Source organism: Desnuesiella massiliensis, assembly GCF_001403615.1.
Taxonomy (GTDB): domain Bacteria; phylum Bacillota; class Clostridia; order Clostridiales; family Clostridiaceae; genus Desnuesiella; species Desnuesiella massiliensis.
Window position 1 is genome coordinate 803,227 of the sequence record NZ_LN879457.1, and the last position, 461,373, is coordinate 1,264,599.

Consider the following 461,373-nt stretch of genomic DNA (forward strand, 5'->3'; position numbering starts at 1 on the left):
GGATACAGAAGCTGCAAGGTTAAGAAAATATAATATATTGTGGAAAAAGCATAAAAAAGTGCAATGATATCGTTTTTAATATTATACTTTTAATACATTGTTAATAAGTACAATGGATAATATAATTAAGTTGACTCGAAGCGTATTCAAAATAACTTATTTTATCTTATTTGTAGTAGATATGAAAACAATAAATGCAGGGCGGTGAAATAATGAAAATAGTAATAGCACCAGATTCCTTCAAGGGTTCTTTAACAGCAAAACAGGTAGCTGAATCCATTGAAAGAGGTATTAGAAAAGTAGAAAAAAATATTCATATAGAAAAGGTGCCTATGGCTGACGGGGGTGAGGGTACAGTTCAGTCTTTAGTGGATGCCACTAATGGAAGGGTGGTATATACCAAGGTTTTTGATCCTCTAATGCGAGAAATAGAAGCCTTTTATGGCATATTAGGGGACGGTTCTACTGCTATCATAGAAATGTCGGCAGCTTCAGGATTACCTCTTATAAGTAAGGAGGAAAAGAATCCTCTTATTACTACAACTTATGGGACAGGTCAATTGTTTATGCATGCTTTAAATCAAGGCTGCAGAAGTTTTATTATAGGTATTGGTGGAAGTGCTACCAATGATGGTGGCGTAGGTATGATGAAAGTCCTAGGAATTAGATTTATAGATAGTGAAGGACAGGATATAGGCTTTGGTGGAGGAGAACTAGACAAAATTCACACTATAGATATAAGCGGACTAGATAACAGAATTTTAGATTGCAGCATAACCGTAGCTTGCGATGTGGATAATCCACTTTGTGGGCCGAGAGGAGCTTCTAGAGTCTTTGGGTCACAAAAGGGTGCTACAGAGGAAATGGTAGAAGTTTTAGATAGTAATATGGCTCATTATGCTAAAGTCATTAAAAGCCAATTGGGGATTTCAATTATAGATGTACCTGGAGCAGGTGCAGCAGGTGGATTAGGTGGAGGATTGATGGCATTTTTAAAGGCCAAATTGAGAAGAGGCATTGATATTGTAATAGATGCTACAGGACTAGAAGAGAGCATAAAAGAAGCAGCCTTAGTAGTAACAGGAGAGGGAAGCATAGACTATCAAACCCAATTTGGAAAAACTCCTTATGGAGTAGCTATGGTGGCTAAAAAGTATGGTATTCCTGTAATAGCTATAGCTGGAAGTATAGGAAAGGATGCTTATGCACTTTATGAAAAAGGCTTTAACAGTATTTTTTCTATAGTAGATAAACCTATGACTCTAGAAGAGGCCATAGAAAATAGTGAAATATTGCTAGAGAATACCGCCGAGAGAATAATGAGAGGAATTTTTTGCATGAATGCACGAAAAGTATGATATTCCTGAATAGCAAAAGTATTAGTGGTAATGGCCATTGGAGCAGGGGCCATGACAGTGTCTCATGCTAATGACAGCTACTTCTGGGTAGTAACTCAGTTTGGTAAAATAGATCTTAAGACTGCCTATAAAACTCAAACAGTGGCTACCTTGTTACAGGGACTAGCTATCATGGTCACGGTATTTATACTTAGCTTAATATTGATATAATTTACCATGCTTAAAGCTTCAGCTATGATATCTTAGCTGAAGCTTTTCCTTTCTCAAAAAGATATAAGGTATACATAGTCATAGATGCTATGGAGATTAGAACCATTATTAAGAGCCAAGCTGCTTTTATCTCAGTTAAGGCGATGAATTTACCCATTATAGCTGGACCAAAAGCTCTTCCGATTCCAGTGATTAGAGGCATTACAGAATTAAACCTTCCTCTGTGAGTTATAGGGGTTTTACTTACTATATACACAGATTGATTGGTAAAAACTAATATTTCGCCACTAGTCCATAGTATAGAAGAGAGTATAAATAATAAAGGTGTTTTTATATAGTAAAGCATGCCAAAGCCTAGGAAGTAAAATACTCCACCTAGAGCTACATTGATAATAGGATTAAGATTCTTAGTTCTGTTAGTTAAAAAAGAGGTTAAAGTTACCACTACTATGGCATTAGTAGCAATGACATACCCAAATAACTTTGAACCTTCTACACCAAAGGTATCCGTTACTTGTAAAGGTAGTGCAAAAAGGCTTTGAGCATGAGTAAAAGAAAATATTATGGATACTATTGCAAAAATGATAAGAGTCGGTCTATTAAAAAAGGCTTTCAGAAAGCCTTTTTCTTCTGCCTTTTCTTCAGTATTAATATTATTGTCATCTAACTCTAAATTACTGATATTACCTATGGTTTCGGGAACAAACCTATATATTAAATATATGGATAAAAGAATAGATATTATATTTCCTATAAAAAGCCATCGTACATATTTATTAAACAAGTATCCGGCAAGAAGTGGTCCTATAGCCGTTCCTATATTTGAACCTATATATAGCAAAGAAAATACTTCATTTCTATTATTCTTATGGCTTAAATCCGTAGTCATGGAAACATAAGCAGGATCAGCCATAGCGGTAAAAAAGACATTTCCATATATGAAGTAAGCAGAGCTTGGGGAGTAAGGATATATAACGCAAGGAATGAAGAATAAGGCTGATAAGCTTTGACTTATAAGCAATATACTTTTTCTTCCGTATTTATCAACTAGTTTTCCACCTAATAAAGAACCAGGTAAATAGAAACCTGAAGCAATCATAATGAGAAATCCAACTTTATCTGCAGAAAATTTTAGATTATGGGTTAAATATAAGGTTAAAAAAGGTACTACAAAATTACCCATCTTATTTATTATATTTGAAAGGAATAATACATAAATACTTTTAGGAAGATTTGAGTATTGTCTTAGAGAGCCTGGAATAAATTTAAACATAATATCACACCTTAAAACTAATGCTATATAACTTATATATTTGACATCTTTATAAAGAAATATAACTATATAAGTAATTTATTTTAATATTTAAAGTCTTTTAAAATCCCTATCTACAAAGGTCTGTGATATAATTTATAGGAGGCTGTGAAAAAGGTGTTCTATAGGTTTCGCTACACTGTGCGTGGAGCCCCACGAGCAGCCCGCGAAAAAGAATACCTATGTTTTTCACATCCTCCTATAGAGAGTAAGTTAAAGGTTTGGAGGAGCATAGATGAAAAAAGTTGATAAGGTTTATAAGGTTTTATCTGATTTACAATCTGAAGGTAAAAAAAGTATTTCAGCGGAAGAGCTCATGCATCACTTAAACCTTGACAGAACTAGTGTAAGTCGATACCTCAATCAATTGTTTAGAGAGGGAAGAGTTATTAAAATAAATAGTAGGCCGGTTTTATATGCCTTGGCAAAAGAACAAGAGCCTTCTGTAAAAACGGATATAAAAGTAGGGAGTCTAGATAAAATAATTGGTGCAGATTTTAGTCTTAAAGTATCTGTTCAACAAGCTAAGGCTGCTATGCTTTATCCTCCTAGGGGACTCCATACACTGATTTTAGGAGAAACCGGGGTTGGTAAATCCATGTTTGCGGAACTTATGTATGAGTTTTCTAAAGAATCTAAGATAGTTGAAGAAAATGCTCCTTTTATAAGGTTTAATTGTGCTGACTATGCAGATAATCCTCAGCTGCTTATAAGTCAGATATTTGGAGTTAAAAAGGGAGCCTATACTGGAGCTGATTATGATAGAGAAGGATTATTGAAAAAAGCCCATGGAGGAATTCTTTTTTTAGACGAGGTTCATCGTTTGCCTCCCCAAGGACAAGAGATGTTATTTACTTTTATAGATAAAGGTTCCTTTAGGCCCTTAGGGGAGACTGAAAAGATGGTAGAGGTTGAAGTTCAAATAATTGCTGCCACTACTGAATATTCACAATCTGCCTTATTAAAAACCTTTGTTAGAAGAATTCCTATGGTTATAGAATTACCTCCTCTTAGAGAAAGAAGCTTGATAGAAAGATATTACCTATTGGTGGATTTTATAAAAGCGGAATCTAAGAGGTTAAATAAGAGTATATATGTAGATAAAAGTGCCTTGACTTCTTATTTATTATACGACTGCCCTAATAATATAGGCCAGCTCAAAAGCGATTTTCAGCTAGCTTGTGCCAAGGCCTTTTTAAAGTATAAAACTAAAAACATTGGTCATATACTTATTGAGCAGGAAGATTTACAGCAACAAGTAAAAAAAGGATTAATGCGAATTCAAGATTATAGAAAAGAGATCAATGAAATACTCAAAAATAAGGGTGATATTTTAAGATTTAATTATAATGAGCAAGGTAATATAAACAATGAAGTAATAACCTTAGAGAATAGTGAGAACAATGAGATTTTCTATGATATTATAGAAAAAAAACTCTCTCTACTAAAAGCTCAAGGATTATTGGAGAAGGAGATAAATCAAATACTAAATATAGATATTGAAAGCTATTTCAGCAAATATATGAGTAGGCTTCCTGAAAAGTTTCCTAAGGATCAGCTTTATAAATTTGTAAACATGGAAATAGGTGATGTTGTAGAAAAGATATTAAGTATTGCAGAAGGAAGGCTAAATAAAACCTTTGGTGAAAAAGTTTATATTGGTTTAGCTATTCATCTTCAGGGAAGTTTAGATAGAATAAAAAATGGAAATAAAATTTATAATCCTAAACTTAATTTTATAAGAATAAACTATTCTGACGAATTCTTGACGGCTATGGAACTAGCAAAGATAATAGAGAACAAATTTAGTATAGAAATTCCTTTAGATGAGATTGGATATTTAGCTATGTTTTTAGCCTCAGATTTGTATGAAGCAGAAATAAAAAAGGAGTCAAAGGTAGGTATACTCGTAATAATGCACGGGGACTCTACTGCAAGCAGTATGGTTAGAGTTGCCAATGGCTTAATAGGGGAGGAGTATACAGAATATCTGGATATGCCTTTAACCATGAAAGCTGAAAAGATGTATGATATAGCAAAAAATAAGGTAATAGAAATTGATAAGGGAAAGGGAGTTCTCCTATTAGTAGATATGGGTTCTCTTACAAACTTTGGAGAAATGATATCTGAGGAAACGGGAATAAATATAAAAACTATCGATATGGTCAGCACCCCTATGGTAATCGAGGCTTGTAGCAAGGCACTTTTGGGAAGAGAGCTGCAATCAATTTATAAATCTTGTTTAGAATTAAGCAGATATAGGATTGAAACTAGAACCAACAATTATAGTAAAAAGAAGTTTTTAATTATTACGGCTTGTTTTACTGGAGAGGGGTCTGCTGAGACCTTAAAACAAATCATAAGTCAAAATTTCACTAAAGCTTACAATATAGAGATTATAGCCTTGAACATATTGGATCGTAATGATTTTTTAACTCATGTGGAGAGCTTAAGTGAAGAGTATAAGATCATTGCCCTGGTTGGTACTGTTAATATGTTTATTGAAAATATACCCTTTATTCCTGCACCAGATATTTTATCCGGTGAGGGAGTTAATAAAATAAGTAAATTGATAGAAGCAGAAGAGGATTACATAAAAATTGAAAAATCATTAAAAAACCATTTAAAGCTTGATAAAGTAGAAGACCTAGTTGGGGATTGCAGAGCTATTATTAGAAGTATTGAGAAAATACTTAGTATGGTCATAAATGAAGAAGCAAAGACAGGAATTATTCTTCATTTAGCCTTTATGGTAGATAGAATAAAAAATGAGAATGAGACTATAATACATGAAGATGTTGATGCCATGAGGAATATTTATACTAAGGAATTTATACTCATAAAGCAAACTCTTAAGCCTTTAGAGCAAAAATATCATATAGAAATAAATGATGATGAGCTGGCTCATATAGTAAAAATCCTAATAAACAATAATGAAAATTAATATATTGTGCGATACTGTGCAATGCAATAATACTGTGCAAGAATAGTGGGATAGTGTGCAATAAAATAAAGCACTATTTCGCTATTTTTTTCCCTTAAAGGCTTGTAATAGTGAAACATTGCACAGTTATAATTGGCATGCAATTTGCTAAATATATAAGTGTAAGTTATATAAGGTTTAAATAAAAGTTAATCAGGAGGAATAGTATATGATAAGAGTATTATTAATTTGTTCAGCAGGTATGTCAACAAGTATGCTAGTAGCTAAAATGAGACAGGCAGCAGAAAAGCAAGGTATAGAGGCAGAGATAAATGCAGTAGGGGAATCCCAACTTTCTAACTATGTAGATAAAATAGATGCATTATTGCTTGGACCACAGGTTAGATTTTTACACAATAAGATAAAAACAAGCTTAGAGCCTAAAGGAATACCAGTAGAAGTTATAAACAATATGGACTATGGTACTATGAATGGGGAAAAAGTATTAAAGCAAGCTATAGATATGGTAAATAATAAGTAATAAAGATAGTAAAAATCACGTCACATATATTGCAAAAGTTATAATAGAAAGAGGTAAATTTAATGGAGCAAATAGTTTTAAATCTTATAATGAACAGCGGAGATGCTAGAAGCTATGCAATGGAAGCTATACAAGCTGCCAAGGATGGAGATTTTAATAATGCAGAGGATTTGATGAAGAAATGCAATGAGCAGTTAGATCATGCTCATGCTGCTCAAACCAATCTTATTCATTCTGAGGCCAGTGGAAATAAAACTGAGTTTTCATTACTTCTTGTACATGCTCAAGATCACCTTATGACAACCATAACTTTAAAGGATCTTGCTTTAGAAATCATAGATATACACAAAAAAATAGATGCTAATTAAAAAAGCAAAGAGTCAGTGTTAAAGCTGACTCTTTGCCTTCTTATGAAAACTTATCTAAAAATATCAGTTTTGTCCTTTTGCATTAATCTATAGATAGATTTCTTACTAACTACAGGGCTATCTCCATAGGTGGTATGAGCAAGAACAGCACTGCAGGCAGCAAACTCTAAAGCCTCGGATGTATCTAAATTCTCCAGAAGAGAGTAGATTATACCCGCAGCAAATCCATCGCCAGCACCGATTCTATCTAAGATTTTAAGCTCGTATTCACTGCTTTCATGATAGCCATTAGCATCTATTAAATATCCCTTTATATACTGATGATCGCTGGACTCTATGCTTCTATAGGTTCCACAGATAGTATGGATATTATATTTACTTCTCATTTTTAATAGCACATTATGAGCAATATTATCTTCTTTTTCATCTTTATCTGGTTCAATGTCTAATATTAGGTTAGCATCCTTATAACCAGCAAAGACTACGCTGCAATATTTTAAAATTTCTTCATATTGTGTTTTTGCAAAGCTGTAGTCCTTATCTCCCCATAAGGAAGGTCTATAGTTAAAATCAAAGAATATCCTTATGTTCTTTTCATAAGCTTTTTTTGCTAGTTCCAAGGATAATTTTCTAGTATTATCATTAAGAGCTAGGGATATTCCGCAGATATGAACAGCATCAATATCTTGTAATATTTTATCAAAATCATAGTCCTCCATAGTGCTTTGACAAAAGGCGCTATTTTGCCTGTTCATATAAGTTACTTCTGTGGCTCTAGAGCCGAAGCCTGTTTCTAAAAAGTATATACCTATATAATTTCCGCCGAAATTTATATAATCATCCTTTACACCTAATTTACGAAGGTAAGCACCAGCGGCATAACCTACATTATTATGGGGAAGTTTGCTGGCTAAATAAGTTTCATAGCCCATTTGATATAAGCCGGAAAGAATGTTTACACCTGTTCCAGAGAAAATATATTTTAGATCCTCAGACTGAGAAAGCAGCTTATGGTCAGGAACCATAAGCCTCATCATAACTTCACCAAAAGCTAATACTTTCATATCAAATTACTCCACAACTCTTTTTATGATTTCATAGATTTTCATTATGTCTTCTACCTTAGTCTTACCAGTAGCTTTATCTACTATAGAGGTATAAACATGAGGAACAACTTTTTTAACTCCTGCTTTAAGAGCTATAGTAAGTATTTCTTCAAAATTATCTAAATCTATTCCGCCGGTTGGCTCCAATATAAAGTCTTGTTTTGCGCAAGCTTCTGCTAGAACTTTATATTCCTCTATGGTGTTTAATCCGTTCATTGGGAAGAATTTAACGGAGCTTGCCCCCATATCCTTTAACATTTCAATAGCAGTCTCTACAGATACAATACCATCCTCAGCTTTTGAACTTAAAGGTCCAGTGGATACTTTAACATAACCAACTTTTCCGCAAGGAGATATCAAAGCATTTACTAAGGTTTCCTTTTGACCTAACAATGCGCGGGTATAACCTACCCCAGTAAATACTTGATTCACGTGTTGAGGTTGTAACTCTTTAGATATTTCCGCTGCCATTTTCCACTGATTTGGATCTCCAGCACCTAATCCTACAGATACCGCATTATTTATTTCTTTAGCATACAATTTCATATCTTCCACTGCAGCTTCTACAGTAGGGTAGTTTTTAGATAGTAATCCTACTAATATGTGACCATCTATAGCTTCATATATTTCTTTAGCGTTTTCTATAGAATTTGCAAGCACATTAATGCACACTCTATCTTTATAAAATTTAGCTTCTTTCATCATAATTACTTACCTCCGATTATTTCTATAATTCTATTTTCAATTATTTTTAGTTCTTCATGGCTAACACTTCTTATATCAATTTCTATTTTGCCCTCATTAGCTCTATAATCTCTAGTATATATAGCTATAGGGCCATCCTTTAATTTCTTAACTATATCTTTAGCCTCTAAACCTAAAATATCACTATTAAAGCTCAATTGACCTCTTACTATATCTCTTCCGGCTGCATCTTTTATGGAGCTAGCTTCAATGCCCTTTATATTGTTAAGGGTATTTATGAAGCTCTCTAATCTTTTATTAAGTTCTTCACCAGTAATTTTTATGCTGTTTTCATATAGCTCAATAGCTTTAGCAAGACCTAATATATTTTCTTTTCCAACCTTCATAGCTCTTCCTATACCTTGGCTTTGAAGCTTAATAAGATCGATATATTTCTTTTTGCCTATAACTAAACCAGAAGTAGGTCCTTCTATGGCTTTTGCTCCACTATATATTACCACATCAACACCAAGGTTATAATATTTCCTTAAATCTTCTTCCGCAGCAGCATCAATAATAACAGGGAGATTATATTTTCTGCCTAATTCAACTAATTCTTCAATTGAAACTATGCCTTTTTGTACGCAATGGTGGGATTTTACATACATTAAAGCTATGGTGTTTTCATTTATTAATGTCTCTACATGCTCTTTTTTACATTGGTTAGAGTAGCCAGCTTCCTTAAGCAAGCCTCCGCCTAATTCTATCATGGTTTGAACAGGGCAACCATAGTCTACATTGTGTCCCTTAGGTAGTATAACCTCTCTAGGAACATTATATTTTCTGCTATGCAGGTTAAGAATCATATCTAAATTATCCTTTGAAATCAAGGAAGCAATGGTCATAGCAATACCTGCTGAGGCGCTGGACACTATATAAGCAGATTCTATATTAAGGGTTTTAGCTATATAAGCTCCAGTTTTGTCTAATAAATCCTTTATTTCAAAGAATTTTGTAGCGCCTTCCTTCATGCTAAGTAAAACTTCCTCCTGTAAAGTAGAAACACCTAGGATGGTCATTTTACCAGAGGCATTTATTACTTGTTTTAATCCATACTTTTCGTAAAGGGATAAATCACTCATTAAAGACGAACCTCCTCTAAATCTATATATTCACCCTTTAAAACCACAGCTAAAGGTATTACTTTTTTATCTCCTTTTATTACAGTGCCAAGAGAGTCAATAAGTTCTACTTCTTCATCCGTTATGGTGAAAATAGTGATATCTGCATCCATATCTTTTTCTAAACGACCTTTCTTGGCCAGGTTAATAGCCTTTGCAGGGTTTATTGTCACTAAAGGTATTAGTTCCGCTAAAGAATAGCCTAAGTATAAAAATTTTGATAGAGTAGTAGCCATATTAAATACTGGTCCATTAATTCTGTTTCTAAAATATATATCTGTGCTTATACTATGAGGCTTAATTTGAGCTTTTTTTCCCTGCTCTGCTACTCTAAAGCTAAAGCTTTCTTTTCCATGGCCTACATCTAGATGTAACCCTCTGTCTAAAGCTGACAAAAGTTCTTTTTTAGGAGCACCTTCTTTATCAAATAAACCATTCTCTTTTCCATGATAGCAATGAGTTAGTATATCATTTTTGCCTAATAAAGAAAGGATTTCTTCAATTTCTGGGGGCTTGGTTCCTATGTGTACCATAAGAGGTATATGATTATTTTCAGCTTTTGCTTTTAAAGCAAGCTTTAGAGGTAGTATACCATTATCGCCAACTACGCTTTTACTCATTCTAGCCTTTAATCCAATTATAAAGTCTGGATATTTTTCTATACTGCTTTTTATTAACTCTAAATCTATATTATTTAAGTCAGACAGCTCATTTTGCTGAACTATACCAGTCTTAGATATATTTAAAAAGGCATAAACATTTGTTTTATATTGTCCTGATAGATTATAAAAATCTTCTATATTTAAAGCTCCAGCGGTACCAGTATCTACTACGGTAGTTACCCCTGATTTTAAACCTATTTCATCAGGATTGTCACTATATAGCTCTAGACCTGTATAGGAATGGGTATGCAAATCTATCCATCCTGCACTTACATATTTGTTACCCTTAAGCTCTATTATCTCTTTAAAGTTATCTCTGTTTATATTTTTATTTATTTCTAGTATTTTGCTGTTATGAATTGCTATATCGCAAATTTCTCCTGAAACTAACTTTGCGCTTTTTAATAATAAATCGTACATTTTTATTGCTCTCTTTCCGGTACTAATTTAAATTTACTCCAAGGTTCAATAAAATCTAAGAGTATTAGCTCATCTTTAGCTATTCTGCCAACTAAATTTTTTCTTTCATCATAACAGCTCTCTAAAACCAATTGTAATTCACCTTTATATTTTCCAAATTGGTCATTACCTATTACTACATCTCCAGGCTTGAACTCAATTTTATTGTCATGCTCTGGAATGCTTTCTTTAGCATATTTTTTTCTTACCTCTGTAGATCTAACCACTTGAGAAGATATGTCTCCTCTTCTAAAATGCTGTTCCTTAAACATGATTGTTTTTTCTATATCTGAAGTGCCTTCTAAAGTTTCTATAGATAGCTCTACCTGATATTTATTTACTTTTGATAGTGCCTTAAGCTCTTCTTCAGAAGCATAGGCATTTCCTATAATTACATCATCTATTAGCCCTGTAGCATATAAATGCTTTGCTTGAACCTCAATAGGTAGATTTCTATGAATTTCTAAAGTGCATAATCCATCATTTATATTCCAGGGTCCGATATTGGCATCTTTGGCACTAATAAAAGCAGCAGTTCTAACACCATATTTTTTAAAGCGCTGGCTGCATTTTAGGAAAAAGTCATAAGGAAGTCCTGTACCCTTTTGAGGGTAAAAATTATGACAACCATATATAAATGGAGTATTGGGTTTATAAGTGATGATATTGTCTAAATAAGCTACATCATTGCTCATATTAAGCTCGATTTTTAAATTATATTCATTAAAGGAAAGGAGAGCTTCCTTATTTCCATCAAAGCCTAAATCAAGTCTTATGCCATCAGCACCTAACTCATGGAAAAAGCTTAGATTGTCGTAAGAAATACCTAAGGCGTCAAAAATGTTTGGAGCTATGTCCAATATTACCTCAAAATTAAAAGTTTTTGCATAGGAAATAATGCTAGAAAAATGCTCTTTAATCATCTCTTTAGAATGAGAAACAGATAACATACACATAAAAATCCTAGAAAAGCCGTATCTAGAGGCTAATTCTATATATTTTTTATCTTCTGCTATGACAGAGTGTTCTGGATAAATTGATATACCTAGTCTACGTTCCATATTACATACCTCCGTTAAGTTTACTTAATTTATGTCTATAAAAAACATTGATGAAGCTAGCGTTTATTATAGTGACTAAAACTAAAAGTGTTGTAAAACCCTTGATATAAGCTGCTAGAGTTAAAAAAATAAACTCTGTGAATAAAGCGGTGAGCATTACAGGAAAAGTTTTTATATTTTTTTGTATTTTAACTATCAAGTATTTTTCAAAGACAAAATGTGACGCAAAAAAAGTTGATAACATAAATATAATATATATTTTCATAACTTTAATGGAGCAAAGGTATAATACTAAAACAAGCAGTACTATACCTTACTCTAACCTCCTATTGGATTTCGTTTTTTTCTTTTTCTAATTGTTGTTTTTCAAATACCTTAAAGAAAGGATAATATATAACAAAAGATATTATGAAGTTAACTACAACCAATACTCCGGCCATTATATTCCAGTTAGTGCTCATAACAGCAGCTAATGGAGAAGGCATTGTAAAAGGCAATCTTGCCATCATCATAGGTATAACTCCAGAGATGGTTAAGAAATAAGATAAAACAGTCATAACCATAGGAGCCACTATAAAGGGAATAGCCAATACTGGATTCATTACTATAGGAGCACCAAAGATTATAGGTTCATTTATGTTAAATAATCCTGGCAATAAGGATAAGCGTCCTAAGCTTTTTAGGTATTTTGATTTTGACATTAAGAACATAATCACTAATGCTAGAGTAGCTCCAGATCCACCAATCCATAAAAACCATTGTAAAAACTGTTCTGTAAAAAGGTTTGGCAGATGATTAGCAGAAGCACCAGCAGAGAAAGCTTGCATGTTTTCAGCAATAGCCATATCCCATATTGGTCTTATGATTGGGCCTAAAATTGCAGGACCATGAATTCCTAAGGTCCAGAACATGGTTATTAAAAATACTGTTAGTAATCCGCCGAATAAACTATTTCCAGCTAACACACCTTTTAATGGTGAAAGCAAAGTGCTTAGGGTAGCACTTATGTCAAAGTTTAAGAAATGTCTGATTACCCAGAACAATAAAATTACAACAATAGTGGGTAGTAGCGCTGAGAAAGAATTTGATACTTCTGGAGGAACTCCTTCCGGCATCTTGATGGTGATATTTTTTTGTTTCATCCATCTATAGATCTCTACTGCTAGCATAGAGGTTACAATAGCTCCGAATAAAGAGCTGGAACTTAAGCTTGCAATATTGATATATCTTCCAGCAGCTATAACGCCATCTACAGACTTTCCTACTTGTACAGGTACTACAGTGGATAGCAAGAAGGCTAATACCGCTAGAAAACCAGAGCCTACCTTATCTAAATCATAGCTACTAGCTAAGGCGGCGCCCATTCCATAGGCTGCGTATAAGGAAAGAATGCCCACAGTAAATCTAAAAGGAACATCTATTATTGCTTTGTAGGGGGCTATAAATTCTGCGTAGCCTGTAATAGGAACATTTAGGAATATTACAAAGAATGATCCCACTATAGTTAGTGGAAGAGTAGCTATTATACCAGTTCTTATGGCTCTCATATGTCTCTGCTGACTTATTTTTAAGGCAACTGGCATAATTTTTTCTTCAATGAATTTAATAAACTTGTCCAATGATTGCACCTTCTTTCTTAAGATTACAAAAACATTATAACATTATAATGTTATAATGTAAACATTTAATTTAAAAATATATGATGTATTATTTTGTTAAATATTTCTAGGAATTATACTTAGTTTTGTATCCATAAAATTAAAGGTTACTCTAATTGATTACCATAAAAAGGGATTTTCTAAATTAGAAAACTATTAGATGAAAATATTTTTTATAATATAGTTAAGAGTCAGTGAGAAGGAGTGAGTATTATGGATAAAAAGCAAATAAAGATTGTAACTATTGGAGGAGGCTCTAGCTATACACCTGAGCTAATTGAAGGATTTATTAAACGTAAGGATGAGCTGCCTATTAAAGAAATATGGCTTGTGGATATAGAAGAAGGAAAAGAAAAGCTAGAGATAGTGGGTAATTTAGCTAAACGTATGGTTAAGGAAGCGGGGCTACCTTGGGAAATACATTTAACCTTGAATAGGCGTGAGGCATTAAAAGATGCAGATTTTGTATCTACGCAGCTTAGGGTAGGATTATTAGATGCTAGAGTAAAAGATGAGAGAATCCCTTTAAGTCATGGACTTTTAGGACAAGAAACTAATGGAGCAGGGGGGATGTTTAAGGCTTTCAGAACTATTCCTGTTATATTAGGTATTGTGGAGGATATGAAAGAGCTATGTCCTAATGCTTGGCTTATTAACTTTACAAATCCAGCGGGTATGGTAACAGAGGCAGTGTCAAGGTATGGAAATTATGAGAGGGTTGTAGGTTTATGCAATGTGCCAATAATGCATACTATTAAAGAGTCAGAAATGCTTAATAAAAAACCTGAAGAGCTATTCTTTCACTTCGCAGGGTTGAATCATTTCCACTGGCATAGAGTTTATGATAAAGCAGGTCATGAGGTTACAAAGGATATTATGAACTTATTATTCTCAGAGGATAACAATGTAGTAGCTAATATTAAAGATATACCATTCATTGAAGAGCAGATAAGGGAATTAGGAATGTTACCTTGTGCCTACCATAAATATTACTATCTACAAGATGATATGTTAAAGAAGGAACTAGAAGAATTTAAGACCAATACTACTAGAGCAGAAGTAGTGAAAAAGGTTGAAGAAGAGCTATTTGAACTCTATAAGAATCCTGAATTAAAGGAAAAGCCAGAACAATTGTCAAGAAGAGGGGGAGCACACTACTCAGATGCAGCTTGCGAAATTATAAGCTCTATTTATAATGACAAGAGAAGTGTAATGGTGGTAAGTACAAAAAATAATGGGGCTTTACTAGATCTTCCTCATGATTGCATAGTAGAGGTAAGCAGTTATATTACAGCTAGTGGTCCTAAACCTATAAGCTTTGGAAAGTTTAATGCAGCTGCAAGAGGGTATATACAATTAATGAAAGCCATGGAAGAGGTAGCTATAGAAGCAGCAGTAACTGGAGATTATGGTACGGCTCTCCAAGCATTTACTACCAATCCATTAGTACCTGGTGGAGCTATTGCTAAGAAGGTTCTTAATGAAATGCTGGTAGCTCATAAGGAGTATTTACCTCTGTTTAAAGAAGCTATAGATAAGGTTGAAAGAGGAGAACTATAGTAAAGAAAAGAGAAGTTAGTGTTTTTGGTTGTTGACATGGAGACTGTGTCAGCAACCTTTTTTATTGATCTTACCTATAAATTTTTTTAGAAGAGTTCATCTATTTATATTTATAAATTTTTAAACTATAATATAGTTATTAAGTTAGTAGCATAAAGGAGAGAGTATCTTGGGAGATGTTATATATCGATTATTATCCTACGTTAATTCTGTTAAAGAAAAAGACATTTATTATAATATAGCGTGGAAAATTATTCATGATATAAAAAAGATTCCTGATATTACTATTAATCAATTAGCAGATTCCTGCTTTGTATCCCCACCTACCATAAGTCGCTTCTGCCGTAAAATGGGATATAAAAGCTTTGGGGAACTTAAAGATAGCGCTAAACAGATGTTAAGCTACTATGCAAATAGTATAAATTTTTCTTCAGAAGAAAAAGAAGATATAGGGAAAGAACCAAGAGAGATTATTAAGAAGGTATATCCTCTTATGATAAGTACCTTGGAAGCTACTGAAAAATCTATAGATATGGACACTATTGATAAAGTGGTTGAAGCCATTCATAATTCAAATAAAGTGGCCTTTTTTGGATTACATTTCTCTCAATTAGTGGCCTTAGATGCTCAAACTAAATTTATATCTTTGGGTAAATTCTGTACGGCTTTTTTAGATGTACCGGATCAATTAGAATATGCTACCGAACTAGATGAGGGATCTTTAGCTATATTTTTTTCCGTATCTGCAAAGATTCAATACTTCGGTAATATTATAAATAAACTAAAAGAAAGAAGAGTTAAAATAGTTGTTGTAACTCAAAATTCTCAAGGCATATTAGCTCAAAAAGCAGATTACGTGATTTGTGCTAATGGCAGTGAAAGTGATTTTTCATCTCTGTCTATTTCAGGCAGAATAGCTTTATTAAGCATAGTGGATGTGCTATATGTAAGATATGCCTATTTATATGCTAAAAAGAATAAGTGAGGCTATGACCTCACTTGTAAGAAAAAAAATGCATTATATCTCATATTTTATTATATAGTTATGAACTTTGGTATTATATTTTGCATAAGATAATTCAAGTACATTGTCTTCATTATCCATAGATTTTCTCTTTCTTCCTAGGAGAGGCTCAGAGTTTAATTGTAATTTTGATAAAATACCTTCTTCAGGATAATCTATAAAAAATTCATCTTGAAATTTAGATATATAAAGTTGGTTATTATGAAGGAGCATGTATAAGGAAGTATAGTTATCTATGGTATCCTTATCTAATTTAAATTTATGCGGAATATAATGCTCAAAATAAATATAAGGCATATCATCTAAATAATATATTCTAATTATTTTATAGCACTTTTCACCAAAGTATTGGTATAGCTCAGAGATTTCTTCATTAAAAACTGTTGTAACTTCTGCAATTTCCTTTCTTAGTGTATATCCCTCCATTTTTAATATGCTTGAAAAAGAATCTGCTTTAGAAAGCTTATTGAATATACTATTACTTAAAACCGTAGTACCTTTTCCACTCTTTTTCATCACATATCCTTCAGCTTCTAAAAGCTCAATTGCTTTTCTTATGGTAATTTTACTAACTTGAAACTTTTCTTCTAATTCAGTTTCTGTGGGAATAAAATCTCCAATCTTATATTCTCCAGTTAAAATCTTATCTTTAATTATTTCCATTACTTGGATATATAAAGGTGAGTTTTTCTGCATTACAACCATCCTTTTCTTAACACATATATTTATAAAAGATTAACTTATATAGCTAAATAAAATTATATAATATTATATCCTATTTTTATAACCATAGACAATAGTTGCTATTTACCTACGGATGATATATTGCTTAAGTTCTTACTGAAAATTAGTCATAGGCATAATTGGTGTTTATAAATATGCATAACTTTTAAATATTTATATAGATTAATTATTTTAATTATAGTAAGTATTGACAATTGGTATGAATAATTATACAATAAACTTGCATAAAAATTCAAAGGGGGATACATATGATTAAAAAAGTTTTAAATTCATTCTTATTAATGACCTTTCTTTTATTTTCCTTTTCAGTTAAAGCATCAGCTGAAAATAATTATGGGGATAAGGCATATAAACATGTGCAACAACTAAATTCTATAGGAAATAGAGTTACTGGCACAGAAGCAAATAAAAAATCTCAAGAATATTTAATAGAGGTCTTTAAATCTTTCGGGTATAATACAGAAGCTCAAAAATTTTCTTTTAATAGAAAAGGGACAGACTATGAAGCTTGTAATTTAATTGCCACTAAACCTGGGATATTAAATAAGCAGATAATAATAGGTGCTCATTACGATACTGTGGCTAAAGGTCATGGTGTGGATGATAATGGATCAGGAGTAGGGGTTATGCTAGAAGTGGCAGAAAAAATAAAAAATATGGATACTCCTTATACCATAAAGTTCATAGCATTTGGGGCTGAAGAGCTTGGATTACAAGGATCTAAGCACTATGCTTCAAAAATGAGTAAAGAAGAAATAGATAATACTGTGGTGATGATAAATTTAGATTCTTTGGCTGTAGGAGATAACATGTATGTTTATGGAACAGAAGGAGAAAATGGGTATTATAGAGATAAAGCCTTAAGCATTGCAAAAGCTTTAAATCTTAAACTAGGTACTAATGAAGGAATAAATCCAGAATATCCAAAAGGAACCACCGGAGATTGGAGCGACCATGCACCTTTTAAAGCCTTAGGCATTGAGCATGCTTATTTTGAAGCTACTAACTGGCTTCTTGGAGATAAAGATGGTTATGTTCAAACAGAAAAGGATGGAGCAGTTTGGCATACAGATAAAGACGATTTACAATACATAGAACAAAACTATGAAAATAGAATAAAAGATCATTTAAATACTTTTACCTTAGTATTAGAAAAGCTAGCTCTTTCTTATAAAGGAAAGGCCATAAAAATTGACTTGGATTTAAGTAAATATGATGGCGACTTATCTAATGACAAAATTGAGCTTATAAAAGAAGGAAAGATTATTAATAGTTCAAGTATTAATGAAAAAGGTCAAATTCTATTTCAAGGATTAGATGAGGGAATTTACACTATAAACTTAACTGGTATTGAAAAATTCACTTTAAAAAATATTCCTCAAAATATAGCTATATCTGAGGATGAAATAAAGACTTGTAAAATTTCCATTGAAAATAATGTGATTAATACATCAACGGAGAATAAAGGTATTGAAGAAAATTCAAAAACAACATTACCAGAAACCGGTTCTTTGCTAGATAATAACTCCTTATTAGCAATAGGAGTATTATTGTTGCTGGTAGGTATGAAATCATTAAAAAAATAATATATCAAGGTTTATAAAAAATAATCCACAAGCTAAAATTAAAATTGCTGTGGATTATTTTTTGTATTTATTTTTTCTTGCCCTTATTGTTTTTAGAATCTTTAGGACTCTTTTTAGCATCTTTGCTTGCAGGCTTTTTTGTTTCCTTACCTTTAGCCATTGTACCCCTCCTTTTATAATATAAAACAGCATTTATCAATATATATTATGTGGACAAGTACCTTTATATTCCTATATATATTAAAATTTAAAAAGTATATAAATAAACTTTAGGATTAAACTATAGATATGAAAATTATTAATATATATTTCATTGAAAGGAGAGTATTGCTATGGAGGATAGAAGAGTTATAGGTATAGGCGATCTAAAGGAAAGAATAGAAGGAATAATCTCTAAGTTTGATTGTGTATATAATTATGAAGCTTTTTTAGAGGACACACCATTGAGAGTTATAGCATACATAAATCCTAGACTAAGTCCTTATGGTGAGGTAGTAAGATTTCTAAATTTTATTGGAGATGATGAAAATAGGGTCAATTGCACTTTAGTTGGAACTGGAGAGATAAAGCCTTTTAGTGAGGGGTTTAGTTCAGGTAAAGAATTTCAATATTTAATAGGGCTTGAGGAGCTAAAAAGAATACTTGCTCTATCCTATGATCTGCCTGAAGACAGCTATATAGATCATATATCAAAAATTCATGATGAAATTCATATTATTATCAAAGATAAATATAAAGAGCAAATATATACTTAAATTTTAAAAATAAATAATCTTAAGTTAGAAAGGTGGATAAAGAATGACAACGAAGTCTGAAAGGAAAAGCAGAAACGATAACAAAACTACCAATAAGAAAACATCAAACCCTATAACTATGGATGTAAAATCTGATATGAAAGAGCCAGTTAAAGGCTTGCCTAGGGTATGAATTATCACTATTATATTATCAGCCGCCATTAGAAAAAGTCGCTTAGCGGCTTTTTTTAATGCTTAAGGTACAGCAGACTAAAAAGTTGACTATGAATGAATTAAGTGATAAAATTGAAATATATAAAATATTCAAACTATTTAGAATTGATACCTTACGTTTAAACCTTTACATAATCTAAATCTAGGGAGATGGGAATATGAATAATTCTTACGCAAATGTTTTAAAGGAAGCAAATAATCTTATTGGTACTTATACTATTAGGTATGATGTGGGAAAGTATAGCGAGGATTTATATAGTTCAACCTACGATGATATAAGTAAATGGGTAAGAAATGCATTAGTAATTATAGAAGCCAATGAGCTAAATGGAAGAGAAAGCGAATTGTACAAGAATATAAGAAGATTTAGGGGACGAGCTGGAGATTTGACTTTAAAGGAATTAAAGAATATTATAAGCCTTTTAGAGGCGTTAAATTAAAATTGCGAAATGATTTTTATTAAAAGGCTATTCTTTAGCCTTTTTTAATGCACAATTCACAATGAAAGAAATTTTTTTTTCCACTAACATTACGAAAAAATTGAGAACTTATAAAGCGTGGCTAATGTTTAGCCACGACTTTTTTATGTAGCTATTTAAAAAATATAATCAAAAATTTTTCGCAGAGTAGCGTAGAAAATTCAACCATAATTGTGAATTATGAACTGTGAATTGAAAAAAAGCGACCAACGTCGCTTTTTATTATATGCTATTTCTATTTTTAATCAATAAATATTCCATCTCTTCAGCATTAACGGGTTTGCTAAAATAGTAACCCTGGGCTATATCACAGCCCATGTCTTTTAATAGTATTAGCTGTTCTTTGGTTTCTACACCCTCAGCTACAACTTTACAACCAAGCCTATGAGAAAGATTTATTATCACATCAATTATTAATCTTTGTTCAGCTTTATCACATATCTCTTGCACAAAGGACTTATCAATTTTTAATACATTTATAGGCAGTTGTCTTAGGTAATTTAAAGAAGAATAACCAGTACCAAAGTCATCTAAAGCAATTTTTATGCCCATAGACTTTAAGTCTTTTAGCTTATTGATATTATCTTCTGTGGAGTCCATCAGTAAACTCTCTGTTATTTCAATGTCTAAATGATTACTTGGAAGATTTTCTTTAGTTAATATACCTTTTACATTGTCTATGAAATCATGTCTTATAAATTGAATACAGGATACATTGATGGCCATAGAGTTATAGCTAAGACCTTTATCAAGCCAAATTTTACTTTGTTTACAGGCAGTTTCTAATACCCAATTACCTATAGGAACTATAAGACCTGTTTTTTCAGCTATGGGTATAAAGTCATTAGGTGGTACAAATCCTAGTTCTTTATTATTCCACCTGATTAAGGCTTCCATGCCTTCAATTTTGCCATTGCATAAGTTTACTTGAGGCTGATAGTATAATTCAAATTCTCTATTTTCTAGAGCGTGCCTAAGATTGTTCTCTATAGTTATCTTTTTTACCAGCTCTTTTCCCATGGAATAGCTAAAGAAACAATATTGATTTTTACCCTGTTCCTTTGCTCTATACATAGCTGTGTCGGCATTTTTAAGAAGAACCTCTGATTTTTCTCCATCCATGGGAGCAACGGAAATCCCCATACTTGTAGTAACATAAGTAAATACACCATCTAATATAAAAGGTTCTTTAAACATAATTAATAAGTTATTGCAGATAGCCTCTAAATCTTTTATATTATCAAATTCAGGAACTAAAACTAGAAATTCATCTCCTCCAAACCTACCAGCAATTGAATTCAACGGTATAGAGGTTTTTAGTCTTATGGCTATTTCTTTTAAAAGATAATCTCCCTTATCATGGCCTAGGGTATCATTAATTTTTTTAAATTCATCTAAATCTAAAAATATTAACGCAGAACTTTTATTAGATAAGGAATTAGACTTTAACACTTCTTTATATTTTTGAATAAAGTAATGTCTATTTGGCAAGTTTGTGACTACATCAAAATACGCCATTTGTCTTATTTGCTTCTCATTCATCTTTCTTTCGGAAATATCTGTAATGGAACCAGCCATCTTTATAGCCTTACTTTCGGAATTAAGCAGTAATTTACCTCTATTTAGTAACCATTTAATAGAGCCGTCTTTTGCTATAATTCTAAATTCGCTTTTATATATTTTGTTATTATTTATAGCATCTTCTAAATCTTTTTTTGCAAAGCTTTTGTCTGACTGGTATATGTATTTGTTATAGATATCTTTAAAGCTTAAGACTATATCATGGCCACTTATGTGGGTCCATTTTTCAGAGATAAAGAAAGAGTTATTCTCCATGTCCCATTCCCAAATGGCATCATTGGCACCTTCAATGGCAAGTCTATATCGCTCTTCACTATTTCTCATCATTTCTTCATTTTCTTGCAGTTCCTCATACTGAGCTCTAAGCTCCTCTTCCGTAGCGGTTAGCTCTTCATAAACTGCAGTTAGTTCTTCATAGCTATTATTTAGTTTGATTTCATTCTTTCTTTTTTGATTAATAATTATAGATAAAAGAGAAATTATAGTAATTAGGAACAAAAAAACTATCAGGATTCCAATAACTAAGCTCCTATATTTTTCAAAAAAAGAAAAGGATTCATTAACAATGATGCTGTCTTTGGGAAGTATATTTAGATTTATTTTATGATTTTTTAATTGAGTATAATCAAACATATATTTATTTGGACTCTGAGTTATTTGTGGTATAGAGGTTAGAGAAGAGTCATTTAATATCTTTAGAGCAATTTTTCCGGCCTCTTCACCTTGATAAAATCCACTGGTAACCTTTCCTCCTAAGGTTCCATAACCTAGATCAAAATCCCAAAAAGAGAAAAGAGGAGCTGGAGAATTTTTGAAAATATCATCCTTTAAATTACTTATATATCTGTAATGTCCTGACTCATCTAAAAATGGATCTGTAACAAATATAAAAGCAGTATTTCTATTTGAATTTTTTATTTCCTCCTTTACCTTTTCAATAGGAGTATTTTCATAGAAATTGAATTTATAATCGTTAATAAATTTATTAGAAATTTCTTTTATATTATTGAAGTCGTTTTTCCCAGAGGTGCTACTGCTTCCAAAAACATTGAAGGTATTGGTATGAGGAAAAATTGATAGAATGTTTTCTATCATCTCTTTTACTTCAATATTTTCTGATACAATTTTGTATTGAGGTTTGTTTAATAAAACAGAAGGGTTCATTTCATTTATGCCACAAAATACTATAGGGGTATTGGGGAATAGCTTATCTCCATATTCTAAGAGGTAATCCATAGCACCATTATCGGATGCTATAATAGTATCAAACTTAATATGAGAATATTTGATCTTTTGAAGATTAAAAAAGTTGTCTAAATAATCAACATCAGATTTCTCTTTTAAGTCCATATAGTCATATTTTATATTCACATTAGTAGTGCTCGCATTAAAAACAGAATTAATCCCCTTGGAGATTGCGCCTGTCCAAGCAAAACCCTCGTTATAGGAATGTAATACTAATACATTTTTAACTTCTGCTGCTGCCACTGAACTACTTTTAAATGCTATTAAAGCTACAAGGAAGAAAATACAGATAAAGAGCTTAATCTTTTTCATATTTATGCATTCACCTCCTGCTATTTATTCCAATTATAACATAATAATCAATTTTTTTTAATCTTTAAATAAAAAATATAACTATTATTTAATAATTGTTGTACTTTATGTATAATTTCCTAAAAATTAAAAGAGAGGGCGTTTAAGCTCTCTCTTTTATATTTTGCCGCAGCACTTTTTGAATTTTTTACCGCTCCCACAGGGACAAGAAGAATTTCTTCCAACCTTATTCGAGGTAGCTGTATTTGTATTAGAGGTTTTATTATAAGAATTTCCTTTTAGAATCCACAGGTTAGAGTTATTATAAATATCATTTATATAGGGAACTAGACTAAGTAATTGCTTTTCATTTTGAAAAATAATCTTTATCATTAAAAAGTTTAGAATTTCATTTAGTTTTAAATCATTTTTTATAGCGTATATACAACTTGTAGCTATATCATATAAAACTTCCTCAGAAGTATTTAATAATTCCCTAAGATAGCTAAAAAGTTTATTTTCCCACTGATTAAAACTATAAGTAAAGCAATCTGTTTCAATCGCAGAACATATATCTATAGTAAAATAATTTAACTGATCTTTTGAATTTTGTTCCTTAATAACATGATGAATATTAGATAATTTACCATTTAATATAAAACTATCTTTTATGTTAATATCATTATATCTTTTCGCATAGCTTTCAAGATCCTGCTTTAAAGACTCTTCAGTTATATTAAAAGCTTCTTGAAGTTTAGAGGAGATTGTATCATAGTTAGCAGCACCATAATATTCTAAAAGCAATTTAATTGATTGTATTTTTTGAGTTCTATTTTTGATGCAATCTATTACTTCAGAATTACTTACAATATCTTTTAGAAGTTCAATAAGATTTTTAGGAATAACCAAAATATCGGTGTTGTCATAAAATACAGGATATAACAAGCCAATAGATTTTAATGCTTTAATTGCTCTAGCAAAATTTTCATCATCAGGAGCTGCCATAACTCCATTATTAAGAATCACATCTTCTAATAATGAAAGCTCTTCTATTAATAGATAATTTTTTATTATGTACAAAAGATTATCACATATATATTCATCTATGCATTTTGCTAAATCAGCTTTTTTTAAATTGCTTGTACCTTGTAATTTGAAAATTTTTCTTAAGTTATCTAGTTCTTGTTTCGTTAAAGATGATAATAGGTTAATGCTTAAAAATTCACCTTTAAAAGATTTAAAAAAGCTATTGAAGTATTTAATTTTCTGATTATCTAGATTTTCTAAAAACTGAAATAGCGACTCTTCAATAAGCTTACTTTCATTTATCATAATCATCACCTACTATTTATTAATATCTAATCATCTATTTATTATATCAATGCACCTGTTCATTATATCAGAAAAAATATAATAAAATAAACAGGATTTATTTTCTATAAGGTCTTTGAGAAAAAAGAACTAGTCAAACACACCATAAGGGTAACTAGCTATTTTTAAGGATGCCTAAGTTAAAGCTTAAGTTTAAAGGACAAACAATAGCATTATACTATATTTTTCAAAAAGAGTACAGAATAACATTAATAATTTATTTATGTATGTTTATATATATATAAACAAATAATATAGCTGTAAAAATAGAGCAGCGTACATTGATTTTAGAAGGATGTGAAAAAATTTGAAAGGTAAACTTTTTTTATTTAGAATAACTTTTTTTATAACTGCAATAATTTTAGTATTTTCTTTTATAGGTTATAGGGCCTTAGCTTGCCCCAATTGCTCAGATGAGGTGAGAGATAATGAAGTAAACTGTGCTAGTGATAGTTTAAAGGAACAAGAAGGACTAAGTTGTAAATTGTCTCTTTACGAGGAAACCTTAAATCATTTAGCACCTTGTACTCCAGAAGCAGCAGCTGATCTTTGGGCAAAAGGAATAAAAAGCCGAAATGGAATATTACAATATTCTATGATGGATAGCCAGTTAAAACAAAAGTTTAAAGAGGAGATGGTAAAGAATAAAAATCTATGTTGGATTACAGGAACCTCTAGTCCTTGGGTAGAAAATTATAAAATTATAAGTAGTAAGAAAATCGACAACACTAATTATCAATATATAATTAAGTTTCAATGGGGTACTTCCGCTGGTCCAGCAGAACCAAGCGAAAATAAATTGATAATAGGCCAAGAAGATGGTAAATGGAGAGTTAAAGAAATAAAATAATTGTTCTATAGTGTATATAGGAGGATGTGAAAAACATAGGTGTTCTTTTTCACGGACCGCTCGTGGGGCTCCACGTGCGGTGTAGGGAAACCTATAGAATACCTTTTTTCACATCCTCCTATAAAGGAATGAAAGCGTCGATTTTGTTCCTTTATTTTTACTGAGAAACAAAAAGTATTTTAATAGCATAGTCAAGATAAAAACTTATCAAAATATATTGAAAAAAGCAATTTTTTTTATTATAATCTTATATGTAATAGATAAAAGTAATAAGTGTTATAGAAAAACATAATATTGGGGTGTAGCCAAGTGGTTAAGGCGGTGGACTCTGACTCCATTATTCGTGGGTTCAAATCCTACCACCACAGCCATAAAAAAGACTTTCAAGATTTCTTGAGAGTCTTTTTTGTGTAAAATAACTCAAAGAGAAAATTATTATACTTAGTAAACCGCAAGTAAAATTTGAGTAAAAAATAGTAAAAAATAAATCAAGCAATAAAGCTCACATCACTGATAAGCAAGGAATAAATTTTTTATTTTAGATAAATTTACTAAAATATATTGAAATTTATAATAAAATTTAGTAAAATATGATTAAGAAAAATATTCTAAAATATCTGATAAATATTATATGGCTGAAATTAAGCTGAATTACTAGTTTTCGCATGATTGTTATTAGTTTTTAGTACTTAGTATAATATTATTTATCATATTTTAAAAAAGTAAAAACATTAACTAAAAAAACATTAATCTGAAATTTTAATATAATAATTTCAGAGATTAGGCTTCAATTTTTAAAGAAAAATGCAAGGGGTGGGTTAAATGAGGGAAATGAAGCTTTGGGAAAATATAAATATAGATCATATTAATAGAATGAAAAGTCGTATATATTTTAATTCGTATTTAGATAGAAACAAAGCCATTCTAAATGAAAAAAAATATAGTATAGCTTATAAAAATTTAAATGGAGTTTGGAAGTTTTTATTTTTAGATGCTCCTGAATACTCTCCAAAAGAATTTTATAAATGGGACTACGATTGTGCAAGTTGGAAGGATATAGTTGTGCCTGGTAATTGGCAGGTACAAGGTTATGGTAAAATGCATTATTCAGATTTGTGGTATAGCTTTCCTATAAGACCACCTTATGTTCCCACTGACAATCCAACGGCCATATATAAAAGAAATTTTTATATAGATGAAAATTGGGCAAATAACAGGGTGATACTGAGATTTAATGGAGTGGATTCTGCTTTTCATCTTTGGATAAACGGTAAAGAGGTTGGTTACAGTAAGGGAGCAAGGCTTTTATCAGAATTTGATGTAACCGATTACGTAACTGTTGGAGAAAATCAATGTACAGTAAGAGTTTATCAATGGTCTGATGGAACCTATCTTGAAGATCAGGATATGTGGTGGCTTAGTGGCATATTTAGGGATGTAGAGCTTTATGCTGAGCCCTTAAATGGAATAGAGGATATTTATGCAGTAGCAGACCTAGATGAGGAATATAAAAATGGAGTGCTTAGCATAGAAACAAGTCTAAGAAATATTAAAGATAAAGAACATGGATACTCTATATCTTATGAATTGCTGGATTCCAAAAAACAAACAGTATTCTTAGAGGAGCATGACATTACAAAAGGAATTGATAAATTTCAAAAGGAGGTCTCCTCACCATTAAAGTGGTCTGCAGAGGAGCCTAACCTTTATACACTGCTTATAACCTTAAAAAAGCATGGAGAAATAAAGCAGATAGTACCTCAAAGCATTGGCTTTAGGAAGATAGAATTAAAAGAAGAGAATTTTTTAGTTAATGGAGTCGCTATTAAGTTAAAGGGTGTTAATAGACATGATTTTAATCCTATTAACGGCAGGGTTGTATCAGAAGAGGAGATAGAAGCAGATATTTTACTAATGAAGCAGCATAATATCAATGCTATAAGAACGGCTCATTATCCTAATTCTACTTATCTATATGATCTATGCGATAAGTATGGAATGTACGTTATGGACGAAACAGATTTAGAATGTCATGGTTTTGAGCTTACTAATGATTATAGTTGGATAAGTGATAATCCAGACTGGGAACTAGCATATGTAAGCAGAATTGAAAGAATGATTAATAGAGATAAAAACCATCCATGTATTATTATGTGGTCCTTGGGTAATGAGTCATCCTTTGGATGCAATTTTAAAACTATGGCTAAAAGAGCAAGAGAAATTGATGCTACAAGATTGATTCACTATGAAGGAGATAGAAAGGCCGAAATTTCAGATGTCTACTCCACTATGTATACATGGCTTGAGCATGAAAATCCTGATAGACTTACCATGGAGAAGATTGTTAATGAAGCAAAGAAGCCTCATATAATCTGTGAGTACTGTCATGCTATGGGTAATGGACCAGGTAATCTCAAAGAATATCAAGAGCTTTTTTATGCTCATGATAAGCTTCAAGGGGGATTTGTATGGGAATGGTTTGATCACGGTATTGAATCCTTTAATGAGCAAGGTGAAAAATATTATAGATATGGTGGAGATTTTGGCGATGACCCTAACAACGGAAATTTTTGTATAGATGGACTTATAATGCCTGATAGAACTCCTTCACCAGGACTTTTGGAATATAAGAAAGTAATAGAGCCTGTAGAAACCAGTGCAGTGGATTTAAATAATGGAGTAATGAAAATAAGAAATAGATATGATTTTATAACATTAAATCATCTCCAATTAATATATTCCATAGTTAAAGAGAATGAAATAATAGCCACAGGAATAGGGAATATAGAAAATATACAGGCTAGAAGCGAAAAAGAAATAAGGCTAAACTATGATAGCTTGTTACCAGAAGAACGTTATGGAGATTATTATTTAAACATTTCTTATAAACTTAATAAAGATACAAGTTGGGCGAAAAGTGGACATGTGGTTGCTACAGCTCAATTTAAATTACATTCAAAGGAAGAATATATAGTGGTAAAGCCGCAAGGAAAACTTGAGCTTATAGATGAGGACTTCAAGCTCATTATAAAAGGTGAATACTTCGAAACAGCCTTTGATAAAGTAAAAGGCATAATGCTATATGCGATAAAGGATGGGAATAAGGTCATAGATATGGGACCGCAGCTTAATTTTTGGAGAGCGCCCATTGATAATGATATGTACATTGTAGAAGATTATCATAAAAAATACTTTATGCACTTGATGAAGGAAAGCCTAGAAGATTTTTATTACGAACAAAGAGAAAATTATGCTTTAGTTAAGATATCTACTGTAAACGGCAGTCCTAATAGTGCATGGTATTACTCCTGTGTATATGAATATAAGATTTATCCAAGTGGAGATATATTGATGAATATAGAAGGCTTGCCTCAAGGTAAGCTTGAGAATGCTCCTAATATGCTTCCGAGGATAGGAATGAAAATGAACCTGGATAAAAAATACTCTAAGGTCAGATGGTATGGCAGAGGACCAGGGGAATCCTATGCAGATTCAAAACAATGCAATTTATTCGGAGTATATGAGAAAAACGTGGATGAACTTTTTACGAATTATGTGAAGCCACAGGAAAACGGAAATAGAACAGATTGTAAATGGGTTAGATTACTAGATCATAGAGGTGTGGGGCTAATGGTGGTGGCAAAGGATAAACTAGACTTTAGTGCTATGTACTATGAAACAGAGGATTTAGAGAAAGCAAAGCATACTATAGATTTAGTAAAAAGAGATTATATTACATTAAATATTGATTATAAACAGAATGCTTTAGGAAGCAATTCTTGTGGTCAAAACCAACTTGATAAATATAAATGTAAGTTTGAAGCCTTTAAACTTAATTTGAAGCTTTCACTATATAATAACAAGGAAATTTCAGATTTTGCATTATCAAAAGAACTAATTGAAGAGTAATTTCTGAGAGGATTAAAAATTGTTTATTTGCATCATTAAAAATAAACGATGCATTAAAATATCAAATTAAAAAAGGGGGATTATTTAATGAAACGTAAAGGGCTATTAACACTTGTTCTAGCTGCACTGATAACAGTGACCGCAGTGGGGTGTAACAAAACAAAAAGTACCCAAGGCTCCAAGGATGGCGACAAAAATGGAAATGAAAAGATTACCATAAAATACTGGACTTCTTTTACGCCAAACCAGTATATAAAAAGCTTAAATGAAAGCTTAATGTATCAAGAGCTTGAAAAAAGGACAAATGTTCATGTGGAGTTTGAGCATCCTGTTGAAGGTCAAGAAACAGAGCAGTTTAATCTGCTTGTAAATTCTAATACTTTACCAGATGTTATACAAACTTACGCAACACAATATAAAGGTGGAATGGATAAGGCTATAAAGGATGGAGTGTATATAAGATTAAATGAATTGATTGATAAGTATGCACCAAACTTTAAAAAGCTATTACAAGAGGACCCAGAGCTTGCAAGGCAAGTAACCACTGACCAAGGAAATATTTATGCATTCCCTGCAGTGGGTATAGATAAAAATGAGCCTGCTTGGTGGGGGCCAGTCATTCGTAAGGATTGGCTTAATGAACTTGGATTAAAAGAGCCTACTACTATTGATGAGTGGTACAGTGTATTAAAACAGTTTAAGGAAAAGAAAAATACTGCGCCGCTTATACTTAATAAAAGAGGGTTAGATCCCTACGGAACTATAGTGAGTGCTTTTGATGTAGGAAATGGTTTTTATAAAAAAGGCAATACCATAAAATATGGACCAATGGATCCAGGCTTTAAGGAATACCTTGCAACCATGAATAAGTGGTTCAATGAAGGATTAATTGACAAGGATTTTGCTACTCGTGATACAAAGAGCAGAGAAGCTCTAATTACTTCAGGAAAAGCTGGTATTTATATGACAGAATATGCATTGGTGGATCAATATGTTGCTGCCATAAGGGTTACAGATCCTAAAGCAGAGTTTTCTCCAATTGTGCAGCCTTCATTAAAAGCAGGAGAAAAGGTAAAGATGAGAGTGGTTAACGAACGTAATGGAGGATATGAAGCCGTTATAACCTCTGCTTGTAAAAACCCAGAACAGGTTGTAAAGTGGTTTGATTATGCCTATAGCAAAGAGGGACAGATGCTTTTTAACTATGGAATTGAAGGCACAAGCTACACTATGGTAGATGGAAAACCTAAATTTACAGACCTTATGACAAAAAATCCTGATGGCCTTGATTTCTGGACAGTTTGCAACAAATATAAGCTTGAAATAGGACCTTATTTAAGAGATTACAAGGCTTTACCTGAGTTTTCAAAATTCTCCTTAGAAGCTATGGATAAGTGGACAAAGGCAGATACTGATTACGTGGTGCCTCCAATAAATCTTACCGCTGAAGAAAATGAAAAGTATTCGGCTATTATGAGTGATGTTAATACTTATAGGGATGAAATGATATTAAAATTCATAACTGGTAAGGAACCATTAAGTAAGTTTGATAGCTATGTAGAGCAGCTTAAGAAGATGGGCATTGAAGATGCTATAAAGATATATCAAGCTGCCCTAGAAAGATATAATAACAGAAAGATTAAATAGTTCTTATAAATTCTGAAGAATGAACATACATTCTTCAGAATTTATACTAAAATCCTAAAAAGCAAGGAGGAGCTAATTTATGGCAGAACTGCAGGTTAATAGTAAGGCTCACTATAATCAAAAGATCAGTGTATGGAAAAGAATACGTAAGGATTTTAAGATAAATAGATATGTTTACATCATGGCAATACCCATGATTATATATTTTATACTCTTTAGCTATATTCCCATGTATGGAGTTACCATAGCCTTTAAAGATTTCAGTCCAAGGCTGGGAATTCTAGGAAGTGAGTGAGTAGGGCTAAAACATTTTAAAGCGTTTTTTGATAGTATATATTTTGCTAGAACATTAAAAAACACAGTACTTATCAGTATGCATTCTCTGTTGTGGGGATTTCCATCGGCGGTAATACTGGCACTGCTTTTAAATGAGATAAGAAGAAAGAAATTTAAAAGTATAGTTCAGACTGTTACTTATCTTCCACACTTTATATCCTTGGTTGTAATATGCGGTATGATTATAGATTTTACCTCTACTGATGGTTTAATTAATTCAATTTTAGTTAACTTTGGTGTAGAACCTGTAAACTGGCTTACAAAGCCTGAGTGGTTTAGACCTATTTATATAGGTTCAGGACTTTGGCAGAGCATAGGGTGGGACAGCATAATCTATCTTGCAGCACTTTCGGGCATAGACCCATCTTTATACGAAGCGGCTACAGTAGATGGGGCTGGGCGTTGGAAGCAGCTCATTCATATAACCTTGCCTGGTATAGCACCTACTCTTGTAATTATGCTCATATTAAATATAGGCGGATTAATGAGCGTAGGATATGAGAAAATTATTCTTCTATATAATCCTATGACCTGGGAAACTTCAGATGTTATATCAAGCTATGTATATAGAAAAGGACTTGTTGGTGCTCAATACGATTTCAGTACAGCGGTAGGTCTATTAGAGTCTGCTGTTGGATTTGTATTATTAGTGCTTGCTAATAAATTTAGCAAAAAGATATCAGAAACAAGCTTATGGTAAGGTGAGGTGAGATTATGCGAGTTAAAAGAAGCTTAGGAGAAAAAGTCTTTGACACAGCTAACATAATATTTATGATATTACTTATGATTATATGTATATATCCATTGTTGTATGTTTTATTTGCTTCCTTAAGTGATCCTTATGAATTGATGAAGCATAGAGGTCTTTTACTAAAACCACTAGGATTTACTTTGAATGGTTATGCTCTGGTATTTAAAAACCCAAGCATTATGACAGGCTTTTTAAATACTCTTTTCTATGTGGTAGTAGGAACCAGCTTAAATTTATTGTTGACAAGTATGTCAGCTTACGTACTTTCAAGAAAAAACTTGTTTTTTGGAAAGCCGTTAATGTGGATGGTTACTATACCCATGTTTTTTAGTGGAGGATTGATTCCCTTTTATCTCCAGGTACAAAGACTAGGGCTCATTGATTCGAGATGGGCAATTATACTGCCATCGGCTATATCCGTATGGAACCTTATTGTACTTAGAACTGCTTTTAGAAATATACCAGAAAGTCTTATAGAATCTGCTAAGATAGATGGAGCAAATGATTTCACCATATTGTTTAAAATAGTTATTCCAGTTTCTAAAGCTACTTTAGCTGTAATAGCTCTATTTTATGCTGTAGGGCAGTGGAATTCATGGTTTAATGCTATGCTTTTCTTAAAAGACAGAAGTAAATATCCTCTTCAGCTTATATTAAGAGAAATTTTGATATCAAATGATACCAGAGAGATGATGAATTTACCAAAGGGTGCAGCTCAGTTTATAAAAGCGGATGCTTATAAAACCTTAATTAAATATAGCACTGTAATTGTTTCAACTCTTCCAATATTATGTTTATATCCATTTTTACAAAAATATTTTGTGAAGGGTGTTATGATAGGTTCAGTAAAAGAGTAGAGAAGAGAGGATATACTATGAAATTATCAAAAACAGCTATCATGTCATTGGCTTCTTGTTTTATGATAACGGGTACTATGGCTGGTTGCAGCAATAATAGACTTAAAAGTAATGAGGAAATAAGATATAAGTTTAAAAATATTATTGATGTAACAGGAATTCCTAAAAAAGCTAAACCTGATGATAATTATGAGATAAATCCTTTTTCTGATATGGGAGCATGGCATGCTTATCATTTGCCTTCCTTAAAGGATAAGGAATATTATGGAGGTTTTACAGGCCCCTTATATATTGCAGAAGAGTATGGAATATGGCTTAGTAAGTGCTTTAACCGTATTAGGATATATGATGCTAAAGGTGGACAGGAAATAAAGTTATCACAATGTAAGAATCCAGATTTATCCTATTATCCAGGACTCTTGGTTCAAGACTATGACATGGAGGACTTTGAGCTAAAGCTAGAATTAAGATTTGTTACCAATAGAACAGCTCTTGTTACTACAACAATTAAAAATAAAACTAATAAGGAATTAAACCTAAAGCTTCAGTGGGAAGGCGATCTTTTATATTATATTAAAACAGAGTTTACTGCTTCGTCCAAAGGAGTAAAGGTGAACTTCCCTGATGCAAGATTAAATTGGAAAGCTCTAGTCTCTGATGAGATGGAGTACGAAGTCAGATATCCTTTTGAGGTGAACACGGATATAAAAGGAATGAGCTATGTTACCTCTATGAAGGATAATATAATAATAAAGCCTAAAAAGGAGTATATTTTAAACACCACTAACTCCTATACCTTTACTAAGAAGGAAAAAGATGAGGAACATAAGAAGATAGAAACTATTCTAGAAAAACCTTTAGAGTATATTAAGGAAAATGCAGTGAGATGGAATAAGTATCTTTCCTCTGCTTTAAAGAAAGGCAAAGAAGATTATAATGAGGTTGCGGTAAAAGCTGTTGAAACATTGATAACTAATTGGAGAAGTCCAGCAGGAGCAATAAAGAAAAATGGAATTACCCCCTCTATGTCTTATGCTTGGTTTAATGGCATGTGGGCGTGGGATTCATGGAAGCAGGCTGTGGCCACGGCGAGTTTTTCACCAGAGCTTGCCAAAGACAATATTAGAGCCATGTTTGATTACCAGAGAGAAGATGGTATGGTTATAGATGCCATATTCTATAATAAAAACGGTGATAATTGGAATGAAAGAAATTCAAAACCTCCTCTAGCTGCTTGGGCAGTTTGGAAGGTTTATGAAGAAAGCAAGGATAAAGCCTTTTTAGAAGAGATGTATCCAAAGCTTGTAAAGTATCATAATTGGTGGTATAGCTATAGAGATAACGATAAGAATGGTATTGCTGAATATGGAGGTACTTTAGATGAGCTAAATAGCAGTTCTAAAGAAATTTTACGAGCTGCAGCTTGGGAAAGCGGCATGGATAATGCTGTAAGATTTGATGAGAATTATGGAATAGAGATTCTTGAAAATCGAAATGGAAAGAAGGAGATTATCGGTTATTCCATAAACCAAGAGTCTGTGGATTTGAACTCCTACTTATTTGCAGAAAAGAAATTTTTAGCTAGCATAGCTAAAGTATTAAATAAACCTGAGGATAGTAAAACCTATGAAAAAGAAGGAAAGTATATAAAGGATTTTATACAAAAACACATGTTTAGTGAAGAGGAAGGCTTCTTTTTTGATATAGATATTAAGGATAAAAAGCCTTTAATAAATAGAAGAAAGGGACCGGAAGGTATAATACCTCTTTGGGCTGGTGTGGCCAGCGAGGAGCAAGCTAGGGCAGTTAAAGATGCTGTAATGAAGGAAGATAAGTTTAATACTAAGGTACCAATTCCTAGCGCATCAAAAGACAACGAAAGATATAATCCCACCAAGTATTGGAGAGGACCAGTATGGCTTGATCAGGCGTATTTCGCCATTGAAGGGTTAGCTTTTTATGGATATAAGGAAGAGGCTTCAAAGCTTGCTAAGAAAGTGTTAGATAATGCGGAAGGAATTAAGGATAAAGGAAAAACCTTTAGGGAAAATTATAATCCTGAGAATGGAGAAGGACTTCATTGTACCAATTTTAGCTGGTCAGCAGGAATGGCGTACTTGCTTTATAGAAATTACTTAGAAATTAGTGAATAGTGAGTTTAAATTTAAAAATAGTCTAAGGTATCCTTTAAAATAAAATTGAGGAGAACCTTAGACTATAATAAAAATATATAAAGCATGGGAATCAATATTAAGACATCTCCAAAAAAATAACTAGTCAGTCTACTCGTCTATTTGACTAGTTATTTTTTTACGATGCCTAAAAAGTTTTTAATATAGTATAACTTAAAGTCAAATTATTTTTTCTATAGTTGACAACTTAATAGATTTCTTATATAATCGTCTTTGTGTTAAATAAATAATAAATATTGGGATGTCGCCAAGCGGTAAGGCAACGGACTTTGACTCCGTCATGCGTAGGTTCAAATCCTGCCATCCCAGCCACAAAAGGTTCTACTTAATGTTAGTGGAACCTTTAATTTTGTATTACTTTTTAAATTCTGTAACAAATATTCATAATAAAGTTGTAATGAATTATTAAAATTTAAAAATTATAAATATTTAAAAAATCATATTGACAATTTTAAAATAGGGTTTTATTATATTTATAATATCTATGAAGAGAAGAGTAGGAGTGTTATTTCCTCAAAGAGAGCTAGGAAGGGTGGAAGCCTGGTAGGAAAATATTTTGAAGGACATCTCTGAGATGCTTATTTGAACCTATAGGGAAACATTACAAAAACTCAATTTATTATGTTTCAAAATCACAGCTTTAAGTGATTATGGAACATGTATAAGTTGACAGTTGAGGTTGTTTCCATATGATGTAGTATTAGAATAAGCCGGATTTCACCGTTAAAGGAACTAAAGTGAACTTTAATTATATGACTTTTAATGAAAATTAAGGTTAAAAAGGATGGTACCGTGAGTAGAGCTCACTCCTTTATTGGAGTGGGCTTTGTTTTATTTAAATATAGTTAATTTCTTCCCATAACCAGGGCCCGGTGAAGGATAAAATTACTAGTACCATCTTATGATGATTAAAGTTAATTAGGGTGGTACCACGGAATTTTCGTCCCTTGATTTATTTCAAGGGATTTTTTATTTTATTAGGAAAATATAATAATTTTTAAAAAGCATTAAAAGAAAACTTTAAATAGGATTAAGCCTAAATATATAAGGAATATTTTAAGAGAGGAGATTTATTTATGTGCAATTTGAATAGAACATTAATATCAGATTTAGAAAATAAAATAAATGAGGAGGTTTGTCTCAAGGGATGGATTTATAAAATAAGGAGATTGAGTAAGATATCTTTTATTATCTTAAGAGATAGAAGCGGTAAGGTGCAGTGCGTAGTAGAAAACAGTATTATTGATTTTGCTAAGATAAAAAATGAAAGTATTGTTTGTATAACAGGTAAAGTAGTGAATAGTAATAATTCTATAAATAGCTATGAAATTCAAGGAAACAACGTAGAACTAATTTCAGCTGTGGAAAATGAGATACCTCTGGAAATTAATTCATCAAATTTTAACGTGAATTTAGACACTATTTTAAATAATAGATCTGTAAGTCTGAGGCAAGAAAAAATTAATTCAGTTTTTAAGTTTCAGGCAATTATAGCTCAAGGTTTTAGAGAGTTTTTAGTATCTCAGGGTTTTACAGAAGTGTTTACTCCTAAAATTGTGGCCGAGGGGGCTGAGGGGGGCACAGCTATTTTTGAAGTTAAATATTTTGAAAATAAAGCTTATTTGGCACAAAGTCCTCAATTTTATAAGCAAATGCTAGTGGGTGCTGGTTATGAAAGAGTATTCGAAATAGGTCATGCCTATAGAGCAGAAGAGCATAACACTAATAGACACCTAAATGAATATATAAGCATGGATTTTGAGATGGGCTTTATAGATAGTGAAAAAGATGTAATGAAAATGGAGGAACAGTTATTAAAATATATATTAAATAAATTATCAAAGGAGGCTAAAGCCATTTTGGAGGATTTTGAAATAGAACTTCCAAAGATAGGAGACAGCATACCTGCCATAAAGTTTAAGGACGCCTTAGAGCTTTTGAGCAAAGTTTATCATAAAGATGACTTGGAAGGGGATTTAGATCCTGAGTCAGAAAAGCTTCTATGCAAATATGCTAAAGAACATTTAAATAGTGAGTTCCTATTTGTAACTCATTACCCAAGAAAAAAGCGACCTATGTATACCATGCCAGAGGAGGAGCAGTGGACCCGCAGCTTTGACTTGCTTTTTAGAGGATTAGAAATAACTACTGGTGGTCAAAGAATTAATGATTATAATATGTTAGTTAGCAATATGAAGATTAAAGGGCTAAATCCTGATAAATTTCAATCCTATTTAGAAGCTTTTAAATATGCAATTCCACCGCACGGTGGATTAGCAATAGGGTTAGAGAGACTAACAGCTCAACTGCTTAAGCTTAATAATGTAAGAGAAGCGTCCCTGTTTCCTAGAGATAGAACAAGAATAATACCTTAAATAAAAATTGCGAAGGTAATTTTTATTAAAATGCTATTCTTTAGCATTTTTTAATACACAATGCACAGTTCACAATACACAATGAAGGAAATTTTTTTCTCTGCTGACACTGCGTAGAGTAACGGAGAAAAATCTTCCCTAATTGTGTACTGTGCATTGTGAACTGTAAATTGAAAAAAGTTATAATAAATAATAATTTTAAATTATCGTGGGTTTTTCGCTATTAACATAGTCTAAATATATGAAAGAACCATAAGGGAGGTTTGAAGATGAGAAGAAGGATTGGTACATTAACCACTGCAGCAGCCCTGATATTTTTAGGAGTAGTATTATTGGTAAGGCAGATAGACCCTAACTTAGCTTCTACTATTTTTCACTTTTGGCCGATGTTATTTATATTATTAGGATTAGAGGTTATAATTCTAAATAGTATAAATAAAGAAGATAATGTGAAATTAGGATTTAATGGAGCTATAATATTTTTGGTTATTATTTTCTTATTGGTAGAAGGATTTTTTGGTATTAAAAATTCTATAATCAAGCGATTTCCAGACATAAATTTAGGCATAGATATTGGTAACGCTATAATTAATGGTAAACCTGTGGAGGCTTTTGGAAGTGCTAAGTTAAAGGGGAATAAAGTTTCCTTTTTAGGTTATAACGGAGACATTAAAATAAGAAGAAGTGACAATGGTGAAGTGAGATTTGAAGGTAAGGTATATGTTCCAGATCATAGTAATATTCCCAATTATGAAATAACTCCTACTTCTAATGATAATGGCATAGTGTTTGATTTAAAGGATAACTCCATAAAGAAAATAGAAGGGATACTATATATACCTGATAATATAGATTTAAAAATAGATATAAATAATTTAAATATATCAAATTCAGAAGAGTTTTTAGGGACAGCTCTTAGAATAGACTCAAACAATGGTTACTTCGATGTTTCTGGATTTAAGTCTGTAGTGATAGATAATAACAATGGTAAAATTTCTGTAAAAGATGCTTTAGATGTGAATATAAAGTCTAATAATGCAAAGATTGACTTAAATGGTAATATAGAAAATATTGATGTTCAAGCTAATATAAGTGCGGTAGATGTAAGTAATAAATTGTGTAAGAATGTTAAGATATCCACAGATAGTGGTAAGGTTACATTAAGAACAGAGGATAAGAATTTGGATATTCAGGCAAGGACTTCTACAGGGTCTCTATATATAAATGGTAATAAAAAAGGTTCAAAGGATTATAGTGGTTCTATAGGGAATGGAGAAGGAAAGATAAATATAAGAACTAGTGTGGGTTCTATTAGAGTAGAACATGGGGAGTGATAATTTACATGGAGGAAGAGCTCTTAGAAAAATTAAAATCTGGAGATAAAGAAGCTTTTATTATGCTTGTAGACAAGTATAGAAAAAAAGTGATATCCCTATGTTATTCCTATACTGGTGATTATGGAGAAGCAGAGGATCTGTCTCAGGAAGCTTTTTTATCTTTATACAAGAGCATTGAAAGTTTTAGGGGGGACAGTTCTCTCTCAACGTATCTATATAGAATAACCATTAATAAATGCTTAAGTTATAAAAAAAGAATAAACTTAAAAGAATTTGTAGGAGGATTATTTGGATATTACAAGGAAGAGGTAGATTACGAAGAAAAAGCTTATGTAAGGCAGTGTATTGACGCTTTGTCTAAAGACCTAAAAACTCCTGTATTACTTTATTATTATTTAGGCCTGAGTTATAAAGAAATCTCAGAAATATTAAATATTTCTGAGCGAGCTGTAGAGGGTAGGCTTTACAGAGCAAAGGGTAAAATTAAATCAAAAATTGAGAAGGAGGAAGGTCTAATATGGAACAAAAATGGGATTCTATAGACAGGTTAATAAAAGATAGTATGGAGTACCCCATAAAATTAAATGAAGATTATGATAAAAAGTTATTAAATAGAATTAGTAATTTAAATAATGACGTCAGCATCAATAATTCTAAGGTAGTTACTCTAAAAAATATATTTTTGAATTTCATTAATAAGAACTCCTTAGGACTTAGCTTTGCTTTAAGTGGCATCTTTATCTTTATATTAAATTTTACTGGATTTCAAGACAAACTATTGGATGCATTTATCTTGATGAAAAGTTTGAGTGCATTTTTTATAAGTAATATATAATTTTGAGGTGATATAAGGTATGAATAGAAATGATAGATTTGTAAATTTTATATTAGCTTGTATACCAGGAGTAGGCTATATGTATAATGGTCTTTTATTAAAAGGACTAGAATTATTAGGTATATTTATCATGGCTCCTGTAATTTTAGATTTTGCGGCATTAGATGAGCTTACACCAGTGATTATGGTGCCTTTATGGTTTTATGGTTTTTTTGACACTTTTAATGTAGCAAGACGCAGAGAGGCTGGAGAAGTAATACAAGATAGAGGCTTTATACTTGGAAACAATAGAGCTTTTAATGGTCAGCTTCAAGATAACTCTATGAAATTTATAGGGATACTTTTGATAATACTAGGCATATTATCTCTTACCAATAGAATATTGAGGACTATGAATTTAATGTTTATAGTGAAAAGCTATTTGATACCCATATTTTTTATTTTGTTAGGTATCTATATTATTTTTAAAGATAAGATAAATGGATCTATAAATAAATAAGAGTTTATTATTATCTCATAAGGAATTTTATATGAATCACTTAAAAGTTCATAATATTTAAGGAATATTTAAGATATAATTGAAATGTTTTTCCTGTCAATTATGATATAATATGTTAATACTAAAAATTAATTAGTGAATTTATATATTAGAACGGAGGACATGATTTGCAGTTTCTTAAAGATAAAAAATTTAAGTACTTTGATTTAGTGTTAGCTATAGTCGTTGCTTTTATATTAATCAGAACTATAGATAATTACACCTTTTTGATGTCTGGATTAAATAAATTTTTGGCGATAATATCACCTTTTACCTTTGCGTTTATAATTGCTTATATGCTAAATCCAATTATGAACTTATTGGAGAGGAAATGTAAATTGAAGAGGGCCATGAGTCTTTTAATAACTTATATTTTTATAATCGGAGTTATAACTTTATTTTTTGTAGACTTGATGCCTAAGATATATAATAGTTTATTAGATATTATTAAGAATGCTCCACAGTTTGCTAATGAAGCTCAAGAGTGGCTGAATAGATTTTTACTAGATGAAAAAATTCAGTCTTTTATAACTTCCACTGGGATGACTAATATTAAACCAGATTTTTTAGTTAGTAAATTTAGTTCAAACATAATCCTCATAATAAATACTATTTTTTCGAAAACGCTTGTGTTTACTAATTATTTTATAAAATGGATTTTTGGCTTTATAATTTCAATATATGTGTTATACGACAAGGAAAGATTCTTAAATATTGCTAAGAAATTTATTTATATAGTATTCAAAGATAAGAATGCTAAAAGATTGTTAAATTTTACTGGTAACATTCATAGAATGATAGGTATATATATAGGTATAAAAGCGGTAGACTCGTTAATTATTGCTATTTTAGCCTTTATAGGCTTAAGCATTATAAAATCGCCATATATATTGATTATTACGGTAGTGGTAGGGGTAACTAATATGATACCTTACTTTGGCCCTTTGGTGGGAATGGTAGTGGGCTTTATCATTAACCTCTTCTTTAATCCATTAAAAGCCTTTATTGTATTACTATTTATTTTCTTGCTCCAACAATTCGATGGCTGGTATTTAGATCCTAAGCTAGTTGGTGGAAAGGTTGGTCTAAGTCCTTTTCTTGTAATTTTGGCAGTCACCGTAGGGGGAGGGCTTTATGGGCCTATTGGAATGCTTTTAGCAACTCCTACTATGGCAGTAATTAAAATTTATGCAGATAAGCTTTTCTCAAAATACGATAATATAAAAGAAATGAAATCTAAAAATGATTCTGTAAATGAGAAAGATTTAGCTAATGAGTAATATTTTTAATAAGGGTAATTGAGAGGTATATTAAAATGTACATTGCTAATAAACCAATAAAGCGATCAAAATTAAGATTACTCTTAGGAAAAAAATATTATATGTACAAAAGGTATATACGATGGATTTTTCATAGAAAAGATTATTCTAGGGAGATATTTAATACTCAGTTAACCTACGAAGTATATAGGCATAAAACACCATTGCTTAGAGAGCTTAAAGGAGTAGACATGTATCTACAATATAATAAAATTACTAATCTAAGATTAGCAATAAAAAAAGTAAATGGTATCATAATTAAACCTAAAGAAACCTTTTCCTATTGGAGATTGATAGGAAAACCAAGTTATAAAAAAGGTTATAAAGATGGATTAGTATTAAGAGGTGATGGAACTTTCGAGGCAGGGGTTGGCGGAGGGCTTTGTCAGTTATCAAATTTAATTTACTGGATAGCTTTGCATACACCTCTTCATGTAACTGAAAGATATAGACATAGCCATGACATATTTCCAGACTCAAATAGAACTCAACCCTTTGGAAGCGGAGCAACCTGTGTATATAATTATTTTGATCTTCAAATATATAATCCTACAGATAAAAACTTTCAGTTAATTCTATATATTGATGATGGTATGCTCAATGGACAGTGGAGATGTAATGAAGAGATCTACTTTAATTATGAGATTTATGAAAAAGAACACCGTATCACACCTACATTTTGGGGAAAGTATATGAGAAGTAACTCAATTTTTAGAAGAATATATGATGGACAAAAAAATTTTATTAAAGAAGAATTTATTGCTGAAAACCATGCTATAATGATGTACGAGCCGCTAATTGAATAAAAGCCCTTGACAACTTGATCATAAGGCTATATAATCAAGTTGTAAACGTGTTACTGAAGTTTATTCAGGCATGAGTTTTCTTTTATTAGAAAATTCATGCCTTTTTTGATTCTCAATGCAAATTAATCTTGTATTATGGTTATCATTGCAAATATTTGAAGAAAGCAATGGTAATGGACAAGTTTACTTGTAAATTTTCTTGGTTAGATTTCAAAGTTTAAAGTTAAGTTTATTCATTGTCTAGATATAAAAGTTGAATTGTAAATAAAATTAACTTGCATAATAACCACCATTATTGAAAAAATAAAGTTAAAAACTCTATTCGTTTATGATATAATACAATTAGTAATTATTATTTTATAGTAGATTTAAATATATTGCTTAAAGGAGTAATAAGCATGTTGTTCAAAAGTTCTTATAAGGCAGTTAGGCCTTTTAACCATAACGTGGTTTTATGCGTACATGACAATAAAGAGTGCATCATAATTGGAAAAGGAGTGGGCTTTGGAGTTAAGCCAGGAGATACTATAAAGAATATTGAAAATATAGAAAAAGAATTCTACCTTGTAGATAGCAATAATAAAGAAAATTTCAAAAATCTTACAACTGCAATAGATAAAAACATCATAGGAGTTACAGAAGAAGCAATTGCTATTATTGCAAAGAAGTTTAACAAGGAGCTGAATGAAAAAATTCATATAACTCTTCCAGACCATATAGCTTTTGCTGTTAAGAGAATGGAAAGTGGAATTCAGATTAAAAATGTTTTACTTCATGAAATAAGATTTTTATATAAGGAAGAATTTAAAGCAGCGGAAGAAATGCTTGAAATCATAAACAAGAAGCTTAATATAGAGCTGCCAAAGGATGAGATTGGTTTTATTGCAATGCATATACATGCAGCGGTAAACAATGAAGATGTATCAAAATCATCTTTAGATACTGCTATTATCAGTGATATGATTAGCTTTATAGAAGAGAAAATTGGTAAAGAGTTAGACAAATATAGCATTGAATATTGTAGAATGGTAACTCACTTGAGGTTTGCCATAGATAGAGTTAGAAATAATGCAAATATTGATAATATATTAATTCATAGTATTAAAGAGAATTACAGAAATACCTATGAAATTGCTAAAGAGCTTGCAGATGTAATTAATAAGGACTATGGTATTGATTTTCCGGAAGGTGAAATTGGATATATAACAATACATCTTCAAAATATATTAGCAAAATAGTAGATATAAACTAAGCGTGTTACTGGTAATGCAGGCATGAGCTTAATAAGTCTACAGTTTTTACTGTGGGTTTGTTAAGCTCTTTTAATTTTAAATATATACATTAATTATTTAATATCATGTATATAAATTAAAATTTTTAGTATGCTAATAAAATATTATAAATATTTTATTATAGATTAAAACTATTTTTAAGGAGGTATTATTTATGGCTAATTCAGTGTCACCAAAGGAACTAGCTCAAAAGATCAACGATGTCATTGGCGGAAGATCTAATGTAACAGGCGTAGCTTATTGCATGACTCGTCTAAGATTAAACATCGTGGATAAGAAAAATATTAACATGGACACACTCAAGAAGATTGAAGGAGTAATGGGCGTGGTTGAGCAAGGAGACCAAGTTCAAATCATTCTAGGACCAGGAAGAGTTACTAAGGTTGCTAATGAATTTGGAGAAATCATCGGCCTAAAGGTTGGAGAAGTTGATGAGGCTCAAGTAAGAAGAGAAGAAATAAAAGCAAAAAATGCCACTCCATTCAAATTATTTTTAAAGAAATTATCTAATATTTTTATTCCATTAATACCAGCTTTTATTGCTTGCGGACTTGTTAAAGGTATCTTAAATATGATTGTAAAATTCAATCCTGCTTTTGCTGCTGGCCCAATAGCAGGTATACTAATTGTTGCTGGAGACGCAGTTTTCTATGGTTTAAACCTATTTGTTGGTGTTAACGCTGCTAAGGAGTTTGGTGGATCACCAATGCTTGGTGGTGTTATGGCCGCTATAGTTACTCATCCGTCTTTAGCTAACGTAACACTTATGAGCAGAAAATTAGTTCCAGGTAGAGGTGGAATTATTGCGGTATTATTAGTTGTTGCTTTCTCAAGCTGGCTTGAAAAGAAAATTAGAAAGATTATGCCAGATGTTATTGAATTGTTCATGACTCCACTTATAGTTGTTCTAGTATCAGCTTTTGTTGCTGTAATTGTGCTTCAACCTGCAGGAGGAGTTATATCTGATGCTATAGGTAATGCTACAAAAGCAGCCATATCTGGAGGAGGAGCATTTACAGGATTTATACTTGGAGGAACCTTCCTACCATTAGTTATGACAGGCTTACATCAAGGCTTAACTCCTATACATGCTGAATTATTAAAATCTGCAACCGGAAACTTATTGCTTCCAATACTAGCTATGGCAGGAGCAGGACAAATTGGAGCTTCTATTGCAGTATATGCTAAAACTAAGAATAAGAGATTAAAAAGAACTATTGCATCCGGATTACCTGTTGGATTAATGGGAATTGGAGAACCTTTAATATATGGTGTTACTTTACCATTAGGAAAACCGTTCATAGGCGCTTGCATAGGCGGAGCCTTTGGTGGTGCAGTTCAAGCATTCTTAAAAGTTGCTGCAACAAGTATGGGACTTTCTGGTTTACCATTAGCGCTAACAACAAATAAACCAGCTATGTTCCTAATAGGACTAGTAGTTGCCTATATAGCAGGATTTATCGCTACTTACTTACTAGGATTTGAAGATCCTCAAGAATAGGGGACGGTTCTTCAATAGTATTTGGGGACAGTTCTTAAATAAAAATGATTTAAAATAAAAATATTTGGGGACAGTTCTGAAATAGAACAGTCCCCTGTATTTTAGTTAGATTTAGGCATCGTAAAAAAATAGCTAGTCAAATATACGAGTAGACTGACTAGTTATTTTTTTGGAGATGTCTTATTTATAGAATTTTGATAAAGAGGTGTTAAAATGGGAAAAGGCATATCAGTTTTTCTTGGAATGGATCAAACTTTAGAAGAAAATTTATCTTATATAAATTATGCTAAAGAAAAAGGCTTTGATAGAATTTTTACTTCTTTGCATATTCCAGAAGCTAATTTTAAAGTGATCATTAAAGAATTTAATATATTAATAAGCGAAGCAAAAAAATTAAATATGGAGATCATAGCAGATATATCACCTTTAGGCTTTAAATTACTAAATCTTTCTTTAGAGGATTTAAAAGGAGTTAAAGAACTAGGTGTAAGTGTATTAAGAATAGATTTTGGATTTTCAGCAGAACAGATAGCGTCGTTTACAAGAAATCCTTATGGAATTAAAATTGAAATAAATGCAAGCACTGTAACAGAAAAATTTTTAATTGAATTTGAAGAAGCGAACCCAAATTTAAATAATTTTCAGGCTTGCCATAATTATTATCCTAGACTAAACACAGGTATATCCTTAGCTACCTTTAATAAGAAAAATGAAATGCTTAAAAAATATAATATTGAAATCTCTGCTTTTGTACCTTCCTTAGTGAATAAAAGAGGACCAGTATACGAAGGGCTCCCAACTATGGAAATACATAGATTTATGAAGCCTCACATTAGTGCAAAGCATTTATTTGCTTTAGGTATTCATAATGTATTCTTTGGAGATAGCATACCTTCAAAGGAAGAAATAGATCTTGTTGGAGGAATTCCGGAACAGGTTATAGAGTTAACCATAGAGAACTTCTCAAATTGCCCTATAGAAAATAGATTAATGTTTAATGATTTTCACAGCAATAGAAGCGATAGTGCAGAAGATGTAGTAAGATCCGCTGAATCAAGATTGCTCATGAAAAAAGGGGATGAGATAAAGCCCTTTAATACCGTAGAAAGAAAAGTGGGATATATAACTATTGATAATAAAGAATATTTGAGATACAGTGGAGAATTGCAAATCTGTAAAAAGAATTTGCCAGCAGATAAAAGGGTAAATGTGGTTGGTAAGGTTATTGAAGAAGAGAGATTCTTATTGGACTACATAGAGGATGAAACAAAATTTAGATTTAAAAAGTAATAGGAAATTCATGTTTTTCCCTCTCAACATTAGTTGAGCGGGATTTTTTTTATCTAAAAAATTGAAGGAGTAAAAAAATATCATAAATAATTTAATGGTTTTTTATATAACTTAAGAAAAGGTTGGTATTGGACGATACATAAAGATGGAAGACATTTGTAAGAAACTAAGAATATACTTTCTTAAAAGGAGGAAGGAATGATTGTCTAGTGTAATTATAATAGCGCTTATATATCTATTATTAATGACAATATTCAGGAGTGTAAATATATGTTTTAACTCCTATAAATTATATAAAGCTTATGGTTATAAAGAAATATCTTGTATTAAGTTGTTGCCAATATTTAAAAATGAATATTTAAAAAAGTATGATAAAGCTATTAGTAAATTATATAAGATTATTGAAAATACTAACAAAGAATTAGAGTTGTGCTATATACATATGGGAAGCTTATTTGAGAATATGGGAAATTTATATGGAGCTTCAGAAAATTTTGAAAAAGCTTTAGAGATAAATAATTATAATAAAGAGCTTATATATAAAATAGATAGGGTAAATTACAACATTGCAAGTACACTAATTTATGAAGGTAAGGCACAAGAAGCATTGGACTTTTTATTAAAAGTCTCACATCATGAAGAAGGAAGAAGTACAAGCAGCACATTAAACAATATAAGCTGGGCCTACAATGAAATAAAGGATTATGAACATTCACTGGAATATAGCAACTATGGTTTAGAAAAAGAAGAAGATGACTACTACCTTCTAACAAATAAGGGAAATGCTCTATTTGGCTTAGAAAGAAATGAAGAAGCATTAGAAGCTTACAACAAAGCCATAGAGCTAGCACCAGAGGATTATCCCTTTGGATGGTATGGTAGGGGGATTACTAATTATTGCTTAGGTAATTATGAAGAGGGAGAAAAAGCTTTCAAAAAATATTTAGAGATAAAAGAGGAGAAAGATGGATATTATTATCTGTTAAAATGCTTGCACGAACAAAGTAAATTTGATGAAAAGATAGAAGTAATCGATCGCTTTATAGAAAGTCGTTGCGACCTGCCTTGGTCTTATAATATAAAAGGTGATACTTTATGTTTTTTAAACAAATTTCATAAAGCTATAGAATGCTTTGACAAGGCTATAGAATTGGAGCCAGAATATGCAGATGCTTATTATAATAAATGCAGAATTTTTTGTGATTTTAATGTGATAGATGGAGCACTGAGCATGCTAAAAAAAGCAGTGGAGTTTGACAGAAGGTATATAGAAGTAGCAAGTGAAGATGAGCTTTTAAATAAGATAAGAGTATACAGAGAATACTATGACATTGTTAATTTAAAATAAGTTTTATTTTTGAGGTGAGAAAATTTGGAGAATTTATATGATATATTGGAAATTGACCTTTCTTCAGATGAAAAAGAGATAAAAAAAGCTTATGTAAAAATGGTAAGAAAATATCCTCCAGAAAAGGCTCCAGAGGAATTTAAAAAGATAAGAAAGGCTTTTGAAATACTGATAGATCCTACCTCTAGAGCTGAATATTTAGCAAGACTGAAGTATGGGGATGAAATTGATGATTTAGAGAAAAATGCAGATGAAGCAATGGAGTATGGTGAGTATGACAAAGCCATTACAGCATATAAAAAAATATTAATCATAGAGCCTAATATGAATCTTATAAAAAACAAATTAGCTTTAGCTATGATTTATAATGAACAAATAGATGAGGGAATAGAGCAATTAAAAAAGCTAGTAGAAAGTAATCCCAATGATTCTATGTATATAGGAAATTTAGCTTATGGTTATAAGCAAAAAAATGACTTAAATAGAGCAGAAGAGCATTATATCAGAGCATTATCAATAGATGGCCATGATGAAATTAATCTCTCAACATTGATAAATATATATATGGATAAAAAAGAATATCATAAGGCAATAAGTTACCTAGATAATAATATCAATTCTAATAAAACTGAAGATTTTAGAGAATTTATATATTATTACGAGAAGATCAGGGTTTATACCTATGAAAATAAACCAGAAGAAATTAAACAAGTTATTTTTCAGATGAAAAATTTAATGCCTAAAGATGAAGAAATCAATAGCTATGTGATGTGGAGGTTCTATACCTTGGCAAATAGTCTATATAAAAATGGAATGTTTAATTTAGGGGAAATTATAACTGCAAGCACACTGGAACTTTATGGAGAGAATCCAAGCATTATTAATTTATATGATGAATGTAAAGAATTGAGTATGTTAAATGAAGAGTTTCAGCGTTTATGCAGTGATAGCAGGATAATTGAAGTTCTAAAATCCCCTATATACTATTATTTATACAGATTTACCATGTCCTATGAGGAATATGAAAAAGGGTTTGAACAAATGTTAAAGGAAGTTAAAGAAAATATAAAATCTAACAGAAAATCAATGATCAAATCTGTGAAAATATTAAAAGAGGAGTATTATCAATTATATACTCTGAAAAAAGATTTATATGATGATATATGTGAGAGCAGCTAATAGATAGGCATAATTGAAGAAGCTTAGAAAGGAGAGAATTTATGAGTTTAAATGAGGATAAAGTAATAAAAGAATTAATATTAATTTTAGATGAAATTGATAATATATATAGATTTGCAATTAGTAGTAAAAATGATTTATTGCTAAATAATTTTGATAGCGCATTAAAAAATATAAAAAAACATCTAGATGAACTGGGCATAGAAAGCATATATCCCATTGGTGAAATTTTTGATAATAGACTTCATGAATGTGTACAAACCGTGGAAGATTGTTCTAAAAAACAGTATGAAATTGTGGATATTATTAAACGAGGATATAAGCATAATGGTAAAGTAATTAGACCAGCCTATGTGGTAGCTGTGAAATAGGAGGTTAAAATGAAAATAATAGGAATTGATTTAGGTACTACTACAAGTGAAATAGCCTATATAAAGGATGGAAAGCCAGAGATAATATGTAATTTGGAAGATAAAAGAATCACTCCATCAGTGATAGGGGTAACAGATGATGGCGAGTACATAGTAGGAGAATTTGCTAAAAGACAAATTGCCTTAAAACCAGATAAGACTGTTAGTGAAGTTAAAGCGTTGATTGGCACCAATGAAAAAGTGCTTTTGGGCGGAAAAAATTATTTTCCTCAAGAATTATCAGCTATATTACTTAAGCATTTAAAGTCAGCTGCAGAAAAACATTTAAATGAAGAGGTTGAAGGAGCTGTAATAACAGTACCAGCTAATTTTAACTCTTTGCAGAGACAAGCTACTAAAATAGCTGGAGAATTAGCAGGTTTTAAAGTAGAAAGAATTATAAATGAGCCTACGGCAGCAGCTATGGCTTATGGTTTGAATAATTTAGAAAATGATGAAAAGGTATTAGTATACGATTTGGGCGGCGGAACCTTTGATGTATCCGTTTTAGAGCTATTTTCAGGTATATTAGATGTAAAGGCAAGCAGGGGTAATAATAAGCTGGGTGGAAAAGATTTTGACCAAAGAATAATTGATTACATAGTAGAGGATTTTGAAAAGAATTATCATATAGATCTATCTGCTAATGTAGGTGCCATGGCTAGAATAAAAGAAGCTTCTGAGAAGGCAAAAATTGAGCTTTCAAATTCAGAAATAACAGAAATTAATCTTCCTTTTATAGCTATCGATGAAAACCAAAATCCTATAGGGATAAATTTAGTTTTAACAAGAAACAAGATGGAAGAATTAATAGAAGACTTAGTTAATTCTACAGAAATAACTATCAATGAAGCATTAGAGGCTTCTGGATATGCAGATGAAGATATTAACGTAGTATTAGCTGTTGGCGGTTCCAGTAAAATGTTTTGTGTAAGAAATTTATTGCAAAAAAGATTTGGAAATAAAGTTAGATTTGATATAAATCCAGATGAAGCAGTAGCTTTGGGAGCAGCGGTCCAAGCTGGTATTATAAAAGATGAAATAAATTCAGAAGATAGTTTAATAGTTACAGATAATTGCCAATATACTTTGGGAATAAGCGTTATAGAGCATGGAAACTATGGAAGAGTGTATGATGGTGTTTTTGATCCCTTGATTAAAAGAGATACAAAAATACCCTGCACAGTTAAGAAAACTTATTATACAAGCTATGATTATCAAACTCAAATAAGTATAGAAGTATATGAAGGCATATCTAGATTAGTTAAAGAAAATACTCTTATAGGCAGTGTCATTTTAGATGGCATACCTAGCGCTCTTAGTGGACAAGAACCTGTTGATATAACTTTTTCTTATAATTTAAACGGTATATTAGAAGTTCGGGGACAGGTCATTAGTACTGGAAAATATGCTTCTGCTACTTTTGACTTAAAGGGATTAAAAGATAGCCATTTAGCTATACCAGATTTTAATATTAATAGTAGCAATAATACTGGAAAAGATGCTTGGAAGAACTATAAGCTAGCCAAAGAGGTTCAATTATCAATTGAGCTTGCTGAAAAGAAATTAGAAGTTTTAAGTGTAGATGAAAAAATTGATATAGGACTTGTGTTAAACAAGTTAAAGCAAGCAGTAATTGATAATGATATAGAATTAGTTAAGGAATATGATAAGAAGTTAACTGATATGATATTTAATTTAGGATAAAAGGGACAGGGCATTAAAAAAAATAAATGATGGTGTAAATTGTATAATAAAAACTATGAAAATATAATAAATATAGGAGTGATTTTATGAATAAATTTAAAAAATTAACTTTGATAGTAGCAGTTTGTATATTAAGTTTAGCATTTTTTGTAGCATGCGATACCAACAAGAACAAGGAAGATAAAGAAAAACAAAACCAAAAGCAAAACTCTTTAGCTTATGGCAGTATCCTATCTACACGAAACAATATATCTTTTACAACTCTAAAAACACAAACTTCAGGTCTTAAAGAGATGTTAAAAGATTTTTGGGATATAGATGATAAGAGCACTGCAATAGATACCTTAAATTGGCTTGTGGAGGAAGGACATAGAACTGATGCTGATGAAGTGCTTGCCGTAATTAAAAGTGGTGATGCAGTTTCTAATAAACAATTAAAGAGCGCTGTTGACTTGTGTAACAAAGCAACTTCAACTATGAAGCTTAAATTGAATTTTACAGATGAAATGTTTAAAAATGTTAAGACAACAACAGCATGGGATTCAGATAGATTAGTTAATGTTGCTAGGTGGTGCTATTCAGCTGACTACATAACTGAAGAAGAAGCTTGGGATTATATAGAAAAGGCTGTAGCTATGACTAAATCATCCTTGAATTCTTGGGAGGAATATTATATATCTTTTGCATATGGTCGTGCTATAGCTTATGAAGGCGATATAGACGAGATTATAGAAGCAGGAGAAACACTATTTAAAAAGAAAGATAGTATTCTAAAAAAGGTTGCATTTAAGTAGAAGTAGCCATGATGATCTATGTAAAGTTAAGTAAGAGCTATTAAAAAAGAGTATATTTAAATGGTGAAGCGCAAACTTGCAAAGTATATCTATTTAAAATTAAAAATGAATATAAGGTAATTATTAGTATGTATTCATAACAAGGACTCTACACAAAATAATAATGATATTTATTTGTGAGGAGGTTTTGTAATGAATAAAAGTAGCAAGAGAGAAAATGAAAGCAGAATTGAACAGTTAATAGATGTAGTAGAAAAGCATGCAAGAACAGAAAGACACTTAGAGCAATACTCTGATATATCATCACCAGAGAATATAGCTAACGCTGAAAAAGTTCAAAAGCAAAGAGAAGAAGAAATAAATACGCTAAAAAATCTAGTAGCCTACGGAGATGATTATTATAACGATGATGTAGAAAATTTAAAAGGAAACTATGAAAAAACTAAAGAGTATATGCACTACAATGCCAGCCATATGAGCAATAAAGATTTAAATAATTTAGAAGAAAAACAGAAAAATAGAAAAGAGCAGTTAGATATATTAGATTAAGATGGGGACGGTTCATAAAACTGTATGTTTTATGAACCGTCCCTTTATTAAAAGTTATTAATTACACTTTTTACTTTTTCTAAGGCTGCATTTTTTGAGGCTTCGGCTTGTTCTTTTGAAATATTTGTACCTTCAATGAATATAGAATTAATCTTTTCAATTCCTAGGAATTGAGCAACGGTTTTAATATATCTGTGGCCCATTTCCATTTCAGCAGCAGGACCTGAAGAATAAAACCCTCCACTAGATTGAATATGGAGAAGAGACTTATTTTTTAATAAACCTACAGGACCGTTTTCAGTATATTTAAAGGTTTTTCCAGCTATACATATGCTATCAATATAAGCCTTCATTTTGGGAGGTACAGTAAAATTCCATAAAGGTGATACAAAAATATATTTATCAGCATTAATAAATTGCTCAAGTAATTGGTTTAATTGGCTAACCTTACTTTTTTCATTTTCCTTTAGTTCAGAGAAATTAAGGCCAATCCCTAATTTGACCCATGCATTAAATACATCTTCGTCTATTAATGGAATTTCCATATTGTATAAATCTAATGTTACAACTTCATCTTCTGGATGAGCTTTTTTATATTCTTCTAAAAATGATGTGCCAATTGATAGTGAATATGAGTTTTCTTCAGACTTTGGGTTTGCGAAAATATATAGTACTTTATTCATAAAAAATTCCTTTCTTAATCATACATTATTACTTTAAATTATTAACTAACTTTATACAAGTATAATATATTACTATTATAAGTTTGTCAATAGATGATAAAGAAAATTAATATCAATAAATAAATCTGAATATTTTTAAAAATAAAAATATATATATTTACAGATGAAGAAATATACGTTAAAATAAATTTAACGAGAAATAATTTTTATAAAAGGGAGGAAGTAAATGTGTTTAGTTTTCCTAAAAATTTATACACTGATGTGAGAATAGAGGAAGTATTTGAAGGCAAAATTTCTTATTTAAATGGCAGCATTGAAGAAAATAAGGTAAGGAACTATACAGGGGCATTCATAAGAATTTATGATGGAGAAAAGTGGTATTATTGTTCTACTTCAGATGTAGATAATATACAAAAGGAAATAGAGCAATTATCTTTAATGGCCAAGCCTTCAGAAAAGATTTATGATAATGAAATAGTGAAAAAACTTCAAGTGAATGAAGGAGAATATTTAGTATTTCAAAAGGATTCTATTAGGAATATAAACAAAGAGGAAAAAGAAAATATTCTTAAAGATTTATTCCCAGTAGTTACTTCAAAAAAAGAAGTTAAAATGTGGAAGGCTCAGTACCTAGAGACCTTAAAAATAAAAAGCTTTTACTCAAGTAAAGGAAGTAATGTAAAACATGATTATCAATCAGTAGCTGTTGCATTAAGCTTTTCCTTAGCAGATGGAGAGAAGACGTTTGATGGGAATTTTCAAAAGGCTTCTAACTTTTTTAAAGACATAGTTAACGAGAAAGAAAACCTAGAAAAAAGGCTTGATGAAAGTATATATTTTATGAAAAGTGCTACAGAGATCAGCCCAGGTGAATATACAGTTGTTTTATCGCCTTTAGCAGCGGGAGTATTTGCTCATGAAAGCTTTGGACATAAGAGTGAAGCTGATTTCATGGTAGGAGATGAGACTATGAAAAGAGAATGGGCAATAGGAACTAAAGTAGGATCAGAAATATTATCCATAATAGATTCAGGAAATATAATGGGGTCAGGCTATGTACCTTATGATGATGAAGGTACAAAAGCCAGTAAGACTTATCTAATAGAAAAAGGAATATTAAAGGGGAGACTTCACAGCGGTTATACTGCAGCCTCTTTAGAAGAAGCAGTAACTGGAAATGCTAGAGCTATGAACTTTGAATATGAACCTATTGTTAGAATGACTACAACTTATATAGAACCTGGAAAGTACAGCAAAGAGGAGTTAATTTCCGAGGTACAAGAGGGATTGCTTATAGAAACTATAAATCATGGTTCTGGTATGTCCACGTTTACTCTTGCTCCAAGCCTAGCTTATAAAATAAAGGATGGAAAAATAAGTGATCCTGTAAAAATTTCAGTTATTACAGGAACGGTTTTTGATACTTTAAATAATATAGACGGATTATCTAATGAGTTAGAAATACTTGCATTCGCTACTGGCGGCTGTGGAAAAATGGAGCAATGGCCTCTAAACGTTGGTTTTGGTGGGCCTTATGTTAGAGTTAAAAATATGAATGTACAATAATAATTTTAGTTTTTATGGAGGTTAATATGATTAAAGAAGTTTTTCAAAACAGAGTAAAAGAAACATCCATTAATATATCCCAAACCTGTATAGAGTCGGTAAGGAAAAAGGATATCACAAAATCATCAATGAGAATATATGATAATGGGTGTATTGGTGTAGCTAGTGCTATTGGAAACTATGATGAAAATCAACTGGAACAAGAAGCAAAAGAAGCCTTATCTATGAGCATACCATATGAATATGAAATATCAAGCAATAAAAATCAATGTGTTGACAATAGAAAAGATATATTAAAAGAAGAGGAAGTTATAAGTGAGTTAGAAGAAGTACTATCAGTTTTAAGGATAGAGTATAAAGATTTTATATTTTCCAATAAGTTCAATTTAGTTGAGGTATATAATAAGCTTTCTAATACAAACGCTTTAAATTTAGAACACAGAGATAAATATATTTCCTGTGAAATAATATTAAAAGACAAAAACTCATCTAATTTATTTGATGCTTTTGCAGGATATAGCGGGAGAAATTACAGTAAAAAAGAATTACTTGCTTTAATTAATAAAGTATGTACAGCTTATAGAAATAAAGTTGAGCTGCCAAAGAGCAATAGGATACCTGTTATTTTTTCTGATAAAGATTTTTTGCCTTTTAGTAAGATAATTACTGAGCTTAATGGTTTAAAGTTTGGAAGCGGCACGTCTATTCTTTCATCTATGCTTAATAATAGAAAGTTTAATGAAGGGTTTTCATTTTATCAATCCTTAAATCCTGAGGACACCTTTTCTCCATTCTTTGATATGGAAGGATGCATAAATGAAGATTATAGATATGCACTTATTGAAAAGGGCTTTATAAAATCTCCGTACACTGATAAAAAAGTTTCTAGTATGTACAAGTTACCTTATACAGGAAGCGCTTTTGGAGAATACGACGGTGTACCTAAATTAGGATTTAATAGTTTTTCAGTAAAACCTAGCAATAAGACTGTGAAAGAATTGTTAGGAGGTCAGATGGGGATATTCGTTATGATAGCTTCTGGTGGAGATTTTACACCTGATGGTAAATTTGCTACACCTGTACAATTAGCATATTTATTTGACGGAGAGAAATTTATAGGTAAGCTTCCGGAACTGCAAATATCCTCAGATGTGTACAATATGTTTGGAGAAGGCTATCGAGGAGTATCACTAGATAAAATAACTAGCTTATCTAACGAAAGATATTTAGTTATGGACATGAATATTAATTAATAATTGGGGACAGTTCATATTTTAACAAATATAAACTGTCCCCAAATCTGTTTTGCTTTTAATTAAATCTGATATGATGGATTATAAATATAAAATAATATAGTAGTATAATTTTATTGAAGTTTTAAAATCAATAAAATATTACCAATCTGAATTGTAATCATAACAGCATAAGTAATTATTAAAACTGTATTAGTATAATTGATAGTAGGATATGGGTTTGATTTATATTAAAATAGGGGTGGAATTATGAGATTAAAAAAAAGACTCAGAAATAAGATAGACTTTTCTAGAAATGCATTGCTGTACCTGTGTGGCATTTGTTTTTTCTATATTTCCATGGGAGCCTTTAATATGCTACAAGGTATATACATAAAGGAGCTTAAGATAGATGAAGGTTTTTTAGGTTTAATTTTAAGTTTGAAAACCTTTGCTTTAGCATTCTTTTCAATACCTTGTGCTATCATTGTAAATAAAATTGGAAAGAAAAATGGAGTATTGCTCACGGTATTTTTAGTACCTCTTTTAGTAATTTTTCAGGCATTAAGCACAAATAAGTGGATAATACTTATGTTATCTGTACTTCAAGGAGGAGCTAATTCCTTTATGATGGTTTCAGAAGGACCATTTTTTATGGAAAATAGCAATTCTAAAAATAGATTAAAGCTTTTTAGCTATTCTTTTGCAGACAATGTATTTTCAACTATGATGGGATATTTTATTTTTGGACAGGTATCTGGGGGATTAAATAGCATTTTTGGAGATATATCTGGGTTAAGATATACTATGATTATATCAGGTTTAGTGGGATTGATCTCTTGCTTTTTTATATTTTTTATAAAGGATAAGAAGGCCTGTACTATTGAAGATAGGAGTACCTTTTTAAAAAATCTTGTTAAAATATCTAAGAAGAAATATCCTTTGAAATTTTTAATTTACAATTTAATTATTGGTTTTGGAGCGGGCCTGGTAGTACCTTATTTTAATGTTTATCTAAAGTACAAAGTAAACGCTAGTACAGAACAAGTAGGCTTTATAATGTCTTTAGCCCAAGGCGCAATGGGACTTGGAGGGTTAATTACTCCTTTTATGGCTGCTAAGTATGGAAGAATTAAGACTATAATTATGTGTCAGGTAGCTTCAATTCCATTTCTAATGCTTATTGCTTTACCTCCTAATATTATAGTTGTTACTATAGCATTATTCATGAGGAACGGATTAATGAATATGGCTGGCCCAGTTGTAGGAAATCTATCTATGGAACTGATTGATGAAGATGAGAGATCCATTTTTGCCAGTGTTAATAGCATTTCTAATAATTTGAGTAGGGCATTAAGTGCAATGGTAGGTGGATTTATAATGAATCATTTCGCTTATGGATATGAAGTTCCGTATTTTATAACAGCAATAATGTATGTTATTGCCACAGGGTTTTTCTATAATTCTTTTAAAGGATTTGATGCTAAAACTCAAGCAGCACATAATAATAAATTAGGATTAGTTTAAGGGACGGTTCATAATAAATTTATTATTGTATAAACTAATAGAAAATATAATATAAGGGATGAGTTTTATGCATAAACTAAAAAAATTAGATAGAGGCTTTTATAATAAAGATTCCATACAACTTTCAAAGGATTTGCTTGGGAAAATATTGGTGAGAGAGTTAGAAGGAGAAAAGCTTTATTTTAAAATTGTAGAAACGGAAGCTTACATGGGTATTACTGATAAAGCAGCCCATTCTTATGGAGGAAAATTTACTGAAAGGACCAAAGTGATGTTTGGTAAATGTGGAGTTGCTTATGTTTATATTATATATGGAATGTATAATTGCTTAAATGTTGTAGCTGCCGATGAAGGCAATCCACAGGCAGTTCTAATTAGAGCAGCGGAGCCAATTGAAGGCTTTGAGGTAATTAGCAGGCTTAGATATAATAAGGAATTTAGTGAGTTAACAAAAAAAGAAATTAGAAATATAGCAAATGGGCCAGGAAAGTTATGTAAGGCAGCTGATATAACTAAAAAAGATAACGGGACAGATCTATGTAATGATTTAATATATTTTTGTGATTTTAATGAAGAAGCTATATTTGATATTGTTTGTAGTAAAAGAATTAATATTGATTATGCAGAGGAAGCTAAAGATTACCTATGGAGATTCTATATAAAAGACAATAAATTTGTTTCAAAAATTGATAAGAACGAAGTAATATTATAATATATAAGTAGAGGATTGTCATAAAATGATAATCCTTTTTGTTGTTTTACGAATACCACCGGTTATACCGGTGGTTCTAAAATGCTTATAGCTATGAGTAGAAAAAATAAACCTCCTTTGATAATCTAAAGTTAGGTTCGCCAACCAAACAAAGAACAAAGGAGGTTATCCAAATGGATACAGAAAGTTTATCACATAGTAAGTGGAATTGCAAATATCATATAGTATTTGCTCCAAAGTATAGAAGGCAAGTTATATATGGAAAGGTAAAGAAGGATACAGGAAATATATTAAGGAAATTGTGTGAACATAAAGGTGTGGAGATAATAGAAGCAAATGCATGTGTAGATCACATTCATATGTTAGTTAGTATACCACCTAAGTTAAGTGTGTCGCAGTTTATGGGATATTTGAAAGGTAAAAGTTCACTTATGATATTTGATAGACATGCAAATCTGAAATATAAGTACGGAAACAGGCAGTTTTGGTGCCGTGGGTATTATGTAGATACAGTAGGAAGAAATAAAAAGGCAATACAAGAGTATATAAAAAACCAACTACAAGAAGATATAGCAGCTGACCAAATAAGTTTAAAGGAATTTATTGACCCGTTTACGGGTGAGTCAGAAGATAAAGGCAAAAAATAAACAGCCCCTTTAGGGGCAGCCTGAGAAAATATGCGGTTGGCGGACTATTCAGCGTGTCTTGAGACACGGCCAGTATCATGCCCTTATAGGGCTAGAGCATGCCACCCGTTTTACGGGTGGTCATGACTTATGCAATCATAGCTTTCATTTTATAGACTAATTATAATTGCGAACTGTCCCAAGGTGAATAGTATAAAGCATAATAGGCAATAACTCTAGATAAATATAAGCAAATATAAGTATAAATAAGTAGAGGTAGGAGGATTGTTTAAAGTGCCAAGAACAGCTAGAGTTAAATCCGCAAGCTTTATATATCATATAATTGTTAGAAGTATTAGTGAAATTGAACTATTTAAAGATGAGAATGATAAAATAAAATTTATATATTATTTAAAGCGATATAAAATAGAATTTAATTTTAAAATTTACGCTTATTGCCTAATGAATAATCATGTGCATTTAATTGTTGATGCCAATGGAGCTGATATATCAAAAATTATGCATGGGGTAAATCAAAGCTATGCCCAGTATTTTAATAGGAAATACAAAAGACATGGACATTTGTTTCAGGATCGCTTTAAAAGTAAAGTTGTAAATGATGAGCGATATCTTAAAGCATTAAGTATTTATATACATAATAACCCAACAGATATTGCTCAATATAAAGATACTCCAGAAAAATATAAATACTCAAGTTTAGGAATTTATCTTGGGCTAAGGGAAGATGATTTTAATATAGTAGAATATAGTTTTATTCTTGAGCTATTTGGTAATACAAAAAAAACAGCTAGAAAAAACTATGTTAAATTTATTTACAGAAATAAATCTATTAATTTAGATATCTATGAGAATAGCCGGGATGAAAATACTGAATTTCTAAACAAAGAGTTTCGAAAAATAATTTATAGAGATATTGAGATAAATAAAATACTTGATTTATTTTTATGTAAGATAAACATAAGTAAAAATGATTTCTTCAACTTTTCAAATAAAAATTACATTAATTATAGAGCAGTTTATATTTTAATGGCAAGAAATTTATGTCATGTTACTTTTGGTCGATTAAGTAGCCATTTAAATGATGTATCTCAATCTTATCTATCATATTTAAAATCTAAGGCTATAGATTTTATAAATAATAATAGATATAAGGATATCTATGATTACATGATTGGTTCATTTCAATGATCTTAAATTACTCTGATATAATTCTATAAGGTTTCAATCTATACTCTGAAGGGAGCGTAAGGATGAATAGAAGATACAAATTAAGTACTTTTTTAATTTTTTCTATAATTGTTGGTGTGTTTTATAGTGCTGATAAGATTAAATATTTTAATATTAGTATGGAGAATAATATAGTTAAAGAATTTATCATACTATTAGTGCTTATTGATATAATATTCTTATGGATGTTTGTGAAAAAGCATAATAAGAATACAATAAACTCAATAGGTAAAGTGTGTGAAGAGTTTAAAGAGATAGTAGAAACATTAGATTTTTCTAGAAGAATTGAATGCGAAGATAAAAAATTAGACGGAGTAGTGGTGAGTTTAAATCAGCAGCTAGATTTAATTGAAGGCTATTTGCATAAATGGGAAGAAAGGGAGAAGAATTATATAGAAATAAATAACAAGTTAAAAGAACTAGATAAGGTAAAAACAGATTTTCTATCTACAGTATCTCATGAATTGAGAACTCCTTTAACATCAATTTTAGGGTTTGCAAAAATAAGTAAAAAGAAAATAATTAAATTTAAAAGTAGTTTTACAAATGAAGGCAATAGTGAATTAGAGGAAAGTTTTGCGAAATTAGTGGATAAGGTTTTAGATAATAATGAAATAATTATTTTTGAGGGCGAAAGACTAACAAATATAATTAATAATTTACTTGATATAACTAAAATGGAGGCTGGTGCTGTAGATTGGAAAAAAGAAAATATAGAGATATCAGAAGTTATAAATAAAGCTATTTTATCATGTTATTCTTTAATTGAAAATAAACCTATAGAAATTCATGATAACATAGAGGAAAATTTGCCCTTGGTAGAGGGAGATAAGGATAAAATAATACAGGTCATAGTAAACTTAATTTCTAATGCTATAAAGTTTACTAATGAAGGTACTATATTATGTGAAGCTAGGCGAAATGGTAATGAATTACATATTAGTGTTACTGATACGGGAATAGGAATAGAGGAAGCTAATTATGGAGTGATCTTTGAAAGATTTAAACAAGTGGGAGATACTTTAATAAATAAGCCAAATGGGACAGGCTTAGGTTTATCTATATGCAAGACTATACTAGAACAGCATAAAGGGAGAATTTGGGTAGAAAGCAAGGTAGAAGTAGGCAGCAAATTTACTTTTAGTTTGCCGATTAATGAATTAAATAAAAATATTATTTAATAAACATAATTATTCTGAGGTGATAATTTGTATAAAATTCTTATTGTTGATGATGAAATAAATATAAGAGAGTTATTATATCAAAGTTTAGAAGAACTTGAGGAGGCTAATGTTCAAATTAAAATGGCTTCAAATGGTAAAGAAGCTCTTGATATAATTTATAAAGAACCACCAGATCTAATATACCTAGATATAATGTTGCCTGAAATAAATGGATATGATATATGCAAGCAATTAAAAAGTGATGAAAAATATAATGACATATACATTATTATGCTTACAGCTAAAGGCCAAGAATTTGATAAAAGAAAAGGAATCGAAGTAGGTGCTGATTTATACATAACAAAACCCTTTGACCCGGATTTTATTTTAAATAAAACTTATAAAATATTAAATATATAAAGGGACGGTTCTTAAATTTCATTTAAGAACCGTCCCTTTATTATTTATTAAGCAGATGGCTTGGCTTGAAATACCTTCACCTGAGCCTGTAAAGCCTAATCCTTCTTCAGTGGTAGCTTTAATATTGATTTTATCAGAATCAATTTCTAATACTTTTGAAATATTAGATATCATTTTTTCAATGAAAGGAGCCATTTTAGGCTTTTGAGCTATTATTGTAGCATCTATATTTTCAATGTAATATCCTTTGCTTGATAATAATGTATTTACTTGAGCTAATAAATCTAAACTAGAAATTCCTTTATATTTAGCTTGGTTATCAGGAAAGTGCCTGCCTATATCACCTAAAGCTGCAGCACCTAAGATTGAATCCATAATTGCATGAGTTAACACATCAGCATCAGAGTGACCGAGAAGACCTTTTTCATAAGGTATATCTACTCCGCCAATAATAAGCTTTCTTCCTTCTATCAATTTATGAACGTCATAACCTAATCCAATTCTCATGATTCTATAAATCACTCCTTAAATTTATAATTATTAATATATATTTCAAATTAAAGCTTTTTAATAAATCTAAATTTATAATAAAATATAGTAGTTAGCTATTTAGTACTATTTTCTTATATTAAGTATAAATAATCAATAGAAAAATAAATTTTCATTAAAAGCACTGTTTCTACATTACTTTAATATTTTAGTAGAAAATGGATGATATTTGGTATAATATTATATTTGAGAATCATTTATAAATTCATTAATTGCATTTAGTTTTTTATTAATGATTGCTCTAAAATATATATTAATTATATTAAGTATAACTTTATTAAGAGGGAGGAGAACGCTGATGATTGAGGTTATAAATCTAAAGAAAGAATTTAAAAAAGTAAACGCCGTAAATGATATAAGCTTTAAAGTATGTGAAGGCGAAATAGTAGGGTTATTAGGAGAGAACGGAGCAGGAAAAACTACAACTTTGCGTATGTTAGCAACCATGCTAAAACCTACTGGTGGTACTGCTAAAATTAATGGCTTTGATATCATGTCAGAGTCAGATAAGGTGAGAGGGCAAATTGGCATACTTTTTGGTGGAGAGGTTGGATTATACGATAGATTAACTGCAAGAGAGAATATAAGATATTTTGCAGAATTAAATGGGATGTCTAAGGATGAAACTAATAAGAGTATAGAAAATTTAACAAAAGCCCTTGGTATGGAAGAGTATATTGATAGGCGAGTAGGTAAATTTTCTAGAGGTATGAAACAAAAGGTAGCTATAGCTAGATCTATTGTTCATGAGCCTAAAGTTATGCTATTTGATGAGCCTACTGCAGGCTTAGATGTTACTTCGGCAAAAATTGTACAAGATTTTATAAAAAGATGTAAAGAAGAAAATAGAGCAATTATATTCTCTAGCCACAGCATGGCTGAAGTAGAAAAATTATGTGATCGAATTGTAATTATAAATAAAGGTAGAATTGTTGAAGAAGGGACAGTTCAGCAATTAAAAGAAAAGTACAAAAATAATGATATGGAAGAAATCTTTATGAGCCTGGTTGGAGGTGAAAAAAATGAAAAATAATATAACTCTTTTAGTGTTTAAAAAAGAATTACTTGACATATTTAGAGATAAAAAAACAGTGATTATGAGTATATTAATACCGCTTATAATTTTTCCAATAATGTTTGGAGTTATAGGTAAAAGCATGAATAATACTACTAAATCTGTAGAAGAAAATTTAATAATTTATGTTAAAGATGCGGGGAATAGTTCATTGGGACAGTTCATTAAAGCTCAAAAAGGAATCAAATTCGAAGAGAGTTCTAATGTGGAGGAGGATGTTAAAAACGGTAAAATTCTTTTGGCATTAGAAATTCCTAATGATTTTGATAAGGATGTAGCGGAAGAGAAAACTTCAAATATTAACATCATATATGATAATTCAAGTCAAAAATCTCAAATGGCTATATCAAAAATCGAAGCTTTTATAGATGCTTATTCTAAAAATGTAGTTTCTCAAAGGTTAAGTAAGAGAAATATAGAACAAAAATTATTAACCCCTATTAACATTGAAAGAAAAACTACTGAAAAAGAAAGTGAAGGCTTTAGCAAATTTATGCTTTCTTTATTACTTCCCCTTTTATTGGTTATATATAGTGTTTCTGGACCTATAGCTCCAGCTACTGATTTAGGAGCAGGGGAGAAGGAAAGGGGTACCTTAGAACCCTTATTAACTACTAAAGCTAGTAGAATGTCTTTATTATGGGGTAAATTCTTTGCTATAACCACCATGGGATTATTAACTACCTTAGCTTCTATTTCTGGAGTTTTAATATCCATGAGGCAGAGCAATAGCTTTTTTTCACAAGGTTCAAGTAGTGGAACTGTCCCCACATTGAGTATAGAAGTAAAAGCATTAGTGCTTATTGGAATTATAGCTATTTTGACCACCATGGTGTTTGGAGCATTAGAATTGGCTATAAGCATATATGCTCGTTCTTTTAAAGAGGCACAAACCTATTTAACTCCTCTTACCATAATTGCTATAGTACCGGTATATTCTACTTATATGTTGGATGCTAAAAACATAGAAAGCATTTATTTTCATATACCATTAGCTAATGCTGTTTGCGTTTTAAAAGAGCTTATAGCTGGTATATACAATACGCAGCATATATTAACTACAATAGGTTGGACAGTAGCTTATATTGTTGCTTCAATTTTGTTTGCAAGATTTATGTTTAGTAGAGAAGAGGTAATATTTAGAACCTAAAAGTCAGAGAGCTATTAAGGCTCTCTGACTTTATTTTAATTTTATATAAAATTACATAATGTGTTTAAATGTATATACCTGACAGTTAGTTTTATTCTTGTCTTTAGAAAAAAATAATTTTTTTATCTCAGTAAGAAATAGAGAAAAATAGTTTTTGGAGCGGCATTTTACTTTAAATTTTAGTTTTACTTTCCTTGAAGTAAAATCTACAAAAATAACATTATTTTTCATAACAGCCCCACCTTTCATTTAAAGCATTTATTAATTAATTATACTACATTACAGGAATAAAAGTAAGAATATTTAGAAAATAGAATGCTGTTTTTATAAAGCTTTTAATAGTTTAGCAGTTTTTTTTATGCTATAATAATAATGAAATATAAAAATAGTTAAGTATAAAAACTAAGTAATATTGATAGCTAGCTTTAGGAGGAATAGGAGATATTATGAAGAAGAATGCTATAGGAATAGTTCTAATAATTGTAGGACTTGCTATTATAGGAGCTGCAGTGTTTATGAGATATTCGGCTGATAAAAAACAAAACGAAATTAAAGCTAAATTCGAAAAGACTCTAAAAGAATTAGGGGAAAATGAGAAAGCTCCGAGTTCAGAAAATAATGATTCCAAGGCTTCGAATTCTCCAGGGGACAGACCCAACAAGCAGGATATTGATGCTATAGCTTTAATGATAATACCTAAAATAGATTTAAACGTTGCAGTGTCAGAAGGTACTGATATGGAGACTTTAAAATATGCTGTGGGTCACTTTGAAGGAACAGCGCTACCAGGGGAAAAAGGAAATTTTTCCGTAGCTGGTCATAGAAATTATACCTATAGCCAATATTTTAACAGAGCAGATGAGCTTGTAAATGGGGATGAAATTCTTATTAAAACAAAAAAGGGAGAATTTAAGTATAGTGTAAGTGGTAAAAAAATAGTTAATCCAGAAGAAATATCAGTTTTAGATCCTACAGAAGATGCAACTCTTACTATTGTTACTTGTACCCCAGGGGCTACTCAAAGATTAATAATCAATGCTAAATTAATCAAATAGAGACATTCTAAATAATTTTGTGTTATGCTGGAGGATATGACTGTGATTTATTTTTTAATAGTATTATTTTTAATAGTTATAGCCCTGTATATTATTGTAAATCATTATTTTTCAAAGGTTGTAACTAGGAAGGTTAAAGATGAGGATTATTTATATAACAATCAAATAGAACAAGGGCTTATTGATAAAAATTTTTATGAAACTTTAGTTAAAGAAGAAGCTACCATTAGGACTAAAGATGGACTACAATTAAAGGGGTACTATATAAAAAGTAACGAAGAAAAGCATAGGACTATGGTGTTTGTACATGGAATAACTGTAAGTCATATTTGCTCAATTAAATATATTGATATATTCTTGAAGAATAATTGGAATGTTCTCATATATGATCAAAGGAGACATGGGAAAAGTGAAGGTAGTTATTCTACCTATGGCTACTATGAAAAAGAAGATCTTGATTTATGGGTAAATTGGATAATTGATAAAAAAGGTAAGGATGAGATAATAGGTATACATGGAGAGTCTATGGGGGCGGCCACTGTTATACAATATGCAACTATAAACAAATACGCTAAGTTTATTATAGCTGATTGTGGTTTTTCAGATTTATATGAGCTCCTAATAAGAAAGGTAAAAGAAGATTTTAATGGTTTACTAAATCCCATATTATTTTTAAGTAATCTTAAATCGAGAATAAGGGCAAAGTTTGACTTTAGATGGGCTAGTCCTATAAATGTGATAAAGAGCTCTGAGTTGCCTATGATGTTTATACATGGAAATAAGGATACTTTTGTTCCTTGGGATATGAGTGTAGACATGTATAATGCTAAAACAAGAGGGATAAAAAGATTATATATAGCAGAGGGTGCTGCCCATGCTGAAGCAATAAAGGTAGACAAAATGAAGTACCACACTGAGGTTATGGCTTTTGTAAATGAAGTATTAAATAAGAATAATTTTATAGAATAATTTATTTTAAAAAGTTGATAGATTTAGATGCATAAATTCAATTGGAGAGTGGTATATCTATAGGTAATTAATATATTGAGGTGATAATGTGAAGAAGAGGGGCGTATTATTTATAATATTTTCAGCTATATTAATTGTAGGTATTGTAGCTTCTGTAGTAATTGGTGAGAAGAAGCAAAGAGAAATGCAAGAAAAAGCTATATTATCTCAAGTAGAACAAGAGAAAATTAAAGAAGCAAATAAAGAGAATATTGAAAATAAGCAGCAGGAAAAGCAACCAGTAATAGAAACCAAGCAAGAAAAGAAAAATAAATTTGAAGGTTTGACTTTAAAAGGCAATGACATAGGGGTTCCAGTGCTATACTATCATTCGGTGGATGATGTAAAAGATAACGAATTAATAATTTCTAAGCAAAAGTTTAGAGAGCAAATGAAATTTCTTAAGGACAATGGATATACTACCATTACCATGGAAGAGTTATATAAGTATGTAAAAAACAATGAAAAGGTACCAGAAAAATCTGTAGTAATTACTTTTGATGATGGTTATGCAGATAATTATACAAATGCTTATCCAATTTTAAAAGAATTTGGATTTAATGCAACTATTTACATGGTTACAGACTGGATAGACAAAGATTCTTACTATTTAAATAGCTCACAATTAAAGGAGCTTGAAGCAAATGGTATAGAGATACAAAGTCATACTGGCGCCCATGATCATCTTGCTTCTCTTACAAAGGAAAAGCAGCTAGATACACTGAAAAGATCCAAAGAAAAATTAGAAAAGCTATTAAATAAAGAAATTCACTATATAGCTTACCCCTTTGGCGAATACAATGAAACTACAAAAAAACTAACTGAGGAATTAGGTTATAAAATGGCCTTTGCTACAAGCAAAGGCTGGACGGATAAAACAGATAATTTATTTGCAGTTAATAGGGTGTATGTAAGTGCATTTATTACTATGGACAGTTTTAAACAGCGGGTTACTACTGCTAAATATCAGTAAGTAGCAGCTAGAGTATCTCTATAAGATGATTATAAATAAAAATTGCACATAATTTTTATTTAATGCACAGTGTACAATAAAGGTAATTTTTTCTCCGCTAACACTGGGAAAAAATTAGGAATTTGTAAAGCATGGCTAATGCATAGCCACGACTTTTTTAGTGGTAAAGCCACTTTAAAATATAATTATAGATTTTTCATAGTGTAACGTAGAAAAATCCTCTATAATTGTGCATTGAAAAAGCGACCTAAGTCGCTTTTTCACTTATAAGGAAGCTTCTTCAGTCTTAACTGAAAAGGATATAAGCCTATTGATTTCTAATAATTCCTTATCGGATAAGTACCTCCATTTGCCTATAGGGAGTTCTCCTAACCTTACATTCATAATACGAATTCTTTCTAACTTATTCACTTCATAGCCTAAGGTCTGGCACATTCTTCTAATCTGTCTATTCATACCTTGAGTAAGAATTATTCTAAAGATATACTTACCCTCTTTTTTTACAAAGCATTTTTTTGTTACGGTGCCTAGTATAGGAACTCCTTTTGACATATTAAGAATGAATTCCTCGGTTATGGGCTTATCTACTGTAACTATATATTCTTTTTCATGATTATTTCCAGCTCGTAATATTTTATTTACTATGTCGCCATCATTAGTAAGAAATATTAATCCTTGTGAGTCTTTATCTAATCTTCCTATAGGAAATATACGTTTTGGATGATTGATAAAATCAACAATATTTCCAGCAACGGATTTTTCTGTAGTACAGGTAATTCCCACAGGTTTATTTAAGGCTACATAAATAGGCTTCTCCTTTACACCTACTTTTTTGCCGTTTACTCTTATATCTTGATTTTTCTTTACTTTTGATCCCATTAAAGCTACTACACCATCAATGGTAACCTTGCCCTGAGAAATAAGTTTATCAGCTTCTCTTCTAGAACATAATCCTGTATCGCTAATGTACTTATTCAATCTAATTTCTTCTTTATTTTCTTGGTGAATAACTAATTTAGTACGTTTATCTATATGATTCTTCATAAGAAATATAATTTAAACTCCTTTCAATCGTATACTTGAATTAGGAATAATAAAGTAAAACTCACTTCCATAGCCTTCCTTGCTAACTACTCCGTATTCAAAACCATGTTTGTTGAGTATTTCAGCACATATAGCAAGACCTAAACCTACTCCACCACTCTGAGCATGCTTATAATATCTATTCCATATATCCTCTGCCATGGAAGTTTCTATACCACTACCATAATCTTTAATAGATATTTTAATGCTATCTGAAGTGCTTACCATAATCTCTATTCTATTGTTATTTTCGCTAAATTTCAATGCATTATCTATAAAATTATACATAACCCTATGTAGATAGTTAAAGTCTGCTAGTATATCAATATCATCAATAGATCTATGTTCCTTACTTAATAGGGATATTTCTATATTCCTGCCACTACATAGAGTGGAATATTTATTTACTATATTTAGTAAAAATTCATTAAGGTTAAAAAAAGTTTTTTCTAGGTTCACACTATTGCCTTGAAGCTTTGAAAGTTGCATTAAATCTGATACTAAATTATTCAATCTATCTACTTCTTGAATAATATCATAACTGTATTTTTGAGAGGTAGATAGATCTAATAGTTTATCATGATTAGCTTCACTATAATTTCTTATTATACTTAAAGGTGTTTTAAAATCATGACTGATATTTGCTATAAATTCTCTTTGTAGAGTATACTTCTTTTCTAACTGAGCTGCCATGGTTTTTAAGCTATGGGCTAAATCCTGAATTTCATCACTAGTTTCAACAGTTAAATCTACATTAAAGTTTTCCTTTGACAACTCATAAGAAGCTTTTTGTAGCTTTAGTATGGGGTTCGTAAATTTTTTTCCTAAATATATTATAAGCGGAATTGAAAAAATTATTGAGATAAAAAATACTACTAACAAGGTAGCATATACAATTTTTAAATAGTCACTAGAATCTTGACCACTTCTGTAGATAATAATATCTCCAATGTCTGTGCTATATTTATAACTTAGGAACTTTTGTCCCATGGGAGTGGAGAAGGAATCTTTAGTCTTTAATAATTTAAAATCTACATTCCTATACAAAGACATCATCTTACCATGTCCTAAAGCAGTAATTGAGTTATCATTAGATATTAAAACCCCATTTACACCTGTAAGAGCTGGATTTTCTCCCGTTCTAAGGTTTTGATAAACTTCTTCAGCAACTCGCTTAAGAGATTCATATTCTTGATTTATATAGCTTTTAGATAGAAAAATGCTGGAAGCAAGAAAACAGATTATAATTACCAAGGAGATGATAATTAAAAAGTATTTTAATAGTTTTTTTGTAATCTTATCCAATAATTAAGGCACCTCTATTCTATAATTCTAATTTATAGCCTACACCCCATACGGTTTTAAGATTAGAATTAAAATAATATATTTTTTCTCTTAAATTTTTAACATGAGTATCTACAGTTCTTGTATCACCGGCAAAGTCATAACCCCAAACCTTATCTAATAATTGCTCTCGCTTAAAAACTATATTTGAATTTTTAATAAAGAATAGCATTAAGTCAAACTCTTTTGGAGTTAATGAAATGATAACATCTTTTTCAATAACTCGTCTATTATCCTCTTCAATAGCTAAGCTGCCTATCTCTATCATTGAAGATTTTGTATGTATTGAAGAACTAGATTTGCTTTTAAGTCTTAGATTCACTCTTAATACTAATTCTCTCATGCTTAAAGGCTTAACCATATAATCATCTGCACCCAATTCTAATCCAAAAATTCTATCTTCTTCCTCTCCGCGTGCTGTAGTTAAAATTACTAAGGTCTCCGGACTATGAGATTTAATCTTTCTTAAAAGTGACCAGCCATCTTTTTGGGGCATCATAACATCAAGAATTATAAGATTAAAGGAACTATTTTCAATAAAACTTTCTCCGGTTTCGCCATCGTAAGCGTAGTTAACTTCATAACCTTCTTTAGATAAATATAGACCAATAATGTCACAGAGTTTTTTTTCATCTTCTATTATTAATATCTTACCTTTCATAAAAAATCTCCTTAAATAACTTAAAAATATTATTTATATAAATAATATTTTATCAATATAAGTTACAGTTTTAAACTGTTTTCATAAATTAGTATAGGAGACTACTAATTTAACTAATAATTACTATGAATAAAAAATAGGTATTGTAATATTATAATAGAAGTAGTATAATAAAAACATAGATACCATACCAGGGTATATGTCAAGGAGGAATTAATATGAAAAATGTAGTAATATATACATCTGATACATGCACTTTCTGTGTGAACGCAAAGGAATACTTTAAAGAAAACAATATTTCTTATGAAGAAAAAAATGTGAAGGATCCAACTTTCAGAAAAGAATTAATGGCTATGGGAATTATGAGTGTTCCAGTAATAAAAATAGACGGAGAAACAGTAGTGGGATTCGATGAAGAAGCTATAGAAGAGTTGCTTAATAAATAAGTAAACAGGTGCATGTAAGCACCTGTTTTTTTATGAAAATTATAAGGATATTCACTTATTCTTATTAATTCTATATTCCTTTCCATTATTGTTAATTCTTACATCTAATTTATTTTCTATAATGTAATCTTCTGTGGTTTTAAAATTATCCTCTTTTATGGTTATGCCGTTAACATACAAATATATAGTAGAACCTTTTTTAATTATTTCATTATCCTTAGCGTACTTTAGTATAGAAAATATACTCTCATCCATATTTTTATTGTCCACTATCACAGAGTTAGTAATTTTTTTTAGAGTAGACGTAGTGGAGGAATAGGAAACAACCTTATTAAATCTATTTAAGTGAAGTTTAATACTGCCATTCATTTCTACAACTATGCTTGAATGAGGTTGATTGTAAATTGAAAAAGATAAAAATACTATTAGTATTAATGAAAAAACACACATCAATATAGGAAATTTATAAAATTTTATATTTTTATGAGTTTTTCCAGAAATTAAGTCTCCTATTTCTACCTCAGGAAATTCTTCAGGACTAATCTTTATTTTTAAGAAGTCTCCGTAAGATGTAATTATGTAAGCTAATTTTTTATCTACCCTTAACACCATGCCAGAGGGTTCCTTTAAATTTCGATTTTCATTATTAGAATCTAAATTATTACTATAGTGATTTTCTTCATTATACTCAATATTTAAATAGGATTGTATATTTAGATAAGCAGTATTACATAATAAGAGTATATAAGCTAATAAATAATTTTCCCACTTTTCAATAAATATGGAGGATTCATGAGTGAATTTTGAAACTTCTTTTATAGGAAGAGACCTTGAAGTTCTAATCTTACTAATAATAGAATCTTCTTTAATAATAGCGTAGGCTATATTAAGTAATAAGTTTTTAACTTCATTATTAGGCTTTCTTTCTACTAAATTTTTTAATGAAATTTTATAAAGAGATAGTTCCTTAAGAAAAAAAGAAATCTCTTTTTTTCTGTTTATTATATTTTCATCACTAATCAACAACATTTTCCTATTATAAGAAAACCTATACTTATTCTTTTGAAGCATAAATTTGTAATTCATATAAGCACACCTCATGAAATCATATTATATATTAATGTTAAGTTGTAAAAAGAATTAAATCAAGAGGAATAAGCAGAAATTTATATATAATTTATTATTTATTTAATTTATTTTTTAATCAATTTAAAACGTGCATATATAAAAGCAAAATTACATATCAAGTTATATATCAAGGAGGGAAGATAAAATGAATAAATTTATAACTGAGCGAAGGATCTTTTATATTTTAAAATCTATAACTGCAATTATTCTAATAGTTAATTTAAGCTGCATTAATGTAAGAGCTCTTAATGAAGGTTATATTAATAATACTATAAATATTAAAAGTAAGTCTATAAAAGAGTCTACCGTGCATTTAAATGTGGATATAAATATACCTGTTATAGAAGGGATAAAAAACAAGGATGTAGAAAAGCAAATTAATTTTAAGTTAGAAAACAGATCTATAGAGTTTTTAAAGGATGTAAAACTATTGCAAAAAGAATATAAGGAACAGTCAGAAAAATACGGAGAGGTGCCCCAAGCTTTTGAAGCAAGAAGTGAGTTTAAAATACGCTATAATAAAAATAATATACTGAGCATGCCCATAATATATTATCAATACACAGGGGGAGCACATGGTATTTATTTTCAAAAAACCTTTAATTTTGATACGAATCTAGAAAAAGAAATAAAAATAGGAGATTTATTTAAGGAAGATTTTAATTATAAAAAAATAATAAATGATAAAATAGCAGAGACTATAGATAAGAACGAAAACTCCTTTTTCAAAGATAGATTTAAAGGTATAGACGACAGCACAGACTTCTATTTATCCCAGGGTGAATTGGTTATATATTTTCAGCTATACGACATAGCACCTTACGCTTCTGGAATACCCGAATTTAAAATCCCCTATAGCCTAATAGAAAAAGGTCTTAAATATAAATTGTGAATATAAGTCTTCCATAATAAAAATTATTGAAGTGAAAGTACAAATAATAAAGTACAAAGATAGAAATCCTCCTCCTTTGTACTTTGTTATTTAAAGAAATTGCTTTACAATTTTCTTACTAAATCTTCCACAGTCTCTCCCGTAATAAACTCATGATCTATTTTTACAAAAGGCATTTTCATACACAGATCGCATCTTCCTAAACATTCCTCATTACTAAACTCTTGTCCTTTTTCTAATAATGCTTTAGACAATTCTTCAGAATACCTACTAAAAGTACAGATTTTTATCATATCATCACTCCTTTATGAATGTATTAAAAAAATAGTGTTTTACGATTATTGGAACTTAATCTTTATAGTTTAAAAAATTTAAGGCACAAAGTGATAGTAGGGCAGAAGTATTATGAATGATATCTTCATCAACCTTAAAAGTTGGATTATGCAAATCTATATGTGTTCCTTTTTCTTTATTGGAATTTCCAATAGCTAAGAATACGCCAGGAACTTCCCTTTGAAAATAAGAAAAATCTTCTCCTATCATCTCTGGTTTTTTCATTACTTGTACCTTTTCAGAACCAAAAAGAGTTTCAACTGCATCTTTAGCTAAATCCACCATAGAGCTATGATTGATTACTGAAGGATAACGAAAATCATATAGAAACTCGTAAGTGGCTCCGTAAGCTTCTGTAATGCCCTTAATAGTAGTTTCCATTAGTTGGGGAAGCTTATTTCTTAAATCCTCACTGAAGGTACGGGTGGTGCCTTCCATTAAAACTTCTTCTGGAATAATATTTGGAGCAGAGCCAGATACAAATTTCCCCACAGTAATAACTAAAGGGTCCACAGGATCATTGCGCCTGCTTACTATATTTTGCAATGCAGTGTAGACTTGGCAGCCAATAGCTATAGGATCTATGCAATTGTGAGGAGCGGCTCCGTGACCACCTTTACCCTTTATTTTTATAATGAAAGTATCAGGAGCTGCCATCATTTCGCCATACCTTAAACCAAAGCTTCCAGAAGGTAAAGAGGGCCAAACGTGAGCACCTATAGCCGCATCCACTTTAGGATTTTCTAGTGCCCCGTCCCTAATCATTCTTTCTGCTCCACCTACTATTTCCTCAGCAGGTTGAAATAAAAATTTAATGTTACCTTGAATTTGTTCTTTAAAATCTTTAAGAATCATGGCAGCTCCAATGACCCATGCTATGTGAGCATCATGACCACAGGCATGCATAAATCCAGGGTTTTTAGACTTAAATTCTAAATCAGTCTGCTCCTCAATTTTTAAACAATCCATATCAGCTCTTATCATAATAGTTTTACCAGGTTTATACCCTTTTAGAGTGCCTATTACACCAGTGATACCTACATTAGTTTGTACATCTAAACCTAATTCCCTTAATTTACTAGCAATATAAGCAGAAGTTTTGTATTCTTGTAGAGCAAACTCAGGGTAGGCATGAATATCCCTTCGTATAGATATAAGCTCTTTGCTTATGGCCTGAGCTTTTTTAAAAATCTTATCCGTAATCATGGGTACCTCCTAAGCACTTATTATTTTAAGTATATATCAGAAAACTCAATATTTATTCTATCTACGTATTTAGAATCAGAGGAATATTCTTCGGTCTTCAATCCACAATCCTTTTTTAGTTTAGCTGGGAGTTCAATAACAAATTCACTGCCGAAGCCGTATTCACTTTTTACATAGATATTTCCTTTGTGCAATGCAACTAAAGATTTAACTAGAGATAAACCAATACCACTTCCTTCATTTTGCCTAGATAGAGATTTGTCAACCTGTGTAAATCTTTCAAAGATATTAGAGAGTTCCTCTTTGGGAATTCCAACACCAGTATCCTTAACAGAAATTCTAATGTAGTCACCTAGATCATTAATAGTTATATCAATTTCTCCACCCTTTGGAGTAAATTTTATAGCATTTGAAAGTAAGTTTAGTATAATTCTTTCCATCTTATCACTATCAAAAGCCATTATTTTTTCTTCTACATCAGTATCAAAAACTAGAGTGATTTCATGAGACTCTGCATAGTTAACCACAGACATAACTATATCCTCTATCACTGAAACTATATTTTGGTTATATAGCTCTAAGGTTAAATAATTACCATCTATCTTAGTTATATCAATAAGATTGTTAATTAGTCTTATAAGTCTAAGACAATTTTGCTTCATGACACCATGATAATCTTTTTTCATACACATTTCTAACTGATTATTATTTTTTAGTACTTCTATTAATTGTAGTGTACTCCATATAACATTTAGTGGTGTTCTAAGTTCATGAGAGATGTTAGCGAAAAACTCAGTTTTTAGTTTATCATATTCTAAAATTTCACTTAACTTATTTTCACTTTTTATAACATTGTCTTCTAATAGTTCTACCTTCTTATTTGCATCAATTACCTTTTCCTTAAGCAATAAGGCTTCTTTCACTGACTCTTTCAAGGTTATAAGAGTTTTTACTCTAGAAATTAATTCTAATTTATCAACGGGTTTAGTAAGATAATCATTAGCTCCGCATTCAAAGGATACTACTAAACTTTCAGGTCTATTATCAGCAGTAAGCATCAAAATAGGAAGCTGGAACATGGAATATTCCTCTCTTAATAGACTGCATATCTCATATCCTAACATATCTGGAAGCATAAGATCTAATATTAAAAGATCAATATCTGCAAAGTTTTTCAATAGCTCCAAAGCTTCAGCCCCATTGTGAGCAGTTATTATATTATATCCATCCGGAGATAAAAACCTTTCTAAAACCTTTATGTTTATTTCTTCATCATCAACTATTAATATACTATGCTTTTTTGAATCAGATAAATTATTTAATGAGAAATCGTTAATTAAACTATCTTCTTTAAACAAGTTATTCAATAGATTTGGAATCGTGGAGGGGGATGTGGCTTTATTATTGTAAACAGGCAGTATAAAAGAAAATTTAGAGCCTTCTCCTACTGCAGATTCTACATATATTGATCCATTATGCAATTCAATAAGTTTTTTCGTGATGTTTAATCCTAAACCGGTACCTCCGTATTTTTTAGCTATTGAAAAATCTACCTGTTCGTAAGGTTCGAAGATGGCATTAAGTTTATCTTTAGGTATACCTATACCAGTATCTTTAATTGATATTTCTACATAATTGCTGACAACCTTAGCATCAATTGCTATTGAACCATATTGAGTAAATTTTATAGCGTTACCGATTAAATTATATAATATTTGTTGAAGTCTATTTTCATCAGCGATTGTAAAAGGTAACTCGCTTGAAATGTTATTGTTAATGGTTATCTTTTTTCCCTTAATTGCATGGGAACAAGTTAAGATAACTAGATCTACAGCTTGTCTTACATTAACAGGTTTTTTATCTAATTTTATGTCATTATTATTTAACTTAGAAAAATCTAAAATATCATTTACTAAATAAGACAATCTACTGGCGCTTGAATTAATTAGTTTTAGATTTAAAATCTGTTCCGAATTTAAATTATCAGCATTTTCCGTAAGTAGTGCTTGAGTAATTCCAATAACGCCATTTAATGGAGTTCTCAACTCGTGAGAAGTATTAGCTAAAAACTGATCCTTTATTTTATCTATGGATTTGAGGCGCTCTGACAAAGCCTCTACTTCGTTAAAAGCTTTTGAAAATTTATCTGCCATAACATAGCTCTGAACTAGAATAAAAATAAAAAGTCCTAATGCAGCATAAGAGCCTGTCTGAATGATTGAATATTCGTAGAGTATATCATTAATATTTGTAACTAATACAGCAAAAGAACCTAGGGTGATGAGACTGCTTTTATATCCATTACTTAGCCACTGCAAAGAAAGCTTAGATAAGATATATACAAGGACTAATATTGAAATTATTTCATAAGGTAAAATTAAATGTTCATAAAAATCAATAGGACTCACTAAAATAGATATACAGTAGGTTATAGTTAAAATCTTATAAGTCTTTAAAATATTCTTAGAAATAATGCCTGGGAAAAATTCATTTAAATATATGGCAAATATATAAATATAAGTTAAAAAGGTTAAATAGCAAATTTTCATATGTATCTGCCAAGGGAAATTTGGAAAAAGGCTAATGAAAAATCGCTCTCCTACAAAAAGTGTTCTTATTGATAGTATAAGACAGAAAATAGAGAAAAATAATGTGTAACGATCTTTTTTTCTTTTGTTATATAAAGCAAGGTTATATATACCAATTATTAAGCTGCTGCCGAAGATGAACAAATCAAAAGCTAATCTTTTAGACTTTAAAGCTATTATCTGTTCTTCGCTTCCCAATAAAATTGTATCAATTTGAGGGGTATTTGCATCATAATTAGCGGTTTGCAAAATGATATCAAATTCCTTAGTTCTATTGTTAAAAGATCCAACCTTAGGAAGTAATTGAGGGTTGTAATCAGATTTTGATTCTCCTACTTTTCCAGTATAGGTAACTAGACGGTCTTCTACCCAGAGTCTATGAGAAGAATGAATAAAATCTGTTTTTAATGCATAATAAACATTTTCCGAATTCGTTTTAACTCTTAGTTTATAAGTACCGAAGCCTTTATTAGGTAATATCATATTGGATGTATTATTTTTGATAAAGCTTCCTGGTAAATTTACTAGAGTAGTATATTTTAAGCTTTCGCCTTTTTTAAAGTCTTCTGGAGATAATAATTTATTATAGTAAAACTCCCATTGTCCTACAAGAGGGATTATTCCATCCTCTTGAAAGTTCCATTGCGTCAGATCTAGTTCACCCTGTTCAGCTTTGGGGTAACTTTTCGCATCGTTTTTATAATTATAATAAAAGAAAACAAAGATAGTTAAGCATAGCACTAACCAAAAAGTATTAATTAAGTATGATAAAGATTTATAGTTCTTCATAATTACCTCTCATTACGATATATATTAATTAATATTAAAATATAAATAGCTTTTTCGTAAACTCATAGTTCTAGTTAATATACGTAAAAAAAATATCATTAAGTAATATTTTAACATATTATAGATAACATTTTAAATACATAAAAGATTAAAAAATATGTAGCTTCGATTAAATATGACAAAGTATTGTAAATTAAAAATCCAGTATTCATACATAAAAAATGCATACTGGATTTTTATAATATTTAAGATATTCTTTTATAGAGTCTTTAAACTAAGTTCAAGAATTCCTCAACCTCATTAAGAGAATTAAAAGCATTTTTTATATGAGGGAAGTGACCTTCACTATAAAGGGTATACATATCCGTTGAAAGAACTACTGCTACAGCTTTGATACCTTTTTCTATGCCTTTTTCTCTTATACTATTAAATTTGCTTCCAGATTTTATTTCTTCTAAAGAAGCATTAGATAAATCTGTACATACGGTAAAGCCAGGCTTTACATAATTAAGTATAGTAATCATATCTTCAATATATTTTTTTATTTCACTTTCGGATAGTGTATCTGTTATGCTAATATATATTCTATTTAAACCTTTATCATAATTTACTGAAAACATATAGTCATCCTCTTTACTTAGTGTCATGCCATTTTAAAACTGCTACAGAATTGTTTTTACCTGCACCAGGAGAAGCAATTAATACATTATATCCATCTCTCAAAAGGCCTTTTCTTTTAGCTTCATACATATTAATAGGAATTACAGAAGAAGCCATATTACCATATTTGCTAAAGGTTTCATAGGATTTCTCTTTAGGAATACCAACAAACTCTCTCCAGGCGTCATGAGCCCAATGGCAAGGTTGGTGAGATAAAAACAAATCTATATCTTCAGATTTTATATCAGCCTTTTCCAATACCTTTGAAAGTAAGTGACACATGTCATCTACAGAATTTTGTCCCATTTCTCTAGTCTTAGCTGCGTTTGTAGTTAAGTATGGTCTCATAGGAACAGGCTCGCAGTGTTTTCTCTTAGTAACATCATAGGGCAATCTTTCTGTAAGAGTAAAAGCGTCATGGTAATAACCATCTGAATTAAAGGTAGATGCTATATAACCCTTACCATCTGGAACCCTACTCATAAGGACAGCACCAGCACCATCACCAATAGGTGCTGCTAGATAGTCAGACCTATCTAAAATCCAAGAGTGAAAAACTGAAGTTACTATAAGTATATTTTTAAACTCTCCTGTAGCTATAAGGTTAGCTGCATTAACCACCATAGTAACAAAACTGGAACAGCAAGTGTCTACATTCCAAGCGGCAGCATTTTTTAAACCTAATTTGTATTGCACAAGGCTTGCGTTTCCAGGAATTAATTCATCCTGAATCATAGAGTGAACCATTACAAGATCTATGTCTTCTGGCTTTAATCCAGAGTCTTCTATGGCAACCATACCTGCTCTAGCTTCAGCATCAGAAGGTAATACACCCTCTGGAAATACTCTTCTTTCTTCAATACCTTGGAATACATTCTTATTTTTTTTAGTAAGATTTACAAAGTCTACCCCATCCCAATAGTCATTCTTTCTTATAATTTCTGGAATATAGGCACCAACTCCAATTATCCCTGCTGAATACATTTCTTTTAACATATTTTGTCCTCCTATGCGTTGAGTATTATGCAATTTTTATATAAACATATCCTAAAGATTATAAATTTAATCTATCAAGGAAAATATTTATATATTATTACATTAATACTGATATTTCGATAAAACATGGAAAAATCCTTCATGAAATTTAATATTTAATAAAAAATATAATTTAATTCTATTTGCTCAATAACTGGAAAAAATACACTGTAACCTATAAGCAATAATAGAAGTGTATGTAATATTATGTATATATAATGATTAATTTGAAAAATAATACATGAAATTTGTTGAAAAAAATAATATTTAATGGTAAAATTAACTTGGTTGAAAACAATATTAAAACAATCTATATATTTAATTAAGTGAAAGGATGGGATTTTGTATGTATAATGTTAAATACGATGCTGGTAAGAATAGAATTTATGCTGTTTTAGAAGGTACAAGCAATTTAGATGAAATAAAAAAATATAATGCTGATTTTATCAAAGCTATAGACCAAGCAAAGCCAGGATTTACTTATCTTTGTGATATATCAAAAAGAGGCGTAGAATTGCCTGAATGCGTTAAAGAATTAGAAGTTGGAAAAAACTATTCTATAAAAAAAGGAATATCAAAGTTTGCTTTCATTATTGATGGAGCAATACTTAAAATGCAATTAAAAAGAGCTTATGGAGAGAATCAAACTACCATGTTTGCTACTAAGGAAGAAGCAGAAAAGTATTTAGATGCTAAATAATATTAAATTAAGAATGAACACTATTAAATTCTACTGTAGTAGCATTTGATGGTGTTTTTTTATTACTTAAAAAAGAGTTTTTGTATATTAATAGGATGTTATAGAATATAATGTAACATTATGTATTTATAATGGATAAATAGAAAAATAATACATGAAAAATGTTGAAATAAATAGTATATAATGGTAGTATGGAATTGTTGGATTTAAATTTTATATAATGTTTAAAAAAATATGGATTAAGGGAGTGGATTGGGTTGTACAGTATTAAATTTGATTCAGTTAAGAATAGGATTTATACAGTCCTAGAAGGTTCCAGCAATCTTGAAGAAGTAAAAAAGTGCAATATGGAATTTATGAAGGCTGTAGATAATGCAAAATCTGGATTTACTTATCTTTGTGATATATCCAAAAGAGGAGTAGAATTACCAGAATGTATAGAAGAATTAGAAAATGCAAAAAATTATGCTATACAAAAGGGTTTATCAAGGGTAGCCTTCATTGTTGATGGAGCTATACTTAAAATGCAACTGAAAAGGGCTTATGGAGAAAATCAAACCACCATGTTTGTATCTAAAGAGGAAGCAGAAAGATATTTAGATGGTAAATAATTTTTTTAAAGTACTATGCTTATAGCCTAGTACTTTTTTATTGGTCCAAAATTATTAATATTTTATAAAAAATAATTAAAGCTACTTGTAGTATTATTAAAATAATTTATAATATAAATAGTTTGTGTACGAAATATTTATATTATAAATTATTTTGAGAGGAGATATTATATGTCAACCTTATCTAAAAAAGATAATGGTAAGAAAGTATTAACTTTGTTAAATGAGATTAATCTAACAATAAATAAGAATTTAAAGAGTAAGTTTTGTTCTTACGGTTTTACTGTTCCTCAGATTACTGTTTTGGCTGTATTATCACAAAATAAAAAAATGAAAATTTCAGATATAAGCAAGCTTATACATTCAACTAACAGTACTGTGTCTGGAATTGTGGATAGACTAGAAAAACAGGGATTTATAAAAAGGGTAAAAAGTCAGGAAGATAGGAGAGTAGTATTTGTAGAACTAGATCATAAATTTTTAGACATGAAAGAAGAAATAGATAAAGAAATGGCTAGCTATCTAGATGGTATTTTTAAAAATATAGATGAGGAAAAGACATTATCCATTATAAGTGGGCTAGAAAACTTGAAGGCCATATTATTAAGTAATGACTAATTTATTAGAAAAGAGGAGAAAAAATATGAAAAAAAGAATAATATCTATTATACTTGGCATAACAATTTTGGTAGGCATAGGTTTTTTTACTATGAGAGTTAAAAAGAGCTCAGTAAAGGAAGTAAGGGTATCTGATGTATCAAAAGGAGAAGTAAGATCTTACTTATCTACCACCGCTATTGTTAAATCTAAACAAAGCAAAGATTATTTTGGTCCTCAGTTAAAAATTAGTAAGGTAAATGTTAAGCTAGGTGATGTGGTAAAGAAGGGACAGGCACTTATAAGCTACGATATTACAGATTTAGACTTGCAGTTAAAGCAGGCACAGATACAGTATGATAATGCTATCCTTCAAAGAAACGAGTTAAATAATCAGAAACAAGATTTAAATAATAAAATTAAAAATCTAGATGATCAAATTGCTACTCTAGAAAACAGTAAAAATCCTTCAGAGCAAGCTATGTTATCAAATTTAAAACAGCAAAGAGCAGCTTTACAGCCGATTTCTAGCGAAAAAGTAAAACAAGTTGATAATTCTGTAGAGTTAGCAAAGGCTAGTTTAGAAAATATAAAATCAAAATATAATTCTGTTAAAGATGGCGTTGTAGCAGATTTTGATGGAGCGGTAACCTTACTTAATGCCGTGGAAGGGGCTATAGGAAATCCTGCACAGCCTTTGATAACAATACAAGATACCAATAATCTAAAAGCTGTGGTAGCTCTAGGAAAGTATGATGCAGAGAAGGTAAAAATAGATCAGGATGTAGTAGTGAAAAGTTCTGGAAAAGAATATAAAGGCAAGGTAACTTTTGTAAATCCAGCAGCCACAAAAACTCAAAGCATATCAGGCGCTGATATCAGCTTAAGCGCAGAAATTGACATACTGGACAGTGCAGAAAACTTAAAAATTGATTTCGACGTAGATGTGGATATTTTGCTTGGAAATGTAGATAATACTTTGAAAATTCCAATAGAAAGTGTTAAAAACGATAAGAGCGGTAAGAATTTAGTGTATACTAATGAAAATGGAGTTGTAAAAGAAAAAGAAGTAAAGCTAGGCCTAAAGTCAGATACACAAGTTCAGATTGTTGAAGGCTTAACTGAAGGCGATAAAGTTGTATTAAATCCCTCTGCTACATTAAAGAATGGAGATAAGGTTAAAGAGTTATCTAAGGAGGGAAAATAATGATTGAGGTTAGTAATATAGTCAAGACTTATTCTACTGGTGAAATAAATTTTACGGCTTTAAAAGATATAAGTTTAAAGATAGAAAAAGGAGAGTTTACATCTATAATGGGGCCTTCAGGTTCAGGAAAGTCAACTTTAATGAATATATTGGGCTGTTTAGATAAAATGGATAAAGGAAAATATATATTAAACAATAAGGATGTATCTAATCTTAGAGATGATGAATTAGCCTATGTGAGAAATAAAGAAATAGGCTTTGTATTTCAAGCCTTTAATTTATTACCGAGGATGACTATACTTGAAAATGTTGAACTACCAATGGTTTACGCAGGGATTCCTCCTAAGGAGAGAAGAGAAAAGGCTTTAATTGCTTTAGATAGAGTAGGGTTAAGTGATAGAGTTAAGCATAGGCCTAACGAAGTATCTGGAGGTCAAAAGCAAAGAGTTGCTATTGCAAGGGCCATAGTGAATAATCCATCTGTGCTCATGGCAGATGAGCCAACAGGAAACTTAGATACTAAATCAACTAATGAAATAATGAAAATATTCCAAGACCTGAATAGAGAAGGTTCTACTATAATTATGGTTACTCATGAACCGGAAGTAGCAAAATATACAAAAAGAATTGTAAAGTTTAGAGACGGAGAAATAATTTCAGATGAGCTGGTTAAAGATAGGTTAATTTTATAAGAAAAAAGGGAGATAAAGATGAATATAAGAGAGAATTTTAAAATGGCAGTAGATAGCATAGTAGCAAATAAAATGAGATCTTTTTTGACCATGCTCGGTATTATAATTGGAATTAGCTCTGTAATAACCATAGTATCACTAGGTCAGGGAGGTCAAAGCACTATTACTAGTGAATTTGAGAAAATAGGTGCTACCTCTGTAAGTATAAAAGTAAATTCACAAAAGGCAGAAAAAAGTGATTATATAAATTTAGAAGATGTTAAGCAAATAAAAGAAAAAATAGATACGGTTAAATATATTACCCCTACATTGCAAAAGCAAGGAGTGGCTAATTCACCAGTAAAAACAAAAAGGGCCTTTATAACTGGAGCAAATGAAGATTTACAATATATACAAAATATAGAGATAGATGATGGTAGATTTTTTAATTCTAATGAAGCACTAGAAGGAAAACCTGTGATTTTATTAGATGAAATCACAGCAAAATCTCTTTTTGGAAGTACTGATGTAGTAGGAAAAACTATAACTTTAGGAGCAAAAACGTCACCTAAAAAAGCCACCATAATAGGAGTGACAAAAAGTCAGATGGGTATGTTTGGTGGAGACGATGAAAACATTCCAGCCATGATTATGGCACCTATAAAATTTGTCCAAGAGCTTTATCCTAACGATAACTTAATTGATTCCATTACCATAAGCTCTACTTCGAAAGAGACCACTGAGTCAGCAGGAAAGAGCTCTATAAATATTCTTGAGAATAGACATAATAATAGAGAAAGAGAAGTTTATAAAGCTGATAATATATTAAAGCAACTGGATCAGGTTAATAAAGTATTGGGTATATTCACTGCTTTTATAGGAGCAGTAGCTGCTATTTCATTAATAGTAGGCGGTATAGGTGTAATGAACATAATGCTAGTTTCGGTGACAGAAAGAACTAGAGAGATCGGTATAAGAAAAGCAATTGGAGCTACTACTAAAACCATTTTACTTCAATTTTTAACTGAGTCTGTAATAATTTCTCTTATTGGAGGGATTATAGGTATGATAGTAGGAATTTTAGGAGCCTTCGCTATAGGAAGCTTTGCAAACATAATCCCTAAGCTTTCTCTAACTGTGATACTTGGAGTAATCTTCTTTTCCTCCGCAGTGGGTATCTTTTTTGGAATATATCCAGCTAAGAAGGCTGCTAACTTAGATCCTATAGATGCATTAAGATATGAATAGGCTGTAAAAGTTCATAGTTAAAAGCACAAAGTATAAATTAGGAAGATTTTTTCCTCTTTGACCTTTGTAATCTAGCAAAAATTACTTCATATTTTTGTTTATTCAGGATTATTTCTCAAAAAATCAGCATACTAAAACTATAGTAAGCGAGGTGAGAAAGATGAATGAAAAAGATAGATTTATACAAGAGATATTAATGCCGCATTTAGAAATGTTTAAAAGTGTAGATAGCAGCGATAAAAATCATGATTGGATTGTAGATAATATAATTGAAGATATCCGAAGATTGATTAGAATAGCTCCAGATAATGAAGACATCAGAGTAGCAGAAAGAATAATAAAAACTTACGATAATAATAAAAATGAAGTGATTGATTGCTTAGAAGATCTGACACATCCTTATGAAGATTATAAAAATAAAACAATTAAATTTTAAGTAAGATATAAACCTTTCATGTCATAAATATTATAAAGGAGCGTAATTATGGGGGAAAGAATACTATTAGTGAATGAATATGATAAAGAAGTTGGTTATGAGGAAAAGCTCACAGTTCATAAAAAGGGCCTCCTGCATAGGGCTTTTTCCATATTTATATTTGATAAGAATGGAAGACTGTTGTTACAAAAAAGAGATAGCTTAAAATACCATTCTCCAAGTCTGTGGACAAATACCTGCTGTAGCCATCAAAGGGAAGGAGAGTTATTAGAAGAAGCTATACACAGAAGGCTCAAAGAGGAAATGGGCTTTGATTGTGATTTAAAAGAGATATTTCAGTTTACTTATAAAACAGAATTTAAAAATGAGCTTATAGAAAATGAATATGATCATGTATTTATTGGAAGATATGATGGAACCATAGTACCAAATAAAGAAGAGGTAGAGGATTTTAAATGGGCTCATTTAAATGAAATAAAGGAAGATATAAAAAATAATCCCGAAGGGTACACATATTGGTTTAAGCTAATAATTAATAAAGTAGAGCAATATATTCAAAATAACGAAGTATAAAAATAAGCTAGGGTGTAATAATAAGTGTGTTACAGGGAAACATTACGAAAACTTAACTTATACATGTTCCAAAATGGTAGCTTCAAGCCATTATGATGCATGTATAAGTTTTTAGTTGAAGGTGTTTCCCTATAAATTATAATTTAAGAGGTGATAATAATGGCACACACTTTACCGCAATTACCCTATGAATATAATGCATTAGAACCTTATTATGATGAAGCTACTGTAAAAATTCATCATGATCTTCATCATAAGGCTTATGTAGATGGTCTCAACAATGCAGAGCTAAAGATTGAAGAAGCTAGAAAATCAGGAGATTATACATTAATTAAGCATTATGAGAGAGAGCTCGCCTTCCATGGAGCAGGTCATATACTGCACTCATTATTTTGGGAAAATATGATGGCTAATGGTGGGGAAGCTAAGGACGAAGTACTAAATCAAATAAACAAAGATTTTGGAAGCTATGATAGCTTTAAAAAAGAATTCTCAGCTGCTGCTGTAGCGGTGGAAGGTTCAGGATGGAGCATATTGTGCTGGAATTGCATGTTTAGCAAACTTGTTATATTAACTGCAGAGAAGCATCAGGATTTAACTCAATGGGCAGTTAAGCCTTTGCTCATCTTGGATGTATGGGAGCATGCCTACTATTTAAAATATCAAAATAAGAGAGCTGCTTTTGTGGAAGCTTGGTGGAATATAGTAAATTGGAATGTGGTAAATGAAAGATTTAAATGTGCTTCTAAAAAGTAAATAACATAAAAAGTAAAATTCAGCCTGAAGGTGTACACTGCTTTCAGGTTTTTATTTTTTTGTAGCTGCTGAAGGTTTTTATTACGATTTTTATTGAATAAGTCTAATAAATTTGATAGTGTATTAAGTATATAGTGAAATGCTTAATTGGGGGGATAATTATCTATTATGAAAAAAAGCTTTAAAATCATTGCTTTGATATTAGTTATTGGAACAAACATTTTTACCTTTTGTTTTGAAGATAACAGATACAAGAATATAATTTATGATACTAATGATAATATAGTACTAACTTCTTCTAATTTTGATAAGGACGTGAGAGAAAGAGGTAGAAAAGAAAAAAGATTAAATTACAAACCCTATAATCCCTCAATGCAATATGAAAAGCCTTCAGTTTCTTTTTATTATAGAGGGCAGGCTATAAATTTTGAAGTGCCAGTATTGATGCAATATAATAGATATTACTTACCAATTGAGGAAACGATTTCAAAACTCGGCGCATCATTAGAATATAAAGAAGAAGGTATAATTATTAATTTTAAAGAGGTTAAAACCGTTATTGATACCCCAAATAATTTAATGAAACAAGGGCAAAAGATAAAGAAACTAAGGGTTTCGCCTGTTTGTCAAAATGGTATATGGTATATGTCATTAATTGATTTTACAGAAGCGCTAAATTTAAAAACAAAATGGGATCATACTAAAAAGTCAGTAATTCTTTACGAAGATGATGCTGTAAATACAACTGTAGTAAAGAAGGGTAGAAGACTAAAGCCAGCTTTAATTAGGCTAGAAGATGTAGCGGCGGGTATTTTATATACTAAGGAAGAAAACTTAGAGAAGTTTAGAATAGTTGCAGATTATTTAAATAGTCAAGGTATGTATTACCACATTGCTTGGATACCAAGATATGTGAATCCAGAAAAGAAAATAGATAATGATTTGACTAAAGAAAATAACATTGAAAATACAGATTTTTTATTTACTCTAGATTACATAATAAACAGAAATGGAATTATTGGCATTCATGGCTATACTCATCAATTTGGTGATGAAGAAAGCATAATAGGTACTGAATTTAGTGAAAAATATAATACTACTGAAACAGAAACTAGGAGTAGAGTAGAGGCGGCTATTGAATGTGCTGAAAAACTAAATATACCCTATAAATTTTTTGAAAGTCCTCATTATAACTCTACTAAATTTCATCAAAGCATCATAGAACAATATTTTGATTATGTCTATGAACCTTGTGTAGGAGTGTGGAATAAAAAGCCTCTTTTAAGCCAAAGGAATAAAAGTACTTTTTATATTCCTACACCTTTAAGCTATGTAAAAGGAAAAGATGTAGAGGATATGATTAAAAGAATTGATGAAGCCTCGGCTAAGCAAGAATTTATAAGCTTCTTCTATCATCCTAGCAAAGAGTTAGATTATATAAACCTATGGACAGATGAAAACAATAAACCTAGATTTAACTACTCAGAGGATTCAATTCTTCATAAGATAGTAAAAGATTTAAAGAGTAAAGATTATACTTTAATAAGAGTAAGCGATATAAGATAATAATTTTATAAATATTTTACCTGCGTCTAAAAGAAATTTTAGGCGTTTTTTTATATTGAACGCTAAATAAATATATGCTAGTATTAAAGAAACTGACTAGTCGTTTTTTTATTAAGGAGGATGCTAATGCCTAAAATAAGTGAGGAAGCGAAAAATGAAAGAGTTCAAATTATATTAGACCATGCCTTCAAGCTTTTTTCTAGGAAAGGATACTCTAATACCACCATGGATGATATTGTTAAGGCTTCAGGCATAAGCAAGGGAGGAATTTATACATATTTTAGAGGTAAACAAGAGATATTCATTGCTATAGCAGAAAATCGTTTTAGTCTAAGAAGAAAAATGGTAGAAGAACTGCAGGAAGATTTAAGCAGTATAGAAAAAATAAAAAATTATTTAAATTGGATATTGTCTTGGGTATCAGATGAAAAAAACTCTCTTCAGATAAAGTTTACTACTGAATTCTGGTCTGTTAGTTCTAGAGATAAAGATCTTATGAAGGTATCCGAGGCAAGATATGAGAGATTTTCAAAGGGTTTGAAGGGAATATTGATAGAAGGAGTAGAAAGGGGTGAATTTAAAGAGGACTTAGATATTGATGCTATGGTGTATTTAATCTTAGCCTCTACTGATAGTATAGGATTTATGACAGGAGTAATGGGGATAAAAGCTGATAAAAAGGTTTGTGAGAATTTAATCAGCATGATTTGCAATCATTTAATAAAGTAAAAGGGGAGAGAATTTATGATTAATTATAATAGATGCTCAGAGGTTAAAATAGAACAGGTTTATGAAGCCTTTAATATTGGATTTTCTGATTATATAGTAAAATTTAATATGGGCTTAGAGGATTTTATAAAGAGATTTTTTGGGCCAGAGGGTAATTCTTTAGAAAATTCTTTTATAGCGATGGATGGAGATAAGCCTATAGGATTAGTACTTGGAGGAATTAAAGAGTATCAGGGAATAAAGACTATAAGGTGTGGTACCTTGACTGTGGCTCCAGATTACAGAGGACAAGGCATTAGCTATAAGTTATTTGATCTTTACAAGGAAGAGGGTATTAAGAATAATTGCAAGCAGCTGTTTTTAGAGGTTATAGTGGGGAACGATCGGGCCATAAAATTTTATGAAAAGAATGGTTTTTATAAGGTCTATAATATGTGGTATTATGGGCTATCGGATATAGAAGATATAAAATCTTATGATTTGGGCAATATAGTATTAAAAGAAAGCAATATGGATACTCTAAATAGAATTTTTAAAGAAAAAGTAGACTACCACATTAACTGGCAAAATGATATTGATTTTATAAGAGGGTTAGAAAATAATATAATCTATGGTGCTTATGAAGAGGATAAGGTAGTAAGCTTGATTTGCATAACACCTATGGGAAGAGTAAATTTTCTTTGGACAGACAAAGAATTTAGAAATAAGGGTTTAGCTATGTCTCTTATAAAAGAAGTCTATCTAAAAAATCAGATCAAAAAAGTGTCTTTGTGTTTTCCTAATAATTCATTAGCCTATGGCTTTTCTTTAAGAAATGGATTTAAAAAGGAAGACTTAAGCCAATATGAAATGTATTATATATTATAAAAAGGAGTCCTAATTATGTGCGGAAGATTTCAGTTGAATTATAGTATAGATAAAATAATAGATAATTATAGCTATATTAGAGAGTTAGAATTAATCTCCAGCATGGAAAAGGGGGAGAAATTCCCTAGTGATGAAATATTGATAATAAACCAAGAATTTAAAGCCACAGGAGCTAAATGGGGATTCCCTCTTTATGGTAAGTTGCTGATTAATGCTAGAGCTGAAACTCTTCTAAATAAGGATATGTTTAAAGATTTAGTAAAAAATCAAAGATGTATAATACCAGCTAATTATTTTTATGAGTGGAAAAATGAAAAAGGTAAAAAAATTAAACATAAAATATTTTTAAAGGGTAAAGAAGTCTTTTCTATGGCTGGTTTGTATAAAAAGATTAAGCTTGTGGATGGCAGTGAAAAGCTTTCTGTAGTAATCATAACTACGGAACCCAATAGAGAGATTCGAGAGCTTCACCATAGAATGCCAGCTATCCTTGATAAGGATAAAGAATTATTGTGGCTTTCTAAAGAATGCAGTGAAGAAGAAGCTTTATCTATTTTAACCCCATATAGGGATAATGGATTAAGCATATCACAGGATATAGATTTTGAGCAGCTGAGCCTTATTTAAATTAGCTATCTCAATACAATATTAATTAACTTTTTCTATTTCAAAAAATTATTTAGTTATTACGCAAAAAATACCGTAAAATCCATTCATACAAACTATGTTTATAAGATATAGTTTAGTGAATAATACGGTATTTTTTTATTATTGATTTTTCCAAGCTGGCAGTTTAGCCATCATCGCTTTAGCGGCAGAGTTTGCAGCCTTTTCATTTAAACCTTGAGTTTTAACGATGAAATTAGTTAAAGAATTTAATTTCTCATGGTAGGACTGCATGGTTCCATCCGAGTGACAACAATATTTGCAGTAATCTTTTTCACAATCTCCCATAGCAAAGTCTTCCGGATTTTTCATAGGCATTCCACAGGCAATACATTGTTTCATTTTATATTCCTCCTTATATTTTTATAGGGTAATTAAACTAATATAATGATGTAATAATTCATCGCCATATTGTTTTAGAATAGAACCATTAGAAGAAAATAAGTCTCCATTAGTTAGGTAATAATGAACTAGACTTATCCAAGTATTGAAAATTAAATGTATAGGAATTTTACGAATGACGCTTTTATCTATTTCTTTCTCTGCTGCCTTGCCAATGTGAAAGGAAATATTAGATTGAATTATAATATAAGTATTGCTAGCGCTTGCAGGAAGTAGGCGTCTTTCTATAATCAATCTTGTATAAAAAGGTTCAAATTCAATTAGGCCTTTTATATGAGCTTCTAAAACTTCATATAAACTGCTATTGGTGTCTACTAATTCATGAAGTCTCTGTGTAATCCTAGTTCCAAATTCCTCTATTACAGCTATTAATAACTCTTCCTGCGTGGAAAAGTGAGCGAAGAGGGTTCCGTGTGATACATTTGCAGCTTTTGATATATCTGAAGTTCGAGTAGCTATTATACCATTTTCACCAAATTGCTTAATTGCTATTTCTGTTAAATGTTTTCTAGTTAAAGCTTTCTGCTTTTGTCTCTTAGTTTCTGACATTACGTTAACTCCTTTTCAATGAGTGTTTACTCAATGATTATATACTCATTATATATATGAAAAATTTTCCTGTCAACAGTTATTTTTTAAATAATATTTATTATTATTTTGTCATTATCTTATAATAGAGATTTATTTAATTTAAAACATATTTACTTTTAATAAGTTTTGCCTTATGTTTTATATATGATTATTAAAAATAATTAGTTCGAGGTTAGGAGGAAAAAACATGAGAGTTAATATAGCCATCAGCGGCTTTGGAAATGTAGCAAAGAAATTAATAAAATTAATAAACACAAAAGGACCTCAACTTATTGAAAAGTATAATTTGGATTTGAGTATGTGCTGCGTATTAACTAGAAAAGGATCAATTTATCATAAGAATGGATTAATACTAAATGAAATAATTAATAAAATGAATAATAAGGATGAGCTAAATAATTATATTGAAAAAAATAATTTACATTATGTAAATTATTTTCCTTCAGGCATGGATCTGCTTGTAGAATGTACACCTACAGATATAGAAACTGGAGAACCGGGGTTAAGCTATGCTCTTAAAGCCATAGAACAAGGAATGAATATAGTGTTCGCTTCTAAGGGAGCCTTAGTGACCCATTTCACTGATATATTTGATAAAGCTATAGAAAAAGGGATAGAAATTAGATATAGTGGAGCTACTGCAGCGGCATTACCTACTTTAGATATATACAACTATAGTCTTTTAGGTACAGAGATTAATTACATAGAAGGAATTTTAAATGGTACAACTAATTATATACTTACAACGATGCATGAGAAGGAAGTAAGCTATTTGGAAGCTTTAAAAGAAGCTCAGGAAAAGGGAATTGCTGAGAAAAACAGTGATTTAGATATTAAAGGTATTGATAGTGCTTGCAAAATACTATTAATTGCTAATAGCATCTACGGAAAAAATTTATCTCTTAAGGATGTAAACATTACTGGGATTGAACATATAACTAAAGAACAAATAAGAAAAGCTTCAGAAGAAAATAAAGTTATAAAACTAATTGCAGGCGCTTATAGGAACGGGGATAATATAAGTATTGAAGTTAAACCAAAACTTATTGATAAAAATCATTACTTTGCCAATGCTAATGGAAGGAACAAAGCTATCTTGTATAGTACGCAAGAAATGGGAGATATAATTGCGGTAGGAGGAGCCTCAGACCCCATGGGAACCGCAGCCGCCTTATTAAAAGATATTATTTCTATATATTCGTAAAAAGAGGTGAAAAGCATGGAATTAGAGTTTAAAAAATTAGAACATGAGGATTATAATCAAGTATATGATATATGTAAAGATATTTGGGAGGGGACAGATTATCTTCCACAAGTTTTTCACAAGTGGGTAGATGATAAAGGACTATTTCTAGCTGCTATAGATAAGGATAAAAACAAGATAGTAGGTGTAGATAAGTATTCCATACTTTATGATGGTTCAGGCTGGTTAGAAGGATTAAGAGTTCATAAAGATTATAGAGGATTGAAAATAGGAAAGAAGCTAGCATATAATTTATTTGATTACGCTTTAGGGGACTATGATAAAGGGCTTATTAATAAAATTGCATTTTGTACTCATGCTACTAATACAGAGAGCATAGCAATAATGAGGGAATTAAAATTCACCTTACACACGAAGTATTTGCTTCTGCTCAAAGAATATGATAGCCTTTCTAAAGGACTACGTGAGCAGGATTTTGATGTAGCAAATTGGGAAATTACTTTAGAAGAATTTTTCAATTTAGAGTATTTTAAAAGAAGAAATAATTTGGTATCTTTGAACTTTATATTTCAAGAGCCAACAAAAGACTTATATGAAGAATTAAAGAAGGGTAATTGCTTTGTTACAATAAATGGTTATAAAGGTATAATTAAAGTTAAGGGAGAAGCTCATTTCATAGCCATAGATGATAGTTTTGAAGCTATAGATACTTTTATGAATTATTGTTTAGTAAAATATTATAGTCTATCAACTCTAGAGCCTTTAACATCGGTTTTAGCAGAAGAGAAGAAGCTTATTAAGAAGGCTATGGACAATAATTATATATCTATGAATCAGTGGGAAGCAGATTACTTATATTATGTTTACAAATAGAATAGAAGCTAAGGTTAAATTGAGGTTTGTGAAAACAAGCCTCAATTTGTTTTTTTATGAAATCATTTTACATTGTGGAAATTAACCATAAATACAAATATAAAAAGCAAAGAATGTTTAGAGCTTTAAAGCTATTATATACATATATACATTAGAAAAGTTCTAAAGCATTAAGGAGGGCTGATGGTATGTTGTTAAATAAAAGTACTTATAAGGAATACCAAAATCATTTAGAGAAGATAGTGCAGTTTGGCGAAGGTAACTTTTTAAGAGCCTTTGTAGACTGGATTGTAGATACTATGAACAAAAAAGGTGTTTTTAATGGAAGCGCAGTTGTAATTCAACCATTGGAAAGAGGAATGATTAACAAGTTAAATGAGCAAGATGGCTTGTACACCCTATATTTAAATGGAATAAAAGAAGGAAAAGTAGTAAGTGAACATGAGGTAATAAGTTCAATAAAAAGAGCACTTAATCCTTATTCTCAATATGAAGAATATTTACAACTAGCAGAACAAGAAGAGATAAGGTTTGTATTTTCCAATACTACTGAAGCTGGTATTGCATTTAACCAGGAGGATACCCTAGAGCACAGACCACAAAACAGCTATCCTGGGAAACTTACTGCTTTTTTATATCATAGATTTAAATTTTTTAATAGAGCTAAGGACAAAGGTCTTATAGTAATACCTTGCGAGTTAATAGATAAAAACGGAGAGATTTTAAAATCTATAGTATTACAATATGCGAAACTATGGAATTTAGGAGAAGAATTTATTCAATGGATTGAAAAGTATAATGTGTTTTGTAATAGTTTAGTAGACAGAATTGTACCAGGATACCCAAAAGAAAAAATGAAAGAGATAACAGCAGAGTTAGGCTATGAAGATGGATTAGTTGTAGAAGGCGAACAATTTCACTTGTGGGTTATAGAAGGACCAGGTTGGATTAAAGAAGAATTTCCAGCAGATAAAGCAGGACTAAACGTGTTGTTTGTGGAGGATTTAACTCCTTACAGAACAAGAAAAGTTAGAATTTTAAATGGAGCGCATACCTCCATGGTACCAGTAGCCTATTTATATGGATTGGATACTGTTAAAGAGGCTGTGGAGCACGAGAATTTGGGTAAATTTATAAGACAACTGATATATGAAGAAATAATTCCAACCTTAGATTTACCTCTAGAAGAATTAGAATCCTTTGCTGAGGCAGTGTTAGATAGATTTAAAAATCCTTTTATAAAGCATTATTTAATGAGTATAGCTCTAAATTCTATGTCAAAATTTGAAACTAGAGTGCTTCCTTCTCTTATAGAGTATAAAAGCTCTAAGGAAGCTTTACCTGATAGAATATGCTTTTCTTTGGCAGCTTTAATGCATTTTTACAAAGGTTATAGGAAAGGAGAAAAAATAGCTCTAGCTGATGAAGGAGATATTTTAGATTTATATGAGAAGCTTTGGAATAGTAAAGAGGAGGATCTATATGAGAGAGTGGTAAGAGGAATTTTATCTTACGAAAAGCTTTGGAAGATGGACTTAACTAGCATCGATGGATTAGAGGAAAAGATTATTTATTTCTTAAGAAAAATAGATGAAGAAGGTATAGAAAAAGCTATAAATGAGGTGATAGCTTGAAGGATTTTATAGTTATAAATAAAGAAGATAATGTAGCCGTTGCCTTAAAGGATTTAGAAGCTGGAAGAAGTTTTATTATAAATGACAGAGAGATCACCCTTATAGAAGTTATAAAAAAGGGTCATAAGTTTTCAATAAAGTCTATTGATGAAGGAGAGAACATCCTTAAATATGGGCTGCCTATAGGTCATGCAAGCTGCTCCATAAATGGTGGACAATGGGTTCATGTCCATAATATAAAAACAAACTTAGCAGGTTTTGAGGAATACAAATATAATAAAAACTCAAAAGCCTTTAGCAATAAAAAGAGCAACTTCTTTAAATTTATGGGTTATAAAAGAGAAAATGGTGAAGTGGGCATAAGGAATGAGCTTTGGATAGTTCCCACAGTGGGCTGTGTAAATGGTATAGGTGAGAATATAATAAAGGAATTCAAGAAAAGAGTAGATGCATCTTCTCTAGATGCAGTGAATATCTTTAAGCATAATTATGGCTGCTCACAGCTAGGAGAAGATCATGAAAATACTAAAATAATTCTAGGGGATATAGTGAAGCACCCTAATGCTGGAGGAGTGCTTGTGCTAGGATTAGGCTGCGAAAATAATCATATGAGTGCTTTTAAAGAGAGTTTAGGGGAATACTGCCATAGTAGAGTTAGATTTTTAGTATCTCAAGAGGTGGAAGATGAGATAGAAGAAGGGGCTAAGCTTCTTATTGAATTGTTTGAGAATATGAAAAAGGATAAACGAGAACCTCAGCCTATAAGTGAGTTAAAGATAGGATTAAAATGCGGTGGGTCTGATGGATTTTCAGGTATAACCGCTAATCCACTGCTGGGGGCCTTCTCAGATTTCTTAATCAATGAAGGAGGTACCACAGTGCTTACTGAAGTGCCAGAAATGTTTGGAGCTGAAACTCTTCTAATGGAGAGAGCAAAGGATGAGCAGGTATTTAATAATATAGTGACCATGATCAATAATTTTAAACAATATTTTATGAGTTATAACCAACCTGTCTATGAAAATCCTTCTCCAGGGAATAAAGAAGGGGGCATATCTACCTTAGAGGAGAAATCTTTAGGATGTACACAAAAATCTGGAAATTATCCTGTGGTAGACGTGCTTAATTATGGAGAGAGAATCAGGCAAAAGGGTTTAAATCTCTTAACAGGACCAGGTAATGATTTAGTAGCTTCTACTGCTCTTGGTGCAGCAGGCTGCCATATGGTTTTATTTACCACAGGTAGAGGTACTCCCTTCGGAAGCTTTGTACCTACTATGAAAATATCCACAAATAATGAGCTATTTAAGCTTAAACCAAGATGGATAGATTTTAATGCAGGTGAGTTATTGCTAGATAAATCTATGGAAGAGCTCCTAGAGGAATTTGTAACCTATATATTAAAGGTAGCTAATGGAGAACTTGTGAATAATGAGAAGAATGATTTTAGAGATATTTCAATATTTAAGCAAGGAGTAACCTTGTAGAGCTAGGAGGAGTTTTAGTGAAAAAGGACATTTATAAGATATTTGAAGAAAACAGTTTTAACATGAAAGAAAATCACCTAGAGGTTTACACAGAGTCTATATATTATATAGAGGAAACCTTAGTGAGTATGGTTAAACTTAATGGAAAAAAATATTTGATGGTTAATGGAGACCATAATATATATGGAGAACTTGATGGGAAATTTTATAATAATTTAAAGCTATGTCCTTTAACCCATGAAAATAGATTAGTTCTAAATAAATATTTTGATTTTACAATACCAAAAGCCTTTGGCAAAAATATAGCTACTATGGGCTTAGGGGATAGATTGGGAATGGCTTCTGTAGGACATATCAAAACTATTAAAAATAGGGACGTTAGGCCTATACTGGCTCAACAGAGTATTAGGGAACTTAATCTTACTGGACGAACCTATGAGGAAGTTTTAGATTGTGCTTGTTTTGCAGCCTTTCAAGAAGGATATAAACAAGGCTTTGGAGCAGATGGGGATCATTTGAAAGAGGAGCAGCATATAAAGCTAGCCTTAGACCTTGGATTTTCCATGATTACTTTAGATTGCTCCGAGAAGATAAATAACCATGTGGAGAAATATTCTCCTCTAGTTATTAAAGAGAAATATGAGAATTTGCCTAATTTAGTGAAAAATTATTATGAAGATAAGTATTTAAAGAAAAGTTTTAAATTAATGAACAATTCTTTAACTTATAGCAAAGAAGAACTCATGAAGTATGTATTAGTCTATAGGGAGTCCATAGATTTTATAGTATATATATATGATAAATATATTAGTAATCATTCATTAGCTGTAGATTTTGAAGTATCTATTGACGAAACTACTACTCCAACCACTCCATTAGCACACTATTTCGTTGGTAAAGAGCTTGTAGATAGAGGTGTGGATGTAAATAGTATGGCCCCAAGATTCTGTGGAGAATTTCAAAAGGGAATAGATTATATAGGAGATAAAGAGCAATTTGAGAGAGAGTTTAGACTTCATGCTGAAATCAGTGATTATTTTGGATATAAAATCAGTATTCACTCCGGCAGCGATAAGTTTAGTGTGTTCCCTATAATTGCAAAATACACTGCAGGAAGATTTCATGTAAAAACCGCAGGAACCAATTGGTTAGAGGCTATGAGGGTAATTGCTGAGGAAAGGCCAGAACTTTATAGGAGAATGCATAGCTATGCCCTAGAGCATTTTGAAGAAGCAAAGGCCTACTATCATGTGACTACGGATTTAAATAAAATTAAAGCTCTAGATAAGGTACAGGATAGTAATTTAAAGGATTATTTAGAGGAAGATAATGCAAGACAATTAATCCACATAACCTATGGCATATTGCTTCAAGCAAAGGATGAAAAAGGAGAGAGTTTATTTAAAAAAGAGTTTTATAATGCCTTAGAACAATTAGAAAAAGAATATGATAATGTATTGATAAAACACATAGGTAAACATTTATCTTTGTTAGGAAAGTAAAATGTATAGATGCCCAAATTATGATGTAGAAGAGGTGTTCATATGGAAGGTCCAAGAAGCTGCAAAAAAGAGGAGTTGAAGGAAGTCATAGCACTAATTGATGGAACTTTTAGAATTCCAAGGGGCTATGCCCCTACTATGGGTAAGGAATTTCCATTGCTATTGGGAGAAAAGAATTTGGATAATATTAGAATAATACTAGAACATGGAAAGCCTGTAGCAGATGTTAATTATTACAAAACAAAAGTATTCATAGAAGGAGTCCCTATTAATGTAGCTTCCATTGGAGCGGTGTGCAGCCATGAAAAAGTTCGTGGTAAAGGATATGCTTCATTGATATTGGATGATGTAGAAAGCAGGCTAGTAAAGGATAATGTTCATCTAATGCTTGTTTCTGGAAGCAGGAATCTTTACTTAAGAAGGCATTGCTGTGTCACAGGACAGTGCTGTGAATATACTATAGGTTTCTTAGGTAAAAGCTTTGAAGAAATTAAGCTAATAGATATCAATAATGATAATCTATACAAAATGGTTAAATTGTATAATGCTCAAAGTACTAGGTTCAGTAGAAGCTATCAGGAGTTTGAGCATTTATTTAAAGGAGCTACTACTCCTTGGGCAAACCTGTCCTATAACAATTATTTAATTGAGTATGACCATCAGGTTCGAGGATATATAGTTCTAAGAACCTACTCCGATGCAAAAGGGGATAATTTCGGATATGTGGTAGAATGCTCAGGGGATGAAAATGCACTATGGAAAGCTATGCAAAATATTATTGAAAAGTTAAAGTTAAAGCTTATCAATATGCCATTAAACTTTAGTGATTCCATGGTTAAAAGTACCATATTTAATAATGTACCTAAGAAAAATATGAATATGCTAGGAACTGTAAAGGTTATGAATTTTACATCATTGATGAAGGCTTTAGAACCTTATTTTAATCAATATGTAGAGGATAAATTACTAGGAGCTTTACAATGCAGTGAAGATAAAGCTAAATTCATATTTAAACTAGATGAAGAAGTCTTAGAAATAAATTCTCAACAGGAATTAGTAGATTTGATCTTTGGAAATTGGGAAAAGGCAGACTTACTAGAGAACTGTCCCCCTAAATTGAAGGCCTTCTTTAATAAAGTATTTCCTATACCCTTCCCTTGGCCGGGAAATATGAATTTTCAGTAAAGGAGAGTAATTATGATTCCAACATTGCAACATTACTATTATCATGGGAGAAATATAATATTTAAAGAACTTACTTTTAATATAAAAGGAGATGACTATAATATATTTCCTTTTAATACAGCTAGTAACGGATTCATCATAAACTTAATAAGTAAAGCTTTAAAGCCTGAGGAATATATTATTGACATAAAGGAAGAAGGTATAACTATAGAATATGGTTCAGAAAGAGCCTTATTCTACGCTTTTAGCACATTACAATCCTTAATCAAGTATAAAAAGCAGTATTATGAAATGCCTAAGTGTTATATAAGGGATTATCCTTCTTTTAATGTAAGAGGAATAATTGAGGGATTCTATGGAGAGCCTTGGAGTCACCAAAAGAGAATGGATTTAATCAGTTTTATTTCAAAATACAAAATGAATGCTTTCTTTTATGCGCCTAAGGACGATCCTTATCATAGAAGCAAGTGGAATATTGCCTATCCTGAAGATAAGTTTTGTGAAATAAAGGAACTTGTAAAGCAATGTAATGAAAACTATGTGGATTTTATATTTTCTGTAAGTCCTGGCTTGGATATTATATATTCTTCTGAAGAACACATAAAGGTTTTATGTGAGAAATTTTATTCTTTAATAGATATAGGAGTTAAAAAAGTAGCCTTATTATTAGATGATATAAATCCAGAGTTAAAGTACGAAGAGGATAGAAACATATTTAAGAACTCCTTTGCTAAGGCTCATACCTACCTAAGCAACAGAGTATTCCAGAACCTTAGAAATTACAATGCTTCTTTAGAGTTTATTGTTTGTCCTACTGAATACTGGGATGTAAAGGATTCAGAATATAAAGGCATATTTAGAGAAGAGTTAAACAAGGATATAAAGTTAATATGGACAGGTCCCGAAGTGATTTCTAATGTTATTACTAATGAGCAGAGCGTCAGAGAGCATGAACAATATGGGCATGATTTGTTTTTGTGGGATAACTTTCCTGTAAACGACGGAGCTAAGCAGCTAAAACTAGGGCCCATATATAATAGAGACAAAAATCTACATAAGAATCACTGGGGAATAGTATCTAATCCTATGAACCAGGCTGAGATAAGCAAGATAAGTCTTATTACTTATAGTGATTATGCATGGAATTCAGAAGCTTATATGCCAGAGGTATCCTATAAAAATGCCTTAGAAGAAAAGCCAAAAGAATTTTCAAAGATTTATGATTTATTGTATGAAAATTGTCAGTGCAGTGATATGAATGAAGAAACAGCTCCCATATTAAAGTCCTTAATAAGTGAAGCTTTAGAGAATAATGATTATGAAAAGCTTGAATATTATCTTCAGAGGGTTTATAGATTACCAGAGAAGATAGAGCACTTAATGGACAGTGCATTTCTTGAAGAGATAAAGCCTTGGTTTAATAAAATAAAACTAACTGCAGAGTTAGGATTATGTGCTATAGACTTGCTTCAGCATAGAAAAAGAGGAGATTTACATGAACTTTTAACTCAATATAAACAGGATGAATATAGCTTTGGGGAAAAAGCTGTATTGGATTTAGTAGCTTATGCTAAAGTTAAGGAATTAGATTTTAAGGAAAAATTAGGGCAAATATTTATCTTAAGAGATACCAGAAATAATGATGAAGTGCTAGAGGCAATAAAAAAAGGTTCTATGTACAATGTTTTAATAGATAGAAAATTTAATAGCTTAGCAGAGCTAAAAGATACTCTAGATAGATATAAGGATAGTAGCCCTGGAGAACTGTTTATTATGGCAAATCACCAAGGGGGAGAGCAGGTAATAGTTGAAGAGAGATTTTCAGGGCTATGCTCCCAAGAAATAATTGGAAAAATAAAAGATAAAGGGATAGCCTATAACAATACCTATTTACAGGCTATAGAGCTAAAAAGCTTAGGAGTAGATATGATGCTATCACCAAATCTTAATCTAAGGGATGAATATAATTCATCTCCTTCAGAGAAATCCTATGGTAAGGTGATAGTAAAGGATATTATAGAAAGTACTCTTAGAGCTTATAGAAGCACTAAAATGTTTTGCTGTGGAAATTACTTTCCTTGTGGTAGTGAAGAAAATAACATTATAAAAAGAAATTATACAAATCTAATAAATCAATTAGAGAGTTTTAAAATAGCAGTCAATAAAAATATTCCAGCCCTTTTAGTGTCTAATGCTCTAATTGAAGATTTAGACAGCTTACACTTAGCTAGCAATTCTTCAATTATAATAAGAGACTTATTAAAAGACAAATATGGATTCCAAGGATTGATTTTAGTCGTTCATGATAAAAACTTAGGATTAAAAGAATTTACTATGAATGCTATTAAGGCTGGAGCCCATATGATAATTGTTGAAAGTTTAAGGGATTTAGAAAAGCTAGCTCATGAGATGGAAGAAGAGAAGTCAGAAGAATTTTTTAAGCTTATAGATAGTTCTGTAGCCAAGATAATAAAATATAAACTCCTTAAAGAAAACAATAGTATTGATAAGGATAAAATAGAATTTTATAAAGAATTAAAGGATTATATATTTAAAAAGGCTTCAGAAATCAATGGAGGTAAAAAGGTAAAATGAATTTAGATAGCATAGATAATAAGGTTTTTTGTGATTTTAAGCCTAAGTCAAAATTTATTTTTGATGAAAATATAAAGGAAGAGACCTTAAAGCTCATAAAAAAATTAAACCTAGAAAAACAGATAATAAAAGATGGGGATAAGATTTGCGCTCATATTTTTAACTTGCTTGGTTCTGGAGATAAGTATCTTGGTAGGAGCATAAATTGGAGTGAAGACTTTAAAGCCTGCTTTGTATGGGAAAATGATTATTATAAAAATATTAAGATTGTAGATCTTTCTAATAAATCCGATGTAAAGATGCCTTGGGAGCTTTCAAGATTTCAACATATATTTACCCTTGGAAAGGCTTATTGGTTAACTAAGGATGAAAAGTATGCCTTAGAATTTAAAGAGGAAATAGAGGATTGGATAAATAAAAACCCTTATGAGCATTCTGTGAACTGGTTTTGCGCTATGGATGTAGCTATAAGAGCAGTGAATTGGATTATAGGATATTATTTCTTTAGAGAAGCTTTAACTATAGACAAGGAATTTTGGACAAAGTTTAATAAAGTATTATATCTTCATGGTTCTTTTATAATGAATAATCTAGAGAATAAAGGGTTAACCAGTAATCACTATCTTTCAGATTTAGCAGGACTGATATTTTTAGGATTATATTTTAAAGACTTTGAATTTGAAATAGACAAGGATTCCAATAATAAAATATGGTTAGAGTATGGACTTAAAGAGCTAGAAAGTGAAATGTTTATACAGGTCAATGAGGATGGAGTATGTTATGAGGATTCTACTTCTTACCATAGATTAGACTCTGAATTATTCTTAATTCCAGCTATATTATGCAAATTAAATCACATAGAATTCTCCAAAGAATTTAATGAAAGATTAGAGAAGATGTTTGAGTTTATGCTAGATATGACAAAGCCTAATGGAGAGGTGCCTTTTTTTGGAGATGCAGACGATGGAAGACTTGTTATTTTTTCTAACTACTCAAATTGGAATAAAAAAGACTTTAGGCATATATTAGCGGTGGCAGGAGAATATTTTAATAGAGATGATTTTAGATATGTGGGAAGGGACTATTTAGAGGATGCCCTTTGGGCTACGGGCACATATAAATATATTGAACACTATAATGTTACATTAGGTTCTAAAGCCTATAGTCAAGGAGGCTTTTATATTCTAAGGAATTCAAGGGCCTTTTGTATGATAGGGACGGGAGAACTCTCATTTAGAGGAATAGGCTGTCACAGTCATAATGATCAATTCAGCTTTGAGCTTAATATAGACGGAGAGGATTTCATTATAGATCCTGGTGTATATGTATATACTGCAGATGGAGAAATGAGGAATTATTACAGAAAAACTGAAGTGCATAACACCTTATATATAGAGGGTTATGAACAGAACGATTTCACTCCTGAGCTTTTTGAACTAAAGGAAGAGAGTTTTGGTAAATGCGAAGAATTTGAAGGAAACAGCTTTAAAGGTAGTCATGTAGGATATAAAGAAAAGTGTGGAGTAATTCATCAGAGAATAATGACATTAAAAGAAAATGAAATCTTGATTGAAGATATTCTTAAGGGAGAACTAAAAAAAGCATTAAAAGCTTCAGTAAACTTTACGTTATCGGAAGACGCCGAGGCAAAAATACAAGATGAAAAAATAATTATTTCAAAAAATAGTGTGCTAACCATGATACCAGAGCAGTATGATAATATAGAGATAATTAATGGATATGTATCCAATGCTTATGGTGTTATTAAAAATACCAAAAGAGTTGTAGTGCATTTTAAAGAAAATAGTACTAAGAATGTGATAAGATTGATATTCTAATAAGCTAACAAAAATCTTTTTTAAATTAAGCTCCCTGTGTTACATTGGGAGTTTTCTTTTGCTTACATATGAAACCTTTACATTACATATATTAAGTTTTTGTGTATAATATAACATGATGAAAGATTTTTTCATTCAGTCATTCAATAATTGTGTGAAAAGTCTATAATTTTGAAAAAAATACAAAGGATTTATTAGTGAAATCTTTTACAATAAAACTGTGGAAAGAATTTATTATACATAGAATTCAAAGGGGGAATTTTTTAATGAAGACTGTTAAAAAGCTAGTTTCTCTAGCCCTAGCTACAGTGGTAGCCGCCAGCTTATTTGTTGGCTGTAACAAAAAAACAGATCCAGTATCTACTGCTCCAAAAGGCCCTAAAGAATTAAAATTATACCTATATAATGCGGGTAATCTAGACCCTTATTTCTATAACTGGGGTGGATTGACTCTAAGAATGGGCGCTTTTGAAACTTTAACAAAATTAGATGCTAACAATAAAGCCGTTCCGGGTCAAGCAGAAAAATGGGAACATAATGCTGACTACACTGTATGGAAGTTCACCTTGAAAAAAGGATTAAAGTGGTCCGATGGAACTCCTTTAACAGCTAAGGATTTTGAGTATTCTATAAAGAGAACTGTAGATACTAAAGTTTTTCCAGGAAAGCCATCTTCCTATAATGTTACTGTTCCAATAAAGAACGCTCCAGCAGCTAAAGCAGGAAAAGCTGAGGCGGATAGCATAGGAGTTAAGGCCTTAGATGATACTACTTTAGAATTTACACTAGAACAACCAAGTACTATCTTTGATGTATCGCTTTCAGAATTATGGGCATGCCCAGTTCCTAAGCATGTAATCGATAAGGTTGGACAAACTGATTGGACTAAAGTTGAAAATATAGTAACTAATGGACCATTCAAGGTATCGGCTTGGGAACTAAATACAAAGGTTGAAATGATTCCAAATCCAAATTACTATGGAAAAGCTAATTGGGATAAGATTGTAGTAATGAGTGGAGATACTAACCAATTATTAGCATATAAAAATGGAGACATAAATATAGCTAACTTAACTAATACAGATATGGAAGCAGTATTAAAGGATCCAGAATTAAAGAAAGAAATGCAAATATTTAAGGGATCCACAGTTTATCATATGAAACTCTTAAGAGGTAAAAACGACATATTACAAACAAATCAGAAAGTAAGACAAGCTATTGCTATGTCCTTAGATAAAAAGACCATAGCCAATGACATCATGAAGGGTTCTGTTCGTGAAAGTAATTCTATGGTTCCAGAAATTTTTGCACCATGGGGAAATGAAATAGGATTAAAATATGATGTGGCTAAGGCTAAACAGCTTATGGCTGAAGCAGGGTTCCCAGAAGGAAAGGGCTTCCCAGAAATGACAATCTTAATCGCAGGAACGCCAACAGGAAGAGAGCTTGCGATTAAAGACATGATTGAAAAGGGAACAGGAATTAAGTGTAAAATCTTAAATGAAGAATACGCTCAATTCTCTAAAGATGAAGGTAAGTTCTGGGAAGATGGAACAATAGGATTCTCAATAAATGGTAGATCAACACAATATCCTTCATATATTGGATACATGGAAATGCCTAATTTTGTTGATGATGGTTTATTGAATGTAGCTTTGGCTACAATGCCACAGTCTAAATATGCTGCCTTTAAGGCAATACAAGATGATACTAAATTAGAGCCGAATGAAAAGGCTAAGAAGAAAGAAGAGTATATAAGACAAAATGCTACTGATGACGGTAAAAAATACTTAGATATGTTAGATAAAGCCAAAGCTGAAAATGACCCAGCTAAGAAGGAAGCTTTATACAAAGAAGCAGCAAAATTCAGAGAAGATCAAGCCATTGCTATAAATATAGACTGGGAAAACGGTGTTAAGCTAGTTAAGCCTAATATAAAGGGCTATGTAGCAAACCCATTATTATTAGGAACACCACCATATTACTTTAACGATATGAAGATGGAATAGACAGATAGTTGTTGCTCAAATTAAAAATTTGAGCAACAACTGTTTAAGGTATCTTCAAAAAATAACTAGTCAGTGTACTGTTATCTTTGACTAGTTATTTTTCTCAGATACCTGATATGTTATGAGATGCTTATAAGGATTTAAAATTTAGTAAGGATGGGGGAGTAAAATGAAGAAGTATATACTAAAAAGATTAACATATATGTTTTTTGCAGTTTTTGTCATCTCTATAATTACTTTTGTGCTTGTAAAATTAACTCCTGGTAATTATATAGAGAGTGAAAGGCTTATAAATCAAAATATGGAAAACACATCCTATTCACCAGAGATCATTGAAGCTTGGAAAAAGAGCTATGATTTAGACAAACCTTGGTGGTATCAGTATGGTAAATTTACCTTAAATTCTTTTAGGTTTAAATTTGGACCATCATACAAATATCCTAGTGAGATGATAGAGGATCAGATCGCAAAAGCTTTGCCAATATCTATGCAGCTTGCCTTTATATCTATCGGACTATCCTTAATCATAGGAATTCCTTTGGGAATAATAGCTGCTCTCAGGAAAAACACCATAATAGATCGTATTGCTGTATTCATATCTATGTTGGGTAATAGTATTCCAAACTATATAATTGCAGTATTTTTGATGTACTTGTTAGGTAATATGTTACACTTAGTGCCTATTATAGGTTGGGGTAAACCTATAAATTATATTTTGCCAGTGCTATCCTTAGCTATTGCTCCTATAGGAAGCATAACTAGATATATGAGGGCTAATTTGGTGGAGACCTTGAACACAGAATATATAAGAGTAGCTGTGGCTAAAGGGGGAGGCTTTAAAGCAGTGGTTATAAAGCATGCTTTAAGAAATTCTCTTATTCCCTTGGTAACGGTGGTAGGACCACAAATAGCTATGCTTACTGTAGGTACTGTTTTTATTGAAAACATGTTTAATATTCCAGGATTAGGTAAGCTATTTGCCTCCGCAGCTATTAATAGAGATTATCCTATGATTATGGCTTCTACAATATTTTTTGCATTCTTAATTATGGGAACTAATCTAATAGTAGATTTAATTTACGGTGTTTTAGATCCTAGAATTAGAAAAAATAGCATGATGGAGGGAAGATAGAGTTATGGCTGAACAAAGAGAAGTAGCTATAGATGGTGCAATAAAAACTAAAAAGATTAAAAAAAGAAGCTATATTAGTGTTATATGGTCAAGGTTTAGAAAAAATACTACAGCAGTGATTTCTTTAGGAATAATTGTTGTTCTAGTTTTAATTGCTATTTTTGGACCTATGCTGAGCAAGTATCACTATGAGAGTGTAGACTATACTGCTCTATACCAAGGACCTAGTTCAAAGCACTGGTTTGGTACAGATGAAGGCGGCAGGGATATGCTTACTCTTTTGATGTATAGCTTAAGAAACGCATTATTCGTAGGGCTAGGCGCAGGTGTGATACAGGTGTTTATAGGACTTACCATAGGTGCTATCGCTGGTTATTTTGGTGGAAAGATAGACAATATACTTATGAGGTTTGTTGATATAATGTATGGTTTCCCAAGCCTTCTATTTATGATTATCTTGGTTATGGTTATGGGAAGAAGCCTGTTTACCATATTCCTTGCTATAGGCTTAACTTCTTGGGTAGGAATGGCTCGATTGGTGAGGGGGCAGGTGTTAACCATAAAGCAGAGCGAGTTTATTGAAGCTGCTAAGGCTATGGGAGCCAGCAATTTTGAAATAATATTTAAGTATATTATGCCAAATTCTGTTGGACCGCTTATAATTGCTTTATCCTTTAGTATACCTTCTGCTATGCTAGCAGAAGCAGGTATGAGTATGATAGGCTTAGGAGTTATGCCTCCAATGCCAAGCTGGGGGATTTTATTATCTAGGGGACAGTCCTTTATGCTATCCTATCCATACATGATGCTATTCCCAGCCGTAAGCTTTGCAATAGTTATGCTTTCCTTCACTTATTTTAGTGATGGATTAAGAGATGCGTTTGACCCAAGAAGTGATAAGTAGTAGGAGGGATTACCATGGAAAACTTATTAGAAGTTAAAGGACTAAAAACATATTTTTATAGGAAAGATGGAGTAGTTAAGGCTGTAGATGGTATATCCTACGATCTAAAAAGAGGAGAAACTTTAGCTATTGTAGGAGAATCTGGTAGTGGAAAAAGTGTAGGAGTATCTTCAGTTATGGGGCTAATAAAGCCACCTGGAAGGATTGTAGAAGGTAGTGTGCTATTTCAGGGTAAGGATATATTAAAATCAAATAAAAAAGATATGAGGGACATCAGAGGAAATAAAATAGCTATGGTTTTCCAAGATCCAATGAGCTCTCTAAATCCTACCTTGAAGATAGGAGAACAGATAATGGAGCCTTTGCTATGGCATAATAAATGCTCAAAGGAAGAAGCTAAAAAGAGAGTTATAAAGCTTCTTGGAGAAGTTGGCATACCCTCTCCAGAGGAAAGATTTAATCAATATCCCTTTGAGTTTAGCGGCGGTATGAGACAAAGGGTTATGATTGCTATGGCTATGATTTGTGAACCGGAGCTATTAATAGCAGATGAACCTACCACAGCATTGGATGTAACGGTTCAAGCTCAGATACTTAAGATTATTAAGGAAATGCAAAGGAAAAACAATACTTCAGTTATAATGATAACCCATGATTTAGCAGTAGCTTCCATGTTTAGCGATAGGGTAATTGTTATGTATGCTGGAAATATTGTAGAAAGAGGAATGATGTCTGAATTTATAAAAAATCCAAGCCATCCTTACTCTAAGGGATTGTTAAATTCAACACCAATACTAGGAAGTAAGAAAAAGTTAGAAGCTATACCAGGACAACCACCAAACTTAAAAAATCCTATAGCAGGATGTCCTTTTGCCCTTAGATGCTCTCAAGCAAAAGATATTTGCTTTAAAGAAAAACCACCAATAACTGAATTATCGTCTACTCATAATTTATATTGCTGGTTATTTGTTAAAGAAGGAGTGAAGAAGGATGCATAAGAACATACTAGAAGTTCAGGATTTAAAAAAATATTTTCCTCTTAGTGGTAAACAAGTAAAGGCTGTGGATGGAGTATCCTTTTCATTAGAAGAAGGCACTACCTTAGGTATAGTTGGAGAGAGCGGAAGCGGAAAGTCCACCATTGCTAGGCTTATTTTGAAATTGATAGAACCTACCTCAGGTAAGGTAGATTTTTTAGGAGAATCCCTATATGACTTGCCACAGAAGGAATTGAGAACCTTAAGAAGCAATATGCAAATGATATTCCAAAACCCATATCTTTCTTTATTTCCTCATTTATCCATAGGTGATAATATAGAGCAGCCATTTATAATAAATAGACTAGGTAATGATTCAGTAAGAAGAGAAAAAGTTTTAGAACTCATGGATCTTGTAGGGGTTTCAAAGGATTACTATCATGCTTTTCCTCATGAGTTAAGTGGAGGTCAGCAGCAAAGGGTAGGTATTGCAAGAGCATTAGCTCTAAATCCTAAGTTAATCATCTGTGATGAGCCTGTATCTAGTCTTGATGTATCTATTCAAGCTCAAATCTTAAATCTTTTAGAAAAGTTACAAAAGGATAGAAACCTAAGCTATATTTTTATAGCTCACAACTTAGCGGTAGTAGAGCATATAAGTAAAAAAGTAGCGGTAATGTATCTAGGAAAATTTGTAGAATGTGCAGACACTGCGGAGCTTTATAATAATCCTTTACATCCTTATACAAAAGCCTTATTAGAAGCGGTGCCATCTTTGGAAGCAGATGGAGGTAAAGCTTTTGAAGCTATATATGGAGAAATACCTTCTCCGCTAAATCCACCTAAGGGGTGTAGGTTTTGTACAAGATGTAAATATGCTAAGCCAGAGTGCTTAAGTGTGGAACCAGAATATAGAGAAGTTAATCCAGGGCATTTTGTGGCTTGTCATTTAGTTTAATTTGTAATGATGTATGAAGAAAATTTGCTGAATAAGCATTTTTTCTTTGTACATAAGTTGCAAAAATTTAAGAAATATACTTAGATTTTTATTGAAAGTTATATATATTAATAAAATACAGAATATTCTTTAAAATTTTTACTAAAAGGAGAGAAATTATGAAATTTAATAAAAAGAAAATATCTGTTTTTTTAAGTACTGTTTTTATATTATCTTTACTTCTGTCAAATGCCACAAGGATTAATGCAGCTACCTTAGAAAATTTAGCTCTGGGAAAATCTGTTGCCATAAATGATGATAATTTGATTTATGACAATTTAGTACCTATTGCTAATGCTGGTACTGCTAAGGATAAGGCTTCCATGCTTACAGATGGAGTGTTTGGTGATATATATGATTGGACTAATGCAAATGCATGGTTTAAATTCCATAGGGGCATGAGCAGAGACGTAGTGGTTGACTTAGGAGAAGTAAATACTGTAAATAGTATCTCTATGGGAATGGGGCAATCTTCTTCCGTAGGAATATATCCTTCTAGATGGATGAAAGTATACGTTTCCAATGATGGGGTAGATTACAAATATTTAGGAAAGGCTGTTCCAGATTACCCAACCTATGCGGAGAATATTCCAGTTACTAAGGCAGATGGAACTGCTACAGCTAACGGCATTCAAAGAAAAGTTTTAAAGATGGATAAACTGTCAGATGGAAAGGCTATGAACATACAAGCTAGATATGTTAAGGTAACATTCTTAGTTTGGCCTTGGGTATTTGCTGATGAAATAGAGGTATTAGGACAAAAGGGAATTGCTAATGGGGCCGTTATTCCACAAGGAATAAAAGATGATAATAATTGGGATATAAATGAGTTTCCAGCTGCAGATAGCAAGGAAGCTGCACAATTAAAAGATCAGTTTTTATTTTACACAGGAAAGTACAGCAACCCTGATTTAACAAATTGGACTAAAGATAGAGTAGAAACTGTACTAGGCTATAAAGATATTAATGGAGATATTAAGGATTGGCAATTTACAGAATTATTAGTTCTGCCTACTACGGCAGCAGTTACACCATCCAATCAAGCAAATTCTGCTAAACGCTGGGTAACAAAAGGTGATTTAAATTCCTTTTTAGACTTTATATTTACTGAAGATGAAACTCAATTATCCGCTATAAATAAAGTGGCTGGGGAATTAAATAAAAAGTTTAAAACTGATAAAAAGATAGATATAACCATAGCTATTCCATTTATTGAAAAAAGTTCAAACTTTGGAGATATAAAAGGAGATGGCAGTGTATTAAGCTTAGATCCTAAGGATTTTGCTTCCTTTGTGAAGGATCCGGATTCCATGGAAGGCAAGGTAAAAATGTCTGAAATGGCTATAGAAAATAGGATAGCGGCTACAAAATGGTATATCAATGAAGTTGAAAAAAGATTTAAAGAAGCAGGTTATAAGAACTTGAATCTTCATGGTTATTACTGGTTTGCAGAATTGGTAGAAGGTGGTCAAGGCTATGAAGAGACTATAATGGCTACTTCACAATATTTAAAAGATGCAGGAAGATATTTCACATGGATTCCATATCAAGGACCTCATTCTGCTCTTATTTGGAAGGAACTAGGCTTCTCTACTATGTCTCTTCAATATGGCTATGCCTTTACACAACAAGATAAAAAGAGAATTGATGAAGTAGTTGAGCTAGCTAAAAAGGTTGGAGCTTCTGTGGAGATAGAATATGATAATTATGCTACTCTAGCTAAGTATTTAAATGCAGGAGTAAGATTAGGCTATATGAAGGATACCTACCACACTTATTACTATGGTGGATCCCTAGGTATAATAGGAGCTGCTAATCAATATAATACAGAAAACAATAAGACTCCAGATCCTTGGTCTCCGCTTATAAGAAATGTTTATGACAGGACTTATGAGTTTATGAAGGGAACCTATAAATTAAGATATGTTTCAAGAGCCTTTAACAATATTGCGGATAAGAATAAAATGACTTCTACAGTATCACTATTGTTAGCAGATAATTTTGTAGAAGGTAATATGACCTTATTATATGATCCACAAAAGGAAGTTTTAAAGGATATGACCTTAGGTGCTTCCATGGCTAATATAGGCACTGTTACAGTAACTACTTCCGATAAGATAGTAACTATAAATGCAGATGGAACTAAAAAAGAAGTAATTCCTGAGGATAAGAGTCAGCTTTCAAAGCCTGGCACTATAAATATAAAATTTAATATTTTAGATGCTAAGAATGCTTTAAATGGAGAAGCAAAAAAAGTTGGACAATATATAGACCCTAACGCTAATAAATCTGATATAGTTAATTTTGTATTCTCTAAAGCTGAGGGTGTTAAGGATTTAGACATACCTGCATACCCCTTTGTAATAGATAGGGAAGGAAAAGTAATAGACAAAGATGGATTAGAGTATTTAAACTGGAGTGAAAGTTCAATAATACCAGGCTCTTTAGAAGAGAAGATAGTTGAAGCAGTTATGGCTGTAAGGCAAGCAGGAGCTACTGAATCAAAGGTGGATATAGATAAAGCCTTAGAACTTATTAATAAGTTACCAGAAAGTCAAAACAAGAAAGATTTCTCAGAGAGAATTAAAGCTATAACACATAAAAAGAAAAACAAATAAAAATAAGGATTTATCACAAGCATAATAGTTTGTGATAAATCCTTATTTATTTTTGAAATATATACACTTTCTGATATAAATAGTATTGGATAACCTAAGGAAAAAGCACTAAACGCAGCATAAGAAGCACCATATCATCCCAAACTAGATATGAGTCTATAGAATAGAGGTATTAAGAAATAAAATACAAAAATGAAAAAATAATCTTTATTTTATCAATTTTTTATGGTAGTATATTGAATGTAAACCAATATATTTACAAAATGTTCATTAATTTTACATAAAGTCCATAGATAATAGCAAATTTATCGAAAGATAAAGACGCAAAGCTGCGGGTCTAAGGAAATATTCTATGACAGCCGGGTCGCCTAAATGTGATTTTTTTCATTTCGCGCCTTGACATATCTATGTTCATTTATGGTATCTACTGCCTTAATCAGGCACAAACACAAAAAACTATTAAATACAAAAATAAAATTAAGTATATTTGAACCGTTGTCAACATTATGGCAAGCTTTTTTAAAGTTAACCGTTTTTAGTACATACATTGCAAAAGTTATAATACATTTTGAACTCATAAATATTCTAGAGTCAAACCCATTAAGCATGGAGGTGTAGGTGTACAAAGATATAATGTAAGAACTTTAATGCAAGGTATATATATATCAAATATTTTTTAAAAGGGGAGATTTAGGGAATGGGTCTGAAATTTAAACAAGAAAATGACACTGAAAATTTATCAGGAAGCTCAGAAATGGAAGAGGATATTTTGCATGAAAATGATGAACCAATAAACGACACCTTTTGGGGTTGTAAAGGTTGTGGAAGTTTATGCGTGGAGGAAGGGTACAAGTTAAAATTATGTAAGGAATGTAGGGACAATCTTTCTAAAAGACCAATTCCTATACATATTAAGGTAATTTCACTGATTCTTATTGCAATTATTATTTTTTCTTTATCAAAATTTCCTCGTAGTATTAGCATTGGCGTAGAATATGAAAGGGGAGTACAGGCTGAAGAAGCTTCAAAGTATCTTACTGCCATGAAACATTATGAAAATGTTGCGAAAGAATACCCACAATCCGATAAAGCACTAGTAAGGCTATATGTATCCTATTACTATTGTGGGAGAATTGATGAAGCCTATGAAGTTTATGACAAGATTGCGGGCGATTCTCCTTCTACTAAAAAAATGGACAAAGGGCTAGTTCAAGAGGTTAATGAAATAACCAGTAAACTAGATAGATATTATAGTCCAAGCAAGGAAGTATATGATAAATTAAAGGACCAGAAGAATGCTAAGATAGAGGATATTATAAATATCTTAAAGCCTATCGTAGACAAAAATCCTAATGAGGTTTATGCTGCCTATTACCTTGCAAATTTATATTTTGATATGAAAGATTATACTAAAGCAAGTCAAGTTTTATCTAGAGTTATCTCTAAATATCCTGATTTTAATGCTGCTTCTTTGTTTCAAGCAGCTACATATAGAGAGTTAGGAAAATATGATGAGGCAGTAGAGTATTGTAATGATGCTCTTAACAATAACGTTGAAGATATAGGTGCTTATATAACCTTGTCTAAAATTGAGCTTAAAAGAAGGAATAATGCTAAAGGGCTTGAATATGCTAAGGTTGCTTATGAAATGGATAAAGAGGATCCTATTGTGGTAGCAAATCTTGCTTTGGCATATCATTTTAATAATCTACTTAGCGAAAGAGACAAGTACTATAAAATTTATCAAGACTCAGGGATAAATGATAAATATACGGATAATTTCTTAAAATCAATTTTTGATGGTTCTTTGCAATGGCAAAAGTAAATATAGGACTGGAAGGAGAATAAATCAATGCTTATACCTGGTTTTATTATATCAATAATAACTTTTCCTGGGGTAATAGTCCATGAAATTGCACACCAATTATTTTGTAGAATATGTAGGGTTGCAGTTCTGGATGTATGCTACTTTAGGTTTGGTAATCCTGCGGGTTATGTAGTACATGAACATCCTAAAAGCTCATATCAGCATATCTTAATAGGAATAGGACCCTTTTTTATAAATACTATTGTGGGTGCCTTAATAGCTCTTCCGGCAGCAGTACCAATATTGAGCTTTGGTCATAAGCTTGGGGGCAGTAATATTATAGATTATGTACTCATTTGGTTAGGAGTTTCAGTGGCAATGCACTCATTTCCAAGCACTGGAGATGCAAAGAGTCTTTGGAAAACAGTGAAGGATAAAGAGACTCCCATAATAGCAAAGTTATTTATTGCACCTATTGTGCTTTTAATATATATTGGTGCTCTGGGCTCTGTAGTATGGCTAGACTTAATCTATGGAGTGGCAGTTGCAACTTTTATACCTAATTTAATTATTAATATATTGGCATAATTATATGAAATGGTAGTAATGGTGAAAGCTGTTACTACCATTACTTTTTAGCTATAATTTTATACTCTAATAGATTATGAAAGATAATAAGAATATAATCATATAATCCCTTTGTATAAAAAGTATAATTATTTGTAATATAGTCAAATGAAAGAGCGATAAATTATTATAAAATATAATTGAGGAAAAAAGATTAACAATATAATTTGAAGAGGTGTGAGGTATAAGTGAAAGTATCAGTATTAAGTTTAATATTTAGTGAAAGATCCTTAGAAGAAGCAATGAAATTAGCAAAGGAAATAGGCTTTGATGGCATAGAGCTTATGGGAAGAGAGCCCCATATTTCAGCGGACACTACCTTAGAAAGAGCTAAAGAAATAAGAAGTATGCTAGATAGCTATGGATTAGAAATACCAGCTATAGCTTCTTATGTAGGAGAATTTTCTACAGCTTCAGATAGTGAATGTGTTAAATCTTTAGAGTCTCTAGAAAAATATTTAGACATAATGGATGTTTTAAAATGTGATTTAATCAGAGTTGGCTGCGGTGGACCTAATTCATTTTTATCTCAAAACTTTCATTATGAAAAAGCACTATATTGGATGGAAAAATGCGCTGTATTAGCTGGACAATACAATAAAAAAATCGCTATGGAAATACATAATGGCAGCTTAATAGAAACCGTAGAATCTGCAAACAAGTTTGTAAAGGATTTAAACAAGGATAATGTAGGATTAATACATGATGCTGGCAATATGTATATAACTGATACAGACTATGGTATAAAATCTGTGCAGATATTAGGAAATAAGATATTCCATGTGCATGTGAAGGATGAAATGAGAGTCAACGATGATACATTACCAGGAAGTTTTCATGCAAGAACTATTTATGGAGATGAGATTTTTCAACATAAACTTTTAGGACAAGGTGCTGTAGATCATGTTCCTCTATTTAAGGCATTGATAAAATCAGGCTATAATGGGTTCTTATCTTGTGAATGCCATGCTAGCTTAGAGGATGTTGAAAGAGCCAAGTATGATTTGCAGGAGATTAAAAAGCAAATTGAAATAGCAAAAGAAGCTTTAAAATAAGCTATGGAGAACGGTGATGAATATGAAAGGTGATGCTTTTGAAATAAAAAATATTATTTTATTCGACTCTGAAAGTAATTTCTCTAAGTCCATACCTTTTAAAATTTATGAGTCAGAGGGGAATGTATCTGGTGAGATAGACCATACCCATGATTATATGCAAATTTGGTATATATGTAGAGGAGTTTGTAATCACTGGATAAATAATGTGGAGTACAAAATGGTAAGAGGAGATCTATTTATTCTTCCTCCCTATGTAGTTCATAAGGTAAAGCCTATTGAAGGAGAAGATATTCACATTATAGGCTGTGAATTTTCTGCTAGGTTCTTTGATGAAAGATTTAATGACTTTAACAAGAGTAAAGAGCTCTTTGACTTTGCTTATCTAGAACCTTTCCTAGTATCTGAAGATATGGTAAAGCCTAAACTCAATCTTTCTGCGGAGGCTCAATTAAAGGTAGAAGAGATAATGAAGGAAATGCTTCAAGAATATAATGGGCAAAATAAATATTATGATATGATCATAAAGGCAGATGTGTTGAAGCTTCTGGCCATATTGTCCAGAGAATATAGTAATAATACTCCCAGGGAATCGCAAGAGATTTTTGATAAATATAGAAGTGCCATTTTAGATTCTATTAACTACATTCATGATAACTATAACGAAGAATTACATTTAGAAGATATATGCAGATATTCCATGATGTCAAAAACTTATTTCTGTTCCATATTCAAAAGCTTAACTGGAAAAACCTTTACTGAATATTTGATACATCTAAGAATTCAAAAGGCGTTGGACATGCTTGTTAAGAGCAATGTACCTATAACAAAAATATGTTACGATGTAGGTTTTAACGATGTTACTCACTTTTGTAGAACTTTTAAGAAGATAGTAGGGGTATCACCAAAATATTATAGAAAGGCATCCCTATAAATTATTAAAAGGCATCGTAAAAAAAATAAATAGTCAAAGATGCGAAGTATATTTTGCGTAAGACAAGGACACAGGTTCCATTAATAGTGGGGCTATTAGTGGGTTCTGTGGACGCAGTATTACGCAAAATAGACGAGTAGACTGACTAGTTATTTTTTTGGAGATGCCTAAAACAAAAATCAGGAGGCATAAAAATTAATAATCTTTATGTGACTCCAGAAAATTACAGGAGGGCTAAAAATGAATAAAACATTAAATTTTGCAATAATAGGATGTGGGGTTATAGCTCCTTGCCATGCAGATGCTATCACTAATTTAATAGGAGCAAGATTATATGCAGTATGCGATATAATTCCAGAAAAGGCGCAAAGTTTTGCAGAAAAGTATGGGGTTAAGCATGTGTATGTTGATTATAAAGAAATGTTAAAGAATCCAGAAGTGGATATAGTTTGCGTATGTACGCCTAGTGGATTACATGGAGAGATGAGTATAGCAGCAGCAGAGGCTGGTAAACACATAGTGTGTGAAAAACCTATGGAAATCACTAATGAGAAGAATCAAGCTATCATAGACGCAGTGAGAAGATGCGGAGTTAAAATGCAATCCATATTCCAAAGGAGAACTATGTCAGCAGCCATAGCTACAAAAAAGGCTATTGAAGAAGGGAAACTTGGAAAAATAGTATTAGCTAGCGCTTACTTAAAGTATTATAGAGACCAAGCCTATTATAACAGTGCAGGTTGGAGAGGAACTTGGGAATTAGATGGTGGCGGAGCTTTAATGAATCAAGGAGTTCATGGAATAGACTTATTAACTTGGATGGTAGGAGAAAAAGTAACTTCCTTAGTATCTAAAGCAGGTACCCTAGCAAGAGACATTGAAGTTGAAGATACTGCTGTAGCCTTACTTCAATTTGAAGGTGGCGGTTATGGAGTAATAGAAGGAGCAACTACTGCTTATCCAGGACTTGAAACTAAATTCGAAATCCATGGAGAATATGGAACTATAATATTTACAGATTCGGGAATAGAAAAATGGGAATTCTTAAAAGAGCAGGTTCCTATGCCAGAGGCTAGTGAAAAATTAGGAGGAGCTTCAGACCCTTCAAAGATATCCTCCGCAGGACACTTCATATTATTAAAGGATTTAGTAGATGCCATCAATGAAGATAGAGAAACTATGATACCACCAGAAGAAGGAAAGAATGCCGTAGCTATAATAAGAGCTATATACAAATCCTCTAAAGAAAAGAGAGAAGTAGAGGTATAAGCCTAAAAATGAAGATATATATAAGTGCTGATTTAGAGGGTATAGGTGGTATACTTACAAAAGAACAGGTGACCAAAGGTAAGGAAGAATACAGGGAAGCTTGCAAGCTTTTAGGTAAAGAGGTCTATAGCCTTACAGAGGGATTAATACAAAATGGTGCTGAGGAGATTTATGTTTATGATGCTCATGGTACTGGTATTAATATTCCCTATGATGAAATGCACCCTAAAGCTAAATATATCATGGGATATTCTCACCCTAGGGTGAGATTCCCATTTTTAGATAGTAGTTTTGACTTTATAATTTTTCAAGGCTATCATGCTATGGCTGGAACAGGAGAGGCTATTTTAGATCACAGTTATAGCTCATCAAATATATACAATATATATTTAAATGAGGTCAAGGCTGGGGAATTGTATATAGATGCGTTAATAGCTAGTGAGTTAGGGGTTCCAGTGGCTTTAGTCACTGGAGATGATAAGACTATAAGAGAAGCACTTAGTATAATGCCTTGGATTAAAACCTATGAAACCAAAAAAGCCATAGCTAGGCACTGTGCATTGATAAAACCGCCAGTTTTAGTTAGAGAGGAAATGAAGGCTCTAGCTCAGGAGGTTGTGCAAAGCAGAAATAGTTATAGGCTATTAGATATTCCAGAAGAAGTGGTTTTTAAAATAGAAGGACTTTATTCTAGCGATACGGATGCTGCTAATAGCGGTGATTGTCATAGAATGGATGGAAGAACTATTTTGAAAAAAGGAAAAGGTATATGGGACACCTTTAATAAATAGGAGGCGCATATGAAACTAGGAATTATAACTGATGAAATAACACAGGATATAAAGACAGCTGTGGATTTTGCAACAAAGCATGGACTTCACGGCGTGGAGCTAAGATCCATAGAAGACTTAAATGTGGATGAAATATCAATAAATAGAATAAAAGAAATAGATAAAATAATAAAAGCTGAAGGACTAGAAGTCTGCAATATAAGCAGCTCTTTTTTTAAATGCTCTATTGATAACAGAAAAGAATATGTGGAAAATATGGATAAATTAAAGAGACTTATAGAGAGAGCAAATATTTTTGGATGTAATACACTAAGAGGCTTTGCCTTTTTCCAAAGTGGCTCCTATGAAGAGAGATTTGAAGAGATTATTGAAAATTTCCTAGAGCCCATTGAGTTATTAGAAAAAGAAAATATTACATTATTAATAGAAGCAGATCCCAGTGTTTTTACTACAAACTGCTGTAAGGTAAAGGCACTTTTAGATAGAATTAACAGTAAATACGTACAGGCTATTTATGATCCCGGTAATGATATTTATGATGCGGATATGGAGAATCCTTATCCAGAAGGTTTCGAATATTTAAAAGATTATATTAGACATGTTCATATAAAGGACGCGATGCTTATTGAGGGCAAACCTCAATCTGTAAAGGTGGGTACTGGAGCTGTACCTTTTAGCGATATCTTTAGAAGCCTTAAAGACATAGGTTATAAGGATTACGTAGTATTGGAAACCCATTATAGGCCACAGGCAGAAATACCTGAAGAATTACTTAAAAGGCCTAAGGGAACCTTATTTTCCTTGAATGGGGACATAGCTTCAGAAGAAAGTATTATTGAGCTTAAAAAGCTTATTAAACTCTATATATAATAATTATTGGTAAAGGTGAATAGATATGAAAAAGTTAAGAGTTGCCATTATTGGTTGTGGAAGAATATCAGAAGTATATAGATATGTTTTTAAACAATTATCAGATAGAGTAGAAGTTGCTTATGCCGTGGATAAGGTAATTGAAAAGGCAGAAGATTTTGCTAAGGATTTTGAAGGCTGTGAGGCTCTTAGAGATTATAAGCAATGCCTTGATAAGAATATTGATGTTATTCATATTGCTACTCCCCACCATTTACATGCTTCTATGGCTATAGATGCTATGAGAAGCAAAATAAATGTTTTAACTGAAAAGCCTATAGCTATTAGCCTTGAAGAGGCAGATGAAATGATCAGGGTAGCAAAAGAGGAGAATGTGAAGTTTGGAGTTATTTTTCAAACCAGATATGTGAAGGGCTGCATGGATATTAAAGAGCTTATAGAGCAGGGAAAACTAGGAAAGATAGTTGCTGCTAGATCTTATCTATCTTGGCATAGACCGGATAGCTATTATTTAGAGTCAGATTGGAAAGGTACATGGGATAAAGAAGGTGGCGGGGTTCTTATAGATCAAGCTATCCATAGTCTTGATAGAGTGCTTTGGCTAGTAGGCTCTGATATTGATTGGGTTGAAGGTCATGTGGATAATAGACTTCATAAAATAGTAGAAGTAGAGGATGTGGCAGATGCTCTGGTAAGGTTTAAAAATGGCTGTGACTATCATTTATATGCTACCAACTGCTATAGCTACGATTCGCCAATTCAAATCGAAATAGTAGGTGAAAAGGGTAAAGTTGGACTAAAGCAAGATTTAGCTTGGGTTGAAATAAAAGGGGAAGAGCCCTATGAAATAAGAGATGGTTATGATGGATTAACTGTAGGGCCTAATTATTGGGGCTGCAGTCACATAACCCAGATGAAGGATTTTTACGATTCCGTGGAAAAGAATACTCCAATTTTTATCGATGGTAAGGAAGGAAGAAAAGCCTTAGAGCTAATAAGAGCCATATATAAATCTTCAAAGGAAAAAACTAGAGTTCATTTTCCATTCCAAGATTAGAAAGTTGATTTTAAGAGGTGTTTTTTATGAAAAAATCTATAGGTCATTGGTGTTTCCCGCAAGGCACTACCATAAGACAATGTATTGATGGATGCAAGGGGTTATTCTATAGTTTCGAGGCTGCTTTTACCGAAGGAGGAGAACTGTCCCTAAATACTAGTGATGAGGAAATCCTAGATATAAGAAAATATGCAGAAAGCAACGGAATATTTATAAAATCCTTAGCTACTTCTGAATTATGGAAGTATCCGTTATCTACTAAGGATGAGGAAAAGAGAAAAAGAGGAATAGAGATAGTTAAGGGAATGCTTCATGCAGCAAAATTACTAGGAGCTGAAGCGGTATTAGTTGTACCAGGCTTAGTAGATGAAGAAAATGACTATGAGAGCGTATATAGAACTTCTCAAGCATCCATAAAGGAATTGGAAGCTTATGCAAGAGCGCAAGGAGTAATCATAGCCATTGAAAATGTGTGGAATAAATTCCTTTTAAGTCCTTTAGAGTATAGAGATTATATAGATAGCTTTAATAGTGAATTTATAAAAGCCTATTTTGATGTAGGCAATGTGTTGAATTTTGGTTATCCAGAACAATGGATAAGGATATTAGGACATAGAATAGTAAAGGTTCATGTTAAGGATTTTAGAACAGCGGCAGGTAATGGCTGGGGCTTTGTAACTCTTCTTGAGGGCAGCGTTAATTGGAAAAAGGTAAGAGAGGCTTTGATAGAAGTAGGCTATGAAGGAACCCTTACAGCGGAGATACCTCCTATGTACGATGCTAAAATAGGAATAAAGTATCTCTCTGAGGCTATGGACATAATAGTTTAGGGGTGAAGATATGAAGGAAGAAATATTGAATTATAATTTTTTAATAAAGGTTTTTGAAGACAGGGATGCTATGGGTAAAGCTGCAGCTCAAGAGGCAGCTAAGGCCATAAAAAATTTATTAAAAGAAAAAGAGGAGATAAACTGCATTTTTGCTGCTGCTCCTTCCCAAAATGAATTTCTTAAATATTTGATAGAAGAAGAGATTGATTGGGCAAGAGTCAATGCCTTCCATATGGATGAATATATAGGATTACCTAAAGGAGATAAAAGACTCTTTGCAAACTTTTTAAAGGAGCATATTTTTGATAAAGTTCCTTTTAAAAAGCTTTATTTGATAAATGATTGTGGAAATTCTCAAGAGGAAATCATAAGTAATTATGTAAAGCTCTTAGAAGAGCGTGTGGTAGATTTTACTTTTATGGGTATAGGAGAGAATGGACATATTGCATTTAATGACCCCCATGTGGCTTTTTTCAATGATGAGAAAGTCATAAAGGTTGTAGATTTAGATAACAAATGCAGGATGCAGCAAGTAAATGACGGCTGTTTTGCAACCCTAGAGGAAGTACCTAAATATGCCTTAACCTTAACTATTCCAGCCCTTATGAAGGCTAAAGAGGTATTTTGCATGGTTCCAGGACCTACAAAAGCTGAGGCTGTTAAAAACACTGTGCTAGGCCCTCTAGGAGAAGCTTGCCCAGCTACCATCATGAGAAAGCATAATAAAGCAAATTTATATCTAGATAAAGAATCAGCCAGAGATATCCTTTAAACATGGCAGGGGGACGTTTCCTCTGCCACAGTGTATAATTAGGTAGGTGATAGTATGTTTATCATTAAGAATGGAAAAATTATTTTACCAGATGAGATTTTAGAAGGTTTTGATTTAGTAGTAGAAAACGGAAAGATAATAGATATTTGTGAAGAGCGGCAAGGGAAACATCCCGCTGCCACAATCATCGATGCTAAAGGAAATTATGTATCTCCAGGCTTTATAGACCTTCATGTGCATGGAGGCGGAGAGGGAGACTTTCTAGATGGAACTATGGAGGATATAGAGGCTATACTAAGAATGCATACCTTCCATGGCACTACTGGAATCTATCCAACTACCTTAGCTTGCGAAGATGAAGAGGTATTTAATTCTATAGACTTGCTTGAGGGTATAAATAAAGAGGATAATAACTACGCAGAAATATTAGGAATTCATCTAGAAGGACCTTATTTGTGCATGGCGCAAAGAGGGGCACAAGATCCTAAATATATTAAAACTCCTAAAAAAGAGGAGTATACAAAAACCCTAGATTATTGCAGTTCTATTAAAAGAGTTACCTTTGCTCCTGAGTTAGAGGGAGGAATAGAGCTGGCAGATGAATTAAAAAGAAGAGAAGTACTAGGTTCTATAGGACACTCTGACGCAGAATATGAGCAAGTGCTAGAGGCCTTTGAGCATGGAGTATCCCATGTAACTCACTTATATTCAGGTATGCAGGGCGTTCATAGGGTTAAGGGTTTCAGAAAGCTTGGAGTGGTAGAGAGCTCTTATTTAATAGATGATATGACGGTGGAAGTAATAGCGGATGGATGCCATCTGCCTATAGAATTATTGAAGCTGATCTATAAAATTAAAGGTCCTGATAAGATAGCTTTAGTCACAGATGCTATGAGAGCCGCAGGAAGAGAAGAAGGAGAATCAATATTAGGAAGCAAGGAAAATGGGCAGAAGGTAATATTAAAGGATGGAGTAGCCTTTATGCCAGACTTTGAAGCCTTTGCAGGAAGCATTGCTACCATGGATAGATTGGTTAGAAACATGTATAAGGGAGTACAGGTTCCTCTGTTCAATGCTGTGAAGATGGCCGCTTTAACTCCTGCAAGAATAATGGGCTGTGAAGATAGAAAAGGTAGTCTAGAAAAGGGAAAAGACGCAGATATTCTTATATTTGATGAAAATATAAATATTAAATATGTAATGGTAAGAGGAAAAGAATTTTCAAAAGAAGTTTAGAAAGTAATATTCTATTTATTTGGAGGTTTAATCATGAATAAAGTTAAAGTTGGAATTATTGGAGCTGGTAGTATCAGTACTCTTCATACCTCTTCTTATAAAAAATTAGATAATGTAGAGGTTCTAGCGGTATGTGATATAAACAAGGAAAGAGCAGAGGAATATGCGAAAAAATATGATATACCTCATGTATTTACTGACTACAATGAAATGTTAAAAATGGAAGAATTAGATGCAGTAAGTGTTACCACTTGGAATAACGGTCATGCACCTATAAGCATAGCAGCTTTAAAGGCTGGAAAGCATGTATTATGTGAAAAGCCTCTAGCTCTAAATGCAAAAGAAGCTGAAGAGATGGTTAGCACTGCTAAGGAATATGGAAAAACATTAATGGTAGGTTTTGTAAGAAGATTTGGACAAAATACAAAGATGCTTAAGGAGTCCATAGACAATGGAGAATTAGGCAAGGTGTATTATGCAAAAACTGGCTGCCTAAGAAGATGGGGAAATCCAGGAGGTTGGTTCTCTGATAAAAAGAGATCTGGAGGAGGACCAGTTATAGACCTTGGAGTGCACATGATTGATTTAATAAGATATTTAAACGGAAAGCCAAAAGCTATATCTGTTACAGCTTCCACCTTTAATTTATTAGGTATGAAACCAGACGTAAAGGGAGTTAATAAGTATTATTCTGCAGATTATGATAGCTTTAATGATGTAGAGGATTGCGCTACTGCATTAATAAAGTTTGATAATGGAATAACTTTATTCTTTGAAACAAGCTGGGTGCTCAATACTAAGCAAGATGAGCTTTATTTAAAGTTATATGGTGACAAGGCAGGAGCTCAAATGGAGCCAACCTTAGAGTTCTATGAGGAAAAGAATAACTACTTTACCAATGTAGAGCCTGTACTAAATGCAGGAGGTTCCTTTGATTATATATTCAATGAAGAAATAAAGCACTTCATAGATTGTATACAAAATGGAGCAGAGTGCTTAAACCCAGGAGAAGATGGAGTAGAGCTTATGAAAATATTAGATGCCATATATGAATCTGCTAAAACAGGTCATGAAGTTATTATAAAGTAGGAGGAGCTGTTTATGAAGCTTTCAGTAAGTATTTGGAGTGTGCACTATAAGGTACGCGGTGGGGAAATGAATAATCTAGAATTCATAAAATTCTGCCACCAAAATGGAGTTAAAGCTGTAGAATTATTGGATGTTTTTCTTAAGGAAGAAAGCGAAATAGAAAGCATTAAAAATTTACTTGAAGAATTAAATATGGAAATATCCTCCTATTCCATAAGCAACGATTTTGTTCAAGCTGCTGAGGAAGATAGAAATTTACAGCTTCAAAAGGTTAAGGATGGAATAGATAGAGCAGTAAAGCTAGGCGCTAAGTATATGAGAGTATTTAGCGGTGATGGAAAGCAAGGTATTGCCTATGAGGATGCAAAGACTTGGATTATAGATAATTTTAAAAAGGCAGCTTCCTATGCAGAAAAACAAGGAGTTACCATGGTGGTAGAGAACCATGGACTATTTGTAGGAAAGAGTAAGCAGGTTAAGGAATTAATAGAGACTGTAGGGTCAAAATATTTAAGAGCTAATACTGATGTAGGAAACTTCTTATTAGCTAATGAGAACCCTCTAGAGGCTGTGGTAGCTTTAAAAGATTATGTGTCCTTTGTTCATTTCAAGGACTTTAAGGAAACTGAGAAAGACCAGCCAGGTTACTTAGCTATGGATGGAAGAAAATATATGGGGACAGTTCTCGGAGAAGGAGAGGTTCCAATGAAAGAAGTAGTAGACTTCTTGTATAATGAAGGTTACAAGGGTTATCTATCCATAGAATTTGAGGGACCTGGAGATCAAATATCAGGAACGCTAGAATCCATAAAGTATGCTAATTCTATAATAAAATAGTTTTAAGGAGTTTTTCATATGTCTTTGTTATATAAATATGATAGCAGGAATTTACCTGTAAGCTATGATATGGATGTAATTGTGGCTGGAGGCGGAACTGCAGGAGCCATAGCTGCTATAGCTGCAGCTAGAAACGGCATGAAGGTATTGCTTATAGAGCAGTTTGGAGGCCTTGGAGGAACTGCTACTCAAGCTTTAGTTACACCATTAATGCATAGTCATATAAATGGCAATCCTCTATGTTCTTCTATAAGTGAAGAAGTAAATAATAAGCTCATAGATTTAGGATATTCCTTCAGAGATGTAGGAAATAATACAGGCCATTTTGATCCTATTATTTTAAAGATGGTTTTAGAAGAAATGGCAGAAGAGGCTGGAGTTACCTTACTCTACTACACTCATATCATAGATGTAATTGTTGAAAACAATACTATAAAAGGGTTAATTGTAGATAATAAAAGTGGTACTAGTGCTGTATTAGGAAAAAGAATAATCGATTGCACTGGAGATGGAGATGTAGCCTATAAAGCCGGGGTAGAGTTTGAAAAGGGCAATCCTAAGACAGGAAAGAATCAGCCTATATCTGTTAGGTACATGATGAGCGGAGTGGATGTAAAGAAGTTTGCAGATTTTCTTAATGAAAACTATGGCTCTTGTAACTACAATCCGCCAATTTTCCACACCGCTATGGTTTGGGGAGGTTCTTGGGGACTAAAACCCTTATTTCAAAAGGCTTTAGATGCAGGAGATATTACCTATGATGATGGAGCTTACTGGCAGGTCTTTGGAGTTCCTGGCAGAAAGGATGGTCTGGCTTTTAATTGTCCAGAGATCTTTGATAATATAGATGGCACTAATGCAGAGCATTTAACACAGGCTCAAATAAAGGGCAAAAAGGCTATTTTAAGACATCTGAAATTCTATAAGAAATACTTCCCAGGCTTTGAAGATGCCTATATAACTGAAATTGCCACTCAAGTAGGGGTAAGAGAAACCAGGAGATTTAAAGGACTTTATACCTTAACCGATGAAGATCTAATATTAAATAGAAAATTTAAAGACTATATTTCAAGATGCAATTACCCAATAGATATACATGGTTATGAATTAACCAATGGAAGAGTAGACGCAAAGGACAAGGACCCTATACCTTATTATGAAGTGCCTTTTAGGTGCTTAGTACCACAAGGTATAGAAAATTTAATTCTTGCAGGAAGATGTATATCTGCATCCTTTTTAGCTAACTCTTCTTTAAGAATACAAGTGGTGGCAAGAGCTACCGGGGAAGCTGCTGGAATAGCTTCAGCTTTATCCATAACTAGGGACATAGGTTTTGCCCAGTTGTCAGGAGAAGAAGTGGGAAAAGAAATGGAAAGAAAAGGAGCTAAATTTGAATAATCCCTTCTATTTAGATTTACTGCTTCAAAATTAAATAGGAAGTATTAAAAAATTAGCTAGAAGCAGTAAATCTTATTTGATATAGCTTTAAAATCAATTGACTTATCCTCCAAAAAAGTTTTTAACATCTAGATTTTTATCCTATGGATGTTAAAATTTAAATAAGGGGTGAGTTCAATGGACAAAATTAATTTTGGCATAATAGGCATGGGTAATAGAGGAAGTTATATTGGTAAATATGTATTTCCTAACAATTCCCATATTAATTTAGCAGCTGTTTGTGATGGAAAGGATTCCACCTTAGAAGAGTGGAAGGAAAAGAAAGTTAGAACCTATAAATATTATGAAGAATTGCTCAGCGATGAGAAAATAGATGCAGTATTTATAACTACACCGGATGGAACCCATGCAGAAATAGCTATAAAAACTTTAAAGGCAGGTAAACATGTTATATGTGAAAAGCCTTTAGAAATAACAGAAGAGAAGATTTTATCCATAGTAAAGTCAGCAAAGGAACATAATAAAATATTTATGCTTGGCTTTGTATTAAGGTATGCACCTTTATTTATAAAGATTAAAGAGCTTATTGCCAGTGGCATCATAGGCAATTTAATAATGTGTGAAGCAAGAGATAATATAAACTATGGAGGATTTTCCTATTTTCATGATTGGCACAGAGAAAGAAGACATTCCGAAAGTTTGCTTCTCCAAAAGGCTACTCACAGCTTGGATATACTAAATTGGATGATAGATTCCTATCCTAAAAAAGTAGCAGGCTTCGGTTCCTTAGATGTATTTGGAGAAAAAGGAGCTATGAAAATTTTTGGACATCCTGTGGATAAAGCCCTTAAGTGCAGTGAATGTTCTAAGCAAAAGGAATGTGAAGAGAATATAGAAAATGTGTACAGATTAGGTAAGGCTGCAAGGCGAGAGCAATGGCCAGATGACTGTTTGTATGCCAGTGAAATAGATGTTCAGGATAATCAAAGTTTAATAATAAAATATGACAATGGTGTAAAAGCTAATTACAATTTATGTCTTTTTACTCCCGAATATAAAAGAGAATTTATATTTATAGGAGATAAAGGGAAGCTAGTAGCTGATGATAAATCTAAAACCATCACCATAGCTTTTAGAAATACAAAGGATGTAATAAGCTATGAAGTACCTAATGAGGGGGTTCATGGTGGAGGAGATGAAAGGCTAATGGAGGATTTTATAAATTGTTATTATCATAATAAAAAACCTATTGCTTCTTTGAAGGATGGAGCTATAAGTGCATTGCTGGCTTTAGCGGCACAAAAGGCCATAGATCAGGAGCAAATAGTAGAAGTTAAAACTATAGATTAGAGGAGGATAACTATGTTAAGAGTTGGTATTATAGGATGCGGTGGAATCGCTGGAATGCATGCTTTCTGCTATCAACATATGCCAGAGGCTAAGGTGGTAGCAGTAGCAGATATAATCCCTGAAAGAGCAGATAATATGGCTAAGATTTTTGGAGCAGAGGCTCTATATCATGGGGATGAGCTATTAAAAAGAGAGGATATAGATGTAGTAGATATTTGCTTACCTACTTATCTACATTGCGAGTATGTTTTAAAGGTTGCCGCAGCAAAGAAGCATGTGCTTTGTGAAAAGCCTATGGCTTTAAACCTTGAAGAAGGTAGAAAGATGATTGAGGCTACTAAAGAAGCAGGGGTTAAATTCATGGTAGCTCATGTGTTAAGATTTTTCCCAGAGAATGAAAATGCAAAGCTTGTAATGGAAAGCGGCGCTATAGGAAACCCAAGAATGGTAAGAACCTATAGAGGAGGAGTTCATCCAGGCAGAGTAAGAGCTTGGTATGCTGATGTTGAAAAGAGTGGTGGAGCTATACAAGATATGGTTATCCATGATATAGATTATTTAAAATCTTGCTTTGGACCAGCAAAGCAGGTATATGCTAAAGGAAATGTATTTGAGAAAACACCAAATTTAGAATATGATTTGGTTATGATAGAGTTCTATAACGGTGTAATAGCTCATCTAGTAGCGGATTGGTCCAGACCAGAAGGTGGACAATTCAACACTAAGATGGAAATAGTGGGAACTAAGGGTATTGTAGAATATGATTTATCAAAATCAATGCCTTTAAGCGTATTAGCAGCTCCTGAGGCTCAAGTAGGAGATAAGGGTGTAGCGGTACCAGAAAGTCCATTAGATCCAAGGTCTAACCCTTATGCAAAAGAAATAATTAAATTCTTAGCAGCTATAGAAAATGATACAGAGGTTCCAGTTCCAGGAGAAGAGGCTTTAGAGTCCTTAAGTATTGCATTAGCTGCATTAGAATCCATAAAGACAGGAAAGCCTGTTAGACTATAGGAGCCATAAATAATGATTTGTATGTGCTCATAAGAAATACAAGGGGGTCGTTGATATGAAACTAGCTATATTAGGTTGCGAACATATGCATGCAGCTAGCTACGTAGTAGAAGGTAAGAAATTGCCTGGTGTTGAAATAGTAGGAATAGCTGAACCAGATAGATTAAGAGGAATTAACTTTGCACAGAATTTTGGAGTAAAATATTATGAAACTTATGAAGAGCTAATAAACAGAGCTGACGTAGATGCAGTAGTAATTTGTTCTTCAAACATAAAACATGCTAATCTTACTGTAGCAGCAGCTAGAGCTAAGAAGCATGTGATAGTAGAAAAACCTATAGCTACTACTATAGAAGATGCTGAAATGATGATAGAAGAATGTAAGAAAAATAATGTAAAATTAATGGTGGCTCTTCCAGTAAGATATGCTCCGCCTATAGCAAGAGCGAAACAAGTAGTTGAAAGCGGAAGAATAGGTGATATTGTGGCTATCAATGGAACAAATCATGGTTCCATGCCAGGAGGATGGTTCACTAAAAAGGAACTATCTGGAGGAGGAGCTATAATAGACCACACTATCCACGTGGCTGATTTAATGCATTGGATGTTAAAATGCGACATTAAAGAAGTTTTTGCAAAAAGCGGAAATTTAATTCATGATTTAGAGGTAGAAGATACAGGCTTACTTTTCATGGAATTTGAAAATGGAACTTATGCCACTTTAGATACTTCTTGGAACAGACCAGAGTCCTTCCCAACTTGGGGAGATGTAACTATGGAAATCATAGGTACGAAAGGAACCTTAAATGTAGATGCCTTTGCTCAACATGGAAATTTATATAGCAATAATAATAATAGCAGCAAGCATGTGGGCTGGGGAGATGACATGAATTATCTCATGATAAGGGATTTTGTAAATTGTATAAGAGAGGATAAACCATCACCAGTTCCAGGAGAAGACGGATTATTTGCTTTAAAAGTTGCTTTAATGGCTTATGATTCTGTGGATAAGAACGAAGCTGTAAGATGGTGATAATATGAAAAAAAGCATAAATGCCTGGTGTTATCCAGGCAGCTTCTCTATAAAGCAATGCATGCATCATTCAAAAGAAGCAGGATTTCATGGCTTAGAGCTTAATATGACAGAAGATATGCATAATAAAAGTATTGTTACCAGTTTGAACTTTCAAGAAAACTTAGGTTTAAATACTGAATCTAAGGAAGAAGAGATATTGAAGATCTATGAGGATTCTAAGGACATTGGAATAAATATATCCAGCATATCCTCTTCCCTTCACTGGACTTACTCCTTAACCAGCGAAGATGAAAGCATTAGAAAAAAAGCTATGGACATAGTAAAGAAGATGATAGATGCAGCAATACTTTTAAACACAGATGCTATTTTAGTAGTGCCTGGTGTAGTAAATGAGAATGTGTCCTACATGGAAGCCTATAAAAGATCTCTTAAAGCTTTTAAAGAACTTAGAACCTATGCCGAAGCTAATAAGGTTTATATAGGTATTGAAAATGTATGGAACAAATTTCTTTTAAGTCCTTTAGAAATGAAAGCCTTTATAGAGGAAATAGGAAGCAGTTACATAGGTGCTTATTTTGATGTAGGAAATGTATTAGCTTATTCTTATCCAGAATACTGGATAGAGATATTAGAAAAATACATAATAAGAGTTCACATAAAGGATTTTGATACCTCTATAGGTAATATTACTGGGTTTAAAAATCTTCTTCAAGGTGATGTTAACTGGGTAAAGGTTATGGAAGCCTTAAGGAGAATTAAATATAAGGGCTATGTTACGGCAGAACTCACACCTTATAAAACTTGTCCGGAAGCCATAGCTCATGATACATCTTTACACATGGATAGGATATTAGCGCTTTAATATCCTATCCTTTTTATAAGGCCTAATAAAGAAAAAGATTTATAAAGAAAAGAATTGATATTGGTAAGGAGAGTAGAAGCTATGAGTTTAAATATTTATAGTAGCACCAAAAATGCTACCATACAATACGCTATAGAAGAATTGATAAAATACATAAAACTGATGCAAAAGCATATAGTAATAGAAAGCAGTCAGTATAAAGAGCATAGCCTTTGCATTGGCACCTTAGAGGAATTAGGATTGTCGCTAAATGTAGAGGTAGAGGATAATAGCTTAGATGACTATATTTATATAGATGTGTGTGAAGGAAAAGGTATTATCAGTGGAAATAATCCAAGGAGTGTATTATTAGCTGTTTACAGATTTCTAAGAGGGCTAGGCTTCAGTTGGGTTAGACCAGGAGCACAGGGAGAATATATACCTGAAGGAGATATATTTAGAGGTAAGGTTAAGGTAGAAGAAAAACCTTATTACAGACATAGAGGCTTGTGCATTGAAGGAGCCGTGAGCTATGACAATGTTAAGGATATAATTGAGTGGAGTCCTAAGGTAGGATTGAACAGTTATTTTATACAGTTTAGAGAGGCCTATACCTTCTTTGAAAGATGGTACTCCCATAAGAATAATTCTTACAAGGAACCAGGGGAATTTAACATAGATAAGGCAAGAGTCTTCACAAAAGAATTAGAAAAAGAAATAAAGAAAAGAGATCTAATATATCATGGGGTAGGGCATGGATGGACTTGCGAGCCCTTAGGAATCTCAGGTTTAGGCTGGGACGAAGAGAAACATGAGTTAAGTGATGAAGTAAAGCAATATCTAGCAGAAATCAATGGACAAAGAGATATCTGGAAGGGCATACCTCTAAATACTAATCTATGCTATTCTAATCCAGAGGTAAGAGAGCTAATTATTGAGGATATTGTAAAGTATATTAAGGAAAATAATGCTGTGGATTTGCTTCATATATGGTTAGCGGATGGAAGCAATAATCAATGTGAATGTTCTGAATGTATCAAAATGAGACCTTCAGATTATTATATAAAGTTGCTTAATGAGTTAGATAGCAGACTTTCTAAGGAAAATTTAGACACAAGAATAGTATTTTTAATATATGTGGATCTTTTCTGGCCTCCAGAGAAAGAAAGCATAAAGAATAAAGATAGGTTTATAATGATGTTTGCCCCTATAGCCAGGGTATATATAGATTACTTTAAGGCAAATAAGGATAAGGTAGAAATAAAGCCCTATGTAAGAAATAAGGTTTCCTTCCCTACAGCTATAGAGGATAATGTTGCTTATTTAGAAGCTTGGCAAAATATGTTCAAGGGAGATAGCTTTGACTTTGACTACCACTTCATGTGGGATCATCTCTTTGACCCAGGTTATTTTGAAATAGCAGAACTGATTTATAAAGATGTTAAAAATCTAAAAGCCATAGGACTTAATGGACTTATAAGCTGCCAGCTGCAGAGAACTTTTCTTCCTACTGGTTTAGGCGTATATGCTATGGCTGAAAGCCTATGGAATCCTCATATTGATTTTGAAGATATAGTAGAGTACTACTTCTTAAAAGCCTTTGGAAAAGAAGGCATTAAAGCTTCTGAGTATCTCAAAGAATTAACCATGCTTTTTGATCCTTCCTATATGAGAGGAGTAAGAGAGAAGGTAAACAAGGAAACCTCAGAGAGATTCCTATCCATTATAGACTTTATAGAGGAATTTGAACAGACCATAGATAAAAATTTACAATTAGAAAATAGTTGCCATAGAGCTTCCTGGAATTATTTAAAGCTCCATGCGCATATGTGTAAACTATATGCAAAAATTCTCTCTCTAAAAGCTAAGGATGAAAAGGAAGCTTGGTGGAAGACTTGGGAAGAGCTAAAGGACTTTATAACTAAGGAAGAGGACAAAATTCAGCCTGTTTTTGATGTGTTCCAGTTTATAACAACTATGGATAAGATGCTAAAAGTAGATTAAAAACTAGGTCTCTTCGAAAAATAATCAGTTATTTTATTGGAGAGACTTATTCTAGGGAAACAACTTCAACTACAAACTTATACATGTACCATAATGGCTTGAAGATGTCATTTTAGTACATGTATAAGTGAAGTTTTCGCAGTGTTTCCCTATAATTGTTAAAGAAGGGGGAAAGTTTATGAGAATTCAATTTTTAGGTACAGCGGCTTCGGAGGGGTGGCCAGCAGTATTTTGCCAATGCGAAGCTTGTAAAAAGGCAAAGGAATTAGGGGGGAAGAATATTAGGAGCAGGTCTTCTTGTATTATAGAAGATAAATATATGATTGATTTTCCTCCGGATACCTTCATGCATATGATAAAGAACAAATTAGATTTAGCTAAAATACAGCATTTATTTATAACTCATTCTCACGAAGATCACTTTTATCCTGAAGATCTATTCACTAGGCAAGAGCCCTATGCTCATATAGATAAGCAATACCTAGCTCCTATGAATATTTATGGCAATAGCACTGTAAAAAAAGAATTTAATAAATTAGGCGGGGAAAAAAACTCCAATGGTTCTCTAAAATTTCAAGAGCTTAAGCCCTTTCAGCATATTAAGATAGAAGATGTTGAGGTGTACACCCTATTGGCGGATCATAAGCCTGATGAGCAATGTCTTCTATATATAATTAAAATAGGGAATAAGACCTTGCTCTATGGCCATGACTCAGGATACTTTCCAGAAAGAAGCTGGAAGGAAATTGCAAAGCATAAGATAGATGGGGTTATATTTGACTGTACCTTTGGATTTATGGAGATGAAAAAAGGTCATATGGGTTTTTCAGCAGCTTTAGAGATAAAAGATAGAATGCTTAGAGAAAGCATAGCCTCTGAAAACACAAAATATATAATCACTCATTTTTCACATAATGTGGGGTTAATGCATGAAGAAATAGAGAAAAAAGCTGGGGAATATGGCTTTATAACTGCTTATGATGGAATGTTTTTAGAAATATAAAAAGAGAGAGGATGTCACAAAATGGAGACATCCTCCCTCTTTTAAAAGGGGTATAATTTATAAAAAGGCAATGATTAATGCTTCTTATAAGCTTAAAGAATTTATAACACTTATGGCATAGGTCATGATTCCTGTACTGCTAGGATGCACGCCATCATAAGTATATTTTATATTACTAGCCTTATTCATGTTGTCACTAAATATTTTATGTAATGGACAAATATATAGATTAAACTCTGCTGCAATTTTATGAACTCTTTTATTATATTCAGCAATCATTAAATTGCCTTCATTCTCTAGTGCTAAAGAACAATCGTAGGTAGAAGTAAACCCTTTTTCTACTGGAGGTATTTCACCTATTAATATTTTTTCTATACCAACATTTTTAGCGCTAGTTACCATATATCTTAGATTTTCTTCAAACATATCTGCATCTACCACGTCAAGTACAAGATTATCAAATTGTCGCCAAACATCATTGGTTCCGATTAATATGCTCAAGAAATCTGGCTTTATATCTAATACATCCTTTTCCCATCTATTAATCAAATCGCTAGATCTATGACCGCTGATACCTTTGTTTATAAAGTCTAGCTCTAGCTCAGGATATTTACTATACATATAATCCCTTATATATCTTACATATCCAGCACCTATATCATCAGGGCTGCCGTAGGAAGCACCTGCATCTGTTAAACTATCTCCTATAAAGAGTATTTTCATGCCTTTAGTAAATAACATTTTATCGCCTTCCTCATTTAAGATTGAAAAGTTTATAAATTAATCATAACATCATTAATTTATTATATCTATGCATATTGTTTAATAAATTATAAAAAAAGTACGTTTTCAATTAATCTAATGCTCTAATTTATAGGAGGTTGTGAAAAAAGGTGTTCTATAGGTTTCCCTACACCGCGCGTGGAACTCCACGAGCGGCCCGTGAAAAAGAACACCTATGTTTTTCATAGCCTCCTATAAAACATATAATATATGAACATAAAAGTAGAAGAAACGCAAAGAAAGCTAATATATTTTATGCTAGTATAAAATTAAAATTATTATATAATTAATATTAGGGGGTCAATTTCATGAGAAATGTAATAGAGTTAATAGAGAAAGGGTTAATTGTATCTTGCCAAGCTTTAGAAGATGAACCTCTGCATTCTTCTTTTATCATGAGCAAAATGGCTTTTGCCGCAAAGCAGGGAGGAGCAACAGGTATAAGAGCTAATAGTTATGAGGATATAGTTGAAATAAAAAAGGCAGTGGATTTACCTGTTATAGGAATAGTTAAAAAAGTATACGAAGATAGTGATATCTATATAACACCTACTATACAAGAAATTGATGAACTAGTTAGGGCTGGTTCAGATATAATAGCACTAGATGCAACTGATAGGACAAGACCTAATGGAAAAAGCTTAGAGGCTTTTATGAAAGAAATAAGAGAAAAGTATCATGGTCTAATCCTAATGGCAGATGTATCAACTTATGAAGAAGGAATAAGAGCTTTTAAACTTGGCTTTGATATAGTATCTACAACCTTATCAGGATATACCCCTTATAGTAAGAAATTAGATAATCCTGATTTTGAATTATTAGAAAGGTTAGTAAAGGAAGTAACTGTTCCTGTTATTGCGGAAGGTAGAATATGGACACCAGAAGAGGCGAAAAAGGCACTTGAAATAGGTGCTCATGCAGTAGTGGTGGGAACTGCTATCACTAGACCAAGAGAAATTACAAGAAGATTTAAGGATGTAATAGAGGCATCCTAAGATTAAAGAAGGGAGTTATTTTATGAAAAATATTGCTTGTTTTGACGTAGGAGGAACTTTTATAAAATATGCAGTCATTAATTCAGAAGGGGAAATATTATTTAAAAATAAATTTGTTTCTCCAAAGGAAAATTGTAAGGATGCAATTCCTCAGATAATTATTGAAAAGACAAAAGAGCTTCAAAATAATTTTAAAATAGATGCTATGGGCATAAGTACTGCTGGACAAGTGGATAGCGTCAAGGGTGAAATAGTCTTTGCTTCAGGAAATTTACCAGGATATACAGGAGCAAAGCTAAGTGAAGTAATAGGCAAAGAATTGAATATCAATGTATATGTTGAAAACGATGTAAATGCAGCTGCTTTAGGTGAGCTTTGGAAGGGCGCTGCAGAAGGAAAGGATAATTTCGTGTGTATTACTCTAGGCACAGGGGTTGGTGGAGCTATAGTAATAAATAGAAAATTATATAAAGGCATCGGTGGTGGTGCTGGGGAATTAGGTCATATGATTACTGTAGAAGATGGAGATAAGTGCAATTGTGGCTGCGTAGGCTGCTATGAGAGATATGCATCTACTTCAGCCTTTGTAAGGGCCTATATAAAAGAAGCTCATTTAAAGGAGGAAGAGGCAAAGGAAGTAAGTGGTGAAACCATAATGCAAAAGGTTCATGCTGGAGAGGAACTTGCATGTAAGGTTTATGATAAGTTTTTAAACCATGTGGCTACTGGTTTAGTAAGCATAACTCATATATTAGATCCAGGAGTCATTGTAGTGGGCGGCGGTATATCTGCTCAGGGAGAAGAATTCTTTAAAGAGTTAAATCTTAGATTTAAAAATACAGCTATGAAATCTTATGCAGAGCATACAAATATAGTACAAGCTAAATTACAAAATGATGCCGGAATATATGGTGCCTGCTATATAGCATTAAATCCATAATAGCAGCATTAAATATATAATATGGGAAGGTGAGAGGTTATATGAAAAAAATATCAGGGAGCTGGATTGAATTTCAGCACCATAATAAAAAAGAAGGGGTATACTGGAACCCCCAATGTAAAGATTTCACTGAAGAGCAATGGGAGGAAAAAGTAAAAGAAATAAAAGGACTAGGTATGGAGTATTTAGTGCTTCTTGCTATTGCTCTAGATAATGAAACTTATTATACTAGTTCTTTATTACCAAAGGCAAAGCTTAACTGTAAAGAGCCTTTAGAAACTTTACTAAAGGCATGTGATAAGCATGATCTGAAGGTTTTTGTAAGCGGAGGCTTCTTCGGTGATTGGACTAAGACTATGGAAGCTTTTACAAGCAATGAAATTAAAAAAATTAGATTAAGTGCTATAAATGAAGTAGCTGAAAAGTTTGGGCATCATAAGAGTTTTTATGGATGGTATTGGCCAGATGAAGCTTATGTTTATCAATACTTTGGTGATGTGTTTATTGATTATGTAAATTCCAGTGCTAAAGAAGTAAGAAGATTGATGCCTCATGCTAAAACTCTTATTGCACCCTATGGTACAAAAGTAGTCATACCTGATGAAAAATACATAGGACAATTAGAGCAAATAGATGTAGACTTCATTGCTTATCAAGATGAAGTAGGAGTTATGAAAAGTACTACAGATGAAACTAGAAGATATTTTGAAGGCTTGAAAAAAGCTCATGATAAAGCAGGTAGAGCTAAGCTATGGGCTGATGTGGAAGTTTTTGAATTTGAAGGTGGGGCTTATCAAAGACCACTTATCCCAGCAGACTTTGCAAGGGTAGAAAAGCAATTAGCCTCCGTATGTGATTATGTAGATAATATACTGATTTATCAATATCTTGGATTAATGAATAAGCCTGGAACTAAAGCTTTTGCAGGCCACGAAAACTCAGTTGAGTTATATGAAAAATATAATGAATGGCTTACTAAGAATAAATTGAAATAATAAGAAAAAGACGACGAAAGTCGTCAGGATGTTGAAAAACCCCATCGGATTTTATGAAAATCCTGATGAGGTTTTTTAACATCAAAAAAATCCATACTGTGGGCGTGGGTAGGTGAAAAACTCACGTAAAAATTGGTATTTTCTCTCCTAAGAGTACGAGCATTGGCGTGATAACACCAATGCAATCTTCTTTATATTCTGTGCTACTGATGTTAGTAGGCACTGTTCACTAACTTTGGGTAATCCGCGGAAGCGAGCGTAGCGAAGCCCATGCAGTTCGTTTGACTCTGCAGCGCTTCGCTAAATAGTTTCCTTTCTACGTTTATAGATACCGTTACCTTTATCAGATCTAAGAAAGTCAAAAACCTTTTCCTTTAACTCCTCCCATACATGCCGTCTAATTGTCCTGACATCAGCTTTATCTGATGTCAAGCACTTTTCTCGTAACGAACAATTATCACAGTAGAACTTATCACTTACATATTCTTTATATCCTTGTCTTGTTGTTGTCTTATAACGCAATGGTGCTGCACCTGGACAAACATATAGATCATGTTCAGGTACATACTGAAATCTTAGTTTAGTAAATTTGCCTTTTACATGTGGTCCCATTCTAAAACCTAACACTGCCTGATAACTTTTTTCTGAGAGTTTCTTTATAGTTGGAGCTGTTGAATATCCTGCATCAGCTACTGCATACTTAGTATCAAACTTAAATTTGTCTATTATTGTGTCAACTCTATCCACATAAGGTTCGTCATCATTGATATTTCCAGGGGTTACGTAGCTATCAAGGATAATGTTATACCTACCATCAACAGTTCTATGCTCAAGGTAAAAGAACCCTTTTGGCTTTCCATCTCTTGTCATAAATCCGCTATCTGGATCAGTTGTACTTACTTTTCTATTCTTCTCTATTTTATCTGGAAGCTTTTTTTTTAGAGGTGTCTGACCATGGTCTTCTCTTGACTTATTTACTGCATCATCAAGATCATTTAGATAATCTTTGGTTGATGCAGTTATTTCTTCATTGGTGAATTTATTCTTATTGGCATTTGCCTTTATATGTGTAGAATCTGTATAAAGTATCTTGCCACTTACCAGTTTTTTCTCAATAGCAATGTCCACTATTTTATCAAATATCTTCTGGTATACATCTGATTCGCTAAAGCGCTTAGTTCTATTTTTGCTAATGGTTGAATGATCTGGAATCTTTTCTGATAACGAGAAACCCAAAAACCATCTATACGCTATATTAACTTCAATTTCTTCTACAAGTCTTCTTTCTGATCTTATTCCAAATATGTAACCTATCAGTAGCATCTTAAAAAGAACTATCGGGTCAATAGCTGGTCTGCCATTATCAAGACAGTAATACTCCTTTGTTAATTCTCTAATAAACGAGAAATCAATGCATTTATCAATCTTTCGTAACAAATGATTTTGTGGAACCAAGTTTTCAATATATACTAATTCTAGTTTCTGCTGTGCAGAATTATTTTCTTTAATCATGCTTTATCACCTCATACTATCCTATTAGTATAATATTCTACACCGAAGTTAAAAATCCTTTTTGCAAAGAAAAAATACCCGCCACAGCGGGTATTCCCATAAAATGTTTATCAACAGTCTGACGACGAAAGTCGTCTTTTTGAATGCACAATGAAGGAAATTTTTTCTCCTCTGATGATGCGAAAAAGTTAGGGATTTATAAAGTGTGGCTAATGCTTAGCCACGGCTTTGGCTTAATAGCCATTCATAAATTTCTGGATTTTCATAAGTTTCACTCCAAGAATCATGTCCTGCCTCAGGATAAATTGTGAATCTAGCTTCATTACCTAATTCCTTTAAGGAATTCACTATAAATTCTGTGCCCTGAATTGGAACAGTTTCGTCTTTTGCTCCGTGAAAGGTCCAAATAGGAAGTTCTTTTAATTTAGGGAGCTTTTCTTTAAAGCATACGTTCCAAGGACCACCGCATATGGGCAAAATGGCAGCAAATTTCTCTGGATGTTCAGAAGCTAATTTCCAAGTACCATAGCCGCCCATGCTTATACCAGTTAGGTACACTCTATTCTTATCTATGGCATAATTTGATAAGATTTCATCTATAAGCAGGTTTAAATCTTGTGTACGTTCAGTCCACCAAGAATCCGTAGGACATTGTGGAGAAATAGCTATAAATGGGAAATTCTTGCCCCCGGCAATTAATTTAGGTATGCCATGGATTTTTACTAGTTTTAAATCTTCTCCTCTTTCTCCAGCCCCATGAAGAAATATTACTAATGGAAATTTATCATCTTCATTATAATTTTTAGGAAGATAAAGCAGGTAATTTAAACTTATATCTTTTATTATAGTTTTTTTAAAGGTATTTATTTTTTGACACATAATGCATCTCCCCCTTTATAAGAATTATCGGTGATATTTATAATTTTTTCTATGTTTTTTCTTATTATTTTTTAGTAGAAAGATACAAAAACTTATTAAGCTATATATTCATAATAACAATGTTTTCATGTATAATTGGAGAGAAGCCTTGATTTTAGTTTAGGTAAGAATAATAAATTTTAATTGAATAAAGATTCAAAGTTATGGAGGGATTATAATGAAAAATAGCAATGAGCCAATTTATAAAAATATTGCTTTGGACATTGCAAATAAAATAGTAAGAGGGGAGTTAAAGCCTGGGGAGAGGATCAGTGGAAGGTCCACCTTAGCAGGAATATATAAGGTTTCTCCAGAAACCATAAGAAGAGCTATAGCGTTATTAGAAGAGATGAAGGTTGTATCTGCTAATTTGGGTAGCGGAATAAACATCCTATCCATATCTTCAGCGGAGAGATTTATAGAAAAGAATAAAAATAATGAATATGTAAATACGGTGAAAGAAAATATATTCGAAATATTAGAACAGAAAAAGAAATTAGATAAAGAATTAGAAGAAAATTTCAATAAAATTTCTGATTTTATTGAAAGGTTCAATAGTATATCGCCCTTCACACTTATAGAAATAGATATTAAGGAAAACAGCAAGGTTGCTAACAAAAAGGTAAATGAGGTTAAGTTTTGGCAGTATACTGGTGCTACTATAATAGCTTATAGAAGAGAAAAAGATATAGTGGTATCTCCAGGACCAGATTACATATTCCAACCTGGGGATATAATTGTAGTTATAGGTAGTAGTGATGTATATGATAAAGTATATAGTTTTTTAAATTATTAAAAGAATATTTACAATTTTAAACTCGATAAAGCCGCTTTAAAGCGGCTTTATCATTTTAAGCTAACATTATATTTACATAATATTTAAAATATAAAACCTTTTCATAAAAAACAAAAGTAACAACTTTATGATATAATTAAGTTGTTACTTTTGTTTAAGGAGGTTTATTATGATAGAATTTATTAACATACAAAAAAAGTTTCAAAATAAAACTATCTTAAAAAATATAAATTTTAAAATTGCAAAAGGAGAATTAGTAGTTTTAATAGGACCTAGCGGCTGTGGAAAGACCACTTCCTTAAAAATGATTAATAAGCTAATTGAACCTAGTGAAGGAAGTATTTTAATAGATGGCAAAGATATATCAAGCCTGAACACCATAGAACTTAGAAGAAATATAGGTTATGTTATACAGCAAACAGGATTATTTCCTCATATGACTGTAAGAGAAAATATAGGATTAGTACCTAGTTTGAAAAAGTGGAGCAAGGAGAAAATAGAGGAAAGAGTAATAGAGCTGCTTGCTATGGTAGGTATGAATCCAGAAGAATATATAGATAGATATCCTAGTGAACTGAGTGGAGGACAGCAGCAAAGAATTGGTGTGGCTAGAGCCTTTGCTACTAATCCAGAAATTATTTTGATGGATGAGCCTTTTAGTGCATTAGATCCTATTACTAGGAATCAGCTTCAGGATGAGTTATATAGCTTACAGCAAGAATTTAAGAAAACTATAGTATTTGTCACCCATGATATGGACGAGGCTCTTAAATTAGGGGATAGAATTTGTATTATGCAGCAGGGAGATATATTGCAATATGATGCTCCAGAAAATCTATTAAGAAATCCTAATGGGGAGTTTGTTGAAGAATTTATAGGAAAAAATAGAATATGGAGCAATCCGGAATATATAAAGGCTAGAGATATCATGATAAAGGATCCTGTTACCACTAATGGAATTAGAAGCTCTCTTCAAGGAATAGAAATTATGAGACAGAAAAAAGTAGATAGTCTGCTTATAGTAGATAAAAGAAATACCTTAGAAGGGATTATAACCTTAAAAGATATAAGAAAAGATTCTAATTATAATATAAAGCTAAAGGATATAATGGAAAGGCAGCTTATCACTGTAAATGAAGAAGATTCAATCTTAGAGGTTTTAAATAGAATGAACAAGGAGAGCATAGGTTATATACCTGTAGTAGATGATAACTCTACTCTAAAAGGCTTGATTACTAAAAGCAGTCTTCTTTCAGTATTAAGCAATCAATATTTACAGGAGGTGTAATTTATGAAGGCATTAACAGATTTTTTTAATTTTGTAATAGAGAGAAAAACTCAAATAATTGAATTAATATTAGAACATATTCAATTGACATTTTTAGCAGTGGTTTTAGCTATTGTCATAGGAGTGCCTCTTGGCATAGTAATAACTAGAAAAAAGAAATTGGCATCACCTATAATAGGTTTTGCCAATGTTGTCCAAGCAATTCCAAGCTTAGCTCTATTAGGATTTTTAATTCCTTTATTAGGTATTGGAAGCAAGCCAGCCATTGCCATGGTTTTATTATATTCCCTGCTGCCTATACTTAAGAATACTTATACAGGTATAAGCAATATAAATGGGGATATGATAGAAGCTGCCAAGGCTATGGGAATGACTAAAGGAGAAATGCTCCTTAGGGTTGAAATCCCCTTGGCCTTGCCTATAATAATGACAGGTATAAGAATTTCAGCAGTTACAGCGGTAGGATTAATGACCATCGCAGCTTTTATTGGAGCTGGAGGCCTAGGCTATATGGTATTTTCAGGGGTTCAAACAGTAAATAATTATATGATATTAGCAGGAGCCATACCTGCTTGCTTACTAGCACTACTGATGGACTGGATAATAAGTAAAATAGAAGAAATGGTAACACCTAAAGGTATTAAGGCTTCAAAGAATTCAGGAGAAAAGAAAAATAGTAAATTTAGAAGCATATTTATAAAATATTCTTTAGCCACCTTAACTATTATAGTGTTAGCTACTAGTATTGGATCCTTTATTAATAAGAAAGATAAAATCGTTGTGGGTTCCAAGAATTTTAATGAACAGTTGATTTTAGGGCATATGATATCTACATTGATAGAAAAGAATACAGATTTAAAAGTAGATAGAAAATTAAATTTAGGAGGAACTCTAGTAACTTTTAATGCTATAAAATCTGGAGAATTAGATGTTTATGTGGAATATACAGGGACAGGTCTAGTGAATATATTAAACGAAGAAGCAATAAAAGATTCGGATAAAGCTTATGATAAGGTAAAGGAGGAGTTTAAAGATAAATTTAATATTGAGGTACTAAATCCTCTGGGCTTCAATAATACTTATACCTTAGCTATGAAAAAAGATGTGGCAGAGAAAAATAATATAAATAGTTTTTCTGATTTAGCTAACTTTAGCCCTGACCTTGTGCTAGGTTCTACTATTGAATTTACTAATAGAGAAGATGGATACAAGGGTTTAAAGAGTTCTTATAATATGAATTTTAAGGAAGTCAAAACTGTGGATGGAGGATTAAGGTATACTTCCATTAATAATAATAGCAGCGATGTGATTGACGCTTTTTCTACAGATGGATTATTAAAAGCTTTTGACTTAAAAGTCCTAAAAGACGATAAAAACTTTTTTCCTCCTTATCATGCAGTGCCAATGATCAAGGGAGAGATCTTGAAAAAGTATCCTGAGTTAGGAGAGGTTATAAATAAATTATCAGGAAAGTTAGATGATAATACCATGAGGGAATTAAACTATAGGGTGGATAAGCTAAATGAAGATCCAAGAAAAGTAGCTGAAGAATTTTTAAAAGAAAATGCATTAATAAGCTAGATTAAAATCAAGGCCAATCTAAAGTAAGATTAGTTTAAAATTTACTTTAGATTGGCTATTTTTTTAATAAGATTAAAACTACTTTTTGTATTAATAGTAGCTTTTAAACCAAACATTGACAATGGATTTATAATATAGTACACTTAAATCATGAATTTATGAACATAAAAAATATTTATTCATAGGTTCGTAAAATTGTAAATTTTAAACCTATAAAGTGTAAGGAGGAATAATGTGACAAGGGCTTTTAATGATAGAGAAAAAGAAATTATAAGACAAGCTTTAATTGAAAAAGGAAGGGAACTATTTTTAAGCTATGGGTTAAAGAAAACCAGTATAGCTGATATTACCAGAGCTGTAGGCATTGCTCAGGGTTCCTTTTATATATTTTTTGATTCTAAAGAGGATTTGTATTTTGAAATATTACAGATAGAAGAAGAAAAAATAAGAGGAAGCCTTATAGATGAACAGCTATTAAATAAGAAGCTAACAAAGGAAGTATTTAAGCTATTTTTAAAGGAGGCTTTTAAAGCCATAGAGAGTCCATTGATTAAAACCTTATTGATAAAAGAAGAATATGAAAATCTCGTAAGAAAACTATCTGAAGAAAAAGTAAAGCAGCACTTACAGAATGATTCCAAGGAGATGCTGCCCTTAATTGAATATTGGCAGAGTCAAGGTATAATGAAAAAAATACCAGCAGAGATAATAATAAGCTCCATAAGAACCCTTTTTATAATGTCCTTACATAAGAAAGAAATAGGAGAGGAGATATATGAAGAGACTATTAGTTTTTATATAGAGGCTTTGTGCGAGCAGCTTATTTTAGAGTAAGTAATGGGGGGAGAATAATGATAGAGGTTAATAAATTGAGATTTTCTTATAATGGAAAGGAAGAAACTATAAAAAATATAAGCTTTTCGGCAGAACCTGGTGAAATATTTGGATTTTTAGGACCTTCAGGAGCTGGAAAGAGTACTACTCAGAAGATTTTAATCGGAATATTAAAGCGCTATGAAGGCAGTGTAAAGGTGATGAATAGGGAACTAAGAGATATAAAAAAAGATTATTATGAGCATATAGGAGTAGGCTTTGAGCTTCCTAATCTCTATACAAAGTTCACAGCCTTAGAAAATATGATGTTTTTTAAATCCCTTTATTCTACGCCCACTCTTAATCCAATAGAATTGCTAAAGTCTGTAGGATTGGAGGAGAATGCAGCAACAAAGGTTTCCGACTTTTCTAAAGGCATGAAAATGAGATTAAATTTTTGTAGAGCCTTTTTAAATAATCCTAAGGTAGTATTCTTAGACGAGCCTACCTCTGGACTGGATCCAGTAAATTCTAAAAGGGTTAAGGATTATATTTTAAAGATGAAGGAGCAGGGAAAAACCATATTTTTAACCACTCACAACATGAATATAGCTGAAGAGCTTTGTGATAAAGTAGCCTTTATAGTCAAAGGAGAGATTCCCATAATAGACTCCCCAAGAGAACTAAAAATTAGATATGGTAATAAGAGATTGATAGCAGAATATAAAGAGGAAGATGTACTGATCAGCAGAGAATTTTCCTTAGAGGGCATAGGAGAAAATAAAGAATTTTTAGATATATTGAGAAATAAACCTCTGCAAACCCTTCATACTCAAGAAGCTACCTTAGAAGATATATTTATTAAAGTAACGGGGAGGAGCTTATCATGAGATTACTCTCCCTAATAAAAAATGACATCAAATTTCAAGTGAAGCATGGATTTTATCAAATCTATATAGTAGTAACTTTGCTCTATATTATATTATTAAGAATTGTAGAACCCTCCTTTAGGAGCTTTATAGCCACTACCATAATCTTTTCTGATCCTTCAGTGTTAGGTTTCTTTTTTATTGGAGGGGTAGTGCTGCTTGAAAAAAATCAGAATATATATCAAAGCATCTTCGTATCGCCTTTAAGGGAAGAGGAGTATTTGATTTCTAAGGTAGTATCCTTTGCTCTAATATCTGTTATAAGCAGCTTTGCTATAGCTTTTTCTATAAATGGCTTTAGCTTTAATATAGTGTTATTTATGTTAGGAGTATTATTAACTTCTGCATTCTTTACGTTGATGGGCTTCATTTTGGTATCAAGAACTAATACTATAAATGAGTACCTTATAAGCTCACCCCTAATATCAATCTTAATATTACCTATGTTAGAGTTTTTGAAAATATACAATTCACCTATTTTTAATTTTTTTCCTGCTAAAGCATCCTTAAATTTGATATATGGTTCTTTTTTAGGTACTAATAATATTCAAGTAATTTTATCTATTGTAAATTTAGGAGCCTGGATTATTTTTGCATTCTTATGGGCAAGGGCTTGGTTTAATAGATTTATTGTTACAAGAATAGGAGGGGGAAAATGAAAAAAATAATGGTTTTAGCTTTAAATGATATGAAAAATATAAGAAGAGATTCAATGCTATTACCAATTATAATAGCTCCAATAATGTTGACTCTATTAGCTAGGTTTGGGATACCTGCTATTAGGAATATGGTGCTTGAAAAACTTAGCTTTGACATATATCCTTATTATGACTTCATAGCATTGTTATTTTTAATGGTGATTCCTATGATGGTGAGTATTATAGAAGGATTTATATTACTTGATGATAAAGATGAGGAAATGTTAAGCTACTTTGCTATAACCCCTTTAACAAAATCAGGCTATTTAAAATATAGATTAATATCTTCTTTAATAGTGTGCTTTATACTAATAAATTTATTTCTGATTTTTTCTAATCTTGTTAAGTATAGTTTTTTAAAATTCATGTTAATTTCCTTGCTGGCATCTTTAGAAGGTGCCATAGGAGCTATAATTTTAGCTACCTTTGCATCTAATAAAGTTGAGGGATTAGCACTTTCTAAAGCCCTATCTTTATTTATATTACCATCAGCCATAGCCTATTTTGTAAAGTCTAAACTTCATTGGTTTGGCGCTTTTGTTCCTCATTTTTGGATGGAAAAAAGCTTTATGGCTGCTTTATATGGCAATAATTTTATTCTATTTCTTACTATAGGTCTAATATGTCATATGGCACTTTTATACTATTTAGTTAGAAGTTTGGTATATAAGTATTAATAAAGCATAAGCATGAAAAAGCTTGATTCTGTAAAGTGGAATCAAGCTTTTTGCAATTAAATTATAAATAGTACTATCAATGTAGAGATTAAATTACTGGAAAAATTTACCATATCATTGTTTATAAAAGAGAAGCCTTTAATAAGCTTGTTAGAAATATTATTATACATTCTTTTTTCTGTAGTAGTCTTTAAGGCTTCACAATAATATTGAGCTTGAATTGAAGCACCTAATATACTATCTATGATAGAGCCTGCAAAACCTATAAGTAAACATAATATAGAATAAATAAACCCTTGTTTTATATCCTTATATGTAATAATGTGAGCTATAAAGTATACTGAAGCAATGAAAGAGGCGCCTAAGAAGGCAAAGGTTGTACCTAATATGCTTATACCACCGGACATTCCTTTTTCTAGAGGCTTAAAATTTAATATGCATAGAGGTTTACTCTTACTTAATACACCTATCTCAGAGGCCCAAGTATCTGCAGTAGCTTCAGCAAAGGATACTGCATAGGCCAATAAAAATGCTGGGCTAGGATGAATGTAATATAAAAATGTAAATATCAATCCTACTCCTCCATTAGCAAATACCTGAATATAGTCGCGATTTCCGTCTTTCTCATTTAACTTATCAAAGCTCTGTTTATTATAGTTTTTAAATTTAGTTAGGATACTAGAAGATACAAAAAAAGCCACCATTATAACAGAAAACCATAATCCGCCAAAATAGTAAATCCCAGTACCCAGCACTATTGCAGCCAGGAAACCACTTCTATTTAATGAGGATTTTTTATAAGCGGCAAAGGCTATTAAAAAAGAAGAGGTTAGTCCAATTATAAAGTCTAACATATAATCACATCCTAATTTTATAGTAATATATTAAGCAAGTAATACAGTAAGGAAGTACCTAAGGGTACTGTTAGATTGTCCAATCCATAGGGAGAAAAGGCCTCCAAAATTGTACTTATTAAAGCTAATATTAAGCTAAATAAAATAATATTTATTGGATTAAATATATAAAGTACGGATAAGGAAACCATAAAGGAAAATAAAAACATAGTTACGCTTCCTTCAAGGCTTTTACTATTCCCTAATACTTTAAATTTATGTTTTCCATATTTAATACCAACTATAGCAGCAAAACCATCGCCATATCCCATAGTCAATATGCCTAAAGCCCCAATATATGAGAACTCACTGTTTTTAAAGGTAATAAGAGCTAAAATCAATAAGGATAGGGCAAAGTACACAGTACCTAGATCATTTTTAGAACCGTCCCTCTCCATGGCTTTAAATACCTGTTTTTTGTAGGAGATATAGTTTATAATAACGAAAAGTGCAGGTACAATAGCAGCATATATATTGCTATTAAAAAAAATCATAGCAATAATCCACCAGTTAGAAACTCCTACATGAATAAATTTTCTGCTGCCCTCATTGGATAGCATATTAAATTTAGTCAGTAAGGAGGATAGTCCAATAATAAAAAATACAAATAATATAGATATCAATATGCCAATTATATTATTCAATATTAACACTCCTGTTCCTTAAATAGCAAAATATAATAAATAGCCTTCACCATATTATAGCAGAAGTTGGCTATCTTTATCAAAAGGATTAAAGCTTTAGGAGAATTAAAATGACATGGTTAAAATACGCTTCAACCTAGAAGAAAATTTTAGATATTCTAGGCTGAAGCGCATTTTTACTTATTTTTAATTTTTATTTTTTTCTATGGAGATGATAATATTCTTCAGTATCAGGTGTAATTGCTTTAAATTCATAGCCTAAATCCCTATAGTATTTTATAATACTTGGGAGGGCTTTTACAGTATTTCTGTTGTTAGAGTTACAATGCATCAATATGATTATTCCATTATAGTTACCTTTAATTTTTTTAGAGTTATTTAAAAATTGCTGAGGGGAAAGATCAGGACTTAGGCCGTCTTTTATATCCACATTCCAATCATATATTTTAAAGTTGTTAGAATGGAGCTCCATTAAAAATTCTGGTGTTAATTTTCTATAAGGATTATTAGTCCCCCAGGGAAATCTAATTATATAGGAACTATGGTTTGTAATGGCTTTAATTTTTTCTTGAGTCAAAAACATTTCATTTACAAAATTTTCGATGTTACTATATATTTTTTTACTATTATGACTATAGGTATGAAGACCAATACTATGACCTTCATCATATATTCTCATAACTATGTCTTCCCTGCTAGGAATTTCTTTACCTACTATAAAAAAGGTTGCTTTTACATTATGCTCTTTTAATACATCCAAAATTTTATTGGTAATTAGTCTAGGGGGACCATCGTCAAAGGTTAAGTAAACCACCTTATCATTTTCTTGGGCTTTAGGACTTTTAATATCTGTAAAGAAACTTATCAAGCATAAGATTAATATTAGCTTAATAAAAAATTTGTGTTTACAAAGTTTCATTATATCACCAGCTCTATCTCATTTTTATTATATGAAAGTATATGTTTTTGTCACCCCAACCTAAATCCCAAGGCACATGATACCTGTCTGTAGTATGAGAATTAATTAAAGGATAACCTTTAGAATCAAAGCCAGTAATAATAGCAAAGTGATCTATATCCCTTCCCTTAGCATAGCATATTAAATCTCCTAGCTCTAATTGAGAAATAATCGTACAATTTGTATTTACTATATCTTTGAAGGTTCCTCTTTTAAGCACTCTTCCTCTACCGCTATAAATTAAATAGTTTTTAAAGCCATCCGCATTAACCCAGGCCTTGCTTCCAGCTCCACCACTGTAAGGAGAATGAACATAGAACCAAGTAGAGTCAGCTTTTAATCCTCCGCCCTCTTTATCTCCAAGACATTGAGAAACATAATTTGTGCAGTTTCCTCCAACTCCAGTAAAGTTTTTATATTTTTTAGGATACTTCTCAGTATTACCGCTAGCCCAGGGGATACCACAATATTTATCTGCATATTCCACAGCCTTTAAGCGATTAAATTTTGAAGAAAAAGCCTTTTTCTGATCTTCTGGTGACTTATAGCAATTAGGAATATTAAATATGGGGGGAGAATTATCATCTATAGCTATATTTTCTTTTATGTCACCAGTATAAGCTTTTAATGCATCTTCAAAACAATCTGTATACCAATCACTATAAATTAGCCATTTACTACTCTTTTTTGCAAGTTCAACACTATGAATGATACCAACACCAAAAACATTAGGTGTTTTAGCTTCATCATCCTTGTAATGATATTGAAATTTATAATATTCATCTAATAAAAATTTTATTCTACCTTTTGTATTTATAGTTTTTCTTACTTTTATAGTAGAGCTTACTTCATCAAATTTCATGCCTCTTTCTTTTGCCCATGTGTTTAAATATTTTATCCTTCTTACCTCATGTTCTAGAGACCATTTTCCTAAATTTTGAGAAGTATCATAATAGGACTCTAACGTCTTTATATTTCCATCTATGAAAGCAGAAGACCTTACAAAATATATGTTTTCTACTGCATTTTTAGCTTCTTCTGTGGTGCTTAAATTTTTATTTCCTTCATTTTCAGCCTTAGCTATAATATTTTGATATGGACAGGTTAGAAAATACATTATTAGAAGTAGTTTTAAAAGCAGCTTATATTTTTTCATTTAGCCAACCTCCTAATTAAAAAAACATTCTTATTTTAGTATCTCATTTTTATCATATATCTTTCATAAATATATAAAGAATGAATTTCAAAGTATGGTGTATTTTTCACAGAAAGGTACTATATATGATAAAAGATCAAAGATTTAATGAGACTTTTAATTTAAGCTGGCCTATAGTGGCAGAGATGGTGGTATATACATTAATTACCAACATAGATATGATTCTAATGGGCAAATTCGGAGGAAATATAGGAATAAGCTCTTTAGCCTTATGCAATAATATAATGAATATAATGGTGTCTGTGCTATTATCCATGGGAATTTCTATAGCTACTATAGCTTTAATCTCCAATAAGCTTGGAAAAGGAAAGATAATTGAAGCAAAAAAATACTCAAGAAATGCTATTATAATAACTTTTGTAATAAGTCTGATATTATTTATGTTTATTAGAATTTTTTCAGGAAAGATTTTATATTTAAGTGGAGCAAGAGAAGAAATCTACGATACTGGTAAGAAGATATTGCAAATAAACAGCATATTAATAATTATACAAATGCTTACTATGATAACTAATTCAGTGTTAGTAGCTTATGGAGAAAGTAAAAAATCCTTTTTTAGTGTGGGAATAATTGGAATCTGCAAGTTATTTTTGAATGTAATTTTTATTTTTAGTTTTAATATGCAAAAGTTAGGCTTTATTATTTTTAGTATTACATCTATAGTAGCTAATTTTGTTGCATTTATCTATTCAACTTTGTCCTTAAGTAATTTAGAAGATTATAAAAGAATCAAAACTCATAGCTTGTTTAATATTAGTTATATGAAAAAAATCATAATTTTATCCTTTCCCTCTTCTATGGAAGAGATAGCCTTTAGCCTAAGCAGATTTATAGGCAGTTCTATAATTTTGCATTGTGGAACCTTAGGCTATGCTGCTAATGAAATAGCTAATAATATTGAGGCTTTCTCAGTAATGCCTGGTATAGGTATTGGGATAATAACTACATCTTTAGTGGCTTATCATAGTGGAAAAACAGATTATAGAAAAATAAAAAAGCAAGTAGTTATCAATGCACTAGCCGCTACAGGTATTATGTGTACCTTAGCATTATTGTTTTTATTATTTCCAAAGTTTTTAGTAGGTATATATATAGGAAGAGAAGAAAAAGAACTGATAAATTTAACAAGTGCCTGCCTAATAATTGGTGCTTTAGAGCAACCTTTCATTGCTATATCCTCCGTTTTTGCTTGTGCTTTAAAAGGACTAAGAAATACTAAAACCCCATTTTATATATCTGCCTTTACAGCTTGGATCATTAGATTACCATTAATATATTACACCATATACAAGCTAAAATTCAACGTAACGGCAGTATGGTGGATTACAGCTTTACAATGGGGAATAGATGCACTGCTCATGTATATATTTTTTATAAAAGAGATTGAAAAAAATAAAAAATCATAATAAGTTTTTTGAGGAAAACTTATTATGATTTTTGCATAAACGACTAAAATTTATGTTTTTACATAACGTAATTATATACTAATAGGAAGTGGCTTAAGCTACCAAAGAGCACAAATATGTGAAATAGCTCATGAAATCCAAATTTAACACTGAAGTTTGGCAGTTTTAATGCGTAAATAATACCACCTATGGTATAAAAGATACCACCTAATACTAACCAAGTAATACCCATGGTTGGAAGCACCTTAGATAAAGGAGAAAAAGCGATGACCACCAACCATCCCATTAAGAGGTAAAAGGCAGTAGAGAGCCAACGTGGTGCATTAAACCATATCATTTTAAATAGAATGCCTAAAAGAGCTAAGCTCCATATGGATATGAATATACTCCAACGCCAATAACCATTAAGAGATATAAGACAAATAGGAGTATAAGTTCCAGCGATTAAGACATAAATCATTGAATGGTCTAATTTTCTTAAAAACTTTATTACTCCATCTGAGGATTTAACCAAATGATAAACAGAGCTAGCGGTGTATAAAAAAATTAAACTTAAGCCAAAAATAATGGCAGAAGTAAGAGAAAGATATTTATATTCTTTAAAAGTCAAAGCCTTTAAAATTAGAGCTACTAACCCTACTAAGGATACTAAGGCACCTAAAAGATGGGAGAAGCCGCTTACAGGTTCTCTGAAATACTTATTCATAAAATCACCTCTTTAATAATTTTAATATAATGATATGTAGTTTTTAAAACTATGTTATGTTATATGAAAATTATATTACTATATCTGAAATATTTAAAGTTCCAAAAAAATTGATTTTTAAAGAAAAATACGGGTAATATTCTGTTTTTCTTGATTTTTGTGCCTATAGCTATTAATATTAAAATATAGAATATAAATATAACATTATATAGTTTTTCTAACTAAGTATAAAATATACAAGAATTTAAGGAGATTTTTATGGAGTTTAGTTCTGATTTGCTAATAGATTTGTTAAATAGTTTAAATTTAGATGAGGAAATAGAGTATGAAGAGATACCTAGTATAGATTTGTACATGGATCAGGTAATTACCTTATTTGAGAATAATTTAAGCGGCAATAAACGAAGTGCAGAGGATAAAATATTGACCAAAACTATGATCAATAATTATGCTAAGGATAAGCTTTTAATGAGCATAAAGAATAAAAAATATTCAAAAGAACATATTATACTTATGATTTTAATATACAATCTTAAACAGAGCTTATCTATTGCTGATATAAAGTACCTTGTAAGTCCATTAGTAAAGGATATTGAAGGTAATAAGGATATAGATGTTTCAAAGTTATACAAAAACTATTTAAACATAAAAGCCTTAGATATTGAAAAAAATGAAAAGCTTGTTAAAGATAAATATGAGGCTATAGATTCCATGGCAAAAAATGAAGATGAAAAAAGCAAGGAATACGAGGTGATTTTACTCACAGCGTTGTCCCTTATAAATACTGCTAATATACAAAAGAGGTTAGCGGAAAAAATAATTGATGAGTATTTTAAAAAATAATATTAAATAATAAATATTATTGACTAGTATTTTAATATAGTGTATTTTCTATATATATTACTAGTTTAAACTAGGAGGGAAGACCTTGAAAAAATATGTTTGCGTAGAGTGCGGCTATATATATGATCCAGAGATAGGAGATGTTCAAAACGGAATAGAGGCTGGAACTTCCTTTGAAGATTTACCTGAAGATTGGTTATGTCCTATCTGTGGTGAAACTAAAGATGTCTTTGAAGTGTTGGAATAAGGGGTTTAACCCCTTATTTTTTCTTTTCAAAGCTTATCCAGCCTTTTTTATTTAAATATCTTAAATATAATATAAGTCTATCATAAATAGGTTCGCATTTCTTTCCAAATTTTTCGAATAATTTTTGCCCTATTTCATATACAGAATTATTTCCATCTATGAGCTTCCATATCTCACTGCCCATTTCATCTAACTCTACATCGCTTATATAAGGCTTTTTAACTAACCACCTTAATAATTTTTCTACGGGCTTTATATGATGGAATATAAGAAAAACTCTATGGTTTCGAACCTCGTATTCTATATGCTTTTTCTTAGGCACATATAATAAAAAATTATCTCCTTTTGCCTGTGCTCTACTTTTTTCTTTTAGGTTTTCTTCTGACATATATGCCTCCTAAATTTAAGGAAGAGCCTAAAGCTCTTCCTCTTATTTTACTTTATCAGCTTTTATTGTGTATCTATAGAATAAGAATACTAATATAGCTAAGAATACAGAAGATAGCCAAGGACTGCTGGCTAAAGTATCACCTAGGAGCTTTGGACCAAAACCAATATTTACTTCCAAGAATGCAAAAACAGCTATAACTATACCCATTAATGCATCACCAGCTACCAACCCAGAAGCAGTAAGTACTCCTTTTTCAGTTTGAACTTTAAGCTGTTCTTCATTTTTCTTAAATTTCTTATCAACTAGTACTCTTATTATACCACCTATAAGAACTCCAGAGCTTAGATTAATTGGAAGATATAATCCAAGGGCAAAAGGAAGCACTGGAATCTTCATAAGCTCGCACATTACACCTAATACTATGCCTATGATTACAAGGGTCCAAGGAAGTTGTCCCTCCATAACTCCTTTAACTATCATAGCCATTAAGTTAGCTTGTGGGGCAGGTACTTGGTCTGAACCAATGCCATATTGCTTTGCAAGCATTAATATTATCATTCCGATAAAAGCAGTTGAAGCTGCCACAGCAATAAACATACCAACTTGAACCTTCTTAGGAGTTCCTCCTACTATAAAATTTACTTTTAACCCTTGAGCAACTCCTCCAGCTACAGCGGTAGCAACACAAACTATAGCACCAGAAATAATAGCAGCTAACATACCTTCATTACCAATTATATTGGAAGCCCTTAAAACTCCAGCAATAACTAATAAGGATGCTATGGTCATACCAGAAATAGGATTGTTGGAAGTTCCGATAAGTCCAACTATTCTAGCAGAAACTACTGCGAAGAAGAATGCACATATTATACCAAGAATTGCGCCAAGTGGTCCTGTAGCTACTATGCTTGGCATTATCCAACAAAGAACAAATACCAGAACAGCTCCGCCTACAACCCAAGTTATTGGAAGATCTGTATCTCTGGAATGTGAAGCATTAGCCTTAGCTTTTGCACCAATTCCACCTAAAGCTGCTTTAAAGGACTTAACTATAGTAGGCATAGATTTTATAATGCTTATGGCTCCACCAGCAGCCACAGCTCCAGCACCTATATATTTAATATAGAACTTTGATATTTCGCCTGGTGACATTTCAGCAATAAGCTTCGTAGCAGGGAATAGTGCTACACTGGAATTAGCTCCAATATATTTGATTAGCGGAGCTAGACCAAAGCTTGCAACTAAAGCACCAGCAAACATATAAGATGCAATTTCAATACCAACTATATAGCCAACACCCACTAGGGATGCTACAGCGTCAATACCAAAAACAGAACCAGGAAGACCTTTGATGGCCCAAGTTGGTGATTCACCCCATAGCATAAAGCCGCCGGATAATAATTTATAAAAGCCTCCTCCAGCAACACCCATCATCATGTTTTTAAATCCACTTCCGCCAGCACTGCTATTTACAAGCACTTCCGCAGTAGCCATAGATTCAGGATAGATCAATTTTCCATGTTCTTCTACAGTTAAATATCTTCTTATAGGGATAACAAATAAAATACCTAGAAGTCCACCTAAAACTCCTACTGCAATAATTGTAGTAAGCTTTAAGTCCATTCCTAAGACTATAACTGCAGGAATAATAAATATAAGTCCGCCAGCTAGAGATTCACCCATGGATGACATGGATTGTATCATATTAGCTTCTAAAATATTATTGCGTTTAAAAATACCTTTTAAAAAGGTAGTGGATAGTATGGCGGCTGGAATACCAGCAGCAATTGTCATACCTACCTTTAATCCTAAATAGGTGTTGGCAGCTCCAAAAACTATGGCAAAGAAGCATCCTATTAGGATAGAAACTAAGGTAAGCTCAGGCATTGCTTTTTCTACAGGCACGTAAGGGATGTAGTCATCACCATTAACGCCGCCGTAGGCAGTGGTTGATAAACCTTTTTTCTCTTCCATTTTTTTATTTCCCCCTTTATTCTTTGAAAATATACATTGCACAAGTTATAAGTAACAATCTTGATGCAATGCATGTACTAAAATATATGTGAAATATTTTAGACTAAGTGAATAAGATAGAATATATCTTTTAGATGTAATCGTTTAGATTGCATCTAAAATAATTAATATTGAATAATATTCAATATTAGAAATATTAATTATGTTGCGATTTTTCATGTAATTAATTATATCATGTTATTTTTCAAATTTATAGATATTTTTCTTTCAAATTCGAAAAAAAGTTTAATTTATATGAAATTAATCTCATATTATTTAACAAAAAATGAAAGGTTGCTTTCTTTTTTATAAACCATTTAAGTTAATATATAATAGTTTATATTTATTTTAAAATATGATATAATATTGCGGAGTTTCGACAAAGGATATGGAGGAAATAAGAAAAATGATAACAGTTCAAAATGTAGGGTTAAGATACGGAGGAAGAAAGCTTTTTGAGGACGTAAATATAAAATTTACACCTGGTAACTGCTATGGAGTGATAGGTGCAAATGGTGCTGGTAAGTCCACTTTTCTAAAGATATTATCAGGGGAAATAGAGGCAAACACTGGAGAAGTGATATTAACTCCAGGAGAGAGAATAGCAGTTTTAAAACAAGATCATTTCCAGTTTGATGATTTTAGAGTATTAGATACAGTAATTATGGGACATGAGAGATTGTATTCTATCATGAAGGAAAAGGATGCTCTATATGCTAAAGCTGACTTTTCTGATGAAGATGGAATAAAGGCAGCAGAGTTAGAAGGAGAATTTGCTGACTTAAATGGATGGGAAGCAGAAACAGAGGCTGAAATGCTGCTAACAGGATTAGGTATTTTAAAAGAGTTGCATGATAAAACCATGAGAGAACTCTCTGGAGCTGAAAAGGTTAGAGTACTTTTAGCGCAGGCTCTATTTGGAAGACCGCACATACTTTTACTAGACGAGCCTACTAACCACTTAGATATAAGATCCAAGAGATGGCTAGAGGAATTTTTAATAGATTTTCCTAACACAGTTATTGTAGTTTCTCATGATAGACACTTTTTAAATAAAGTTTGTACTCAAATTGTGGATATTGATTTTGAAAAAATACAATTATATGTAGGAAATTACGATTTCTGGTATGAATCCAGCCAATTAGCTCTTCAAATGTCAAAGGATCAAAATAAAAAGAAGGAAGAAAAAATTAAGGAGCTTCAGGACTTTATCGCAAGATTTAGCTCTAATGCTTCTAAGGCAAAGCAGGCCACTTCTCGTAAAAAGCAATTAGATAAAATCACTCTAGATGATATAAAGCCTTCTTCAAGAAGATATCCTTTCGTAGGCTTTAAGCCAGAGAGAGAAGCAGGTAATGATATATTAAGAGTAGAAGGTTTGACAAAAACTATAGATGGAGTAAAAGTGTTAGACAATGTTAGCTTTACTGTAAATAAAGGTGATAAAATTGCTTTCGTAGGAAGAAATGAGATTTCCTATACTACGCTTTTCAAGATTATCACTGGGGAGCTAGAACCCGATAGCGGAGAATTTAAGTGGGGAATAACCATAACTAATTCCTACTTCCCTAAGGACAATTCTCAGTACTTTGAGGGCTCTGATTTAACTCTAGTAGATTGGCTACGTCAGTTCTCAGAAGAAAAATCTGAGAGCTTTATAAGAGGGTTCTTAGGAAGAATGTTATTCTCAGGAGAAGAGGCTTTAAAAACGGTCAATGTACTTTCAGGAGGAGAGAAGGTTAGATGTATGCTTTCAAAAATGATGCTAAGCTCTGCTAACTTTTTAATATTTGACGATCCTACTAACCACTTAGATTTGGAATCCATCACCGCTTTAAACAATGGGTTAATTAAATTTAGTGGTACTATGCTGTTCACTTCTCACGATCATCAATTTATTGAAACCATAGCTAATAGAATAATAGAAATTACGCCTAAGGCATTGGTTGATAAGCAAATGACCTATGATGAATACATTGAAAATGATGAGTTGCAAAAAAATATAGAAGAAATGTATCTATAAAATTAAGCATGAAGTTATAATGCTAAAGTATTATAACTTCATGCTTTTATTTGTGGTCACATTAAAACATAGCAGGTTTTACTTTTTGATAATATGCATTTACAATTTTACATGTATAATCAATATTTATGATATATCGCCTAGGAAATATATCGTGAAGTAGAAAGGGGATTAAAGCAGCATATACCACTGTAGATGCTTTAAAATCTAAGCCAATATATGAAGTTTTATTAGAGAGAATGAAAAGCAAAGGTGCATGTAAAAATGATGAGGAAGAACAGTGTAAAACTTTAATAGAATTAGCCGTTAATTTAGAATCTATACTTGATGGTAAAAGAGTAAAAGAAATTCAATGGCCTAAAGAATGTCTGATTGTAAGTATCAAAAGAGGGGAGAAGGAGATAATACCAAAAGGAGAGGTAAGAATAAAGGCTGGAGATTACATTGTGGTTTTATGCGAAGCTTCATATGAACGGGAAATTAAATATGCCTTAGGGGAACTGTGCTATAAAAACATTGAGTTTTAAGAGGTGAGGTTGTGATAATAGGTACTGCAAAAATTTATCTAAATGCAGGTTGGTGTCATTCTTTAAAGGAGAAAAGAATGGTGGTAAAAAGCATAGTAGATAGGACTAGTCATAAATTTAATATATCCATAGCGGAAGTAGAGGATCAAGATCTTCATCAAAGCATAGTCATAGGAATAGCATGCGTAAGTAATAGTACTAAGCACGCTAATAGCGTAATACAAAATGTATTAGATTATATTGAAGCAAATACTGAGGCGGTATTTTTAGATGCACATATAGAAATATTATAAAAGTGTCTATATACATAAAAAAGCTCGTAGAGAACACGAGCTTTTTTTATGCAATTATATAATAATTATTATTAAATGATAATGATAATTGACATCAATAACAAAATGGAATACAATAATATTGTAAAAAATATTTTTTTATATTTTTTATTTTTAAACATTACAAAGTGAGGTGTTTTTAATTGAATTTTAATATATTGATTGGTGGAACAGCAGGTCAAGGTATGGACACTATAAGTGATTTCCTTGAAAAGTTTTTAAAGAAAAAAGGTTTTTATGTTTTTTCTAATAAGGACTACATGTCAAGAGTAAGAGGAGGACATAACTTTACTCAAGTAAGGTTTGGAGAGGAACCTATATATGCTCACCATCCTGATTTGGATTTAATAGTTGCTTTAGATAAAGCTACAGTGGAGCTTCATAAGGAAAGATTAAAGCCAGAAGGAATTATTATTGTGGATGAAAGTATAGAAGCAGAAGATGAAAGAATCAATAAACTGCCTCTTATGAAAACAGCTAAAGAAGTTGGCTTAAGCAGAGCCTTTGGTACTGTAGCTGCCGGCGCTGTGATTAAACATTTTGGAGTAGCAAAAGAAGGCGTAGAAGAGGTAATACCAAAAAAATTCACTGAAGAAATTAGAAAAATTAATCTTGATGCTTTTAATAAAGGCTATGAATTAATAGAAGGTAAATTTAATCTTATAGAAGGTAAGGCAAAAAATTTAGTTATGATAAATGGTAATAACGCTATAGCTTTAGGAGCTATAACAGGAGGATTATCCTTCTACTCAGCATATCCTATGACTCCAGCTACCAGTGTAATGACTTATCTTGCTAAAAAGCAGGTAGAGGTAGGTATGGTAGTAGACCAAGCTGAAGATGAGGTAGCTGCTATTAATGCAGCTATAGGTGCATCCTATGCTGGGGCAAGAGCTATGACTGGTTCTTCCGGTGGAGGATTCTCATTAATGGTGGAAGCTCTTGGTCTAGCAGGAATAACTGAAACTCCTCTAGTAGTTATAGATTCTCAAAGACCAGGTCCAGCCACAGGACTACCTACAAGAACTGAGCAAAGTGATTTAAGCTTTATTTTAACAGCCTCTCACGGTGAGTTCCCAAGAATGGTTATTGGGGTAAGAAATGCAGAGGATGCTTTCTATCAAACTTTTAGAGCTTTAAATATAGCCGATAAATATCAAATGGTGGTAATTATATTAACTGATCAGTACTTGGCAGATTCTAATTTAACACTACCTAAATTTAAGCTAGAGGATCTAAAAATTGAAAGATATATATCAGGTGCAGAGACTATAGAAGACGGAGAAGAGTATAAGAGATACAAGCTAACCCCTAATGGAATTTCACCAAGATTAATACCAGGAAAAGTAGAGGGACAGGTTGTTCTTGTAGATAGCGATGAACACACTGAATATGCTCACATAACTGAATCAGGTGAAGTGAGAAATCAAATGATGGAAAAGAGAATGGGCAAGCTTGAATTATTAAAAGAGGAGCTTTTAGAACCAGAGTATTTTGGAGTGGAAAAGCCAGAGATACTTCTACTAGGATGGGGTTCAACCTATGGAGCCTTGAAGGAAGCGGTAGATATGCTTAATAAGGAAGATGTAAGTGTAGGAGCGCTAAGCTTTGGGGACATATATCCTCTACCTAAGCAGTTATTAAATAAATACTCAAAAGAAGCTAAATATGTAGTTAATATAGAGCAAAATTATACAGGACAATTAGGCAAGTTAATAACACAGGAAACTGGAATTCTCATGGATAAGATCATATTAAAATATGACGGAAAACAGATAACTCCTGTAGAAATATATGAAAGAGTAAAAAGTGAGGTGCTATAAATGTTAGATCTAAAATTATATAATACCAATGATGAAAATGCATGGTGCCCAGGATGCGGTAATTTCTCCATCTTAGATGCTATAAAGAAAGCAGCAGCAGAATTAGAAATAAAGCCAGAACAGTTAATGATGGTTTCAGGTATTGGTCAAGCGGCTAAAACTCCTCATTATATAAGAGCTAATGGATTTAATGGACTACATGGAAGAGCATTACCTCCAGCTCAAGCTATTAAAATGGTAAATAAGGATTTAAAGGTAATAGTAACAGGAGGAGATGGAGACGCTTATGGTGAGGGTGGAAATCATTTTCTTCATAATATAAGAAGAAATGTGGATATAGTACAGCTTGTTCATGATAATCAGATTTATGGATTAACTAAAGGGCAGGGCTCTCCTACTACAGCGCTTGGTCAAAAAACAAGTATGCAATTTGAAGGAGTTCATGTGTATCCTTTAAACCCCATAGCACTAGCTATAAGCCTAGGTGCATCCTTTGTAGCCAGAGCTTTTTCGGGAGATAAGGATAGATTAGTAGAAATATTAAAAGAGGCTATAAATCACAGAGGATATGCTTTAATAGATATATTACAGCCTTGTGTTACTTTTAATAAGGTGAATACCTTCAAATGGTATAAAGATAGAGTATATTATCTTGATGAGTCCTATGATCCAACAGATAAAGCTGCGGCATTTATAAAAGCACAGGAGTTTGGCGATGAAGGTATACCAGCAGGTGTAATATATAAGGAGCTAGGGAAACCAACCTATCATGATATGCATCCAGTGTTAAAGGACGGAGGAGCTCTAGTGGATAGAGTTTGGGAGCCTAAAGATGCAGAAAAGCTGATAGAGGAGTTTATGTAAAAGACTACGAAAGTCGGTTTTTTGAATTCACAATGCACAATTAATGAGGATTTTTCTCTGCTGCTCTACGAAAAATCTTTAATTATATTTTATAATAAAAGCAAAGCGAGGCTAAGTATTAGCCCCGCTTTGCTTTTACTATTTTACAATTTTTTCGTAACGCCAGTGTAGAAAAAAATTCCTTCATTGTGAATTGTGCACTGTGCATTGTGAATTAAATATTAAACGCCTTCTTTAAATTAGCCAATTCTTCTAACAAATAATCTCTGCTATATTTATTTTTTATTTTAAGTATATAGGTTTCAGCTTTTTTTGCGGAATTAAGATTCTTGCTATTATAGAATTCCATAAAGTACTGCATAGCAATCTTGAAATCATCTGTCCAGACCAAATCTTTTCCCCAGGCCGTTAATTCACCTAAAAGATAGGCTTTATCTACCTCAGCAATGCTAGAATTATTAATTTGAATTTGGATCTCATTATATATTTTAGCACTACCTGTGGAGGCTAATTCAGTCAATTTGCTATTTATGCTTTTTATTTCATCACTCCATACTATGTTTCCTATAGTTAATAGCTTTGATAATAGCATGGACTTATCAACACCGTCAGAAAGCTTATTTACTTCGTATACGGCCATATTATAATCGTAAAAAGTCTTAGTCAGTAGAGCTTTTTCAACCATCACTGTGGCAGAGCTTATTATTTCCACTTCAATATTGGTTGAAATTGAACCATAGCTTATTTTTATATTGCCAATTCCCTTAATATTACCAGCAGTAAAAACTCCAGCTGAAGATATACTTCCTAAATTAGGACTTACTTCATATTTAAGATTAGAAGGAAGCGGTACTGGATAATAGCTGGCGTCTGTTCCGTTAACCTTTAGTGAAAAGGAAGAACCTTCTACTACTCTAATTTTATTTGGATAAGCATAAAGTTTTGCTAGTTCATTATTTCTCTTAGATTTTGCTAAAAGCATTAATCCATTGCCAACGGCACGTTCTCTACCATCAGAGGGTTTATTTATAATCCTTGCACTTTCCTCTATTGGCAATTTTGCTGCCATAGTTGAAGAACCGCCACCATCTAATAAAAGCGCATCTGTACATCCTATGCTTTTAAAATAATTTGCTGTATCCCTATGAGGAATGCCATTACTCCATCCAGGTTGGCGACCATCTACCTGAAGAAATACTACTTCTCCATTTTTTTTAACTCCTACAGCAGTAGTAGGATAACGATCAGTGATATCAAGGGATGCTTGTACCTCTCCATCTTTTAAAAGAGACTTATATCCGCCAATGGCTTGTACAACATCATTCCACTGACCGCTCTTATCACTCATTAAAATATCTACTTCATCACCTAGTTTAAGTTCTTTTAATTGCCAAAAGCCTGGAGTATAAACCTCTGCAGAAAGCAAAAGCTTACCTTCTTCAATAGGCGTATAAGTAACTTCTTCTGTAATTTTCTCAACCTTGCATTTTATAGTTTGTCCTAGTTTTACTTCTCCCTCTTTAATTTCTAATACTACGTCTAAACTATTCATATTGGTTTGAGTGTTAGAGGAATAGTCAGAAGTATACAAAAACACTCCTAACTCATTTCTTTTTTTGTTAAATTGTAAAATATTTTGAGGCTTAATATCATTATTGACAGTGTATTCTAAGGAGATATCAGGATTTCCTATCACCACGCTACCATCTTTTTTTAATCCAAAGGCATTCCAATGCTCTTTCTTAGTTCCCTCGGCATTCCAGCCCTTACCGTTAGCGCTAATAAGTTTTCCGTTTTGTACTGTAAGTCCCACAGGTACTCCAGAATCCATCTGAAAGAAATCACCGTTTATTCCTCCAATAACTGTATAACCTTTGTCGTTGGCGGTTTTAATCATAGAGGAAAGGGTTTTTCTGCTATATAAGGTGTTTCCGTAAGTCATTAATATATCCACATCGGACTCCTTAGGATTAAAAGTTATAGTGTGGCCCTTTTGTTCCTTAGTAGTGGGCGATATAGAATTAAAGGCATTTAAAAACACACCATCAGCTATTTCCTTCTGTTCTTCAAAACTAATAGCTCCTACCCCGTTTTCAGGAGTAAGACTCTCTGCTAAAACCTTAGTATAGTCACTACTATAAGAAAGGGTTAACCCTAAACACATAGTAGTGAGACAAAGGCTGCTTATTAATTTTTTTATTTTTTTATTCATTGAACCATTCCTTTTTATACTGTATTTTTGGATTAATTGTAACATTTGGTAGAATAAATGTAAACCTTTGGAGTGGAATTGTGGAATATTTCCCTGTATAGTGGAACATAACAGATATAGAGTTTTTGAGGAATATAGCAAAGCCTAAAAAAGAAAAATATATAGAAGAGTTTAATAAAGATAAAAATTTTATTTGGACAATGAAAAAAGATTGGTATGATATTGATCATATATATTTAAAGCAACATCCAGATTTTTATGCCTTTAAAGTGTTTTCTAGTATAGCTAGAAGAATTTTGTGATTATAATTATGTGGTTAAAAGAAATATTTAACAAGAAAAAACAATAACTAATGTTATTTGCTTATTTAATATAGTATAATATTAATAGGCTATGCTATATAATAAAGCATAGTTGTAAAAATGATTTATAAAAAAACTTGGAGGCGATGCATTATTAATAATAATTATAATTTAAACGAAGGAATTCGAGAGAAACAGATTAGGTTAGTGGGAGAATCAGAAAGCACTATCATGAATACGAGAGATGCTTTGAACATGGCAAGAGAACAGGATTTAGATCTTGTTATGATTTCCCCTGCAGCTAATCCACCTGTATGTAAGATAATGGATTATAGTAAGTTCTTATATGAGCAATCAAAGAAGTTAAAGGAAAACAAAAAAAATCAAAAGGTTGTGGATATTAAAGAGATAAAATTAAGCGCAACTATTGAAGATCACGATTTAGAAGTAAAGGCCACTAATGCTAAAAAATTCTTGGCAAATGGAAATAAGGTTAAAGTATCACTTAGGTTTAGAGGAAGGCAGAATAATTACACCAGCGTAGGAAATGAAGTGTTTGAAAGTTTCACTTCTAAGCTTGGAGATACGGCTGCAATTGAAAAACCTGCAAAGTTAGAAGGAAATACTATGATTATGATTTTAGCTCCGAAGAAATCATAAACTAGTTTATATATTTTGTATTAGTTTATGACAGCTAATAGGGAGTTTATATAAATTTTAATAAAGCTATAAAAAGCTATTCGCAAAAGTGAATGGCTTTTTTGCGTGTAAAAGTTCGAAGCTTACGGCGTTTTTCTATAGGCACAATAAAAAATGGAGATTTTACAAAAGAAATATCCTATGAAGTCTGTTAGGATGCTTGTGACCCAAAAGAAGGAAAGAGTATAAGTTTGTAGAATAATAAGAATGAACAAATTTTAAAAAGTATATTAGATTATAGTAAAATAGTTTTAAGAGATTAAGGTGTGAGGGAGATAAAAATGGAAAAAGATAAGAAAATTGCAGTTTTGATTGATGCTGACAATGTATCTGATAAATATATAAAGTATATAATTGACGAAATTTCAAATCATGGAACACCTACTTATAAAAGAATTTATGGGGATTGGACCAAGCCTCAACTAGCTTCATGGAAGAGTGTATTGCTTAATTATTCTATTAGTCCAATACAACAATATAATTATACTACAGGTAAGAATTCAACGGATTCAGCCTTGATAATTGATGCCATGGATATACTCTATTCAAATAATGTTGATGGATTTTGCATTGTGTCTAGTGATAGTGATTTTACTAAATTAGCAGCTCGTCTAAGAGAAGCTGGTATGTATGTTATTGGAATGGGAGAAAAGAAAACTCCTACACCTTTCATCTCAGCCTGTGAGAAGTTTAAATATCTTGAAGTATTAGCTTCAATGGCAACAAAACATACTGAACCCACTAATGTTAAAGGAGTACGAATACAAGAAGAATCAAAGGTTGGCATGACAAGTTCCGACAAATTAATAGAGGCTATTAAAACTATTATAACTGAGATTTCAGATGAAGACGGTTGGGCTTTTTTAGGTGAATTAGGTAGCACTCTTAATAAACGATATCCGGATTTTGATACCAGAAACTATGGTTATACAAAGCTTACACCTTTTGTAGCCTCTTTAAATCATTTTGAGATTAGATCAATAAAAACTAGCAATCCAAGTATAAGCCTTAAATATATTAGAAATAAAGAGTAATATTTTTGAAAAATTTATAATAAAAATGGTGGCTAAAAGCCAAGCTAATACAGGAGAAGATACTTCTAATATGAAGAACGATATATCAATGCTATCAGAAAAGAGTATTAATAAATTTGCTCAAATAATAAGCAACGGTTAAGATGATTTATAATTACAGGAGCTGATTAAATGACTAAAATGAAAATAAAAAATATTACAACTTTAGCAGATACAAAATATTTAAAGCTTTATAATGCAGAGTATACCAATAAAAATGGAGAAATTAGAAATTGGTCCATAGCTTCTAGAAAGGACGTAATTACTTTTAAGAATAAAGTTTTTAATGGCGAAGAAGATACTATAGATGCTGTAGTAATAATAGCGACCCATATAGAAGAAAATAAATTAGTTATTATAAAACAATTTAGAGTTCCTCTTAATGACTATGTCTACGAGCTTCCAGCAGGACTAATAGATAGTGGAGAAGATTTTAAAAGTACTGTAAGCCGCGAACTAAGGGAAGAAACGGGTCTTCATTTAATTGATATTGATTATGATAAGACTAAAACTAAGACCTATATTTCCACAGGTATGACCGATGAATCAGTAGCGTTAGTTTATTGCAGATGTTTAGGAGAAGTATCAAAGGATTACTTAGAGCCAGATGAAGATATTGAAGTTATGCTTTTATCTAAGGAAGAAGCTAGAGAGCTAATTCAATCTGATGAAAAAATAGATATAAAGGCTCTCATGGCTATACAAAAATTTATAGGTTAAAAACATATGGTTATAAATGAAAGAGATTGGGTAAAAATCTAAATAAGAATTACACTTATAAACGTGGAGAGGATTTAGATACTTATGAAAAAAATATTTATAGGCATTAGTTTAACAGTAATTTTTATATTGTGTATAGGAGCCTTTATTTATAATAAAAATTCAGAAAAGGTATTTCAAGAAAGTGGCAAAGACAATAGGGAAGACGGCAAATTAAACTTTTCTGTTTTAGGAGATATTCATGAGAATATTTCTCACTTTGATGAAGCAATTAAGGATTTATATGAAATTAATCCTAAAATGGATGCAATGATATTTAATGGAGATGTGGTGGATCAAGGGCTGAAAAAGCAGTATGATTCCATGAAAAAAGCTATTAACGATAATAATAAGATATTGCCTCCTACTATAATTAAAAATATAGGTAATCATGAGTTTTTTGATTATGAAAAAGGAGAGAATACATCTGAAGAATCTCAAGAATTTATCAATAGATATCTAGAGTTTAGTGGTGAAAAATCTGTGTATCATGAACGGTGGATTGAGGGGTATCATTTTATTTCACTTGGCTCTGAGGAGGGATATACAAAAAAATTAGGCTCCACTAAAGCTTTTATATCAGATAATCAGTTAAATTGGTTAAAGGAAAAATTAGCTGAAAAATATGAAAAAGATAAGCCTATATTTGTATTCTTACATCAAAATATATCTAGTATATTTGGGTGGAATGGAACTGACCAAGGAAGTAAGATAAAAGATATATTGTCAAAATATCCTGAGGCAATAATATTCACCTCCCATACTCACGCTACCTTAGAAAAGGAAAAAGTAAGAGTTAATCAGCCTTTTACTATTGTGCATACCGGAGCTGTGAATTATACCTTTGTAGTAGATGAAAAGGGTAATAGGCAAAGAACAGAAGATGCTCAAGGGATATATGTAGAAGTAGATGGAAATAAGGTTAAAATAAAAGGAAGAGATTTTAAAAGACGGTCATGGATTTTCACTGAGGAGATATTTAAGGTACCCGAGAAAAAATAACTAGCATTGGCTAGTTATTTTTTTTATATTCATTTAAAGAAGCCGTCAATTTGAAATACTTATATGTGCTTAAATTAATTGTGCGAAGCATATAAATTCTTGAATAATATTGTAACAAAATACATATTGAGAGAATAAAATGAACTAAAGGTAAAACGAAAGAAAAAAGATTTATACATAGGTGAATAGCTAAAGTCTATTTATCTATATAACACTTAAATAGAGGAGGAAGAAAAAGTGGATAACAAAAAAGAAATGAACAAATGTGGGAAAGTCGAAGCAGAAACTCTGGTTCAAGCTGGTGGAAATAATATAGTCTCTATGGGTGAAAATGGTCCATTAATAGCTAAAATTCCAGTAGTATTAGCTGAAAAGGATATTCAGATAGATGTAGAAGCCATGATAGAGCTAAAAGAACCCTTCTTTGAAATAAAGAGAATAAAAAAGAACGTATTTTTAACAGAATGCAAATTAATTCCCACAGTTGGCGGAAGAGATTGTAATGGAAGAATGGTTTCAGGAAAACTATTTTTGGAAGGATTTGTAGAGAAAAATTTTGAATACGCCACAGTAGATTGTACTAAGCATGGTGTAGTAAGTGGAGACATCAAGCATACTACAGTAAAAGTTCCTTTCCGATGTGTAACTGAAGTTTTCTATGAAAGACAACCAATAATAACCTATAGAGCTAATCCTAAGGAGCTTGACCTATTCCATCACAGAGAGCATAAAGATTGTGGCCCTGAATTGCTAGGAAAAAATCCTTGTGAAACAGGTTTTGAAGAATTTATAACTTATGTTGAAAAACCTTTCTGCGAATTAGAAGCAGCTAGGATATTTGAGGCTGATATTCTTATGTGCAAGGAGCCTTTAAAAGATAAGTGGGATTGGGAAGATAAGGATGAATGCGAAGATCACGACTTCTTTGAAGATAAGGAATGCCATAAAGGGAAAAAGCATGAGGAAGTAGAAGTTTTCAAGAAAGTTTTAGAAAAAATGGTAGTTTTCTTGAGAATAAAGGTTTTACAATTACAACAAGTAAGAATTCCTTAAATTTTTTTTAATAGTTAATATATTTTAATAGGCATAAGCTAGCTTATGCCTATTGTACATAGCAATAGTAAGGGGTTTTATATGAGATTATGTTGTAGGAGAAGATTTATTAGGTCACTACTGATGGCGTATATAATTTTATATATTTATATTTACAATTATATAATTTTATATAAAAAGATCTTATTACTGATTATTATATTAGCTGCCATTAAGAGCAAAGAAGAGAATATCAAGGAAAAGCATGACATTAATGAAACGCATGATGCTAGTGAGGAAAAACATAATATTAATGAAATATATAATACTAATAAGGAAAAGCATAGTATTAATGAACCTCATAATATTAATAAAGTGCAAAATTATAGTATAAAGCCTTATAAGGACAGCATTTACGTAAAAGCTGAAGTGCCTGTAATATTAAGGAAGGATACGGTTTCCCTATTAGTTACTTCGCCAGTGCACATAGAACATAAAATAGAAAAAGTACTTTCAATAAGAAGCAGACCTAAAGTTGATAATTATACTATAATAAAAGGGGACAATGGAGAGTTATATTTATTTGCTTCAGGAACTGTATATACTACTATTGACTATGCTACAGATAAGGAGCAGTCATATAAAGTAAAATATGCAACACAAAGGAATATGTTTAAATTTAGCAAGACGATTTCTACAGATAGACTTCTAAACAATAACCCTCTAAATATGGAATTAGAGAAAGTAGACCTATATAGTAATTTGAAGAATTATAACGAAGAGCCCTTATTGTGCATAGATATGAAGTTATATTTTAATATTAATCAAAAGCAAGCAGTAAATTTATATAGCGTACCCTATTAAAAGCATTTTATATATTATATAATTAATCTGTCTTAAAAATTTCTATGCAAGAAGAGGGGTATAAATGAATAAAGTTATTTTACTTGTAATAGCAGTTTTCTTTTTACTTGGGGGATTGGATTATGTTTTTGGAAATAGATTTAGAATAGGAGAGAAGTTTGAAGAGGGAATTAAGACCATGGGAACTCTGGCTATAGCTATGACGGGAATTTATTCTCTTTCACCTTTGCTTTCAAAGGCTATGGAGCTTATATTTGTTCCCTTTTCAAAACTCTTATTTGTGGATGCCTCCTTGTTTCCAGCAATGTTTTTGGCTACAGATATGGGAGCCTACCAATTATGTACCTCTATAGCAAAGAATGAGGTTTTAGGATTATTTTCTGCCATTATTCTATCTTCCATGTTAGGATGTACTATAAGCTTTACCATACCTATGGCTATAGGGCTTATAGACAAAGAAGATTATGATTATTTTTCTAAAGGGATTATGTCAGGAATTATTACAATACCTGTAGGATGTTTAGTGGCAGGGATAATACAAGGTATTAATATAGGCATATTATTATGGAATTTGATGCCAATAATATTGGTTTCATTATTATTAGCATTAGGTATACTAAAAATTCCTCAGAAGCTTATAAAAGTATTTACTTTGTTAGGAAAAGCTATTATAAGTTTAAGTATTGTTGGCCTTATTTTACAAGGTATTGATGCAATTATAGGAGTAAAGCTTATTAGTGGATTAATACCTGTGGATGAAGCCTTAGCTGTAGTAGGAAGGATAGCTTTTGTACTGGCAGGAGCCTATACCATGATTTCTATACTAAGTAGAGTTTTTAGAGAGCCTTTTAGGAGACTTGGGAGGCGATATGGATTAAACACACCCTCTGTAGTAGGGTTGTTAGGATGTTTAGCTAGTAATTTATTGGTATTTGCCACCTTTAAGGATATGAACACCAAGGGGAAAATTTTATGTACTGCTTTTAGTGTAAGCGGAGCCTTTGTGTTTGGAGGACAAATGGGCTTTGTTTCGGCAAAAGAGCCTCAAGTATTATCAATCTTTATTTTGGCTAAACTTATATCTGGAGTAAGTGCAGTGATATTAGCAAACTACATTTTTACTAAGGATTTTACTGTTGTACATAATGAAAGTTGCGACACAACCTTTATTTAATGCACAATGCACAGAGCACAATTCACAATGAAGGAAATTTTTTCTTCGCTAGCGCTGCGAAAAAATTGGTAATTTATAAAGCGTGGCTAATACTTAACCATGGCTTTTGGAGTGGCTAAGCCACTAAAAATTATAATTAAAGATTTTTCGTAGGGAAGCGGAGAAAAATCTTCCTCAATTGTGCATTGTGAACTGTGAATTCAAAAAAAGCGACCCACGTCGCTTTTTTCTTATGTGAAGTATTAACTTAAGATTAAAAATCAATAGAGCTCAGTACTTCATCAAGACTAGTGATTAAAGTATTAATATTTTCTTCATCGATAATTAACGGAGGCTGAAAGGCTAGAACATTTCTATTTTCACCATTCTTGCCAATAAAGATTCCTTTTTCTTTCATGGCTTCAAGGATCATATCTGTTTCTTTCATAGCAGGTTCTTTATTTTCTTTTACTAATTCTGCACCTAGCATTAATCCTATGCCGCGCACATCACCGATTAAGGAATGTTTTTCCTTAAGCTGAAGAAGGCCTTGCTTTAACACATTACCTAACTTTTCGGCTTTAATCATTAAATCATGATTTTCAATATATTCTAACACCGCAAGAGCTGTAGCAGCGGATACTGGATTTCCACCTAGGGTAGAGGCGGAGGGCCTTGTAAAGCTTTGAGCAATTTTATCTGTGGTAATATAGGCAGCAATAGGTACTCCATTACCTAGAGCTTTAGCCATGGTCATTATATCAGGAGTTATGCCATAGTGCTCTATAGCAAACATTTTTCCTGTTCTACCGAAACCTGTTTGAACTTCATCTATAATTAAAGGAATATTATATTTAGATAAAATAGAGTTTAGGTTTTTAAAGTAATCTTTAGGTGGAGTAATTATACCACCATTGCCTTGAATAGCTTCTGCAATAAATCCAGCTACTCTACCAGAGGTTTGATTTTTAATTACGCTCTCTACAGCTTCAACGCACTCATAGCCGCAACTCCCTTTGCTTTGCTTAAAAGGACATCTGTAGCAATAGGGATTTGGAGCAAAATGTATACCGGAAGCTGGATTGGAATCAGTTCTCCACATGCCTATACCTGTGACGCTCATAGTAAGATGAGTCCTACCATGAAGACCATGATTTAAAGCTATAAATTCACTATGACCTGTAAATAGCTTGGCTAAAAGCAAGGCTCCCTCATTAGCCTCAGAGCCTGTGCCACAGAAAAAGCTTCTTTTAAGGTCTCCTGGAGTCATATGATATAGCTTTTCAGCTAAATTTACAATGGGCTCTGTAAGATAAATAGTAGTAGTATGTTGAAGGGCTTTCATTTGATCTATAGTCTTTTCTAATATTTCTTCGTTACAATGACCACAGTTCATTACTGAAACTCCTGAGAAAAAATCTAGATATTCCTTGCCTTCACTATCATATAAGTACTGCATTTTTCCCTTAACAATTTGAGGAGCGTTGCTATAGAAATGATAAGAGCAGGGTACCAAGTATTGTTTTTTCTTTTCAATAATTTTTTCTGCACCTATAAAGGACATTTTATTCACCTCTAATCATAATTTAGTGCTTGAAGACTTTGACCTCTTCTAGTAATTTCTTTTAAATCATTTATAGCATAAAGGCTTTCTGGATTTTCGTTATATAAGCTGTTTATGTATACATTAACTATTTTTCCTAAAGTAGCAGAATCATAATGACAACCTTCAATTCTAAAACTACTAATGCCTAAGCTTTTAAGAGAGCTAATAATAGGAAGAAGGGATATATCCTTTGAAGGTAATATATGATTTTTGCAGTATTGATCAGCAAAAACAGGGTGAATATTTCCCTTTTCATCTATTAAGTCCATATTTTCCTTAAGGCAATAGTCAAGGCACCAATCTTGAGAAGAAGTATTATGCTTTGCAGCTGCAAGACAGTGCTCTAAATACATCACTGTAGGAGCGCCCTGAACTACTATTTCCATAGGTACCTTAGAGTTTTTCATTAAGTCTATTATATTATCTGCAGTAGCTTCTAGAGATAAGGTTATTCTTTTTACTCCTTCATTATGATAGAACTCTGAAGAGGCGCTATTTAAAATATTAACTCCAAAATCTCCAATTAGCTCTAAACCATAGATAGAGAATTTCTTCACTTGACCTAAGTTTGAAATTACTAGACCTTTAACACCCATAGATTTCAACTCTGGTATGAGGTAGTGAAGCTCTAATATTTGCCTCTCATCAGCCATTCTAGGCAATGCATAATATATATTAGCTTTTGAAGCATATTTTACTGCTTCACCTATCATTGATTTACTGAAGGGTTTAAGAGGTTTAAATACTTCAGAAGATATATAAATCTCTCTAGCACCATTATCATAAGCAGCTTTTAAAGCCTCTAAATTATTTACTTTTACAGATAGGATTATTTCTGATTTAGTATTGGTTATATTTTTAAACTTTTCTTCTAGCTGAGCTACTCTCTGCTCATTGCAATCAAATTCCTCTACTGCTCTGCTAAAGATTCTTGGTTCTCTTTTCCCATCCATATCAATGTTTATGCTTCCAGGCTTTTTAAAAGCATAGGCTGTGGAAATATTTCTTACTCTATTATCATATAGATAATTGCTAGTAACCTCATCTATAGAATAGGCCGTAGGCTCCTCTATATATTTATCTATGGCTTCGCCGTAGGAATCTATTATGTGAAGGAGATGTTCGCTATCTCTCATTCTTCCTTCTATCTTAAAAGAACAAACACCAGAATTTATTAGTTCAGGCAATTGCCTAAATAGACTCATATCCTTTACTGCTAGGGGATATGAATATTCCTCGGAGTTGTCTTGTTTATAACACCATCTGCAGGGCTTCATGCATAGACCACGGTTACTGCTTTTGCCAAAAAGCATACCGCTATAGAGGCACTGAGCGCCATGTACAGAACACATATCCCCATGAATAAAATACTCAAATTCTACATTTAAATCCTTTGATAGGATTTTTATAGTATCTAAGGATATTTCTCTAGAAGTCACCACTCTGGTTACTCCGAGTTCTATAGCTCTTTCTATCATGGGTTTATTATGTACATTAGCCATAACACTGAGATGCATATTTAAATTAAGATTTAAGTCCTTTATTTTCTTTATTACACCAAAATCTTGGATTATTAGTGCATCGGGCTGTACCTTATCTAAAAAAATTAAAAATTCTTCGCAAGCCTTAATTTCCTTTTCATTCATCATATTATTAAAGGTTATATAGACTTTTTTATTTAGGCTATGAGCTAAAGCTATAGCCTCTTCAATCTCTTCATTAGTTAAGTTATGATCTTTTCTATGCATTCTCATATTAAAGTTTTTTCCGCCAAAATAAACCGCATCGGCTTTACTTTGAATTATAGTTAAAAAATCCTTAAAGGTACCTGCGGGAGCTAGAAGTTCTATTTCTCTTCCATTAAATATTCTCATGATTACCTCCATCTGCAAAAATATTGCTCTAACAAATCTACTAAAGTGAAAAGAAAAAATCCAAGTATACTAATAAGCACAATGCCAGTATACATTGATATATAGTCAATTTTCATCCAAGAATCCATAATAAAATATCCCATGCCATATCTAGTGCCGTAGGTTTCTGTAAAAAATAACACTGAAATTGCAGTGCCTAAAGCTAATCTAATAGAAGTAAAGATTTCTGATAGTATAGAAGGAAATAATACTTCTTTAAGAATTTGAAATCTAGAAGCACCTAAGCATTTAAGAGGATAAAAAATCTCTTTTGGTATATTTTTTATACTATCCCTTGTGGTTATGATAACTTGAAAAATTACGATGAGAACAATCATCACTATTTTAGATTTTTCCTTAATGCCAAGAGTCAGCATTAAAATTGGCAGCAAAGAAATTTTAGGTATGGGATAAGTGAAATATACTAAGGGAGCTATTATGTTGTCAAAAGTTTTAGAATAGTAACTTATTATTCCAATAAATACTCCTAATATTAAGGAGATAGCTATTCCTAAAAATATCCTCATGAAGCTGTAGGTAAAATGAATATATAAATCTGAAAAATTCATGGTAAAAAGATTTTTATATACCTCAAAAGGGAGAGGGAGAATATTCATATTTACCGCTTTAGATAAGATAATCCATATAAGATTTATTATTATAAAGCCTTTGAAAAAATATTGAAATCTATTTTGTATATTCATTAAATCCATTCCTTTTTGATGAATTGTCGTATTTTATGACTAATGTCATTATAAGAGGAGGAGCATCTACCTTCCTCTAAATAAAAGCTTGTATTATTAATAATCTTCATAACCCTTGTAGGCAGGGGAGACAAGAGAACTATATTTTCTCCTAAATAGACCGCTTCCTCTATACTATGGGTAATGAACAAAGTGGTTATACTGAATTCTCTCCATAGTGATAGAAATAGCTCTTGGGTACTTTCTCTAGTTAATTCATCTAGGGAAGAAAAGGGTTCGTCCATTAGCAATATATCTGGCTTAAGGGCAAAGGCCCTTGCTATGGCTACCCTTTGTTTTTGGCCGCCGCTTAATTCCTTAGGGAATCTATGAAGTAATGCCGTTAATTGCAGTTTTTCTATTAATGAATTAATATACTCTTTTTCAATAGCTAATCCTTTGATTTTTAAACCAAGAATAATATTTTCTTCTACAGTTTTCCAAGGAAGCAAACCAAAGTTTTGAGGTATCATGCCAATTAAATTATTATTAGGATTAAGGGCTTTTTCATCCATAGAAATAGAGCCCTCATAATTATTTATAAGCCCCGCAATAAGGTTTAGTAAGGTAGACTTGCCGCAACCAGATGGGCCAATGAAGGTATAAATTCTTCCTTTTTCAATATTCAAATTAAAATCCTTTATAATGGCATTACCATTATAGGAAAAGTTCAATTTTTCTACGGAAAGCATTATGTCTACCTCACTGCAAAATCATCTACTAAATCAGAGGGTTTTAAATCCTTAGAAGCTAAGTTTTTATCTATTAGCCATTCTATTGCAAATTTTAAATCCTCCTCTTTAGGAAGAGTGTTTTTTCTAAATTTAGGTAAAGAAATGGAGCCTTTCATTTCTTTTGGAAAACCTATTTCTTTTATAAGGATATCCTCATAGCTAGCTAAAGATTCCTTCTCTATATAGTCAATGGCTTCATTATAGGATTTATATAATTTTTTTATTTCTTCATTTTTTTCTTTGATAGCCTTTGAGGTAAAAGCTGTTACACCAGGGGCGATACCTAGCTTTTCGCTATCACTTATGAGCAAACCTCCATCCTTCATTGCTAGTGATGAAAAAGGTTCTGGTAAAAGAGCGCCTTGAGCTTTATTATTTCTTAGCATTTCTAACCTAACCGGTATTTGAGGAACTTCTTCTTTCACTACCTCTGTTTCTTTAATATTTGATTTTTTAAGTATGCTATCCAAAATAAATTCTATAACGGTATTTTTAGATATTATTATATTTCTATTTTTTAAGTCTTCCACTGATTTAATACCTGATTCACTGCTAGAAACTAATTGAAATTTACCATCAGTACTACCTGTAATCCTTAGGTCAAGACCGCTCTTTTTCAACAAGCCTACCCCCACCAAGTCAGTACAAACTCCGTCTAAAGATCCACTTTGAAGAGCTGCATCTCTATCCTTAGCGCTTTTAAAGGATTCAATATTAACTTTTATACCATTTTTTTCAAAGATGCCTTTTTCCTTTGCAACTATATAGGGAAAGGCATCTACTGAAGGCATTACTCCAATATTTATTTCCTTTAGCGGTTTAGAGTTATTTTCTTTTTTATTATTACTGCTGCTACAAGCAGTTATATTTGCTGCCAATAAAGAAGCTAAAAATATGCTACATATTTTTTTCATGTATTAGTTACCCCATTTCTTAAATAAATTATTTTCTATACTTAATGTATCTAATATTTTTCCTACTACAAAGTTTATTACATCCTCTAAGTTCTCTGGCTTATGATAAAAACCAGGCATGGCAGGCAAAATTGTAACACCACTTTCACTAAGAATAAGCATATTCTTAAGGTGGATAGAGCTTAAAGGTGTTTCTCTAGGAACTATAACTAAAGGTCTTTTCTCTTTTATGCATACATCCGCTGCTCTACCTATTAGATTTTTTGATACCCCATGAGCTATTTCACCAAGAGAAGACATGGAGCAGGGAAGTATTATCATACCATCCGTTTTAAAAGATCCACTAGCCACAGAAGAAAATAGATTATCAACATCTTCTAGGGTTATATTGCCGTATTTTTCCTTCATATCTTCTATAAAATTTAAAAGTTTTATACCTGTTTCATATTCTAAAACTTTTGCCCCATTATCACTTACAACGAGATGAATTGAATAACCATTTTTTAATAGTTCTTCAATTAATTTTACAGCATAAATGCTACCGCTAGCACCAGTAATGGCTATTATGTATTTTTTCAAAATATCACCTCAATAAAAAAATATCCAATGTGCTAAATACAAGAAACACCACACTAACTAATTCATTGATATTATAAGAAGCAATTTTTGCATGGGTTAAGTCTTCTGGGGACACCATCTTATGTTCAATAAATAGTAGTATAGCCATGATTATAATACCTATTAAATAAATCCATCCCATGGAAGCTATAAAATAGATGGAGAATAAAATAAGTATAGCTACAAAGTGAAAAAAAGAGGATATGTATAGTGCATTTTTTATTCCAAATATGGAAGGAATAGAAAATAATCCTTCTCTTCTATCGAAATCTACGTCTTGAGAGCCATAAATTATATCAAATCCTGCCACCCATAAAGCATTAGCTGCACCTAGGAAAAGACAAGTCCAAGATATATTACCAGCTACTGCTATCCAAGCACCTACAGGAGCGCCGGCACAGGTCACTCCTAAGGCTATATGGCAAGCCCATGTGAATCTTTTAGTATAAGAATAAGATATTAAAAGAATCAAAGCTACAGGCAGCAGCATCACACATAATGGGTTTAGCATGAAGGCTCCAATTACTAATAGAGCAAAGCATCCTGTGGTAAATAGTATTACTTCAGATTTTTTCATTAGACCTTGAGGTAATTGGCGGTGAGAAGTTCTAGGATTCTTAGCATCAAATTTCATATCTATGACTCTATTAATAGCGTTAGCTCCAGTTCTAGCACCTATAAAAGCTACTAATATCCAAAATAAGGTTCTAAAAGAAGGTAGTCCATTAGCAGCTAAAAGCATGGAAAGCAGTGCAAAGGAAAAAGAGAATATGGTGTGAGAAAACATAACTAATACACCATAATCCTGAATTTTCTTTATTATCTTTTTGCTATATTCCATACTCCTTCCACCTCTTTTCCACCAAATCCTTTATTTCCTGACACATTTCAATATCATTAGGCCATTCTCTGGTATGACCTTCGCTAGACCACTTTTTAGTAGCATCTATACCCATTTTATGGCCATAATGCGGTAGGTTAGAAGCGTGGTCTAAGGCATCTAAAGGTCCTTCTACAATTACTACATCTCGTTTTGCATCAATATTATTAAATACTTTCCAAGCTACGGTGGAAAGATCGTGAGGATCCACATTCTCATCTACTACTATTATCATTTTAGTATACATCATTTGGCCTATACCCCATAAGGAGTGCATGATTTTTTTTGCGTGACCTGGATATCTCTTTTTTATGGAGACTATAACGCAATTATGAAATACTCCCTCTAAAGGGAAATTAAACTCAATAATTTCAGGATACTGCATTTTTAATAAAGGTAAAAATATTCTCTCTGTAGCTTTTCCTATATAACAATCTTCCATAGGGGGCTTGCCTACGATGGTAGTAGGGTATACTGCATCTTTTTTATGGGTGACACAAGTTACATGGAAAACAGGGTAATAATCAGCTAAGGAATAGTAACCTGTATGATCACCAAAAGGACCTTCCAATTTTAAAGGTTCATTTACATCTACATAACCTTCTAGTATAAACTCTGCATCTGCAGGCACATATATATCGTTGGTTATGGATTTTACTAATTTTACAGGAGATTTTCTCAAAAAGCCTGCAAACATCATCTCATCTATCATTTTAGGCAGAGGTGCAGTGGCAGCATAAGTGATAGCAGGATCGCAGCCTAGAGCTACGGATACTGGCATTTTTCCAACTAACTTTTTATATTTTTCGTAAATCTCTCTTCCGTCTTTATGTAAATGCCAGTGCATTCCAGTAGAATTTTTATCAAAAACCTGTAATCTATACATTCCCATGTTCTGTATGCCCGTTTCAGGATCCTTAGTTATTACTAAAGGCAAAGTTATAAATTTTCCACCATCCTCTGGCCAACATTTTAAAACTGGCAAGGAATCTAAATCTGGATCTTCTTCAATAACCTCTTGGCAAGAGCCCTTAGTAGGAAGTTTTAAAGGAAACACCGCAGCTAACCTAGCGAATTTAGGAAGGGATTTAAACTTGTTCATTAAGCCTAGATAATTGGACATATCAATAAAATCTCCAATGGTAGAGCCGATTTCATCAAGGCTATCTACTCCTAAAGCTAAATTCATTCTTTCATAGGTTCCCATAGCGTTTATAAGCAGGGGATATTTTGACCCCTTAACATTTTCAAAAAGAAGAGCTGGACCATATTGCTTTGATATCCTATCTGCTATTTCAGTAATTTCAAGCTCAGCACTTACTTCAGCCTTTACTCTCCTTAATAGATTCTTTTCTTCTAGCACTTTAACAAAATGCTGCAAATCTTTATAAGCCATGAAATCTCTCCTCAAATATTATAATTGGGCTTCTTTCTTAATTAGATAATATAAATTCAGTGTTTGTAATTTTAAAATTATCTTTTAATCCGGAGGTTATATATACCTTTTTATCCATTGTAACAAATATAGCCTCTATACCTTGTAGCTTTTCAACGAACTTCATGCCTTGCTCTAGTCCTTTTGAAAATACTGTAGTAGATAGTGCATCCCCATCTACGGATTTGTCACTTACTATAGTGATACCAGCAATTTCATTATCATAAGGATAGCCTGTAAATGGACTTAATATATGATGGTATCTCTTTCCATCCTTTTCAATGTACCTTTCATATATTCCAGAAGTAACAACGGATTTATCCTTAACGTTTATGGAACCTACTAATCCACCTCTAGTTTCAAAAGGGTTTTGAATTCCAATTCTCCAAGGGTTACCATTGGGGTTTTGTCCCATGGCAAAAATATTTCCACCTAGATCTATAATAGCATCTTTAACACCATTGTCTTTTAATACCTTTGATATCTCATCAGCAGTATAGCCTTTTGCAATACCACCTAAATCTATGATCATGTCCTTTTGCTTTAAAAATATTGATTTATCTTGCTCATTAATTTGTAAGTTATTGTATCCAACTAAAGGTATTGCTTTTACTATTTCCTCTTTTGTTGGAACTTTAGCTTCAGGTAATCCTATACTCCATAGTTTAACTAAAGGTCCAATAGTGATATCAAAGGAGCCTTCAGAGAGCTTTGAATATTCAAGGCCCTTTTTTACTATAGTAAAGGTATCATTTTTAACTTTTACAGGTTCTTTACCAGAGAGCTCATTTACCTTGTCAAGTTCAGTACCGCTTTTATTAATACTTACTTCATCTTCTATTTCTTTAACTCTATCAAAGGCCTTTTGAATTATAGCCTCATCCTTGTGATCATATAAACTAACTGAAACTACCGTACCCATGAAAAAATTAGTTTTAGAGAGAGGATCTTTTGATTCTTTATTGTTTATTTCCTTTGGTTTACTACAGCCAGTTAAGAAAAATAAAAGCATCAACAATGCAGTTAGAAATTTAAAAAGCTTTTTATGTGAAGTTTTCATAGAATTCCTCCTAAGTTAAAGTTATTTTACTAATATTATACACAAAAACCCCTTCATTAATAAAGACTTTAGGAAAATCCTAAAGCCTCTACTTTAATTTTATATATTATTATATTATTTTTTTACATCTGGTTGTGGAAGAACTAATGTAGTAGCATCTCCCTTAGCTGCTTTGTCTGTAAGTAATTTGCTAGCTAATGTCTTGAAGTTGTTTGAAGAACTAGTAGCTCCAGTTACAACGTCTACATTAGAATTTTGTTTCTCAACTAAAGCTTTAGCAAGTTTTACAGTGTAATCAGCAGGATTTGTAGGAGATGATTTTTTCATGCTATCATTATAAGCTTTATCTTGAGATTTAAAGCTTCCATCGGCCTTAACATCATCAAATTTAGCTGCTGTAATTTTTCCGCCTTTAACTTCGATTTCAACGAAGGATTTCCAACCTCTTGTATCTTCTTTATCAAATTCAGCTTTATATTTTCCATCTTTTAAAGTAAGAACGTCTGGTTGAGGAAGAACTAATTTAGCAGTATCTCCTTTAGCAGCTTTTTCTTTTATTAATTTATCAGCCATTTCTTTGAAATATTCCCAAGAATGAGTAGCTCCAGTAACTTTATCAACTTTAGTTGCATCTTGTTTTTCAACTAATGTATTAGCAAGTTTTACTGTATATTCTGCAGGGTTTGTACCTGACTTTGCCTTCATAGCATCGTTATAAGCTTTATCTTGGCTCTTTAAAGAACCATCTGGTTTAACATAATCATATTTAGCTGAAGCTATTTTTCCGTCTTTTACTTCAATTTCTGTGAAGGCTTTCCAACCCTTTGTATCTTCTTTGTCATACTCTGCTCTATATTTTCCATCTTTTAATGCAGATGTACCAGCAGCAGGTTTAGTATCAGCAGGTTTTGGTTCCTCTTTTTTACCACAAGCTGTTAGTATTGTTAAAGATAATACAGAAGCAACGATTAAACTTAATATTTTTTTTCTTCTCATCAAAGAATCCCCCTTAAAAATGTATGTAGTTTAAATTTGTGTAAAACAAATATTACAATAGAAATTATAGCAGTAATATGAATAAATAAAAACAAATTTGGTTATATATTTTATTAATACAATATTAAAAATACTTATAGCAAAAGCAATTTTTTTGTTTAGTTTTTAACTTAACAACTATAGAAGAATCAATTAACTAACAATTTTTTAACATAGCTAGAATATTTAAAAGAACTGATTAATTATGTAGAAAAATTCCTGAAATATAATATGGACATGCTTCGTATTTATATATACAATAAACTTGAAGCACTGTGTAATTATATTATTATTTATTTTTAATGAAGAGGTGATTAAATGTCAAATCAGAAAAAAATAGTGGTTTTAGGTGGAGGCTATGGTGGCGTGCATGTAGCCAAAAAGTTAGCTAAAAAGTTTAAAAAGAATGATGATGTTCAAATTACTTTGATTGATAAAAATCCTTACCACACACTTATGACTGAATTACATGAAGTAGCAGGGGGAAGGGTTCATCCAGAATCTGTACAACTAGATTTAAGAAGAATATTCCATAGAACAAAAGTGAATGTAGTTACAGAGTTTGTTCATAAGATTGATACAGAAAATCAAATAGTATGTTCTGAACAAAATTGCTATCCTTATGACTATTTAGTTATCGGAACTGGTAGTGTACCAACATATTTCGGAGTTCCAGGGGTAAAAGAAAATGGCTTCTCTTTATGGTCCTTTGAAGACGCGATAAAAATAAGAGAGCATATGACAAGTATTTTTGAAAAGGCAAGCTTAGAAAGAGATGCAGCAAAAAGAAAGGAAATGCTTACTTTTGTTGTAGCTGGTTCAGGATTTACAGGCATTGAAATGATAGGAGAGCTTTTAGAGTGGAAGAAGAGACTATCAAAAGAACATAATGTGGATCCATCAGAAATAAGTTTAATGGTAGTAGAAGCTATGCCAACTATTTTAAATATGCTAGATAGAAATCAGGCTGCAAAGGCTGAAAACTATATGAATAAGCATAAAGTAGAAATAAAGAAAAATGCTCCAATAGTTGAAGTAACATCAAATAAGATTGTGTTAAAAACTGGAGAAGAAATCCCAACACAAACACTTATCTGGACATGCGGAATTCAAGGTAATTCTGACTCCTGTGCTTATGGTCTGTGCCTAGGTAGAGCAGGAAGAATAGTAACTAATGAATTTATGCAGTCTACAGATAAGCAAAATGTATATATAGTTGGAGATATAGCATACTATGAAGAGGAAAAAGGAAAAGGAACACCTCAAATAGTTGAAGCAGCAATTCAAACAGGAGATACTGTTGCTAGTAATATAGTGGCAGATATGGAAAAAAGAGAAAAGACTAAATTCAAATCAAATTACCATGGCTTTATGGTATCTGTAGGTGGAAGATATTGCGTGGCTAATCTATCAGGAATGAAGCTGTCTGGATTCTTCGCTATGGTAATGAAGCACTTAGTTAATTTACACTATTTATGGGGTGTAGGCGGAATATATTTAATTTGGAGATATTTAACTCATGAGTTCTTTAATATGGAAGATAGACGTTCTATCATGGGAGGACATTTATCTTCAAAGGCTAATAGATTGTGGTTAGTGCCTTTAAGGCTATATATAGGAATTCTTTGGTTCTTAGAAGCTGTGAAGAAGCTAGCAGGAGATAAAACCTGGGAAAGTTTAAAAGGCTTTGATAAGATAACTAAGTTTACCATTGGTGAAGATAGTTGGATAAAAGCAGGTAATGTAAAAATGCCATTTGAATGGTTAAAAGTTAATGGTGCATCCGGAGCATCTCAAGCAGCTGATGCTACTACAAGTGCCTCACAAGCAGCTGAAGGAGCAGCATCTTCTTGGCCAACACCAATCATTAAAGAAATGCCAGGTTTCTTTCAGTCTATAATGAAGGTAATGATACCAAATGCAGAAGTGGCAGTATGGTTCCAAAGAATCGTTGTGTTAACAGAATTAGCTATAGGATTATGTTTATTAGCAGGTTTATTTACTTGGTTAGCTAGTGCGGCCTCTGCATTTATGGTAGTTAACTTTGTTCTTTCAGCTATGGCTGGTTGGGAAATACTATGGTATTTCTTTGGAGCAATAGCTTTAATGGGTGGAGCAGGTAGAACCTTTGGACTAGATTACTATGTAATGCCTTGGATAACTGAAAAGGTAAGTAATTGGTGGCTAGGTAAACAAAAGCCTATATATAAATAGAGATTCTTGAAATGGGGCAGATAAATTCATGATTAAGAAATGGGATATAATAATAGTAGTTGCTTTACTAGTACTATCCTTTATACCAGAAGTTGTATTTGGAATAGTTTCAAAAAAAAATTATGATGCCGTTTATGCTGAAGTTAGCGTAAATGGTAAGCTTCATAAAAAAATAAGAATAGATAATCATAAAGGTACAGACAATTATACTGTTAAAAATGAATATGGTATAAATGTGATACAAGTAAAAGATAATAAAGTTGCTATAATTGAAGCGGACTGCCCTGATAAAGTATGTGAGAAGCCAGGTTTTATTCAAAAACCTGGCGAAACTCTTGTATGTTTGCCTCACAGGTTAGTGGTAGAAATAAAGGGTAACTCTATTGATCAGGATGAAACCATAATTTCCTATTGAGGTGATAATATTGAAAAAAACTAGTAAAATGATTTTTATGGCATTACTCGTAGCCCAAGCACTAGTTTTGCATATTATAGAAGGAATGATTCCTGTACCTTTTATAACTCCAGGAGCAAAATTAGGATTAGCAAACATAATAACAGTTATATGCCTATATACTTTAAACTATAAAGAAACAATTTTAGTAATGATATTAAGAATTTTAATGTCTTCCATGTTTGGAGGAAGCGTATCTGCATTATTATATAGTATTGGAGGAAGCTTCTTTAGTTTTATAGCCATGGTGCTTATAAAAAAACTTGGAGGAGATAAGGTCAGCATAATAGGTGTAAGCTCCGGTGGAGCAGTTTTTCATAATGTAGGACAGCTTTTAGTAGCAGCGGCTATAGTGAAAAATATAGGTGTAACCTTATATTTGCCTATTCTAACTATAGCAGGCATAGGTACTGGGATCTTTGTAGGACTAACATCAAATTATGTTACTAATCATATGAGTAAGATTCCTTTTCTGAATAAAATTAGACAATAGAGGTTGATTGAATGGATAAATTTTGGAATGAATATCCTGTAATAAAAAATGATTTAAATTCTATAGTGGATATAATGAAAAAAAATACTAAATGTAAAGACAAAGTGATGCAGAAATCTATTCATGAATTAATAGATTCTGGTGGTAAATTATTGAGGCCGGCCTTTGTTCTAATGTCTTCAAGATTTGGGAATTATAATGAAGAAAAGTCTCATGCTTTGGCAGCTGTAGTAGAGATGATTCATATGGCTACCTTAGTACATGATGATATTATAGATGACTCTAAGTTAAGAAGAGGTCAAGAGACTATACAATCTAAATATGGTAAGGATTATGCTGTTTATATAGGCGATTTTCTTTTTTGTGTTTGTTTTAAAATACTAGCTAGTAATTCTTCTTTAACCAGCATAAAAATTGATAGCAAGTCCATGTCTAGAATTTGTTTAGGAGAGGTAGAACAACTTAACTCAAGATTTGTTCAAAATATATCTTTAAAAAGGTATTTAAACAGAATATCTGCTAAAACCGCAGAATTATTTTCTTTAAGTCTTTACAGTGGAGCAGCAGAAAGTGAATGTAGCGAAAAGTTATGTAGAATATTTTGGAACATAGGTCACAACATAGGAATGGCTTTTCAAATAATTGATGATATATTAGATTATACAGGAGATGACTTTAGCATAGGAAAATCAGCCACCAATGATATAAAACAGGGGATATACACTTTACCTGTAATATATGCCTTAGAAGAAAATAGAAACATACTATCCCCCATACTCTCCAAAAATGAATATAAGGATGAAGACGTACATAATATTATAAAGTTAGTAAATCAGTATGGAGGAGTTGAGAAATCTAAAAGATTAGCTCAGAGATATACTGATAAGGCTTTTGGTCTAATAGATAAGTTGCCAGAAAATGATTACAAGGATATACTTAAGCAGATAACTCAAAAGCTTTTACATAGGAATTATTAATACTTTACTCAATAAAAGAGAGGAAGACTCCTCTCTTTTATTGAGTAATTCTTTTTATTTGCTTTTTAAAGTACTCTATGAAATCTCTGAAATTTTTTGAAGTGTCTGGGGTATATACCATGTATATATTATATTTAAAATCTAATCCTTGCAGATTTACTTCTTTTAATGAATTTTTTTCAAGTTCATTTTTTACGGCTAAATAAGGCAGGATAGAAACACCATAGCCTCTTTCCACAGAAGCCTTGGCAGTTTCTATGGAATCTACACTAAATATGATATCTAAATCATTCAGATTCTTTCCTACTTTAGACAAAGCTGTATAAAGCGAATGCTTTATGTTAAGCTTATCATTTAAAATTATCATGGGATAGTTAGCTAGTTCTTCAAGGCACAGACTTGAGCCTATTTTAAACTCAGGAGAAGCTACTAAAATTAATTTGTCGCTAGTTACTTTTGAAGAAATAAGAGACTCATTGCTTGAAGCATCATAACATATTCCAATATCACTTATACCGTTCATTATATTTAATTGAATGTTTTCATTATCATTTGAAGTTAGCTTTATATCATAATTTTCAAATCTTTTTTTTAAGTTAAACATAACTAAGGGCATTAGATAAGAGGAAGCTGTCCAATAGGCATCAATCCTAATATTATGATTATAAAGTCTTAGACTTGAAACATCTTCTAGCATTCTTTCATAAGAATTTATTATGGTCTCACAATGACGAAGTACTATTTTACCTTCAGTAGTTAACTCAACACCCTTATTGCTTCTCTCCAAAAGTTTAACACCTATTCTATCCTCTAACTTTTGAATCTGTTGACTTAGAGCGGACTGAGAAATATGTGAATTAGCTGCAGCTTTAGAGATGCTCTTTAAAATTGCAACTTCATAAAAATATTTAAAACATTCAATATGCATAGATTCCTCCACAAATATATGTAAAACAAATAATTTTTAGATCATAAATTTTCTTAATTCTAAAGCTTATGCTAAGAGCAGCATAAGCTTTTCATTATAAATATAAATTTTATGTTAATAATTATACTTTAATTAATGTTATAATGCAAATATACAAAATTTATTTTATTATATTATTAGAGTTATCATTTCATTAATAAAATAATAAGGCAAGGAGAGTAAATATGAGAATTCTTTATTATGACTGTTTTTCTGGTATTAGCGGGGATATGAATATAGGAGCTTTATTGGATTTAGGGGTAGACCAAAAATATTTTGTAGAAGAGTTAAATAAACTAGGTCTAGAGGATGAATTTGATATTACTGTAGAAAAGAATAATAAAAAAGGTATAAGCGGCACTAAATTTAATGTAATACTAAAACAGCAGCGCCACCATCAGCATGAAGAAGATCATCATCACCATAGAAATCTTAGAGATATTGAGGATATAATAAATAAATCCTCTTTAAAAGATTCAGTAAAAAAATTAAGTTTAGAAATATTTTATCAGGTAGCTAAGGCTGAGGCAAAAGTTCATGGAGAGGATATTTATAAAATACATTTTCATGAAGTTGGCGCCATAGACTCAATAGTTGACATTGTGGGAGCAGCCATAGGTTTTGATTATCTAAAAATTGATAAAGTAATATGCTCTCCAGTAGAGGTGGGATATGGCTTTGTAAAATGTGCTCATGGAATATTGCCAGTGCCAGCACCTGCTACAGCAGAAATTTTAAAGGACATACCTATATTAGCTAAAAATGTTCCTTTTGAAGCTACTACTCCTACGGGAGCTGCTATTATAAAGACTTTATGCTCTAATTTTACTTATGGGAAAAATTTTAAAGTTAATAAAGTTGGTTATGGTTTAGGAACCAAAGAAGGTGAAAAGGTTCCTAATGTACTTAGAGTGTTTTTAGGGGAAGCCTGTGTGGAGCATAATGAGGAGGAGTATGTTATTGAGTGTAATATTGATGATATGTCCGGGGAAATATATGAAATCCTAATGGACAAACTATTAGCCAATGGAGCTTTAGATGTTTATTTTACTCCTATTATCATGAAAAAAAGCAGACCGGCTACTAAAGTTACTTTAATTTGTAACGAAGCAAACTGCAATGAACTAGAAGAAGTGTTATTCAAAAATACCACTACCTTAGGTATTAGAAAAATTAAAATTGAAAGAAAAAAGTTAGAAAGACATAGTAAGGTGTTAAATACAGAGTATGGTGAGATAAGGATTAAAGTAGGCACTTATAATGGAGAGGAAATAAAGATAAAGCCTGAGTATGAAGATTGTAAAAATATTTGTGAAACTTATGGAATAACTTATATGAATTTATATGAAAAAATTATTCTTCAATATAGTAAAGAGAAGAATAGTTAGCATAAAAAGGTGGGGTAAAATGGATATTAAAAGCTTAGAAATGCTCTTAGAAGATGTTAAGGGTGATAAAGTAACAGTGGAAGAAGCTATAGAGAAGCTTAAGGACCTCCCATTTAAAGATTTAGGATTTGCTAAAATAGATAATCATAGAGAGTTAAGAGTAGGATATCCAGAAGTAATTTATTGCGAAGGAAAAACTACAGAACAAGTAAAGGCTATAATAGAATTTATGGATAGTAAAAAAGTAAATATATTAGCTACAAGAGCTAATAAGGAAATGTACGAAAAGGTAAAAGAAATCTGCAGCAAGGCTGAGTATAATGAATTGGGCAGAACGATAATTGTAAAGAACAAAGATATAACTGCCACAGAATCTTATATAGCTATAGTAACAGCAGGCACTTCAGATATAAAGGTGGCAGAAGAGGCCGCTGTTACAGCAGAGATATTAGGAAATAGGGTTAAGCGTATTTTTGATGTGGGCGTTGCAGGTATACATAGATTATTTAATAGATTGGAGGACATAAGAGGAGCTAAGGTAATTATAGTCATTGCTGGAATGGAGGGAGCTCTTGCCAGTGTAGTAGGTGGATTAGTAGATAAACCAGTCATCGCAGTTCCAACTAGCATAGGATATGGAGCTAACTTTAATGGATTAGCAGCTTTACTATCTATGCTAAACAGCTGTGCTAGTGGTGTAAGCGTGGTAAATATAGATAATGGTTTTGGAGCTGCTTACTTAGCTAGTATGATAAATAAAATATAAAACAGCCTTAGGCTGTTTTATATTTTGTCTATCTTCAGTTTTTATATATTTTCATATGTACGTTATTTAGAAAGTGCTGAGCTTCTTAAGAATATAACTAATAAGTTTAAATTATAGAAAATGCAGGTAAAAACTCTAAAAATAGTTTTAACTGCATTTTTAAATTTAAAAAAGTTGGTGTATAATGAAAAAGGAATAGAGATATTCAAGGTTTATTTAGAGGAGGCAATATATTATTATGCTTTTTAATATAGTTATTGCATTTATACTTATATTAATAATGGTACCAACTTTATATATAGTATACATGACCATTACAACTTATAAACCAAAAGAAAAGGAACTTTTAAATATACAAGGAGAAGTAAAGGAAAATATAAAAATAAATAAAAATTTTAAAATAACTACTTTTAATATAGGCTATTGTGGATTAGATAAAAGACAAGACTTTTTTTGGGATGGAGGGAAGATGACGCGATCCAGCAGTAAGGAACAGACTATAGTGAATTTACATAATGTATGTTCCTATTTGAGAGAGGAGGCCTCAGACTTTATACTTTTGCAAGAGGTAGACGTGAGATCAACAAGAAGCTTTAATATAAACGAAGCAGAAATTTTAAGAAGAACCTTTAATGATTATCAATCGGCCTTTGCTATTAATCATAAGGTTAATTGGGTGCCATTCCCATTTCTCAAGCCTGTAGGCACTACTAATTCAGGCATAATGACGCTATCAAAATATAAAATATCTAAAAGTATAAGGGTTCAGTTCCCAGGTAAAGGAAAATGGCCTAAAAAGATTTTTGATTTAGATAAATGTTTTTTAGAGACAAGAATTTCTGTAGAAAATGGCAAAGAATTAGTTATTATAAACACTCATCTCACTGCTTTTGATAAAGGTGCCGCCATAAGAAAAAAACAATTGTTTATGTTAAAGATGCATCTGATTAAAGAGCAATTATTAGGTAATTATATTATAGTAGCTGGAGATTGGAATTATGTTTTGCCTAGCACTGATCCAAAGAGATTTTCTACTAAGGAAGCCTGGCCTCAGTGGCTTCATGTAATGCCTGAAAACTTTACTCCTAAAAATTATAGGTGGATAGTAAATCCAGATTGTTATACTGTTAGGACAAATACTAGACCTTATGTAAAGGGCGAAAATTTTACCGCAGTTATTGATGGTTTTTTAGTTAGCGAAAATATTGACATTATTAATGTGAGCACATCAAATTTAGAGTTTGAAAGTAGTGACCATAACCCTGTAAATTGCGTATTTAAGCTAAAGGTCTCAAATAAGAATAGTAAGGAATGATGTTATTGAAAAATAGACTGTTAATATTTCCTTTGATTTTTTTTATCATATTTTTCACCTCCTGTAATACAAAAAATACTAGCAGCAGTGAACGGAAATTAGATGAGATCTCTGGAAAAATTACTATTGCGGTATATAAAAACTATGAAGATTATATAAAGTACGCTGCAGAAAAGTATAGAAAACTTCATCCTAATGTTACTATAGCTATGGAGGTATTAGATGAAGCTAAAATTGAAAATGCACTAAAAGAGAAAAATACTAATAACCTTTCAGATATATTAATGGCTCAGAGTAAAAAAATTGCCTACTACTATAATCTTAATAATGAAGCATTTAAAGAGCTTAATAGTAATTTTTCTTATAAAGATGGTTTTAATAAAAATAGATTAGAGCAGATAACCATTAATAACAAGATCTATGCTGTTCCCCTAGATTATAGACCGCTTATTTTATTCTATAGAAAAGACTTATTAGAGAACAAGGGTATAAAAATAGAGGATATTAGAACCTGGTCTCAGTTTTATAATATTGGGAAAAACATATATTCAGGAAGTAATAAAGAAGTAAAGCTATTGACTTTAGACCAAAATAAAAATATATATAGGATATTTTTAAACCAATTGAATAAGGGGTATATAGATAAAGAAAATAATTTTAATGTAGATGATATAGCTGCATCTAGAGCCTTTGATACTCTCAATCAATTATATACTGATAATGTTTTAGATCTAGCTCATAATGAACAAGAGGTTCTAAATAAGCTTAAAGCTGGTAAAAGTATTTTTACCTTAGCTTCTACGGATTTTATAAAAACCTTAGAAACTCTTCCTAAGGAGGAAAGTTGGAAGGTTGGAGTAGCAAAACTCCCAGCCTTTGAAGCTGGAGGCAATAGAGATGTTCAGGAGGAGCCCGTAAATTTTTTGATTAATAATAAATTACAAAACACCAAAATAGCAGAAGACTTTATTAAGTATGTTACCACAGAAAAGGAACTTCTTACGGAAGCTATGAACAAATATTATATGCTTCCTGCCTATAATTCTATTTATTCAGAAAACATATTTGATAATGGAATAAATGCATTGGGAGGAGAAAAGGCTTGGAGAGATTTTGAGGGAGTAATGAAAGCTTCTTTTAATGATAAGTATAACTCAGAATACGAGTATATAGATGCCTTAATATGGTCTACTGTGAAGGAAAATCTAGGTAAGAACATAGAAGGCGAAAAGCTCTGGCTTGATATAATGATTAAATATAATAAGATGCAAATGGAATAGTAATTTAATGAATAATTTAAGGGCAAAGCTTACCGCTAATTATTTAGTGTAAGCTTTGCTTTTTATATAGATTTATCTGCAAATTTAGAATAGACATTTAAGGTTTCCAAGGAGGTTTTTCTCCAAGAAAAATTTTGAGCTCTTATTATACCTTTATTTATTAGATCCACTTTAATATGATCATTATTTATTAGATTAAGCATTGCTTCAGAAAGAGAATTTTTATCTAGAGGATTGATGAGTATACCAGCATCCTTAACCACTTCTGGAATTGATGAAGTGTCTGAGGTTATCACTGGGGCGCCGCAACTCATGGCTTCTAGAGGAGGGAGACCAAAACCTTCGTATAGAGAAGGATAAATAAAACACTCACAGGCATTATATAATATTGGCAATAAGTCTTCTTCAACAAATCCAGCAAAAATAATTTTGTCCTCCATATTAAGTTCATTAACATACTCTTTAAGCATAGAACCCTGATCTTTTAAGGAACCTACTATTAGAAGGCAAAGGTCTTTGCTGAAGTCTCCATATACCTTTCTAAAAGCATCAATTAATCCTTTTACGTTTTTTCTGGGACTAAAACCCCCGATATAAAGGATAAAATCCTTATTAATAATAAGCTTCCTTTGTAATACTTTTTTACAAAATTCTTTATTCATGGGAATATATTTCATATCAGCTGCTAAAGGCGTAACAAAAATTTTATTTTGATCTATTTGAAAGAATTTTATGATATCTCTCTTAGACCATTCTGATACTGTTATTAGACAATCAGCTTGTTCCATAATATAAGGCATGTCTTTTAGAAATTTATTAAGATAACCTTTTCCAACAGTCTCTGGCAGAATATAAGGAATTAAATCATGAATTGTAACTATCTTTTTGCATTTTATATTTTCATTAATTCCTATACCATTCTGAGGAACATGATATATATCTATGTTCTCTTTATTTAAGTTATAAGGAAAATAATTTTGTTCAAAAAATCTTTGATGCTTTTTGGAGGCCATGATTATTTTAGAATTAGTTCTTAAAAATTCATCATAGTTGTCACCAGACCAGTAAAGGTGATAAAAATTTTCTTTGTCTATGTCTAAAAGGTTTTTTAGTATGTTTTCAGTATAAGTTCCAATGCCAGTTCCTTTATACCAATTGATTCCTCTAGCATCCATAGCTATTTTCATGGAATTCACCTCTAAAGTAATTAAGTATATATATTATTAATATTAAAAATCCATAGAAAAGGTTCTTATTATATTTATCACACTGTCATAAAAAGCCTCATATACTAAATAAGAAGCATTGCTTGGAGGGCAAGTCTTGGAAGCGCAAGAGGTTATTCAGCATATTAAAAATCATTATACTATTGAAGTACAAAAAATAGAAAAGATAAAAAATGTTTATAAAATCTATGGAAAAGATGATGTATATTGTTTAAAGGTAATAAAATATAACTTTCCTCATTTTTTATTCATAATATCTGCTATTAGACATTTGCAGAATAATGGATTTGAAAAAGTTCCAACCTTTATAAATACTAAGGATGGAGAATCATATATTAAGCTAGAAAATAATTATGCTTATCTGACTCCTTGGATTCACGCTAGGGAATGTAACTACGATAATCCTCTAGATGTAAAAGTTGCTGCTAAAAAACTCTCAGAGCTCCATAAATGTAGTGAGAATTTTAATGTTACTATGGAGATGAAGCCTAGAATAGGTTGGCTTAAGTGGTTTAAGGTATTTTCTACTAGAATAGATGAAATATATGATTTTAGAAGGAGAATAAGTAAAAAAGAGAAATTAACTGAATTTGATGAACTATATATAGATATGATGGAAGAGGAAATAGAAAGAGGAAAATATACTTTAAAAAATTTAAGTGAAAGCAACTATATATTTAAAATGAAGGAAGAAATTAAAAATAGAGGCTTCTGTCACCATGATTATGCTCATCATAATGTGTTGATATCTGCGAATAAAGATGTAAACATAATAGATTTTGATTACTGTATGTTAGATACCCATCTCCATGATCTTTCTAGCTTATTGATAAGAGTAATGAAGAATGGGAGATGGGATATAATGAAGGGTGAATTTATAATAAATAGCTATAATGAGATAAATAGAGTATTTCAAGATGATATTCCAGTGATGGCTGCCTTTATGGAGTTCCCTCAAGAATATTGGCAAGTAGGTATTCAATATTATTGGGAAAAACAGCCTTGGGAAGAGGAACTTTTTTTAAAAAAGCTAAAAAAAATACAAGAAGATAAGTATGACAGGGAAGAGTTTATAGAAGTGTTTAGAACGATGAAATATAACGGAGGATAGTCTATGCAATTGGAGGATAACAATTATTTCATTCAATATTTGAAAGATAAAGATATAAAAGTAATAGATGGTTTTAATGGTAAATTATCTGATGACAAAGATGTTACAGAAGCTGAAGCGTTAAATCAAATATATATTATATCTGAATTTCATAAAAAAGCTATGGGCTATATAGGGAGTATAGGTAGTACTTTAGAAAATAATACTGGGCGACTTGTGGAGAATTGCAAGGTTGAGGTGAAAAGATTAAAGAGAGATATAAGCAATATAAAAATAAAAGGCCCTAAAAATGACTTTGAAAAATTGCTAATAACAGAAGGTGAAAGCTACGTAAATAGAGCAGAGCAATGCATAGAACATGTTTATAGCTGGAATTATATCGATTTGATATATAGAAGTATGAGGCGAGATGAAATATGCCTGGGAGATGTAGGCCCAATAAATTTAAGAAAAAAAACATATATTGAGATAAATACCTTAGAAAAGTGTTGTAATAATATGGTGGAGTGTGATGCTATAGAGTTTTTTAATAAATTAAAACGGAAGGATTCAAAAATTAATTTTGAAAAATTAATCAACGCCTTTTGCGAAAGAGAAGAACTTGATAATAGTAGTAAAGAATTTATTAAGGCCATGATTTCATATCCCTATGATTTTATTAAATGTTGCATTAGATATAGAGAAAATAAAAAAAATTGGACTTTAGAGGAGTATGAGTCAAGGCTTATAAAATCCATGAAAAAAGATGGATATAGCATGTTATAAAGGATGTGTAGTCTATGGATATAAGATATGCAGACAAGAGATATTTATCAAAATATAATCTTTGCATTGATTTATTCAATAGCTTCAATTTAAGAGTATATGATGTAATTCCAGTAAGAAGTGTTTATTTAATTCAAACAGATAAAGGAAAAAAGATATTAAAGAAAGTTGATTACACCATGGAAAGATTAAATTTTATATATACATGTCTAGAGTATATAAGTAAATCTTTTAATGGAGTAATGGGGTTTATGAAAGCTTCCAATGAAAACATAGGCATAAAGTATGATGAAGATATTTATGTAGTATTGGATCTTGTAGAAGGAAGAGAGTGTGAGTATTCCAACCCTATAGACATGTCTATTGCAGCGGAAAGCTTGGGAAAGCTCCATTTAGCAGGTATGGGTTTATACGAAAGAATACTTGAAGAGAAAAATATCATACTTAATGATGGAGATATTTTACTAGGAAAAAGGAAGATATTTTTGAAAAATAGTAAAGAGAGCTTAGAGAGCTATAAGAATAAAGTACAAAAATATATATATAAAAATAGCTTTGATAAAATATTTTTGGATAATGTAGATTACTTTATTAAACAAGTACAGCGTTCCATAGATATTTTAGAGAAGTCAGATTATGAAGCTTTAGTTAATGAAAAGGACAAAATATGTCTCTGCCACAAGGATCTGGCTCATCATAATATAATAATTAAAGAAGAACAAGGATATTTCATAGACTTTGATTATTGTTCTATTGACTTAAAGGTTGTGGATTTAGCCCAGTTCATAAATAAATCCATCAAAAACTTAGCTTTTGATTGGCATAGGGCACAAAATATAATTTATGACTATCAAAAATCCAATATATTAGATAAGAGAGAAATAAAAGTACTTTATAGTTTTTTAGCCTTTCCTGAAGATTTTAATTCGATTTCTAGGGATTATTATGAAAAAAGAAAAGACTGGGAAGAAGGTGTCTTTGTAGATAGGCTTATAAAAAAGACTGAGGGAAAATTAGAAAAAGAGGAATTTTTAAATTATTTTGAGCAATGTTACTTATAGTAATATACGACATCTCCAAAAAATAACTAGTCAGTCTATTAGTATATTTGACTAGTTATTTTTTACTATGCCTAAAAAGTACAATTCACATGATGTATAAGATGTGAATTGTACTTTTTATTAAATATTTGTTTTTGTTTCTATGAGGTGTTTCCAGTATCTTTTTGGCATATGATGCTTTTGTAGCCTATAATTAGTTCTTTCCTTGATGGTGGTACTTACAAAGTATTGCTTCCACAATTTTTCGTAGATATCTTCATCCTTAGAATTATCTACAGGTTCTTCAGTGCCATACAAATTGCATAGAACCCACTCGCCATCCTTATGTATAATGGCAATGTTTCTTTTTAAATCATGAATTATCCACCTGTCTTTAGGTAATCTTTCAGAAAAGTGATTACCTAAAAGAGAAAGTATATTGTGATCTGGCTCTATAGAAGCATAAAATAAATCTCTTTTAACATCTTTAAATCGTACAAAACCTAGCATTCTATGTTTTTCTCTTTGTACCTTTTGGACGCAGTTTATTACGGAAAGTACTATAGGATTATGAAGATGTAGATCGATATCCTTTCCTATTTTAAAACCTAGCTTAATATATTTATAAGCAGCACTATGGCTATATTTATCACCGCAGAGAAAGCAATAGTAGATATTATACATAGCCTGAGTACCTATTTTTTCTTTAATAGCTTTATATACTTTTTCATGCTTTTCTTCATTGGTAACTATATTAATAGCTTCATAAAATAGCTCTCCTTCATAGGAGAATTCACTAAAAATTTCATCAGGTTTTTTATGGCTATAATAAGCCTCATAAATAGAGGTAAGAAAACCCTCAAAACTTCCATCATGTATGAATGCTATCATAAAAATACACCTCTACAATTCACCATTAATTTTTGAAAATATGTCGTTAGGTTTATACAAATCTGGCAAGCCAGAAAAAAATGATAATTGTTCGTGCTGATTTTCATTGAATTTCATCAATTCTCTAATACTAGGGGATAATCTTTGCTTTATATTTACAAGGTCAAAGGTAGTATCCCCTGAATACTTACCTTTACAAGTAATAAAATATTGAGCTCGTTTCATCACTATCCCTAGTTTCTTTAAATTATCATAGGTTAAATAGGCTACTTTCCTTGCTGCAACTATCCTAAGTGCAGATCTTACTCCAATACCAGGAACCCTCAATAGCATTTCATAGGGAGCTTTATTTACTTCTATAGGGAATAAGTGTATATTATTTAAAGCCCAGCTTGTTTTCGGATCATAATTTGTATCAAAATTGGGACTATCATCCTTTAAAAGCTCTGAGGCCGTGAAGCCATAAAATCTTAGAAGCCAATCTGCTTGATATAATCTATGCTCTCTTAACAGTGGAGGATGATTAATTAGAGGTAATTTAGGATTATTTTGTACCACAGGCACATAGGCAGAAAAGTATACTCTTTTTAAACTATATTTTTTATAAAGCCCTTCAGCCAGTTTAATAATCTTAAGATCGTTTTCTGGAGTGGCACCTACAATTAGTTGGGTACTTTGCCCTCCTGGTACAAATTGAGGTGTAGACTTTATAATCTTTAAAGAGTCCTTAGTTTCTATAATACTGTTTTTAATGAGCCCCATGGGCTTTAATATATTTTCTTTCTTTTTTTGTGGAGCCAATAATTTCAAGCTCTGAGAAGAAGGTAGCTCTATATTAACACTCATTCTATCAGCGTAAAGGCCAGCTTCTTTTATAAGATGCTCATCAGCTCCGGGGATAGCCTTTAAATGTATGTAGCCGTTAAATCTGTATACTTTTCTAAGCAATTTTACGCACTTTATTAGCAGCTCCATGGTGTAGTTAGAATTATTTATTACTGCAGAGCTTAAAAAGAGACCCTCAATATAATTTCTTTTATAAAAATTTATGGTAAGTTCAGCTAATTCCTCGGGAGTAAACACAGTTCTAGGAATATCATTGCTAATCCTATTTATACAGTAGCTACAATCATAGACACAATAATTGGTAAATAGAACTTTAAGCAAAGATATGCATCGTCCATCGGGGGTAAAACTATGACATATTCCGCTAGCGGCAGCATTACCTATGCCATTATTAGTATTTTTTCTATTACTTCCGCTAGAAGAGCATGACACATCATATTTAGCAGCATCAGACAATATTTTTAATTTTTCCATCATATCCATAATATATCACCCTTGTATAAAATATATAATAAAAGTATAACAAACATAAGTTCGCATGTAAAGAAAAAGAACACCAAAAGGTGTTCAAAAATTATTTATAATTTTATTATAGGACAATAAGGTTTCTTTAGCGGTTTTATTCCAATTAAATTCACTACTACGCACCAGTCCTTTAAGGATTAAATCATTCTTAAAATTTTTATCTTCTAGAACCTTTATAATAGCATCATAAAGCTCCTCAGAATTTGAAGGATTTATTAAAATAGCACCATTATCTAATATTTCAGGAATAGAAGTGATATTAGATGCAATTACAGGGGTACCACAAGACATAGCCTCTAAAGGAGGTAACCCAAACCCCTCGTAGAAGGAGGGATATACAAATAATTCTGCTGCATTATAGAATAAAGGTAGATGGTTTAAGGGAATAAAACCAGGAAATAATACATCCTCCTCAACCTTTAAATTTATAGTCCTATTTTTATACATTTCATAGGATATACCCTTGCTCCCAGCAATAACTAATTTAATATTTTTCTTATTTTTATTAACTATATTACTAAAGGCTTCTATCAGGCCAAGAATGTTCTTTCTTGGGCTAAAGCCTCCTATATATAAAATGAAATCCTCATTAATTCCATAGTTTTCTTTTATAAAATTTTTACAAAAATCTATATTTAAAGGCTTATATATTTCTTCACTAGCCAAGTGGGTAACGTAAATTTTTTCTTTAGGAAAATTAAAGGCTTTAGCTATATCCTCTTTTGAATAATTTGATACAGTAATAATTCCATCGCATCTTGATACAATGGAGGGCATTTCATTTAAAAAAATATTTAAATACCTCTCACCTACGGTTTCAGGCATTTTGTAAGGTATTACATCATGAAGGGTAATAACAAAATGGCAATTTTTCTTAGGTGGAAGCCCTACCCCATTCTGAGGAATATGGTATAATTCAACCTCCTTATTTTCCAATATATTAGGTATATTTACCTCATCCCAAAAATTATTTACCATATTTTTAGTTATAGCTTTTACATTAAAATTTTCCTTTAAGCTTAATTCTTTATGATAGTCTTCAGGCATAAATATAAGATAATCATTTAAAAGATCTATATTATTTAGAGACTTTATTAGTTGATAAGTATAAGTTCCTATGCCAGTGCCTCTATACCACTTAGCTGCCCTTCCATCGATTCCTATTTTCATAAGAGCTATCCTTTCGTAATAATTATATTCTATTATATTAATTTAGTATAAAAAATGTTAATAAATCCATGAATATGCACATATAAATTATAAGGGAGGTGATTATTATGATGAGGGAGTTTGAAATTGAGAGACAGTTTAATATAAAAATTGAGTCCATAAAGCCTAATAAAGGTGTTTATCACTTAAAAACTGACAAAGGTGAAAAATGCTTAAAGAAAATAAATTATGGCGCTCAAAAGCTTTTATTTGTCTATGGAGCAAAAGAACATCTAATAAAAAATAATTTCAATAGGGTTGATAGGTATTGTTTGAATGCTGAAGGAGAACCTTATGCACTAGTTAATGAGGACCTATATACTCTTTCAGAGTGGATTGAAGGTAGAGAGTGCGATTTTCATAATTTAGAGGATGTGAATATAGCTGCTAAGAATTTAGCGTATATGCATATTTCTTCTAAGGGATATGAACCACCAGAAAATAGTAAATTAAAAAGTGATTTAGAAAGATGGCCGCATCTTATGGACAAAAGGGTTAAGTCCTTTGATAAAATGAGAGATATGGCAAGAAAAAAGAATAATAAAAGTAGTTTTGACCTAAGTTATATTAAAGCTATGCAATTTTATAAAGATCTTGGCAAAAGGGCTATGGAGGTATTAAATTCTTCTGAGTATATCAATATTTGTAAGTTAACAGAGGTAGAAAGGAGCTTTTGCCACCACGATTATACCTACCATAATATAATAATAGACAAAAACAATGATGTTAATATTATCGATTTTGACTACTGTAAAAGAGAAGTTAGAGCTTATGATATTTCAAATTTTATGATAAAAGTCTTAAAGAGAGTGGATTGGAATATGGAATTTGCAAATACCATATTAAATTCTTATAATGAAATAAATCCACTAATGGAAGAAGAATATAGACTTATATTTTCATTTTTACTATTTCCTCAAAGGTTTTGGAGATTAGCCAATAGATACTATTATAACGAAGTAAATTGGGCCCAAAATACTTTTGCAAATAAGCTGGAAGACCTTGTGAAAGAACAGCAAATCTATTTGAAATTTATTGAGGATTTTAAGCAAGTCTATAATCAAAAGGAATAATATGATTAAATTTATATATAGGGTACTAGTTCCATTTATGTAAATGCGTGAATTTTCATAGCAGTTAGGAGAGTCTTTTTACGCATGCATAAAAATAGAGCTTGGTACCCTATAAATATTGAATTTTATAGTATTTCTTGATATCATAAGACTTAAGATATCATTATATATGAATGGGGCTTTTAATTTGAAAAAAAATAATAAATGGATTTTATTGATTATAATATTTTTTATATTTAAAATCTACATAGAGCCCATAAATTTTAAAAAGCATAATTCATCTGCTAAAAGTTATGGGGCCTTTATAAAAAAGGATTTAGGTGATAGAGCTCTTTTTTTGTTATTAAATAAAAACAAGCCAGACTTGGGCTATACGCATAGATTTAGCCCCTTTGTAATTTCCTTATTATCAGTATTTTCATTAGTAATTTTCGCATCTTTTCACATAATGTATTATAAAAGTTTTCAAATAGATTTAAGGGATAAAATCAGAAAGATTTATATTTGGATATATAATGGCGGAAAGTATAAAGGAGAGAACCTCTTTTCCTAGTTTAGGGAAAGGAGGTGAAAGGCGTGAATATACAAGATATAATTGTATTTATATTTATGGCTGGATTTATATTATTAAGCGTTGGCTATTCTATATATAGTAAAAAATTTGAAAAAAAAGATAAACAATAGTTTTCATGAGAGTCCTGCATTTGTATGTAGGACTCTTATTTGTGTCAAAAGATAAAGTTTTTCATATTATGTATTGTAAACTAGAAAAAGGTGAGGTAATTATGGGCATAGGGGATATTGTTGTAAGGAAATCTTATGGTAAGGATATTACTTTTAAGATTATTGATATTAAAGAGGTTGAAAATGAAGTGATATATGTATTAAAGGGTATTAATATAAGAATTATCGCAGATTCTCCTTCTGGAGATTTAGAGGTGGTAAGAGCAGATTTCAGTGGCGAAAAGGACCAAATATTTAACAGACAGGTAAATAATAGGATAAAGAAAATAATAAGCGATAGAAATGAATTTACTAGAATACAAAAGGCACCCAAAATAACCCCTACAAAAGAGCTTATGTTTGGAAGGCCTGGTAAGATTCTTCATGTAGATGGAGATGCAACATATATGGAAAATTGTTTAAAGGTATATAAGCAATTAGGGCTAGATGCCGTAGGGCAGGTGATTCCTGAAAGAGAACAGCCATTAAAGGTCATAGAACTTGTTAAACAGATTAAACCAGATATTGTAGTATTGACGGGCCATGATGGTATAGCTAAAGATGCTAGTAATTACATGGATTTGGAAAACTATAGAAATTCCAAATATTTTGTTGAATCAGTAGCTAGTCTTAGAGATTATAATTCTAGCTATGATGAATTAGTAATTTTTGCAGGAGCTTGCCAATCTTGTTATGAAAAAATTTTGGATGCAGGAGCAAACTTTGCAAGTTCTCCTAATAGAGTGTTAATCCATTGTCTTGATCCTGTATTTGTTTGTGAAAAAATAGCTTATACAAATATAGATAAGGTTGTTCCTATTCACGAAGTCCTAGAAAATACTATCACAGGAATAAAGGGCATAGGAGGGCTACAGACTAGAGGAAAATATAGAGAAGGCTTTCCAAAATCTCCTTTTGTGTCCTAGGGGGAGCGGGGCAGAATAAGGGTGTAGGAGCTTTAAGAGAGTTAATTTAGTAATTTTCTTATGATTTTAGAATTAGATAGGATTTAAATGCAAATAATAGTTTATGCATGACAAGAAAGTGCTAAAGATTCACTATTTTGTCATGCATAAGTTAGGCTTTGCCTTTGTTTTTTCATAATATAACCTTGTTGCATAAAATTGTTTATGTAAAAAGTGAATATATGGACATTATTAAGATAATAATACAAAAGAATAAATAAGCATTATACTATTTATAAAAAAAATATGTTGTTAATAGATTTTTAACATTGACAATAATGCATATAAAATGATAAAATAATAAGTTTATTTGACATATTGCTGTTTTTGTAGTATAATGTACTTGTGGAAAGAGGGTGTTTATATGGAAAAATTAAAAACCTTAGCCTCCATTAAAAAGGATATAGAAAGTCATGTTGGAGAAAGAGTTACCTTAAAAGCTAATGGAGGAAGAAGAAAAGTACTTATAAACAGCGGGGTGATTGAAAAAACATACCCTAGCATATTTGTAATAAGATTAGAAAGCGACACCCAGAGGACAGTGACCTATAGCTATTCCGATGTTTTAACAAAAACAGTTCAAATAGTATTTGCAGTATAAACCCTAATTAAAAGCCCTTAATTAGGGTTTTTAATTTTTTGTATAGGCTTTCTAACTCAACTATAAACTTCATACATGTATCATGATAACTTGAAGATGCCATTTTGGCTATAGTTTATATACAAAAAAAGAAAGATGGTGGGTTTCCATCTTTCAACTATGGTATAAAAGGGTATTGAGAATTTATGAGAGGTTATATGGTCAATAACCATATTCATAATACGTCAAAATTTGATATTTGTCAACATTAATTTCAACATTTTTTTATTTATATTTGTCATGCACTAAGAATTAAATAAATATATATATTGTATCTAAGTATTAAAAAAATAACTGATGGTCTTAGGGTTAGGTATATTTCACTGTTTTTTTGATAGCTAAAGTTTTTTAATAAGCTATTATTTTTATGCATATTTTTGATTCCCATATTATATACATTATAGTAGGTATTTTATGGGAGGGATAACATGACGGATATAGATCTTATAAGAGAAAGTATAGAATACGAACAGCTATTAGGGGAAGGGTCTTCAGACACAGTGCTTAGGGGAGAATATTTAATCCCTGATACGCATCCAGATGTGGTACAAATTTTAATGCTAGATGTAAAACCTGTGATAATTAACAAAGAGATAATGCAAGATAAAGTATATGTAGAAGGTCAAATAGAATATACTATACTTTATTTAGCTAGAGAAGAAGAGAAAATGGCCGTACACAGCGTTAGTTATGCAGACAAGTTCTCTAACTACATCGATATAGTTGGAGCAGAACATAGAATGATGTGCGAAGCCGAGTGCTACATTGAACATATTGAATGTTCCATAATAAACGAAAGAAAAGTTAGTGTTGAGGGTATAGTAAAATTAAAAATAGAAGTGTTTAAAAGCTACCAATATGAAATAGTTAAGGGAATAGACAGCACACTAAATATTCAAATGCTTAAGAAACCTTCTACCATTGATAAAATTGTTGGTATGGAGCAAGCAGAATTATTAGCTAAATCGCATATGCAAATCGGAATGGATAAACCTCAAATAGGTAAGATAATGAAATGCGATGTTAATATTCACAAAAAAGAAGTAAAATTACTAGATAATAAGGCTCAGGTATCTGCCTTTGCAAAAATTCAAGTATTATATAAGGCTTTAGAAAGTAGAGAGGTAGTTTATCTTGAAGATGATGTTTATGTGAATAACGAGATAGAAATAGATAAGGCAACTTCAGATATGACAGCTTTCAGTGATTTTGATTTAGATAGAGTTGAATATAATATTAGACAGGATGATTTAGGTGAAAATAGACTTATTGATATCGAGGCATTAGTTAGAGCTAAAGTTAAGGTTATGAACAAATCTAGTCTAGATATGATTGAAGATGCATATTGTCCTAATTGTCTAATGGAGTTATATAAAAATAAATACGATTTAAATGTGCTTCATGGCCATAATTCTTGTGAAACTATAGTTAAGGATAATCTAGAGCTAGAGGGAGATACACCAGTTCCAACTAATGTGATTATGACTAATGGAAAGGTGATAATCACAGATAAAAAAGTTGTAGAGGATAAAGTTGTAATTGAAGGCATAGTAAAGGTAGATGTTATATATAGGACTAATGATGCAGATAAGTATTTGTTCAAGGTTGATGAGGAATTACCCTTTAGTTGTAGCTTAGATATACCAGGTACTAAAATAGATATGCAATGTATTTCTAAGGCTTACCTAGAGAATATAGAGGCTTCTATAGAAGCAAATACCATAGCAGTTAAGGCAGTGGTAGGGATTTATGTACGAGTAAATTACATGGTTAAAAAAGAATTTTTAACAGGTATAAGCAAGTTAGATGATGAAGTTCCTAAAAAGAAAGCTAGTTTGACTATATATGTAGTGCAGGCTGGAGATACACTATGGAATATTGCTAAAAGATATTTAACTACCATTGAAGAATTAGTGAAAATAAATACTATAGAAAACGCAGATATATTAAAAGTAGGGGATAAGATTTTAATTCCTGGTAGAGCTATAATATAAAGTATTTTTTGCATATAAATTAAAACAGTATGTAAAATGCTAGTGGCATTTTACATACTGTTTTTTTATGAATATTTTTAATTCACTTGGATAGAATAAATAATACTGATAAGGAGTGGTTTCCTATGGAAGAAAAAACAAAAAGTAATTTAATTATTATCGGAGGGGCGGAAGATAAAGAAGGTAATAAGGAAATATTAAAATATGTATGCTCAACTATAGATAAAAGCAGGGATGTCCTTTTGATAGCAACTGTAGCCACAGAACAACCAAAAGAAGCTGGAGAAAAGTATAAAAGACTATTTCATGGATTAGGTGTTGCAGAGGTTAGAATACTTGATGTAAGTCATAGATACCAAGCAGAGGAGATAGAAAATGTAAATTTAGTAAAGGAAGCCTCCTTGATTTTTTTTACTGGAGGAGATCAACTACGTATAACTAGTATATTAGGCGGTACTGCTTTGCATGATGCTTTGAAAAACAAATATGAAGAAGGCTGCACCTTTGTTGGTACATCTGCTGGGGCCTCAGTTATGAGTGATACTATGATTGTCAAAGGTTTAGATGAAGAATCTCCTAAAAAGTGCACTCTAAAAATGGCCCCGGGATTAGGATTACTTAAAGGGGTAATAGTAGATCAGCATTTTGCTCAAAGAGGGCGAATAGGAAGGTTATTAGTAGGTATTGCTGAGAATCCAGGAGTGCTTGGCATTGGAATAGATGAAGATACAGCTATTATAGTAAATGAACAAGGATCCTTTAAAGTTATAGGATCAGGTGCAGTTTATGTTATTGATGGAAGAACAATAACCTATAGCAATGTATCTGAACAATATCAAGAGGAGCTTCTTTGTATGTTTAATATAAAAATGCATGTATTAAAAAATAAGAATATTTTTGACTTAAATAGTAAGGAACCTATGGAGGAGGAAGCAGAAGCATAATGAAAATAATTAATTATAGAGCCTTTGAAGGAAGAAATATTTACTCTCATAGAAAATGTATAAGATTAGATGTAGATCTTGAAGGGTATAGTAACATACCAAGCAACAAAATTAGTTATTTTACTGAAAATTTAGTAAATCTGATTCCAGAATTAAAAAAACACAGATGTGGAATAGATGAAGACCAGGGCTTTGTAAAACGCCTTAAAGAAGGCACATATCTAGCACATATTTGTGAACATATTATAATTGCATTACATAACATGATTAATTTAGATATAAGTTATGGAAAGGCAAGGGAAGTATCGGAGGAAATTTACTATTTAATTTTTGAATATAAATATCAAAAGACAGCTATGGCAATTGCAAGACTAAGTATAGATATTATAAACTCGTTAATAATGAATAGATGTATTAATATAGATAATAGATTAAATGAGATAAAGAAAATGTTGAACAATGAATTAATAGGACCAAGTACTGAAGCTATATGCAATGCAGCTAAGAGAAAAGGAATACCGATTATACACATAAATGAACATGGAATCTTTCAACTAGGATATGGAAAGTATGGAAAATTAATTGAAGCCACCATAGGTGATAATACAAAGGCTATAGCTGTTGATATTGCATGTGACAAGCTGTTAACAAAAAAATTATTATCTTCTCAATGCATTCCTGTAGCTAAAGGGGCCAAAATAAATAATTGTTTAGATTTACTTATTCAATCAGAAGCTATAGGGTATCCGATAGTTTTAAAACCACAGTTTGGAAATCAAGGCAAAGGAGTTTTTTTAGATATAAAAAATGAAAAAGAAGCTTTGCGAATTTATAAAGAATTAAGAAATAATTTTAAAGATATCATGGTTGAAAGATATGTACAGGGCAATGACTATAGAGTTTGTGTTATAGATGGGGAGGTTATTGCAGTGGCCTTAAGAGTTCCTCCTTCAATAACAGGAGATGGTATCAGAAGTGTAAAAGAACTCATAAAAGAGTTTAATGAAGATAGTAGAAGAGGGGAAGGCCATGAAAAACCACTAACTAAAGTGAAATTTAACAATGAATTAATTAACAGTATAAATTCTAAAGGCTATAGTCTAAATTCAATTTTAGAGAAGGATAAAAAACTGATCCTAAGAGAAAATGCAAATTTATCTACAGGCGGAATGGCTATAGATTGTACTGATAATATATGTAAGGAAAATATAGATATATGCAAGAGAGCGGCTAAAATTGTGGGCTTAAATATCTGCGGTATTGATATCTGCTGTGAAGATATAAGCAAGCCAATAAAAGACAGTGGGGTAATAGTAGAAATAAATGCAGCGCCAGGTATAAGAATGCACCATTATCCTTCAAGTGGAAAAGAGCGAGATGTAGCAGGAGCCATAGTAGATATGATGTTTAAAAATTCACCTAAGAATATACCAGTAATCTCTATAACAGGAACCAATGGTAAAACTACCACCACACGCCTTATAGCTCATGTGCTTTCTATGATTGGTTACAATGTGGGTATGACCACTACTGGAGGAATATATATAGATAAGCAATGTATTGATAAGGGTGATACTACAGGATTTGAAAGTGCTTTAACAGTATTACTAAATAAAGAGGTTGATGTAGCTGTTTTAGAAACAGCCCGAGGTGGTATCATTAAAAATGGATTAGGTTATGATTTAGCAGATGTGGGAGTAATCACCAATATTACTGAGGATCATCTTGGCTTAGATGGAATAGAAACTTTAGAAGAATTATCTCATGTAAAATCTTTAATAGTAGAAGCTGTTAAAGCTGAGGGATATTCAGTATTAAATGCAGATGACCCATGTAGTATGTCTATTATTGAACGAGCTAAAGGCAAATTAATATTATTTTCAAAGGACAGAAATAATAAATATCTTCAAGAAAGTTTATCAAATGGAGGCTATGGAGTATATATTTACAACGATTCTATATATGTAGAAAAAGAAAAAAGGATATATCATATAGCTAATATAAGAGAAATTCCAATTACCTTTAATGGTATATTAGAATATAATGTTGAAAACTCCTTAGCTGCTTGTGCGGCATTAGTGGGTTTGGAGGTAGATTATTGTATAATAAGTAAAGGAATAAAGAGCTTTTTATCTAATGAAGATCATAACCCAGGTAGATTTAATTTATATGACTTGGATGGAGTAAAAGTTATATTAGACTACGGGCATAACATAGAAGGATATAAAGCTGTTATATCAGGTGCTAAACGAATGTCCTATAAGAATTTAATAGGAGTAATAGGTGTACCAGGAGATAGATTAGATGAGAATATTATACAATTAGGGCAAATAAGCGGAGAAAATTTTAATAAGTTATATATAAAAGAAGATAAAGATAAAAGAGGAAGAAAAACTGGAGAAGTAGCTAATCTGTTAAAATCAGGAGTTTTAAAATGTGGGAAGGAGGAAGCTTCTGCAGAGATAATATTAGACGAAGTAGAAGCTTTAAGTCAGGCAATAGATAATGCTAGTAAGGAAGATTTGATTATAGTGTTTTTTGAAGACTACGAGCCTTTGCTAAGGCTTATAAAATCCAAAATAGATTCTAAAAATATAAAAGAGGAGTTAGCCTAAGCTTAATCAGCACAGATTTCTTAATTTGTGCTGATTTTTTTTCTTACAATGCCTAAAGTGGATAAATTCATATTGATAATATATATAAATAAGTTATAATTTATTTGGAGAGGTGGGATAAAAGTGCAAATAAAGGCATATGCAAAGATTAATATTGCATTAGATGTAATAGGGAAAAGAGAAGATGGATATCATCTTTTAAAGATGATAATGCAAACCATAGATATTTATGATTTAATTGGCATAGAGAAAGCACCACAAAATATAGTTCTAAGTTGTAATAAAGGTTTTATACCAACAGATAATAGAAACTTAGCCTATAAAGCAGCGGAATTATTTATTAATAAATATAATATAAAACAAGGAGTCTATATAAATATTAAGAAAAACATACCTGTAGCAGCAGGTTTAGCAGGTGGAAGCACTAATGCTGCTGCGGTACTTAAAGGAATGAATCTGATTTTTAATATCAATGCAGAGGAAAGTGAATTAATGGATTTAGCATTATCTATAGGGGCAGATGTACCTTATTGTATACAAGGAGGTACAGCCTTATGCGAAGGTATAGGAGAAAAGATAAAACCTTTGAAACCCTTTAGAAATCATATCTTAGTAATAGTAAAGCCTAACTTTGGTGTATCTACAAAAGAAGTTTATGGATCTCTTGATATAAATAAAATTTTTAAACATCCTGATATAGATTCTTTAATAAAAGCTATGACTAGAGAAGATTTATATTATGTAGCAAATAATATGAAAAATGTATTAGAGAATGTTACCATTAAAAAACATGGTTTATTGAAGGATATAAAAAATGAAATGTTGAAAATGAATGCATTAGGAGCACTAATGAGTGGAAGTGGACCTACAGTTTTTGCTTTTTTCGATGATATGCAAAAGGCTCAAATTTGCTACGACAGAATGAAAATGCAATATAAAGAAGTGTTTATAACGCGAACTATATAAATGTTCATTTATAGGTGTAATTGCTCTTTAGCAGTGGTGGTGTCAATCTGCTGAAGGGCATTTTTTTATTTTTGAATATTTTTTTATATTTAAGAAAACAATAAATTAAACAGCTAATCCTGTTTATATAATGTAAAAATAATTATAAAGAGGGTATTAGTAATGGCCATATTAGAATTTTTTGATAAGTATTTTTTGATAATGATGGTATATGCTTGCTTCGTCTTGAATGCTGTAGACAGTAAATCCTTTAAACAAAAGAATGATGTACTAGGATTTAAACAAGCAAAGATAATATCTAACGCTTTAATAGTCGTTAGCATTATATTGTTTTTAGTTGCAAGATTTATATAGGACATCGAGGTGAAAAAAATGAAAGAGGCAATTGAAGAAAAAATATATCCTAATATTGAGGATAATATAGCTTACATTAAAGAGATATTAAAGGATAATTTGGATATTGTATATAGAGAATTCTATATACATGAGTGGAAGGCAGCACTAATTTACATTGATGGCATGGCTGATAAAATATTACTTGATGATTATGTGCTTGAAACTTTAATGATAAATAGTGAGAAAGTAAACAATATAAATAATATTAAAGAAAGGCTGTTGACTGTATCAGATCTAAAAGAATTAAATTCATTGAAAGCATCAATTAATGCTATGCTTTCAGGAGAAACCATGCTTCTTATAGAGGAATTAGAGGTATGTTACGTAATAGCTACTAGATTATGGCCTAATAGGGGGATAAGTGAGCCTTCGGCAGAAACTGTAGTAAGAGGGTCAAGAGAAGGTTTTTCTGAAACTTTAAGATTTAATACAGTTCTTGTGAGGAGAAGAATAAGAGATACCAGATTGAGGGTAAAACCTCAAAGCGTAGGAGTAAGATCTAAGACGGATGTAGCTCTAATGTACATAGAAGATATAGTAAATAAAAGTGCTCTAAATGAATTGGAGAAGCGAATGGATAGTATCAATGTAGATGCTATATTAGATAGCGGGTATATAGAACAGCTGATTGAAGATAATAAATGGAGTTTATTTCCTCAGATTCAATCTACCGAAAGGCCTGATGTAGTAGCTGCTGCCTTGTATGAAGGAAAAATTACGATTTTGGTAGATAATTCTCCTGTAGCATTGATTGTTCCTACTACCCTTCCAGCATTATTTCAATCTCCTGATGATTACTATCAAAGATGGATGTATTCTTCCTTTGTCAGATTGATAAGGTTGATTTCTATAGTCTTTTCACTGATTATGCCCTCTTTCTATGTAGCTATAACTTCTTTTCATACTTCAATTATTCCGACTAGATTAGCGTATTCTATCGCTGCTTCTAGGGAAGGGGTTCCTTTTCCTGCTTTTATAGAAGCGCTTATAATGGAACTCAGTTTAGCATTGCTCATGGAGTCTATTGTAAGATTGCCTAGACCTATCGGGGCGACTATTGGAATTGTAGGTGGATTAATCATAGGTCAGGCAGCAGTCAGTGCTGGAATAGTAAGTCCAATAATGATAATAATTGTTTCTGTTACCGCTATAAGCAGTTTTATTACTTCAAATTACGAGATAACCTTTGCTTTTCGCATTATAAGATTAATTTTAATAATAGCTGCCTCTATTATAGGATTATATGGCATAGCTTTAGGATTAATAGTTGTGTTAATACATTTAATTAAGCTAAAGAGCTTTGGAATACCATATCTTTCGCCAGTGGTTAATATAGAAAAAGCTGATCTAAAGGATTTGTTTGTAAAATATCCTATCCAATATTTAAAAAGGAGACCTAAGTTCATGAATACTGGAGATAAAATAAGACAAAAGTAATTAAAAAATGGGGAGATGCCGATGAATTCTAAGGAAAATATAAAAGTTTATGGGTTGTTTTCTAGCTTGGTGGTTACAACGGTGGGAGTAGGTATATTTTCCTATCCGCGACAATTAGCTACAGCAGTAGGAAATGAAGGGTGGCTCGTAACTATAGTAGCTGGATTGATTTCCATGCTTTTAGTTTATTTAGTATATAAGATTAGTTATTATAATGATTTTCAGGATTTCAATGTAATTATTTTTAACTGCTTTGGAAAAATTTTAGGTTTTTTTATTTTATTAATCTTTTCATTCTACATGATTTTTCTTGTATCACTGCAAATGAGAACCTTTGTGGAAGTTATTAAAATGTACTTGTTAGAAAAGACCCCTACAGAGTTTCTTATAATAATTACCATTCTAGTAGGTATCCATGTGGTAAGAGGTGGACAGCGATCTATAATAAAATTTAATGAAATAGCATTCTGGGTCATGTTTCTGCCAATGGTATTAATGCTTTTAGCTCTTTTACCTATTTCTGATTTCACTAATATGCTTCCTGTGTTTCAACAGCCTATAGGTAATTATGCTAAGGGGTTATTTTCATCCTTAGTGTCTTTTGTAGGTTTTGAAATTTTATTCTTTATAATGCCTATTTTTGGAGAGAAGAAAAAAATTTATAAAACCTCTATAAAGGCCGTGACCTTTATAACGATTTTTTATGTTTTAATAGTAATTTTTTCCTTAGCTGTTTTTGGAGAGAATCAGTCAAAAATCGTTTTATGGCCTACCGTTACCATGGTTACAGCTATAAACCTTCCTGGTACTTTTGTGGAGCGCTGGGAAGGCGTAGTGATGACACTGTGGATATTATTTTACTTAACAACCTTTATAAACTACTATTACTTTTCTAGCCATATTTTAACCAAGATTACAAGGATAAGGAGTATCAACATATCCTCTATATTAATAATACCTTTAATATACGTTATAACCTTATATCCTAATAATATTAATGAGTTATACGAAATAGGGAATAAATACTTAAATCCCTTAATAGTATTTTGCGTCCTAATTCTACCTATACTTTTATTTATAATTAGTGCAGTTAAGGCGTCTTCAAAAAAATAACTAGTAAGTCTACCCGTCTATTTTCGGTAGTTACTTTTCTAAGATGTCTAAATTTAATAGAAAGGGTAGGAATGTATATGAAAAAATTTAAATTATATTTAATTCTTATAATTACGATGCTATTTAATGGTTGCTGGGATAAAGTAGAGATAGATAGAAAAGTGTTTGTTTCAACTATAGGAATTGATGTAGGTAAGGATATAGATAAGGAAAGAGAGTTAAAGAATATAAAGGAGAATGAAATATTTGCTGAACAAAGCGTAAAAAAGCTAAATGTAACTTATGCTTTTCCTGATATAAGCGATTTTTCTCCAGGTAAAGGGAGGCTTCAGGGAGATAATACATTTTCAGCACAAACCTATTCCATGGAAGGGGCTATGTCTGAAATAACAGCTAAAAGTAGTAGAAATGTTTATTTAGAACATACGAGACTTTTAATGTTAAGTAGAGATTTGATACAATACCCAGATACCTTAAAAGAAGTAGTGGATTATGTGCAAAGACATCCCAAGTTAAGTAGAAGAATGTACGTTATAACAACGGAAGGACCACCAGAACAATTTATAAAAATAAAGCCGGAAATAGATAAACATATTGAGGCGTATGTAGCTGGGCTTATGGAAAATAGTAATAGAAATTCTAGTATACTTCCTGTGACTTTAAATGAATTTTTGAAATTACTATCGGAAAATGGTAACGCATTGATACCATCACTAAGGCTAGATAGAACTAAAAAAGAAATTATTTTGACCGGAGTAGCAGTTATAAAAGATTATGAATTAAAGGGATATATCAATTCAGCAGAAACAGGAGACTTAGAGATTCTAAGAGGAAATTTAAAAGGAGGGACTAAAGTAATCGTTGAGGAAGGTCACCCTATAGATTATGAAATTGACGGTATAAATAGAAAAATTAAAGTAGATAAGCAAGGGGATAAATTGAATTTTACCATAAGTGTAGAATTAGAGGGAAAGCTTAGGGGAGCTTCTGTTGATATGATAGTATTTGGAGGAGAAGAACTCACAAAATTAGAAAAAAAATTTGATAAAAGTATAGCTTTAGAATGTGAAAAGTTAATTCAATATACTCAAAAGGAACTTAAAGTAGATCCCATAGGATTAAGGGAATATATTAAAAAGTTCCACCCCGCTATTTGGAAAGAGGTTAAGGATAGGTGGGAGGCTAGTTATGCCGATGCTAATATAAAGGTTGATATTAAAACCAGTATAAGAAGAATTGGTGTTGCAAATTAAGAGTGTTTCGAAAAATCATCCCTTATATTGAATAAAAAAGGAATTTTATGGAAATAATTACCTAATGAGAGGGGATGAAATTATGAGATTTAAAAAGATATTATGGATCGTAATAATAATTGCAATAATGGGTTTACTATGGGAAAAAATAAACCCGAAGGAAAATGTTGCAGCTATTGAACAAAAGAAAATAAGCGATAAGTTAATAAGATTTCATGTTATAGCCAATAGTGATTCAAAGCAGGATCAACAACTTAAACTAATGGTTAGAGATAAGGTTTTAGAATATATTTATCCAAGATTAAAAAACTCCAAAAGTATTGAGGAATCGAGAAAAATATTATTAGATAATGATAAAAAAATAAGAGAAATATGTGAAAGTACCATTAGAAATAATAAATATAATTATGCTGTTACCACAGCTTTATCTAAGGAAAACTTTCCTGTAAAAACTTATGGTAATATAACTCTACCTCAAGGGAAATATGAGGCTTATAGAATAATAATAGGTGGAGGAGAAGGACAAAATTGGTGGTGTGTAATGTTTCCACCTCTATGTTTTATCGATATTACAAAAGAAGAAACTTCATATAAGGAAACAGAGAATGAGATGAAAAAGACACTTAATGAAAAGCAATACAAATCCATAGATAATAGAAATAAGTCACCAAAAGAAGTCAAGTTTAGATTTAAAATAGTTGATGCTTTAAAAGAGATGATAAATAATATGAGCAATAAGAGCAAAAGTGAAAAAGCTAGCTAAAGAATAGCTAGCTTTTTAAATTTCCATAAACCATAGAGAACATAAGCTTTACGATATTACTTCCACAACTTGATTTATCAAATTTATAACAATTATCCTTCATTTCTTTTAGTTTGTTTGAAGATCCTAGTAAATCTTCAATGATGTTTTTACATTCCTTACCGTTACCTAGGCTTACTGCTAGATTATTTCTTAATAGAAAGTCAGCATTTTTTTCTTCTTGACCTGGAATGGCAGAAAAAATAGCTAAAGGGATCTTACAGATTAAAGCTTCAGACACTGTAAGACCTCCAGGTTTAGTTACTAATAAATCGCAAGCTTGCATATATTTATTTACTTCATTAGTATAACCAATGATTCTTGTTTCTTTAGAACTATTTTTTACTTCATTTAGAAGGGTAGAAAATAGCTTCTTATTATTGCCTGTAATGGTGATTATCTGAAAAGGAAGATCTATTTTTGAGATTTCTCTATAAACTTCAAGCAAATTCCCCATGCCAAGACTTCCACCCATTAACAGCAAAGTATTTTTTTCTGTATTAAGATTTAATGCTTTTAAAGTTTGGCATCTATCGTGTTCTATTAAAAAATCTGGATGAACAGGGATGCCTAATGGATAAATAGTATTAGGATTTACACCTCTAAGCTCCATTTCTGATACCATATCTTCGTTTGAAACAACATAAGCATCTATAGCTGGATGAATCCAGAAGCTATGAGGAGCATAGTCAGTAAGTATAGATATTACTTTTTTTAATATCCTACCTTTAGTTTTTAATATTGATAGCATCTCAGTAGAAAAAGGATGAGTTGATACAATTAGATCTGGATTAAAGCTATCAATAAGAGGTAATAGTTTATAAGCTAGCATCTCATTTACCTTATTAGTAACATTAGCTAAAGCATCATCATTTTCAGCATAGTTATATAAAGCTCCAAATATGGAGGGATATATCTTTAAACTTTTTAAATAGCTTCCTATGATAACTTTATCTAGTATAGGATTTATGTATCTTATGGTGTCAACAATTTTTACTACTGAAGTTGGCGAATTAATTAGAGTATGGGCTTTAACTGCTTCAGCAGCGTTCATGTGACCTCCTCCAGCAGATACTGACAAAATTAGCAATCGCATTAATTTCACACCTTTAGTTAGTTATTTAATATGAGTACATTGATATTATAATACATTATGAATAACATACGCAATAAATACAAATACTACCACAAGAGATAAAGAAATTCTTATATCTATTATACAAGATTTTGTTAGATTTAGAAGGAGGTAGATTGGTTTATGAAAATAAGTATAGCAAAAAAAAGAATAATTTATACACTTGCAGTTACTTTGGTAGTAGTATTTTCTACAACCTTTGCTATATTAATGACATTAGAAAGAACTGATTATAGGAATTATCTTCAAGGTGAATATAGTAAGAACATGTATGAATTAATAAATTCAGTCCAGAATATTGAAGATGATTTATCAAAAGTTGCGGTGGCTGGAACAAAGGATCAAAATATAGCAATCTTTGAGGAGATATTTAGATATGCAAGCAATGCTAGTGATAAGTTACATTCCCTTCCCATACCTATAGAAACCCAAAGTGAGACTAGTAGATTTTTAGGTCAGGTAGGAGATTTCTGTCATGCTTTAATAAGATCTTCTATGGAAGGTAAGGAACTTAGTGATGAGCAATATGCTTTAATAGATAGCCTAAATAGTCAATCCTATAATTTAACTCAAAGTCTAGGAAATATACTTCAGCAAATTAATGAGGGTAGAGTTCAGTGGGGAGAGATAAGAAAAAAGGTTTCCGGAGTTCTTGCAAAGACTGATGAAACATTAGTTTCCGAGAAGTTTAAAGGCATTCAAAAGCAAATAACTCAATATCCTGCATTAATATATGATGGGCCTTTTTCTGACAATGTATTAGAAATTAGCCCAAGAGTAAACGATGAAAAGGAAGTTCCAAAAGAACAAATAATAGATTTTTTGAAGAAGGTTTTTGGAGAAGATAGGGTAGAAAAAATTGAAGAGAAAAAAAGTGAAGGAAGCACTAGAATAGAAGCCTATGGCTTTAATATACTATTAAAAGGCAGAAAAAAAGAAGAAAATATAGTGTGTGATGTTAGCAAAAAAGGTGGAAAGATCATATACTTGTTAGATAATAAATCTATGAATAAGCCAACTATAGATGAAGAAAAGGCAAAAGACATAGGAACAAATTTTTTGAAAAATATAGGTTATAAAAGTATGACACCTACATATGCACTTAAGTATGAAGATACCATGGTTATAAGCTACGTATACAACATTGAAGATATAGCAGTTTATACCGATCAAGTAAAGCTTAAAATAGCTTTAGATGATGGTAGTATAATAGGTATGGAGGCAGAAAAATATCTAGTTTCTCATATTGAAAATAGAAACTTACCGCAAATAAAAGTATCGGCAGAAGAGGGAAGAAAAAAAATAGGAAAGAATGTTAAAATAAATAACATAAGACTTGCAATAATTCCTACAGAGCTTAACGCTGAAGTTTTATGCTATGAATATACTGCAACCCATAAAGATGATGTATTTAAAGTCTATATTAATGTTGTAAACGGAGAACCTCAGCGAATAATGAAGATTATAAATACGCCTAATGGACAATTAACTATGTAGGTTCTTATAAAATATTATTAGGAAATATATTGATAAATGTATATAAAATTAATAAACTATATTCTATAATAAAGGTAATAAATGTGGAGTTGTAATAAGCTCTTTTAATAGGAGCTTATTATAGCTTCTTCACAAATTTTATTATAGGAGTGAACTTATGAGTAAAGCTTTAGCGATGATATCAGGAGGACTTGATAGTATATTAGCTGCTAAATTAATTAAAGAACAAGGAATTGAAGTAATAGGAATCTGTTTTCAGTCCTATTTTTTTAAGGCTAATAATGCAATAAGAATGTGTGAGCAAATCCAAATTCCACTAAAAGTAGTTGATTTTTCTAAGCATCACTTTGATATGGTACAAAACCCGAAATATGGATATGGGAAAAATATGAATCCTTGCATCGATTGTCACTCAATGATGATGAACTATTGTGGTGATCTTCTAAGCCAATATAAAGCAGACTTTATAATAACCGGAGAAGTATTAAATCAAAGACCCATGTCACAAAATAAGCGCTCCTTAGAGATTGTAAAGAATCAATCTGGATTTAGTAATAAAATATTGCGACCCTTGTGTGCTAAGAATTTAGAGCCTACTGAAATGGAGTTAAATGGGTTAGTTAATAGGGATAAATTATTAGACATTTCAGGAAGAAGCAGGCAAAGACAAATGGAATTGGCTAAACAGTGGAATATAATAGATTATCCTTCACCAGCAGGTGGCTGCAAGCTTACAGAGCCTAATTTTTCAGCTAGACTAAAAGACTTAATACAAAATGAAAAAGAAATAGATGAAAGTAATATAGAAATTTTAAACTATGGAAGACATTTTAGAGTTTTTCCAGGAACAAAAGTCATTGTTGGTAGAACTGCTGATGAGAGTAAAAAATTAAGAAAATATATGAAAAATAATGATTTTGAGATTTTTCCTAGAAACTTTTCTGGTGCATTAGTAATTTTAAGAGGAGTTATAAATGAGGATACCATTAAAATTGCAGCATCTTTATCTGCCAGGTATTGCAGAGGTAATAAAGAAGAGGAGTTAGAAATTAAATATAAAAAATATAGCACTTCTAAGTATAGTTTTACCACAGTAGCACCTATATCATTAGAAGAAATAAATAAATATTCAATAAATAAATAATAGGTTAAATTTATAGAAATGGAGAGGATTTTTATGGATAAAAAAGCACTAATATCTATATCCAGTGCTCAAAAAGAAAGCAAGGAAGATAAAATAGAAGTAGTAACACCAGGTAAGTTTTATAAAGAAGAGGATACTTATTATGCAGTATATGATGAAACAGAAATATCAGGTATGGAAGGTACAACCACAACATTGCAGATATGGCCAAATAAATTATCCTTAGTCAGAATCGGTACTACTAGTGCTAAAATGGAATTTGAAAAGAATAGTCCATGCACTACACTGTACAATACTCCTTACGGCATGTTGGAAATAAAAATTGAAACTAATGACTTAAAAGTAGAAGTAGGGGATGGTGGGGGAGAAATATCAGTGAATTATAATATGAGTATAGCTGGACAAAAACCTCAAAATACCGAGCTGCAGATAAAAATCAAATCTTAATGCTGGTAAAGATGTATGTATGAAAATATGTTCTCTAAATCTAAGCAGGACTTTAATAGTATTATTACTAATGATGTTACTATGAAAGAGTTGATAAATAAAGCGAAAAAAGTTAGTTTGGGAAACTCTCCTATTCTTATTTATGGAGAAACTGGTGTAGGTAAGGAAATTTTTGTACAGGCTATACATAATAATTCATTAAGGAAGGATAAAAAAATTCTAGCTTTAAATTGTGCAGCCATACCGACAAATTTAATGGAAGCCATGCTTTTTGGAATTGAAAAAGGAAGCTTTACAGGTGCCTTAAATAGAGTTGGTTTATTAGAAAGTGTAAGTGAGGGGACTTTATACCTAGATGAACTTAATTCCATGCCTATTGAATTACAAGGTAAACTTTTAAGAGTAATTGAAGAAAATACTATAAAAAGGGTTGGGAATACTAATACTATAGATATGAATATAAGATTTATATGTTCTTTTAATGAGGACCCTGAGGGGTGTATAAGTAGAGGTACAATTAGAAAGGACTTATACTATAGACTTAATGTGATTAGATTAAATATACCACCCTTAAGAGAACGAAAAGAAGATATATATATACTCATAGATTATTTTATAAAAAAATATAATAATAAATTTAAGGGTAATATAAAAGGAGTAACAAAAGAAGTCATGCATCAGTTTTTAAAATATGACTGGCCAGGAAATGTTAGAGAATTAGAAAACTCTTTAGAAGCACTGTTTAATTATAAATCACAAGGATTTTTTGAATTAGAAGATTTAAAAAACATAGACAGCTGTATTCTATGCATGAAAAGAAAATCTTTAAAAGAAAGAGTAGAAGAGGTAGAAAAAGAATATATTAAGGAAGCGCTTATTATTGGAGGGTTTAATATAACAAAAGCAGCGGAAATACTTGATATGCCTAGACAAACCTTACAGTATAAGATTAAGAAATACAAATTAGATGAGTAAAACATATTAGTTCAATTTTCGGAATTTAATTAAAATAAGATTTTAAGAAAAAGCGACGAAGGTCGCTTTTTTCAATTTAAAAGTTTAAATTTTAAAAAATTAGACCATAATTATAAAAAGATTATAAAAGAGAGGGATTATATGAGCAAAAAAGATGAATACTATAAGATAATAGATTTTCTATGTGAGTACAACAATATATCAGAAGAAAAATTATATACTTTATTAAAAAAGCAAGAGTTAAGGTATCTATTATTCCTTTTATTAAAAAAACATAAATGTACAGATAAAAATATTCTAGTAAATTTATTTGGTAATGATTCAGAAAGAGTTAATTTGAATTTTAGAAAGGCAGAAGAAAAATTTTTAGTAAATAGAGATTTTAGGGAAAAATATTTTGAAATAGAAGAAGAGATAAAAAAAATAATATAAAAAATCAAAAAATAGTAGAATAAATGAAAAAGATATGATAATATATTATTTATGTTTTTGAACACAAATAACCCATTGTATTCAATAGGGTAATTTCTATTGTAATACTAATTTGTCTAAAAGTCAATATATTTTTTTGAAAAATGGAGGGTTTACATGAATACGAAATATGTTTTTGTCACAGGCGGAGTAGTATCATCGCTAGGAAAAGGAATAACAGCTGCATCTTTAGGAAGATTATTAAAAAATAGAGGGCTAAAGGTATCTATTCAAAAATTTGATCCCTATTTAAATGTAGATCCAGGAACTATGAGTCCATATCAGCATGGAGAAGTATTCGTAACGGATGATGGAGCAGAGACGGATTTGGACTTAGGACATTATGAAAGATTTATTGATGAAAACCTAAGTAAAAATAGTAATGTAACTACTGGCAAGGTATATTGGTCAGTAATCTCTAAGGAAAGAAAAGGGGAATACCTAGGAGGAACAGTTCAGGTAATACCACATATAACAAATGAAATAAAAAATAGGGTATATAGAGTAGCAAAAGAGAAAGAAATAGATGTAGTAATAACAGAGATAGGTGGCACCGTTGGAGATATTGAATCCTTGCCTTTTCTTGAGGCTATAAGGCAAATTAAGTATGAGGTTGGAAGAGAGAATGTTTGTTTTATTCATGTAACATTGGTGCCGTACTTAGGAAAAGCGGGAGAGCTAAAAACAAAGCCCACTCAACATTCTGTTAAAGAACTGAGGAGTATCGGTATACAGCCGGATATTATAGTGTGCAGATCAGAAAAGCCTCTCTCAGAAGATCTAAAGAATAAGATAGGATTATTCTGTAATTTAGAAGGTAAATCAGTTATTCAAAATTTAGATGCGGAAAATTTATATGAAGTTCCTCTTTTATTACATGAAGAAGGATTAGATAACCTAGTATGTGAAAAGTTAAATTTAGGGTGCAGAGACATTGATAATAGTGCTTGGATATCAATGGTAGATAAGTTAAAGAATCTATCAAAAGAAGTAAACATAGCTTTAGTTGGTAAATATGTAGAATTGCATGATGCATATATTTCAGTGGTAGAAGCATTAAATCACGGTGGATTAGATAATGGAGTTAATGTTAATATAAAATGGATCAATTCTGTGGATGTAACTAAGGAAAATGTGGAGGAATTACTAAAAGCTGTCGATGGTATTTTAGTACCAGGGGGCTTTGGGGATAGAGGTATTGAAGGTAAAATTGAAGCTATAAGATGGGCTAGAGAAAACAAAGTTCCTTTTTTAGGCATATGCTTAGGAATGCAGTGCGCTGTTATTGAATTTGCTAGGAATGTTTTAGGATATGAGGGTGCTAATAGCTCGGAGATTGATGTTGAAACTACATACCCAGTAATTGATTTAATGCCTGAACAAAAGGATATTGACGAAATGGGTGGAACTATGAGATTAGGCATTTACCCTTGCAAATTAGATAATGCGAGTTTTTCTTATAAAGCTTATGGAGCGGAATTGATTTATGAAAGACATAGGCATAGGTATGAATTTAATAATGAGTATAGAAAAAACATTACTGACAATGGAATGAAATTAACAGGAACAAGCCCTGATGGAAGATTAGTAGAGATTGTTGAAGTGGCAGATCATCCTTGGTTTGTAGCAGTTCAATTTCATCCAGAACTCAAGTCTAGACCTAATAGACCGCATCCTCTTTTTAGAGAGTTTATAAGAGCATCTTTGTCGAATAAAAATAATTAGTTTTACAGCCCAGTTAAATTTTTCGGAAGGAATTTAATAAAATTTATAGAATTTAATAAATATAAATTTTATTAACGGAGGTGGTTTCATGATACTAAGCTTTGATATTGCAATAGCTATTAAAAATGACTATGGAAGCTATAACATTATAGAAAGCTCATTGTTTCAATTGGATAGTTTATTCATGAATAGCACCATTGTAACTTTTAAAAAACAAAAAAATAGAGATATACTGCTAAAGTTAATATGTCCTTTATGTGGAGAAAGACATAGTTATGTATGTAATTTTCAAGAAATGATTAATCGTAATATTATTATTTTAGGTTGCAAAAAACTAGGTACCCCAGTAATTTATTTAGGCAGAACTGAAATAATTTGTGATAGAATACAAAAGTATCATAGAATTCATAGTGGTGTTTGCGCTATTTTGTAAAACGCAATTAACAGAAAGCTTGCAATTGAAAATTTTGCAAGCTTTTTACTACAATGCAATATTTTTTTCTTGACGTATTAAGTTATAAGTATATAATTTTATATGTATTCAAGTAAAAATTCTATTTATGTATTTGTAAGAATAATTAATCTTTTATTGGTTCATAATGAAAATAGGAATTCATTTCATATTTCATTCTTATTCTAACCTTTTTTATTTTCCTTTTTACTTTAGAATGTATAGTTAGGTAAACTTATAAATTATGGAGGTGTGATTTTTTGGCCGGAATTAATTATGATGAGATGACTCTAAATGAGTTAAAACAGATGGCTAAGGATTTGAATTTAAAAAATATATCTAAATATAAAAAAAGTGAGCTTATTGAAGAAATTAAAAAGCTTTCACCTAATGTGGTGGAAAAAGATGGCTTAATTCTCAGGGAGAAGATTGCTCCTAAAGAAAATAAAAATGAACCTATAATACACGAAAATCCAGTAATTAATGAACCTGTATTAAAAGAACCTGAAAAAATAAAAGTTGAAGAAGATAAAAATACAGAAGAAAATAAAAAAGAAAATTTAAAAAATATGATTAACGATTCTGATTCTGCTAAAGGTGTTATAGAAATAAATGAAAATAATAATTTCGGATTTTTGAGGGGGAGGAACTATTTAACAAGTCCTGATGATATTTATGTGTCTCCTTCTCAGATTAGAAGATTTAATTTAAGAACTGGAGATGAGGTTGAAGGTAAGGTTAGACAACCTAAAGAGGGAGAAAAGTTTAAAGCTCTTCTATATGTGCAAAAGGTTAATGGAGAAAACCCAGAAAAGGCTGTAGGTAGAAAATCCTTTGAAAAGCTTACACCTATATATCCACAGGAGAGATTAAGATTAGAGACGCTAAGAGAAGATGATCTTTCTTCAAGGCTTATGGACATAATATGTCCTATTGGAAAAGGACAAAGAGGGATAATTGTAGCACCTCCAAAGGCTGGTAAAACTACAATTCTTAAGAAAATAGCTCAAAACATATCTTTTAATTATCCTGAAATAAAATTAATTGTAGTACTGATTGATGAGAGACCGGAAGAAGTTACAGATATGCAGAGGTCTATAAATGGAGAAGTTATTTATTCAACCTTCGATGAAGAACCAGACCATCATACAAAAGTAGCTCAAATGGTTTTAGAGAGAGCCAAAAGAATGGTAGAACAAGGTCAAGACGTAGTAATACTTCTAGACAGCTTAACTAGGTTGGCAAGAGCTTACAATTTAATCATAACACCCACAGGGAGAACCCTATCCGGTGGTTTAGATCCGGGAGCATTAATAATGCCAAAAAAATTCTTTGGAGCAGCTAGAAATATTGAAGAAGGCGGAAGTCTTACTATATTGGCTACGGCTCTTATAGAAACCGGAAGTAGAATGGATGATATGATTTTTGAAGAATTTAAAGGTACAGGTAATATGGAGGTTCACTTAGATAGGAAACTTCAAGAAAGAAGAATATTCCCAGCTATTGATATTTATAAATCAGGTACAAGAAAAGAAGACTTGCTATTAAAGGATGATGAAAAAGAAGTTGCATATAATATAAGAAGAGTAATGTATAGAGATGGAAACGTAGATACTATTACTGAAAACTTAATTAATTTCCTATCTAAAACTAAGAGTAATAAGGAATTTATAGATATGTACAAAAAGGTAGATATTTTATCTAAAGAGAAATAGCATCATAAAAAAACAGGGAAAGATATATATCTTTCCCAAATTTTTTACTCTTCGTTTTTTAAGTTGAATTTCTTGTTAAATCTTTCAACTCTTCCACCAACGTCAACTATCTTTTGACGTCCAGTGAAGAATGGGTGGCATTTAGAGCATATTTCTACTTTAAGTTCACTTTTAACAGAACCTGTTTCAAAAGTATTTCCACATGCACACTTAACCACAGCATTATGGTGGTAATTTGGATGTATGCCTTCTCTCATTTAGTTCACCTCTTTCAAATTACGGTAAGACCGTTTTTAACCACTAAATTATAGCACAAATTTTCATATTAAGTCAACGTCTAATACATTTTTTTCATTGTTAATAGAGAATATAAATGATATAATCTAATGAGGTAAATTATAATTAAAGGAGTAATTACATATGGCAAAGCTTTATTTTAGATATGGAGCAATGAATTCGGGTAAATCTACACATTTAATGCAGGTTGCTTATAATTATGAAGAGAGAGGTATGAAAATTTTATTGATAAAGCCTAAGACCGATATAAAAGGCGGGAAGAAGGTTGTCTCTAGATTAGGTGTGACTAGAGAAGTGGATATGATTCTCGATACTCCAGATGATATAATAGAAAAAGTTGAGGAATGGATAAAGATCAATGGAAAAATAGATTGTATATTAGCTGATGAAATACAATTTTTAAAAAAATATCATATAAATCAATTGTTTAAAATAGCTGTTACAAAGGATATTCCGGTGATATGCTATGGCTTAAGAACAGATTTTCAAATGAATGGTTTTGAGGGTAGCGAAAGGCTGCTATTATTAGCTCATAGCATTGAAGAGATGAAAACCATTTGTACCTGTGGGAGAAAGGCTATTTTAAACGGAAGAAAAATTAATGGACAATATGTTTTTGAAGGGGAGCAGGTAGCTATAGATGCTCAAGGTGAGGTTGAGTATCAATCCTTGTGTGGGGATTGTTATTATAAGCTGAAGGCTGAGTATGAAAAGTCTCTAAGATAAAGAGGTGTATTATGAGAAAAAAGTATAATGTTGGAGGTCAAGCCGTCATAGAAGGTGTTATGATGAGAGGCTCCAAAGCCATTGCTACAGCGGTTAGAACTTCTAATGGCACTATAGAAATTGATATTAAAAATGGGGAGGCCATTAGTAAAAGATATAAACTCTTAAGTCTGCCAATTATAAGAGGATTTGTTTCTCTTATTGAATCCTTAGTGTTAGGCATAAAAACTCTTAATTATTCTGCTTCTTTTTTTGAAGAAGAGGAGAAAGGAGAATCTAAATTTGAGTTATGGCTTAAAAATAAATTGGGAAATAGAGCAAATGATTTTATTATTGGAGTTAGTTTAATAATATCCCTATTATTTTCTATAGGGTTATTCTTTGTATTGCCTACCTTTATAGCTAATTTTTTTAAAAAGTCAGGGATATCTATAGTTGCTTTAAATATAATTGAGGGACTAATAAGAGTGAGTATTTTTCTTTTATATATGTACCTTGTAGGTAAAATAGAAGATATAGGAAGACTTTATCAATATCATGGAGCAGAGCATAAAACTATTTTTTGTTATGAAAATGAAAAGGAGCTTACTATAGAAAATGTAAAAGATTTTGGTAGATTACATCCAAGATGTGGAACTAACTTTATGTTTTTAGTTATGATTATAAGCATACTTCTTTTTTCTATAACAGGATGGAATAGCATTGGTCAAAGGATATTGTATAGAATCTTGCTTTTGCCCTTGGTTTCAGGTATAACCTATGAAATTATAAAATGGTTAGGAAAAAGTGAAAATTTCCTATCAAGATTAGTGGCATACCCAGGATTAAAGTTACAAATGCTCACTACTAGAGAACCAGATGAATCTCAGATAGAGGTAGCCATTGCAGCGCTAAGAGCTTCTGAGGGTTTAGAGGAGCCTTGTAAAACAGTTAGAGAATTATTGGATTACGGCAATAAAGTTTTAAGAGAAGTGGGAATTGACAGCTGTATTTTAGATTGTCAATTACTGCTTGGTAAGGTACTAGATAAGGATAAGCTTTTTTTAATTACGCATAGTGATGAAAAGGTATCTAAAGTTAAGGAAGAGGAATTTTATAAGCTTATAGATTTAAGAAAAGCCAGAATGCCTATAAAGTATATTTTAGGACATAGTGAATTTATGGGATTAGACTTTTTTGTTAAGCAAGGAGTTCTTATACCGAGGCCAGACACTGAAATACTAGTGGAGCGTGGTGTTGACATAGTTAAAGAGAATAATTTATCAAAGGTTTGCGATCTGTGCTGTGGCACGGGAGCTATTGGAATAGCTTTAGCTAATTATTGCCCTAACGCAGAAGTGCATTGCTATGATATATCTGAGGAAGCTAAATTTGTAACGGAAATAAATATTCATAAATTTGAATTAGATCCTAGGGTTAAATTTTACTTAAGTGATTTGTTAACTGTTGCTATAGAAGAAGGAAAAAAATACGATATTATCCTTTCTAATCCACCATATATAAGGGAAGATATCATTCCTACCCTTATGGAGGATGTAAAGAACTATGAGCCCTATATAGCTTTGAGCGGAGGAGCAGATGGATTAGATTTTTATAAGAAAATAGTAGATCAAAGTAGATTTGTATTAAACTCAAATGGGGTTTTAGCCTTTGAAATAGGCCATGATCAAGGGGAAGATGTTAAAAATATAATGAGGTTTAAAGGATTTGAACACTTAGAAATAGTAAAAGATTTAGCTGGAAATGATAGAGTGGTAGTTGGAGTATTGAAGGAGCCATAGCTATATATTAAAATGAATTGTTGATATTTTTACTTTAATTATGTTATAATACTAAACTATGAAAATATGATAACGGAGTGATAAAGCATGTTAGAAAGACTTAATTTTATAGAAGCAAAATATGAAGAATTATCTATAAAAATAAGTGATCCTTCCATAATGTCCAATCAAAAGGAGTGGCAAAAATTATGTAAGGAGCACTCAGATTTAGAGGTGATTGTTAATGCCTTTAGAGATTATAAAAAGGTAGAAGAAGATTTAGAATTTAATAAAGAAATGCTTGGCAGTGAAGATGATAAAGAATTAAGAGAAATGGCTCAAGAAGAAATAAAAGCTCTAACAGAAAGAAAAGAAGAATTATCTATGGAGCTAAAACTTTTATTGTTACCTAAGGATCCTAATGACGATAAAAACGTATTTGTTGAAATAAGAGCTGGTGCTGGTGGTGAAGAGGCTGCTTTATTTGCGGCGAATCTTTTTAGAATGTATACAAAATATGCGGAAACTAAGCGCTGGAAAGTGGAACTTATGAGCACTAATGAAACTGATATAGGTGGCTTTAAAGAAGTTGTATTTATGATAAAAGGTGATGGAGCTTATAGTAAATTGAAATATGAAAGTGGAGTACACAGAGTACAAAGAGTTCCAGATACTGAATCCAGTGGAAGAATTCATACATCAACGGCCACTGTAGCAGTGCTTCCTGAAGTAGCAGATGTGGATATAGAGATTAATGCAAATGATATAAGGGTTGACGTGTTTAGAGCCTCAGGGCATGGTGGACAGAGCGTTAATACTACAGATTCAGCAGTAAGGATAACGCACTTGCCAACAGGGTTGGTTGTATCCTGTCAAGATGAAAAATCTCAATTGAAAAATAAAGAAAAGGCTATGAAGGTTTTAAGAGCAAGGCTTTTTGAAATAGCTGAAGCGGAAAGATTAGCAGGCATAGCAGAAGATAGAAAGAGTCAGGTAGGAACTGGTGATAGAAGCGAAAGAATAAGAACCTATAACTATCCACAAGGAAGAATGACTGACCATAGGATAGGATTAACTTTATATAGGCTAGAATCCTTCTTAAATGGAGATATAGATGAGGCTATAGATGCCTTAATTACTGCGGACCAAGCAGAAAAAATGAAGGCTATGGGTAATACTGAAGATATATAGGTAAGTAGTTTAACTTCTAGAGGTGAATGAATGGATATTAATAAAGCCATAAGAAAGCAAAAAAAATCTTATAAGATATTTATGCTATCTATGAGCTTTATTTTTTTAATTTTGCCTTTGGCACTTTTTATTACGGGCTATACTAATTTGTTTTTTTTAAGCTACCTGATTTTTATTGAGATTATGATATTGATATCCATAGTAGCTAGAATAAATTGGGAGAAGCTTCAATTTCAGTGCCAGAATAATAAATTAAAAATTAAAGTAGGTAGCTTTGGTAAACAATATATTTTATTTTGCGATAAGATTGTATTAGTACACACGGAAAAGAAAAACGAAGATATGGAAATAATAATAGTAACTTCACTAAAATTTAGAAATAAAAAAATAAAACCTGTAGGCTTAGATTTTCATAAAAGCTATCCTTATGCCGCCCAATTATATACAAAAATAAAAAAATCAAACCCTGAAGGCGAATACTATTATATAACTATAAAAAAGGGCGGGTATTTTAAGTATTCTCTATTAGATCTAATATATAAGAACTCCGCCAAAGCAATTTTTACTGAAGAAGCAATTCAGAATATAAAAATAGCTAGAGGTCAAATAGAATTTAATTAATAGGGTATAAACCTCCTATTTTTAAAATACAATGGTAAAGAATAGGGGGGATACTTGTGATAAGATCAGTTAGTATTGTTGCTTTGTCTGCCATGATTTCTTTAATAGGGACCATGATAGGAGCTTCTATAGGAATATTTATAAGAAAGCCAAGTAAAAGGCTATTGGGAGCCATAATGGGATTTGCAGGAGGGTTGATGCTATCGGTAATAGTTTTTGACTTAATTCCTGAGGCTGTTCATAAAGGTGGATTATTAAATACCCTTATATTTTATACTATAGGCATATTATCTGTAATGTTTTTAGACAATGTTTTTAGCAGCAAAAAAAGTAGTAATGGAAACTATATAAAAGTTGCATTTATAACTGCTTTAGGATTGATGTTTCATAATTTGCCTGAAGGGATAATTATGGGAGTTGGATTTTTAGCTGGGGAAAATTTGGGGATAAAAATGAGCTTGATAATAGCCATCCATGATATACCAGAAGGCATAGCAGTAACTGCTCCACTGATGGCTTCTAATGTAAAAGTCAATAAGATTTTACTATATGCCTTCATTACTGCAATACCTACAGCGCTAGGGGCAGCTTTTGGAGTGATAGCAGGGAGCATTTCCAATGAGATATTAGGATATTGTTTAGCTTTGGCTTCAGGAATAATGATGTATGTTGTATTTGCAGAATTAATACCTGAGTCAAATAAACTTTGGAGGGGGAATACTAATACCTTAAGTATTTTAATTGGTTTAACTTTAGGATTTATTATGGTAAGCTTGATGTAATAAAAAGTTTGTTATAATTTTTAATGGGGGAGCATAAATTCCCCTTTGTTAACGTAAGGAGAGGAAAGTTGTGGATACCAAAATTGCAATAATGAGAGAAGAAAGCATTGACATAGAAGCCATAAAAGAAGCAGGGAAGGTTATAAGCAAGGGTGGCTTAGTAGCCTTTCCAACAGAAACAGTATATGGATTAGGAGCAAATGCTTTAGATGAAGAGGCAGTAAAAAAAATATTTGAGGCTAAAGGTAGACCTCAAGACAATCCACTTATTGTTCATGTAAATGATTTTTCTATAGAGGATTTAGTAGAGGAAATACCTGCAGTAGCGAAGAGTGCTATGGAAAAGTTTTGGCCAGGGCCTCTTACAGTCATATTAAAAAAATCAGATAAAGTTCCTTTGGCTACTAGTGCTGGTCTAGATACTGTAGGTATTAGAATGCCAGCTAATGCTATTGCCAGATCTTTAATAAAAGAGGCTGGAGTACCGATAGCGGCTCCTTCAGCCAATATTTCAGGTAAACCTAGTCCCACTGAAGTAAGTAGGTGTATTGAAGACTTACAAGGTAAAATAGATTATATAATTGGAGGAGACCATAGTGAGGTTGGTCTGGAATCTACAATTTTAGATTGTACTGTAATACCTCCCTGCATATTAAGACCAGGAGGAATTACATTAGGAATGCTTAAGTCTATAGATGAAAATATATATATGGATCCTGGTATAATGAAGAAACCTGAAGGAGATTTTAAACCTAAAGCTCCAGGAATGAAGTATAGACATTATGCTCCTAAAGCTCCAGTAAAAATAATCGAAGGAGATTTGCAAAAAACTATTGCAAAAATTAATGAAATGATGCAAAATTATATAGATGATAATAAAAGAGTAGGAATTATGGCTACAGAAGAAACAAAGTCTCAATATAAGGCTGGAGAAATTATATCTTTAGGTAGCAGAAGTAATTTATCCGAAGTGGCTCAAAATGTATTTGAGATTTTAAGAACCCTTGATGATAGTAATGTGGATATAATTTTATGTGAAGGTTTCGAAGAAAGAGAAATAGGCATTGCAATAATGAATAGATTAAGAAAATCAGCAGGCTTTGATATAGTAAAAGTGTAATGGAGGTAGGCATGAAAGTTCTTTTCGTTTGTACAGGAAATACGTGCAGAAGTTGCATGGCAGAAGTAATATTTAACGAAAGTTGTGATATGGATGGCGTAGAGGCTATATCAGCGGGGCTTTCTATAATTTCTGGAAGTAAAGCTTCTAAAAATTCTTCTGAAATTATTCTTTCTAATTATAATAAGGATATAAGTAAAAGGTATGCTGTACAATTGACTCCAAATTTATTAAAAGAAGCGCATTTAGTTTTGACAATGACCTCATATATTAAAGAAATTTTACAATCTTATTATCCTGAAATGAAGGATAAAATATATACATTGAATGAATATGTCGGCGTAAAAGGGGATATAATAGACCCATACGGTGGCCATATTTCTGTTTATAAAAAGACCTTTTTTGAATTAAAAAACAGAATAGAATTGTTATTAGCCAAATTAAAGGAAGATATAGGTATTTAATTAATACTAATATCTTCTTTTTTGCAATATACAGAAAATTTTATAATATTTTGGAGGTGTCTCTATTGAGAATAGCAATTGGAAGTGATCATGGTGGTTTTAGATTAAAAGGAGAAATAATGGAACATCTAAAGGTAAAGGGCATAGAAATAGTGGATTTTGGAACTTTTAGTGAGGATTCCTGTGATTATCCAGATGTTGCTTTAGAAGTAGCACAAGCTGTGGCTGACAAAAAATTTACCTTTGGCATACTAGTATGCGGAACTGGTATAGGAATTGGAATAGCTGCAAATAAAGTTCCAGGTATAAGAGCTGCATTATGTTCCGATACCTTTAGCGCGCACGCTTGCAGAGAGCATAATGATGCAAATATACTAACCATAGGACAAAGGGTTGTAGGAACAGGTTTAGCCTTAGATATTGTAGAAACATTTTTAAAGGCTGAATTTGAAGGAAGTAGACATTCAAAAAGAATTGATAAAATATCACAAATTGAAGCTAAATACTACAAATAGCTATAACAAAATCTAAATATTAATATAATTACTAGGGGGAATTTTTAATGAGTAAAGTAACACAAATAGCACATCCATTAATACTTCATAAATTAGCTTTTATAAGAGATAAAAATACAGGTTCAAAGGACTTCAGAGAATTAGTAGAAGAAGTTGCTATGCTAATGGCATATGAGGTAACTAGAGACTTGCAAATGGAAGAAGTAGAAATAGAAACTCCTATATGTATAACTAAGTGTAAAATGCTATCAGGAAAGAAGATGGCTATAGTACCTATTCTAAGAGCTGGATTAGGTATGGTAGATGGAATGCTAAGATTGATTCCAGCAGCTAAGGTTGGTCATATTGGTTTATATAGAGATGAAGAAACTCTTCAACCTGTTGAATATTTCTGTAAATTGCCTCAAGACATAGAAGAAAGAGATGTTATAGTTACAGATCCAATGCTAGCTACTGGTGGTTCAGCAGTGGATGCTATAACCCTATTAAAGAAAAGAGGAGCAAGAAACATCAGATTAATGTGCTTAATAGCTGCTCCAGAAGGAATAAAGGCGGTAGTAGATGCTCATCCAGATGTAGATGTATATATTGCATCTATAGATGAAAAACTTAATGAAAAAGGATATATAGTTCCCGGTTTAGGAGATGCAGGAGATAGATTGTTTGGAACTAAATAAACCAATTTTTTAAAGAGAATTTAATGTATATTTAAACCAACTATGAAAATGTATAAAATTTTATAGTTGGTTTTTTTATAGATATATAATGTTGTGCATATACTGGCCTTTATTTACTTTAAAAATTATTTAAGGTATAATTGTTATAGCTTATATATAAAATATGAAAAACTTTAGTTATCAAGGAGAATAATAGAACTATGGAGAGAAGAGATAAGAATAATTATTATCTTGATATAGCCGAAACTGTATTGGAGAGAGGTACTTGCTTAAGAAGAAATTATGGTTCTATAATTGTAAAAAATGATGAAATTATTTCTACGGGCTATACGGGAGCGCCTAGAGGAAGAAAAAACTGCATTGATCTAGGTTTTTGTATAAGAGAAGAGTTAAACGTGCCTAGAGGTACACATTATGAGCTCTGCAGAAGTGTACATAGTGAGGCAAATGCAATTATAAGTGCTTCCCGAAGAGATATGATAGGAGCTACCCTTTATTTAGTTGGCAGAGACGCTAAAACAAGGGAGCTAGTGTCTGATGCTAATTCTTGCGCTATGTGTAAAAGATTAATTATAAATTCAGGCATTTTAAGGGTTATAATAAGGGATACAAAGGACTCTTATAGAGTTATGGAAGTAAGTTACTGGATTGAAAACGATGATTCCTTAAAAGAGGAGTTTGGCTATTAAATTAATTTAATATAGGATGACGAGGTTTTATGAATAATTTAATTTTGGCTTTATTAGCCGCTATTGTATCTTATTTAGTTACACCTTTAGTAAAACTTGTAGCAAAATATTTTAACATAATAGATGAGCCTAAAGGTAATAGTAGAAAAATACATAAAAATCCCATACCTTTATTAGGAGGATTGGCTATTTATATAGCGTTCGTATTAGTTACTATGTTTAGACCTGGAAGCCTTGAAAAATCTGAGAAGGGCATTATTTTAGGAGCTACCATTGTTTTAATCGGAGGTATACTTGATGATGCTAAGGAACTTAGGCCTTGGCAAAAGCTTATATTCCAGCTCTTAGGTACTCTATGCCTTTTATTAAATGGGGTATATATTCAAAACATAACTAATCCTTTTGGCGGCTCTGATTCATTTTTTAATATCGGAACCTTTGCCATACCTTTTACAATTATTTGGATAATTGGTATAACAAATGCTATAAATTTAATAGATGGATTAGATGGTTTAGCTGCGGGTGTAGCATTGATTTCTTCAATAAGTATTTTCTTTATTGCTATAATTGCAGAAAGAGAGTCCGTTGCAGCACTGATAGCTGTATTAAGCGGAGCAATAATAGGATTTCTTCCATATAATTTTAATCCGGCTTCTATATTTATGGGGGATACTGGAGCTCAATTATTAGGATTTTTATTAGCAGCTATTTCTATTGAAGGGGCAATAAAATCAGCAGCAGCCTTTGCCATAGTGGTTCCTATTTTAGCTATAGGATTACCTATATACGATACTCTTTTTGCTATGATAAGAAGAAAGATAAATGGGAAACCTATAATGCAGGCTGATAGAGGCCACCTACATCATAGGTTGTTAGATTTAGGATTGACGCAAAAGCAGGCAGTACTAGTGATGTATTTAATAAGTGCTTGCCTAGGAGCTATATCTATATTAGCTATGGAGATTAGTACACCAAGGTCCTATTTCCTATTAACTGTGGTAGTGATAATAGTGGTATTTCTCGCTTGGAAATACGGATTCTTTAGACATAAAGACTAATATTTATATACTGTATGTATGGAGGTATGGAAATGAATAAAATAAAAGTAATGGCCATTTTTGGTACTAGACCTGAAGCTATAAAAATGGCTCCTTTAGTAAAAGAACTAGAAAAATATGATGAAATTGAATCAAAGGTATGCGTAACTGCTCAGCATAGAGAAATGCTAGATCAGGTTTTGGAATTGTTTAGCATAAAACCTGATTATGATCTTAACATAATGAAAAGCAAACAAAGTTTAACAGGTATTACTAATAGAGTTTTAGAGGGCCTAGAGGAATTGTTTTTAACTGATAAGCCAGATATAATACTAGTTCATGGTGATACTACTACTACTTTTGCAGGAGCTTTGGCTGCTTTCTATTCTCAAATAAAGGTTGGCCATGTGGAGGCGGGGTTAAGAACCTTTGATAAGTACTTTCCTTTTCCAGAGGAGATGAATAGAAAACTTGCTGGATCCATAGCAGATTTACATTTTGCCCCTACAAAAGGATCTAAAAATAATCTTTTAAGAGAAGGTGTTGAAGAAAAATCTATCTATATTACAGGTAATACGGTAATTGACGCTATGGACTTTACTGTAAAGGAAGATTATATTTTTCAAACTGAAGAACTTAATAATATAGATTATAAAAATAAAAAGGTTATAATGGTTACTGCCCACAGAAGAGAAAATTGGGGAGAAGGAATAGAAAATATTTGCAAGGCATTAAAAACCATAGTTCAGGAGAATGAAGAAGTAGAAATAGTATATTTAGTGCATTTAAATCCTGTGGTTAAAGATGTGGTTGATAAATATTTATCAAACATTGAAAGAGTTCATTTATTACCGCTTCTAGATGCTAAGGAAACTCATAATCTAATGAATAAATGCTATATGGTAATGACGGATTCAGGTGGATTACAAGAAGAAGCCCCTCATTTAGGAAAACCGGTTTTGGTATTAAGAGATGTCACTGAAAGGCCAGAAGCTGTAGAAGCTGGAACTGTTAAATTAGTGGGTACAGACTTTGATAAGATATGTACTGAGGCAAATCTCCTATTAAAGGATGAAGAGAGTTATTCTGTCATGACTAAAGCAATAAATCCTTATGGAGATGGTAAAGCTTCTAATAGAATTGTAGAAGCTATACTAAAATTCTTTAATAAGTCTGAAAAAAATATAGAGGAATTTAAATAAATAATAGTTTTTTCTTAAAACTTAAATAAATTTTTAACAAATATGTTGATTAAAAGATTAAAGATAGATATAATAAAAGCATATTTGAAAACATTGTCATCATTACTGTAAGGGGATAAAATTTCAGGGAGGTATTATTCATGAGAGAAGTAGTTATTGTAAGTGCAGTTAGAACTGCAATTGGTTCTTTTGGTGGTTCACTAAAAGATGTGCCAGCAGTAGATTTAGGAGCAACTGTTATAAAGGAAGCTTTAAATAGAGCTGGTGTAAAGGGTGAATTGGTAGAGGAAGTAATCATGGGAAATGTGCTTCAGGCAGGATTAGGACAAAATACTGCAAGACAAGCGCTAATTAAAGCAGGATTACCTGTAGAGGTTCCAGCTATGACGATTAATAAAGTTTGCGGTTCAGGTTTAAGAGCTGTTAGCTTAGCTTGCCAAATGATAAAAGCTGGTGATGCAGATGTGATAGTTGCCGGCGGAATGGAGAACATGTCAAGAGCTCCATATGTTTTAGATTCAGCTAGATGGGGTCAAAGAATGGGAAATGGAACCATGACAGATGTTATGGTCAACGACGGATTATGGGATGCTTTCAACCACTATCATATGGGAATTACAGCTGAAAATATAGCTGATCAATGGAATTTAACTAGAGAAGAACAAGATGCTTTTGCTGCAGAATCACAAAACAAAGCAGAAAAGGCTATAAAAGAAGGTAAATTTAAGGATGAAATAGTTCCAGTAGTAATTCCTCAAAGAAAAGGTGAGCCTATAGTATTCGACACTGACGAATATGTTAAGGCTGGCACTACTGCAGAAAAATTAGGGAAATTAAAACCTGCTTTTAAAAAGGATGGAACAGTTACAGCAGGGAATGCCTCTGGAATAAATGATGGAGCTGCTGCATTTGTAATAATGAGCGCTGAAAAGGCAAAAGAATTAGGAGTAAAACCTTTAGTAAAAATAGTTTCTTACGGTAATAAAGGCTTAGAGCCTTCAATAATGGGTTATGGTCCATTTGCTGCTACAAAGAAAGCTTTAGAAGTTGCAGGGTTAAATATTGAAGATTTAGATTTAATAGAGGCTAACGAAGCTTTCGCAGCTCAAAGTTTAGCTGTAGCTAAAGATTTAGGTTTTGATATGTCAAAGGTTAATGTTAATGGTGGTGCTATAGCGTTAGGACATCCAATTGGAGCTTCAGGAGCCAGAATATTAGTTTCATTATTGCACGAAATGCAAAAGAGAGAAGCTAAGAGAGGATTAGCAACTCTTTGCATTGGCGGAGGAATGGGAACTGCTTTAATAGTAGAAAGAGAATAGTAATATCATTATATAAAGCATACAGCGATTTAGTCGTTGTATGCTTTATTTTATATTATGAATATTTAATATAGTTAAGTAAAATATATTTATAAAAGATATTTAGCCATATTTAAAAAAATATTGAATAAACCTTATTTGCTTTATGCAATTTTTATATCAGGATATGATTTAAAGAATGTCAAAAAAACTAAAAAAACATAAAAAAATATAAAAAATAGTCGTTTAATACAAAATTAGTCGATGTGTAAATGTTAACATGATTTAAAAAGTCTATAAACCTAATTTTTTGAAAAATCACTAAAATGAATGATATTATGCTTAAGCATCTATGAATAGCGAAATAATGAACATTAATTAGATAAATAGATTAAAAAGCATAAAAATATGGTTAAATAAAGCTATGCATTCGAAAAATCACTTTTTTGAGTGAATTTTAGATTTTATTATTGAGAAAGGCAGCTATATAATTATCAAGTAGTGGTTGCAAAGGAGTAATTTTATGGGAAATAACCTAAAGTATATGCTTAAGCAAGTGACAGTTTTTACTTTAATAATTGCAATTATTTTTGGAGTAATTGGATTTTGGATTTTAAAAACTTCCTATGTTATAAGCTTTTTAATAGGAGCTGTAATATCGATTTTTAACTTACTATTAAATAGTATTATAACTGATTTTTCTCTAGGCTATGTAAAAAAAGCTACACCGATTCTTATAGTACTAAGCTATATAGTAAGAGTAATATTAATTTCTTTTATTGGAATACTAGTAACAATAAATGAAAAATATAATTTAGTTTTTTATTTAGCAGGGTTTATTTCGTATTTTGCAGCACTTATAATATATGGATTAAATTTAAGCAGAAAAGAAGGGAAGTGATGGGATGGAAAATATAGAACCTATTTTTTCCTTTAATCTATGGAAGTTCCAAGTGGATATAACTTTAAGTATAATTGTTCAGTGGGCAATAATTTTGATTTTAACTTTATTAGCTTTTTATTTAACAACATCATTAAGGGAACGTCCAACTAGAAAACAAAATATTGGAGAAATATTTGTAGAAACTATAATAAAACTGGTAAAGGAAAATATGGGTGAAAATTATATAGGTTTTGTGCCTTTTGTGGGTACTATATTCATTTATCTGCTATTGATGAATATGACAGGATTAGTTGGAATTGAACCTCCCACAAAGGATATTAATGTGGCTTTAGCCATGGCACTTATAGCCTTTATAGTAATTCAAGGGTATACTATTAAAAGAATTGGACTATTACATTATTTTACAGGATATGCAAAGCCATTTGCTGCTATGCTTCCAATGAACATAATGGAAAGAATAATGCTACCATTATCTTTATGTCTAAGATTATTTGGTAATATGACCGCTGCCGCGGTAATTATGGATTTAGCTTATGAAGGATTACACGGGGTAGGCTTCTTAGCTCAAATAGGATTGCCGATATTTTTGCATTTTTATTTTGATATCTTTGATGGCGCCATCCAAATGATAATATTTTTAATGTTAACTATGATAAATATAAAGATTATTTCAGAACACTAACATATTAAGGAGGAATTATAATGAATCATGAATTTGTATTAGGAATGTCAGCATTAGGTGCAGCAATAGCTGTATTAACAGGTATAGGAGCTGGAGTTGGTATAGGAAACGCAACAGGTAAGGCAGTAGAAAGTATAGCTAGACAACCTGAGGCTAGTGGTAAGATCACAACAGCTTTAATCATAGGTAATGGTTTTGCCGAAGCAACAGCTATATATGGTTTACTAGTATCCATATTCTTAATATTTGTAGGCTTAAAATAATGCAGTTTAATAATTACCTTATCTCTTAAATAGGAGATAAGGTAATTAAAAATTATGAGGCGATTATTTTATAAATTCAAGCCTGAAGGGAGGCTTTGGTAGATTTATGATTAAGATATCAGTAGTAATACCTGCAATAATAAATTTTATAATTTTATATCTTATACTTAGGCATTTCTTTTTCAAGCCTGTGATGAATGTGCTTGAATCAAGAGAAAAAAGTATTGGAGATAATATAAATAAAGCTAAAGAAGAAGCAGAAAAAGCAGAATTACTAAGAAAAGAAAATGAAAAATTGATAAAAGAAGCTAAAGAGGAAGGTAAAAAAATTACTGAAAAGCAAAAACAAAAGGCAGAAAAACTATATCAGGATATATTAGCGGAAGCTAACAAAGAGGCCCAGTTGAGTATGGAGAGAGCAAATATAGAAATAGAAAGAGAAAGAGAAAAAGCAAGAAATGAGCTGAAAAAGGAAGTAGTGGATTTGGCAGTAATGCTATCTGCTAAGGCTTTAGAGGAAAGTATAGATGAGAATAAGCACAAACAATTAATAAATGATTTTATTTCTAAGGTAGGTATCTAATATGTACGAATATTTAGATAGAAGATATGCTCTAGCTCTTTACCAAGTAGCAGAAGAAAAAGGCAAAGTAGAGGAATATCTACAGGATTTAAGAGAAATTATTAATATAATAGATAACAGTCAAGAATTTCAGCAAATTATCAAACATCCTCAAATCAGTACAAGAAGAAAAAAGAAAACTTTTATAAAAATATTTAAAGGAAATATAGATGAGGAATTATTATCATTTTTACTTATCTTAATAGAAAAAGATAGAATATTATTTCTAAAAGAAAAGTTAAATGAGATGGAAAAGATACATCTAGAAAGAAATAACACTATTATTGCCAATGTAAAGAGTGTAATTCCTCTTTCAACAGAACAAATAGAAAATTTAAGAGAAAAACTAATTAGAAAATATGATAAGCACATTATTGTAAAAGAGGAAATAGATAAAAGTATCATTGGAGGCTTATATGTAAGGGTAGGTAATGACGTAATTGATGGTACAGTAAAATCAAAATTAGACCAGATGAAAAATATGATGCTCAGTAGAGAATAGAGGTGAAGCCATGAATATTAAACCGGAAGAAATAACTTCAATTATAAAAAGTGAAATAGAAAGATATGAGAAGAAGATAGAAACTATAGATTCAGGAACTATCATTCAAATTGGTGATGGAGTTGCAAGAGTATATGGCCTAGATGAATGTATGGAAGGGGAAATGCTAGAGTTCCCTAATGGCATTTATGGTATGGCTCTAAACTTAGAACAGGATAATGTTGGATGCGTTTTACTTGGTTCTGAAGAAGGTATCAAAGAGGGAGATATAGTTAAAAGAACTGGAAAGATTGTTGAAGTCCCTGTGGGAGAAGCTTTAATAGGGAGAGTAGTGAATTCTTTGGGGTTACCAATAGACGGAAAAGGGCCTATTAAAAATAATGGAATGAGACCTATTGAATTTACTGCACCTGGAGTTATAGAAAGACAATCTGTAAAAGAGCCTCTTCAAACAGGTATAAAAGCTATTGATTCTATGATTCCAATTGGTAAAGGACAGAGAGAGCTTATTATAGGAGATAGGCAAACAGGTAAAACCGCTATCGCTTTGGATGCTATTTTAAATCAAAAGGGAAAAGATGTAGTTTGTATTTACGTTGCCATAGGCCAAAAACAATCTACAGTAGCGCATATAGTAAATACTCTAACTGAGATGGGGGCTATGGATTATACTATAGTAGTAAGTTCTACAGCTTCCGAGACAGCTCCACTACAATTTATTGCTCCTTATGCAGGTTGCAGCATGGGAGAATACTTTATGTTTAAGGGGAAAGACGTATTAATAATATATGATGATTTGTCTAAGCATGCGGTGGCTTATAGAACTATGTCATTACTATTAAGGAGACCACCAGGAAGAGAAGCATATCCTGGAGATGTATTCTATATACATTCAAGACTGTTGGAAAGAGCAGCTAAATTATCTAAGAATTTAGGAGGAGGATCTCTAACTGCACTTCCAATCATTGAAACCTTGGCAGGAGATATTACAGCTTATATACCTACAAATGTAATTTCTATAACTGATGGACAAATATTTTTAGAATCTGAGTTATTCTATGCAGGGCAAAGACCAGCGGTTAATGCAGGTATTTCTGTTTCTAGAGTAGGTGGTAATGCTCAGACAAAAGCTATGAAACAAGTAGCTGGAACTCTAAGAATCGAGCTGGCACAATATAGAGAGCTAGCAGCCTTTGCTCAATTCGGCTCTGACTTAGATAAAGAGTCAAAAAAGAGGTTAGAAAAGGGTAAGAGATTAATAGAAATATTAAAGCAAGATCAATATAAACCTATGCCAGTAGAAAAGCAGATAATGATGCTATATGCAGGAGTAAATAATCATCTTATGGATATAAGTGTAGCTCAAATAAGAAAGTTTGAAAAAGACTTTTTGGATTATATGGATACCCACCATAGAGAAATAGGTAAAGCTATACTTGAAGGTAATACTTTAAGCGATGAAATTAAAAGTCAATTAGATGAAGCCATAATTGAATTTAAAAAGATCTTTGCATAAAGGTCTTAAGGAGGTGGAAATATGGCAGGAGCCGGACTTATTGCAATAAGAAGAAGAATTAAGTCGGTAACCAATACTAGAAAAATAACTAAAGCCATGGGACTTGTTGCCACCGCAAAATTGAGAAAAGCTAGAGAAGCACTTGCTTTAAATGAAAAATATTTTAATTCTATAGATAGTGTGAAGGATAAGTTTTTGAATAATGTAGAAAATATGGATAGTATTTTTGCATTTAAAAATCATAGTTCAAAAAAATTATTCATTGTTTTAACTTCTGAATCAGGGTTATGTGGAAGTTTTAACGCTTCTGTAATATCTACAGCTATAAGTGTTATTAAGAAGGATCCGGAAAACTCAATGGTAATGGTTGTAGGAGAAAAAGGAAGGATTTATTTTAATAAGACAAATTATGAAACTGTAGCAGAGTATGTAGGAGTTCCAGATTTGCCTACTACTAAAGAAGCAAAAACAATATATAATCATGGAATTGATTTATTTAGAAAGGGAGAGGTAGGAGAGATAGATATAGTTTATACAAAATTTATATCTCCTGTTAAGCAAACGGTTGTTGTTGAACAAGTGCTTCCTATAACTTTCTCTGAAGCAGATGAAAATACTGATAATATAATCTTTGAACCAAGTAAGAAAGAGGCCATGGATTCCATTATTGAAAGATACCTTAAAGCAAAAATTTTTAATTGCCTTATACATTCTAAGGTTAGTGAGCATGGTACAAGGATGTCAGCAATGGACGGAGCAACAAAAAATGCTAATGAATTACTAGATAAATTAAAGTTAAAATATAATAGAATAAGACAAAGCGCTATAACCCAAGAGATATCAGAAATTGTGGGTGGTGCTGAAGCGCAAAGATAGGTGAGGAGGAAGTTTATGCCTGGTAATATTGGTAAAGTTGTACAGGTAATAGGACCTGTTATTGATATAAAATTTGACTCAGATTGTCTTCCTAATATATATAGTGCTATAGAGATTAAGGTTCATGATAGAATTCTTATTGCTGAAGTTGAACAGCATATAGGCGATGATATAGTAAGATGTATAGCCATGGAAAATACAGAAGGTTTAAAAAGAGGAGTGGAAGCTTTAGATACAGGAAAAGCTATATCTGTTCCTGTAGGCCCTAATGTTTTAGGAAGATTATTTAATGTTTTAGGTAAGCCCATGGACGATAAAGGGGATTTTAAGGCTGCTGAAGTATATCCAATCCATAGATCAGCGCCAAGTTTTGAAGAACAATCTGTTGAACCTGAGATGTTTGAAACAGGAATAAAGGTTATAGATTTGCTAGCACCCTATCAAAGAGGTGGAAAGATAGGATTATTTGGTGGAGCTGGTGTTGGTAAGACTGTATTAATACAAGAATTAATAAATAATATTGCTAAAGAACATGGTGGACTTTCAGTTTTTACTGGAGTAGGTGAAAGAACAAGAGAAGGTAATGATTTATATAATGAAATGAATGAGTCTGGAGTTATTGAAAAAACAGCTTTAGTCTTTGGTCAGATGAATGAGCCGCCAGGAGCTAGAATGAGAGTAGCATTAACTGGATTAACTATGGCTGAATACTTTAGAGATAAAGGTCAAGATGTATTGTTATTTATAGATAATATCTTTAGATTTACACAAGCAGGTTCAGAAGTTTCTGCCTTACTTGGAAGAATACCTAGTGCTGTAGGATATCAACCAACTTTGGCCACAGAAATGGGAGCTTTGCAAGAGAGAATTACCTCAACTAAGCATGGATCTATTACTTCTGTGCAAGCAGTTTATGTGCCAGCGGATGATTTGACTGACCCTGCACCAGCAACAACTTTTGCGCATCTTGATGCGACAACGGTTTTATCAAGATCTATTTCAGAATTAGGTATTTATCCCGCAGTAGATCCTTTGGATTCTACCTCAAGAATATTAGATCCTAGAGTAGTTGGAAAAGAGCATTATGAGATAGCTACAAAGGTAAAACACATATTAGAAAGATATAAAGAATTGCAGGATATAATAGCAATCTTAGGTGTAGATGAATTATCAGAAGAGGATAAACTTGTGGTTTCAAGAGCAAGAAAAGTACAAAGATTTTTATCTCAACCTTTTACTGTAGGAGAACAATTCACTGGAATACCTGGTAAGTTTGTACCTGTTAGTGAAACTGTAAGAGGGTTTAAAGAAATTTTAGAAGGAAAGCATGATAATCTTTCAGAGTCCGCATTCCTGTTTGTTGGTACCATAGATGAGGCTGTGGAAAAAGGCAAAACATTGATGCAAGAATAAAGGAGCGGAATTTTATGGCAAATTTAATGACATTAAGTATACTTAGTCCGGATAAGGATGTATACTCAGGTGCTGTAAAAAAAATATTTGTAACTAATGAATACGGAAGGCTAGAAATTTTACCTAACCACACAGATATGATAACTTTGCTTATTCCTAGCATCACTGAAATAGTCGATGAAAATGACAGTACAAAGCGACTTTTCACTTCTTATGGTGTGCTAGAGATTCATAAAAACAATGTTTCTATGAATTGTGATGCAGGTGAATTACCAGAGAAAATTGATTATAAAAGAGCAGAAGAGGCAAAAAAAAGGGCAGAAGAAAGGCTTGAGCAAAGAGACGGAATAGATGTGAAGCGAGCAGAAGCAGCACTTTTGAGGGCTATCACTCGTTTAAAATTAAAAGAAATTTAAGTTAAGATGTATTATAAAAAATAACTAGTTCAATACTAAAAGTATTGGCTAGTTATTTTTTTGTTGGTTATATATTATAAATTTTCATTTTCACACTTTTTAACATTTTAAATATATTAATAATATATTTAAAAAATATATTATTTCCCCTGCTTTAATAGAGTTATTGAGTACAAAATTTATTGTGCTAGTATATTTCGAAACTTTATTGACAATAATTAAAAGGGAAAGGTAGGGGGGAGAATGAAAATAAAATATTCAATATTAAGTTTTTTGTTATTAATAGTATTTTGTTTAAATATAGTAGTTATCAAAACAGAGACTCTTGAGGTTTATAATGATCTATACAAATCAATTTCTAAAAATAGTAATTTTAAGGTAGAGGAAACAAGCTTTCAGATAAAATTTGAAACTTCTACAGAATTTGAGAATATAAGTAAGTTTATAGATAAAATAATTAAAGAGGATATAAACTTAAGGACAAGTTACCATACTTTGGAATTTAATGACAAGAAAATAGATTTTATAAGTGATAATTTAACCTTAAAAGCTAGTTGTGTAAAAGATGAAGAAATTTTAAGAATTTCAATTACAGTGACCAATAGTAATGATATAAATCTTTATAAATACGAAAATTTAAAAAAAGCTTTACAGAACTTTGCCAAAGATAATGATGATTTTACAGATTACAAATTTTATGAATATATTAAGCTAAAGTCCTTTAAAAATGATATTAATGATATCAAAGATGATTTTTTAAAAGAAGTAGAGGAATATTATTATATAAAAGATATAGATTCATTAAAAATTAACTCAGGGATTACAGGTAATATAGCTTTTACAGATGATAGCAAAATTAATTATGCTATATGTAAATATATATCAGGAACATATTTATACATTGGTACACCGATTATTACATGTATATATTAACAATAAGAAGATGGAGGATATTATGGAAAAAATTATAGTTAAAGGCGGAGGCAATTTAAATGGCGAGGTATGTATAAGCTCTGCAAAAAATTCTGTATTACCAATTATTGCAGCAAGTATCCTAAGTGGAGAAACCTGTGTTATAGAAAACGCACCTATGCTAGAAGATGTATTTGTAATATGTGAAGTATTAAATTCTCTCCAGGCAAAAACTTATTTAGATAAAGAGAATAATAAAATAATAATAGATAGTAGTAATATATTGTATGGTGAGCCAGGTAGTGAGTTAGTTAGAAAAATGAGAGCATCTTTTTTAATAATGGGACCCATGCTATCTAAATTTGGAAGAGTAAAACTATCCTTGCCTGGTGGATGTAATATTGGAAGCAGACCCATAGATTTACACCTAAAAGGCTTAAATGCATTAGGGGCTAAGGTAGATGTAGGGCATGGGTATGTAGAAGCTATCGCAGATAAACTAATCGGAAACAAAATATATTTGGATTTTCCCTCTGTCGGTGCTACAGAGAATATAATGATGGCAGCAGTATTAGCCGATGGAGAAACAATTATAGAAAATGCGGCAGAGGAACCGGAAATACAAGATTTGGCAATATTTTTAAATGGAATGGGAGCTAATATTTTAGGGGCAGGTACTGGAACTATAAAGATATCTGGAGTTAAGTCATTAAAGGGTACAATTCATAGACCTATATACGACAGAATAGAAGCAGGAACATATATGGTGGCTGCTGCGATTACCAAAAGCAAAATAAGAATAAAGGGAGTAAATGAAGAGCATCTAAAACCTATAATAGCAAAATTAACTGAATGTGGAGTAGCTATGGAAATTGATGGAGATGCAATGATTATAGATGGCAATCGAGACTTAAAGCCTGTTGATATTAAAACTATGCCTTATCCAGGATTTCCAACGGATATGCAGGCACAAATGATGGCTTTATTATGCAATGTAGGCGGTACGAGTTTAATAACAGAAACAGTGTTTGAAAATAGATTTATGCATGCCTCAGAGTTTAAAAGAATGGGAGCAAATATAAAAATAGATGGAAGAAGTGCAGTAATTGAGGGAGTTAATAAATTAACTGGTTCCGAGGTTAAGGCCACAGATTTAAGAGCAGGAGCTGCACTAATTTTATGTGGATTAATGGCAGAAGGCTCTACAGAAATAGGTGATATTTATCATATAGATAGAGGTTATGTGGAAATAGAGAAAAAATTAAAAGCCCTAGGAGCCGATATAGAGAGAGTAGTGAAATAAGGCTTTAAAAGATAAAAAACGCAAAGCAAAAGATGGCTAAATTTTTAGCCATAGGCTTTGCTTTTTTATTTTTGGAGATGCTTTAAAGGATATAAAGCATAGATTTTTCTTAGATAAGGGAAATAAGATTACGAGTAATAAAATTAAAAGTTTTTTAATAGTATATAAAGTAGAAATAGATTAGGGCGTTTTTAGAAAAATCACTAGTCAACCTACTTCACTATTTTTCGTCTTTGATTAGTTATTTTTCCTCATATGCCTAAGAGGAGGAGTAGATGAAAAGTAGAATATTAGTGTTAAAGTTAAGAAATATAGTGCTTTTTGTATTATTTATATCCTTTCTTTTGATTCTATTACCACTTTTATTAATGGGACTTGACCATAAAAAAAGTACTATTGAGATGGATAAGAGTAGAAAAGAAGAAGGTTGGTCATTAAATAGTAACAGTGTAAAATTTGACTCTAAAACAGAAATTAATTTGTATTTAACAAAAGAAGATAAAACTATCAAGATGAATTTAGAAGAGTATGTAATGGGGGTAGTGTCAGCAGAGATGCCAGCATCTTTTGATATAGAAGCATTAAAAGCTCAGGCTGTTGCAGCTAGAACCTTTGCTTTATCGAAAATATTAAATAAGTGTATGCAAGCAAAGGGAGGAGACATATGTGATTCTACTCACTGTCAAGTTTATATGAATATTAATGAGAGAGTAAAGACTTGGGATAGTGCTAAATCAAAAGAATATTTAGAAAAGGTAAAGAAAGCCATAAAGGATACGGAAAATCTGGTAATTACTTATAATAATGAAATTATAAAAAGCCCTCAATATTTTGCAGTTAGTTCAGGAAAAACGGAGAACTCTTGGGAAGTTTTTGCATCTAAGGAACCATATTTAGTATCTGTAGATAGTCCCGGAGAAGAGCAAGCACCTAAATTCACCTCAGTAATTGATATAAAGGTAAAAGACTTTATTTTTAAAGTAAATAATAATATAAAAGATGCAAAACTGAGTACAAGCAATTTAAAAAGTGCGGTTAAAATACTAAATAGGAGTGAAGGAGGAGCAGTTAAGGAAATAAAATTAGGAAATAAAATAATTTCAGGAGTGCAATTTAGAATGATTTTTGGGTTAAATTCAGCTAATTTTACGATAAATTATGGCAAAGATAGTATTAGTATAAGTTGTAAAGGATATGGTCATGGAGTTGGCATGAGTCAATGGGGAGCCAATTCTATGGCTAAGACAGGAAAAAATTATATAGAAATAATAAAGCATTATTATAGTGGAACTGAAGTGAAAAATCTACAAAACTATATTAATTAATCTACATAACTAATTTGCTTTATATGCATTATAAAAGCTCTAATGTATTCTTTATGTATATGTATCCTAGAATTGAACTAATTGAGTATGGATGTTCATGATAATGAAATATAATAATCCTAATACAATGCATGTAGTACATTAAGAAAAAATTAAATTTAAAGTTTTTTCTTAATGTACTTTTTTTATATAAGAAATTAGAATTATTTTGTTTATATGAAACAAAGCTTAAGAGATAACAATGTATGAATAGGAATAATTTGTAGAAATAAATAGAAATAAATAGAAATAAAATTGCTAAATATATGTATTTTTTTTATTGCACTGGACAGACTAGAAAAAGGAGGTGTTCATATGGACAAAAAAATTCATGACAAATCATCTAACTTTTTTAAAAAGGAGGGATTTTATGTAATACTATTTGTTTGCTTGTGCATTGTTGCTACTGTAGCGGCCATATCTGCAAGAAATAGCAGAGATGCCAAGTCTAAACCGCCAGTAGTTGAAAATAAGCAATCAGAAAACAAGGAAGTTGCTTTAGAAAGCAAAGAAGAGACTAAAAGCAATATAGATAATGCTCTTCAAGTAAAAAAGAATGAGCAAGATAATACTGCAAATAAGAATAGTGTTACAGTTCCCAAAGATGGTAAAGATTCAGCTGCTGTATCAAAATCTGTAGATACAACCTTTGATAAGCCAGTAGAAGGATATTTAGCGAGAGAATATACTACGGAAACTATTTATTGTGATACTTTAAGTACTTGGAGAACTAAATCTGGAATGGATATAAAGGCAGACTTAGGAAAAAAAGTAGTTGCAGTGCTTGATGGGGTTGTAGAAAAGGTTGATAACGATAAAACAGAGTTAGGTCAATATGTAATTATTAACCATCAAAATGGATTAAAGTCTATTTATGCAAACCTTGATGAGGCTGCTTTAGTTAAACAAGGACAAAAAGTAACTAAAGGGCAGCAAATAGGTAAGGTTGGAAAATCAGCAGGTAATTATAGCAGTGAAAAATATGGAGATCACTTAAACTTTAAGGTTTTAAAAGATAATGTTGAAGTAGATCCATCAAAATACGTAAAGTACACTACAGCATCTAAAAATTAGTCTAGGTTAGAAAAGAATAACTAGTCAAATTATGCAGGATAAAGTAGTAGATTGACTATTTATTTTTCAGAGATTCCTAAATGCTCAGCGGTTTTATTATATTTTAAAGAAAGTGTTATATTTCAATTTCTTAAAATCCGCTGAAAGTTGGTATTTATAGGGGAACAGATTGAAGCTTAACTTGTATTTGTTCCTAAGTGGTATTTTAAAGCCATTGAAGCACTTGTATGAGTTAGTGCTTTAAATTGTTTCCCTATAGAGGTCCTAAAATTAGCCATTTGATAATTTAAAGTATATAAGTGGCTGAGCAAAATAAATGATTATGTCAAATTTTTAAAAAAGTAATTTAAGCAAGTCAAAATGCATATTTATAAATATAAAAAATTAAGGAGGTAGCATTTTGAAAGACTACATTGAAGAAAGAGTTCTAGAAGTGGCAAAATATATTATTGATTCAAAAGCTACAATAAGAAAAACTGCAAAGATTTTTGGAGTAAGCAAAAGTACTATCCATAAAGATATGACCGAAAGATTGCCTAAAATAAATCCCACTATAGCTCAAGAAGCTAAAATAATATTGGACTTAAACAAATCAGAAAGGCATATTAGAGGTGGAAAAGCTACTAAATTAAAGTATAAAGCTATTGAAGGATAGAATCATTCCTAGTATAATAAAAAAAGAAGAATTTTGTAATGTTACACATGAATAACATTTTTTTTGAAGATTTTTCTAAAAATATATATAGTAGGAGTGGAATTATATAATGTGGTTTTGGAGCATGGGAACAGATATGGGTATAGATTTAGGTACAGCTACAGTATTAGTATATATTAAAGGAAAAGGGGTAATCTTAAAAGAGCCTTCTGTAGTGGCTATTGACAAAGTAAATAATAAGGTATTAGCTGTAGGTGAAGAAGCTAGAAAAATGATAGGGAGAACTCCTGGGAATATTGTAGCACTTCGTCCTTTAAAAGATGGTGTTATATCTGATTATGATGTTACAGAAAAGATGCTTAAACATTTTATTAGAAAAGCCTGTGGAAAAAGAAGAATTTCTGCTCCAAAGGTAATGGTATGTGTTCCATGCCAAGCTACAGAAGTTGAAAAAAGAGCAGTAAGAGATGCTGCTATACATGCAGGAGCTAAGAAAGTGTATCTTATAGAAGAGCCATTAGCTGCAGCTATAGGTGCAGGAGTAGATATAACTATACCTAGTGGAAATATGGTAATAGATATCGGAGGCGGTACAACTGATGTTGCTGTTATTTCTCTAGGCGGTATAGTTGTTAGGTCTTCTATTAAAATAGCTGGTGATAAATTTGATGAAGCTATAATGAAATATATTAGGAAAAAGCATAAACTTATGATAGGTGAGAGAACAGCAGAAGACCTTAAAATAAATGTAGGCTCAGCTTTTAAAAGAGAAGAAGAGGTTTACATGGATGTAAAGGGAAGAGATTTAATTACAGGTCTACCTAAAAATATAACTGTATCCTCAGAAGAAATGAGAGAAGCATTACATGAAACTATTACTGCCATAGCAGAAACTACTCATAACGTTTTAGAAAAAACTCCGCCTGAGCTAGCTGCAGATATTGCAGAAAAAGGAATTTTAATGACTGGTGGAGGTTCACTTTTAAATGGCTTGGATAAATTAATTGAACATGTGACTAAAGTTCCAGTAAGAGTAGCTGATGAAGCTGTTTCCTGTGTAGCTATAGGTACGGGTAAAGTATTGGATTTTATTGATAAATTAGATGTTACACTAAATGATAGTGAGGTAGCATTGATTGATTAAAATGCAAGGAACATAAATGCTCTATAATTATTTATAATTATAGAGCATTTTTTTATACAGAATTATAAGAAATTACTTTGAAGATAGAGTAAATAGAAATAGTTAAATATATACCTAAAAACTAAGATATATTTAAATTTTATTGTTTAAATATATAGTATGAAACAATGAATCCACTATTATTTTAGCCATATCAAATATTAAGCTTAATCTAATGCTTCTGTTAGTAAAGAGTTCAGTACTATCGCTAGTATCAACTATTCCAATAATAGAATTTTCGCCCACATCGGGTAAGGATTTACCAACACCTTTTCCAGGGTGAATAGGGTAATCTCTGCAATGTATTTCTCCTATAGCATTGCCATCGCCTAGACAAGCATCAATTCCTAAAATATTTGACTTAGGATGAAGAAATTTCACTTCTGAAAGCTTTTGATCGATATTTAATGCATGAATAGGGGTAGATATAGTACCGTATACTGGTAGAGGGAAAAATTTATCTTTAAGTAGAGTTCCTACTAATGGACCTAAACAGTCACCAATGCATCGATCAGTTCCAATACAAACAATTACTGTGTTGTTATTTATATAATCCTTTAAAAAGTATGAAATTTCATAATATGCTAATGGATTTTTATGATGTATTTTTATTTTGTTCAATAACAGCACCCCCTCATTAATGTATATGAATAAAGGGTTAATATTATTAAAGTTGTGAATAAAAAAACTTATAATTGGAAAATAATTAAGAAGAAGTGAAGGGGTGATATAAATGAACAAAAAAATATTGAGTGGCGTTATTATATTAATAACAATTATAAGTGTGTTCATAATGTTGTTTTATAACAATGATATAAGTAAAGAAAATAAAAAAGAAGATGAGGGAAAAATAGAAGTAAGAAAAGAATTAAATAGTCAAAAGCTTAATAACTTAAACACACAAAACAATGAAGATGTTAAAAAGCCTTTAGAGGATAAATCCATAGTTAAAAATAAGCAAGAACAGAAAGAAGGAAAGGATACAAAAGATAATAAAAAAGAAGTCCCCACAAATGAGCCTAATAAAAATGATAATAGTGTAAATGTAAGGGATGAAAGTGCTTTAGTATTTAAAGTATCAAAGGATAATATTCCAAAACAATTAACTTTTATTGAAAAAACTAAGCTATTATCTATTTTGAGGAAACTTTCTTCTATAGATTATGCAAAGATAAATGAATCTTTGAGTAAAAGCAATGAGCTTGAAGCAGCAAAGGAAGCTCTTAATCTACTAAAATTAAGACTGAATAGTAGGGATTATAAAGAGATAAAAGATATTTTATCTAGGTTTATTGATAATATAGATATTTTAGAAAATAATATTTAATAAAGCTTTAATAGGTATAGCAAGAGGGCGTTGTATATAATATATATTATATCCTTAAAAAATAATCTTGCATAATAAATTGAAGAATGATGAAGAATTATGAAGGAATTTAAGAATAGTTAACTATAGAGGCTCGTTTTGGCATTTGAAAGCTTTAAAGTAATCTGGTATATTATTCTTTGTCAGCGGCGCTAAGCGCTGAGGACTGAAAACAAAATGATGCTGGCATGGCTCAACGGTAGAGCAGCTGACTTGTAATCAGCAGGTTGTAGGTTCGATTCCTATTGCCAGCTCCAATATGGAGGAATTCCCGAGTGGCCAAAGGGGGCAGACTGTAAATCTGTTGTCGGACGACTTCGATGGTTCGAATCCATCTTCCTCCACCATTAATAAGGGCGCATAGCTCAGCTGGGAGAGCATCTGCCTTACAAGCAGAGGGTCACAGGTTCGATCCCTGTTGTGCCCACCATTTATAAAATATAAAATTAAATATGCTGGCATGGCTCAACGGTAGAGCAGCTGACTTGTAATCAGCAGGTTGTAGGTTCGATTCCTATTGCCAGCTCCAACTTGGAGGAATTCCCGAGTGGCCAAAGGGGGCAGACTGTAAATCTGTTGTCGGACGACTTCGATGGTTCGAATCCATCTTCCTCCACCATAAAAGACGGTTAAACGTCTTTTTTTTCTATCTGTAGATTTTGAATCTAAAATGTATAGATAGAAACAATTTTTAAGCATTAATTCTAAACCAATCTAAATATAGCAAATTTATTTCAAAATTATTATTGACTATATTTATACCGTATGTTAAAATCTCTGTTGTAGTAAAATTAGATATAACTCTTATCAAGAGAGGCGGAGGGACAGGGCCCGATGAAACCCGGCAACCGGTGTAACACACTATGGTGCCAATTCCAGCAGTTATAAATCTGCAAGATAAGAGGAATGCCGAAAATAGGCCTCTTCTTATTGAAGGGGTTTTTTATTTTTTATTAAATTATTGAAAGGGGTGAAAACTGCAATGAAGATTTAAATTCGTTGCAGGGATGGTATATGAAAAGATTATTTACATCAGAATCAGTTACAGAAGGACATCCAGATAAAATTTGTGACCAAATTTCAGATGCTATACTAGATACTATTTTAGCTAAAGATCCTAACGCAAGAGTTGCTTGCGAAACTGCTGTTACTACAGGAATGGTAATGGTTATGGGGGAAATATCTACAAACTGTTATGTGGATATTCCTAAGGTTGTAAGAAAAACTATAGAAGATATAGGATATGTAAGAGCAAAATATGGATTTGATAGTGATACTTGTGCTGTTTTAACTTCTATAGATGAGCAATCTGCTGATATAGCTATGGGAGTTGATGAAGCTCTTGAATCTAAGGCAGGACAAATGGATAAGCTAGAGGCTATAGGAGCTGGTGACCAAGGTATGATGTTTGGATTTGCTACAAATGAAACTCCAGAATATATGCCTTTACCAATAGCAATGGCTCATAAACTATCTAGAAGGCTATCAGAGGTAAGAAAGAATGGTACCTTAACATATTTAAGACCAGATGGAAAAACACAAGTTACTGTTGAATATGATGACAATAAGCCAGTAAGAATTGATACTATTGTTATTTCAACTCAACATGGTCCAGAAGTTTCTCATGAACAGATTGAAGCAGATTTACATTCACATGTTATTAATGCTGTGGTTCCACAGGAACTCTTAGATGACAAAACAAAGTACTATATAAATCCAACAGGTAGATTTGTAATCGGAGGACCTCAAGGTGATTCTGGACTTACAGGAAGAAAGATAATAGTTGATACATATGGCGGATATGGAAGACACGGCGGTGGTGCTTTCTCTGGAAAGGATCCAACAAAGGTTGACCGTTCAGCTGCTTATGCTGCAAGATGGGTTGCTAAAAATTTAGTGGCATCAGGTGTATCAGACAAGTTAGAGATAGAATTAGCTTATGCTATAGGTGTAGCAAAACCAGTTTCTATAGAAGTAGATACTTTTGGTACTGGAAAAATAGCAGATGATAAGATTGTAGACATAATTGAAAAAGTATTTGATTTAAGGCCAGCAGCTATTATAAGAGATCTTGACTTAAGAAGACCAATTTTTAAGCAAACCGCTGCTTATGGACATTTTGGAAGGACTGATCTAGATCTTCCTTGGGAAAGATTAGATAAGGTTGATGAAATAAAAAAATATATATAGTTAAAATAAAAGCATAGCCTCAAAGCTATGCTTTTGTTTTAACTATATAACTTTTCCATTAATAATAACTTTTTTAATGGTTATATCTTCATCAAAGATTAATAGGTCAGCATCAAAGCCTTCTTTTATAGAACCCTTTCTATTTTCAACTTTACATAACCTTGCAGGGTTTAAGGTTGCCATTTTTACAACTTCATAAAGAGGGTAATTTGAATTTTTAACCACGTTTCTTACAGCTGCATCAAGAGTTAATACGGATCCAGCTAAGGCACCATTAGCTAATCTTGCGGCACCTTCCTTTACTACTACATCCTGCCCGCCTAAGGAATACATACCATCTGGCATAGAGCAAGCCATCATAGCATCTGTAACTAAAAGCACCTTGTCTGTACCCTTTTGTTTATAAGCTATTCTAAGAGAAGGATAACTTATATGAATACCATCTGAGATGGTTTCAGTTGTTATTTCTGAATCGAAAATAGCTCCTACAACACCAGCTTCTCTATGATGAAGTCCGGTCATGGCATTAAATAAGTGTGTTGAGTGGCATACACCGCATTTTACACCCTCTATTGCTTCATTATAGGTAGCCTTAGTATGTCCCATAGATACGGTAATATTATTTTCTTTTAAATAAGAAATTAATTCCTTAGCTCCTTCTACCTCAGGTGCTAAAGTGATACTGGTTATAGCATCTATATGTTCACCAACCATAGATTTAAAGGTTTCAATAGAAGGATTTTCAACATATTTTGGATTCTGAGCACCTATCATCTCGGGATTAATAAAGGGCCCTTCTAGATGGGCACCTAAAACATTTGCTCCTTCAGTGCCTATTTCCTTGGCTTTAGCTATAGCTTCTATGGATTTTCTTATATCATCTATAGCACAAGTCATAGTAGTAGGCAAGAAGGATGTAGTACCATGTTTTGAAATAGATTTAGAAATATGATTTAAAGCGTCATAAGTTCCATCCATGGTATCATAACCACCAGCACCATGAATATGAACATCTATAAAACCTGGAGAAACATAAGAACCCTCAGCATCAATAATATCATTGTCATCATGAGTTATAGGATTAATAGCTTTAATTTTTCCATTCTCTATTAGAATACTTCCATCTTCAATTCTGTCATGAAAAATAATTTTACAATTTTTTATTAACATGAAAATCACCTCAATTTAATTTTAATTTTATACTATCAATAAGTCAATTATAAAGCTAAAAATTGATTTATAAAACAAGTTTAAATAAAATAATTTTGGAAATAATTGAAACTAAGGCATATTAGTAGGTTATATATTTTTATAGTTATGATATAATTTATAAAGATAAACAATATAAATTATGTTCGGAGAGTTGTTATGGAAGTAATACAAGGAATTGTTGAAGATATAGTGTTTGAGAATGAAGAGAATGGTTATACTGTTGCCAAAATTAAATATAATAAAGAAATAGTAACAATAGTAGGATGTATTCCTTTTATAAATATGAGTCAAAATCTAAAGCTTTACGGTCAATGGGTAAATCACAATCAATTTGGAAAACAGTTCAAGGTGGAAAACTGTGAAGAAATTTTACCTAGCACTATAGATGGCATCGAAAAATATTTATCTTCAGGGGTAATTTTAGGCATTGGACCTGTAACGGCTAAGAAGATAGTTGAGAAGTTTGGTGAACAGACCTTAGATGTTTTGGATAATAATATTGAAAGACTTAGGGAGATAGAAGGCATAGGGGAGAAAAAAATTGAAATTATATATGAATCCTACTCTAAACAAAGAGAAGTTAAGAACATAATGATATTTTTGCAATCCTATGGAGTAACACCAAATCAATGTGTAAAAATATATAATAGATTTGGCTCTGAAGCAATAAATATAGTTAAGGATAATCCCTATGTTTTAACAGAAGAAATATCAGGCATAGGTTTTAAAACCGCAGATAAGATATCAAGGAATATGGGAGTAGCTAAGGATTCCCCTTATAGAATTCAAAGCGGTATAAAATATGTAGTAAATGAATATTGCGCTTTAGGAAACACATATATGCCAAAGACGAAGCTTATTGAAGAAGCGGCAAAGGTTTTAACTCTATCAGAGGAATTAATAAATAAGAATATTTTAGATTGCGCCATAGATAATAAGATTAAGGTGGAATTAATAGATAATAAAGAAGGGGTATTTTCGATACCTTATTACTACTGCGAATTAGGCATAACCAAAAAGCTGTTAACTCTTGCTTTCTCAAATTACGATGTCATAAACATTGATATAGATGTAGAAATAGAAGAATTTGAGAAAGAAAATAAAATAACCTTTGCAGAATCTCAAAAGGAAGCAATAAAAGGAGTCGTAGACAGCGGAGTTGAGGTAATAACTGGGGGACCCGGTACTGGCAAAACTACAATAATTAAATGTATATTGCAAATTTTTGAGAAGGCTGGTATGTCTGTTGCCATGGGAGCTCCTACAGGAAGAGCGGCAAAAAGAATGACAGAATCTACAGGAAGAGAGTCAAAGACTATCCATAGACTATTGGAATTAGGTTTTGGTGCAGGGCAAGAAGATTCTATGATTTTTTCTAAAGATGAAGAATCACCCCTTGATTGCGATGTTTTGATAATAGATGAAGCTTCTATGATTGACGTGGTACTTATGAATAGCTTATTAAAAGCGTTAAGCGTAGGCACAAGATTAATAATTGTAGGAGATGTTGATCAATTGCCTTCTGTGGGGCCGGGGAACGTTTTAAAGGATATTATTGATAGTAAATGTGTGAAGGTTGTAAGGCTAAAAGAAATTTTTAGGCAAGCACAGGAAAGCTTAATTGTAGTAAATGCGCATAAGATCAACAATGGAGAAATGCCTACTTTAAACGAGAAAGATAAGGATTTTTATTTTATAAAAGAAGAAAATCAGGAGTTTATATTAAATACTCTTATAGAGCTTATAAATACTAGGTTGCCTAAATTCAATTCCTCATGGAACAAAATGCAGCATATACAAATACTATCTCCAATGAAAAAGGGTGTTTTGGGTGTAGAAAATCTTAATATTAAGCTGCAACAAATATTAAATCCTAAAAGCAAGACTAAAGGTGAAAAAATTTATAGAAACACTGTATTTAGAGTTGGGGATAAGGTAATGCAAACTAAAAATAACTATTCTTTGAAATGGAAAAGAATCTCAGGTATGGGTGAGGGTGAAGGAATAGGCGTATTTAATGGAGATATGGGATATATAGAATTTGTAGATGAAGAAGAAGATACTTTAAGCGTAATTTTTGATGAGGAAAGAAGAGTAATATATGAGCATTCCAATTTAGATGAACTAGATTTGGCTTATGCTATAACTATACATAAAAGTCAAGGCAGCGAGTTCCCTGTGATAATTATGCCTCTATTTATGGGAGCGCCATTACTGATGAATAGAAATTTATTATATACTGGAATAACCAGAGCCAAGCAGATGGTAGTATTGACTGGTTCAGTGAAGGCTTTAAAGTTTATGATAGACAATAATAAAAGTTTTGAAAGATATTCATCTTTAAAATGGAGAATATGTGATGTGTTGAATACTGATATTTTTAATTAACTAGTACTAAGTAAAGAGAAATATATAATGAACAATTGGTATTTCTCAAAATTCTTAATTTTTAGAGAGGAAAGATTGTATGAATATTACAAAATCCTTAGATGTTAATGAAGACCTTCAATGGATAAATAATAAAATTGAAAATTGGATTAACAATGAGAATGAAGGAGTTCTAAGTATAGTTTCAGTACCATATAACAGTTGTTTTATATTCCTGAACATGATACTTGATTATATTAACACTAATAAGAGGATACTGTATATTACCAATGAAAAACAAGGCTATATTAATATAATTAATCTTATAAAGAAATATTCTGATGTAAAATCCTATAGTTATGCTAAAAAAAATAATTATGATGATAAAGCCAAATTGATAATCTGTAATCACGAGAACGCTTTTAATATTAAAGAGCATTTTGATTTGGTGATTTATGATGATATAAGCAGCTTTTCAAATTATTCCAAGAAAGATATTGAACGATTATTAATTTGCAGGACTACTTGCAAAATAATTACTTATTCTATTGAGCCTATATTTGACAATGGAACAGTTATTGAAATTCCCATAAAAACAAAGAACCTTCCTATTGCTGAGCCAAGAATTATAAACACTAGAATTGATATTACAAAGGATATACCCTATGTGCTATATGAATATATAAGTTGGTTTACAAAAAATAAGAAGAAGACGTTGATTTATACTCCAGACAAGGATAGAAGTATTAAAGTTTTTGAGTATATGGAGAATATAAAAGATAGGCTTGAATGTAATATATTCTGTTTAGATAAAGACAGAAAACGCATTGAAAATTATGTAAAGGTTAAAGATGTTCCTATTATAGTAATAGCAGAAGGTATTGAGCAAATAGATATGAGCTATGATAATTTAAATATAATATTATATTTTTCAGATGATACTTATTATGATTATAAAAAAATAGTATATTTTTGTGGTAAGGTAGGTGTGAATCTAAATTATAGTGCTGGAGAAATATTGCTTCTATCAAAAGATATAACTGAAGATATGGAGAAAGCAAAAACTATCACTAGAAATTTTAATAAATGGGCATGGGAAAGAGGCTTATTGAATATTTAAGGTATATATTAGAATGCATATTATATGTTATTTATCCTGAGGACACTAAATGTTTACATTGTAATAAAGAATTAGAGAATAGTTCAATTCTATGTGGCAAATGTTTAGACAAAATAAAATTTTGTAAAGAAGCCTATACTATCAATTTAAGAGGCAAACCATTAATTTGTTATAGTGCAACTTTTTATTCAAAGATAGTAAAAGAACTAATAATAAAATTTAAGTATAAGGGATATTTTGCTATAGGAGATTTTTTCTCAAGGGAAATGTATAAGAATTTGTTGCAAAATAATATTGAATTTGATCTAGTAACTTATGTACCTTTAAGTCCTAAAAAAAATTTAAAGAGAGGATATAACCAGTCTAAATATCTAGCTAAAGTAATATCTAAATTATCTAATAAAGCCTGGTCGGAAACATTGATTAAGAAAAAAGATACCAAGGATCAAAAGACTTTAGATAAAGATAAGAGATGGGAAAATCTTAAAAGTTGCTTTCAATTCAATCCTAGGATGGATGTAAAAAATAGAACTATAGTTTTAGTAGATGACGTAATAACATCAGGGGCTACGGCTTATTACTGCGCAGAGGAGTTAATAAAAAATGGAGCAAAATCAGTAATTGTATTGACGGCAGCCAGGAGTATAATGTAATATATTAATGTAAGTTAGGTTTGTGGTTGAAAGTCGATGCCAGTCGCAGGCAAAACGATCCACGTAAGTTAAACAAAAGGTTTAATGAGCATGGTGCGGCTTAGAAGTAAGTCCTGCCATTTTAAAAATGAGAGAGCTAGTAGTGAGAGGGTGATTCTGGGTAGCGAAGGTTCCAGCAGGCGAGTGTGGGGTCAAAGACCAGGTCAACTAACTTATATAAAGTTATTAGTCAATGTATAAGGCTGATGGCTTTATTTTTTTGCTCTGCATAAAGGATCTTCAGAAGATAATTAAGGAGCACAATGGTATATTTGTTCACTATATCTCCTTAACAAGAAGAAATTTAAATTGATTTTTTCGTAAAACTAAAATATAAAAAGGATTATTAAGAGAGAACGACATAAATGTACATAATATTTTGTAAATTCAGATTTAAGAGCTTGTTATAGGAATAAAAATGCTTTAAAATATAATTAAACTAAAACATATTTAAAAGCTAAATAATTTCAACAAAGCAGAGAGGGGCTGAATTTATGAAAATAACAGTAATGGCTAAGAACATACAATTGACAAATGCTTTAAAGGAAGCGGTGGAAAGGAAGCTCTCTAAGCTTGATAAATATTTCAACCCTAACATAGAAGCTCATGCAACTTTAAGTGTACAAAAGAGTAGACAAATCATAGAAGTGACTATACCTTTTAATGGAGTTATACTAAGAGGTGAAGAGTCAAATGAAGACATGTATGCTTCCATAGATTTAGTAGTTGATAAATTAGAAGGTCAAATAAGAAAGCAAAAGACAAAATTGCAAAGAAGGCAAAGTGGAGATTCTTTAAGATTTCAATCAATACCTATGTATGAAGATGATAATGAGGATGAAGAACCTAAAATTGTTAAAACTAAAAAGTTTGCGATAAAACCAATGTCAACTGAAGAGGCTATACTTCAGATGGAACTTTTAGGACATAATTTCTTTGTTTATGAAAATGCTGAAAGTGAAGAAGTGAATGTTATTTATAAGAGAAAAGACGGAAATTATGGATTGATTGAGCCAGAGTTTTAATAGGATATTAAGAGGTGCTTAAATATTGGCACCTCTTTAATTTTTTGAACATGACTAAAAGTTGTTTACTAAAATAAAAAAATGTTAATAATAAGTTAATGGGATTAATTAGTTAATAATGTTGAAATACTTTATATTTCAATGGTATAATTTATAAATGAGTTATTATACAACAGAATGGTGAGGATGAAATTATGGGAATATTAGATAAGATTTTTGGCTCATATAGCGAGAGAGAAGTTAAAAGAATAATACCTATAGTAGATAGAATCGAAGCTTTAGAGTCGGAGATTAAAGCTTTAAGTGATGAGGCGCTAAGAGGTAAAACAGAAGAATTTAAAGAAAGAGTTAGAAAAGGTGAGACTCTAGATGATATACTGCCGGAGGCTTTTGCAGTGGTAAGAGAAGCTTCAGTGAGAACTCTAGGCATGAGACATTTCAGAGAACAGCTAATTGGTGGAATTGTTCTTCATCAAGGTAGAATATCTGAAATGAAAACAGGAGAAGGAAAAACTCTTGTGGCTACACTGCCAGCATATTTAAATGCGTTAAGTGGTAATGGTGTGCATATTGTTACTGTAAATGACTATCTTGCTAAAAGAGATAGGGAATGGATGGGACAAATTTATGAATTTTTAGGTCTTTCTATAGGTGTGATATTACATAATTTAACTCCTGATGAAAGAAGAGTTGCCTATAATTCTGATATAACCTATGGTACTAATAATGAATTTGGTTTCGATTACCTAAGAGATAACATGGTAATATATAAAGAGGAAATGGTACAGAGAAAGCTTAACTTTGCTATAGTAGACGAAGTTGACTCCATTCTTATAGATGAAGCTAGAACTCCCCTTATTATTTCTGGAGAAGGTGAAAAATCTACAGAATTTTATAAGGTTGCAGATTACTTTGTTAAAACCTTAATCAAGGAAAAGGACTTTACTATAGACGAAAAGGCTCATTCTGCTATGCTTACTGATGAGGGCGTTAAAAAGGCTGAAAAATACTTCCATTTAGAGAACTATGCTGACGCAGCGAATATGGAAATTCAACACCATGTTTCCCAAGCATTAAAAGGTAACTATGTAATGAAGATCGATAAAGATTACATGGTTAAGGATGGAGAAGTAATCATTGTTGACGAATTTACAGGAAGACTTATGGAAGGTAGAAGATATAGCGATGGATTACATCAAGCTATAGAAGCAAAAGAAGGAGTTAAAGTGGAAAGAGAGTCAAAAACCTTGGCTACAATTACTTTCCAAAACTACTTTAGAATGTATACTAAACTAGCTGGTATGACAGGTACTGCCTTAACAGAGGAAATGGAATTTAGAGAGATATATGGGTTAGATGTAATAGTAATACCAACACATGAAGCAATACAAAGAACAGATCATCCAGATGTAATATATAAAACTGTAAGAGGAAAGTATAATGCTATTGTAGAAGACATTGCAGAATCCTATAAAAAGGGTCAGCCAGTGCTTGTAGGTACTGTAAGTATAGAAAAATCTGAGGAATTATCAGCCTTTCTTAAGAAAAAGGGTGTTCCACATCAAGTGTTAAATGCCAAATACCATGAAAAAGAAGCTGAGATAGTAGCTCATGCTGGAGAAAAGAGTATGGTTACTATAGCAACAAACATGGCTGGTCGTGGTACTGACATAAAATTAGGAGAAGGTGTGGATAGTCTAGGTGGATTAAAGATTATAGGAACAGAAAGACATGAATCAAGACGTATAGATAATCAGTTAAGAGGACGTTCAGGTCGTCAAGGTGATCCTGGTTCTTCAAGATTCTATATATCTCTTGAAGATGATTTAATGAGAATTTTCGGTTCTGAAAGGCTACAAGGAATTGTAGACAAATTAGGATTAGGTGAAGATGAAGCCATAGAAAGTAAGATGGTAACAAAGGCCATCGAAAATGCTCAGAAGAAGGTTGAAGGTAATAACTTTGACATCAGAAAAACACTGCTTGGTTATGATGATGTTATGAATAAGCAAAGAGAAATTATCTACAAGCAAAGAGCACAAGTATTAGAAGGTCAAACCATAAAATCTGAAATTGAGGATATGCTTAGAGATGTAGTTTATTCTGCGGTAGACTCTCACATAACTGGCGTGGAAGAAAGCTTCAAAGATGATTTAAAGAATTTAATAAACTTTATGGAGGATTTATTTGTTCCTCATAAGAGCGTAACCTTGGAAGAACTGGAAGCTTTATCTAATGATGAAATAAAAGAAAAGTATTTAAGCAAGGCTATAGAAATATATAATTCCAAAGAAACTACCTTTGGAGAGGAACAAATGAGAGAAATAGAAAGAGTGGTACTTCTAAGGGTAGTAGATACTAAATGGATGGATCACATAGATAGTATGGATCATCTAAAACAAGGTATAGGTTTAAGAGCTTATAGACAACAAGATCCAGTTCAAGCATATCAATTTGAAGGAAGTGCTATGTTTGAAGAAATGATCTATAACATTAAACTAGATACTATAAGGTTCTTACTTCATGTTCAAGTTGAGAAGGCTCCAGAAAGAGAAAGAGTAGTTAAGGAAACATCAACAAATTATGATGATTCAGTAAAGAAAGAGCCTATTAAAAAGGATAAAAAAGTAGGAAGAAATGATTTATGTACTTGCGGCAGTGGTAAAAAATATAAAAACTGCTGCGGTAGAGAGGCTTAACCAAGAGCTATTTATAGATTTGCATTCTTGTTTATAGGGTGCAAATCTATTTTATGTTTTAATATTAAATATAAAGAGGTGATTTTGTGATATTACAATTAGAACAAGCTTTACTTAACTTAACCCCATTAAAAATCACATTAGAGGAAATGAGGGCTTCTCTTTGACATCTCAGCTTTAGAAAACAAAATTGATGAGTATGAGCATAAAATGCAAGAGGCTAATTTTTGGGAGGATATCAATAAAGCTCAACAGATAACACAAGAAACAAAGGCATTAAAGGATAAATTGGATAGGTTTCATAGTATAGAAAGTAGAATTGAAGATGTAGAACTATTATCAGAATTAGTGAATGATGATGAAGAAGAAAGCATTAGGGAAATAATTAAAGAGATTAATGATCTAAATAAGGAAGTAGAAGCCTTTAGAATACAGATACTATTATCTGGAGATTATGATAGAAACAACGCAATACTAACCCTTCACGCTGGAGTTGGAGGAACAGACGCTCAAGATTGGACAGAAATGCTTTTAAGAATGTATACAAGATGGTGCGAAAAAAAGCTGTTTAAAGTGCAGACCTTAGATTATTTGCCTGGAGATGAGGCTGGAATTAAAGGGGTTACTTTAAAGATTGTAGGAGAATTTGCCTATGGTTATTTAAAAGCTGAAAAAGGTATACATAGATTAGTTAGGATATCCCCTTTTAATGCTAATGGTAAAAGACAAACCTCCTTTGCTTCTGTGGAAGTGTTACCAGAATTAAATGAAAATCAGGATATAGAGCTAAGATCAGAGGACTTAAAAGTGGATACTTATAGAGCAGGAGGGGCTGGAGGCCAGTATGTTAATAAAACTGAATCTGCCATAAGAATAACTCATATTCCTACAGGAATTGTGGTACAATGTCAAAATGAAAGAAGTCAACATGCTAATAAAGAAGTGGCCTTAAAATTATTAAAGTCAAAACTAATAGAGCTAAAAGAGAGAGCACATAAAGAGAAAATAGAAGATCTAACTGGAGAATTAAAAGATATGGGATGGGGAAGTCAAATAAGATCCTATGTTTTTCAGCCCTATACCCTTGTGAAGGACCATAGAACCTCAGCAGAAAGCGGTAACGTTAATGGGGTTATGGATGGGGAAATAGATATATTTATTAATGAATACCTTAAGCAAAGCAGTAATGGCCAAATTTAATTATTACACTTTAATTCTATAAAAATAAACAAAAGTCCATGAATAGCATTTTTATAAAATGCTATTATTTTTTTATAAGAATTTTTTAAATTTAAGGAGAGATTGCTATGAAAAGATTAAAGGTTATACAAACTATAATCAATGAAGGTTTAGTAGCAGTGATTAGGGCGGAATCAAAAGAGCAAGGTATAAAGATTGTAGATGCAGTAAAGGCTGGAGGAATTAAAAATATTGAAATAACTATGACTGTACCTGGAGCAGTAGATATAATAAAAGAACTATCTGAAAGGTATAAGGATGAGGATTTAAGCATAGGAGCTGGTACGGTGTTAGATCCAGAAACCGCCAGGGCTTGCATATTAGCTGGAGCAAATTACATAGTAAGTCCTAGTTTTAATGAAGAAACTGTAAAGTTGTGTAATCGTTATAGAGTAGCTATTATGCCAGGAATTATGACTGTAAATGAGGCTGTAAAAGCCTTAGAGTATGGTGCGGAGATTTTAAAGGTGTTCCCAGGTAATGCCTTTGGCCCTTCTATTATCAGCGCTTTTAAAGGTCCATTACCTCAAGGAAACTTTATGCCTACAGGGGGAGTTAACCTAGAAAATATTAAAGAATGGATAAAGGCAGGAGCTGTAGCGGTTGGTACTGGAGGAGATTTAACCAAAGGTGCTAAAACTGGAGATTATCATTTGGTTACAGAAACAGCAAAAAAGTTCGTAGAAGCTGTAAAGGAAGCTAGAAAAAAATAAGTATTTAAAATGGAGGAAGTACTATGGGAAAGATAATAACCTTTGGAGAAATAATGTTAAGACTTGCACCGCAAGGCTATGATAGATTTGTACAAGCTAAAGAATTTTCTGCAGTATATGGAGGAGGAGAGGCTAATGTAGCTGTTTCTCTCGCTAACTATGGAAAAGAAGTTTATTTTGTAACAAAACTGCCAAAGCATGAAATAGGTCAATGTGCCTTAAATGAATTAAGAAGATTTGGTGTTAGCACTGATTATATAGTAAGAGGAGGAGAAAGATTAGGTATATACTATTGTGAAAAAGGTGCCTCTCAGAGACCTTCTAAGGTAATATACGATAGAGCTCGTTCTTCTATTTCAGAAGCTAAATCTGAAGATTTTAACTGGAAAGATATCTTTAAAGATGCAGAGTGGTTCCATTTTACAGGTATAACTCCAGCTCTTTCCGATACCTGTGCAGAAATAACTCTAGAGGCAGTAAAAGCAGCTAAGGAGTTAGGTGTAAAGATTAGTGTGGACTTAAATTACAGAAAAAAATTATGGTCTACAGAAAAGGCCGGAAGAGTTATGGGGGAAATAGTTAAATACTGCGATGTAATTATAGCTAATGAGGAAGATGCAGAAAAGGTATTTGGAATAAAAGCAGAGGAAACAGATATAACTAATGGTAGCTTAAATGAAGAAGGTTACAAAAAGGTAGCGGAACAGCTCCTAAATAGATTTAATTTGCAGTATGTGGCAATTACTTTAAGAGAAAGCTTCTCCGCCTCTCATAATGGATGGTCTGGAATGTTATATGATGGGAAAGATTTCTTTACTTCTAAGAAATATGATATCCAAATCGTAGATAGAGTAGGAGGGGGAGATTCCTTTGGAGCTGGATTAATATATGGGCTGACTTCAGGAATGGGTTCACAAGAGTCTTTAGAGTTTGCAGTGGCAGCATCTTGCTTAAAGCACTCTATTGAAGGAGATTTTAATCTGGTTTCCCTAGAGGAGGTAACTACTTTAGCTCAAGGGGATGGTTCTGGAAGAGTTCAAAGATAAGGTTAAATATAATGCATCAGTAAAAGCCTTAATTCAAGGCTTACTGATGCATTAATTATTTTTGAGGATATAAAGCACTTTTTATTAATAGGAGTGCGGTAAGTAAAGCAGAAATAAAAAATATTTCTTTGGAGTATATGATAATGTGAGGATTTGTAAAAGAATTTTTAATTATTTGGCTAGAAGCGATATTAAAGCACCTATCTATGGCGGAGGGACTAATATATTCAACTCTATCCTCTGGAGTATGAATTCTACTCATATCACTATCACAATAGGTAATAGCTTCTATACCTAATTTTCTAAAATATTCATGATCGCTAGCATCCTCAAATAGAACACTATAATTTACTTTCTTATTAATACACTCTTCAGCGGAGGCTTTTATAAGGTTAGTGTCTAGGGTATCATCTTTTGCACCCATTATTGATAAGGGAATTCCCTTATCACTGCCTATCATATCAAAATTTAGTATTAAGGAGTTTTTAAGGTAATCCTTATAATCTTCTGCAAAGGCTTTAGAGCCTAAGCAGCCAAATTCTTCTGCATTAAAACCGATGAAGATAATATCTCTATTTGGTTTTCCTAAAGAGTTAACATATTTAGACAATTCCATTAAAAAGCTAATGCCCGAGGCATTGTCAAGAGCACCATTATATATCTTTCCTTTTAAATCGCTACCAATGTGATCAAAATGAGAGGATATAATTAAAGGAGGTAGAGATGAGTTAAGGCCTTTTATCTTTCCTACAATATTATGGGCCTTTGTATCTTCTATAACAAAGGGTATATAACAGCTTATAGTATATCCTTGATTTATATATTCCTTTATTTCTGATAGCACTCTTTCTTTTATCATTACGTACATATGGAAGGTTGATTCATATATAAAGGAGCTGCGAAAATTTAAATCATCCTTAAGAGGTACATAGAACAAATAAAATTTATCTCCAACTCTAATTTGAAGGGAACTGTTATCAATATATAATCCGTTTTTCTTATTAAAGGTTACTTCATTAGATTTAAAATTTATCATGTCTTCCTTATAGTCCTGTGTATATTGATACTCTTTTTCGATATTTCCTCTAGAGTCTTTAACTACAAGTTTAGGATCTTCACCTATCTTTTTCGGGTATTTTGTTAGAAAACTATGATAGTAGGTACCATTAAATTCTTTTAATCCATTTTTTATAAAATTCTTTTTTACATATTCCCCAGCTAATAAGTTTTCATAAGTGCCAGTGAGCCTCCCCTTCATATTATCGGAAGATAAATAAGCTATGTTATTTAAAACATTTTTTAAAGAGAAGTTTGACTTGTTCCATAGACAATTAAAGGAAAGAGATAACAATAATAATTGTAGACTTAATATGAAATATAAAATATGTTTTTTCATAATAAACTCCTAAATCTTATTTTTCAATATGCTTTATAAAGAAATATATGATGTAAAAATTAAAGATATTAACAGAATATAATAAGCGTCAATATTTTTTGAAAAAATGAAATTATTATTAAAATATTAGTTCCTGAGGAAAGATAATGATATAATAATATTTGTGAATTAAAGAAGTTTTTGTTTACGAGGAGGAACCCATGAGAAATATAGAGCAGCGTTTATCCATGGAGCTTAATATAACCATGGAGCAAGTTTTAAATGTAATACAATTATTAGATGAAGGAAATACTGTTCCTTTTATCGCTAGGTATAGAAAAGAAAGAACTGGTGGGTTAGATGATGAAGTTCTTAGAAAATTTGCAGAAAGATTAGTGTATTTAAGAAATTTAGAAGATAGAAAAGCAGATGTCATAAGATTGATTGAAGAGCAAGGTAAATTAACTGAAGAAATAAAAATAAGTATCAATAAATGCGAAACTTTAACAGAGATAGAAGATATATATAGACCCTTTAAGCCTAAAAAGAGAACCAGGGCAATCATTGCAGAAGAAAAAGGATTACGACCTTTAGCTGAGGTTATACTTAAAGGAACTTATAAAAAAGATATAAAGGAGCATGCAAAAACCTTCATTAATGAAGAAAAAGCTGTGGCTAATGAAGAAGAGGCATTGCAGGGTGCTATGGATATTATAAGTGAGATAATCTCAGACAATGCTGACTATAGAAAATGGTTAAGGAACTATGTGCAGAAAGAAGGATTTGTAGAGACAAAGGGTGGTAGTGAGGAACCAACGCCCTATGAGATGTATTATGATTATAGGGAAGCAGTTAAAACCATACCTTCTCATAGAATATTAGCAATAAACAGAGGAGAAAAAGAAAAGATATTATCTGTAAAAGTGGTCTGTGAGGAAAGTAAAATAATAGACTATTTAAATAGAAACTTATTAAAGGAAAATAAAGCCACAGATAGCTATATTGAAGAAAGCGTAAAGGATTCTCTTAAGAGACTTATATATCCATCTATCGAAAGAGAAATACGAGCTGAACTCACTGACAAGGGTGAGAATGGCGCTATTGATATATTTAAGGCAAATCTAAAGGCTCTTTTAATGCAAGCCCCTATTAAAGGTAAAGTAGTTATGGGCTTTGACCCAGGCTTTAGAACTGGTTGTAAGGTATCGGTATTAGATGATACAGGAAAATATTTAGAGAAAGCTACCATATATCCTACAGCTCCACAAAATGATGTTAAGGGTGCTATTAATACACTGAAAAAACTTATATATAAATACAATGTAGAGGTAATATCTTTAGGAAACGGTACTGCTAGCAGAGAATCCGAGGAAGTAATAGCTCAAATGCTTAAGGAGATTAAAGAGGAAACAGGAAGAGAATTATTCTATGTTATAGTATCAGAGGCTGGTGCTTCCGTGTATTCTGCTTCTGAATTAGCTGCAAAGGAATATCCAGATTTAGATGTAACCATAAGAGGAGCTATTTCCATTGGAAGAAGGCTTCAAGATCCATTGGCGGAATTGGTTAAAATAGATCCTAAGTCTATAGGAGTAGGACAGTACCAGCATGATGTAACACCAAAGAAATTAGACGAGTCTTTAAAAGGAGTAGTGGAAGACTGTGTAAACAATGTAGGGGTAGATTTAAATATTGCTACACCATCCTTGTTATCTTACATATCTGGAATTAATGCTTCTATAGCTCAAAATATTGTAGCTTATAGAGAAGAAAATGGAAAGTTTAAGAGTAGAAAAGAATTATTAAAGGTAAAAAGATTAGGTCAAAAGGCTTATGAGCAGTGTGCGGGATTTTTGAGGGTAATGGAAAGCAAGGAGCCTTTGGATAATACAGCAGTGCATCCTGAGTCCTATGAGGCTACTAAAGCTTTAATGAAGCTGCTAGGATATAAGGAAGAAGATTTAAAGAAAGGTAAGCTTGGAGACATTGAAGAATTGATTAAAACTAAGGGCATAGAGAAGCTTTCAGAGGAATTAAGCATAGGGGTGCCAACCTTAAGAGATATAATAAAAGAGTTAAAGAAACCTGGAAGAGACCCTAGAGAAGAGTTACCTAAGCCCATTTTTAAAACTGGAGTAATAGATATAACTCAACTAAAACCCGGCATGGCCTTAATGGGTACTGTAAGAAATGTTTCTGACTTTGGAGCCTTTGTAGATATTGGGGTCCATCAAGATGGTCTTGTACACAAAAGTCAGATGTCAGATAGGTTTGTAAAACATCCTCTAGATATAGTTAAGGTGGGAGATGTGATTGAAGTAAGAGTTTTAGAAGTAGATGAGAAAAGAAAAAGAATTTCTCTTACCATGAAAAAATAAAATTAATTTATGTATTTAAAAAGTATTGTTATTTTTATAACATTATTGTATAATAAAGATGAAAAATAAATAGTATCCTTCAGGGCAGGGTGTAAATCCCTACCGGCGGTATAGCCCGCGAGCCTAGTGCATGATTCGGTGAAACTCCGAGGCCGACAGTATAGTCTGGATGAAAGAAGGTAAAGTGTTAAAGGATTGTTTAAGATGCCCTGACTTTTTGTCAGGGCTTTTATATTTTTTAACACCAATACCCTTGGGGATATAAGTTTTAAGGAGGGTATTTAAATGAAAACTTCAAAGTTAAATCTAAACAAACAAATTAAATTAGCTCTATTAGCTGCTATGGCATTTTTGCTTATGTTATTTGAGATTCAAGTGCCTATTTTTCCATCTTTTTTAAAGATAGATTTAAGTGACTTGCCAGCTCTGATTGGAGCCTTTGCCTTTGGACCTGTTGAAGGCATAATAATAGAATTTTTCAAGAATTTATTATTTGTAGTATTCAAAGGAACTCAAACTGCACTAGTAGGAGAAATAGCCAACTTTTTTATAGGCGGACTCTTAGTTTCTACATCAGCATTAATATATAATATAAATAAAACTAGAAAAAATGCTATAATAGGATTGATTTCTGGTACTATAGTAATGTCCTTAGTGGCAGGACTTTTAAACTACTTTGTGCTAGTGCCAGTATATGCTAAGGCTTTTGGGGCGCCAGTAAGTGCTATAGTAGGTATGGGAAGTAAAATAAATAGCAATATAAAGGATTTATCAAGCCTTGTAATATTATCTATAGTTCCTTTTAATATTTTAAAAGGGTTTGTAGTTTCTATAGTTACTCTTGGAATATATAAAAGTGTTTCTCCTATTATTCATAAGGAGGCATTTATGTCAAAACAAAGCTTTGCTAAAAAACATATGTAATTAGCAAAAGGAGCTTATAACTCAGCAATAAGTTATAAGCTCTTTATAATTTAATGGACTATTATAAATCTGTTTTGCACATCAAAAGGGCGTCTTCTCCATTATCTTCATAATATTTTTTTCGTATTCCTTGTTTCTTAAAGCTGAATTTACTGTAAAGATTTTGAGCTACTAAGTTCGACACTCTCACTTCTAAGCTCATAGAAAAAGCCTTTTCTCTTTTACATATGTCTATCATAGAGTTTAATATAGCATTTCCAATCCCCAAGCCTCTATACTCAGGATGAACTGCAATATTAGTTATATGTGCTTCATCTATTATAAGCCACATACCGCCATAGCCTACTACATTTCCATCTATTGAAGCTACTATATATCTAGCAAAGTTATTCTCTAATTCTTTTTCAAAGGAAGTCATACTCCAAGGAATAGGGAAGCTTAAAGCACTTATTGCCAAAACTGCTTGTAGGTGATGCTTTTCCATAGTAAGCAAAACTAAATCATTCATTATCTATAATCCCCATCTTTTTATTATATTCTCTCTCAGCTTGAGGTTTTCTCAAATATATAGGAGCAGAGGTATTTAGATTATCTATTTTACCTTCTTTTATCATTTTAGAGCCAAGATCTCCAAGAGAAGCAGCTCTTATAAAGTTTAAGTGAGGCGGTGCAAAATGAGAGCTTTTAAGAGCATTAGCTATAAATTCTCTATGTTTTTCTGTTCCATCTCCTATAAAATATAGGTTACAATTATATTCAGAAAGCCTAGCGCATAATTCATCTAAAGAAATTGTAATGAAATCCGTTAAAGGTGCTATATTATCTCCAGAACTTTTATATATTCTAGTGTAAACATTACCTCTTAAGGCATCCATAATTGGACAAATTACTCCCTCAACTCCATAGAGATTATTTGCTAAGGCATCTAAAGAAGACACTGATACAAAAGGCTTATCACTGCCAAGGCTTAACCCCTTAATAGTAGCCATACCAATCCTTAAGCCAGTAAAAGACCCTGGGCCTTTAGAAACCACAAAGCCATCAATTTGAGATATATCTAAATCTAAGGAATTTAACAAGGAATCTATCATATCCATTATAAGTACTGAATGCTGTTTTTTATAATTAAAATTAATTTCACCTAAAACTCTACTGTCTTCTAACACTGCCACTGTAGCAGTTTCAGAGGCAGAATCTAAACTAAGAACTCTCATATTGCAATCTCCTTTATATAGTCATATCTTTGGCCATATCCATTAATGGTTATGGCTCTATAGGATTCACCCATATCATTTAGCTTTTCTATATTAATGCTAATATGTTCTTCAGGTATAAGCTCTTCTATATAATTAGACCATTCAATGATGCTTACTCCATCACTGAAGATATATTCGTCAAAGCCTATAGCATATATTTCGTCCGGGTCATTCACTCTATATACATCAAAATGATATAATTTTAATCTTCCGCTGTGATATTCATTAACTATAGTAAAAGTAGGACTGGTAATATGGTCTTTAACGCCAATTCCCTGAGCAATTCCTTTAGTCATATGTGTTTTGCCTGTACCTAAGTCTCCCGTCAAGCAGATTATATCACCGGCATTACAAAGACTTCCAAGCTTAATGCCTATAGCCATGGTTTCTTCTACGCTTTTAACTATATATTTCATATATATACTGGCTTCAGAGGGCCAAAGCCAATAATTTCACCTCCAAACAATATCCTTTAAGTCTAATAAATATTCTATCCTAAAATTCATAAAAAGAAAAGGCAACCTTAGGCTATAAAGAAAAATAACTGAAATTAACTAGTTGCTTTTCTTTTTATGCCTCAATAGGAAGCCTGCAATTATGAATATATTTCTTTGTCACAAAGAGTCATTTTAAGATTATTAACAGCTTTTTTACAGAGTAATCCTTCATCACTCATGTCATCTAGTATTTTATATGCCTCCTTTGATTTTAAACCATCCCTATATGGCCTATGCTCTGTCAGAGCTTGATAGATATCGCAAACGCAGAGTATTCTTGATTCTTCAGATATTTGATTTTTATCAAGCAATTGTGGATAACCAGCTCCATTAAGCTTCTCGTGATGATTAGAAGCCCATTCGCTTATATCAGGAATATTCTCTATGTTATCCAATATGATTTTTGTATAGTAAGCATGTGATTTTATAATAGAAAACTCCTCTGTGGTTAGAGCTCCTTGCTTATCTAAAATACTATTAGGGATTGCAAGCTTTCCAATATCGTGAAGTAGACCAGAGATCTTCATTTTTAAACATTTTTCTTCATCATATCCTAAAAATTTAGATACCTTAAAAGATAGCTCTGCAATATCTCTAGAGTGTCTTGCAGTGAATTTACTAGTATTATCTACTATATCCGAGAATATATAAGCGATATCCTTAAACTCTTCTAAGGATATATTTTTATCTAATTTAGGTGTATTTGAAGTGGCTATATAATTTATTGAAGTTATATTTTCTAAGTTAAACCAAAAAATATCTTTAGAAGCTACCTTCAGAAAAGCATTTACTAATGGCTTTGAAAAGATAATTTCGGATTTACTTTTTACCCAGTGAATTATTTTATTTTTTTGCTTATAAGAAGGTAAATTTTCGTCAAATTTAAGATCAATTAAATCTGATATCCTTATGATTTGACTTTCAACAGGAATAAAATTCTGTTTCCTATTCATAGGACCGGTACCATTCCAATTTTCATGATGGTATAGTATTATTTCGCTTATATTTCTATCATAAGGAAAAGTAGTCATTATAGAAGAGCCTATAGTGCAATGTTCCTTTATAAAGGAATCATGAACATGACTTTTAATCAAGCTATTGGCAGCTCCAATATCGTGCAGCATAGTGGATACATATATTGTATTTGTAACTTCATCGCTTAGCTTAAGCTCCTTAGAGATTTCTAGGGCTATGTAGGTGGAACGTTTTGCGTGATGAAGAAATTTTTCTTGATGGTAGTTTACATTGGATACATCCTCTATTATAGAAATCTCTGAAGAGGTTTGAGATAAATTCATAGCTATTGAAAGGGCAGAAATTACACTGTTTAAACCTATACTCATGTATATACCTCACATTAAAAAATTTGAGATTTATTTTACCATAGCGCTAGAATAAATGCCATATGGAATCTAATATTTAATGTTTTTTTAAGGAATTTAAAATATTAATTTTGTAAATAATATAGATGTAATATATACTTTACTACATTTTGTACGTATAATATAGGTAGTTAAAACAATTTTATATGTTTTTTATAAAATGCACTATAATAATAACAAAGTGTTAAACTTGTATAAGATAAAAATTTGAGGTGAATATTTTGAAAAAGAGGATAATGTATATAATTTTGATTATAAATATAATTATGCTTATTACTCTTGGTATAGATTATAGATTTAAGGTGATCACCACCACTGCCACAGATGATGAGGTAAAAGAAAGAGATGTGTATTTAAATATAATGGCTACTAATAAAATGCTTTACAACATGGTGAAAAGTATAACTGCAGACAAGCATAAGGTTGAATATATGTTTAGCCAAGAACAAGAACAATGGAATTTTGAGTATACTGAAGACAGCATAAATAATTTGAGTAAAAAAGATTTGTTCATATATTCTGGAGCTAATTATGAGCCTTGGGCTCCAGATTTTATTGAGAATATTAAAAAAGATAAGGTGGGCATTATAAACGCCTCAAGAGGTACGAAGATTTTATATTTATCTAAGCCTAAAAAGTATAATGAAAAGGATATAAAGGAAAATTCTTATTATTGGCTTAGCCCTGATGAATTTAAAGTATCTTTATCTAATATAAAAAATTCAATACAAGAACGAGACCCTAAAAACAGAGATTACTATGAGCAAAACTATGTAAATAGAGTAAAAGAATTAGATAGTTTAACTAGTAAATTTAAAGAGACATTAAAAAAAATTGAAGATTATAACTATATATATATTGGAGAAGACTTTGAATATCTCATAAAGTACTCAAGCTTAAAATGTACTAAAATAAACAATAATGGTGATATTAACACTGAAAAGGAAAAGCTAATAAAGAAACTAGAAGAAAATAAAAATACTGCGATTATCTATGGAGAGGAATATGAATTACAAGCTTTTAGAGAGATTATTAACAAACACAACATTAAGCTTATAAAGTTATATAAAGAATGCGATGGTGGGTATGTTGAACTCTTTAATAAGAATTTAGAAGCTTTTAATAAATTTGCCTCGGAAAAATAATTGAAAAATATGATGATACAAAATTTTATAAATTGTTTGAATTTATACAGGTGTTTCGGTTATAATATATGTAATATTAATGGTAATATAAGCCTATAATAATTATTTAGTACTTGCAGTTAATATTATATTAAGGGGGATGTGAATGAAATGCTTGTAAAAAATGTTATGTTGCCTAAAGATAAGTTAGTTACTATAACTCCTAAGGCTAGTGTGGGGAAGGCCCTAGAGATTATGGATCAGCATGGTTTTTTATCTATTCCAGTAGCTGAGGATGAAAAGTTTTATGGAACTATATCAAAGGATAGAGTATACGAATATTATTATGAGAAATGTGCTGATAAACAATGCTTTTTAAGTGATTTCTCAGTAGAATCTGTAATGCGAACCGACATTCCAACTATCTCTCCAGAAGAGCAATTAGAGAAGGCTGTACACTTCTTAGAAATAATGAATATAGCTTTTGTAGCTGTAGTAGATGATATGGGGAATTTTACGGGTATATTAACCCATCATGCTGTGTTTGAGCAATTTACTCAAGTATTTGGTTTAAATAAAGGAGACAGATTGGCTGTAATTGCTTATGATGTACCAGGACAAATTTCTAAATTGTCAAGAATATTAGCAGAAAATAATGCTGATATTATAAGCTTTGTAGTTGTAGATCCAAAAAGCGTTATTGATGTAAAAGAAATTGTAATAAGAATGAGAAGCGATAACCGCAGTCTAATAGAAGAAAAAGTTAAAGAAGCAGGATTTAAGATATTATAATAAGAGAGCTTGTAGCCTAAAAAACATAGGATACAAGCTCTTTAATGTGGTTGGATAATTTTATAAAAAAATTTTGAAAAGCTATTGATTTTTTTAAAATAATGCTATATAATAAATATTGTTGCGAAGGGGTATAGCTCAATTGGTAGAGTAGCGGTCTCCAAAACCGTTGGTTACGGGTTCAAGTCCTGTTGCCCCTGCCAGAAGAAAACCAGTAGAATCAATAGTTCTACTGGTTTTTATTTTTCTATAATTACTAGGTTTTAAATAAGAATATAGTTTTGGTCACAATTTGGTCACAGTCACCAAAAAATCAGCAAAAACAAAGAAAAAGAATCATCTAAATTGATTCTTTTTCTTCTATAAATTCGATTATTTTTTTATTAACAGATAGCAAAGCAGCTCTTTCGATATCTGTTGATACATGTGTATAAGTATCAAGTGTAATTGATATCGAGCTATGACCTAATCTCTCACTTACTATCTTAGGATGAATATTTTCCTTTAATAATAAGGTAGCATGAGAATGTCTCAAATCGTGAAATCTAATCTTCTTAAAATTATGCTTCTTTATAGCTTTTGCAAATCTCTTACTTATATAATGGGGATCAATCGGATTACCTATTGAATTAGTACAAACATAGCCACTATCTATATATGATTCACCAAGCAATATCTTATTAAGACGTTGCTTTTGTCTTTGATTCTTTAAATGTTTAATTGTATTATCAAATAATATAATTGTTCTAATAGAACTCTTAGTTTTGGTCTTCTTATCGCTTAAACTCTTCTTTGAGTCGTCATAGCTATAATTACGTTTTACTGTAAGTAATCCTTTCTCAATATTTATATCGTCCCATTTAAGTCCTGTAATTTCTGATTGTCTTAAACCAGTTTCAAAAGCAATAAGCACTGGTAGATATAGAAGTTCATCTTTTATCTTCTCTAGAAATAAGTAACAAGTTAAATTATCCCAGACTTCTGTTTGAGTCTTTTCTACACGTCCATATTTTATATTTGAAATAATTGTTCTATCTATAGTTCCATCCCGAACAGCATCAGTAAGAGCTTTATGAAGCATCCTATGTATTTTTAATATTGTTGATCTACTAAGTCCTTTTCGAAAATTTGAATACTCCTGAGGATTCTCAAGATCCTGATAGAATTCTTTTATTTGTAATCCAGTTAGTTTTCCAATAGGAACTTGTCCGAGATGATTGCTTATATGCACACAAAACTCTCTGTAGCGCTTTTGTGTAGAGGGAGAAAGTGAAGACTCTTCATTTTTAAGCCACTTTTCCAGATAATTTTTTAATAAAATTTTATCTCCTGAAAAATTATGACCATTAGTTACTTTCATAATTGTATCCGCAATAAATAATTGAGCCTCTTTTTTTGTTTTAAACCCTCTTTTCCTTAGTTGGTTTCTTGAACCATCTGCTTTCCTTGGTAAATCAATTGCTATATCATATACTACTTTACCATTTTTTAATTTTCTACTTGTGACTGAACCTTCCATTTTAAGTCCTCCTTAATATAGTATTTAGTGATGTTACAACTAAAATATTTAGCATGCTAATTTACAGCATGCTAAATATTTTAACTGGTTTTAGTTATCAGATTGTATACTAATCAAATATTCAATTGGTTTATCTAATATAAAGCTTTCTATAGATAAAGATGGTATTAATATCTTTTTGCCAATTTTAGTTATGGGTTTGATTCTAGCTTGTCTCACAAGTTCGTATATTGATGCAGTTGAACATTTCAAAATAGTAGATGCTTCTTTTACAGTGTACAATTTTAAATTCACTTTAATTACCTCCAAACTTTTCACTTAAATATATTAAATTTTAATTCTAAAACTCCATATATACCTCTATAATATATAATTGTTTTTATATAATTTTTCTCAAAATGTATATATTATTTTTAATTTCTATATCATAATTTAAATTATGTGCTTTAAAAATATTTCGCATTTTTGTTTCTTTATAATTGCGATCTGACCGATCGCCCTGTTGTTTGCCATATGCACTATTAGCAAGCTCTTTGAAATTTTCGCCAAAGACATAAAATTCTTCACGTCTTAACTCAATGTCACAATTATCATCTAAAAACTTTAAAAAAGTAGCTATACTTTTATTAGTGTCGATATATGATAACCATGATTCAATTTTGTAGGTCTTTTGTAAACTTATCCAAGATAGCTGTTCAATAATAAAAGATTCTTTAATCCCAGAATTAAATGCATTTAGCATCCTTTCTATAAATATCTTATCCTTATATAACTTCTTTTCTGCTAACTCGTTAAGCTGTATTCCAAATTTCTCATCATAATAAAATAGTTGTTTTGCAAGTTCATGATGATTTATATCAGCATTATAGTAATATTTTTCTTTGAATAATGAAAAATTATTTTTAAAGCAACAAATTGCTTCAATTTTGCTATTTATTATGTGCAATTTTTTGTTAAAATAAGAGCTGTTTCTTGCGCAAATATAGAGATTAACTTTTTCATCATTTGTAATTCTCTTTCTACCTAGCATTTGTAAAAGCTCTACTTTATCATGTGTAAATATGACTATATTTTTAAGTAACTTGTCTTTAAAATTAACGCCATTATCTAAAACACTTGTTGTAACTAGTACTTTACAACTGAAGCTTTCTTTTTTTACTATTTCATCATATACTTTTCCGTCAGATTGCTGTGAATCCTTAGATTCCGCTGTAATAAAATTAGCTGCATCTCCAAGTTGCTCTATAAAGTATTTTCCGCTATCTTTTGAAGATACAAATATTAACCACTTATTGTTAGACCTATCATTTTTTATTATGTCTAAAATTTCATCTTTACTATTAAAATACCTAGTATTGATATAATCAAAATTTCTTTTAAAATTATAATATAAAAGTTCTTTTGGCCTTATAATGTAGCTTGTACTGCATAAAGCCTCAAAAGTTTTCATGTATAATAACCTTTCTTTTTCAACTATTATCGGTAAAACTTCATCATCCGTTGCTGTCATATATATTCTTATCGAGTTCTTAAAAACATTTAAGCTGTTTTTTAGTATCCTTCCAGTCTTATTATTAAATAAAGAATCACTCATAAAAAAATGACACTCATCAAAAACCACGATTAAATAATTATTAAGCTCTCTGGATTTTATTATGTTATTTACATAAGAATCTAGTCTATGATATGTCATCACTTTAACATTATTAAAATCTTCTTTATTATCTAAACCCTTAGGTGTAAGATATTCTAGTTCTTGTCCACATTCAACTAAACCTGATATTCTCTCTTTTTGTTGTCTGCTATTGGCAATTCTATTGCTGACAATAAGAATTTTTCCTTTTACTTCGCTAGCAGCGTTTATAAGTATATTTTCAATAAATGTATTCTTTCCCATTCCTGTTTGGGCACTGATGAATACTGGATCATATGGATTCCATTGTTTATAGTCTTCACCTATACCATCACTAACATATTTACTTTTTACATTTTTGACAGTAACCATATCGTCATTTAAAATATTTATATTTTTTCTAGAAATTTTAGGTTTTAATGCATTTTTCAGACTAATCACCTCTAAACACAGAAAATTATATTTTTTATGAAATAATAGTATAATATTGCTGTCCTCCTTCCTTAATCCGTTAGCGGAAGTTTACCATAAAAAGTAGTAGAAAATCTAATATGGAAATTAATTGTAAAAAAATTGACGAATTTAATAATATTTAATATAATAAAATGTTAGGTTGGTGATTTTATTGTTTTATGAAATGATCTCAAAGTTTGGCCTTGATGCCTTATCAGAAATACCTGATGATATAGAAGAAGCGCTAGGTGAAAATAAAATATCTGAACTTACAGGAAAAGATATTGAGAATACTACAGACAGTTTAGATTTTATGTGGAAAAAAACTAAAGAAATATGTAAAAATTACATTCATACTAAATGGATTGATGATTTAAATATAGATAAAGATGTTTTACTTGATGACATCAAGACGCACTCAATTTTTATTATTTATTTATCTATAATAAATCAGGATTTAGAAGAAAAAGACATTGAAAAATGCGAAGAGGACTACTTTCATTTTATAGCTGGAGATAAAGAGGCGGATAAACTTGAAAATTCATTTAGAAGAAAACTAGAAATTTTATTACAAGATATTGCAAATGGTGTATACGGGGATGGATTTACTAATTCTGATTTACATTATTATTTTTGCGAAGGCATTGAAGTAAAAGATTATGATAATTATATTGTCCATATAGACTCTTTAATATTTTCACAAATTGTAAGCACATGGAGCAAATGTCCCTATAACGTTGATAACTCGAATGGTATGACATTTAAAAAACTATTTAAATTTTATAAAGATTTTGAGAAACTTATAGTAAGGTCTAATAATTCACTCGATAAATACACTAGAGTGTTTATTATAGAAAGACTTTTTAATATTTCGTTTCTATTCAACTTAGTTAGATGTTTAGATGATGATATTATTAAGCATAACAAGGAATATGAAAGAACTGATAAATACAATATATCTTCAGCTAACAAATTACTAGTTTTATCCGAACTAGTTTCAATACCAATAGTTTTCAGTAGAAATAAATATATACAAAGTATTAATACACTGTATGAATCTAATATTAATGATTTAAATTGGAAATCAAAATTTCGATGTGGCATTTATTATTTGAATACTTATTTAATACCTTTGCTAATACGATTGTATTACATTATATTATTTTACAATTTCTTAAAAGAAGATGATGGTAATATTTGTATTAAAAATTTGCTAGAAGAATATATAAAAGAAAATTCTCAAAAGTACAATTATAAAAATTTTTATGAAGTTGATGAAAATTCATTAAAAAAACTTCTTACAGCAGATTCTTTACAAGTTAACGCAACTGAGATAATTTATAGCTATAAATATCATAGAGATAAAATCAAATTTAGTATGGATTGTAAAAATGAGTCGGAAAGAATCTTGCAAGTAGATATGGAAAAGGGAAAAATTAGGGAGAAGATTAGAATTAAAAAAAATGATAAAAAAGTCTATGATATTTTTGAAAACATGAAAGATATCGAAAAAGAAATATATCATCAAGAGCTTTATAATTTCAACTACAAATATGATTATAATTTTTATATGAATAATTTCCCCAATAATATATTATACTCAAATTACAAAAATAAGAAAAAATAGAGATATGTTTAATAGTAGCATATCTGCCTTATTTATTAGAGTTTTTATTGTTCAATGACAATTTGATTTGTCATTGAACGAAACATCACTAATATTTAAATGTATATTTATATAAGGGTTGGGGGTTTTAGGGGGAAGGGACGGGATTAAAAAATCCGCAGGATTTTTTGATCCCTAGCGTCAGCGTCCCTTCCCCCTAAAAAAGTAGAGGCTCCCGCCTCTACTTAATATATATTAAGTACTAATTATATGTTAGTATATTTTTAAAAATAAATAATGCTTTTTAATTAAAAATAAAAATAAATTTATTATAATAAAGCTCTTTCAGCTTACATAATGTTCTATAACTTATACGGTGTCATCTAATTCTTATATAGCATTCTGACAAATCAATCTGTCATGACAAATATATATTTACAAAATATGTATTGAAAAATGAGCAATTATGCAAAAAATTAAAAGTTAAGGCAGTAACTATAAGTTACTGCCTCTTCAATCCACTTTTAATTAATATATAATCTTCTACAGCAATTTTGGGTATTTTCCAGATACGTCCTGTCCTAAAAGCTTTAATTTCACCAGAGTTTAAGATTCCATAAGCTATATTTTTGCCTACTCCTAATATCTCACAAAGCTCTTCTACATTTAATAAATCTTCATATTGGTTAAACATGCTTATTAGCCTCCCTTAAGAATTATCTATATGTTTATGTTAATATAGTTAGCTAAAAACATAGCAATAATAATCTGTATATATAAATAAGTTTTAAGTTAAGAGGTTTAATAATAAATAATGTTATTAATTTATCTATTCTTTTTGTTTCTTTAATAAATCAACTCCTGTTTTGAAAAAGTTTTCTTTAATAAGATAGACAATTTGGGGAATATAATCATATAATTCTTTTGCATTAATTATATCTACAGTATATATATTGGTAATCAGTATTTCTGTCCCCATATTTATCTAGAGGATAAATCTCCATCCTATCCCCATCTTCATAAAACTCGATATGATATTCCGTGCTTTCTTCCCTTGTTCCACTAATATCATTAACCATATAAGTAATCATTACAGTATTATTACTAGTTATATTGTATTTTTTACTCCATATTCCAAGATGTTTATCCCAAACTCCATTTGAGAATGTACTTATGTATAAAGAAAGATTTTTCTCTTTTATATATTTTTCAAGAATCCAATTACCTTCTATCAATGATTCAGCCTGTTCCTTTGTAACGTCCATAGGCTTTTCTTTTCCATGTGTTAAATCAGTTACTATAATTAAATTAACAGGACTACGAAAATCATTACAGTAATATTGAACTGAAGTTGTATTGTTATTGAGTCTATATTCCATTATAAAATTATTATTATTAGATTCTTTAGTAGGATCTCCAAGTTTAGCTTTTACATCTTTAGCTGTCATACCGATTCCAATTCCATTTATAGTTGAGCCGGAATCTTTAACTCCAATATTAATAACTTTATTATTATCTATTGCGAAATAAAAAGTGTCATAATCATATAACTCTGCTGCTTGTACACCATCAATCTTATTGGGATTTCCAAAGTCCTTTTTTATAATATCTTTACTCTTTCCAATATAGCTTAATAAGTCAAATTCTTTTTTAGTATTGTGTTTATTATTAGAAGTATTGTTTAATGTTGTACTTTCATTTTTGACCTTAGAGTTATTCTGCATTAAATTTTCTTTTTGAGATTCAGAGCATCCAGAGATAAAAAATAGAATAAAACAAGCTAAAGCAATAAATACCTTTAATTTATTTTTCATAATAATTTCATTTTCACCTTTCTTTAGATATTAGTATAAATTCATAAATTTAATATTATTTAGTACCTTTTAAAGTATCATTAGAAGTATCAATATCAACAATAACAGAATTATCAGAAGATATTTCAGAATAATTTTGATATAATCCATCTAAAATTAGTTTAACATCATAAGGTTCTGTAATGGCTTGTCCATCTACATTCAGATGCACAACATTAAAATTGTTATCTGAATTAATAGAGAATTGAAGAATAAGCTCTCTGTAACCAGTACTATCTTTAGCTCTTAATTCAACTATATTCTTTCCTTCAGATTTAAAATTATCCCATTTAATATGAGATTTTTTAAAGTTGGAGTCTATTACTTTAGATATAGTTACTGTCTTATAATTTCCAAGATGACCGTTTTTAACTAAATTAATATTTTTATTTAAATTTCTGCTTATTACAAGAGAAGCAATTATAATAATAACAATTAAAGAAATAAATCCACCAAGTATAAATTTTGATTTTCCATTTCTAAATTTTTCACCACAATATGGGCAAGTTTTTGTAGGCTTAGCAACTTCCTTTTTACATGTTTTACAGACTGTGATTTTACTCATAAAATACATCTCCTTTAATTTTTTAGTAAGTAATTTTGACTATGAGACTATGTTATTAGTCATATTTCTATAAAAAATTCATATATTTGTAATATTATACACAAGTATATCAAAAATAACACATACAGTAAACATTAATAACACATTCAGCATGTTAAAAATTTAAGGTTTTACTTATAAAGTAAAGCTTAAGGAGTGATTATTAATGGATTACAGATATTTGGGTCAAAGAATTAGGGAAGAGCGATTGAAATTAAATTTAACTCAAGAACAGCTAGCTGAAGAGATAGATATTTCAAGTTCATATATGGGACAAATTGAGAGAGGGGAGAGGAGTGTAACTCTTGATACTCTTGTTAGATTAGTTAATAAGTTAGGGGTAACTATTGACTATTTATTACAAGATTATATAAATATAAGTGACGATAATTTTATTAATCAACTTAAGCAACTAATTCATGGTAGAGACTTTAAACAAAAGCAAATGGCTTTAGATGTGATAAAAGTAATGTTTTCGCATGTTGATGACTTATAATGAATTTAAAATTATCTACGCATATTTCTAATAAAGGCAATATAATAAATCATTTTTTCAATAGAATAAACAATAAACTCATCTAGCGATAAAGAAAGTTTCATAGAAATAGTAGTAAGCTCTGATAATAGATCAGAGTTCTTTATTTCGATGTTTTATATTAATTTTGTATCAATTTACCATTCATACTTTTATGCTCCTTTCTGTGTTCCTAACCCTATCGCGAAGGACTACCTATCGACTAGGTATCACACATCTATATAATATATGGTTATTAATTTATATAAATCCAACAGTATAAAATGATTTCATTATTTAAGATGCCTCCTCTATATAGATGTAATATTTTATGGATTAATATTCTTCAGCTAGTAGCATAGTTGAATGTTTACCGCTATCTATAACAAATACTTTTGCATTTACTATTTCTTTGGGAAATATTTCGTGAGAAATTTCAAAGCTAGGGTTTCCTTGTCTATGAATAATCTTTTGAAAGAAAATGTTTTTTTCTCTCTCCTTGTATAATTCAAATACTTGTAGATAGTCAATATCATTACCTTGATTTTTTAGTATGTTTATACAATTCCACATGAAGATTTGTAATTCTAAAGGTATCTTTTGTTGTATGTCTTTAGTCATAAATTTATCATTATCAAACAATTTGTAAAAACCTTCCTTCTATTACAATATTCCTCTTTCCTTTAAACTACAGTATGAATTTTCTGAGCCAATGATTATATGGTCTAATAAATCTATACCTATAAGTTTTCCTGACTCTTTTAGCCTATTAGTTATGCTTATGTCCTCTGGAGAAGGGCATGTATCACCAGAGGGGTGATTGTGAAATATTATTATACTTGCAGCATTGGATAGTATTGCTACTTTAAATACTTCTCGTGGATGGACTATAGAGCTATTTAAAGAGCCAATACTGACTACATTTATAGATATTGGCTGATTTTTTACATCCAAACAACACGCAATTAATTGTTCTCTATCTGAATCCTCAATGAATAATCTCCCTAAGTTTGCAGCATCAGAAGGAGAATTTATTTTTCTAACATCGTATAATATGCTACCTTCTCTTACCATTTTAATGGATACTATATTTATTCTTTTAGCAGGTATGCATTCGTTGCCTTTATCGCATACCTTCAGTTCTGTTTTGTTACCTATCTTCTTACCTACACAATAAATTGATCTTGACATTTTAACCATTCCTTTCATAATCTTTAAAATAATAAAGGTACTTAATCCTTATTTAAGATTAAGTACCTGTTTAGGCGTTTTTTTACAATTTAATTAAATTATATTGGATTATAAAGTTTTAAAAATTATATAATAAAATCTTGGAACAACGGAAGCTATTGGATTATAGCCAGTATTTTGAAGTATTATGATATTATTTCTTACTCGAAGAGAGTATTTGATGTTCCAAAGTTTTCAGGAACATTGTTAGGAATATAGAAGTGTTAATAATCCCAGGTTTTTGAGAAAATTTATCTTTTAGAATACACATTCTTTTGATCCTCCGTAGTAATGCTTATTTCATCTTAGAGAGAATTTTCTGCAGTGTGATTTGATAAGATATTTATTATATAAATCAGACATTTCTTGCTGAAGTGTTTTGGAAGAATTATTTGTTTTCGACTATTACATACAACCTAGTTAAAAGCTTAGAAGAGGCTTCTATACAATTCATTTATGAAGGAGTATTTTATAATGTGATTGCCCAAATATATTTCTAATTTAATTATCATATTAATAAGTTCATCATCATGCTATGATATTTTGTATTTAAGGTAATTACTTACAATATATACTGATATAAAAATCTTGTAGTAACATAACTTCAGCGCTAGTAGATACTAATAAATTTAGTATCTAGTTATGGTTGCTCATGTATATAATATATATTTGATTATTAAAAGAATAGCAAATAATTAGAACTATACTTATTTTTAAAACAAAGATGTAATGAGCATAAATTTATTGTGGGATTTTATGCTGAGAGTCATAAACTCACAGATAGTAATCATTAATATATGAATGTTAAATAAAAAAAGTAATTTTAAAACTTATATATATTTATAGGACAATTAATTCTTATGAGATGTTTTTTGAAACTAATATTACTGAGAATTTAGTTGAAATGCATATAAATAATATGTAAAATATTAGTATAAAACAACTAATTTTTGAAAGGAAGAGATTAAATATGGCTGTTAGATGCTTAAAATGTGGTTATGAAATTAGTACATATCAAGAAGTTACCTCTACTTTAACACATATCGCTTCTGGAATTTTAGGTTCTTTATTAAATGTAAATGGTAAATAAAGTGCTTCGGCTGGTATGATGAATCATAAAATAGGTACTTCAGAAGGTGTTAAATGCCATAAGTGTGGATTAATTGGTAGATGGTAAGATATTTAAAATGATACTTTTCTAAGTAGATAAATGAGAGTGGTTTTGTATACATTTTTATAATATTGTAAAAGTACATTTGAATACAATGTGATTTAAGTAAATGTAAATCTTGATTAGTAAAATAAAAATAACTATATTATTAGCTCAGGTTGTTGAAAATACCTAAATTAGATAATTTTTTATTTATAAAACTCACTAAAATCAACAGTTTTAGAATTTTATTTTTTTCAGGAATAGGATTTTATAAGCAGTCTAACATACATAAGTAGGTGTTTTTAATTTCCCTTAAAACCTTTTGTATTGAGTTTCATTGAAGAGTAAAGTAGCATCATGGAAAATTGTGTGTGAATTTATAGGAAGATAAGAGTAAGTTAGAGCTAGTTATTGGTAGAAAAATCAATACTACATATCTAACTTATGATCTGATTTAATTGGCTATTATAGGACAAAGTCGTTGACATTAGGAGGGTAATATGGGGAAATTTGATATTAATTTAGAACAAGCTATGGAATTACTTAACTTAAAGCCTGGATTTACAGAAAATGAATTTAAAATTAATTATAGAAACCTAATGAAAAATATTCATCCTGATACTCTAGGAGATATAAATGAAGCAGCTCGCAAAATTATTGAAGATGAAGTAAAAAGAGTTAATATTGCTAAAGGAATTATTGAATCATTTCTAATGAAACAGAGCTCTGATATTAATAATGAAGATAAACAAAAAAGGGAGAGAGAACAACAGGATCGGCAAAGAAGAGAGAAAGAACGACAAGAACATCAAAGAAGAGAGAGGGAACAACAGGAGCAACAAAGAAGAGAGAAAGAACGACAAGAACAGCAAAGAAGAGAGAGGGAACAACAGGAGCAACAAAGAAGAGAGAAAGAACGACAAGAACAGCAGAGAAGAGAGAGGGAACAACAAGAGCAACAAAGAAGAGATAGAGAACAACAAGAACAGCAGAGAAGAGAAAAAGAACAGGAGCAACGAAGAAAAGAAAAAGAACGTCAGAAACAGGAAAGAGAAGAGGACATACTTAAATGGAAAAAATACGCAAAAGAAAAAGAACGAGAGGCTAAACAAGAAGTAAAACAAGAGTTGAGAGAGAAATATAGACAGAATAATAGAATGTTCAATTTTATTCCTGGTTTTGGAACAGGTGCTAAATGGAAAATGGTAGTGGCCATAATATACTATAGTTTATGCTTATTTATGGCTACAGGGGGAATATACTTATTTCTATTTTTCATTTCAATACCATTTTTTGTATATAACCTTATAAAAAGTATAAAAATTAAAACTACCAAATTTATTATAATTACAATAATAGCATTTGTAACATTTTGTATTAGCATATATATGACACCTGAAACCAAAAATGCAGTAGAAACAAAGACTACAGTGGATTCTAATGGAAATAAAAGTCAAGAAGCTAATACTAACACTTCTAGAGATAATTCAGTTAAAACAAGTATTTCTGATACAAGCGAAAAATCAAAAAATGAAAATAGAGATCAAGAAAAACCTCAAATTAATAGCCAACTATCATCAACAAATATTGAATCATCTGAGAAAAAAAGCAATCAACAAATATCAACAAATCAGGTACCTGTAAAGCAAGAAGATACTAAAACGTATTCTAATGATGTTACTAAAGCAGTCTCTGCATTAGGCATTGATTATCGATCATTATTACATGGTGGGTTAACTGATGGAATGAGTTTCGATATAAGATATGAACCTACATCTGGGTATAGCAAAGCATCGAATGGACATGAGTTTACATGGTGGTTTGATCAACATAAAGATTCTATAAACCAGGTAACTTTGCGTTTGCCAGAAGTTGAAGATAGGGAATTAGCGTTACAGTATGTATTAAATGGAATTAAGGATCATTATAAATATACTTCAGTTGAAAAAGATGGTGATTTTAAAGCTTGGATACAAGGCCATGGTTTTATTATAAAAGTAGAAATCAATCAATCTAAAGGATATGATATTATTGTAATGTCCCAGTAGTAAAACTTGAATCACACGGATTGAGGTGATTCAAGTTTCTAGAAAAAAGCACTGCAATTATAAAAATTAAGAAAAAATATAAAAACTATAATGCATAAAATGATAACGCCATTGAAATATAAGGCATTAAGAAATGTTATACGAATATTAAAAATATAAATCAAAGTTACAATATTTTAACCCATAGAATCCTTATACAACAGAAAAAGAATATATGGAAGTATTGGTTATATAAAACTCTACAATTTTAACACAGCTAAGAAGTAGTTAGGGTTCTACTAAAATTTGTTATGAAATTATGTGTAATAGTATGATAAGGTTACTATTAGATAAGGCTATATAGATTGAAGATATATGATACTATTCTTTATGATAATGGGGGAACAAAATGAAGAGTATAAGAATTAAAAATTTAAGGTCACTAAAGGACACGAATGATATCGAGTTTAGAGGACTTACTGTTTTAGTGGGAGAAAATAGTGCAGGTAAAAGTACACTTATAAGAACATTTCCACTCATTAAGCAAAGTATAGAGACAGAAACAACTACACCGTTTTTATGGTATGGAAACTATGTTGACTTCGGAAGCTTTAAGGAGAGTTTAAATAAAGATAATGAAAATCAAATAGTATTTAATTTTAAATTGAGAACACAAGTAAATAGAATCTTTGCTAGAAGATATGCTTATAGAGGAATTTATGGTAAAAATACAATTGATATGAGTATTTCTATTTGGCTTGAAGAAAGAGAGAAAAATGATTATGTTAGTAGAATTAACTTGATAGTTGAAGATAATGAAATTGATATTAATATAGGTAAAAAAGATAAGATTGAGAAGTTAACTATTAACTCTGAAGATTTTACTAGTATGGTTAAGGATAACATAGTAGTAACTGTTGGTAGAGGTATAATTCCAATAATTGTTAATAATGATAATGTTGAGAGTAATATATCACATTATAGAATATATCGGGAAGATAATAAGTTCCAGCAAGAACTAGTAAGCTTTTTGGCAAGCAATGTGAATGTTAATACAAGCTTTCCTAGAATTATGCAAATTATAAGTTCATTTATCATTGCATCTAAAGTACAATTTGTAGAGAATATAAAAAAAATAGATGTTGGTTTAAAATCTTGGAGTAAGTTTACGAAGAGTATTAAAGAAGATGAAATAGCATTTATACGAAACTTATTTCTTGGATCATTACTGCAAGTCATGCTAGAGTTTCTATCTGATTCCATTGGTAACTTTTATAGAGAAGCTTATTATATAGCACCAGTTCGTGCAAATGCAGAACGATATTATAGAATTCAAAATCTTTCAGTTGATTCTGTAGATTTTCAAGGAAGGAATTTACCTATGTTACTAGCAAATCTATCAGACAGGAAGAAGGAAGAATTTTCGAAATGGGTACAAAAATATTTTGGATTTGGAATAAAACTACAGGTTACTGAGGGACATATATCCGTTAATGTAATAAAGGAAAAAGTAACAGTAAATATGGCGGATTGTGGTTTTGGGTATTCTCAAATTTTACCTATAATAACTCAATTATGGCTGTTAACATATAAAAAAGGTAGTAATACATTTAATAAAGATTTAACGCTAATTATAGAGCAGCCTGAATTACATCTACACCCTAAGTTACAGGCAAACTTAATTGATGCTTTTATTAATTGTATATTTGTTGGTAGACAAGCCGGAATTAATTTGAGGATAGTTATAGAGACGCATAGCGAAACAATAATAAATAGAATTGGATATTTAATATACAAAAATAAATTTAGCAAAGAAGATGTGAATATATATATATTTAATAAATTAAATACAAATGAAACAGAAGTGGTACAAGGTCGATATGACGATGAAGGATATTTAGATAACTGGCCGTCAGGATTTTTTGACCCTAAGGAGGAATAACGTGTTATTTTGCATTGAAGAGAGTATCTTAGACGTTTTACAAGATGAAAGAGTAAAAGATGCATTATCTAATTTAGCAATGGCTAGAAAGAAGGGAAAGCATCTAATATATGCCTCAAGAAAAGTTTTAGAAGAGTTAATAAGAAGTAGTGAATTAGATAAATTTCCGAGAGATGTATTTTTAAGGCTTAATTCAAGAAGCAGTAAATTAAAAGCATATCTAAATGAATTTGATAGAAGGATTGAGCTAGTTTCTGATATTAGTATTGTGCAAAAATATATTGATAAAGACGGAAAACAAGTTATTAAACTACCAATATATTTTTTGGAGGAATTAAATTTAGTAACTGAAAGCATGTTAATATTAGAAGATATAAATGATTACAAAATGTATAAATATATAGTAGATTATGCTTTGGCAAAAAGAAATTTAACAGATGTGAAGGTGAATTTTAATATAATACCAGGAGCTGGTGGAGGAATTAGCAAAGTATTCTTAGAAAAAATAAAGGACTGCAAACATTTGGTAATTAGTATAGCAGATACAGATAAGACTAGTCCTAACGAAAGTTTAGGTCCAACTATAAGGCCATTGATTAGATACTATAATAGAATAAAGAATAAGTGCTTAGGAGAGGCGTTTTATAGTGAATATCACGAAGTAGAGAATTTAATTCCGCAATTTTGTTATGAAAAATTAGGTTTACTAACTGACAGCGAAATAAAAAGTTATATTGAAGTTGCTACAACTTCATTAGTAAAGGAAGAATTAAAAATACCTATTGAGTGGAAAGTATTTCAACTTAATGTCTATAAACTAAAAAGACAAGATGTTTTTAAATACTTTGATTATAAAAAAGGAATAACATTAACCAATTTTAAAAACATTCATGGAGAAGAATATTGGAGTAAGATATTATCGGATATAGGGGTAAAGTTTAATATAGATGACTATAAGCCTATTGATGATATTAATAAAGGTACCTTAGTTATCAATGGATTTAATGACAATGTTTTAAATACTACTTTTGAGATATTAGGAGAAACGAATTTAAACTTGCTAGATACGTTATTATCAGAGGAATTAAAAATACTTTGGGTGAATATAGGGGATTTCTTGATAAATTGGGGATGTGGAGGTATTCCTATAAGATTTTTATAATTATGATGTATATAATGAGGTTTTAGTTTAATATTTAAAGTACATTGATAAGATTTAAGAAAATATAATTCAGAGAAAGCGGTGTTATAGTAGAAATTTAACTAGGAAGTTTAGCTTAAAATTTTATAAAAGCTAACTGATTTGCATCAAAAATTTGTATAATAATGAATAAAGGTGGCTTTTGGGAATATTAGAAAGTGATGATTATTACATAAAAGAAACATATATAGGACTTGAAGAAATTAAATCTGAAGAGAATAAAATCTCTGGAGCACCAATAACTTCTTTTGCAACGAGATAAAAAATAAAAAAACTTGAACGTGCTAAGAAGTCATTCATATCGTTAGAGGATAGTAGAGTAAATAATGTAGAGGCCTTAAATGAATATATAAATACTTACATAAAATTAGTAAAGTATGTATTTGGAACTTATAGTAAATATATGCCATCATTTGATTATAAAGACAAGAAGTTAAACCTAAAAAAGCAAGTCATCAAAGTTTGCTTGTCATATTAGTAGTTTAGTAGACTTATTTAGATGTATTTAATTATTTTTAGAATTGAATGAAATGATTATGAACAAAGATGTTTCATATGTTGCACCATTTTCAATTTTAGGTAAGCCAACAAGGCATATTTTAATACTTCAAAAAATAAATTATAAGGAAATTAAAAGAAATACTATAGATAAAGATGATTAAGCAAAAGTAATACGAATTTTTTATGTTGGGCGATTTTATGAAAAATGTTATTGAATATAATAAAGAAATGCAGAGTATAGTTTTAGAACATGTTTCGCTAGACACATGGGAAGGTTGTAATTATGTTCATCTGGTGGAGGAATTTGATGGAGTTAAAAATTAAATGAAGTTATGATTCATATTTGTTTATATTCTATATATATAGATATGATAAAATAATATTAAGAAGTAAGTTAGATATTGTTTAAAAGGTGATATTATGGATCAAGCAATTATAGATAATATAGTCAAGGAATGCATTGCTAAGTGGGGAAGAGATTCTAGGACAGAAAGATTTGAGGAATTAGTTAATTTATGGTTAGATAAAGTTCATGATGGAGATAAAAATATATATTTGAAGCTTTTAAAAAATTTTAGATATTATAGCAAGAAAAATGAAAATGATTATGCTAGCTTTATAATAAATAATATTATAAAAGTTGATAAAGATATTGAGGAAACAATTGTTATACCACTGTTAAAACCAGAAGAAGGAATGAGTGGAGCATATAAGATTTTAAGAAGTATACAAGTTGTTGGTGGATTAAGAGCAGAAGTATGTCCTATAAATCTGCTTAATTTTGAACAAAAGTATGATATTGATTTAATTAAAAATATCATTATTGTGGATGATATTTCAGGGACAGGAAGAACTTTAGAAAAAAGCTTGAAGTATATGAAAGAAAGTTACCCCTCATTTTTCCATAACAAAATGGTATACGTTTCATGTTTAGTAATATCAGAAGTAGCAAAGTCACATATTCAACTAATTAAAGACATACATTTTTGGCAGTATGATATTACTAAAAAGGCTTTTGATAATGGACATATATTTTCGGAAAATGAAGTCGAGAGTACAAAAGATAAAATTAAGATATATGAAAAAATGTTAAGTACACAAAAGGATGAAAGTGATATATTTGGTTTCGAGAATAGTGAATTGTTAATTGCATTTTCAGATGATACACCAAATAATACGCTACTAAGTTTTTGGAAAGAAAATAATGGCTGGAAACCCATATTTCCAAGAGCAAGGAGAAGGCAAAAACCAGGATGGGCAAAAAGTAATAAAACTAATATTAAATTAAATATTAGTATGATGCAAAACTAATATAGTAGATTATTTGAAGGGTGTAGAAAAATATAATGGATTATGATAAAATCATTATGATAATTTACTTTAATACATATAAAGATACATATGATTTTGAAGAAATTAAGGAATATTTAGGATTTTCTTTTGATCAATTAGATGACTTTATTAATGAACTTATAGTTGAAAAACTACTTGAGTATGATGAGGATTATATATTAAAGGTTTCAAATAAAGCTATCGAGTTATTGGAAACACTTAATTTAAGAAATATATTGTTTGAGGATTTATTATTAGACTATAGTGAAAAGATGTTGAGTGATATTCGCTCTGAAATAAAACTTAATATTAATGATGTATATATACCCGAAAATTTTGATAAAAAGTTTAAGGGATATAGTAGTAAAAGCTTTCCTAGAAGTAGAGAGTGAGTCTGCTCTCTGAAACAATGATGTAACTTAATTTTATTGCACTAATAATTTGAATGGGGTATTCCTTATAAGAAATTATTAGTGCAGGCTTAAAAGCCTGGCTTTCTATATCTTAAAGCATCTTATACTAATATCTTTTTTAGTTGTATTAATATGCTTTAAGAAATAGATAGCCAATATTTCAGTATAAGATAAGAGTAGGAGAGCTTTTACAAATAAAAGTAGGTAAGATATATGAGTGATTATTTATATAAATTAAAGGAAGCGTTAAACTTTGAAAAAGTTGATATTAAATATAGTGAACTTTGTATTGAGTATGCATCTAGACTAATCAATAATAACATGCCAGTAATTTATGACAAAAAGCATTTTTCTTTATTATTAGGAATTGAACAACAATATATTAATAAATTAGTATTATGTACAGATAGATTTTATAAGAAGTTTAGTATTAGGAAGAAAAATGGTGGAGATAGAATTATTTCTATTCCTAATATTAGATTAAGATGTATACAGAGATGGATATTGGATAATATTATATATAATATCCGTGTATCAGAAAATGTAACAGGGTTCATACCAAATAAATCAATTGTTGATAATGCAAGAGCACATGTTGATAGTGATGCTATTTTGGCCTTAGATATAAAGGATTTTTTTCCATCCATAAGCTTTGATAAAATATTTAGGTTATTTAATTACTATGGGTATACAACTGAGATTTCATATTGTCTGGCTAGAATATGCACATTAAATAATACTCTTCCACAGGGAGCTCCAACCAGTCCATACCTAGCTAACATAGTATGTAAAAAAATGGATAAAAGAATATCTTCTTTAAGTAAGAAAATAGGAGCTAAATATACAAGATATGCAGATGATATAACAATATCAGGTAAAAAAAATATTACTAGTTACAGTAAATTAATTAAAGATATAATAAGAGATGAAGGTTTTTTAGTTAATAATGAAAAAACGAGGGTAATGTATAGAAATAGACAACAAAGAGTAACTGGACTAATTGTAAATAAGAAAATAACTGTGCCAAAAGAAAAAATTAGGTATCTAAGACAACAAATTTATTATATAAATAAATATGGTGTTGTTGGTCATAGGGAAAAATCTAAAGTTAAGCATAGAAATATCAAGGAACACCTATATGGACTTGCTTACTTTATAAAAATGGTAGACGAAATTAAAGGTGAGAAATTTTTAAATGATCTGAATAAGATAAATTGGGAGAGTTAGTACAATTAAATTTGAATGTGTAAGTATATTACATACCACACTGTTGAACTCTTACAAATATTAAATTTTTAGGGCCTTTTTTGCTTCTTACAGTTCATAGAAGAACACTACATTCGCATTAAAATGAAGACATGCTAAAAATATTTTTAGACACTCTTTTAATGTATTGTTAGCAAGAATAAAACAAAGCATATAAAATGATACTTCTCTTATAATAATTTTTACAGAATTCATTTTAACTATAGTAATATATTATATTTAAGATAAACAGACTTTAATATTGACCCTTAGTGTTATGGATTCTTTCAGCTTCACTTGTGGGGCATGGTACAAATCCAGAATATAATGAAGAAGTTAAGCTGTAGTCAAATAAATTAAATACGTTAGTAATATAAATAACACAACAAATGTAATAAAATAAGAAAATTTACAATTTATTATAATACATAAACTAATAAGATAAATAGATTATATAACTTTTATAAGTAAGATAGCATGAGAAAAAATATTTTTCCTCGTTCCAGCTGGTAGTGGATTAGTGACAATAATGCTCACAAAATGATCACAAAATCTATTTTTTACTAATAGATAGAATTATACACTATTAGAAAAGGTATATAGTAGTACAAGTATTTTCAATGCCTTAAAAGATATGAGTTTATATAAATATAAGTGATTATAAATATAGTTACGTCCTCCAAAACCGTTGGTTTCGGGTTCAAGTCCTGATGCCCCTGCCAGATAGAAAAATCGTTGAAAATACTAGGTTTTAGATTAATTTGATATTAGTCTATACCTAGTATTTTTTTATTAGTACGTTACTATTAACTAAGCCACTCATTTTCTTGAAAACATAAAGAAAGTGAGTGTTTTCAATGCTTAAGGTAAGAGTAAGATTAACACAGTCAAGTGGTCTAGGAACAGATTCTATAATAGACCGGTTTGAAACAAAAGAGATTTCCATTCAATATTTTGAATTGTGGTATAAGAATACAAGAATTATGTAATACATTAATTTCTGATGTGAATTTTAAAAATAAAACGCCTATGGTGAGAGGAGATGTAGCAAAAACACGTCAATTTAGAGAATTACCACTATCTAAACAAAGTTTGATGTTATTAAAACAAGTTATAGATATCTCAGAGTCTAATAATAGTGGTTTTGTATTTATTTTATTAATAAAACAAATAAATTAAAATGTTATTCTATTAAAGAAAGGAGAGATATATTTGATATCAAACTCTTATTCCATGTTAGTACAATATTTAGTATAATATTCCTTAAAGAAGTTAATACAACTATATTTTATAAGGGGTGGCTATGAGTAAGCTGGGTATTAAAGCGAGCAAATTAAAGAGAAATCCAATGTTGAAAATAATCGAGAAACTATTAATAGCTTTTATAATTATCTATACATTGGTATGTTTAGCTACATTTTTCTTTCAAGAAAAATTGATTTTCCCGACACAAAAGCTATCTGATGATACAATTGCTGTATCATCAAGAATAGATGATATTGAAGATATTGAACTCAGGATGAGGGATGGCAACAAAATAAGAGGGTGGTTTGTAAAGAACTCTAGCAGAAAAAAGAAATGTTTCAGCTACTATTCTAGTTTCACCATATGATTCATTAGGCAGTGTTATTAAAGAAAAATGCCCAATTCTACCTGTTAACTTAATTTTAAAGCACAAGTTTGATTCTATCAGTCGTGCCCCATTAATTAAGTCACCACTTTTAATTATTGTTGGAACTGAAGATAAATTAATACCGGTATGGCATTCAAGAAGACTTGGAGAAGCTTGGGGGGGAGGGGTTTCTTTTGAGAAGATTATTGGTGAAGGTCATAACTCCATTGATGATGGAGAAGAGTATTGGAATAAGATAAATAAATTCCTGACAGAGAAGAACTCATCTACAGGCATACAGTAGCAAATGAGGATATTTATATACATTATTCTTGTTAAGCGGCGTAAACTCAATTTTATGTGGCGCTTAAAAAATTTTTATGAGGCTAGCAATAGTCTTTTTTATTTTGTCTAAAATTAAGAAAGGATGTATGGAAGGATTATTTTCTGAAATTGTAAAATCCAGTCCAATACTAGGTTTAATGTTACTATTTTGGTTTTATCATGAAAGGCATAGTATCTATCTTTCAAAACATAAGGTTTTATTTGAGGTATAATCCTAAAGGAGTATGGGTGGAAAATCAATACTTAGATAAGGAAAAATGTGAGGAGCTTATAGGAAGGTTAGGGGATTTATTTTGGAGTATTAAGGAAGATTAATAAAAAGCAGCTCTTAGGGTAAAACCTAGGAGCTGCCTTTATTTGTTTTACGAATACCACCGGTTATACCGGTGGTTCTAAAATGCTTATAGCTATGAGTAGAAAAAATAAACCTCCTTTGATAATCTAAAGTTAGGTTCGCCAACCAAACAAAGAACAAAGGAGGTTATCCAAATGGATACAGAAAGTTTATCACATAGTAAGTGGAATTGCAAATATCATATAGTATTTGCTCCAAAGTATAGAAGGCAAGTTATATATGGAAAGGTAAAGAAGGATATAGGACATATATTAAGGAAATTGTGTGAACATAAAGGTGTGGAGATAATAGAAGCAAATGCATGTGTAGATCACATTCATATGTTAGTTAGTATACCACCTAAGTTAAGTGTGTCGCAGTTTATGGGATATTTGAAAGGTAAAAGTTCACTTATGATATTTGATAGACATGCAAATCTGAAATATAAGTACGGAAACAGGCAGTTTTGGTGCCGTGGGTATTATGTAGATACAGTAGGAAGAAATAAAAAGGCAATACAAGAGTATATAAAAAACCAACTACAAGAAGATATAGCAGCTGACCAAATAAGTTTAAAGGAATTTATTGACCCGTTTACGGGTGAGTCAGAAGATAAAGGCAAAAAATAAACAGCCCCTTTAGGGGCAGCCTGAGAAAATATGCGGTTGGCGGACTATTCAGCGTGTCTTGAGACACGGCCAGTATCATGCCCTTATAGGGCTAGAGCATGCCACCCGTTTTACGGGTGGTCATGACTTCTATTTTTTGAAGAATTTTTACTATAAGTGTTAAGTAGTTTTATAGAAATAGTTACAAACTATGCAACATTAAATGTCATTGATATAAAAAAATCAATGATGCTTTTCGCGTTTTATACATTAAAAAAATTATAACTTTTCGCAACAAAGCAATCACCAAAAATAGGTATGTTTTAAGCAATTTAATTCTATATGCCTGTTTTTACAATATCTTTTTAATCCATCACTCTCTAAATGGATTATATAATGTTTATAAACGAAATATCAGCGTATTTCTACAAAGACTATTATTCTATCACAGGGTCTGAGTGTTTTATGCTAAGGTTTAATTTGATTAAGCAGAACCCGTCTTTATATTTTACTGTTACAACTAGCGTGTCCCGCTCAATGTCATCTGCTTTATCTGGCTTTAGATATACTTTACCATCTACAACCTCAAAAACTTTTCTAGAAGGATCCAATGGGTTTTCAGGGTCATCCCAGAATAGTTCTGATTTAACTTCATAGCTTGTTCCTTCCATAAGAGGGCTACTGAGTTTTAAAACCTTATCTGTGATGTCAATTTTTGAGTTATCTTTGTTTGGTTCAAAAGTTAATATACGAGGCTGTAAATTCCCTCCATTGAATTTTGAAGCCTCTGCAAAGGCAATTCCATTGTTCACTACCTTTTGCAAATCCTTAATATCATTAATTGTGCGGAGGTTGTCTAAAATATGGTAACCACCTACAGTATACATATAGCCTTCTGGAACTTTGATAGATGTACTATTTGCAAAGATAAACTGAAGTTTAGCAAGCTTATCATCTCTGGACCATTCACTCATACCTAACATATAATTCACCATGTTAACAGTATCTAAATCATTTTGGTATTTAATTTTTATATTTTCAATCTCCTCTAAAAGATATTCTCTGCTGTAGGAATTAGTCACTTTGGAAATCAGAATTTCCGCCTCTTTTATAGTATTCTCATCCGTATTAATCCATGCATAAACCACAGAATCAACAGCGTCAATATAATCAGCAGTATATACTAATCTCTTACCCCATCCCGTCAATTCTCCTAATAGATACCCTTTGTCTATTTCATTCAGCTTAGAATTATGTACTTCCGCTGCAATCTGGTCATATAACTTTCCACTGGCAGTCTGAACTAATTTTTCAAGATCCAAATTAAACTTTCTTATATCCTCAGTCCAAACGATAGCTGTAAGAGCATCTAGCTTTGAAAGTAAGGCATTTTTCTCATTTCCGTCTTTCATTTTAAGTATGGCATCATAAGCCATATTAAAAGAATAGAATGTTTTCTGTGATAATGCGGTTTGAAGTAGTTCTTCGGCATCTATTTCGCTTGCTTTTACAGGAGATACCTGCGATATTATACCGAAAATTGCTATTACTGAAATTATGGTCATTTTCAATTTTTTATTCAATGTGCTCCCCCCTATATGAATATTTTGAATAAAGACTACTTATTGATTTATAAATATCATATCAAATTTTGATTCCAATATTCAATAGAAATACATATAGAAGCTAACCCTCTGAGCTATATACTTAAATATCTTATTTTTGCAAGTTAATAACACCCTATATAGATATTTATTTATACTATAGTTAACTTTCATTAGTAAATAATATTCTTATAATAGTATGTACAAGCTATTCTATCTCAATAAGAAGCCAAATTAAATGTTTTTTTCTTTGTAAAATATCACTAAAGATTATTATAAATATAATTCAAAGACAATATTTCATGCTTTTAAACAGTATTACTTTTATAGAGGATTTTTATGTTAAATGTTGAATAGTTTTAAAGAAATAATTGTGGGATAAGACGAAATAAACTTAATTCAGATGATAGGAGGAAAACAATGAATATAGAATTTAATGTAATTGCTACCTTTGATAGTATGTGCAAACATATACTTATGTGTAAAAGAAGAAAGAATCCATATAAAGGACTGTATAATTTAGTTGGAGGAAAGATTGAAAGTGGCGAAGACAGATTAAGTGCGGCTTATCGTGAGTTAGAGGAAGAAACAGGTATTTTTAAAAATGATATTATATTAACACATTTCATGGATTTTACATATTACTTACCAAGTATTAAGGTCGAAGTGTATGTTGGGCGTCTAAATAAAGAAGTGTCTATACATGGGGATGAAAATGATTTAGAGTGGATAGAAATAAATCAGAATTTCTTTGATATTTCAAAATTTGCTGGAGAAGGCAACATTGGTCATATAATGGAGCATATACTCTTATCTAAAGAGATACTTTTAAAATAGACTATAAAGAAAATGATTGTATAAAAAAATGCATATTTAAAATCATTTCTTTATTATATAAATCTTCTATAGCCGCTAGATAGAACCAGCCTTCTTAAGTAGAAATATAGGCGGAATCTCTTACCAATTTTTTATTAGGTCTTTCAGCCTTAAAATCCTGATTTAAAATATTTTTTCCTACTGGAAAATTAAGCTTTGAATGAGCAGTCACCTTATATTTTCTTTTCAATTATATGAAAAATACTCGTAAGGCTTTGGATTGATTCTTACAGTTAGTCCGTTATTTTTATACTGGTTTATTCATGGAGATTATGATAGATATATCTGGATTATAAATGGGCCATATCCATTTACCATTTTGGAGGAGGACCATTTCAATTATTTATGTATATGGCTCTATTTCTAATTAGTATACTTTTGACTTATATTGCTGTGATTTTAAAAAATATAAATAAACAAGAGGTAATCTTCTTTCTAACACACATAAAACAAATTTACATTGCTTTTGAAAAACGTCCTTCAATAAATTTTGCATCAAACTCTTTATTCCATATACATATAATATTTAGTATAATATATCTTGGAAAAAATAGTATAGCTATATAAATGAAAGTAAATTAAAGAGGGTAATATGTTAGGTGAGAAATATTCGTTATGTTATGCGGAAATGAAGGATATAGACTCCTGGATTAAAATGGTTGATATTGTTAAAGATAATTTTCCAGGATTAGAAACAGATGAAAAGATGCATGGTTATAAACAAACTGTGATCAAGAATATAAAAAGGAAAACTGCTCTTTGTGTAAAGTATGAGAGTAATATTGCTGGTGTTATGATGTTTTCTTATAACTCTAAATGTCTTTCTTTCATGGCAGTTCATCCAAATCATCGTAGAAAAGGAATTGCATCTGCAATGATAGAAAAAATGTTATCATTATTTACAGACAATGCAGATATAACAGTTATAACATTTAGAGCAGATGATATGAAAGGAATTGCACCAAGACTATTATATAAGAAGTATGGATTTGAGGAAGATGAACTTGTAACTGAATTTGACTATCCACTTCAGAAATTTATATTGCATAGAAAATAAGCGAATTATTTTACGATGGAAAAATTATACGAATTAAGGATTGGCAAAAAATATATAAATCAATGGAGATGATCACAATGAATAATGAATTATTGAATGATTTGATAATATCCGTAAAAAGTCAGAATCTTAATGTGTTGAATGTAATTGTTAGGCAAGAAGGTAATATAATTGCAAAGCATGATTTTGAAGAAGAAAAGCCTGCTCTTTTGTATTCAGTAAGCAAAACATTTACATCAATGGCAATCGGTATTGCTATAAGTGAGGGCTACTTTAAAATAAATGACCTTGTTATAGATTTTTTCTCCCATATTAAACATGTGTCAATGAATGAATATCTAAAAGAGATGACTATTCATGATTTGCTTTGTATGGGAACTGGACATGCGGAATGCCCAGTGATGAAGGCTGATTGGAGTAGTGGTAAGGAATGGGATATTTCTCAATTGTTCTTTGATGAACCCATTGTATTTAAACCGGGTATTCATTTTACATATAACAATGCCGCAACCTATATGCTTTCAAAAATTATAAGCATTACTACAGGGAGTAACTTAAATGAATACTTAGATAAAAAAATATTTAAATATTTGGATATACCGAAACCTAAATGGGATACTTGTCCAAAAGGAATTCCACAGGGTTTCTCAGGTCTATATTTAACAGCAGAGCAATTATCCAGATTCGGACAATTAATTCTTGATAAAGGGATCTGGAAAGGTAAGCAACTTATTCCTTCAAGTTACATAGAACAAGCAACATCTGTACAAATAAAAACTAACTATTTTAATCCGTACTTTGCAACGGCTGATCATCACCAAGGATACGGCTATCAAATATGGATGAACTCATACCCTAATTCATATCGCATGGATGGTTTGTATGGTCAATATGTTGTAATGCTGCCAGATAAGAATGCAGTTATAACATATATTTCAAATGAACCGCAAAATATGACGGGAATTCTTGAACTTACATGGAATACATTAATAGATAAACTATAATCTTATTGATAATTATGTATTAAGACAATTGACTTAATTAAGTATTATTTATATTTTTATTATAGACAGTCTAAGGAGGAGATATAATATGATCGATATAGAAATTTTAAATAATATTAATAAGGAAGATATGGATAATATATTAGATGTATGGGAATCATCGGTAAGAGCAACGCATACTTTTTTAAACGAAGGAGATATAATATCAATAAAACCTCAAGTTAAAGAAGGGGTTTATTATGTTAGTAAGCTTTTGTGTGTAAGAGATGATAAAGGTACTATACAGGCATTTATGGGCGTGCATGATAGTAAGATTGAAATGTTATTTGTAAGTGATGATTGTAGAGGGAAGGGCATAGGGAAAAGTCTCATAGAATACGCAATCAATAGCCTAAACATAAACTATGTAGATGTAAATGAGCAGAATATGCAGGGAATAGGATTTTATAAACATATGGGATTTGATATATTTAAAAGGTCAGAATTTGATGAACAGGGAAATCCATTCCCTATACTCCATATGAAATTAAAGTAAATATGTTTAATTAGTATCAAATCTTTGAAGTTTACTTTTGGATAAAAAAATAAGCAGACTTTTGTCCGTTTATTTTACTCTTTTGGGAAGTAAAATTAGTATTAAAAAAATTAATATAAAGTCTCTTCACAGTTGCCTTTATTAGCCTTTTCTTTTTCTATTGAAAGTGCCATAACAGCTGTAGGTATAAAAAGAAAGGGTAAATATACATATGGATTATTTGCGTGAGATTCAGTAAAAAATAATAATGAATACCCCAAGTAGTTTGCTAATTTTTGCCAAGGTCCTAAATCTAACAAATATTTACCTTGAGCCGGCAGCCCATTATTATACGCAATTACCCAAAGACATATGCCTATAATCGCCGTTAAGCTGGTTGATAACATATTTCTGTATATGTTTCCTTGATTTTTTAAATAATTTCGTGCTAATAAATAATATAGACCGCCCGCTAAAGCAATTCTTATAATTACATTAAACGTCATTAAAAAATAATGACTTCTTGCAGCAGCTTCAGATGCCCATTTCACGTGATTTTGATTAAATATTATAAATATACGTACAAAAACGAAACTTATTATTAAGTGCATGAAAAATGATTTTATATTATTTTTTACCAAGAATATCTCCTCCTTTATGTATAATAAAGCAAACTTATTATTAGATAGCGTTTGCTTAAGCATAAGTCTCTTTTATTCTTTTGTAATATAAGGCTTATAAGCATTTTCCAATGCAACTTAAATTTAGTGTGTATGGGAATTTAATACTTATTTTCGAAATTATATATATTGATTATAACGTAACAACATGTAAAGGTCACCGTTTTTTAATACATTTTTAAATTTAACAGATTTAATGGCAGCATAGATGGGTATGCGAAATATTTAAGGTTTACATAAGCTATTCTATCAAGGGTAAATAGACATTAATGGTGGTTCCGATTCCAACCTCACTATTTATTTCAATCCCATATTCATCGCCATAAAGCATTTTGATTCTGTCGTCTACATTTTTAATGCCTATACCTGTGAAATGTTTGCTTTTAGAAGGATCCTTTGAGTATAGACTTAATACTTGATCTTCAGTCATGCCAGTTCCGTTATCTACAATCTCACAAAATAGGGTACCAGTCTTTTCGGAAACAAAAACATGTATGCGCCCTTCTTTATCACCGTTAAAGGCATGAAAAAAGGAATTTTCGATAAATGGCTGAAGAATAAGCTTAGGAAGTCTGCAATGTAAACATTGAGGAAGTACATGGAAGTTTACTTTAATGTTTTCTCCGTATCTTGTTTCGTTTATAAAAACGTAGTTCTTAAGATTTTCCATTTCTTGTTCTACAGTAATAGTTTCGCTATTATCACTGATAGTATTTTGAAGCAAGGAAATAAAGGAGTTTATGGTTTCGCTAGCTTTTTCATTATCCCCCTTTAAAATGAGCCATTTAATAGAGGCTAAGGTGTTATATATAAAATGCGGATTTATCTGCATCTGAAGAGCTGATAATTCAGCCTGTCTTTGTTTCTTTTGAGCTACTACAAGTTTTTCAACATAATCATTTAAGTCATCTAGCATGATATTAAAGGATTTACTTAATTTTTCTATCTCATAGCTGCCTTGAAGATTTATATGATTTTTAAAATTATAGTCAGTTATTTTAGACATTTCCTTTACTAAAATTCTCAGCGGTTTGGTGGTTTTTCGTGTAATTATAAATAATATTGCAACAGCAGTGGCTATTATTAAGCCGCAAATAATTATTATTTCGTTTATATTATACATTTCATCCAAGGCTAATTTTGTATCTATACGGTTAACTAAATAAAAATCATAGATTGGCATATAGTTTGATAAAACAGTATAGCTTTTCTTGTCAGACTTTACATCTATATATTTAATCTTTTCGCTATATATCTTTTTTGCTGAATGCAGCAGGTTTTCATCTTTTGACCCTATAAGATCTTGTCGATTCGAAGATACTATAGTGCCATCTGAGGATATCATAAAAATGTCATTACCCTTAGTAGGAAAATTAGAATATAACTTACTAAACATATTTTCGTTAATAATTATATAAAGCATGCCAAATTGCTGCTTTGTATTTGAATCGCAAAGGACTTTTGTAGCTATAATAACATTTTTATTTTCCGTCAAGCTAGTAAAGCCGGAATTGCTGTGTTGAAACAACAGCTTATTGGGATTTTCAAGTGCAGTTTTTGTTATTTTATTTTCTTTTATAGATGCTACAGAAGTAGTTAAAAGCGCAGAGCTTCTAAGGTAAGTAGAATCATTCACACCTATAGCTAAAAAATCAATTTTTGCAGAATCTAATACTGCTTCAATAGGCTTTAAGTGCTGCTTCAAGTTATATAAAACAATGGTTTGTTCGATGGGATCAACAGTATTTTCACTGAGATATTTTCTAAAAGCCCAACTGTTATTAACAGTATTCATAACCGTTACTAAGCTATTATTCAAGTCTGCAGAGTTATCCTGTATCTGCCTTAAAATTCTTGTATTCGTTATGCTGAAGTTATTGATAAAAAGTTTTTTTGATAAATTGATTATTGAATATGCAGTGATAGTAGAGACACTTATACTGCTTATAAGGATTATGACGGTTAATTTTAAAAACAGACTTAGGGATCTTAATTTCTTAATCACTCTCTTCATAGGAGCCTCTCTTACTACTAATAATGTTTTTTCTAAACTTGGTTGGAGTAACCTTTGTGAACTTCTTAAATACCTTGCAAAAATAGCTGTGATCTGAGTAACCAACCATATAACTCACTTCTGAAACAGGAATTTTTTCATTTCTTAAAAGCTCTAAGGATTTCTCTACTCGAACTTTATTAAGATACTCACTAAAGCCTTCTGCAATATGAGAGCTGAAATATGAGGAAAGATAATAATAGTTAAAATGAAATTCATCAGCAATTTCTTTAAGGGATAACTGCTGGTTATAATGCTTAGAGATATATTGAATAATCTTACTTATCACTTGATCATTCATTTGAAGAACATTAAGGCTTAATAATTCAGTTATATCTTTTTCTATATTATCTAATAGAGATAGAAGTTCATCAGCACTGTTAGTTTCATCTATTTGTTGAAAATATTCTAGCTTGGATTTATTCATCGCTTCTACATTAAAATGAAGCTCATCTAAAATATTGATTATATTATATAGAGCATTTTGGAATAGAGTTTTTAGTTCAAATTCACTTATACTCAAATGATCAATAGAAGTGTGAATATATTCTTTTAAGTAGTTTAGTGCTGCAGGCATATTAAGTAGATAGATTTGATCAGAATAATATTTAAAATCAAATTTTTCATTAAAATTATTTATAGGTATATCTTCATAAGAAATAAGCTTTTTATCCTTAAAGAAAAATTTATAACCAAGAAGTGGTTTAAAACTATTTTTATAGGTATTTTCCATTTTATTTAAGGGATTAAAAGTCTTACTTAGAATAAGGTATATATCTATACACTTTGATGAAATATCTGACAGCATAACATGAAGCTTTCTTAGAATTTCATCATAATGCTTATTAGGAAAGTTAACTAAAACTAGATAGATGTCTTTAGTTATATCTAATTCATAATGAGAGTAATTGTTTAAATAAGTCTTCACTGCTTTGGAAATAAGTGTTTTAAGTGCTGGAAGGCTCATAGAACTATTCTCTACAATTCTTTTAAGGTTACATCCTATAAGAAAAAAGCTATCATCAGGGAAAGCAGCAGCTTCTTCAGAGGCAGCAATATTTGCATCGAAACCAGAAATTAATTTGTTTAGCTCTAAATTTATATTTAATATATTGTTATTTTTACTAGTTGAAATGCGCAAGTTAGGAATATTATCAGCAATATTTTTTAAAAGCGATAGAAACTCTTCAGGATTTAGCTTAGGTTTAAGTATATAATCGTTTACGCCAAGCTTAAAAGTTCCTTTAACATAATCGAAATCGCTGTAGCCACTTAAAACTACCACCTGTATTTCTGGATATCTTGCTCTGACTATCTTTGCAAAATCTAATCCATCCATAACAGGCATAACTATATCGGAGATTATTATATGAGGTTTTAGACTGTCAATTAACTCTAAAGCTTCCTTTCCATTAGAGGCTTCACCTACTATTTCAAAACCTTCTTTTTTCCAATCAATGATATGCTTTATTCCTTGTCTAAGCAGATATTCGTCATCTACAATTAAGATTTTGCACAAATTATCCAATAATATCAGATCCTTTACAATAATAAAATAATCACTATTTCTTCATTAATTATAGATGAAAAATCTCTTTATTTCAATTAAAGCATAAGGAAAAGCAGTTTATTGAAAAGGTATACAAAAATATTTATAGAATCTAAAAAAAGTACAAATTTAATATTCAACATTATGAATATTAATGTTAAAATTACACAAGTTTATATAAAGATAGTCTTATAGAATTTAATATAATTTAGATAAAATGAAATTAGAAACGTAAGAAAACGTTTCACATCATAACTAGGGGGGATATATAAAATGAAGGCTAAAAAAATAATGGCAGTTATTTTAGGTGCAGTTATGACATTGAGCTTGGCTGCATGTGGAAAAAGTGATAGTGGTCAGCCTAAAACAGAGGCAGGAAAAAAGAAATTGGTTATATGGGCCTGGGATGGAAGCTTCAATATTGTTGCAGCAAATGAAGCAAAGGCAATCTATGAGAAGGAAAATAAGGATGTAGAAATCGAAGTAGTAGAGATGGCCCAAAATGATATAGTGCAAAAGCTTAATACCAATCTAAGTGCAAATTCAACAGAAGGCTTACCTAATATTGTGCTGATGGAAGACTATAGGTCACAAAACTTCTTAAGTGCTTATGAAGGGGCCTTCAAAGATATTTCTAGTAAGGTTCAAGCTTCAAACTTTATGGATTATAAGATTAAGCCTTGTAGCAAAGATGGGAAATTATATGGGCTTCCTTTTGACAGTGGTGTGGCAGCTTTGTTTTATAGAACGGATTTAATAGAGCAAGCAGGATATAAGAAAGAAGATATGAATAATCTTACTTGGGAGAAGTATATAGAAATAGGTAAAGCAGTTAAGAGTAAGACTGGCAAGGCAATGTTAACTCTAGATCCTAGTGATTTAGGGCAAATCAGAATAATGATGCAGACAGCAGGACAGTGGTATGTTAAAGAGGATGGAAAGACTGTGAACATAGCTGACAATCAAGCCTTAAAAGAGGGGATTAAAACCTGGAAGGCACTAATGGATTCAGGAATTGTTAAGCCAATTAGCGGATGGGACAATTTTGTAGGCGCTTTCCAAAAGGGTGAGGTTACAACAGTTCCAACAGGATGCTGGATATCAAGTTCAGTTATGAAATCACAAGACCAGAGCGGAAAATGGGCAGTAGCTCCAATTCCAAGATTAGGGGCAGTTTCAAGTTCAGTAAATTATTCTAATCTTGGGGGCTCAAGCTGGTATGTATTAGATAAGGTTGGAGATTCCAATTTAGCTGCGGATTTTCTTGCCAAGACCTTTGGAAGCAGTACAGAGCTTATGAACACTCTATCACAGAAAATTAATCTTGTAAGTACATTAAAGGCTGCAGCTACTTCTGAGAACTATAAGAAACCAGTGGATTTCTATGGTGGTCAAGTATTATTACAGGATTTCGCTGCTTGGTCAACAAAAATACCTGCTGTTAACTACGGTTTAAGCACTTATAGTATAGAAGATATTCTAACTGGAGCAGTCCAAAATATAGTGAGTAAAAATGCAGATTTAGAGACAACATTAAAAGATGCTCAGAAGCAGGCGGAAGCTGCTGTAGCAAAATAATATGTAAATTTAGATATTAAAATGAATCGCTATTTGAACTTAGAGAAAACTATTTAAGCTATATTATTTGCTCTCTATACAAATAGCGATTTTTAAATTAAAACTATTAATCGCACAAGGAGGGAAAGATCTTTGAATATTAATAAGAAAGGTGCTTTAGAGAGAAAGAATGACACTTTAGGTTGGTCTTTTACTATCTTAAGCATAATTTCTATAGTTATCTTTGTTTTTTATCCTATGATACAAGCCTTTATTACCTCATTAAAATCCGGTGCGGGAAATAATCTTAAATACGTAGGCTTCAGTAATTACACTAGACTGTTAACGGATGCTACATTTAAAAAAGCAGTGATAAACACTTTAATTTATCTAGTAGTACAAGTTCCTATAATGATTTTATTAGCCTTATTTATTTCAGTGCTTCTAAATGATAAAAATCTTAAAGGAAAAGGTTTTTTTAGGACATCAATATTTTTACCTTGTGTAACATCTTTGGTAGCCTATTCTGTAATATTTAAAAGTTTATTTGCCAATGATGGTTTAGTGAATCAGTTGCTTATGAAGATACATTTAATTACTACACCAATAGATTGGATGACTAGTCCTTTCTGGGCTAAGTTTATAATTATCATAGCAATCACATGGCGCTGGACAGGTTATAATATGATATTTTATCTTGCGGGTTTGCAGAATATAGATTCTTCAATTTATGAGGCTGCAAAAATAGATGGAGCCTCTGCAATGAAACAATTTTTTCATATTACTATTCCTTTATTAAAACCAATTATATTATTTACTACCATTACTTCAACCTCAGGAACTCTGCAATTATTCGATGAAGTTATGAATATAACAGGAGGGGGACCGGGGAATGCTTCAACTACAATTTCTCAATATATATACAATCTAAGCTTTAAATATACTCCTAATTTTGGATATGCGGCAGCAGTTTCTTATACTATCGTAGCTATGATTGTTATATTATCACTAATTCAATTTAAAGTGGCAGGTGATAATAAATGAAAAAGACAATAAATATACTTAAATATATATTTTTAACATTGATATCCTTAATATCAATTTTTCCTTTTCTTTGGATGATTATAAGCATGACTAATAAGTCCATAGATATTAGCAGAGGATCATTAGTACCAGGAACCCGCTTATTTGAAAATATTAAAAATCTATTTCATAATAACTTGAATTTCGGAACTTCTCTCATAAATTCTGCAAAGATAGCAGTAATAACCACCATACTAGCATTGATAATATCTTCTATAGCAGGCTATGGTTTTGAAATCTATAGAAGCAAGCTTAGAGACAAGATATTTGGTATACTATTATTATCTATGATGGTGCCTTTCGCATCTTTGATGGTACCGCTATTTAGGATGTTCCGTAGTTTTAAGATTTTTGGGCTTAATACAACAGCGTCAGTAATAATACCTAGTGTATCTACGGCTTTTTTAATATTCTTTTTCAGACAGAATACAAAGTCCTTTCCAAAGGATATTTTAGAGGCAGGGCGTATTGATGGGTTGAATGAACTACAAATATTTTTAAAGATTTTTATTCCAACTATGAAATCTACCTACGCCGCAGCAGCTATTATAACCTTTATGAGCAGCTGGAACAACTATATGTGGCCATTGATTACTTTACAGACTCCTAGTAAAAGAACAGCGCCTTTGATAATTTCCACCATGAGCTCTTCTTATACTCCAGATTATGGAATGATAATGGCTGGGATTGTAATTACCACTTTACCAACAGCATTAATTTTCTTCTTAATGCAAAAAAGGTTTGTGGAGGGAATGCTAGGCTCCGTTAAAGGATAAAAACTTGAGATGTATTTTAAATTATGATTTAAGGAGGTATTTGGCAATGAATTTAAAAGCTCCAAATATAGCATGGCTTTCGGATCCATCAGTTTTCGCTGTTAATAGAATTGATGCTCATTCAGATCACAAATACTATTTAAACTTGGATGAGGCAAAAAAAGGGGAAATGGCTTTAAGACAATATTTAAATGGAAGTTGGAAGTTTAGCTTTGCTTTTAATCCCAAAGAAAGGGTTAAAGAGTTTTACAAGTTGGAATTTGACTGTAGCCCATGGAATAGTATAGCTGTACCAGGTCATATACAGCTGCAGGGTTATGACAAACCCCAATATATAAACACAATGTACCCTTGGGATGGTCATAGCTGCTTAAGACCGCCTCAAATATCTGAAGAATACAATCCTGTAGGAAGTTATGTTAAGTATTTTACACTGGAAGAAGAACTTAAGGATAAGCCTTTATGTATTTCTTTCCAAGGGGTGGAAAGTGCTTTCTACCTTTGGTTAAACGGAGAATTTATAGGCTATAGTGAAGATAGTTTTACCCCTGCTGAGTTTGAATTGACACCTTATATAAAATCTGGAGAAAATAAGCTAGCTGTTGAGGTATATAAGAGGTCTACGGGATCTTGGCTGGAGGATCAAGATTTCTGGCGTTTTTCTGGTATATTTAGAGATGTATATTTATACTCGATTCCTAAAACCCATATACAAGACATCTTTGTAAAGACAAACTTAGATAAAGAATATAGAGATGCATCCTTAGAGCTGGATTTAAAAGTAATAGGGGAATTAAAGTCTAAGGTAGTTTTAGAACTAGTGGATAAGGAAGGCATAGTAGTTGCCAAGGCTGAGAAGGTTCCGATAACAGCTTCAATGTGCCTCAAATTAGAGGTTAATAATGTTAAGCTTTGGAGTGCAGAACGCCCATATCTTTATACTCTTTATATTTATGTTAAAGATCAGGCGGATAATATTGTAGAAGTGATTCCACAGAGGGTTGGCTTCAGAAAATTTGAGATGATAAATAAAGTAATGAATTTAAACGGTAAGAGGATAATTTTCAAAGGAATAAATCGACATGAGTTTAACTGTCGTAGAGGTAGAGCCATTACTAAGGAAGATATGCTTTGGGACATTAAGTTTCTTAAACAAAATAATATAAATGCAGTAAGAACCAGTCATTATCCAAATCAAAGTTATTGGTACGAACTTTGTGATGAATACGGTATTTATTTAATAGATGAAACAAATCTGGAAACCCACGGTTCTTGGCAGAAGATGGGGAAAATTATGCCAGACTGGGTTATTCCTGACAGTAAGCCTCAGTGGCTGGATATTGTTCTAGACAGAGCGTCTTCAATGCTAGAAAGGGATAAAAACCATCCTTCAATTTTAATCTGGTCCTGTGGAAATGAATCTTTTGGCGGTGAAAATATATATAAGATGTCTGAATATTTCAGAAAGAAAGATCCTTCAAGGTTGGTTCATTACGAAGGAATATTTAATGATAGAAGGTTTAATGATAGCAGTGATATGGAAAGTAGAATGTATGCTAAGGTGGTTGATGTAGAAAAGTATTTAGAAAATAATCCACCAAAGCCCTATTTAAGCTGTGAATATATGCATGCTATGGGTAATTCCTGTGGAGCATTGCACAAATATATAGAGCTTGAAGATAAGTATGAAATGTACCAAGGGGGATTTATTTGGGATTATATAGATCAGTTCCTAGTAAAAAGAGATAGGCTCGGCAAGGAATTTTTAGCCTATGGTGGTGATTTTGGCGATAGGCCCACAGATTATAATTTTTGTGGTAATGGAATAGTTTATGCAGATAGAACAATTTCACCAAAGGCTCAAGAAGTGAGAAAGCTCTATCAAAATATAAAGCTTACTATAGATAGAAATGGAGTTTTAGTTAAAAATCAAAATCTGTTTATAGATACTTCGGAATATTATTTAGAATATTCACTTGCTTGTAACGGTAAGGAGATTTTTAAAGATGCTATTGAGGTTATGGTAAATGCTGATGAGGAAAAGTATGTTGAACTTAGTTTGCCTCAAGAGAATAAGCCAGGGGAATATTCTATCAATGCTTCCTTTAAGCTTAAAGAGTCTACTGCTTGGGCAGATAGAGGATATATCGTTGCCTTTGGTCAGTTTATATACAATATAGAGGAGGAAGCTATTTCTAGTGAACTGAAAAAACCAACGGTAATATATGGTGATGTGAATATAGGAGTTAGGGGTAGAGATTTTAGTATACTATTTTCAAAGCAAGAGGGCGGCATTGTGTCTCTAAGATATGGCGACAAAGAGGTTATTACTCGTACTCCTATGCCGATATACTGGAGAGCTATGACGGATAATGACAAGGGAAATGGCCATGGTTTCAGATGCGGTCAGTGGCTTCAAGCAAGTATGTTTCAGCGCTGCAGTAATATTGAAGTAATGGAGGATGATTGTAACGTTACAATAAAGTACACCTATAATCTGCCTACAATACCTGAAACACAGGTGACTACTGCTTACACTACCTATGGAGATGGAAGGATAAAAGTAAGTTGTCATTACGAGGGAATTGAAGGATTGCCTGAGCTTCCTATATTTGGACTTGCAATTAAATTATCAGCAGAATTTGATAGCTTTAAGTGGTACGGCATGGGACCAGAAGAGAATTATTGCGACAGACATCATGGAGCACATTTAGGTATTTTTGAAAAGTCAGTAATAGAAAATGCTTCGAAGTATGCGGTTCCCCAGGAAAGCGGAAATCATATAGGAGTGAGATGGGCTAGGGTTAAGAACAAAGAAGGCTTTGGAATTGAGTTTGCTGCCGTTGGAAGTCCTTTTGAACTGGGAGTTTCACCTTACACAGCCTTTGAACTTCAAAATGCACTTCATCATTATGAGCTTCCGCCTATACATTACACCGTAATAACCATAGCAGCAAAACAGATGGGAGTAGGGGGAGACGACAGTTGGGGTGCGCCGGTGCATCAGGAATATCTCATTGATTCTTCTAAGGACATAAATTTTGAATTTATTATAGGAAAATGTTGATACTAAAATATTTAAAACTGCTAGATTCATTAGACTGCTGACAAGGATATCCTGTCAGCAGTTTTTACTTCTAAAAAATAGGAAACAGCCGCAGACTTATATAGATCTATGGCTGTTCTTTATAAACGATATCTTTAATGCTATTTTTTATTATTAATTCAGGATCTAAGCATATGTTTTTACATTCTAACTCCTTATTTTGAATGTGGTTAAGCATAACATCACAAGCTACTGTTCCTAGCTCTGAGACCTTTTGATCAATAGAAGTTATTTGCATGTCTATTAAAAAATCATTTAACAAATTATCATAACTAACAATAGACAGATCCTCTGGAACTCTTATGTTTTCTTCTCTTAGGCGCTTTAGCAAACCAAGTGCCATCATGTCATTGGAAACAAATACAGCTGTTGTATTATTCTTTATTATCATATCTCCTGCTGCATATCCGCTTTTTATGTGATAATCTCCTTCGATTATAAAGTCACTTTCTATTGAGAGCCCATGCTCCTCCATGGCTTTTTTATAGCCTTCAAACCTTGATATTGAGTTCTGTGAATTAATAGAATTTATAATGCAGGAGATTCTTCTATGTCCATGGTTAATTAAATTTTTTGTAGCTAAATAAGCTCCTTTTACGTTGTCAAAATATACTTTATTACAATCAAAGTCAGGAAAAATTCTATCTATCATTACGTAGGGTATAGTTAGCTTATTTAGCTTGGAGCATATATCTTCCTGATGGTTGTAGGCAGAATTAGAAATAGTAATAAACAAACCATCGATGCCCCTAGATAATAATAGATCAATTAAATTAAGGTCTTGAGTATATTCATCATTAGAATTCACAATAATAAGGGTATATCCAAATTGTCTGCAATAATTTTCTATGGCTTTTGTAAGCCTTGAGAAAAATATATTCTCAATATCAGGGATAATAAGGCCAAAGGTCTTAGTTTCCTTTGTAATCAAACTTCTTGCATTGATATTTGGAGTATAATTGTTATCCTCTGCAATTTTTTTTATTAGTGCCTTTTTTTCTTCAGAGATTCTGCAGGGTTTATCATTTAAAACTAATGAAACAGCACTAATAGACACATTTGCCTCTTTAGCAATATCTTTTAACTTAAAACTCATTTTAATCACCAGCATAATTATAACATACTATTGATGAATTAGTAATAAAAACTTAGAAAACAAGTGGTAAAACGTTTTATTTTCTCAGTGTATTGACAATATGTATTTGTGATGGTATCATGTAATTAAAGTTAGTAAAACGTTTTATCAAGGAGTTGATGGCATGCATATTGTAGAAAATGGATTGACATGGGATATTTATGACTCCATAAGAAGATATGCAAATATGCAGCAATATGAAAAGGATGACATTATTGAGGCTTTGAAAAATACGCTTTATAGTGTTGTGATATATGATAATGAAAATCCAATAGCCATTGGACGTGTAGTAGGGGATGGGAGGATCACATTCTTTATAAAAGATGTAGTAGTTCATCCGAGTTATAGATGTAAGCATGTTGGAACTATGGTTGTTAATAGTTTATTAGATTATATAGAATCCTGTAGTTGTAAGCACCCATATATAGGGTTGATGGCAATGCCAAATACAGAAGGCTTCTATGAAAAGTTTGGTTTTATTATAAGACCCAATGAACTATTTGGATCTGGAATGATATGCTTGAATAGAAAGAAGGTATGAGATGATATGAAAAAAGTTATTGTAGTAGGAAGTCTTAATATGGATCTTGCCATAAAAGTGGATAAGATTCCTAATGAAGGTGAAACCATTCATGGACATGAATTTTTGATGAATAACGGTGGCAAAGGAGGTAATCAAGCAATCGCTGCGGTAAGATCTGGCGCAAATACATTATTTATTGGAAGTGTAGGCAGGGACTCCTTTGGTAATACAATATTAGAATCTTTAAAAAGCAATGGTGTTAATGTAGATTCTATGGAAATTCAAGAAAATGAATCTACAGGATTAGCCATGATCATTTGTCATAATAAGGATAATAGAATTATTTTAAATCCAGGAGCAAATTTCTCTTTAAGTTATAGTTTTGCAAAGGACAAGTTATCCAAGCTTGCTCAAGAGGGAGATTATTTTGTAACACAATTTGAAAACGATTTTGATACAACTCTTCAATTGCTTGAGTATGCAAAAAGCATTGGAATGAAAACTATACTAAATCCAGCTCCTGCTAAGGTTTTTCCAGATGAATTCTATAAATATATTGATATTCTTGTACTTAATCAGAGCGAATGTGAAATACTAACTCACATTTATCCAAAAACCATAGAAGAATGTGAAAGAGTTGGACAAATTCTTAGAAGCAAGGGCACAGAAAATGTTGTTATTACATTAGGAGAAATAGGAAGTGTAACCATAACAGATAAAGAAATTATTAAGGTAAATGCATATAAGGTTGAAGTAGTTGATTCTACTGCAGCAGGAGATTCTTTCATAGGAGCAATGGCAGCGCAATTATCCTTTGGATACTCTTTAAAGGAAGCGTTAGAATATGCCACAAAAGCATCTGCTATAACAGTTACAAGAAAAGGCGCTCAAATATCTATTCCAAGCAGTGAAGAGATAAATAAATTTTTTCAAAGATAAAAGGAGGATAAATCATGGAAAACAAAAGGAAAATAATAATTGATACGGACCCAGGCATCGATGATGCTATAGCTATTGCAATAGCTCTATTCTCAGAAGAATTAGACGTAAAACTTATAACAACCGTAGCCGGAAATGTTAGCCTTGACTTAGTAACTGAGAATACATTGAGATTACTAACGTTTTTCGGTAAAAATATACTTGTAGCAAAAGGCGCAGAAGAGCCATTGCTTCAAAAATTTGACGATGCAAAAAATGTTCATGGAGCATCAGGGATGGACGGATATGATTTTGGAGAGCCAAATCGAAGTAATCTATTAAAGGTGCATGCAGTAAATGCAATGAGAAGGACTATTATAGAAAGTGATACTCCTGTAACTATTGCAGCTATTGGGCCAATGACAAATGTGGCATTACTATTAAAGATGTACCCAGAAGTTAAAAGTAATATTGATGAAATTGTATTCATGGGTGGCTCTTTAACTAGAGGAAACAAGACTGTCATGGGAGAATTCAACATAGCAACGGATCCTGAGGCAGCTAAAATCGTATTTTCTAGTGGAGTAAAACTTGCAATGGCAGGATTAGATGTAGGACTCAAAGCATTAGTTTATCCTGAAGATAGTGAAAAAATAAAAATCATGGGCAAAACTGGAGATATGATGTATTCATTATTCCAAAAGTATAGGGGCGGAAGCTTTAAGACAGGACTAAAAATGTACGACAGTTGTGCTATCGCATATTTACTTTGTCCAGAGATGTATGAAATAGCAGATACATTTATAGATGTTGAAACTCAAAGCAATTTAACACTTGGTTGTACTATAGTAGACTTAAAAGGATATTTAAGAAAATCTCCTAATGCAAAAGTATGTACAGATATAAACCCAGAAATTTTTAAACAATGGTTTATGAGTTCAATTGAAAAATGCATATAAATAAATAGAGAGAGAGGATAATATTATGAACAATTTTATTATGTATTCAACAGCAATTATAGCCATTGCACTAGTAGTATATATGTTAATAAAGAAAATGGACATAAAAATTACATTGTTTGCCATAGGATTAGTGTTACTTTATATAGCTATAGCTATGGGTACGGGAATGGGAATTAAGGGTTTTGCTTCGACAGGAGCCTTAATGTTTGACCCTTTAAAGGCTGCAGCAGACATCTTTAAACAAACCTTATCAGAAGCAGGATTTATAATTTTAATTTTAGGTGGATACTCTGCCTATATGAGTAAAATTGGGGCTAACGATGTAACTGTAAATGTGCTTACAAAGCCTATATCTAAAATTAAATCAGCGTATATTTTAGTTCCTATTGTGTTTTTAATTGGTAATTTACTTTCATTAGTAATCCCTAGTGCATCTAATCTAGCTATCATATTATTAGCTACATTATTCCCAGTGTTAAAAAAATCAGGTATGAGTACTTTAACAGCAGCAGCAGTTATAGCTACCACTGCAACAGTAATGCCAACGCCTCTTGGAAGTGACAATGTTGCTATCGCTAAAGAGTTAGCAAAATATCCTGCTTATGCTGGATTATCAGTAACTGATTATGTGGTGAAATATCATGCTATGGTTTCAATTCCTACCTTAGGTGTTATGGCAATTTTACATTACTTCTGGCAAAAATATATGGATAAAAAAGATCCGAGAATAGCGGAGGATGAAAAAATCGACATAAAGAATGTTGATGAAATTAAAGGTTCCTCTCTATTTAAAACAGTATATGCTTTATTACCTTTATTGCCAATCTTAATGCTTATAGCTATTTATTTAACAGGCTGGAAGGTTACACTATCAGTAGAAGTAGCTTCAATAGTAAGTTTTATCATTGCAATTTGCTGCGAGTTAATTAGAAACAAAGGAAACAAAAAAGTACTAGATGATACAGAGGCTTTCTTTAAGGGAATGGCTAGTGGTATGTCTATAGTAGCTTTATTAGTAGCTGCTAGTGTATTTGTAACAGGATTAAAAGCAATAGGTCTAATAAATACATTACAAACAGCTATGATTTCAACTAAAGGAACAGGTATGGGAATTATACTTCCACTTATATTAGTAGCATTATCTTTGCTTATTGTATTGTTATCTGGAAGTGGAACTGCTTTATTCTTTGCAATGATTCCATTGATGGTACCTCTAGCAGAAGCAGCTGGAATCAGTCCTATTGCCCTTTCAGTGCCAATGGGATTAGCTGGAAACTTAATGAGAGCAGTTTCACCAGTGGCGGCAGTTACGGTGATTGTAGCAGGTTCAGTAAAGAAACCGGCTTTAGAAGTGGTAAGAAGAACTGCAGTACCAATGATTGGTGGAGTTATATTTATGTTTATTCTATCAATGATTCTATTCCTATAGAATAATAGTAGATACCTAAAATAATCATGAAATTAATGAAAAAAATAGTTTAAAAGTGAGCACCTAATCTAAGTGAAGTTCATTTAATATGATTATATCATAATATTTGGATGGTCTTCAGAGGATTAGGTGCTTTTTGTTTTAATTAAATATGATAAAATAGAATTATTATGTAAAAATAGGGGGAATAAAGATGAATAAAAATAGAAAGAAATTAATAGCTATTACAATAATATTATGTACAATATTCTTTAGTGGTTGTGCTTTATTACAGCGAGAAGCAGGAAAAATCAAAGAGGCATTAAAAGGAAGAGATGCAATAATACAAACCTATGATGAAGAAAGTAATATTATTGATAGAATTGAGGGAAAATCTATAAGTGTAAGTACGGAGGATAAGTTTAATACAAAAGATGAAGAAGGTAAAACAATAAAGCAATCTTCAGTAATTAGCTTAACTATTGGTGGTAAGTCCATGGTTCATGTTGGCAGCAGTCTAATTTTATATGAAAAGGGATTGACTGATGTTTTCAATGAATTTTCTAAAACAGCCAATATACAAAACATTGATAGATCCACTCCTTTTCTTAATAGAATGGTTAATGATATGAAAAATATCACTACAGGAAAAAGTAAGGTAATTTTAATAAGGTCACAATCAGGAAAGCCTTTGGCAACCTTTGTGGGTAACAAAGTTAGCTACTTTGCCACTGGAATAGATAAGAGCACAGGCATACAAATAGATGGCAAGTATATTTTTATTTATAGATGTGATTATACAATATATGATGCCGAATTGCTTAATTAAGTAATAGAGTTTTAAAATTTAGGACAAAGTTCTTGCTGTAAGAGTAGCTATTATAAGCATTATACCCTCTTAAATATCAAATGACCTTCGTATGTATAAATGTGGAGGTGGTTTCAGTGAGGATTAATTCATTAATTGGAGCTAGTAACTATGATGAAAGAAAAGACTTAAACGATAGACTTGGTATTGAAAAAAGAAAGCAAAATCTTAATAATGAGAAGATATCATTTTCTGAGGTTCTTAAAGATTTAAAGAAAAATATATATCCCAAAAACACTTAGAACTAATCTAGGTGTTTTTTTGATTTTGATAAATAGCATACTTTTATATAAATGACAAGGAGTTTTGAAAGTGGAGAAAGTACTAAAAAGAAAAAATATATTTCATTATACAAATAAAGCTTTTATTTGATAAATATGGTAAAATATTCTTGGGGTTAAAAAATTGGATTATTATTTTTTGGGGGGAGAAAAATTGAAAGGAAAGCATAAAAACAAAATTTATATTGACCCATTGACGGGTCTACCAAATTTTTTTAAATTTATTGAATTAGATACTGTTAATATTTTTCAAAACAGAGGATCTTTTATCATATTTGATATGGTTGATTTTAATACAATTAATAAAAAATATGGCAAAGAAATTGGAGATACAATTTTAAAGACATTATCAGAAGTGCTAAATAAAATATTGAAAGAACAAGGAAATTTCTATTTATTCAGAACTGATGGAGATGAGTTCACCGTAATCTTACCTCAGGCGTCAAAGAATTATGCGGAAAAAATAGTAGGTGAAATTAAAGATAATTTTAATATTGCTATGTATCATCAGGGACTCTATGATATTGGAGTGCATACTTTAATATTAAGCTATGAAGATGGAATTTCATCAATAAATGAATTTTATGAAATGGTATTGAGGTACTCCTTAGATGAAATCAGTGAGAAAGATAAAAAATTTAGTCAAGAACGATGGTTAGAGCACATAATAAGAAGCTTCACTAGAAGAATTAAGGAAACCTTATCCTTTTTTAATGATGCATATAATCTGGCTTTAACTGATGATGTATCTGGGCTTTCTAATCATAGAGCAGCTAAATTATATTTAAATCAGTTAATAGAGGAGTACAGAGGTCAAATTAAAGAATTCTGCATACTATTTATTGATGGAGATAATCTCAAAAGATATAATCAAATAAGCTATGAGGCCGGCAATAAAATGATAAATGAACTTGCGCTATTAATTCGGGATTCTGTTAGAGAAAATGACAAGGTTTTCAGATGGTTATCGGGAGATGAGTTCTTAGTTATTCTAGAAAATTCATCCTATTTCGATGCATTAAAGGTAGCTGAGAGAATTAGAAGTGAGGTAGAAATAAATACCCAGGAATGGACCTATCCTATAACAGTGTCCATAGGTGTAGCTAATTATCCCACAGATGGATCAGATATGGAGGAAATAATAAAAAAGTCAGAGCAGGCAAATTATAAAGCTAAAATTACTGGTAAAAATAAAGTGATTACTTGGAGTAAATAAATATTAAATCACCAAATATAGTATAATACTACAAATAGGAATATATGTTTGGTATAATTATATATGATATTTATATAAAGGGTGATTTATAATGGAAGAGAAAAGAAATACTATTTTTCATATTGATGTAAATTCTGCCTTTCTATCATGGTCGGTAGTGTATAGAATGAGTCAAGGAGAGGATATGGATCTTAGAAATATTCCTTCAGTTATTGGAGGAGATGAGCAAAGTAGAAGGGGAGTAGTATTAGCAAAGTCTAATTTAGCTAAGCAATATGGAATAGTAACAGGAGAAAGCTTGTACTCAGCTAAGAGGAAGTGTCCTAATTTAGTAATTGTAGCTCCTGACTTTAATTCCTATAGATTTTATAGTAAAGAGCTTATAAATATGCTTAAGAACTATTCCCCTTGTGTAGAGCAATACTCCATTGATGAGTGTTTCTTAGATATGGGAGTTTTAGATAAGAAAGATGCCTATGAGGAGGCTTATGCTATAAAGGAAAGAATAAAGAAAGAACTAGGATTTACAGTGAATATAGGTATATCTGACAAAAAAGTTCTTGCTAAAATGGCTTCAGAATTTAATAAGCCAGATAAGATAAATACATTATATAGCGAAGAAATAAAGGAAAAGTTATGGCCTTTACCTGTAGGTGAGCTCTTTATGGTAGGTAGAAAAGCAAAAGAAAAACTTAATAAATTATATATATTTACTATAGAGGACTTAGCTAAGCATGATGTAACATTTTTAAAACAAAAATTTAAGAGCTATGGAGGTCTTATTTGGGAATACGCTAATGGAATAGATAGTTCAAAAGTGCAATGTCAATCAGAAGAAGCAAAAATAATAAGTAATTCAATAACCTTACCTGTAGATGTGGTGAATAAATATAAGGCCCATGACATATTAGTACAAATTTCTGAACAAATTTCTGTAAGACTAAGAAAGGAAAATAAATTTTGTAGTGGTATAGCTGTTAATATTAAAAATAAGGATTTTATAAGCTATTCTCATCAGAAAAAGTTAGCTAATCCTACAAATTCAACTAAACATATAGGTAAAATAGCTCAAGAATTATTTGATGAGGTGTGGAAAAAAGAACCCATAAGACTATTAGGAATAGCCCTGTACAATTTGTCAGAAGAGTTTACTCATCAAGTTAGCATATTTGATGAAACTGAGGTATATTCTTTAGAAAAAAATCAAAGCCTAGATAAAGCCTTAGACCTTATTAAAGAAAAATTTGGAGATAAGTCTATTAAAAGATTTAATAATAACATATAAATAATTATAATTGGGGGATGTAATGGTTCTTAGAAAAAGAAAAATTAAATTAGCGATTGTATATATTATACTTTATATGTTAGGGTTCTCTTCTTATTTTTTCTTTTCTTCACTCCAGGCTCCTTCTGCTGAAGTGGTGGAAGAAGATTATATGGAAATGTATAGAGTATTATACTCTAGTAAAGAAAAAGCAGAGGAAGATTTCGATATAGAGATTATGGAAATCATGAGAAGAGGATACAGGGGTAATAGAGAAGGAATATCAGAAAATTCCAAAGAGGTCTATAGCCAGAAGCATGTGTTAGCTATAGAATCTGAAAGAGCTTATATAAAAGATGGCAAAAAAACAGTGTTTTTAACTTTTGATGATGGTCCCAGTGCTAATATAACGCCTCAGATATTAAATATACTAGACAAATATAATATTAAGGCTACATTTTTTGTTGTAGGAGCTATGGTTGAAGAAAACAAAGAGATTTTAAAGAGAACTTATAATTCTGGACACGCAATAGCAAATCACTCCTATTCTCATAATTATAGCAAGATTTATAGTAACGTGGATAACTTTATATATGAGGTGGACAAGACAGATGAAGCCCTAAAGAAAATATTAGGATATAATTTTAACACTAGAGTTTTTAGATTTCCGGGAGGTTCTTATGGTAATAAGAAAGAGTTTAAAGAAGCTATTAATAATAAGGGCATGATATACATTGATTGGAATTCTCTAAATGGCGATGCAGAGGGTCAAGGGTTATCTAAGGATAGGCTTATTAATAGGTTTCTTGAAACCTCTTCAAATTATGAAAAACTAGTGGTGCTTATGCATGATGCTCCAGGAAAGCAAAGTACAGTAGATAGTTTACCTAGTATAATTGAGAACCTTAAGCAGAGAGGATTTGAATTTGCTATTTTAAAATAGAACCTTATGAATTAGAATAAGACATCTCCAAAAAATAATTAGTCAGTCTACTTGTATATTTGACTAGTTATTTTTTACGATGCCTAATGAGTGCCTTTCAATCAAGTAATATAGTTTTTGCTAACTGATTGAAGGGCATTTTTGTTTAATAATATTCTAATAAATGGAATATAAGGTGTAATATCTTAATAGATTTTAACATAGGTAAAGAACTAAAGAGAAAAAATATGAAGGAAATGTCAAGATATAATGCAATTTTTATTATGATCAAATAGTCACATGGAAAAGTATTGAAAAATCATGAATATTTTTATATAATTATTAAAAATAGCAATTAATATTATAAAATTGTTAATTACAGAGTGGGCTTTAAAGCTAAACTATTAACAAAAAGAATAAAATGACATTTTACAGTCTATTGTAAGACAATTTCCTAAATGTTTAAATTATCAAGGCTCATCCAATTTATGTAAAATGAGATTTTTTATTTTATATGAATTGTTATGTAATTCTAAAAAAAGGGGGTTATTAAATGAAAAAAACATTAAGGAACACCATGTCTAAGGTATTAAGCGGTATTTTTGCTTTAACCTTAATACTAGGCAGTGGTCCTCAGAGGGTTAATGCTTTAGAAGGTAATACTTTAGATGATAATGCTAAGATAAAGCAAATTGCATTAAGCAATCTAAAAAGCAAATACTCTCAAAATCTTAAGTTTTCTGAGGTGAAAACACTGGAAAATATTGCCTCCAACGACAACGCTTCATCAAAGAGTGAAAATCCTGATGAAAAAGTTAGAGTTATCGTACAACTAAAAGATAAATCCGCTTCTGAACTCGCAGAAAAAGGTAATGTAGCTAGCGCTAAAGCCGTGGAGTCAGTAAAAGCTTCCCAAGCCTCCATAAAGTCTAAGGTTAAAAAGCTTACTGGAGGAGAAGTGAGATATACCTATGGTAATTTAATTAATGGATTTAGCATGGATGTAAAGAGAAGTGAAATTGAAAAAATTAAGCAGTTACCTGGAGTACAAAAGGTTGCTGAAGCTAAACTATATTATCCTCAAATGAAATCTGCCAAAGAATTGACTGAGGCTTATAAGGTTTGGGAAGACTTAGGATATAAAGGAGAGGGCATGGTGGTATCTATCATAGATACAGGAATTGATTATACTCATAAGGATATGAAAAATCCTAAAGAATCGTTAAAGATAAAGCTAAAGGATAAAAATCCTGAAGGATTAGGCAAATATTATACAGATAAGGTTCCTTATGGTTATAATTATGCAGATAGAAACGATGAAGTTATAGATACTACTGATAGTATGCATGGAATGCACGTAGCAGGTATAGTGGCTGCAGCAGGAGATGAAAAAGAAGTTAATAATCTAGAGGCTGTTCAGGGTGTGGCTCCTGAAGCTCAACTCTTAGCCATGAAAGTATTTTCTAATAATCCAGCACTTAAGGGAGCTTACGCAGATGATATAGTAGCTGCTATAGAAGATTCTGTTTCTCATGGAGCAGATGTCATAAATATGAGTTTAGGCTCTACAGCATCCTTCCAACAGGCTGATGATCCGGAACAAAAAGCCATTAAAAATGCAGTTAATGCAGGAGTGATAGTGGTGGTTTCAGCTGGTAACTCACAATATTCTACAGCTCCATTTAAATTTGGAGAGATAACAGATACTGGATTAGTGGGAGCACCAGGTCTTGCAAAAGATTCTCTACAGGTGGCAAATTTTGAAAACAATAATGTTACATTACCTGCATTGGAATATAAGGCAGGGGATAAAAGTGGACTATTTGGATATACCACATCTGAAGTAAATCCAGTAAGGGTTTTTAAAGCAGATCAAAGCTTTGAACTAGTGGATTGTGGATTAGGTGAACCAAAAGATTTCACTGGAAAAAGCTTAACTGGCAAAATAGCCTTGATAAAAAGAGGCGGTAATACCTTTATAGAGAAAAAGGTGAATGCCCAAAATGCTGGAGCTGCTGGGGTTATTGTGTATAACAAGGACGGAGATGACTCTTATATTAATATGGCTACAGATCCGACAGTAAAAATACCAGGAGTTTTTGTAACTAATAGTGATGGTAAAATATTATTATCCTTAGTTCAATCCGGATTAAAAATATCCTTTGGAGAAAAGGTTGTAGTTAAACCCAATATAAATAAAGATGATTTTTCTAGCACTACTTCTTGGGGACCAACTCCTAATTTAGACTTTAAACCACAAATAGCTGCGCCAGGTGGGAATATTTATTCAACGGTAAATAGTAACAAATATGAGACTATGAGTGGTACATCTATGGCAGCTCCTCATGTTGCTGGAGGACAAGCACTATTACTTCAAGCAATTAAAAATAATCTACCAGCATTAAAGGGGAGAGAATTGGTAGATTTTGCGAAGAACACTGCCATAAATACTGCAAAAATAGTTATGGATAAAGCTCATAATACAGTACCGTATTCACCAAGAAGACAAGGTGCTGGATTAATGCAAATAAAAGCTGCTATAAATAATAAGGTTTTGGCACTAAGCTCTAATGGAGAGGCTGTAGTAGCCTTAAAAGAAGTTGGTAAGAATACAGAGTTTGAATTAACCTTAAAGAATTATGGAGATAAAGAAGCGGTTTATGATGTAGAGAATTTTGGAGGAGTTTTAACTGAACAAAATAAAGAAGCTATTAACTCAATGTCTTATGATGTGGCTTTAACCACTGAAGAGGCTAAAGTAAGCTTTGATAAAGAAAAAGTTACAGTACCTGCAAAGGGTGAAGTAAAAATAAAAGTTAGTTTAAATATAACTGACAAGGTAACTACGGAGAGATTTATAGAAGGATTTATAAAGTTTAAACCCCAGGATTCCATACCTTCATTAGTAGTTCCTTTTATGGGCTATTATGGAGATTGGTCTAAAGAAAAAATAATCAACGATGCAGCCTGGAACTTTAAAGCAAATAATAATTTACCTGCTTCTATGGTCTTAAGTAAAAATGATAAGGGTGAAGAGATATATCTTGGCTATGATGGTGAGGATAAAGAAGGAGATAATATCATAGATAAGGATTCAATAGCTATATCACCAAATGGGGATAAGGTTGGAGATTTTATAGTTCCTCATCTTTATTATTTGAGAAATGCTAAATACTCTATAGCTCAGTTACTAGATAAAGATAAGAATTTAATAACTGAATTAGGTAGAGAAGACAATATAAAAAAGAAAGTATATAATGATAAAAATAATGAGGGAGATAAACCTTATACACTTTCAGCTTTAGCTTGGGACGGAAAAATTTTTAACAGTAAGACTGGAGAATATGAGGCGCTTCCAGAAGGGCAATACTATATCAATATTAAATCTGCAGTAGATTATGAAGGAGCTAAAGAACAAGATTTTATTATTCCTGTTAAAATTGATTTATCTGCTCCAGAAGTTACTATAGTATCTCCTATATATTCTTATTCAGATAAGTATCTATTAAAATGGAGAGCAAAAGATTTTTCTTCTAGCATATCTAAAGAAGATCCAGTAGTGATGGTAAACGGAGAAGAACAGAAAGTAGATATTAAATTTGAAGATGGATTCTACAGTTGTGAAATTACACTAGAAAAAGATAAATATAATGATGTTAAAGTTGCTATGTTCGATAAAGCTTACAATTTAGGTATAGGAGATGTGGCCATAAGATATGGTAAAGACATTGAAGCTAAAGTAGTTTTTGATAATCTTGATGGTAAATTGTTAGAAACAAGTAAAGAAGTATATACTGTTACAGGAAGATTAACAGCACCATTAAAGACTTTCAAAATCAATAATGAAAAGGTTAAGATTAATAACAATTTAACTTTCAGCTATGATATCAAACTAAAAGAAGGATTAAATTATATACCTGTTTATGCAGAAGATTCAAAGGGAACGGTATTAATGAATTATTCTTATAAAATTAATTGTGATACAATAGCGCCTGTAATTGACATTGAACAGCCAGTAATAGATAAAGATAATATAGCTAATCTAAAGGACAATAAGCTTATTTTAAAGGGTAAAGTATCTGATAATACTTATGGATATAAATTTTTCTTAAATGGTGAAAATAAGTTTAATGTTAGCTTAGAGGGAGAAATGGGAAGTGATAAGACTCTAAGGTCTTTCCAATACGAACTTAATGTAGAGGATGGTTCTTTTATAGAGTTAAAGGCTGTAGATGTATTTGGCAATGAAACAGTTAAAAAAATAAAAATTAAAATTGAAAAATAAGTAAAAAGATAAAGATTAGGTTTCCTAATCTTTATCTTTTTACTTATAGAGACATTGAAAAATTTTAATAAATATGAAATCTTTATTAAGAAAAAGTTTTTAAGTCATAAAAAGCTTTAAATACCATTTTAATTACAATATTCCTCATTTGCATATAGTTTTATAGTGTATTATTCTGCTTTCGGGTCAAAATAATATTACAAAGACGGAATAGAAAAGACAGCAAGGGAAAATAAATCAAAAGAAAAAACATTAAAAGGAGGAATTAATATGACAAGGGGAAGAACATTAGTTCCAGAAGCAAAGCAAGGTTTATACAAATTCAGAACAGAAATTGCTAATGAATTAGGAGTACCATTTAGTGAATACAATGGACACTTAACATCAAGACAATGTGGTTCCGTTGGTGGAGAAATGGTAAAGAGAATGGTTGAACAATACGAAAGAAACTTAAAATAACAGCAGAAGAAAATTTGGATGACAGCATAGCAGACCCAGAATGATAAATGGAGGCACTAAGATTTAATTAGTGCCTCTTTCTTAAAGTTAAAAGGAGGGATATTTATGCCGTGGAAACAGGGAAGAGTAACTTTTGATGATGGAAGTACTTATAATGCTGACCTTTTAGTAAACGAAAAAGGTCAGGTATATAATATGAAAGTATATAAAGGAGATAAGGTCATAAAGGAGATAGATGTGCAAGCTTTTGCCTCTGAACTTGGTAAAACTCCTGAAGATATATATCCTTATAAATTCGACTTAGGTAGATAATATATTTTAATGCATGAAGATGATTTAAATCATTCTCATGCATTTTTTTATGCGTCTATATGTAGAAATGCATACTTCTATATGTTAAAATAGACCAAGGAGAACTTCAGTTCGAGGGAGGAGCTTATATGGAAAAAATTAAAATATTACATTGTGGAGATCTGCATTTTGATACTCCCTTTAGCGATTTAAATAGAGATTTTTCCGAAATACGAAGAGAGGACTTAAGAGAAACCTTTGGAAGAATAGTCGATATGGCAAAGAAGCAAGAGGTTAAGTTACTTTTAATAACTGGTGATCTCTTTGATAATAGCAGTATTACTAAAACTACCTTAGATTATATAAGAAAAAAGCTTGAAGATATAAAGAATATAAGGGTATTTATATCTCCAGGCAATCATGACCCTTATAATGAAAAATCCTTCTATTCTATAGTGCAGTGGCCAGAGAATGTGCATATATTCAAGAATAATTTAGAAGAGGTTACTATAGAAGATTTAAAATTAAAAGTGTATGGTATTGGATTCTCTAAGGCTTATGAAAGGACATCCTTAATAAAGAATTTCAAAGATGAATTTTCTATAAACCAAGATTTTATAAATATAATGGTACTGCATGGAGATATAGCACAGAATAATGGCTATAATGACTATAATCCTATTACCTATGAAGATATAGGTGAGAGTAAAATGGACTATATAGCTTTAGGACATAGACATAGTTTCTCAGGAGTATTAAAAGAAAAAAATACTTACTATGCTTATAGCGGAAATCCTGAAGGTAGAGGTTTTGACGAAACAGGGGAAAAAGGAATTATAATGGGATATGTTTCTAAAAACTTAGTAGATTTAAATTTTATTCCCATATGTAAAAGAAAATATTCAGTAAAAGAAGTTAGTATAACTGACTGCGACACCTACGAAGAAATAATAAGAGAGATAATGAAAAATACAGAAGATGATGATAGAAAGGTAAACTTATATAAGATAATACTAAAAGGAGAAATTCATTCAGATTTTATGATTAATAAATCAGTAATTAATGAAAAGCTAAAAGGAGAATTCTTTTATACTAAAATAATTGATGATACTCATTTAAAAATGGATTATGATGCTCTGTCTAGAGAATTTTCATTAAAGGGATTATACGCAAAAAAAATGCTGGAAAAAATAAAAGAAAGCGATGACGAAAAAGAAAAAGATAAATTGATTAATGCTCTTAAAATAGGGATTCGATGTCTTCAGGATAAGGAAGTGCTTATAGATGATAATTAAAAAGCTTAATATAATCCGTTATGGAAAATTTAATAAAAAAGAAATTGAACTTGAAGAAGGAATCAATATTATATATGGAGAAAATGAGGCTGGAAAAAGCACTATACAAAGCTTTATTAAAGCTATGCTCTATGGTATGCTTCCACAAAAAAAGTCCATAAGAGAAAGTGAAAGGAAAAGATTTCTACCTTGGTCCGGAGAAAAAGCTCAGGGTGAAATTTACATAGAAAATCATAAAAAAGAAAGTTTTATCCTTAGAAAAAGCTTTGGTAGTACTAAAAAGGAAGATGAAAGTGAGATTTTAGAAGGTGTAACCGGGGAAAAAATAAATTGTATAGATTTGATTCAGCCTGGTAAGGATTTTATAGGTTTTGGTATGGAAGCCTTTGAAAAAACTCTTTTTGTAAAGCAGCTGGGGGCTGAAGTAGGACGAGATAAAGAAGATGAGATAATGCAGAGGATTACCAATTTAGAACAGGGGGGAGATGAAAATACCTCCTATCATAAAGCGTTGACGCTGCTGGAGGAAGCCAAAAAGACAATTTTGACTTTAAGAAAAACTGGAAAACTAGACATATTAAGAAATAAATTAGAAGAATTAAATGAAGAGCTTAAAGCAGCCTTAAGATTGAGTGAGGAAAATATTGAAGATCAATTAAAGTTTAATGAACTTTGTGATAAAAAAAGAGAATTGCAAAAGGAATTAAATAAATTAGAAATTTATAAAAAGCATATAAAGAAATTAAAATTACAAAATGAATATAAGGAAATATGTGATTATTTAAAGAAAAGTCAAGAATTAAACAGGCAAAAGAGTGAAGTCTTAGAAGATTTAGATAATGGGGATAATATATTAGATGAAAATTATATTCAAGGGTTAAAACAGGAATTTCTATCTTATAATAATATAAAAGGAGTATATGAACAAAGAAAAGATGAAATTCTTAAATTAGATAGTGATATTAATGAAAAAGCAGAAGAGTTAAATAGATTTATAAGTTTTCATGGATTAGATGAGAATGCGGACATTAAAGTTATGTCCTTAGAGTCTGAACGAAAAAATTTAAGTCAAAGATTAGATGAATTAAATCAATGTGAAGCTTCTCTAGAGAGTCTAGAAAATAACCTTAAAGGTTTAAAAGACGACTTAGGCTTGCTAATAAATTTTGAACCTATAAGAAAAGACTTAAATAGGTTCTTGTATGAATATGAAGAAAAGCTAAAAGAGCTAAAAATAAACCTTGAAGAACTTGTGGTACTTGAGAAAGTAGATATTAAGGAGGAAAAAGTAAAAAGTAAAAGAAATATTAACAATATACTCATGCCTTTGGGAATTTTAATATTAGTGCTTTCCCTATATAACCTCATAAATCCATTTATTCATTTAAAGAGCTTTTTGAATTATATACTGGCTTTTTTAGGGGTAAGTTTAATTTTTATTAGCTTTAAAAACGCTAATAGCATTCATGAATTGAGCATAAAACTTAATATAATAAAAGAAAAAAGAAAGAACATTGAAAATCTTAATGTAAAAATAAGGGGAATTGAAGAGGTTTTAGAAAGATACTATTTAATGATTGGAGCAGAGGATTATAAGCAATTTATACTTTCCTTAAAAAAATATGATGAAAGTAAGGATACTATGGATAAATTAAAAATAAAAATTGAGGAAAAGCTTATACAAAAGGCAAATTATCAAGGAGAAACCTTAAAAGAAAACTTAAATAAGAATAATAAATTCTTAGAGTTCATTCTTAGCCATACGGAAAGCCATGATATTGAAGAGTTTTTAGAAAAGCATAGCCATTATAAGGAGATCAGTAGAGAATTAGAAATTTTACAGAAAGAAAAATTAAACTGTGAAAATTCTTTAATACACTTAGAAGAGGATTTGAAAAACAAGCAATCTATAATAAAAGAAAGATTAAAGGCTATAAATAAAGAGTATATTCCTATAGAATACTTAGAAGATGAGATAGATAAACTTCAAAATAAGCTAAAGCATATGAGAGAAATTGAAATGCAATTGGTATCTATGGAGAGCAGCTATAAAGTATTACTCAAAGATAGAGACTTGGAATATATGAGGGCAGAGTTGCAGGATGTACTAGAAGAAAATATATCTGAGGATGTTAAAGAAGAAGATCTAGACGAGGAGTTAAGAATTAAGAACAAAGAATTATTACAGACTGAAAAAGACTTAAAAGATGTAGAAAATTTAATAAATAATAGATTTATGGGAACTAGAAGCCTTATGGACATTGAGGAATCCATCGAAGAAGTGAAAAATAGGATTGCTTATTATGAGGATAAGGTTGAAGTAATAGATATAGCTGTTGAAACCTTAAAAGAATGTTTTAAAGAGATGCAAAAGAATTTTGGTCCTATATTAAATGAAAAAGTAGCTCATATATTTAAATTTTTAACTTTAGATAAATATGAGGAAGTAAAGGTGTCAGAAGATTATAGCTTGAAGGTCAGAGACAAAAAAGAAGAAAAAATAGTATCTATTGATTATCTAAGCAGTGGTAGCTTTGATCAAATATATTTTGCTTTAAGGATGGCTTTCATAGAATTAATATTTAAGGATACAAGGGTGCCCATAGTTTTGGATGATGCTTTCACTCAATACGATGATAGCAGACTGGAAAGGGTTCTTAAACTTTTAATCAATTACTCAGAGCATAAGCAAATTATTATATTTACTTGCCAGAAGAGGGAGATAGAGATTATTAAAGAATTAAGTAAAGATGTAAATATAATAGCCATATAGTTGTGCACTGGTAATTGTGAATTTTGCATTGAAAAAAAGGGAGAGGTATTATGGAGATACAAGATAAGTATGAACTTAGAGTTAAAAAGTATAGTTTATTAGAAAAGAAGCAACTAGAAACAATAAAATTTTATAGTGCTCTACGTCTTTTAATTTTTTTAGCAGTCTCAATATTTTCTTACATTTTATATAAAAAAAATCAATATATTATTTTATTTTCATTAGACTTCATATTCTTAGTTTTGTTTATAGGGCTAGCTTATGTTCATAGTAAGCTTATAGAAAGAAATAGAAAGGTAAATTTTTTAAAGAAGATAAATGAGAGAGCCATTGATGTATTAAAGGGCAAATGGAGAGAGTTTGAAGATAAAGGGGAGGAATACATAAATAAGGATCATGCTTATGGAGCAGATTTGGATATATTTGGTAAGAATTCCTTGTTTCAATGGATAAATAGCACTGTGACCCCTTTAGGAAGAAAAAGATTAAGTGATGTTTTAAATGGAGATATTAACTTTGATATTGATGCTATTAAGCAGCGACAGGAAGCTATAAAAGAGTTATCTCAAAGGCTTAACTGGAGACAAGGCTTTATAGCTGAAGGTCTAATGGTAAAAGATTATATGAGAGACCCCATAGAACTATTAAACTGGACTAAGAAAAAAGATGAGTTTTTTACCAGTAAAATTTTCAAACTTATAGTAACATTGATTCCTTTAGGAGCCATAACTAGTATTGTCCTATTGTTTGTTTTTAAAGTTATACCAATATATGTAATGGAACTGTTTCTATTAGTTAATGTGGTAATTTTGCAATGGGGAAAGTCTAAAAGAAATGAAGCTTTAAATGCCATATATCAATACAAGACTAATATTAGAATTTACGAAAATATGCTGTATAAAATAGAAAAATCAAAGTTTGGATCTAAGTACTTAAACGATCTTAAGACTAAATATTTAGGAAAATCAAAGCATGAATGTTCTAAACAGATCAAAGCATTAACTAAAATTGTGGAGAAGATGTCTGATAGGAGGAATGCTATATATATTGTACTAAATATAATTACCCTCAGGGACTATCACCTAATATATTCCTTAGAAAATTGGAAGAAAAATTATGGCAATAATATTGAGCTTTGGTTAGAAGGCATAACTCATTTTGAAGAGTTAATTAGCTTAGCTAATGTTAATGGAAATAATCCAAACTGGTGTATTCCAGAAATAATGGAGGATGACGTATATGTAAAAGCAAAAGCTATGGCACATCCTTTAATAGGTCAGAGAGCTGTAAAAAATAATCTATGGATAGATAAGAATAAGAGCATCATGCTAGTTACTGGGTCAAATATGTCCGGGAAAAGTACATTGTTAAGAACTATAGGAATAAATTTAGTTCTAGCCTATATAGGAACTGCTGTTTTTGCGGATAGCTTTAAAACCAGTATTATGAAAATATATACTTGTATGAGAACTGGTGATGATTTAGAGCAAAATATATCCTCTTTTTATGCAGAGATATTACGAGTGAAAAAACTTATAGACGGAACAAAGGTAGGATACCCTATTTTCTTCTTGTTAGATGAAATATTTAAAGGAACTAATTCAAAAGATAGGCACGCTGGTGCAGAAATACTAATAAATCAGTTAAGTAAGGAAAATGCACTTGGATTAGTGTCTACTCACGATTTAGAGCTCTGTGATATAGAAAAGAAAAATAGTAAGGTGATCAATTACCACTTTAGAGAATATTATAAAAATAATGAAATATACTTTGATTATAAACTTAGAATGGGAAGTTCTACTACTCAGAATGCTTTATATTTAATGCAGATGGCAGGGATAGATATAAAGTCCTATAATGGAGAGAAAATATAAATAATTATTTTTATTCAAAGGATCAGTATACTTTACGAAAGATAAATTTGGGAGGAACAATGTATATAACAATAGGAATATTATTAACATTTATTATTATGTTACCTCTGTCTAAAAATAGCTCCATGTACTTAAAAGGAAAACAGGGCGAAAAACAAGTATTGAAACAGTTGAAAAAATTACCTAAGGATTATTATATAATTAATAACATCTTAGTAAAAACTTCTTGGGGTACTTCGCAGATAGATCACATAGTAATATGCTCCTATGGAATTTTTGTTATAGAAACAAAAAACTATGAAGGAGTAATAAGAGGAAATACTGAAGATAAATATTGGATTCAGAAAATTAGAGGTAAGGAGTTTAGTTTTTATAATCCACTATGGCAAAATGGAAGTCATATAAGAGCAATTAAAAGCTTATTAGCTGCTAATTATTATGTTCCTTATTACTCCATAATAGCATTTTCTAAAAGAGGAAAGTTAAGGATTAGAAAACAGGATAATATTATATATATAAATAAACTAAGAAAAGTAATAATTAAAAAAAGTGAAAGCGCATATTTAAATGCTTCTCAGGTAGAAAATATATATAATATTTTAAAAAGAGAAAATAGTAACAATGTAATCAGAAAAAGGAATCATTCCAAATATGTGAAGCATAGGCAATCTATTTAAATATAGAAGCTTTTATTTAGGTATCGTAAAAAAAATAACTAGTCAAAGATGCGAAGTATACTTTGCGTAAGACAAGGACACAGGTTCCATTAATAGTGGGCTATTAGTGGGTTCTGTGGACGCAGTATTACGCAAAATAGACGAGTAGACTGGCTAGTTATTTTTTTGGAGACACCTTATACACAGTTCACAATGTAGTTTGAAATTTATTACATATAGTGAACTGTGTATTTTACATTAAAAAATTATTATCTATTACAATAAATTTGATTTTTTTAAAATTGGTACCACTTGGCTAGATATTATAGCTGCTACGGCACATTTAGCTAAATCCCCGGGTAAAAATACGAGGAATCCAGTTTTAAGCACTGCATAAAAACTCATGGCTTTACCTAAAAATTTTGTTAAGATAAAGTACAAATATGGTACCCCTATAGCATAAATAGCTAAAGTACCTATTAGAGAAGCTATGATATATTTAAAAATAGATGGCTTAAACTCTTTTTCACATATTTTACCTATAACATAAGATCCTAAGATAAAGCCTAATACATAGCCAAAGGAAGGCTTGTATATTGCTTGCAGTCCTCCCACTCCTCCAGTAAATATAGGTAATCCTATAAGTCCCAAAGTCATATATATTATTTGAGACAAAGGGCCTAGCTTACTTCCTAATATCATACCAGATAAAATTGAAAATAGAGTTTGAAGAGAGATTGGTACTGGACCAATGGGGATTGATATAAAGGCTCCTATTGCAGTTAGAGCGGCAAATAAAGCGGTTAAAATCATTTGTTTAATAGTAATTTTCATGGAAATCCTCCTGTAGACCAAAATGTAAACTAAAAATACAATTAAAGTTTACAATGAAAATGTAATTTAGTCAATAAAAAAGTATAAGATATATTTTAAATTCTTAATATTTTCTCAGCATTTAATACTATATTGTACAATAAGGTTACTATAAAAGAATTAATAATGGTAGAGGGTAATACTACAGTAATAAAAAGTGCCATAAAGCTTGCAGGTAAGCCTACAAGTAAAGAGGCTGAAAGTAAAAATACAGAGCCGCTGGCTAGAGTACCTAGACTACCTAAAATTATCATTTTTATATTAGTATTAACTTTTAATAAGGCTTTATTAATTAAAAATATGAAGTTTCCTACCACTAGCTTATCTATAATATTAGGCAGCTGTCCACCTGGGAAACCTGTAGTCAATGCAGATAATATGCCTCCTACTATACTTATAATTAAGGTGGTTTTATAATCTTTGCCATATACAATAGAAATGAACATCATGGATAAAAGAAAATCTGGTTTTACCCCTAGGAATATAGGAGGAGCTATTTGATGAAGAACCATACCCATGGCTAAAAATATTGATATAATTATTATTTTTCTAATTTTCATTTTAATTGCCTCTTTTCCTAATAATTTTACTTTAATAAATATGAAGTTTGATTTTTTAGCAATTTGTTCTAAGGACCTTCACCACATAAAAACACCTCCTCCATTAGTTTTATTAATAGGTTAGTAAATTAAAACATTAATTTGTTAAAGTGAAAAGATAAATATATGCCTAGATAAACAGCTTTTACTGAAAGAATTTTTTAAGAGCAATAAAAAAACACCTCAACCCTAAATTAGGGCGAAGTGTGAATCCGCGGTGCCACCTAAATTATACTACAAAAGTAATATATCTCTAATTCAAGCACTAACATGCTCTATCCCTTTTAACGGTAGGCTTCCGGTAAATACTACTAACCTTTAGGTTTTCGGATTACTTCTAGCAGGTCCATTCACTAAGCTCATCAATACTGAGATTTCACCATCCTCAGCTCTCTTTAATTGCATATCCCTAGATACTATTCCTGATTAATGAATTTTAATATATTATTTAGGAATTATATTAGCATAAATCTTAAATAAAAGCAAATGAATTTTTATACAATAAATGTAATTTTTTTAAAACTTTTTTACTATAAATTAGTTAAGTTGTATTTTAGGATTACGATATTATATTTGGAGTATTAGAAAGTGTATCGATATTCAAGGGAGGGTTCCATGAAAAGAATATTTACAGTCTTAGTTTTTGTAGCATTATTAATGGTGATGCTAGGTGGTTGCAAGGAAAAAGCACCAGAAAAGCCTTTTACTGATAAAATACTAGAGGATAATCCAAAGGAAACAAAGGAAACAAAGGAAAAAAGTAAATTAGAGAAATTTACTGGATTAGCTTTGGAGAAGGATGATATTAAGTTCAAGTTCGAAGGTAAGAATTTGAACTTAGATTTACCGATATACTATGAGAAAAATAGATACTATATACCTTTTACAGAAATAATTGAGAAGATAGGTGGGAGCATTGAGGAGCAAAGTAGTAAATTCAAAATCTCTATAAACAATGTTGAATTTTCAATAGATAAGGATACTAATACCTATAATTCACCAAAGGGTTTAAGAAAATTTAAAAAGCCTATGATAATAAAAGATGAAGTGATTTACGTCACTTTCATAGATTTCATTGATATGTTAAATTTAAGAACAAGATGGTTTCAAAAGAGCAAGACAATAGTATTATACTGGAACAAAGAAAATCCAAACATCCAGACCGTGGAAAATAGAAGAACAAATAAAGCTTTTTTAAGACTAGAGGATATTGCTGCTGGAGGAATTTACGAAAACACGGAAAATTTGGAGAAGCTTAGGATTTTAAGTGATTTTCTACGGTCTAAGGGAGCAATATACCACATGGCTTGGGTACCTAGGTATGTAGAACCGCCTAGAAAAATTGATTTGGATTTATCAAGGGAGTATAGTTTTTATGCATCGGAGTTTTTATTTACTTTGGATTATTGTATAAATAGAAATGCTATTGTTGGACTCCATGGATATACTCATCAACAGGGTAATGAAGCCAGTGTAGTAGGGTGGGAGTTTACAGATAAACTAAATGCTAACGAGAAAGCCGTAAGAGATAGAGTAGAATCTTCCATAAAGCTAGCGAAAGATTTAGATATACCTTTTAAATTTTTTGAAAGCCCCCATTATGGTGCGAGGTTAGGACAAAAGAAAATAATAGAAGAATATTTTGACTATATTTATGAATATCATTATGGACCTAATGAAACAAGACCAAGTTTGGGTGATAACAAGAGGACTTTATATGTACCAACTCCTTTAGACTATGTGCATGGAGTTGACAAGACGGATAGAATGCTTCAAAAGATAAATAGTATAAGTTCTAGTACCTTAGCTAGTATGTTTTATCATCCTGGCCTAGAGTTTGAGTTTATTAAATTAACCTCAGGGGAAAATGAGTACCCAGGCTTTGAGTATTTGTCTAATTCTCCATTGCATAGAATTCTTGATACCTTTGAAAAAAAAGGATATTCCTTCAGATCTATAGAAGAGTTAAGAAACTGATGATGCATACTTAAAAAAATTATTTAAGTGGTTGATTATTACTTTTTTTTAATGTAAAATATTATTTATAAAAAGGGAGGGTTGAAGATGAAAGTTTGCTATGTTGATAAAATGCAAAAAATAATGGCTATTTCTACCAGAATTTCAGCAGAAACTGAAATTAACGGGAGAAGTGCGTCCAAAATTGCATATAGTCAACCATAAGCAAGTAGTCATCTTTAGATAAATCTACGTAAACTTAACTATGCATGTTCCCAAATAGTATCTTCAAGCTATTATGATGCATGTATAAGTTAATAGTTGAAGTTGTTTATCTGTATACCTGATAAAATAATTATGAATTTATTATCCGGGTAAGGTGATCTTGTCCGGATTTTTATCTTTAATTAAAATTCGGGCAAAGTTTTACTTGCCCGGATTTTTTGCTTTATAAAAATATCCTTAAAGCTTATTATATCAATTGTAATATATGTTACAAAGTAAAATAAATATTAAGCTAATTATAATTAACCAAGGAAAGTGTGAATTTCTGGGCAAACACCTTACTCCTATAAAAAAGGAGGAGTTTGTATGATTGAATTAGCATTAAACAATGTGGAAAAATATTTTGGAGCTACTCAGGTACTGAAAAATATTACTTTTGAAGTTCAAGGAGGAGAGAAAGTAGGAATAGTAGGACGAAATGGTAGTGGTAAGAGTACAATATTGAAGATTATAGCTGGTATAGAGAAAGCGGATAAAGGCACTGTTATCCTAAAAAGAGGAGCCACAATAGGGTATTTAGATCAAATACCTAATTACAATGAAAGTTTTACTGTAGCAAAAGTATTAGGCATTGCCTTTTCAAATTTAAAGAAAATAGAGGATGAGATGAAAACCTTAGAAATATCTATGCATAGCTTAAGAGGAAATCAGCTAGAAAAGACTTTAAAGCAATATAGCTATTTACAGGAATGCTATGAAGCTAAGGGAGGCTATGAAACAGAAGAAAAATATAGTAAGATTTGTGCTGGATTTAAATTTACTGAAGACTTTTTAAATCAATTATTCTATAAATTAAGTGGTGGAGAAAAAACTACGGTTATACTAGCCAAAATGCTGTTAGAGAGTCCAGATATTATGCTTTTAGATGAACCTAGTAATCACTTAGATATGGAAGCTTTAGAATGGCTTGAAGGTTATTTAAAAGAGTATAAAGGTATGGTTTTAATAGTATCTCATGATAGATATTTTCTAGACAATGTGGCTTCTAAAATTATAGAAATAGAAGACATGGAAAGTGAAATTTATAAAGGTAATTATACGAATTATGTGGAGGAAAAGGAAAATAGATTGATGCTCCAATTTGAGGCACATAAGGAACAGCAGAAAAAAATAAGTTCTATGGAAGAAACTATAAAACAATTAAGAGATTGGGCCATAAGAGGAGGTAATGATAAGTTCTTTAGAAGGGCTGCAAGTATGCAAAAGAGACTAGAAAAAATGGATAAGATAGATAAACCAGTTTTTGAAGGACCCACAATAAAGTTAAGCTTTAAAGATTCAAAGAGGTCAGGAAATGAGGTAATTAAAGTAGAGGGGTTATCAAAAAGTTTTGGAGACAAAGTATTGTTTAATTATACAGATTTTTTACTTCGTTTTGGAGAAAGAGTTGCTTTTATAGGACCCAATGGTAGTGGTAAGTCTACTCTTATCAAGATGATTCTAAGTGAAGAAATACCAGATTCAGGATTAATTAAGCTAGGTTCTAATGTTAAGATAGGATATTTGCCTCAGCAAGTAATCTTTCCTGATGAAGAAAGTACTGTACTTCAATGTTTTAGAGATGGTATAACTATTTTAGAAGGTAAAGCTAGGGAGTATTTATCTAAGTTTCTTTTCTTTGGAGAAAGCGTATTTAAAAAAGTAAAGAATCTTTCAGGGGGAGAGAGGAGTAGATTAAAATTAAGTAAGCTTTTGTTTCAAGAAATAAATTTATTAATTCTTGATGAACCTACAAATCACTTAGACATTGACTCTATAGAAACCTTAGAGGAAGCTTTAACGGATTTTAAGGGTACTATATTTTTCATATCTCATGACAGATATTTTATAAATAAGATAAGTGATAAGATCATGGCATTAGAGGATAGAAAATTAAATACTTATGAAGGTAATTATGATTATTATAGGCAAAAGAACGCAGAGAAAAAGCCTCAAAAAAATATTATCACGGAAATAAAAAAAGAAAAAATAGTAATTAATAAGAATATAGATGAAAAAGAGAGAAAAGATAAAGAGAGAAGAAAACTAGAAGAAGCCATAACTTCTATAGAGCTGGAAATTGAAGCTATAGAAAAAAGTATTACTGAGGCTTTATCTGATTATGAGGTACTAGGAAGGTATTATGATGAGAAGCTTAGGCTCCAAGAGCTATTAGATGAGCTAATGCAGAAATGGATAAATTTATAAAAGGAGGTAAGAGGGTGCTGTCCTACGAAGATAAGGTATTAAAGGAGTTAAAAGTTTGGAATAAGAAAATGATTAGAAGACCATCTATTACTAGTAAGATAACCAAAGGGTTACAAGATAAAACCAATAGTTTGTTACCTGATAAGTTTCACAAAGTAATGACAGAGACTATAAAAGCAATTGTTAAAGCAGTACTCATAGGCTCAGAATTTACTACAAGAGAGCCTCTAATAAACGCTAGTTTATCCTACAGGGAAAAACTGGTGTTGGAAAAGTTTGATTTTTATAAAAAGGCAGCTATTGCTGAAGGGATAGGAACTGGAGCAGGAGGATTCCTGTTAGGCTTAGCAGATTTCCCAATATTGCTTAGTTTAAAGTTTAAGTTTTTATTTGATGTAGCTAGCATATATGGGTATGATGTAAAAAACTATAAAGAGAGACTTTATATATTATATGTTTTTCAGCTAGCTTTTTCCAGCCAAGGTCGAGTAAATGAAATATATAGTCATGTGCTTAATTGGGAAGAGTACTCTAGTACTCTTCCAGAAGATATGCAATATTTTGATTGGAAAACCTTTCAACAAGAGTATAGGGATTATATTGATCTAGCTAAGTTGCTTCAAATGGTACCAGGCATAGGAGCTGCTGTTGGAGGTTATGCAAACAATAAGCTTATGATAAAATTGAATGATACTGCTATGAATGCCTATAGGCTTCGATTCTTTAAAACGGAAATAGTAAATAAGCCATAATGAATTATATAGTTATTAAAAGTGCAATCCCCCCATATATTAATACAGGCAATATATGGGGGGATTGGTCATGGTTAAAAAAATTATTCTACTCATAACTGGAATATTAATAGTATTCTTAACTGGATGTATTGATTTTAATACCGATAAAGGTATGAAAAAAAATTCTTTTGAAGGCAATCTTTATGAAAAAGAAGAAAAGCTTGTTGAGGGCTTTAAAGAGAATTATGAGCCTATAGATATAGTGATAAGCTCTATAGGTGATATACTGATTCATAATACACTCTATATGGCGGCTTATAATTCTGAAGCTAATACCTATGATTTTAAGCCACAATTTAAAAAGGTAAAGCCTTTTTTAGAAAAATCAGACCTTACTGTAGCCAACCTAGAAGGCACCTTAGCTGGCGGTGAAGAGGGATATTCAGGATATCCTTTATTTAATGCTCCTGATAATTTGATAGAAGCCTTGAAGTTTTGCGGAATAGATGCTATAACTGCAGCGAATAATCATAGATTAGATAAAGGAACTAAAGGATTTTATAGAACTATCGAAGTAGTAAGAAACTCAGGATTAGACATTATAGGAGTAAAAAAAGTCGTGGAAGACAAATCCTATATAATAAAAAATATTAAAGGAGTAAAAGTAGCACTAGTGAATTATACCTACGAGACTGCTGAACAGTCTGGATATAAAACATTAAATGATATAGTTGTACCTAAGGAATTAGAAGATAAAATAGATAGTTTTAATAAGGGAAATTTAGAAAAAGACTTAAAGGTTATGAAAGAAAGAATAGAATATATTAAAAAGGAAGGTGCGGATTTAATAATATTTTTTATGCACTGGGGTAACGAGTATGAAAGAGTTCCTGACAAGCTTCAGAAAGCCCTTGCTCAAAAGTTATGTGATTATGGGGTGGATATAATAATTGGGGGACACCCACATGTGATACAGCCTGCAGAATATATATACTCTAATATTTCTTTAAAAGAAACCTTCGTTTTATATTCTCAAGGAAATTTTATATCTGATCAAAGAGAGGAAACTATAAAAAATAAGTATTCTGAGGATGGAATTATCACTGAGCTTTATATAAGAAAAGATGTTAACAATAAAAAAACTTATTTGAAAGAAGTGAGATTTATACCAACCTGGGTTAATAAGGAAACGGGTAGCGGCAAATATTTCTATGAGGTAGTTCCTTTATTAGAAGATATTAGAGATTCATCAATTAAAGAAAAATATAATTATTATGATAGTACCTTGAAAAGAATGGAAAATTCTTTTAAGAGAACTAGTGATCATATTTATAGTTTTATAGAAAAGAAATCTATAGAAGTTTTTAAGAGTAAAGAGCTCAATGAATAGCTATCAAAGAAATGATATTTTAAAGCATGAATTATTATTTATTAAGAAATAACCATAATATGTTATTTCTTTTTTTACATTCTAAATATAAACAATGGAAATATGAAAACAATTACATTATAATAAACATATGATTATGTAACTGAAGAATAATAAATAAATTAAAGGTTTTATAGAAAACTATTGATTTATTTGATAAAAAATTAGAAAATATAAAATAATAATATTATCTTATAAATGGGGGGGTATTATGTTTTTTAACGGGGGAAAATCAAATCAAAAAAATAACGTAAGTTTGCCGACCACAGCTAGTGATACTAAGGATAGTGATTTAAAGCTAAAAAAGGTAAAAAAGATGCAAAACTATCAAAGTAAATTTGCTGAAAGAATTTTGCATGAAAGTGAAGAAACCTTGGAAGCAGCAGAAATACTTTTAAAATCCGTGGAAGAGATTAATAGAGAGATAGAAACCAATGAAAGAAGCATAGAGAATACTGTACAAGCATCAAAAGAAGTAGGAGAAATTTTTAATCAGGTTTTTGATAGTGTGGATGAAACAATTAAGGTAATTAAAACTACTTTAGAAAAATCCGAGGCTGGTTATGGAGCAGTTCACTCATCTATAGAAAGTATAGAAACTATAAAGCAAACTGTAGAAAATATGAAACAGGTAATACTTGAATTGCTTGAAAAATCAAATAAAATTGTAGTAATTGTAGATACTATAAAAGCCATTTCAAAAACTACTCATCTATTATCCTTAAATGCAAATATTGAGGCAGCAAGAGCAGGGGAAGCAGGAAAAGGCTTTTCAGTGGTTGCAGGAGAAGTAAAGAAACTAGCAGAAAGCAGCTCTAAATCGGCAGATGAGATTGGAACTATAATTAAGGATATAGGAAGTGCTGTGGATAAAACCTCAAAGATTATTGAGGATAGCATAGATAAGGTTTTAAAAAGCACAGAAGCTGCAAAGAAAGCTAGTGATGCTATTAATGATATAATGGATTCTGCAAATAAAACTCATCATATTTCTAAGGATATAAATGAAGCCATTAAGCTTCAAGCAGAAAAAAATGATTATTTATTATCTGTTATTGAAGACATGACCAATCAAAGTAAACAGCTTAAATCCCACAATGAAAACATATCTATAAACACTTTTAGACAGAAAGCTAGTCTTTCAAAGCTTAAGGAAACTATCTTCATGCTAAATGATTTAACCAGTGATATAGAACAAATAATTGGAGAGCAAAATAATTCTGAAAAAGCAACATTAAAAATCCAGTTAGGAGGATTAGATACCCTAGATCCTATAAAGGCTTATAGAGTAACTAATTTAAGAGCTCTATATCCTATGCATTTAGGTTTAGTTCAATTTAGTACAGGTACTGATGTTACTGGTGCTGTAGCAAGAAGTTGGGATTTAGAAAATGATAATGTGACTTGGAATTTCAACCTTAGAAAGGATCTCAAGTTTCATAATGGAAGAAATATAACAGCTAAAGATGTTAAGTATTCCTTTGAGAGATTTTTAGGTAAAGAAATGAATTCAGGCAATAGGTGGATTCTTTCTATGATTAAAGGCGCTAGTGAATTTTATGAAGGAAAAGCAAAAGAAATAAAAGGGATTATGGTTAATAATGAGTATAATATAAAAATAGTTTTAGAAGAACCCTATTTTTCTTTTATCAACAATTTAGCTTTTCTATCCTGTGCCATAGTTCCTTTTGAATGTGCGGCTCAAATGGAAAATCACCCTATAGGAGCTGGACCTTATAAATTTGTAAGTTTTAATCAAGAATCAAAGGAATTAATCTTAGAAAAATTCGAAGGCTATAAATTAGGCGAGGGATTAATAGATAGGATTGTAATATTAGCTGAGGATGGTAATAAATTTAAAGATTTCTTAGAAGGAGATTTAGAAGCTATAATTGTAAATGCTTCAAATGTAGAAGATATTGAAAAGGCTAATTATGAGATTATAAAGAGAGATAATTTAGGGACAAAATTCTTAGCCTTTAATTTTAGAAGCAGCAATCCTATTGTAAATAATAAATATTGTAGACAAGCTATAAGCTATGCTGTTGATAGAAATAAGGTAATTAAAGAAGGATTGAAAAATTTAGAAAATCCTGCTATGTCGGTGTTCCCTCAAAATATAGGTTCTAATAAGATAAGCTTTTCTAGAGATATGAATAAAGCCAAGGAGCTAATGAGAAAGAGCGGGATTGCAAATGGAGCTTTGACAATGCTCATGAATAAGGATGTAAAAGATTCTCTATATTATAAAGCTTTAGTGAAGGTTATGGAAGAGAATTTGAAAGAAATAGGAATAAATTTCAAAATCTTAGAGGTAGAAAAGGATCAATACACAAAAGAGGAGTGGAAACAAAAATGTGATCTTCTATACTATGGTTGGGTTGGAGATACAGGCACTGAGGATAATTTTATAGAGCCTTTTATTGAAGCAGAAGGCATGGCTAATATAGGAAAGTATACAAATTCAAGACTCTTAGAACAGGTTAGAGAATTAAAAATTATTAAGAATCCTTATAAATATAAAGAAAAGCTTCAAGATATTGAAAAAGAATTAGTAGAAGAAATGCCATTCCTATTTCTAACAGTAACTTGCACATGCTATGCATACCAAAGCAATGTAAAGGGCTTAAGCATTCACCCGCTTAATTTTATAAAGGTACAGGATGTATGGAAAGAGTAGCATATATAGTTTAAATATAGTATTGTTACCAATTTGTAATCATATTTTAACTAATTTAAAACTACTTTTTATAATAAATAGGGTATTATAAAAGCAGATAGTAATTTAAATTTCCAAACCCCTATAAAAATTTTAAAACTAGTGATTCTTCACTAGTTTATTTTTTTGAGCACAACATAAAAAATACTTAGCTTTTTTATAAGATTTATAATAAAATAATAATAAGCCTAATGGTCTCAATAGTAAAAAGTAAAGGAGGTAAAACTATGAAAATTACTATAACAGGAGATTTGTATAGTGGAAAAACCTCTCTTGCTAAAAAACTTTGTGCTCATTATAATTTGAATTTTTATACTGTGGGATTATTATTAAGGAAGAATGCAGAGAAGCTAGGTATGAGCATAACGGAATATAATGAATATATGAATAGTCATAATATAGATGATATTGTAGATAAACATACTGAGGAAGTAGGCTTAAAAGAGGAAAATTTTATTTATGATGCTAGATTAGCTTGGCATTTTATCAAAGATAGCATAAAGATATACTTAAAGGTTCATCCTGAAGAAGCTGCTAGAAGAGCATTGATGGATAGCAGAGAGGCAGAAAAATATGCATCTTTAGAAGAAGCAAAAGATACGATTATTAAGAGAACGTTGGTAGAAAGAGAAAGATTTAATAGATTATATGGAGTTGATATCCATAGTGTGCGGAATTACGATTTAATATTAGATACTACAGTGCTAAATATAGAAGAAGTATTTACTAAGACTACAGAATTTATAAATAATTATAATATATTTAAGCAGAGTTAGGCATTGTAAAAATAATTAGTCAAACATTAGAATAGAATTAATATAGGGAAACACTACTAAAATTTAAATTATACATGTTACAAAATGGCATCTTTAAGCCATTATATTGCATGTATAAGTTTGCAGTTAAAGTTGCTTCCCTATATTTTTTTGCGTCCTAAATCAAGAACTTCTGCCTTTGTGTTATAAAAATTATTAAGTTTTATAATCTAAACTTAATAATATAGGAGTTAATAATGTAGTTACAATAACCACTAAAACCACAGGAGAAAATAAAGCTTCAGATAATAGACCTAAGTTAACCCCAAGATTGGTTATTATCAGAGCTATTTCTCCTCTAGATACCATACCTACTCCAATAACAAAGGAATCTTTTGATGAGTATCCACAAAGTTTTGAAGCTAAACCGCAACCAAGCATTTTTGTTAGAATTGCTACTAAAAGTAGCAGCAGAGTAAAGATTAAAAGACTTCCACCTAAACCGTCAAAATGAGTTTTTATACCTATGCTAGCAAAAAATATGGGAGAAAGCAATAGGTAAGACAAAACCCCAAGCTTCCTTTTTACTGCAAAGGCTTCACTATTAGTGGAGATTATGGTGCCTGCTAAATACGCGCCTATAATAGATGCTATTTTAAAATATCTTTCTGATATAAAGGATAAAAGCAAACAGAATATAAGAGCATAAATAGGCATTCTACTTTTATGATAATCCTTCTTACATAAAAAATTAAAAAGCTTTGATAATATCTTTATGGATAATAATGAAAATACAAGAAATAGAATTATTCTTGCGGAAATGGCTTTTACATTTACGCTATTATCTTTTAAACTAGTTATGATACTTAGAAGTATGATTCCGAGGATATCATCTATAATGCATGCTCCCATAATTGCAGTGGCAGCCTTAGTTTTAATTTTTCCTAATTCCTTAAGAGTTTCTGCTGTTATGCTTACAGAGGTAGAGGTTAAAACTACTCCTATAAAAAGGCTTTGCATTATATCAAGATTAAATATATAATGGCTTAAAATAAAGCCAAGGAATAAAGGAAAAAGCACACCCAATAGAGCTATAAATAAAGAAGCCAATCCGGCTCTTTTTAACTCATATAAATCTGTCTCTAGTCCTGCAGAAAACATAAGCATAACTACGCCCAGTTCTGAAGCCTTTATTATAAATTCAGACTGAGAAATCAGACCTAGTAAGGATGGGCCTAATATTAATCCTGCCACAAGAGCTCCAACCACATTGGTCATATGCAGGTTCTTAGTTATGTAACCTAAAAGCTTTGTACCTATAAGAATTAAAGCTAGTTCTATAAAAAAATAAATGGACAAAATATTTCCTCCTAAAACTTTGTACATTAATGTATATTATAAAAAAGCTTAGTTTAGGTGTCAAAGGGAATAATAACTAGTAAAAAGTGATTTATTTATATAACTTAATAGGTTGAGAGTAATTTGTAAATAAGGTAAAATTAATTAAAGTATTAAAAATATAAAGGGTAGGTAGCTGTATGAAGATTGGATTAGTAAGACATTTTAAGGTAGATATTAAACCTAAAAAATACATGAATTCAGAGGAATACAATGAGTATGCTAAATTATATAACCTATCACCGGTAATACCTAATGAGTTTTTGGCAGGGAATCATAGCTTTAAGATATGCTATTGTAGTGACTTAAGTAGAGCAGTCACTACCGCTAACACCATTTATAAGGGAAAGATAATAGTAACGGAAAAGCTAAGAGAAATACCTGTAGCAGCCAGGTTTAAGATGAAGAAGAAAGTTCATTTAAGATGGTGGGATATAACCAGCAGAATAGCTTGGGCTTTTAATCATCCTTCTCAGCCAGAGGGGAAAAAAGATACTATTAAAAGAATCAATAAATTTTTAAATGAAATAGAAAAACTACATGAGGATAACGTACTTATTGTTTGTCATGCGGCTTTAATGTATTCTATGAAAAAAGAGTTAATAAAACGAGGATATAAGGGAGATAAATTCCTTAGAGCGAAAAATGGTACCTTATATGTCTTTGATAAAAAGTAGGAGCTAGATGTGCATAAAATCTAGCTCTTTTAAATTATATATAGACAACTTCAGCTATAAGTTTATGTATTGTTTATCTATAGGAGGAGGTGAAAAACATAGGTGTTCTTTTTCACGGGCCGCTCGTGGGGCTCCACGCGCGGTGTAGGGAAACCTATAGAACACCTTTTTTCACAGCCTCCTATAAATCCATGCTAAGTCTTATCATATCAGTGCATTGAATACCATTTTCGTAAATAGGCTCCTCATAATATTTCTTAAAATAATCCTTATCTATATAGTTTATTCTAAAACCACATTTTTGATAAAGAGCTAATTGGTCAATACTAGAATTGCCAGTACCTACCTCTAGAGTCTTCGCTTTAAGCTTTCGTGATTCTTCAATGGCGTTAAATATTAACTGTTTGCCAATACCCTTGCCTTGATAGCTCTCATCTATGGAAATATTCATAAGCTCTAGAGTAAAGGGACGAGTTTTTAGAAGTATATAAATACCTATAATAGTTCCATTAACATAAGCTCCATATATGAACCCGCTATGTACGTACTCTTTTATAGAGTCTATAGAAGGGTCCGCCTGAAGCAGTAAACTATAAGGAATTATAGACTTATCAGTTATTCTCAATATACTTATACTATTCATAAAATCACCCTAAATAATCTCATAACCATTATTATCTAAAACTTCTAGAGCTTTATTTAAATTATCTTCTTTCAATAAAATATAATCTGTATCAAAGGTAGATAGGGCGAAAATACTTATATTAGCAGAGGCTAGTACAGAGCTAATTGAAGCTAATATACCTATTAAGGAAAAATCAAGAGGACCTTCTACCTTTAAAGCTCTCCAATGTCCCTCAAACTTTATGTGGTTAGGAATGATATCTTCCCTACATACAATAGAAAGTTCTTCTTGTGTTTTAGTTATTGAAAAAAATTTACTATTAAAAGCCCATTGAGGAATACTATTTTTTTCATCTAATCTACAAACTCCTAAAGAATAGTTTAAAACAGATAACTTTAATTTCATAAATAGTCACTCCTTAAATTTTTTGCATTTTATAATTATATCATTTTTCAGTATGATGTGGATGATTTTTATTGAATTTTCATTAAATATGTTTTTTTGCTAATAGTATTAAATTAAATAATTAAAAAAATTTTTTATATAGCATAAGTAATCATTTTCAAATAGAAATTGTTTAAATTTGTTAGTTGACAAATTTGTTTCATCACTTTACAATGATAAAGTATTGAAGTGAAAATTATAGGGGGTATTACAATGAAGAAAAAAACATTGGTGGCAGTAGCAATAATTCTATCCTTAGGAGTATCCATTATTTCTGGATGTACGAAAAAGGATAATGCAAAAGAGGAAAAAGGAAAAGAAAAAAAATACTTAGTATTAGGGCTTGACGATACTTTTGTTCCTATGGGTTTTAAAGATGATAAAGGTGAAATTACTGGCTTTGATGTGGATCTCGCCAAGGAGGTAGGGAAAAGAATAGGAAAAGAAATTAAATTCCAATCTATTGATTGGTCTATGAAAGAGACAGAGTTAAACTCTAAGAATATAGATTTAATTTGGAATGGTTATACCATAACAGAAGAAAGAAGGGAGAAGGTATCATTTTCAAAACCTTATTTAGAAAATAGACAAGTTATTATAACCTTATCAAATTCATCCATAAATAAGAAAGAAGATTTAAAAGGTAAGAAGATATCAGCTCAAAGTGGCTCTAGCTCTGTAGATGCTATGAATAAAGAGCCAGATTTAGTTAAAACTTTTAATAGTGGTAAGCCAGTACTATTTGAAACTAACAATGAGGCTCTAATGGATTTAGAGGCAGGAAGAGTTGATGCAGTGGTGGCAGATGAAATTTTGGCAAGATATTATATGAAACAAAGAGGAGAGTCAAAGTATAAGGTTTTAACAGAGGATTTTGGAAAAGAGGAGTATGGTATAGGTATTAGAAAAGATGACAAAGAGTTGTTAGAAAAGGTTAATAAAGCATTAGAAGATATGAAAGAGGACGGTACATCTAAAACTATATCTGAGAAATGGTTTGGTGAAGATATAGTTAAATAGTATTGGTTTTATGGAGAGGAGATTAATATGAATTACTTAACAGGGCTTCTTCCCTCTTTGATGGAGGGACTAATTACTACATTTAAAATATTCTTTATAACCTTATCTATTTCCTTACCCTTAGGTGTAATAGTGGCTTTAGGTAGATTATCTAAAATAAGATTACTTAGTCTCTTCACAGGAATTTACATTTGGATAATGAGAGGTACTCCACTACTTCTTCAATTGATATTTATTTTCTTCGGACTGCCAATAATAGGAATAACCTTTGACAGGTTTCCAGCAGCTATTATTGCGTTTGTTTTAAACTATGGTGCCTACTTCGGGGAGATATTCAGAGCAGGAATACAATCTATAGATAAAGGTCAGTACGAAGCTACAGAGGTTCTAGGTCTTTCCCATAAGCAAACTTTTTTTAGAATTATATTACCACAGATGATAAAACGAGTTTTACCGCCTATCTCTAATGAGGTTATTACCTTAATAAAAGATACTGCTTTAGTATATGTGGTAGGATTAGATGAACTCTTAAGAGCGGCCAAAATAGCTTCTAATAGAGATGCTTCCTTAACCCCATTGGTGGCAGTAGCGGTATTTTACTTATTGTTAACAGCAGTACTCACTGGAGTCTTCAAAAAATTAGAAGATAACTATGCGTATTACCAATAGGAGGAGTTTTTATGATACTTAAGGTTCAGGGATTAAATAAAAGTTTTAAAGGAAAGCAAGTTTTAAAGGATATAAATTTTGAAGTTAATGAGGGAGAGATCTTAGTTCTTTTGGGGCATTCAGGAGCAGGTAAAACCACTATATTGAGGTGTATAAATGGATTAGAACAGTGCGATAAAGGTACCATAGAGATAGATGGTGAAACCCTATGTAAGGATAATGGAAATAGTATCCTATATAGCTCTGGGGAACAAAGGAAAAGCATAAGAAAAAAAATAGGCATGGTATTTCAAAGCTATAATTTATTTCCCCATATGTCTGTAATTCAAAATATAATTGAAGCTCCAATAAGTGTATTTGGAACTCCTAAAGAAGAGGCGAAAGATAAAGCCGTAGAGCTGCTAAAGCTAATGGGATTAGAGGAGAAAATAAACTCCTATCCCTTTGAATTATCAGGAGGTCAAAAACAGAGAGTTGCTATAGCAAGAGCTTGTGCATTAAATCCAAAATTAATGTGCTTTGATGAACCTACTTCGGCTTTAGATCCAGAGCTTAGAGAAGGAGTGGCAAAGATTATAGAGGAGTTGGCGAAAAATGGTATATCTGTTTTGATAATCACTCATGATATGAGCTTTGCTAGAAGAGTGGCTAAGAGAATCGCCTTTATGGAGAATGGTAAAATTTTAGAAGAGGGAAATACTGAAGAAATATTCACCAATCCTAAAGAGGAAAGTACGAGAAGGTTTATATTAGGTAATTAAGAAATATTAAATTGTAGTGTAAGTTTTCAATAGTTATTATACTTCAAGCTGCTTATGGTTTCATCTTCAGCCTTTGCAGCAGAAATGACTACAACCTATAAAGTAGTATCAGGAGATAGCTTGTGGAAAATATCTAATACTTTTAAGGTTACAGTGGATCAGCTTAAAAAGTGGAATAGATTAAATGATAACACAATTTATGTTGGACAAACATTAAAGGTAGCTCCTATTCATACAGTACAAGCAGGTGAAAGCTTATGGATTATATCTAAGATGTATGGTGCAACTGTAGATAATTTAGTAAAGTTAAATAATCTTAGTTCTTCAACTATTTATGTTGGACAAGCACTGAAGATTGAAGAAGTTATTCAATCTAACCCTCAGATAGTATCAAAGGTTGAAACTATAAACCATGTAGTAAAAAGTGGAGATAATTTATGGACTCTTGCTCAGAAGCATAATACCACAATGGATGCTATAATGAGGTCAAATATATTAGTATCTGATATATTAATGCCAAATCAAACTATAACAATACCAGTAAATTCGACAGAAATTGTAAAGCCAGTAGGTATTTCAATGATGAAGGCTAGAGAGAATAACAATTTTGGAGATATTTATACCTGGGAAAATGCTATGAGGCTCTGGACTACTGAGACTCAAGGAATGTTAAAGGACTTAGAAACTGGCAAAACCTTCAATGTTAAATATTATGGAGGATCAAATCATTCAGATGTGGTTTCTCTCACACAAGGCGATACTTCTATCACAGAATCTATTTTCGGGCCTTGGTCTTGGGCTAAAAAGAGACCTATGATTCTATACTTTGAGAAAGCTGGAGTAAAGTATCAAATGGCAGTGTCTTTAACTGGTATGCCACATTCTACTACGGATATCTATGATAATGGAATGACTGGGCATATGGACCTGTATTTTTACAATTCTGTTGGACATACTGATCCCGTAGTAGATTCAACACACCAAACAAATATATTAAAGGCTAATGGACAGTAGTTTTTTTAATTCACAATGTACAATTCACAGTGCATAATGAAGGAAATTTTTCTCCACTAGCGTTACGAAAAAATGGTGAATCTAAAAAGCTGTGGCTAATGCTTAGCCACGCTTATTTTTACTGAAAAATATAAATCATCCTTCATTGTAAATTGTGCACAGTGCATTAAATAAAATATATTTTTAACAATAATTAAATATGGCCTCGATTCGCGCCACAACATTAATTTGACCAGGAATAATAGGAGTGGTACTAGCTGCATAAACCTTTTCAGTTGGAATTTCTTCATTGATGCTGCTAGTGGTTAATTCTATTATGTTAAAGGGTATTTCTTGGACTTTTACACCTAAGGTGTTTCCTATATTTATTGCTTTAGCTATGGAGTCTTTAACAGCTAGGCTTAAAGCTTTATTATAATATAGAGTATTATTATCAATAGTAAAAATTATATTATTTACTATATTTGCGCCGGCCTTTACTGCATTATCTACAATTTCTCCAACCTTATTTAATTCCTTGGTTCTTACATTTAGTATATTGCTGACCTTATAACCTCTGAAGATTTGTTTTCCTTCAACATAGTCATAGTGAGGTTCTATGGTATAGGAAGCAGTACTTATTTGATTTTTAGAAATGTTCATAGCATATAATTGATTTAATACAGCGTTGGATTTAATTGCATTTTCTTTCTGAGCATTTTCCAAATCTTTATCTTCTGTAACTACGCCAAGATTTATTAAAGCTAAGTTGGGTTCTGCTTTAATGTTACCTATACCATGTACTTTCATTGTAGGATTTTTAGAAGAGCTAAGTTTAATATTATCAGAGCAGGGGATTTGAGGATAAAAATACATCATAAAATCTATACCCTTTCATATAAAATACATATCATTTATATATATGTTTATCTTAAATAAAGATTCATTCAATATTTTTATTTTATAAGTCACTTTTTTTAGTATTGCTTTCAAAATATCTAAATAGTATTATCAATAATTCACAAAAAAATCTCCATAATAGCATAGAAATAACAAAAATCTTAATCTAAAATTAATTCAAAATTTATGTTATCTTGCCACTGACCATTGACCTTTATAAAGTCTTTATTCCTGCCTGTAAATATGATAACAAAAGAAACTTATCACTAATTATATCATATACCTAGCATAATTTTACAGTCATATTTAAGTATATAAAAAATGGAATTTATGGTATAATATAAGTAGGAGGTGTAGTTTTTATGAAAGGGTTTTTAAATAGGTTTTTAACTGATTTTAGATTTGTAGAAGACAAATCATCTTTAAACCAATATGTAGAGGATAGAGTCAATATAGTCAATAGGATCTCTACCAGCTTTAAAAAGGGGTGTAAGCTTACAGCTGTAGGCATAATATCCATCCTTCTTCTTACAGGGGCTTTTGAACTCTTTAATGCTATAAATCCAGAAGGAACCCTTAGAACAATATTATTTTTGTGCATAGCTATATTAGTTATTTCATCAGTTACTTTGTTCTTTGGAATATACAATATAATTATAGCTTTGCTGTTTAAAAATAAGTGACATTAATATAAATAGTACACTATCAAAATTAGTTTAAGATTTTGATAGTGTTTTTTTATATGAAATAAATATAAGAGACTGTTTTAGAAAAGTTTTCGTATTATAAATTGATGAAAAGTAAAATGGTGATGATTAAAACAATATTAACTAGGATAGTATATTATAGGTACATGGTGTATAATAATCCAATGTTAAAGTTTATTTTACAAAAGTAGGTGTTTATGTTGAGCAGGAAAATTAAAAGATTACTATTATTTATATTTTATCAAATATTTTTTATAGCACTATCTACACCACTAGTGATACTATTTGGTCCTTATAACAACATAAAGAAAGCTGTAATATCTACAGTGATGGCCACAAGGCATAAATACCTAGTGACCAGTTTTTTATCTCAAAAGAATATAGATAGCATTTTAGGAGAGGCTAAAAATACTTCCACAGAACCAATTCAAGATATAAACCAGGTGAAGGTGAAATTTAAAAATAGTGACGAGATATTAAGCTACGAGATACATACGGATAGATTTGATGGGTTTTTATTAGAAATTAAAGACCCTACCAAGGTAAAGGTGGCCATGACCAAATACCTAGGCAAAACTGGTCAAAAGACTAGTGAGATGGGAAGAGAAAGAGATGCGATTGCTGCTATTAATGGTGGATCCTTTATTGACAAATCCTCTGATGGAGTATTATATGCAGGTACAGGTTCCTTACCAGGAGGTTTTGTTATATCAAAGGGAAAAGTGATATATCCTACGGAAAATATAAATGAAAATCAAAAAGAAAACGTAGTGGCTTTCACTAAAGAGGGTACGCTGGTAGTGGGAGATCATAGTATAAGGGAGTTAAGAAAATTAAATGTGGCAGAGGCTATATGTTTTAGGCCTCCAACCTTAATCATTAATGGCAAAAGACAAATCACTGATAAATTAAAAGATGGATTTAATCCTCGTACTGCTGTAGGGCAAAAGATAGATGGAACCGTAATGTTTTTAGTAGTAGATGGCAGAAAAGGCTTAAATAAAATGGGAGCCAGCCTTTATGATATACAAGAAATTTTATTGGAGCATGGGGCTGTAAATGCAGGTAATTTAGATGGTGGATATTCTTCTACCTTATATTTAAATGATGAGGTGCTTAATTCTCCTAACTCATGGAATGGTGAAAGAACTGTAGCTACAGCTTTTTATGTTGAAAAGTAGGTGAGACATATGAAAAAAATTAGGATATTAATACTATGGACATTGTTTGCATTGGTAATTCAAAATATCATATTGTTTTCTATTAATAACAAATATTTTGGCAAAGACTTAAAGGTTAAAACCGTAAAGCTTAATGAAAACAATAAACTAACCAAAGAAAAAGAATTAGTGCTATCTAAAAAAGCTAAAGAAGTAAAAACTTCTTTTAATGGAAGATTTATATCCTATATAGAAGATGATAAGTTAAAAGTTTTTGACACAAGAACTGGAAAGACTAATATAGTAGCTTCGGAGAAAGCTATGAATATAGAATATTATAAATGGTTAATCAATGATAATTCTTTCATTTTAGTAGAGAAAAATAGTAATGCTGCTAATAAAAAGTATTTTGATTTCTATTCTTATGATGCAAGAAACGATGTAAAGAGAGAACTCTTAAATTTTGATATGAAGAAGTTTCGTATAGATTGTTATGATAAAAAGGAAACTATAGGAGATATAGTGTTTTCTAAAGATAGCAATGTCATGTATATAAAAACAAATAAGGGAAATAGTTTGAATGATGTATACATGGTAAATATAATGAATGAGTTTAAAAAGGTAAAGAGTAGTGCTCAAACTATTAACAAAATGGCAGTTTTGCCAGGAGGCACAGAATTAGTTTATCAGCAGAAAAATATGATAAAATCCTTACACAAAGAGAAAAGTATAGATGTCACGAAGGATGGGTTGCTTTTAGGAATAGATGATAGCCAAAAATTGTATTTAGCTAAATTAGTTAATAACAAGGTTGTGAAGGTACTAAGAGGGGACTTTAATACTCCAAGAGAAAAGTGGGAGAGCTTTTCCTTGGAAAAACCTCAAGAAGCTAAGAATATATTAATAATACCTGAAGGTAAGATAGTTTCCATTAATGATGAAGAAGGATGCTTAATGGATGTGATAGGAAATAAAAAGCTAAATTATAAGGGGAAATTTTTATCCTTATATGATAAAGGTGTTATTAGTATAGAGGGAGAAAAAATAATAAAAACTCCTGAAAGTAATTAAAGTATAATATTTTGAGAATAAGAATTAATATTGTTTATTTATATAGATTATCTCTCTTATTATGATATAATATTTTAGTGTTGAAAAAGAAAAGAAAATTTATTTTAAATTAAATTATATTATATGTCGGGGGGATATTCTTGAATATAAATAGCTTTTTGAAATTAGTGGAGATTCAAACAAAGGTTGCCAGTATGATTCCTTTCACGCTAGGAACCTTCTATTCGTTATATAGGTTTAAGTCCTTTAATGCTAAAAATTTTACATTAATGCTAGGAGCTTTACTAGCCTTTGACATGGCTACTACTGCCATTAATAATTATTATGATTTTAAAAAGGCACAGAAAACTCATGGCTATGGATATGAAAAGCATAATGCTATAGTAAGATTTAATCTAAAAGAAAGTACCGTAGTGCTTATAATTATATCGCTAGTAGTTATAGCAAGCTTATGCGGATTTATGTTATTTTTGAATACTAATTATATAGTTTTGATTTTAGGGGTAATTTCTTTTGGGGTAGGGGTACTTTATTCTTTTGGACCATTGCCTATATCTAGAATGCCACTAGGAGAGTTGTTTTCCGGACTTTTTATGGGATTTTTAATTCCTTTTATATCAACTTATATACATATTTATGATAAAAGTATAGTATCACTAAGTTTTTTACAAGGTACACTAAATATAAAATTAGAGATTATTGAAATTATTTACCTATTTTTAATTTCTCTGCCTGCAATTTGCGGAATTGCAAATATAATGCTTGCAAATAATATTTGTGACATAGAAGAGGATATAGAAAATAAGAGGTACACATTACCTGTATATATTGGAAAAGAAAAAGCATTACAACTTTTTAAAATTTTATATTATATTGCTTATATAGATATAGCAATATTATTATTCTTAAAGGTGGAGCCTATATTAGGGATTTTAGTGTTTTTAACTTTTGTATTAGTAAGTAAAAATATAAAACTTTTTTATCAAAAGCAAACTAAAAAAGATACTTTTATTCTTGCAGTTAAAAACTTTGTTATCATTAATGTATCTCAAGTCCTATGTTTTGCAATAATATGTTTATTATAAAAAACAAACTTAAAGTCGCTATCCTTATATAATCTCAGATAGCGACTTTTTATATCATTAATATTTATTAGCATATAATTTCTTATAGATAGAGTATAAGAATGCAATTATATAAGCTTGAATTGTAGTCATTAGTATCTCTTGAATAATTCTAGGAATCCAAAATATCAAAAATCCTTTTTTAGCTAAAGCAGGTATGAATATTTGCAGCACGTAGGTATTTAAAGTTGTAACTATTAGGCCAGATATTCCAGTTACTATTAGTATTTTTAGAAAGTTTTCATGAATATGAACATTTGAGTTTTTCTTTTGAATAATATAATCTATAAATAAAAGAATCAATCCCAAAATAGCGATTACTTCTAAGCCTATGGTGGCAAAGTCTCTATTTTTACCTATAGAATTTAAGAAGTTTGAGTAAGAAGAATCTTTTATAAAAAGAATACTAACATGATTTATTACTCCTACAAGGCCTATAACTATAAAGAATAGAAAGAATCCCCATTGAAGAGATTTGATATTTATATGTCTGAATATTATCCATAAAATTCCCACTATTACACCGCCTAAAATTGCAGTAGCGGTAAGCCAAGGAATATATGCTCCTTCAGGTTTAATTATAAAACCTAAAATATCTAAGATACCAGAGGAAATTCCTCCAAATAAAGGGCCAAAAAGAATAGCTACAAGCTTTAAGAAAATACCTGAAAAGGTAATGCGCATTCCAGGAGCACCACCGATATAGATCATATAGCTAAAACTTCTAATAATCAGAGCTAAGGCAATAAATAATCCTGTTTGAACCATTTTTTGTGTAAACCTAGAATCTTTTTTCATATTCATAATTTAGTCTCCTTCAAAATAAAATAAAAGCCCTTATTTCTTTTTATGCTGCTACATTAAAAAGAAATAAAGGCTTTTTAACTTAACAGCGGATGAAATATTATAACGCAAACCACTCAAGGTTTTTCGTCTAGAGACTCTACTCCCATTCTCTAACACTTAACGCATAATATCTGCTCTGTTACAAAATATTCATATTTTTTACTTAATCGTATTATAGCATGTTTATTTTTGAATTCCAAGTAAATCTTCTATTTTATCGCCCATATATTTATAAGAATCAAATACCCCTTGATTGTAAAATTCTGGAGCTAGCTCTTCTATAAAGAAATTTAATATTAAATTACAGGCTAAATCTCCTAAATCCTCTTCACGTTCTGTTTCAAAATAATTTTTAATGGATTTTATCATTTCATTTCGCTTTTCATTAGATAGTTTTATTTTGTTATTCATCATTTTAACCCTTTCTAAAATTAAGTTTGTCTTCATTAATATTATTATAACACTAATATATAAACTAAATAAATTAAATTTTACAACTTTTGTACAAAATACATATTGTACCTATGCTTCAAACTGCAGCGTTAAGTTTTATGCTTTTTAAAGAAATTTTCTTAAATTCTTATAATCCACCCTATAAAAATTTAAAAGAGTCTCGTATAAATAATACGTAGCTTACAAAAGATTAATATTCGAGGTGGATTATGTTAAGAAGAGGATATATATTAGATGGAAGATATGAGGTAGTAAGAGCTTTAAGAGAGTCTAGCAATGGTATGATTTATTTATGTAAAAACGTTAAGCTTAAAAAGCTTGTAACCTTGAGAGAAATATATAAGGATGTTAAAGGTAATTTAGACATTTTAAATGAATATAATCAGATAAAAAGATTAACTCATAAAGGAATCTTGCAAATGCTAGAAATATTTTATGAGGATAATTATTTTTACATGGTTCAGGAATATCAAGAGGGAGAAACCCTTAAGGAATTTATGAGAGAAGTGGGGAGCTTAGAAGTTAGAGACATCTATAATATTACATTAAACCTTTGCAACATTATAGATTATTTAAAAGAATCAAAATTTGTTAGTAATATTAGATTAAATCCAAGTAATATTATTATAAATAAAAACAAAGAAATTTATATAATGGACTTTGAAGAGTTGACCTTAGACGAATTCTGTGAAAATAAGGATTTGCTTCAGAAAAATCATAAAGATCATATAAATACCATAGGTAGACTAATGTATTTTATGGCAAGAGGGAAGGTTCCCTGTACTGATCTTGAACCTCTTATAGATGATGATTTTATAAACAACGTAGAGCACAATTTAAAAAATATAATTCAAAGATGCTTTCATGTTAATGAAAAGTATAAATACTCATCTATGGAGGAATTAAACAAGGAGATTAGGATTGAACTTTTAAAAAAGAATAAATTAGAAGGAGAAAAGCTAGAATTAAATTATGATAATAACCTTCAATTTACTACAAGAACAACGAAAACTGGAAAGCTTAATGTTTTTAAAAGGATATTAGGTTTTGCATAAATAATAAAGAGGTTTAAGAAGGGCACTTTTTTAGTGTCCTCCTTAAACCTCATTTTTCTCTAACCAGCCAGATCCTTCTGTAAGTCTGTTAACCATCATAGCACATACTGTATTACCAGTAGAATTTAATAAGGTAGCTGGAGCGTCAATGATGGTACTTATAACGGCTATAATAGGAAGCACCTCAGGAGAAAAACCATAAACACTTATTATAAGCATTTCTCCAATCATTCCTCCATTTGGAATAGCCCCCATAACAGCTCCTACTAAAAATGAAACCAAAATGATACCTAAAATTGAAGATATACTGCTCATATCTCTTCCAAACAGCCCAAGTAAAAAGGTAACTTTCATCACTCCACCTATAACAGAACCATCTTTATGTGTATTTGCTCCTAGGGGAATTACTGTTTCTGCAACATCTTGAGATACTCCCATGTTTTTTGTAGACTTAAGATTAGTGGGTATGCAAGCTGCACTGGAGCATGTAGCTAGTGCTGTTATTGAAGGAGATATAGCATTTTTCCAAAAACGGTTAATTCCAGTTTTTCCTCCAGCAAAGAAGGCATAGAGAGTAAAGAAACCAAAATAATAAATAATAGATAAAATTAAGTATAGAATAAAAACCCTTAAATAACCTGTTAGAATCTGCGATCCTAATTGACCAACCACGGATGCAAAGTAGCAGGAAAGACCTATAGGAGCATAATACATAATGATTTCTACCACCTTCATCATTGCTTTAGAACAGGAGTCTAATAATTTACTGATAGGCCTCCCATTCTCTCCAATCATAGCAATAGCTATACCAAATAATAAGGAAAATATTATTAGCTGTAACATGTTTTTTCTAGAAAACAAAGATATAAAATCTGATACAGAAATAGTGTTTACAAGCTGCTGTAAAAAGGTTGGAGTATCTGTATTAGAGATAGCATTTCCAGCTTTATTTATAATGCTCTCTAGAGTATCAATTTTTACGCCCTCAGTAGGGTTAAAGGTCAAGGTACCAATAAAACCAATTATGGCGGATATTAGGGCAGTGGAGGTAAAAACTAAAAATGTATTTCCTAAAATTTTACCTAATCGCTTTAAAGAAGTCATATTTGAAATAGTAGAGGATATGCTAAAAAACACTAATGGCACGATAATTGTAAATATGAGGTTAATGAAAAGATTACCAAGAGGTTCAAAAATTACGGCCTTTGGCCCCATAATCAATCCTAAAAGTCCTCCTAAAATTATTGAGGCTAACAATATTAACGTAGTCTTATAAGTATTAAAAAAACTTTTCATAATGAATCCCCCTAAAAACTATCTTTAGTTAATTATATTCGAATTTTTTACATTATTTGATGCTTATTATGTCTTAAATATTGCAAAAAGTGTTATATATTTCAGAGAAAACTTTACTTAAGGTTTAGTAGATCATAGACTTAAAAAACCAGGAGTTACTAATTAACTCCTGGTTTTAAATCGAAATTTAATGTAAGCATCTTATACTATATTTGGGTCCGGCCTATTTGGCTCTTCTTTATAGTGATTTAGCTTCTTGTGAGCAGGGCCTTCCAGTACTTCGCCATCATAAGAAAATCTGGAACCGTGGCAGGGACAGTCCCAAGACTTTTCAGCATCATTCCATTTTAACTCACAGCCTAAATGTGTGCAGGTTATATCTACTATATGGGTATTTCCTTCGTTATCCTTATAAGCTCCGTATTTTTTTCCATCTATTTTTACTTCCTTACCTTCACCAAGGTTTAATTTTAAAGTTTCTTCTCCTTTTTCAAGCTTGCCTTTAATAAGCTCTACAGCTACGTCTGTATTCTCTACAAAAAAGCTTTTAATAGCTTTACCAGTAGTATTTCGGGAAGGGTTATAAACTTCTTGCCAAGGACTTTCCTTCTTAATAATTAAATCTTTAAGCAATATAGCTGCAGCAGTTCCATTGGTCATGCCCCATTTTCCATAACCAGTGGCCACATACATGTTTTCGGTAGAGGAAGTTATATATCCCACATAAGGAACTAAATCAAGAGTTATGTAATCTTGAGTAGACCATAGATATAAAAAGCTATTTACATTGAAGGTACTTTCAGCAAAGTTTTTTAGATTTATATAATGCTGCAGAGTACTTCCTCCATGGCCAGTTTTATGACCTTCACCACCAACCAAAACAATTTGTCTGTCCTCATGGACTTGAGGGCGCAGAGAACGTCCAGGCTCTTCTGCATTTATAAACATGCCTTGAGGAAATTCCTCTTTAATATTTGTAGCAATTACATAGGATCTATCAGGTTTTAGTCTTGTAAAATATAGGCCTAATGCATCATAGCAAGGAAAATGTGAGGCTATGACTACCTTTGTAGCCTTTACTCTTTTTTTATTAGCAGTAATAAGAGAAAAGGAATTTTCATTTTCAATTTCTACTACAGGAGTATTTTCAAAAATATAACTTCCTTCACCAGGTATTTTTTCTGCCAAGGGCAAAAGATATTTTCTAGGATGAAATTCTGCTTGATTCTCAAAAGCTACAGCAGCTTGAGTAGAAAAAGGAAGAGGAAGCTCTGAAAGATACTTTGCATTTAAACCCAATTTATTGGCAGCCTCAATCTCTTTTTCAATTTTAACTATGTAATTTATATCTTCTGTGTACATATAAGCTGGTAATCTATGAAAATCACATTGAATATTATGTTCATTTATAGTCTCTTCTATGAAGTTAATGGCATATTCGTTAGCCTCAGCATATTGCAGAGCTCTTTCTATTCCAAATTGATTTATTAGTTTATCATAAATTAAGTGATGCTGGGAAGTAATTTTAGCTGTAGTATGACCAGTGGTACCTTTGGCGATTTTATTTGCTTCGAGAATGGCTATTTTTGCTCCTTCCTTTTTCAGAAGATAACCAAGGGTTATACCAGTTATACCGCCACCGATGATAGCTATGTCTACCTCTATGTTTTCTTCTAATTTAGGATAATTTGTGTCTTTAGTTGATTCTATCCAATAAGATCTAAATATACCTTGGAGATTATCTCCTCTAAATGTGCTATTCATCTATTGCTTCTCCTTTCAAATGGAAAGTTAGGGTTTAAAGTTTACTTATATATTTATAGTTTTCTTGCTTTAAAGATAAATATTCATAAAATCAAAGATTAATTAAAATAAAGCTTCTAAAGAATATTTATATTCTCTAGAAGCTTTATTTTATAAATTTTTAATACTCTTCTTCGTTAAAATCAAATATGGGTAGATCAGGCATAAACCTTTCATCCATATCCATATCCATATCCATATCCATCATTTCATCCATAGGCATCATACCCATTCCCATGGACATGCTATCCATATACATACTTCCCATAGGCATCATCCCCATGTGCATATCATGCATAGGCATACTTCCCATAGGCATCATCCCCATGTGCATATCATGCATAGGCATACTTCCCATAGGCATCATCCCCATGTGCATACCATGCATAGGCATACTTCCCATAGGCATCATCCCCATGTGCATACCATGCATAGGCATATTTCCCATGGGCATCATCCCCATACACATTTTATGCATAGGCATACTTCCCATAGGCATCATACCCATGTGTATACCATGCATAGGCATATTTTCCATAGGCATCATGGACATAGGATGCATCATAGAAGGATGTTGCATCATGTGCATACAGCAAGGCATAGGGGACATATAATGAGGAGATTTCATCCCCTTCATAGAATCCTTATCTTTGTCGCCCATAGGATCATCATTACGATGCTGATATTTTTCTCTTTCGTAATCTAAGCCATCTTCATACAAGTTATTAAGATCTCTATAATTCATAAAAACCCTCCGCAAATTAATTAACTCATAATATAGATTATATGTAACAAATTTAAGAAGGTTACACATTGAAAACTTAGTTAAAAGAAAATTTTTATTGAATTTATTTTTCATGGATTACGTATTGTATGTAGGCAATTTTTATAGTACATAACTTAATCAATAAAAGGGAGGATTGAAATTTATGAAAAAGGCACTGACTGTTATTCTAATTGTTATATTTATTTTATTTGAACCTAGGATAGCATTTGCAGGAGATGTGTTTAGTAGAATTACAGGAGGATATCAAGATGCATTAATAATAGGAGAGGTAATAAAGAGTAGTGAAGATAGCATAGAAATAAAAACTTATCATATAGTAAGTGGTGCTTTAAAAGATAAAAAAATAGTATTGGAATCAAAGTTTAAATATGCATATATTAATAAAGAGCCTAAGATAGGAGATTATTGTATAATATCCATAGACAAGATGGAAAAAGGATATAAGCTAGCTTGGGGAGCATATAAGACTAATTCATGGGATTATAAAAGTTTAGAAATTGAAAAAGAAGGATTATACGAAGGACAAAGAGCAGAGTTAACTGCATTACAATGGTTTGTAAATACAAATGGAAGAGAGAGCAATTTTTTCTTTAACGGAGATAAAGCCTATGTAAGAAGAAATTTAGATGACTCTTTACAGATATATCCTGCAGATGATGAAAAGAAAATACAGTTAATAAAAAGAGAAATTCAAAATTCTAAAAGCAATGATAAACCACAAAAATCGCAGATGGAAATGAAAAAGCAAGGCAAGATAATTGGAATAGGAGGTTCTGCATTTATTATAGGAACTTTTGTTTATATTATTAAAAGGAGAAGTCTATAAAATGATACCAATTTGTAGCAGCATTGTAACCCTTTGTTATAACCAATCCTATAAAATTTTAAGTGAGAGAGTTTATATAGCAGTTAATTTATGCGCCTACATAAATTAAAATAGTAGGAGTGAGGTTTTAATGAAGAAGAAAACTTTGGAGCTATTAGTTTTAGCATTATTAGGTTCTTTCGTTTTAAGCTCTTGTACAATAAAAGAAGAGAATATACCTGTGGTAGAAAGTAATAGACTTTTAGGCGAAAAAGAAAAAGTGGATTTAATAGAAGAGATTAAACCTGTGAAGGAAGTTAATAAGGAAGTTGAGTTAGTAGATTTTCAAGGAACGGTGGAGCATTTGTTTTTTCATCCCTTAATTTTGGACAAAGAGGCTGCTTTTAAAGGACCAAAATGGAATAGTGATAATATGGACGACTGGTTTGTTACTGTGGAGGAATTTAGTAAGGTGCTAGAATCCCTATATAGTAATAACTATGTGCTAGTAGATGCCAATGAATTATATGAAGAAGTAGAAGTAAATGGTATAAAGCTTATGAAAAAGAAAAATATAAGGGTTCCAAAGGAGAAAAAACCTTTAATAATATCAATAGATGATTTATCCTACAATGAAGGTATGAGAAGCTCTACTGCTCAAAGGCTAATATTAGATCAAAATAATCAGTTAGCTACTTATAGAAAGGACAAGAATGGTAAAGAGATAATAGGCTATGATGAAACTGTGATACTCATAGATAAGTTTGTAGAAAAACATCCTGATTTTTCAATAAAGGGGGCCAAAGGTATCATAGCTCTTACAGGCTATGAAGGGATTTTTGGGTATAAATCAGATTATGATTCATCAAACTATGCTAGGGAAAGGGCGGAAGCTTTAAGGGTTGGTAACAAGTTAAAAGAAAATGGATGGAAATTTGCAAGCCATAGTTATGGCCATAATGATAACCAAAAGGTAAGCCTAGAATACTTTAAGAGAGATATAGATAAGTGGGAAAAGGAAGTAGCTACTTTAGTTGGGAGTACTCAAATCTACATCTATCCACATGGGTCTAGCTTACCAGAGGAAAATGATAAATTTAAATATCTCCAATCTAAGGGATTTAAAATATTTTATGCTGTAGGTAGCGAAGCCTATGAAAAAATATCAAATAACACTTTAGCAGTGATGGGAGATAGGATGGCAGTAGATGGAATAACCTTAAGACATAGGAGAAAAAATTTCTTGAAATTCTATGATGCAAAGGAGGTAATAGATTTAAATTCTAGGCCAGATAGAAATTATAATTTTAAATAAGGCATAGTAAAAAATAACTAGTCAAAGATGGATCATATATTTTGCGTAAGACAAGGATACAGGTTCCATTAATAGCGGGCTATTAGTAGCGGACGCAGTATTATGCAAAATAGACGAGTAGACTGACTAGTTATTTTTGGAGACGCCTTTAAAAAAGTCACGAGTCTAATGCTTTGTGACTTTTTTAAAGGATAATATAAAAGCTAAGGAAGTAAATAAACCTATTAAAAAAGAAAAAATTGTAGTTACTATAATGTTTATATTTAAAGACTTTGAGGGAAGTTTAGGCTCATCTAGTACATTTACAAAATCCTCTCTTAAAATCTTTAAGCTAGTTTCTTTTAAGGAAATAGCTATTTGATTAGCTATCTCTACTGATTTTTTTGCAGAATGAGCGCTAACTGATATAATTAAAAATTCACTGTTCTTCTTTTGCGATATTGAGATACTCTTTTGAAGTTCTCTTACATTTATATTTAGATTAAGTTTATTAATAACATCTTGTGTAACAGTTCTAGATTTTAATATCTCGCTATAAGTAGGTGCTAGCTTTTGGAACAATAATATATTATCCTCATATTCATCACCATTGTTTTTAGTTTTATTAGAATCACCTCTTATTATTAGAGAGATGTCAGTTTTATATACAGGCTTTATAAAAAGATTGCTTAAAAAAAAGCCTAATAAAGTGGTGAATAATGTGAAAGTAAAACAAATAATAAAGGCTTTAATTCTTAAATGACGTCTATCTTTAGATAACATCTAATCCCCCTCTTTATTTCTAGATAATATAAAAGCTCTTTGTTTTTTTATTCATTAGCGCTTATATCTAAAGGATTCTCATATTCTTTTGTAGGAGCTTTATATTCAACAAGAAATAAAATAATTAAAGCTAATCCTATACCTAAAAGTAGTCCTACTAGCACATTAAGACTTTTGTTAGGTGAAATAGGTTTTTCAGGGTACACAGCTCTATCTAAAATTATTATATTATCTGCACCCTTTATAGAGGCAGTAACTTCCTTTAGGGAATCTATCAAGCCGTTAACGATGGTGGCGGTGTAGTCAGGATTGTTATTAGTATAATAAATCTTTAGTATTTCGGTACCCTCTATAGTATTAATGGTGATATTTTTTTTAATAGACTCTACAGTATCTTTTAAGGATAATTTATCAATGGTATTTTGCACTACAAGTCTAGATTTTAATACCTCCTTGTAACTTTTAACCATGTGCTCATACATTAATAGATCACTATAGGTATATGGGTTTGGGATCTTACTAATTTGAGGACCTACTATTACAGAAGCTTCAGCACCATACACGGGCTTTGCAATAAAGAAACTAAATATAATGCTTAAAATAAAAGGTATTAATAGAGCTATAGATAGTAGTTTCCAACGTTTTAATAATAGATTAATGATATCTTTTATATTCATATCATTGATACTCATGAGGTTAGTTTTCCTCCTTGTATTTTTTATGAAATTCTATAAGGAGAAAAAAATTTTCTCCATATTGTAAAGGCTATTTATCAATATTTCTATAATTAGGAACTATTTCTGCAAGTTTCTCTATAACCTTTGAATCGTCATTTTCCAAAACTACCTCCTCTAATTCAAAAACTTTTTGTTTTAAGTCTTCTAAATTTATATTTTGAGGATTACCCACAAAAATTTTATTATTGGTAGTTTTGAATAATGCTTCACCATCCATAAACAATTCTTCATGGAGCTTTTCACCAGGACGTAACCCTGTTATGTGTATCTCTATGTCTTCTTTAGGCTTTAAGCCGGTCATCTTTATAAGAGCGTGAGCTAAATCATAGATTTTAAGTGGCTCGCCCATATCTAGTACAAAGATTTCTCCTCCTTTAGCAAAGGCACCAGCTTGAATAACTAATTGAGTGGCCTCTGAAATAAGCATAAAATATCTTGTTACATATTTATCTGTCACTGTAACAGGACCGCCATCTGCTATTTGATTTAGAAATAAAGGTATTACGGAGCCATTGCTTCCTAGGACATTGCCAAATCTTACCGCTACATATTTAGTATCACTTATGGCATTAATAGCTTGAATAAGCATTTCACATACTCTTTTTGTAGCCCCCATAATATTACTTGGGTTTACAGCTTTATCAGTAGATATGAGAACAAAACTTTTAACTGAATAATTATGAGCACATTCTACCATGTTTAATGTACCCAATATATTATTTTTAACTGCTTCTGTAGGGTGATCTTCCATAAGAGGAACATGCTTGTGAGCAGCAGCATGGAAAATAATATCCGGCTTATATTCTTTAAAAAGCCTATCTAATCTTTTCCTATCCCTTATAGAAGCAATTAAAATTTTTATTTTAAGCCAGGGATATTTTCTTATAAGTTCATTTTCTAAGTCATAAACAGTATTTTCGTATATATCTAAAAGTAATAATTCATTTGGGCCGTATTTAGCTATTTGTCTACAAAGCTCTGAGCCTATGCTTCCTCCAGCCCCGGTTACTAAAACCTTTGTGTCCTTTAAAAATTCTCTTATGCCTTTAAAGTCGAGCTCAATAGGTTCTCTACCAAGAAGTTTTTCAAGATCAATGTCTTTTAGAGAAGTTAATGAGCTGCTAATTCTCTTATGCTTTTTAATGATGAGCCTAGCAAATAGAAAGGATATGAAAATGGAGGCAATAAAAATTAGGACTGCATCCGGTAGTGTATAAGTGTGTAGAGGATTGAATAATATAAAATTAAGCATTGTTGGGACGCCACCCCCCTTTAGCAAATAATAAAAAATCTGTTAGTTAATTTTTGTATTGTGATATTTTACATTATATAGTATGTAGGGACACAAATTTGGTTACAAAGAATTAAAAATTTTTAGAGTAATTTTATTTTTTGATTAATATATCCTCAAAAAATTCGAGAATTAAATTTCTAGATATTGTATAATAAAGTTAACCTTAATTATAGCTAAGATATTAATATGCTATTATGAAGAAATATTATGAAAAGAGGTGAGCATTTAGTGAAGGTTGTTACTTGTTCTGCAACCTCGCTCTAAATATAATGTATGAAAGTAGGAGTTATAGGTCTAGGAAGCATATGTGAGAAGGCGTATTTACCAATTATTACAGCAAAAGAGAATGTAGAATTAATATTTTGTACAAGAAACATAGAAAAGTTAGAATGCCTTTCTAAAAAGTATAGAATAAAGAGCTATGTTTCAACCTTAGAGGAACTAATAGATTTAAAGATAGACGCAGCTTTTGTGCATACTTCTACAGAAAGCCATGTGGAAATTGCAGAGAAGCTTTTAAATAATGGTATTCATGTGTATGTGGATAAGCCTCTAAGCTATAACTATGTAGAAGCTTTAAGAGTGGCAGAATTATCAAAGCGGGTTGGCAAAATTTTGATGGTGGGCTTTAACAGAAGATTTGCGCCTATGTATAAAGCCTTAAAAGATAATGGACAGCCAGATATAATTATAATGGAAAAAAATAGAGTAGCGCATCCTGGAGAGGTTAGAACCTTTATCTTTGATGACTTCATTCATGTGGTAGATACCTTGAGATTTTTAATGAATGGAGAAGTAAAGGATACACATGTTAAGGGACTTAAAGAGCATGGGCTTTTAAACAATGTGGTTATAGGACTTTCTAATGGCAATACTAATGCTATAGGCATAATGAATAGAGATAGTGGAGCCACAGAGGAAGTGGTTGAATACATGAGCTCAGGAAATAAATTAGTGGTAAAGGATTTAATAAATACCACTCACTTAAAAGAGGATAAGGAAAGCTTGATTAAATTTAAGGATTGGGATCCCATATTATATAGAAGAGGTTTTTACGATATAGTAGAAGCTTTTTTAAAAGCAGTGGAGAGTAATACCCAGTGCTATCCTTCTATAGAAGATTCCCTAATAACTCATAAATTATGTGAGGAAATAGTTCAGAAACTTGATATTATTTAGTTTTTTGATATTAACAATTTTTAAAGAGAGAGAGAAAAATTATGAATTGGATAGAAGCCATAAAGAATTATAATCCTTTCAATGAGCAGGAGGCAAAGGATAGAGAATTGATTTTAAAATCTGCAAACCAGTTTGATAATATACTTACTAGGGACAATGAGCTTTTGCATATGACCAGTTCTGGTTTTATAGTAAATAAAAGCAGAGATAAAATTTTAATGGTACATCATAATATATATAATTCATGGGCTTGGACAGGTGGTCATGCAGATGGAGAAGAAGACTTATTGCAGGTAGCAATTAAAGAGGCAGAGGAAGAAACTGGGGTGAAAGAGATTAGGCCCATTATTTCAGATATTTTTGCTTTAGATATAATGCCTGTGCAGGCTCATATGAAAAGAGGAAAATTCGTATCTGCACATCTTCATTTAAATGCAGCTTATTTACTTGAAGGTGATGAAAATGAAGTCCTTGTGGTTAAAACAGATGAAAATAGTGGAGTCAAATGGATTCCTATAAATGAAGTGAACCTATACAGCAATGAGCCTCATATGCATAAGATCTATAATAAAATAATAGATAAAATGAAGGGGATGAATAATTATGAACAGTACCATTGAGCTTTTATCAAACCGCATGTCCTTAAGAAAGTATAAGGAGGGAAAAATTTCTAGAGAGCATCTTGATATAATTCTTGAAGCCACCATGAGAGCACCTACTGCAGGTAATATGATGCTCTATTCTATAATAGTAGTAGAAGATGAGGCGAAAAAGAAGAGGTTAAGTGAAACCTGTGACAACCAGCCTTTTATAGCTAATGCACCAACTATACTTATTTTTCTTGCAGATATGCAGAGATGGTTTGATTTTTATGAGCATAGTGGAGTAAAAGACTATTGTAAAGAAAATAATATGGAGTATGAAGGACCAGATGAGGGAGACTTTTTATTAGCCACTGCAGATGCAATAATTGCAGCTCAAAACGCAGTAGTAGCTGCTGAAGCCTTAGGAATTGGCTCCTGTTACATTGGTGATATTATAGAAAACTATGAGATTCATAGAGAAATGCTTAATTTGCCTGATTGGGCTACGCCTGTTGCAATGCTATGTCTTGGATACTATCCGGAAAATGTAGAGCGCAGGATAAATCCTAGGTTTAATAGGAAATATATAGTGTTTGATGAGAGCTATAAAAGACTGGATGGAGCAGATTTTGAAGATATGTTTAAAGACAGGCAAAAGCTGGTTTCTCCAAGCAATGTATATAAGGCAAAGAATTATGGGCAATTCATTTATGCTAGAAAGACTGGAGCAGAATTTTCTAAAGAGATGACCAGATCTGCTAAAGTTATGCTTCAGAAGTGGACTAAGAAATAGAGCTCTGGAAAAATTAATTAATAAGAAATATTTAATATAACTATAATAGTTTAATGAAAGAGTCATAAAACACAGATTTTATGACTCTTATGCTTTTAAAACAACAGCTATAATGATATAATATAGCTATAGAATATTACTGTAAAAGTAATTTATTATGTGATAATATCAGCATAAGTTTTATGGGCATAATAAATTAAATAATGTAATTGATATAAAAGAGGTGTTAATATGAAATCAAAAAAATCTAAGCCAGTACAGATGAAAAATAAGGATTCAAGAGACAAAATCACCCTAAAAGGTGGTTATGTAAAAGATATTATGACTCCAGAAGAACATGGAGAAAGCATAAAACGTTTATCAGCTATGTCTCGTGTTCATGAAGATAAGAGAAAAAAAGTAAAGCATAAAAAGGAATTATCAAGAGATTATGATAGTTCTTTTTTATTTTTTGAGGATGTATCATATAAAAGAACTGTTAAAGATATGTAAAGATAAAGGTTTTAAAAGAATAATGTTGAATATTATATAACAACTTAATATTAACTTAGGAAGCAAGGTGAGAAATTATGAAAAATTCTAAAGTATTAAGAGATGGACATATGCATTCCCCCTATTGCCCTCATGGCACAAAGGATCCCTTTGAGCTTTATATTAAACAAGCTATTGAGTTAGGATTAGAGGAAATAACTTTTACAGAGCATATGCCTTTACCAGGATATTTTATGGACCCAGAAGTTTTAAAATATTGTAATCCGACAGAAGAGGTTATAGAACAGTATTTTGAAGAATTAGAGTCTGTGAAGAGAAGTTATAGAGGTAGCATAAAAATAAATACTGGACTTGAAGTGGACTATGTTGAAGGCTATGAAGAAAAAATAAGAGGAAATTTAAATAAATATGGCAATAAATTAGAGGATGGCATATTATCAGTACATGTAATTAAATTAGAGGATGAATATCATATTGTAGATGCCAGTGTTGAAGAGTTCGGTAGATTAGTCCGTAAATTAGGCAGTGTAGAGAAAGTATATGATAAATATTATGAAACCTTATTAAAGGCAATAAAAGCTGACCTAGGAAATTTTAAGCCTAAACGTATTGGTCATCCTACCTTAGTGAGGATTTTTAATCAAGAATATCCTATAGAATACAGTAATATTAAACTCATGGAGGAAGTCGTAAAAGAGATAAAAATAAGAAATTATGAAATAGATTTTAACACTGCTGGTCATAGAAAGCCCTATTGCAAAGAAGTTTATCCTTCAGGTGTTTTTGCAGAACTAGTTGAAGCTTATGGAGTAAAAAAGGTATATGGCTCAGATGCTCATAAAGCTGAGGATTTAGGAAAATCTTTTGATATTGTATAGATTATACCTTTAACCTGAAATAGATAGTTTGAAATATATAATTTAAAAAGAGCAAAAAAGAATTATCATTAAAAATATGATGGTTCTTTTTTTATTTTTGATAAGCAAAGTAAAAGAAAATAAAATATGGTACAAATAAGATAAATTTAAAACTATTTTTAAATTTATTACGAATATAAATAGGAAAACATAATTTGAAAATTACAGCCTATGGATGAGTGGAGATAATGGAAAGAGATAAAAGATTGATAAGGCAAATTAAAAATAAAGGCAGCAAAGAAGCAGCCAATGAACTTATTTCTCGATACTATATAGAGATATATACATATGTATATAAGCAAACAATTGATAAGGAACTATCTATGGATTTAACTCAAGATATATTTGTAAAGATGTTAAAATCCCTAGAAGGCTATGATGAGAACAAAGCAGCTTTTAGAACCTGGTTATATAAGATAGCTACCTATACCCTAGTGGATTATTTTCGTTCAAAATATTATAAACAGCGGATTATGCATAGGGATATAGAGGAAATAGATATATGTGACAAGGAAGATATGGTATTAAGCTTAGAATATAAGCAAGATGTTGAAAAAGTAGTTACTATAGTAAACAGGTTAGATGCTTTGTATCAGCAAATATTTAGATTAAAGATTTTTGGGGGATATACCTTCTTAGAAATATCTAATATGTTAAAGTTGCCTGAATCTACGGTAAAAACAAAGTATTATTCTATGATTAAAAAAATAAGAAAAGTTTATGAGGAGTGAGAATATGGATAGGGAAAAGTTTCATGTAGATATACCTGATGAAATTACCGTAAAAAAGGAAATAGATATCATCGTAGAAAAGGGAATGAAGCCTAAAGAATCTTTTTGTACTTATATAAAGAATATGTATAAACTCATAGGAGTTAAATATTTATTTCACGATGCTATAGAAATAATTTTTGTTATTTTATTGTTTGCTTTTATTTTATCTACTCTTGTAATAAATAAAGAACTATGGAGTTATCAGCCAAAAGGCAGTATTTATGCTTTTATAGTTATAGTATCACCTCTTTTATACCTAGCGATTTCACTACTATCCTTTATTAATACAAAACAAAAGGGTACTTATGAGATAGAGATGACATGTAAGTATAATTTATATCAGTTAGCAGCGTTTAGAATGTTAGTATTCAGTGTTCTATGTATTTTGTTCAATGTAGCATTAGTTGGGTTCATTTCTTTAATGTATGCAGAAATAAGCTTTTTAAGGGCTTTAATGATCTCTATAACCTCTTTATTTTTATTTTCTACCACATTCTTATATATAACACTTATTATGAAATCAAAGATAACCAAATTTTTTGTTATAGGTGGATGGATACTAATTAATTTATTTTTGTGTTTATCCAATATAAAATCTTATATCAATGTTTTAAACACCATACCTATATATGTGTACTTAGTTGTAACCTTGCTTTGCATATATGGTCACATAAAGAGGCTTAAAAATATTATGAGTTTTAGAAGTATAAAAGGAGAGATTTAAAATGTTATCTTTAAATAATGTGAGCAAAAATTATGGGAGTTTTTGTGCTCTTAAGAACATAAATATTGAATTTGTAAGTGGTATATATGGACTATTAGCTCCTAATGGCGCTGGAAAGACCACCCTTATTAAAATGCTTACCACATTACTTTTTCCCAGTGAAGGAGAAGTACTTTACAATGGACAGAATATTATTAAGATGGATGAGGAGTATAGGGATATTTTAGGATATTTACCTCAGGAGTTTGGGTATTACAAAAACTATAGCCCAAAAGAATATCTGCTTTATTTATCAGCTCTTAAAGGCATAGATAGAAGAGCAGCTAAGGAGAAAATAGAGGAGCTTTTAAGATTAGTAGCTCTTGAACCTGTGGCAAATAAGAAGATGAAAAAGTTTTCAGGAGGTATGATTCAACGGGTAGGTATAGCTCAGGCTATGCTTAATGATCCTAAAATTCTTATATTAGATGAGCCCACAGCTGGGTTAGATCCAAAGGAGAGAGTTCGTTTTAGGAATTTACTTACAGAATTATCTAGAGATAGAATAGTTATACTTTCCACTCATATAGTATCTGATGTAGAATCCATAGCCAATGAAATTATTATGATAAAAGAGCATCAGGTATTATATAAGGATAGTATTAAAAATCTATGTAAAATCCTTGAGGGAATGGTATATGAGACAGAAGTGGATTTTCAAGAATTAGAGATATTTAGAAAAAGGCATATATCCCTATCTGAAAAGCAGGAAGAGGGCAAAATAATTATAAGATTTATATGCAAAGAACAGGAAGAAAGCCCTTGGAAGAGGGTTAAACCAAGCCTAGAAGATGTATTTTTATATGTTTATAATGATGAAGCTTTAGAAAGGGATTAAGCTTATATGAATATAAAAAGCTACGAGTTTAAGAAGATAATAACATCCCCTATAATTATAGCTCTTATGATAATATTTATCTCCTTTAATTTTTTTATTATATATCAAAATAGATATTATAAGGATGAGCTAAAGGTATTAAATAAAATTGTGGATAAAGTAGGTCATGAAATAGATGATAACATGATGGCTAAGTTTAAAATCTATTATGAGGAAGAACTAAATAAGGTTAATGAAATTACTTATAACAAGACTTTTAGAACTTATAAAAGTGCCTTTGAAATTTTAGAAAGTTTAAACTATAATCAAGGAAAATCTAAAGAGGACATATATAGCAAAAGTGAGTTGGATTTAATAAATGAGGTAGGAATTATAGAAGCCTATTATAATACTATTGAAGGTATTGATGATACTTATGAAAAATTAGATTTTATGCAAATAGCAGAAGGAGAAATAAAAAAATATAGACTTAGCGGAGCAGCTGCAGAAACTGTAAGAAAAGAGTATGAAGACTTTGCTAAAAGATTTCATCAGTTAATTAAAAATGAAGAACACAAAAATCTATTTTTTATGGGTCGTGTTTATAGGATGCATTCCCTGCTTTTTAAAACTCTATTTAGAAGCTTTATATTTGAAATAATGATATTGTCAGTACTCATCACAGCCTTCATAGTAAATTATGAATTTGATAATAGTACACATTTGCTAGCCTATTCCAGTAAAAAAGGAAGAGGGTTAATAGTGGACAAGTTTTTAGCTTCAATGGTTACCACCTTATTAATAGCTACCCTTATCATGGGCTTAGGGCTTTTAACTTATTTCCTTCAATTTGACTATTATGAACTTTGGCAAGTTCCTATAAGCAGTTATTTTAATGCAGAATATGATCTCCCTTACATGAGCTGGTGGAATATGTCTTTTATACAATATTTACTTTTGGGTATAGGGGTTATTTATATATGTTCTTTGATTTTTAATGGCATAGCCTTTATAATATCAAGATTTGTAAAAAATAGTTACATAGTATTTTTTATATTTGCCATATTATTTGGGTTAGTACTAGTTTTACCAAGAGCTGCACCTACTCATAGCAATCTTATATTTTTAGGTGCCTTTACACCTTTTATGCTAATTATGAATTCTTTTGTGTGGTTTATGGAAAGCGGAGCTTTTACCACCTTTAAATATTATGAGTTTATCACCCTTAGTCTATGGGGAATTATTACCATAAGTCTTAGTGGTTTAAGTATTAAGAGCTTTAAAAAAGAAGATATATATTAGGAGGACATATGAGTATTATTGTTAATGAAATAAAGAAGATATTTAATTTAAAAATGGTACTTATGCTTATAGTAATTAATTTATTGATGTACTTTTTATTTATTGAATTTTGGATTAAATATTTTCCCAATGGCAGACCAGAGACAGATATTTATAGAATTTCAGTGGAAATGAAGAAAAATTATGGAGAATACGTGGACGAAGAGGAGTTCAAGGATTTTAAGATTAAATATGAAGAAAAAATAAGAGAAGCGGATGAATATATTCAATCAGAGGAGAGATTTATTAAAGCTGACATAAAAAACTATGAACAGTTTAAAAATATTGATAGGAAAATAAAGAGTCAGAGTGACTTGCGTGATTATACAGTTTTTAAAGAATCTATAGACTTATTTTGGGAATTACCAACGACAAAATGGATGATTCAAAGCTACGAAAGCAAAAAAGAGGATTTATTAAGGCAATATAGAGGGACTACATCTGAAGCAAAATTTAGAATAGAAGATGTTTATAGCAAAAATGAGCAAACCTCTATAATGCCTTATATAGTTCTTGAAAACTATAATAATTTAATTAAAGGATTAATAATGACCATACTATTAAGTGTTATGTTTATGATATCTCCTATATATTTAAGGGATAGTAAAAATAAGGTGAAACATATTCAATATACATGTAGACGAGGAAGAAAAATGTTTAAAAGCAAAATATATGCAGGACTTATAGGAACCTTCATAATAAACACCCTACAGTTAATGATTTTCTTTATGCTCTATCATCATAATAAAGTAAATATGTTTTTTAACAGTAACATAAATTCTTTTTTAAACTCTAGGATAATTTTTTGGTATGACCTTACATTTATCCAGTATATAATACTTACAGTAATTCTAATATATATTTTAGTATTCATATTTACACTTATTTCAATGTTTGTCTCTAGTGTAGTAAATAACTACATAGCTCTAATAGGAATTCAACTTCCTATAGCTATTGTTACCTTTAACTTAATTATAGAAAAGCTCATAATATATTTTGTTAGTATAGCTTTACCTAAGATGATAGTACCTTTATGTTTTTTAATTGCAATAATTTTGATTACTGCAATTACTGTGGTAAGATGGAAAAAAGAAAGGGTAGTAGATGTAACAAATTAGAGATATAACTAACCTTCAGTTTTTTAATAGGCTGAAGGTTTTTTTGTTGAGACTTAACTTCTTCTAGATATACATGAAAAGTTATTTTGAAAATATAGTATAATATATTGCATAGGAGAAATTTGTTGAAGAGGAGTGGTTCCATGAGAAAAGAATATATAAACTATATGACAGAACTTCCTATGAAGATTTCTTTAGTAAATATAGAAGAGTATCCAATTCACTGGCACGATTCCATAGAGATTATTTTTGTTTTAAAAGGAACCATATGGGCCTTTATTGAAACAGGAAAGTTTGAAATAGAACAAGGAGAGATAGAAATCATAAATTCTGATGAGGCTCATAGTATTAAAGCTTTAGATAAGGATAATGAGGTTCTTATGCTGCACATAGATCCTAACTTCTTTGAAAAGTATTTTAATGGCATCAAGGATGTGTTTTTTTATACCAATTCAACAGATATAGGAGCCCAGGAAGATGAAAAGTATCAGATACTGAGAAGGCTTATTTCAGTTATAGCTTGTGAAATAATTCAAAAGGGTGATGATTACGAGGACTATGTTGAGGAAGCTTTAGTAGAATTATTGTATCATTTGATAAATAATTTTCATCAGCTAATATATGAAAAAGAGGATTTAAAGGAAAATGAAGAACAGTTTGAAAGATATGATAGGATAGTAAGGTATATATATAATAACTATAAAAATAAAATAATGCTTCAGGATATTGCCAAAAAAGAATTTTTAAGTTCAAATTATCTATCTCATGAGATTAAAAATATGATTGGATATAGTTTTAAAGATTTTTTGAATCTTACAAGAGTAGAAGAATCTATAAAACTACTTCTTGATACAGATAAAACTATTTCAGAAATCTCTGAAGAACTAGGTTTTTCCCATATTAGATATTTTAATAAACACTTTAAAATTCATCATAAGTGTACTCCTTTGCAATATAGAAAAAAGTATAAATTAGATGAAAATACCTTAGAAGCACAAAAGGTTTTTAGGGAAATCGAACTTAAAAATGCGCTAAATTATATCTCTTATTATCTAGAGGATTATGATAGATATAATTATGAAGAAAGAATAATGAAGATTCATATAGATGCAGTAAAGCCTGGAGAAGATTTTAAGCATGAACATAATCACATAATTAATTTAAAACACTCTAAGGAGCTATTAAAAGAAACTCAAAAGCAGTATCTTATAAATGTTCAAAAGGATATAGGCTTTAAATATATTATGCTTCAGGAGCTTTTTTCAGAGGAAATGGGGATAGTACCAGGGAATGGTAAGTTTTATAATTGGTTTCAAGTCAAAGAAATTATAAAATTTATAATATCTATCAACCTGAGGCCTATTATTATTATTGAGGAAAATTTAAAAGTTGAAGATATAAAGAATATTTTAGATAGCTTTATTGAATATTTTAGAGAAGAATATGGAGATTATGAGCTAAGAAAATGGAGATTCAATATTAGTAAGCAATTGCCTATGGAAGACAGAGCATATATCGAAAATAGAATAAATGATTATTTTGATTTAATGGAAGAAAAAGTTCAAGAGGCGCAAAACGATTATATTTATGACACCTGTTATATGATCCCCTTTATAATTCAGAATCATTTAGAGGGGAAAAGTGTATTTTTTAAGGCTTTTGATAGTATTGAGGAAAAAGCTGAAATAACTAATGAAGTATTCATTGGGGATGATGCCCTAATAAATCAAATGGGTATAAAAAAGCCTTCTTATTATGCTTATTACCTATTATCCAGATTAGGAGAGGTTTTAATAGAAAAGGGAGAAGGATATATTATAACTAGGCAGGGAGAAGATATTCAAATATTGCTATATAGCTATGGAGTAGATATAAATAAATTAATATCCTTTGAAAACATGTTAAAAGGAAGAGGTATAAAAAACACTGCTGAAAGAAAATTTTCACTAAACTTAATCAATCTTTTTTGCGATTATGAGATAATAAAATATGAAATAAATGAAAGGATTGGTTCAGCCTATGATTCTTGGGTAAGACTAGGCAAACCAAAGCGCCTTAATGAAGCCGAAATAGAACTATTGAGAAATACTTCTTTCCCTAAAATATCTTTTAACTTTGCTAAAAGGAGTACTGTATTTAACATCGTTACTAAAGTTAAAGGCTATGGAGCAGTTCTCATTTTATTAAATAAGGTACAAAAGCACTGATATTAAGGTGCTTTTTTGTTTAATTGCTTAAAAATATAAATCCTAAACTACGTATAATTGTCCCTAAAAGTCAGTATTTAAGTGAATGTAATAATTAAAAAAGTACAATATAATATTAGTATAGGAAAAAAACCTAAATAGAAAAATAAAAATGTGCATTTTTATATATATTTTAAAATTACATAGATATCTATAAGGCATCGTAAAAAATAGACGAGTAGACTGACTAGTTATTTTTGTGAGATGCCTAAATAACGAAAAGGAGAAAAGGTGAGTAATATGGCTTTAAGTAGTAACATTATCATTAAAGAAAGTAAGGCCTTTTCAGAAGGAAAAGTAAGTAAGGTATTATTGAAATTTGCCATACCTGCTATAATATCCTTATTCGTTGCGGAACTGTATAATATGGTGGATACCATATTTGTAGGAAGGGCTATAGGAGCCACTGCTGTAGGAGCTCTAACCATAGCTTTTCCCATTCAAAGACTAATCATATCTGTGGGGTTACTCATTGCAGTAGGTGCTTCTACTGCTGTAGCTAGAAGCTTAGGAGAAGGTAGCCTTGGAAGAATAAAGTATATAGTTATGAATGCATTGACTTTAATGCTTATAGGGATTTTTACCCTTACGGTTTTTATATATAGATTTAAAGATTCTATAATTAAGCATTTAGGTGCAACGGATAATATATTTCCTTTTGCAAATGAGTATATAAGCATTGTTATATTGGGCAGTTTATTTCAATGTTTTACTGTAATTGTAGGTTATATTATGACGTCATTAGGAAATGCTAAAACAAATCTTATTGCTAACTCTATAGGAGCAATAGGTAATATAATTTTGGATTACATTTTAGTAATTAACTTCGCTCAAGGGATAAAAGGAGCTGCCATTGCTACAGTAGTATCTCAAATTATTGCAGCTTTCTATGCTCTGTATCATTTCTTAAAAATAAAGAATAAATTTAATATATCATTTACATTGAGACTTAACAAAGAGTTTAGCTTATCAATTATCGCTGTAGGGTTTTCAACTTTTATCATTGAAATATCTGATGCGGTGGTAGCGGCCATATTAAATAATATATTAAGTTCCAATGGAGATTTAGCTATAATAATAGTAGGGGTAATATCAAAGGTATCGATGTTCCTATATATTACAGTTATAGGTATGACATCAGCTATGCAGCCTATAGTATCTTACAATTATGGGGCTAAAAATTTTACTAGGTTGAAAGAAGTAGTAAAAAAATCAATAAAGGCATTGACTATAACCTCCACAATATTATGGTTGCTTATGATGGTATTTGCTGGACCTGTAATTTCTACATTTATAAAGGAAAAAGATATTTTAATTGAGGCAGTGAAAGCTTTTAGAATTGTTATTTCTATTTTCCCAATAGTAGGCATTTATTTTATAGCAATTTACTATTATCAATCCATTGAGGAAGCTAAGATATCCTTTGTATTATCCATATATAGGCAGTTACTTATTTTTATACCTATAGTATTTATTTTGGTAAAAAACTTTGGACTAGTTGGTGCTTGGATTGCTTACCCGGTATCAGATATAATATCTGCCTTTACAGGATTATATTATATGAAAAAGGCTAAGGAAGCCATGGAAGATAGATATGAAGAATATGAAGGTATTACTAATGAAAAGAAGATTTATGGCAAGGCTTTAAATAATGTAAGAGAAGCTTAAAATGATAATATATAAAAGAAGAGGATGCCTTAATTAAATTGAAGGTTGTCCTCTTTTGTTTTACTTTACTTTACATAGATTTTTAATAAATTAAGTTTTCACTAGAATCTGAATTTCAGTGATAAATTCATCTACAATACTAGTTTCATGAATGTCTATCTTGTATATTTCTATAGGCTCAGATAAAATTTCATAACCATTATCTTTTATAAAAGCAAAGAGTTTGTCCATATATTTTTTATTAGAAGAGTAAGGCCCTTTATAGGAAATACTTATGTAGAGACCTTCTTTAAGAACTAGGTTGTAGCCTGATCCCTTAGGATCTAATAGAGAGAATACAGATTTATACTCATTATATACGCCCATATGCAATTTCTCTAAATCATATATAGCACCTACCTGGGTGTTGCCTAAAAGATAGAATTTATCTTCATGTTTTTTTTGAAGCTTTTTAATGAGATAATCTACCTCTTCATCTCTGCGTATTTCTCCATTTAATTTAAGAGCTTTTCTTTCTTTTAAATGCATAAGCTTAATTTCATCTAACTTAATGCCTTCAGTGGCTTCATTGATATTCTCCATTCTTTTAAATATATTACTTTTAAGTTTAGCTAACTCCTCAATTTTTTTATCTATAAGATCAGCTTCTTCCTTTAGCATTTCCATAGTGTTCATTATGGTTCTATCATTTATATATTCCTTTATTTTTTCCATGGAAAAGTCGAAGGTACGAAGCTCTTTAATCAAATTAAGCTTCCATATATCCTTCATAGTATATAGTCTATAGTTATTAGAATCTCTTATGGGGCTTAAGAGACCTAACTCTTCATAATACATTAAAGAATCTCTACCTATGTTATAGATTTTTGAAATCTCTCCTATTTTATAATAGCTTCTCATAAAATTTACATCTCCTTGAAATAAAGCCAATATATTCATTATAATCTGTATAAGGTATCGCCCCAAAAATAACTAGTCAGTCTACTAGCATCCTTGACTAGTTATTTTTTACGATGCCTAAGAGTTGACCTTAGTATTATACCAAGGTTTATACTTTTATTAAAGAGGTGATTGTGATGGATTTGACAAAAGAAAACAGAAAAAGCCTGAGAAAGAAGTTTATAAAATATTTATTACCTTCTGCAGCAGCTATGTGGTTATATTCCCTTTATACAATGGTAGATGGAATATTTGTAAGCTGGGGGGTAGGTACTACAGCCATAGCCTCTGTAAATTTAGCTATGCCCTTTATTAATCTTATTTTTGCTACAGGCATATTTTTTGCCACAGGAGCTTCAACTTTAATTGCTATAAAATTGGGAAAGAAAGAAGAACAGAGCGCTAATGAGATATTTACTACAAATTTTATTGCTATGGTGGTTGTTGCTTTAGTAATAATGACATTAACCTTGATGAATTTAGATAGAATAGCCATTTTTCTTGGCGCTAATGAGAATACCATGGGGTATGTAAAGGAATATCTTAAAATAATAATTATATTTAATGGATTTTTTATAACCTCCTATTGCTTAGAGGTGCTTACAAAGGTAGATGGTTTTCCTTATTTGGCTATAGTAGGGGTAGTATGCTCTGCTTTAGTGAACGTAGTGCTGGATTATTTTTTCGTTATGAAGTTTCAATGGGGAGTGAAAGGTGCAGCTTATGCCACAGGAATATCTCAAGTTATGGCTACCTTGCTTTATATAGTACATTTTAATAGGAAAAAATCAAGACTGAAATTTGTAAAGTGTAAATTTAAGCTTTCTACTATTAGAGAGATACTATCCATAGGATTGCCAGATGGAGTTACGGAGGTAACCTCTGGTATAGTTATATACATGTTTAACCAAGTAATACTGAGCAAGATAGGAGACAAAGGAGTGGTTACCTATAGCATTATTTCCTATATAAATCTGTTAGTGCTGATGACTATGATAGGTATAACACAAGGGATGCAGCCTTTAACCAGTTTTTATTATGGAAAAGAGGATGAGAGAAAAGTAAATAGTTTATTTAGTATGGGTGTTAAAACCATAGCTCTCATATCTATTTTGATATTTATTATAATAAATTTATTTGCTCCATACATAGTAGGAATTTTTATGGATGGTTCTGATAATATGGAACTCTTTAATTACTCTATTAAAGCTTTAAGGATATTTTCTATATCTTTTATGCTAGTAGGATATAATATATTAATATCGGGCTTCTTTGCCTCCATAGCTATTCCAAAGTATGCTACTATGATTTCCTTATCTAGAGGGTTATTTATTATTACCTTTGCTTTATTTGTGATGAGTTCAATATTTGGGGAAACAGGCATATGGCTAGCCACAGCAGTTTCAGAGGCTTTAAGTCTTGTATTGTCATTAACTATACTTAGAGGCCAATATTTTGATAGCACACAGATATTTTCAAGGACTTCATCCTCAGGGGAAGAGGAACTCTAAAATGTAACTATTATGATAATTAAGGCATATTTTAAAAGTGTATGTATCTATAGTATAATTAAAAGTATAGATACAAAATAATAAATAATATATATACATTTGCAAGCTATATATTGCAGAAGGTATGAATTTAGGAGTTGATAAAGTGAATTTTAATAGAAATGATTTATGCTGGTGTGGCAGCGGTATTAAATATAAAAAATGCCATATAGAATTTGATGAGAAACTAAAAAGATTAGAAGCACAAGGCTTTCAAGTGCCGCCAAGATCCATAATCAAGACCAAAGAGCAGATTGAAGGTATAAAAAATAGTGCAAAAATAAATAATGCTGTACTGGATCTAGTAGCACAAAATATAAAAGAAGGCATGAGCACTGAAGAAATAGATAAACTGGTTCATGACTATACCATAGCACAAGGAGCAATTCCAGCAACCCTTGGTTTTGAGGGATATCCTAAGAGCGTATGTACTTCAATAAACGATGAGGTATGCCATGGTATTCCTAGCGAGCATATAATTCTTAAAAGTGGAGATATCTTAAATGTGGATGTATCTACTATATTCAATGGTTACTATTCTGATGCTTCTAGAATGTTCATGATTGGTGAAGTAAGCCAAGAAGCAAGGAAGTTAGTAGAGGTTTCAAAGGAATGCTTAGATAAGGGGATAGCAGCTGTAAAACCTTGGGGATTTCTAGATGATATAGGCGCTGCTATACAAGAGCATGCAAAAAAACATGGTTATTCCGTAGTAAGGGATTTTGGAGGTCACGGTATCGGTTTGGAATTTCATGAAGAGCCCTTTGTAGCTCATTATGGCAAGAAAGGGCAAGGTATGATTTTGGTGCCTGGCATGGTATTTACCATAGAGCCTATGATAAATGAAGGTTCCTATGAGATAGTAATAGATGCAGATGATGATTGGACAGTATTCACAGAAGATGGCTCTCTATCTTCTCAATGGGAACATACCATATTAGTAACAGAGAATGGCATTGAGATAATTAGTAAATAGCTTTTAAAGATACCTGGGAAAGCGACGATGATATAAGAAAACATTGTAAAACCCTATAAAATCTATGTTTTTGGGCAGCGTATGAAAAACTGAATATCACGGTGAAAATGGATATTGTTTTACATGACAATGTCCTTTTTTCATGTCCGCTACGCCGTAGAATTCAAAAATCTATGGCATATGTTCGCAAAAATTAACGTCAACATATGCAAAGTATACTCGACACTTATTGCAAAGTATACTATACTAATATAGCAAAGCTAGCTTTGCTATATTTTTGAATTGGAGGTCGATTATTTGCAAACCAGGATACGAGAGCTTAGAAAAAAATACAAGCTGTCACAAGAGGAGTTAGCAATAGCTGTGGGAACCACAAGACAAACAATTACTTCTATTGAGATTGGTAAATACACAGCTTCTCTTGTGCTTGCTTACAAAATAGCACACTATTTTGGTCTGACAATCGAAGAAGTGTTTGATTTTTCAGAAGTGGAGGAAGTCTGATATGGAGAAATACAAAAAGACTTTAGTGTATAGGATATGTATAATGATATTTTGTTTCATCATAATTCTAGTTGGCTGTTTGTTAAAAATGAATGGGGTGTTCAGCTCACAAGATACGGACGCATTTAGTGAATTTCACCAAGGCTTTCAATTAGGAATTATTGCACTTGTTGAAAGCATGTTTATTTATTTGATGGGGCGATATATTGTTACATTACAGAAACCAGAAGAATTGAAAAAGCTATATTATGCAGAACATGATGAGAGAAAAAGGACAATTAGAGAAAAGTCTGGGGGATATACTATTTTTCTATGTGCTGTTGCGATTTTGATTGTAGCAATTATAGCTGGATATTTTAATGAAATAGTATTCTACTCCCTAGTTGGCTGTAGTTTTTTCTTATTCGTAACAAGGAAAATATTGATATTTTACTATTCTTATAAAATATAGTGAGGTGAGAAGATGAAGAAGGAAAATAAAATGAGAAAAGAGTTGCAAATAGGTCTGGTGTTATTTTTTCTATTTTCCGTGACTAACTATTTTTTTGCTGTACCTGAGGTAATAAAGGGAATTTTAGCAGGATTGGCATTTTCCTTTTCAATAGTGGGCATAGTGCACATAGATACTTATTTAAGGCTTAAAGATTCGAAAAAACGTATGATTAGATAATATTTTACTAATTCCAAATTAAAGGGTGTGGAATTTTCACACCCTTTAATTTTTAGCATTATTTTAATGTTATGAATATTTATGAAATTCTGTGATACTAATGGAACTTAATGAGATCTAAGCTTAGATTAGAAAATTGAAAATAGCTAGCTGAAATCTCAGAGTTTTTATTAGTATAACCTGTACCCATGAGAATAATCAAAGGTACATAGTGATCAGGAGTGGGTACTGCCATATTTCCGTAAGGAGCTTCCTTGTAATTTACTACTTTATCTACATCGTACTTATTCAAAGCTTCTGCTATATACTTATGGAAATCTGCGGCCCAAGAGGATATATTTTCGTTAATATCCGAATAGAAATTTACCGCTCTTAGATTATGAATCATGCCTCCACTACCAATAATAAGAACATCCTCATCTTTTAAAGCTTCTAAAGACCTACCTATATCAAATTGAGTCTTTTCGGGCAAATTTGAATTTATGGACATTTGCACCACTGGTATGGTTCCCTCAGGATCCATAAGCTTTAATATAGACCAGCTTCCATGATCTAAACCTCTGTTGAAATCAATGCTGGTTTTTAAAGCAGAGGTAAGGGGACTTTCCCTTAATAGTTTTTGAGCTTTATAGGCTAAGTTTTTATCTCCTCTAACTTGTAGCTTTTCTTCATAAAGCTCTCTAGGGAAACCGTAAAAATCATAAATTAAACTGAATTCCTCTGAGGCACCTAATATAACCTCTTCATTTTCATAATGAGCAGAGATTATAAGTATAGATTTAGGTTTTTTATTCTCTATAAAATAGTTTTTTAATTGTTTAGTATATTGGTTGTCATCATAGATTATTGTAGGAGCTCCGTGCCCTACAAATATACTTGATATCATAGTAAAAACCTCCAAATTATAATTTTTTTATATTAATATGCTACTGTGAATCTCATACGGCTATGTTTTGGATTTTCTAATTCATCTATCATAGCAATGGCGTAATCTTCAGCAGAAATTCTGCTTTGACCTTGTTCGTCCACAACCAATCTTTCATTATCAGTGCGGTATTTACCAGTGCTTTCACCAGGAGCTATCATGGCAGCGGGACTTAAGTTAGTCCAATCTATTTCTGTTTCTTTTCTGTATATTTCTAGGGCTTCAGCATGAGCTGTTGCAATAGCTTTCCAAGCATCAGGGAATTCTGGAGTATCTATTAATTTTACGCCAGGTGCTACTTCTAGACTTGCGGCACCACCAATAGATAATAATCTAGGAATTCCGGCATTTTTAACTCCTTTTATTAATGCTTTAGTAGCCTCCACCAATTCATTTTCTTTTCCGGGTTTTGGACCAAAAGCACTTATCACTGCATCCTTTTCAGCAAAAGTTTTTGCTAATAACTCTCCATCAAAAACATCGCCTTGCACCAATGTTAAGTTTTCATCATAAGCTGGAGCTTGAGATAAATCTCTGATTATTGCGGTAACTTCATGGCCTCTTTTTAACGCCTCTCTTAAAATACGTTGACCAATCATTCCCTTTGCACCTATTAATACTATTTTCATTTATAAATCATCCTTCCTCTTATTATTTATATAGTTAACACAAATTATTATGAAACTTAGTTATTTAAATATATTATGTTTAAAATATAACGATGTAACTGATTTAGTTACATCTATAGGTAAAAAAAATTGAATAATATCTATTCAATTTTTTTTATTAAATCACCCACTATATCCTTCATAGTCGATTCTTTTAATATTTGCTCCATAGCGCTTTGAGCACGACATAATACTGTCTCTAGTACGCATTGAATATTGGCACCTACAGGACAGTTTACATTAGGCGCTTCATGGATTTGAAATAGTTGGTTTTCTTCAACTACTTCTACTGCCTTATAGACATCAAGAAGAGTAATATCCTCTAAACTTTTCATAAGGTAAGCGCCACCAGCACCAGCACGTACATTAACTAAACCAGCTTTTTTTAATTGTCCAAGAACTCTGCGAATAACTACAGGATTAGTGTTTACACTGCCAGCAATCCATTCTGAAGTGCACAAGTTATTTTTGTCTATAGATAATAAGGATAGAGTGTGAACCGCTACGCTGAATCTGCTGCTTATTTTCATAGTTAATTCCTCCTGTTGTAATTATTATAGTTACAACGAAAGAAAAAGTCAATAGTTTTATAAATTTTATTTAAATACATCTTTTAAATCAGATTATATGGTAGTATTTATAATATATGGTTATTTTATTATAAATGCTAAGGACTAGTTAAAAGGTTAAAAATCAATAATAAGAAGGAGAGATTTGGATGAAAACTATTATAATAGCTTGTGCTGGCGGGATGACTTCTAGTTTATTATGTACTAAGGTAATTAAGGCGGCGATTAACAGAGGAATAAAAGCTAAATTTGATAGTGTAGAATTGCTTCTTAGATGTGAAGAAAAGCAGCTTAAGGCTTTAGATTATGAATTATTGGTGCTCTATGCACCGGTTTCAGCTCTAGATGAAAGAAATGCGGATATTTTTAAGAAGTATATTAACTTAGTCCTTATTGCTCCGCAGGTTGGATATATGGAACCTATGGTAAAAGCTAATCTAGAAAAAGAGGGGCTTCCTTATAAGTTAATTGATAAAAAGCAATTTGGGCTTATGGATGGTGAAGGCATACTAAACTCTATAGAAGATGTTATTTTGAATAAATAAAACTCAGAGGAAGCTTTAAAAAGGCTTCTTTTTTACGGCTATGTTATATATGTTTACAAATAAGCATGAGGTCAAAGCAGCATAGAAAGTGGATTATTAAGTTCATTTATGATAGAATCTTATGTAGAATTTAGGAGCAGTAGTTGCATTTGTTTCACCATAGTAAAAGTTATAAAGGTGTAACAAAATTTTAGCATATAAAGAAGTAGGGGGAAGAGCATGGATAAAATTTATAATGGTATAGTTATTTTTGGAGAAATGGGGGCGGGGAAAGATGCCCTAGCAGAACAATTCTGCGCTTTAAGAGAAAAGGCTAAGATTTATAAAATAAGCGTTTTGTGCAGAGAAATGATGAAGGTATCTAAGGTTAATCCTAAGTGGAGAGGCCTAGAAAGATATATAGGACAAACTATTGCAGATAATATAAGAGAAATGGATATAAATATTATGTGCGATTACATATTAACCCTCATATATGAAAAGGGCCAAAAGAAATATGGATGGGACAATAGTAATCTAGAGGGAGAAGAATTTAACAAAGCATTACTTGAACAACTATCCGTATTAAGAAATGATGAATTATCAATAGTGGTAGGGGGACGCACCTTAACAGATTTAGAGTATTGGAAATCTAAAAATTATTTAATTGTAGGAATTAAAATAAGTAAAGAGGTAAGGAAGAATAGGCTTCTTTGCAGAGATGGAGAAGAAATGGTCAAAAATAGCAGTGCTGAACATAATACAGAGATAGAGGTTCCTAATATAATAAATAATTTATGTCATGAAGTTATTATGAATGATGGAACCCTAGAGGATTTAAAGATATCAGCGGAAGAATTGCTTGATAAATACAGTTTTTAATTATGACTTTATAGTGTTATTGATTATCATTGTTATTTATGTTATTTTAAAAGGGTAAGCTTAATATTGTGGGGGAATATCATGAATACGCTGTTAAAATTTATATATGTTATCATTGGCATGTTTTCACTTGCCTTTGGGATTATAGGAATAATAATGCCAGTATTGCCAACTACTCCTTTTCTTTTATTAGCCTCCTTTTGTTTTGTAAAGGGGTCTGAAAAATTTGACAGGTGGTTTAAGGCTAGCAGATTATATAAAAATCATTTAGAGACTTTTGTTAATTCTAGATCTATGACCAAGAAACAAAAGATATCCATATTGTTATTTGCTGACCTTATGCTGATGTTCCCTTTAATAATATTAGAGGGAATTGCAATTAAGATTTTTATAGCTATAGTAATTTTATTTAAGTATTATTATTTTATATTTAGAATTAAAACTATAGATATCTAAGTTAGCCATAAAACATTATGCATGTACATTATTAGAAGCGTTACCTAATAATGTACATGCATATATAAATTTTAGAATTTGAATTTTTATATATAATATAACTATTTATTTTTCAATTTATTAATAAAGGAATAAATAGTGTCTTTAAAATTTTTGTATAATAAAAAGCTATATAGGCCTACAAATAAAATGTTTGGAGTACTCCAAAGCCCCCAGGGAATAATAATAGTATGAAATGCAATAGCACACAAAAGACCTAAAAGAAGAAACATATCTTTACCAATGAAAAAACAAAGACTCATAAAAAGTTGATACATAAAAATAAAAATCATTATTATCTTAAGTGCGGTTAATGATATATTTGTCATAAAGTATTTGTAAAAAGGTATGAGTGCAGAATCGGACCAACTCTTATATATACTTATATCTTTTAGTGCAAAATAAAGATTTATAAAGCTTGCGAAAAAATACAAAACAGATAGAGATAGAAACAATTTACTCCTTTTCATTAAAACTTCACTCCTTATAATTGCATAGATAGTCTAGGATAGCTTTTCTTGATTTATCAATTTCATTTGTATCTCCACTGTCTGCGGTTACAAGCATTCTTTCCCAAGAAAGCATTAAGAAGCTGTAATGGCAGAGCTCACCTAACATTTCTGCATTAGTATCCTTTAATAATGCTTTTTCTTGCATTTCTTTAAATAGTGCTTTGTAAAAGATTCTTGTTCTTTTCATTATCTCATTAAGAACAAAGTCTCTGGCACTTTTATTTTTAAATTGCTCCATATAAATTATTTTCCACGATTTATATATTTGTGAAGTGATTTTTTTATTAAATTCTAGGCTTAAGCATTCTAAAACTTCTCTTAGCTTTCTGCCTTCTATTAGTGAAGAAATAGAGTGTATATCAAAAATTGTATTGCCTACAGCAGTTATGAAATTATTAATTATGGTATCTAATATTTCCTCCTTAGAAGAAAAATGATTATAAATTGAACTCTCTTTAATTCCAACTGCCTTTGATATATCTCTAATAGAAACTCCATCATAACCTTTTATGCTAAATAGATTTATAGCTTCCTCTAAAATTCTATCCTTTGTATTTTGTTTAATTTCCATTTTATCACCTCATTATAATTTTAACTAACGAGTGTTAGTTAGTCAATGTCTAAAAATTAAAAATTAATAGATATAATCCTAAAAATGTTATAGTAAAATATAGAAGATTTTAATAATTAGTGAAACTAAATAAGTACTTGGTCTATCATATATATTGAGAGGTGAGTTCAGCATGTCTACCAGGGAAATAAATGAAATGTTTACGGAGTTTTATGAGCATACGTATAAGGATATAGTTAAATATGTGCTGTCAAGGTGTGAAAATTCTTCTGATATTCAAGAGATTGTGCAAAATATTTATGTTAATTATTATAATACGTTAAATCGAGGAGTTAATATAAGAGAGCCTAAGAAATATTTATATAAGATAGCTAAGAACGAAATGTTTAAATATTACAGCATTCTAACAAGACTTAAAAGACATATCCCTTTATTCTCAAAGGAAGAAGATAAATTTTTAAACTATGAGCTGGAATTTTTATCTGAGGAAATAAACTATGATAAACTGCTTTGTGATAATGTTTGGAGTTATTTAAGAAACCAAGATATATTAACATTTAAAATTATCACCTTATATTTTATTTATGATCTTAAAATATCTCAGATTGCAGAAGAATTAAAGCTAAATGAGTCCACGGTAAAGAGCAGATTATATCGTGGATTAAAACATATTAGGGAAGAATTTGAGTTTTAGGAGGAGTGACTTTTATGAAAAAGAGTGAGGTAATAAAAAGGGCTATTGAAGAAAATTTATTAAATAAAGAAGAAATTTTAAGTAATGTAGTAAGTAAAAACACAAGACAAAATAATAATGTTTATATAAAGGATGAAAGAAAAAGCCTCATCCTTAGGGTTGTAATTGCAGTTGCCTTAGTAATAATTATAATCAATTTAGAATTTATTCCTAGATTAATGAATGGGGTTCCAACGCTTTTAAGTGGTAAGAGTAGTAAAAATTTAAATGGAAGGCTTAATGAATTTTCTATTGTAGTATATGCTGCCGATGATTCTGGGAAAAAATCAGAAGTTACTTTGCAACCAAATATAGAGAGCAGTATTGGCAAATATACTCCGGCCATGAGTAGCGTTCCGGGATTTCCTTTTAAGTGCAGTGGCGAGAATATTGAGTATGTTGAATTTGAAGTTGACTATGGAGAGTTTATTCTATGGGGAAGTGATTACAGAGTTACTAAAGCAGGGAAAAAAGCCAATACTAATAAAGATAGTTTTGTCTATTGGACCCCGCTATCAAATGAACCAATGATGGTTAAGGAAGCTAATATAACCGTTACAATTATAACAAAGGATCATAAAGATTTAAAAAAGTATATAAGAATAGGTACAGGTGAGAACTATTTATATTATGTGAAATTAATAGAATAGATAATGTACCTAAACTAAGTCTGCAGTAATATCCAAAGGATAACTGATTATGAAAGGTATGAATATATAAAATAGCCTATATGTAATAAGTACTCAATTAAACATATAGGCCTTAATATTTAATGTTAAATATATGTTTCCATATCTTGCTTTTTAACTATTTTAGTTATTATTTTTTCTTCCACAAGTTCACTTTTGCTAAAGCCTTTTCTAAAATATCTTATCTGCTTATACATATTCCCATCCATTTCAAAATCTAAAACATCTATTCTATCACCTTTATAGATAATGGGTTCTTTTGAGCCTTTTAAAAATACATGTACTTCCATATAAGTAAAGCTGTTAGAAAACAGCGCCTCCTTTCACTCTCATTGAATTACTTTTATTATACTGTAAATAAAGGCGTAAAATCTATAAATTATAACAAGTGGTACATGCAAAATAATATAATAAAGAAGTTAGTAAAAAATTTCTTTTGTGGAAAGAGGTTAAGTGAATAGATTATAATAAGAATATATATTTGATAATCTAAGGACAGGAGCTGGAGAGATGAACGATGTAGATAATGAAAAAAACTATGAAACTGCTATATTTGCAGGAGGATGTTTTTGGTGTATGGTTTCCCCTTTTGACATATTAGAGGGTATAGTTGAAGTAAAATCAGGATATACAGGTGGACATATAGAAAACCCTACATATAAAGATGTTAAGTCACAAATTTCTGGGCATTATGAAGTAGTAAGGATAATTTACGATCCAAAGGTTATAGATTATAACAAGCTGCTTCAAGCTTATTGGAGGCAGGTAGATCCAACGGATGACGGGGGGCAGTTCCAAGATAGAGGGCCTTCTTATAGAACAGCTATATTTTATACTACAGAGGAGCAAAAGCAAAAGGCAGAGGCTTCTAAAAAAGCTATAGATCAATCTAAAAGATTTCCTGATCCTATAGTAACGCCTATTCTTCCAGAGGCTAAATTTTATGAAGCAGAGGAATATCATCAAGATTTTTATAAGAAAAGTCCCAAAGAGTATAAAGATGATAGAAAAATATCAGGTAGGGATGAATTTATTAAAAAATATTGGGGAGAAGAATATTACGATATTTATGATTAAATAGTAATATAAAATAACTAGTCAGTATACTTGTATATGTGACTAGTTATTTCTTTTATTATTGTAAATGCAAAGAATCGATTAAATTTTTTCTAATAATATCTAAGGAATTATCTCCTTCATTAAACAATAAATCAAGAATGGATAAGTATGGTATAAAAGAGGTATTCATCTGATTATATTGGGGATGTATATAATCAAACCAATAAACATCAATTCCTTGATTTTTAAATTTTTCAATTTCAAGATAGGCTTTTGCCTTGACTGAGCTTATATATTGTTTTTCGCTATCTAAATTTAAATTATCAATTACACTTAATAACCTATCAGTTTTAGATCCTTGTACATTTTTTATATCAGAAGATAAAATAAAATTATTACAAGATACTCCTATTAGTTTTGATATTTCTTTAATAATACAAATATTTAGTTCTGATATTGTATTAAACTTTTTATTGTAAATGCATTCTATTTGATCAGCATATTTTTTAAAATATGGTGCTTTACAATATGAATGACAAATAGCTTTCCAATGATTTTCCTGCCACTTCTGGCTATAGTTAATGTTAACCTCATTTATCTTTTCTTGTTGACCATTATGAATTATAGGTACTGTCAACCATTGATATCCTTCTTTAGAATTTAAATTGATAATTTTATTCCTACATTGCCAGCTTCTTCTTTCAAATTGCACATCGTCATAAAACACAAAGATGTCAGCCAAATCAATCAAGCCATAATACCCTATCCATGAGAGATATGTAGGTTGAGTTATTACTATTTTCATCCTTTTTCCTCCATATTTTTTATACTGCTTTTCTTAAAATTTCTTTACATAAAAATATGAAAATAAAAATGGTTTTATGAAATATATTATAAATTTTAATCTTATTCTTTTTTAATTTTAATGTAACACTTTTTAAGTGTCGTTAATAGAATGATAATGGAGTGTTGAATTTCTTAGACAGAAAGTTACATAGAAGATTTAGCAATGATTATTAGGGGGGCTCTATGGATTTATATGAAAAAATTTTAAATAGGAAAGAAAAAATATCTGTGGTGGGGTTAGGCTATGTAGGTATGCCTTTAGCCGTAGCCTTTTCAGAGAAAGTCCATGTAATTGGATTTGACATCAATAGCAGCAAAATAGAACAGTATAAGTCTGGAATAGATTTAACTAATGAAGTGGGCAGTGAAAAGCTAAAAAGTTGTGGAGTATATTTCACCTCTGAAGAGAGGGATTTACGTAGTGCCAAATTTCATATAGTAGCGGTACCTACTCCTATAAATGAGGATACTACACCAAATTTAAAGCCTGTAATAGGCGCTAGTGAAATAGTTGGAAGAAATTTAACTAAAGGTTCTATAGTAGTTTATGAATCTACAGTATATCCAGGGGTTACTGAAGATATATGCCTACCCATACTTGAAGAACAATCAGGATTAAAGGCAGGATTGGATTTTAAAATAGCCTATTCTCCAGAGAGGATAAATCCAGGAGATAGAGTGCATACAGTAGATAATATAATTAAGATAGTCTCTGGAATGGATGAAGAAACTCTTGATGTAGTAGCAAAGGTATATGAATTAATAATTAAAGCAGGAGTCTATAGAGCTTCTACTATTAAAGTAGCAGAGGCTGCAAAGGTTATTGAAAATTCTCAAAGGGATATAAACATCGCATTCATGAATGAGCTGTCTATAATATTTAATAAAATGGGAATTGATACAAAATCGGTGTTAGAAGCATCGGGAACTAAATGGAATTTTTTAAAATTCTATCCTGGATTAGTGGGAGGACATTGTATAGGTGTAGATCCCTATTACTTGACCTATAAAGCTCAACAGCTAGGTTATCATTCTCAAGTAATACTAGCTGGGAGAAGAATAAACGATGGTATGGGCAAGTATGTGGCTGAGTGCACCCTAAAGAATTTAATAAAATCAGATAGACAGATTAAGGGTGCTAAGGTAGTTATAATGGGCATTACTTTTAAGGAAAATTGTCCGGATGTAAGAAATTCTAAAGTAGTTGACATAATAAGAGAATTAGAAGAGTACGGAATTGAAGTTAAGGTAGTAGATCCCATAGCAGACAAAGAGTTGGTATGGGATGAATATAGACTTATATTAGAGGACGTAGATAATATAAAGGACATTGATGCAGTGATATTTGCTGTGGCTCATGACGCTTTTGTCTCTATGGATTTAGATATTATAAAAAATATGCATTGTAATGATAAACCGGTATTGATTGATGTAAAAGGCATATTTCGTAAAGAAGAAGCTGTGAAAAATGGATTTTTATATTGGAGGCTTTAATTATGGGATATGGAGATGTGGTTTTTAAAAAAGGAACAAAGTTCTTGGTTACTGGCGCGGCTGGGTTTATTGGCTCTAATTTAGTAGAGGCATTGCTTAAAAAAGAGTATTTTGTAAGAGCTTTAGATAATTTTTCTACAGGAAAATTTGAAAATATAGCAGAGTTTATGAATAATCCTAATTTTGAATTTATTGAAGGGGATATTAGAGAGCTAGAAACTTGCAGTAAAGCTTGTGAAGGAATAGATTACGTGCTGCACCAGGCTGCCTTTGGGTCAGTGCCTAGATCCATTGAAATGCCCTTAGTATATGAGGAGATAAATATCAAAGGCACATTAAATATGATGATAGCAGCCAGAGATAATAAAGTTAAGAGATTTGTCTATGCATCCTCATCTTCTGTATACGGTGATGAACCTAATTTACCAAAAGTTGAAGGACGAGAAGGCCGACTTTTATCTCCTTACGCTATAACTAAAAAAGTTAATGAGCTTTATGCTAAAAACTTTTACGATTTGTATGGATTAGAAACCGTGGGACTTAGATACTTTAATGTTTTTGGAAAGAAGCAAGACCCTTATTCCTACTATGCAGCAGTTATTCCTAAGTTTATAAAAGCTTTATTAAAAGATGAAGCACCCCTAATTCATGGGGATGGACTGCAGTCAAGAGATTTCACTTATATAGAAAATGTAATAGAAGCAAATTTAAAATCCTGCACAGCACCGAAGGAAGCCTTGGGAGAAGCTTTTAATGTTGCCTATGGAGGACAAACAACTTTGTTGGAACTATATAATAAGCTGTGCAAATTATTAGGTAAAGATATAAAGCCTATCCATGGTGAGGAAAGAAAAGGTGATATAAAGCATAGTAATGCTGACATTACTAAAGGAAAAAAAGTGCTTGGATATAAACCAAAATGGGATTTTAATACAGGAATCGAAGAGGCTCTAGCATGGTATAGGGAGAATTTGTAGATGGCTGAGCCTATTAAAGTTTTAATGGTAGTTACCCAAATGGATAGGGGAGGCATGGAAAGCAGGGTAATGGATATTTATCGTGCCATAGATAAATCTAAGGTTACCTTTGATTTTTTATGTCATAGGCAGGAGAAAGGTGACTATGATGATGAAATCTTATCCATGGGTGGTAGCATATATAAAATTTGCTCTATGCATCCTAAAAATTATTTTAAGTACAAGGCGCAGCTTAGGAGATTTTTTAAAGAGCATAGAGAGTATAAAATTGTTCATTGCCAACTTAGTGCTATGAGCACCCTAGTATTAAAAGCAGCTAGGGAGGCTAAAGTACCCATTAGAATCGCTCATTCAAGAACAGCTGGTGCTAAACTGGATTGGAGACTGCCTATTCGATATATTTCTAAGCTATTTCTAAAAAAATATGCCACTGATTACTTTGCTTGCTCAAAATTAGCTGGTAAATGGCTTTTTGGCAGTAGGGCTTTAAAGACCGGAAAAGTGAAGATTATTAATAACGCTATTGACGTAATAAAGTTCACCTATAACGAAGAAGCTCGACAGCTATGGCGTGACAAGCTAGGGCTTACCAATAAATTTGTAGTGGGTCATGTAGGGAGGTTTTCCTATCCTAAAAATCATAGTTTTTTAATTTCTGTGTTTTTAGAGATTAAAAAGCAAAGAGAAGATGCTCTGCTTATTCTTGTAGGAGATGGAGAATTAAAGAAGGAAGCTCAGGATTTAGTTAATTCTTTGGGATTAGATAAAAGCGTACTGTTTATTGGCAGTGTGAGCAATGTAGCAGATTATTATCAAGTGTTTGATGTGTTTTTATTTCCTTCATTTTATGAAGGGCTTCCAGGGGCAGTTATTGAAGCTCAAGCAGCTGGAATACCTTGTGTTATTTCAAGTGCAATTACTGAAGAGGTAAAGATAACAGAGCTAGTAGAATTTATAAACCTTAAGAGGAATGCACTATATTGGGCAAATAAAGTTTTAGAAAAAGTTGATTACAGAAGAAGTAACACTTATGAACTTATTTCTCAAGCAGGCTTTGATGTAAGAACTCTTTGTAAAGAATTAGAAAGGTATTATCTTTATAGATTGAAAGGGTGATAGCATGAATGTAGCATTTTCCCCGCCGGATATTTCGGAAATTGAGATTAACGAAGTTGTTGATACTTTAAAATCAGGATGGATTACCACGGGCCCTAAAACAAAGCTATTTGAAAATAAAATAGCAGAATATGTGAATACTCCAAAGGCAGTATGTCTTAACTCAGCCACTGCTGCTATGGAAATGACTCTTAGGCTTTTAGGAATAGGCGAGGGCGATGAGGTGATAACCTGCGCTTATACCTATTCGGCCTCTGCCAGTGTTATTTATCATGTAGGTGCAAAAATTGTTATTATTGATACAGCTAAAGATTCTTTTCATATGGATTATGATCAATTAGAAGGAGCTATAACGGAAAAAACAAAGGCCATTATTCCTGTAGATATTGCAGGGGTGATGTGTGACTATGACAGGATATTTGAAATAGTTAATAGGAAACAAAAGCTCTTTAATCCATCCAATGATTTACAGAAAGCCTTTGGTAGGGTTATAGTATTAGCCGATGCGGCTCATTCCTTTGGGGCTATTTATAAGGGAAAGCAAAGTGGACAGGTGGCTGATTTTACATGCTTCTCCTTTCATGCAGTAAAAAACCTAACCACTGCTGAGGGGGGAGCGGTTACTTGGAGAGGTATTAATAGTTTTGATCATGAAGAGGTATATAAAAGGTTTATGCTACTATCTCTTCATGGGCAGTCTAAAGATGCATTAGAAAAAATAAAGCTAGGTGCTTGGGAATATGATATTGTTTATCCTGGTTATAAGTGTAACTTAACAGATATTATGGCGGCTTTAGGATTAGCCCAATTGGAAAGATATCCTCATATTTTAAAAAGAAGAAAAGAAATCATAGAAATTTATGATAAAGCACTATTAAGTAATGAAATAGATGCTTTGAAGCATTATGGTACTAATTTTTCATCCAGTGGTCATTTGTACCTTGTAAGGTTAATAGGCAAAGATGAAGCTTATAGAGATAGGGTTATAGAAAAAATGGCTAAGAAGAATATTTCAACTAATGTTCATTACAAACCGCTGCCTATGCATACAGCATATAAGACACTAGGTTTTGACATAAAAGATTATCCTAACGCTTTTGACATGTATAAGAATGAGATTACTTTACCCCTTCATACTCTATTGAAGAATGAGGAAGTAGAATATGTGATCAGCACGCTTAAAGAGAGCATTAAATAGCAGTGGAGGAAAGATGCAATTATATAGAAGGTTTATAAAGAGATTATTAGATTTGGTACTTGCTTTGGTATTAATGCCCTTTTTCTTAATATTACTATTTTTCATTGGTGTAGCAATAAAATTAGATGATAAGGGTCCTGTTTTTTATTGTGGTGAAAGACTTGGTAAACATGGCAAGACATTTAAAATGATAAAATTTCGCTCCATGAAGGTAAATGCACCTGATTGGAGATTAGAAGACGGTTCCACTTTTAATGCTGAAGATGACCCAAGACAAACAAGAGTTGGCAAATTTTTAAGGAAGACCAGCTTAGATGAAATCCCTCAATTGATTAATATCATAAAGGATGATATGAGCTTTATTGGTCCAAGACCAGACCCTATAGATTCATTAGAGATTTATTCTGAAGAAGATAAGATTTTACTTGAAGTACACCCAGGTATAACTGGATACAATCAAGCATATTATAGGAATTTATCAACTATACGAGAGAAGATAAATAATGATGTGTATTATTCTAAAAATATTTCTTTTAATATGGATCTAAAAATATTTTTCTCAACCATACCAATTATTTTTACAAGAAAAAATGTATATAGAACTAGCGTTAGCCCAAATAAGGAAGATAAATAAACGGAATGGGGTTTTATTTTCTATGAAAGTCCTATTGATTTCTGCTTATGCCAATAAACTATTAAAGTTTAGATACGAACTTATAAAAAATATAATTGATGGAGGTCATGATTTAACAATAATGGGACCGGAACCACCAGAAGATTTCGTAACCGAGTACAATAAATTAGGGTGTGACTACAAGCAAATCAGCATTGATAGAGTAATATAAATCCGATTAAGGAGTTATTATCTTTATTTAAAATAAGCAAAGAAATTAAAGCTGAAAAGGCTGATTTAGCTTTAATATATGGCATAAAGCTTATAACAACCTGCACTATTTCAGCCTGGTTAGCTAGAGTAAAAAGTATTTTCTGTGTGATAAACGGCGCGGGTACCTTATTTACAGCTAAAGGAATAAAGTCCGTTATTGTTAAGCTCATGGCCTTCCCCATAATAGCAATGGCACTTAGACTAAGCAAAAAAACTTTTTTTCAAAACAAAGACGATGCAAAAGAATTTTTAAAGCTAGGCTTGGTGAGGAAAGGTAATGTAAAAATTGTTAATGGCTCAGGGGTTAATATGGAGATATTTGCTCCAATGCCAATGCCGAAGGAGCAAATCTTTCTTCTTATAGGGAGAGTGCTACGTGATAAGGGCATATTAGAATATATACAAGCTGCTAGAAAGGTTAAAAGCGTATATCCCAGGGCGAGATTCCAAATTATTGGTCAGTTTGATATCAATCCTTCCTCCATAAAAATTCAAGATTTACAGCCCTATATTCAGGATGGGAGTATTGAATACCTAGGAGCAATAAATGATGTTCGTCCATTTTTAGCAAAGTCCTTTGTATATGTATTACCTTCCTATCGCGAAGGAACACCAAGAAGTGTCCTTGAAGCTATGGCAACAGGTCGCCCCATCATTACCACAGATGCTCCAGGCTGCCGTGAAACCGTAATTCACGGGGTAAATGGATTTTTAGTTCCTATAAAAGATGTAAATACACTAGCAGAAAAAATGCTCTGGATGATAGAGAATAGTGAAGAGGCTGAAAAAATGGGCAAAGAGAGTTTAAGAATATGTAAAGAAAAGTATGATGTGAAAAAAGTAAATGAATCTATTATAAAAACAATGAATTTATAGCTAAACATGGCGCGAGTTCTATTAAAAGTTAAACACGCTTTAGTATAACATTACCCCAAATATAGTAATTAAGAGGAGATAGATTTGAAAAAAGTGAAGTATATTATTAGATTGGATGACATTTCATGGGATATGGACTACCTAAAATTTAATAGAATGGCGGAAATATTAAATAAATATGGAATAAAGCCATTAATTGGAGTTATTCCTAAAAATGAAGATTTTAAATTTAAGCAATTAGATAATAGAATGCAAGAAGAAGAATTTTGGAAGCTGATAAAAAACCTTCATAGTGAATATGGATGGCAAATTGCACTTCATGGATACGAGCATAGATATGTAACCTGTGAATCAGGTGTCTTAGGCATAAACCCTAGATCAGAATTCGCAGGAGTTGAAGAAGAAGAGCAGTATAGCAAAATAAATTATGGAAAAAAAATATTAGTTGATCGGGGGTTAAGAATATCAGCTTTTATGGCCCCTGGACACTCTTTTGATAATAATACTCTAAAGGCGCTGAAAAAAAATGGGATAAATACTGTAACAGATGGCTATGGACTATATCCCTATATGAGTGAAGGTATAGTTTTCGTACCTCAATTATGTGCAAAACCGAGAAAAATGCCCTTTGGAGTCTATACATTTTGCTTTCATACAAATATGATGGATGATAATGATTTTCATATATTAGAAGATTTTATTAAACAAAATGTAGAAAATATAATTACCTTTGATGAAGCTACCGCTTTAATTGATAATAGCACCATCATTAAGTGCTTAAATAGATTTTTTTATTTTTTTATGTATGTATTAAGAACTACTAAATCAAGTATTATAAATATAAGGAGTAGAGGATGGAAAAGATTACCTATAAGGATAAATTTCTTAATTTAGCAGAGTATTGGTTCCAAGTTGAATCAACAGAAAAGCTAAAATGCGATATACTTTCTTATCATGATTTGAAGGAACCTATTATTGATGTAAAAAGTAATATTATAGTAAGAAAGGCACAAACTCTTGTAAATGATCTTACTCTTTCCACAGAAGAATTATTTTCAAAATTTAAAAGTGATACAAGAACTAAAATTAGAAAAGCTAAAAAAAAAGGTGTAGTTACTAAATTTTATTCCTCAACTGATCTTTTAGCGCAACTAGAAATACTTGATGAGTTTATTGAAGCACATCATCAATTTTTGATTTCTAAAAATATGAAAGGTAAGCTAAAAAAAGATAAATTACAAGCTTATTGTAAAGCTAATATGTTAGTGTTAAGCACTGCCACTCATGACGGAGATAATATGGGATATCATTCATTTATAGTTAATGGACAAATTGCTAGAGGGCTATATCTTGCGTCTCTTTATAGAAACAAAGATCAAGCTGCAGACAAAAATCTTATAGGAGATGCAAATAGATTACTGCATTGGGAAGATATGTGTAGGTTCAAGGAACTTGGATACAGTACCTATGATTGGGGTGGATATTCAAAGCTTGAGGAGCTTAAAAATGTTAATAGATTTAAGGAAGAGTTTGGGGGAAAGAAGGAAGATAGGTATCATTATCTCATTCCAAATTCATATTTAGGCAACTTAGGCATATTTGCACTTCGCGGAGTAAATTTCATTAGAAATATGAAATCAAAAAAGCAACTTAACTAATAAATTTAGGAGATAAAAAATGAAAAAAATTATCTTTTTACTTGTTTCACATTTTGACTGCGGAGGGCAGGAAAGATTTATTTCTAGGTTAACCTATATATTAGAAAAAGACTATGATATCAAATTATTGGTCTATGATAATAGAATCATAGGATATCCCTATAATTGCGAGATGATTAATTTAAATTGCCATTCAAAAAATAAAAATATATTTAGTAGAATTTATTGGATAATCAAAAAGATTATTAAGCTAAGGCGATGCAAGAAGGAATATAGTCCATATGCATGCATTAGCTTTGGTATGAGTGTAAATTTATATAATGTTTTATCTAAGGTTAAAGGGTGCAAAAATATATTATCCATAAGAGGCTATGGCACAGTAGCTGAAATGAAAAGTAAAAAAGGATTTATCTTTTCTAAATTATATAAGAAAGCTAATAATATAATTTGTGTTAGCAAGAATATAGCCATGGAAGTAGAAAAGATACTTGGAAGCAAAAGCAAAATATCTATATTATATAATGCTTATGATGTTAATGAAATAGAAAATAATTCACAGGAGGCTTTAATTGAAAAGGAGAAGGCTATGTTTTCTCCTAATACAGTTGTCAGTGTAGGAACTTATAGATATGAAAAAGGGTATTGGCACTTATTAAAAGCTTTTGCGCAAGTGAGAAATAATATAGAGGATGCAAAGCTTATAATAGTAGGTCCTAAGGTTAGTAATTATTTTGAGAAAACTTTAGAACTAGTCAAAAAGCTCCGCCTAGAGGATAGTGTAACTTTGATGGGCTTTAACAGAAATCCCTATAAATATATAAGAAATTCTAAGGTATATGTATTATCTTCCATATCGGAGGGTTTTCCTAATGCCTTGGTTGAAGCTATGGCCTGTGGGGTTCCAGTTATAGCAGCGGACTGCAAAACTGGACCTAGAGAAATATTATCTAAAGATGATTATAATAATAATCTATTAAATTTAATGAGGGCTGATTATGGAATTCTTGTACCATCAATGAATGCTAAAGAAAATTATAATGAGCATATTATAGAAGAATGTGAAAAGAAATTGGCAGAGGCTATAGAATTATTTTTAATTAGCAGAGATCTAGCTGAGGAGTATGGTGAGAAAGCAAAGGTTCGTGCAAAGGAATTTTCTTATGATAGATGCAGAGAGGAAATAATAAGAATCATTGAAAGTGAGTAGCTTAAAATGTGTGGGATATGTGGATATGTATCAAAGAAATATATAGATAATAACATTCTTCAAAAAATGAATGATTCCATGGTTCATAGAGGACCAGATGATGAGGGTATATATGTAACAGAGCGAGAAAATGGTCATCTGGGACTTGCTCAAAGAAGGCTTTCTATAATTGATTTATCTCAGGCTGGCCATCAACCTATGTTTTCAGCAGATAATAGTGTAGCCATAGTATTTAATGGTGAGATATATAATTATAGAGAGATCAAACACAGCCTAAGAGATAAATATAATTTTATCTCTGAATGTGATACTGAGGTTATTATTGCATCATACCTCATTTATGGTAAAGATTTTTTAAAACACTTAAATGGGATGTTTGCTATAGCCTTATATGATTTTCGCAGTGAAGAGCTGATTCTTGCAAGAGATAGAATTGGCAAGAAGCCTCTTTACTATTATAACAGAGATAATGTATTTATTTTTGGCTCAGAGTTAAAGCCTATAATGCTGCACCCTGAATTTGAGAAAAATATAAAGAGGGATATCATCGCAAGATATATGTATCAGGGCTATATAAATGCTCCTGACACCATATTTGAAAACACACACAAATTAGAACCAGGAATGGTTCTTATATATAAAAATGGACATGTAAAAAAGGATATATACTGGGATCTTACTGAAAGATATTTTCTATTATCTAAAGAACTCATCAAGGACTATGGAGAAGCAAAAAATGGATTATCTAAGCTTTTGTTTGAATCTGTTGATCAGCGTATGATTGCAGATGTGCCCTTAGGAACCTTTTTGAGCGGTGGCATAGACTCCAGCTTAGTAACGGCCATAGCTCAAAGAAATTCATCAAAAGCAATAAAAACTTTTTCCATAGGTTTTAAGGAAAAGCACTATGATGAAGCTGTTTATTCTAAAGAAATAGCTAACTATATAGGTACGGAGCATACTGAATTATACATTGGTGAAAGTGAAATGCTGGAACTAGTGGAAAGCATCCCTATATACTTCGATGAGCCCATGGCAGATTCATCACAAATACCTACAATGCTTGTATCTAAACTTGCTAGAGAGAAAGTTACTGTAACCCTCTCTGGAGATGGGGGAGATGAACTATTTTGTGGGTACGATAGATATGATACTGTGCTTAAATTTCAAAAGATTGATAAGCTAGCAGGTTTAGTAAATAAGTTAATGAGTTTCCCTATAGTGAGGAATATAGATATTTTATCAAATTTATCAGTAGGGGTGCAGATGGCAATAACAAATCGCAATGAAGGCAGGAAGACTCAACTTGGCTATGATAAATTCATAAATCAAATATATAGTTTAATTAAAGGTGATAGTAATGAAGTACTATATAATATTGAGGAAAATCTCTCCATAAGCAATTGGCAACAGAGGTTAATGCTTATAGATTTATTAACTTATTTGCCAGGGGATATACTAGCTAAAGTTGATAGGGCTTCTATGAAATATTCCTTAGAAAGCCGCTGTCCTATATTAGATTATAAAATTATTGAATATTCATTCTCTTTGCCACATAAATTTAAATATAGTAATGGAGAAAAAAAGTATATTTTAAAAGATATATTATATGATCTTATTCCCTTCGAATTATTAAATAGACCTAAAAAAGGATTTTCAGTGCCTATTAACAAATGGATTGGAACTGTACTTTTTAAAAAGTTACTACAGTTTTCTGAAAAGAAAAAAATTGAGACACAGGGCATATTCAATCATGACGCTTTACAAGAAATAATTAAAAGCATTGGAGTAAGTAATAGCAATAATAAGTCAATTTTAGCTTACTCAAAAATTCTTTGGCATTATTATGTTTTTCAAGCATGGTATAGCACCTATATAGAAAATCTATGGGAATAAGTCCAATTTAAAATATATTTTAGAAAGAGTAGGATACAATGAAGCTTATAAGTTTTCGTTTGGACGATATAACACCTGAAATGAATTGGGAAAAGTTTATTATAATTAAAGAAATACTAGATGAAAATAATATAAAACCACTCATAGGCATTGTTCCTAATTGCTTAGATAAAAAACTCAATATACAAGCTCCAAAAGAGGATTTTTGGAATATTATGCGTGAACTTCAAAGTCAGGGATGGGTTATTGCTCAACATGGATATGAGCATTTATACAAAACAAAAGAATCTGGAATTTTAAAAGTTAATAAAAGAAGCGAATTTGCAGGTTTATCTTTTGAGGAGCAGCATAGAAAAATTATTTTAGGAAAAAAAGAATTAGAAAAAAATGATATATACACAGAAATATTTATGGCTCCAGCTCATTCCTTTGATAAAAATACGATAGAGGCCCTAAAAATCAGTGGATTTAAATATATTACTGACGGCTATACCAGTAGAATCTATGAGTTTAATGGAATAAAGTTTATTCCATGTATGCATTCAAAACCTCCAATATTTTTTAGTGGCGTTGCCACCATATGCTTGCATACCAATAGCATAAATGAAAAGACAATAAAGGAAATTAAAGAGTTCATAATTAAGCATAAAGACCATATTGTGGATTACTCAGTTTTACTAAACATTAATAAAAGCCATAGCTTATGGAAAATAGAACAATTATTTAATATAAGCAAATTAATCATATTTAAAACAGCTTATTCTATATATAATAAATTAAGATTTAGATAAGGATATTATAATTTGAAAGTTATATATGTTAATGAGAAGGAGGGAAAATGATAGCTTTTACAAAAAAGATTTATGATTTTATTAAAACAAACATTATTAAAAATAAAGTTTATTTATTTATAACTATATTTATATTTTTCCTTACGTTAAGAGATATAATAGGAGTACCATTAAATAAATTTGTGTTTATAGGTATTGCTACATTATTATTTATATTTTGTGATGAAAATGGAATAGTTGAATTTATTGCTTTTATTATCCCTTTAAGCTTAGGTATTTCCTATTCCTTTATATCTTTTATTGCAGCATTCTTTTTAATATTTAAAAGAAAAGGTAAGTTTAGATTTAGTCTAAGTGTACTATTTCCTGTAGGCATTGCATATATAGAGCTTTTAAACATGTTTTATCCTAATTCAAGTATGGCAGACTATTTTAGAATAATAAATATATTTATACTGTTTACATTAATGTTTCTTGATAATCATAAAAGCTATAATTATAAAAATATATTGAAACTGTATCTATTTGGTTTTTTTATTTTATCGATTTTTACTTTATTTTTTATAAGTAAATCTACATCTATTAGCGAGTTTTTTAAATCAGGTATTACCTTAGGAGAGGATATAGTCAACAGCATTGAAGGCAATAAAGTTTTTGCAGGAAATAATTCCATGGGGCTATATGCTGTAATAAGCATTTCAGTTTCAATGCTATTATTTTATGCTAAAGCAGCAAATAAATATATACTGATATTTATGATATGTTTAGGCTTTATTATGGGCTTTATTTCCACATCTAGGGGCTTTATTTTCTCTACAATGCTATGCTTTATTCTATTTGGTGTTTTTTCAATAAAAAACATAAAATCTTTCTTACGAACCTTTCTTATCACATTGTTCCTGTTGAGTATAGCTTTTTTGCTTATAAATTCGGTTTTAAGCAATTTTTACGATACCTTTATAGCTAAAATGACCATGGAGGATTTTTCTAATGGCAGGTATGCTATATTTGAATACTATAACAAAATTTTATTTAGCGATATAAAAATATTTTTAATAGGGGTTGGAATACAAGATTATCAGATAAAATGTGCTACAGATGCATCAATTCACAATGCTATTCAAGAAATTCTCATAGCTTGGGGAATCTTTGGATTAATATGTATAGTAGGTTTTTTTATCTCACTATACAAAAGAGCAGTGATGAATATCCCAAAGGGAAAGAAAAGTTTAATTTATTTAATACCAGCTCTAGTATACCTATTTTATGTCCAGTTTAATCAGTTATTTTCTGTAACATCCTTTGCTATGGTAATAGTCATTGCGTATTGTTCTATTGCATTAAATTCTCAGGAAAATATAGAAATTAAAAAGAAAGGTATTAGCTGAATATGTATTTATGTGCCTTTAGACTAGATGATATAACTCCAGAAATGAATATGGTAAATTTCCAAAGGATAAGAAAAATTTTTGACGAAAACAACATAAAGCCACTTATAGGAGTTGTACCTGATAATCAGGACGAAACTTTAAAGGTATGTCCTAGAAATGAAAAATTTTGGAAATTAATAAGAGACTTATATAATAGTGGATGGATAGTAGCGCAGCATGGTTATACTCACTGCTACTCAACAAAAGAGTCCGGTATGCTTAAAGCTAATAAATTCAGTGAATTCGCAGGGCTTTCCCTTGATGAACAATACTTAAAAATTAAAAAGGGCAAAGAGCTTTTGGAAGAGCAGGGAATTTTTAGTGATATTTTTATGGCGCCAGGCCACACCTTCGATAAAAACACATTAAAGGCATTGAAGAGTAATGGATTTAGATATATAACCGATGGATATTCTAAGTATCCATTTTCCTATAGGGATTTAAAATTCATACCCTGTATGCATGTAATTCCTATAAAAACCAGAGGGGTTATAACTGTATGCATCCATTTAAATAATATAGAAGAAGAGGTTTTAAGCAGCATTGAGGAATATATAATAAAATATCCTCAAAATATAATTGATTTTAAAGATGCTTTAAATATACAAGATAAAAATGTGTATGGCTTATTTTACCAGAAGCTATATATCTTTAAAAGAAAAATAAAAAGGGTTTTAAAAAATATAATTGCAAGGCTTAGTAATTAATTAAGGAAAAATTAGTTATATGAGAAGCGTAAATTCTATTAAAAATATAATTGCAGGCATAACAATGCAAATTTTTGTAATGCTGTTAAACTTTTTATCTAGAGCTATATTTGTAAGATATTTAAATATAGAGTACTTGGGTGTAAATGGACTATTTAGCAATATATTATCCATGCTGAATCTTGCAGAATTAGGGATAGGTTCAGTAATAATTTATAGTCTATACAAGCCATTAGCAACGAAGGACAAAGGAAAAATAATCTCTTTAATTAGATTTTATAGGTTATCTTATAATTTCATAGGAATACTAATATTTGCAGTAGGTATATGTCTTACTCCATTTCTACATGTATTTGTAAAAGAGATACCTAATATACCAAATTTGAAAAATATATATATATTGTTCCTATTAGATACCTGCAGCACTTACTTTTTAGGATACAAAAGTGCAATTTTGGAGGCAGATCAAAAGAACTATATCTTATCTACCGTTACCATAATGCAACAAATAGTTTCTAATGTAGTTATGATTATAATCTTAATAATCACAAGAAATTACATTCTATTTTTAATTAGCAGAGTAGCAATACATGTAGTACAAAATATAGTTATCATGGGTATTGTAAATAAACGATACCCATATATAAAATTCCTTAATAGTGAATTTAAATTAAAAAAAGAAGATAGAAAAAAGTTATTCATGAATTTAAGAAAAGTCATTGTTGGAAAAGTAGGAGATTACTGCGTCTTATCTACAGATAACTTAATAATATCCTATTACTTAGGAGTTTATTACGTGGGTCTTTTATCTAACTATGCATTACTTATAAATGCTATAAATGGTTTGATTGTTCAGTTCTTTAATGGTATGACCGCTAGCTTTGGTAATGTTGTAGCTACTGAAACGGATCATAAGAAATATAGCGTTTTTAAAAAAATAATGTTTTTAAATTTTTGGATAAGCGGATTTTGTATGATATGTCTCTATGTTTTAATTAATCCTTTTATTTTACTATGGCTTGGAGAGAATTATATTCTAGATCATAAAATAGTTTTATTATTAGTACTTAATTTCTTTATTTTAAGTGCAAGAACATCTATAAATATTCCAAGAAATACTGCAGGATTATTTACAAAGGATAGCTTTGCATCATTGATTGAAGCTACAATTAATCTGTTTTTTTCAATCTTCTTAGTTAAAAGGATAGGAGTTGCAGGGGTGCTATTAGGAACAACCATTAGTGCTATTTCTGTTCAGTTTTTTACCGTTCCTTACTTTTCTTATAAATATCTTTTTAAAGAAAGATTAATTAAATATTATTTAGATTATTTTAAGTTCTTAGGTGTTATTTTGTTATCTTTAATAATAACCAATTATTTGTGTAACTCTTTATTCTTAGCAACAGGACTTTGGAGTTTTATTGGGAAAATTCTATTATGTTGTATTATACCCAATGCTATGTTTTTATTGATTTTTAGAAACATAGAGCAATTTAAGGATTTAAAAAATATTTTGGAGGATGCTATGCTGTCTATAGTTCGCAGAAAAGGTTTCTTAAGATATGAAGAAAAATACTTTTGTGACGATATTAGCCCTAAGGATATTGTGGGAAGTTTTGCCTATGGATTTCAATGCGCCACCCCTAAAAGTTTATCAAAACAATTTAAAACCTTGCATATTGATTTGAAACTTAATGAGGAAGAAATATTCAATGAAGTGGATAAAAACACAAAATACAAAATTAATAGAGCTATAAAAAGCGATAACTTAACATACGAAATGTGTGCTAATCCAGACCCAAAATTAATAGATGAATTTAACAATTTCTATGATATTTTTGCAAAGGATAAAGGTATAACTCCTTGTAATAAAAGCAAATTAATAACTTTAAATAACAATAATGCATTGGCTATATCGTTTATAAGGGACAAGAATAATCAGATACTGTGTTATCATGTATATATTACTGATAAAATTAGAGGAAGATTGCTTTATTCAGCATCTCATTTTAGAATCAGTGAGGATAATAACAAAAGTTCTTTAATTGGGAGGGCCAATAGGTTACTACATTGGTTAGATATAAAGTATTTTAAGAATAGTGGATATATGATATATGATTTTGGCGGGCTTTTTATAGATGAAAGTATTGAGGGTAATAAAAATATAAATAGGTTTAAACTAGGATTTGGAGGGAAGCCTGTTATAGAATACCATACCTACTGTTCAAGAGGTATAATAGGAAAGCTGATACTATTATATCTTTATATAAATATTAAAGTATTTAAGAAGTAAAATATAATGTAAGAAAAGTTTAAGGATTAAAGATAGGTTATAGAGAAGAAATTTTATTTGTTAACTTATAAGGAATCATAAAAATAACTAGTTAATGGTACATTTGACTAGTTATTTTTTTGATATTTAATATAATCAGTAAGTAAGACATAAAACATGTAGATAAAATTGAATTAAAATTAACTTATATCTTGCAAAAAATAATAATCTATACTATGAAGTGAAATTATTCATGCAAATGTCTTGATTTTACCAAATGAAAGTACTATAATGAAGAAAATGAAAGAAATAATTCATTAAAAACAAAATTATAAAATTTTTCCAACAAGTAACTTCATTTGGAGGGGTAATCTATGGAACAGTATTCAATCAAAGAAAAGGATTTCAGAATAGAGAGCGACTCAATAGGTACAAGAGAGGTACCTAAGGATGCATATTATGGGGTACAAACCCTTAGGGCAGTGGAAAACTTTAAAATTACTGGTTTAAAGATTCATAAAGAATTTATAAATAGCCTTGCAGAAATAAAGATGGCTTCAGCTATTACCAATGGAGAAGTTGGGCTTTTATCTAAAAATATTGAAAAAGCTATAGTAAGAGCATGTGACGAAATAGTTTCAGGAGCATTACATGAAGAATACATAACAGATCCTATTCAGGGAGGAGCAGGAACCTCAATGAATATGAATGCTAATGAAGTAATTGCCAATAGGGCCATAGAAATTTTAGGAGGAGAAAAGGGGGATTATAGTATTGTTCACCCAAATGATCATGTAAATATGGGACAATCTACTAATGATGTTATTCCCACTGCAGGCAAGATTACTGCTTTAAGACTTCTTCCTAAAGCTTTAAACAAGCTTAAGGAGCTTTATGAAGCTCTAAAAGCTAAATCAGAGGAGTTTGATGACGTTATAAAAATGGGAAGAACCCAAATGCAAGATGCAGTGCCTATAAGATTAGGACAAGAGTTCGGTGCTTACAGCGCTGTGGTAAATAGAGATATTAAGAGAATTGAAAAATCTATGGAAGTATTAAAAGTTGTAAATATGGGAGCCACAGCCATAGGTACAGGTATAAATGCAGATAAGCAGTATGAAGAAAAAATAGTTCCAAATTTAAATACTGTCACAGGTCTTAATCTGAAGCAATCAGAAAATTTAGTAGATGGAACGCAAAATGTAGATGGATTTGTTGAAGTGTCTTCAGCAATTAAAACCTGCGCTGTTAGCCTATCAAAAATAGCAAATGATTTAAGGCTTATGTCCTCAGGACCTAAAACAGGCTTTGGAGAGATAAATCTTCCTCCAAAACAAAATGGCTCTTCTATAATGCCAGGAAAGGTTAATCCAGTTATACCGGAAGTTGTAAATCAGGTTGCTTTTAATATAATAGGTAACGATATGACCATAACTATGGCAGCAGAGGCTGGACAATTAGAATTAAATGCTTTTGAGCCAGTTATATTTTACAAATTATTCGAATCCATAGAAACCTTGACAAATGGAGTAGATACTTTTATTAATAACTGTATTCTAGGAATAACAGCCAATAAAAATAGATGTAAGGATTTAGTAGAAAATAGTGTAGGTATTGTTACAGCACTTTGTCCTTACGTAGGATATAAAGAATCAGCAAGAATTGCAAAGATTGCTATGAAAACTGGAGAACCAGTAAGAGAAATAATCTTAAAGCTGGGAATACTAGATGAAGAACAGCTAAATGAGGTACTTGATACTAAAGCTATGACAGAGCCAGGAATAAGTGCTAAACAGCTTATTATATAATAATTTGTGGGAGGATTTGAAATGAGTAACTTAAAAGAAAGAGCATTAAAATTTCATAAGGACTACCAAGGCAAAATAGAATTAAAGTGCAAGGTGCCTGTTAGAAACAAAGAAGATTTAACTATGGCCTATACTCCAGGAGTAGCAGAGCCTTGTTTAGAAATTGAGAAAAACCCTGAAAGCATTTATGATTACACCTCTAAGGGAAATTTAGTGGCTGTTGTAACTAATGGTACTGCAGTATTAGGGCTTGGCGATATAGGAGCAGGAGCAGGTCTTCCTGTTATGGAAGGTAAAGCAGTTCTATTTAAAGCTTTTGCTGGAGTAGATGCTTTCCCAATATGTTTAGATACAAAGGATATTAATAAGATTATAGAAACAGTAAAGCTTATGGAGCCTGGTTTTGGAGGAGTAAACTTAGAAGATATTAAAGCACCAGAATGTTTTGAAATAGAAGCAAAGCTTAAAGAAATTACGAATATACCTATATTCCATGATGATCAACATGGTACTGCTGTAGTTTCAGCAGCTTGCCTTGTAAATGCTTTAAAGCTTGTGGATAAGAAATTTGAAGATATAACTGTAGTAGTAAACGGAGCAGGAGCAGCGGGTATAGCTATTACTAAGCTAATAATGAAAATGGGCGCTAAAGACGTAATTTTATGTGACACCAAAGGCACCATATATAGAGGCAGAACTGAAGGAATGAATAAGTATAAAAATGAAATAGCAGAGATAACTAATAAAAGCTTAGTTAAAGGAGATTTAGCAGAAGCTTTAAAAGGTGCTGATGTATTCTTAGGAGTATCTGTAGCTAATTGCGTAACTAAAGATATGATTAAATCCATGAATAGAGATGCTATAATCATGGCTATGGCTAATCCAAATCCTGAAATATTACCTTCAGAAGCTTTAGCGGCAGGAGCTAAAGTAGTATGTACTGGAAGATCTGATTTCCCAAATCAGGTAAATAATGTGCTTGCTTTCCCAGGTATATTTAGAGGAGCTCTTGATGTACGCGCTAGCGATATAAATGATGAAATGAAGATTGCAGCAGCTTATGCCATAGCAGAGTTAGTAGATGAAAAGAAATTAAATCCAGAATATGTTATTCCAGACGCTTTTGATTTAAGAATAGCTCCAAAGGTAGCAGCTGGAGTAGCAAAAGCAGCTATAGACACAGGAGTTGCAAGAAGAAAAGACGTTACTCCTGAAATGGTAGAGGAGCACACAAAGAAATTATTGAACCTTTAAGAGGTAAAAGTTAAAGAGATATAAATAAACAGAAGTTGATTTTTCAACTTCTGTTCAGACTGCTGACAAACATATTTTGTCAGCAGTTTTTTCTTTGAGCAAAAAGGATTTTTAATATTCACAGCGAATTATATTTATAGTAATAAATAATAGTAGGGGTAGATACAATGATAAATGAAAGAAATAATTCGCAAAGTGAAATTGAAGTAGTTATACTAGAAAACTTAGTTCCTAAAGATCATCTTTTGAGACAAATAGATAAATATATAGACTTTTCGTTCATAAGAAATATTGCAAATAAGCTTTATTGCTTAGATAACGGAAGACCAGCAATCGATCCAGTAGTTTTATTTAAAATGCTATTCATTGGATACTTATATGGAATTCGCTCAGAGCGCCAGCTTGTAAGAGAAATAGAAGTTAATGTAGCTTATAGATGGTTCTTAGGTTATTCTTTAACTGAACCTATACCAAATGCTTCAACTATTAGTCAAAATCGTAGAAGGCGTTTTCGCGATAGCGATATAGATCAGCAAATATTTGATGAAATTGTGCGCCAAGCTATAAAATATGGATTAGTAAGTGGAAAAATACTTTATGCTGACTCTACCCATATAAAAGCTAACGCCAATAAGAACAAATTTGAATTAGTGCAAGTTACAGTAGAACCAAAAGAATACCTAGAGGAATTAGATAAAGATATAAATGAAGATAGAGAGGCTCATGGTAAAACTCCGCTAAAAAAAAGACCAAATACCAGAAAATTAATCAATAGAAATCAGCATCACAGATCCTGAACGTGGGTATATGGTCAAAGATAATACTCCAACAGGGTGTGTCTATCCTGACCATAGATCTTTTGATAGCAGATAAAATATAATTACAGATGTACATGTAACTCCTGGAAATGTTAATGATGTAGAGCCTATAATTTCTCGCGTAGATGTTCAGAAGAAAAAGTTTGGCTTTGATATAAACTTTATTGGGTTAGATGCAGGGTACTTTACCAATTTAGTTTTAAAGAAACTAATAGCTAGAAATATTAAGCCAGCAGTAGCATATAGATTAGGACCACATACAAAAGGGATATATACTAAAACCTTCTTTCGCTATGATAAAGATGAAGATATATATTATTGCCCTAACAATATGTGTTTAAAATATAAAACCACTACTCGACAGGGATACAGAGAATATATATCCAACGCTAGGAACTGTAGCTACTGTTCTTTAAGTGAAAAATGCTTGTCTCCTAAATCTCAAATAAGAGTTATTAGAAGGCATGTTTGGGAGGAAGCTAAAGATATAACTGTTGAGTTTATGAGAACAAATCAAGGAAAACAAATTTACAAGAGAAGAAAAGAGACCATTGAGCGTAGTTTTGCGGATTCAAAAAATATCCATGGACTACGCTACGCTCGTTTTCGCGGTCTACGTAAAGTTCTAGAGCAGTGTTTATTAACAGCTGCTGTTCAGAATATGAAAAAGATAGCTAGGGCGTTAGCCCTAACTAAATTGAGTATTAGTTTCCATATGTATAACTTAATTGCTAGCTTAATATATATAATTTACGCTACAAACCCCAGTCTATTAAAAATAAGCTGGGGTTTGTAAGCAACCTGAACAGAAGTTGATTTTTCAACTTCTGTTTTACTTATATCTTTTAGTTCTAAATACTATATCCCAAAAGGTGCAAGCTATTCCATAGTTAGAATCATAAATATAGTGATGCACTCTATGGTGTTCCTTTAGCCTTTGAAAAAATTTAAATCTTTCTAAAAAATTATTAGTTTTTCTATGAAAATAAAGATGTACGTATTCTACCCATAAAGTATAAATAATACTAGTCAATATGAATAAAACCCCTAGGAACTTGTCTTGAAAGAATATTATTAAGGCTATGGGCAAAGCAGGTAAAATATTGCTTAAAATATACTTTTTACTAGAGATAATATCTTCAGCATGGGCTTCATTAAGCTCATAGGATTTAATTCCATGAAATATTTTATGATGATTCTTTATATGTCTTTGCTTAGCCGAATGATGAAGAGCGAATCTGTGGAGACAGTACTCAATTAAAGAAGAATATAATAAAGCTGATAATAATATTAACATTGTTAGCATAATATAATAGCTCCTTTTATAATAGTGTTATTTTATATAAGAAATAAATTGTGAGAATTAAATTCAAATAATAATAATTATCACATACACTATTATAACCTAAAATTTATATTATTGCGAACTAATTTTTTAAAGGTGCTTATTTTTTTAACTCCTCTATTAGTTTTTTTGTAATATCATCCAGGTCAATATTTTCATCCACTTCTAAACGAATGTACTGACTTTTACCTGAAGCAGCTCCCGTAAGATATAAAATTTCACCAGTAGTTTCATCGATTTTTTTTAGTACCTGAGCCTTATCTCCTTTTTTAACTAAAGCATTACCACCATTTTTTAGACTTATTTTATAATCTGCTTTAAAGGTTATTATCTGTCCTATCTTAGCTTTCATGTAATATTTCTCCTTTGCATTTTTTTATGACTAATAATCATGTAATATTTATGATAAAATTATAACTGAATTGAAATTATATAAACAAGGGTAGAGGTTTAAATTGTAAAGGATGGTGAAGAGCATTACAAGAAAATTTTTCTTGTAGTCAGTATTATGAGCTTTAAAAAAGAAGATTTTTTAAATAAATATCGCATTATAGAGGAAGAAATTTCATGCAACAAAATAGATTGGAGTATTATGGAGGATATTTATGATGATTTTATAAGTTATAAGGATACTTATGAAACTCAAGCAGAATTCATAGCAAGTACACTTAGAAATCATAAAAAGATTCATTCTGTAAAGTCAAGGGTAAAAGACGCAGACCGTTTAATAGAAAAAATTATCCGAAAAACCCAAAATAGAAAAGAAAAGCACGGGCAAGATTTCCAATTCTCTGTAGAGAATTATAAAGAAGAAATAACAGACTTGATAGGTATTAGAGCTATACACATTTTTAAAGAGGATTGGGAGGATATACATAATTTTATTTTGAGCACTTGGAAAGTAAATGAAATAACTGCGAATGTAAGAGACGGCGATGATACGAGGAGATTTGAAGAATTAGATATACAAATTCAGTCTAGAAAATCTGGCTATCGCTCTGTACATTATCTAATTGAATTCTTTCCTACTAGCCAAAAGGTTATAGCAGAAATTCAGGTAAGAACTATATTTGAAGAAGGATACGGTGAAATAGATCACCAGCTTAGGTATTCCCATAAAAAGATACCAGAGGTGCTAGCTCTAAATTTATTACTATTTAATCGTATAGCAGGGTCCTCAGATGAAATGGCCTCTTTAATAAATTTACTAAATAGAAATTGGACTGAGATGGAGCAAAAATATGAAAAGATAATAGAATTTAAAGATAAGCAGATAGAAGAGTTGAGACATAGGATTAGTGATAAAACTACCATAGAGGAAAAGGACAAAAAGGAAATATTATCAGGCCTAGACAATATAGTGCTTAAAGCAGATTTAGAAAACCTGACAGAGGATTTATATAAGACATCCCCAATAAAATAACGATTCATCATATTAAGACTCTCTAATTTAAAATCCTCCAAAACATCAGAATTGTTTTGGAGGATTTGTATTATAGGAGGCTGTGAAAAAGGGTACTCTATAGGTTTCGCTACACCGCGCCTGGAACCCCACGAGCGGCCTGCGAAAAAGAGCACCTATGTTTTTCACATCCTCCTATAGATTATGAATTTTAGATAAGGTAGTAATCACTGAAAAAATTAATACAGAAGCTAAATCAGAAGTAGTATTATCCAAATCAAACCTTGGTGAAACTTCAGCAATATCAAAGCTAATTACTTTATTTGACTTTAATATGTATTTAAGAAATATTAGTACTTTCTCTGGATCTAGACCTAAAGGTTGTGTGGCACTGACTCCAGGAGCAAAAGCTGTAGAAAATACATCGGAGCAAATAGTTATGTAGATATGGTCTTGATGCTTTATAAAATCATCTAATTTTTCTAACATGGTCCAATTGTCACTATGTATTATATCTTTTGCCAATATGTATTTAGCCCCAAGACTATCAGCAGTTTTAAATAGCTCTATGGTGTTACTATGCTTTTGAATTCCTATACAAAAATAGGAGTATTTCAAGTTCTCATCTCTGCATATATCTGCAATTTGCCTAAACATTGTACCGGAGCTGCCACCTTCAGGGTAAGGTCTAAGATCAAAATGAGCATCAAAATTTATTATACCTATATTAGGGTTAGAAGTATTTTTAGTTAAATGAGTTAATATGCCATTATAATGGCCAAAAGCAACTTCATGTCCTCCACCTAAAACTATAGGAAAAAGATTAAGGCTTAGAAGCTTATCCACAGCTTCTGATAATAAGGCTTGGCTTTCTTCTAAAGAGATATTTTTACAGTATATATTTCCTGCATCAAAGAGTTTAACTTCATTTGAGAAACTGCAAGGTAAGTTTGCTAACTCTTTTCTTATACTATCAGGACCTTGAGCAGCACCTATCCTGCCTTTGTTACGTCTAACACCCTCATCACAACAAAAGCCTATAAAAGCAAAAGCCAATTTACCATTATAGGACAAATTATCTTCTCTTAGGTCTAAGTGGTTGACCCATTGATGCCATCTAAAGGCATCAAAGTTACTTTCACTATCAATTCTTCCTTGCCAATTTGTTTTATCTCCAGGTGTGTAATTTTTTTCAAACATTTCATAAACCCCACTTTTGAATAATTATAATACTCTAATATTATAGATTTATTGTAGATATTTATCAAGGAATAGGTGCAATATATTTGTAATTTTAAACTATTTCAATATTCTTGATAATCAATACTTGAGAAATAAAGAAATTCTAGTTTTTTTGATGAATTTTGATGAAAATAATTTGAGTATATAATTAAAAGGAGATATAATTTATATTGTAATCATTTAACTAAAGAATAAACATATAAGACTTAGGAGGGGGCAAAATGAATTTTTTTAGAAACCTTAAAATTAGGACAAAACTTTTTTTAGCTTTTGCAGTGATGCTTGTAGTTACATCTATTGTAGGGGGATTAGGTGTTTACAGTACATACAAAATTAATCACAATGCAGAGCAGCTCTATTCAAGCAATCTTAATAGTATAGAGCATCTGTATAAAATTCAAAAGAATTTATTAAATATTGGCATGAATCTGCAAGGATTAACCTTTATGCCAAAGGATAAAGTAGATAAGCAGAAATTATTAGATGACATAGATACACTTAAGAAAGAAAATACAAATATTTTAGATAGCTATCAAAGTCTTTTAGCTAGTGATGAAGAGAGAAAAGAGTGGCAAGTTTTTCAAAAGAATGTTGCAGAATATAGAAATATTAGGGAAAAGCTAATTGAGTTTTTAAAGAGCAATAATTATGATGAAGCAGATAAAACTTGGATTGATGTAGAAAAGTCAAGACAAGAATTATTTACTTCTCTTGAGAAACTTATAAAAATGAATGAAGTAATGGCAGATAATGCTAATGGTTATAATAATAAAATGAATAAGGATTTCAATAAATTTATGTATAGCAGCATTGCATTTAGTATAGCAGTGTCGCTAATATTGAGTTATATTATTTCAAAATACATGAGTGCTTCAATAAAGAAGGGATTAATCTTTGCAGAGGCTATAGGTGAAGGTGATTTGACTAAGGAAATAGATCTTAATTCCAAAGATGAATTAGGCCAATTAGCATCAGCTTTAAATAAAGCAAAAGAGAATATGAAGGCACTTATAAAAGAGATAATGGGACAAGCTGAAGAGGTGTCTGCTTCTAGTGAGGAACTTTCTGCCACTGTGGAAGAAATTACAGCTAAAGTTGAAAATGTGAACAGTTTTACTAATGATATTGTAAGAGATACTCAAGAAGCCAGTGCTACCACTGAAGAGATTTCAGCCTCTGTAGAAGAGATAAATGCTGGAGTGAACGAGTTATCTCAAAGGGCCACAGATGGCAGTGGTGAGTCATTAGAAATCAAAAATAGAGCAGAGAAAATAAGAGACAAAGGCTTTCAATCTAAGGATATGGCTAATAAAATATACGATAGTAAGCAAGGAGATATATTAAAAGCTATTGAGGAAGGAAAAGTAGTACAAGATATAAAGATAATGGCTGATTCTATTGCCCAAATTGCAGCTCAAACTAATTTGTTAGCTTTAAACGCAGCTATTGAAGCGGCTAGAGCTGGAGAGCAAGGAAGAGGTTTTGCGGTGGTGGCAGAGGAGATAAGAAAGCTAGCAGAGCAATCGGCTGATAATGTAAAAAATATTCAAATGGTTACGGAAAAAGTTCAACAAGCCTTTAATAACATATCTACTAATTCTCAAGAGATACTAGAGTTTGTTGATAAGCGAGTTAAAGCTGACTATGACCTTCTTGTGGAAACGGGTGATAGTTATGAGAAGGACGCTATTTTTGTAAGTAGCATGTCTGAAGATATCGCTTCTATGTCTCAAGAGATAAGCGCTACCATAGATGAAGTGTCAAAGGTAGTTCAAAATATTGCTGCTTCTGCACAAACTACAGCAGTAAATTCATCTGAAATAATGAATAGCATGAATGAAACTTCACAAGCAATGCAGCAGGTAGCGAATACTGCACAAAATCAGGCACAAATTGCTGAAAGATTGAGCACACTAGTTCAAAAGTTTAAAGTATAATAAAATGAAAGGACTGTTCATAATGAAAATTTTTATATGAACAGTCTTTTATATTATTCTTCGTACTCTAAAATATAACTATTATCTTCAACTCTAAAAATCTTTTCAATATCTTCGTTAATCATAGGATCTATATTCCCTACAAAAGAAAATCTTATTGCAATGACGCAATTAGAGCTTAATATTCTTGGAGTAGGAGTTATCTGATTTTCTATATTCATACTGCTTAAATATTTATTATATTTAATAGCTCCTGAATGAGTAAAGAAAACTGCTACATATTCCATAGTTATCTTTTTGCTGATAGAATATAGCTATCTTCAGCTTCTTCTACATTAATTTTATAACCAGAATTTCTTAAGAATCGACATACATTTGTTTTAGCAGTATTATTATCAACAAGTATTTTAACTTCCTTAGGATTACTTTCTAAAGCCTGTTTTACCATTAATACTGGTTGTGGACATGACATACCTCTTGCATCAATTTGAACCAACCTTTACATCCCCTTTCAAATAAGGCTTTACATCCTTTTCTAAACTAAAATAGGATATGCATAGTACAATTAAAAATCCTACGATGACAGCAATTTTACCATTAGGGGTTGGACCACTGGCACTAGAGGCTAAACCGAAGTTATGAACAAAAGCTGCTCCTACAATCATGCCTATAACTGTGATAACAGAATCTATATTTCCTTCCCCAGAGAGTATTAATTGCCTAAGAGGGCATCCTCCTAAAAGGGTAGAAGCCCATCCAGCTAATGCCATGCCTAGAAAATTCCACAAAGCATCATTATGAGCTACAGGTTGATTAACGAAGCTAAGGTTAAATTTACCCATAATTATGTTTCCAATTAAGGAAAAAAGAAAAATTGCAATAAATCCAGAAATTAAATAGCTGTCTTTAAACATAATAATGTCTCTAATTCCGCCTACCATGCATAACCTACTTCTTTGTGCTAAGGCTCCAACAATTAATCCAGCTGCCAAAGAAATGTATATAGGCGCATGGGAGGCACCTGGGCCTTTTTTACTAAAGAATATAAAAGCTGGCGTTGCTATCAAGAGAGCAAAGAGAGCTATGTTTACCAATGGAAGCATAAAGCCTTCAAATTTAGTAACTTTGTAATTTCTCTTTAAGTTAAAATCTTTATTCAAAAATATTTGGTAGCATTGTTAAAAAATAGCTAATTTCATCATATCAAATTTAGGGATAATTGTTAAATTTTAATATACGATAGTTATTTTCTTATCTATAGAGATTATCAATAATTAAGTATATGGTGAGAATGCATACAAAAAAATTTAAACAACTGTTTGAATTTCCTATAAATAGTATTATAATACTACTTATAAGAGGGTGTAAAAAGAGTTTTAAAATATATATAAATATTATTGGGAGGATATTGAAAATGGAAAATTATATAGAACTCAGTGATGTAAAAAAAATATATAAAATGGGGGAAGTAGAGATAAAAGCTTTAGATGGAGTTACCTTTTCTATTGACAAAGGTGAATTTGTAATTATTGTAGGTCCTAGTGGAGCTGGAAAGACTACGGTGTTAAATATATTAGGAGGCATGGATTCACCAGACTATGGTAAAGTAGTTGTAGATAAAAGAGAAGTTAGTAATTATAAAGGAAGAGATCTTACTGCTTATAGAAGACATGATATAGGATTTGTATTTCAATTTTATAATTTAGTACAGAACCTTACGGCTTATGAAAATGTAGAGTTAGCCTCACAAATATGCAAGGATCCCTTGGATGCTGGAAAGGTGCTTGAAAATGTTGGACTAAAAGATAGAATGAACAATTTTCCAGCTCAGCTATCCGGTGGTGAGCAGCAAAGAGTTTCTATTGCAAGGGCTCTTGCAAAGAAACCTAAATTATTATTATGTGATGAGCCTACTGGAGCCTTAGACTATAATACTGGGAAATCCATTTTAAAGCTTCTCCAAGATACCTGCAGGGAGTTTGGAATGACAGTAATAGTTATAACGCATAACTCAGCTATTACACCAATGGCAAATAAGGTTATAAAAGTTAAAAATGGTAAAGTAGATAGTATTACTATTAACGATAACCCAATATCTGTGGAAAGGATTGAATGGTAGCAATGAAAAATGCATTTACTAAAAATATAATAAGAGAAATAATTAAATCTAAGTCTAGATTCCTTTCTATATTTGCCATAATAGCTATAGGAGTGGCTTTTTTTGCAGGGGTAAGAGCTACCAGCCCAGATATGCAGATTACCGCAGATAAATATTTAGACGAAAATAACCTAGCGGACATAAGTGTTTTGTCAAAAACCGGTTTTACTGAAGAAGATATTGAAAAAGTAAAAGAGGTTAAGGGAGTTTCTAATGTAGTGCCAGGGTATAGATTTGACGCCTTAGCCTTAAATGGAGAAAGTGAGAGAGCAGTAAAAGTACATTCCATAGCTTTAAATAAAGAGAACATTTCTATTAATAGCCCTGTACTACTAGAAGGAAGTCTGCCAACAAAGGAAGATGAATGTGTCACTGAAAAAAAATATCTTAAAGCAGAAAAGCTTAAAATTGGAGACTATGTGGAGCTTAAAACCCAAAATGGAGTTAAAAAGTTTAAAATAACTGGCATGGTTAATAGCCCCATGTATATTAATTCTTATCAGAGGGGCAATAACAGTTTAGGCAATGGAGAAACTCAGGCTTTCTTTCAGATAGGAGAAGAAGCTGCTTATGACTTGTCTATTCCTAAGATTCCTTTACCACCAAATGTGACAGCGCCTAAGGTATTTAGTGAATTATCCATAATGGTAGAGGGAGCCAAAGAAAAAAATAGTTTTCTTAAAGACTATGATAAAATAGTAGAACCTGTTAAAGACCGTATAGAGGATCTTGGAAAAGAAAGAACTTCTACAGGTTGGTATGTGTTTGGGAGAGATGCTAATATAGGTTTTAGTGGCTTTGGTGATGATGCAGATAGAATTGCTGCTATAGGTCAAGCGTTTCCGATTATATTTTTCCTTGTAGCCACATTAGTATGTCTTACTACCATGACGAGAATGGTAGAGGAGCATAGGACAGAAATAGGAACCCTTAAGGCTTTGGGCTACGGAAAACGCTATATAATACTCCAATACTTTTTATATTCTTTTACTGCAAGTATTTTAGGGAGCATTGCAGGGCTATTGATAGGATTTAGGCTCTTTCCTACGGTTATATTCACTGCTTACAAGATAATGTATGATGTGCCTGCTCTTGATACTCCCTTTAATAAAGAGCTAGCAATCATTGCTACTCTTGTGGCAGTTCTATGTACTACACTAGCAGCAATCCTTGCCTGCGCAAAAGAGTTGATAGCTGTACCTGCTACATTGATGCGACCCAAGGCTCCCAAAGCAGGGAAGAGAATTTTTATTGAAAGAATAAAATTTATTTGGAATAGAATGTCCTTCACTAGCAAGGTAACCGCTAGAAATCTTTTAAGGTATAAAAAAAGATTTTTCATGAGTATAATTGGAATAGCTGGATGCACAGCATTATTGCTCACTGGCTTTGGGCTTAAAAATTCTATTGTGCAGATAACAGAAAAGCAATTTGGTGATATTTATGCTTACAATATGAGAGGGTATTTAAATCTATTCCTTGATGAAGAAGTGGTAAAAGAATTTGTGGACAAATTAAATGACCATGATGAGGTACAAAAATCATTGATGGCTTTTGAGCAAAGAATAAAAACTGATAAAGAAAATAGTAAGAAGAATGATGTAGATGCATATATTATGGTGCCTCAAGATAAAGAATTATTTAAAGACTTTATAAAATTAAGAGACGACAAAGAGGCTATTATCTTATCTGATAATGGTGTAGTTATAACTGAAAAACTATCGAAGCTATTAAACGCAAAAAAGGGTGATAACATAAAGGTAACCCTAGGAGATAAAACTGTAGATGCTAAGATAGATGCTATAGCTGAACAATATATTGCCCATTATGTATACATGTCAAAGGCTTACTACAAAGAGTTATTTGATGAAGCTATAAAATACAACCAGTTTACAGGTATAATTAAAGATACCAGTGATGAAACGGAAAATAGTCTATCAAAATCTCTTATGAAGGATGAAAGAATAAATTCAGTAAACTTTACCACTCATATCAGTAGTGATTTTAAAAAGAATCTAGATAATATAGATTCAGCAGTAGGGGTAATGATAATTTCAGCTGCAGCCCTTGCTTTTGTGGTAATGTATAATCTTACTAATATTAATATTAATGAAAGAATAAGAGAATTAGCTACCATAAAGGTGCTAGGCTTTTACGATGGCGAGGTAGCTCAATATGTCTATAGAGAAAATGTTATCTTATCCATTATAGGAGCCCTATTTGGGCTAATTTTGGGTATTGTTATCCATAGGTATGTAATTGTTACAGCGGAGATTGATATGGTTATGTTTGTACGTAAAATCAATATGATGAGCTACATGTACTCAGCTCTGCTTACTTTAGTATTCTCAGGCTTAGTGAATTTGGTGATGTATAGAAGATTAAAGAAGATCGATATGATAGAATCACTAAAAAGTGCTGAATAGAACAGAATTTAAGAAAAAAGCGACATTGGTCGCTTTTTTTAATGCACAATTCAGAATTTACAATGCACAATCATTGTGAATTGTGCACTGTGCATTGTGAATTAAATAAAAGTTGCTTGCAATTTTATTTATTAGGTATTATCTTTTCTATAATAATATAGCCTTCCATCCTCTACAGATATATCAAGGAACCCTTCATTATATAGATAAGCTATGAAGGCAGATAAGGAACAAAAATTAATGTAGTATTGGTGTATTCCTATAGTAAGATCATTCAATAAAATCACATTTTCTAGCAATTCTTCCTTTGTTAAAGGCTGCTCTAATAATTCTAAGCATTGGTTGCAATAGTGTTTTATATTTTCAATATTCTTATCTGCCAAAGAAATAATTTCTTCCCTTGAGTACACATTAGTTCCATGGCTAACTATAAAATAATCTGCTTCTATATTTTTTATAGAATTCAGTGATTTTAATGTATCCTCAATATTATATAAATAAGGGAAAGAGTATTTATTTAAGGTATCCTCACTAAAGATACTGTCTCCTAAAAAGCAAATTCTTTCAGGGGTAATAACACCTATGGATTCAGGAGAATGACCACCTAGATTAATAATTTCTATCTTTTCATCATTTATTTTATTTGTCCCATATTCAAGAATAGTATCCACCCTGGTAGGCTTAATAGGTTTTCTTATATCTTTGAGAGCATAGGAATTAAATAATGCATTTGCCAACAGTTCTGGGTTTTCCATATATAGTTTTTCTTTCTCAGAAGCGTAAACTATGGACCCAGGATAGTTTTCTAAAAAATAATTGTTGCCTCCAAAATGATCTACATGACCATGAGTATTTATTATGTATTTTAAGTGTAGCCCATTTGAGTTTAATACTTCTTCTATTTTTCTAGCCACAGTATTATTGATCCCTGTATCAATTAATAAGCAATTTTTATTTTTAAAAATAAATACGCCTATGTTTGTAGGAGCAGGGATATAATAGCTGTTACCTTTTATCTTTATAAGTTCCATTGCATAGCACTTCCTTCGATGAATATAAATATATAGTGATTTTAACACAGAAGTTAACTATTTTCTATTTTTTTTAGTTAATAAAATAAGTACAGATAAAAAAGCTACACCTAAAAATAGGTGTAGTATAGAGGCTTATATAGCTTAATTTTTTTTAATTTTAAGAGAATATTTTTGAGCCACATCCTTTTTCATGAATATCCTCTCCATTACTATTGTTAAAGGTAAACAAAGGTGAGACTTAACTTATACATGTTCCAAAATGGAATCTTTAAGCCATTGTGGTGCATATATAAGTTAATAGTTGAATTTGTTTGCCTATATTATACATTTCACCACATATAAACAATTTTGTTGCGGAAAACACTAGGTAAAAATCTAATATATATTGACAATATTTAGATATTACAATAAAATAACATTAGATGCATTTCAAAACTAATCTAATTTAGAATAATTTCGAAAGGAATCTATGCTCTATGAAAGATAAAAATTATAGTGAATTTAATTTTATGTTTAGTAACCCTTTAGAGCTTCATTATGCTCTTATTGCTACTTCTTTAAAGGAAGATCTTTTAGAACGAATAGGAGAAAAGAATTTAAATATAGTAAAGAAAACTATAGAGACCTTGGAACAGATGACATCAAAAGTTTCAAGCTACATGAGATGGGAGTTAAATTACTTTTTTCACATTTATGTGAATAGTTGCAATGGTATGGGGCAGTCCATATTTATGGGATATTTTCATGATAACCCTCAAGTTGATAATATAGATGAATTTATTAAACTTATTGAAAAAAGTGATGAAAGCATTATGTTTTCTTATGTAGTCGAGAGTGTATTTTATGAAAATAAAAATAAGAGTATAAGAGAAATGTACAGTTGGGATGAAATCAAAGTTGATCTGAATAAAATGCTTGATGTGATAAAGCAACTGGAGTTTTATCATGAGAATATGAAAGAAAGGCTTATAGAAAGTTTAGAAAATGCAAAGGAAACAAAGCAAAGATATTGTATGCTCCTTAAACAGTTTTACGAAAAAATCTATAAGCCCTTAGAAACGGAAATATACGAACTTCTAGCTCCTTGTATTAAGCAATATGAAGATGAGTTTAAAAGAAGCCCAGAAAAATTCTCTAGAAAATACTTTGCTAAGGATGTAAATGTATTTGCACCAAAGGTTAATATTCATATAAGTTATTTTAAAGGAGTAGGCTCAGATTACTGGGCCTACTCTAAGGAAGATCTGGAGTGGATTATTTTAGGTGCTAGTACTTATAGATTAGGTCATGAGGAGTCACAGAAGGAAAGGGTTTTAGAATTTTTAAAGGCTATTTCTGATAAGCGAAGAATGACTATAATTGAACTATTGGCTGAAAAGTCTTGGTATGTAAATGAAATAGCAGAAAAAATAGGAATGAGTGCCGCCACCACTTCCTATCACCTTACAAACCTTCAGGAGCTAGGGATAGTAGACTTTGAAAGATATGATCATAGATTCTACTACTATTTGAACAAGGATAAGCTGAAGGAGCTATTTAATTTGGCCATGAAAACTTATTTGCATGAGTAAAAACTCATGCTTTTTCAAAAATATAACATTCGAAAATTATCGAAATTAATTATTTAGAAAAAATTGGGGAGGGATTATCATGAAGGAGAATAATAAAAAAAGTTGTTTGAAGGAATTGAAAGAACTAAGGCCCTTTTTAATCAACGAAAAAAAGTGGATTGTTTTAAATTGCATAGCCTCTTTTTTTGAAGGAATAATAATGCTTTACCTTAGCTATGCTACTAAGAACCTTATAGATAGGGCTTATAATAAACAGATAGAGGAATTTAAATTTTCTTTAGTTATAACAGCTTTAGTAGTGCTTATAAATATAGTAGTTGTATATATAAGTAGATATTCTTCCTTAAGGTATAAAACAGATTTTATGTGTAATTTAAGGGGTCGTGCAGTAGGGCATATGATTGATATGCCACTAGTGGCAAAAGAAAAATATACTTCAGGGGACATAATTTCAAGAATAAATAATGATATTAAAATAGTCAGCGAGCTTATAGTAGGCATATTTAGCATAGTATTAAAACCAGTAATTTTTTTAGGGGCTTTTATCTATATGTTTTCTATTAGTTGGAAGTTGCTATTAGCTAGTGTGATTTTCATTCCTTTTTCAGCTTACTTGTTTAATAAAGCTTCTAAACCTATAGAGGTTAATTCTAAAAAGATAATGGAGGATAACGGGAAAATTAATTCTTTAATTAAAGATAGCATAAATGGAGTATATATTTTAAAAGCTTTTAATTTAAAGGATATACTATTTTTAAAATATAGCAATACCTTAGATGAGATAGTAAAAAGAGGTATAAATATAGAAAAAATAAATGCAAGCTTAATTAGATTATTTATATCTTTAAGATATATACCTCAGCTTATAGTACCACTTTTTGGTGGATATTTAGCTATAAAAGGAGGTATTACTCTAGGTGAACTTTTAGCTAGTACCACACTGATTTGGTATGTATTTAAGCCAGTGGAGGCGTTTCTTGATCTTAATAAGCAGATAAGAGAAACCATGCCTTCTGTTAGGCGAGTATTAGAATTTATAAAGGAGCCTAAAGAAAATAAAGTAGCCGCTAAAGTCTCTACTGCTAAAGAGCAAGAGGTAGTAGCGAGATTTTCCAAGGTTTCCTTTGGTTATAATGAAGGGGATAAAGTTATTAAGGATTTAAGCTTTGAACTGGAGAAGGGAAAGATAACCGCTTTAGTAGGACAAAGTGGCTGTGGAAAGAGTACGGTTTTAAAAATACTATGTGACTTTTATGATAGCTATGAAGGTAAAATTGAGGTTCTAGGAAAGGATTTAAGGAAAGCAGCACCTTGGGACGTAAGAAAGAACCTAGCTTATGTATCTCAAAATATATATCTTTTTCCCACAACTATAGCAGAGAATATAGGCTATGGAAAGATTAATGCAGCTATGGAAGAGATAATAGAAGCTGCAGAAATGGCTAACGCCCATGAGTTTATAATGGCTTTACCAAATAAGTATAATACAGTAATAGGAGATGGAGAAATAAAATTGTCAGGGGGAGAACAACAGAGAATTTCCTTAGCAAGAGCTATATTAAAAGATGCTCCTATACTGCTTTTAGATGAAGCTACCTCAGCCCTTGATATGGAATCTGAAAGCTTAGTGCAAAAATCTCTTGAAAGATTTATGAAAAATCGTACTGCATTAGTAGTTGCTCATAGAATGTCTACAATAAAAAATGCAAATAAAGTATTGGTCATGAAGGATGGTACTATAATCGAAGTTGGAAGCCATGAAGAGCTTATGAAAAGAGATAGTTTTTATAAAAGCCTTTATTTAAAACAGTTCCATTGTGATAATAATGCTAGCTAGGGGGCGAAAAAGTTGATTAAAAAATTTAGAGAAAGTGAATTTATAAAAACATTGCATTTTATGAAACCTAGAATAGGTGAATATACTATAGGAGTGTTAATTGATTCTGCTCTTACTTCTATATGTTATAATATTGTGCTTGCTTTCATTATGAGGGACGTTATTAATGCTATTGCTTATAAAGATATCATGCTTATGAAAAGAGCATTTTATGTAGCTGTAGGATCCTTTTTAATTGCTTTTATATTACAGCCTATATTTAGATTCTTATATAAAGCTTGTGTTAGGAAAGCCATGGCAGAAATCAGACTTAAGACCTTTGAACACATGGAGGATTTGAAGGTAGAGAATTTTGAAAAGCACCATACTGGTGATTTAATATCAAGAATGACAAATGATGTAGATGTGATACAACAAATTTATATAAATCAAATACCTACCTTGAGTTTTGCTTTAATACACGGACTTGTAGCTATGATCTCAATGTTTATAATGGAGTGGCGTCTAGCTTTAATAGCTATAACCATTGGCTTAATATCAGTTTCCATAAGTGCTACCTTTAGTAAGTCTATAAGAAAAGCCAGTGATGAGGTACAAATACAATATGGAAGCACTACAGAAAGGCTAATTGACATTATTGACGGACTTCAAATAATAAAGATGTTTGATATTAAAGAAAAAATATATAATAAGTATAACGAAAATGATAAGCTTCTAAATCTTGCTTTGATGAAAAATGGTAGGTTAAATATCATGTTAGAGGTAATTAATAATTTCTACGGAGATTTTAAAAATATAGGACTCCTTTCCCTTGGATTATATATGTCTATTAAAGGGGGAATGGATATAGGTACTATAGCAGCCATTATACATCTTCAAGGAAATGCTAGCTTTTTATTAGAAAACATCGGCAGTTTTATTGCAGGAATTCAAGGTTCTATGTCAGGGGCATCAAGAGTAATTGAATTATTAAATAGAGAAACTGAGATAGAAAAAGAAAAAACTTATGATGAAAGTAGGAATGCTTCTCCATTGAGCATAGAAATGAAAGATGTTTATTTTAGTTATGATGATGAAAGGAAAGTATTAAATAGTATTAATATAGCGGTGAAAAAAGGAGAGAGGGCGGCATTAGTAGGTACAAGCGGAAGTGGGAAGAGTACTATTATAAAGCTTTTAATGGGATTTTATAATAAGAAGAAAGGTGAAATCTATATAAATGGAAGATCTTTAGATAACATGTCCTTAGAGAAATTAAGGAATTATATTGGTTACGTACCTCAAGATTCCTATTTATTCCATGGCACTATTGAGGAAAATATAAGATATGGCAACATGAATGCCACAAAAGAAGATATTATTGAGGCGGCTAAGGCGGCCTATGCTCATGATTTTATAATATCTCTTCCTCAGGGTTATGATACTATGGTTGGAGAAATGGGAGGAAATATTTCAGGAGGACAAAGGCAGCGTATTGCTATAGCAAGAGCATTGCTTAAAGATGCACCAATCCTTCTTTTGGATGAAGCTACTTCTTCTTTAGATTCTGAGTCAGAGCAGTTAGTTCAAAAGGCTTTAGATAGATTAATGGAAGGACGTACCACTATAGCCGTAGCCCATAGGCTTGCTACTATAAAAACAGCGGATAGAATTTATGTTTTGCAGAGTGGTGAGATTGTAGAAGAGGGTAATAATGAAGAATTATTATTGAAAGACGGTATATATAGACATCTATATGACCTTCAATTTTTGAATGAGGTTATTAGAAAGAAATAAAAAGTAGAAAATCCAGTAGAGATAATTACATTAAAAAATGTAAGACTCTGTTGGATTTTTTTACGATGCCTTATAGTCATAAAGGAAAATTGATAGTCTTTTGGTGGATTTAAGATCACATAAAAATGATATTAAATTAACAGTGAAAACCTTTGAAAATTAAAAAGCATAGATGTAATTTCTATGGCTAGTCTATTTATTGGTGAATATAAGGGATATGAAAAAATTTTTTAAAAATTTTGTGTTAAATTATTGACAATACAAAAGATATAATACATAATAGTTACTGAAGGTAGCTACTAATTACAAATTAAAAAATCTATCCTGTTTCTTTAGTTTGATTTATGGTATTATTTAGCGTAGAGATGCTTTAATTGGTTTTTTCTTTAAAGGTTAAATATTATAGATTAAGGAGCAGAATGGGTAAATGGATAATTTATTAAACTTATTAAAAAATTTTGGATTTACAGAGTATGAAACAAAGGTATATGTGGCATTGCTTAAAAATGGCTGTGGTACTGGATATGAGATAAGTAAAAATTCATCAGTACCTAGATCAAAGGTTTATAATATTTTAGAATTGCTTATGAATAAAGGTTGTGTTATAGCATCTAAGGAAGATAAATCTGTAAAATATGCAGCAATACCTGTAGAAGAATTTATCAAAAATATTAAATACAACATGGAGGGGCTCATCAAGGATATAAAGCTAGAACTTCATGGCTATGATAATAAGGTTGACCTAGATCAAATGTGGTATATAAAAGGATATGAAAATATATTTAACAAATGCAGGCATATGATTTCAAATGCTAAGAAAGAAGTATACATACAAGTGTGGAAAGAAGATATATTTGAAATTGAAGAAGAGTTGAGTTTAATTGAAGAAAGACTTAGAGATGTAGTAGTAATATTATATAGCATGAAGCATGATTATAATATTAAATTAAAAAATTATTATAAGCATGGTTTTGAAGAAAATAAGCTTGAAGAAATCGGAGGAAGATGGGTCACTTTAGTGGTAGATTCCAATGAGATGATATTTGGTCATATCCAAAATGAGAAAAATGCAGAAGTTATATGGACACAGAGTGTACCTATGGTATTTTTAGCTAAGGAGAATATAAAACATGATGCTTATTGCTTAAAGCTTATTGATGCTATGGGGGATAATATAAGAGAAAAATTTGGTGAAAACTTAACAGGTGTTAGGGAAATATTTTAAATAATTATACTTTCTCTGCTTTTATGCAGAGGTACAAAAGAAATAAACTGAATATTCGTAATATTCTTAAAATGGAGGTATTTTATGGTTACTATAGTTTTATCATTAATTGTCTTAGTAAATGGTATATTTGCAATAAGGTTCATACAAGATTTAATAGCTCATAAAGGTGAGGTTATGAAAGAACCAGGAAATAATATATTTTTATCCATATCTTCAGCTTGTATATTTTTCCTTTCAACTTTTGGGGTATCAGACTTTGCCATATCTACTATACTCTATAGAAAAAAGAAATTAGTCAGCGATAAAAAGCTGCCAGGAACGTTAAACACTCAATGTGTTATACCTGTAGCGGTTATGGCGTTAGCCTACATATCAGTTATTAAAGTTGAACCAGTTACCTTAATAGTGTGTATTCTAGCACAAGTCATCGGAGCTTATATTGGACCTAGATTTGTAGTTAAATTAGAGCCTAAGGTTATAAGAAAGTTCATATCCATAGGATTATTAGTTGCAGCAATGTTTATTCTTGCAGGTAAGTTTAATTTAGTTCCTTCTGGAGGGAATGCTTCTGGTTTAAGCGGAGTTAAATTAATAATAGCAGCTATAGCTATATTCATATATGGTGCACTAAATAATATTGGTATTGGTTCCTACTCCCTTACTATGGCAACTGTATATGCACTAGGATTAAATCCTGCCATTGCTTTTCCAATAATGATGGGAGCATGTACATTTGCAGTTCCTATAGGAAGTATGCAATTCATAAAATATGGAGAATACTCAAGAAAGATAACATTGTTTACAGCCATCTTTGGGGTAGCAGGAGTACTATGTGCTGTTTATCTAGTTAAATCATTAAATGTTTCAATGTTACAATGGGTTATAGCAGCTGTTCTTATATACAGCAGTATTAGCATGATATTAGAAGACAGAAAAATGAAAAAGAACGCCTAAATTAAAACAGTAAATTGGAGGAATTTAAATGTTATTACTAACAAAAAAAGATATAATCAATATATTCAGCATGAAAGAAGCTATTGAAGCTGATAAGGAAGCTTTAAAAATGTATAATGAGGGCAAAACTAATATACCTTTAAGAGTTAATATTGATATTCCAAAGTATAAGGGTCAAAGTCTGTTCATGCCTGGTTATGCAGAAGCTATGGATGTAACAGGAATAAAGATAGTTTCTGTATTTCCAAACAATATAGAAAAGGGAAAGCCCTCAGTACCTGCAAAGATGTTGCTTTTAGATGGAGAAACTGGAGAAGTAATATCTATAATGGATGGTACCTATTTAACTCAATTAAGAACAGGAGCAGTAGCAGGAGCAGCTACAGATATATTGGCAAATAAGAATGCTAAGAAAATGGCCTTATTTGGAACTGGTGGACAAGCGCCTTCACAGCTTGAAGCTGTTTTAGCTGTTCGTGATATTGAGATTGTTAAAGTTTTTGATATAAACAAGGAAAGAGCTGAAGAATTTGCAAAAAGCATGCAGGAACAGTTAAAGTCCTATGGAGCAACCATATTAGCAGCGGAAAGCATGGAAGATGCTTTAGAGGATGCAGATGTTATTACTACAGTTACTACCTCTAAAAGACCAGTGTTTGATGGCAAATTAGTGAAAAAAGGTGCGCATATTAATGGTATAGGAGCCTATACACCAGAAATGCAGGAAATAGATGAATATATAATTAAAAACTGTGATAAACTGTTTGTTGATACTAAGCATGGGGTGCTTTCAGAAGCTGGAGATTTAATCATTCCTATAAATAAAGGAATAATCAGTGAAGATAAGGTTTCTGGAGAGTTAGGAGAGGTTATAATAGGTAAGGTGCTTGGTAGAGAAAATGAAAAAGAAATAACTGTATTTAAATCCGTGGGAAGTGCTATATTAGATGTAGTTACAGCTTATAAAATATATGAAAAGGCAAAAGAATTAAAGGTTGGCTTTGAATTTGATATATAGCATGGCTAAGTCCTGTGCAAACATATAAAATGCTTTAAATAAACATAAAAATCCTCCGATAACATAAAAGGTCTAGGAGGATTTTTGGTGCTTTATATTTTTCTATATTTTTTCAATGCCAAAATATTTAACCATAAAAATGCAACAGCATATAGCAGTAATATGAAAAGGTCTAACTTAATGTCTAAAAGGCCTTTTCCTCTTATGACCACGTCTTTTAGTGCCTCAGCGCCATAGGTCATAGGGAATATCTTTGAAAGTATTATTATAATATCAGGGGCCTTTCTTAAATCAAAAATCCCACTGAATAAAACCTGAGGAACAATTACTATAGGAATGAACTGAAATAGCTGAAATTCATTTTTAGCAAAGGTTGAAAGGAGAGTTCCTAAGGCCAAAGAGCCTGATGCTAATAATATATTTATAAGCAGTACAGTCCAAAAGCTTCCCATTATATTTATTTTTAGACCATATACCATGAATAGCTGAATTATTAAGGTTTGAATAGCTACAAAAACCCCAAAGCCTAAAAAATAGCCATATACTATTTCCTTTCTTTTTAAAGGTGTGGCAAGTATTCTGTCTAAGGTTCCACTTATTCTCTCTCTTAAAAAGGATACACCTGCAAGCAAGAATACAAAGAAGAACACGAAAAAGCCCATGAGCATTGGAGCAACGGAGTCAAACATACTCATCTCCTCTGAACCGGTTAAAAATATGGTTTCTGGTTTTTCTATAATAGGTAGATTATTATTTTTAGGTATTGTTTTTAAGAGCTTGCTTAAGGTATCATTGGTTACTTTGCTAATAGCTTTGTTAAAAGCATTTAAAACATTTTTAGTAACGGAAGGCTCAGAACCTTCTAGAATTATGGTGATTTTATTTTTATCATATTTTATAAGTGCATCTACTTTTTTGTTTTTTAAATCTTCCATAGCCTTCCGCTCATCTGTAAATTCACTTATAGTTCCTTCTTTTTTTAACTCAATCAATATGTCATTAGGTAGATTATTCACTTTAATATTAGGAGAGGGAGCTGAAACATTTAAAATCATACTGAGAAGAGTAAGTACAAATATGGGAGCAATAAATAGCAGGGCTATGGATCTTTTATCTCCTAGAATTTGTTTCACTAACCTTTTAGCAATAGTAAAAGCTTTCATAATAATTACACCTCTTTATTTAAACTAGCAAAATATAAAAAAGCATCTTCTATGGTATTACCCTTGGATTTTACTTTAAGTAAATCTGGAGTTTCTAAGGCTATTATTTCACCTTCACGTATAAGAGCTAATCTGTCACAATGTTCAGCTTCATCCATTACATGAGTGGTGAGTATTATGGTGGCGCCACCCTCTCTTATTCTTTCAAACTCATCCCAAAATTCTCTCCTCAAAACTGGATCAATGCCTACAGTAGGCTCATCTAAAATCAATATTTCTGGTTCATGTATCAAAGCTATAGCTAAGGACAATCTTCTTTTCATTCCCCCGGAAAAATAAGAAACTTTTTTTCTCATATTTTCATCTAAGTTCACTAATTTTAATAGCTCTAAGGCCTTTTTCTTAGCTTTTTCTCCCTTTAAGCCATAGAGCTCTCCAAAAAATAAAAGATTATCTAAGGCTGATAAATCATCATAAAGAGCATCGGCTTGAGCCATATATCCTATTTTATCAGAAGCTTTTAATGAAGGCATTTTCATACCTAGAACTCCAACCTCCCCCTTATTAGCCGCTATCATTCCTACTATAGCCTTTATTAGAGTGGTCTTGCCAGAGCCAGAGGGGCCTAAAATACCTAATATTTCTCCTTTATTAACTTTAAAAGAAATATCTTTTAAAACTTCTTGCTTAGAAAAGCTTATATTTACATTATTAAGAGTTATTACTTCTTTACCCATATTATTAAGTCTCCTTAAAGATTCAACAGTTGATTTTTATAGATTAAATTCTATCACTACGTTGGCGCATAATATAGAGTATTTTAACGAAAATCATAAATTTTATTAGGAGAATTCAAATTATTAGAATTAATAAACAAAAACCCCTAAGACTTTATTCTTAGAGGTTTTAACTGCTTTATTTTACTTCTTGTTCCTTCAAAGCTTTAATATATGCTTCTATAAAGCTAATAGCATCATTAATATCGTAATCGTCATAGCCTGAGACCATGCTATAATTTATGGAGTTATATTCCCACTGAAAATATTTAACCTTTACTATTTTTTCAGGTTTTTCTGTTAGATTGGCCAGTCTAATATCAGAATATCGTGCAGCAGGAGCTTCAATAACTTTGCACTCTATACCATCTAGAGAAAAGGTCTTAATAACTTCAGAATTATTAGGTTTGTGCTTAGGTTCATATTTAGAGCTAGAAAGATAGAATATATCTCTTTTAGAATTACTATAGGATGCGGTTATAAACATGTCCATGGTGTAATTTTTAAGAATCGGAAGATAACTTTCATCTTCTAGAGACTTTATAACCTTAGATAGGATTAGCTCAGACTCTTTAAGGGTTATGTCTCTTACTGTTACTCCTGCTAAGGGGTCATCCCTACGCTGAAATTCCTTTGAAATTGTTTCGGGATAATAATAGGAAAATCCTAATCTATACTTAAAATATTCTTTATTTGAATCATTTATTGAGATTCCTCCATAGTTTACATCGGTTTTATTTTGGTTTTCTAGCGCCTTTTCTACCACGTATTCATTACCAGACTTTTTTATAATAAAGATGGTTCTTAAATCTTCATAAGCATTTGAAGCAAAGCTTCTTACTTCTGGTGAAATGCTTATAAGAGCAGCTAATATAATAATTAGAGAACAAAAAGAAATAGCTGTTTTTCTAAAAATTGGCTTATAAAAAAAGCTTATAGGTTTTTGTACTACTCCATCTTTTCTGTTCCAAGCTTCCTCAAAAATATCCTTTGAAGGCTTTATATGATAAGAGGTTATATTAATCTTAGATTTTAGCTCCCTGTCAAAAGCATTGCTTTTATCCATTTTCACTGCACTTCCTTTCACTGATTTTTTCAAAGTCATATTCTAAATAAAAATCATCACTTAATTCTTTTTTTAAAAGAGATCTAGCATAAAATAGTCTGGATTTTACAGTAGCTTTAAGGCAACCAACCACCTTTGCTATTTCTTCTATGGACATATCATTAAAGTAATACAGTATTACTATGGTTTTTAGATTAATGCTTAGGTTATTTACAGCCTTTTGAACTATATATTTAGTTTCATAAGTATCTAAAGCATCTTCTTGCAGCGGTGGTAGACTATTTAAAAGCAACTCATCATGATTAGATATATCCATAGGTATTAAATAGGAATGTTTTTTTGTCATTGCCCATCCCGTACGGACTAGAATCTTAAAAAACCATACTTTAAAAGCTTCTGGATTTTTGAGTTTATTTATATCTTTAAAGCATTTTATATAGGTTTCTTGAAGGATATCTTCCGCAATGCCTCTAGTACCTGATATTAGATAAGCTGTAGCTAAGGCATCCTTTTCTATGGTTGATAAAAGTTCTTTAAAAGCATCTTTTTCTCCACGCTGACAGCGTTTTATTATTTCTTGCGTATCCATTTTTTCTTCTCCCTTCCTTTTGGAGCTCCGTCATAATATAAGAGGGATACTTTAATAAAAAGGTTTTGTAGTTTTCAAATTTTATAAAAATATTTTTTTATATTTCTAAGATAAACAATACCATATATTGCATAAAGCGTAAATTATAAGGAGCTATAGCTATTGAGAATGGTTTTATAAAATAAGCTAATAATAAAAGTGAAAGGAGGAATGAAGATGAGTAAAATTAAAGAAGATGGACCTACCACAGCTAAAATAGGAGGAATTTATACTAGGAATGCCATAGAAAGCTTTGAAAATAATATAGTAAGTCAAACAAATTATCTAGAAAAGGTAGAAAAGGATTCAAAAAATAGTAAAAAATAATTATAAAAATTCTTTCCATTGAGAGCAGGTTAAGATTATGTGATAATAAAGTTGACCGGTTAGTAAATTGGAAAGGGGTTGATTGATTTTGATCAAAAATTGGAGGTGTCTTTTAGCTTAAAAGGCTAAAGGATAACCCTAAGACAGTGAGGAGGTTTTATACCTCCTCTATTAATTTGTATGACCTCGTTTAATATAGATTTTGAAGTTTGATATTTTCTGAATATTAGATATATAAGAAGGGGTACGGGGGTGTTAATAATGGTATTATTTAAAGATATCACAAAAGAGAATTTTTGGGAATGCATTGAGCTTTCAGTGGGTAAAGAGCAAGTTGATTTTGTCACATCTAATGCAATTTCAATAGCCCAATCAAAGGTGCAACCAGAATGTATACCAATGGCTGTATATGATGATAATATCATGGTTGGTTTTATAATGTATTGCATCGATGAGGATGATGGGGAATATTGGATTTATCGCATGATGATTGATGAGAGATATCAAGGTAAGGGATACGGAAAAAAAGCATTAGAAAAACTTTTAGAGATTATAAAACAAGATAACTGCCATAACAAGATTTTTTTAGGTGTGAAAAAAGAAAATGAGCATGCAGTTAAATTATATAAGAGTTTTGGATTTGAGTTCAATGGACAGGTATTTGGCAAGGAACATATCATGATATTAGAGTATTAGTTTTGGATTATATGGGGGTATTATATTGAGAACGAGAAATATAAATGAGACAGAAATAGAGACTTTTGCAAATTTGAAGTTGTCAGATAAGGGTTTTAACGAGACCTTATTATCATGGATAGGACAAGGAATAACAAAATTAGAGTGGTGTTTCGTCATTGAAGACAAAAATGATTTCCAGGGAAATATAGCGTATGGTGTCTTTGATAATGAATTAGTAATTTTAGATATAAATATTAAAGAAATAAGTGAAGAGGTTTTAGAAAAACTCTTAAGAGATAGCTTAAAAGAAATGAAATCAGAAGGCTTTAAAAGAGTGGGATGCCATATTTATTCTGATAAAAATGCTTTTGAAAAATATGTACAAACTTTTATAAAAGTTGGCTTTGATGTCACTCAGGAAAAGAAAAGCTTTGTGTGGGAAAAGGGAAATTATATTAATAAAATATCCGAAAAATTATTTTTAAAAAGCTTACAAGAAGTAAATTCTGAAGAGTATATTAATGCTATTGAACAAGTTACTGAGGGTACACTAGATAGTGATGATTTAGAATGCATTGGAGAATTTGGAAGTAAACAAGCTGCTATAAATTATTTTAATCTCTTAAAAGATATCCATTTTGACAACAACTGGTGGAAATTAGCATATACCCGTGATGATGAACTTATTGGGTTAGTAGTGCCTCAAAAATTAAATGATGATGTTGGTGCCATAAATTATATTGGTGTTGTGCCTGCAAAAAGAGGCAGAGGATATGTAAAGGATTTAATAATAGAAGGTATAAGAATTTTAAATGAAAATGGTATAAAAAAAGTAATTGCAGATATTGATGTAAAAAATTATCCATTAGAAAAAGCACTTATTGAAGAAGGGTTTAGAATGGATTGTAGTATGTTAGTTTTAAAATTAGATTTATAAGCTAAGATACTTGATAGTTGTATTATACATCTATATAAGAATATAATGAATTTATTGTAATATAATGGGGGGTAAATATGGAAAATTTATTAGAAAAAGCTCAAGGTTATGAGTATAACTCTGTAATGTATAAGGATATGGAAGATATAGGAGAAGCATCTAAAGAAAATGTTTTTACTGGTGAAGATTCTTTATTCATCGCAAAAGAAAAGCCAGAAGAAATAGAGATATTTTGGGGCGCTGATAGTAAGGAAAGTTTTTTCAAAGGTATAAACAGCGCACTAAATATTATTCAACATAGAGGAGTTAAAGCTAAAAGGGTGTTTTTAGAATTTATTCCTTCAGAATTTGCAGAGGAAATGGAAGAATTAGGCTTTAAGGTAGTTAGTGAGTGGGTAGATTTTTGGGCTCAGGAGTTATCAAATATGGAAGTGCAACCATCAACTTCTTATAATGTAAAGTTAATAGAAGCTAATGAATATGGAAATGCGGGACAGGTACTTCGTTCCTGTAATGGTTACAGTAGAGGTTTTAAGGGAGAAAGCGATGAATGGGTGAAGGAATGGAACGAAGGGGATAATTCTTGCATATTAGTAGCTGCTATGAATAATGAAATTATTGGGGTATGCTGCTTAAATATTTATGGTTTTGATAGTGAAAAAGGTCCAGTGCTATGGTTAAGAGAGATAGCAGTAGCACCTGCTTACCAGGGAAAAGGAATTGGATATTCCTTAATAGAACAAGCTTTCCAATGGGGAATTGCCAAAGGCGCAAAAAGAAGCTTTTTAGCCTGTGATGCAGATAATATCAAGGCAATAAAATTATATGGAAAGTTTGGGTATAAGAGAAAAGCTGAGAGAGGACAAATAAATATGGCAAAATAGCTGGAGGTAACTAAATTGAAAATTTTGATTAAAGAAACCACTAGAGAGGACTTGCAAAATGTAATGAATTTATGGAATGCTGGGGAAGTGATGTTTTACGTAGGCTTCCCTAATGGATTAAATGTGAACATAGAACAGATGGAAAACTGGCTTAAAACTGTTAATAAAGACATTTTTAGAAAGCATTATTCTATCTATGAAGAAGAATTAGGTTTTTGCGGAGAAACCTTTTATTCAGTAGATAAAAATAATGATTTAGCAGCCTTAGACATTAAATTGTTTCCATATGCTCAAGGAAGAGGAATAGCAAGGTATGCTTTAAGCTATGCTATTAGTGAAGTATTCACTAAAGATTTGGCTAGTAGAGCCTATGTGGAGCCAAATCCTAAAAATGAAAAGGCTCTTAAACTTTATGAAAGACTTGGTTTCATTAGTAAAAAAAGACCTGAATTTCTTGAAGAGTATGAAACATATTTAGAGATAACAAAGGAAAGCTTGAAGGAATAGTCATAATTTTAAAGAGTGTATCAATGTAATTTATATGAGCCAATATTATATTATAAATCTTGATTATTCTTAGAAAATATTGACAATACAGGTATTATATAATATATTAGATATGTAGTAAAAAACAAATATTTTAGATGAAAGGAAGTGTTTTAATGTTATATTCAATAATCAAATTAGAGGTGAATTGTAAATAACTGAATAGTTTCGAAGGCATTAATGATTAATGAGTTTATAAAAAAGGATGGTTATCCTTTTATTTGTGGTGCCTTTGAAAATAATAATAGCCGTCATCTGAAATATAGTAAAATAAATTTTAGATTATGAACAGGGGCTTATCCTGTTTTTTTGTTTAATTTATAATTTAAATATTTCGAATCCCGTGGATGGTTATTCTTCCACGGGATTTTTATGTCCAAAAATATAAGGCTAATTTAAAAATTTATAGGAGGTGTTTTTAATGGCAAATTCTAAGGTTTTATTCACGTACATTGAAAATAAAGAGGAGTGGTCTTATTTTGTGTTACAAGAATGGAAAGGATATTTTGCCTGGAGCTCTATTAAAGGAGTTACAAAAATATATCCAGGGAGAGATAATTTATATACCTAAAGCTGAGTGCAGAAAAGCTTGGGGAGAAAGCAATGGTACTCGACAAGTTATCCAAGAAAGAAATTTAGAAATATATAATTTTTATAAAAATGGAATGAAGATTATTGAGCTTTCGCACAAGTATAATCTTTCAGAAGATAGTATAAGAAAAATTATTTTTAAGATCAATGGCGGCTTAAAAAATGTGGCTAAGGTTTAGATATAATATGAAAAATATAGAATTACAATAAATAGAAAAGCGACCAACGTCGCTTTTTTATTATAGCTTGAAATTTCTATCCTTTGGAAATATAATATGATTGATTAATTAAATAATTTAAAAAGAATAAACTAGAAAAAGGTGATTAACATGGAAACAATATTTTTTATAATAAAATCTATAATATTAGGAATTGTAGAAGGGATAACGGAATTCTTACCAGTATCCTCTACAGGGCATCTTGTAATTTTTCAAAATTTAATAGGTTTTAAAGGCACCAATCCAAAGTATGTAGAGATGTATACCTATGTGATACAACTTGGAGCTATATTAGCTGTGGTGATACTCTATTGGGGAAAAATAAAAGATACTCTTATAAATTTCTTTCCTAAAAAAGTTGGATACGAAAATTCTGGATTTAAATTTTGGTTCATGATATTTATTGCTTGTATTCCTGGTGGTATTTTCGGAGTTTTACTAGATGATTTAGCTGATAAGTATTTATTTAATCCAATATCTGTAGCTATAACTTTATTTTTAGGTGCTATATGGATCATATATGCTGAGAATAAATTTAGAAATAATAATCTAAAAACCCAGGAATTAAAGGTTACAGCAAAGCAAGCAATTGTAATTGGATTATTTCAATGCTTAGCCATAATTCCAGGTATGTCTCGTTCTGCTTCTACCATTATTGGAGGATGGGTAGCAGGGCTTTCTACCGTTGTAGCAGCAGAGTTCTCATTCTTTCTAGCTATGCCAGTTATGGTGGGAATGAGCTTTTTAAAGCTTTTAAAGATTGGTGGAATATTTACTCTCACATCTGCAGAAGTGATTTCTCTTGCCGTAGGTTTTATAGTCTCATTTTTAGTAGCTTTAATGGTAATTAATAAGTTTATTTCATATTTAAAGAAAAAGCCAATGACAGTTTTTGCAGTATATAGAATGATATTTGCAGTGGTGGTTTTAGTGGCTGGATTTTTAGGTGTGTTTTATTAAAAACATTTTATTAAAAAAATTTTTCTTTTCATACTGCCTCTAAAATGATAAAATAATAACTTGGTATTAGCACTATAATAATCCAGTATATAAATCCTAGTACAAGTTTAAAATATTCTTATCTCATTAAAAGGGGTGGTATTATTAATGAAAGCATTTAAGGAACTTATTGACGAAACTTTACAAGTTGAAAACATAGAAGAATTAGAAGCGGCAGCAGACTTATTTCAGTTTGGTGTTGAAAAAGGATATTATACCAAAGGTCAATCCGATGAATTTAATAGTATATACTGGAAAATGAAAAATAGATGCTTGGCCTATGAAATTTCAGGTGAAATTAAAGGAAATAGATTAGATATCATAAGTATAGTATCCGGCGCTCCTATGGAAGTAAAAGATAATAAGAATGAACTTCTAAACTATGTAAAGGGACGTCTAAAAGCCCTAAAAGGCAAATAGTGCATATCAAAAATTAATACTATATTGTTTTATTATAATTTGATTTTACAATTAAATTATTAAACCTCTGTATTTTATAATACGGAGGTTTTTAATATAGAAAAAGGTTTTTGAGACAATGTAGATTTTAAATTTTAAGTAGGTTTGCAATAAGAATAATATAGTAAATTTACATTATATTATAACAAAATTAATAAAATTAACAAAATAAATAAAGATTTAATATAATGAAGATTATTTAATCGAAATATGAGATAATATAAACATAATTGGGGAGGTGGCTATAGTGAAATTAAACATAAGATCTAAGATGATAATTATTACAACTCTATTATTAGCAATTCCAAGCTTTATTATTGGTTTTATTGGTTACAAATTTGCAAAAGCGGAACTAGACAATTCAGGAAAACTAATTCTTAAAAATGGAGTTAGGCAGGTGTTGCAATTAATAGACGCTAAACAAAAGGAAGTAGAGCGAGGAAGTATATCAGAAGAGCAGGCTAAGGAAGCTGTTAAAGTTTACATATTAGGAGAGAAAAATGCTGAAGGTAAAAGATCAATAAATAAAAATATAAATTTAGGTGATAACGGATATTTTATAATATATGATGAGCAGGGGACAGAAGTAGCTCATCCAACTCTTGAAGGAAAGAATGTAATCGATGTAAAAACTAAAGATGGTTTTTACCTTGTAAAAGATCAAATAGAACAAGCCAAAAAAGGTGGTGGCTTTACCTATTATGAATGGGAGTTACCTAATGATAAAAGTAAGGTAGCTCAGAAAATATCCTATGAGGAGATGGACAAGAAGTGGGGATGGATTGTCTGTGCTGGTTCCTATATGATGGATTATAATAAAGGAGCTAATAAAATACTATACCTATTTATGATAACCTTTGGAGCTTCATTAATAATTGGACTCATTGTTATACTATTATTTTCTAAGAACTTAGCTTCACCAATTGTAAGAATAAGTAATGAAGTAAAAGCTATGGCTGAAGGCGACCTTAGCAATTCCATTAAAGAAATACATAGAAAAGATGAATTAGGAATTTTAAATAAAGCTATTATAAATTTAAAATTAAATTTGGAAAATATGGTTTTAGATGTGAAGAAAACCGTAAGTGCTGTTAGAGAGGGCAGCAACAGCTTATCAGACTCAGCTAGTGAAATTGGAAAGGTTGCCAATGAAGTAGGACAGTCCATACAATATGTTTCTAGTGGAGCTGAGGAACAAGCTACTAAAGTAGATGGTGTTAAAGAAAAAATCAACTATCTAGCTACCATGATAAATACTATAAATGATAATGTGAAAAATATGAACGGAAATGCAAATAAGGTTATTGAATATATTAGCAAGGGAAATATACAAGTAGTAGACTCTATTGAGCATATGAATAAAGTTAATAGTATAACTGGCGAGACTTCTGATACTATAGAATTTTTATCAGATAAATCTGCTGAAATTATAAAAATTGTGCAGCTAATAGATGGTATAGCAGAGCAAACAAATTTGTTGGCATTAAATGCAGCTATAGAAGCCGCTAGAGCAGGAGAGGCAGGCAGAGGGTTCTCTGTAGTAGCAGATCAGGTTAGGAAGCTAGCAGAGCAATCAGCTAATGCTGCAAAAGAAATTTCAATTTTAATAAACCAAGTTGAAAAGGGAGTGGATAATTCAGTAAAAACCATGCATAGCAGCATGGTAATGGTTGAAGAAGGTGTAAGAAATATTAGGGAAACAGGGAATTCCTTTGATGATATAAAGACAGTAGTAAATAATTTAGTAAAAGATATTGAGTCTTTATCAAAAGAGGCAGAGCAAGTTATAGAAAATACTAATGAAGTTAGAGAATCTATTGAAGATATAGCTCAGCTAAGCGAACAGTTTGCAGCTAGTGCTGAAGAAGTAGCTGCATCCTCTGAAGAGCAATTAGCCTCTACTGAAGAAATAGTTAATTCCTCCTATAATTTAAGAAAGGTAGTTGAAAGCTTAACAGAAAATACAGATAAGTTTAAGGTGAATTATTAGCATAAATAATGAGAGGATAGATTTTTAAAAAGTTGCGATGAATCTTCGCAACTTTTTAATAAACATTGCCTTTATATTTGAAATTTAAAAATAGTTGCTTTTAAAAGATAACTATGTTAGCATAAAACTGTAAAATATATTTAAATTTTGCTAATATTAAATTTTATTAATGTTGAAGGGAGAACGAAATGTATAGAGTGTTCTTAACAAAATAATTCAATTGAATATATGTGCTTGAAAGATTAACCTTTAGCTTAGTGTCAGTCACTTTTTTGAAGGGTCTTTTAATCATGGTATGAGTTAAGAACATTAGTAAAATAAACAATAATCGTAATTTTTACTGTGCTTTAATACACAGTTTTTTTATAGAATTTTTTGATAACTATCTTACAGCATATAATATTATTTATATGTATTAGTAAGTGTTGTTAAATTTTGATTTTATAGGCGGTTAATGGACTATGTTCGTTAGCGGTCTTTTTATTTTGTGTTTTTAGCTCATAAATGAAGCCTTTAAATTAAATTATAAAAAGAAAAATGAGGTGATATTTATGACAGTACTATTAAGTTGTCGAAAAATAATGAAAGAGTTTGGGGAAGATACTATTTTAAAGAATATCAATTTTGATATAGCTCTAGGAGATAGAATTGGATTGGTAGGTATAAATGGAGCAGGCAAAAGTACTTTAGCTAATATTATCTATGGTGATATGCAAGCGGACCAGGGAAGTATTCTTTGGCACAAGAAGGATATAAACTTGGGGTATTTATACCAATCAGCTCAGTACTCTCAGAGAAAATGGAGCGGAGAATATTTGAGTAGTGAGGATGAAGGTTACTTAAAGTATTTTAAGGAGTTATCTAGTCATTTAGGTATTGCCTATATTAACACTTTGGATGGATACAGAATAAGCAACTTAAGTGGCGGAGAAAAGATGAAGCTAGCTTTAGCTAATATATGGTCTAAAAATCCTGATTTTATAATATTAGATGAACCTACTAATCATTTGGACTACTCTGGGGTGAGCTGGCTTATTGAGGAGTTGAAAAAGTATAAAGGTACCATATTAATAATATCACATGATAGGTATTTCTTAGATAAAACTGTAAATAAGATTATTGAGATAAATAATGGAGAGTCTCAAACTTATTATGGAAATTATAGTTTTTATAAGGAAGAGAAGAAATGTAGATTTGAAAGCCAGCTTCATGAATTTGAAATACAAGAGGCTCAAAAGGCAAAGATTCAAGAAGAAATCAATCAGCTTAAAGATTGGTCTGATAAAGCTCACAGAGATTCAAGGAAAAAGGAAGTAGCAGGATTAGGAAAGAAAGAATATTTTAGAGTTAAAGCTAAGAAAAGGGATAAGCAAATAAAGTCTAAGATAAAAAGACTAGAAAAAATTGATTTGGAAGGAGTAAAAAAGCCAGAAGAAGATAAAAAAATAAGTTTTATGTTTGATGAAGCTAAGCTTAAGGGCAATAGGATAATCGAAGCTAAGGAAATAAGCAAGTGCTTTAATGATAAAGTGCTATTTAAAAATAGTTCCTTCTATATTAAAAGAGGAGAACGCATGGGTCTGTTTGGAGCTAATGGTTGTGGTAAAACTACTCTTTTAAAAATATTACTAGGTGAAGTGGGTTTAGATGAGGGAGAAATATTTATAAGCAATTCTATATCCGTTGGATATTTGAGTCAAGAGGCTTTAGATATAGATAAAGAGCTTAGGATTATGGACGCTTTTGATATTAATTCTAGAGAAGAACAGGGAAAAGTAAGAACCCTTCTAGCAAACATGGGCTTTAATGAAAAAATGGTTTATCAAAGACTTAATACCTTAAGTCTAGGAGAAATAACAAGAGTTAGAATGACAAAATTAATAATTAAGCAAAATGATTTACTAATATTAGATGAACCATTAAATCATCTTGATATATATAGTAGGGAAAAGCTTGAAGAAGCTTTAAAGGATTACCATGGAACTATAATTTTAGTATCTCACGATAGGTATATGATTCAGAATATATGTGAGGGAATATTAGCTTTTGAAGGCAACAAAATAATTAAAATAACAGAGAGCCCTAAGGAATATCTAGATAATCTTGAAAATAAGAAATTAAATAAAGAACAAAGAAAAAATCAAAGCAGTAGAAATGAAAAAGATATTAAAGAACAAAGAATGCTAATTGAAAATGAGCTTGCTTATATACTAGGTGAATTGAGTAAGTTCAATCCAGGGACTTCTCAATATGAAGAGTTAGATAAAAGATTTAATGAATTAATCATTTTGAAAGGTAAATTATAGCTAATACAACACAGATTAATAATTCTGTTAGTGTTAAATAAAGTTTCATTAATGTATAATTTATATGCTATAGTAGGCATCTCTAAATGTTTACTTTTGAGATGCCTTATACAGAAATAATTTGGGATAGGGTGAATTTAATGAGATCAGAAGAAAGAAGAAACTTAATCTTAAATGGAAGCTTGTATAGAGTAATTATAACATTAGCCTTACCAATTATGGTGAATAATCTTATTCAAACTCTCTATAATTTAGCTGATGGACTTTGGGTTGCTAAGTTAGGGGAGGATCATTTTGCGGCTACGGTTTTTGTATGGCCTGTTAATTTTATATTTATATCTGTGGGAATAGGTATTTCTATTGCTGGTACTGCTCTGCTCTCTCAATTTATAGGTGCCTCAAAATATGAGGAGGCAAATAAATATGCCAGCCAGCTAATAATTATGTCTCTTATATGCTCAGTTTCTTTTGCAATTATAGGATATATTATGACTCCATTTATAATAAAGCAAATGGGGGCTACTGGAGCATTAGCTGAGTACAGTGAAATCTATCTAAAAATTACATTTTTAGATATGCCTTTCATGTTTCTGTTTTTTAGTTTTAATTCTATTATGAATGCTCAAGGCAGTAATTTAAAGCCTACTATACTAAGTGCTATAAGTGCTGTGCTCAATGTAGTGCTAGATCCTATATTTATTTTTACCTTTAATATGGGTATAGCAGGAGCCGCCATTGCAACTTTAATTTCAAAAGCATTGCTTGCCATGGCTGGATTGTTTATATTAGCTAGGGGTTCTTCAATAATTAGACCGAGCTTTAAAAAATTTAAGTTTGATAAAGGTATAGTTCATAAAATAATTAGTGTGGCCTTGCCTTCTTCAATAGGACAATCTGGTTCAGCCCTAGGATTTGTGATACTTAATGGATTTATATTGTCTTATGGTAATGCTACTATGGCAGCCTTTGGCATGGTGAATCGAATTACTTCGTTGATAATGCAGCCAGCTATGGGTATAGGAGCGGCCCTCACTTCTATTGTAGGGCAAAATTTAGGCTATGACCAAATATATAGAGTAAAAGAAGCTTTTGTAAAGTCTTTAAAATTAACCATAGGTTTTTCAGTAGTAGGATGTATAGCCTTATTATTATGGGATAAACCAATAATCCATTTTTTCTTTCAATCAAAGGAAAATACGGAAGCCGTTTCTCAGGGTATAACTTATCTTCAGTATATTTCTTTTTCCATGCCTCTTATGGGGATATTTAGTGTACTTCAAGGAATTTTTCAGGGCTCTGGGCATACCAAATATTCTATGGCTATGGAAATTGGGCGGTTATGGTTTGTAAGATTGCCCATGATACTCTTATTTAAGTATTTTACTAATGTAGGACCGGCAGGTATATGGTTTTCTATGAGCTTTAGCAATCTAATAATATGTGGTTTTGGCTATTTAATGTATAGAAGAGACAATTGGCAGAGCAAGGTGATTGCTCAAGGTTAATGAAAAGTTTAATAGAATATTAATTTTGTGTAAAACAATCCATAATTTTAGGCTATATGCTAAAATTGTGGATTGTTTTTGTTTAATTTGTAGGAACAATATGTTAGAATTATTACTAATTAACATAAGGCCCTAAAAAATAATCTTAATCTTTAGAAAAAATATTTATTTTAGAATGGAGTGATTTTATGAAGCATTACAATGTAAATATTATTGGGACAGGCATTTACCATCCAGAAAATAAGGTATTAAATGATTATTTTATTAATTATTATGAGAAGAAGGATATTGATATTAGAGGGCTGCTTTCTTATCTTGGGAGAGATGAAAGATATAAATGTAATGAAGAGGAAAATGTAATCACTATGGGGGCGAAGGCTGCAGCAGAAGCCTTAGGTAATGCAAAAACTACACCGGAAGAGATAGATATGATAATCTTTGCTACAGACACGCCGGAGTATACAGCACCCTGCAACGCTATTAAGGCAAGTAATGAACTTGGTACAGTTAATGCCCATGTGGTATATGATATGAATAATAATTGTGTAGGAATTATCACTGCATTGGATAATGCTAGTAGGTTCATGAAGAGTAATAAAAGAATAAGAAAAGCATTATTAATAGGAAGTCAGAAGATTGCATCCTTTGCTAGGCCGGATGATCCTATGGCTTATTCAGGATTTGGGGATGGAGCCGGTGCTATTGTATTAGAGGCTATGGAGGAAAATGAAGAAAGAGGATTAGTTGAATCTGCTTATTACACTGATGCCAAACATCATAACATGGCTTTAATGCCAGCCTGTGGCTATTCAAAAATAACTAGAGAAGATATAAATGATTTAGATAAGAAATGGTGGACAGACCCTACCTTTAGAGGAGACCACATAATTGAAATATGGAACAATGTTATAAATCAATTACTACATAATAATGACTTGGAGGCTAATCACATTGATGATTATATATTCTCTCAGTTTTGCAGGTCACACATTATAGAAATAATTCAAAGGCTTAAGGTTGGTCCAGATAAATTTACTTATATAGGTGATAGATATGGATATACAGGGGTTGCAAGTCCTATTTTTGCTATGCACCATGCTATAAAGAATTGTAAAATAAAAAAGGATTCAAAAATAATTATGTGCTCTGTAGGCTCAGGCTTTACTTGCGTTTCACTACTTTGGAAAATGTAATTACTTTAAATTAACTTATAATTAATATATAAAAAATAACTAGTCAATGTGGCTATTCTATATTTGACTAGTTATTTTTCATTGAATTCTTAAATATTTCTATCTAATTTTCCGCTATTTTTTAAGGTAGCCTCATATAATATGATAGTTGCTGCAATACCAACATTTAAGGAATCGCAGTTTCCTAGCATAGGAATAGATACTCCAGTATAAGGAGTATTATACCAATCTTCTGAAACTCCATATTTCTCACTTCCCATAACTATAGCTACTCTATTCTTGTAAGGCAACTCATAATATTGAGATGCTGCACGGGTATCCGTTAGTATGATCTCAAAATTATTTTGTTTTAGCCATTCTATGGTTTCCTCAGCATTGCTTTCAATTACGGGCACACTGAAACATGATCCCATACTGCTTCTTATTAATTTTGGATGGTTTAATCTTGTCTTTCTATTATTTATAATAACAGCATCTACGTTAGTTGCATCTGCGGATCTAAGAATGGTACCTATGTTTCCAGGTATCTCTAAACCGTCCAATATTAAAACTATGTTCTTATCCCTTAATTCTACATTTTCAAAGGAACTCATGGGGAGGTAACATACGGCAAGAAGACCATGGGAGTTTCCTTTCTCGGTGATAGTTTCAAAAACCTTCTTTGAAACTACAAAACATTTTTCAGCTTTTTCTACATACTGATCAATGAGCTTTTGGGCTTCTATGGCTATAATATCTTCTATACAGATTACTAAATATTTTATTTTTATATTATATTGCATAGCCATACTTAAAGCCCAAATCCCCTCAATAACTGCTAATTTTTCTGGATTAGGCTTGCTGTTATTGTTTAAACTTATAATTCTTTTTATAACAGCATGTTGCTTGCCAGCGAAAAGAAGATCTTTTTTATATCTTCCCATTATTATAGCTTCTTTATCTGGCAGTGTATATTTGCTTAAATCTTCAAATTCATAACTCATTTTGATGACCTCTCTTTAATCTTTTTACCTATAAATTATAATACAAAGGTTTGGAAAAAGAAATAAGGCATCTTAGGAGAAAGGTCTACTTAAAATATGTGAATACAGTGAATGGTTATTTTTGAAGGTTATAATGAAGAAAATAATAACTAAATTTTTAAAATCTATGAGAAAACTGGAGATAATTAAAAAAATATTGATCTATATATAGTTAGTTATATATAAAGCCGCATAGTAGCTAAAAATATTGAGTATTTTATGCAATTTAAGAATAAGTGATATTGACCTCCATCTAAAAAGATAGTAGAATTTATATAAAGAGTTATAATTTAACTCATAAAAGGGGGATATGTATGTGGAAATTAATCTATTCATTATTACCAGTATTATTTTTAAATTTCAATGTTAAAAAATCTAGTAAAGGCATGCAAATCTTTAGATATATCGTAGGTTTTATTTATACTTTTATTGTATTTTACTTCATTAATATGGATAAAAGTTTTTCAGCCATAATTGCTAATTTAAAATTTATTGCTTTATTTCAAATTCTCTTTGGAGCTATAGAAGCTGCTAGTAATAAAGAGAATAAGAGTAGTAAATTAAGTTTTCTTGTGTATTTTGTGGTATTTCTAATTAGTATATTCTATAGCTCTATGCCCTATAGCTATGGTGGAGCTAAAAATCTGGCTTCTATGGTAGGGGCCAAAGAAAGTGAAAGTCAGTCACCTAAAATAAATACTGAAAATATTATCATAGTACCTCCGGAAACTGCTTATTATCAAATGCAAACCTTAATAGGTTCATTACCTAATCCAAGCTTATATAAAATTGGAGAGATAAGCTTAACTAAAACAGATAAAGGAGCTTATTATGTAGCTACTATAGAAATTGAAGGAGCTATAAAGGCTTTGTTAAATAGAGAACTACCTGGAGTGGCCTATGTTTCAGCAGAAAAAGTTGAGGATGCGAAGCTTATAAATGTTTCTTTCAAGCATGGAGACTCTTTATTGTTTAATAACAATATCTATAGAAAATTAAGAGATTATGCACCTAACTCTGTATTGCTAAATGCAAATATTGAATTAGATGATAATTTAAATCCTTATTTTGTAGGATCTTACGGCCATTATAAATATGGAAGAGCTGGTATTGTGGCAGATGGCGTTTTATTATATGAAGTTAAAACTGGAGAGGTTAAGAACTATAAAAAGGAAGAGACTCCTAAGTGGGTAGATCAGATTTATACTTCAGATATGGCTGAAAAGTATAATAACTATTTTGGAAGATTACAAAAGGGTTTTATTAATTCCATAATAGGTCAAAAAGGAGTTCATATACCTACGGCTTGGGGATCAGGAATTGATTTAAAAGGCTTTGAAATTGAATCAAAGCAAGTAGTACCTGTAGTGGGAAGCAATGGGGAGTTTTATTTCTTTACTGATCATACAAATACCTCAGGCACTTCCACTACTATGACGGGGTATACCTTAACGAATACAAGAACTGGAGAAATGATTTATTACAAAACCCCAGGGCTTCTAAATGGACAGGGAGCTATGAATGCCGTTGATAAATTGCTGGGAGCAGATAAAGCTAATTGGACTACAACCCAACCTATTTTATATAATATCTTTAATGTGGATACATGGATAGTGCCAGTCATTAATAAAACTGATGGTTCCTTTGTTAAATTAGGATTGGTTACTGCTCAAAGCAAGTTTTCTATATTATCAGATAGTAAGGTAGATTTACTCGAGCAATTTAAAAAGGCTTTAGCCGACGGTAGAATAAATCAAGGCACAGATGTAAAAGTTGATAATGCTGCTAAGCTTAAAGAATCAGAGATAAGCGGTAAAATACTAAGGATAAATCAAATAACTGAAAATGGCCAATCTGTATTCTATATAAAGTTAGATAATGAAAAAGATAAGATCTTTATGATAAATAAAAATGTAAATGCAGAGGTGGTCTTAGCTAAAGAAGGAGATACTATTAATATAAAATATATAAATATGGAAGGACAGAAAATTCAATCTATCACAGGTTTTAATATTAACTTTATACAATAATAATTAAAAAGTTGTTAAGAGCTAGCTTATTGAGGGAATACAGCTAGCTCTTTTTTATTAGAAGTTTAAATACACTGCAAAAAAGTAAGAAGGTTTAAGAATATTGAAAACATTTTCTGCAGCTGATAATATTAATATATAATCAATTTAATTTGAAATAATTGGAGGTCAGCATGTATAAGTTAATTCTTGTGGATGATGAGGAAGAAGTAAGAAGAGGTGTCTTAAAGAAAATTGAGTGGAATAAATATGGTTTTGAAATAGTTGGAGAGGCCGAAAATGGAAGAGAAGCTCTTGACATAGCCGAAAAGGTAACCCCTGACGTGGTGGTAACAGATATAAAGATGCCTTTTATGGACGGAATAAGACTTGCGGAAGAGCTAAAAGAAAGATTTCCCACTACAAAGACTATAATACTTACTGGCTTTGACGAATTTGAATATGCTCATAAGGCTATTAAACTTAATGTAGTTGAATACGTGCTTAAACCTATATCTTCAAAAGAATTCATAGAGGTTCTTATTAAGACTAAAGAAAGATTAGATAATGATATAGAACAAAAGAAAAACATGGAAATTTTAAGAGAACACTACACTAAGAGTCTTCCTATACTAAAGGAAAAATTTTTATCTTCTTTAGTAGGAGGCAGACTTAAAAAAGATGAAATTGAGGAAAAGTCAAAAAATTACAATATAGACCTTCATGGAGATAATTTTGTAGTTTCTATTGTGAATATTGACTATGGCTCACAGATCATGGATTATGAAGAAAAAGATTTAGCTGCTTTCTCTGTGTTAAATATAATAAATGAGGTAGTGGATAATTACAATCTAGGTATAGTATTCATTGATAATGGTAAGATAGTATTAATTACTGTATGTAAAAATCTAGAAAGAAATGCTGCTATAGGTGTCACTATTAGAGCTCTAGAAGAGATTCATTACAGTATAAAAAAATATTTGAAACTAGCTATAACCATAGGTGTAGGTACATTTTTCAGCCATATTACTGCCATAGGTTCTTCATACCAAAATGCATTAGCTGCTTTAGATTACAGAATGGTCATGGGAGAAAATAAGATAATATGGATTGAGGATGTTGAACCTCAAGGTAAGAATAGGGTAGTTTTTGATGAGGTTAAAGAGCGCGATTTAACCAGTTCTTTAAAATTAGGAAATGAAGATAATTTATGCGTAACCATAGATAATTTATTTAAGGAGATAATTGAAGCAAGAGCATCCTTAAAAGATTATCAAATATACCTTATGGAGATTGTAACTACTATATTAAAGGTGGCCCAGAACTTCCGTGTTAATACAGAAGAAATTTTAGGTCATAACTATAATATTTTTACTGAATTGTACAAGTTTAATAATTTAAAGGAAGTAAGAGAGTGGATAAAGAATATTGCCTTAAAGATAATGAAGTCTATAGCTCAAGGCAGAAAAGATAGTTGTAAATTAATTGTAGAGGGTGCAAAAGAATATATAGCTGAACATTTTTCTGACAGCAATGTTTCTATTAATAAATTGTGTGCTCATTTACACATAAGCCCTGCTTATTTTAGCTCTATATTTAAAAAAGAGACAAAAATGACTTTTGTAAACTATTTAACTCAAGTAAGGATGGATGCTGCAAAGGTAATATTAAAAACTACAAATCTAAAGTCTTTTGAAGTAGCTGAAAAAGTAGGTTATTCTGAACCTAATTATTTTAGCTATTGCTTTAAAAAATATTTTGGTATTTCCCCATCAGAATTTAGAAATAGTAATTAGTACTGTATTTTGGAGATGATGAATTGAAGTATGTTAGATTTAAAAGTATACAATTTATTCTCACGGTTACAATTACAATCATAACTACAGTAGCTATGCTTTCCGTAGGACTGTCTTTTTTTAAAAAATTTTCAAGATCTACAGAAATAAATGCATCTATGAGTACTCAACAAATAATTCAACAGGTAAATATGAATTTGGAGTACTATTTAGGAAGTATGATAGAAATATCTAATATCTTAGGTAACGGAATACACAATAATTCTGCTTTGCCCAATGATGATCTCCAAAAACAGATGAATATTATACTGCATTCTAGAAAAGATATAGTTTCTTTAGCTGTTTTTACTGCAAAAGGAGAGTATGTTATTGGGGAAGATTCTGAAAAGCTTAAGGGAGATTTAGAAATTTCTGAGCAAGATTGGTTTAAGAAAGCTGTAACATATCCTTATGTAAGTCATTTTTCTTCACCCCATGTTCAAAACCTTTTTGAAGGAAAGCACAATTGGGTAGTTTCTTTAAGCAAAGGTATTTCATTTGAAATAAATGGAGAAAAGGTTATGGGGGTTCTATTGGTGGATATGAATTTTAAATCCATAGATGAATTGTGTAAAAACGTGAGTTTGGGTAAGAGAGGATATATTTATATTGTAAGTAATAAAGGTACAATCATCTACCATCCTCAACAGCAGCTTATAAATATGGGGTTGAAAAGTGAAGATACTGAAGATGTGTTGATTTATTCCAATGGAAGCTTAATCCAGAGGGTTGATGGAGAAAATAGGAGCATAATTATTAATACAGTAAACTATACAGGGTGGAAAATAGTTGGAGTATCCTATATGGATGAGATATCTGCAGCTATTAAGGATATAGGAAGCTTTGTTAGTTGGAGCTTTGCCTTCGGTATTATGTTTTTTTTAATTATAAGCACTCTAGTTTCCGCTAAAATTTCAAAGCCTATCATTCAGTTAGAGCAATCCATGAAGCTAGTGGAAGAGGGTAATTTTGACATAAATATAGATGTTCAAGGAGAAGCAGAGGTAGTTCAACTTTCAAAAACCTTTAATATGATGGTAGCAAAGATAAGATATCTTATGAATCAAATCTTATTAGAGCAAGAGGCCAAAAGAAAGAGTGAATTAGATGCTTTACAGTCTCAAATAAATCCTCATTTCCTGTATAATACGCTTGATTCTATCGTTTGGATGGCTGAGAATGAAAAAAGTGAAGATGTTATAACCATGGTTACTGCCCTAGCTAGGTTATTTAGAATTAGCATCAGTAAAGGTAAGAATATTATAGGAGTTCAGCAAGAGATAGAACATGCAAGAAATTATCTTATAATTCAGAAGACTAGATATAAGAATAAATTTGAGTTTAATATAAACATGGATCCTAAAGTGGCACATTATAGAACTCTTAAGCTAATACTCCAGCCAATAATCGAAAATGCCATCTATCACGGCATTGAATATATGGTAGATGAAGGCGTTATAAGTATATCTGTAGAGGTTGAGGAAGAAAAGCTCTTATTTAAAATTACTGACAATGGTCTCGGAATGACTAAAGAGGTAGTAAATAATTTATTATCTAAGGAGCTAAAAAGCAGCAAGGGTTCGGGTGTAGGGGTAAAGAATGTACATGAGAGAATACAGTTATGTTTTGGTAAAGAATACGGTTTAGAAATTGAAAGTGAAATAGAGATGGGAACTACTGTTAAGCTATGGTTGCCACTTATTGAAGATATTAACTAGGAGGCGTAAAGATGAAAAAGATTATTGTTTTTATTATTTTATTTAGTTCTTTATTTACAGCCTCCTGTTCCTCTAATTCCAAAAGTGATTACGTCAATAAAGGCAACATAGTGTTCATTTCTAGAATGAAAAATAGTGAGTATTGGAATGTAGTTAAAATGGGGGCTACAGCTGCAGCTTCAGAATTTAATGCTAACATAGAGCTACTAGCCACAGATTATGGAGATGATGTGGATGGACAGATTCGATTGATAGAGGAAGCTCTTAATAAAAAGGCTGATGCCATAATAATTGCTCCTAATGATTACAATAAATTGGTTAAGGTCTTAGATAAAGTTAATAGTAAAAAAATACCTATAATAGTAATTGATTCTGAAGTTAATACTGATAAAATAAATGGATTTGTTGGAACAAATAATTATGAGGCAGGGAAGGCGGCTGGAGAAAAGATAGTAGAACTTTGCGGAGAAAATAGCAATATAGGTATTTTATCATTGATACAAGGAGCTGGTAATAATGAGAAGAGAGAAAAAGGTCTAACTGATGTCTTAGCTTCTCATCCTAAAATAAACATTATGGCAAAAGAGGAGTCATTATCAGATCCAACTTTAGCTACCATTCTTACAAGACGACTCATAGAACGAAATCCAGATTTAAATGGTATTGTGGCCATGAATGATGTTCTATCAGAGGGGGCGGCAGAGGTAATTCACGAAATGAAACTAGAGGATAAAATAAAGCTAGTTACTTTTGATAGCACCACTAAAGAAATCGGTATGTTAGAAAAAGGTGTCATTAAAGCAACTATAGTGCAGAATCCTTTTAGCATGGGATATTTAGGAGTTAAAAATGCAGTAAAGGTTATAAAAGGAGAGAGTATACAAAAAAACATAGACACTGGAATTACTGTTATAGATAAAAAGAATATGTTTGATTCAAAGAATCAAAAGCTTTTATTTCCTTTTGCTAAATAAAAGCTGTTATTATAGGGAAGTTCACGTATTGCATGAATTTCCCTATATTTATATTTTCGGTATTTAATAATATATATATTAATGCAAAAACTCAGTAGGATTTTTATATAAAATCATAGTTTTTTGTATTAAGAGTAGTTAGGTTTGATGGTAATATTAAATCAACGTTAGGAAAACGTTGACAAATATATTTCAAGGGGGATTAAGGTGATGATAAGAAAAAAATTATTAGTTATTCCTATTATTGCATCTTTATTAGTTGGAGTATTGGCAGGGTGTAGCAGTACAACAAAGAAAACCGAAGAAGGAGATTCTCTTCCTAAAATCGGTACTACTATTTATAAATATGATGACAATTTTATGTCTTTCGTACGTAGAGCCATTGAAACTAATGCAAATGGAAAAGCAACAGTTTTAATGAATGATTCACAAAATGACCAGGCAAAGCAATTAGAGCAAGTAGATACCATGATTTCAAAAGGAGTTAAATCTCTTGCAATCAACCTAGTGGACCCAAAGGCTGCTCAAAGTGTTATAGACAAAGCCAAGAAGAAGAATTTACCAGTGATATTCTTTAATAAAGAACCAGATGCTGCCGTTTTAAAGGGCTATGAAAAATCATGGTATGTTGGCACTGAATCAAAAGAATCCGGTATACTCCAAGGAAAGCTAGTGGTAGATAGTTGGAACAAGAATAAGGACAAATGGGATAAAAATAAAGATGGAAAAATCCAATATGTGTTACTAAAAGGTGAACCTGGGCATCCTGATGCAGAAGCACGTACTAAGTATGTAATAGAAGAAATTAAAAACGCAGGCATTCAAGTTGAAGAATTGGCTATGGATACAGCAATGTGGGATTCAGCAAAAGCTACAGACAAGATGGATGCTTGGATATCAAAGTTTAATGAAAAAATTGAGTTTGTAATAGCTAATAATGATGGAATGGCTTTAGGTGCTCTTGCATCTTTAGAGAAAGCTGGATATTTTAAAGGGGACAAATTTATGCCAATAGTTGGTGTTGATGCCATCCCAGATATGTTAACAAAGATTAAGGAAGGTAAAGTAGTTGGAACAGTTCTTAATGACGCTAAAAATCAAGGTAAGGCTACTTTTGATCTTGCATTAAATGCAGCTACAGGAAAAGATGTGTTATCAGGTACTAATTGGAAATTAGATGGGTCAAAAGCGGTTCGTGTTCCTTACATCGCCATCACTAAAGATAATTTAAGCATAGCAGAAGAAGCATATAAATAAAAATTATATATGAGACACACGTAAAAGTGCGTCTCATATTCTTATACAAAACACTACTATGGAGGTGTAAGCCGTGAACAATGCAAGGGCAGCAGAAGACAAGCAAAAATATGTTCTTGAAATGATTAATATTTCGAAGGAGTTTCCAGGAGTAAAAGCATTGTCGGAAGTAACATTAAAAGTGAGACCAGGTACTGTACATGCCTTGATGGGGGAAAATGGTGCAGGAAAATCTACTTTAATGAAATGTTTATTTGGAATTTATCATTTAGATGAAGGTGAAATTATTTTAAGTGGTGAAAAAGTTCAATTCATGAATTCTAAACAAGCGCTAGATAATGGAGTGTCCATGGTTCACCAGGAGTTAAACCAAGTAAGACAGAGAAATGTTATAGACAATATATGGCTAGGTCGTTATCCTAAAAAGGTTTTATTTATTGATGAAAAAAAGATGTATGAAGATACAAAACAGATATTTAAGGATCTTGATATAAACTTAGATCCTAGACAAAAGGTGAATACCCTTTCTGTATCACAAATGCAGATGGTTGAAATTGCAAAGGCTGTTTCCTATGATTCTAAAATAATCGTAATGGATGAACCAACTTCTTCTTTAACGGAAAAAGAGGTAGAGCATCTTTTTAGGATCATAGAAAAATTGAAAAAGAAAAATGTAAGCATAATATATATTTCACATAAGATGGAGGAAATTCTTAAGATATCTGATGATGTAACCATCATGAGAGATGGGCAATGGATTGCTACAAAAAATGCAAAGGAGCTCACTACAGAATCCATTATAAGCATGATGGTGGGCAGGGATTTATCAAATAGATTTCCGCAAAAAACTAAAAAGCCAGGTGACATTATATTAGAAGTAATGGACTTAACTGCAGAAAACCAACCTTCAATTAATGAAGTAACCTTTGATTTAAGAGCTGGAGAAATACTTGGTGTTGCAGGACTTATGGGTTCTAAGAGAACAGATATTTTAGAGGGGTTATTTGGTATTAGGAAGCTTCAAAAGGGAAGGATAGTTCTTCATGGTAAGGAAATAAAGAATAGAACACCACATATGGCTATGGAAAATGGTTTTGCCATGGTTACAGAAGAAAGGCGTATTACGGGGATCTTCGAAAGACTTCCAGTAAGTTTTAATTCGGTAATTGCTAATATAGATAATTATACAGTAGGCTTAGGGATACTATCCTCAAAAAATATTGAAAAAGATACCCAATGGGTAATTGATTCCATGAGAGTAAAAACTCCTAGTCAAAAAACTCAGATAGGAAACTTATCTGGAGGAAATCAGCAAAAGGTTATAATTGGGCGCTGGTTATTAACTAAACCGGAAATATTAATGCTGGATGAACCTACTAGAGGTATAGATGTTGGAGCAAAATTTGAGATTTATCAGTTAATGAACCAATTAGCCTGTGAGGGGAAAGGGATAATAATGGTTTCCTCAGAAATGCCTGAATTATTAGGTGTAACGGATAGAATCTTAATTATGAGTAATGGAAGAGTTGCAGGTATAGTGGATACTAAGACTACCACTCAGGAAGAAATAATGCGTTTATCTGCATTATATTTATAGCATAGGGGGTATCATCATGGAAAATCCAAAAAAATTTTTAGATAGTAAATTAAGAAAAGATTGGCTTATGAATAATGCCATATATGTGGTGCTTGTAACATTATTTATAATTATAATTGCCATTGAGCCAGAATTTTTATCAATAGATAATTTTAGTAATATTTTAACGCAATCATCCACACGTATTATAATTGCTTTAGGGGTAGGAGCCATCCTTATAACCCA

At 31.2% G+C, this 461,373-nt stretch carries 424 protein-coding genes, 8 tRNA genes, 3 pseudogenes, 4 riboswitches and 2 other annotated features (2 of these 441 cut by a window edge); of the genes and pseudogenes, 331 read left to right on the forward strand and 104 right to left on the reverse strand.

All coding sequences use genetic code 11. The annotated features are described in order from the left end of the window. From BN2665_RS21715 to BN2665_RS26515, 3 genes are all read left to right on the forward strand, one after another. A protein-coding gene (locus BN2665_RS21715) for a helix-turn-helix domain-containing protein (RefSeq protein ID WP_055669190.1) crosses the window boundary here: on the forward strand, positions 1-23 show its 3' end. It extends 235 nt beyond the left edge of the window; 23 of the gene's 258 nt are visible here — the last part of the coding sequence; the start codon falls outside the window, past its left edge; the stop codon is at positions 21-23. Positions 24-212: 189 nt separating this feature from the next. Continuing rightward, positions 213-1,358, forward strand: coding sequence for a glycerate kinase (locus BN2665_RS21720; protein ID WP_055669191.1), 1,146 nt, complete (start codon positions 213-215; stop codon positions 1,356-1,358). 24 nt (positions 1,359-1,382) lie between these two features. Then, positions 1,383-1,568: a GntT/GntP/DsdX family permease gene (locus BN2665_RS26515; RefSeq protein WP_341452714.1), complete on the forward strand. Its 186-nt coding sequence runs from the start codon at positions 1,383-1,385 to the stop codon at positions 1,566-1,568. A gap of 22 nt (positions 1,569-1,590) precedes the next feature. Here BN2665_RS26515 and BN2665_RS21725 read toward each other — a convergent pair whose 3' ends face one another. Further along, on the reverse strand, positions 1,591-2,841 hold the full coding sequence (locus tag BN2665_RS21725; protein ID WP_055669192.1) for an MFS transporter: 1,251 nt from the start codon (positions 2,839-2,841) through the stop codon (positions 1,591-1,593). A gap of 274 nt (positions 2,842-3,115) precedes the next feature. Between BN2665_RS21725 and BN2665_RS21730 the strand changes: the two genes are divergently transcribed. From BN2665_RS21730 to BN2665_RS21740, 3 genes are all read left to right on the forward strand, one after another. After that, complete coding sequence (locus BN2665_RS21730) at positions 3,116-5,824, forward strand: sigma-54-dependent transcriptional regulator (RefSeq protein WP_055669193.1); 2,709 nt, start codon at positions 3,116-3,118, stop codon at positions 5,822-5,824. Positions 5,825-6,032: 208 nt separating this feature from the next. Further along, positions 6,033-6,344, forward strand: a complete 312-nt coding sequence (locus BN2665_RS21735; protein WP_055669194.1) for a PTS sugar transporter subunit IIB — start codon at positions 6,033-6,035, stop codon at positions 6,342-6,344. A gap of 62 nt (positions 6,345-6,406) precedes the next feature. Next, on the forward strand, positions 6,407-6,712 hold the full coding sequence (locus BN2665_RS21740; protein ID WP_055669195.1) for a PTS lactose/cellobiose transporter subunit IIA: 306 nt from the start codon (positions 6,407-6,409) through the stop codon (positions 6,710-6,712). 50 nt (positions 6,713-6,762) lie between these two features. Here the strand turns inward: BN2665_RS21740 and BN2665_RS21745 are convergent, their stop codons facing one another. The 6 genes from BN2665_RS21745 to BN2665_RS21770 all read right to left on the reverse strand — a co-directional run bounded on the left by BN2665_RS21745 (position 6,763) and on the right by BN2665_RS21770 (position 13,484). Continuing rightward, the gene (locus BN2665_RS21745) at positions 6,763-7,776 is read right to left on the reverse strand and encodes a sugar kinase (RefSeq protein ID WP_055669196.1); all 1,014 of its coding nucleotides are present in this window, start codon (positions 7,774-7,776) and stop codon (positions 6,763-6,765) included. A 6-nt stretch (positions 7,777-7,782) separates the two neighbouring features. After that, positions 7,783-8,523: a 2-dehydro-3-deoxy-phosphogluconate aldolase gene (dagF, locus tag BN2665_RS21750; RefSeq protein WP_055669197.1), complete on the reverse strand. Its 741-nt coding sequence runs from the start codon at positions 8,521-8,523 to the stop codon at positions 7,783-7,785. A gap of 2 nt (positions 8,524-8,525) precedes the next feature. Further along, complete coding sequence (locus BN2665_RS21755) at positions 8,526-9,644, reverse strand: DgaE family pyridoxal phosphate-dependent ammonia lyase (protein WP_055669198.1); 1,119 nt, start codon at positions 9,642-9,644, stop codon at positions 8,526-8,528. After that, positions 9,644-10,765, reverse strand: coding sequence for an amidohydrolase/deacetylase family metallohydrolase (locus BN2665_RS21760; RefSeq protein WP_055669199.1), 1,122 nt, complete (start codon positions 10,763-10,765; stop codon positions 9,644-9,646). Before BN2665_RS21760 ends, BN2665_RS21755 begins: the two co-directional genes overlap by 1 nt. Positions 10,766-10,767: 2 nt before the next feature. Then, positions 10,768-11,865: a DUF871 domain-containing protein gene (locus BN2665_RS21765; protein ID WP_055669200.1), complete on the reverse strand. Its 1,098-nt coding sequence runs from the start codon at positions 11,863-11,865 to the stop codon at positions 10,768-10,770. Positions 11,866-12,191: 326 nt separating this feature from the next. Beyond that, on the reverse strand, positions 12,192-13,484 hold the full coding sequence (locus BN2665_RS21770; protein WP_055669201.1) for a PTS sugar transporter subunit IIC: 1,293 nt from the start codon (positions 13,482-13,484) through the stop codon (positions 12,192-12,194). A 252-nt stretch (positions 13,485-13,736) separates the two neighbouring features. On the opposite strand from BN2665_RS21770, the gene BN2665_RS21775 reads away from it, so the two are divergent. Next, positions 13,737-15,083, forward strand: a complete 1,347-nt coding sequence (locus tag BN2665_RS21775) for a 6-phospho-beta-glucosidase (RefSeq protein WP_055669202.1) — start codon at positions 13,737-13,739, stop codon at positions 15,081-15,083. 169 nt (positions 15,084-15,252) lie between these two features. Continuing rightward, entirely contained in the window at positions 15,253-16,068 is an 816-nt protein-coding gene (locus BN2665_RS21780) for a MurR/RpiR family transcriptional regulator (RefSeq protein WP_055669203.1), read from the forward strand. Positions 16,069-16,101: 33 nt separating this feature from the next. Here BN2665_RS21780 and BN2665_RS21785 read toward each other — a convergent pair whose 3' ends face one another. Beyond that, a complete protein-coding gene (locus BN2665_RS21785) occupies positions 16,102-16,803 on the reverse strand; it encodes a GntR family transcriptional regulator (protein WP_055669204.1) in 702 nt (233 codons plus the stop codon). A 296-nt stretch (positions 16,804-17,099) separates the two neighbouring features. Between BN2665_RS21785 and BN2665_RS21790 the strand changes: the two genes are divergently transcribed. The 4 genes from BN2665_RS21790 (at position 17,100) to BN2665_RS21800 (ending at position 19,845) form a co-directional block, all read left to right on the forward strand. Further along, positions 17,100-18,437: a M20/M25/M40 family metallo-hydrolase gene (locus tag BN2665_RS21790; RefSeq protein ID WP_074042385.1), complete on the forward strand. Its 1,338-nt coding sequence runs from the start codon at positions 17,100-17,102 to the stop codon at positions 18,435-18,437. A 332-nt stretch (positions 18,438-18,769) separates the two neighbouring features. After that, positions 18,770-19,192 carry a hypothetical protein gene (locus tag BN2665_RS21795; RefSeq protein ID WP_055669205.1) on the forward strand — a complete coding sequence of 141 codons (423 nt, stop codon included), beginning with the start codon at positions 18,770-18,772 and terminating at the stop codon, positions 19,190-19,192. 43 nt (positions 19,193-19,235) lie between these two features. After that, positions 19,236-19,364: a hypothetical protein gene (locus tag BN2665_RS27780; RefSeq protein WP_278335914.1), complete on the forward strand. Its 129-nt coding sequence runs from the start codon at positions 19,236-19,238 to the stop codon at positions 19,362-19,364. A 199-nt stretch (positions 19,365-19,563) separates the two neighbouring features. Beyond that, positions 19,564-19,845, forward strand: a complete 282-nt coding sequence (locus BN2665_RS21800) for a hypothetical protein (protein ID WP_055669206.1) — start codon at positions 19,564-19,566, stop codon at positions 19,843-19,845. Positions 19,846-20,106: 261 nt separating this feature from the next. Here BN2665_RS21800 and BN2665_RS21805 read toward each other — a convergent pair whose 3' ends face one another. Then, on the reverse strand, positions 20,107-23,022 hold the full coding sequence (locus tag BN2665_RS21805) for an EAL domain-containing protein (RefSeq protein WP_055669207.1): 2,916 nt from the start codon (positions 23,020-23,022) through the stop codon (positions 20,107-20,109). Between the two features lie 156 nt (positions 23,023-23,178). Beyond that, positions 23,179-24,333, reverse strand: coding sequence for an SEC-C metal-binding domain-containing protein (locus BN2665_RS27165; RefSeq protein WP_055669208.1), 1,155 nt, complete (start codon positions 24,331-24,333; stop codon positions 23,179-23,181). Positions 24,334-24,679: 346 nt separating this feature from the next. Between BN2665_RS27165 and BN2665_RS21815 the strand changes: the two genes are divergently transcribed. The 25 genes from BN2665_RS21815 (at position 24,680) to BN2665_RS21930 (ending at position 52,194) form a co-directional block, all read left to right on the forward strand. After that, the gene (locus BN2665_RS21815) at positions 24,680-25,222 is read left to right on the forward strand and encodes a hypothetical protein (RefSeq protein WP_055669209.1); all 543 of its coding nucleotides are present in this window, start codon (positions 24,680-24,682) and stop codon (positions 25,220-25,222) included. Positions 25,223-25,517: 295 nt separating this feature from the next. After that, positions 25,518-25,593: transfer RNA gene (locus BN2665_RS21820), tRNA-Gln, on the forward strand. 451 nt (positions 25,594-26,044) lie between these two features. Then, entirely contained in the window at positions 26,045-29,131 is a 3,087-nt protein-coding gene (ebgA, locus tag BN2665_RS21825; RefSeq protein ID WP_207643708.1) for a beta-galactosidase subunit alpha, read from the forward strand. 87 nt (positions 29,132-29,218) lie between these two features. Beyond that, positions 29,219-30,778, forward strand: coding sequence for an extracellular solute-binding protein (locus BN2665_RS21830; protein ID WP_055669210.1), 1,560 nt, complete (start codon positions 29,219-29,221; stop codon positions 30,776-30,778). 79 nt (positions 30,779-30,857) lie between these two features. Then, positions 30,858-31,073, forward strand: coding sequence for a hypothetical protein (locus tag BN2665_RS27840; protein ID WP_341452715.1), 216 nt, complete (start codon positions 30,858-30,860; stop codon positions 31,071-31,073). A gap of 90 nt (positions 31,074-31,163) precedes the next feature. Then, entirely contained in the window at positions 31,164-31,814 is a 651-nt protein-coding gene (locus BN2665_RS21835) for an ABC transporter permease (protein ID WP_341452716.1), read from the forward strand. A gap of 14 nt (positions 31,815-31,828) precedes the next feature. Further along, entirely contained in the window at positions 31,829-32,722 is an 894-nt protein-coding gene (locus tag BN2665_RS21840) for a carbohydrate ABC transporter permease (RefSeq protein ID WP_055669211.1), read from the forward strand. A 17-nt stretch (positions 32,723-32,739) separates the two neighbouring features. After that, a complete protein-coding gene (locus tag BN2665_RS21845; RefSeq protein WP_055669212.1) occupies positions 32,740-34,875 on the forward strand; it encodes an MGH1-like glycoside hydrolase domain-containing protein in 2,136 nt (711 codons plus the stop codon). Positions 34,876-35,151: 276 nt separating this feature from the next. Further along, a tRNA-Gln gene (locus tag BN2665_RS21850) sits at positions 35,152-35,226 on the forward strand. Between the two features lie 163 nt (positions 35,227-35,389). After that, positions 35,390-35,728: a binding site (T-box leader), on the forward strand. A 271-nt stretch (positions 35,729-35,999) separates the two neighbouring features. Continuing rightward, positions 36,000-37,289: an aspartate--tRNA(Asn) ligase gene (aspS, locus tag BN2665_RS21855; RefSeq protein WP_055670037.1), complete on the forward strand. Its 1,290-nt coding sequence runs from the start codon at positions 36,000-36,002 to the stop codon at positions 37,287-37,289. A 269-nt stretch (positions 37,290-37,558) separates the two neighbouring features. Next, positions 37,559-38,623 carry a LiaI-LiaF-like domain-containing protein gene (locus BN2665_RS21860; protein ID WP_055669213.1) on the forward strand — a complete coding sequence of 355 codons (1,065 nt, stop codon included), beginning with the start codon at positions 37,559-37,561 and terminating at the stop codon, positions 38,621-38,623. A gap of 8 nt (positions 38,624-38,631) precedes the next feature. Further along, positions 38,632-39,168 (forward strand): RNA polymerase sigma factor, encoded by a 537-nt coding sequence (locus BN2665_RS21865; protein WP_055669214.1) that lies wholly within the window; start codon positions 38,632-38,634, stop codon positions 39,166-39,168. Next, positions 39,144-39,461 carry a hypothetical protein gene (locus tag BN2665_RS21870; protein ID WP_055669215.1) on the forward strand — a complete coding sequence of 106 codons (318 nt, stop codon included), beginning with the start codon at positions 39,144-39,146 and terminating at the stop codon, positions 39,459-39,461. The genes BN2665_RS21865 and BN2665_RS21870 overlap by 25 nt, the downstream gene beginning before the upstream one ends. A gap of 19 nt (positions 39,462-39,480) precedes the next feature. After that, the gene (locus BN2665_RS21875) at positions 39,481-39,960 is read left to right on the forward strand and encodes a hypothetical protein (RefSeq protein ID WP_055669216.1); all 480 of its coding nucleotides are present in this window, start codon (positions 39,481-39,483) and stop codon (positions 39,958-39,960) included. A 167-nt stretch (positions 39,961-40,127) separates the two neighbouring features. After that, positions 40,128-41,279 (forward strand): AI-2E family transporter, encoded by a 1,152-nt coding sequence (locus tag BN2665_RS21880; RefSeq protein ID WP_055669217.1) that lies wholly within the window; start codon positions 40,128-40,130, stop codon positions 41,277-41,279. A gap of 35 nt (positions 41,280-41,314) precedes the next feature. Next, positions 41,315-42,124 carry a VanW family protein gene (locus BN2665_RS21885; protein ID WP_055669218.1) on the forward strand — a complete coding sequence of 270 codons (810 nt, stop codon included), beginning with the start codon at positions 41,315-41,317 and terminating at the stop codon, positions 42,122-42,124. A gap of 398 nt (positions 42,125-42,522) precedes the next feature. Continuing rightward, positions 42,523-43,362, forward strand: coding sequence for a PRD domain-containing protein (locus BN2665_RS21890; protein ID WP_055669219.1), 840 nt, complete (start codon positions 42,523-42,525; stop codon positions 43,360-43,362). 208 nt (positions 43,363-43,570) lie between these two features. Next, entirely contained in the window at positions 43,571-44,917 is a 1,347-nt protein-coding gene (locus BN2665_RS21895; RefSeq protein ID WP_055669220.1) for a PTS transporter subunit EIIC, read from the forward strand. A gap of 213 nt (positions 44,918-45,130) precedes the next feature. Continuing rightward, entirely contained in the window at positions 45,131-46,207 is a 1,077-nt protein-coding gene (locus tag BN2665_RS21900; protein ID WP_055669221.1) for a DUF871 domain-containing protein, read from the forward strand. Positions 46,208-46,409: 202 nt separating this feature from the next. Continuing rightward, positions 46,410-47,555, forward strand: a complete 1,146-nt coding sequence (locus BN2665_RS21905) for a tetratricopeptide repeat protein (RefSeq protein WP_055669222.1) — start codon at positions 46,410-46,412, stop codon at positions 47,553-47,555. A gap of 24 nt (positions 47,556-47,579) precedes the next feature. Continuing rightward, positions 47,580-48,734 (forward strand): J domain-containing protein, encoded by a 1,155-nt coding sequence (locus BN2665_RS21910; RefSeq protein WP_055669223.1) that lies wholly within the window; start codon positions 47,580-47,582, stop codon positions 48,732-48,734. 41 nt (positions 48,735-48,775) lie between these two features. Further along, positions 48,776-49,105 carry a nucleotide exchange factor GrpE gene (locus tag BN2665_RS21915; protein ID WP_055669224.1) on the forward strand — a complete coding sequence of 110 codons (330 nt, stop codon included), beginning with the start codon at positions 48,776-48,778 and terminating at the stop codon, positions 49,103-49,105. A 9-nt stretch (positions 49,106-49,114) separates the two neighbouring features. After that, complete coding sequence (locus tag BN2665_RS21920) at positions 49,115-50,851, forward strand: Hsp70 family protein (protein WP_055669225.1); 1,737 nt, start codon at positions 49,115-49,117, stop codon at positions 50,849-50,851. 86 nt (positions 50,852-50,937) lie between these two features. Beyond that, the gene (locus BN2665_RS21925) at positions 50,938-51,645 is read left to right on the forward strand and encodes a DUF1266 domain-containing protein (RefSeq protein WP_055669226.1); all 708 of its coding nucleotides are present in this window, start codon (positions 50,938-50,940) and stop codon (positions 51,643-51,645) included. A 192-nt stretch (positions 51,646-51,837) separates the two neighbouring features. Next, a complete protein-coding gene (locus tag BN2665_RS21930; protein WP_055669227.1) occupies positions 51,838-52,194 on the forward strand; it encodes a hypothetical protein in 357 nt (118 codons plus the stop codon). A 47-nt stretch (positions 52,195-52,241) separates the two neighbouring features. On the opposite strand, the gene BN2665_RS21935 is transcribed toward BN2665_RS21930, so the two are convergent. After that, complete coding sequence (locus tag BN2665_RS21935) at positions 52,242-52,877, reverse strand: FMN-dependent NADH-azoreductase (protein ID WP_055669228.1); 636 nt, start codon at positions 52,875-52,877, stop codon at positions 52,242-52,244. 228 nt (positions 52,878-53,105) lie between these two features. Between BN2665_RS21935 and BN2665_RS21940 the strand changes: the two genes are divergently transcribed. The 8 genes from BN2665_RS21940 (at position 53,106) to BN2665_RS21975 (ending at position 61,371) form a co-directional block, all read left to right on the forward strand. Next, complete coding sequence (locus BN2665_RS21940) at positions 53,106-54,443, forward strand: TldD/PmbA family protein (RefSeq protein ID WP_055669229.1); 1,338 nt, start codon at positions 53,106-53,108, stop codon at positions 54,441-54,443. Between the two features lie 26 nt (positions 54,444-54,469). Next, positions 54,470-55,696, forward strand: coding sequence for a metallopeptidase TldD-related protein (locus BN2665_RS21945; RefSeq protein WP_055669230.1), 1,227 nt, complete (start codon positions 54,470-54,472; stop codon positions 55,694-55,696). Positions 55,697-55,945: 249 nt separating this feature from the next. Further along, the gene (locus BN2665_RS21950) at positions 55,946-57,202 is read left to right on the forward strand and encodes an MFS transporter (protein ID WP_055669231.1); all 1,257 of its coding nucleotides are present in this window, start codon (positions 55,946-55,948) and stop codon (positions 57,200-57,202) included. 67 nt (positions 57,203-57,269) lie between these two features. Then, positions 57,270-57,914: a DNA-3-methyladenine glycosylase gene (locus tag BN2665_RS21955; RefSeq protein ID WP_055669232.1), complete on the forward strand. Its 645-nt coding sequence runs from the start codon at positions 57,270-57,272 to the stop codon at positions 57,912-57,914. A gap of 173 nt (positions 57,915-58,087) precedes the next feature. Further along, positions 58,088-58,561: an IS200/IS605 family transposase gene (gene tnpA, locus BN2665_RS21960; RefSeq protein WP_055669233.1), complete on the forward strand. Its 474-nt coding sequence runs from the start codon at positions 58,088-58,090 to the stop codon at positions 58,559-58,561. 273 nt (positions 58,562-58,834) lie between these two features. Next, the gene (locus BN2665_RS21965) at positions 58,835-59,749 is read left to right on the forward strand and encodes a transposase (RefSeq protein WP_055669234.1); all 915 of its coding nucleotides are present in this window, start codon (positions 58,835-58,837) and stop codon (positions 59,747-59,749) included. A 62-nt stretch (positions 59,750-59,811) separates the two neighbouring features. Continuing rightward, the gene (locus tag BN2665_RS21970) at positions 59,812-60,969 is read left to right on the forward strand and encodes a sensor histidine kinase (protein WP_055669235.1); all 1,158 of its coding nucleotides are present in this window, start codon (positions 59,812-59,814) and stop codon (positions 60,967-60,969) included. A gap of 27 nt (positions 60,970-60,996) precedes the next feature. After that, positions 60,997-61,371 (forward strand): response regulator transcription factor, encoded by a 375-nt coding sequence (locus BN2665_RS21975; RefSeq protein ID WP_055669236.1) that lies wholly within the window; start codon positions 60,997-60,999, stop codon positions 61,369-61,371. Between the two features lie 18 nt (positions 61,372-61,389). Here BN2665_RS21975 and ispF read toward each other — a convergent pair whose 3' ends face one another. Further along, positions 61,390-61,878: a 2-C-methyl-D-erythritol 2,4-cyclodiphosphate synthase gene (ispF, locus tag BN2665_RS21980; RefSeq protein ID WP_055669237.1), complete on the reverse strand. Its 489-nt coding sequence runs from the start codon at positions 61,876-61,878 to the stop codon at positions 61,390-61,392. 340 nt (positions 61,879-62,218) lie between these two features. Here ispF and BN2665_RS21985 point away from each other — a divergent pair, with 340 nt between their 5' ends. The 5 genes from BN2665_RS21985 to BN2665_RS22010 all read left to right on the forward strand — a co-directional run bounded on the left by BN2665_RS21985 (position 62,219) and on the right by BN2665_RS22010 (position 67,181). Continuing rightward, positions 62,219-62,953, forward strand: a complete 735-nt coding sequence (locus tag BN2665_RS21985; RefSeq protein ID WP_055669238.1) for an ABC transporter ATP-binding protein — start codon at positions 62,219-62,221, stop codon at positions 62,951-62,953. Beyond that, positions 62,943-64,145 (forward strand): ABC transporter permease, encoded by a 1,203-nt coding sequence (locus BN2665_RS21990; protein WP_055669239.1) that lies wholly within the window; start codon positions 62,943-62,945, stop codon positions 64,143-64,145. The genes BN2665_RS21985 and BN2665_RS21990 overlap by 11 nt, the downstream gene beginning before the upstream one ends. 446 nt (positions 64,146-64,591) lie before the next feature. Further along, entirely contained in the window at positions 64,592-65,200 is a 609-nt protein-coding gene (locus tag BN2665_RS22000) for a class D sortase (RefSeq protein WP_055669241.1), read from the forward strand. 42 nt (positions 65,201-65,242) lie between these two features. Beyond that, positions 65,243-66,169 carry an alpha/beta hydrolase gene (locus tag BN2665_RS22005; RefSeq protein ID WP_055669242.1) on the forward strand — a complete coding sequence of 309 codons (927 nt, stop codon included), beginning with the start codon at positions 65,243-65,245 and terminating at the stop codon, positions 66,167-66,169. An 88-nt stretch (positions 66,170-66,257) separates the two neighbouring features. After that, on the forward strand, positions 66,258-67,181 hold the full coding sequence (locus BN2665_RS22010) for a polysaccharide deacetylase family protein (RefSeq protein ID WP_055669243.1): 924 nt from the start codon (positions 66,258-66,260) through the stop codon (positions 67,179-67,181). Positions 67,182-67,445: 264 nt separating this feature from the next. Here the strand turns inward: BN2665_RS22010 and rluF are convergent, their stop codons facing one another. Genes rluF through BN2665_RS22025 form a run of 3 tightly spaced genes read right to left on the reverse strand, consistent with a single transcriptional unit; the run spans position 67,446 to position 70,269 of the window. Further along, complete coding sequence (rluF, locus tag BN2665_RS22015) at positions 67,446-68,225, reverse strand: 23S rRNA pseudouridine(2604) synthase RluF (RefSeq protein ID WP_055669244.1); 780 nt, start codon at positions 68,223-68,225, stop codon at positions 67,446-67,448. Between the two features lie 12 nt (positions 68,226-68,237). Then, positions 68,238-69,569, reverse strand: coding sequence for a sensor histidine kinase (locus BN2665_RS22020; protein ID WP_055669245.1), 1,332 nt, complete (start codon positions 69,567-69,569; stop codon positions 68,238-68,240). A gap of 19 nt (positions 69,570-69,588) precedes the next feature. Further along, complete coding sequence (locus BN2665_RS22025; protein ID WP_055669246.1) at positions 69,589-70,269, reverse strand: response regulator transcription factor; 681 nt, start codon at positions 70,267-70,269, stop codon at positions 69,589-69,591. A gap of 218 nt (positions 70,270-70,487) precedes the next feature. On the opposite strand from BN2665_RS22025, the gene BN2665_RS22030 reads away from it, so the two are divergent. Next, positions 70,488-70,715, forward strand: a complete 228-nt coding sequence (locus tag BN2665_RS22030; protein WP_055669247.1) for a glutaredoxin family protein — start codon at positions 70,488-70,490, stop codon at positions 70,713-70,715. A gap of 51 nt (positions 70,716-70,766) precedes the next feature. Here the strand turns inward: BN2665_RS22030 and BN2665_RS22035 are convergent, their stop codons facing one another. Beyond that, positions 70,767-71,801 carry an anti-sigma-I factor RsgI family protein gene (locus tag BN2665_RS22035; RefSeq protein ID WP_055669248.1) on the reverse strand — a complete coding sequence of 345 codons (1,035 nt, stop codon included), beginning with the start codon at positions 71,799-71,801 and terminating at the stop codon, positions 70,767-70,769. A gap of 187 nt (positions 71,802-71,988) precedes the next feature. Here BN2665_RS22035 and BN2665_RS22040 point away from each other — a divergent pair, with 187 nt between their 5' ends. Continuing rightward, on the forward strand, positions 71,989-72,735 hold the full coding sequence (locus BN2665_RS22040; protein WP_055669249.1) for a DUF3298 and DUF4163 domain-containing protein: 747 nt from the start codon (positions 71,989-71,991) through the stop codon (positions 72,733-72,735). A gap of 104 nt (positions 72,736-72,839) precedes the next feature. Here BN2665_RS22040 and BN2665_RS22045 read toward each other — a convergent pair whose 3' ends face one another. The 5 genes from BN2665_RS22045 to BN2665_RS22065 form a co-directional block, all read right to left on the reverse strand. Then, positions 72,840-73,028: a YuzB family protein gene (locus tag BN2665_RS22045; RefSeq protein ID WP_055669250.1), complete on the reverse strand. Its 189-nt coding sequence runs from the start codon at positions 73,026-73,028 to the stop codon at positions 72,840-72,842. Positions 73,029-73,083: 55 nt separating this feature from the next. Beyond that, complete coding sequence (locus tag BN2665_RS22050) at positions 73,084-74,274, reverse strand: M20 metallopeptidase family protein (RefSeq protein ID WP_055669251.1); 1,191 nt, start codon at positions 74,272-74,274, stop codon at positions 73,084-73,086. Between the two features lie 20 nt (positions 74,275-74,294). Next, positions 74,295-77,651: an ATP-binding protein gene (locus BN2665_RS22055; RefSeq protein ID WP_055669252.1), complete on the reverse strand. Its 3,357-nt coding sequence runs from the start codon at positions 77,649-77,651 to the stop codon at positions 74,295-74,297. Positions 77,652-77,920: 269 nt separating this feature from the next. Next, positions 77,921-78,271 (reverse strand): hypothetical protein, encoded by a 351-nt coding sequence (locus tag BN2665_RS22060; RefSeq protein WP_055669253.1) that lies wholly within the window; start codon positions 78,269-78,271, stop codon positions 77,921-77,923. 13 nt (positions 78,272-78,284) lie between these two features. Then, entirely contained in the window at positions 78,285-79,307 is a 1,023-nt protein-coding gene (locus tag BN2665_RS22065) for a 3-oxoacyl-ACP synthase III family protein (protein ID WP_055669254.1), read from the reverse strand. 385 nt (positions 79,308-79,692) lie between these two features. Here BN2665_RS22065 and BN2665_RS22070 point away from each other — a divergent pair, with 385 nt between their 5' ends. The 13 genes from BN2665_RS22070 (at position 79,693) to BN2665_RS22130 (ending at position 89,934) form a co-directional block, all read left to right on the forward strand. Further along, positions 79,693-80,046, forward strand: a complete 354-nt coding sequence (locus BN2665_RS22070) for a hypothetical protein (protein ID WP_055669255.1) — start codon at positions 79,693-79,695, stop codon at positions 80,044-80,046. A 257-nt stretch (positions 80,047-80,303) separates the two neighbouring features. Beyond that, positions 80,304-80,657 carry a hypothetical protein gene (locus BN2665_RS22075; protein WP_055669256.1) on the forward strand — a complete coding sequence of 118 codons (354 nt, stop codon included), beginning with the start codon at positions 80,304-80,306 and terminating at the stop codon, positions 80,655-80,657. 171 nt (positions 80,658-80,828) lie between these two features. After that, positions 80,829-81,275: a MarR family winged helix-turn-helix transcriptional regulator gene (locus BN2665_RS22080; protein WP_055669257.1), complete on the forward strand. Its 447-nt coding sequence runs from the start codon at positions 80,829-80,831 to the stop codon at positions 81,273-81,275. A 25-nt stretch (positions 81,276-81,300) separates the two neighbouring features. Further along, positions 81,301-82,461, forward strand: a complete 1,161-nt coding sequence (locus BN2665_RS22085) for an efflux RND transporter periplasmic adaptor subunit (RefSeq protein WP_055669258.1) — start codon at positions 81,301-81,303, stop codon at positions 82,459-82,461. Next, a complete protein-coding gene (locus tag BN2665_RS22090; RefSeq protein ID WP_055669259.1) occupies positions 82,461-83,153 on the forward strand; it encodes an ABC transporter ATP-binding protein in 693 nt (230 codons plus the stop codon). Before BN2665_RS22085 ends, BN2665_RS22090 begins: the two co-directional genes overlap by 1 nt. Before the next feature lie 18 nt (positions 83,154-83,171). Beyond that, positions 83,172-84,380, forward strand: coding sequence for an ABC transporter permease (locus BN2665_RS22095; protein WP_055669260.1), 1,209 nt, complete (start codon positions 83,172-83,174; stop codon positions 84,378-84,380). A 151-nt stretch (positions 84,381-84,531) separates the two neighbouring features. Next, positions 84,532-84,816 carry a hypothetical protein gene (locus BN2665_RS22100; RefSeq protein ID WP_154675004.1) on the forward strand — a complete coding sequence of 95 codons (285 nt, stop codon included), beginning with the start codon at positions 84,532-84,534 and terminating at the stop codon, positions 84,814-84,816. Between the two features lie 48 nt (positions 84,817-84,864). Then, the gene (gene idi / locus BN2665_RS22105; protein ID WP_055669262.1) at positions 84,865-85,389 is read left to right on the forward strand and encodes an isopentenyl-diphosphate Delta-isomerase; all 525 of its coding nucleotides are present in this window, start codon (positions 84,865-84,867) and stop codon (positions 85,387-85,389) included. 159 nt (positions 85,390-85,548) lie between these two features. Next, positions 85,549-86,145 carry a superoxide dismutase gene (locus BN2665_RS22110; protein WP_055669263.1) on the forward strand — a complete coding sequence of 199 codons (597 nt, stop codon included), beginning with the start codon at positions 85,549-85,551 and terminating at the stop codon, positions 86,143-86,145. A gap of 168 nt (positions 86,146-86,313) precedes the next feature. Then, positions 86,314-87,711 carry a DUF2334 domain-containing protein gene (locus tag BN2665_RS22115; RefSeq protein ID WP_055669264.1) on the forward strand — a complete coding sequence of 466 codons (1,398 nt, stop codon included), beginning with the start codon at positions 86,314-86,316 and terminating at the stop codon, positions 87,709-87,711. Positions 87,712-87,837: 126 nt separating this feature from the next. After that, entirely contained in the window at positions 87,838-88,440 is a 603-nt protein-coding gene (locus BN2665_RS22120) for a TetR/AcrR family transcriptional regulator (protein WP_055669265.1), read from the forward strand. A 15-nt stretch (positions 88,441-88,455) separates the two neighbouring features. Beyond that, positions 88,456-89,307: a GNAT family N-acetyltransferase gene (locus BN2665_RS22125; protein ID WP_055669266.1), complete on the forward strand. Its 852-nt coding sequence runs from the start codon at positions 88,456-88,458 to the stop codon at positions 89,305-89,307. Positions 89,308-89,322: 15 nt separating this feature from the next. Then, positions 89,323-89,934, forward strand: coding sequence for an SOS response-associated peptidase (locus tag BN2665_RS22130; RefSeq protein ID WP_055669267.1), 612 nt, complete (start codon positions 89,323-89,325; stop codon positions 89,932-89,934). A gap of 141 nt (positions 89,935-90,075) precedes the next feature. On the opposite strand, the gene BN2665_RS22135 is transcribed toward BN2665_RS22130, so the two are convergent. Then, positions 90,076-90,315, reverse strand: coding sequence for a zinc ribbon domain-containing protein (locus BN2665_RS22135; RefSeq protein ID WP_055669268.1), 240 nt, complete (start codon positions 90,313-90,315; stop codon positions 90,076-90,078). 21 nt (positions 90,316-90,336) lie between these two features. Next, positions 90,337-90,924, reverse strand: a complete 588-nt coding sequence (locus tag BN2665_RS22140; RefSeq protein WP_055669269.1) for a TetR/AcrR family transcriptional regulator — start codon at positions 90,922-90,924, stop codon at positions 90,337-90,339. 229 nt (positions 90,925-91,153) lie between these two features. Between BN2665_RS22140 and BN2665_RS22145 the strand changes: the two genes are divergently transcribed. From BN2665_RS22145 to BN2665_RS22305, 34 genes are all read left to right on the forward strand, one after another. Next, on the forward strand, positions 91,154-92,170 hold the full coding sequence (locus BN2665_RS22145; RefSeq protein WP_055669270.1) for a homoserine dehydrogenase: 1,017 nt from the start codon (positions 91,154-91,156) through the stop codon (positions 92,168-92,170). A 15-nt stretch (positions 92,171-92,185) separates the two neighbouring features. Further along, entirely contained in the window at positions 92,186-93,043 is an 858-nt protein-coding gene (locus BN2665_RS22150; protein ID WP_055669271.1) for a GNAT family N-acetyltransferase, read from the forward strand. Between the two features lie 188 nt (positions 93,044-93,231). Continuing rightward, the gene (locus BN2665_RS22155; RefSeq protein ID WP_055669272.1) at positions 93,232-94,677 is read left to right on the forward strand and encodes a tagaturonate reductase; all 1,446 of its coding nucleotides are present in this window, start codon (positions 93,232-93,234) and stop codon (positions 94,675-94,677) included. Further along, on the forward strand, positions 94,674-96,164 hold the full coding sequence (locus tag BN2665_RS22160; RefSeq protein WP_055669273.1) for a UxaA family hydrolase: 1,491 nt from the start codon (positions 94,674-94,676) through the stop codon (positions 96,162-96,164). The genes BN2665_RS22155 and BN2665_RS22160 overlap by 4 nt, the downstream gene beginning before the upstream one ends. A gap of 17 nt (positions 96,165-96,181) precedes the next feature. Next, positions 96,182-97,666, forward strand: coding sequence for a tagaturonate epimerase family protein (locus BN2665_RS22165; protein WP_207643709.1), 1,485 nt, complete (start codon positions 96,182-96,184; stop codon positions 97,664-97,666). Between the two features lie 42 nt (positions 97,667-97,708). Beyond that, positions 97,709-98,851: a GNAT family N-acetyltransferase gene (locus tag BN2665_RS22170; RefSeq protein ID WP_055669274.1), complete on the forward strand. Its 1,143-nt coding sequence runs from the start codon at positions 97,709-97,711 to the stop codon at positions 98,849-98,851. A 12-nt stretch (positions 98,852-98,863) separates the two neighbouring features. Continuing rightward, positions 98,864-101,446, forward strand: coding sequence for a beta-N-acetylglucosaminidase domain-containing protein (locus BN2665_RS27170; RefSeq protein WP_154675005.1), 2,583 nt, complete (start codon positions 98,864-98,866; stop codon positions 101,444-101,446). Continuing rightward, positions 101,443-103,284, forward strand: coding sequence for an alginate lyase family protein (locus BN2665_RS22175; RefSeq protein ID WP_154675006.1), 1,842 nt, complete (start codon positions 101,443-101,445; stop codon positions 103,282-103,284). The genes BN2665_RS27170 and BN2665_RS22175 overlap by 4 nt, the downstream gene beginning before the upstream one ends. Positions 103,285-103,550: 266 nt before the next feature. After that, positions 103,551-105,293, forward strand: coding sequence for a peptide ABC transporter substrate-binding protein (locus tag BN2665_RS22180; protein WP_055669275.1), 1,743 nt, complete (start codon positions 103,551-103,553; stop codon positions 105,291-105,293). Between the two features lie 169 nt (positions 105,294-105,462). Beyond that, complete coding sequence (locus BN2665_RS22185; protein ID WP_055669276.1) at positions 105,463-106,425, forward strand: ABC transporter permease; 963 nt, start codon at positions 105,463-105,465, stop codon at positions 106,423-106,425. Between the two features lie 4 nt (positions 106,426-106,429). Continuing rightward, positions 106,430-107,329 (forward strand): ABC transporter permease, encoded by a 900-nt coding sequence (locus BN2665_RS22190; protein ID WP_082435990.1) that lies wholly within the window; start codon positions 106,430-106,432, stop codon positions 107,327-107,329. A gap of 14 nt (positions 107,330-107,343) precedes the next feature. Beyond that, positions 107,344-108,327, forward strand: coding sequence for an ABC transporter ATP-binding protein (locus tag BN2665_RS22195; RefSeq protein ID WP_055669277.1), 984 nt, complete (start codon positions 107,344-107,346; stop codon positions 108,325-108,327). Continuing rightward, positions 108,320-109,264, forward strand: coding sequence for an ABC transporter ATP-binding protein (locus tag BN2665_RS22200; RefSeq protein WP_055669278.1), 945 nt, complete (start codon positions 108,320-108,322; stop codon positions 109,262-109,264). The genes BN2665_RS22195 and BN2665_RS22200 overlap by 8 nt, the downstream gene beginning before the upstream one ends. A gap of 158 nt (positions 109,265-109,422) precedes the next feature. Further along, positions 109,423-111,921, forward strand: coding sequence for a DUF4855 domain-containing protein (locus tag BN2665_RS22205; RefSeq protein WP_055669279.1), 2,499 nt, complete (start codon positions 109,423-109,425; stop codon positions 111,919-111,921). A 288-nt stretch (positions 111,922-112,209) separates the two neighbouring features. Beyond that, positions 112,210-112,293, forward strand: a riboswitch (cyclic di-GMP riboswitch). A 325-nt stretch (positions 112,294-112,618) separates the two neighbouring features. Further along, entirely contained in the window at positions 112,619-113,746 is a 1,128-nt protein-coding gene (locus BN2665_RS22210; RefSeq protein ID WP_055669280.1) for a tetratricopeptide repeat protein, read from the forward strand. A 27-nt stretch (positions 113,747-113,773) separates the two neighbouring features. Beyond that, positions 113,774-114,316, forward strand: a complete 543-nt coding sequence (locus tag BN2665_RS22215; RefSeq protein WP_055669281.1) for a metalloprotease family protein — start codon at positions 113,774-113,776, stop codon at positions 114,314-114,316. A gap of 227 nt (positions 114,317-114,543) precedes the next feature. Next, positions 114,544-115,410: a sugar phosphate isomerase/epimerase family protein gene (locus tag BN2665_RS22220; RefSeq protein ID WP_055669282.1), complete on the forward strand. Its 867-nt coding sequence runs from the start codon at positions 114,544-114,546 to the stop codon at positions 115,408-115,410. Between the two features lie 16 nt (positions 115,411-115,426). Beyond that, a complete protein-coding gene (locus tag BN2665_RS22225) occupies positions 115,427-116,344 on the forward strand; it encodes an AraC family transcriptional regulator (RefSeq protein ID WP_082435991.1) in 918 nt (305 codons plus the stop codon). 240 nt (positions 116,345-116,584) lie between these two features. After that, positions 116,585-117,613: a Gfo/Idh/MocA family protein gene (locus tag BN2665_RS22230; protein ID WP_055669283.1), complete on the forward strand. Its 1,029-nt coding sequence runs from the start codon at positions 116,585-116,587 to the stop codon at positions 117,611-117,613. 8 nt (positions 117,614-117,621) lie between these two features. Continuing rightward, positions 117,622-118,404, forward strand: coding sequence for a M55 family metallopeptidase (locus tag BN2665_RS22235; protein ID WP_055669284.1), 783 nt, complete (start codon positions 117,622-117,624; stop codon positions 118,402-118,404). A gap of 9 nt (positions 118,405-118,413) precedes the next feature. Further along, complete coding sequence (locus BN2665_RS22240; RefSeq protein WP_055669285.1) at positions 118,414-119,274, forward strand: sugar phosphate isomerase/epimerase family protein; 861 nt, start codon at positions 118,414-118,416, stop codon at positions 119,272-119,274. A gap of 25 nt (positions 119,275-119,299) precedes the next feature. After that, entirely contained in the window at positions 119,300-120,331 is a 1,032-nt protein-coding gene (locus BN2665_RS22245) for a Gfo/Idh/MocA family protein (protein WP_055669286.1), read from the forward strand. A gap of 26 nt (positions 120,332-120,357) precedes the next feature. Beyond that, positions 120,358-121,161, forward strand: a complete 804-nt coding sequence (locus tag BN2665_RS22250; RefSeq protein ID WP_055669287.1) for a sugar phosphate isomerase/epimerase family protein — start codon at positions 120,358-120,360, stop codon at positions 121,159-121,161. A 10-nt stretch (positions 121,162-121,171) separates the two neighbouring features. Then, a complete protein-coding gene (locus BN2665_RS22255) occupies positions 121,172-121,933 on the forward strand; it encodes a 6-phosphogluconolactonase (protein WP_055669288.1) in 762 nt (253 codons plus the stop codon). Positions 121,934-121,987: 54 nt separating this feature from the next. Continuing rightward, on the forward strand, positions 121,988-123,169 hold the full coding sequence (gene nagA / locus BN2665_RS22260; protein ID WP_055669289.1) for an N-acetylglucosamine-6-phosphate deacetylase: 1,182 nt from the start codon (positions 121,988-121,990) through the stop codon (positions 123,167-123,169). A 33-nt stretch (positions 123,170-123,202) separates the two neighbouring features. Then, positions 123,203-124,258: a Gfo/Idh/MocA family protein gene (locus BN2665_RS22265; protein WP_055669290.1), complete on the forward strand. Its 1,056-nt coding sequence runs from the start codon at positions 123,203-123,205 to the stop codon at positions 124,256-124,258. Positions 124,259-124,270: 12 nt separating this feature from the next. Beyond that, positions 124,271-125,095: a sugar phosphate isomerase/epimerase family protein gene (locus tag BN2665_RS22270; RefSeq protein WP_055669291.1), complete on the forward strand. Its 825-nt coding sequence runs from the start codon at positions 124,271-124,273 to the stop codon at positions 125,093-125,095. A gap of 18 nt (positions 125,096-125,113) precedes the next feature. Next, positions 125,114-126,493, forward strand: coding sequence for an FAD-dependent oxidoreductase (locus tag BN2665_RS22275; protein ID WP_055669292.1), 1,380 nt, complete (start codon positions 125,114-125,116; stop codon positions 126,491-126,493). A 177-nt stretch (positions 126,494-126,670) separates the two neighbouring features. After that, positions 126,671-127,843: a Gfo/Idh/MocA family protein gene (locus BN2665_RS22280; protein WP_055669293.1), complete on the forward strand. Its 1,173-nt coding sequence runs from the start codon at positions 126,671-126,673 to the stop codon at positions 127,841-127,843. 12 nt (positions 127,844-127,855) lie between these two features. Continuing rightward, positions 127,856-128,857, forward strand: coding sequence for a Gfo/Idh/MocA family protein (locus BN2665_RS22285; RefSeq protein ID WP_055669294.1), 1,002 nt, complete (start codon positions 127,856-127,858; stop codon positions 128,855-128,857). A gap of 55 nt (positions 128,858-128,912) precedes the next feature. Next, entirely contained in the window at positions 128,913-129,890 is a 978-nt protein-coding gene (locus BN2665_RS22290; protein ID WP_055669295.1) for a Gfo/Idh/MocA family protein, read from the forward strand. Positions 129,891-129,894: 4 nt separating this feature from the next. Further along, positions 129,895-130,755: a sugar phosphate isomerase/epimerase family protein gene (locus tag BN2665_RS22295; protein ID WP_055669296.1), complete on the forward strand. Its 861-nt coding sequence runs from the start codon at positions 129,895-129,897 to the stop codon at positions 130,753-130,755. Positions 130,756-130,836: 81 nt separating this feature from the next. Further along, entirely contained in the window at positions 130,837-132,738 is a 1,902-nt protein-coding gene (locus tag BN2665_RS22300; protein ID WP_055669297.1) for a DUF4838 domain-containing protein, read from the forward strand. A gap of 178 nt (positions 132,739-132,916) precedes the next feature. Then, positions 132,917-133,741, forward strand: a complete 825-nt coding sequence (locus BN2665_RS22305) for an MBL fold metallo-hydrolase (RefSeq protein ID WP_055669298.1) — start codon at positions 132,917-132,919, stop codon at positions 133,739-133,741. An 84-nt stretch (positions 133,742-133,825) separates the two neighbouring features. Here the strand turns inward: BN2665_RS22305 and BN2665_RS22310 are convergent, their stop codons facing one another. After that, positions 133,826-134,482 carry an SGNH/GDSL hydrolase family protein gene (locus tag BN2665_RS22310; protein WP_055669299.1) on the reverse strand — a complete coding sequence of 219 codons (657 nt, stop codon included), beginning with the start codon at positions 134,480-134,482 and terminating at the stop codon, positions 133,826-133,828. Between the two features lie 350 nt (positions 134,483-134,832). On the opposite strand from BN2665_RS22310, the gene BN2665_RS22315 reads away from it, so the two are divergent. From BN2665_RS22315 to BN2665_RS22325, 3 genes are read left to right on the forward strand one after another with little or no spacing between them, the layout of a single operon-like run. Next, positions 134,833-135,519 (forward strand): N-acetylmannosamine-6-phosphate 2-epimerase, encoded by a 687-nt coding sequence (locus tag BN2665_RS22315; RefSeq protein ID WP_055669300.1) that lies wholly within the window; start codon positions 134,833-134,835, stop codon positions 135,517-135,519. Positions 135,520-135,541: 22 nt separating this feature from the next. Further along, positions 135,542-136,459, forward strand: coding sequence for an ROK family protein (locus tag BN2665_RS22320; protein ID WP_055669301.1), 918 nt, complete (start codon positions 135,542-135,544; stop codon positions 136,457-136,459). A 41-nt stretch (positions 136,460-136,500) separates the two neighbouring features. Continuing rightward, positions 136,501-137,454: a DUF4434 domain-containing protein gene (locus BN2665_RS22325; protein WP_055669302.1), complete on the forward strand. Its 954-nt coding sequence runs from the start codon at positions 136,501-136,503 to the stop codon at positions 137,452-137,454. A 147-nt stretch (positions 137,455-137,601) separates the two neighbouring features. Here BN2665_RS22325 and BN2665_RS22330 read toward each other — a convergent pair. Both BN2665_RS22330 and BN2665_RS22335 read right to left on the reverse strand, forming a co-directional pair. Then, positions 137,602-138,966, reverse strand: a pseudogene (locus BN2665_RS22330) (IS1182 family transposase). Positions 138,967-139,182: 216 nt separating this feature from the next. Further along, complete coding sequence (locus tag BN2665_RS22335; protein ID WP_055669303.1) at positions 139,183-139,845, reverse strand: carboxylesterase family protein; 663 nt, start codon at positions 139,843-139,845, stop codon at positions 139,183-139,185. Between the two features lie 217 nt (positions 139,846-140,062). Between BN2665_RS22335 and BN2665_RS22340 the strand changes: the two genes are divergently transcribed. The 7 genes from BN2665_RS22340 (at position 140,063) to BN2665_RS22370 (ending at position 146,666) form a co-directional block, all read left to right on the forward strand. After that, on the forward strand, positions 140,063-140,680 hold the full coding sequence (locus BN2665_RS22340) for a GntR family transcriptional regulator (protein WP_055669304.1): 618 nt from the start codon (positions 140,063-140,065) through the stop codon (positions 140,678-140,680). A gap of 169 nt (positions 140,681-140,849) precedes the next feature. Continuing rightward, the gene (locus BN2665_RS22345) at positions 140,850-141,968 is read left to right on the forward strand and encodes a betaine/proline/choline family ABC transporter ATP-binding protein (RefSeq protein ID WP_055669305.1); all 1,119 of its coding nucleotides are present in this window, start codon (positions 140,850-140,852) and stop codon (positions 141,966-141,968) included. A 3-nt stretch (positions 141,969-141,971) separates the two neighbouring features. After that, entirely contained in the window at positions 141,972-143,549 is a 1,578-nt protein-coding gene (locus BN2665_RS22350) for an ABC transporter permease/substrate-binding protein (protein ID WP_055669306.1), read from the forward strand. Between the two features lie 234 nt (positions 143,550-143,783). Then, positions 143,784-144,383 carry a TetR/AcrR family transcriptional regulator gene (locus BN2665_RS22355; protein WP_055669307.1) on the forward strand — a complete coding sequence of 200 codons (600 nt, stop codon included), beginning with the start codon at positions 143,784-143,786 and terminating at the stop codon, positions 144,381-144,383. Positions 144,384-144,400: 17 nt separating this feature from the next. Then, positions 144,401-145,252, forward strand: coding sequence for an ABC transporter ATP-binding protein (locus BN2665_RS22360; RefSeq protein WP_055669308.1), 852 nt, complete (start codon positions 144,401-144,403; stop codon positions 145,250-145,252). Then, on the forward strand, positions 145,249-145,950 hold the full coding sequence (locus BN2665_RS22365) for a fluoroquinolone export ABC transporter permease subunit (RefSeq protein WP_055669309.1): 702 nt from the start codon (positions 145,249-145,251) through the stop codon (positions 145,948-145,950). Before BN2665_RS22360 ends, BN2665_RS22365 begins: the two co-directional genes overlap by 4 nt. After that, a complete protein-coding gene (locus BN2665_RS22370; RefSeq protein WP_055669310.1) occupies positions 145,947-146,666 on the forward strand; it encodes a hypothetical protein in 720 nt (239 codons plus the stop codon). Before BN2665_RS22365 ends, BN2665_RS22370 begins: the two co-directional genes overlap by 4 nt. Positions 146,667-146,722: 56 nt before the next feature. On the opposite strand, the gene BN2665_RS22375 is transcribed toward BN2665_RS22370, so the two are convergent. From BN2665_RS22375 to BN2665_RS22390, 4 genes are all read right to left on the reverse strand, one after another. Further along, positions 146,723-147,520: a DUF92 domain-containing protein gene (locus BN2665_RS22375; RefSeq protein WP_055669311.1), complete on the reverse strand. Its 798-nt coding sequence runs from the start codon at positions 147,518-147,520 to the stop codon at positions 146,723-146,725. Between the two features lie 17 nt (positions 147,521-147,537). Next, complete coding sequence (locus BN2665_RS22380; protein WP_055669312.1) at positions 147,538-148,203, reverse strand: diacylglycerol/polyprenol kinase family protein; 666 nt, start codon at positions 148,201-148,203, stop codon at positions 147,538-147,540. Between the two features lie 193 nt (positions 148,204-148,396). Then, a complete protein-coding gene (locus BN2665_RS22385; protein ID WP_055669313.1) occupies positions 148,397-149,122 on the reverse strand; it encodes a polysaccharide deacetylase family protein in 726 nt (241 codons plus the stop codon). A 13-nt stretch (positions 149,123-149,135) separates the two neighbouring features. Then, positions 149,136-150,317: an amidase domain-containing protein gene (locus tag BN2665_RS22390; protein ID WP_055669314.1), complete on the reverse strand. Its 1,182-nt coding sequence runs from the start codon at positions 150,315-150,317 to the stop codon at positions 149,136-149,138. 125 nt (positions 150,318-150,442) lie between these two features. Here BN2665_RS22390 and BN2665_RS22395 point away from each other — a divergent pair, with 125 nt between their 5' ends. Next, positions 150,443-151,783 carry an MATE family efflux transporter gene (locus BN2665_RS22395; protein ID WP_055669315.1) on the forward strand — a complete coding sequence of 447 codons (1,341 nt, stop codon included), beginning with the start codon at positions 150,443-150,445 and terminating at the stop codon, positions 151,781-151,783. 58 nt (positions 151,784-151,841) lie between these two features. On the opposite strand, the gene trhA is transcribed toward BN2665_RS22395, so the two are convergent. Further along, positions 151,842-152,489, reverse strand: coding sequence for a PAQR family membrane homeostasis protein TrhA (gene trhA, locus BN2665_RS22400; protein ID WP_055669316.1), 648 nt, complete (start codon positions 152,487-152,489; stop codon positions 151,842-151,844). Between the two features lie 258 nt (positions 152,490-152,747). On the opposite strand from trhA, the gene BN2665_RS22405 reads away from it, so the two are divergent. Together BN2665_RS22405 and rd are read left to right on the forward strand one after the other, a co-directional pair. Further along, positions 152,748-153,332 carry a DUF1836 domain-containing protein gene (locus BN2665_RS22405; protein ID WP_055669317.1) on the forward strand — a complete coding sequence of 195 codons (585 nt, stop codon included), beginning with the start codon at positions 152,748-152,750 and terminating at the stop codon, positions 153,330-153,332. A gap of 85 nt (positions 153,333-153,417) precedes the next feature. Then, positions 153,418-153,579 (forward strand): rubredoxin, encoded by a 162-nt coding sequence (gene rd, locus BN2665_RS26540; RefSeq protein WP_074042388.1) that lies wholly within the window; start codon positions 153,418-153,420, stop codon positions 153,577-153,579. A 13-nt stretch (positions 153,580-153,592) separates the two neighbouring features. Here the strand turns inward: rd and BN2665_RS22410 are convergent, their stop codons facing one another. Together BN2665_RS22410 and BN2665_RS22415 are read right to left on the reverse strand one after the other, a co-directional pair. Next, complete coding sequence (locus BN2665_RS22410; protein WP_055669318.1) at positions 153,593-153,967, reverse strand: PqqD family protein; 375 nt, start codon at positions 153,965-153,967, stop codon at positions 153,593-153,595. A 42-nt stretch (positions 153,968-154,009) separates the two neighbouring features. Next, on the reverse strand, positions 154,010-155,944 hold the full coding sequence (locus tag BN2665_RS22415; protein ID WP_055669319.1) for an OPT family oligopeptide transporter: 1,935 nt from the start codon (positions 155,942-155,944) through the stop codon (positions 154,010-154,012). 445 nt (positions 155,945-156,389) lie between these two features. On the opposite strand from BN2665_RS22415, the gene BN2665_RS22420 reads away from it, so the two are divergent. From BN2665_RS22420 to BN2665_RS22440, 5 genes are all read left to right on the forward strand, one after another. Beyond that, positions 156,390-158,006 carry an ABC-F family ATP-binding cassette domain-containing protein gene (locus BN2665_RS22420; protein ID WP_055669320.1) on the forward strand — a complete coding sequence of 539 codons (1,617 nt, stop codon included), beginning with the start codon at positions 156,390-156,392 and terminating at the stop codon, positions 158,004-158,006. 239 nt (positions 158,007-158,245) lie between these two features. Beyond that, the gene (locus BN2665_RS22425; protein ID WP_055669321.1) at positions 158,246-158,533 is read left to right on the forward strand and encodes a TrkA C-terminal domain-containing protein; all 288 of its coding nucleotides are present in this window, start codon (positions 158,246-158,248) and stop codon (positions 158,531-158,533) included. An 11-nt stretch (positions 158,534-158,544) separates the two neighbouring features. After that, positions 158,545-158,826 (forward strand): DUF503 domain-containing protein, encoded by a 282-nt coding sequence (locus tag BN2665_RS22430; protein ID WP_055669322.1) that lies wholly within the window; start codon positions 158,545-158,547, stop codon positions 158,824-158,826. A 182-nt stretch (positions 158,827-159,008) separates the two neighbouring features. Beyond that, entirely contained in the window at positions 159,009-160,688 is a 1,680-nt protein-coding gene (locus BN2665_RS22435) for a 2-oxoacid:acceptor oxidoreductase subunit alpha (RefSeq protein ID WP_055669323.1), read from the forward strand. After that, positions 160,689-161,552 carry a 2-oxoacid:ferredoxin oxidoreductase subunit beta gene (locus BN2665_RS22440; protein WP_055669324.1) on the forward strand — a complete coding sequence of 288 codons (864 nt, stop codon included), beginning with the start codon at positions 160,689-160,691 and terminating at the stop codon, positions 161,550-161,552. Between the two features lie 214 nt (positions 161,553-161,766). Here BN2665_RS22440 and BN2665_RS22445 read toward each other — a convergent pair whose 3' ends face one another. After that, a complete protein-coding gene (locus BN2665_RS22445) occupies positions 161,767-163,764 on the reverse strand; it encodes a phosphodiester glycosidase family protein (RefSeq protein WP_055669325.1) in 1,998 nt (665 codons plus the stop codon). 125 nt (positions 163,765-163,889) lie between these two features. Here BN2665_RS22445 and BN2665_RS27175 point away from each other — a divergent pair, with 125 nt between their 5' ends. The 8 genes from BN2665_RS27175 to eutH all read left to right on the forward strand — a co-directional run bounded on the left by BN2665_RS27175 (position 163,890) and on the right by eutH (position 170,669). Beyond that, positions 163,890-164,066 carry a hypothetical protein gene (locus tag BN2665_RS27175; protein ID WP_154675007.1) on the forward strand — a complete coding sequence of 59 codons (177 nt, stop codon included), beginning with the start codon at positions 163,890-163,892 and terminating at the stop codon, positions 164,064-164,066. 120 nt (positions 164,067-164,186) lie between these two features. Continuing rightward, a complete protein-coding gene (gene infC, locus BN2665_RS22450; RefSeq protein WP_055669326.1) occupies positions 164,187-164,726 on the forward strand; it encodes a translation initiation factor IF-3 in 540 nt (179 codons plus the stop codon). A gap of 320 nt (positions 164,727-165,046) precedes the next feature. Then, positions 165,047-165,799 (forward strand): NYN domain-containing protein, encoded by a 753-nt coding sequence (locus BN2665_RS22455; RefSeq protein WP_055669327.1) that lies wholly within the window; start codon positions 165,047-165,049, stop codon positions 165,797-165,799. A gap of 171 nt (positions 165,800-165,970) precedes the next feature. Continuing rightward, positions 165,971-166,558: an NUDIX hydrolase gene (locus BN2665_RS22460; protein WP_055669328.1), complete on the forward strand. Its 588-nt coding sequence runs from the start codon at positions 165,971-165,973 to the stop codon at positions 166,556-166,558. Positions 166,559-166,642: 84 nt separating this feature from the next. Continuing rightward, positions 166,643-167,599 carry a metallophosphoesterase family protein gene (locus BN2665_RS22465; RefSeq protein ID WP_055669329.1) on the forward strand — a complete coding sequence of 319 codons (957 nt, stop codon included), beginning with the start codon at positions 166,643-166,645 and terminating at the stop codon, positions 167,597-167,599. 237 nt (positions 167,600-167,836) lie between these two features. Continuing rightward, positions 167,837-168,652, forward strand: a complete 816-nt coding sequence (locus tag BN2665_RS22470; RefSeq protein WP_055669330.1) for a CsxC family protein — start codon at positions 167,837-167,839, stop codon at positions 168,650-168,652. An 81-nt stretch (positions 168,653-168,733) separates the two neighbouring features. Continuing rightward, complete coding sequence (locus BN2665_RS22475) at positions 168,734-169,495, forward strand: hypothetical protein (RefSeq protein ID WP_055669331.1); 762 nt, start codon at positions 168,734-168,736, stop codon at positions 169,493-169,495. Positions 169,496-169,559: 64 nt separating this feature from the next. Further along, positions 169,560-170,669, forward strand: a complete 1,110-nt coding sequence (gene eutH, locus BN2665_RS22480; RefSeq protein ID WP_055669332.1) for an ethanolamine utilization protein EutH — start codon at positions 169,560-169,562, stop codon at positions 170,667-170,669. A 253-nt stretch (positions 170,670-170,922) separates the two neighbouring features. Here the strand turns inward: eutH and BN2665_RS22485 are convergent, their stop codons facing one another. The 10 genes from BN2665_RS22485 to BN2665_RS22530 form a co-directional block, all read right to left on the reverse strand. Beyond that, positions 170,923-172,212: an aspartate aminotransferase family protein gene (locus BN2665_RS22485; RefSeq protein ID WP_055669333.1), complete on the reverse strand. Its 1,290-nt coding sequence runs from the start codon at positions 172,210-172,212 to the stop codon at positions 170,923-170,925. A gap of 11 nt (positions 172,213-172,223) precedes the next feature. Next, a complete protein-coding gene (locus tag BN2665_RS22490) occupies positions 172,224-174,128 on the reverse strand; it encodes a peptidase U32 family protein (protein WP_055669334.1) in 1,905 nt (634 codons plus the stop codon). 2 nt (positions 174,129-174,130) lie between these two features. Next, entirely contained in the window at positions 174,131-174,871 is a 741-nt protein-coding gene (locus BN2665_RS22495; RefSeq protein WP_055669335.1) for an ABC transporter permease, read from the reverse strand. Continuing rightward, positions 174,871-175,602, reverse strand: coding sequence for an ABC transporter ATP-binding protein (locus BN2665_RS22500; protein WP_055669336.1), 732 nt, complete (start codon positions 175,600-175,602; stop codon positions 174,871-174,873). Before BN2665_RS22500 ends, BN2665_RS22495 begins: the two co-directional genes overlap by 1 nt. A 5-nt stretch (positions 175,603-175,607) precedes the next feature. Continuing rightward, positions 175,608-176,558, reverse strand: coding sequence for an ABC transporter substrate-binding protein (locus tag BN2665_RS22505; protein WP_055669337.1), 951 nt, complete (start codon positions 176,556-176,558; stop codon positions 175,608-175,610). 3 nt (positions 176,559-176,561) lie between these two features. After that, complete coding sequence (locus BN2665_RS22510) at positions 176,562-177,137, reverse strand: UbiX family flavin prenyltransferase (protein WP_055669338.1); 576 nt, start codon at positions 177,135-177,137, stop codon at positions 176,562-176,564. A 4-nt stretch (positions 177,138-177,141) separates the two neighbouring features. After that, a complete protein-coding gene (locus BN2665_RS22515) occupies positions 177,142-178,017 on the reverse strand; it encodes a UbiA-like polyprenyltransferase (RefSeq protein WP_055669339.1) in 876 nt (291 codons plus the stop codon). Further along, positions 178,007-179,452: a menaquinone biosynthesis decarboxylase gene (locus tag BN2665_RS22520; protein WP_055669340.1), complete on the reverse strand. Its 1,446-nt coding sequence runs from the start codon at positions 179,450-179,452 to the stop codon at positions 178,007-178,009. The genes BN2665_RS22515 and BN2665_RS22520 overlap by 11 nt, the downstream gene beginning before the upstream one ends. A gap of 37 nt (positions 179,453-179,489) precedes the next feature. Beyond that, positions 179,490-180,551, reverse strand: coding sequence for an FAD:protein FMN transferase (locus tag BN2665_RS22525; RefSeq protein WP_055669341.1), 1,062 nt, complete (start codon positions 180,549-180,551; stop codon positions 179,490-179,492). Between the two features lie 114 nt (positions 180,552-180,665). Further along, complete coding sequence (locus tag BN2665_RS22530; protein ID WP_055669342.1) at positions 180,666-181,547, reverse strand: FMN-binding protein; 882 nt, start codon at positions 181,545-181,547, stop codon at positions 180,666-180,668. Positions 181,548-181,904: 357 nt separating this feature from the next. On the opposite strand from BN2665_RS22530, the gene BN2665_RS22535 reads away from it, so the two are divergent. The 4 genes from BN2665_RS22535 to BN2665_RS22550 are packed head-to-tail and all read left to right on the forward strand — an operon-like array spanning position 181,905 to position 185,724. Next, positions 181,905-183,800 carry an FAD-dependent oxidoreductase gene (locus BN2665_RS22535; RefSeq protein ID WP_055669343.1) on the forward strand — a complete coding sequence of 632 codons (1,896 nt, stop codon included), beginning with the start codon at positions 181,905-181,907 and terminating at the stop codon, positions 183,798-183,800. 28 nt (positions 183,801-183,828) lie between these two features. After that, the gene (locus tag BN2665_RS22540; protein WP_055669344.1) at positions 183,829-184,215 is read left to right on the forward strand and encodes a NusG domain II-containing protein; all 387 of its coding nucleotides are present in this window, start codon (positions 183,829-183,831) and stop codon (positions 184,213-184,215) included. A 10-nt stretch (positions 184,216-184,225) separates the two neighbouring features. Next, on the forward strand, positions 184,226-184,747 hold the full coding sequence (locus BN2665_RS22545) for a Gx transporter family protein (protein ID WP_055669345.1): 522 nt from the start codon (positions 184,226-184,228) through the stop codon (positions 184,745-184,747). Between the two features lie 11 nt (positions 184,748-184,758). Beyond that, positions 184,759-185,724, forward strand: coding sequence for a polyprenyl synthetase family protein (locus BN2665_RS22550; protein ID WP_055669346.1), 966 nt, complete (start codon positions 184,759-184,761; stop codon positions 185,722-185,724). Between the two features lie 37 nt (positions 185,725-185,761). Here the strand turns inward: BN2665_RS22550 and BN2665_RS22555 are convergent, their stop codons facing one another. Next, the gene (locus BN2665_RS22555; RefSeq protein ID WP_055669347.1) at positions 185,762-186,652 is read right to left on the reverse strand and encodes a LysR family transcriptional regulator; all 891 of its coding nucleotides are present in this window, start codon (positions 186,650-186,652) and stop codon (positions 185,762-185,764) included. A gap of 224 nt (positions 186,653-186,876) precedes the next feature. Here BN2665_RS22555 and larC point away from each other — a divergent pair, with 224 nt between their 5' ends. From larC to BN2665_RS22575, 4 genes are all read left to right on the forward strand, one after another. Beyond that, positions 186,877-188,079 carry a nickel pincer cofactor biosynthesis protein LarC gene (gene larC, locus BN2665_RS22560; protein WP_055669348.1) on the forward strand — a complete coding sequence of 401 codons (1,203 nt, stop codon included), beginning with the start codon at positions 186,877-186,879 and terminating at the stop codon, positions 188,077-188,079. Positions 188,080-188,098: 19 nt separating this feature from the next. After that, positions 188,099-188,845 carry a nickel pincer cofactor biosynthesis protein LarB gene (larB, locus tag BN2665_RS22565; RefSeq protein ID WP_055669349.1) on the forward strand — a complete coding sequence of 249 codons (747 nt, stop codon included), beginning with the start codon at positions 188,099-188,101 and terminating at the stop codon, positions 188,843-188,845. Positions 188,846-189,083: 238 nt separating this feature from the next. After that, on the forward strand, positions 189,084-190,160 hold the full coding sequence (locus BN2665_RS22570) for an endonuclease/exonuclease/phosphatase family protein (protein ID WP_055669350.1): 1,077 nt from the start codon (positions 189,084-189,086) through the stop codon (positions 190,158-190,160). A gap of 5 nt (positions 190,161-190,165) precedes the next feature. After that, the gene (locus tag BN2665_RS22575; RefSeq protein WP_154675009.1) at positions 190,166-191,440 is read left to right on the forward strand and encodes an ABC transporter substrate-binding protein; all 1,275 of its coding nucleotides are present in this window, start codon (positions 190,166-190,168) and stop codon (positions 191,438-191,440) included. Positions 191,441-191,502: 62 nt separating this feature from the next. Here the strand turns inward: BN2665_RS22575 and BN2665_RS22580 are convergent, their stop codons facing one another. Then, positions 191,503-192,627: a glycosyltransferase family 4 protein gene (locus BN2665_RS22580; protein ID WP_055669352.1), complete on the reverse strand. Its 1,125-nt coding sequence runs from the start codon at positions 192,625-192,627 to the stop codon at positions 191,503-191,505. 136 nt (positions 192,628-192,763) lie between these two features. Here BN2665_RS22580 and BN2665_RS22585 point away from each other — a divergent pair, with 136 nt between their 5' ends. From BN2665_RS22585 to BN2665_RS22595, 3 genes are read left to right on the forward strand one after another with little or no spacing between them, the layout of a single operon-like run. Then, on the forward strand, positions 192,764-193,777 hold the full coding sequence (locus BN2665_RS22585; protein ID WP_055669353.1) for a CotS family spore coat protein: 1,014 nt from the start codon (positions 192,764-192,766) through the stop codon (positions 193,775-193,777). Between the two features lie 3 nt (positions 193,778-193,780). After that, positions 193,781-194,542, forward strand: coding sequence for a hypothetical protein (locus tag BN2665_RS22590; protein ID WP_055669354.1), 762 nt, complete (start codon positions 193,781-193,783; stop codon positions 194,540-194,542). Between the two features lie 14 nt (positions 194,543-194,556). Beyond that, positions 194,557-195,603, forward strand: coding sequence for a CotS family spore coat protein (locus tag BN2665_RS22595; protein ID WP_055669355.1), 1,047 nt, complete (start codon positions 194,557-194,559; stop codon positions 195,601-195,603). A gap of 120 nt (positions 195,604-195,723) precedes the next feature. Here the strand turns inward: BN2665_RS22595 and BN2665_RS22600 are convergent, their stop codons facing one another. The 3 genes from BN2665_RS22600 to BN2665_RS22610 all read right to left on the reverse strand — a co-directional run bounded on the left by BN2665_RS22600 (position 195,724) and on the right by BN2665_RS22610 (position 199,014). Continuing rightward, a complete protein-coding gene (locus BN2665_RS22600; RefSeq protein ID WP_055669356.1) occupies positions 195,724-196,473 on the reverse strand; it encodes a TIGR03915 family putative DNA repair protein in 750 nt (249 codons plus the stop codon). Positions 196,474-196,485: 12 nt separating this feature from the next. Then, positions 196,486-197,802, reverse strand: a complete 1,317-nt coding sequence (locus BN2665_RS22605) for a putative DNA modification/repair radical SAM protein (protein ID WP_055669357.1) — start codon at positions 197,800-197,802, stop codon at positions 196,486-196,488. 84 nt (positions 197,803-197,886) lie between these two features. Then, a complete protein-coding gene (locus BN2665_RS22610; RefSeq protein WP_055669358.1) occupies positions 197,887-199,014 on the reverse strand; it encodes a glycosyltransferase family 4 protein in 1,128 nt (375 codons plus the stop codon). Between the two features lie 107 nt (positions 199,015-199,121). Here BN2665_RS22610 and BN2665_RS22615 point away from each other — a divergent pair, with 107 nt between their 5' ends. From BN2665_RS22615 to spoIIR, 12 genes are all read left to right on the forward strand, one after another. Continuing rightward, the gene (locus BN2665_RS22615) at positions 199,122-200,126 is read left to right on the forward strand and encodes a CotS family spore coat protein (protein ID WP_055669359.1); all 1,005 of its coding nucleotides are present in this window, start codon (positions 199,122-199,124) and stop codon (positions 200,124-200,126) included. A 785-nt stretch (positions 200,127-200,911) separates the two neighbouring features. After that, positions 200,912-201,775: a sporulation peptidase YabG gene (gene yabG, locus BN2665_RS22625; protein WP_055670041.1), complete on the forward strand. Its 864-nt coding sequence runs from the start codon at positions 200,912-200,914 to the stop codon at positions 201,773-201,775. A gap of 403 nt (positions 201,776-202,178) precedes the next feature. Beyond that, on the forward strand, positions 202,179-202,415 hold the full coding sequence (locus tag BN2665_RS22630; protein WP_055669361.1) for a Veg family protein: 237 nt from the start codon (positions 202,179-202,181) through the stop codon (positions 202,413-202,415). Between the two features lie 467 nt (positions 202,416-202,882). Next, on the forward strand, positions 202,883-204,448 hold the full coding sequence (locus BN2665_RS22635; protein ID WP_055669362.1) for a DUF3794 and LysM peptidoglycan-binding domain-containing protein: 1,566 nt from the start codon (positions 202,883-202,885) through the stop codon (positions 204,446-204,448). A gap of 125 nt (positions 204,449-204,573) precedes the next feature. Continuing rightward, positions 204,574-205,392, forward strand: a complete 819-nt coding sequence (locus tag BN2665_RS22640) for a cyanophycinase (protein WP_055669363.1) — start codon at positions 204,574-204,576, stop codon at positions 205,390-205,392. Next, complete coding sequence (cphA, locus tag BN2665_RS22645) at positions 205,392-208,007, forward strand: cyanophycin synthetase (protein ID WP_055669364.1); 2,616 nt, start codon at positions 205,392-205,394, stop codon at positions 208,005-208,007. The genes BN2665_RS22640 and cphA overlap by 1 nt, the downstream gene beginning before the upstream one ends. Before the next feature lie 123 nt (positions 208,008-208,130). Next, complete coding sequence (gene ispE, locus BN2665_RS22650; protein ID WP_055669365.1) at positions 208,131-208,973, forward strand: 4-(cytidine 5'-diphospho)-2-C-methyl-D-erythritol kinase; 843 nt, start codon at positions 208,131-208,133, stop codon at positions 208,971-208,973. A 162-nt stretch (positions 208,974-209,135) separates the two neighbouring features. Then, positions 209,136-209,327 carry a CLC_0170 family protein gene (locus BN2665_RS22655; protein ID WP_055669366.1) on the forward strand — a complete coding sequence of 64 codons (192 nt, stop codon included), beginning with the start codon at positions 209,136-209,138 and terminating at the stop codon, positions 209,325-209,327. An 18-nt stretch (positions 209,328-209,345) separates the two neighbouring features. Then, positions 209,346-210,806 carry a spore germination protein gene (locus BN2665_RS22660; RefSeq protein ID WP_055669367.1) on the forward strand — a complete coding sequence of 487 codons (1,461 nt, stop codon included), beginning with the start codon at positions 209,346-209,348 and terminating at the stop codon, positions 210,804-210,806. A 21-nt stretch (positions 210,807-210,827) separates the two neighbouring features. Further along, positions 210,828-211,919, forward strand: a complete 1,092-nt coding sequence (locus tag BN2665_RS22665; RefSeq protein WP_074042389.1) for a GerAB/ArcD/ProY family transporter — start codon at positions 210,828-210,830, stop codon at positions 211,917-211,919. Positions 211,920-211,996: 77 nt separating this feature from the next. Continuing rightward, complete coding sequence (locus BN2665_RS22670) at positions 211,997-213,172, forward strand: Ger(x)C family spore germination protein (RefSeq protein WP_055669369.1); 1,176 nt, start codon at positions 211,997-211,999, stop codon at positions 213,170-213,172. A gap of 82 nt (positions 213,173-213,254) precedes the next feature. Further along, positions 213,255-213,935: a stage II sporulation protein R gene (spoIIR, locus tag BN2665_RS22675; protein WP_055669370.1), complete on the forward strand. Its 681-nt coding sequence runs from the start codon at positions 213,255-213,257 to the stop codon at positions 213,933-213,935. Between the two features lie 7 nt (positions 213,936-213,942). Here the strand turns inward: spoIIR and BN2665_RS22680 are convergent, their stop codons facing one another. Further along, a complete protein-coding gene (locus BN2665_RS22680) occupies positions 213,943-215,070 on the reverse strand; it encodes an MGDG synthase family glycosyltransferase (RefSeq protein ID WP_055669371.1) in 1,128 nt (375 codons plus the stop codon). 168 nt (positions 215,071-215,238) lie between these two features. Between BN2665_RS22680 and ypeB the strand changes: the two genes are divergently transcribed. The 8 genes from ypeB (at position 215,239) to rho (ending at position 223,534) form a co-directional block, all read left to right on the forward strand. Beyond that, positions 215,239-216,606, forward strand: a complete 1,368-nt coding sequence (ypeB, locus tag BN2665_RS22685; RefSeq protein ID WP_154675044.1) for a germination protein YpeB — start codon at positions 215,239-215,241, stop codon at positions 216,604-216,606. A 157-nt stretch (positions 216,607-216,763) separates the two neighbouring features. Then, positions 216,764-217,750 (forward strand): DUF814 domain-containing protein, encoded by a 987-nt coding sequence (locus tag BN2665_RS22690; RefSeq protein ID WP_055669373.1) that lies wholly within the window; start codon positions 216,764-216,766, stop codon positions 217,748-217,750. Positions 217,751-217,783: 33 nt separating this feature from the next. Further along, entirely contained in the window at positions 217,784-218,197 is a 414-nt protein-coding gene (locus BN2665_RS22695) for a YwiB family protein (protein WP_055669374.1), read from the forward strand. Positions 218,198-218,212: 15 nt separating this feature from the next. Beyond that, positions 218,213-219,172 (forward strand): sigma-54 interaction domain-containing protein, encoded by a 960-nt coding sequence (locus BN2665_RS22700; RefSeq protein WP_242866004.1) that lies wholly within the window; start codon positions 218,213-218,215, stop codon positions 219,170-219,172. A gap of 141 nt (positions 219,173-219,313) precedes the next feature. Continuing rightward, the gene (locus tag BN2665_RS22705; protein WP_055669375.1) at positions 219,314-219,604 is read left to right on the forward strand and encodes a hypothetical protein; all 291 of its coding nucleotides are present in this window, start codon (positions 219,314-219,316) and stop codon (positions 219,602-219,604) included. A 156-nt stretch (positions 219,605-219,760) separates the two neighbouring features. Further along, on the forward strand, positions 219,761-221,368 hold the full coding sequence (locus BN2665_RS22710) for a CTP synthase (protein WP_055669376.1): 1,608 nt from the start codon (positions 219,761-219,763) through the stop codon (positions 221,366-221,368). 88 nt (positions 221,369-221,456) lie between these two features. Then, positions 221,457-221,801, forward strand: a complete 345-nt coding sequence (locus tag BN2665_RS22715; RefSeq protein WP_055669377.1) for a hypothetical protein — start codon at positions 221,457-221,459, stop codon at positions 221,799-221,801. A gap of 278 nt (positions 221,802-222,079) precedes the next feature. After that, positions 222,080-223,534 carry a transcription termination factor Rho gene (gene rho / locus BN2665_RS22720; RefSeq protein ID WP_242866005.1) on the forward strand — a complete coding sequence of 485 codons (1,455 nt, stop codon included), beginning with the start codon at positions 222,080-222,082 and terminating at the stop codon, positions 223,532-223,534. A gap of 44 nt (positions 223,535-223,578) precedes the next feature. Here rho and rpmE read toward each other — a convergent pair whose 3' ends face one another. After that, a complete protein-coding gene (gene rpmE, locus BN2665_RS22725; protein WP_055669378.1) occupies positions 223,579-223,791 on the reverse strand; it encodes a 50S ribosomal protein L31 in 213 nt (70 codons plus the stop codon). Positions 223,792-223,954: 163 nt separating this feature from the next. Here rpmE and BN2665_RS22730 point away from each other — a divergent pair, with 163 nt between their 5' ends. The 28 genes from BN2665_RS22730 (at position 223,955) to mreB (ending at position 249,562) form a co-directional block, all read left to right on the forward strand. After that, positions 223,955-224,557, forward strand: coding sequence for a thymidine kinase (locus BN2665_RS22730; protein ID WP_055669379.1), 603 nt, complete (start codon positions 223,955-223,957; stop codon positions 224,555-224,557). Between the two features lie 11 nt (positions 224,558-224,568). After that, positions 224,569-226,338, forward strand: a complete 1,770-nt coding sequence (gene prmC / locus BN2665_RS22735) for a peptide chain release factor N(5)-glutamine methyltransferase (protein ID WP_055669380.1) — start codon at positions 224,569-224,571, stop codon at positions 226,336-226,338. Positions 226,339-226,425: 87 nt separating this feature from the next. Continuing rightward, positions 226,426-227,508, forward strand: coding sequence for a peptide chain release factor 1 (prfA, locus tag BN2665_RS22740; protein WP_055669381.1), 1,083 nt, complete (start codon positions 226,426-226,428; stop codon positions 227,506-227,508). A gap of 30 nt (positions 227,509-227,538) precedes the next feature. After that, a complete protein-coding gene (locus tag BN2665_RS22745; protein WP_055669382.1) occupies positions 227,539-228,129 on the forward strand; it encodes a hypothetical protein in 591 nt (196 codons plus the stop codon). A gap of 92 nt (positions 228,130-228,221) precedes the next feature. Next, on the forward strand, positions 228,222-228,911 hold the full coding sequence (locus BN2665_RS22750; protein ID WP_055670044.1) for a ZIP family metal transporter: 690 nt from the start codon (positions 228,222-228,224) through the stop codon (positions 228,909-228,911). Between the two features lie 70 nt (positions 228,912-228,981). Further along, on the forward strand, positions 228,982-230,031 hold the full coding sequence (locus BN2665_RS22755; protein ID WP_055669383.1) for an L-threonylcarbamoyladenylate synthase: 1,050 nt from the start codon (positions 228,982-228,984) through the stop codon (positions 230,029-230,031). Between the two features lie 11 nt (positions 230,032-230,042). Next, entirely contained in the window at positions 230,043-230,495 is a 453-nt protein-coding gene (locus tag BN2665_RS22760) for a low molecular weight protein arginine phosphatase (RefSeq protein ID WP_055669384.1), read from the forward strand. 65 nt (positions 230,496-230,560) lie between these two features. Next, on the forward strand, positions 230,561-231,010 hold the full coding sequence (gene rpiB, locus BN2665_RS22765) for a ribose 5-phosphate isomerase B (RefSeq protein ID WP_055669385.1): 450 nt from the start codon (positions 230,561-230,563) through the stop codon (positions 231,008-231,010). 47 nt (positions 231,011-231,057) lie between these two features. After that, positions 231,058-231,687, forward strand: a complete 630-nt coding sequence (upp, locus tag BN2665_RS22770) for a uracil phosphoribosyltransferase (protein WP_055669386.1) — start codon at positions 231,058-231,060, stop codon at positions 231,685-231,687. Between the two features lie 200 nt (positions 231,688-231,887). Further along, positions 231,888-232,376 (forward strand): dCMP deaminase family protein, encoded by a 489-nt coding sequence (locus BN2665_RS22775; RefSeq protein ID WP_055669387.1) that lies wholly within the window; start codon positions 231,888-231,890, stop codon positions 232,374-232,376. Positions 232,377-232,405: 29 nt separating this feature from the next. Further along, positions 232,406-233,434, forward strand: coding sequence for an MraY family glycosyltransferase (locus BN2665_RS22780; protein ID WP_055669388.1), 1,029 nt, complete (start codon positions 232,406-232,408; stop codon positions 233,432-233,434). A 32-nt stretch (positions 233,435-233,466) separates the two neighbouring features. Then, a complete protein-coding gene (gene wecB, locus BN2665_RS22785; RefSeq protein WP_055669389.1) occupies positions 233,467-234,615 on the forward strand; it encodes a non-hydrolyzing UDP-N-acetylglucosamine 2-epimerase in 1,149 nt (382 codons plus the stop codon). Between the two features lie 140 nt (positions 234,616-234,755). Continuing rightward, positions 234,756-235,937 (forward strand): acetyl-CoA C-acetyltransferase, encoded by a 1,182-nt coding sequence (locus tag BN2665_RS22790; protein ID WP_055669390.1) that lies wholly within the window; start codon positions 234,756-234,758, stop codon positions 235,935-235,937. Between the two features lie 502 nt (positions 235,938-236,439). Then, positions 236,440-236,817: an ATP synthase subunit I gene (locus BN2665_RS22795; RefSeq protein WP_055669391.1), complete on the forward strand. Its 378-nt coding sequence runs from the start codon at positions 236,440-236,442 to the stop codon at positions 236,815-236,817. Between the two features lie 4 nt (positions 236,818-236,821). Continuing rightward, the gene (locus tag BN2665_RS22800; RefSeq protein ID WP_055669392.1) at positions 236,822-237,502 is read left to right on the forward strand and encodes a F0F1 ATP synthase subunit A; all 681 of its coding nucleotides are present in this window, start codon (positions 236,822-236,824) and stop codon (positions 237,500-237,502) included. A gap of 20 nt (positions 237,503-237,522) precedes the next feature. Further along, complete coding sequence (gene atpE, locus BN2665_RS22805) at positions 237,523-237,765, forward strand: ATP synthase F0 subunit C (RefSeq protein WP_055669393.1); 243 nt, start codon at positions 237,523-237,525, stop codon at positions 237,763-237,765. 106 nt (positions 237,766-237,871) lie between these two features. Beyond that, positions 237,872-238,348 (forward strand): F0F1 ATP synthase subunit B, encoded by a 477-nt coding sequence (locus BN2665_RS22810; protein WP_055669394.1) that lies wholly within the window; start codon positions 237,872-237,874, stop codon positions 238,346-238,348. A 1-nt stretch (position 238,349) separates the two neighbouring features. Continuing rightward, positions 238,350-238,889 carry a F0F1 ATP synthase subunit delta gene (locus tag BN2665_RS22815; RefSeq protein WP_055669395.1) on the forward strand — a complete coding sequence of 180 codons (540 nt, stop codon included), beginning with the start codon at positions 238,350-238,352 and terminating at the stop codon, positions 238,887-238,889. A 10-nt stretch (positions 238,890-238,899) separates the two neighbouring features. Continuing rightward, the gene (gene atpA, locus BN2665_RS22820) at positions 238,900-240,405 is read left to right on the forward strand and encodes a F0F1 ATP synthase subunit alpha (RefSeq protein WP_055669396.1); all 1,506 of its coding nucleotides are present in this window, start codon (positions 238,900-238,902) and stop codon (positions 240,403-240,405) included. 21 nt (positions 240,406-240,426) lie between these two features. Beyond that, positions 240,427-241,281, forward strand: a complete 855-nt coding sequence (gene atpG / locus BN2665_RS22825; RefSeq protein ID WP_055669397.1) for an ATP synthase F1 subunit gamma — start codon at positions 240,427-240,429, stop codon at positions 241,279-241,281. A 15-nt stretch (positions 241,282-241,296) separates the two neighbouring features. Beyond that, positions 241,297-242,694: a F0F1 ATP synthase subunit beta gene (gene atpD, locus BN2665_RS22830; RefSeq protein ID WP_055669398.1), complete on the forward strand. Its 1,398-nt coding sequence runs from the start codon at positions 241,297-241,299 to the stop codon at positions 242,692-242,694. A 14-nt stretch (positions 242,695-242,708) separates the two neighbouring features. Further along, on the forward strand, positions 242,709-243,110 hold the full coding sequence (locus BN2665_RS22835) for a F0F1 ATP synthase subunit epsilon (protein WP_055669399.1): 402 nt from the start codon (positions 242,709-242,711) through the stop codon (positions 243,108-243,110). Between the two features lie 243 nt (positions 243,111-243,353). Then, a complete protein-coding gene (locus BN2665_RS22840) occupies positions 243,354-244,043 on the forward strand; it encodes a hypothetical protein (protein WP_055669400.1) in 690 nt (229 codons plus the stop codon). Between the two features lie 22 nt (positions 244,044-244,065). Beyond that, the gene (gene murA / locus BN2665_RS22845; protein WP_055669401.1) at positions 244,066-245,325 is read left to right on the forward strand and encodes a UDP-N-acetylglucosamine 1-carboxyvinyltransferase; all 1,260 of its coding nucleotides are present in this window, start codon (positions 244,066-244,068) and stop codon (positions 245,323-245,325) included. A 275-nt stretch (positions 245,326-245,600) separates the two neighbouring features. Beyond that, a complete protein-coding gene (gene spoIID / locus BN2665_RS22850) occupies positions 245,601-246,650 on the forward strand; it encodes a stage II sporulation protein D (protein WP_055669402.1) in 1,050 nt (349 codons plus the stop codon). 354 nt (positions 246,651-247,004) lie between these two features. Further along, positions 247,005-247,763: a M23 family metallopeptidase gene (locus BN2665_RS22855; protein ID WP_055669403.1), complete on the forward strand. Its 759-nt coding sequence runs from the start codon at positions 247,005-247,007 to the stop codon at positions 247,761-247,763. A gap of 400 nt (positions 247,764-248,163) precedes the next feature. Next, a complete protein-coding gene (gene spoIIID, locus BN2665_RS22860) occupies positions 248,164-248,418 on the forward strand; it encodes a sporulation transcriptional regulator SpoIIID (protein WP_055669404.1) in 255 nt (84 codons plus the stop codon). Positions 248,419-248,527: 109 nt separating this feature from the next. Continuing rightward, positions 248,528-249,562, forward strand: coding sequence for a rod shape-determining protein (gene mreB, locus BN2665_RS22865; RefSeq protein WP_055669405.1), 1,035 nt, complete (start codon positions 248,528-248,530; stop codon positions 249,560-249,562). 132 nt (positions 249,563-249,694) lie between these two features. On the opposite strand, the gene yyaC is transcribed toward mreB, so the two are convergent. Beyond that, on the reverse strand, positions 249,695-250,222 hold the full coding sequence (gene yyaC / locus BN2665_RS22870; RefSeq protein WP_055669406.1) for a spore protease YyaC: 528 nt from the start codon (positions 250,220-250,222) through the stop codon (positions 249,695-249,697). Between the two features lie 112 nt (positions 250,223-250,334). Between yyaC and BN2665_RS22875 the strand changes: the two genes are divergently transcribed. From BN2665_RS22875 to metK, 7 genes are all read left to right on the forward strand, one after another. Beyond that, positions 250,335-250,928 carry a hypothetical protein gene (locus tag BN2665_RS22875; protein WP_055669407.1) on the forward strand — a complete coding sequence of 198 codons (594 nt, stop codon included), beginning with the start codon at positions 250,335-250,337 and terminating at the stop codon, positions 250,926-250,928. A 221-nt stretch (positions 250,929-251,149) separates the two neighbouring features. Beyond that, positions 251,150-251,224, forward strand: a tRNA-Thr gene (locus BN2665_RS22880). Between the two features lie 4 nt (positions 251,225-251,228). Then, positions 251,229-251,314 (forward strand) — tRNA-Tyr (locus BN2665_RS22885). Between the two features lie 7 nt (positions 251,315-251,321). Further along, a tRNA-Val gene (locus BN2665_RS22890) sits at positions 251,322-251,397 on the forward strand. Between the two features lie 24 nt (positions 251,398-251,421). Continuing rightward, positions 251,422-251,496 (forward strand) — tRNA-Thr (locus BN2665_RS22895). Positions 251,497-251,500: 4 nt separating this feature from the next. Continuing rightward, positions 251,501-251,586: transfer RNA gene (locus BN2665_RS22900), tRNA-Tyr, on the forward strand. Positions 251,587-251,768: 182 nt separating this feature from the next. Further along, positions 251,769-251,871: riboswitch (SAM riboswitch) on the forward strand. Between the two features lie 110 nt (positions 251,872-251,981). Further along, complete coding sequence (gene metK / locus BN2665_RS22905) at positions 251,982-253,157, forward strand: methionine adenosyltransferase (protein WP_055669408.1); 1,176 nt, start codon at positions 251,982-251,984, stop codon at positions 253,155-253,157. A gap of 42 nt (positions 253,158-253,199) precedes the next feature. Here the strand turns inward: metK and nagA (BN2665_RS22910) are convergent, their stop codons facing one another. Next, the gene (gene nagA, locus BN2665_RS22910; RefSeq protein ID WP_055669409.1) at positions 253,200-254,327 is read right to left on the reverse strand and encodes an N-acetylglucosamine-6-phosphate deacetylase; all 1,128 of its coding nucleotides are present in this window, start codon (positions 254,325-254,327) and stop codon (positions 253,200-253,202) included. A gap of 198 nt (positions 254,328-254,525) precedes the next feature. Between nagA (BN2665_RS22910) and recD2 the strand changes: the two genes are divergently transcribed. From recD2 to BN2665_RS22950, 8 genes are all read left to right on the forward strand, one after another. Beyond that, positions 254,526-256,757 (forward strand): SF1B family DNA helicase RecD2, encoded by a 2,232-nt coding sequence (recD2, locus tag BN2665_RS22915; RefSeq protein ID WP_055669410.1) that lies wholly within the window; start codon positions 254,526-254,528, stop codon positions 256,755-256,757. Positions 256,758-256,836: 79 nt separating this feature from the next. Continuing rightward, positions 256,837-257,856, forward strand: coding sequence for a hypothetical protein (locus BN2665_RS22920; RefSeq protein WP_055669411.1), 1,020 nt, complete (start codon positions 256,837-256,839; stop codon positions 257,854-257,856). Continuing rightward, entirely contained in the window at positions 257,829-258,509 is a 681-nt protein-coding gene (locus BN2665_RS22925; protein ID WP_074042424.1) for a ComF family protein, read from the forward strand. Before BN2665_RS22920 ends, BN2665_RS22925 begins: the two co-directional genes overlap by 28 nt. Before the next feature lie 533 nt (positions 258,510-259,042). Then, a complete protein-coding gene (hpf, locus tag BN2665_RS22930; RefSeq protein WP_055669413.1) occupies positions 259,043-259,573 on the forward strand; it encodes a ribosome hibernation-promoting factor, HPF/YfiA family in 531 nt (176 codons plus the stop codon). Between the two features lie 194 nt (positions 259,574-259,767). Continuing rightward, complete coding sequence (secA, locus tag BN2665_RS22935; RefSeq protein WP_055669414.1) at positions 259,768-262,272, forward strand: preprotein translocase subunit SecA; 2,505 nt, start codon at positions 259,768-259,770, stop codon at positions 262,270-262,272. 86 nt (positions 262,273-262,358) lie between these two features. Continuing rightward, positions 262,359-263,472 (forward strand): peptide chain release factor 2 gene (gene prfB, locus BN2665_RS22940; RefSeq protein WP_195892735.1). Its coding sequence is split into 2 segments (ribosomal slippage): positions 262,359-262,436 and positions 262,438-263,472, totalling 1,113 coding nucleotides; the frame shifts between segments, so codons are not numbered across the junction. A gap of 107 nt (positions 263,473-263,579) precedes the next feature. Continuing rightward, the gene (locus BN2665_RS22945; RefSeq protein ID WP_055669416.1) at positions 263,580-264,224 is read left to right on the forward strand and encodes a bifunctional 4-hydroxy-2-oxoglutarate aldolase/2-dehydro-3-deoxy-phosphogluconate aldolase; all 645 of its coding nucleotides are present in this window, start codon (positions 263,580-263,582) and stop codon (positions 264,222-264,224) included. A 23-nt stretch (positions 264,225-264,247) separates the two neighbouring features. Further along, entirely contained in the window at positions 264,248-265,270 is a 1,023-nt protein-coding gene (locus BN2665_RS22950; protein ID WP_055669417.1) for a sugar kinase, read from the forward strand. A 55-nt stretch (positions 265,271-265,325) separates the two neighbouring features. On the opposite strand, the gene BN2665_RS22955 is transcribed toward BN2665_RS22950, so the two are convergent. Next, a complete protein-coding gene (locus BN2665_RS22955; RefSeq protein ID WP_055669418.1) occupies positions 265,326-266,666 on the reverse strand; it encodes a M28 family metallopeptidase in 1,341 nt (446 codons plus the stop codon). A 200-nt stretch (positions 266,667-266,866) separates the two neighbouring features. On the opposite strand from BN2665_RS22955, the gene BN2665_RS22960 reads away from it, so the two are divergent. After that, positions 266,867-269,023, forward strand: a complete 2,157-nt coding sequence (locus BN2665_RS22960; RefSeq protein WP_055669419.1) for a Tex family protein — start codon at positions 266,867-266,869, stop codon at positions 269,021-269,023. A gap of 71 nt (positions 269,024-269,094) precedes the next feature. Continuing rightward, positions 269,095-269,208: riboswitch (FMN riboswitch) on the forward strand. 100 nt (positions 269,209-269,308) lie between these two features. Further along, a complete protein-coding gene (locus BN2665_RS22965) occupies positions 269,309-269,947 on the forward strand; it encodes an ECF transporter S component (RefSeq protein ID WP_055669420.1) in 639 nt (212 codons plus the stop codon). Between the two features lie 61 nt (positions 269,948-270,008). Here the strand turns inward: BN2665_RS22965 and rimI are convergent, their stop codons facing one another. The 4 genes from rimI to BN2665_RS22985 form a co-directional block, all read right to left on the reverse strand. Continuing rightward, on the reverse strand, positions 270,009-270,455 hold the full coding sequence (gene rimI, locus BN2665_RS22970) for a ribosomal protein S18-alanine N-acetyltransferase (RefSeq protein ID WP_055669421.1): 447 nt from the start codon (positions 270,453-270,455) through the stop codon (positions 270,009-270,011). Further along, positions 270,448-271,161 carry a tRNA (adenosine(37)-N6)-threonylcarbamoyltransferase complex dimerization subunit type 1 TsaB gene (gene tsaB / locus BN2665_RS22975; protein WP_055669422.1) on the reverse strand — a complete coding sequence of 238 codons (714 nt, stop codon included), beginning with the start codon at positions 271,159-271,161 and terminating at the stop codon, positions 270,448-270,450. The genes rimI and tsaB overlap by 8 nt, the downstream gene beginning before the upstream one ends. Continuing rightward, the gene (gene tsaE / locus BN2665_RS22980; RefSeq protein ID WP_055669423.1) at positions 271,158-271,619 is read right to left on the reverse strand and encodes a tRNA (adenosine(37)-N6)-threonylcarbamoyltransferase complex ATPase subunit type 1 TsaE; all 462 of its coding nucleotides are present in this window, start codon (positions 271,617-271,619) and stop codon (positions 271,158-271,160) included. Before tsaE ends, tsaB begins: the two co-directional genes overlap by 4 nt. 179 nt (positions 271,620-271,798) lie before the next feature. Further along, positions 271,799-273,043, reverse strand: a complete 1,245-nt coding sequence (locus BN2665_RS22985) for an HD-GYP domain-containing protein (RefSeq protein WP_055669424.1) — start codon at positions 273,041-273,043, stop codon at positions 271,799-271,801. A gap of 260 nt (positions 273,044-273,303) precedes the next feature. On the opposite strand from BN2665_RS22985, the gene BN2665_RS22990 reads away from it, so the two are divergent. From BN2665_RS22990 to BN2665_RS23000, 3 genes are all read left to right on the forward strand, one after another. Then, the gene (locus BN2665_RS22990; protein WP_154675010.1) at positions 273,304-274,227 is read left to right on the forward strand and encodes a metal ABC transporter substrate-binding protein; all 924 of its coding nucleotides are present in this window, start codon (positions 273,304-273,306) and stop codon (positions 274,225-274,227) included. A 150-nt stretch (positions 274,228-274,377) separates the two neighbouring features. Further along, complete coding sequence (locus BN2665_RS22995) at positions 274,378-274,998, forward strand: CBS domain-containing protein (protein ID WP_055669426.1); 621 nt, start codon at positions 274,378-274,380, stop codon at positions 274,996-274,998. Positions 274,999-275,125: 127 nt separating this feature from the next. Further along, positions 275,126-275,201, forward strand: a tRNA-Trp gene (locus BN2665_RS23000). A 137-nt stretch (positions 275,202-275,338) separates the two neighbouring features. Here BN2665_RS23000 and BN2665_RS23005 read toward each other — a convergent pair. The 3 genes from BN2665_RS23005 to BN2665_RS23015 form a co-directional block, all read right to left on the reverse strand. Further along, positions 275,339-276,517, reverse strand: a complete 1,179-nt coding sequence (locus tag BN2665_RS23005; protein WP_055669427.1) for a tyrosine-type recombinase/integrase — start codon at positions 276,515-276,517, stop codon at positions 275,339-275,341. Positions 276,518-276,607: 90 nt separating this feature from the next. Next, entirely contained in the window at positions 276,608-276,811 is a 204-nt protein-coding gene (locus tag BN2665_RS23010; RefSeq protein WP_055669428.1) for a helix-turn-helix domain-containing protein, read from the reverse strand. A gap of 85 nt (positions 276,812-276,896) precedes the next feature. Beyond that, entirely contained in the window at positions 276,897-278,591 is a 1,695-nt protein-coding gene (locus tag BN2665_RS23015) for a DEAD/DEAH box helicase family protein (protein ID WP_055669429.1), read from the reverse strand. Positions 278,592-278,775: 184 nt separating this feature from the next. Here BN2665_RS23015 and BN2665_RS23020 point away from each other — a divergent pair, with 184 nt between their 5' ends. Continuing rightward, a complete protein-coding gene (locus BN2665_RS23020) occupies positions 278,776-280,230 on the forward strand; it encodes a hypothetical protein (RefSeq protein ID WP_055669430.1) in 1,455 nt (484 codons plus the stop codon). 481 nt (positions 280,231-280,711) lie between these two features. Here BN2665_RS23020 and BN2665_RS23025 read toward each other — a convergent pair whose 3' ends face one another. The 3 genes from BN2665_RS23025 to BN2665_RS23035 form a co-directional block, all read right to left on the reverse strand. Beyond that, entirely contained in the window at positions 280,712-280,903 is a 192-nt protein-coding gene (locus tag BN2665_RS23025; RefSeq protein WP_055669431.1) for a helix-turn-helix domain-containing protein, read from the reverse strand. Positions 280,904-281,138: 235 nt separating this feature from the next. Next, entirely contained in the window at positions 281,139-282,023 is an 885-nt protein-coding gene (locus BN2665_RS23030; protein WP_055669432.1) for a hypothetical protein, read from the reverse strand. Between the two features lie 55 nt (positions 282,024-282,078). After that, positions 282,079-282,627: a hypothetical protein gene (locus BN2665_RS23035; protein WP_055669433.1), complete on the reverse strand. Its 549-nt coding sequence runs from the start codon at positions 282,625-282,627 to the stop codon at positions 282,079-282,081. 205 nt (positions 282,628-282,832) lie between these two features. Between BN2665_RS23035 and BN2665_RS23040 the strand changes: the two genes are divergently transcribed. Continuing rightward, the gene (locus tag BN2665_RS23040; protein WP_055669434.1) at positions 282,833-283,162 is read left to right on the forward strand and encodes a helix-turn-helix domain-containing protein; all 330 of its coding nucleotides are present in this window, start codon (positions 282,833-282,835) and stop codon (positions 283,160-283,162) included. 354 nt (positions 283,163-283,516) lie between these two features. On the opposite strand, the gene BN2665_RS23045 is transcribed toward BN2665_RS23040, so the two are convergent. After that, positions 283,517-283,822 carry a DUF960 family protein gene (locus BN2665_RS23045; RefSeq protein ID WP_055669435.1) on the reverse strand — a complete coding sequence of 102 codons (306 nt, stop codon included), beginning with the start codon at positions 283,820-283,822 and terminating at the stop codon, positions 283,517-283,519. Between the two features lie 21 nt (positions 283,823-283,843). Then, on the reverse strand, positions 283,844-284,371 hold the full coding sequence (locus tag BN2665_RS23050) for a JAB domain-containing protein (protein ID WP_423229880.1): 528 nt from the start codon (positions 284,369-284,371) through the stop codon (positions 283,844-283,846). A gap of 1,692 nt (positions 284,372-286,063) precedes the next feature. On the opposite strand from BN2665_RS23050, the gene BN2665_RS23055 reads away from it, so the two are divergent. The 13 genes from BN2665_RS23055 to tnpA (BN2665_RS23095) all read left to right on the forward strand — a co-directional run bounded on the left by BN2665_RS23055 (position 286,064) and on the right by tnpA (BN2665_RS23095) (position 297,144). After that, positions 286,064-287,611: a J domain-containing protein gene (locus BN2665_RS23055; RefSeq protein ID WP_055669436.1), complete on the forward strand. Its 1,548-nt coding sequence runs from the start codon at positions 286,064-286,066 to the stop codon at positions 287,609-287,611. A gap of 388 nt (positions 287,612-287,999) precedes the next feature. After that, on the forward strand, positions 288,000-289,532 hold the full coding sequence (locus BN2665_RS23060) for a DUF3696 domain-containing protein (RefSeq protein ID WP_055669437.1): 1,533 nt from the start codon (positions 288,000-288,002) through the stop codon (positions 289,530-289,532). A gap of 1 nt (position 289,533) precedes the next feature. Next, positions 289,534-290,694, forward strand: a complete 1,161-nt coding sequence (locus tag BN2665_RS23065; protein WP_055669438.1) for a hypothetical protein — start codon at positions 289,534-289,536, stop codon at positions 290,692-290,694. Positions 290,695-291,269: 575 nt separating this feature from the next. After that, positions 291,270-291,395 (forward strand): hypothetical protein, encoded by a 126-nt coding sequence (locus BN2665_RS27785; protein WP_278335919.1) that lies wholly within the window; start codon positions 291,270-291,272, stop codon positions 291,393-291,395. Positions 291,396-291,432: 37 nt separating this feature from the next. Then, positions 291,433-291,558, forward strand: a complete 126-nt coding sequence (locus BN2665_RS27790) for a hypothetical protein (RefSeq protein ID WP_278335920.1) — start codon at positions 291,433-291,435, stop codon at positions 291,556-291,558. A gap of 96 nt (positions 291,559-291,654) precedes the next feature. Beyond that, positions 291,655-292,545, forward strand: coding sequence for a phosphoribosyltransferase-like protein (locus BN2665_RS23070; protein WP_055669439.1), 891 nt, complete (start codon positions 291,655-291,657; stop codon positions 292,543-292,545). Between the two features lie 35 nt (positions 292,546-292,580). Beyond that, a complete protein-coding gene (locus tag BN2665_RS23075) occupies positions 292,581-292,958 on the forward strand; it encodes a hypothetical protein (protein ID WP_055669440.1) in 378 nt (125 codons plus the stop codon). A 234-nt stretch (positions 292,959-293,192) separates the two neighbouring features. Further along, entirely contained in the window at positions 293,193-294,206 is a 1,014-nt protein-coding gene (locus BN2665_RS23080; protein WP_055669441.1) for a retron St85 family RNA-directed DNA polymerase, read from the forward strand. Between the two features lie 875 nt (positions 294,207-295,081). Next, on the forward strand, positions 295,082-295,213 hold the full coding sequence (locus tag BN2665_RS27795) for a hypothetical protein (RefSeq protein ID WP_278335921.1): 132 nt from the start codon (positions 295,082-295,084) through the stop codon (positions 295,211-295,213). A 16-nt stretch (positions 295,214-295,229) separates the two neighbouring features. Further along, complete coding sequence (locus tag BN2665_RS27935; protein ID WP_423229886.1) at positions 295,230-295,403, forward strand: hypothetical protein; 174 nt, start codon at positions 295,230-295,232, stop codon at positions 295,401-295,403. Positions 295,404-295,527: 124 nt separating this feature from the next. Next, positions 295,528-295,836, forward strand: coding sequence for a hypothetical protein (locus tag BN2665_RS23090; RefSeq protein WP_055669443.1), 309 nt, complete (start codon positions 295,528-295,530; stop codon positions 295,834-295,836). Next, on the forward strand, positions 295,817-296,140 hold the full coding sequence (locus BN2665_RS27975) for an alpha/beta hydrolase (protein ID WP_479723331.1): 324 nt from the start codon (positions 295,817-295,819) through the stop codon (positions 296,138-296,140). Before BN2665_RS23090 ends, BN2665_RS27975 begins: the two co-directional genes overlap by 20 nt. A gap of 530 nt (positions 296,141-296,670) precedes the next feature. After that, a complete protein-coding gene (gene tnpA / locus BN2665_RS23095; protein WP_055669444.1) occupies positions 296,671-297,144 on the forward strand; it encodes an IS200/IS605 family transposase in 474 nt (157 codons plus the stop codon). A gap of 416 nt (positions 297,145-297,560) precedes the next feature. Here tnpA (BN2665_RS23095) and BN2665_RS23100 read toward each other — a convergent pair whose 3' ends face one another. Then, positions 297,561-298,706 (reverse strand): hypothetical protein, encoded by a 1,146-nt coding sequence (locus BN2665_RS23100; RefSeq protein ID WP_055669445.1) that lies wholly within the window; start codon positions 298,704-298,706, stop codon positions 297,561-297,563. A gap of 441 nt (positions 298,707-299,147) precedes the next feature. Between BN2665_RS23100 and BN2665_RS23105 the strand changes: the two genes are divergently transcribed. The 4 genes from BN2665_RS23105 (at position 299,148) to BN2665_RS23125 (ending at position 302,199) form a co-directional block, all read left to right on the forward strand. Further along, on the forward strand, positions 299,148-299,564 hold the full coding sequence (locus BN2665_RS23105; RefSeq protein ID WP_055669446.1) for an NUDIX hydrolase: 417 nt from the start codon (positions 299,148-299,150) through the stop codon (positions 299,562-299,564). A gap of 631 nt (positions 299,565-300,195) precedes the next feature. Next, positions 300,196-300,660 carry a GNAT family N-acetyltransferase gene (locus tag BN2665_RS23115; protein ID WP_055669448.1) on the forward strand — a complete coding sequence of 155 codons (465 nt, stop codon included), beginning with the start codon at positions 300,196-300,198 and terminating at the stop codon, positions 300,658-300,660. Between the two features lie 77 nt (positions 300,661-300,737). Further along, positions 300,738-301,664, forward strand: coding sequence for a serine hydrolase domain-containing protein (locus BN2665_RS23120; protein WP_055669449.1), 927 nt, complete (start codon positions 300,738-300,740; stop codon positions 301,662-301,664). Positions 301,665-301,752: 88 nt separating this feature from the next. Further along, on the forward strand, positions 301,753-302,199 hold the full coding sequence (locus tag BN2665_RS23125) for a GNAT family N-acetyltransferase (RefSeq protein ID WP_055669450.1): 447 nt from the start codon (positions 301,753-301,755) through the stop codon (positions 302,197-302,199). A gap of 110 nt (positions 302,200-302,309) precedes the next feature. Here the strand turns inward: BN2665_RS23125 and BN2665_RS23130 are convergent, their stop codons facing one another. The 3 genes from BN2665_RS23130 to BN2665_RS23140 all read right to left on the reverse strand — a co-directional run bounded on the left by BN2665_RS23130 (position 302,310) and on the right by BN2665_RS23140 (position 306,439). Continuing rightward, positions 302,310-302,819, reverse strand: a complete 510-nt coding sequence (locus BN2665_RS23130; protein WP_055669451.1) for a hypothetical protein — start codon at positions 302,817-302,819, stop codon at positions 302,310-302,312. Between the two features lie 280 nt (positions 302,820-303,099). Continuing rightward, positions 303,100-304,872 (reverse strand): cache domain-containing sensor histidine kinase, encoded by a 1,773-nt coding sequence (locus BN2665_RS23135; protein WP_055669452.1) that lies wholly within the window; start codon positions 304,870-304,872, stop codon positions 303,100-303,102. Further along, the gene (locus BN2665_RS23140; RefSeq protein ID WP_055669453.1) at positions 304,856-306,439 is read right to left on the reverse strand and encodes a response regulator transcription factor; all 1,584 of its coding nucleotides are present in this window, start codon (positions 306,437-306,439) and stop codon (positions 304,856-304,858) included. The genes BN2665_RS23135 and BN2665_RS23140 overlap by 17 nt, the downstream gene beginning before the upstream one ends. Before the next feature lie 294 nt (positions 306,440-306,733). Between BN2665_RS23140 and BN2665_RS23145 the strand changes: the two genes are divergently transcribed. The 4 genes from BN2665_RS23145 to lacZ all read left to right on the forward strand — a co-directional run bounded on the left by BN2665_RS23145 (position 306,734) and on the right by lacZ (position 312,943). Next, the gene (locus BN2665_RS23145; protein WP_055669454.1) at positions 306,734-308,038 is read left to right on the forward strand and encodes an ABC transporter substrate-binding protein; all 1,305 of its coding nucleotides are present in this window, start codon (positions 306,734-306,736) and stop codon (positions 308,036-308,038) included. 138 nt (positions 308,039-308,176) lie between these two features. Further along, complete coding sequence (locus tag BN2665_RS23150) at positions 308,177-309,061, forward strand: carbohydrate ABC transporter permease (RefSeq protein WP_423229887.1); 885 nt, start codon at positions 308,177-308,179, stop codon at positions 309,059-309,061. Continuing rightward, a complete protein-coding gene (locus BN2665_RS23155) occupies positions 309,058-309,876 on the forward strand; it encodes a carbohydrate ABC transporter permease (RefSeq protein WP_055669456.1) in 819 nt (272 codons plus the stop codon). The genes BN2665_RS23150 and BN2665_RS23155 overlap by 4 nt, the downstream gene beginning before the upstream one ends. Positions 309,877-309,922: 46 nt before the next feature. Continuing rightward, positions 309,923-312,943, forward strand: a complete 3,021-nt coding sequence (lacZ, locus tag BN2665_RS23160) for a beta-galactosidase, LacZ type (RefSeq protein ID WP_055669457.1) — start codon at positions 309,923-309,925, stop codon at positions 312,941-312,943. A gap of 106 nt (positions 312,944-313,049) precedes the next feature. On the opposite strand, the gene BN2665_RS23165 is transcribed toward lacZ, so the two are convergent. Further along, a complete protein-coding gene (locus tag BN2665_RS23165; protein WP_055669458.1) occupies positions 313,050-314,078 on the reverse strand; it encodes a LacI family DNA-binding transcriptional regulator in 1,029 nt (342 codons plus the stop codon). Between the two features lie 163 nt (positions 314,079-314,241). Here BN2665_RS23165 and BN2665_RS23170 point away from each other — a divergent pair, with 163 nt between their 5' ends. The 16 genes from BN2665_RS23170 to BN2665_RS23240 all read left to right on the forward strand — a co-directional run bounded on the left by BN2665_RS23170 (position 314,242) and on the right by BN2665_RS23240 (position 334,133). Continuing rightward, positions 314,242-314,658, forward strand: coding sequence for a GNAT family N-acetyltransferase (locus BN2665_RS23170; protein WP_055669459.1), 417 nt, complete (start codon positions 314,242-314,244; stop codon positions 314,656-314,658). A 6-nt stretch (positions 314,659-314,664) separates the two neighbouring features. Further along, positions 314,665-315,579, forward strand: coding sequence for a ribokinase (rbsK, locus tag BN2665_RS23175; protein WP_055669460.1), 915 nt, complete (start codon positions 314,665-314,667; stop codon positions 315,577-315,579). Between the two features lie 14 nt (positions 315,580-315,593). Next, positions 315,594-316,517, forward strand: a complete 924-nt coding sequence (gene rihC, locus BN2665_RS23180) for a ribonucleoside hydrolase RihC (RefSeq protein ID WP_055669461.1) — start codon at positions 315,594-315,596, stop codon at positions 316,515-316,517. A 25-nt stretch (positions 316,518-316,542) separates the two neighbouring features. Next, complete coding sequence (gene dcuC / locus BN2665_RS23185; RefSeq protein WP_055669462.1) at positions 316,543-317,949, forward strand: C4-dicarboxylate transporter DcuC; 1,407 nt, start codon at positions 316,543-316,545, stop codon at positions 317,947-317,949. Between the two features lie 193 nt (positions 317,950-318,142). Further along, on the forward strand, positions 318,143-318,757 hold the full coding sequence (locus BN2665_RS23190; protein WP_055669463.1) for a DUF5052 family protein: 615 nt from the start codon (positions 318,143-318,145) through the stop codon (positions 318,755-318,757). Between the two features lie 116 nt (positions 318,758-318,873). Next, on the forward strand, positions 318,874-319,038 hold the full coding sequence (locus BN2665_RS27190) for a hypothetical protein (RefSeq protein WP_154675017.1): 165 nt from the start codon (positions 318,874-318,876) through the stop codon (positions 319,036-319,038). A gap of 193 nt (positions 319,039-319,231) precedes the next feature. Then, a complete protein-coding gene (locus BN2665_RS23195; RefSeq protein WP_055669464.1) occupies positions 319,232-320,293 on the forward strand; it encodes a diguanylate cyclase domain-containing protein in 1,062 nt (353 codons plus the stop codon). Between the two features lie 91 nt (positions 320,294-320,384). Further along, entirely contained in the window at positions 320,385-321,578 is a 1,194-nt protein-coding gene (locus BN2665_RS23200; RefSeq protein WP_055669465.1) for a Y-family DNA polymerase, read from the forward strand. Between the two features lie 22 nt (positions 321,579-321,600). After that, on the forward strand, positions 321,601-322,500 hold the full coding sequence (locus tag BN2665_RS23205) for a polysaccharide deacetylase family protein (protein ID WP_055669466.1): 900 nt from the start codon (positions 321,601-321,603) through the stop codon (positions 322,498-322,500). Between the two features lie 532 nt (positions 322,501-323,032). Continuing rightward, the gene (locus BN2665_RS23210; RefSeq protein WP_055669467.1) at positions 323,033-326,764 is read left to right on the forward strand and encodes a S8 family serine peptidase; all 3,732 of its coding nucleotides are present in this window, start codon (positions 323,033-323,035) and stop codon (positions 326,762-326,764) included. 270 nt (positions 326,765-327,034) lie between these two features. Next, on the forward strand, positions 327,035-327,223 hold the full coding sequence (locus BN2665_RS23215) for an alpha/beta-type small acid-soluble spore protein (protein ID WP_055669468.1): 189 nt from the start codon (positions 327,035-327,037) through the stop codon (positions 327,221-327,223). 105 nt (positions 327,224-327,328) lie between these two features. Next, entirely contained in the window at positions 327,329-327,535 is a 207-nt protein-coding gene (locus tag BN2665_RS23220; RefSeq protein WP_055669469.1) for a hypothetical protein, read from the forward strand. 128 nt (positions 327,536-327,663) lie between these two features. Continuing rightward, on the forward strand, positions 327,664-328,809 hold the full coding sequence (locus BN2665_RS23225) for a metallophosphoesterase family protein (RefSeq protein WP_055669470.1): 1,146 nt from the start codon (positions 327,664-327,666) through the stop codon (positions 328,807-328,809). Then, a complete protein-coding gene (locus BN2665_RS23230; protein WP_055669471.1) occupies positions 328,799-331,582 on the forward strand; it encodes an AAA family ATPase in 2,784 nt (927 codons plus the stop codon). The genes BN2665_RS23225 and BN2665_RS23230 overlap by 11 nt, the downstream gene beginning before the upstream one ends. Before the next feature lie 50 nt (positions 331,583-331,632). After that, on the forward strand, positions 331,633-333,456 hold the full coding sequence (locus BN2665_RS23235; RefSeq protein WP_055669472.1) for a MutS-related protein: 1,824 nt from the start codon (positions 331,633-331,635) through the stop codon (positions 333,454-333,456). Positions 333,457-333,515: 59 nt separating this feature from the next. Next, positions 333,516-334,133: a nuclease-related domain-containing protein gene (locus BN2665_RS23240; RefSeq protein ID WP_055669473.1), complete on the forward strand. Its 618-nt coding sequence runs from the start codon at positions 333,516-333,518 to the stop codon at positions 334,131-334,133. 255 nt (positions 334,134-334,388) lie between these two features. Here BN2665_RS23240 and BN2665_RS23245 read toward each other — a convergent pair whose 3' ends face one another. Next, positions 334,389-334,946, reverse strand: coding sequence for a biotin transporter BioY (locus BN2665_RS23245; protein ID WP_055669474.1), 558 nt, complete (start codon positions 334,944-334,946; stop codon positions 334,389-334,391). 95 nt (positions 334,947-335,041) lie between these two features. After that, positions 335,042-335,551: a tryptophan transporter gene (locus tag BN2665_RS23250; protein WP_195892749.1), complete on the reverse strand. Its 510-nt coding sequence runs from the start codon at positions 335,549-335,551 to the stop codon at positions 335,042-335,044. 225 nt (positions 335,552-335,776) lie between these two features. Beyond that, positions 335,777-336,023, reverse strand: a binding site (T-box leader). A gap of 176 nt (positions 336,024-336,199) precedes the next feature. Here BN2665_RS23250 and BN2665_RS23255 point away from each other — a divergent pair. The 6 genes from BN2665_RS23255 to BN2665_RS23280 all read left to right on the forward strand — a co-directional run bounded on the left by BN2665_RS23255 (position 336,200) and on the right by BN2665_RS23280 (position 345,670). Next, positions 336,200-337,561: a DUF2334 domain-containing protein gene (locus tag BN2665_RS23255; RefSeq protein ID WP_055669476.1), complete on the forward strand. Its 1,362-nt coding sequence runs from the start codon at positions 336,200-336,202 to the stop codon at positions 337,559-337,561. Between the two features lie 570 nt (positions 337,562-338,131). Further along, a complete protein-coding gene (gene abc-f, locus BN2665_RS23260) occupies positions 338,132-340,012 on the forward strand; it encodes a ribosomal protection-like ABC-F family protein (protein ID WP_055669477.1) in 1,881 nt (626 codons plus the stop codon). A gap of 14 nt (positions 340,013-340,026) precedes the next feature. Continuing rightward, a complete protein-coding gene (locus tag BN2665_RS23265) occupies positions 340,027-340,764 on the forward strand; it encodes an EcsC family protein (protein WP_055670046.1) in 738 nt (245 codons plus the stop codon). 70 nt (positions 340,765-340,834) lie between these two features. Continuing rightward, on the forward strand, positions 340,835-342,136 hold the full coding sequence (locus BN2665_RS23270; RefSeq protein WP_055669478.1) for a CapA family protein: 1,302 nt from the start codon (positions 340,835-340,837) through the stop codon (positions 342,134-342,136). 250 nt (positions 342,137-342,386) lie between these two features. Further along, positions 342,387-344,855, forward strand: coding sequence for an ABC transporter substrate-binding protein (locus BN2665_RS23275; RefSeq protein ID WP_055669479.1), 2,469 nt, complete (start codon positions 342,387-342,389; stop codon positions 344,853-344,855). Between the two features lie 266 nt (positions 344,856-345,121). Further along, positions 345,122-345,670 (forward strand): cytidylate kinase family protein, encoded by a 549-nt coding sequence (locus BN2665_RS23280; RefSeq protein ID WP_055669480.1) that lies wholly within the window; start codon positions 345,122-345,124, stop codon positions 345,668-345,670. Positions 345,671-345,865: 195 nt separating this feature from the next. Here BN2665_RS23280 and BN2665_RS23285 read toward each other — a convergent pair whose 3' ends face one another. Beyond that, positions 345,866-347,008 carry a cation:proton antiporter gene (locus tag BN2665_RS23285; RefSeq protein ID WP_341452732.1) on the reverse strand — a complete coding sequence of 381 codons (1,143 nt, stop codon included), beginning with the start codon at positions 347,006-347,008 and terminating at the stop codon, positions 345,866-345,868. Positions 347,009-347,187: 179 nt separating this feature from the next. Here BN2665_RS23285 and BN2665_RS23290 point away from each other — a divergent pair, with 179 nt between their 5' ends. After that, a complete protein-coding gene (locus BN2665_RS23290; protein ID WP_055669481.1) occupies positions 347,188-347,724 on the forward strand; it encodes a histidine phosphatase family protein in 537 nt (178 codons plus the stop codon). Positions 347,725-347,905: 181 nt separating this feature from the next. On the opposite strand, the gene BN2665_RS23295 is transcribed toward BN2665_RS23290, so the two are convergent. Together BN2665_RS23295 and BN2665_RS23300 are read right to left on the reverse strand one after the other, a co-directional pair. Beyond that, positions 347,906-348,367 (reverse strand): GNAT family N-acetyltransferase, encoded by a 462-nt coding sequence (locus BN2665_RS23295; RefSeq protein ID WP_082436000.1) that lies wholly within the window; start codon positions 348,365-348,367, stop codon positions 347,906-347,908. A gap of 9 nt (positions 348,368-348,376) precedes the next feature. Further along, positions 348,377-348,754, reverse strand: a complete 378-nt coding sequence (locus BN2665_RS23300; RefSeq protein WP_055669482.1) for an ACT domain-containing protein — start codon at positions 348,752-348,754, stop codon at positions 348,377-348,379. 252 nt (positions 348,755-349,006) lie between these two features. Between BN2665_RS23300 and BN2665_RS23305 the strand changes: the two genes are divergently transcribed. Genes BN2665_RS23305 through BN2665_RS23320 form a run of 4 tightly spaced genes read left to right on the forward strand, consistent with a single transcriptional unit; the run spans position 349,007 to position 352,257 of the window. Then, complete coding sequence (locus BN2665_RS23305; RefSeq protein WP_055669483.1) at positions 349,007-349,813, forward strand: amino acid ABC transporter substrate-binding protein; 807 nt, start codon at positions 349,007-349,009, stop codon at positions 349,811-349,813. A gap of 27 nt (positions 349,814-349,840) precedes the next feature. After that, positions 349,841-350,482, forward strand: a complete 642-nt coding sequence (locus BN2665_RS23310; protein WP_055669484.1) for an amino acid ABC transporter permease — start codon at positions 349,841-349,843, stop codon at positions 350,480-350,482. A 14-nt stretch (positions 350,483-350,496) separates the two neighbouring features. Next, a complete protein-coding gene (locus BN2665_RS23315) occupies positions 350,497-351,243 on the forward strand; it encodes an amino acid ABC transporter ATP-binding protein (RefSeq protein WP_207643715.1) in 747 nt (248 codons plus the stop codon). A 54-nt stretch (positions 351,244-351,297) separates the two neighbouring features. Further along, on the forward strand, positions 351,298-352,257 hold the full coding sequence (locus tag BN2665_RS23320) for a LysM peptidoglycan-binding domain-containing protein (protein WP_055669486.1): 960 nt from the start codon (positions 351,298-351,300) through the stop codon (positions 352,255-352,257). 183 nt (positions 352,258-352,440) lie between these two features. On the opposite strand, the gene BN2665_RS23325 is transcribed toward BN2665_RS23320, so the two are convergent. Further along, positions 352,441-353,115, reverse strand: a complete 675-nt coding sequence (locus BN2665_RS23325) for an SIMPL domain-containing protein (RefSeq protein WP_055669487.1) — start codon at positions 353,113-353,115, stop codon at positions 352,441-352,443. A gap of 383 nt (positions 353,116-353,498) precedes the next feature. Between BN2665_RS23325 and BN2665_RS23330 the strand changes: the two genes are divergently transcribed. The 4 genes from BN2665_RS23330 to menA all read left to right on the forward strand — a co-directional run bounded on the left by BN2665_RS23330 (position 353,499) and on the right by menA (position 357,159). After that, the gene (locus BN2665_RS23330) at positions 353,499-353,819 is read left to right on the forward strand and encodes a hypothetical protein (RefSeq protein WP_055669488.1); all 321 of its coding nucleotides are present in this window, start codon (positions 353,499-353,501) and stop codon (positions 353,817-353,819) included. Between the two features lie 221 nt (positions 353,820-354,040). After that, complete coding sequence (locus tag BN2665_RS23335) at positions 354,041-355,024, forward strand: phosphodiester glycosidase family protein (protein ID WP_055669489.1); 984 nt, start codon at positions 354,041-354,043, stop codon at positions 355,022-355,024. A gap of 9 nt (positions 355,025-355,033) precedes the next feature. Continuing rightward, positions 355,034-356,074, forward strand: coding sequence for a hypothetical protein (locus BN2665_RS23340; RefSeq protein WP_055669490.1), 1,041 nt, complete (start codon positions 355,034-355,036; stop codon positions 356,072-356,074). A 140-nt stretch (positions 356,075-356,214) separates the two neighbouring features. After that, the gene (gene menA, locus BN2665_RS23345; protein ID WP_055669491.1) at positions 356,215-357,159 is read left to right on the forward strand and encodes a 1,4-dihydroxy-2-naphthoate polyprenyltransferase; all 945 of its coding nucleotides are present in this window, start codon (positions 356,215-356,217) and stop codon (positions 357,157-357,159) included. Positions 357,160-357,216: 57 nt separating this feature from the next. On the opposite strand, the gene BN2665_RS23350 is transcribed toward menA, so the two are convergent. Then, entirely contained in the window at positions 357,217-358,002 is a 786-nt protein-coding gene (locus BN2665_RS23350; protein WP_055669492.1) for a folate family ECF transporter S component, read from the reverse strand. An 84-nt stretch (positions 358,003-358,086) separates the two neighbouring features. Beyond that, positions 358,087-358,185: riboswitch (THF riboswitch) on the reverse strand. Positions 358,186-358,227: 42 nt separating this feature from the next. Further along, positions 358,228-358,455, reverse strand: a complete 228-nt coding sequence (locus BN2665_RS23355) for a DUF2164 domain-containing protein (protein ID WP_423229881.1) — start codon at positions 358,453-358,455, stop codon at positions 358,228-358,230. Positions 358,456-358,706: 251 nt separating this feature from the next. Here BN2665_RS23355 and BN2665_RS23360 point away from each other — a divergent pair, with 251 nt between their 5' ends. Then, complete coding sequence (locus BN2665_RS23360) at positions 358,707-359,552, forward strand: protein kinase domain-containing protein (protein WP_055669494.1); 846 nt, start codon at positions 358,707-358,709, stop codon at positions 359,550-359,552. Between the two features lie 42 nt (positions 359,553-359,594). Here BN2665_RS23360 and BN2665_RS23365 read toward each other — a convergent pair whose 3' ends face one another. From BN2665_RS23365 to BN2665_RS27420, 3 genes are all read right to left on the reverse strand, one after another. Next, on the reverse strand, positions 359,595-360,848 hold the full coding sequence (locus BN2665_RS23365; protein WP_055669495.1) for a dicarboxylate/amino acid:cation symporter: 1,254 nt from the start codon (positions 360,846-360,848) through the stop codon (positions 359,595-359,597). A 201-nt stretch (positions 360,849-361,049) separates the two neighbouring features. Next, complete coding sequence (locus BN2665_RS23370) at positions 361,050-362,612, reverse strand: FAD-dependent oxidoreductase (RefSeq protein WP_055669496.1); 1,563 nt, start codon at positions 362,610-362,612, stop codon at positions 361,050-361,052. 160 nt (positions 362,613-362,772) lie between these two features. Continuing rightward, entirely contained in the window at positions 362,773-363,396 is a 624-nt protein-coding gene (locus BN2665_RS27420; protein WP_055669497.1) for a hypothetical protein, read from the reverse strand. Positions 363,397-363,580: 184 nt separating this feature from the next. Here BN2665_RS27420 and BN2665_RS23380 point away from each other — a divergent pair, with 184 nt between their 5' ends. Beyond that, entirely contained in the window at positions 363,581-364,264 is a 684-nt protein-coding gene (locus BN2665_RS23380; RefSeq protein WP_055669498.1) for a hypothetical protein, read from the forward strand. Positions 364,265-364,394: 130 nt separating this feature from the next. After that, the gene (locus BN2665_RS23385; RefSeq protein WP_055669499.1) at positions 364,395-365,558 is read left to right on the forward strand and encodes a polysaccharide deacetylase family protein; all 1,164 of its coding nucleotides are present in this window, start codon (positions 364,395-364,397) and stop codon (positions 365,556-365,558) included. 165 nt (positions 365,559-365,723) lie between these two features. On the opposite strand, the gene BN2665_RS23390 is transcribed toward BN2665_RS23385, so the two are convergent. The 3 genes and pseudogenes from BN2665_RS23390 to BN2665_RS23400 all read right to left on the reverse strand — a co-directional run. Next, positions 365,724-366,320 (reverse strand): YveK family protein, encoded by a 597-nt coding sequence (locus BN2665_RS23390; protein ID WP_055669500.1) that lies wholly within the window; start codon positions 366,318-366,320, stop codon positions 365,724-365,726. Positions 366,321-366,367: 47 nt separating this feature from the next. Then, positions 366,368-367,012: a YveK family protein gene (locus BN2665_RS23395; RefSeq protein WP_055669501.1), complete on the reverse strand. Its 645-nt coding sequence runs from the start codon at positions 367,010-367,012 to the stop codon at positions 366,368-366,370. 73 nt (positions 367,013-367,085) lie between these two features. Continuing rightward, a pseudogene (locus tag BN2665_RS23400) lies at positions 367,086-368,174 on the reverse strand (UDP-N-acetylglucosamine 4,6-dehydratase family protein); the annotation flags it as partial. Between the two features lie 450 nt (positions 368,175-368,624). Between BN2665_RS23400 and BN2665_RS23405 the strand changes: the two are divergent. From BN2665_RS23405 to BN2665_RS23460, 12 genes are all read left to right on the forward strand, one after another. Continuing rightward, on the forward strand, positions 368,625-369,530 hold the full coding sequence (locus BN2665_RS23405) for a Gfo/Idh/MocA family protein (RefSeq protein ID WP_055669503.1): 906 nt from the start codon (positions 368,625-368,627) through the stop codon (positions 369,528-369,530). Between the two features lie 41 nt (positions 369,531-369,571). Beyond that, positions 369,572-370,150, forward strand: a complete 579-nt coding sequence (locus BN2665_RS23410) for an NUDIX hydrolase (RefSeq protein WP_055669504.1) — start codon at positions 369,572-369,574, stop codon at positions 370,148-370,150. Beyond that, positions 370,134-370,907, forward strand: coding sequence for a nitroreductase family protein (locus tag BN2665_RS23415; protein ID WP_055669505.1), 774 nt, complete (start codon positions 370,134-370,136; stop codon positions 370,905-370,907). Before BN2665_RS23410 ends, BN2665_RS23415 begins: the two co-directional genes overlap by 17 nt. Positions 370,908-371,138: 231 nt before the next feature. Continuing rightward, complete coding sequence (locus tag BN2665_RS23420; protein ID WP_055669506.1) at positions 371,139-371,399, forward strand: hypothetical protein; 261 nt, start codon at positions 371,139-371,141, stop codon at positions 371,397-371,399. Positions 371,400-371,473: 74 nt separating this feature from the next. Continuing rightward, on the forward strand, positions 371,474-372,277 hold the full coding sequence (gene hisJ / locus BN2665_RS23425) for a histidinol-phosphatase HisJ (RefSeq protein ID WP_055669507.1): 804 nt from the start codon (positions 371,474-371,476) through the stop codon (positions 372,275-372,277). A 227-nt stretch (positions 372,278-372,504) separates the two neighbouring features. Next, positions 372,505-373,047 (forward strand): RNA polymerase sigma factor, encoded by a 543-nt coding sequence (locus BN2665_RS23430; RefSeq protein WP_055669508.1) that lies wholly within the window; start codon positions 372,505-372,507, stop codon positions 373,045-373,047. Positions 373,048-373,051: 4 nt separating this feature from the next. Further along, positions 373,052-373,813 (forward strand): hypothetical protein, encoded by a 762-nt coding sequence (locus BN2665_RS23435; RefSeq protein ID WP_055669509.1) that lies wholly within the window; start codon positions 373,052-373,054, stop codon positions 373,811-373,813. A 1-nt stretch (position 373,814) separates the two neighbouring features. After that, positions 373,815-374,690 carry an ABC transporter ATP-binding protein gene (locus BN2665_RS23440; protein WP_055669510.1) on the forward strand — a complete coding sequence of 292 codons (876 nt, stop codon included), beginning with the start codon at positions 373,815-373,817 and terminating at the stop codon, positions 374,688-374,690. Between the two features lie 6 nt (positions 374,691-374,696). Beyond that, positions 374,697-375,971 carry an ABC transporter permease subunit gene (locus BN2665_RS23445; RefSeq protein ID WP_055669511.1) on the forward strand — a complete coding sequence of 425 codons (1,275 nt, stop codon included), beginning with the start codon at positions 374,697-374,699 and terminating at the stop codon, positions 375,969-375,971. Between the two features lie 8 nt (positions 375,972-375,979). Continuing rightward, entirely contained in the window at positions 375,980-377,128 is a 1,149-nt protein-coding gene (locus BN2665_RS23450; RefSeq protein ID WP_055669512.1) for a hypothetical protein, read from the forward strand. A 143-nt stretch (positions 377,129-377,271) separates the two neighbouring features. Continuing rightward, entirely contained in the window at positions 377,272-379,335 is a 2,064-nt protein-coding gene (locus tag BN2665_RS23455) for a helix-turn-helix domain-containing protein (protein ID WP_055669513.1), read from the forward strand. A 279-nt stretch (positions 379,336-379,614) separates the two neighbouring features. Continuing rightward, positions 379,615-381,042: an MATE family efflux transporter gene (locus BN2665_RS23460; protein WP_074042392.1), complete on the forward strand. Its 1,428-nt coding sequence runs from the start codon at positions 379,615-379,617 to the stop codon at positions 381,040-381,042. Positions 381,043-381,132: 90 nt separating this feature from the next. Here BN2665_RS23460 and BN2665_RS23465 read toward each other — a convergent pair whose 3' ends face one another. After that, positions 381,133-381,942, reverse strand: coding sequence for a MerR family transcriptional regulator (locus BN2665_RS23465; protein WP_055669514.1), 810 nt, complete (start codon positions 381,940-381,942; stop codon positions 381,133-381,135). Positions 381,943-382,118: 176 nt separating this feature from the next. Here BN2665_RS23465 and BN2665_RS23470 point away from each other — a divergent pair, with 176 nt between their 5' ends. From BN2665_RS23470 to BN2665_RS23490, 5 genes are all read left to right on the forward strand, one after another. Further along, entirely contained in the window at positions 382,119-383,492 is a 1,374-nt protein-coding gene (locus tag BN2665_RS23470; RefSeq protein ID WP_055669515.1) for an MATE family efflux transporter, read from the forward strand. Positions 383,493-383,637: 145 nt separating this feature from the next. Next, complete coding sequence (locus BN2665_RS23475; RefSeq protein WP_154675019.1) at positions 383,638-384,507, forward strand: methionyl aminopeptidase; 870 nt, start codon at positions 383,638-383,640, stop codon at positions 384,505-384,507. 297 nt (positions 384,508-384,804) lie between these two features. Further along, entirely contained in the window at positions 384,805-385,011 is a 207-nt protein-coding gene (locus tag BN2665_RS23480; RefSeq protein WP_055669517.1) for a helix-turn-helix transcriptional regulator, read from the forward strand. A gap of 1 nt (position 385,012) precedes the next feature. Next, the gene (locus BN2665_RS23485) at positions 385,013-385,462 is read left to right on the forward strand and encodes a hypothetical protein (RefSeq protein WP_055669518.1); all 450 of its coding nucleotides are present in this window, start codon (positions 385,013-385,015) and stop codon (positions 385,460-385,462) included. Between the two features lie 12 nt (positions 385,463-385,474). Next, positions 385,475-385,681 carry a hypothetical protein gene (locus BN2665_RS23490; RefSeq protein ID WP_055669519.1) on the forward strand — a complete coding sequence of 69 codons (207 nt, stop codon included), beginning with the start codon at positions 385,475-385,477 and terminating at the stop codon, positions 385,679-385,681. A gap of 97 nt (positions 385,682-385,778) precedes the next feature. Here BN2665_RS23490 and BN2665_RS23495 read toward each other — a convergent pair whose 3' ends face one another. From BN2665_RS23495 to BN2665_RS23505, 3 genes are all read right to left on the reverse strand, one after another. After that, on the reverse strand, positions 385,779-386,567 hold the full coding sequence (locus BN2665_RS23495) for a DODA-type extradiol aromatic ring-opening family dioxygenase (RefSeq protein WP_055669520.1): 789 nt from the start codon (positions 386,565-386,567) through the stop codon (positions 385,779-385,781). Positions 386,568-386,599: 32 nt separating this feature from the next. Next, complete coding sequence (locus BN2665_RS23500) at positions 386,600-387,235, reverse strand: NAD(P)-dependent oxidoreductase (RefSeq protein ID WP_055669521.1); 636 nt, start codon at positions 387,233-387,235, stop codon at positions 386,600-386,602. A gap of 140 nt (positions 387,236-387,375) precedes the next feature. Then, a complete protein-coding gene (locus BN2665_RS23505; protein WP_055669522.1) occupies positions 387,376-387,804 on the reverse strand; it encodes an Rrf2 family transcriptional regulator in 429 nt (142 codons plus the stop codon). A gap of 188 nt (positions 387,805-387,992) precedes the next feature. Here BN2665_RS23505 and BN2665_RS23510 point away from each other — a divergent pair, with 188 nt between their 5' ends. From BN2665_RS23510 to BN2665_RS23520, 3 genes are all read left to right on the forward strand, one after another. Then, positions 387,993-388,388: a PTS sugar transporter subunit IIB gene (locus tag BN2665_RS23510; RefSeq protein WP_055669523.1), complete on the forward strand. Its 396-nt coding sequence runs from the start codon at positions 387,993-387,995 to the stop codon at positions 388,386-388,388. A gap of 219 nt (positions 388,389-388,607) precedes the next feature. Continuing rightward, positions 388,608-389,249, forward strand: a complete 642-nt coding sequence (locus tag BN2665_RS23515) for a hypothetical protein (RefSeq protein WP_055669524.1) — start codon at positions 388,608-388,610, stop codon at positions 389,247-389,249. An 81-nt stretch (positions 389,250-389,330) separates the two neighbouring features. Further along, positions 389,331-389,705: a YbaN family protein gene (locus BN2665_RS23520; protein ID WP_055669525.1), complete on the forward strand. Its 375-nt coding sequence runs from the start codon at positions 389,331-389,333 to the stop codon at positions 389,703-389,705. Between the two features lie 516 nt (positions 389,706-390,221). Here BN2665_RS23520 and BN2665_RS23530 read toward each other — a convergent pair. Then, positions 390,222-390,827: a TetR/AcrR family transcriptional regulator gene (locus BN2665_RS23530; protein WP_055669527.1), complete on the reverse strand. Its 606-nt coding sequence runs from the start codon at positions 390,825-390,827 to the stop codon at positions 390,222-390,224. 172 nt (positions 390,828-390,999) lie between these two features. On the opposite strand from BN2665_RS23530, the gene BN2665_RS23535 reads away from it, so the two are divergent. Both BN2665_RS23535 and BN2665_RS23540 read left to right on the forward strand, forming a co-directional pair. Then, positions 391,000-391,521 (forward strand): RNA polymerase sigma factor, encoded by a 522-nt coding sequence (locus BN2665_RS23535; RefSeq protein ID WP_055669528.1) that lies wholly within the window; start codon positions 391,000-391,002, stop codon positions 391,519-391,521. A gap of 14 nt (positions 391,522-391,535) precedes the next feature. Then, on the forward strand, positions 391,536-392,210 hold the full coding sequence (locus BN2665_RS23540) for a hypothetical protein (RefSeq protein ID WP_055669529.1): 675 nt from the start codon (positions 391,536-391,538) through the stop codon (positions 392,208-392,210). A 125-nt stretch (positions 392,211-392,335) separates the two neighbouring features. On the opposite strand, the gene BN2665_RS23545 is transcribed toward BN2665_RS23540, so the two are convergent. Continuing rightward, on the reverse strand, positions 392,336-392,539 hold the full coding sequence (locus BN2665_RS23545) for a hypothetical protein (RefSeq protein ID WP_055669530.1): 204 nt from the start codon (positions 392,537-392,539) through the stop codon (positions 392,336-392,338). Positions 392,540-392,759: 220 nt separating this feature from the next. Here BN2665_RS23545 and msrA point away from each other — a divergent pair, with 220 nt between their 5' ends. Further along, positions 392,760-393,326 (forward strand): peptide-methionine (S)-S-oxide reductase MsrA, encoded by a 567-nt coding sequence (gene msrA / locus BN2665_RS23550; RefSeq protein WP_055669531.1) that lies wholly within the window; start codon positions 392,760-392,762, stop codon positions 393,324-393,326. 58 nt (positions 393,327-393,384) lie between these two features. On the opposite strand, the gene BN2665_RS23555 is transcribed toward msrA, so the two are convergent. Next, complete coding sequence (locus tag BN2665_RS23555; protein ID WP_055669532.1) at positions 393,385-394,113, reverse strand: WbqC family protein; 729 nt, start codon at positions 394,111-394,113, stop codon at positions 393,385-393,387. A gap of 224 nt (positions 394,114-394,337) precedes the next feature. On the opposite strand from BN2665_RS23555, the gene BN2665_RS23560 reads away from it, so the two are divergent. The 18 genes and pseudogenes from BN2665_RS23560 (at position 394,338) to BN2665_RS26770 (ending at position 415,338) form a co-directional block, all read left to right on the forward strand. Then, positions 394,338-395,648: a nucleotide sugar dehydrogenase gene (locus BN2665_RS23560; RefSeq protein WP_055669533.1), complete on the forward strand. Its 1,311-nt coding sequence runs from the start codon at positions 394,338-394,340 to the stop codon at positions 395,646-395,648. Positions 395,649-395,650: 2 nt separating this feature from the next. Next, positions 395,651-396,625: an SDR family oxidoreductase gene (locus BN2665_RS23565; RefSeq protein ID WP_055669534.1), complete on the forward strand. Its 975-nt coding sequence runs from the start codon at positions 395,651-395,653 to the stop codon at positions 396,623-396,625. After that, complete coding sequence (locus tag BN2665_RS23570; RefSeq protein WP_055669535.1) at positions 396,626-397,741, forward strand: glycosyltransferase family 1 protein; 1,116 nt, start codon at positions 396,626-396,628, stop codon at positions 397,739-397,741. Between the two features lie 4 nt (positions 397,742-397,745). Beyond that, on the forward strand, positions 397,746-398,939 hold the full coding sequence (locus BN2665_RS23575) for a DegT/DnrJ/EryC1/StrS family aminotransferase (protein ID WP_055669536.1): 1,194 nt from the start codon (positions 397,746-397,748) through the stop codon (positions 398,937-398,939). 13 nt (positions 398,940-398,952) lie between these two features. Beyond that, positions 398,953-399,573: a sugar transferase gene (locus tag BN2665_RS23580; RefSeq protein WP_055669537.1), complete on the forward strand. Its 621-nt coding sequence runs from the start codon at positions 398,953-398,955 to the stop codon at positions 399,571-399,573. 22 nt (positions 399,574-399,595) lie between these two features. Continuing rightward, positions 399,596-399,784, forward strand: coding sequence for a hypothetical protein (locus BN2665_RS23585; RefSeq protein WP_055669538.1), 189 nt, complete (start codon positions 399,596-399,598; stop codon positions 399,782-399,784). Between the two features lie 146 nt (positions 399,785-399,930). Beyond that, entirely contained in the window at positions 399,931-400,701 is a 771-nt protein-coding gene (locus tag BN2665_RS23595; protein WP_154675020.1) for a glycosyltransferase family 4 protein, read from the forward strand. Between the two features lie 93 nt (positions 400,702-400,794). Then, positions 400,795-401,595 (forward strand): DUF2334 domain-containing protein, encoded by an 801-nt coding sequence (locus BN2665_RS23600; RefSeq protein ID WP_242866026.1) that lies wholly within the window; start codon positions 400,795-400,797, stop codon positions 401,593-401,595. Next, on the forward strand, positions 401,556-402,359 hold the full coding sequence (locus BN2665_RS23605) for a GNAT family N-acetyltransferase (RefSeq protein WP_055669542.1): 804 nt from the start codon (positions 401,556-401,558) through the stop codon (positions 402,357-402,359). Before BN2665_RS23600 ends, BN2665_RS23605 begins: the two co-directional genes overlap by 40 nt. A gap of 19 nt (positions 402,360-402,378) precedes the next feature. Continuing rightward, positions 402,379-403,566 carry a glycosyltransferase gene (locus tag BN2665_RS23610; protein ID WP_055669543.1) on the forward strand — a complete coding sequence of 396 codons (1,188 nt, stop codon included), beginning with the start codon at positions 402,379-402,381 and terminating at the stop codon, positions 403,564-403,566. A gap of 6 nt (positions 403,567-403,572) precedes the next feature. After that, the gene (asnB, locus tag BN2665_RS23615) at positions 403,573-405,462 is read left to right on the forward strand and encodes an asparagine synthase (glutamine-hydrolyzing) (protein WP_055669544.1); all 1,890 of its coding nucleotides are present in this window, start codon (positions 403,573-403,575) and stop codon (positions 405,460-405,462) included. A 38-nt stretch (positions 405,463-405,500) separates the two neighbouring features. Further along, positions 405,501-406,253 carry a DUF2334 domain-containing protein gene (locus tag BN2665_RS23620; protein WP_055669545.1) on the forward strand — a complete coding sequence of 251 codons (753 nt, stop codon included), beginning with the start codon at positions 405,501-405,503 and terminating at the stop codon, positions 406,251-406,253. 47 nt (positions 406,254-406,300) lie between these two features. Continuing rightward, positions 406,301-407,641 carry an O-antigen ligase family protein gene (locus BN2665_RS23625; protein ID WP_055669546.1) on the forward strand — a complete coding sequence of 447 codons (1,341 nt, stop codon included), beginning with the start codon at positions 406,301-406,303 and terminating at the stop codon, positions 407,639-407,641. Positions 407,642-407,643: 2 nt separating this feature from the next. Further along, positions 407,644-408,390, forward strand: a complete 747-nt coding sequence (locus BN2665_RS23630) for a DUF2334 domain-containing protein (RefSeq protein WP_055669547.1) — start codon at positions 407,644-407,646, stop codon at positions 408,388-408,390. 19 nt (positions 408,391-408,409) lie between these two features. Beyond that, the gene (locus tag BN2665_RS23635) at positions 408,410-410,683 is read left to right on the forward strand and encodes an MATE family efflux transporter (RefSeq protein ID WP_055669548.1); all 2,274 of its coding nucleotides are present in this window, start codon (positions 408,410-408,412) and stop codon (positions 410,681-410,683) included. Positions 410,684-411,036: 353 nt separating this feature from the next. Further along, positions 411,037-412,470, forward strand: coding sequence for an aspartate ammonia-lyase (locus BN2665_RS23640; RefSeq protein WP_055669549.1), 1,434 nt, complete (start codon positions 411,037-411,039; stop codon positions 412,468-412,470). A gap of 21 nt (positions 412,471-412,491) precedes the next feature. Beyond that, the gene (locus tag BN2665_RS23645) at positions 412,492-413,724 is read left to right on the forward strand and encodes an NAD(P)-dependent malic enzyme (protein WP_055669550.1); all 1,233 of its coding nucleotides are present in this window, start codon (positions 412,492-412,494) and stop codon (positions 413,722-413,724) included. Between the two features lie 167 nt (positions 413,725-413,891). Continuing rightward, a pseudogene (locus BN2665_RS26770) lies at positions 413,892-415,338 on the forward strand (IS1182 family transposase). A gap of 36 nt (positions 415,339-415,374) precedes the next feature. Here BN2665_RS26770 and BN2665_RS23655 read toward each other — a convergent pair. Together BN2665_RS23655 and BN2665_RS23660 are read right to left on the reverse strand one after the other, a co-directional pair. Next, positions 415,375-415,848 carry a sterol desaturase family protein gene (locus tag BN2665_RS23655; protein WP_055669551.1) on the reverse strand — a complete coding sequence of 158 codons (474 nt, stop codon included), beginning with the start codon at positions 415,846-415,848 and terminating at the stop codon, positions 415,375-415,377. 139 nt (positions 415,849-415,987) lie between these two features. Beyond that, on the reverse strand, positions 415,988-416,239 hold the full coding sequence (locus tag BN2665_RS23660) for a hypothetical protein (RefSeq protein WP_055669552.1): 252 nt from the start codon (positions 416,237-416,239) through the stop codon (positions 415,988-415,990). Between the two features lie 156 nt (positions 416,240-416,395). Here BN2665_RS23660 and BN2665_RS23665 point away from each other — a divergent pair, with 156 nt between their 5' ends. Beyond that, on the forward strand, positions 416,396-417,310 hold the full coding sequence (locus tag BN2665_RS23665; protein WP_055669553.1) for a RelA/SpoT domain-containing protein: 915 nt from the start codon (positions 416,396-416,398) through the stop codon (positions 417,308-417,310). A 174-nt stretch (positions 417,311-417,484) separates the two neighbouring features. Here BN2665_RS23665 and hutG read toward each other — a convergent pair whose 3' ends face one another. After that, positions 417,485-418,489, reverse strand: coding sequence for a formimidoylglutamase (gene hutG, locus BN2665_RS23670; RefSeq protein ID WP_055669554.1), 1,005 nt, complete (start codon positions 418,487-418,489; stop codon positions 417,485-417,487). Between the two features lie 263 nt (positions 418,490-418,752). On the opposite strand from hutG, the gene BN2665_RS23675 reads away from it, so the two are divergent. Further along, complete coding sequence (locus BN2665_RS23675; RefSeq protein WP_055669555.1) at positions 418,753-420,468, forward strand: methyl-accepting chemotaxis protein; 1,716 nt, start codon at positions 418,753-418,755, stop codon at positions 420,466-420,468. Positions 420,469-420,521: 53 nt separating this feature from the next. Here the strand turns inward: BN2665_RS23675 and BN2665_RS23680 are convergent, their stop codons facing one another. Genes BN2665_RS23680 through yedE form a run of 3 tightly spaced genes read right to left on the reverse strand, consistent with a single transcriptional unit; the run spans position 420,522 to position 421,628 of the window. Then, the gene (locus BN2665_RS23680; RefSeq protein ID WP_055669556.1) at positions 420,522-420,755 is read right to left on the reverse strand and encodes a putative Se/S carrier protein; all 234 of its coding nucleotides are present in this window, start codon (positions 420,753-420,755) and stop codon (positions 420,522-420,524) included. A gap of 2 nt (positions 420,756-420,757) precedes the next feature. Further along, a complete protein-coding gene (locus tag BN2665_RS23685; RefSeq protein WP_055669557.1) occupies positions 420,758-420,964 on the reverse strand; it encodes a sulfurtransferase TusA family protein in 207 nt (68 codons plus the stop codon). Continuing rightward, positions 420,951-421,628, reverse strand: coding sequence for a YedE family putative selenium transporter (gene yedE, locus BN2665_RS23690; protein WP_341452744.1), 678 nt, complete (start codon positions 421,626-421,628; stop codon positions 420,951-420,953). The genes BN2665_RS23685 and yedE overlap by 14 nt, the downstream gene beginning before the upstream one ends. 254 nt (positions 421,629-421,882) lie before the next feature. Here yedE and BN2665_RS23695 point away from each other — a divergent pair, with 254 nt between their 5' ends. Together BN2665_RS23695 and BN2665_RS23700 are read left to right on the forward strand one after the other, a co-directional pair. Further along, entirely contained in the window at positions 421,883-422,587 is a 705-nt protein-coding gene (locus BN2665_RS23695) for an ABC transporter ATP-binding protein (protein WP_055669558.1), read from the forward strand. After that, positions 422,581-425,052 carry an ABC transporter permease gene (locus BN2665_RS23700; protein ID WP_055669559.1) on the forward strand — a complete coding sequence of 824 codons (2,472 nt, stop codon included), beginning with the start codon at positions 422,581-422,583 and terminating at the stop codon, positions 425,050-425,052. Before BN2665_RS23695 ends, BN2665_RS23700 begins: the two co-directional genes overlap by 7 nt. Before the next feature lie 131 nt (positions 425,053-425,183). On the opposite strand, the gene BN2665_RS23705 is transcribed toward BN2665_RS23700, so the two are convergent. Further along, positions 425,184-426,083, reverse strand: coding sequence for an MBL fold metallo-hydrolase (locus BN2665_RS23705; protein WP_055669560.1), 900 nt, complete (start codon positions 426,081-426,083; stop codon positions 425,184-425,186). 479 nt (positions 426,084-426,562) lie between these two features. Here BN2665_RS23705 and BN2665_RS23710 point away from each other — a divergent pair, with 479 nt between their 5' ends. From BN2665_RS23710 to BN2665_RS23735, 6 genes are all read left to right on the forward strand, one after another. Continuing rightward, complete coding sequence (locus BN2665_RS23710) at positions 426,563-427,657, forward strand: ArsR/SmtB family transcription factor (RefSeq protein WP_055669561.1); 1,095 nt, start codon at positions 426,563-426,565, stop codon at positions 427,655-427,657. A gap of 79 nt (positions 427,658-427,736) precedes the next feature. Further along, the gene (locus BN2665_RS23715) at positions 427,737-429,494 is read left to right on the forward strand and encodes an ABC transporter ATP-binding protein (protein WP_055669562.1); all 1,758 of its coding nucleotides are present in this window, start codon (positions 427,737-427,739) and stop codon (positions 429,492-429,494) included. A 12-nt stretch (positions 429,495-429,506) separates the two neighbouring features. Further along, positions 429,507-431,270, forward strand: coding sequence for an ABC transporter ATP-binding protein (locus tag BN2665_RS23720; RefSeq protein ID WP_055669563.1), 1,764 nt, complete (start codon positions 429,507-429,509; stop codon positions 431,268-431,270). 427 nt (positions 431,271-431,697) lie between these two features. Further along, positions 431,698-432,495, forward strand: a complete 798-nt coding sequence (locus tag BN2665_RS23725; protein WP_055669564.1) for a TrmB family transcriptional regulator — start codon at positions 431,698-431,700, stop codon at positions 432,493-432,495. A gap of 84 nt (positions 432,496-432,579) precedes the next feature. Then, entirely contained in the window at positions 432,580-433,452 is an 873-nt protein-coding gene (locus tag BN2665_RS23730) for a sulfite exporter TauE/SafE family protein (RefSeq protein ID WP_055669565.1), read from the forward strand. Positions 433,453-433,480: 28 nt separating this feature from the next. After that, a complete protein-coding gene (locus BN2665_RS23735) occupies positions 433,481-434,470 on the forward strand; it encodes an ornithine cyclodeaminase family protein (RefSeq protein WP_055669566.1) in 990 nt (329 codons plus the stop codon). 92 nt (positions 434,471-434,562) lie between these two features. On the opposite strand, the gene BN2665_RS23740 is transcribed toward BN2665_RS23735, so the two are convergent. The 4 genes from BN2665_RS23740 to BN2665_RS23755 all read right to left on the reverse strand — a co-directional run bounded on the left by BN2665_RS23740 (position 434,563) and on the right by BN2665_RS23755 (position 438,064). Continuing rightward, positions 434,563-435,633 carry an ABC transporter permease gene (locus BN2665_RS23740; protein WP_055669567.1) on the reverse strand — a complete coding sequence of 357 codons (1,071 nt, stop codon included), beginning with the start codon at positions 435,631-435,633 and terminating at the stop codon, positions 434,563-434,565. 5 nt (positions 435,634-435,638) lie between these two features. Next, positions 435,639-436,370, reverse strand: a complete 732-nt coding sequence (locus tag BN2665_RS23745) for an ABC transporter ATP-binding protein (protein WP_055669568.1) — start codon at positions 436,368-436,370, stop codon at positions 435,639-435,641. A 178-nt stretch (positions 436,371-436,548) separates the two neighbouring features. Next, on the reverse strand, positions 436,549-437,475 hold the full coding sequence (locus BN2665_RS23750; RefSeq protein WP_055669569.1) for a hypothetical protein: 927 nt from the start codon (positions 437,473-437,475) through the stop codon (positions 436,549-436,551). Next, positions 437,468-438,064: an RNA polymerase sigma factor gene (locus BN2665_RS23755; protein ID WP_055669570.1), complete on the reverse strand. Its 597-nt coding sequence runs from the start codon at positions 438,062-438,064 to the stop codon at positions 437,468-437,470. The genes BN2665_RS23750 and BN2665_RS23755 overlap by 8 nt, the downstream gene beginning before the upstream one ends. Positions 438,065-438,280: 216 nt before the next feature. On the opposite strand from BN2665_RS23755, the gene BN2665_RS27425 reads away from it, so the two are divergent. The 12 genes from BN2665_RS27425 (at position 438,281) to BN2665_RS23810 (ending at position 450,736) form a co-directional block, all read left to right on the forward strand. Further along, the gene (locus BN2665_RS27425; RefSeq protein ID WP_195892736.1) at positions 438,281-438,430 is read left to right on the forward strand and encodes a hypothetical protein; all 150 of its coding nucleotides are present in this window, start codon (positions 438,281-438,283) and stop codon (positions 438,428-438,430) included. Between the two features lie 261 nt (positions 438,431-438,691). Beyond that, positions 438,692-439,126, forward strand: a complete 435-nt coding sequence (locus tag BN2665_RS23760) for a GNAT family N-acetyltransferase (protein WP_055669571.1) — start codon at positions 438,692-438,694, stop codon at positions 439,124-439,126. Between the two features lie 25 nt (positions 439,127-439,151). Then, positions 439,152-440,045, forward strand: coding sequence for a GNAT family N-acetyltransferase (locus BN2665_RS23765; RefSeq protein WP_055669572.1), 894 nt, complete (start codon positions 439,152-439,154; stop codon positions 440,043-440,045). A 77-nt stretch (positions 440,046-440,122) separates the two neighbouring features. Continuing rightward, positions 440,123-440,929 (forward strand): GNAT family N-acetyltransferase, encoded by an 807-nt coding sequence (locus BN2665_RS23770; RefSeq protein ID WP_055669573.1) that lies wholly within the window; start codon positions 440,123-440,125, stop codon positions 440,927-440,929. Between the two features lie 15 nt (positions 440,930-440,944). After that, positions 440,945-441,436 (forward strand): GNAT family N-acetyltransferase, encoded by a 492-nt coding sequence (locus tag BN2665_RS23775; protein ID WP_055669574.1) that lies wholly within the window; start codon positions 440,945-440,947, stop codon positions 441,434-441,436. 518 nt (positions 441,437-441,954) lie between these two features. Beyond that, positions 441,955-442,245, forward strand: coding sequence for a CD3324 family protein (locus tag BN2665_RS23780; RefSeq protein WP_055669575.1), 291 nt, complete (start codon positions 441,955-441,957; stop codon positions 442,243-442,245). A gap of 150 nt (positions 442,246-442,395) precedes the next feature. Then, complete coding sequence (locus BN2665_RS23785) at positions 442,396-443,244, forward strand: undecaprenyl-diphosphate phosphatase (RefSeq protein ID WP_055669576.1); 849 nt, start codon at positions 442,396-442,398, stop codon at positions 443,242-443,244. Positions 443,245-443,391: 147 nt separating this feature from the next. Beyond that, the gene (locus BN2665_RS23790) at positions 443,392-443,703 is read left to right on the forward strand and encodes a hypothetical protein (RefSeq protein ID WP_055669577.1); all 312 of its coding nucleotides are present in this window, start codon (positions 443,392-443,394) and stop codon (positions 443,701-443,703) included. 286 nt (positions 443,704-443,989) lie between these two features. Then, a complete protein-coding gene (locus BN2665_RS23795) occupies positions 443,990-445,732 on the forward strand; it encodes a methyl-accepting chemotaxis protein (RefSeq protein WP_055669578.1) in 1,743 nt (580 codons plus the stop codon). Positions 445,733-446,283: 551 nt separating this feature from the next. After that, positions 446,284-448,038, forward strand: a complete 1,755-nt coding sequence (gene abc-f, locus BN2665_RS23800) for a ribosomal protection-like ABC-F family protein (protein WP_055669579.1) — start codon at positions 446,284-446,286, stop codon at positions 448,036-448,038. A 140-nt stretch (positions 448,039-448,178) separates the two neighbouring features. Beyond that, a complete protein-coding gene (locus BN2665_RS23805; protein WP_055670049.1) occupies positions 448,179-449,543 on the forward strand; it encodes an MATE family efflux transporter in 1,365 nt (454 codons plus the stop codon). A 188-nt stretch (positions 449,544-449,731) separates the two neighbouring features. After that, positions 449,732-450,736 carry a ketoacyl-ACP synthase III gene (locus BN2665_RS23810; RefSeq protein WP_055669580.1) on the forward strand — a complete coding sequence of 335 codons (1,005 nt, stop codon included), beginning with the start codon at positions 449,732-449,734 and terminating at the stop codon, positions 450,734-450,736. A gap of 89 nt (positions 450,737-450,825) precedes the next feature. Here BN2665_RS23810 and BN2665_RS23815 read toward each other — a convergent pair whose 3' ends face one another. After that, positions 450,826-451,719 (reverse strand): RNA methyltransferase, encoded by an 894-nt coding sequence (locus BN2665_RS23815; protein WP_055669581.1) that lies wholly within the window; start codon positions 451,717-451,719, stop codon positions 450,826-450,828. 353 nt (positions 451,720-452,072) lie between these two features. Here BN2665_RS23815 and BN2665_RS23820 point away from each other — a divergent pair, with 353 nt between their 5' ends. The 7 genes from BN2665_RS23820 to mglC form a co-directional block, all read left to right on the forward strand. Next, a complete protein-coding gene (locus BN2665_RS23820) occupies positions 452,073-453,788 on the forward strand; it encodes a hypothetical protein (RefSeq protein WP_055669582.1) in 1,716 nt (571 codons plus the stop codon). 173 nt (positions 453,789-453,961) lie between these two features. Beyond that, positions 453,962-455,563: a response regulator gene (locus tag BN2665_RS23825; protein ID WP_055669583.1), complete on the forward strand. Its 1,602-nt coding sequence runs from the start codon at positions 453,962-453,964 to the stop codon at positions 455,561-455,563. Between the two features lie 23 nt (positions 455,564-455,586). After that, on the forward strand, positions 455,587-457,320 hold the full coding sequence (locus BN2665_RS23830; RefSeq protein WP_242866006.1) for a cache domain-containing sensor histidine kinase: 1,734 nt from the start codon (positions 455,587-455,589) through the stop codon (positions 457,318-457,320). A gap of 11 nt (positions 457,321-457,331) precedes the next feature. Then, positions 457,332-458,294, forward strand: coding sequence for a substrate-binding domain-containing protein (locus BN2665_RS23835; RefSeq protein WP_055669585.1), 963 nt, complete (start codon positions 457,332-457,334; stop codon positions 458,292-458,294). Positions 458,295-458,504: 210 nt separating this feature from the next. Continuing rightward, positions 458,505-459,551 carry a galactose/glucose ABC transporter substrate-binding protein MglB gene (gene mglB, locus BN2665_RS23840; protein WP_242866007.1) on the forward strand — a complete coding sequence of 349 codons (1,047 nt, stop codon included), beginning with the start codon at positions 458,505-458,507 and terminating at the stop codon, positions 459,549-459,551. A gap of 121 nt (positions 459,552-459,672) precedes the next feature. Then, the gene (mglA, locus tag BN2665_RS23845; RefSeq protein WP_055670051.1) at positions 459,673-461,148 is read left to right on the forward strand and encodes a galactose/methyl galactoside ABC transporter ATP-binding protein MglA; all 1,476 of its coding nucleotides are present in this window, start codon (positions 459,673-459,675) and stop codon (positions 461,146-461,148) included. Positions 461,149-461,164: 16 nt separating this feature from the next. Further along, on the forward strand, positions 461,165-461,373 hold the beginning of the coding sequence (gene mglC / locus BN2665_RS23850) for a galactose/methyl galactoside ABC transporter permease MglC (RefSeq protein ID WP_074042395.1). It continues 820 nt past the right edge of the window; the window shows 209 of its 1,029 coding nt (coding positions 1-209); its start codon is at positions 461,165-461,167; its stop codon lies off the right edge, out of view.

Excerpts from the sequence above, each read along its gene's own strand:
- BN2665_RS21720 (WP_055669191.1), top strand. The coding sequence starts at position 213 with ATGAAAATAGTAATAGCACCAGATTCCTTCAAGGGTTCTTTAACAGCA.
- BN2665_RS21725 (WP_055669192.1), bottom strand. The coding sequence starts at position 2,841 with ATGTTTAAATTTATTCCAGGCTCTCTAAGACAATACTCAAATCTTCCT.
- BN2665_RS21730 (WP_055669193.1), top strand. The coding sequence starts at position 3,116 with ATGAAAAAAGTTGATAAGGTTTATAAGGTTTTATCTGATTTACAATCT.
- BN2665_RS21735 (WP_055669194.1), top strand. The coding sequence starts at position 6,033 with ATGATAAGAGTATTATTAATTTGTTCAGCAGGTATGTCAACAAGTATG.
- BN2665_RS21740 (WP_055669195.1), top strand. The coding sequence starts at position 6,407 with ATGGAGCAAATAGTTTTAAATCTTATAATGAACAGCGGAGATGCTAGA.
- BN2665_RS21745 (WP_055669196.1), bottom strand. The coding sequence starts at position 7,776 with ATGAAAGTATTAGCTTTTGGTGAAGTTATGATGAGGCTTATGGTTCCT.
- dagF (WP_055669197.1), bottom strand. The coding sequence starts at position 8,523 with ATGATGAAAGAAGCTAAATTTTATAAAGATAGAGTGTGCATTAATGTG.
- BN2665_RS21755 (WP_055669198.1), bottom strand. The coding sequence starts at position 9,644 with ATGAGTGATTTATCCCTTTACGAAAAGTATGGATTAAAACAAGTAATA.
- BN2665_RS21760 (WP_055669199.1), bottom strand. The coding sequence starts at position 10,765 with ATGTACGATTTATTATTAAAAAGCGCAAAGTTAGTTTCAGGAGAAATT.
- BN2665_RS21765 (WP_055669200.1), bottom strand. The coding sequence starts at position 11,865 with ATGGAACGTAGACTAGGTATATCAATTTATCCAGAACACTCTGTCATA.
- BN2665_RS21775 (WP_055669202.1), top strand. The coding sequence starts at position 13,737 with ATGGATAAAAAGCAAATAAAGATTGTAACTATTGGAGGAGGCTCTAGC.
- BN2665_RS21785 (WP_055669204.1), bottom strand. The coding sequence starts at position 16,803 with ATGCAGAAAAACTCACCTTTATATATCCAAGTAATGGAAATAATTAAA.
- BN2665_RS21790 (WP_074042385.1), top strand. The coding sequence starts at position 17,100 with ATGATTAAAAAAGTTTTAAATTCATTCTTATTAATGACCTTTCTTTTA.
- BN2665_RS21795 (WP_055669205.1), top strand. The coding sequence starts at position 18,770 with ATGGAGGATAGAAGAGTTATAGGTATAGGCGATCTAAAGGAAAGAATA.
- BN2665_RS27780 (WP_278335914.1), top strand. The coding sequence starts at position 19,236 with ATGACAACGAAGTCTGAAAGGAAAAGCAGAAACGATAACAAAACTACC.
- BN2665_RS21800 (WP_055669206.1), top strand. The coding sequence starts at position 19,564 with ATGAATAATTCTTACGCAAATGTTTTAAAGGAAGCAAATAATCTTATT.
- BN2665_RS21805 (WP_055669207.1), bottom strand. The coding sequence starts at position 23,022 with ATGAAAAAGATTAAGCTCTTTATCTGTATTTTCTTCCTTGTAGCTTTA.
- BN2665_RS27165 (WP_055669208.1), bottom strand. The coding sequence starts at position 24,333 with ATGATAAATGAAAGTAAGCTTATTGAAGAGTCGCTATTTCAGTTTTTA.
- ebgA (WP_207643708.1), top strand. The coding sequence starts at position 26,045 with ATGAGGGAAATGAAGCTTTGGGAAAATATAAATATAGATCATATTAAT.
- BN2665_RS21830 (WP_055669210.1), top strand. The coding sequence starts at position 29,219 with ATGAAACGTAAAGGGCTATTAACACTTGTTCTAGCTGCACTGATAACA.
- BN2665_RS27840 (WP_341452715.1), top strand. The coding sequence starts at position 30,858 with ATGGCAGAACTGCAGGTTAATAGTAAGGCTCACTATAATCAAAAGATC.
- BN2665_RS21840 (WP_055669211.1), top strand. The coding sequence starts at position 31,829 with ATGCGAGTTAAAAGAAGCTTAGGAGAAAAAGTCTTTGACACAGCTAAC.
- BN2665_RS21845 (WP_055669212.1), top strand. The coding sequence starts at position 32,740 with ATGAAATTATCAAAAACAGCTATCATGTCATTGGCTTCTTGTTTTATG.
- BN2665_RS21860 (WP_055669213.1), top strand. The coding sequence starts at position 37,559 with ATGAGAAGAAGGATTGGTACATTAACCACTGCAGCAGCCCTGATATTT.
- BN2665_RS21865 (WP_055669214.1), top strand. The coding sequence starts at position 38,632 with ATGGAGGAAGAGCTCTTAGAAAAATTAAAATCTGGAGATAAAGAAGCT.
- BN2665_RS21870 (WP_055669215.1), top strand. The coding sequence starts at position 39,144 with ATGGAACAAAAATGGGATTCTATAGACAGGTTAATAAAAGATAGTATG.
- BN2665_RS21875 (WP_055669216.1), top strand. The coding sequence starts at position 39,481 with ATGAATAGAAATGATAGATTTGTAAATTTTATATTAGCTTGTATACCA.
- BN2665_RS21885 (WP_055669218.1), top strand. The coding sequence starts at position 41,315 with ATGTACATTGCTAATAAACCAATAAAGCGATCAAAATTAAGATTACTC.
- BN2665_RS21890 (WP_055669219.1), top strand. The coding sequence starts at position 42,523 with ATGTTGTTCAAAAGTTCTTATAAGGCAGTTAGGCCTTTTAACCATAAC.
- BN2665_RS21895 (WP_055669220.1), top strand. The coding sequence starts at position 43,571 with ATGGCTAATTCAGTGTCACCAAAGGAACTAGCTCAAAAGATCAACGAT.
- BN2665_RS21900 (WP_055669221.1), top strand. The coding sequence starts at position 45,131 with ATGGGAAAAGGCATATCAGTTTTTCTTGGAATGGATCAAACTTTAGAA.
- BN2665_RS21915 (WP_055669224.1), top strand. The coding sequence starts at position 48,776 with ATGAGTTTAAATGAGGATAAAGTAATAAAAGAATTAATATTAATTTTA.
- BN2665_RS21920 (WP_055669225.1), top strand. The coding sequence starts at position 49,115 with ATGAAAATAATAGGAATTGATTTAGGTACTACTACAAGTGAAATAGCC.
- BN2665_RS21925 (WP_055669226.1), top strand. The coding sequence starts at position 50,938 with ATGAATAAATTTAAAAAATTAACTTTGATAGTAGCAGTTTGTATATTA.
- BN2665_RS21930 (WP_055669227.1), top strand. The coding sequence starts at position 51,838 with ATGAATAAAAGTAGCAAGAGAGAAAATGAAAGCAGAATTGAACAGTTA.
- BN2665_RS21935 (WP_055669228.1), bottom strand. The coding sequence starts at position 52,877 with ATGAATAAAGTACTATATATTTTCGCAAACCCAAAGTCTGAAGAAAAC.
- BN2665_RS21945 (WP_055669230.1), top strand. The coding sequence starts at position 54,470 with ATGATTAAAGAAGTTTTTCAAAACAGAGTAAAAGAAACATCCATTAAT.
- BN2665_RS21950 (WP_055669231.1), top strand. The coding sequence starts at position 55,946 with ATGAGATTAAAAAAAAGACTCAGAAATAAGATAGACTTTTCTAGAAAT.
- BN2665_RS21955 (WP_055669232.1), top strand. The coding sequence starts at position 57,270 with ATGCATAAACTAAAAAAATTAGATAGAGGCTTTTATAATAAAGATTCC.
- tnpA (WP_055669233.1), top strand. The coding sequence starts at position 58,088 with ATGGATACAGAAAGTTTATCACATAGTAAGTGGAATTGCAAATATCAT.
- BN2665_RS21970 (WP_055669235.1), top strand. The coding sequence starts at position 59,812 with ATGAATAGAAGATACAAATTAAGTACTTTTTTAATTTTTTCTATAATT.
- ispF (WP_055669237.1), bottom strand. The coding sequence starts at position 61,878 with ATGAGAATTGGATTAGGTTATGACGTTCATAAATTGATAGAAGGAAGA.
- BN2665_RS21985 (WP_055669238.1), top strand. The coding sequence starts at position 62,219 with ATGATTGAGGTTATAAATCTAAAGAAAGAATTTAAAAAAGTAAACGCC.
- BN2665_RS21990 (WP_055669239.1), top strand. The coding sequence starts at position 62,943 with ATGAAAAATAATATAACTCTTTTAGTGTTTAAAAAAGAATTACTTGAC.
- BN2665_RS22000 (WP_055669241.1), top strand. The coding sequence starts at position 64,592 with ATGAAGAAGAATGCTATAGGAATAGTTCTAATAATTGTAGGACTTGCT.
- rluF (WP_055669244.1), bottom strand. The coding sequence starts at position 68,225 with ATGAAGAATCATATAGATAAACGTACTAAATTAGTTATTCACCAAGAA.
- BN2665_RS22025 (WP_055669246.1), bottom strand. The coding sequence starts at position 70,269 with ATGAAAGGTAAGATATTAATAATAGAAGATGAAAAAAAACTCTGTGAC.
- BN2665_RS22030 (WP_055669247.1), top strand. The coding sequence starts at position 70,488 with ATGAAAAATGTAGTAATATATACATCTGATACATGCACTTTCTGTGTG.
- BN2665_RS22035 (WP_055669248.1), bottom strand. The coding sequence starts at position 71,801 with ATGAATTACAAATTTATGCTTCAAAAGAATAAGTATAGGTTTTCTTAT.
- BN2665_RS22040 (WP_055669249.1), top strand. The coding sequence starts at position 71,989 with ATGAATAAATTTATAACTGAGCGAAGGATCTTTTATATTTTAAAATCT.
- BN2665_RS22045 (WP_055669250.1), bottom strand. The coding sequence starts at position 73,028 with ATGATAAAAATCTGTACTTTTAGTAGGTATTCTGAAGAATTGTCTAAA.
- BN2665_RS22050 (WP_055669251.1), bottom strand. The coding sequence starts at position 74,274 with ATGATTACGGATAAGATTTTTAAAAAAGCTCAGGCCATAAGCAAAGAG.
- BN2665_RS22055 (WP_055669252.1), bottom strand. The coding sequence starts at position 77,651 with ATGAAGAACTATAAATCTTTATCATACTTAATTAATACTTTTTGGTTA.
- BN2665_RS22060 (WP_055669253.1), bottom strand. The coding sequence starts at position 78,271 with ATGTTTTCAGTAAATTATGATAAAGGTTTAAATAGAATATATATTAGC.
- BN2665_RS22065 (WP_055669254.1), bottom strand. The coding sequence starts at position 79,307 with ATGTTAAAAGAAATGTATTCAGCAGGGATAATTGGAGTTGGTGCCTAT.
- BN2665_RS22070 (WP_055669255.1), top strand. The coding sequence starts at position 79,693 with ATGTATAATGTTAAATACGATGCTGGTAAGAATAGAATTTATGCTGTT.
- BN2665_RS22080 (WP_055669257.1), top strand. The coding sequence starts at position 80,829 with ATGTCAACCTTATCTAAAAAAGATAATGGTAAGAAAGTATTAACTTTG.
- BN2665_RS22085 (WP_055669258.1), top strand. The coding sequence starts at position 81,301 with ATGAAAAAAAGAATAATATCTATTATACTTGGCATAACAATTTTGGTA.
- BN2665_RS22090 (WP_055669259.1), top strand. The coding sequence starts at position 82,461 with ATGATTGAGGTTAGTAATATAGTCAAGACTTATTCTACTGGTGAAATA.
- BN2665_RS22095 (WP_055669260.1), top strand. The coding sequence starts at position 83,172 with ATGAATATAAGAGAGAATTTTAAAATGGCAGTAGATAGCATAGTAGCA.
- idi (WP_055669262.1), top strand. The coding sequence starts at position 84,865 with ATGGGGGAAAGAATACTATTAGTGAATGAATATGATAAAGAAGTTGGT.
- BN2665_RS22110 (WP_055669263.1), top strand. The coding sequence starts at position 85,549 with ATGGCACACACTTTACCGCAATTACCCTATGAATATAATGCATTAGAA.
- BN2665_RS22115 (WP_055669264.1), top strand. The coding sequence starts at position 86,314 with ATGAAAAAAAGCTTTAAAATCATTGCTTTGATATTAGTTATTGGAACA.
- BN2665_RS22120 (WP_055669265.1), top strand. The coding sequence starts at position 87,838 with ATGCCTAAAATAAGTGAGGAAGCGAAAAATGAAAGAGTTCAAATTATA.
- BN2665_RS22125 (WP_055669266.1), top strand. The coding sequence starts at position 88,456 with ATGATTAATTATAATAGATGCTCAGAGGTTAAAATAGAACAGGTTTAT.
- BN2665_RS22130 (WP_055669267.1), top strand. The coding sequence starts at position 89,323 with ATGTGCGGAAGATTTCAGTTGAATTATAGTATAGATAAAATAATAGAT.
- BN2665_RS22135 (WP_055669268.1), bottom strand. The coding sequence starts at position 90,315 with ATGAAACAATGTATTGCCTGTGGAATGCCTATGAAAAATCCGGAAGAC.
- BN2665_RS22140 (WP_055669269.1), bottom strand. The coding sequence starts at position 90,924 with ATGTCAGAAACTAAGAGACAAAAGCAGAAAGCTTTAACTAGAAAACAT.
- BN2665_RS22145 (WP_055669270.1), top strand. The coding sequence starts at position 91,154 with ATGAGAGTTAATATAGCCATCAGCGGCTTTGGAAATGTAGCAAAGAAA.
- BN2665_RS22150 (WP_055669271.1), top strand. The coding sequence starts at position 92,186 with ATGGAATTAGAGTTTAAAAAATTAGAACATGAGGATTATAATCAAGTA.
- BN2665_RS22155 (WP_055669272.1), top strand. The coding sequence starts at position 93,232 with ATGTTGTTAAATAAAAGTACTTATAAGGAATACCAAAATCATTTAGAG.
- BN2665_RS22170 (WP_055669274.1), top strand. The coding sequence starts at position 97,709 with ATGGAAGGTCCAAGAAGCTGCAAAAAAGAGGAGTTGAAGGAAGTCATA.
- BN2665_RS27170 (WP_154675005.1), top strand. The coding sequence starts at position 98,864 with ATGATTCCAACATTGCAACATTACTATTATCATGGGAGAAATATAATA.
- BN2665_RS22175 (WP_154675006.1), top strand. The coding sequence starts at position 101,443 with ATGAATTTAGATAGCATAGATAATAAGGTTTTTTGTGATTTTAAGCCT.
- BN2665_RS22180 (WP_055669275.1), top strand. The coding sequence starts at position 103,551 with ATGAAGACTGTTAAAAAGCTAGTTTCTCTAGCCCTAGCTACAGTGGTA.
- BN2665_RS22185 (WP_055669276.1), top strand. The coding sequence starts at position 105,463 with ATGAAGAAGTATATACTAAAAAGATTAACATATATGTTTTTTGCAGTT.
- BN2665_RS22190 (WP_082435990.1), top strand. The coding sequence starts at position 106,430 with ATGGCTGAACAAAGAGAAGTAGCTATAGATGGTGCAATAAAAACTAAA.
- BN2665_RS22195 (WP_055669277.1), top strand. The coding sequence starts at position 107,344 with ATGGAAAACTTATTAGAAGTTAAAGGACTAAAAACATATTTTTATAGG.
- BN2665_RS22200 (WP_055669278.1), top strand. The coding sequence starts at position 108,320 with ATGCATAAGAACATACTAGAAGTTCAGGATTTAAAAAAATATTTTCCT.
- BN2665_RS22205 (WP_055669279.1), top strand. The coding sequence starts at position 109,423 with ATGAAATTTAATAAAAAGAAAATATCTGTTTTTTTAAGTACTGTTTTT.
- BN2665_RS22210 (WP_055669280.1), top strand. The coding sequence starts at position 112,619 with ATGGGTCTGAAATTTAAACAAGAAAATGACACTGAAAATTTATCAGGA.
- BN2665_RS22215 (WP_055669281.1), top strand. The coding sequence starts at position 113,774 with ATGCTTATACCTGGTTTTATTATATCAATAATAACTTTTCCTGGGGTA.
- BN2665_RS22225 (WP_082435991.1), top strand. The coding sequence starts at position 115,427 with ATGAATATGAAAGGTGATGCTTTTGAAATAAAAAATATTATTTTATTC.
- BN2665_RS22230 (WP_055669283.1), top strand. The coding sequence starts at position 116,585 with ATGAATAAAACATTAAATTTTGCAATAATAGGATGTGGGGTTATAGCT.
- BN2665_RS22235 (WP_055669284.1), top strand. The coding sequence starts at position 117,622 with ATGAAGATATATATAAGTGCTGATTTAGAGGGTATAGGTGGTATACTT.
- BN2665_RS22240 (WP_055669285.1), top strand. The coding sequence starts at position 118,414 with ATGAAACTAGGAATTATAACTGATGAAATAACACAGGATATAAAGACA.
- BN2665_RS22245 (WP_055669286.1), top strand. The coding sequence starts at position 119,300 with ATGAAAAAGTTAAGAGTTGCCATTATTGGTTGTGGAAGAATATCAGAA.
- BN2665_RS22250 (WP_055669287.1), top strand. The coding sequence starts at position 120,358 with ATGAAAAAATCTATAGGTCATTGGTGTTTCCCGCAAGGCACTACCATA.
- BN2665_RS22255 (WP_055669288.1), top strand. The coding sequence starts at position 121,172 with ATGAAGGAAGAAATATTGAATTATAATTTTTTAATAAAGGTTTTTGAA.
- nagA (WP_055669289.1), top strand. The coding sequence starts at position 121,988 with ATGTTTATCATTAAGAATGGAAAAATTATTTTACCAGATGAGATTTTA.
- BN2665_RS22265 (WP_055669290.1), top strand. The coding sequence starts at position 123,203 with ATGAATAAAGTTAAAGTTGGAATTATTGGAGCTGGTAGTATCAGTACT.
- BN2665_RS22270 (WP_055669291.1), top strand. The coding sequence starts at position 124,271 with ATGAAGCTTTCAGTAAGTATTTGGAGTGTGCACTATAAGGTACGCGGT.
- BN2665_RS22275 (WP_055669292.1), top strand. The coding sequence starts at position 125,114 with ATGTCTTTGTTATATAAATATGATAGCAGGAATTTACCTGTAAGCTAT.
- BN2665_RS22280 (WP_055669293.1), top strand. The coding sequence starts at position 126,671 with ATGGACAAAATTAATTTTGGCATAATAGGCATGGGTAATAGAGGAAGT.
- BN2665_RS22285 (WP_055669294.1), top strand. The coding sequence starts at position 127,856 with ATGTTAAGAGTTGGTATTATAGGATGCGGTGGAATCGCTGGAATGCAT.
- BN2665_RS22290 (WP_055669295.1), top strand. The coding sequence starts at position 128,913 with ATGAAACTAGCTATATTAGGTTGCGAACATATGCATGCAGCTAGCTAC.
- BN2665_RS22295 (WP_055669296.1), top strand. The coding sequence starts at position 129,895 with ATGAAAAAAAGCATAAATGCCTGGTGTTATCCAGGCAGCTTCTCTATA.
- BN2665_RS22300 (WP_055669297.1), top strand. The coding sequence starts at position 130,837 with ATGAGTTTAAATATTTATAGTAGCACCAAAAATGCTACCATACAATAC.
- BN2665_RS22305 (WP_055669298.1), top strand. The coding sequence starts at position 132,917 with ATGAGAATTCAATTTTTAGGTACAGCGGCTTCGGAGGGGTGGCCAGCA.
- BN2665_RS22310 (WP_055669299.1), bottom strand. The coding sequence starts at position 134,482 with ATGTTATTTACTAAAGGCATGAAAATACTCTTTATAGGAGATAGTTTA.
- BN2665_RS22315 (WP_055669300.1), top strand. The coding sequence starts at position 134,833 with ATGAGAAATGTAATAGAGTTAATAGAGAAAGGGTTAATTGTATCTTGC.
- BN2665_RS22320 (WP_055669301.1), top strand. The coding sequence starts at position 135,542 with ATGAAAAATATTGCTTGTTTTGACGTAGGAGGAACTTTTATAAAATAT.
- BN2665_RS22325 (WP_055669302.1), top strand. The coding sequence starts at position 136,501 with ATGAAAAAAATATCAGGGAGCTGGATTGAATTTCAGCACCATAATAAA.
- BN2665_RS22335 (WP_055669303.1), bottom strand. The coding sequence starts at position 139,845 with ATGTGTCAAAAAATAAATACCTTTAAAAAAACTATAATAAAAGATATA.
- BN2665_RS22340 (WP_055669304.1), top strand. The coding sequence starts at position 140,063 with ATGAAAAATAGCAATGAGCCAATTTATAAAAATATTGCTTTGGACATT.
- BN2665_RS22345 (WP_055669305.1), top strand. The coding sequence starts at position 140,850 with ATGATAGAATTTATTAACATACAAAAAAAGTTTCAAAATAAAACTATC.
- BN2665_RS22350 (WP_055669306.1), top strand. The coding sequence starts at position 141,972 with ATGAAGGCATTAACAGATTTTTTTAATTTTGTAATAGAGAGAAAAACT.
- BN2665_RS22360 (WP_055669308.1), top strand. The coding sequence starts at position 144,401 with ATGATAGAGGTTAATAAATTGAGATTTTCTTATAATGGAAAGGAAGAA.
- BN2665_RS22365 (WP_055669309.1), top strand. The coding sequence starts at position 145,249 with ATGAGATTACTCTCCCTAATAAAAAATGACATCAAATTTCAAGTGAAG.
- BN2665_RS22370 (WP_055669310.1), top strand. The coding sequence starts at position 145,947 with ATGAAAAAAATAATGGTTTTAGCTTTAAATGATATGAAAAATATAAGA.
- BN2665_RS22375 (WP_055669311.1), bottom strand. The coding sequence starts at position 147,520 with ATGTTAGACTTTATAATTGGACTAACCTCTTCTTTTTTAATAGCCTTT.
- BN2665_RS22385 (WP_055669313.1), bottom strand. The coding sequence starts at position 149,122 with ATGAAACTTTGTAAACACAAATTTTTTATTAAGCTAATATTAATCTTA.
- BN2665_RS22390 (WP_055669314.1), bottom strand. The coding sequence starts at position 150,317 with ATGAAAAAATATAAGCTGCTTTTAAAACTACTTCTAATAATGTATTTT.
- BN2665_RS22395 (WP_055669315.1), top strand. The coding sequence starts at position 150,443 with ATGATAAAAGATCAAAGATTTAATGAGACTTTTAATTTAAGCTGGCCT.
- trhA (WP_055669316.1), bottom strand. The coding sequence starts at position 152,489 with ATGAATAAGTATTTCAGAGAACCTGTAAGCGGCTTCTCCCATCTTTTA.
- BN2665_RS22405 (WP_055669317.1), top strand. The coding sequence starts at position 152,748 with ATGGAGTTTAGTTCTGATTTGCTAATAGATTTGTTAAATAGTTTAAAT.
- BN2665_RS22410 (WP_055669318.1), bottom strand. The coding sequence starts at position 153,967 with ATGTCAGAAGAAAACCTAAAAGAAAAAAGTAGAGCACAGGCAAAAGGA.
- BN2665_RS22415 (WP_055669319.1), bottom strand. The coding sequence starts at position 155,944 with ATGGAAGAGAAAAAAGGTTTATCAACCACTGCCTACGGCGGCGTTAAT.
- BN2665_RS22420 (WP_055669320.1), top strand. The coding sequence starts at position 156,390 with ATGATAACAGTTCAAAATGTAGGGTTAAGATACGGAGGAAGAAAGCTT.
- BN2665_RS22425 (WP_055669321.1), top strand. The coding sequence starts at position 158,246 with ATGAAAAGCAAAGGTGCATGTAAAAATGATGAGGAAGAACAGTGTAAA.
- BN2665_RS22440 (WP_055669324.1), top strand. The coding sequence starts at position 160,689 with ATGTTAGATCTAAAATTATATAATACCAATGATGAAAATGCATGGTGC.
- BN2665_RS22445 (WP_055669325.1), bottom strand. The coding sequence starts at position 163,764 with ATGAATAAAAAAATAAAAAAATTAATAAGCAGCCTTTGTCTCACTACT.
- infC (WP_055669326.1), top strand. The coding sequence starts at position 164,187 with ATGATTTATAAAAAAACTTGGAGGCGATGCATTATTAATAATAATTAT.
- BN2665_RS22455 (WP_055669327.1), top strand. The coding sequence starts at position 165,047 with ATGGAAAAAGATAAGAAAATTGCAGTTTTGATTGATGCTGACAATGTA.
- BN2665_RS22460 (WP_055669328.1), top strand. The coding sequence starts at position 165,971 with ATGACTAAAATGAAAATAAAAAATATTACAACTTTAGCAGATACAAAA.
- BN2665_RS22465 (WP_055669329.1), top strand. The coding sequence starts at position 166,643 with ATGAAAAAAATATTTATAGGCATTAGTTTAACAGTAATTTTTATATTG.
- BN2665_RS22475 (WP_055669331.1), top strand. The coding sequence starts at position 168,734 with ATGAGATTATGTTGTAGGAGAAGATTTATTAGGTCACTACTGATGGCG.
- eutH (WP_055669332.1), top strand. The coding sequence starts at position 169,560 with ATGAATAAAGTTATTTTACTTGTAATAGCAGTTTTCTTTTTACTTGGG.
- BN2665_RS22485 (WP_055669333.1), bottom strand. The coding sequence starts at position 172,212 with ATGTCCTTTATAGGTGCAGAAAAAATTATTGAAAAGAAAAAACAATAC.
- BN2665_RS22490 (WP_055669334.1), bottom strand. The coding sequence starts at position 174,128 with ATGAGAATATTTAATGGAAGAGAAATAGAACTTCTAGCTCCCGCAGGT.
- BN2665_RS22495 (WP_055669335.1), bottom strand. The coding sequence starts at position 174,871 with ATGAATATACAAAATAGATTTCAATATTTTTTCAAAGGCTTTATAATA.
- BN2665_RS22500 (WP_055669336.1), bottom strand. The coding sequence starts at position 175,602 with ATGCTTTCCGTAGAAAAATTGAACTTTTCCTATAATGGTAATGCCATT.
- BN2665_RS22505 (WP_055669337.1), bottom strand. The coding sequence starts at position 176,558 with ATGAAAAAAATATGTAGCATATTTTTAGCTTCTTTATTGGCAGCAAAT.
- BN2665_RS22515 (WP_055669339.1), bottom strand. The coding sequence starts at position 178,017 with ATGGAATATAGCAAAAAGATAATAAAGAAAATTCAGGATTATGGTGTA.
- BN2665_RS22520 (WP_055669340.1), bottom strand. The coding sequence starts at position 179,452 with ATGGCTTATAAAGATTTGCAGCATTTTGTTAAAGTGCTAGAAGAAAAG.
- BN2665_RS22525 (WP_055669341.1), bottom strand. The coding sequence starts at position 180,551 with ATGAAAACTTCACATAAAAAGCTTTTTAAATTTCTAACTGCATTGTTG.
- BN2665_RS22530 (WP_055669342.1), bottom strand. The coding sequence starts at position 181,547 with ATGAGAAGAAAAAAAATATTAAGTTTAATCGTTGCTTCTGTATTATCT.
- BN2665_RS22535 (WP_055669343.1), top strand. The coding sequence starts at position 181,905 with ATGTCAAATCAGAAAAAAATAGTGGTTTTAGGTGGAGGCTATGGTGGC.
- BN2665_RS22540 (WP_055669344.1), top strand. The coding sequence starts at position 183,829 with ATGATTAAGAAATGGGATATAATAATAGTAGTTGCTTTACTAGTACTA.
- BN2665_RS22550 (WP_055669346.1), top strand. The coding sequence starts at position 184,759 with ATGGATAAATTTTGGAATGAATATCCTGTAATAAAAAATGATTTAAAT.
- BN2665_RS22555 (WP_055669347.1), bottom strand. The coding sequence starts at position 186,652 with ATGCATATTGAATGTTTTAAATATTTTTATGAAGTTGCAATTTTAAAG.
- larC (WP_055669348.1), top strand. The coding sequence starts at position 186,877 with ATGAGAATTCTTTATTATGACTGTTTTTCTGGTATTAGCGGGGATATG.
- larB (WP_055669349.1), top strand. The coding sequence starts at position 188,099 with ATGGATATTAAAAGCTTAGAAATGCTCTTAGAAGATGTTAAGGGTGAT.
- BN2665_RS22570 (WP_055669350.1), top strand. The coding sequence starts at position 189,084 with ATGCTTTTTAATATAGTTATTGCATTTATACTTATATTAATAATGGTA.
- BN2665_RS22580 (WP_055669352.1), bottom strand. The coding sequence starts at position 192,627 with ATGAAAATAGCTATGGATGCTAGAGGAATCAATTGGTATAAAGGAACT.
- BN2665_RS22590 (WP_055669354.1), top strand. The coding sequence starts at position 193,781 with ATGCAATTGGAGGATAACAATTATTTCATTCAATATTTGAAAGATAAA.
- BN2665_RS22595 (WP_055669355.1), top strand. The coding sequence starts at position 194,557 with ATGGATATAAGATATGCAGACAAGAGATATTTATCAAAATATAATCTT.
- BN2665_RS22600 (WP_055669356.1), bottom strand. The coding sequence starts at position 196,473 with ATGATAGCATTCATACATGATGGAAGTTTTGAGGGTTTTCTTACCTCT.
- BN2665_RS22605 (WP_055669357.1), bottom strand. The coding sequence starts at position 197,802 with ATGGATATGATGGAAAAATTAAAAATATTGTCTGATGCTGCTAAATAT.
- BN2665_RS22610 (WP_055669358.1), bottom strand. The coding sequence starts at position 199,014 with ATGAAAATAGGAATCGATGGAAGGGCAGCTAAGTGGTATAGAGGCACT.
- BN2665_RS22615 (WP_055669359.1), top strand. The coding sequence starts at position 199,122 with ATGATGAGGGAGTTTGAAATTGAGAGACAGTTTAATATAAAAATTGAG.
- yabG (WP_055670041.1), top strand. The coding sequence starts at position 200,912 with ATGGGCATAGGGGATATTGTTGTAAGGAAATCTTATGGTAAGGATATT.
- BN2665_RS22630 (WP_055669361.1), top strand. The coding sequence starts at position 202,179 with ATGGAAAAATTAAAAACCTTAGCCTCCATTAAAAAGGATATAGAAAGT.
- BN2665_RS22635 (WP_055669362.1), top strand. The coding sequence starts at position 202,883 with ATGACGGATATAGATCTTATAAGAGAAAGTATAGAATACGAACAGCTA.
- BN2665_RS22640 (WP_055669363.1), top strand. The coding sequence starts at position 204,574 with ATGGAAGAAAAAACAAAAAGTAATTTAATTATTATCGGAGGGGCGGAA.
- cphA (WP_055669364.1), top strand. The coding sequence starts at position 205,392 with ATGAAAATAATTAATTATAGAGCCTTTGAAGGAAGAAATATTTACTCT.
- BN2665_RS22655 (WP_055669366.1), top strand. The coding sequence starts at position 209,136 with ATGGCCATATTAGAATTTTTTGATAAGTATTTTTTGATAATGATGGTA.
- BN2665_RS22660 (WP_055669367.1), top strand. The coding sequence starts at position 209,346 with ATGAAAGAGGCAATTGAAGAAAAAATATATCCTAATATTGAGGATAAT.
- BN2665_RS22665 (WP_074042389.1), top strand. The coding sequence starts at position 210,828 with ATGAATTCTAAGGAAAATATAAAAGTTTATGGGTTGTTTTCTAGCTTG.
- BN2665_RS22670 (WP_055669369.1), top strand. The coding sequence starts at position 211,997 with ATGAAAAAATTTAAATTATATTTAATTCTTATAATTACGATGCTATTT.
- spoIIR (WP_055669370.1), top strand. The coding sequence starts at position 213,255 with ATGAGATTTAAAAAGATATTATGGATCGTAATAATAATTGCAATAATG.
- BN2665_RS22680 (WP_055669371.1), bottom strand. The coding sequence starts at position 215,070 with ATGCGATTGCTAATTTTGTCAGTATCTGCTGGAGGAGGTCACATGAAC.
- BN2665_RS22690 (WP_055669373.1), top strand. The coding sequence starts at position 216,764 with ATGAGTAAAGCTTTAGCGATGATATCAGGAGGACTTGATAGTATATTA.
- BN2665_RS22695 (WP_055669374.1), top strand. The coding sequence starts at position 217,784 with ATGGATAAAAAAGCACTAATATCTATATCCAGTGCTCAAAAAGAAAGC.
- BN2665_RS22700 (WP_242866004.1), top strand. The coding sequence starts at position 218,213 with ATGTATGAAAATATGTTCTCTAAATCTAAGCAGGACTTTAATAGTATT.
- BN2665_RS22705 (WP_055669375.1), top strand. The coding sequence starts at position 219,314 with ATGAGCAAAAAAGATGAATACTATAAGATAATAGATTTTCTATGTGAG.
- BN2665_RS22710 (WP_055669376.1), top strand. The coding sequence starts at position 219,761 with ATGAATACGAAATATGTTTTTGTCACAGGCGGAGTAGTATCATCGCTA.
- BN2665_RS22715 (WP_055669377.1), top strand. The coding sequence starts at position 221,457 with ATGATACTAAGCTTTGATATTGCAATAGCTATTAAAAATGACTATGGA.
- rpmE (WP_055669378.1), bottom strand. The coding sequence starts at position 223,791 with ATGAGAGAAGGCATACATCCAAATTACCACCATAATGCTGTGGTTAAG.
- BN2665_RS22730 (WP_055669379.1), top strand. The coding sequence starts at position 223,955 with ATGGCAAAGCTTTATTTTAGATATGGAGCAATGAATTCGGGTAAATCT.
- prmC (WP_055669380.1), top strand. The coding sequence starts at position 224,569 with ATGAGAAAAAAGTATAATGTTGGAGGTCAAGCCGTCATAGAAGGTGTT.
- prfA (WP_055669381.1), top strand. The coding sequence starts at position 226,426 with ATGTTAGAAAGACTTAATTTTATAGAAGCAAAATATGAAGAATTATCT.
- BN2665_RS22745 (WP_055669382.1), top strand. The coding sequence starts at position 227,539 with ATGGATATTAATAAAGCCATAAGAAAGCAAAAAAAATCTTATAAGATA.
- BN2665_RS22750 (WP_055670044.1), top strand. The coding sequence starts at position 228,222 with ATGATTTCTTTAATAGGGACCATGATAGGAGCTTCTATAGGAATATTT.
- BN2665_RS22760 (WP_055669384.1), top strand. The coding sequence starts at position 230,043 with ATGAAAGTTCTTTTCGTTTGTACAGGAAATACGTGCAGAAGTTGCATG.
- upp (WP_055669386.1), top strand. The coding sequence starts at position 231,058 with ATGAGTAAAGTAACACAAATAGCACATCCATTAATACTTCATAAATTA.
- BN2665_RS22775 (WP_055669387.1), top strand. The coding sequence starts at position 231,888 with ATGGAGAGAAGAGATAAGAATAATTATTATCTTGATATAGCCGAAACT.
- BN2665_RS22780 (WP_055669388.1), top strand. The coding sequence starts at position 232,406 with ATGAATAATTTAATTTTGGCTTTATTAGCCGCTATTGTATCTTATTTA.
- wecB (WP_055669389.1), top strand. The coding sequence starts at position 233,467 with ATGAATAAAATAAAAGTAATGGCCATTTTTGGTACTAGACCTGAAGCT.
- BN2665_RS22790 (WP_055669390.1), top strand. The coding sequence starts at position 234,756 with ATGAGAGAAGTAGTTATTGTAAGTGCAGTTAGAACTGCAATTGGTTCT.
- BN2665_RS22795 (WP_055669391.1), top strand. The coding sequence starts at position 236,440 with ATGGGAAATAACCTAAAGTATATGCTTAAGCAAGTGACAGTTTTTACT.
- BN2665_RS22800 (WP_055669392.1), top strand. The coding sequence starts at position 236,822 with ATGGAAAATATAGAACCTATTTTTTCCTTTAATCTATGGAAGTTCCAA.
- atpE (WP_055669393.1), top strand. The coding sequence starts at position 237,523 with ATGAATCATGAATTTGTATTAGGAATGTCAGCATTAGGTGCAGCAATA.
- BN2665_RS22810 (WP_055669394.1), top strand. The coding sequence starts at position 237,872 with ATGATTAAGATATCAGTAGTAATACCTGCAATAATAAATTTTATAATT.
- BN2665_RS22815 (WP_055669395.1), top strand. The coding sequence starts at position 238,350 with ATGTACGAATATTTAGATAGAAGATATGCTCTAGCTCTTTACCAAGTA.
- atpA (WP_055669396.1), top strand. The coding sequence starts at position 238,900 with ATGAATATTAAACCGGAAGAAATAACTTCAATTATAAAAAGTGAAATA.
- atpG (WP_055669397.1), top strand. The coding sequence starts at position 240,427 with ATGGCAGGAGCCGGACTTATTGCAATAAGAAGAAGAATTAAGTCGGTA.
- atpD (WP_055669398.1), top strand. The coding sequence starts at position 241,297 with ATGCCTGGTAATATTGGTAAAGTTGTACAGGTAATAGGACCTGTTATT.
- BN2665_RS22835 (WP_055669399.1), top strand. The coding sequence starts at position 242,709 with ATGGCAAATTTAATGACATTAAGTATACTTAGTCCGGATAAGGATGTA.
- BN2665_RS22840 (WP_055669400.1), top strand. The coding sequence starts at position 243,354 with ATGAAAATAAAATATTCAATATTAAGTTTTTTGTTATTAATAGTATTT.
- murA (WP_055669401.1), top strand. The coding sequence starts at position 244,066 with ATGGAAAAAATTATAGTTAAAGGCGGAGGCAATTTAAATGGCGAGGTA.
- spoIID (WP_055669402.1), top strand. The coding sequence starts at position 245,601 with ATGAAAAGTAGAATATTAGTGTTAAAGTTAAGAAATATAGTGCTTTTT.
- BN2665_RS22855 (WP_055669403.1), top strand. The coding sequence starts at position 247,005 with ATGGACAAAAAAATTCATGACAAATCATCTAACTTTTTTAAAAAGGAG.
- mreB (WP_055669405.1), top strand. The coding sequence starts at position 248,528 with ATGTGGTTTTGGAGCATGGGAACAGATATGGGTATAGATTTAGGTACA.
- BN2665_RS22875 (WP_055669407.1), top strand. The coding sequence starts at position 250,335 with ATGAACAAAAAAATATTGAGTGGCGTTATTATATTAATAACAATTATA.
- metK (WP_055669408.1), top strand. The coding sequence starts at position 251,982 with ATGAAAAGATTATTTACATCAGAATCAGTTACAGAAGGACATCCAGAT.
- nagA (WP_055669409.1), bottom strand. The coding sequence starts at position 254,327 with ATGTTAATAAAAAATTGTAAAATTATTTTTCATGACAGAATTGAAGAT.
- recD2 (WP_055669410.1), top strand. The coding sequence starts at position 254,526 with ATGGAAGTAATACAAGGAATTGTTGAAGATATAGTGTTTGAGAATGAA.
- BN2665_RS22920 (WP_055669411.1), top strand. The coding sequence starts at position 256,837 with ATGAATATTACAAAATCCTTAGATGTTAATGAAGACCTTCAATGGATA.
- BN2665_RS22925 (WP_074042424.1), top strand. The coding sequence starts at position 257,829 with ATGGGAAAGAGGCTTATTGAATATTTAAGGTATATATTAGAATGCATA.
- hpf (WP_055669413.1), top strand. The coding sequence starts at position 259,043 with ATGAAAATAACAGTAATGGCTAAGAACATACAATTGACAAATGCTTTA.
- secA (WP_055669414.1), top strand. The coding sequence starts at position 259,768 with ATGGGAATATTAGATAAGATTTTTGGCTCATATAGCGAGAGAGAAGTT.
- BN2665_RS22945 (WP_055669416.1), top strand. The coding sequence starts at position 263,580 with ATGAAAAGATTAAAGGTTATACAAACTATAATCAATGAAGGTTTAGTA.
- BN2665_RS22950 (WP_055669417.1), top strand. The coding sequence starts at position 264,248 with ATGGGAAAGATAATAACCTTTGGAGAAATAATGTTAAGACTTGCACCG.
- BN2665_RS22955 (WP_055669418.1), bottom strand. The coding sequence starts at position 266,666 with ATGAAAAAACATATTTTATATTTCATATTAAGTCTACAATTATTATTG.
- BN2665_RS22960 (WP_055669419.1), top strand. The coding sequence starts at position 266,867 with ATGAGAAATATAGAGCAGCGTTTATCCATGGAGCTTAATATAACCATG.
- BN2665_RS22965 (WP_055669420.1), top strand. The coding sequence starts at position 269,309 with ATGAAAACTTCAAAGTTAAATCTAAACAAACAAATTAAATTAGCTCTA.
- rimI (WP_055669421.1), bottom strand. The coding sequence starts at position 270,455 with ATGAATGATTTAGTTTTGCTTACTATGGAAAAGCATCACCTACAAGCA.
- tsaB (WP_055669422.1), bottom strand. The coding sequence starts at position 271,161 with ATGAGAGTTCTTAGTTTAGATTCTGCCTCTGAAACTGCTACAGTGGCA.
- tsaE (WP_055669423.1), bottom strand. The coding sequence starts at position 271,619 with ATGAAATATATAGTTAAAAGCGTAGAAGAAACCATGGCTATAGGCATT.
- BN2665_RS22985 (WP_055669424.1), bottom strand. The coding sequence starts at position 273,043 with ATGAGTATAGGTTTAAACAGTGTAATTTCTGCCCTTTCAATAGCTATG.
- BN2665_RS22995 (WP_055669426.1), top strand. The coding sequence starts at position 274,378 with ATGCTTGTAAAAAATGTTATGTTGCCTAAAGATAAGTTAGTTACTATA.
- BN2665_RS23005 (WP_055669427.1), bottom strand. The coding sequence starts at position 276,517 with ATGGAAGGTTCAGTCACAAGTAGAAAATTAAAAAATGGTAAAGTAGTA.
- BN2665_RS23025 (WP_055669431.1), bottom strand. The coding sequence starts at position 280,903 with ATGTTTAACCAATATGAAGATTTATTAAATGTAGAAGAGCTTTGTGAG.
- BN2665_RS23030 (WP_055669432.1), bottom strand. The coding sequence starts at position 282,023 with ATGAAAAATAAATTAAAGGTATTTATTGCTTTAGCTTGTTTTATTCTA.
- BN2665_RS23035 (WP_055669433.1), bottom strand. The coding sequence starts at position 282,627 with ATGAGTAAAATCACAGTCTGTAAAACATGTAAAAAGGAAGTTGCTAAG.
- BN2665_RS23040 (WP_055669434.1), top strand. The coding sequence starts at position 282,833 with ATGGATTACAGATATTTGGGTCAAAGAATTAGGGAAGAGCGATTGAAA.
- BN2665_RS23050 (WP_423229880.1), bottom strand. The coding sequence starts at position 284,371 with ATGTCAAGATCAATTTATTGTGTAGGTAAGAAGATAGGTAACAAAACA.
- BN2665_RS23055 (WP_055669436.1), top strand. The coding sequence starts at position 286,064 with ATGGGGAAATTTGATATTAATTTAGAACAAGCTATGGAATTACTTAAC.
- BN2665_RS23060 (WP_055669437.1), top strand. The coding sequence starts at position 288,000 with ATGAAGAGTATAAGAATTAAAAATTTAAGGTCACTAAAGGACACGAAT.
- BN2665_RS27785 (WP_278335919.1), top strand. The coding sequence starts at position 291,270 with ATGAACAAAGATGTTTCATATGTTGCACCATTTTCAATTTTAGGTAAG.
- BN2665_RS27790 (WP_278335920.1), top strand. The coding sequence starts at position 291,433 with ATGAAAAATGTTATTGAATATAATAAAGAAATGCAGAGTATAGTTTTA.
- BN2665_RS23070 (WP_055669439.1), top strand. The coding sequence starts at position 291,655 with ATGGATCAAGCAATTATAGATAATATAGTCAAGGAATGCATTGCTAAG.
- BN2665_RS23075 (WP_055669440.1), top strand. The coding sequence starts at position 292,581 with ATGGATTATGATAAAATCATTATGATAATTTACTTTAATACATATAAA.
- BN2665_RS23080 (WP_055669441.1), top strand. The coding sequence starts at position 293,193 with ATGAGTGATTATTTATATAAATTAAAGGAAGCGTTAAACTTTGAAAAA.
- BN2665_RS27795 (WP_278335921.1), top strand. The coding sequence starts at position 295,082 with ATGCTTAAGGTAAGAGTAAGATTAACACAGTCAAGTGGTCTAGGAACA.
- BN2665_RS23090 (WP_055669443.1), top strand. The coding sequence starts at position 295,528 with ATGAGTAAGCTGGGTATTAAAGCGAGCAAATTAAAGAGAAATCCAATG.
- tnpA (WP_055669444.1), top strand. The coding sequence starts at position 296,671 with ATGGATACAGAAAGTTTATCACATAGTAAGTGGAATTGCAAATATCAT.
- BN2665_RS23105 (WP_055669446.1), top strand. The coding sequence starts at position 299,148 with ATGAATATAGAATTTAATGTAATTGCTACCTTTGATAGTATGTGCAAA.
- BN2665_RS23115 (WP_055669448.1), top strand. The coding sequence starts at position 300,196 with ATGTTAGGTGAGAAATATTCGTTATGTTATGCGGAAATGAAGGATATA.
- BN2665_RS23120 (WP_055669449.1), top strand. The coding sequence starts at position 300,738 with ATGAATAATGAATTATTGAATGATTTGATAATATCCGTAAAAAGTCAG.
- BN2665_RS23125 (WP_055669450.1), top strand. The coding sequence starts at position 301,753 with ATGATCGATATAGAAATTTTAAATAATATTAATAAGGAAGATATGGAT.
- BN2665_RS23135 (WP_055669452.1), bottom strand. The coding sequence starts at position 304,872 with ATGAAGAGAGTGATTAAGAAATTAAGATCCCTAAGTCTGTTTTTAAAA.
- BN2665_RS23145 (WP_055669454.1), top strand. The coding sequence starts at position 306,734 with ATGAAGGCTAAAAAAATAATGGCAGTTATTTTAGGTGCAGTTATGACA.
- BN2665_RS23155 (WP_055669456.1), top strand. The coding sequence starts at position 309,058 with ATGAAAAAGACAATAAATATACTTAAATATATATTTTTAACATTGATA.
- lacZ (WP_055669457.1), top strand. The coding sequence starts at position 309,923 with ATGAATTTAAAAGCTCCAAATATAGCATGGCTTTCGGATCCATCAGTT.
- BN2665_RS23165 (WP_055669458.1), bottom strand. The coding sequence starts at position 314,078 with ATGAGTTTTAAGTTAAAAGATATTGCTAAAGAGGCAAATGTGTCTATT.
- BN2665_RS23170 (WP_055669459.1), top strand. The coding sequence starts at position 314,242 with ATGCATATTGTAGAAAATGGATTGACATGGGATATTTATGACTCCATA.
- rbsK (WP_055669460.1), top strand. The coding sequence starts at position 314,665 with ATGAAAAAAGTTATTGTAGTAGGAAGTCTTAATATGGATCTTGCCATA.
- rihC (WP_055669461.1), top strand. The coding sequence starts at position 315,594 with ATGGAAAACAAAAGGAAAATAATAATTGATACGGACCCAGGCATCGAT.
- dcuC (WP_055669462.1), top strand. The coding sequence starts at position 316,543 with ATGAACAATTTTATTATGTATTCAACAGCAATTATAGCCATTGCACTA.
- BN2665_RS23190 (WP_055669463.1), top strand. The coding sequence starts at position 318,143 with ATGAATAAAAATAGAAAGAAATTAATAGCTATTACAATAATATTATGT.
- BN2665_RS23200 (WP_055669465.1), top strand. The coding sequence starts at position 320,385 with ATGGAAGAGAAAAGAAATACTATTTTTCATATTGATGTAAATTCTGCC.
- BN2665_RS23205 (WP_055669466.1), top strand. The coding sequence starts at position 321,601 with ATGGTTCTTAGAAAAAGAAAAATTAAATTAGCGATTGTATATATTATA.
- BN2665_RS23210 (WP_055669467.1), top strand. The coding sequence starts at position 323,033 with ATGAAAAAAACATTAAGGAACACCATGTCTAAGGTATTAAGCGGTATT.
- BN2665_RS23215 (WP_055669468.1), top strand. The coding sequence starts at position 327,035 with ATGACAAGGGGAAGAACATTAGTTCCAGAAGCAAAGCAAGGTTTATAC.
- BN2665_RS23220 (WP_055669469.1), top strand. The coding sequence starts at position 327,329 with ATGCCGTGGAAACAGGGAAGAGTAACTTTTGATGATGGAAGTACTTAT.
- BN2665_RS23225 (WP_055669470.1), top strand. The coding sequence starts at position 327,664 with ATGGAAAAAATTAAAATATTACATTGTGGAGATCTGCATTTTGATACT.
- BN2665_RS23230 (WP_055669471.1), top strand. The coding sequence starts at position 328,799 with ATGATAATTAAAAAGCTTAATATAATCCGTTATGGAAAATTTAATAAA.
- BN2665_RS23235 (WP_055669472.1), top strand. The coding sequence starts at position 331,633 with ATGGAGATACAAGATAAGTATGAACTTAGAGTTAAAAAGTATAGTTTA.
- BN2665_RS23240 (WP_055669473.1), top strand. The coding sequence starts at position 333,516 with ATGTATATAACAATAGGAATATTATTAACATTTATTATTATGTTACCT.
- BN2665_RS23245 (WP_055669474.1), bottom strand. The coding sequence starts at position 334,946 with ATGAAAATTACTATTAAACAAATGATTTTAACCGCTTTATTTGCCGCT.
- BN2665_RS23255 (WP_055669476.1), top strand. The coding sequence starts at position 336,200 with ATGAAAAGAATATTTACAGTCTTAGTTTTTGTAGCATTATTAATGGTG.
- abc-f (WP_055669477.1), top strand. The coding sequence starts at position 338,132 with ATGATTGAATTAGCATTAAACAATGTGGAAAAATATTTTGGAGCTACT.
- BN2665_RS23270 (WP_055669478.1), top strand. The coding sequence starts at position 340,835 with ATGGTTAAAAAAATTATTCTACTCATAACTGGAATATTAATAGTATTC.
- BN2665_RS23275 (WP_055669479.1), top strand. The coding sequence starts at position 342,387 with ATGTTTTTTAACGGGGGAAAATCAAATCAAAAAAATAACGTAAGTTTG.
- BN2665_RS23280 (WP_055669480.1), top strand. The coding sequence starts at position 345,122 with ATGAAAATTACTATAACAGGAGATTTGTATAGTGGAAAAACCTCTCTT.
- BN2665_RS23290 (WP_055669481.1), top strand. The coding sequence starts at position 347,188 with ATGAAGATTGGATTAGTAAGACATTTTAAGGTAGATATTAAACCTAAA.
- BN2665_RS23295 (WP_082436000.1), bottom strand. The coding sequence starts at position 348,367 with ATGAATAGTATAAGTATATTGAGAATAACTGATAAGTCTATAATTCCT.
- BN2665_RS23300 (WP_055669482.1), bottom strand. The coding sequence starts at position 348,754 with ATGAAATTAAAGTTATCTGTTTTAAACTATTCTTTAGGAGTTTGTAGA.
- BN2665_RS23305 (WP_055669483.1), top strand. The coding sequence starts at position 349,007 with ATGAAGAAAAAAACATTGGTGGCAGTAGCAATAATTCTATCCTTAGGA.
- BN2665_RS23310 (WP_055669484.1), top strand. The coding sequence starts at position 349,841 with ATGAATTACTTAACAGGGCTTCTTCCCTCTTTGATGGAGGGACTAATT.
- BN2665_RS23320 (WP_055669486.1), top strand. The coding sequence starts at position 351,298 with ATGGTTTCATCTTCAGCCTTTGCAGCAGAAATGACTACAACCTATAAA.
- BN2665_RS23325 (WP_055669487.1), bottom strand. The coding sequence starts at position 353,115 with ATGATGTATTTTTATCCTCAAATCCCCTGCTCTGATAATATTAAACTT.
- BN2665_RS23330 (WP_055669488.1), top strand. The coding sequence starts at position 353,499 with ATGAAAGGGTTTTTAAATAGGTTTTTAACTGATTTTAGATTTGTAGAA.
- BN2665_RS23335 (WP_055669489.1), top strand. The coding sequence starts at position 354,041 with ATGTTGAGCAGGAAAATTAAAAGATTACTATTATTTATATTTTATCAA.
- BN2665_RS23340 (WP_055669490.1), top strand. The coding sequence starts at position 355,034 with ATGAAAAAAATTAGGATATTAATACTATGGACATTGTTTGCATTGGTA.
- BN2665_RS23350 (WP_055669492.1), bottom strand. The coding sequence starts at position 358,002 with ATGAATATGAAAAAAGATTCTAGGTTTACACAAAAAATGGTTCAAACA.
- BN2665_RS23355 (WP_423229881.1), bottom strand. The coding sequence starts at position 358,455 with ATGAATAACAAAATAAAACTATCTAATGAAAAGCGAAATGAAATGATA.
- BN2665_RS23360 (WP_055669494.1), top strand. The coding sequence starts at position 358,707 with ATGTTAAGAAGAGGATATATATTAGATGGAAGATATGAGGTAGTAAGA.
- BN2665_RS23365 (WP_055669495.1), bottom strand. The coding sequence starts at position 360,848 with ATGAAAAGTTTTTTTAATACTTATAAGACTACGTTAATATTGTTAGCC.
- BN2665_RS23370 (WP_055669496.1), bottom strand. The coding sequence starts at position 362,612 with ATGAATAGCACATTTAGAGGAGATAATCTCCAAGGTATATTTAGATCT.
- BN2665_RS27420 (WP_055669497.1), bottom strand. The coding sequence starts at position 363,396 with ATGAATTATAGAGATCTTAATAACTTGTATGAAGATGGCTTAGATTAC.
- BN2665_RS23380 (WP_055669498.1), top strand. The coding sequence starts at position 363,581 with ATGAAAAAGGCACTGACTGTTATTCTAATTGTTATATTTATTTTATTT.
- BN2665_RS23385 (WP_055669499.1), top strand. The coding sequence starts at position 364,395 with ATGAAGAAGAAAACTTTGGAGCTATTAGTTTTAGCATTATTAGGTTCT.
- BN2665_RS23390 (WP_055669500.1), bottom strand. The coding sequence starts at position 366,320 with ATGTTATCTAAAGATAGACGTCATTTAAGAATTAAAGCCTTTATTATT.
- BN2665_RS23395 (WP_055669501.1), bottom strand. The coding sequence starts at position 367,012 with ATGAGTATCAATGATATGAATATAAAAGATATCATTAATCTATTATTA.
- BN2665_RS23405 (WP_055669503.1), top strand. The coding sequence starts at position 368,625 with ATGAAAGTAGGAGTTATAGGTCTAGGAAGCATATGTGAGAAGGCGTAT.
- BN2665_RS23410 (WP_055669504.1), top strand. The coding sequence starts at position 369,572 with ATGAATTGGATAGAAGCCATAAAGAATTATAATCCTTTCAATGAGCAG.
- BN2665_RS23415 (WP_055669505.1), top strand. The coding sequence starts at position 370,134 with ATGAACAGTACCATTGAGCTTTTATCAAACCGCATGTCCTTAAGAAAG.
- BN2665_RS23420 (WP_055669506.1), top strand. The coding sequence starts at position 371,139 with ATGAAATCAAAAAAATCTAAGCCAGTACAGATGAAAAATAAGGATTCA.
- BN2665_RS23430 (WP_055669508.1), top strand. The coding sequence starts at position 372,505 with ATGGAAAGAGATAAAAGATTGATAAGGCAAATTAAAAATAAAGGCAGC.
- BN2665_RS23435 (WP_055669509.1), top strand. The coding sequence starts at position 373,052 with ATGGATAGGGAAAAGTTTCATGTAGATATACCTGATGAAATTACCGTA.
- BN2665_RS23440 (WP_055669510.1), top strand. The coding sequence starts at position 373,815 with ATGTTATCTTTAAATAATGTGAGCAAAAATTATGGGAGTTTTTGTGCT.
- BN2665_RS23445 (WP_055669511.1), top strand. The coding sequence starts at position 374,697 with ATGAATATAAAAAGCTACGAGTTTAAGAAGATAATAACATCCCCTATA.
- BN2665_RS23450 (WP_055669512.1), top strand. The coding sequence starts at position 375,980 with ATGAGTATTATTGTTAATGAAATAAAGAAGATATTTAATTTAAAAATG.
- BN2665_RS23455 (WP_055669513.1), top strand. The coding sequence starts at position 377,272 with ATGAGAAAAGAATATATAAACTATATGACAGAACTTCCTATGAAGATT.
- BN2665_RS23460 (WP_074042392.1), top strand. The coding sequence starts at position 379,615 with ATGGCTTTAAGTAGTAACATTATCATTAAAGAAAGTAAGGCCTTTTCA.
- BN2665_RS23465 (WP_055669514.1), bottom strand. The coding sequence starts at position 381,942 with ATGAGAAGCTATTATAAAATAGGAGAGATTTCAAAAATCTATAACATA.
- BN2665_RS23470 (WP_055669515.1), top strand. The coding sequence starts at position 382,119 with ATGGATTTGACAAAAGAAAACAGAAAAAGCCTGAGAAAGAAGTTTATA.
- BN2665_RS23485 (WP_055669518.1), top strand. The coding sequence starts at position 385,013 with ATGGAGAAATACAAAAAGACTTTAGTGTATAGGATATGTATAATGATA.
- BN2665_RS23490 (WP_055669519.1), top strand. The coding sequence starts at position 385,475 with ATGAAGAAGGAAAATAAAATGAGAAAAGAGTTGCAAATAGGTCTGGTG.
- BN2665_RS23495 (WP_055669520.1), bottom strand. The coding sequence starts at position 386,567 with ATGATATCAAGTATATTTGTAGGGCACGGAGCTCCTACAATAATCTAT.
- BN2665_RS23500 (WP_055669521.1), bottom strand. The coding sequence starts at position 387,235 with ATGAAAATAGTATTAATAGGTGCAAAGGGAATGATTGGTCAACGTATT.
- BN2665_RS23505 (WP_055669522.1), bottom strand. The coding sequence starts at position 387,804 with ATGAAAATAAGCAGCAGATTCAGCGTAGCGGTTCACACTCTATCCTTA.
- BN2665_RS23510 (WP_055669523.1), top strand. The coding sequence starts at position 387,993 with ATGAAAACTATTATAATAGCTTGTGCTGGCGGGATGACTTCTAGTTTA.
- BN2665_RS23515 (WP_055669524.1), top strand. The coding sequence starts at position 388,608 with ATGGATAAAATTTATAATGGTATAGTTATTTTTGGAGAAATGGGGGCG.
- BN2665_RS23520 (WP_055669525.1), top strand. The coding sequence starts at position 389,331 with ATGAATACGCTGTTAAAATTTATATATGTTATCATTGGCATGTTTTCA.
- BN2665_RS23530 (WP_055669527.1), bottom strand. The coding sequence starts at position 390,827 with ATGGAAATTAAACAAAATACAAAGGATAGAATTTTAGAGGAAGCTATA.
- BN2665_RS23535 (WP_055669528.1), top strand. The coding sequence starts at position 391,000 with ATGTCTACCAGGGAAATAAATGAAATGTTTACGGAGTTTTATGAGCAT.
- BN2665_RS23540 (WP_055669529.1), top strand. The coding sequence starts at position 391,536 with ATGAAAAAGAGTGAGGTAATAAAAAGGGCTATTGAAGAAAATTTATTA.
- BN2665_RS23545 (WP_055669530.1), bottom strand. The coding sequence starts at position 392,539 with ATGGAAGTACATGTATTTTTAAAAGGCTCAAAAGAACCCATTATCTAT.
- msrA (WP_055669531.1), top strand. The coding sequence starts at position 392,760 with ATGAACGATGTAGATAATGAAAAAAACTATGAAACTGCTATATTTGCA.
- BN2665_RS23555 (WP_055669532.1), bottom strand. The coding sequence starts at position 394,113 with ATGAAAATAGTAATAACTCAACCTACATATCTCTCATGGATAGGGTAT.
- BN2665_RS23560 (WP_055669533.1), top strand. The coding sequence starts at position 394,338 with ATGGATTTATATGAAAAAATTTTAAATAGGAAAGAAAAAATATCTGTG.
- BN2665_RS23565 (WP_055669534.1), top strand. The coding sequence starts at position 395,651 with ATGGGATATGGAGATGTGGTTTTTAAAAAAGGAACAAAGTTCTTGGTT.
- BN2665_RS23570 (WP_055669535.1), top strand. The coding sequence starts at position 396,626 with ATGGCTGAGCCTATTAAAGTTTTAATGGTAGTTACCCAAATGGATAGG.
- BN2665_RS23575 (WP_055669536.1), top strand. The coding sequence starts at position 397,746 with ATGAATGTAGCATTTTCCCCGCCGGATATTTCGGAAATTGAGATTAAC.
- BN2665_RS23580 (WP_055669537.1), top strand. The coding sequence starts at position 398,953 with ATGCAATTATATAGAAGGTTTATAAAGAGATTATTAGATTTGGTACTT.
- BN2665_RS23585 (WP_055669538.1), top strand. The coding sequence starts at position 399,596 with ATGAAAGTCCTATTGATTTCTGCTTATGCCAATAAACTATTAAAGTTT.
- BN2665_RS23605 (WP_055669542.1), top strand. The coding sequence starts at position 401,556 with ATGGAAAAGATTACCTATAAGGATAAATTTCTTAATTTAGCAGAGTAT.
- BN2665_RS23610 (WP_055669543.1), top strand. The coding sequence starts at position 402,379 with ATGAAAAAAATTATCTTTTTACTTGTTTCACATTTTGACTGCGGAGGG.
- asnB (WP_055669544.1), top strand. The coding sequence starts at position 403,573 with ATGTGTGGGATATGTGGATATGTATCAAAGAAATATATAGATAATAAC.
- BN2665_RS23620 (WP_055669545.1), top strand. The coding sequence starts at position 405,501 with ATGAAGCTTATAAGTTTTCGTTTGGACGATATAACACCTGAAATGAAT.
- BN2665_RS23625 (WP_055669546.1), top strand. The coding sequence starts at position 406,301 with ATGATAGCTTTTACAAAAAAGATTTATGATTTTATTAAAACAAACATT.
- BN2665_RS23630 (WP_055669547.1), top strand. The coding sequence starts at position 407,644 with ATGTATTTATGTGCCTTTAGACTAGATGATATAACTCCAGAAATGAAT.
- BN2665_RS23635 (WP_055669548.1), top strand. The coding sequence starts at position 408,410 with ATGAGAAGCGTAAATTCTATTAAAAATATAATTGCAGGCATAACAATG.
- BN2665_RS23640 (WP_055669549.1), top strand. The coding sequence starts at position 411,037 with ATGGAACAGTATTCAATCAAAGAAAAGGATTTCAGAATAGAGAGCGAC.
- BN2665_RS23645 (WP_055669550.1), top strand. The coding sequence starts at position 412,492 with ATGAGTAACTTAAAAGAAAGAGCATTAAAATTTCATAAGGACTACCAA.
- BN2665_RS23655 (WP_055669551.1), bottom strand. The coding sequence starts at position 415,848 with ATGCTAACAATGTTAATATTATTATCAGCTTTATTATATTCTTCTTTA.
- BN2665_RS23660 (WP_055669552.1), bottom strand. The coding sequence starts at position 416,239 with ATGAAAGCTAAGATAGGACAGATAATAACCTTTAAAGCAGATTATAAA.
- BN2665_RS23665 (WP_055669553.1), top strand. The coding sequence starts at position 416,396 with ATGAGCTTTAAAAAAGAAGATTTTTTAAATAAATATCGCATTATAGAG.
- hutG (WP_055669554.1), bottom strand. The coding sequence starts at position 418,489 with ATGTTTGAAAAAAATTACACACCTGGAGATAAAACAAATTGGCAAGGA.
- BN2665_RS23675 (WP_055669555.1), top strand. The coding sequence starts at position 418,753 with ATGAATTTTTTTAGAAACCTTAAAATTAGGACAAAACTTTTTTTAGCT.
- BN2665_RS23680 (WP_055669556.1), bottom strand. The coding sequence starts at position 420,755 with ATGGAATATGTAGCAGTTTTCTTTACTCATTCAGGAGCTATTAAATAT.
- BN2665_RS23695 (WP_055669558.1), top strand. The coding sequence starts at position 421,883 with ATGGAAAATTATATAGAACTCAGTGATGTAAAAAAAATATATAAAATG.
- BN2665_RS23700 (WP_055669559.1), top strand. The coding sequence starts at position 422,581 with ATGGTAGCAATGAAAAATGCATTTACTAAAAATATAATAAGAGAAATA.
- BN2665_RS23705 (WP_055669560.1), bottom strand. The coding sequence starts at position 426,083 with ATGGAACTTATAAAGATAAAAGGTAACAGCTATTATATCCCTGCTCCT.
- BN2665_RS23710 (WP_055669561.1), top strand. The coding sequence starts at position 426,563 with ATGAAAGATAAAAATTATAGTGAATTTAATTTTATGTTTAGTAACCCT.
- BN2665_RS23715 (WP_055669562.1), top strand. The coding sequence starts at position 427,737 with ATGAAGGAGAATAATAAAAAAAGTTGTTTGAAGGAATTGAAAGAACTA.
- BN2665_RS23725 (WP_055669564.1), top strand. The coding sequence starts at position 431,698 with ATGGATAATTTATTAAACTTATTAAAAAATTTTGGATTTACAGAGTAT.
- BN2665_RS23730 (WP_055669565.1), top strand. The coding sequence starts at position 432,580 with ATGGTTACTATAGTTTTATCATTAATTGTCTTAGTAAATGGTATATTT.
- BN2665_RS23735 (WP_055669566.1), top strand. The coding sequence starts at position 433,481 with ATGTTATTACTAACAAAAAAAGATATAATCAATATATTCAGCATGAAA.
- BN2665_RS23740 (WP_055669567.1), bottom strand. The coding sequence starts at position 435,633 with ATGAAAGCTTTTACTATTGCTAAAAGGTTAGTGAAACAAATTCTAGGA.
- BN2665_RS23745 (WP_055669568.1), bottom strand. The coding sequence starts at position 436,370 with ATGGGTAAAGAAGTAATAACTCTTAATAATGTAAATATAAGCTTTTCT.
- BN2665_RS23750 (WP_055669569.1), bottom strand. The coding sequence starts at position 437,475 with ATGGATAAAAGCAATGCTTTTGACAGGGAGCTAAAATCTAAGATTAAT.
- BN2665_RS23755 (WP_055669570.1), bottom strand. The coding sequence starts at position 438,064 with ATGGATACGCAAGAAATAATAAAACGCTGTCAGCGTGGAGAAAAAGAT.
- BN2665_RS27425 (WP_195892736.1), top strand. The coding sequence starts at position 438,281 with ATGAGTAAAATTAAAGAAGATGGACCTACCACAGCTAAAATAGGAGGA.
- BN2665_RS23760 (WP_055669571.1), top strand. The coding sequence starts at position 438,692 with ATGGTATTATTTAAAGATATCACAAAAGAGAATTTTTGGGAATGCATT.
- BN2665_RS23770 (WP_055669573.1), top strand. The coding sequence starts at position 440,123 with ATGGAAAATTTATTAGAAAAAGCTCAAGGTTATGAGTATAACTCTGTA.
- BN2665_RS23785 (WP_055669576.1), top strand. The coding sequence starts at position 442,396 with ATGGAAACAATATTTTTTATAATAAAATCTATAATATTAGGAATTGTA.
- BN2665_RS23790 (WP_055669577.1), top strand. The coding sequence starts at position 443,392 with ATGAAAGCATTTAAGGAACTTATTGACGAAACTTTACAAGTTGAAAAC.
- abc-f (WP_055669579.1), top strand. The coding sequence starts at position 446,284 with ATGACAGTACTATTAAGTTGTCGAAAAATAATGAAAGAGTTTGGGGAA.
- BN2665_RS23805 (WP_055670049.1), top strand. The coding sequence starts at position 448,179 with ATGAGATCAGAAGAAAGAAGAAACTTAATCTTAAATGGAAGCTTGTAT.
- BN2665_RS23810 (WP_055669580.1), top strand. The coding sequence starts at position 449,732 with ATGAAGCATTACAATGTAAATATTATTGGGACAGGCATTTACCATCCA.
- BN2665_RS23815 (WP_055669581.1), bottom strand. The coding sequence starts at position 451,719 with ATGAGTTATGAATTTGAAGATTTAAGCAAATATACACTGCCAGATAAA.
- BN2665_RS23820 (WP_055669582.1), top strand. The coding sequence starts at position 452,073 with ATGTGGAAATTAATCTATTCATTATTACCAGTATTATTTTTAAATTTC.
- BN2665_RS23825 (WP_055669583.1), top strand. The coding sequence starts at position 453,962 with ATGTATAAGTTAATTCTTGTGGATGATGAGGAAGAAGTAAGAAGAGGT.
- BN2665_RS23835 (WP_055669585.1), top strand. The coding sequence starts at position 457,332 with ATGAAAAAGATTATTGTTTTTATTATTTTATTTAGTTCTTTATTTACA.
- mglB (WP_242866007.1), top strand. The coding sequence starts at position 458,505 with ATGATAAGAAAAAAATTATTAGTTATTCCTATTATTGCATCTTTATTA.
- mglA (WP_055670051.1), top strand. The coding sequence starts at position 459,673 with ATGATTAATATTTCGAAGGAGTTTCCAGGAGTAAAAGCATTGTCGGAA.